Genomic DNA, 461,373 nt, shown 5'->3' on the forward strand with positions numbered 1-461,373 from the left:
CGAGGCCGGAGACCAGCCCGGAGGACAGGCAGTCCACGGCGACGGCGGCGGCCACGGCCGTCAGCGCCGCGCCGGGGGACCGCAGCACCACCGCGAGCGCGAGCGTCACCAGGACGGCTCCGACCGCGCCGGGCACACCGGCCGGCAGCGGGCCGTACCCGTCCGGCAGCGTCTCGGGCCGGCCGGCCGCCACCGCGGCCAGCAGCGCGAGCCAGGCCGGGAGCAGCCACAGGACATGGCGGGTGGTGAGCCTGCCGATGACGTCCAGCATGGTCGGGGGTCCCGTCAGCCGTCGCGGGCGAAAGCCGCCTCCGCGTGATCGCGCCGTCCGCGATGGCCACGTGCGACGCCCGTACGATCTACCACGATCCTCCGACGATAGGCGCGTTCCCCTCTCATGCCATCGGACGATCGGCCGATCCAGGGCTCGTCCTTCCGCCGTAGGGGCGTGAGCAGGGGCTCGTCCCAGGGGAGGGGATATAGCGTGGGGCCATGACAGATGGCTTCGAGACTTTGGCGATCCACGCGGGCCAGGAGGCCGACCCCCACACCGGCGCCGTGGTCCCCCCTATCTACGCCGTGTCCACCTACAAGCAGGACGGCGTCGGCGGTCTCCGGGCCGGCTACGAGTACAGCCGCTCGGCCAACCCCACCAGGACCGCGCTGGAGGAGTGCCTGGCCGCGCTGGAGGGGGGGACGCGGGGCCTGGCGTTCGCCTCGGGCCTGGCCGCCGAGGACGCGGTGCTGCGCGCGGTCTGCGGGCCCGGCGACCACGTGATCATCCCGGGTGACGCCTACGGCGGCACCTACCGCCTGTTCGCCAAGGTGCTCGCGCGCTGGGGGCTGCTGTTCGACCCGGTGCCGCTAGGCGACCTGGAGGCGGTACGCGCGGCGGTGCGCCCGGAGACCAAGGTCATCTGGGTCGAGACCCCGACCAACCCGCTGCTCGGCGTCGCCGACATCGAGGCGCTGGCCGCCATCGCCCACCAGGCGGGCGCGCTGCTGGTCGTGGACAACACCTTCGCCTCGCCGTACCTGCAGCAGCCGCTGGCGCTCGGCGCGGACGTGGTCGTCCACTCGACCACCAAGTACGTCGGCGGGCACTCCGACGTGGTCGGCGGCGCGCTGGTGGCCCGCGACCGCGACCTCGGCGATCTGCTGGCCTTCCACCAGAACGCCATGGGCGCCGTGGCCGGGCCGTTCGACGCGTGGCTGACGCTGCGGGGGATCAAGACGCTGGCCCTGCGCATGGAGCGCCACTGCGACAACGCCGAGCGGGTCGTCGAGCTGCTGCGCTCGCACCCCCGGGTCACCGAGGTCCTGTACCCGGGCCTGCCGGGGCACCCGGGCCACGAGGTGGCCGCCAAGCAGATGCGCCGGTTCGGCGGCATGGTGTCGTTCCGCGTGGCGGGCGGCGAGGAGGAGGCCGTGCGGCTGTGCGACCGCACCAGGATCTTCACGCTCGGCGAGTCGCTCGGCGGCGTCGAGTCGCTGATCGAGCACCCGGGGCGCATGACCCACGCGTCGGTGGCGGGCTCGGCCCTGGAGGTGCCCGGAGACCTGGTGCGCCTGTCGGTGGGCATCGAGACCGTGGACGACCTGCTGGCCGACCTCAGCCAGGCGCTCGGCTCCTAGGGCCTGTTTCGAAGTCCGCTGTGTGACGGCGTGTCATGTCCGGACATGCAGTGAGGTCTCCGATAGAAGGTTGATCGACCAAGAAGAACCTTCACACCGGAGACCTCGTGGCCACCTTAGCGGTGACGAGGCGGTTTGACCTGACCGATGCGCAATGGGCACGCCTGGAGCCGCTGCTGCCCGCGCCAAGGAGATCAGGACGGCCGTCGAAGTGGAGCAAGCGGCAGCTCATCGATGGGATCCGCTGGCGGGCACGGGTGGGAGCGCCCTGGCGGGATGTGCCGGAGTGTTACGGCTCCTGGCAGGCGGTGTACGGGTTGTTTCGCCGCTGGCAGCGTTCCGGCGCCTGGTACGGCATCGTGACCGGCCTGCAGGCGATGGCCGATGCCGCACAGCTGATCGGCTGGCAGGTCGGGGTGGACTCCACGATCGTGCGTGCGCACCAGCACGCGGCCGGTGCTCGCAAGGATGCGACGTTGCAGGCCGAACCGCCTGGCGGGGTGCGGACCGAGCCGGCCGATCACGCTCTGGGGCGCTCGCGGGGCGGGTTGTCGACCAAGCTGCACCTGGCGTGTGAGCGGGGCCGAAGGTTGCTGTCGCTGGTGGTGACGGCCGGGCAACGCGGGGATGCACCGCAGTTCGACGCGGTCATGGCCGGGATCGGCGTGTCCCGGCCGGGACCGGGGCGGCCTCGTACCCGGCCCGATGTGGTGCTGGCCGACAAGGCGTACTCATCGCGGGCGATCCGTGCTCACTTGCGCCGGCGCCGGATCGGGTGCGTCATCCCTGAGCCTGCCGACCGGATCGCCGCCCGGCTGCGGCGCGGCAGCCGCGGCGGCCGTCCTCCACAGTTCGACCCGGCGCTCTACCGCGCCCGCCACGCCGTGGAATGCGGCATCAACCTGCTCAAACGCAACCGTGCCATCGCAACCAGGTACGACAAACTCGCCGTCCGCTACGAGGCCACCGCCCACATCGCCGCCATCAACGACTGGCTCACCTGTCTTCGAAACACGCCCTAGGCCTAGGAGCCGCTCAGGGGTTGAACCACACCATGAGCACGAGGATCACCAGCCAGATCAGCGCCGAGATGCCGGACAGCATGGCGATGCGGCCGGTCTGCACCTTGGCGTCGTCCTCCTGACTCTCGTTCGACAGCACGCGTATGGCGGTGCGCTGGTCACGGTCGATCATGACCAGCAGCACCGCCGCGACGATGAACAACGTCATCGAGACCGACAGATACGGCTTGCCGAGATTGACGCGCCCGAGGGCGATGCCGAACAGGAACACCCCGAGGGTCAGAATTCCGAAGATCCGCGTGGTGCGGTGCAAATGCCGCAGCACACCGACGTCACGCGCCCGGATGTACCGCGGGGTGAAGCTGGTGGCCGCGGTCACCGGGCCGATCGCGAAGATCGCGAAACCGATGTGCAACCAGAGCAGGACCTTGTCCGCAAACGACATGCGTTGACATTATCGTCTCGCCGATCAGCCGGGGAACGCTCCCCGCCCGGACACGGACGGAAGCGGCCCGGCTCAGCGGCCGGGCGCGCCCGTGGAACCCCGGACGGCGGACTCGCCGGGGACGTCGTCGCCGGTCACCGGCGGCTTCCGGGGACGCGGCCGGTTGTTCACGGTGAGCTCGAACATCGCGATGGTGAGGATCATCACGAAGAGGAGAGCGACCGCCGCGAGCATGGCACCCCCCTTTCACGACAGACGGAAGCGGGTCTCCCGTCTCTGGGGCCGTCGCGGGCACTTACCCATCAATATCCTGAGCGCTTGCATTTCGATCGGCAAGCGATTAATGCGGGCATGCGGAATGGCGTCGATTGCATCGTGCCCACATCTTGGCCGCGATAAGGCCATTTATCGGCAAATCCAGGATGGGGTCAGCGGGTGCGGCGCGAGCGCAGGAAGTCGCTGACGACGTACTCGCCGAGGCGGTCGGCGCTGGGGGAGAACACCCGGCCGCCGTTGCGCCGCGCGACCTCGTCCACGAAGTCCTTGAGGCGCTCGTCCGTGGCCAGCATGAACACGTTGATCGTCGCCCGGCGGCGGGTCATCTTGTCGACCTCGGCGAGCGTCAGTTCCAGCGTCTCGCGTGTGGGCGGCCACTCGAACGCGTAGCGGCCGTTGCGCGTCAGGTGGGCGGTCGGCTCGCCGTCGGTGACGACGAGCACCACGGGCTCGAAGTCCGGGTGCCGGTCCAGGTGGCGCCCGGCGATGAGCAGGGCGTGGTGCAGGTTGGTGCCCTGGACCATGTCCCATTCCAGGCTCGCCAGCTCCTCCGGCTGGAGCACCCGGGCGTAGTTGGAGAAGCCGATGATCTGCACGGCGTCCCCGGGGAACTTGGAGGACACCAGCGCCTGCAGGGCCAGCGCGGTCTGCTTGGCCGGCGCCCAGGTCTGGCGCAGCGCCATCGAGTACGACAGGTCCACGAGCAGGCACACCGCCGCCGCGCTGCGGCGCTCGGTCTCCGCCACCTCGAAGTCGTCCACGGCCAGCGACACCCGGCCGCCCGCGCCGCCGCGCCGCACGCCGTTGACCAGCGTGCGCACGACGTCGAGGGGCTGCTCGTCGCCGAAGCGCCACGGTCGTGACGAGCCGGTCAGCTCGCCCGCGGCGCCGGCGTCCCGCTGGTCGTGGTCGCCGCGCCGCCCGCCGTCCAGGGAGTCGAAGACGCGCCGCAGGGCGGTCTCGCCCAGCCTGCGGACGGCCTTGGGCGTGAGCTCCAGCTTGCCGCGCTGCCGGCGGAGGTAGCCCTGGCGCTCCAGCTCGCGCTCGATCTGCCGCAGGGCCTCCAGATCGTCCACGGCGGAGCGTCCGAGCGCCCGGCGGATGGCGGCCTCGTCCACGTCGTCCAGGCGCGCGCCGGGGTAGTCCTGCTGAAGGGCGGACTCCAGCTCGTTGAGGTCGGCGAGCTCCTCCAGCACGGTCACCGCGTCGCCCATGCCGAGGCCCTGCTCGCCGTCGACCCGATCGGGCGTGTCCCAGGCCAGGTCGGGGCGGCGGGCGTAGAGGGAGCGGCTCAGGCGGGCCATCTGGTCGGCGAGGCCGGCGTCCTGGAGGGTCTGGTCGATCAGCGACTGGAGCTCGGCGCGCTGCTCGGGAGTCATGGAGGCGAGCATGCGCTGGGCGGCGGCGGCCCGGCGGGCGAGGATGTCGACGAGCTCATCGAGATTACGAGGATTTTCCGGAAAGAAATCCCGATATTTCTCCATGAACTGCTCAAAATGCTCCGGGGTGTGCTCGCCGCGGGAGTCCCGATCCAGCATGTCGTTCAGATCCGACATCATCTGCCGGACGCGGTTCATCGCCTCCGGGTCGGGATCGGCCAGCGCCTCCCGCATGCCGCGGAACCGGCTGTCCAGAACCTCCCTGCGCAGCAGGTCGCGCAGTTCCTCGAACGTCCGCCGCGCCGCCGCCGAGCGCCACTCGTACGAGCCGAGCCGCTGCACGGCGCTCGCGGTGTCCGACGGCACCGAGTCCAGCTCGGCCTCGCGCATCCGCGCCTCGTCGGAGGGGTCGGGGAACAGCTCGGCGCGCTCCTGGCCGATCGCCTTGTCCAGCAGCGCGCGGGCCCGGTCCAGCGTGCCGGAGAGGTTGCCGCGCTCGCTCAGCTCACGCCGCCGCCTGCGCACCTCGCGCAGCAGCTCGTCCAGCCCGCGCCGGTCCGGAGCGCCGGGAAGGCCGCGGCGCAGCAGGTCGCGCAGCGAGTCGGCGGGGGTGGAACCCTGCAAGATCGCGTCGCCCATCTCGTCGAGGGCGGCGCGCACGTCGTACGGGGGGGCCAGCGGATCGGGACCGTCGTGGTACTCGCCGTATCGGTATCCACTCATCTCTTGGCAGCCTAATCGTGACGGGTCCGATGTGCGGCGGACGGCCGGATCATGGACGCCCCGCGCGGACGGCCTGCGGGCCGCCCGCGCGGGCGCGTGGTCTCAGGTGCGATAGACGGCCCCGCCGTCCACCTCGTCCTTGGACAGGCGCCGCAGGAGGTACAGGCCCTCCAGCGCGAACTCCAGCGCCGCGGCGGCGTGCCCGGGGGACTCGTCGCCCTCGCCCATGCCCACCGCCGACATGATCTTCGCCAGGCCGTTGACGGGACCGATGCGCTGGAGGAGGTCGGTCGCGGTGATCAGCTCGCCGGACTCGATCTGGGCGCCTTCGCTGAACTTGTCCAGCAGCACCGACAGGTCCATGCCGCCGAGCGTGCCACGGAAGGTCTCCGCGGTCGCGCGGCGCAGCAGGTGGGCGAGCACCTCGACCTCGCGGCCCTCCTCGCTGACCTCGAACTCGACCTTGCCGCGCAGCGTGGGCACGACTCCCGGAAGGTCGCACACCCGGGTCACCGGCCGCTCCTCGCCGGTGATCGCGGCACGCCGCACCGCCGAGGCGGCGGCGGTCTCGGCCGCGGCGATGGCGAAGCGGGCCGAGACGCCCGAGCGCGAGTCCACCGCGGTCGACTCGCGGACCAGGCGGGTGAACCGGGCGAGGATCTCGACGATGTGGTCGGGCAGCTCCGCGCTCAGCCCCGTGGCGTCCGCGCCGACCGTGTCGTCGGTGGTCTGGATCTTCCAGTTGAGCTCCGCCTCCTGGCGGATGAGCGCGAGCTCGTCCTCCAGCGTCTGCGGGTAGTGGGTGCGGATCTCGGCGCCGAAGCGGTCCTTCAGCGGCGTGATGATGCGGCCGCGGTTGGTGTAGTCCTCGGGGTTGGCGCTGGCGATCAGCAGCAGGTCCAGGGGAAGGCGCAGGTTGTAGCCGCGGACCTGGACGTCCCGCTCCTCCAGCACGTTGAGCAGGGAGACCTGGATGCGCTCGGCGAGGTCGGGAAGCTCGTTGACCGAGAACACGCCGCGGTTGGTGCGCGGCACGAGGCCGTAGTGCACGGTCTCGGGGTCCCCGAGAGTGCGGCCCTCTGCGATCTTGATGGGGTCGACGTCGCCGATCAGGTCGCCGACCGAGGTGTCGGGCGTGGCCAGCTTCTCGCCGTAGCGGTCCTCGCGGCCCTTCCAGGCGATCGGGAGGTCGTCGCCCAGCTCGGACGCGAGCCGGCGGCAGCGCACGCACGCGGGGGCGTAGGGGTGGTCGTTGATCTCGCACCCCTCGACCACCGGGGTCCACTCGTCGAGCAGGCCGGTGATCGTGCGGATCAGGCGCGTCTTGCCCTGGCCGCGCTCGCCGAGCAGCACCAGGTCGTGTCCCGCCAGCAGCGCCCGCTCCAGGTGGGGCAGCACGGTCTCGTCGAATCCGACGATGCCCGGGAATCTCGGCTCGCCCGCGCGTAGTCTGGCGAGCAGGTTCTCGCGGATCTCCGCCTTGACCGTGCGATAGGTGTGTCCACTCTCGCGCAGCTCACGGAGAGTGCGGGCCTGTGGGGTGTCACTTCGCGGTGTGGGCGATTCATGCACGGGAACGAGACTACGTCGCGGGGGAAGCTTGTGGCAGCTTATACACATTTCGGATCTTGACCATTGTGTGACGCTACGCGCGCGTTGTTACTCCCGTAGTGGGGAGAATCCGGCCAAGAGGGTCAAACTCGTAGCGACACACTACGACTCGCACAGAAGGGGAGGCGAGGCGTGTGGCAGTGCTGACGAGCCGGTTCGCGGACGGTCTCGCCGTGGACTCCGACCTGGTGCTGGCGGCGGAGCGCGCCGTGCGCCAGGCGCTCTCCGGCCTGTCGGGTCCTCCCGACCTGGTGTGCTTCTTCATCTGCGGAGAGGACCCCGAGGAGGTCACCCGCGCCGGCCTGCGCGCCATGCGCATGGCGCCCGGGGCCGAGGTCATCGGCTGCAGCGCGACCGGCGTCATCGGCGACAGCCAGGGCGTCGAGCACACCTCCGCCGTCAGCGCCTGGGCGGCCAGCCTGGACGGCGGCCGCGCGACCACCTTCGTGCTGGAGACGCTCCGCATGGAGGACCGGTTCGTGATCATCGGGTTGCCCGACCGCGACCCCGACGACCAGGTGGCCGTCCTGCTCGCCGACCCGTACAGCTTCCCCACCGACGCCTTCGTCGAGCACTCGTCCGACGTCCTCGGTGACCTCCCGCTGGTCGGCGGCCTGGCCAACGGCATGCGCGGCCAGGGGTCCGTCCGCCTGTTCGCCCGCGGCGAGATGTACACCGAAGGGGCGATCGGCGTCATGCTGAGCGGCCCCATCCACGTGAGCACCGTGGTGAGCCAGGGCTGCCGCCCGATCGGCCCCACCATGGTCGTCACGCGCTCCGAGGACAACCTGCTGCTCGAACTGGCGGGCCAGCCCGCGCTCGCCCGGCTGGAGGACATCGTCAGCGGCCTCGACGAGGACGACCGCGAGCTGGTGGCCTCCGGCCTGCAGATCGGCATCGCGATGGACGAGTACGCGGAGATCCACGAGCGGGGCGACTTCCTCATCCGCGGCATCCTCGGCATCGACCCCGAGCGCGAGGCCGTGGCCGTGGGGGACGTCCTCGACATCGGCCAGAGCGTCCGCTTCCAGGTCCGCGACGCCGCCGCGGCCGACGAGGACCTGTACGAGCTGCTCGACGCGCACGCCGAGGAGCGCGGCCGTATCGACGGCGCGCTGCTGTTCTCGTGCAACGGCAGAGGCTCGGCCATGTTCGGCAGCCCCGACCACGACGCGCTCGCCCTGCACGACACGCTCGGGCCGATCGGCATGGCCGGGTTCTTCGCCGCGGGCGAGGTCGGGCCGGTCGCCGGCCACAACCACGTCCACGGCTTCTCGGCCTCGATCCTGGTCTTCTCCAGCGCTCCGGGCCGTCCCGGTGGCGGCGAACGCGCCGCACGCCGCGTCTGACCTCGGGGTCGATGCCCGCGCGCCGAGCGGCCGGCGTTCACGGGGCGGGGAGCGATGACGGCGGGGGCGGCCGGCGTGTGATCCTGGTACATCGCGGGCGCAGAGGCGGTCGTGATGGACGAAGGCGGTGGGCGGCGTGGCGTCGCGTGAATCCGGTGCGGTGCTGGCGATCGACATCGGCGGCACCAAGTTCGCCGCGGGCCTCGTCGGCGCCGACGGCGAGATCATCGTGGCCCGCCGCGTCGCGACCCCGCCCGGCGGCGACGCCGGGACGCTGTGGACGGCGCTGACCGGACTGGTGGACACGGTCGTGCGCGAGGGGAACGACCGGCCCGTGATCGGCGTGGGCGTCGGCTGCGGCGGGCCGATGACCTGGCCCGACGGCGAGGTGTCCCCCCTCAACATGCCCGGGTGGCGCGGCTTCCCGCTGCGCGAACGGCTCGCCGGGCGGTTTCCAGGGGTGCCGGTGCGCGTCCACAACGACGCCGTGTGCGTGGCCGTCGCGGAACACTGGCGCGGGGCCGGGCGGGGGAGCGCCGACATGCTCGGCATGGTCGTCTCCACCGGGGTCGGCGGCGGCCTCGTCCTGGGCGGGCGTCTGATCGACGGCGGCACGGGCAACGCCGGACACATCGGCCACGTCGTGGTGGACCCGGACGGCCCCGCCTGCGAGTGCGGCGGCCGCGGCTGCCTGGAGGCCGTCGCCCGCGGCCCCGCCCTCGCCACCTGGGCCCTCTCCCACGGCTGGCTCTCCGGCCGCGCCCAGCCCTCCGGCCCGGCCGCCGCTGCCCCAGGCGGCGAGGGTGCCCAACGGCCGGAAGCGCCTGGCGAGGACCTTCTGCGGTCCGGGCTGCCTGGCGAGGAAGTTCTGCGGTCCAGGGTGCCGGGTGAGGACGTTCTGCGGTCCAGGGTGCCGGGTGAGGACGTTCTGCGGTCCGGGGTGCCGGGTGAGGACGTTCTGCGGTCCGGGGTGCCGGGTGAGGACGTTCTGCGGTCCGGGGTGCCGGGTGAGGACGTTCTGCGGTCCGGGGTGCCGGGTGAGGACGTTCTGCGGTCCGGGGTGCCGGGTGAGGACGTCGAGGGGGCCGGCGTGGTCTCCTCGCGGCCGGAGGGCGACCGGGGATCCGAGGTGCTGTACGTGGAGGCCGAGCGGGCGAGCGGGCGCAGGCTGGCCGAGGACGCGGCGGCCGGGGACCCGGTCGCACGGGCCGCCTTCGCCCGCGCCGGCCGGGCGCTGGGCATCGCCATCGCCTCGGCGACAAGCCTGTGCGACCTCGGCCTGGTCACCGTCGGCGGCGGACTCTCCCAGGCAGGCCCGCTGCTCTTCGACCCCCTGGAGCATGCCCTGCGCGAGCATGCGCGCCTGGCGTTCGCCGCCCGCGTCCGCGTCGTCCCCGCCGCCCTCGGCCAGGACGCCGGCCTGATCGGCGCCTCCGCCCTGATCCTGGCCGCGGACCACTACTGGACCGCCCCAGACCCCCGTTGACGACCACTCACCCTGCGCCGGCCGCCTCGCGACCTTCTCCGACCGGCCGCATCCTCCCCTGACCGGCCGCATCCTCTCCTGACCGGCCGCATCCTCGCCTGACCGACCCCATCCTTCTCTGATCGACCGCATCCTTCCGGCCGGTTCGGACACTTCTCTGACCTGACCGCTCTGGACGTTGCCCGGTGCTCTGGGCGGTCGGCCGGCGGGGGTCCTCCTGTGCGGCGGAGGGCGATGCCCTCCCTGTCAGGGGTGGAGGGCATCCGTCCGGCGATTCGGATTCCCCCGCGCGGATGCCGGTGGGTTCAGTACGGCCCGCAGGTCTTTCGGTGCGACACCGCAGGTCGTTCGGTACGGAGCTACAACTCGTCCCCTTGGGGCTGGGAAGAGTTCACCGGAGCTTTAGCGATCTTTGCCTTGGTTTGACCTCTTTTCGGCGGCGATGCTGACGGGTGTCGGTCACTCTCGGGCTGACAGCCCACGGATCCCCGCATGGAGGCCTCGTGCACACCCCGCGACACGTCCGCCCGCACTGGCCCGCACGGCTCCTCGTCGTGCTCGCCGCCCTCATCTCCATGGTCGCCCTGGTCGGCGTCACGCCCGCCACCGCGTCCGTGTACGGCTCCTGCACCATCGCGCGGTGCGACGACGCCCGTTACGCCCGGTCCGTCTGGGCCGGCAAGGGCTTCCCCACCTCGGCCGGCTGGTACTCCTGGCCGGACGGCAAGTACAACTACACCGGCGGGCGGTTCTACAACCGGGAGGGTCAGCTTCCCAGCGGGGCCACCTACAACGAGTACGACGTGTACTCTCGGGCGCGCGGCGCCTCGCGTGACGCGTACCGCATCGTCGTCAACCGCAGCACCGGCGCGACCTGGTTCTCGCCGAACCACTACACCGACTTCTACCGCCTCTAGGCACCTTCAGAGGGACGGCTCCGCGACAAGAGCCGCGGGGCCGTCGCCGCCTCAGGAACCCCGAAGGAATCGCTCATGCCCTCGCGCCCGCTGCCGCACTGGCTGACGGTCTCCATCGACCCCGTCCCCGTGGTCGCCGACGGGCGCGCCTGCGAGACCCGTGCCGCCTTCTTCACGGAGGTGGCTCGGGTCCTCCGCCTTCCCGGCTATTTCGGCCACAACTGGGACGCCCTCACCGACTGCCTGCGCGACGTCACCGCCGCGGGCAAGGTGACCTTCGTCGTCGAGCACGCCGAGAGCCTTCTCGCCGCCGAGCCGCCCGAGCAGTTCGCCGTCTTCCTGGACGTCATGGCCACCGCCGCCGCCGATGGCCTCGGCCTCACCCTGTGCACCGTGCCGCCCCACGAGCCCGCCCTTCTCCACCGCATCGCCACCGCCCTCTCCTGATCCAGCGCCCCTCGTCGTCCACCATGGCTTGGCGGCGTTCGTAACGGTTCGCGGGCCTTCGTCCAAGCAGGGATGTACAGACGGACGACGAAGGGAGCGAGGCCGGTGCGCCTCAAACGACCGGGGCCGGCGGGGTTGCCCGGTGATCCGGAGGCATTCGAAGCCTTCTACCGGCGCCACCTGGACGAGGTGACCCGATTCCTGGCCCGCCGCGTGGACGACCCCCACACGGTCGCGGACCTCGTCGCGGAGGTCTTCATGGCCGTGATCGATTCGGCGCACACCTACCGTCCCGCCCTCGGCAGCGAGACCGCCTGGCTGTACGGCGTGGCGCGCAACACCCTGCTGGCCGAGCGGCGCCGGGCCGCGCGGGAACTGCGCGCCAAAAGCCGTATCGCCGGCCGCAGGCTGCTCGACGCCGACGACGTCGCGCGCCTGGAGGAGCGGATCGACGCGGAGAGCCCCGCGCGCGAGGCGCTCCTGGCCATGCGCGAGCTGCCGGACGGCGAGCGCGCGGTGCTGGAGCTCGTCGTGGCCGACCAGCTCACCCTCCCCGAGGCCGCCGCCGCGCTCGGCATCCGGCAGGGCACCGCCCGCGTACGGCTCCACCGGGCCAGGCGCTCGCTGCGGCGGGTCCCCGGCGTCGTGCCGCCCCTCTTGATGAAAGGACAGCCATGAACGGCACATTCGACGAAAAGCTGCTCGGCGAGCTCAAGGCGTACATGGCGGAGCGCCAGGCCGCGGGACGCGCTCCCCGCAGGACCGGTCGCAGGCTGGTGATGGCCGTGGGCGCCGTCGGGGTCGCCGCCGCGGCGGCGGTGACCGTCCCCATGGTCGCCGGGCCGACGTCGCCCGCCTACGCGGTGACGAAGAACCCCGACGGCTCGGTGACGCTGACCATCCGCGAGTTCCGCGACCCGGACGCCGTGGAGAGGAGCCTGGCGGCCGTGGGCGTGCCCGCCGACATCGCGTACATGCCGCTCGGCAAATGGTGTGACCGCAGCCGGTTCCAGCCCCTGCCGGCGGACCAGGCGAGCGTGCCCACCAGGACGGAACTGGAGAGCACCGACCCGCAGGTCCGGGCCCGCTACCGCGCGAGGCTGGAGAACTCCCCGTCCGGGAAGGCGATGCGGCAGCGGGACGGCATCAGGATCTATCCCCGGTACATCCGGCCCGGCCAGACATTGGTGATCGACATCGCCGAGAACGACAAGCGGGCCGCCGATGAGCCGGGCGTCGCGTGGAAGATCAGCGGCGGCCTCACCGAGAGGCCCGTCCGCCCGTGCCGGCTGGTCGACGACCCGGGCGCCTTCGACGTCGGCGACGCCACGCCCCCTCCCGGCGAGTGACACCGCCCGTCCCCGGCCGGTGACGGAGCCGTCTCCGCCCTGTGACGGTGTCCCGGACAGGGGCCGTGACGCCGTCCTCCCAGATGTGCTCAAACACCCCACTGGTGGGCATGATTCCCAGTGGTGGGCCGGTAGCGTGAGCGGATCGGGATGAGTGGGAGACTGCGGGCATGGCACGCCCTGAGGTGACCTACGACGACGTGGTCGCCGCCCGTGAACTGCTGGACGGTGTGATCGTCCCGACGCCGCTGCTGCATTCCCGGGTCCTTTCGGAGATGGTCGGCGGGCCGGTGTACCTGAAGTGCGAGAACCTGCAACGGGCGGGCTCGTTCAAGGTGCGCGGGGCCTATGTCCGCATCGCCCGGCTGTCGAAGGAGGAGCGGGGGCGGGGCGTGGTGGCCGCGAGCGCGGGCAACCACGCCCAGGGCGTCGCGCTGGCGTCGGGGTTGCTCGGCTGCAAGGCGACGGTGTTCATGCCGCACGGCGCGCCGCTGCCCAAGGTCGAGGCCACGCGCTCCTACGGCGCGGACGTGATCTTCGCGGGCACCGTCGTGGACGAGGCGCTGACCGCCGCCCGCAAGCACGCCGAGGAGACCGGGGCCGTCTTCATCCACCCCTTCGACCACCCCGACGTCGTCGCGGGTCAGGGCACGGTCGGGCTGGAGATCGTCGAACAGCTCCCCGAGGTCGGGACGATCACGGCGGCCGTGGGCGGCGGCGGGCTCGCGGCGGGGGTCGCGCTCGCGGTCAAGTCGATGCGCCCCGGTGTCAAGATCGTCGGGGTGCAGGCCGAGCGGGCCGCCGCCTACCCGGCCTCGCTCGCCGCCGGGCACCCCGTCGTGGTGGACCCCGTGTCCACGATGGCGGACGGCATCGCGGTCGGCCGTCCCGGCGACATCACCTTCGAGATGATCCACTACCTGGTCGACAGCGTGGTCACGGTCTCGGAGGAGACGCTGTCCCGGGCGCTGCTGCTCTGCCTGGAGCGCACGAAGCTCGTGGTCGAGCCCGCGGGAGTGGCCGGGGTGGCGGCGCTGCTGGAGCTGCCCCGGGCCTTCGAGCCTCCCGTGGTGGCCATCCTCTCCGGCGGCAACATCGACCCGCTCCTGCTGTCCCGGGTGCTGCGCCACGGCCTGTCCGTCGCCGGCCGCTACCTGGCCTTCAGGATCCGCCTCCCCGACCACCCCGGCGCCCTGGCCACCCTGCTCGCCCGCCTCGCCGACCTCGGCGCCAACGTCCTGGACGTCGGCCACGAACGCGTCAACCCCCGCCTCCACCTCGACGAGGCCGAGGTCCTCCTCCACCTGGAAACCCGAGGCCCCATCCACTGCGACGAAGTCCTCACCGGCCTCCGCCGCTTCGGCTACAAACTCATCTTCACCTAACAAAGCCGCTCCGGAGTCGATATCTCGCTCGGATAGGCACAAGGAGAGCCCGAGGATCGGGGCGGGTCCGCCCGGAAATGGTCCCTCGCTCCGCTCGGGGCTGTTTTTCCAGGGCCTCCGGCCCAATGGGCCTCGCCTTCGGCTCGGACTGTGTTTTCCAGGGGCCTGGCGGCCCTTCACAGCCTCGCGTCCTACGGACAAGACACTGCGGACGAGCAGGCGGGGACACGGAGTGGAAGCCGGAAGTGGTTTCACTGACCATCGAAGAACTCGTGGCCGGGGGTGAGTTTCCCCACCCGTGCCGCTCCGTCGTGGTCGCCCACCGTGAGCCCACCCACCAACGCCGGCGCCCGCTACCCGGGCCGGACGGATCCGGGTTCTCGGGTCGAACCGTTGTGTGTGGTTGGGGTGAAGGGGGTCAGCGGGTGCGGCGGAACATGTTCGTGAGGGCGGTCCAGGGCGGTCGCTGGCGGGTGGGGGGCTGGTTCGGTGGGGGGGTGGGGCGGCGGATCAGGTTGGTGGGGTTGTCGTCCTCGGGGAGAGGGAGGCTGCCGGGGGGTGGGCCGGGCATCGGGGACTCGGTGAGGCTGAGGAGGACCTCGCGGATGGTGGGGCGGTCCTCCGGCGTCTTGGCCAGGCAGGCGCGGGCGATGGCGAGCAGCGGTTCGGGCAGCACAGCGAGGTTCTGCGGCTCCTGAGTGATCACTCTGTGGACGATGGCCGCGAGGGGGCCGTCTCCGAACGGCGGGGAGCCGGTCGCGGCGAAGAGCAGGACCCCGGCCCAGGCGAAGACGTCGGCGGCCGTGCCGACCCGGGCGCCGTTCAGCGTCTCCGGGGCCATGAACACCGGAGTGCCGATGATGCCGTCCGTGGCGGTCGGGGCCAGCCCGTGGTGCGTGGCGACGCCGAAGTCGATCACCCGGAGCCCGTCGGGGCCCAGCAGGATGTTGCTGGGTTTGAAGTCCCGGTGGACGACCCCCGCGGCGTGGATGGAGGTCAGCGCCGCCGCGGTGGCGATGGCGAGACGGTGCAGGGCGTCCGGGCCGAACGGGCCCTGCTCGCCGACCGTTCGCTGGAGCGAAGGCCCGGGCACGTACTCGCTCACGATGTAGGGCACGTCGGCGTGCACGTCGGCGTCCAGGACCTTGGCGATGGAATGCGGGGGGACCCGCCGGGCGGCGTCCATCTCGCGGACGAACCGCTCCCGTGACCGTGATTCGCCCTGCATCCTGCCGTGCAGCATCTTGACCGCCGCGATCCGGCCCTCCGGGTCCTCGGCCAGGTAGACCACGCCCTGTCCGCCTTCTCCGAGCAGCCCCGTGAGCCGGTAGCGGCCCAGGACCGTCGGATCATGCGGGCGCAGCGGCTTGACCGGTTCGGCGCCGGTCGGCGCCGTGGGCGCCGGGGGCGGGTGCGGCACTTCGGGCGGCGTGACCGGGGGCGTTCCGGCGACACGGGGTTCCCCGCTCGCGTGGTTGATCGTCGCCTTGTATCCCTCGTCGTCACCTTCGCCGCGGAGGGTCTCCAGGGAAGGCCGCGCGGACGGCGTCGCCCTTGAGGGCCGGCGGAGTGTCATCGAGACCGGCCCTCGCTCGGGCTCGAACGAGTAGGAGCCCAAGCGCAGCAACTGTGAGCGTTCCAGCATCTGGGTCGTCTGGGTTCCCGCGACGCGCCGCCAGGCGCGCACCCAGGGCGAGGGGTCCACGCCGAAGACGGTCACCAGCGCCTCGACCCGGTCGAGCGGCGGCAGGCGGTCGCTGCGCAACAGGTCGTGCAGCGAGGTGGGCGGAAGGTCGCACAACTTCAGCTCTTTGGCCCGCCGGCTCACCTCGCGCAGCGACAGGCCGCCGCCCCATGCCCGCAGCAGGTTCAGTTTGACGATCAGGTCCGCGGGTGTGCGGACGTCGGCCGGATCGGGCGGGTCGTCCTCGGGGACTCTGGCGCCGCCGACCCTGAAGGTCATCGTCTTCGCCTGGTCCCACTGTTCTCTCCAGGGATCGAACTCCGTGACACCGCATGCCGTCAGGTAAGCCTCCACCGTCGACCAGGACGGCAGCTTCTTACCCCGTGCGGCATCCGACAGGGTGCTGCTGGAACACGGCACCCGGGTGGACATCTGGCGGTATGTGGGGTTACCCGCGTGCACACGTGCTCGGCGCAACCTCAGCGCGAACCCCTGAACCGGATCCGAAAGCCGGTTCAGGGGCATCTCGGAGCGGGCCATGACCGTTCTCAGGCCAGGTGAGAACCGGGGACGCGCCGGAGAAGCCGGCGGGCGATCTCGACGCCGCCCAGTCCGGCGACCAGGACGGCCTCCACCGCCCTGACGTGGTCCAGGCCGCTCGCGGTGAGGACGACGACGAGGACCATGACGACGATCACGACGATGGCCGGCCAGCGGGGCTCGTCGCGGAGACGGCCGGCGCATTCGAGCCGGCTCGCGTGGTTCTTCACGGGGGAACGCCTGCGCGTCATGACAGCGCCTTTCTGAAAGGAATTCATGGTCCGGGCGAATGAGCTTGGCGATTGGGCGCCGTGGCGATTGCCGTCGCCGTGTGTACGGCACCTGTCCACATCATTTATCAGCGCGGTAGGGGCGTCGAGGTCGCCCGAACGCTTTCGTATGCCGCCGGTCGGACGCGGGCACGGCCGATCTCCCGGACGGCCGGACGTCACCGCAGGTCGGCCCCGTGGAAACCTCCCGGACGGCGGGGGGCGAAGACCGGAATTGACCACGGCGATGTCCGGGTCCGTTCGCGCTTCTGGCCCTGGGCGTAGATCTCGGGGATAACAGGAGAGGGGCGCCTTTTGGGATGAGGAGCCCCGGCCCTCGGCGCCGTCTGATGGTCCGGGCGAGGTCGCAGGGACACGGGGCTTCCCGTTGCCGCGGGAAGCCCCGGACTGACTCGCGTATTTCCTCCTATTCGTTTGGATATGTCACATCCAGGGCTTATCTGGTGAGATGTCGGCTTGCTACCTCGCCGGCGCACAAGAAGAACCCCAGGCGGACGGCCCGGGGTTCTGTGTCATCGGCTACATCCTGAGCGTGTTCAAGAACGCCGTCCAGGCATCAGGCGACACCTGAAGGTGGGGGCCGCCGGGGTTCTTGCTGTCACGAACGGCCACGCCCTCGGAGTGTGTCGCGACCTCGACGCAGTTCCCGCCGTTCGAGTTGCTGTACGAGGATTCACGCCACGAAATTGGAGTTGATTCTTCCAATCGACTGCCATCCTTGCGATGAAAGCTGTGGTTTCTCTCTCCGCCCGGTAATGGTCCCTCGCTCCGCTCGGGGCTGTTTTTCCAGGGCCTCCGGCCCGATGGGCCTCGCCTTCGGCTCGGACTGTGTTTCCCAGGGGCCTGGCGGCCCTTCACGACCTCGCGTCCTTCGGAGAGAACACGCGGCAGACCGGGCGAAGGCCGGGATGCCAAGAGCGACTCGCGGAACTCGCATTGATCGTCGATAACCAGTGGCCGGGGTGAGTTTTCCCACCCGTGCCGCTCCGTCGTGGTCGCCCACCGTGAGCCCACCCATCAACGCTCGGCCCGCCGCCCAGGTGGCGCGCACCCGTCACCTGAACCCGTTGGCCTTCAAGCTCCCGATGAAGTGCTCCCACGCATCGCCGGACGAACGCATGAGCGCTCCGCCCGGGTTCTTGGAGTCGCGAATCGCTCGGTACCCATCTGGGAGTACCGCCACCTCAACGCAGTTGTCGTTGGCTCCGCTTCGCGTGGCTTTGCGCCAAATAAGAGGCATGTTCTTAGTCAAGCTCGTTCTACCTCCCATATCCATCCATGTGAGTGGACAAGCAGGTGACTGACTCTTCCGGCGACAACGCCGATGCCTGCACCCGACTGAAGATGAGCGCGTACTGCTGGTGCTTCTCGGGTGTCTCCAGCCAGAGGTTCTCGGTGGCGGTCTCCATGTACACGAGGCTTGGGTCGTCTGCGGGTGACGAGAAGTCCATGATCGCAAAGCCGCCGGTCATGGCGGCGTGCGCCCCAGATGAATTGGGAAGAACCTGGATCGTCACATTTGCGCTGGCCGCCATCCTGATGAGGTGATGAAGTTGCTCTCGCATCACCGTTGGGCCACCGACGACCTTGATGAGCGCTGCTTCGTCAATCACGGTCAGTAGTTGAGGAGGCGACTCGCGGGTCAGAACTTGCTGTCTTGCGAGCCTCGCCTGTACGTGGCGCTCGATCACATGGTCCGTGTGCTCGTCAAGTACTTGCCCTGCTCGCCAGATGGCGGCAGCGTACGCTGCAGTCTGTAGCAGGCCCGGAATGAGTAGCGCCTCGTACGTTCTGATGACAGAGGCGCCTGCCTCGAAGTCCGGCAGCGAACTGCGGAACACATCCTCGTAGTTCGCCCACCAACCGCGCTGGCGTGACTCCCTGGCGAGAGTGATCAGTACCTCCCTTTGACGTCCATCAGTGACACCGTAGAGGTCCAGCAAAAGGCGGATGTCATGCACATTGGGGAGCTTCCATTGGTTGCGTTCCATTCGGGCGACCTTGGAAGGGTCCCATTCAAGACGCTTCGCGGCTTCGGTTGCGGTGAGGTCTGCGGATTGCCGTAGTTGACGGAGGACGTGGGACAGCCGTCGCCGTTTGACGGTCGGACTTGTCATGATTTCGATCCTCTGAGCTTGGGCCATGGTGCTAGTTCTGGGCAATATGGACTTAACTGCCTAAATGAATTTCGCTATTGCGAATCCATTGTCTCGCGAGCACTATGGTGACACCGCTCGCTCACTCTGAGTGTCCAAGCGGTCACGGCGATACGAAATCGTGAGGAAGCGACGACCCCTCAAGAAGCCTAAGGAGGCTGGCCGGAGATGAGCGGCGATCGCATGAGCAGGCGGGCCTACAGGACCGGGCTGGAGGGGCGACATCGGCGAGGGAGGATGGCCGAGCACGTTGCTCCGCGAAAATGGGACGCTGCCGAGCGGGCCTCCGCTCGGCAGCTCGACCAGATGGAGCCCGCGTGGTGCGTCATGTACGGCGTGGGCAGTAGACGGTTCTACGCCATCGCCACGTGGCACGTGCTGCGACCGCTCATCGTTCAGGCGCGTGCCGTCGAGGAATTGCGCACGCTGATGCGGGAGGCCGAGCGGGCCGCGTCTTCGCCGCCTGTGGTGCCGTCCCTCGTACCTTCTCAGACCTCTGTCACGGCGTGGCGTACCCCGCCATCCCTTCCAGGAGCACCTATGCCCGCTACGTCGGACGGCTTGCGTACCGTCTGCTGGGATCTTCCCGACGATCTTTCAGTGATCGGCGAGGCTCGCCGGCTGGTCGGGCACACCCTGGCGGCCTGGCGACTCGGGCACCTCACGGACGACGTGATCCTCGTCGTCGACGAGTTCCTGGCGAATGCCGTGACCCACGGCGAGCCGCCGATCAGGCTCTCCCTCTGGGGCACTCCGGCGGAGCTGTGCGTCCGTGTCACCGATCACGGTGCTGATCTGCCCCGTCACCTTGATCTCGGTATCGATGCCGTGCACGGTCGTGGGCTGATCATCGTGGCCGCCCTGGCCGATGAGCATGGTGTCACCCCGCTGGCGGAAGGTCCCGGCAAGAGCGTCTGGGCCCGATGGCGGCAGACCACACGAAGCGGGGGCGATCCCCACGCGGCCTCCGTCACCCGTACGGCCGAGGCACCGTCCGCTGACAATGTGTGACGTGCTGTTCTTCTCACTCGCAGGGCGGAAGAAGGGGGCCTGAGCCGCACAGCGGTCAGGCCCCCTGGGTGGTGCGCTCGCGCGATCGCCGTGGAGCGGCGTTCCGCGATCAGGTCGGTGCCGACGGTGGGCTCGCCAGGCCGGATTCGTCGCTCATCTCGTCACCATAGGCACGACTCGATCCGGCACAGCGTCCGCGACACCCCAGGACACGGCCTTAGCCGCCGTTGCTCAGGCAGAACCAGCCGTTCTGGACCCAGCCGTCGGCGTTCACGTAGCCGTAGGCGTGGCCACGGACCCATTCCGGGCCGGTGAGGTCGTGGCCGGAGTCGTAGATGGTGAACGACTGGGCGGGGCCCGACTGCGGGCCGTACAGGGTTCCGATCACCCGGCCCCCTGGGGCGTCCCGGACGGTGAGGGTCTCGGCGCACACGGTCCATCGCTTGCCCTGGTCGTCGCCGTTGGCGTACAGGAGGGGGCCGCCCGCGTGGGCCGCGACGGCGGTGCCCGCCAGTACGGCGGTGGTGACGGCGATGCCGAGGCCGGCACGCGCGACGGTCTTGCGGACAGCCATTCGCACGGACATGAAGAGAACCTTTCTCGTGGACTTCGCCCGGGGTGGGCGGTTCGGACGGAAGAATCTTGTTGCCCGATGCGTCTGGTGGGCCAGCGGTGGCGTGACAATGCCCAAGAATGCGAATCGCAGGCTTCTCACCAGCGATGATGCGAGGGGAGATGCCAAGCGATGCGTGACCGGCGGGGCGAGGTGGAGCGGCGGCCGGCGATGGCGGAGCTCGCCGCGATCATCGCCGATCTGCTCGACCAGGTCGGAGGGGAGCCCTCGGAGCAGGCGGCCAGGCTCGGCGTCGATGTGGCCACGGTGTACCGGTGGCGCAAGGGGGCGAGGCGTCCGCAGCGGCACCCGTTCGAGACGCTGCTCCGGGTGGCGGAGGTCCCACCCCGGCAGAGGGAGCTGTACCTCAGGAAATGGGAGCTCGCCGGGCAGAGTGCCCGTGCTTCCGCTTCCGCGGAGCGCTCCTCGGGTGAGGACGGCCCGGCGACGGCGATGCCGGTCGAGGCGGTGTCCGCGGGACGGTCGGTCGTGTCGGCCTCTGGGGAACGTCCTCAGCCGGTCACGGTGACGTTGCCGGTCTCTCCGGGCGCTCCGGAGAAACCCCGGCCCGAGCCATCTCCGACATCCGCTTCCGAGTCGACGCCGGAGCCCGAGGCCGAGACGGGGCCGGTGCCCGCCTCTGGAGCGACGCCGGCGGCTGTGACCGAGGTGCGCTCGGTGCTCGTGGCGGAGTCGTCCGCCGTGCCTCGGGTCGCCAGGCGTTTCAGGAGGGTTCTTCCGGTCGCCGTCGCCGTTGTCGCGGTGTTGTCGGCCGGGGTCGTGTGGCTGGTGGTTCCGGACGCGACGGACAGGGCCGGTCTGCGGGATCAGGTGCGGGAGCGATTAGGCGAGAGTACGGACATCCAGCTCACCTCGCGCTACGAGGACCCCGGGTTCGAGCTGCTCCTGCCCTCGGGCGCGCGGTTCACCGCCGGGCAGGAGGGCGTCCTGCGGCGCTGGACGCAGGAGGATCTCGGCCGGGACCGGATCGGCCTCGGGCCGCTGATCGACGAGCTGCGCGCGGGCGGCGCGGCGAACCCGTTGGCGCTCCACCTGGTGCTGACCCTCAAGAGCCGGCGCGACCAGGTCATCCACGTGGACGACGTGCGGCCGGTGGACGTCCGGCGCGCGGCCCCGTACGCGGGCACGTTCCTGTTCGTCCCGCCGCAGGGGCCCGGGGAGACGGTCAAGATGATGTTCGACTTCGACGACGTGGACCCGCGGGCCCGCCTGGCGCGGCCGGTCGACGCCGACACCGCGTACGAGCCCGGCGGGCCGTTCTTCGCGGAGAAGACGTTGACGATCGACCGCGGCGCCGAGGAGGTGCTGTGGATCAAGTCGGTCACCACGCGGGACGCGGTGACCTTCCGGATCCGGATCGACTACCGCGTCGGTGACGGCCCGGTGGAGCACCTCGTCGTGGACGACCGCGGACACCCCTTCGCGCTTTCTCCGGTGAGCTGCCTGGACCGCACGCGCGGCGACGCGATGGGCCACGCCAGGTACGACCGGGTATGGGCGATGAAGCGGTTCCGGAGCATCGAGCCGGTGAAGGACCCGCGGCGGTTCGAGGTGGGGCCCCCGTACTGCTGACCGGCACGGGAACCCCGGTTCCACCGACCGACCGCCCGCCGCCTCAGCGCAGCGTCGGGCGTTCGGCTTTGTAGAGCCAGGCGTTGAAGAGGTCGCCGAGGGGCTTGCCGGAGGTGGATTCGGCGAGCTTGATGAAGTCGGCGGTGGTGACGCTGCCGTACTTGTGCTGGGACGTCCAGGTGCGGATCAGGTCGAAGAAGGTCTTGTCGCCGATGCGGTCGCGCAGGACCTGGAGGGTCATGGCGCCGCGGATGTAGACCGAGGTGTTGAAGAGGTCGTGCCGCTGGGCGACGCCGGGCGGGTAGCGCCACATCGGGGAGTTCTTGGCGGCGTAGTAGTCCTCGAAGGTCTTGGCGGCGGTGGGGCCGCCGTTCTGCTCGGTCCACAGCCACTCGGCGTAGGTGGCGAAGCCCTCGTTGAGCCAGAGGTCCTTCCAGCGGGTGATGCTGAGGCTGTCGCCGAACCACTGGTGGGCCAGCTCGTGGGCGATGATGCTCTGGTCGGGGTCGAAGCCGCCGTACATGGGCTTGGTCTGGTTCTCCAGGGCGTAGCCGGAGGAGAAGTCGTCGATCACGCCGCCGGTGGACGAGAAGGGGTACGGCCCGAAGACCGTGGACCAGTGGTCGGTGACCTTGGCGGAGGTGGTGTAGAGGAAGTCGAGCTGCCTGCGGAACTCCGGGTCGGTGGCGGCGTACACCGGGATGCCCGCGGCGGTCTTGCCGGTCTTGACGTCGAACCTGCCGAGGGTGATCGTCGCGAGGTAGGTGGCCATGGGGTGGGACTCGCGCCACGAGAAGGTGGTGGTCGGCCCGCCCTTGACCGGGACGCCGCGGAGCTCGCCGTTGGCGATGACCGTGAGCCCCGTGGGGACGGTGACGTCGAAGTCGAACGTCGCCTTGTCGGCCGGGTGGTCGTTGCACGGGAACCAGGTCTTGGCGCCGTTCGGCTCGCTGGTGACGAACGCGCCGTCCTTGGTGGGGATGAACCCGTAAGTTCCGAGGTTGGAGGAGTTGCGCACGGGGTCGGGTCTGCCGCCGTAGTCCACCGCGACCTGGAACGACGCCCCCTTCTTGATCGTCGTGACGGGCTTGACGGCCAGCTCGTCGCCCTCGCGGGCGAACGTGGCCTGCCTGCCGTCGACGGTCACGCGGCGCACGGTGAAGCCGTGCAGGTCGAGGTTGAACCGCGTGAGCTCCTGGACGGCCTTGGCCGTGACGTTCGCCACGCCGGAGAGGTTCTTGGTGGGCGGGTCGTAGGCCAGTTTGAGTCCGTAGTGCGCGACGTCGTAGCCGCCGTTGCCGTCCTTGGGGAAGTCGGGGTCGCCGATGCCCGCCGCGCCGATCGTGTCGCCGGCCCCGGCGGCCTGCGTGCCGCTCGCGGCAGGGGCCGCCGAGGGCATCGTGGCGCCGTCGGAGGGCGCGCAGGCGCTCGCTCCGATCATGGCGGCGGACAGCACGGCCGTGGTGAGCCTCGTGGGCCGCTTGAGCTGCATGTCCCGCAGCCTACGCGAGAAAGCGCAGGTCATCAGGCATCTACGACGATGGTCGAGGCTGCTTTGTCATGTAAAGCATGCTTCTTTCCATCGAAGAGAATCCACAAAAGGTCCAGCAGACCGAGGCAACACACCGCGCTGAAGATGCCGTACACCGCCTCGCGGACGGCGGCCTGTCCGGGGGTGACCGGTTCCTGGGTCGGGTCCTGGACGACGCGCAGGCGCATGAGTCTCTTGCCGAGGGTCTGCCCGTGCCAGAACGCGGTCAGCAGCCAGAAGTAGAGGAACCAGATCAGCGCGATCAGCAGCCCGTTGCGGGTGTGCACGGCGGCCAGGGCGCCGCGCGGGGTCCGCTCGATCGCGGTGGCGGAGAACGGCGAGGTCAGCACGCCCACGATGAGCAGATCCAGCACGCCGGCCACCAGGCGCCGCCACCGGCCGCCGAGCGGCGCCGCCCTGCGGCCGTAGGGCGGGTCGTCCCTGCCGTAACCGTAGGGCGGGGCGTGGCCGCCGTACGGTGGATCATCCGGTCCTCCGTACGGCGGCCCGGCCCCGGCTGCTTCCATGAGGCGGTGATCACCAGTGGGCGCTCACCGCAAAGCCGGGGCCGCGCAAAGTTCGATCACAGGTTGCCGCGGCGGTCCTGCTCGCGCTCGATGGCCTCGAACAGCGCCTTGAAGTTGCCCTTGCCGAAGCCCAGGGAGCCGTGCCGCTCGATGAGCTCGAAGAACACGGTCGGACGGTCCTGCACGGGCTTGGTGAAGATCTGCAGCAGGTAGCCGTCCTCGTCGCGGTCCACCAGGATGCGGTGCTTCTGCAGCTCTTCCACGGGGGCGCGGACCTCGCCGATGCGGGCGCGCAGCTCGGGGTCCTCGTAGTAGGAGTCGGGCGTGTTGAGGAACTCGACGCCCGCGGCGCGCATTCGCTCGACCGTGCCGATGATGTCGTTGGTGGCGAGCGCGATGTGCTGGACGCCCGGGCCATAGTAGAAGTCCAGGTACTCGTCGATCTGGGACTTCTTCCGGCTGATCGCCGGCTCGTTGAGCGGGAACTTGACCTTGCGGGTGCCGTTGGCGACGACCTTGGACATCAGCGCCGAGTACTCGGTCGCGATGTCGTCGCCGACGAACTCCGCCATGTTGGTGAAGCCCATGACCCGCCTGTAGAACTCCACCCACTCGTCCATCTTGCCGAGCTCGACGTTGCCCACGCAGTGGTCGATGGCCTGGAAGAACCGCTTCTCCGGCGGCGCCACGATCGGCTCGGCCGCGACGTAGCCGGGCAGGTAGGGGCCGCTGTAGTTGGACCGGTCGACCAGGGTGTGCCGGGTCTCGCCGTAGGTCGCGATGGCCGCCACCACGACCTTGCCGTGGTCGTCCTCGATCGTGTGCGGCTCGGCGAGGCCGCGCGCCCCGGCCGCCACCGCGTGCGCGTAGGCGGCCTCGACGTCGGGGACGTCCAGGGCGAGGTCGATGACGCCGTCGCTGTGCCGGGCCACGTGGTCGGCGAGATCGGTGCCCGGCCGCAGGGAACCCTTCAGGACGAAGCGGGCGCTGCCCGAGGTGAGCACGTATGCCGCCTCGTCGCGGCTTCCCGTCTCCGGCCCCTTGTAGGCCACCAGACGCATGCCGAACGCCGTGGAGTAGTAGTGGGCGGCCTGCTTGGCGTTGCCCACCGCGAAGACGACCGAATCCATGCCATGTACGGGAAAGACATCGCTCATGAGGCCAACTGTCAGATGTGATGGCCTTTATGTGCAAGTGTTACTAATTTTGGTAGACAAGTTGCCTAGTCATGCACGGGTGGAATCGGTAATCCTGTACAGCATGACAATCGACCCTTTGGACGTGCGCCTGATCTCCCTGTTCGCCGTGGAACCGCGCGTCGGCATCCTGGAGGCGTCGCGCAGGCTCGGCGTCGCCCGGGGCACCGTCCAGGCCCGGCTCGACCGCATGGTCGAGAACGGCGTGATCAAGGGGTTCGGGCCGGACGTGGACCCGGCCGCGCTCGGCTACCACGTGACCGCCTTCGTCACCCTGCAGATCCGGCAGATCGCCGGGCACGACCCCGTGACCGGCCCGCTCGCCGGGATCCCCGAGGTGCTGGAGGTCCACACGATCACCGGCGGCGACGACCTGCTGTGCCGGGTGGTCGCGCGCAGCAACGCCGACCTGCAGCGCGTCATCGACCTGATCGTGGACGTCGACGGGGTGATGCGCACCTCCTCGGTGATCGCGCTCGACACGCCGGTGCCGTACCGCGTGCTGCCCCTGGTCGCCGACACGCCCCGGCACCACGTGCCGTAGCCGCTTTCCTGGCCGAAACCTGACATCGGGCAGGCGCGCGGCGTACCCGCCACGGGTAACCGCGCGCGTCCCCGTGACCGGAGGGCCGGGAATCGGCGAACCTGTTCATGCGCGGATCGGCCGGTCACTCGACGCGCGCGAAACCCGCCTCTATGGTTTATCGTGGACGATCCGCCCAGGTGACGGGGGTTCCCGGGCGGTAGATCGGGGGTACGCCGTGCGGGACGCAGAGAAGAAGCGCCGGCCGAGGCGCCGTCTTCTCCACCGATTCCTCGTCGCCGGTGGCATCGTGATCCTCGGGATCGCCGGGATCCTCGCGCTCGCGTGGTTCCTGACGCCGATCCCGGACACGACCCAGAAGCTCGCGACCGCCCAGGGCTCCGTCTACTACTACCGGGACGGCAAGACCGTCCTCACACGGCAGGGCGTCAACCGCAAGATCGTCCCGCTCGACAAGGTGCCGACCGTGGTGCGCGACGCGGTCATCGCCATAGAGAACCGGACTTTTTACCAGGACCGCGGGGTGTCCCTCCAGGGCACGGCCCGCGCGATGTGGTCCACCTTCACCGGCAACCAGGTGCAGGGCGGCTCGACCATCACCCAGCAGCTCGTGCGCAACTACTACAGCGGCCTGAGCCAGGAGCGCTCGGCCGTGCGCAAGCTCAAAGAGATCATGATCTCGCTGAAGGTGGACCAGTCGAAGTCCAAGTCCTGGGTGCTGGAGCAGTACCTCAACACGATCTACTTCGGCCGGGGCGCCTACGGCGTCCAGGCCGCCGCCCAGGCGTACTTCGGCAAGGACGTCGACAAGCTCACCGCCTCCCAGGGCGCCTACCTCGCGGCGGTGATCCAGCAGCCGTCCCGGTTCGCCTACCCCAAGGGCGCCGACCTGGAGGCCGCGCAGGCCCGGTGGCGCACGGTGGTCGACGCCATGGTGACGACCAAGGCGATCACGCCCGAGCAGGCCGCCGGCATGACGTTCCCGGCGTTCGCCAAGCAGAAGCGCCCGTCCTCGGCCACCGGTCAGAAGGCGTACATCCTCGCCCAGGTCGAGGCGGAGCTGAACCGGCGCGGCTACTCCGACGAGGACGTCCAGCAGGGCGGGCTCAAGATCACGACCACCTTCGACAAGAAGCTCATGGCCGCCGCCCGGCGCGCCGTCACAGAAACCCTGCCCGAGGACACCTCCGGCAAGGTGCGCACCGGCCTGGCCGCCGTGGACCCGTCCACCGGCGAGGTCGTCGCCTTCTACGGCGGCAAGGACCCCGACAACCAGTACGACAACGCCTTCTCGGCGAAGGTGCAGGCCGGGTCCACCTTCAAGCCGTACACCCTCGCCGCCGCGCTGGACGACGGCCTCGGGCTCGACACCCGGGTGGAGGGCAACTCGCCGATCCGCGTCGCCTCCGCCAAGGACCCGATCCCCAACTCCGGCGGCGCCTCCTACGGCGCGGCCATCGACCTTGTCGAGGCCACCCGCAACTCGGTGAACACCGCCTTCGTGGACCTGGCCCAGAAGGTCGGGCTGAGCAAGGTCGCCGAGGCGGCCGAGGCCGCGGGCATCCCCGCCGCGCAACTCGCCAGGCAGAAGGACTTCCCGACCTTCCCGCTCGGCACCTCCTCGGTCAGCGCCGTCCAGCAGGCGTCCGGGTTCGCCACGTTCGCGGCCGGCGGCCTGCACCGCGAGGCGCACGTCGTCCGCGCGATCGTGGACGCCAAGGGGCAGACACGCAAGTTCACCGCCAAGCCCGAGCGTGCCTACGCCGAGCAGACGGCGGCCGACGCGACGTACGCCATGCGGCAGGTGGTCGAGGGCGGCACGGGCACCGCCGCCCGGCTGTACGACCGTCCCGCCGCCGGGAAGACCGGGACGAGCGATTCGTCGAGCTCCGTCTGGTTCGTCGGCTACACCCCGCAGCTTTCCGCGGCGGTCAACATGTTCCGTGACGACAACAAGACCGTCAGCGTCCCGGGGTACGGCGCGCTGTTCGGCGGCTCGCTGCCGACGCAGGTGTGGCGGGCGTTCATGTCCGAGGCCATGTCCGGGAAGCCGGTCAAGGAGTTCCCCGCCTCGTCCTACGAGGAGGGGGACGACTGGTACGGCGGCTGGCGCGACAACGGCTGGAGCGGGGCCGACGAGCCCCAGGACGACCGCTGGGGCGGCGACCGCGAGCCGCGGGACCGCGACCCGCAGGGCACCCCGCCGGCCACCGGCCCGGACCGTCGCCCGGAGGACCAGGGCCCGACCTCCCCGCCGCAGGACCAGAACCCGCCGCCCCAGACGCCCGGCCCCGACGACCCGGACGGCCAGATCGCGCCCCCGGGCGACGACCCGCTCCAGACCCCGATCCCGCCCGGCTGAGCACGGCCGCGCCGGGCAGCGCAGCCGCGTCCGCCGTAGCGTGGTCGGCTGTGACTGAGCGCGGCCGGGGATCGGACGGCCCGCGCGGCCGGATCCGCGTCCGGCTAGGACGGCCTCGGCAGGCCGCGCAGTTCGTGGAGCTCGCGGGTGAGGTCGCCGGGTGAGGTGACCGGCAGGCGGCAGGTGAAGTCGCGGCAGACGTAGGCCGCGGGCTCCCCGCCCACCAGGCCGCGCCCGCGCATCAGCGGCACGTCGCCGTCGCCCAGGGCGATCACCGTGCCGGGGACGCCCGCCATGAGCGCCGCCCGGTGCAGCGCGGCCGTCCTCCGGTCGCCCACCGGCCCGCTGATGGCGACCTCGGGCGGTCCGGTCAGCGCGGCCTCGGCCACGGCCAGGCCCCACCCGGCGAACCGGGCGTGCCGCTCGGCCAGCGCCGAGATCGCGCCGAGCGCGGCCAGGGCCGCCTCCCGGTGGCGGGCGGAGCCGGTGAGCGCGCCGTAGGACAGCAGGGCCCCGGCGGCGGCGGACCGGCCGGACGGGGTCGCGTTGTCGGTCGGGTCGGCGGGGCGCTGGAACAGCCGCTCGCCGTCGTCGGGGGTGTCGAAGAAGCCGCCCTCGCCGTCGGGGAAGTGGTCCAGGACGGTGTCCAGCAGCGCGCCCGCCCGCTCGAACCACCGCGACTCGCCCGTGATCCCGTAGAGCGCGAGGAACCCCTCCGCGACGTCCGCGTAGTCCTCCAGCACGCCCGCGTTGGCGCCCGCGCGGCCGTCCCGCGAGGTGCGGGTCAGGCGGGAGCCGTCGATGTGCACGCGGTCGATCAGCTCGGCGGCCCCGCGGGCGGCGTCCACGAGGTCCGGGCGGCCGAACAGCGCGCCGGCCTCGGCGAGCGCGGCGACGGCCAGCCCGTTCCAGGCCGCCACCACCTTGTCGTCCCGCCCCGGCCGCACCCGGGCGGCGCGCGCCGCCAGCAGCTCGGCGCGCACCTCGTCGAGAAGGGCCTGGTCGTCGGGGTCGGACAGCAGGCGCAGCACCGAGCTGCCGTGCTCGAAGGTGCCCTCAGGGGTCACGCCGAACACCGACGCGGCCCACGCGCCGCGCTCCTCGCCGAGGACCTCGCGGAGCTGCCCGGGCGTCCAGACGTAGAACCTGCCCTCCACGCCCTCGCTGTCGGCGTCCAGCGCGGAGGCGAAGCCCCCCTCGGGGGTGCGCATCTCGCGCAACAACCAGTCCGCGGTCTCCAGCGCCACGCGCCGCGCCAGGGGCGAGCCGTCCGCGCGCCACCAGTGGGCGTACACCCGCAGCAGCAGCGCGTTGTCGTACAGCATCTTCTCGAAGTGCGGGACGATCCAGGCGGCGTCGACGCTGTAGCGGGCGAAACCGCCGCCGAGCTGGTCGTAGATGCCGCCCCTGGCCATGGCCTCCAGGGTCTCGGCCGCCATGCGCACGGCCTCGGGGGTGCCGTGGCGCAGCAGGAACTCCAGCACCATGGACGGCGGGAACTTGGGCGCCCCGCCGAAACCGCCTCTGGCCTGGTCGAAGTTCCGCGCGAGGTCGCGGACGGCCGCCCGGGTGACCTCGCGGCCGGGCGCGGGCCCGGACGGCACGGCGCCACCTCCGGACAGGGCCTCGACGACCTTCGACCCCTGGGCGAGCACGGCGTCGCGCTCGTGCGTCCACGCCTCGGACACGCCCGCGAGCAGCCGCTGGAAGTGCGGCCGGGGGAAGTAGGTGCCCGCGAAGAACGGCTCTCCGCCGGGGGTGGCGAACACCGTCATCGGCCAGCCGCCCTGGCCGGTCATGGCCGTGGTGGCGCTCATGTAGACCGCGTCCACGTCGGGACGCTCCTCGCGGTCCACCTTCACGTTGACGAAGAGCTCGTTCATCATGCGGGCCGTCTCGGCGTCCTCGAACGACTCGTGCGCCATGACATGGCACCAATGGCAGGCCGAGTACCCGATCGACACCAGCAGCGGCACGTCCCGGCGGCGGGCCTCGGCGAAAGCCTCTTCGCCCCAAGGAAACCAGTTGACCGGATTGTCCGCGTGTTGCAGCAGGTACGGGCTCGTCGCGTCCTTCAACCGGTTCATGGGACCTCCCCCGCCCGCGCGCGTCTCGCGCCTCGTTCCCACCCTAGCCGCAGCTCGCGGCGGTGATCCCCGGCGCTTTCCCGAGAAGTGCGGATATTCGCGGTACCGGAGTGAATGGCCGGACGAGGCCGTCATGCTTCCCCGATCGGCGATCAGGGTTTACTTTCCAGGGAGTAATTGCTCGGGGGACCTCATATCGCCGGTTTCTAGGAGAAGCTGTATGCGAAACACCCTCCGCAGAGGGCTAGGCGTCGCGACCGCGGCCGTCGGCCTCATGCTCCCGTTAGCCGTGGCCGGACCGGCCGCCGCTGACCCCGACCTCGCGGGCCTCGCCCGCACGGTCACCGCGCCGGGAGTGGAGAAGCACCTGCGGAAACTGCAGCAGATAGCCACCGCCAACAACGGGACCCGCGCCGCGGGCACGCCCGGCCACGCCGCCTCCCGCGACTACGTCGCCGGAGTGCTCAAGAAGGCCGGATACAAGGTGACCGTCCAGGCGTTCCCCTTCGACTTCTTCATGGAGCTGTCCACCGCCGCGCTCCAGCGGGTCTCCCCGGACCCGCGCACGTTCACGCCGACCCCGCCCGACAACGGCTCGCTCGGCGAGTTCGCGACCATGACCTACTCCAGCTCCGGCGACGTCACCGCGCCTCTGCAGAAGGTCGACCTGCTCCTGCCGCCCGGGCCCACGCCCAGCTCCTCCACCTCCGGCTGCGAGGCCGCCGACTTCGCCGGATTCACCCCCGGCAACATCGCCCTGCTCCAGCGCGGCAGCTGCGACTACCGGGTCAAGGCCCTGAACGCCCAGGCGGCGGGCGCGCGCGGCGTGATCATCTTCAACGAGGGGCAGCCCGGCCGCACCGAGACCAACCGCGGCACGCTGCTCGGCGTGGGCGTGACCATCCCCGTCGTCGGCGCGAGCTTCGCCACCGGCGAGGAGCTGGCCCGCCCCGCCTCGTCCGTCGTGCGCCTCAGGACCGAGACCGTCAGCGAGGCCCGCACCACGCACAACGTGATCGCCGACTCCCGCTGGGGCGACCCGAACAAGGTGGTCCAGCTCGGCGCGCACCTGGACAGCATGCTCGCCGGGCCCGGCATCAACGACAACGGGTCGGGCAGCGCGGCGATCCTCGAGGTGGCCGAGAAACTGGCCAAGGTGCCGTTCCGGAACAAGCTGCGGTTCTCCTTCTGGAGCGCCGAGGAGCTCGGCCTGCTCGGCTCGGAGTACTACGTGGCCAACCTCTCCGCCGCGGACAAGGCCAAGACCAAGCTGTACCTGAACTTCGACATGGTCGGCTCGCCGAACTACGCGCTCAAGATCTACGACGGTGACGACTCCGACGCCACCGGCGCTCCGGCGGGCCCGCCCGGATCCGACGAGATCGAGAAGCTCTTCGCGAAGTACTTCGACACCCTGCGCCAGGGCCACGTCGGCACCGACTTCGACGGCCGCTCCGACTACGGGCCGTTCATCGACGCCGGAATCCCGGCGGGCGGTCTGTTCACCGGCGCCGAGGGCGTCAAGACGCCCGCGGAGCAGGCGCTGTTCGGCGGGACGGCGGGCGTCGCCTACGACTCCTGCTACCACCAGGCGTGCGACGACATCAACAACATCAACGGCAAGGCGCTCGCGCTGAACACCGGGGCCATCGCCACCGCGGCCCTGATCTACGGCTTCGGCCGCGACCTGCCGGGTCCGGACACCCGGCCCGCGACGGTGACGGCGCGCACCGCCGCGCCGGCCGCCCACGACGACCACACAGGGGCGTCGAGCAGGTGATCCAGGTGGCCGGGCGCACGCGGGGGGCGGGCGCCCGGCCATCTCACGCACGGATCACCGGCACCTCCCATCGCCGGTTCCCAGGAGAAGCCGCATGAGAATCACCCCCCGAAGAGGGATCGGCGTCGCGGCGGCGACCGCGGCCCTCGTCATCCCCCTGGCGACGGCCGCCCCGGCCGCCGCGGACCCCGGCCTCGCCGCCCTCGCCCGCACGGTCACCGTGCGGGGAGTGGAGAACCACCTGCGTCACCTGCAGCGGATCGCCGACGCCGGCCACGGCACCCGCGCCGCGGGCACCCCCGGCTACACCGCGTCCCGCGACTACGTCGCCGGCGTGCTGCGGAAGGCCGGGTACACCGTGACGCTCCAGGAGTTCCCGCGCTTCTTCACCACGGAGCTGTCCACCGCCGTGCTCCAGCGGGTCTCCCCGGACCCGCGCACGTTCACCCCGACCCCGCCCCGCGGCGGCTCGCTCGGCGAGTTCGCGACGATGGCGTACTCCGGCTCGGGCGACGTCACCGCGCCGCTGCGGGCGGTCGACCTGGTGCTCCCGCCGGGGCCGGCGCCCAACACCTCGACGTCCGGCTGCGAGGCGGCCGACTTCGCCGGGTTCACCGCCGGCGACCTCGCCCTCGTCCAGCGCGGCACCTGCAACTACCGGGTCAAGGCGCTGAACGCCCAGGCGGCGGGCGCGCGCGGCGTGATCATCTTCAACGAGGGACAGCCCGGGCGCACCGGGACCGAGCGGTCCAGCCTGCTGGGCGTGGGCGTCGACATCCCGGTCGTGACCGCGAGCTTCGCCGCGGGCGAGGAACTGGCCCGCGCCGCCGCGCCGACGGTCCGGCTCCGCACCGATGTCGTCAGGGATTACGGCTCGTACAACGTGATCGCCGAGTCCCGCTTCGGCGACCCGGACAAGGTCGTCCAGTTCGGCGCCCACCTGGACGGCGTCGACGCCGGGCCCGGCGTCAACGACAACGGGTCGGGCAGCGCGGCGGTCCTGGAGGTCGCCGCCAGGCTCGGGAGGATCCCGACCAGGAACAGGCTGCGGTTCTCCTTCTGGGGCGCCGAGGAGTACGGCCTGGTCGGCTCCCAGCACTACGTGGCGAACCTGTCCGCCGAGGAGAAGGCCAGGATCAGGCTGTACCTGAACTTCGACATGGTGGGGTCGCCGAACTACGCGCTCAAGATCTACGACGGTGACGACTCCGACGCCACCGGCGGGCCGGCGGGCCCACCCGGATCCGACGAGATCGAGAAGCTCTTCGAGAAGTACTTCGACACCCTGGGCCAGGGCCACGTCGGCACCGACCTCGACGCCCGCTCCGACCACGACTCCTTCGCCCAGGCCGGCATCCCGGTCGGAGGCCTGTTCACCGGGGCCGAGGAACTCAAGACCCCTGCCGAGCAGGCGCTGTTCGGCGGCACGGCGGGCGTCCCGTACGACTCCTGCTATCACGAGGCGTGCGACGACATCGACAACGTCAACGGCGAGGCGCTCGCGCTGAACACCGGGGCCATCGCCACCGCGGCCCTGGTCTACGGCTTCGCCCGCGACCTGCCCGGACCGGACACCCGGCCCGTGACGGTGGCGCGCACCCTCGCGCCGGCCGCCCACGACGACCACGCAGGGGCGCCGGCCAGGTGAGACCAGGTGGCCGGGCGCACGCGGGGGGCGGGCGCCCGGCCACCTCAGCGGATCAGATGATCGGGCAGGTCTGCCCGGGAACGGTGAGCGACGCCCGCGCGTGGCTCACGATGACCTCCACGCCCGCGAGCGTGCGGACGTGGATCGCGTTGACCGTCACGCCCCGGCCGCCGGGCCCGGGCACCTGCTCGTTCACGACCACCTTGGCCACCTGCGGGATGTCGACCGTCAGGTTGACCTCCGGGTCCACGACCTGCCTGCCGTTGATCCTGAGGTTGGTCAGCCGCACCCCGCCCGCCGCGGTGACCTTGCCCGTGTCGTCGTCGGCGGCCTTCGCCGTGGCGACGATCTCATCGGCGGTGATCACGCCGCGCAGCAGGTCGAGGCGGGCCGTCGTGGCCGAGGCCGTGGCCGTGCGCAGCCCCGCGGCGTCCACCACCCCCGAGGCCCGGGTCGTGAGCACCGCCAGAGAGCCCAGGCCGGGGACCGGCGCGCCGGCGAGCGTGTTCCGGTCCTCGCCGGGCTTGGTGGCGCAGGAGAGGTCGGACGGCGCCAGCGGCGGGATGCCGACCGGCGGCGTGGACGCCTTCACGCCGTACGCGTGGGCGTCGAAGACCAGCACCGGCGGGACGAAGCGCACGCGCGCGCACGCGGGGAGCAAGACGCCCGCGTGGGCGGCCAGATCGTCCGCGCACGTCTCGTACGTGCCCGCGCGGGCCGCGGTGACCTCGACCTTCGCCGTGCAGGACGCCGTGCCCTTGGGCAGCGTGCCCGTCACCTTGACCTGCCCCGCCGACGGGGTCACGGTCGCGTCCGCGCACGTGGTGGCCGGGGTCGCGCCCGTCGGCGCGAGGCCCGCAGGGAGCCGCTCGGTGAACGACCAGCCCTTCTTCACCGCGAGCTCACTGGTGTTGGTGATCGTGAAGGTGAGCGTGACGGGCTTGCCGACCTCGGCGGAGGCGGGGGAGTAGTCCACGTCGAGCTGCGGGGTGACGTCCAGGACGCGGACGTTGTCGTAGGCGTGGTCGTTGCCGTACCCGCTGCCCTGGAAGTTGACCAGCCGGAGCCCGACCGTGGACCCGCCGAACAACACCGGGCCGTCGCTGGTGTAGGTGCCGACCGCTATGCCGTCGATGACCGTGGACGCGTCCACGCACGGCTCGATCGGCGTCGTGAAGGTGGGCACCGCCTTCCCGCCGTCGAGCAGGTAGAACCCCAGCTTGGCGTGGTTGGCGTAGCAGTTCACCTCCGCCACGTCGACCGAGAAGGTCAGGAAGCGGTCCGGCGCGCCGATCGGGACGGGCTTGGCCGCCTGGATCTGCGTCTTGCCCGCGCCCGGGTCGGCGTGGGTGTAGGCGGTCACGGCGTGGTTGGTCTGCGGGTCGCCGCCCGCCCACTTGCCGAGCGTGCCGGCGAGCTGCTTGACCGAGCCCCACCAGCCGCCGCAGCCGGTGGCGGGCGGCACGGCGTCCGGGGCCTGCCGCGACACGATCCAGCCGTTGCAGTTCGCCAGGAAGGCCGGGTCGGCGGTGTAGGTCTGCGTGACGGGCGCGGTGCCCGTGTAGCCGGTGACGAGGGTCGGCGTGCCGCCCTGCCCGTTCTCGAAGCTCTCGGCGAAGACGACCCTCGGTGCCTTGGGCGCGGCGAGCGCCCCCGCCTGTGCCGGGGAGTGCGCCTGAAGGACGACGATCGTTGTGGCCGACAGGACGAGCGCGGCGAACCCGGCGGGCGCGCCACGCCGTGTGCCCGGCGCGCGACCGCGTACGCGTGAATGTCTCACGTGCGTAATCCCTTCTGTTGACCGGACGACGTCACCGAATGTAAATGCTCGGGAACGGAGAGCGGATCTCGGTCAGGGCATGGAATTCGCATCGATTTGGAAAACAGCAGGCGCGGCCGATGGCGGTAATGTGCCCCGTATTACCGGCCGAAATCGGGAAACCCGGGCCGGGTTTTCCGTCCGGGTGCGAGTGCGGTGATCTAGCTGCTCAGCCGCATGATCGTGACGTTGTGCGGCGTCTGTGGTCGCTGGTGTCGCCTAAGGGAAATCTGCGGAAGCATCCTACTTCGGCGTGATTTTTCAGCCGTAGCGATATGGGGGCATATTTCGGGATGCACACGCGCTCATCGGACCGGTATCCCTGGGCAATACGGTCCCGGCGGCGAAAAGTGAAAGGCCTCGCGGCGGAAGCCGGGCCGTGCTGGGGTTGGCTCTCAGCAAAGGGGCGAAATACGGGATCTCTCGGCAAAAGTGCCGAACATGATGAAGACGGCGCCCGCTCGTCCGGCGGCGCGCCGTCTTCCTAAGCCTGGGCCCTCGGCCCGGACGCTGTTCCGGCGGCCGCTCAGGCGCTGGTGACCATGAGGGCGAGGCCGATCAGTACGATAATGGGGATCAGCCACATCACGACCTCTACTGCGAACTCCTTGTACACGTCCTTCTCCTCACGATGATCCGTAGCGCCGCGAATGGCTCCGATGCAGCTTAACCGGCCCACCGCACCGAAACGAGAGCCCCACCACCGTCCCCGTGGCCTCGCCGGGGCACCGGCGCGAAAGATCTATCTCATGGCACGTCCCGGAAGTCGTGGTGAGGTCGACCCCGCCGGACGCGTTCATCCGGAGATCGCCGCGTAAGGCCCTTCTCGGCGAAGCGGTTCCAGACCGCTACGACGGCAAGGGAGACGGCGAGCAGCGCGACGCTTCCGGCGATGTCGAGTACGTAGTGGTTTCCCGTGACGAGCACGACCGCCACCATGCCCAGCGGGAAGATCCACGCCAGCGGCGCTCCGCGCGGGTGGGAGTCGCGCAGCGCGTACCACACGGCGTACGCGCACCACAGCGACCAGCCGACGTGCATGCTGGGCATCGCGGTGAACACACTGGCGCCGCCGGACGCGTCCCGGGTGGCGTGGCCGCCGAAGATGTCGTACGTGGCGATGATGTCGACGACGCCCGGGAGCGCGAACCGCGGCGGCGACATGGGCACCGCCCAGTAGACGGGCAGCACGAGGATGGTCATCGCCACGAGGGTCCGGCGCACCCTGAGGTAGACCTCGGCGTGCCGGACGAAGACCCACACGAGCACACCGAAGAGTGCGAGGTAGTAGAGGCGGTAGTAGTACACCGCCGGCTGGATCAGGAACGGATGTTCGGTCAGCCATCGGTTCGCCCCCAGCGCGATGTCCAGGTGGAGGGCGCGCTCGATGGACTGCAGGGTCAGGGCGTTGGCGGTCGCGACCGCGGCGTCCGTCGCCACGACGGCGTGAACCCGCGAGAACAGCAGGATCACCAGCAGCAGGAAGGCCGCTTCCACGAGCGGGGCCGGGCGCCCGCCGCCTCTGCCGGCGAGTACGGCGGACCGGACGCCCGAGAGCAGGCGCGATAAGCCGCCGGGGTCCACCTCACGCGAATTGATCATGGCTCTTTGGACGGAGCCCGCGCGCCGGAAGTTCGCGCCTACCCCGGGGTGATCACTTCTCGAAGAGGTGGGCGTTCACCTGGCGGGCTTCGGAGGCCAGGGAGGGCACCTCCGTCACCTGGCGGCCGGACCGGCGGAGGGTCTCCGTGCCGGTGCAGTCGGCGAAGAGGTCGGGTTCGCGCCAGGCGAAGACGACGCGGGGGATGGGCGTGGCGAGGATCAGGGCGGTGCAGCCGCGCGGGCGGGAGGCGCGGGTGGTGCAGGGTTCCAGCGAGGTGTAGAGGGTGGCGGTGGCCAGGCGGGGGTCGTCCGGTGCCAGCTTGGCGAGCGCGGCCTCTTCGGCGTGGTCGTGGGGGTCGGACTCGCGCGAGTAGCCGGTGGCGAGCACCTCGCCGTCGTCGCCGACGATGACGCATCCCACGGCGAACGCGGTGAAGGAGGTCGGGCAGCGGCGCGCGAGCTCGACGCACTCCCGCAGCCGCCGCGCGTCCTCGCCCGTGGCCCCGCCCACGTCGGAGCCGGAGGGGGTCGGTGGGGTGGAGTGGGTCATGAGGGGGCCTCCGTGGGGTGGTAGCGCAGGAGGACCACGTCGCCGAGGGGACGGGCCTCGGCCAGGCGCAGGGGGTGGGCGGGGTCGTACGGGAAGACGCCGCCGGCGACGAAGCGGGGCGCCGCGGGGTCGCCGACGAAGAACGGGGCGACGACCAGGTGCAGCTCGTCCACCAGGCCGGCGGAGAGGAACAGGGTGTGCACGGCCTGGCCGCCTTCGACCATGAGCCGGCGCACGCCGCGGGACCACAGGTCGGCGAGGAGGCCGGGCAGGTCCAGCGGGTCGCCGGCGTCCACGACGGTGGCCACGCCGCCCAGCCGGGCACGGGCCTTGTCGGCGCAGGGGCTCTCGGCGTAGACGATCTTCTCGACGTCGCCGAGGGTGAAGAAGCGGCGGCCGGGGCCGAGGTCGCCGTCGCGGGTCAGGGTGACCTTGAGCGGCGTCTCGGGCAGCCCCCTGCGGACGCGGTCCGCGCGCCGGGCGGCGGAGCGCACGAGCAGCCGGGGATCGTCGGCGCGGATGGTGCCGGGACCCACGAGGATGGCGTCGCAGCCCGCGCGCACCTCGTCGACGCGGTCGAAGTCGGCGTCGTTGGACAGGGCGAGCGGCGTGCCCGAGGTGTCGTCGATGTGGCCGTCGATCGACATCGCGACCGACAGCAGGACGTACGGGCGACTCGTCACCGGGGACCTCCACGACGGATGCCATCCATCATGGACCCGGCCGCCCGGGAACACCCATTCGCCCCCGCCGGGGCGGGCGGAAGACGACGCGGGATCGCGGGCGGTGGGAGCGGGGATCGCGGGGCGGGGAGGCCGTCCGGCGTCTGGACGGACGCCGGTGACGTCCGCCCCGGGCGGGTCAGGCGTGCTGCGGGGCGGTGGCCTTGTCGATCCAGGTCTGGACGAGGCGGATGACGATGGCCTCGGCGAGAATCACGGCGGCCTTGGCCAGCACGGAGGCAAGGAAGTTGTACATGGGAACCTCACAGGACATTTGGGTTGCTTCATCCATGATGAGGGATGTCTGTAGTGCTTTGTCCGGATTGAGGTGACCGTTCGGTGAACGATTGGTGACCTGCTTGTCACGCCCCGCCCGGCCGGCCGAGCAGCCGCGTCGCCAGGCCCGCCGCCGTGCCTCCCGCCAGCCCGATGCCCCACGCCACCGGCCCCACGGGACGGCAGCCGAACACGTGGCTCAGCCCCGGCACGGAGATCACCACGAACAGCGACGCCAGCGACACCGACGCCGCGAGCAGCACCGTGCGGTCCCTGCCCCCGGCCGCCACGGTCTGGGCGAGCTGGGCCACCACCAGGCCGATCAGCCCCACCGTGTCCGCGCGTGACGCCGTCCCGGTGTAGCGGGCGAACGTCCAGGCCAGCGAGGCGGCGGCGGCCGTGGTGGCGGCCCGCGCGTAGATGTCCCGGTTGAGCGCCTCGCCCAGCGACGCCTCCGGCCCCTCCGACAGCAGCGTCTCCGGGCTCGTCGCGCTCGGCGGGCGCACGGCGACGGCGAGCGCGGGCAGCATGTCGGTGAGCAGGTTCACCAGCAGGAGCTGGCGGGCGTTCAGCGTGTTGCGCCCGGCCAGCAGGTTGGACCCGACCGTGAAGACGATCTCGCCCAGGTTGCCGCCGAGCAGGATGCCGAGCGCGTCGCGGACCGAGCTCCACATCGCCCGCCCCTCGACGATGGCCTCCACGATCGTCTCGATGCGGTCGTCGGTCACCACGACGTCCGCGGAGGCCCGCGCGGCGGGCGTGGCGCGCGACCCGAGCGCCACCCCGACGTCGGCGAGCCGGATCGCCGGGGCGTCGTTGGCGCCGTCGCCGGTCACGGCGACCACCTTGCCCGCCCGCTGGAGGCCCGCGACGATGCGCGCCTTGTGGGCGGGCGTGACCCGGGCGAAGACCGACACCTCCGGCAGCACCTTCGCCAGCGCGGCGTCGTCCAGCCGGTCGAGCTGCGGCCCCGTCATGATCCGCGGTCCGTTGACGACGTTCAGCTCCGCGGCGATGGCCTCGGCCGTGCTCGGGTGGTCCCCCGTGATCATGACGATGCGGACGCCGGCCCGCGCCAGCCGCGCGACGCTGCGCGCCGCCGTGGGCCTGACCGGGTCGGCGAGGCCGAGGAACCCCAGGAAGCACAGCCCGTCGATGCGCGACTCGTCCAGGTCCAGCCGGCCGGAGGCGGCCCGCTCCGCGACGGCGAGCACGCGCAGCCCCTGCTGGGCGAGCCGGTCGACCTCCTTGGCCAGGGTGGCGGCGGCCTCGTCGTCCAGGGGCGCCACCTGGCCGTCGCTGAGCATCGTGCCGCAGCGGGTGAGCACGACCTCGGGCGCGCCCTTCACGGTGAGCACGTGCGGACGCCCGCCGCGCCCCCGCGTGCCGCGCCGGGACGCCGGCGCGGTGCCGAGCACGGCGTGGTAGCCCCGCGCCGACTCGAACGGCAGCTCCGCGACGCGCCGCCACCCGGGCAGGCCCTCGGTGGGGTCCACGCCGAGCCGTGCCGCCCCCTCCATCACCGCCCGGTCGGTGGGGTGGGGGACGACCCCCTCGCCCTCGGGCTTCGGCCCCGCCCGCAGCGCCGCCGCCAGGACGCGCCGGTAGTCGTCGGGCAGGGCGTCGGCGGGAAGCTCCACACGCCCGTCGGAGATGCCGCGCAGGCTGATGTGCCCCTGGGTGAGGGTGCCGGTCTTGTCGAAGCACAGGACGTCCACGCGTCCGAGCGCCTCGATCGTCGAGGGGTTGCGCACCAGGGTCTCGCGGGTGGACAGCCGCTTGGCCGCGGCCAGCTCGGCCACGGTGGCGATGAACGGCAGCCCTTCCGGGACGGCGGCCACGGCCAGGTTCACGGCGGGGGCGAGCGCGCTCGCGAGCGGGGAGCGGCGCAGCAGGTTGGTGGCCATGAGCAGCACGCCCGACCCGACGGCGACCGGCATGATCTGCCTGCTCAGCGCGCGCAGCCGCAGTTCCACGCCCGTCGGCGGCACCTGCCCGCGCTCGAACTCGGCCATGCGCCGCGCCTCGGTGGCCGGGCCGGTCGCCACGACCACGGCCAGGCACTCGCCCGCGGCCACGGTGGTGCCCTGGTACACCATGGAGCTGCGCTCGGCCACCGCGAGCGCCGCCGTGGGCAGGACGGACTTGGCCACGAGCCGCGACTCCCCGGTGAGCGGCGCCTCGTCCACCTCCACGCCCCTGGCCTTGAGCACGCGGCAGTCGGCGGGGACGGCGTCGCCGGAGCGCAGTTCGATCACGTCCCCGGGGACGAGGTCGTCGGCGGTGGCGGACACCGTCCCCGAGGGGCGCCGTACCCGTACGGAGATGGCGGTGGCGCCGGTGAGGCGGTGGAGCGCCCGGTCGGCGTTGTGGCGCTGGGCGCCGCCGATCAGCCCGTTGACGGCCAGCACCCCCGCGATGAGCACCGCGTCCAGGGCCGAGCCCACCGACGCCGACACGCCCGCCGCGGTGGCGAGCACGGGGGTCAGGGGGTTGGCGAGCTCCTCGGCGGTCGCCCGGAGCAGGGGCAGGCGGACGGCGCGCGGCCGGGGGCGCGGGCCCTCCACGCGGCTCGCGGCCTCCTCCGCGGTGAGCCCGGACGGGCAGGAAGACAGGCGTTCCAGCACGTCCGAGGCGGGCAGCGCGTGCCAGGGGGTGCGGCCGGCCCGCTCGGGCAGCCGTCCGCGGCCGAGGTCGCGCCCCGACCAGGCGCCGGTGGCCAGGGCGGCCAGGGACGCGCAGTCCCCGGCGAGCTGCACCCGGCGCACCGCTCCGGCGGCCGGGCCGAGCACGGTGAGCCCGGCGCCGACCGCGGCCCCGGCGGCGGAGACCTTCATGCCGCGGCGGCTCGCGACCCTCGCGGGGGCGAAGGCGGTGAGCAGCATGTGGGCGATCTCGGGCCCGCCGATCACGTGGGCGTCCCACGGCGTGCGGTCCGGTGCCGCGATCAGGCCGATGCCGAGGTCGGCCTCGCGCAGCCCGCGGCGCGGGCGGGCGGCGACCACCGCGACCGCGTGGCCGTCCTCCTGGAGGGCGCGCACGGACCGGGCCAGCCGGTCGCCGCCGGGTACGGACCTCTCGGCGCCGAGCCGCCAGGACAGGCTCGGATGGCCGCCGGCCAGCACCACCGCGCACGTGCTCCGCGCCGCCCCGACCAGCGCCTCCGCCCAGGGCGGCGTCTCGGGGACCACGCCGACGAACGCGGCCGTCCTGCCGTTCAGGGTGACCGCGACCGGCCGCACGCCCTTGTCGCTCCAGTGCGGCGCCGTCGCGGGAACGGCCGCGAGCGGCTCGGCGACCCAGTCGTCCCGCTCGTGCCGCCGGGTCGCGTCCGCGCCTTCGAGCATGGTGTAGATGCGGGCGTGCAGCTCGTCGACGTCCACGCCCGAGTCCATGATGATCACTTCGTGGACGGTCCAGGTCTTGCGCGTCAGCGCGTCGGCGTCGAACACGACCGTGTCCACGCGGTCCATGCCGCGCAGCGCGTCCCGGTCGAGCACGAGCCCGCCACGGTGCGCCGCCGCGCGGCCCAGGCTGCTGACGAACGCGTCCCTGCCGAGCCTGGCCGCCCGCGGCGTGGCGGAGACCAGCATCGCGAGCGCGCGTTCCTGGTGGGCGCTCAGGAGGGACGTCACCCCGTAGGAGGCCAGCGCGCCGACGCTGAGGGAGTCGGCGTAGCGCTCGATGGGGCCGTAGGGCAGGGGGACGGGGCGTGGGGTGGGGGCGGGCCTGAGGTGGCGGTAGGAGCCCTTGGCGGCGGCGAGCCGCTCTTCGGCGGCGTGCCAGGCGCGCAGGCCCGCGCGTGCCTCGGCCAGGCGGCCCGTGGCGGCCAGGGACTCGATGAGCATGCCGAGGGGGCGCAGGGCCAGCGTCTGGGCGGTGAAGCGCGTCGTGGCGAACACCACGTTCGCGGTGGGACGGCCGACCCGGCGCTCCACCTCGTGCCGGACGCGCGGCGCGGCCTCGGCCAGCTGCAGCAGCGCGGGCAGCGTGGCCGGGACCTTGGCGACGCGGACCACCTGGCCCGCCAGCGTCAGGCCCATGCCCGCGAGGCCCGCGCCGAGCTCCACCAGCGCGCGCGCCTGCTGGTCCACCGCGTGCCGCGCCGTACGCCCGCCGCCGTCGCCCTCGCCGGGCACGTCCAGCTCGTCCACGGCCGACACCAGCGCGGCGACGTCGGCCTGCCGCGGGTCGCAGCCGGCGAACACGAAGCCGAGCGCGCCGTTGACCTCCGCGCGCGTCACCCCGTCGATCCGCAGGAGGCGCTTCTCCAGGGCGCGGGACGCCTCCGGGCCTCCGGCGCCGCCGACGTGGCGCAGCTCGACGCGCAGGCCCCCCGCGCACGCGTGGACCCGCCGCGGGCAGGGCAGCAGCTCCCGGACCGGATCGGGCAGCAGGGAGGCCAGGGCGGCGGCCGGACCCCTGAGTCCACCCCTGAGTCCACGCAGCAGGAACACGACGCCTCCACGAACCCCGGTGGTACAAGCCGATCAGGCCGCGCGAACCATGCGCGGCCTGATCGTTCGTTGATGAGTCTGCCCAGGTCAGGGCGTTGTACGCCCCTCTGTCGGCGGACTCGTCCTCGGTGTCGCGGCGGTCCCGGACGTCGTGCCGGCGGACGTCGTGCCGCCCGCCCCCGCGCGGGTGCTCCGCGAGGCGGCGCCGGTCGTCCTGGACGGCGTCGTCCGCGCCCGCGTGCCCGTGGCGCCGGTCGTCCGGGACGTGCCCGTCGTCCGGGAGGTGCCGGTGGTCCGCGAGGCGGCCCGCGAGGTGGTCCCGGTGGTCCGCGAGCGCGAGGTGGTCCCGGCGGCCCCTGTGGTCCCGGTCGTGCGCGACCGCGTCCCGGTGGTACGCCCGGCCGTCCCGGTCGTGCGGGACGTGGTGCCGGCCGCCCGCGAGGTCGTCGCCCGCGCGGGCGTGCGGGGCGTGGTGGTCCGCGTGGTCGCCCGGCCGGCCCGCGGCGTGGTCGTCCTGGTCGTCCTGGTCGTGGCGCGCGCGGCCGGGCGCGCCGGCTCGGCGGCGGACGGCTCCCCGCCGGTCCTGCGGCCGGCGGCGGCGCAGGCGCGCTGGGCGATCACGGTCCCGGCCCCGATCGCGGCGGCCACGGGCCACTCCAGCAGCCCGAGCACCGCGAGCAGGCCGAGGCCGCCGTAGTAGGCGACGCGTTCGGGCGGCGGCAGGAACGTGCGCGCCGTCTCTACGGCCCGGCTCATCTCCTGGCCGCGGCGCCCTGTCTCACCGGTCGTGCTCGTCACGCGGGGCATGCGAGGCATCCTGGGCATGCGGGGCATGTGGGGCCGGTGGACGTGGAAGCTGACGACAGGCGTGTCCATGCTGAACAGGTCGCCGTTGGCCCCGGATGCCGATGGCGTCGCTGTACGTCCGGTTCGTGACGTCGGAGTCACGGTCATAGCCCCTCCTCAGGTGCTCAACAATCTCTTCATTTCACCTTTTGCCCAGCTCAAGAGGGATGACCAGCGCCAAACCCACTGTCCTTCCCGATCCTTTGACATATCCGGACGACTTCTTAGCGGCCCCGACCGGGCGGACGTGCGGTGCTGTCGTGTTCGCCCCCATGGGCGTAATCTCAGAGGGCGTGAGGCTGGATCTGGACTTCGTAAGCGCGCACGCCGGACGGTCTCCGGCCCGCTTGACCAGGCGAGACATCGCCAGAGCCCTGCTGGCGGTCCCGAGCGGGCAGGCCCTCGTGGCGCTCCCCGACATCCGCAGGGCCATGCTCGCCACGGGCAACCCCCTGTCCGCGGCGTTCTGGGACTCGGCCAAGGCCACCCTCGCCTCCATCGAGGCGGGCGCGGCCACGGTCGGCGACGTGCAGCGGTGGCTGGAGGCGACCGGCACCGAGCCGATCCTCATCACCCGCGCGTACTTCGTCTGGCCGGAGGAGGACGAACGCGGGCCCGTGGCCTCGGAGCTGTACGGCCTCCTCGTGGCCCACCTGGAGGCCCAGGTGGCCGACGGCCGGATCGACCCCGACCGGCTCGCGTCCGGCGACACCGAGGCGCGGGAGGCGTACGAGGACATCCAGGACCGCTGGCTGGCCTCGCCGCTGCCCGACGGCCGGGTGCCGGGCGCGGCCGTCAACGACGAGCTGGAGGAAGGTCTCTTCGCCACCTGGGACGAGGAGGAGGCGTTCGCGCTCAGCGAGCTGCGGCGGGTGCTCGCCGACCTTCCCGAGCCGTCGCTTCCCTTCGCCGAGCTGGAGGCCGCCGCACGGCGGCTGCGCGCGGCGCTCGCCGAACCCGGCTATCCGGGCTCGGTGCTGCGGGCCTGCGCCGGCATCGACGACGGGCCGCTGCCCGAGAGCGACGCCGACCTGTGGCTGACGGTCGCGGCGGGCATCGCCTCCCCGGTCTCCGACCTGCAGGACGAGGAGGCCCACCAGTTCTGGAACCTGGAGGCGGAGCTGAGCGAGGAGGACGCCGCGCTCGCCGCCCTGTGCACGATCCACCACGCCGACTGGCTCGCCGCCGTGACGGCGCTGGCCCGGCGCGGTCCCGGAGTGCTGGCCTCTCCGGAACGGATCGCCCGGTTCGTGGCCGAGTCCGAGGACATCGACGTCGACATGGACGACCCGGAGGATCTGCGGACCACCGAAGAGCTGTTCACCTCGGTGATGCCGCTGTGGGTGCGGCTCGGCATCGTGGACGAGCGGGCGATCCTCACCCCGCTCGGCTGGTGGGGGCTGCCGAAGGCGCTGGAGCTGGCCTGGTCGCCCGGCTGACGCTCACGCCGGGGAGCCGGCCGGGCGCCGCGTGCGAGGGCCCGTCAGCGGGCGGGCTCGGACTCCGGCGGCGCCTCGGCCACCAGGTCGGCGTACTCCGGGTGCTTCTCGATGTAGGCCGCCACGAAGGGGCAGAGCGGCACGACCCGCAGCCCGGTGTCGCGGGCCGCGTCGAGCGCCACGCGGATCAGGGTGCCGCCGAGCCCCTGGCCCTCGTACTCCTCGTCGATCTCGGTGTGCGTGAAGACCATCCGGTCGTCGCGCAGGCGGTAGTCGGCGAACCCGGCCTGCTTGCCGTCGACCCGGATCTCGTACCGCCTGGCCTCGGGGTTGTCGGCGACGTCGACCGCATGCTCCATGGACGGCTCTCCTTGTCGGTGGATCGGTGGGTCGGGTAACGGGTGGTGCTCAGCGGGTGCCCTCGCCGGCCTGCCCCGACTCGGGACCCTCACCCGGCTCGGACTTCCGCTCGGACGCCTCGCGCTTGACGAGGTCCTCCTCGCGGGGCACCTCGATCTTGGAGATCTGGCGGTTCATCGACTTCACGAGCAGGTACAACGCGACGCCGATGGCGGCGACCACCAGAAAGCCGAGGAGCCCGGGTCCTACCGGGGAGGCGGGCGGGGCGACGGCCGCGAGCACGGCGATTTCAGTCACCCGTCAAGTCTGCCACCCGGGGGCCGGGCCCCTCTCAGCGGCGGGCCGGTGAGGCGTCGCCGGCCTGGATGCCGGCGAACAGGTCCTTCTCGGGGATCTCGGTGTCGACCAGCGACCGGGCCAGGTGGTAGTCCTCGGTGGGCCAGACCTCCTGCTGCAGTTCGCGCGGGCAGACGAACCACGAGCCGTCCGGGTCCACCTGGGTGGCGTGGGCCAGCAGCGCGAGGTCGCGGGTCTCGAAGAAGTCGCCGCAGTGGACGCGCGTGGTGACCTCCCACTTCTGCGGGCGGTCCTCCCAGCGGGAGATCCAGTCGGCGTAGGGGGAGCCGATGCCGCGGTCGGTCATGGCCTCGTGCAGGGCCTCGAACCGGGCGCGGGTGAAGCCCATGTGGTAGTAGAGCTTCAGGGGCTGCCACGGCTCGCCGAGGCCCGGGTAGCGGTCCGGGTCGCCCGCGGCCTCGAAGGCCTCCACCGACACCTTGTTGGTCATGATGTGGTCGGGGTGGGGGTAGCCGCCGTCGTCGTCATAGGTGACGATCACGTGCGGCCTGAACTCGCGGACGGCCGCGACCAGCGGCGCCGTGGCGACCTCCAGCGGCTGCAACGCGAAGCACCCCTCGGGCAAGGGCTCGCTCTCGTCCTCGGGCAGCCCGGAGTCCACGAAGCCGAGGAAGCTCTGCCGGACCCCGAGGATCTCGCGGGCCTTGTCCATCTCCTGGCGGCGGACCTCGGTGAGGTTCTCAAGGATGTCGGGGCGGTCCATCTTGGGGTTGAGGATGGAGCCGCGTTCCCCGCCGGTGCAGGTACAGACCAGCACGTCGATGCCCTCGGAGGCGTAGCGGGCCATGGTGGCGGCCCCCTTGCTCGACTCGTCGTCGGGATGCGCGTGTACGGCCAGCAACCTCAGGGGTGCAACCACGGCTCGGTCTCCTCAAGTGTCCAGGACAGCTCTCAAGAGAGGTTAGTTTCTCTTGGGGCGACGCGGAGGGCGTCGCCCCCGCGGGGGACAATTGTCTCGTGCAACGTCGCCGGACCGCTGGGAGATTCCGTCATGGGTGAAAGAGGTGTCGGCCCGGGCGCGGACGCGCCGGTCCTGGGCACCCCTGACGCGTTCCCGGAGCGTACGGGACGAGCCGGGCGCACGGGGCGGTCCGTGGGCCTCGTGATCATCGCCGTCGTCGTGGCGTTGGCCATGGGCGGCTGGGGATACGTCATGATGAGCGCCAAGGGAGACCCCGAGGTCCAGAACGAGGTGATCGCGTTCGAGGTCCAGGGGCCCGGCGCGGTGACGATCACCTTCCAGGCGCACAAGGCGGCCGATCGCGCGGCGGTGTGCCGCCTGCGGGCCACCGACACCGACCACGCCGAGGTGGGCGCCAGGGACGTCTCCCTCCCCGCCGGCCAGGCGGACGTGCGGCTCACCGAGCGGGTCGTGACGAGCGCCCGCGCCACATCGGGCCACGTGCAGTACTGCTATCTCGTACAATGAGACTTTTGGGAAAGCGTTCGAACGGGTTAATTTGTTAGTCTCCCTCGATTCGAACGCTCGCAACTCTCACGAGTACGCAAGGAGAACCCGTGGTCGACTCCCGCGAAGAGAACGTCACCTGGCTGACGCAGGAGGCGTACGACCGTCTGAAGGCGGAGTTTGAGTATCTCTCGGGGCCCGGGCGTGTCGACATCGCCAAGAAGATCGAGGCCGCCCGCGAAGAGGGCGACCTCCGGGAGAACGGCGGTTACCACGCCGCCAAGGAGGAGCAGGGCAAGATGGAGGGCCGCATCCTCCAGCTCCGCCAGCTTCTCGACAGCGCCAGGGTGGGCGAGGCCCCCCGCGCCGAGGGCGTGGTCGGCCCCGGCATGACGGTGACGATCCGCTTCGCGGGCGACGACGACGAGGTCACCTTCCTGCTCGCCTCCCGTGAGGAGAGCGGCGCGCCGATCGACGTCTACTCGCCGAAGTCGCCGCTCGGTTCGGCGATCAACGGCAAGAAGATCGGCGAGAAGGCCACCTACACCATGCCCAACGGCAGGACGAACACGGTCGAGATCCTGGAGGCCGTCCCCTACATCGGCGGCTGAGCGGCACGATCGCCCGCTCCCGCCGGGACAACCGAGAATTCCCCCCGACTTCCCGGCCAGGCCGGGGTCTTGATCCGCCGGAGCGGTGCTCCGGCGGATCAAGACTGTTTAGGGTGAACTACGGACATCGGCGGCTGAGTCAGCAAGAATCAAACATTGACCGGTTAGCGGTAGATCACGTCGAATGGGGGAATCGTGCTCGATCGGCGACCGCGGGGCTCGTCCGTCGCCCGAGAGAGCCGCGCCGGGTTCCGTGAGCGCGTCGGCGGTGTGCTCGGCGAGGTACGCGAAGACCTTCGCTTTCATCCCAACCTCCAGCCGGTCCGCCGCCCGCCGAGGCCGCAACGCCTGGCGCGCAGGATCGTGCCGGTCGTCGGGCTCGCCCTGGCCGCCGTCCTCGCCGCCGACCTGATGGTCTACGGCGAGCTGGTCAAAGGCGAGCCCCAGGCCGTCGCGGCCCGCGCCCCCCGCGACGCCGTCCCCCGGCGCGACGGGTACGTCGCGGCGACCGGCGAGCTGCCGGTCACGCCCACGCGGGCCGAGGTCGCGCCGCTGACCCGGGCGCACGCCCCCCACCTGTTCGTGGTCTCCCGCCGCACGCTGCCGGCCGCGGCCGTCCAGGCGGTCAACGCCTACAAGGGTGTCAAGGCCGTCGAGGTCACCGACGCCGCCGACGTGATGATGGACGGCAAGCGCGTCCAGACCATGGGCGTGAACCCGTCCACCTTCCGCGCCTTCACCCCGCGGCCCACCGCGCGCTCGGACGCCCTCTGGAACAGCGTGGCGGCGGGCGACGTCGCGGTGTCGTTCGTGCTCGGCAGCGACGGCGGCGTGAAGCTCGGCTCCACCATCAACGGCGGCGGCCACAGGCTGCGCGTCGGGGCGTACGCCACCATGGGCATGGGCCTGATCAACGCCGTGGTGTCGACGCAGGTGGCGCGCTCGCTCGGCATCCCCGAGCGCAACGCGATGGTCGTCAGCGCCCCCGGCGTGAACCTGAACCGGCTCAGGGAGGCGATCCTGAAGGCCCTGCCCAAGGGCACCCAGGTCGCGCTGATCAACCCGGTGCTCGAACGGCCCGCCGAGGCCCGCCGCACCTGGCCCTCCGGCTCGTTCATGACGGCGGAGCAGCTCCGCGTGGCGCTCACCGCGGCCGCGGGCAAGGTCGGCCGTCCGTACGTCTGGGGCGCCGAGGGGCCGGACACCTTCGACTGCTCGGGCCTCGTCCAGTGGGCCTTCGCGCAGGCCGGGGTGCGCATGCCGCGCGTCACCCACCAGCAGTGGGTGACGGGCCCGCAGATCCCGCTGTCCCAGGCCCAGCCGGGCGACCTGCTGTTCTGGCGCTCCGACCCGACCAACCCCGGCTACATCTCGCACGTCGCGATCTACTGGGGCGACGGCAAGATGCTCCAGGCGCCGCGCACCGGCGACGTCGTGAAGTTCTCGCCGGTCTCCACCAGGAACCTGGCCGGGGTGGTGCGGGTGAGCCCCGTGGTCGCCGCGCGGGTGCGCTGAGGGTCTACAGCGGCATTCCTTCCTCCAGGAAGGCCAGCACCTCGTCGATCAGGGCGGGCAGCGAGACGTCCCGCCCGGAGACGACCCAGCGTTCCATGGCGGCGATCCAGGCCCCGATGACCGCGCCGGCGGCGGCGCGCACGCGAAGGTCGTCGGGGGAGCGGCCGGTGCGTTCCGCCACCACCGACGCCAGCGCGGCCATGGTCGCGAGCTGTCCCTCGACCTGGCGGGCGCGCAGGGCCGGGATGGACCAGATCAGCTCGATCCGGCGCCGGATCGTCCGCTCGTCGGCCTCGAAGACCTCGGTGAAGACCTCGCCCATCGCGGCCCGCATCGCGGCCAGCGGGCCGAGGGACGCGGGCTGCCGCAGGTAGGCGGCGGCGATCATGGGGTCGTAGTCGTCCTGGATGACGACGTCTTCCTTGGTGGGGAAGTAGCGGAAGAACGTGCTCGGGGAGACCTCCGCGGCCTCGGCGATCTGCTCGACGGTCGTGGCGTCGTAGCCCTGCTCGGTGAACAGCCGCAGGGCGTGTTCCTGGATGGCCTGCCGGGTCTTGGCCTTCTTGCGTTCGCGAAGACCGGCGGGCCGGTCGGCGCGCGGAGGTGAACTCATCCCCACATTGTGGCCGGACCGGCGCGCCCGCCGCCGGTTTCGCGGGCACGGCGCACGGTGGCCCTCCACCGGGACGGGAGCCCTTGCCGTATGCCCGTTGCGGTGTAATTTAGATTACATGGATACAGATGAGTCCGTGATCACGTCATGGTTCACCGGGCGGCTGCCCGAGCAGTGGTTCGGCGGGCGGCACGAGTTCGTCATCGACCGCGAGGAGGTCGCGGTCCTCGGCACGCTGCCGGTGCCCTCGGCCGCGGAGGGCGTCCAGGACGCCGAGCGCGCGGCGCTGCTGGACGGCCACATCCAGCGCTTCCGTGAGGAGACGCGCGAGCGGCGCATCGAGATCGCGCGCGAGGCCGAGCACCGGTTCCGCCGCAAGATCTCCTGGGGCGTCTCGTGCGGCGATCGGACAGTGATGTTCACCACCCTTTCCGTCCCCGTCATGACCCGTCTGCGCCAGCAGGAACGACGTGTGCTCGACACGCTGGTCGCGGCAGGGGTCGCGCGCAGCCGCAGCGACGCCCTGGCGTGGTGCGTGCGTCTGGTGGGGAGCAGGACCGACACCTGGCTCGCTGACCTGCGCGATGCCCTTCAGCACGTGGACCGGGTGCGTTCCTCGGGCCCCGATCTCGACGCGTGAAATTGGACTGAACCACTGCGCCGACAGGCATAGACCATTTGAATTGGCCTATACCAATGTTTGCCCCGGTCCCCTCGGGTCAGTACGAGGGTCGGCCGGGGCACGCGCTTTTATCTCGGTCAACGGCGGGTAAACTGCCCCGCATCATCATGGCTCCTGCCTGCTGCGACGTGCGTGCCGACGCGGCGGGCCAGAGCCGCGGCGGCGCTCGGAATTCAACTGGCGGAAACGAATGTGAAATGCGCGGGACGATCTCCCCGATTTGGGGTGCCCTTGAACCTCCGTTTCATTGACTGGTCTACGCCAATTGGATTCGCGAGCGTTCGTCGTTAATGATGTTTGGCCTGAGAGTAAGGAGCCGGCCCAGTGTCAGTTTCCATTGAAATGACCGCCCCGACGACCCATTCCGAGCTCGTCGCGTGGGTGCAGGAGATCGCCGAACTGACCCGTCCGGACCGCGTCGAGTGGTGCGACGGCTCGGAGGCCGAATGGACGCGACTGACGAACCTGCTGGTGGAGCAGGGCACCTTCACTCGCCTCGCCAAGCGCCCGAACAGCTTCCACGCGGCCTCGGACCCGTCCGACGTCGCCCGTGTCGAGGACCGCACGTTCATCTGCTCGGAGGACCCGGAGGACGCCGGGCCGACGAACAACTGGATCGCGCCCGCGGAGATGCGCGGCACCTTCGACCACCTGTTCAGCGGAAGCATGCGGGGCCGCACGATGTACGTCGTGCCCTTCTGCATGGGCCCGCTCGGCGGCGAGATCTCGCAGCTCGGCGTGGAGATCACCGACTCCCCGTACGTGGCCGTGTCCATGCGGATCATGACGCGCATGGGCGAGGCGGCGCTGCGGCTGATCGAGGAGCGCGGTGACTACGTGAAGTGCGTCCACTCGGTGGGCGCGCCGCTGCTGCCGGGGCAGCAGGACGTCCCGTGGCCGTGCAACCCGACCAAGTACATCAGCCACTTCCCCGAGTCCCGGGAGATCTGGTCGTACGGCTCGGGGTACGGCGGCAACGCGCTGCTCGGCAAGAAGTGCTACGCCCTGCGCATCGCCAGCGCGATGGCGCGCGACGAGGGCTGGCTGGCCGAGCACATGCTGATCCTCAAGCTCACCCCGCCCGCCGGGGAGACCCGCTACATCGCCGCGGCCTTCCCGTCGGCGTGCGGCAAGACCAACCTCGCGATGCTGAAGCCCACGATCCCGGGCTGGAAGGTCGAGACGGTCGGCGACGACATCGCCTGGATGCGCTTCGGCGCGGACGGCCGCCTGTACGCGATCAACCCGGAGGCCGGGTTCTTCGGCGTCGCGCCGGGCACCGGCATGTCCACCAACGCCAACGCGGTCGAGGCGCTGTGGGGCAACAGCATCTTCACCAACGTCGCGCTGACCGACGACGGCGACGTGTGGTGGGAGGGGCTCACCGACGAGCCGCCGGCGCACCTGACCGACTGGCGCGGGCGCGACTGGACGCCGGACTCCTCCGAGCCCGCCGCGCACCCGAACGCCCGCTTCACCACGCCGGCCGCGCAGGCCCCGACGATCGCCCCCGAATGGCGCGACCCGAAGGGCGTGCCGATCTCGGCGATCCTGTTCGGCGGCCGCCGGGCGAGCGCCGTCCCGCTGGTGACCGAGTCGTTCGGCTGGCAGCACGGGGTGTTCCTCGGGGCCAACGTCGCCTCGGAGAAGACGGCCGCCGCCGAGGGCACCGTGGGCGAGCTGCGCCGCGACCCGTTCGCGATGCTGCCGTTCTGCGGCTACAACATGGGCGACTACTTCGGCCACTGGATCGAGATCGGCAAGAAGGCCGATCCCGCCAAGCTGCCGCGGCTCTACTACGTCAACTGGTTCCGCAAGGACGCCTCGGGACGCTTCGTGTGGCCGGGGTTCGGCGAGAACATCCGCGTCCTGAAGTGGATCGTGGAGCGGCTGAACGGCGGCGCCGAGGCGGTCGAGACGCCGATCGGCCTGCTCCCCGCCGAGGGCGCGCTCGACCTCGACGGCCTGGACCTGTCCGAGGAGGACCTCGGCACGCTGCTGTCGGTGGACCGCGAGGTGTGGCGGCAGGAGGCCGCGCTGATCCCCGGCTTCTTCGAGACCTTCGGGTCCCACCTGCCCGCCGAGCTGCGGGAGGAGTACGAGGCCCTGGTCCGGCGGCTGGGCTGACCCCGCGACCCCGGACGGGGTTCGTGGTGTCAGGGCCGGGTTGGCGGGGCCGGGTAAAAGTTGTGCCTCGCGACGTAGATCATGGTTGACCGTGGCTCGCGGGCGCCCACGCGCCCGCGAGCCGGTCGTGCCGTGCCGGCGCCCCGAGGGGCCCGAGGCGACCCGCCGGGGACCTGTGCGGAAAGCGTGCGGACGATGCGCGGAGTCTGTGCGGATGTCGTGCGGACATCGAGAAGACGCCTTCCCGGCGTCGGCCCGTGACACAAGCTGGGACGGGCGAGTGCCCGGGCACGTGATAATTGCGTGTTGTCAACGTCCGCAAGCGGACGGGCAGCGAAGGGGAGGCCTCCATGGGCGTGCGCGATCTCGTGTACCGGCTGTACGCGCGCCGGCTCGAATCGAAGCTGTCCGGGGGCCTGATACCGCGCCACGTGGGCGTCATCGTCGACGGCAACCGCCGCTGGGCCAGGGCCATGGGGCTGCGCGACGTCAGCCACGGCCACCAGAAGGGCGCGGACAAGATCTCCGAGCTGGTGGAGTGGTGCCGCGAGGCCGGGGTCGAGATCGTCACGGTGTGGCTGCTGTCCAGCGACAACCTCTCCCGCCCGAAGGAAGAGCTCGACCCGCTCGTCGAGATCATCGAGGACACGATTCAAGGATTGGTCGCCCGCGGCTGGCGCATCAACCCGGTGGGCGCGTTAGACCTATTGCCGGACAGTACGGCGAGAGTTCTCAAAAATGCGAAAGAAGTGACATCGCACCGTCCTGGGCTGATTGTGAACGTGGCCGTTGGGTATGGAGGAAGGCGTGAGATCGCTGATGCGGTGCGCTCCCTCCTCCAGGAGCACGCCAGCAAGGGCGCGAGCATCGAGGAACTCGTCGAGGTCCTCGATGTGGAGCACATCGCGGAGCATCTCTACACGCGCGGCCTCCCCGACCCGGACCTCCTCATCCGCACGTCGGGAGAGCAGCGGCTCTCCGGCTTCCTGCTCTGGCAGAGCGCCCACTCGGAGTTCTACTTCTGCGAGGCCTACTGGCCCGACTTCCGCAGAGTGGACTTCCTGCGGGCCCTCCGCTCGTACGCCGCGCGCCACCGACGGTACGGCAACTGAAACGCCCGGTGAAATCCACCTATCCCCGCCCTTCACGCCGTTGGGCCGGGCGGATTCACGACGTACCGTAAACAGTAGGCAGTCCATACGGCCTACTTCGGGAGAGGGTCCGCCTTGCGTCGCCGTTCGACGAGGAGGGCCGGTATCCGGCGTCGCCTCGCGAGAGCGCGCAGCCGGGCCCGGTCCGTTCACCACCTCATCTGGCAGGGCGCTGCATTCTGGCGCCCGGGGGAGAACGCGTGGCAGTGTCCTCGACCAACCCGTCCACTGAATCCGGTAGCCCGACGCCGTCCAGGCGTACCTACATCGTGGACACCTCTGTCCTCCTGTCCGACCCGGCGGCGATGAGCCGCTTCGCCGAGCACGAAGTCGTCCTACCGATCGTCGTCATCACCGAGCTTGAGGCCAAGCGCCATCACCCGGAGCTGGGGTACTTCGCCCGCAAGGCCCTCCGCTTCCTCGACGATCTGCGGGTACGGCACGGCAGGCTGGACGAGCCCATGCCGATAGGCGAGGGCGGCACCATCAGGGTCGAGCTCAACCACAGTGACCCCGCGATCCTCCCGGCCGGCTTCCGGCTCGGGGACAACGACACCCGCATCCTCACCGTCGCCCGCACCCTCGCCGCCGAGGGCGCCGACGTCGTCCTCGTCTCCAAGGACCTCCCGATGCGGGTCAAGGCCGCCTCGATCGGCCTGACCGCGGAGGAGTACCGCGCCGACCTGGTCGTGGAGTCCGGCTGGACCGGCATGCACGAGCTCCAGGTCACCACCGAGGACATCGAGAACCTGTTCGAGCACGGCACGCTGGACCAGGAAGAGGCCCGCGAGCTGCCCACCCACACCGGCCTGCGCCTGCTGTCGGCCCGCGGCTCCGCGCTCGGGCGCGTGCTGCCCGACAAGTCCGTGCGGCTGGTGCGCGGCGACCGCGAGGTGTTCGGCCTGCACGGCCGCTCCGCCGAGCAGCGCATCGCCCTGGACCTGCTCATGGACCCCGAGGTCGGCATCGTCTCGCTCGGCGGGCGGGCGGGCACCGGCAAGTCCGCGCTCGCGCTGTGCGCGGGCCTGGAGGCCGTCCTGGAGCGCCGCCAGCACCGCAAGGTCGTCGTCTTCCGTCCCCTGTACGCCGTCGGCGGCCAGGAGCTCGGCTACCTGCCGGGCACCGAGAACGAGAAGATGGGCCCCTGGGCGCAGGCGGTGTACGACACCCTCGGCGCGGTCACCACGCCCGAGGTGATCGAGGAGGTCCTCGACCGCGGCATGCTGGAGGTCCTGCCCCTCACGCACATCCGCGGCCGGTCGCTGCACGACGCGTTCGTCATCGTGGACGAGGCGCAGTCGCTGGAGCGGGGCGTCCTGCTGACCGTGCTGTCGCGCATCGGCGCGAACTCCCGCGTCGTGCTCACCCACGACATCGCCCAGCGCGACAACCTCCGGGTGGGCCGCCACGACGGCGTCGTCGCCGTCGTCGAGAAGCTCAAGGGCCACCCCTTGTTCGCGCACATCACGCTCACCCGCTCGGAGCGTTCGCCCATCGCCGCCCTGGTGACCGAGATGCTGGAGGACATCACGATCTGAGCGGCGGCCTCCGTCACGGCGGGAGGTTGACGCTCGGGGCCGCCAGCCGGTGGTACTCCTTGCAGGTGTGCTCGCCGAGGGCCAGCGGCCCCTTGGGCGTCGTCTGAGTGATCTTCACGGCCCAGATCTCCTCGCGCAGCCGCGCGGTACAGGTGATCTGGGCCATCGCCGTCCTGCCCAGCCTGCCGGGACCGTTGACGATCACGTGCAGGCGCAGGCCCACGGGGTTCTCCGGGTCGTTGCGCACGCCGCTGTCCACGCCGTACCGGCCGAGCACGCTCTGCTCCAGCCGGAACCCGCGCAGCGCGGTGCCGAGCCCGTCCCCGGGCTGCCTGCCCACCTCGAACAGGGCCGTGATCAGGTCCTCGACGGCCGGGGACGCCGTGGTGACGTTCTTGGGCGCGAGCCGGCCGCCCCGCAGCAGGTAGATCGTGCCCGCCGCGCCGCGCGCGCTGATCACCGGGGCGGGGCCCGCGTCCGCCACCCGCGTCGGCTCCACCGCGCAGGCCGCCAGCGCGACGGCGCACGTCAGGGCCAGGACGGACCCGGCCGGGCGGCGGGATCCCCCGGGCGTCCCGGCGGTACGCGGTCTCGGCGATCTCAGCGGTCTCATGGGTGGGGTATCCAGAGGGTGAACTGCGTTCCAGGGTCGCACAGCTCCACGCGGATCGTGCCGCCGTGCAGCTCGGCGTTGGCCTTGGCGATGGCGAGGCCGAGCCCGCTGCCCTCGCTGCGCGCGCGGCCCGCGCCCACCTTGTAGAACCGCTCGAAGACGTGCGGCAGGTCCTCGCGGGGGATGCCCTTGCCGCGGTCGCGCACCTTGACCTCCAGCCCGCTGCGCAGCCGCCGCGCCGCGACGGTCACGGGCGGCGCGCCGTGGCGCAGGGCGTTGCCGACGAGGTTGGCCACGATGACGTCGAACCGGCGCGGGTCCAGCGAGAACGACAGCCCCCGCGCGTCGTCCAGCCGCACCCGTCCCGTCCACCCGCGGATCTCCAGGCAGTCGGCGAGCGCCACGCCGACGTCGACGTTCTCCCTGATGAGCAGCGCGGTGCCCGAGTCCAGTTTGCTCGCCTCGATGAGGTGCTCGACCAGCACGCGCAGCCGGTCGATCTCGCGGACCACGATGTCGACGGCCTTGCCGGCGTCGGGAGGAAGGTGCTGGGCCTCCTCGGTGAGCATGTCGGTGACGGCGGTCATCGCGGTGAGCGGGGTGCGCAGCTCGTGGGAGACGTCGGCCACGAACCGCCGCGACATGGCCTCCAGCGCGCGCAGCTCCGAGACGGTCTGCTCCAGCGCCGAGGCCGTGTCGTTGAAGGTCGCGGTGAGGTCGGTCAGCTCGTCGCGGCCGTGCACGGGCAGGCGGGTGTCCAGCCGGCCCGCGCCGAGGGCGCGCGCGGCCTCGCCGAGCCTGCGCACGGGCAGCAGCACGCTGCGCGCGGACACGAGCGCGACCGTCAGCGCGATGGCCAGCGTGATCCCGGACGACTGGGCGAGCGCGGTGCGGAGGCGGACGAGGACGCCCTCCTCCTCCTTGAGGGAGACGAAGACGAAGACGGTCATGCCGGTGGGGCGGACCGCGCCCGTCCTGGTCAGCCGGTGGACCTGCGTGCCGATCAGCAGCCACGGCTCGTTCTTGATCATCAGCCGCTGGCGGACCATGCGGGTGGCCGCCTTCTGGCGCAGCTCGGCCGGCACGTCGGCGAGCCCGAGGGTGGTGCCGCTGCTCAGCCGCTCGCGGTCGCCGTACCGCAGGATGACCTGCCGGTCGGGGCCGTCCAGCGACTCGGCCAGCGCGTTGAGGTCGTTCTCCGACACCGCCGAGTCGGTCGGCCAGAGCAGGTCGCTGGTGCCGATGGGGAGGGAGATGCGCTGCAGCACGTCGCGGACGTCCATGGTGGCGCCGTTCTCGGCCCGCTCCAGCAGCGCCCGGCGGACGAGCTGGTATCCGATGCCCGCGACCAGCGCGGAGGCGGTCACGGCCACCAGGATGAAGGTGATGACCAGCCGGACGCGCAGTCCTGTCGGCCGCCGGCGGCCGAGCCTCACGGCGGGCTGAAGCGGTATCCGAAGCCGCGCACGGTGTGGATGTACACGGGCTCTGCGGGAACGGGCTCGATCTTGGCGCGGATGCGCTGGACGCAGGCGTCCACGAGCCGGGAGTCCGCCACGTGGTTGTGGTCCCAGACCGCGCGCAGCAGGTAGCGGCGGTTGAGCACCTGGCCGGGGTGGCGGACGAGTTCGAGCAGCAGGCGCAGCTCGGTGGGCGTGAGGTGGATCTCGCGGTTGGCCAGCGTGACCTTCAGCGCCCCCCGGTCCACGACCAGGTCGCCGAAGCTGATCCGGTCGGAGGAGGCGGACTCCAGGCGGCGCAGCACGGCGCGGATGCGGGCGTCCAGCACGCGCGGCTCGACCGGCTTGACGACGTAGTCGTCGGCGCCGGCCTCCAGCCCGACCACGATGTCGAGGTCGTCGCCCCGGGCGGTGAGCAGGATGACGGGCAGGGAGTCGAGCCTGCGGATCCTGCGGCACACCTCCACGCCGTCGATGCCGGGGAGCATGACGTCGAGGATCACGATCTCCGGACGGCGGGCGCGCACGTGGTCGAGGGCCTCCTCCCCGGTCGCGTAGGCGGTGACCGAGTGTCCCTGTCGCGTGAGCGCCAGCTCCAGGCCCGTCCGTACGGAGGGGTCGTCTTCTACGAGGAGGATGCCGGCCACCCGCACATTATTGCTGAAAGTCCGTTATCCACTTCTATGTCACGGAACTGTGACGTGGCACCCACGGGACCCCGACACTGGCCCTGCACGCTGGGGACCGTCCGCATCGGTGCGCGCCGGCGTCGACGTGCCCGGATCGGTGTCCTGGGGCAGGGGATCGCACGCCCGCCGTCCCCTGCCGTCCCGGACCCGGACCGCGCGGACGTCACCCCGGGGCGCGTCGCGCTCCACCGCCCTCCGGTGCGGGGATCCGGAGGGCGGGCCGCCGGGGGCCCTGTGACGAAAATCACACTGCCCGCGAAAAGCGCACGTTACCGGCTGGTTAGGTCATCTAACGGGCAAAAAACTTCCACGTTCCGGTTGCGGAGTACCCCCCGGGTCACGGCAAGCTCATCGCCGTGAGCTCAGGTCAGCAGGTTCGCGACAGACAAGGCAGGCGGGACGAGCAGCCACCCCGGCCGCCGCGCGGCCGTGCCCGCCCGAAGCGGGACGGGTCGTGGCTCACCCCCAAGCGCGTCGCGGCGATCGGCCTGTCGGTCGCCGTCGTCGCCGCGCTCGGCGTGTTCACGGTCAAGACCATGAAGGAGAACGAGGCGGCCCCCAGCCGGCCGCTGTCCCTGGACGATCTGACCCGCATGGCCGACGACCCCTTCGCGCCCGACGCCGAGGCCGACGCGCTCAAGGCCACCGCCGCCCAGGCCGCCCGCGCGCGCAACCTCAAGAGCGCCCGCGAGAAGGACGGCCCCGACTGGGACTCCGTGAAGATCGTCAAGGAGGCCCCCGGCGGCGGCGGGTTCAACCCCCAGGCGTTCCCGCCCGGCTCCAAGCCCGACCCCGGCAGCAACAAGGCCATCGGCCAGAGGATGGCCGCCGCCCGCGGCTGGGCGGGCGAATGGGGCTGCCTGGAGAAGCTCTGGGACAAAGAGAGCGGCTGGAACGAGCGGGCCATGAACCGCAGCAGCGGCGCCTACGGCATCCCGCAGGCCCTGCCCGGCAGCAAGATGGCCAGCGCGGGCGGCGACTGGCAGGTCAACCCCTCCACGCAGATCGCCTGGGGCCTCGGCTACATCGCGGCCCGCTACAAGTCGCCGTGCGGCGCCTGGGGCCACTCCCAGTCGGTGGGCTGGTACTGATCGTCGCGCACGCGTCCTGATCAGCGCGAACTCTTGGTCAGGGTTGTTCGACGTTTCGGCAAGCCTGGCCGTCATCCGGCGGCGCCCGGCGCACGCTTGCCCACATGAGTGTGAAGGTCAGCGTGGTTGTGCCGGTATCGGAGCCCGGCCCGGACGACGACGCGTTCGACGCGTGCGTGCGTTCGCTCCTAGAGCAGTCCATGCCGTCGGACGAGTACGAGGTGATCTTCGCCGACGACCGGTCGGGCGACGGCACGCGCGAGCGCCTCGACGCAGTCGCCGCCGTGCGGCCCAACGTGCGCGTCCTGCACCTGGAGCACACCGGGACCCCCGCGCGCGGGCGCAACGTGGGCCTCGCCGTGGCCCGCGGCGAGTACGTCTACCTGCTCGGCCAGCGCGACCGCCTGGAGCGCGTGGCGCTGGAGAGCATGTACCGCACGGCCGCGGAGACCGACGCCGACATCCTCATCGGCCGCGTCGTCCGCGGCGACAACCCGCCCCAGCGGGCCTTCAGCCGTAACCGCGAGCGCGCCGACGTGCTGCGCGACCGGCTGCTCGGCCTGCCCACGGCGCACAAGCTGTTCCGCCGCGCCTTCCTCGACGCCCGTGAGATCCGCTTCCCCGAGATCCAGCCCGAGCTGTCGGAGCAGGCGTTCGTGCTGCGGGCCTACCTGACCGCCAAGGTCATCGCGGTGCTCGCCGACCAGATCTGCTGCCACATCGCCCCGCCGCCGCAGGAGGCGCCCGACCCGCGCGCCTACGCCGCCGGGCTGCGGGCCATCCTCGACATCGTCGACACCCACAGCGAGCCGGGCGACGCCAGGGAACGGCTGTACGCGCACTGGTTCCGCGCCGGCGTGCTGCGCCTGCTCGGCGGCCGTCACCTGCGCACCGACCAGCGGGGAGCGCTGTTCATCGAGCTGCGCGCCCTCACCGCGGAACGGTTCCCCGAGGAGCTGGACCGCCATCTGCCGGTCCATCTCCGCGCCCGGGCCGTCCTCCTCAGGTCCGGCGACCTCGGACGCCTGGTCGCCCTCGGCGAGGCCGCCAGGGGCACCTCCGTCCGGGCGGAGCTGCGCGAGGTGGCCTGGGACGAGGACACCCTGATCATGGACCTCGCGGTCGAGCTGATCGGCCCCGACGGCGCGCCCGTCACCTTCAAGGCCGAGGGCGACCGCCTGCACTGGACCCCGCCCGTGGCCGGCTTCGACCTGCCCGCGCCGCTCGCCGACGTCACCGACGCCGTCGAGCGCGCCCGCATGGAGGTCTACATCCGCCACCAGGACCACGGGCTGATCTTCTTCATCCCCGTCCACGGCGAGGTCTGCCGGGCCCAGGAAGGGGACCGGGTCCGCGTCTGGGCCGTGGGGCGGGCCCGCCTCGACGTCGCCACGGTCGCGCTCGGCCGCCCGCTGCGCCCGGGGGAGTGGGAGGTCCACGTCCGCATGTACACCGGGGCGCAGCAGGCCCGCACCCGCGTCGCCGGGCGGCGCGGCGCGCCGCTGAGCTGCGTCGGCGTCCTGGCCGGACGGCCGCGCAGGCTCGTCATCCCCTGCTGGTCGGAGCAGCGCGAGCTCAGCGTCTGCGTGGAGCCCCGCTCGTTCGCCGAGTCGATCCTCCTGGTCTCGCCCGGCGCCTCGGTCACCCACCGCGAGGGGCACGTCTTCGTCGTCCTCCCCGTCCCCTACGTCCCGCCGAGCGGCGGCCCGCCCGCCGAGCTGGTGCTGCGGCAGCTCGCCGGGCGCGGCCGGACGATCACCGTGCCCGCCCTGGTCGAACCCGGCGTCCCCGGGCGCTTCCCCGGCCAGCTCGTCGCCAAGGTGCCCGTGCGGCGCCTCCCCGGCGAGGGCCACCTCGGCAACGGCCTGTGGGCGCCCCACCTGCGCGTGGACGGCGGCGAGACCGCGCTCCGCTTCACCCTGGAGATGAACAGGGGCCGGGCCAGGATCCAGGCCGCGGGCGAGCCCGGCGCGCTCGCCGTACGCCGCTCGACCCTGGGCAGGCTGCTGGCCCGCCTGCCCGGCGGCAGGTACGCCGTCCGCGCCGCCCACGCCATCCAGGAGCGCTACCTGCCCACCCCGCCCGCCTCCTGACCGGACGGCCCCGCCGCGGCGGGAAGGCCGCTCCGCCAGGACGTATGCCCTGCGTACGCCCGGTGCGCAAGTCGCGTTCAAGGACAGTCCAAGATTGTCACAAGACCGTCGCGGCACCGTAACGGGTGTCCGGACGGCGACGACGCCCGACCCGGACGTACCACTTACGGACGGGGGGCTGTACGGCGTGGACGCAACGCGTGCGGTGGCGGAGCACGGCCCGGAGGGCGACCGCCACCTTCTGGAGGACATCGCCAGGGCGGCGCTGGCCCGCGCCGCGGGCGGCGGCGCCACGTGGCAGGTGCGCCCCGGCACACCGTGGACGCACGTCGCCCCGGCCGGCACGGCCCGCCGCGAGCAGGGCTGGAAGCTGCACGTCTCGGCGACGCCGCTCTCGGCCCCCGTGGTGCTCAGCAGGGCCGCCGACGTGCTGATCCGCCACGAGAGCGCCTTCAAGTTCGCCGCCACGCTCAAGACGACCGCGATGCTGGTCGGCAGGAACTACGAGCGCGGCGGCGCCGGCAAGTTCATCACGGTCTACCCGGCCGACGACGACCTGTTCCTGACGCTGGCGGCGGAACTGCACGACGCCGTCGCCGGGCTGCCGGGGCCGCGGATCCTCTCCGACCGGCCGTGGCGGCCGGGCAGCCCGGTCCACTACCGGTACGGGGTCTTCAGCGGCGTGCGCAGGCTCACCAACGACGGCTCCTACGACGTCGCGCTGCGCGCGCCGGACGGCACGCTCGTCGCCGACCGGCGCGAGGCGTCCTTCACCCCGCCGCCCTGGGCGACCTCCCCGATCCCCGAGCCCGCGGCGGACCCCTCCGCCCCGAAGAAGAGCGCCGTGGTGCTCCTCAACGACCGGTTCGTGGTGCGTGGCGCCATCCGGCACGGCAACAAGGGCGGCGTCTACCGGGCCGAGGACCGGGTCACCGGCGCCGAGGTCATCGTCAAGGAGGCCCGCGCCCACGCCGCCGCGGCGCTGGACGGCACCGACGCCCGCGACCTGCTGCGGCACGAGGCCGCCATGCTGGACGCGCTCGCGCCGCTCGGCCTCGCCCCGCGCCGGATCGACCTGTTCGAGCAGGGCGGCAACCTGTTCCTGGCCGAGGAGATCGTCGCCGGGGAGCAACTGCGGCACTGGATCGCCGGGCGGGCCGCCGCGCTCACCCGCGAGAGCGACGCGCACGCCCGCGGACTCGACCCCGGCACGGCCGTGGCCATGGCCCGCGAGCTGGTCGCGCTCGTCGCCGCCGTCCACGACCGCGGCTACGTGCTGCGCGACCTCAACCCCAACAACGTGATGGTGACCCCGGACGGCGACCTCCGCCTCATCGACCTGGAGATGGTCACCGAGCCGGGCACGCCCGCCGGACGCGCCTACACGCCCGGATACGGGCCGCCCGAGGTGGTGGCGGGCCCCGAGACCGGGCCCGCGCCCGAACGCACCGCCGACCTGTTCTCCCTCGGCGCCACCCTGTTCCACCTGGCCAGCGGGGTGGACCCGGTGCTGCCCCCCGACCTGCCCGCCGCCGAGGCCCGTCCCGTCCACGAGCGGTTCGCGGTCCTGGTGGGCGCGGCCGGACACGTCCACCCCGCGGTCGCGGCGCTGGCCCCGCTGATCCTCGGCCTGGTCGCCCACGACCCCGACGGCCGCTGGAGCCTGGAACGCTCCCGCGCGTTCCTGGCCGCGCCGCCGGCCCACCGCGCCGGCGCGGAGCCGCCCGGCGACAGGCTGCCCGCCGGCGCGCGGGACCTGATGCTGCGGGACGGCCTGGCGCACATCATCGCCACCCAGGCCGCGCCCGAGGCCGAGCGCCTGTGGCCCGCGGGGGCCTTCGGTGACACCACCGACCCGCTGAACGTCCAGTACGGCGCGGCCGGCGTGCTCGCCGTGCTCGTCCGCGCGGCGCGGGGCCGCCCCGAACCGGTGGCCCGCGGCCTGGACGACGCCATCGGCAGGCTCGCCGCGTGGATCGACGCCCGCCTGCGGGACGTCCCCCGGATCCTGCCCGGCCTGTACTTCGGCCGCTCGGGCACCGCCTGGGCGCTGTACGAGGCCGCGCGCCACCTCGGCGACGACGCGATGGCCGGGCGGGCACTCCAGCTCGCCCGGGACCTGCCCGCGACCTGGCCCAACCCGGACGTCTGCCACGGCGCGGCCGGGGCGGGGCTGGCCGTGCTCGGCCTGTGGCGGGCCACCGGCGACGAGGGCTTCGCCAAGCAGGCGATCGGCTACGCCGACGCGCTGGTCATGGCGGCCCGGCGGCGGCCGGAGGGGGTGATGTGGCAGATCCCGCGGGACTTCGACTCCGGCCTGGCCGGGCTGCAGCACTACGGCTACGCCCACGGCGTCGCGGGGATCGGGACGTACCTGCTGCTGGCGGGCGCCGCGCTGGACCGCCCCGCCTACCTGGACCTGGCCAGGGAGGCCGGGGACACCCTGGCCCGCGTGGCGATCGAGGACGGCGACTGCGCCTGGTGGCCGAGCGGCGAGGGCTCCCCGCGGGAGCGCCTGACGCACTGGTGCAGCGGCTCCTCCGGGGTCGGCACGTTCCTGGCCCGCCTCGGCGCGCTGCCCGGCGAGGGCCACCGTCTGCACCTGGCCCGGCGCGCCGCGACCGCCGTACGGCTGGCCCGCTGGCACGCCTCCCCGGCCGCCTGTCACGGCCTGGCGGGCGACGCCCAGTTCCTGCTGGACCTGGCCGACGCCACGGGCGACCCCGCCTACCGGGACTGGGCCGGGGAACTGGCCACGGCCGTCCACGCCCGGCACGCGGTCAGGGACGGCCGGGTGGTCACGCCCGACGAGCACCACGTGGACGTCACCCCCGGGTACAACACCGGCCTGGCCGGCACGCTGGACCTGCTGCTGCGCCTGCGGCACGGCGGCGGCCGCATGTGGGTGCCGGGGGAGGCGTGGTGAGCGCCGCGGCCACGACGGCGGCGCCCGCGCGGATGCGGATCAGCTTCCGGTTCTCCGGCTCCGGCCGCCACGCGGCCTGCCTCACCCACGGGCCCGGCGGCGACCTCGTGCCCGAACTGTGGACCTTCGGCGCCCGCGACCGGCAGGAGACGCTGCCCTCGGCCGAGACCGTGCGCACCCAGCCCACGGCGACCGGCGACGGGCGCGTGCTGCTCCTGCGCGCCATGGACGGCCACCACGTCCTGGGGCTGGCGGCACGGGACGGCGGGCGGTGGGCCGAGCGCACGCTCGCCCCGATCCCCGCGGCGGGCCTGCGGCTGCTGCCGTCCGCGGCCGGGGCCGTCCACCCGCTGGGCCTGGCGGTGCGCACGACCGCGTCCGGCCTCACCACGCTGCTGCGCGTCACCGACCGGCCGCTCGGCCTGGCCCCGATCATGGACCTGCCGGGCCGGTTCACCACCTGCTCGTGGCTGGACGAGTCCGGCACGCTGCTCGCGGGGAACCTGGCCGTGGACGGCGCCGTCACCCCCATCGTCGCCGACCTGGCCCGGCGGACCTGGACGGCGATCGCCGGCGAGGGCTCTCAGCTCGTGCTCGCCCGCGCCGGGCACGCCCTGGTCACCTGCCGCGAGGACGGCGCTCCCTGGCTGGCCTGGGGGCGGCCGGGCGAGACGCTGCCGCTGCCGCGTCCGGGACGGCTGGAGGCGCTGGACGGCGCCGTGCTGCCCGTGGCCGTGGACCCGGAGGGGCGGCGGATCGCGCTCCGGGTGCAGCGGGGCGCCCGCGGCACCCTGGCGATCTACACCCCCGCCGCCGACCGGGTCCGGGAGGTGCCGACCCCGCCGGGCGTCCTGCACCCCGCGGCGAGCTGGTCCCGTGGCGGGCTGCGCGTGGCCTGCAGCACGCCCTCGCTGCCGAGCGGCGTGATCACCGTCGATCCCGACCGGCCGGACCCGATCCGGGTCTCCGGCGGCGAGGCCGCGGCCGGGGACGCCCACCTGGAGACCTTCCCGGGACCCGAGGGCGCGATCGAGGCCGTCGTCTACGGCGACTGGCGTTCGGACGCGCCGCTGCTGCTCGCCCTGCACGGCGGCCCCGAGTCGGCGTGGGACCTGTCGTTCGACCCGGTGTGCCAGGCCATCGCCGCGACGGGGATCACGATCGTGGCCCCCAACCAGCGGGGCAGCGTCGGCTACGGCGACGCGCACCGCGACGCGCTGCGCGGCGCGTGGGGGGTGCCCGACCTCGCCGACATCAGGCATCTGGTGCGCCTGCTGACCCGGCGCAGGCCGCCCGGCGCGCCCGCGCCGATGCTGTACGGCGTGAGCTACGGCGCGTACCTGGCGCTGCTGGCCGCCGCGGCCGATCCCGGGCTGTGGTCGCGCTGCGCGGTGATCGCGCCGTTCCTGTCAGGGCCGCGCCTGCACGCCGAGGCGGCGGAGCAGGTCCGCGCCCTGATCGAGCGGCTGGGCGGGCAGGTCGAGCACCACGACGATCTCGGCCCGCGCGACCTGTACCGGCTCGCGCCCCGCATCACCGCTCCCTTGCTGATCGTCCACGGGGACCGTGATCCCGTCATCCCGGTCGGCCAGTCGCGGCTGCTGTGCGAGCGCCTGGACGCGGCCCGCGTGACGTATCTGGAGATTTCCGGCGGGGGGCATTTCCCGCCGGGCGAGACCGGCCGGGAGCGGGTCATCGACCGGCTCACCGGCTTCCTGACCGCCGACCCCGAGGAGAGGGGGTGACGACACCATGACCGTCGACGTGGACGCCCTGCAGACGCTGCGCGCCGAGGACTTCCAGGGCCTCGCCAGATGTGACTACACCTGCTGGTTCACCTGCTTCTGGACCGAGGACTGAGCCTGGCGGCCGGCCTCGGGCCACGACGGCCACCGAAGAGGGGGAGGAGGTGACCGACCATGACGATCGACGTCGACGTCCTGCAGACGCTGCGCGCGGAGGCCCACGAGGGTCTGATGCGCTGCGAGCAGACCTGCCTGTGGACCTGCATCCAGACGGACTGCGGCTCCAGCTGCTGGATCACGGGCTGACGCCCGAGCGGCGCGCGGCCGGGCCCTGGAAATGGGGCTGACGCGCTGCGAGCGGACCTGCCTGTGGACCCGCATCCGGGCCGACCTCGGCTCAGGCCGCCGGGGCACGGGCCGACGCTCAGCCGCACCCAAGAAATCCGAATCAATTCACCTACGTATAGGAGGAACGCCATGACCATCGACATCGCCGCCCTGCAGACCCTGCCCGAGACCGACCCCGTGGGCCTGCGCGACTGCTGGATCACCTGTGGGTTCAGCCGGACCTGCTCGTCCACCTGCACGATCACGGGTAGCTGACCCGGCCGCGTGACCACCGTCGCGTGATCACCGTCGCCGGTCGCCGTGATCACCACGGCGTGACCACCGTCACGGCCGTCGCCGGCTGATCGCTCTCACGGACCGGGGTTCAGATGGGCGGCGCATGCCCATCTGAACCCCTCGGCGTCATCGCACCTTAGTGAAACGGACACGAGCCGCCTTAAGGGGCAACACTATGCCTTCGTCCCCCCACCCGCACGGCACCGCCCGGGCCGCCGACCGGTTGCTGGTCGCCGCCGCCCTGCGCGCCCCCGGCTGGGGGATCACCCTGGTCGTGGCGGCGGTGGGCAGCGTCGTCTGCGGCCTGCTGCTGCCCGCCGCCCTCGCCGCCGCCCTCGACGGCGTGCTCGCCGGCACCACGGCGGCGGCCTGGAACCTCGCGGTGCTGCTCACCGCGGCCGCCCTGTGCGCGGTGGCGAGCACGGTCGCGGGTGCGGCGTGCGGCGCCGCCGCGGTCTCCCACCTGCGCGTCCGCCTGCTGGGCCACGTGCTGACCCTCGGACCCGCCCGCGCCGCCCGCTTCGCCCCCGGAGACCTGACCAGCCGGCTGACCGCCGGCGCCGCCGAGGCCGCCCAGGCGCCCCTGGCCGTCACCGAGACCGCGCTCAAGGTGGTCTCCGCCGTCTGCGCCCTCGTCGCCCTGACCCTCCTGGACTGGCGCCTCGCGCTGACGCTCCTGGTCACGGTCCCCATGGGGCTGATCATCGTCCGCCGGTTCATGACCCGGGCGTCCGACCTCTTCACCCGCTACCAGGAGATCCAGGGCAGGATCGCCGCCGGCTTCGCCGAGGCCATCGGCGGCGTCCGCACCATCCGCGCCTCCGCCACCCTGCCCCGCGAGGCCGAGCGCATCCTCGCGCCCCTGCCCGAGCTCGCCGCCACCGGGCGCGCCACGTGGCGCTTCCAGCGCGACACCGCCTGGCAGGCCGGGCTGCTGCTCGCGGTCGTCGAGCTGGCCGTGCTCACGGTCGCCGGCCTCGGCGTGGCGTCGGGCCGCCTGACGCCCGGCGCGCTGCTCTCCGCCACCGGGTACACCGCGCTCGTGATGTCCGTCCTCGACGAGGTGGACTCCCTGCTCGGAGTCGCCAAGGCCCGGGCGGCGGCGCGCAGGGTCGCCGACGTGCTCGCCGAACCCGCTCCCACGCACGGCGGGCTCCCCCTGACGCCGGGCGCGCCCGCCGTCACCTTCGAGGACGTCACGGTCACGGCGGGCGAGCGCACCGTGCTTGACAAGGTGAGCGCCGTCGTGCCCGCCGGGTCCGTCTGCGCCGTGGTCGGGCGCTCCGGCGAGGGCAAGAGCCTGCTCGCGGCCCTCGCGGGCGGCCTGGCCGAACCCGCCTCCGGTCGCGTCCTGCTGGACGGGGTCCCCGTCCCGGACGTCGACCCCGGACACCTCCGCCGCCACGTCGCCTACGCCTTCGCCCGCCCCGCCCTCCTCGGCGCCACCATCACCGATCTGATCACCTACGGTGCTCCGCAGGCCCCCGAGGCCGTCGCGGTGGGCGCGGCGCGGGTCGCCGCCGCGGACGCGTTCATCCGCCGCCTGCCCGGCGGCTACGCCACCCCGCCCGCGCGGGCGATGCTGTCCGGAGGCGAGACGCAGCGCCTCGGCCTGGCCAGGGCCGTCGCCCAGGACGCGCCGCTGGTGATCCTGGACGACGCCACCTCCAGCCTGGACACCGCCACCGAGGCCCAGGTGAGCGCCGCCCTCGCGAACGCCTTCACCGGCCGCACCCAGATCGTCGTGGCCCACCGCGCCGCCACCGCCGCCCGCGCCGACCTCGTCCTGTGGCTGGAAGACGGCCGCGTCCGAGCCTCCGGCCCCCACCACGAACTCATGGCCATCCCCGCCTACCGCTCCCTCTTCCAGATCGAGGAGGCGGCATGACACAGAGCCCGAGGAGAGAAGGCGGTATGACACCGGGTTCAGAGGGAGAAGGCGGCATGGCCGGACTTTCCGGGCGAGCGGGTGGCATGACCGGCGCTCGGCTGCTGGGCCGTCACGCGCGGGAGCAGCGCGGTCCGCTGCTGCGGATGGCCGCCTGGTCGGTGGCCGAGGCGCTTCCCGCCCTGCTCACAGGGCTCCTGGTCGCGCGGGCCCTGGACGCCGGCTTCCTGGCGGGCGACGTCATGGCCGGGCTCGGGTACTTGGGGCTGCTGGCGGTGTGCCTGCTGGCCCAGGCGGCGGCCACCCGGCAGGTCATCCCTCACCTGGGAGACTTCGTCGAGCCCCTGCGCGACACCACCGTCAGCGCCGTGCTGACCGGCGCGCTCGGCCGCGCCGTCCACGCCGCCCACCACCCGGACACGACCGCGATCGCCCAGCTCACCAAGCAGACCGAGCAACTGCGCGGCCTGACCTCGGGCCTGCTGCGCACCGTGCGCCCCCTCGCCGTCCAGCTCGTCATGGCCCTGGCCGGGCTCACCGTGCTCAACGGGCACCTGGGCCTGCTCGCCGCGCCGCCGATCCTGTTCGCCCTCGGTCTGTTCGCCTGGTCCCTGCCCGCGCTGGCCCGCCGCCAGCGGGCGCTGCTGAGCGCCGACGAGGACATCGCCGGCGTCTGCGGCACCTACTTCTCCGGCCTGCGGGACGTCACCGCGTGCGGCGCCGGGAACCGCGCCGCCGCGCACGCCGCCGCGCTCATCGACCGGCAGGCCAAGGCCACCCGGGCGCTGGCGTGGGCGAGCGCCGTCCGCACCATCGTGATCGCGGTCGGCGGCCACGTCCCCGTCGTCCTGGCCCTGCTGGCCGCGCCCGGCTGGATCCGCGAGGGCCGGCTCACCGCGGGCGAGGTCGCCGGAGCGGTGACGTACCTGGTCACCGTCCTCCTCCCCGCCCTGCGCTCGGCCGTCGGCCTGATCGGCTCCTGGGGCGTCCAGTTCGCCGCCCTCCTCGACCGCCTCGGCGCGACCATGTCCCCCACCGCGTCCCCCATCGCCCCAGAGACACCCCGCCCGCGTCCCAAGGCACTCTCGCCGTCCAGTGCGGTCGTGGAGCTTCGGGAGGTGACGTTCGCCTACGGACCCGGGGCCGACCCGGTGATCGACGGGCTGAGTCTGCGCGTCGAGGCGGGGGCGCATCTGGCCGTGGTCGGCCCGAGCGGTATCGGAAAGTCCACGCTGGCCGACCTGATCGCCGGGCTGCGCGCCCCGCTCGCCGGGCACGTCCGCCTGGCCACGGACGTCGCGCTGATCCCGCAGGAGGCGTACGTGTTCACCGGGACGCTCGGCGACAACCTGCGGTACCTGCGCCCGGGGGCGAGCGACGACGAGCTGCGCGCGGCCGTGAAGGCCGTGGGCATGGAGGCCCTGGCCGCGCGGCTGGGCGGCCCGGCCGGGCACGTCGACCCCGCGGCGCTGTCGGCGGGGGAGCGGCAGCTCGTCAGCCTGGCCCGGGTCCACCTGTCGCCCGCCCGGCTGGTGATCCTGGACGAGGCCACCTGCCATCTCGACCCGGCCGCCGAGGCCCGCGCCGAGGCCGCCTTCGCCGCGCGCCCCGACACCACGCTGATCGTCATCGCCCACCGGACGACGTCGGCACTGCGCGCCGACCAGGTACTGGTGCTCGACGGGACCAAAGCGGCGCTCGGCACCCACGACGAGCTGGTGGCGTCATCCCCGCTGTACGCGGACCTCACCGGCCACGCGCCGACGCTCAGCGCCTCCGTCCCCGCCAGGACGGCGGCCGCGACCTGAGATCGCCGGCCGCGGTCACTCCTTGGGGGGCGCGTCGGGCGGGGAGGTCATGGACAGGACGTCGAGGAGGGCGTCGAGCTGCGGCTCGGTCAGGGCGCCGGTCTCGACGTGGCCGCGCTCGACGACGACCTGCTTGATGGTCTTGCGCTCCTTCAGGGACTGCTTGGCGATCGCGGCGGCCTCCTCGTAGCCGAGGTGGCGGTTGAGCGGCGTCACGATGGACGGGGAGGACTCGGCGTACTCGCGCAGCCGGTCGGCGTTGGCCGTGAGCCCGTGGACGCACCGGTCGGCGAGCAGGCGGGACACGCTGGCGAGCAGCCGCGTGGACTCCAGCACGTTGCGTGCGATGACCGGCATCATCACGTTCAGCTCGAAGGCGCCGGACGCGCCCGCGAACGTCACCGCCGCGTCGTTGCCGATGACCTGGGCGGCGACCATGCACACCGCCTCGGGGATCACCGGGTTGACCTTGCCCGGCATGATCGACGACCCGGGCTGCAGGTCCGGCAGGTTCAGCTCGCCGAGCCCGGTGCGCGGGCCCGACCCCATCCAGCGCAGGTCGTTGGCGATCTTGGTCAGGGACACCGCGACCACCCGGAGCTGGCCGGACAGCTCGACCAGCGCGTCACGGGAGCCCTGGGCCTCGAAGTGGTCCCTGGCCTCGGTGAACGGCAGCTCGGTCGCCTCGCGCAGCTTCGCGATCACCTGCGGGGCGAAACCGGGCGGGGTGTTGATGCCCGTCCCGACCGCCGTCCCGCCTAGGGGAAGCTCGGCCAGCCGCGGCAGGGTCGCGCGCAGCCGCGCGAGGCCGTTCTCGACCTGGGTGGCGTACCCGCCGAACTCCTGGCCCAGCGTCACGGGCGTGGCGTCCATCAGGTGCGTGCGCCCCGCCTTGACGGTCTTCCGGAACACATCGGCCTTTTGGCGCAGCGCGATCGTCAGGTGCTCCAGCGACGGCATCAGCTCGTACACCACGTCCACCATCGCGGCCACGTGGATCGAGGTGGGGAACACGTCGTTGGAGGACTGGGAGGCGTTGACGTGGTCGTTCGGATGGACCGGCCGGCCGAGACGCTTCTCGGCGAGCGTGGCGATCACCTCGTTGGCGTTCATGTTGGACGAGGTGCCGGAACCGGTCTGGAAGACGTCGATCGGGAACTCGTCGTTCCACTCGCCCTCGGCGACGTCCGTCGCGGCCTCGGAGATGGCCTCCGCCACGTCGGCGGGCAGGACCCCCAGCTCGCCGTTGACCTCGGCGGCCACGGCCTTGATCAGGCCGAGCGCCGCGATGTGGGCGGGTTCGAGCCCGCGCCCTGATATCGGGAAGTTCTCGACGGCCCGTTGCGTCTGCGCGCGCCACTTGGCCGCCGCGGGGACGCGCACGTCGCCCATCGAGTCGTGTTCGATGCGAAAATCCTCCATGCCTCCAGTCTTGCCCTAAGAACCCGACGGCGCGTTCTCGCGGGCGGGCCGGAACGAGGCGAGCACGGTCGTGAGCTGCGCCCGGTCCCCCTTCCAGCGCGAGACCGGGGTGGACCAGTAGATCGCGTACGTCGAACCGCCCGGCACGGCGACCCACCGCGACAGCACACGCGCCGGCCCGGACGCGCCGGTGTAGGTGAACTCCCACTCGGCGACGTCGGCGCCCGGGTACGGCGTCGGGCGCGTCACCGCGAGGCGGATCAGCTTGTACCCCGGGTACGTGCCCGCCGCCAGCGCACGCGCCTCCGCGGCGCGCGTCGTGTTGAGGATGTCGGAGCTGCTGTCGGGGGAGCGGCTGATCCGTGCCGTACGGGGGTCGCCGTCCGCGGTGAAGGTGACCGTGCGGCCCTTGGCGGCGCCGCGGAGCCGTTCGGGCAGGTCGACGACGTAGCCGCTCGCGTCCACGTAGCGGCGCAGGCCCGGCGCGGGAGCGGCGCCCGGCGCGCCCCCGGCCGTGATGACCGAGGAGACGGCGGCCTCGGCGGCGGACGCCGGGGCGGTCGGCGTTCGGGCGGCGCCGGGGCCGCGGGTGTCGGAGAGGGCGGCGGCGGCCAGCATGACGATCGCGGCCAGGCCGAGCAGCGCGACGGCCACCAGAATGATCATCCCGATGGGGCTGTTGCCGCGCGGCGTGGCCGGTCCCTGGAACGCGAACAGGTCGGTGCCGAGCCCGTTGTCCGCATTCCCTTGCTCGGCGTCGGACATGCCACGCGACACCGCCGGGGACCCCGATCCGCCGGCGTACGGGGCGCCGGAAGCGGGGCCGGGTACGGGCGGGGCGCCGGCCACGGATCCCTGGCCGGCCATGGACGTGCGGCCGGGCGGCGACGCGGGTCCCGGCACCGGCCCGGGGTACGGCCTGGACCCGGCGGCGGGCGCAGGGCCGGCGGACGGGTGAGCGGCGCCGGAAGCCGCGCCACGGGTGAGGCCGGGACCTTCGGGCGCGGGGCCGCGGGTGAAACCGGGACGCTCGGGGGCGAAGCCGGGAGCTTCGGAGGCTGCGGTGAAGCCGGACGACGGGGTGACGTCGGACGGGCCGGGAGGCGGCAGCCGCCTGGAGGGGGCGGTGTTCGGCGCCGGCTTCGGCGGCCGGGTCGGCGCTGAAGCGGGCGATGCCGTCATGTCCCGCATATCTTGCGACTTTTCCGGCCCAGCCGCACGCGGCTCTCCGAGAACGGGCGGAACCAGCCCGACCATGGTCACCTGGTCGTCCTCGTCGTCCTCCACCCCGCGCGCCTGAGGACCGGCCCCCGTCCCGGCACCGGCGAGACCGGCGTCGGCCGTGCCCTCGGGTTCGGGGGCGCCGTCACGCCGGGGCGCGCCGGGACCGGGTGGGATGCGGAGGCCCGCCTTCGGGCGGATGACCACCATCGTCTGGTTGGGGTCCGGCTCGTCCGGCGTTTCGTTCTCGGCGGCGCCGGAGGAGGGGGCGGAGGGGCCCGCGGGCTTCGGTGAGGCGGAGGCGGCCTGCGAGGGACCGGGCTTCGGTGAGGCCCCGGAAGTGCTCGGGGAGGAGGGGGACTGCGGCGGAGAGGCCGGCTTCGAGGATGCCGAAGGAGAACTGGGCGAGGAGGCGGCCTGCGAGGAAGCGGGTTTCGGTGACGCCCCGGGAGTGCTCCGGGAGGCCGGGGAGATGTTCGGGGAGGCGGCCTTGGAGGAGGCGGAGGCGGCCTTGGAGGAAGTCGGCTTCGGGGAGGGGGCGGGAGTGCTTCGGGAGGAGGAGGGTTTGGCGGAGGCCGAGGGGGTGTTTCGGGAGGCCGAGGGGGTGTTCTGGGAGGGGGAGCCGGGGGTTGCCGGGGAGTCGGAGGTGGGGGTGCGGGCTACCGTGCGGAGCATGGCGACCGTGCGGTCGAAGGAGAGGCGCTTGGTGTAGTCCTTTTCCAGCATTCCTTCGAGGACCGGGCGCAGCGGGCCGGCCTGGGTCGCCGGGTCCGCCTGCTCGCTCATGAGTGCAGACAGCGTCTCGCTGACCGTGCGCCGCTCGTACGCGGGCCGCCCCTCGACGGCGAAGTACAGCGTGGCGCCGAGCGACCACAGGTCGGACTCGGGGCCGGTGTGGTCGCCGCGGGCCCGTTCGGGGGCGGTGTAGCCGGGGGAGCCGATCACCATGCCGGTCTTGGTGATGCTGCTGTCGCCCTCGACCTTGGCGATGCCGAAGTCGGTCAGCACCACGCGGCCGGTCTCGGTGAGCAGGACGTTCGCCGGTTTGACGTCGCGGTGCAGGATGCCCTGCTCGTGGGCGGCGGCGAGGGCGCCGAGCAGGTCGAGGCCGATCTCGGCGACGAGCCGGGGCGGCAGCGGGCCCTCCTCCTCGATCACCTGCTCCAGGGACCTGGCCTCGACCAGCTCCATGATGATCCAGGGGCTGTCGTCGACGAGGATGGCGTCGTGGACGGTGGCCACGGAGGGGTGGGCGATCTTCGCCGCGGCCCGCCCCTCGCGGATCATGCGTTCCCGCAGCTCCGCGCGTTGCTCTTTGTTCAGACCGGGGTCGTGGCGGATCTCCTTGACGGCGACGTCGCGTCCGAGGAGGCGGTCGTGGGCCCGCCAGACGGTGCCCATCGTCCCCCGGCCGAGGGGAGCGACCAGCTCGTACCTGGCGGCGAGCAGCCGCGTCTGCTGTTCCGGCATGTGTAAGAAGATAGCGATTCCATCTTGAGAATTGCTTTCGCCGCACTAACGCATGCTTTTTGGCCAGAAGCGACGCGGCAGTAGCAACTTCACAATCTCGGACAATTGCCTCGCCATGGGGCTCATCTCGGGGTTCGCCGGAGCCCGGCGGCGGCCCGGCGCGGGTTCGGCGGGCTTGCGGTGCACCCCCTCGGACGGCCGGCGCTGCGGCATGGGACCGGCGGGCGGCGTCCAGTGCGAATCCGCCCGCTCCGGACGGTCGGGACGGTCGGCGCGGTGCTGGCCGCGGTGGGAGGTCTTGCGCGGGGACGGCGCCAGGCTGCCGAGCGTCGGCCGGGGCACCTGCTTGGCCCGCGCGGACGGGGCCTGCGCCCCGCCGCCGGGCGAGGGCCGCCGCGCCGAGGCGCGGTGGGCCGGACCGCCGAGGGGTTCCTCCGCCGAGCCGCCCGCCGCCACGCGCGCCAGCATGAGCGAGGCGCGCATGCCGTCCAGCCGGGTCTCGGGGTCGATCTGCAGCAGCCCCTGCAGTATCGGGGCGAGCGGGCCCGCGTTCTGCATGGGGATGGGCTCCCCGCTGGTCAGCGCGGCCAGCGCCGCCGCGGCCGTACGGCGCCCGTGCAGGCCGCGGCCCTCGACGGCCGTGTAGAGCGTGGCGCCGAGGGACCACAGGTCGGCGGCGGGGCTGGCGCGGTCGCCGAGGACGCGCTCGGGCGCGATGTAGCCCGCCGAGCCGAGCACGATGCCGGCCTGGGTGATGGACGCGTCACCTTCCAGCGCGGCCAGGCCGAAATCGGTGAGTACCACGCGGTCGTCGGCGACGAGCACGTTGCTCGGCTTCACGTCGCGGTGCAGGATGCCCTTGGCGTGGACGGCCCGCAGCGCGCCGAGGACCTGACGCCCGATCTCGGCCACCTTGCGCGGCGCGAGCGGCCCTTCCTGCTTGACGAGCTCCTCCAGCGAGCGGGCCCGCAGCAGCTCCATGACGATCCAGGGCCGGTCGTCCTCGGTGATGACGTCGAAGACCGTGATGACCGACGGGTGGGCGACCATGGCGGTGGCGCGGCCCTCGCGCTCGGTCCTGGCGCAGAGCTCCGCCCGCAGTTCCTCGTCCAGGACGAGCGGGAGCCGGACCTCCTTGACCGCGACGTCCCGGCCGAGCAGTTCGTCGTGCGCGCGCCACACGGTGCCCATGCCGCCGCGCCCGACCGGTTCGAGGAGCCGGTATCGCGAGGCAAGCTCGTATCCGGACGGGGCGCGCATGGGTGGCAGCTTACCGATTTGTTTATCGCCGCCTGTAGAGGCCATGCCGATTCTCTGTTGAGATCTTCTGTCAGAGTCGGGTCAGAGACGGTCAGATTCTGCGACCGATGGTGAGGGTGGGACCAGTGGTGTCACGGAAGAAGTCCTCGCCCTTGTCGTCCACGACGATGAAGGCGGGGAAGTCCTCTACCTCGATCTTCCAGACGGCTTCCATCCCGAGTTCCGGATATTCCAGAACTTCCACCTTCTTGATGCAATCCTGCGCGAGACGCGCCGCCGGACCGCCGATCGAGCCGAGGTAGAAGCCGCCGTACTTCTGACAGGCGTCTGTCACCTGCTTGGAGCGGTTTCCCTTGGCGAGCATCACGAGCGAGCCGCCCGCGGCCTGGAAACGCTCGACGTAGGAGTCCATGCGACCGGCGGTCGTCGGGCCGAAGGACCCCGAGGCGTACCCCTCGGGCGTCTTGGCGGGCCCGGCGTAGTAGACGGCGTGGTCCTTGAGGTAGTCGGGCATCGGCTCGCCCGCGTCCAGCCGCTCGGCGATCTTCGCGTGCGCGATGTCGCGGGCGACGACCAGCGGGCCGGTCAGCGAGAGCCGCGTCTTGACCGGGTACCGGGTCAGCTCGGCGAGGATGTCGGCCATCGGCCGGTTGAGGTCGATGGCGACCACGTCGTCCGACAGGTGCTCGTCGGTGGTCTCGGGCAGGAAGCGCGCCGGGTCGGTCTCCAGCTTCTCCAGGAAGACGCCCTCCGGTGTGATCTTGGCGAGGGCCTGGCGGTCGGCGCTGCACGAGACGGCGATCGCCACCGGGCAGGACGCGCCGTGCCGGGGCAGGCGGATCACCCGCACGTCGTGGCAGAAGTACTTGCCGCCGAACTGGGCGCCGATGCCGAGCCTCTGCGTCAGCTCGAAGACCTTCTTCTCCAGCTCCAGGTCGCGGAAGCCGTGCCCGGACGGCGACCCCTCGGTCGGGATCGTGTCCAGGTAGCGGGCGGAGGCGTACTTGGCGGTCTTGAGCGCGAACTCGGCGCTGGTGCCCCCGACGACCACGGCCAGGTGGTACGGCGGGCAGGCCGCGGTGCCGAGCGAGCGGATCTTCTCCTCCAGGAAGGCCAGCATGCGCTTCTCGTTCAGGACGGCCTTGGTCTCCTGGTAGAGGAACGACTTGTTGGCGCTGCCGCCGCCCTTGGCCATGAACAGCAGCTTGTACTCGTCGGGGTGCCCGAGCGGGTCCTCGGCGTAGAGCTCGACCTGGGCGGGCAGGTTGGTGCCGGTGTTCTTCTCGTCCCACATGGTCAGCGGGGCCATCTGGGAGTAGCGCAGGTTGAGCCTGGTGTAGGCGTCGTACACGCCGCGCGAGATGTGCTCGGCGTCGGCCCCGTCGGTGAGGACGTGCCGCCCGCGCTTGCCCATGACGATCGCGGTGCCGGTGTCCTGGCACATGGGCAGCACGCCGCCGGCCGAGATGCTCGCGTTCTTGAGCAGGTCGAGGGCCACGAACCGGTCGTTGCCGCTGGCCTCCGGATCGTCGATGATCTTGCGGAGCTGGGCGAGGTGGGACGACCGCAGGTAGTGCGAGATGTCGTGGATCGCGGTCTCGGTGAGCAGCCGGAGAGCCTCCGGATCGACTTCGAGGAACGTGCGGCCGGCCGCCTCGACCCGGCGCACGCCCTCGGCCGTGACGAGACGGTACTCCGTCGCGTCGGGCCCCAGCGGAAGCAGGTCGGTGTAGTCGAATCCGGGCATTCGCCTGTACTCCTTCGTCCTGGACTCGTGGACGCCCATGGTCTTTCCGGCCGCGATCGCCGCCGCCCTGTGCAGAGTACGGCCACCGCAGGGGTCTTCCTTACCCGGGGCGGCCGGACTTGGGGCGATCGTGGGCCTCGCCTTGCGTCTTCCGGAGGTACCAGGGGCGAAGTTCCATATATGGGCGTTCGATAATGAAAGTAGGCGCGATATCCAAGATCGGGGGAATCATGGATCCGGGCTACATCGTCGTGGTGATCTTCGGGGTGCTCGTGGTGGCCGCGGTCCTCGGAGTAGCTCTTGTCACCATCGTCCTTTCCGGCATCAGAGGCGAGCACGCCCAGTGGCCGGTGAGCCCCGAGCGCCGTACGCCGGGCGAGGAGACGGACCGCGCCGCGATCGGCCGCGAGCACCCGGAATGGACGGGGCGCGACCTCGCGGGCGACGACCTCCGCCCCATCGGCACCCACGAGGAGAAGCGGGCCGCCCCCGGGCGGGCCCGGTGGTGGTAGCCGGCGACGAGACGCGCGAGCCCGGATGTCCCGTGCCGGACATCCGGGCTCTTCGGCGCGTCCGGCGGCGCGACGGCGTGCGGCGGTGGGTAAGACCACCGCTCGTCCGAATGTCAGGACAAAGTATTGACTCCGGGCAGGATGGTCCTTAGAACTGGTGGCGGGTCCCCAGTGCCGTTCGAGCCGCGGAGGCAGCATGCGTGTGGGTCTGTTGGGTCTCGGCAGGATCGGGGCGTTCCACGCGGTGACGCTCGCCGCCCACCCCGAAGTGGGCGAGCTGGTGGTGTCCGACGCCGACGCGACCCGGGCCGGGCAGGTCGCCGCCCGCGTGGGCGCGCGCGTCGGGGACGCCTTCGACGCCGACGCCGTCGTGGTGGCCACCCCGACCGCCACGCACGCCGAGCTGATCCTCAGGGCGTGCGCCGCGGGCCTCCCCGTCTTCTGCGAGAAGCCGGTGGCCCCGACCTTCGAGGAGGCCGCGCGCGTGGCCGAGGCCGTGCGCGACAGCGGCACGCTCGTCCACATCGGCTTCCAGCGGCGCTTCGACGCCGGATACGCCGCCGCCCGCGCGGCGCTGCGCGGCGGCGAGCTCGGCGACCTGCACCGCGTCCACATGCTCTCCGCCGACCCCCACCCTCCGGCCCCCGAGTACGTCCCGCGCTCCGGCGGCATCTACCGCGACTGCCACATCCACGACTTCGACATCCTGCGCTGGGTGACCGGCCGCGAGGTCGCCTCGGTGTACGCCACGGGCGCCAACCGCGGCGCCGCGTTCTTCGCCGAGGCCGGCGACGTGGACACCAGCGCCGCGCTGCTGACCCTCGACGACGGCACCCTGGTCACGCTGCAGGGCTCCCGGTACAACGGCAGCGGCTACGACGTGCGCATGGAACTGGCCGGCACCCGCCGCACGATCGTCGTCGGGCTGGACGACCGTACGCCGCTGGCCTCCGCCGAGCCCGACGCCGGCTTCCCCAAGGGCGACCCCTGGCCGAACTTCGGCGAGCGCTTCGAGCCCGCCTACGTCGCCGAGATCGGCGCCTTCCTCGCCGCCGTCCGCGACGGCGGCCCGAGCCCGTGCACGGCCGGCGAGGCCCTGGCCGCGCTCAGGATCGCCGAGGCCGCCGAGCTGTCCCGGCGCACCGGCGGGCCCGCGCGCGTGGACGAGGTGACGCTGTGAACGCCTCCGCGCCGAGGATCGCCGCCGCCCCGATCTCGTGGGGGGTGTGCGAGGTGCCGGGCTGGGGCCACCAGCTCGGCCGCGACCGCGTGCTCGCCGAGATGCGCGCCCTCGGCCTCACGGCCACCGAGCTGGGCCCCGACGGCTTCCTGCCGCCGTCCCCGTCCGAGCGCGCCGCGCTGCTGGCGTCGTACGGGCTGCGCGGCATCGGCGGGTTCGTCCCCGTCGTCCTGCACGACCCCGGCCACGACCCGCTCCCCGAGGCCCGCGCCACGATGTGCGCGTTCGCCGAGGGCGGCGTCGAGACGGTCGTGCTCGCGGCGGCCACCGGCGCGGACGGCTACGACGCGCGGCCGGTGCTGGACGACGACGGCTGGAACACGCTGCTCGGCAACCTGGGCCGCCTGCTCGCCGCGGCGGCCGAGTGCGGCCGGGCCGTCACCCTGCACCCGCACGTCGGCACGATGGTCGAGACCCGCGACGAGGTGGAGCGCGTGCTGGAGGGGAGCGAGATGCCGCTCTGCCTGGACACCGGCCACCTACTCATCGGGGGCACCGACCCGCTCGACCTGGTGTCCAGGGCTGCGGACAGGGTCGCACACGTTCACCTCAAAGACGTGGACGCCACGCTCGCCGCGCGGGTCCGCGCGGGGGAGCTGACCTACACCGAGGCCGTGCGCGCCGCGCTCTACCGGCCGCTCGGCCGCGGCGACGTGGACGTGGCGGGCATCGTGTCCCGCCTCACCGCCGCCGGCTACCAGGGCTGGTACGTCATGGAACAGGACCTGATCCTGGACGCCGAGCCGCCGGACGGCGCGGGCCCCATCGGCGAGGTCCGCGCCTGCCTGGACCACCTCGCCGCGCTCACGGCGGACACAGCGGGCACAGTGGGCGCGGCGGGCGCGGAAGGCCCCGCATGACCGAGGTGCTCACGATCGGCAGGGTGGGCGTCGACGTCTACCCGCTCCAGGTCGGCGTCTCGCTGCGCGAGGTGGAGACGTTCGGCAAGTACCTCGGCGGCAGCCCCGCCAACGTCGCGGTCGCCGCGGCCAGGCTGGGACGGCGGTCCGCCCTGATCAGCCGCACCGGCGCCGACCCGTTCGGGGAGTTCGTCCACGACGCCCTGCGCTCGTACGGCGTGGACGACCGGTACGTGACCCCGGTCGCGGGGCTTCCGACGCCGCTGACGTTCTGCGAGATCCGCCCGCCCGACGACTTCCCCCTGTACTTCTACCGCTATCCCAAGGCCCCCGACCTGGAGATATACGCGGACGAGCTGGATCTGGCCGCGATCAGGGAGTCGGACCTGTTCTGGGCGACGGTCACCGGCCTGTCGCAGGAGCCCTCCCGCGCCGCCCACGCCGCCGCCTGGCGGGCCCGCGGGCGCGCCCCGCTGACCGTCCTCGATCTCGACTACCGCCCGATGTTCTGGCCCTCGGCCGAGGAGGCCGCCGCCCAGGTGCGCGCGGCGCTGGCGCACGTCACCGTGGCCGTGGGCAACGTGGACGAGTGCGAGGTCGCGACCGGCGCGCGCGACCCGCACGAGGCCGCCAAGGCGCTCCTGGACATGGGCGTCGAGCTGGTGGTCGTCAAGCAGGGGCCGGCGGGGGTGCTCGGCATGACGGCCGGCGAGACCGTCACGGTGCCGCCCGTACCGGTCGAGGTGGTCAACGGGCTCGGCGCGGGGGACGCCTTCGGCGGCGCGCTGTGCGACGGCCTGCTGGCGGGGCGCGGGCTTGAGGACACGCTGCGGCGCGCCAACGCCGCGGGCGCGATCGTCGCCGGACGCCTGGCCTGCGCGCCGGCCATGCCCACGGCCGCGGAGATCGAGGCCGTGATCTCGGAGCTCCCGGGGGAGAGCGATGCGTGACGAGGACCGCAGGAAGATCTCGGAGTACCGGGCCCGGTACCCCGAGAAGATCGCGCAGGCCGCCGCCGAGCGCCGCAGAAGGCCCGTGCTCGCCGACCGCGACCAGATTCTGATCATCGCCGCCGACCACGCGGCGCGGGGCGCGCTCGGCGTGCGCGGCAGGCCCCTGGCGATGGCGAGCCGCGTGGACCTGCTCGACCGGCTGTGCGCGGCGCTGGCCAGGCCCGGCGTGGACGGCCTGCTCGCCACCCCCGACGTCGTCGAGGACCTGCTGCTGCTCGGCGCCCTGCACGACAAGGTCGTCATCGGCTCGATGAACCGCGGCGGCGTCCACGGCAGCGCGTTCGAGTTCGACGACCGCTTCACCGCCTACGACGTCGAGACGATCGCCCGGATGCGGCTCGACGGCGGCAAGATGCTCTGCCGCGTCGGCCTCGGCGATCCCGGGACGGCCGCGACCCTGGAGTCCTGCGCGCACGCGGTCACGGGCCTGGCCCGCGAAGGGCTGGTCGCCATGGTCGAGCCGTTCTGGTCGCGCCGCGACGAGCACGGCGTCCGCCACGACCTGTCCGCGGCGGGCATGATCCATGCCGTCCACGTCGGCCAGGGGCTCGGCGCCACCTCCGCGCACACCTGGCTGAAGCTGCCGGTGATCGACGAGATGGACCGGGTCATGGAGGCCACCACCCTGCCCACCCTGCTGCTCGGCGGCGACCCGACGGCGGCCCCCGACGAGGTGTACTCCTCCTGGGGGAAGGCCCTGCGGCTGCCCGGCGTGCGGGGGCTCGTGGTCGGGCGCGCGCTGCTCTACCCTCCAGACGACGACGTGGCCGCGGCCGTCGACACCGCCGCCGGTCTATTGGAGGTCTCCTGATGGCGTACATCCCCGCCGGCTCCACGGCCCAGGCCCCCTGGGCGCTGTGCGTCACGCCCGCCCGCGCCGGCTGGACCTACGCCGGGCTGCGCGCGCTCAACCTGTCCGGCGAGACCGCCGAGTTCGCCACCGGCGACGAAGAGATGCTCGTCGTGCCGCTGTCCGGGTCCTGCGTCGTGGAGTGCGACGGCGAGCGGCTGGAGCTGCGGGGACGCGAGTCCGTCTTCGCCGGCGTCACCGACTTCGCCTACCTGCCCGTCCGCGCGACGGCGCGGATCACCGGCCGGGGCCGGTTCGCCCTGCCCTCGGCGGTCGCCGAGCGCCGCCTCCCCGTGCGGTACGGGGCGGCGGCGGACGTGCCGGTCGAGGTGCGCGGCGCCGGGCAGGCCACCCGGCAGGTCAACAACTTCTGCGCCCCCGAGGTGTTCGCGTGCGACAGGCTCATGGCCGTCGAGGTGCTCACCCCCGGCGGCAACTGGTCGTCGTACCCGCCGCACAAGCACGACACGCCCGGCGACGGCGAGGCCGTGCTGGAGGAGATCTACTACTTCGAGGGCGGCCCCGGCTACCAGCGGGTGTACGGCGCGCCCGGCCGTCCGATCGACGTGCTGGCCGAGGTCGGCTGCGGCGACGTCGTGCTCGTGCCGCACGGCTACCACGGCCCGTCCATGGCCGCGCCGGGCTACGACCTGTACTACCTCAACGTGCTGGCGGGCCCGGGAGACCAGCGGTCCATGGCCTTCCGCGACGATCCCCGGCACGCCTGGATCCGGTCGAGCTGGGCCGGGCAGCCGATGGACCCGCGCGTCCCGATGACGTCCGCATCCGGGGAGGCGACGTGATGAACACGATCAGGCTGACCGTGGCCCAGGCGCTCGTGCGGTTCCTCGCTCAGCAGTGGAGCGAGCGCGACGGCATCGAGCAGCGGCTCATCGCGGGCTGCTTCGGCATCTTCGGCCACGGCAACGTCGCCGGGGTCGGCCAGGCGCTCGCCGAGAGCGGCGCCGGGCTCGGCGACCCGCTGCCGTACTACCTGGCCAGGAACGAGCAGGCCATGGTCCACACCGCCGTCGGCTACGCCAGGACCCTGAACCGGCTGTCCACCTTCGCCTGCACCACCTCCATCGGCCCCGGCGCCACCAACATGGTCACCGGCGCGGCGCTCGCGACGATCAACCGGATCCCGGTGCTGCTGCTCCCCGGCGACGTCTTCGCCACCCGCGCCGCCGGAGCCGTCCTGCAGGAGCTGGAGGATCCCCGCTCCTACGACGTGACCGTCAACGACTGCCTGCGCCCGGTCTCGCGCTTCTTCGACCGGATCAACCGGCCCGAGCAACTGCCGTCCGCGCTCATGGCGGCCATGCGCGTGCTCACCGACCCCGCCGAGACCGGCGCGGTGACGCTGGCGCTGCCGCAGGACGTGCAGGCCGAGGCGTACGACTGGCCGGTGGAGCTGTTCGGGCGGCGCCTCTGGCACGTCGCCCGCCCGATCCCCGACGCCGCGTCCGTGGAACGGGCCGCCGAGGTGATCCGGTCGTCCCGGCGCCCGCTGATCGTCGCCGGAGGCGGCGTGGTCTACGGCGAGGCGTGGCGGGAGCTGACCGCGTTCGCCGAGGAGCACGGCGTGCCGGTCGGCGAGACGCAGGCGGGCAAGGGCGTGCTGCCCCACGATCACCCGTGCGCGCTCGGCGCCATCGGCCACACCGGCACCGCCGCCGCCAACGCCGTCGCCCGCGAGGCCGACCTGGTCATCGGCGTCGGCACCCGCTACACCGACTTCACCACCGCCTCGCGCACGCTCTTCGGCGACGCCCGGTTCGTCAACGTCAACGTCGCCGCGTTCGACGCCGCCAAGCACGCCGGCGTCATGCTCGTCGGCGACGCCCGCGAGACGCTCGCGCTGCTCGACCTGGCCGGCTGGCGGGCCGACCCGTCCTGGACCACGCGCGCCGCCGGGCTGGGCCGCGCGTGGCGCTCCGCGGTCTCCGCGCTGCAGGCGGGGGAGTCGCTCACCCAGCCGGTCATGCTCGGGGTGCTCAACGAGGTCGCGGGCACGGACGGGGTCGTGGTGAACGCGGCGGGGTCCATGCCCGGCGACCTGCACAAACTGTGGCGGGCCTCCGGCCCGGAGGGCTACCACGTCGAGTACGGCTACTCGTGCATGGGGTACGAGATCGCGGGCGGCCTCGGGGTCAAGCTGGCCGCGCCGGAGCGCGAGGTGTTCGTCCTGGTCGGCGATGGGTCGTACCTGATGATGGCCCAGGAGATCGTCACCGCCGTGCAGGAGGGCGTGAAGCTCGTCATCGTGATCGTCGACAACCACGGCTTCGCCTCGATCGGCGGCCTGTCGGAGTCGGTGGGCGCGCGGCGGCTCGGCACCTCCTACCGCATGCGCTCCTCCAGCGGCCGCCTGGACGGCCCCTATCTGCCCGTGGACCTCGCCGCCAACGCCGCCACCCTGGGCGCCGACGTTCTCCGCGCCACCGACCCCGCGTCCTTCCGCGACGCCCTCCTCAAGGCCCGCGAGGCCCGTACCACGACGGTCGTCCACGTCGAGACCGTCCCCGGGTCCGCCCCCGAGACCACGGCCTGGTGGGACGTCCCCGTCGCCGAGGTCGCCACGGACCCCGGCCCGCGCGCCGGCTACGAGGAGGCCAAGCGCGCCCAGCGGCCGTACCTGTGACCGGCCGGGGTCAGGCCTCCGCGGGACGTGGGCGCCGGGGGGACGGCCCGGCATGGAAGCCGGGGGCCAGGGCGACGATCGCGGCGGTGAGCACGAGTGGGGCGGCGAAGGCGATCTGGTAGTCCGCCGCCTCCGCGATGCCGCCGACCAGGGCGGCGCCGACGATGAAGCCGACGTAGTTGAACAGGTTGACGCGGGCGATGGCGACGCCCGTGCCGGCGGGGTCGAGGCGTCCGGCGGCCGAGAACGACTGCGGGGCCACCACCGACAGCCCGACGCCGGCGACGCCGAACGAGATGATCGCCAGCGGCTCGCTGGGCGCGGCCACGATCCCGGCGAAGCCCAGCGCGGCCAGGGCCCCGCCGACGCGGACGATGACCGCGGGCCCGTACCTGCGCACGGCCAGGTCTCCTCCGGCCCTGACCACGAACGTCGTGGCCTGGTACGCCCCGAGCGCCAGCGGGATCACGGCCTCGCCGGCGTGCATGATCTTGTCCATGTAGACGGACCCGAAGTTCGAGATCGAGGCGTCGCCGACGTAGAGGAACGCCATCGCCAGGCACAGCGGCAGGATCGGCCGCCACGGGAACCGGCCGGGCGCCGGATCCGCCGGCCCGCGTTCCGTCCCGGCGGGGAGCGTCCCACTCTCCGGCGTCACGTGCTTCCGCGCGGGCGTCACGTGCTCTTCCTCGGGCGCGCACAGGGTGGGCCCGGCGGCGACGGCCACGGCCACCCCGGCCGCCATCGCGACGGCGAACGTCGCGGCGAGCCCCAGCCCGAGTCCGCCGGCCGCGGACGCCCACGCCGCGCCGAGGACGGCGGCGGCGCTCCACAGGGCGTGGAAACCGGTGAGCACCGGACGGCCGTACCGGCGCTCCACCGCGACGGCCTGCATGTTCATGCCCGCGTCCACCGCGCCGAGGCACAGCCCGAACAGCACGTTCGCGGCCACGAGCTGCGGCACGCTCGCCGCGAGCCCCGCGAGGACCACGGCCGCCCCCGCCAGCGGCTGCGCCACCCGCAGCACCAGCCGGCTGCCCAGCCGCTTGGCCACCTCCCCGGCCAGCACGCTGCCCACCCCCGCGATCACGGGGACGACCAGCAGCAGGACGGACAGCTCGCCGTCGCTGAGCCCGTGCTTCTTCTGGAGCGCGGCCACCTGGGTGAGCAGGGTGGCGAAGGTCAGGCCCTGCACGAAGAAGACGGCGAAGGTGGCGAGGCGCGCGCGCCGGTCACGGGGGGTGGGCACTGCGGCCTCCAAAAGAACATGAGGCTGAATCAGGTTCGGCCAGGGTACGGTCACACCTCCGGCCGGTCAATGATCCACCCGCCACGCACCCGCCGGTTCCCGGAGGATCGGCGGGCGTCAGCGGGTCAGCGTGGACAGGGCGAGGGGAGAGGGGGACCTCATGTCCCAGAGCAGGATCTTCTCGTCGTCGGCGCTGGCCAGAAGGCCGCCGTCGGGGCTGAAGGCGATGGACAGGACCGCGCTCGCGTGCCCGGTCAGAGGTCTGCCGCGCGGCCGCCGCAGCGAGGTGTCCCAGAGGCGCACCGTCGTGTCGTCCCCGGCGGCCAGGATGCTGCCGTCCGGGCTGAAGGCCAGGGAACGCGTCCCGGCGGACCCGGGCAGCGGCTGGCCGACCTGTCCGGGCTGCCGGGTGCTCCAGAAGCGGACGGCCATGTCCTCGCCGGCCATGGCGAAGCTCGTGCCGTCCGGGGCGACGACCAGCGAGCGGATGCGCCCGGTGTGCCCGGTGCGCACGGCCGCGAGCAAGGCCCGGGTGTCCACTTTCCACAGGCTCACCGCGCCCTCGTCGTCGGCTCCGGCGAGGATGCCGCCGTCCGGGCTGAAGGCGAGCATGCGGATCGTGCCGGTACGTCCGGACATGGGGCCGCCCATGGGCCGTTGCGTCCGCAGGTTCCACAGCAGCACCGTGCGGTCCGGGCTCGCCGCGGCCAGGACGGCGCCGTCCGGGCTCACGACGCTCGCGGTCGCCACGCCGGCGGGGAAGAGGAAGATCGAGGAACGATGCTCCCGGCCCGCGCGCAGCACCCGGGGGGCGCGCGGGACCGCCACGTTCCAGCGCTTGACCATCCGCCCGTTGTCGGAGATCAGGTAGCTGCCGTCCCAGCTCAGCGCGGGCGGCGCCGCGTACGGCGGGCTGAGGACGGGGCCGGCAGGCCTGTCGCCGGGCCAGAGCCCGAGCGACCGGCCGATGCCGGGGCCGCCCGCGACCGCCAGGGTGGCCAGCGTGGCGATCGCCAGCGGCAGGCGCCAGGCCGTCCCGCGCCGAGCCGTCCGGGGGAGGAGGACGGGCTCACGGCCGGTGCCGTCGCCGGGCTGGTTGTCGCGCCCGTCGCCGGGTTCGTCGTCGGCCGTGGGGTGGCCGAGCAGGGGGGCGCCGCCGTCCGGGCGGGCCAGCGCCATGAGCAGGCGGACGCCGAACGAGGCGCACCGAGGTCCGGGGCCGGGGGCGGGGAGAGGGGGGGCGCAGGGCAGATCGTCTGGGCGCGCGAGGGCAAGCAAGATCCGCGAGGCGCGGGTCCGATCAGGCATCGGCCGCCCCGGTTCCGTCCCGCGGCGGGGAGGAACCCGCGCGGGGGGAGACGCCGGCGTTCCCGTCAGCGGGCGGGGACGGCTCAGGGACGCCCGGCGCCGGCATGGCGGGCCGGGAGGCCGCCGCCGCGGAGGAACTTCTGGAGGACCGGCCCGCGGAGGAAGGGGAGGGGGACGTGGGAGCGGGGGCGTTCAGGAGGGTGCCGGAGTTCGCGAGGCTGTGGACGACGAGGCGGGTGACCTTCTCGACGACGAGCGGGGCGGCGAGGCCGAGGGCGAGGGCCGCGAACGCGCCCGATATCTGGCGGCCTTCGGTGGCCGCCGCGGCCAGCACCGCGCCGACCCCCGCACGGATCGCCACCGAGGTCAGGTAGGCGGCCCGTCCCTGCGGGATGGGACGCTTCCAGGACCATTTCCGGTCGCGCCGGATGCGGGCGTAAAGCTCCAGCCCTTCGACGCAGAGCCCGCCCGCCAGACCCCAGAGCGCTGCGGCCCAGATGGGTAGCATACTCCGAAGGTAACTCATCGTATTCACATTGCGACAGTCCGTCTTTGGGCGACGCAACCCACGTATACACAAATGTCCGTGAAATCCGGATTATGGTGGATTGATCGGCACCATCCACCGCCATGGGCTCAGTCGATCAGCCGGGCCCGCATCTTCCACACCGCCAGGCCCCACATCAGCGCGGCGAAGAGCAGCAGCACGCCGGCATGGGCGAGATCGTCCAGGCCCAGGCGGCCGAAGACCGCGTCGCGGACCAGCTCGACGCAGTGGTACAGCGGGTTGACCCGCGCCACGGCCGCCGCCCAGGACGGAAGCTGGTCCACCGGGAAGAACGTGCCCGCGACCAGGAACATCGGCGCCAGCACGCCGCTGATCACGTAGTCGAAGGTGTTGATCGAAGGGACGATCGACGACACCCAGATACCGAACAGGCCGAAACCCAGCCCGGTGAGGAAGGCGATGAACGGCACCAGGAGCATGCCGGGGCTCGGGCGCAGCCCGAAGGCGACGCCGACCAGCACGGGCGCGCAGCCGTACACCCCGGCCTTCGCGGCGAGCCACGACGCCTCGGCGGTGACCAGTTCGTGGACGTCGACGGGCGCGGCCAGGACGGCGTCGTAGGTGTGCTGGTAGGTGCGGCGGATGAACGTGCCGAACATCGCGCCGAAGGCGCTGATGAACAGCACCGACGTCGCGACCACGCCCGTCGAGACGAAGTCGCGGTAGTCGTAGCCGTACGCCGCGCCGATCACCGAGCCGAACCCGAAGCCGAACGCCAGCAGGTAGATCGTGGGCTCCACGAGCGAGGCGAACGACGTCGAGGCCCAGTAGCGGCGGTACAGCGCCAGCTCGCGCCGCCAGACCCCGCGCACCGGGGCCCACTCGAACAGCCGCGGCGTCCCCGCCACGGCGGGCGAATCCGGCCGGACCCGCGCGTCCGCGCTCATGCGGTACCTCCCTGACGTTTCACGGCGCCGCGCGGTCGCCCGGCGCGCGCCCGGGACGCGGTCATTCGACGTTCTCGCCGGTCAGAAGGACGAAGACGTCCTCCAGAGTGGCGGCGCGCTCGATCGTGGCGGGGCCGAGGTCGCGCCGGAGGGGGTCCGGCAGGCGCTCGGCGGCGAGGATCGAGACCGACGGGCCGGTGCGGCGCGTGGCGAACCCGGCGGCCTTGGCGAGGGCCTCGACCTCGGCCAGCCGCTCCGGCGGGCCGTAGTGCTCGTGGACCCGGTCCCCGGCGTGCTCGGCGATCAGCGCCGCGGGAGCGCCGCGCGCCACCACCCGGCCGTGCGACATCAGGGCGCACTCGTCGGCGAGGCGCTCGGCCTCCTCGATGTAGTGGGTGGACATCAGGGTGGTCACGCCGTCGGCGCGCAGGGCGGCGACCAGGGACCACAACTCCTGCCTGACCTGGGGGTCCAGCCCGACGGTCGGCTCGTCGAGCAGCACCAGCCGGGGGCGGTGCACCAGGCCGCGCGCGATGAGCAGGCGGCGCCGCATGCCGCCGGAAAGGTCGCCGGTCTTGGCCCCGGCCCGGCCGGTGAGCTGGGCGATCTCAAGGGCCCGGTCCACCGCCGCCGCGCGCCCGGCCTTCGGCACGCGGTACAGGTGGGCGAAGACCTCCAGGTTCTGGCGGACGGTCAGCTCTTCGTCCAGGTTGTCCTGCTGGGGTACCACGCCCATGAGCGCCCGCGCCTTCTTGGACTCGCGCGGCAGCGCGTGGCCGAGCACGGTGATCGTGCCCGCGTCGGCGCGCGACTGGGCCGTGAGCAGGCGCATGGTGGTGCTCTTGCCGGCGCCGTTCGGGCCGAGCAGGCCCAGGCAGATGCCGTGCGGGACCTGGAGGTCCAGGCCGTCGACCGCGGTGATCGAGCCGTAGCGCTTCACCACCCCGCGCAGGGAGATGGCGGCCGCGTCCGGGCCGGGGACGAGGCCGTCGTGGGACGGCGCGTGCAGGGTGGCCATGCGATCACCCTAGGAAACGCGGCGGACGGTCCGCCAACGGGTTTTCCGCCGCGGACGCCGCTCGCCACAGATCCCGGGATGCGTGCGCGCGTCACCCCTCCGGCGTGGGAAGATCACGCGAACGGCGCTCTGGAACACCCCGCCGGAGGGGTTAGTGTCGTTCGTGTGGAAGCCGAGCGCGGAGCGCGTCACGAGCGGTGGAGCACCCGATGGAACGAGCAGGGCGCCCCGGCGCTGCGGCAGTTCCTCACAGGCATTCTGAGCGGGCGGCAGCAGGGCGCGGAAGGCCCGGCCACGCACGAGCTGCGCGCCTCCGACGACGACCGCGAGCGCGTGGCCGAGGTCCTGCGCGAGGCCGTCGCGGACGGCCGGCTGACCCCGCTCGAACACGAGGAGCGCGTCGAGCGCCTCTACACCGCCCGCACGCTGGGCGAACTGGTGGGCCTCACCGCCGACCTGCTCCCCGAGGAGCTCCAGCCCCTGCGCGCGGACGGGCGGCCGGTGATGGCCCTCTTCCGCTCCGAGCAGCGGGACGGCCGGTGGGTGGTGCCGTCCCACTACCCGGTGACCGCGATCGGCACCGGCGTCACGCTCGACCTGCGCGAGGCTCTGTTGCAGAGCTCCCACATCACCGTGCAGGCCACCGTGGTCGGGGCGACGCTCACGCTGGTCGTGCCCGAGGGCGTCCACGTGATCATCCCGGCGCAGTCGATGCTCGGCGGCAAGAAGAACCAGGCCCCGCGCGCGGTCCCCCCGGACGCCCCCGTCATCGAGGTCACCGGCATGATCATGATGGGCAGCGTCATCACCAAGTACCCCAAGCCCCCCAAACGCGGCTGGGGCCGCCGCCGCAGCCCCTGACCCTCAGCCGGCCGTGTCGAAGTTGATGGCGCTGTAGGCGCGCAGCTTCCAGAGCTGGTGCTCGCTCTCGACCTTGCGGACCGTTCCCGAGCGCCCGCGCATCACCAGCGAGTGGGTGACCGCGACGCCGGAGCGGTAGCGGACCCCGGCCATCAGCTCGCCGTCGGTGATGCCCGAGGCGGCGAAGAAGACGTCCTCGGAGGCCACCAGGTCGTCGGTGGTGAGCACGCGGTCGAGGTCGTGCCCGGCGTCCAGCGCCCGCCTGCGCTCCTCGTCGTCCCTCGGCCACAGCTTGCCCTGGATGACCCCGCCCAGGCACTTCAGCGCGCAGGCCGCGATGATGCCCTCGGGCGTGCCGCCGATGCCCATCATCAGGTCGATGCCGGTGTCCCGGCGCGCCGCCATGATGGCCCCGGCCACGTCGCCGTCGGTGATGAACTTGATCCGTGCGCCGGTGTCGCGGATCTCCTTCACCAGGCGCTCGTGGCGCGGCCGGTCGAGCAGCACGACCATGACGTCGGACGGCGAGCAGTCCTTGGCGCGGGCGACCGCGTGGATGTTGGCCGACACCGAGGCGTTGATGTCCACCGCGTCCGCGGCCTCCGGGCCGGTGACGAGCTTGTCCATGTAGAAGACCGCGGACGGGTCGTACATGGAGCCGCGCGCGCTGACGGCGATCACCGAGATGGCGTTGGGCATGCCGAGCGCGGTCAGCCGGGTTCCGTCGATCGGGTCCACGGCGACGTCGCACTCGGCGCCGCTGCCGTCGCCGACGCGCTCGCCGTTGTAGAGCATGGGCGCGTTGTCCTTCTCGCCCTCGCCGATCACCACATAGCCGTCCATGGACACCGTGTTGATCAACTGGCGCATGGCGTTGACGGCCGCGCCGTCGGCGCCGTTCTTGTCCCCGCGGCCCACCCAGCGCGCCGCCGCCATCGCCGCCGCCTCCGTGACGCGGACGAGCTCCATCGCCAGGTTGCGGTCGGGAGCGCGCTCGCCGGTGGCCAAGGCGGGAGGTACGGACGTCTGTTCAGACATGGTGACAAACCCCTCTGATGCATGCCAAAGGCGACCAAGACGCCCTGTAGCAGACCTACCAGGTTGGCCGCTTTCTAATCCAGGCGACGGCAACGATGCTAGTTGTCTCACTTCCGCGGCCGACGGGGGGATACTGTCGCCTCCATGAGCAGTGACACGGAACGACCGGTGGCGGTGCGCACCTCGGAACGCGGCGCCGCCACGCGCGGCGCCCTCCTGGACGCCGCCAGGGAGATTTTCGTCACACGCGGCTTCGCCGACGCCGGCGTCACCGACGTCGTTTCCCGCGCGGGCGCCAGCGTGGGCTCGCTCTACCACCACTTCTCCGGCAAGGCGGACCTGTACCTCACCCTCTTCGAGGAGTTCCAGACCCGCCAGACCCAGCGCACCCGGCAGGCCGTCCAGGCGGCCCGCGCCGACGGCGAGTCCGACCCGATGCGGCTGTTCATCGCCGGCGCGCGCGCCTACCTCGAAGGATGCTTCGAGGAGCGTGAGCTCGCGGCCCTGTTCCTGCGCGGGGACGGCCCTCCCGGCTTCGAGGTCATCATGCGCGACCGCATGCGCCAGTGGGCCCGCCGCAACGCCGCCCTCTTCGAGGACGACGAGGGCGCGCTGGTGGTCGTGGTGACGGGCGCCCTGGCCGCGGCCGTCTCCGAGGTCGCCCTGTCGCAGGACGTCACGGCCTCGCGCAGGCTGGCCGAGAACGTCCTGGAGATCATCAGCCGCATCCACCGCCCGTAGGTCCCCCGGCCGCCGCCCATGGGCGACGCGCGTCCCGGACCACCGCCCCCGGCCGGTAATCTGGCTGGTCGTGCGGCAATTCACACAAGGCTTCTACGGGTACGTGTTCGCCATGCTGGTGTGCCTGGCGATCGTCGGCGTGTTCCTGCTGATCACGCCGCAGAGCCGCACCGAGCACATCCCGAAGGTCGACTACTCGATCACGCTGAGCAACCTGCGGCGCGACGCCCCCTACGAGGTGCGCGCCCCCGAGCCCGTCCCGGCGGGCTGGACGCCGAACAGCTCCGAGGTCGACAAGAACGCCCACGTCACCTGGCGGCTCGGCTTCGCGACGGCCAAGAAGTCGCACGCCATGCTCGCCCAGAGCGACGAGCCCGCCGCGCAGTTCGCCGACCGCATCGCCAACAGCGACAAGGTGGTCGGCAGCCGCCAGATCAACGGGCTCACCTGGCAGGAGCGCTACCGCGAGGACAAGAAGCAGCGCACGCTCGTCAGCCTGCAGCCGGGCGTCACGCTCGTCGTCACCGGGCTGGCCAGCTGGGACGAGCTGTCCCAGCTCGCCGCTTCGCTGAAGGCCCAGCCCAAGACCGCCGTCACACCAGCGCCGACGGAGGCCGCTCCGTCCCCGATCCCGTCCTGACCGGAACCCGCCGCAGTGGCGTTCCGGCAGGAACGTCCCTGACCGGGGTTCACCGGCGGACGATCAGAAGGGGGCCTCCTCGGGCCCGTCGGCTCCCTCCTCGCGGCGGGCCATCGCGGCCGCGAGCCGCACACGCGCCCCCTGGAGCCACTCCTCGCAGATCGCGGCGAGCCGCTCGCCGCGCTCCCACAGCTCGATCGACTGCTCCAGCGTGAGACCGCCGGCCTCCAGGCGGCGCACGACCTCGGTCAGCTCCTCGCGGGCCCGCTCGTACGACGGCGTCTCCGCTTTCTGCTCAGCCACGCTCCCACCCTACGGGCAGCGCGGGCCCGGAGACGGCGTCGCAGCGCCTCACGGGGCCGGCTTGGACACCGTGACGCCCACCCTGCCGTCCGGGAAGCGGACGCTGAGCTCCTCGCCGCCGCTCACGTCCGCCGCCCGCCGCACGACCTCGCCCGACGGGAACTGCACGATCGCGTAGCCGCGTTCCAGGGTGGCGGCGGGGGACAGGGCGACCAGCCGGGCCCGCAGGTGCTCCAGCGAGTCCCCCGCCCGTTCCAGCGACGAGGCCAGGCAGCGGCGCGCCCGGTCGCGCAGGGCGTCCACCTGCTCGGCCCTGCGCTCGACCTCGCGCACCGGGTCGGCCAGCGACGGCCGCGAGCGCACCGCCGCCAGCCACGACGCCTCACGGTCCAGCCCGCCCGTCACCACGCGCCGTCCCCGGTCGCGGAGCTGCCGCACGAGGGCGAGCTGCTCCCCGACGTCCGGGACGACCTTCTTGGCCGCGTCCGTCGGCGTGGAGGCCCGCAGGTCGGCCACCAAATCCAGCAGGGGGCTGTCCTGTTCGTGCCCGATGGCGCTGACGACGGGCGTACGGCAGGCCGCCACCGCGCGGACCAGCGACTCGTCGGAGAACGGCAGAAGGTCCTCCAGCGACCCGCCGCCCCGGGCGATGATGATCACATCGATGTCGCGGTCGGCGTCCAGCCGGTGCAGGGCGTCGGTCACCTCGGCCACCGCGTACGGCCCCTGGACCGCGACCGCATCCACCTTGAACCGCACCGCCGGCCAGCGCCGCCGGGAGTTCTCCAGCACGTCGCGCTCGGCCGCCGACTCGCGTCCGCAGATCAGGCCGATCGTGCCGGGCAGGAACGGCAGGCGCCGCTTGCGGTCGGCGTTGGCCAGGCCCTCGGCCACGATGATCTGCCGCAGCCGCTCCAGCCTGGCCAGGAGCTCGCCGATGCCCACCGGGCGGATCTCCAGCGCGGTGAAGGCGAACGAGCCCCTGTTGACCCAGAAGTCCGGCTTGACCAGCACGACGACGCGGGCGCCGTCCACGGGCCGGGGGACGGCGGCCTCGTACACGCCGCGCGGGCAGGTGACCCGGGCCGAGACGTTCGCCACGGGGTCGCGCAGCGTCAGGAAAACCGTGCCGCCCCGGGAGGACAGGTCGGTGATCTGCCCCTCGGCCCAGACGGTGCCGAGCTTGCCGATCCACTGCGCCACCATCTGCAACACCGAGCGGATCGGCAGCGGCTGCTCCGGTGAAGTCTTCGCGGCCATGCGGGCAGCCTACAAACGATCCCGCCTACTCACCGGCTTCCAGCTTGGCCAGGCGCTTGGCGTACATCTGGACGATGTCGTCCCTGGCGGACGTCGTCCGCTCGTACTCCAGCAGCTCGCGGATCTGGTCGGCCGACTTGCCCCGCAGCCGCGCGCGCAGCGACGCCATGGTCAGCGTGGAGTAGCCGGGCAGCGGCTCGGCCAGCGTCGGCGTGGTGCCCGCCGGGGAGGTGACCTCCTCGGCCGCCTGCTCCGCGGCGGGCTTGGCCGCCTCGGCCAGCTTGCCCGTCTCGGCCTTCGGCTCGCGCGCGCCCGGCTTGGGCGCTTCCACCTGCGCGGCCTTCGCCTCGGCGACGATCTCGTTCTCGGCGGCGGCCTGGGTGTCCGGAGTGGTCTCGGCCTTGGCGGTCCTGCGCGTGGTGGACCTGGTCGCGGCCGGCCTGGCGGTGGGCTTCGTGGCGGGCTTGGCGGTGGCGGCCCGGGGCTTACGGGTCCGCGTGGCGGGCTTGGGCTGCGCCGCGTCGGCCTCCGCCGGCGTCTCCGCGGGTGCGGCGGCCTGTGCCTGCGGCTTCACGGCCTCCTCGGCCACGTCCTCGACGGCGGGCTCAGGAGTGGGCTCCTTCGCGGGCTCCGTCACGGGCTTGGCGACGGCCTCGACGGGCGCCGTGGCCGCGGGCTCGGCGGCCGGAGCGGGAGCGGCTTCGGCGGCCGGTGCCGGGGCTTCGGCGGCGGGCCTCATCGAAGGCGCGGGCGGGACGGACGGCGCCGCGGCCGGCGCGGGCCTCGGCGAGGACCCGTTGGCGCCCTCCGGCGCCGGCGCCGGGCGCGGGGCGAAGATGACCGGCTCGCGCCGGGCGGGCTTCTCCGGCGCGGCCTCCTCGGCCTCCTCCCGCACGCCGACGGCGGCGGCCCACTCCTCCGTGGCGGCGGTGCCGGCAGAGCTGGTCTCGGAGGTCTTCTTCTCCTCTTCCTCCGAGGTCAGCAGCCTCTTGATGCCAGAACGGACGCGGTCGCCGAACATCAGCGCCTGCCCCACTCCGGTGAGTGCGGTCTGCAGCACGTTCAGAGGAAGGTCCTTGGCCTTCTCCTTGAGCTCGCCGGGGTGGGAGACGGTTTGTCGGACGTTCTTGGCCATGGTGCGGACGATGTCGCTCAGTGACATGCCGGCTCCTTGGAGATTTGATAAATGGACGGCCAGTCTGTCCTGAACTGAGCCGATTGAGCGCGAGAGGTGATCGGACGGGGTGATCGGACACTGCCGTCGCACACTCCCTCAAGCATAGGAAATCAGATAAACGTCGCGTGCCCCCGTAACTCCCGCCCATGGACCCTCACGAATCGACGAGCACATAGCATGAGCACATGACTTCGGAGACGTCTGAGACCCGTCGTGTCCTGGTGGCCAAGCCGCGCGGTTACTGCGCGGGGGTCGACCGCGCCGTCCAGACCGTCGAGAAGGCCCTGGAGCTTTACGGCGCCCCCATCTACGTCCGCAAGCAGATCGTCCACAACACCCACGTGGTCCAGACCCTGGAGAAGCGTGGCGCGATCTTCGTCGACGAGACCGAGGAGGTCCCCGAGGGCGCGATCGTCGTCTTCTCCGCCCACGGCGTGGCCCCGGCCGTCCACGAGCAGGCGGCCCGCCTGTCGCTCAAGACCATCGACGCCACGTGCCCGCTGGTCACCAAGGTCCACAACGAGGCCAAGCGCTTCGCCGCCAACGACTACGACATCCTCCTGATCGGCCACGAGGGCCATGAGGAGGTCGAGGGCACGGCGGGCGAGGCCCCCACGCACATCCAGCTCGTCGACGGCCTCGGCGGCGTCTCCGGCGTCCAGGTGCGCGATCCCGAGCGCGTCGTCTGGCTCTCCCAGACCACGCTCTCCGTGGACGAGACCACCGAGACCGTCTCCCGGCTCCGCGAGCGCTTCCCCAACCTGATCGACCCGCCGAGCGACGACATCTGCTACGCCACGCAGAACCGCCAGACGGCCGTCAAAGAGATCGCCCGCGAGGCGCAGCTCGTCATCGTCGTCGGCTCGACCAACTCCTCGAACTCCAAGCGGCTGGTCGAGGTCGCCAAGGACGCCGGGGCCGACGCCTCCTACCTGGTGGACGACGCGTCCTTCGTCCGCGACGAGTGGCTGGACGGCGTCACCACGGTCGGCGTGACCAGCGGGGCCTCCGTCCCCGAGGAACTGGTCGAAGGCGTCCTCGCCCGCCTGGCGTCCCGCGGCTTCGCCGACGTCCACGAGGTCGAGTCCGTCCCGGAGAGCGTCCGCTTCGCCCTCCCGCACGAACTCCGCCGCGACCTCCGCGCCACCACGTCCTGACCCGCCCACCACCGTCTGGAGTCGGCCGGCCGCTTCACCGCCGCGCCGGTCGACGCGCGCGGCCTTCTCACCGCCACACTTTCCCCGCGGCCGCGCGCTTTCCTGCCGGGTCGCAGGACGTCGGCTCCCCTCGTGTTCTCCCACGCGTGGAGTCGTCGGCTCAGCCGGTGTCCAGGGTCACGTTCGCGCGCTCCGCAACGCGGTCGGCGGTGAAGTACTCCGTCTCCTGACGGGCCCACCGCTCCCAGTGCGGCCGGTACGCCTCGCCGTCCTCCGGGCGGCCGAGGGCGCGGCGCCTGCGCACGGGCGGCGGCGCGTCCAGCCAGATCAGCGACGACAGGTACGGCCCCGCGGCCAGCGACCCCGCTCCGGCGCCCTCGACCACCACCACCTCGGACGGCGGCAGCGCGCGCCACCCGGCGTACGCGCCGAGCGTCCAGTCGTAGCACCGCCAGCGCGGGGCCTCCCCGTCCGCCAGGGGGCGCAGCACCCATTCCACGAGCCGCTCCGCGCCCGCCCGGAGTCCTTCCCAGCCCGGATAGAAGTCCTCCATGTGGACGAGCCCGGCGTCCAGCTCCGCGGCAAGCGCGCGGCCCAGCGTGGTCTTCCCGGACCCGGACGGCCCCTCGACCGCCACCACCCGCGCCCGCTCGGCCCGCAACCGTACGGCCAGCACACGCGCCGTGTCGGCGGAAGGATCACCGGGCATGGCCGAGGACGTCAGTCCTGCCCCTGCTCCCGGGCGGAGCCGTACACGCGCGGCTCGAAGTACCCCTCGGGCTCCGGCGCGTACACCGGCGCCTCGGGACCGGACCGGCGGCCCCGCGCCCCGGCGGCCGACGCCGCGGCGCGGTTCGCCCGCAGCTCGGCCCGCAGCTCGCTCACGCTCTCGGTCAGCCCCCGGAACCAGGCCACCCCCAGCACCAGCGCCGACCCCGCGAACAGCCACGGCGCCCCGGCGGAAAGATCGGTGAAGAGGCCGACGCCGAGCGCCTGGACCAGCGACGGCGCCCCCAACGCGCCGACCACGGCGCCGACCAGCGTGGCGACGAAGAACACCAGCGGCGGGGTGACCACCAGCGACAGCAGCTCGCGCGGCTGCACCAGCAGCACCCCGGCCAGGCAGGCCACGCAGAAGACCAGTCCCACGATCGTCGAGGACGCCGCGGCCTGGGCGAGGAGCGTGCACACGAAGACGAGCGCGATCGCGCCCCGGGCGGTCAGCCGGAGTCCCGGTCGTCGCGCGCGTTCCTGTGTCACCACTGTCGCCCCTCCCGGCCTGGTCGGCGGCATCACGGCCGGCGGGTCGGCCCTACGACGAGTCTCGCGCCAACTTACCGTTCACGCGAAGCCCCTGGAACGGGCTTGCCGTCTCTTCACCGGCGGCTTGCGGGTACTCTGCCTCCCCGCCACCGTCCCCAAGCTCCCCGTAGCCGTCCCGCCCGCCTTCCGAACCCGGCATCGGCCCACTGCCGGAATCCGGCATCGGCCCATCCTCGGAATCCGGCACGGGGCCGCCACCGGAGGACGGATCGTCGTCCGACGCGGGCCCACCATCGGAGGTCGGATCGCCGTCCGTGGCCGACTCGCCGTCCAGTTCCGGCATCGAGGGCGGCCTCGGCATCTCCTCGACCGGCTCGGGCGCGGGGAGCGGGCCGTCCACCACGCCCAGGTCGTTGAGCTTGCGCGCGCTCACCAGCACCCGCCCCTCCAGCGACCCGACGCTCTTGTTGTACGCGATCACGGCCCGGCTCAGCGCCTTGCCCACCGCGTCCACGTTGCGCCCGAGCACCCCCAGCCGCTCGTACAGCTCCTTGCCCAGGTCGAACACGGCGCGGGCGTTCTCGCTCAGCGCCTGCTGCTGCCAGGCGTACTGCGCCGTCCTCAGCATGGTGATCAGCGTGGTCGGGGTGGCGATGTGGACGCGCCTGCTCATGGCGTGCTCCAGCAGCCCGGGGTCGCGTTCCAGCGCGGGCGACAGGAACGCCTCACCAGGGACGAACAGCACCACGAACTCCGGCGCGGGGCTGAACGCCTGCCAGTACGCCTTGGCCGCCAGCCGGTCGACGTGGTCGCGCAGGTGCCGGGCGTGGGCGTCCAGCCGCGCGTCCTGCATCTCGCTCTCGCCCGCCTCCGCGGCCTCCAGATAGGCCGCCAGCGACACCTTGGAGTCCACGACGATGTTCTTGCCGCCCGCCAGTCGCACGACCATGTCGGGCCGTACGACGCCGTCCGCGGTCGAGGCGCTCGCCTGCTCGTCGAAATCGCAGAACCGGGACATCCCGGCGATCTCCGCGACCCTGCGGAGCTGGAGCTCCCCCCACCGTCCCCGCGCCTCCGGACGCCGCAGCGCCCGCACCAGCGCCGTCGTCTGCGCCTTGAGCTGTTCGGAGCTCTGCCGCACGAACTCCATCTGCTTGCCCAGCTCGGCCCGCGCGACGCGGTGCCCGGTCTCGCTCTCGCGCAGCTGCTCCTGCACCTTGGCCAGGGTCTCGCGCAGCGGCGCCACCAGGTTCTCGACGGCCTGCCTGCGCTGCTCCAGGTCTCCCGCCGCGTCGGCGCGCGAGGCGGCGAAACGGCTCTCGGCCAGTTCCAGGAAGCGCAGATTGTTGACGTCCAGGGCGCGGTTCGACAGCGCCTGGAAGCGCTGGGTCATCTGCTCCTCGACGTAGGCCACCTTCTCTTCGGCGGCCACCGCCCGGGCCTCGGCCAGCGCGACCCTCGCCTCGGCCTCGCGCTGGGCCGCACCCGCGCGCGCCCGGCCGAGCGCGAGGCCGATGACCAGCCCGGCGGCGAGTCCCACGGCCAGTTGGAAGGCGAGTGCCATCACGTCCATCTCCCGCATGATTCCAGTCCGCGCCTCAGCCCGTGTCCGGTGTGGAGCCGGAGCACCGTAAACTCGGCGAACGTGAGCCTGAGCATCGGCATCGTCGGCCTGCCCAATGTCGGCAAGTCCACGCTTTTCAACGCGCTGACCAAGAGCGGCAACGCGCTCGCGGCGAACTACCCCTTCGCCACGATCGAACCCAACGTGGGCATCGTCGGCGTGCCCGACGCCCGGCTGCCCAAGCTGGCCGAGCTGTACGGCTCCGCGCGCGTGATCCCGGCCAAGGTCGAGTTCGTCGACATCGCCGGCCTGGTCAAGGGCGCGTCCGAGGGCCAGGGGCGCGGCAACCAGTTCCTCGCCAACATCCGCGAGACCGACGCCATCTGCCAGGTCATCCGCGTCTTCGGCGACCCCGACGTCACGCACGTCGACGGCGACATCTCGCCGCAGCGCGACATCGAGACGATCAACACCGAGCTGATCCTGGCCGACCTGCAGACCCTGGAGAAGGCCCTGCCGCGCCTCACCAAGGAGGCCAAGACCAACAAGGACCGCAAGGGCCTGCTGGAGGCCGCCGAGGCCGCGTCCAAGATCCTCGACGGCGGCACCACGCTGTACGCCTCCGGCCTCGACCTCGCCGACCTGCGCGAGCTGCACCTGCTCACGGCCAAGCCGTTCCTGTACGTGTTCAACCTCGACGCCGACGAGCTCGTCGACGAGGACCTGCGCGCCCGCCTGTCGGCCCTGGTCGCCCCGGCCGAGGCCGTCTTCCTGGACGCCAAGATCGAGTCCGAGCTGGTGGAGCTGCCCGACGAGGAGGCCCTTGAGCTGCTGCAGTCGGTCGGGCAGCAGGAGTCCGGCCTGAGCCAGCTCGCCCGCGTCGGCTTCGACACCCTCGGCCTGCAGACCTACCTCACGGCCGGCCCCAAGGAGACCCGCGCCTGGACCATCCGCAAGGGCGCCACCGCCCCCGAGGCCGCCGGCGTCATCCACACCGACTTCCAGCGCGGCTTCATCAAGGCCGAGGTCATCTCCTTCGAAGAACTCCTGGCCGCCGGCTCGATGACCGCCGCCCGCTCCGCCGGCAAAGCCCGCATCGAAGGCAAGGACTACGTGATGCGCGACGGCGACGTCGTAGAGTTCCGCTTCAACGTCTGACCCCCGGAGGAGGCGGCCCTCCTCGGTGACGGCCTCGGCGCGGAGCCCTGGACAGGTTGGTCCCGGACGGGCTTCAGCCGCCCAGGACGGCGACCTCGACCATGGTGAGTGCGCCGGGCGTCTCGTCGACCGCGCCGACGCAATGGATCATTTATCCGTGTCTTTCGGGTGACGGGGCGATGCATAGATCAACTACACGATCGGTGCCGGTTCGTCGACGACCGTGGCCGCGTCGCCGGTGGCGAAGCGGACGTCCCACTCATCGTCGGGCGGGGGGACCGTGACGCGATCTCCGCGCTTGGGGCTCACGCAGAGACCTCGACCGGACCGAAGTCTCCGCTCGTAGGCTTGCGCGCCGCCGCGTACTCCGATGGGTTCGCCTTGACGCGAGCCGTCGCGCGCCAGCCCACGATCACTTCTTCGGCTCTGTCGTCCAGGTCCAGTTCCGCGGCGTCGGACAGTGCCTCTACCAGTTCGAACGTGAAGTCTCGCACTTCGTCCGTGGCGAGGTGGCGGACCCAAGGGAAGACCTCGGGCATCGCGATGGCCAGCGTCCTGGCCGTCGGGTCGTGTTTGAGGAGGGCGAGGAACAGGCGGGACGCCGTCGCGAGGGTCCGGTCTCGCTGGTCCTCGCGGTCCGCGGCGGTCAGATAGAAGTCGGGCGCGTCCCGATGGGTGACACGTACACGCCCGAGACGTGTCGCACGTTCGGCGACCGCCCGCGGGTTCCTCGACAGGTCGGAGAACGTCACCGTCTCCGCGTGGCTCGCGCTCATATCTTCATCATAGTCAGAACGTATTCTGATCCACGTCTTGGCTGCCGGAGAAGGGCGTCCGTGACCGGCCTCGGAGCGACGGGATCGGGACGGGGCTACGGACGTCCAGGCCGGTCCGTGTGGGGCCGGCCTGGACGTCGGGGTCGTCAGTCGAGGTCGAAGCGGTCGAGGTTCATGACCTTGGTCCAGGCGGCGATGAAGTCGGTGACGAACTTCTGGTTCGCGTCGTCGCTGGCGTAGACCTCGGCCACGGCGCGGAGTTCGGAGTTCGCGCCGAAGAGCAGGTCGACGCGGGTGCCGGTCCACTTGACCTCGCCGGTGGCGGCGTCGCGGACCTCGTAGACGTTCGCGTCGCCGGACGTCGCCTTCCACGTCGTGCCCAGGTCGAGCAGGTTGACGAAGAAGTCGTTGGTCAGCACGCCGGGGGTGGCGGTGAGGACGCCGTGGGACGTCTGCCGGTGGTTCGCGCCGAGGACGCGGAGGCCGCCGACGAGGACCGTCATCTGCGGGGCGCTGAGGGTCAGCAGGTTGGCCCGGTCGATCAGCAGGTACTCCGCCGGGAGCCGGTTGGCCTTCCCGAGGTAGTTGCGGAAACCGTCGGACGTGGGCTCCATCGCGGCGAACGACTCGACGTCGGTCTCCTCCTGGGAGGCGTCCGTGCGGCCCGGCGTGAAGGGCACCACGGCGTCGACGCCGGCGTCCTTGGCGGCCTTCTCGACGGCGGCGCCGCCGGCGAGCACGATGAGGTCCGCGAGCGAGATCCGCTTGCCGCCGGTCTGGGCGGCGTTGAAGGACTCCTGGATCCCTTCCAGGGTGCGCAGCACGATCGCGAGCTGGTCGGGGTCGTTGACCTCCCACCCGTTCTGCGGCTCCAGGCGGACGCGCCCGCCGTTGGCGCCGCCCCGCTTGTCGCCGCCGCGGAAGGACGCGGCGGACGCCCACGCGGTGGACACGAGCTGCGACACCGTCAGGCCGGAGGCGAGGACCTGCTCCTTGAGGCGCGCGACGTCCGCGGCGTCGACGAGCTCGTGCGTGACCGCCGGGACGGGGTCCTGCCAGAGCAGCACCTCGGACGGGACCTCGGGGCCGAGGTAGCGCGCGACCGGGCCCATGTCGCGGTGGGTCAGCTTGTACCAAGCCCGGGCGAACGCGTCCGCGAACTCGTCGGGGTCGGCGAGGAAGCGCCGCGAGATCGGCTCGTAGATCGGGTCGAACCGGAGCGAGAGGTCGGTCGTGAGCATCGTCGGGGCGTGGCTCTTGGACGCGTCGTGGGGGTCGGGGACGGTGCCCGTCCCGGCGCCGTCCTTCGGCCGCCACTGGTTCGCGCCGGCGGGGCTCTTGAACAGCTCCCACTCGTAGCCGAAGAGGATCTCGAAGAAGCTGTTGTCCCAGGTGATCGGCGTGTTCGTCCAGATGCCCTCAAGGCCGCTGGTGATGGCGTCGCCGCCCTTGCCGGTGCCGAAGGAGTTCTGCCAGCCGAGGCCCTGCTGCTCGATGGGGGCGGCCTCGGGGGCGGGGCCGACGTTGTCCGCGGGGCCCGCGCCGTGGGTCTTGCCGAAGGTGTGACCGCCCGCGATCAGGGCGACCGTCTCCTCGTCGTTCATCGCCATCCGGCGGAAGGTCTCACGGATGTCGCGGGCCGCGGCGAGCGGGTCGGGGTTGCCGTTCGGGCCCTCGGGGTTGACGTAGATGAGGCCCATCTGGACCGCGCCGAGGGGGCTCTCCAGCTGGCGGTCGCCGGTGTAGCGCTCGTCGCCGAGCCAGGTGGTCTCGGGACCCCAGTAGACGTCCTCCTCGGCCTCCCAGGCGTCCACGCGGCCGCCGGCGTAGCCGAAGGTCTTGAAGCCCATCGACTCCAGGGCGACGTTGCCGGCCAGGATCAGCAGGTCGGCCCACGAGAGGCTCTTGCCGTACTTCTTCTTGACGGGCCACAGCAGGCGGCGGGCCTTGTCCAGGTTCCCGTTGTCCGGCCAGCTGTTGAGGGGGGCGAAGCGCTGCTGGCCGCTCCCGGCGCCGCCACGGCCGTCGCTGATCCGGTAGGTGCCCGCGCTGTGCCATGCCATCCGGATGATGAACGGGCCGTAGTGGCCGAAGTCGGCCGGCCACCAGTCCTGCGAGGTCGTGAGCACCTCGGCGATGTCCCGCTTCACGGCCGGGAGGTCAAGGGTCTTGAACGCGGCGGCGTAGTCGAAGTCCTCACCGAGGGGGTTGGCCACGGCGGGGTTCTTGGCCAGGATCTTCAGGTTGAGCCGCTCCGGCCACCACTGGTGGTTTCCGCCGCCCTGCGTCGGGTGCGGGGCGCGCGTGTGCGCGACCGGACAGCCTCCTTCACCTTCCGTCTTCGCGTCTACGACGATCGCGTCATTGTTCTCGGACATGGAAATCCTTCCGGACAAAATTGCGGTGCTCAGGAACTGGGGGTGGTGGTGGAACAGGCGGGACACAGGCCCCAGTAGATGACCTCGGCCTCGTCGATCGCGAAGCCGTGGTCGTCCGACGCGGTCAGGCAAGGGGCATGCCCGACCGCGCAGTCGACGTCGGCGACGAGTCCGCACGTCCGGCAGACGATGTGGTGGTGGTTGTCCCCGACCCGTCCCTCGAAGAGGGCGGGGCTGCCGGGCGGTTCGATGCGGCGGACGAGCCCGGCCGTGGTGAGCGCCTGGAGGGCCTCGTACACGGCCTGGAGCGAGATGTGGCCCACGCGTTGGCGCACCCCTGTGGCGAGCGCCTCGACGCCGAGGTGGTCGCCCTCCCGTACGGTCTCGAGCAGCGCGACGCGGGCGGCCGTGACTCGCAGGCCCACCCCGCGCAGCTCGTCGGCCGTGGTCGGATTCTTGGGTGCGCTCATGGCGCCAAACCTATCGCGCTAAACACGAACTATCCAAGAGAACGAATAGTTCAAGTTCGTACCGCGTCAGGTCGCGTTCCCCCTGGTGCGGCCCGCCCCAAGGGCGCGGGCGGGGTCGCCGGGTCAGATGACCCGGATGATGTGCTTGCCGCGGGTGCCGCCGGATTCGAAGGCGCGGTGCGCCGCGGCGATCTCGGACAAGGGGCGGATCGTGTCGACGACCGGGCGGATCGCGCCGGACTCGACGAGGCGGGTGAGGTCGGCCAGCAACTCGTGGCGCGGGTCGCCGCTGAAGAACCGGACGCGGCGCGACCCGTGCGCGGCGGAGGCGACGATGTACGCGATCGAGGCGGCGATGCGCTCGGGGTCGAAGGAGATCGTGACCATGCGTCCCCCCGGGGCGAGCAGGCGCCGGAACTCGCGCAGCCGCGTGCCCGCCGTGTCGAGCACGACGTCGAACCGGCCGAGATCTGACGGGCCGGTGGTGGCGTAGTCGTACACCTCGTCGGCGCCGAGGTCGCGCACGAAAGCGAGGTTGCGTGCCCCGGCGAGCGCGGTGACCCGGGCGCCGTAGGCCCGGCCGAGCTGGACGGCGAGGCTGCCGACGCCGCCGCTCCCGCCGCGGACGAGAAGCCGCTCGCCCGCGCGCAGCCGGGCCTTGTCGCGCAGCGCGGTGATCGCCGTCGTGCCCACGGGGAGGGCCGCGGCCCGGACGAGGTCGAGCCCGGCCGGTGTGGGGGCCAGCCGGTCCAGGGAGACGGCCACGAACTCGGCGGCGCTGCCGAACCTCCTCGGCAGGACCCCCCACACCGGGTCACCCGGCTCGACGTCGGGCACGGGGCCGCGCGGCGCGCGGGCGGGACCCAGGGCGGCGATCTCCCCGGTGAAGTCGATCCCGACCCGCTTGGGGAAGCCGCGGCTCATGAGGGCGGTGACCGGTCGCAACCTGCCCGTCCGGCCAAGGAGCTCGCCGCCGTTGACGCTGACGGCGTGCACGCGTACCAGCGCCTCGCCGGGGCCGGGCTCCGGCTTCGGCGCCCTGCCCTCGTAGAGCACCTCAGGGGGGCCGTACCTGTCGAAGAGCGCCGCGCGCATGTCGGTCATGGTGTGCCTCATCCGTTGTGGCCGGCCCGCGCCGGCCGTTGGTGTGCCCGTGCCGGGGAACGGCCGGGGGATGGGCCGTCGTAAGTGGACGACCCCATCCACTTGTTCGCACGCTAACACGCTAAACGGATGACCCCGTCCACTTAGGCTAAAGTGAGAGGCATGACCGCCCCGCCGTCTCGGATCCCGCACGTCAAGGGGGCCGCCGGGGGCCTGCGCGCGGACGCCCGGCACAACCGCGAGCGCATCCTCGCCGCGGCCCGCGAGACCTTCGCCGCCCACGGGCTCGACGTGCCGATGGCCGAGATCGCCCGGCGGGCCGGCGTCGGGGTCGCGACCCTCTACCGCCGCTTCCCCACCAAGGAGGCGCTGGTCACCGAGGCGTTCGCCGAGCAGTTCGCCGCGTGCGTCTCCGTCGTGGACGACGCGCTCGCCGACCCGGACCCGTGGCGCGCCTTCCGCGCGGTCATCGAGAAGGTGTGCGTCATGCAGGCCGCCGACCGGGGCTTCACGGCGGCGTTCCTCACCGCGTTTCCGGACGCGGTCCCCTTCGAACGGGAACGCGCCCGCGCCGAGCGGGGGCTGGCCGAGCTGGTACGGCGGGCCAAGGACGCCGGCCGGTTGCGCGCCGACTTCGTCATGGACGACCTCACCCTGCTGCTCATGGCCATCGGCGGCGTCACGTCCGGGTCGCCGGAGACCGCGGTGGCCGCCTGCCGCCGATTCGTGGCCTACCTCCTGCAGGCGTTCGGCGCCGATCCCGCCGAGAGCCCCGGCCCCCTGCCTCCGGCCCCGTCCCTGGAACTGCGCCGGCTCTTCCGCCCCGACGCCTGAGCCGTCCCGGAGCTACGCGGGAGGACCGGCGGGGCGGTGGTCCGGCCGCGCGCGCTGCCAGGGCAGGCGGCCTTCCAGTTCGACGCCGAGGGAGAAGCTGAGGAAGGTCCTGACGGCCACGATGACGGCGAGGACGCCCACGCTCTGGAAGGTGGGCGAGATGGCGACGGTGCGGATGATGTCCCCGGCGACCAGGAACTCCAGGCCGAGGAGGATCGCCTTGCCGAGGCGCAGGCGGTACTCGCGGTAGAGGTCGGGCGCGGGGGAGCGGCGGAGTACTCGGGAGACGTACGTCACCGTCGCGGCCAGCGCGCCGACGACGATCACCGCCACACCGGCGAGGTCGATGGCCTTCCCGGTGCCCTCGACGACTGCCGCGAAGTCCATGCGCGCCCCCGGTGCCTCGCCGTCCGGTCCGCAGGTGCGGTGGTGCCGATCCGTGCCGATCCATTTCGTCGGCGTGATCCGAATTCTGCCAGGGTGTGGTTCACGGCGAGGGCAAGCCGTTCGCGTGTCCTGGGGAGCCGTCCCGGAGGTGCGGATCCGGGCGCGAAGCCGTGGCGGACCTGGGATCATGTGGGAACCGATATCGATCTCGTCCTTATATGAGTATTAGACATAGGTGGATATGTTCTGCTTTGCTCTCTTTTTCTGGCGGGCGAGTGGCAAGGAAGGGCGCAGTGCGGGGTGGTGAGCGGCAGGGGGCCGCGTCGAAGATCGGTCGGCTTCTGGCCATGGGGGTGGCGGGCGGCGTGCTCGTCGCGGGGGTCGCGTTGCCCGCGGTGGGAGGTGCGGGCTTCGGGCTGGTCTCGGCGGTGGACGAGGTGAACCTCACGCCCGAGGAGCTCTCCGAGCCACCGCCGGCCGAGGTCTCGGTCGTGCAGGACGCCAAGGGGCACGAGATCGCCCGGTTCTACGAGCAGTACCGCGAGACCGTGAAGCTCGACGACATCGCGCCGATCATGCGGACGGCGATCGTCTCGATCGAGGACTACCGGTTCTACGAGCACGGCGCGATCGACATCGAGGGCACGGTGCGCGCGCTGGCCACGAACCTGAAGTCCGGCGGGGTGAGCCAGGGCGGGTCGAGCATCACCCAGCAGTACGTGAAGCAGGTCCTGCTGAACGCGGCCACCACCGAGAAGGAGAAGAACCAGGCGCTGGAGGCCAGCTACGCCCGCAAGCTCAAGGAGCTGCGGTACGCGATGGGCGTCGAGCAGAAGTACACCAAGGACGAGATCCTCGCCAAGTACCTCAACATCGCCTACTTCGGGGCGGGCGCGTACGGGGTGGAGGCCGCGGCCAAGCGGTTCTTCGGCGTCGGCGCCAAGGAGTTGACGCTGCCGCAGGCGGCCACGCTCGCCGGCGCCGTGCAGGACCCGAACGCCACCGACCCCAACCTGGGCAAGAAGCAGCGCCAGCGCCTGCTGGACCGCAGGAACGTCGTGCTGGCTCGCATGGCGGAGCTGGGCAAGATCACCCAGGCCGAGGCGACGCGGGCGAAGGCCACCAAGCTCGGCTACAAGGGGACAAAGCTTCCCGGCGGCTGTGAGAGCAGCAAATATCCGTACTTCTGCATCTACGTCCGCAACGAGATCCTGAGCAACCCCGACTTCGGCGCGACGACCAAGGACCGGGTGGCCCTCCTCAACCGCGGCGGCCTCACGATCAAGACCACGATCGACCCCGCCATGCAGGCCGCGGCCGAGAAGGCGGTCAGGAAGTGGGTCCGCCCCTCGGACAACCCCGTCGCGGCCGAGGCCCTGGTCCGGCCCGGCACCGGAGAGATCAAGGCCATGGCGGCCAGCCGCGAGTACGGCCGCAGCAGGGCCCGCAACGAGATCTCCTACAACGTCGTCGCGGACGCGGCGCACGGCGGCGGCGTCGGCTTCCAGGCCGGTTCGACCTTCAAGACGTTCACGCTGCTCACCGCCCTGAAGCAGGGCTACAAGATCGACGACGGCATCAGCGCGGGCGCCGGGTTCCGCGCCTCCGGCTACTCGGCGTTCAAGAACTGCAAGGGCCAGAGCATCGGCGACCCGTCGCACACCGTCACCAACGACGAGGGCTCGCCGGGCTGGAAGACGCTCCAGACCGGCACCTGGCAGTCGGTGAACACGTTCTTCATGGAGCTGGAGCAGCGCGTCGGGCTCTGCAACGTGGTCAAGACCGCCGAGTCGCTCGGCATCCACCGCTCCGACGGCGACAAGCTGCAGGAGTACGAGACGTTCACGCTCGGCATCAACGAGATGGACCCGGTGACCGTGGCCAACGCCTACGCCGCGATCGCCGCGCGCGGCCGGTACTGCGCGCCCACGGCCATCACCCAGATCACCGACAGGAACGGCGAGACCACCGCCTACGACCCCAAGTGCCGCCAGGTGATGGACCCCGAGGTCGCCGACGCCGCGGCCGACGTGCTGTCCGGCGTGTTCACCAAGGGCACGATGCGGGCCGTGGGCGGCATCGGCCGGGACGCCGCGGGCAAGACCGGCACGACGGACGACTACGCGAGCGCGTGGTTCGCCGGGTTCACCCCCGACCTCGCCGCGGCGGTCAGCATCGGCGACCCCCGGGGCTCCCAGCGGCACAAGCTGATCGGCGTCACCATCGGCGGGCGCTACTACGGGTCGGTGTTCGGCGCGAGCATCCCCGGTCCCATCTGGAAGGAGACGATGCTCGCCGCGCTCAGGAACGTCGAGCCGGCGTCGTTCACGCCGATCGACTCCAGCCGGTTCGGCGGCTGCGGCCAGAGCTGCCGGCCCGAGAGTTCCGTGGACGAGGAGCCGGACGAGGACACCCCGCGGGGCCGTGGCGGACGTGACGAGCCGGAGGCCCGGAACGGCCCGGACACCAGGAACACCAAGAACGACAAACCCGACAAGCCCGGCAAGCCCGAGAGGAAGAACGCGAACGGCAGGGGCGTCGTGGAGAACCCGCGCGACGGGGACGGCTGAGGCCCGCTCCGGCGTCCCGGATGCCCTTCTTTCGGGACTTCGGAGCACATTCGGCACATGTGTCACTTCAGTGACGCCGGGTGAGGTATCCCAGGTGGGACGACGGTGGTGATCCGGACATCCCGACCAAGGGAAGTGGGCGGGTAGTAAGGCGTGGCCGTCAGGTAATCCAGATGCGATCGTTCGGGCGCGTACTCTCCTCTATTTGGGTCGGTTGTGCGCCCCTGCGAGGGTCGGCGGCCGTTGGTACGGCCGCCTGGCGTCGTCGCGCGCGGGCGGCCCGCTGGAAGGGAGGTCTGTGCGTGCGGACGTGTCGCAGTCTCGCGACCGATCCTTCCCCCTTCGTTCCCCGCCTCTGTAGTACGCCGCCTTTATGGCGTTTTTGCGTCTGGTGCGAGCTTTGTCCCTAATGCGAACTTTGTCGCGGAGGTCAGAAGTGGCTCGCGGAGCGGACGGCAGCCCTTGTGTGCTGGGCGAACAGGCGGTCACCTGCCGGAAAGCGGAGGAAGACCGACTTGGTCTGCTACGGCGATGCCTGCAGCATGGGCGTGGCTTTCCTGGAACAATTGGTGAGACGGCTAAAGTGAATACTTCACCATGGATAACAGGATCGATAGTAAGACGACAGCGCGCCAGCCGGGGGGATCGGCGCGAGCGGAGGCGTGATGGCTCGCAGGTCAAACGTCCAGCACGGTCCGCGGACCGCTGGCGAACCCGAGCATTCGACGTACCCTCCCTCGCCGTACGACCCCGACCCTGAGCGCGTGCCGGTGCGCAGGGGCGCGGTTCGCCGCGGCGGTTGGTCCGGTGGGGGCGGGCGTTGGCTGGTTTGGACGGGCAGGGTCGTCTTGTGGGCCCTGATCGTCGTCATCGTGGTCAACGGCGTGCGGGCGCCGATCGAACGGCTCACCGAGAGTGACACGCCCACGGGCACGACGGCGACCCCGACGGGTTCCGGTTTTCCCGAGGCGGCGGCCTCGGCGTTCGCGAGTCAGTTCGCGGCGGCGTACCTGAACTTCGACGGCGCGAAGCCGGACGAGCGCGCCGACCGGCTGAAGCCGTTCCTTCCCGAGGGCGCCGACCGTCAAATGGGGTGGAATGGTTTCGGCAGGCTGTCCGCCGGAACTTTCCAGCTATCGGACATCGAGGTGCAGGACGCGCAAAATGCCGTCGTAACGGTATTCGCGCAATCGGGATCGCAGCGCTGGAGGCTTTCCGTCCCGGTTTATACCGCGGATGGGAAATTCGTGGTTTCCGGCCAGCCGGCCCTGCTGCCCGCCGGCGGCCCCGCGGGCCTGCCCGCCACCGCCGAGCCGGAGCACGACGACACGGCGGAGGCCGAGCTGCGCCCGCAGCTCGAAAGCTTCTTCAAGGCCTACGCGCAGGGCGACGCCACACAACTGCAGCGGTACGTCGTCACGGGCGTCACGCTGGAGGGCTTCGGCAACAAGCTCACGCTGGAGGAGCTGAAGAGCGTCAGCGCCCCGCCCGGAGGGACCAGGCGCGAGGTCACCGCCGTCGTCGTGTGGGGCGTTCCCACGACGGCCACGCCGTCGCCGGTGCCGACCAATCCCGCCGCGCAGTCGGCGGGCCTGGAGCAGGCCTACCGTCTCACGGTCGAGAAGCAGGGCGACAACTGGTACATCAGGGACATCCGCGGCGCGACCCGGTCCACCGGATGAGGCCGGGAGCCGCCATGACGAGCGAGGGAGCCGAGAAGGTAACGCGACGACGCGGGACCCTGGAGCGGCCCGTCGGCGCGACCACAAGCAGGAGGACGGAAGTTGATTCTTAAGGTCATCGTTGAGAACGCGGTCGAGGCCCTGGCGCCCACGGCGCCGGCCACGCCGCCGCCCGCCGGGGTCAACACCGCGGGCCTCGCAGACTTCCTGCGGAAGTTCTTCGCCCCGCTGTTCCTGGTCGTGGTGTCAGTCGTGGCGATTTTCTTCCTCTTCACGAGAGAGATCACCAGGTTCGTCCAGTTCATCATTCTGGCCGTGGCCATCGGTGTGATCTTCTACGTGCCCAACGTCATCGAGGTGACGGCCAAGGCCATCGCGGGGGCGCTCGGCATCAAGTGAGCGTGATCGCGTGGCTGTGACTGGGAGAGGAGGATCGGATGGACCTGCCTACCTATACCAATATCTGGCGAATTGAGAAGCGGCTCTACAAGCTGTACGACCTTCGGCTGCCGATGCCGCTTCCGATCGTCTGGGTCGGTGTGTTCCTGGGAGTGCTGGTCCCGTGGTCGGTCCTCCTGGCACTCGTCGGGGTCCCCTTCGAGTCGCCCTGGCACGTCCTCTTCATCGTGCCTCCGGGCATCGTCACCTGGCTGTCCACCCGTCCGGTGATCGAGAGCAAGCGGCTCAACGAGCTGCTCCAGTCGCAGATCCGCTACCTCGGCGAGCCGAAGACCTGGTGCCGCCTGGCGCCGGCCGAGGAGTCCGACGAGATCGCGTTCACGGCCAAGGTGTGGCGCGCGGCCCCGGGCACGGCCCGCCGCGCCGCCACGGTCAGCGTCAAGCCGTCCGCCGCCACGGCCGCGTCCGGGGCCGCCAAGTCCCGGCGCGGCACGCGGGCCAAGCCCAAGCACACCGCTCCCCGGCGCCGGCCCCTGGAGGCGTGGAGCTCCGCCGCCCGTCAGGCCCCGTCGCTGAAGCGGCGCGAGGCTCTGCCCGGCGAGGTCCGCCCCGCCGTGGCCGCGGTCACCACACTCCCGGTCTCCGAAGCCCCCGCCCTCGTCCCCGGCACCCGCACCCCCGAGCCGGTCAAGGAGCACGCCTCCGAGGCCGCCCACGAGCACGCCTTCGAGAGCACCCACGAGCACGCCTCCGAGGCCGCTCGGGAGCGCGTGTCCGAGGGCGCCCGCAAGCGTGTGCCCGAGGGTGTTCGCGAGCGCGCGTTCGAGGGCGCCCGGGAGCGTGTGCCCGAAGGGGCTCGGAGGCGCGGTTCGGAAGGGGCCGCAGGACGTCCGTCCCAGGGAAGCCGGGCGCGTGCGGGGGAAGGCGCCCGGGTGACTCTGACCGGGACGGCCCTGCCGCCCGGCGCCCAGATTCCAAGCCTGCCCCCCGCGCCGGGCCTGCCCCCCGCGCCGGGCCAGGTCCCCGCGCCGGGACGCGTGCCGGGGCGGCCGGTGGAAGGCCCCGCGCCGGAACGGCTCCCCGATGTGCTCCGCGGGGACCGTCTGGTGGCCTCCTCTCCGCCCGCCCTGCGCGAACCCGCCACCGACTCCCCGGCACACACCGGGGAATCCCCCGCCCCCGCTCACCCCGTCACGTCGAAGTCGGATGCCGAGCCTCCGACCCCGGTCGAGGAACCGCCCTCGGCCGCGGCCCCCGCGTCTACCGCACCCCCCGCGCCGACTGTGGCCTCTTCGGCGTCCGGGGCCGCTGTGGAGTCCTCACCAGCGGGTCCGACTTCCGAGGCTCAGCCGGAGGCGGGGCCGGTGCGGGAAGCCGGTGCTCCCGCGCCGATCGGGACGGAGGCGCTTCGCCGGCTGCGCAGGCTCGCGGCCTCCGCGGAGAACCGGGAGACGCTGGAACCGCGCACGGTCCCCAGCGAGTCCGAGCGCCTGGCGTCCCACGAGTGGCCCGAGCCGGGCCGTACGCTCCCGACGCCGTCCCACGACCGCGCCCTGCCCCCACCGCGGCTCGCCCCGGTCCCTCCCACCACCCCCTCCCAGGCACCGGACCCGGCCGCCACTCCGGCACCTGAGTCGATCGCCACGCCCACTCCCGAGCTTGAGCCGGCCCCCGCTCCCGCGCCTGAGCCGGCCGACACTCCCGTGCCTGCACCGGCTGCCACGCCACCCCGTGTGACGGAGCCGACCACCACGCCGTCTCATGTGGCCGAGCCGACCACCACGCCGTCTCATGTGGCCGAGCCGACCACCACGCCCTCTCACATGACCGAGCCGGCCGTAACGCCCTCGCACGTGCCGGAGCCGGCGCGGGAGCCGGTTGTGCGGTCGTTGGAGCCGGTGGCCGAGGCGTCGCCTCGTGCGGCGGAGGTGGCCGCGGACGAGACGCGTGCCGGGGACGCCGCGCAGCGGTCTCCTGCCGAGACCCTCGGTAGCCGATCCGCCGAGACCCTGGCGGATGTTCCCCCCGAGACCCTTGGGGACGTTCCCGCCGAGACCTTGGGGGACGTGCCCGTCGAGGCGCGGGCGCCGCGTCGGAGCGGTGGGCTGGCGGTGGACGGGCGGGAGCAGCACCGCAAGGGGCAGCCGCCGCGCGCCGCGACGCCGCGCGAGCGGAGCCGCGAGGTGTTCGCCCCCCGCCCCGTCTCTCCCGGGCGCGAGGCGCCGCCCCTGTCGATCCGCGCGGTTCCGGCGGCGGGCGCCGGGGCGGACCCGGCGGTGCCGTCCGTGCCCGTGCCCGGTCCCCGGGCGGGCGGCGAGCCTCGCGTGCGGCGCGTCGAGTCCGTCGTCGGACGTGACCAGACGGGCGGCTGGCGCCGCCTGGCCCAGGTCGTCGTGGGCGGCGGGGCCCCGAGCCGCAACGACGGCATCGAGGCCGACGAGGCCCGCGCCAGGACCGTGCTCACCGGCAGCCGCCGCGTCGTCGTGCTCGGCTGCACGGGCGGGGCGGGGCAGACCATGACCACGCTGATGCTGGGCCACACCCTCGCCCGCTACCGCGAGGACCGCGTGCTCGCCGTGGACGCCAACACCGGCGAGAACACGCTCACCGGCCGTATCGCGGCCGACTCCCCCGAGACGCTGACCTCCCTGATGGCCGGGCTGGACGGCGTGAGCGGCTATCTGAGCATGCGCGCCTACACCACCCGCTGCGAATCCGGCCTGGAGGTCGTCGGCGCGGACGCGGACGCCGGCGCCGCGCGCAGGCTCGCCGACCGCCGCCTGTTCTCCGACGAGCGCATCGCCCGCGCGATGCGGGTGCTCGACCGGCACTACCGGCTGATCCTGGTGGACCCCGCCGCGGCGGTGGCCGCGCGCATGCTGGCGTACGCCGACCAGCTCATCCTGGTGGCCCCGGCCAGCGAGGACGCCCCGGACGCGGTGGCGATGACCTTCGACTGGCTCGACGGGCAGACCACGGCCGAGCTGAGGCGGCGTTCGATCATGGTGATCAACGGGGTCAGCCGCCGGAGCATGGCGGGTGTCGAGCAGGCGGAGGCGGTGGCCCGCGGCCGGTGCCGCGCGATCGTGCGCATCCCCTGGGAGGACGAGCTCGCCCCCGGGCGGCCCGGCCCCGCACAGCCGGAGCGGCTGCGGGCGGGAGCGCGCAGGGCGTACGTCGCCCTCGCGGGAGTTGTGGCAAGCGGCCTGGCGGCGGCGAGCCGCCCGAGCGAGGAGGAAGTGGCTCAGTGACCACGCAGCGAGCCGAAGAGGTGGCTCAGTGACCACGCCGGGAGCCGGGGAGCGGGCGGCCTGATGGGGAGGTCGTCGCGGTCGAGGAGCAGGCTGGCCGTGCGCTACTTCGACGATCGGATCCTTCTCACGGACTCCTCCGCATGGGCGTATTTCCGGCTTCCGACGGTGAGCTATGAGTTCGTCACCCCGGAGGAGCGCGAGGCCCTCGCCACCAACATCACCATCGCGCTGGCCGCGATCCGCATGCCGGACGCGGAGGTCCACCTGCGGGTCGCGCACCGGGCGTACCCGGCGGCCGAGTGGGCGATGGCGCTGAACGCGACCTCCGACGAGGGGGACGGCTGGCGCGAGTACCTGGAGGACATGTACCGCCACGTCTGGGCGAAGGACTTCTGGACCAAGGAGGTCTATCTCGGGGTCCGCCTCGGCCCGCGCGGCGCCCAGCTCGGTACGGGCGTGCTGGCCCAGCTCTTCGGCCTCTACCAGCGCGGCGAGTCGGCGCTCGGCATGGAGGACGACCAGGTGCCGGCCGGCGAGATCACCAAGTGGACCGACCAGGCGGAGCGCCTCGGCCGGGCGCTCGGCTCCAGCGCCCTGTACGCCCGGCACGCCACCTCCGGCGAGCTGGCCTGGCTGTTCCGGCACGCCGCCTCGGGTTCGCTCGGCGACCCGCCATCGTCGGCCACCCCGTCCAGGCGGTGGGGCAAGGGCGAGGTCGAGTCGCTGGTCGAGGGCCAGATCCACAACGGCAGGTCGTTCCTGCGCATCGAGCAGCCCACCGGCGACTCCTACGTGGCGCACCTGTCGTTCGCCCGGTTCCCCGACCTGATGCCGTTCCCGGACGGCGAGCCGTGGCTGCACTTCGTCGACCAGTTACCGTTCCCGGTCGAGGTCAGCTCGCGGATGCGCCTCATCCCGCCGGTGAAGGCGAGCAAGGACGTCGCGCGCAAGCTGGCCCACGCGCGGGACATGGACATCCACATTCGCGAGGCGGGAGCGGAGGCGCCGATCGCGCTGGCCGAGCAGATCGACGCGGCCCGCATGCTGGAGCACGGCATCACCAAGGAGCGCCTGCCGTTCGTGTACGGCTGGCACCGGCTGATCGTGGCCGCGCCGACCGAGGAGATGTGCGTGCAGCGGGTCGAGGCGGTGGTGGAGCACTACCGCGACATGGGCATCGACATCGTCAACTCGACCGGCGACCAGTTCTCGCTGTTCTGCGAGGCCCTGCCGGGCGAGAAGGTGCGGGTGAACGCCTACGCCCAGCGCCAGCCGCTGCGCACGATCGCGGGCGGCATGGCGACGGCCACCGTGGACCTCGGCGACCGCATCGACGAGAGCGGCGCCGGCTGGGCGGGGCCGTACATCGGGGAGACGCTGGGCCGTGCCCGGTCGATCGTCCACTTCGACCCGCTGGTGGCGGCGACGCGCAACCGGCCGACGGCCATCGCGATCACCGGGGAGCCGGGCGGCGGCAAGACGACGCTCGCGCTGCTGCTGATCTACCAGATGGCGCTGCGCGGGGTGACGGTCGCGGTGATCGACCCCAAGGGGGACGCCGAGTCGCTGGTGCAGCTGCTGCAGAAGCGGGGACGCAAGGCGCGGATCATCCCGCTGGGCTCGGCCGCCCCGGGCCTGCTCGACCCGTTCTCCTTCGGCGACGACATCGCCGCGAAGAAGACGATGGCCACCGAGACGCTGCGGCTGCTGCTGCCCCGCATGTCGGAGGAACGCGAGTCGGCGATGATCCAGGCCGTCTCGACGGTGTCCAACGGGGCCGACCCGTCGCTGGGGAAGGTCGTCGACCACCTGGAGCAGTCGGAGGATCCGGCGTCCAAGAACCTGGGCGCGGTGCTGCGGTCGATGGCCGAGATGCACCTGGCCCGGCTGTGCTTCGACCCCTCCGGCGGCGACCAGATCGACAGCGAGGGCTGGACCACCGTGTTCACCCTCGGCGGGCTCACCCTGCCCGACGTCGCGACCGCCCGCGACGACTACTCCTACGAGCAGCGGCTGTCGGTGGCCCTGCTGTACCTGGTGTCGCAGTTCGCGCGGCGCCTGATGAACGGGCTCGACCGCCGCGCCCCGAAGGCGATCTTCCTGGACGAGGCGTGGGCGATCACCTCGACGCCCGAGGGCGCCAAGCTCGTCCCGGAGGTCTCCCGCATGGGCCGGTCGCGCAACACCGCGCTCGTGCTCGTCTCGCAGAACGCCGGCGACCTGCTCAACGAGCAGGTGACCAACTGTCTCTCCTCGGTGTTCGCCTTCCGCTCGACCGAGCGGGTCGAGGTCGACAGCGTGATGGCGCTGCTCGGCGTCGAGGCGTCCGAGGAGCACAAGGGGGCGCTGCGGTCGCTGGGGAACGGCGAGTGCGTCTTCCGCGACCTCGACGGACGTGCGGGGCGCATCGGCGTCGATCTGATCTCGGAGGAGTTGCTGCGTTGGCTGGATACCAATCCGACCCACGACAAACCCGACGAGAGCATGCATGATCCTCGTGGGCGAGCGAGTAGGTCGGCGGCTGCGCAGGAGGTGCGGTCATGAGACTTCATGAGCCGGGCGGGCTAGGCGAGGGACGGTGGTGGTCCGGCGGGGCCACCGCGATGGCCCGGGTGTTCCGGGCGGTGTGCGAAGGGGCGGTGCGGGCCGCCACGCCGGTGCGTGCGACGGCCGGGCTGGCCGCGCCGGTGAAGGTGCCGAAGCGTGCCACGCGCTCGCGCGGGTCCAGGCTGCGGCGCAGGGTTCTGGTGGTGTTGGCGCTGCTGGTCGGCGTGATCGTGGTCCCGATCGCCTTCTCGCCGACCGTCGCGGGCGCGGCGGGGCCGTGCGACCTGTCCCCGGACCTGGCTCCGGAGATGGTCGGCGGCAGCGTGGACGGCCTCGTGAAGCCGCCTCCCGCGGAGATCCCCTCCGTGTCGCCGACCACGGCGCCGAAGCCGCTGCCTCCGGGCGCGGTGTCCGGCACCACCTCGCAGGGCGTCGTGAACCCCACGACGAACTACGAGCGGTACGGCATGGCCGGCCAGTTCTGGCACACCTACGAGCTGGGCTGCACCGACGTGGCGGCCGTGCTCGGCAACGCGTGGGCCAACACGGTCTTCCTGTGGGCCAAGGCCATCGACCGGATGACGATCACGACGTACGAGGCGGCGGCCACCGAAGGACCGCTCCAGTCCATCAAGGACGTCGTCGACGACATCATCACCAACCTGGCCAACGCCATGTACTGGCCGTACCTGCGGGTGATCATCCTGCTGGCGGCGGTGTGGCTGGCGTGGTACGGGCTCATCAGGAAGCGGGCCAGCACCACGGCCGAGGGCGTCATCTGGATGATCCTCGCCGTCGTGGCCGCCGTGTGGTTCTTCAGCCGCCCCGGCGACTTCACCGGGCTCGGCAAGACCGTCACCGACAAGACGGCCGAGGTGGTCAACTCGGCGTTCAGCGGGCTGCCCGGGTCGGGCGGGGCGTCGTGCCTGCCGGTCAAGGGGCAGACCGGCGCCAAGGCCGCGCCCGGCGGGTACGGCCAGAACGGCACGCCCGGCGTCGCGCAGAACGCCGACGCGCTGTGGTCCACGCTGGTGTGCAAGCCGTGGCTGATGGGCGAGTTCGGCACCGCGGACGCCAAGTCGCCGATCGTGGCGACCATGGGGCCGAAGCTGCTCGACATACAAGCCACGGACCTGCAGGAACAGAACTCGGGGGAGAAGTCCACCTCCACCGCCCACCAGGCGCGCTACGAGGAGGAACTCGCCAAACCCTTGAAGAGCACGCCCATGTTCTTCCTCTTCCAAGGAAAGGACTGGACGAGCAGGCTCGGCATCGCCATCGGCGCGCTGCTGGCCGCCCTGGTCGCCGGCGTGCTGATCTTCTTGGTGGCGGTCTCGCTCATCGCGCTCAAGATCGGCTTCCTGTTGCTGCTGATCCTCGGCCCGGTGTTCCTGCTGATCGGCGTCCATCCCGGTTCGGGGCGCATCATCGCCATGCGCTGGGTCGAGATGCTGGTCGGCACGCTGCTGCGGCAGGCCGTGCTGGCCCTCGTGCTGGGCGTACTCGTGTACGGCTATTCGCTGATCATCGCGACCGAGCTGCCATGGGGCATGCAGATCATGTTCATCGCGTTGCTGACGATCGCGGTGTTCTTCTACCGGCGCCCCTTCCAGCACCTTTTCGCCTCCATGGACGGGCACACGCTCACCACGCGCATGCTCGGCGAGGCCGCCTCGGCGCCCACGTTGCAGCGGGCCGCGAACGTGCTGCCCCCGGTGGCGGCGGCCCGTATGGGCCGCTGGGGCCTGCGCAAGGCCGAGCCGGTCATGCACGCGGCCGCGATGGCCACGGGCGCGTCCGCGGCCGTCGCGGCGGCCGGGGGGGTGGCGCAGGGCCGCGTGCGGGGCGAGGACGTCACCCCGGGCGCCGCGCAGCAGACCGGCACCCGGGTGCAGGTGGGCGCGCAGCCCACTCCGCTGGACCCCGACGGCCAGGCGGGCGTGCGCCGCAAGGCGACCGGGCGCGGCGCGGCGGTCCCGCGGCCGGGCGCGGCCCCGCCGCTCAACCTCAACGGGCGTCCGGGCGGCGCCGCGGGCACGGCCGGGCGTGCCGGAGCCGGGGCGGCTCCCCGTACGGGCGCGCGGACGGGCACCGGCGGCGCGGCCGCGGGCGGCTCAGGTTCCACGGGCGGCTGGTTCGGCGGCGGCCCAGGGCGCGGGCCCCGGCCCTCTTCCGGTGGCTCCTCGGGCGGGTCGTCAGGAGGCGCCTCGGGCGGTTCGGCGCCGCGGGCCCCGCGTTCGACGGCCGGCGGTCCCCGCGGCCTGCTCGGTGGTGGTGGCGGTGGCGGCGGGTCCTCCTCGCGGGGCTCGGGCGGCTCCTCCCGTGCTTCGGGCGGTTCCGCGCGGAGTTCGGGCGGCGGGTCGTCGCGCGGGTCCTCCGGAGGGTCCTCCCGGTCCGGGAGCGGCATCTTCGGCAGCTCGAACGGCAACGGCAACGGCTCCCGCGACCGCGGGGCCGGGTGGTTCGGCGGGCGTTCGGGCTCTGACGAGGCGCCGCCGCTGTGGCTGCCCCCGCGCCAGGACGGCGGACGCTCCGAGGACGCGCCCTTCTGGCTGCGACCCGGCGACGGCGACAAGGACTGAGGGTGGCGCGTATCAGCGACCGGCGGGGGCTCGTCTTCGCCGGAGTGGTCGTCGCCATCGCGGCCGTCGGCGTCTACCTGTCCGTGCGGTCGGCCTCCGACGGTTCGGAGGAACCCCGCCCGACCGCCGGGGCCGTGGTCTCCACGGCCCCGGCCGCCCCCTCCTCCGGCGGGCGCACCCCGTCGCCGGTCAAGTCGGGGGCGTTCGACATCTACGCCTACCTACCGCTGTCGAAGGACCAGATCGCCCAGGCGGCGGACGCGGCGCAGCGGTTCGCCGTCTCGTACGCGACCTACCGCTGGGACGAGGACCCGGCGTCCTACGCCGAGCGGCTGAAGGCGTTCACGACCGCCGAGCTCGGCACCGTGCTCGCCAGGGACGTGACCTCCCCGGCGACCGTGGAGCGCAACCGCGCCGACCAGGTCGTCTCTGAGGGCTCCTCCCGGTTGAAGGAGATCCGCGACATCGCGGGCGGGTCGGTCGTGTTCGTGGTGACCGCCGTCCAGCGCATCACGGCCAAGAGCGGCCCGCAGGAACGCGGCACCGACTACGCCGTCACGCTCACCCAGGTGGGCAGCCAGTGGCAGGTGTACGACATGCAGCCCGCGGAGGCCGGCCAGGACGGAGACCCGGGCGGGGGGACGGTGGAGTGACGTCGCGCGTACGCATCGCCCTGCTCATCGGCCTGGCCGGGGTCGTGCTGGTCACGCTGGTGATGGCGCCGATGCTGATGAGCACGTTCCCCGCCTTCCTCGGCGCGGGCGGCGGGGCCGCCGACTGCGCGGACGACACGTTGAAGGTGACGAACGTCTCCGACACCGCGCAGTCGGACATCCCCCGCGACTACCTGGAGCTCTACAAGAAGTGGGGCAAGAAGACCGGCGTGCAGTGGACCGTGCTGGCCGCCGTCGGCAAGCGCGAGACCGACCACGGACGCTCGAACCTGCCCGGCGTGAAGGGCGGGACGAACTACGCGGGCGCCGCGGGCCCGATGCAGTTCCTGATCAGCACGTGGGGCGGCAAGGCCAAGATCAAGATCCCGTCGAAGTTCAACGGCTACGCCTCCGACGGCGACGAGGACGGCTGGGCCGACGTCTACAACCCGGCGGACGCCATCCTGGGCGCGGCGAAGATGCTCAAGCGCAACGGCGCCCCCAGCGACCTGACCCGCGCCCTCTTCGTCTACAACCACGCGATGTGGTACGTCGAGCAGGTCCTGCAGATCGCCCGCCGCTACGCCGTGGACGGCACGCTGGAGGTCCCGCCCGAGGCCGACCCCGCGTGCGACCCGCCGCTTGTCGACGCGGCCCCGACGGACGTCGTCAAGAAGATCATGGAGTACGCCCTGGCCCAGCGCGGCAAGCCGTACGTCTGGGGCGGGACGGGCCCGCACGGGTACGACTGCTCGGGCATCATCTACATGGCCTACCGCGCGGCCGGGCTGTCGATCCCGCGGACCACCTTCGGCCAGTGGCCCTTCGGCATGAAGATCGGCAAGGGCAAGGAGCAGGCGGGCGACCTGGTGTTCTTCAACGCGGGTCCGGGCACGTCCGCCGACAATCCCGGCCACGTCGGCATGGTGGTCTCGCCGGGCAAGATGATCGAGGCCCGCTGCACGCTCTGCGGCCCGATCAAGGTGACGACCTACCGCGACCGCCCCAACATCATCGGCTACACGCGTCCCCTCGAAAACCCAACCGTCGTAGAACAGCTCAAGAGGCTCGGCCTTACGTAGATCGGTTCATTCCGGTCGCTGTCGCGATGCCGGGGCGGCCCTTGCCCCAGACTCCTTAGTCTTTACCCGCATGGAGAAGATTGTTGTGGCGGCGGTCATCGTCGAGGAGGGCAGGGTTCTCGCGGCCCAGCGGGCCCGGCCCCCGGAGATGGCGGGGGGATGGGAGTTCCCCGGCGGCAAGGTCGACCCTGGTGAGAGCGACGAGCAGGCGTTGGTCCGGGAGTGCCGGGAGGAGCTGGGAGTCGCGATCTCCGTGGGGGAGAGGGTCGGCGGGGACTGGCCGCTGAGCCCGGGGTATGTCCTGCGCGCCTCGTTCGCCCGGCTCGTCTCCGGGGTCCCGCACCCTCACGAGCACTTGGCGCTGCGCTGGCTGCGCCGTGACGAACTCTTCGACATCCCTTGGCTTCCCGCCGACCTTCCCATCGTCGAAGCCGTACAAGATCTGATCCCCGAGGGTTGAGGCGCGGCACGATGTGAGATAACTGCTACACAGCGTGATGAGTTTGTCGCGCACCGTATCGGGGAACGGGGGCTGTAGTGGCCGGTTGGTGGCAACGTGCCCGGGTGGTGTCCGTGGTCGGCACCGGAGCGCTGATCCTGGGCGGCGGTGGAACCGCCGTGACGGCGGCCGCGGCCGAACGGGAACCGGCGGGTCCGCCGGATTCCAGCGAGGCGAAGCTCAGCGTGCGGCTGGTGCCGGAGGCCCACAACAGGCCGCGGACCACGATCCACGCGGGCGATGTCCTGCACTTCCGCGTCCGGCTCGACGGCCCGGCGCGGCGGACGCGCCTGACGGTGGCCACCACCCCGGCCGACGCGCCGGTCCTGGTGGGCTGCGACGACCGGGTCCCCGAGTCCGGCAGACCCCACTCCGTCCGGCCCCGAACCACGAGCCCCGAGTCCGGCAGGCCCCAGGCCACGACGGCCGAGTCCGGGAAGCCGGGCGCGCGTCCGCGCGTCTGCGAGTTCGACCGGCTCACGGGCGGCAAGACGGTCGACGTGGCCCTGCGGGTGCCCCGCGAGGCCGACGAGGTCGGCGTGGTCGCCGTCGCCGACATGAACGACCCGACCGGCGTGCAGTGGGTCCGTCGCGAGGCCGACGTCAAGCTCCGCGTCACGCCCGCCGTGGGCGACCCCGAGGCCGATGCCACGATCACGACCGCGACCGCGACGGCCGCGGTGCGGCCCCGAGCGGCAGGCGGGAAGGGCGACGGGAACGGCGACGACGGCGACGACACCACCAACGGCGCGACGGCGAACGCGGGCGCGGGCGTGCAGGCGGGCCCGGGGCCGGTGGCCACCACCGGAGACGACACCGGGGACGGCATCGGGGACACCGTGGACGATGGTGTGACGGGCTTGGGGACCGGCTTCGGGAAGGGCATCCTCGGCACCGACGACGATGACGACGTGGCCGACAACGACGGAGGGTCCATCGGCGCCTGGTTCGACACCGTCAAGTCCGGCGCCGGCCGTGACGCCCACGGCGCCGTCAAGGCCCCGCGGCCGACGGGCGGGCCGGTGCCCATCGGCGGCGGCACGCCGGCCAAGGACGTCGCTCAGGACATCGCCCAGGGGACGGCCAAGCCCGCGGCCCCGGGCCGGGACAAGCCGTCCACGCGATCGGACGACGTGACCGACGACCCCGCCGCCATGACCCCGGCCACGCCGTGGTCGCCGTCCGGCGCGACGTCCGCAGGCCCGTTCCAGGCGCGGCCGGACCAGTTCGGCGTGACGTCCACGGGGCCGTTCCACGCCCGGCCGGACCAGTTCGGCGCGACGTCGGGAGGTCCGTTCCAGACGCGGCCGGACCAGTTCGGGGTGACCACGGCCAAGGCGGTGAAGGACGGGGACGACATCAGGGCCGTCCACGCGGTCGCCGTCGTGCCGCCGCCCAAGCCGGTGGCGGCGCCGAAGTCTCCGGCCGGCCGCGGTCCGGCGACCGCCGCGCCCACCGGCAAGCCGGCGGCCAAGGCGGGGACGGCGTCCAAGGCCAGGCACGCCGGGGCCGTCCCGAACCCGGCTCCCGGCGTTCCCGCCAAACCGCTCGGGGCCCCCGGCAAGCCGCTCGGAGCTACGGCCAAGGGCAAGCCGCTCGGCGCTCCGGTTCCCGGCAAAGCCGCCAAGCCGGCCAAGCCCGTGAACGCCGTGGGCGCGCTGCCCGTGCCCAACCCGGTGCCGGCGCCGAACCCGATGCCCGCGCCCGCGCCGCTCCCGCCGGTGGCGCCGCCGCCCGCGGTCCAGGTGCCTCCGGCGCTGCCCGTGGTGCCGCCGGCGCCCGCGCTCACCCCGGCGCCCGGCCAGGCCCAGTCGCCCGCCGGCGTGCTCGCGCCCGGCGCGGTCCCGGGCCGGCCCGCCACGCCCGTCCAGGCCGCGGGGCAGGGCGCGCCGGGCAGGCCGGCCGCGGACGCGCCGCCGCCCGGCCAGGCCCAGGCGGCTGCCGCGCTCGGCGCGCCGCTCCCGCAGGAGGCGCGTCCCGCCGACCAGGATCTGATGGCCGTGTCCGAGCCCGAGGAGTCCCGGATGGGGGGTGGCCTGCCCGCCGCCGTCGGCGTGGTGGCCTTGCTGCTGGTCGCGCTGGCCGTTCGGTTGCGGCTGCGGCACCGTAAGGCGGCCAGAACATCAGCCGCTGATTAGGAAGAGTGTTGCTAAACGCCCGTTACTGTTACTTTTGCCAATCTAGGATTGCCTTTGGTGCGGCAGAAGTCGGTTTCAGGCGGAGGGCAACGGTGAATGGACGCGCGCGTGTGACGACCGTGTCCGCGGTCGTCGCCTCGTTAGGGTTGACGGGCGCCGTGCTTCTCGCGACGGCGCCCTTGACCTCTCCCCGGGCGAACGCGGCGCAGGCGGCCCTGGCCGATCCGACCCAGGTGGTCGAGCCCAGCGACCCGACGATCACCGACATCCCGGAGGAGCCGCAGGAGGAGCCGGAGCCCACCGTGACGGTGACGATCACGGAGAGCCCCGACCCGACGGTCACCAAGACCCGCACGGTCACCCCGAAGCCGCGCACGACGACCAAGTCCCCGAAGCCCCCCAAGCCGTCGGCGACGAAGACCACGCCGATCGCGCCCCCGCCGACGCAGGAGCCCCTCCCCACGGCCGCGCCGGTGATCCCCACGAACCAGCCGATCGTGCCGAGCCCCGAGCCGACGCCCGAGGCCTCCACCCCTGACCCCCAGGTGATGCTGGAGCTGGCCTCGCCCACGCCGACGCCGACACCGGACGTCTCCGAGCCGGCGAACATGGCCTTCGAGGATCCGACGCCCGACTCGGTGCCCATCGTGATCCGCAAGGCGTCGCCGGAGTACGACCAGCTCACGCTGAGCAGGAAGCTGGCCATTCCCGGGGTGCTGCTGGCCGTGCTGGTGATGCTCGGCGTGCTGATCTTCGAGGGCCGGCTCCGCAGGATGGCGCACGCGGCGGCCGTCCAGAAGGCCGGGCCGCGCGTGCCCGGCCGGCACCGTGGCGACTTCCCGGGGGCCTACCCCATGCCGGGCCAGCCCATCTACCACGCGGGCACGACGTACGCGCCGATCATCAGCTTCGTCCCGGTGCACGGCTACCCGGCCGCGCCCTACCAGGACCCGTACGCCGGCTTCTATGACCCGGCGACCGGGATGCCGATGACGCCCGGGCAGACGGTCCCGCCCGCGGGCCCGGCCGACCCGTGGCCCCGCGCCGACGCGACCGCGACCTTCCCCATGACCGGGCAGACGCCGCCCGTGGCGCCCCAGGGGCAGGTTCCCGGCGAGCAGGCCACCACCGTGCAGGGCCCGCTGCCCAAGCCCAAGCGCCGCGGCCTGTTCCGCCGCTCCTGAAGCCCGCCACCGGCCCCGGGAACACCTGAGCCGCGCTTTGCCCCGTCCCTGAAGACGCGCTGCGAGCCCTGAGACGCGCTACGGGCCGCCCACCGGTCGGTGGACGGCCCGTCGTGGACGTGCGCTAGCTCGTCTTGGAGCCCGAGGAGCTCTGCGAGCCCGGCCGCTTGAAGATCTTGTTGCCGAGCCAGACCAGCGGGTCGTACTTCCGGTCGACGACGCGCTCCTTCATCGGAATCAGCGCGTTGTCAGTGATCTTGATGTGCTCGGGGCACACCTCGGTGCAGCACTTGGTGATGTTGCAGTACCCGAGGCCGTGCTCCTCCTGCGCGGCGTTCTTGCGGTCCGCCACGTCGTAGGGGTGCATGTCCAGCTCGGCGATCCGCATGAGGAAGCGCGGCCCGGCGAAGGCCGGCTTGTTCTCCTCATGGTCGCGGATCACGTGGCAGACGTTGTTGCACATGAAGCACTCGATGCACTTGCGGAACTCCTGGGACCGCTCGACGTCGATCTGCTGCATGCGGTACTCGCCGGGCTTGACGCTGTCCGGCGGGGTGAAGGACGGGATCTCGCGCGCCTTCTGGTAGTTGAACGACACATCGGTCACCAGGTCCTTGATGACCGGGAACGTGCGCATCGGCGTGACGGTGATCGTCTCGTCCTCGGTGAAGGTGGACATGCGCGTCATGCAGCCGAGGCGCGGCTTGCCGTTGATCTCCATGGAGCACGAGCCGCACTTGCCCGCCTTGCAGTTCCACCGGACCGCGAGGTCGGGCGCCTGGGTGGCCTGCAGGCGGTGGATCACGTCGAGGACGACCTCGCCCTCGTTGACCTCGACGGCGAAGTCCTCCAGCTTGCCCTCGCCGCCTTCGCCGCGCCAGACGCGGAACTTGGCCTTGTAACCCATCAGGACTCCTTCACCAGGGCGTCGAACGCCGTCATCTCGTCGGCGGTCAGGTACTTGCTCAGCTCCGCCCGGTCGAACAGCGTGATCAGGTCGTCCCGCATGGCGGGCTGCGCCTGTTCCTCCACGGAGACGTCGCCGCCGGCGCCCAGCGCGCACCGCAGCAGCTTGCGGCGCCAGTCGGCCGACATCGCCGGGTAGTCGTCGCGGGTGTGGCCGCCGCGGCTCTCCTGGCGCAGCAGCGCGGCGCGGGCGACGCACTCCGACACCAGCAGCATGTTGCGCAGGTCGATCGCCAGGTGCCAGCCGGGGTTGTAGATGCGCCCGCCCGGCGCGCCCGTGTTGGCCGCGCGCTCCTTGAGCTTCTCGACGACCCCCAGGGCCTCCTTGATCTCTTCGGCCTTGCGGATGATGCCGACGAGTTCGTTCATGGTGCGCTGGAGCTCGTGGTGGACCTCGTAGGGGTTCTCGCCGCCGCTCCGCGACAGGGGCGCCAGGGCCTCGGCCCCGGCCTCCTGCAGTGTCTCGTCGGTGATCACCGGACGGGCGGAGAGGCCGTCGACGTACTCGGCCGCGCCCGCGCCCGCCCTGCGGCCGAACACCAGCAGGTCGGACAGGGAGTTGCCGCCGAGGCGGTTGGAGCCGTGCATGCCGCCGGACACTTCGCCGGCCGCGAACAGGCCGGGGACCGAGGACGCGCCGGTGTCGGCGTCCACCTCGACGCCGCCCATGATGTAGTGGCAGGTCGGGCCGACCTCCATGGGCTCGGCCGTGATGTCGACGTCCGCCAGCTCCTTGAACTGGTGGTGCATCGACGGCAGCCGCTTGATGATCTCGGCGGCGGGCAGGCGGCTCGACACGTCCAGGAAGACGCCGCCGTGCGGGGAGTTGCGGCCCGCCTTCACCTCGGAGTTGATCGCGCGCGCGACCTCGTCACGCGGCAGCAGCTCCGGAGGACGCCGGTTGTTGGCCTGGTCGTCGTACCAGCGGTCGGCCTCCTCCTCGGTGGTGGCGTACTTGTCCTTGAACACCTCGGGGATGTAGTCGAACATGAACCGCTTGCCCTCGGAGTTGCGCAGCACCCCGCCGTCGCCGCGGACGGACTCGGTGACGAGGATGCCGCGCACCGACGGCGGCCACACCATGCCGGTCGGGTGGAACTGGATGAACTCCATGTTGATCAGCTTGGCCCCGGCCAGCAGCGCCAGCGCGTGGCCGTCCCCGGTGTACTCCCAGGAGTTGGACGTCACCACGTAGGACTTGCCGATGCCGCCGGTGGCCAGCACGACGGCGGGCGCGTCGAAGCAGATGAGGCGGCCGGTCTCGCGCCAGTAGCCGAACGCGCCGCTGATCGCGGCGTCCTCGCCGGGGCCGTCCTTCAGCAGCTTGGTGATCGTGCACTCGGCGAAGACCTTGATGTAGGCCTCGGCGTCGCCGTGCAGCTTCTCGTCCTCCTGCTGGAGGGCCACGACGCGCTGCTGCAGCGTGCGGATCAGCTCCAGGCCGGTGCGGTCGCCGACGTGCGCCAGGCGCGGGTACTCGTGGCCGCCGAAGTTGCGCTGGCTGATCTTGCCGTCCTTGGTGCGGTCGAACAGCGCGCCCCAGGCCTCCAGCTCCCAGACGCGGTCCGGGGCCTCCTTGGCGTGCAGCTCGGCCATGCGCCAGTTGTTGAGGAACTTGCCGCCGCGCATGGTGTCACGGAAGTGAACCATCCAGTTGTCGGCGGAGTTGACGTTGCCCATGGCGGCGGCGGCGCCGCCCTCGGCCATGACGGTGTGCGCCTTGCCGAACAGCGACTTGCAGACGATGGCCGTGCGCTTGCCCTGCTGCCGTGCCTCGATCGCCGCACGGAGCCCGGCGCCGCCCGCTCCGATGACGACGACGTCGTATTCGTGACGCTCGATTTCCACTGGATGATCCTTAAGCGAGCGGGAAGTTGATGATGCCCTTGGCGACGAGCCGCACGTACAGGTCCGCGATCATGATCGAGTACATGGACAGCCAGGCGAGCAGCATGTGCCGGCGGTTGAGCTTCGACACGAAGGTCCACATCTTGTAGCGCAGCGGGTGCTTGGAGAAGTGGTTGAGTCGGCCGGCCGTGATGTGACGGCAGGAGTGGCAGCTCAGGGTGTAGGCCCAGATCAGCGCGGCGTTGATGAACAGGATGGCGGTCCCGAGCCCGAAGTGCCCCCACTCGCCGTGCTCGTCGCGCAGTGCCAGCACCGCGTCCCACGTGAGGATCACGGCGAACACGACCGCGATGTAGAAGAAGTAGCGGTGGATGTTCTGCAGGATCAGCGGCAGGCGGGTCTCACCGGTGTACTTCTTGTGGGGCTCGGCCACCGCGCACGCCGGCGGCGACAGCCAGAACGCGCGGTAGTAGCCCTTGCGGTAGTAGTAACAGGTGAAACGGAACCCGGCGGGGAAGCCGAGGATCAGGATGCCGGGCGGCAGCGCCCACCAGTCGCCGAAGGGGGCGAGGCCGAACAACCTGGCGCCTTCGGGACAGGAGGTCGCGAGACAGGGCGACGAGAAGGGGGCGATATAGGGTTCGACGAAGTAGCTCTTGTCGAATACCGCCCAGAGCCCGTAGGCGAGGAACGACGCCAACGCCGCGAATGTGATGGCCGGAGCCAGCCACCATCGATCCGTGCGCAGGGTGCGGGCGCCGATCTGCGCCCGTTGCTTCCTTTGCGCCGGTTCGCTGGTCGGCCGACCGGCCGTTGTCTGGGTCATGGGAGAACTCTCCACCTTCCCCGGCCCTGGGCGCCGCGTGGGACGGAGGGCCGGGCTTTCACGTTTGGCTGGGTGCCGCGCGCAGTATGCTCCGCGCCGGTCGCAGCCGCGCGCGTGCCGGGTGGGGCTACGTTACGACGGCTGGAACCCTGCGTGTGGACAGGGTCACTGACTTTTTCGACCGACCTCGTGTGATTCCCATCACGTCGTTGTCAGGCTCAGGGCCGCTGCCCACTCCTAGGCAGTTTAACGACTGTCACGAAGAAGTCATCGATCTGGCGTACCACCCTGATGAACTGGTCGAAGTCCACCGGCTTGGCCACGTAGGCGTTGGCGTGGAGGCGGTAGCTGCGCAGGATGTCCTCCTCGGCCTCGGAGGTCGTCAGCACCACCACGGGGATGCTGCGCAGCTCGGCGTCGGCCTTGATGTCCTCCAGCACCTCCCTGCCGTCCTTGCGGGGGAGGTTGAGGTCGAGCAGGATCAGGTCCGGCCGCGGCACGTCGGCGTACTGCCCCTCCCGGCGCAGGAAGGCCATGGCCTGCTCGCCGTCGCTGACGACGTGCAGCTTGTTCTGCACCTTGTTGTGCTCGAAGGCCTCCTGGGTCAGCAGGACGTCTCCGGGGTCGTCCTCCACGAGCAGGACGTCGATCCAGCGCATGTCATTCATCCGTGTCTCCAGAAGCGGGCAGTGTCCAGCGGAAGGTGGTCCCCGGACGGCCGGGCGCCGGGTCGTCGAGCCAGATCTTGCCGCCGTGGTACTCGACGATCTTCCTGCACAGTGCCAGGCCGATGCCGGTGCCGGGATACACGTCACGTGGGTGCAGGCGCTGAAATATCAGGAAGATTCGGTCAGCGTACTTGCTCTCCACGCCGATGCCGTTGTCGGTGCACGCGAACTCCCACATGTCGTCCCGCGGCTCGGCGGAGATGTGGACGCGCGGCGGCTCCTCGGAGCGGAACTTCAGCGCGTTGCCGATGAGGTTCTGGAAGAGCTGCGTGAGCAGCACCTGGTTGCCGTGGATCTCCGGCAGCTCGTCGTGGGTGACGGTCGCGCCGGTGTCCTCGATCTTCGCCGCCAGGTTGGCGAGGGCGACGTCCAGCGCCCGCTGCGTCTTGACCGGCGCCTTCTCGCCGCCCACGCGGCCCACCCGCGACAGGTCCAGCAGGTCGTTGATCAGGAGCTGCATGCGCTTGGCGCCGTCCACGGCGAAGGCGACGTACTGCTTGGCGCGGTCGTCGAGCTGGTCGCCGTACCGCTGCTCCAGCATCTGGGTGAAGCTCGCGACCTTGCGCAGCGGCTCCTGCAGGTCGTGGCTGGCCACGTAGGCGAACTGCTCCAGCTCGGCGTTGGACCTGCGCAGCTCCACGGCCTGGTCGGCGAGCTGCTGCCGGGCCTCGGCGGTACGGCGCCACTCCCGCAGGATGCGCCCGCGCATGGCGTCGACGCGGCCGGACAGCTCCGCCAGCTCGGCGGGCCTGTCGACCTGCAGCTCGCGGTCGAACTCGCCGAGGGTGACGGCGCGCACCTGGTGGGTGAGCTGGTGGATCGGCCGCAGCACGACGTACCTGACGATCAGCGTGAACATCACGGCGGCGGCCACGAAGACCAGCGCCAGCCCGATCAGCACGAAGTAGACCGTGCGCCAGCCGTCCTCCAGGCGGGCGCTGCCCTCGTCGTGCATGCGGCCGAGCGTCTGCTGCTGGGCGGCGAGCGCCTCCCGTACGGCGGCGAGACGCTGGGTGTTCACCTGGGCGTAGGTGGTGGCGGTCTGGAGCTTGAGCTCGGGGACCTTGGCGATCACGACGTCGGCGTAGTCGCGCCGCCAGGCGGCGGCGGTCTCGGCCAGGCGCCGCAGGTCGGCGCGGGGCGTCTCACCGCGCATCCTGGCGACCAGGGCGGATAGCTTGGCGAACGCCGCCGTCTCGGCCTGCTGGGCCGCCCGGTAGTCCTGGAGGTACTGCGTCTCGTTGGTGCGCCCGTAAGTGCGGATCGAGTTCTCCTCCGCCGACAGCGCCGTGGAGACCTCCAGCGTGTGCAGGACGGCGGGGTCGATCACGTCGACCAGCGACTCGCGGTCCAGGCGGGTCGCGTTGATCGTCATGACGGTGAGGGCGGCGCCGACGACGAAGGCGAGCATCGTCGCCACCCCGGCGACGAGGAACCACCGCCCGAGCGGCAGGCGGCCGAAGCCCTTCGGCGGCGCCGGGGCCGGCAGGGGAGACAGGTGGGTCACGTCGGCCTCCTGCCGATCAGCACGGCCGCGAGGTCGTCGCTCAGCTCGTCCCTGTGCATGTCCTGGACGGCCGTGATCAGGCGGTCGAGGTCGATCTCGCCCTGCTCACGGATGAGGCTCATGAGGCCCTCGGTGCCGAGCAGGTCGGGGCCGCCGCCGACCGTGGCCTCGATCAGCCCGTCGGTGTAGAGGAGCAGCGCCCAGTCGTCGCCGAGCGGCAGCCGGATCGTGGCCCACTCGATGTCGCGGAAGATGCCGAGCGGCGGCCCGGACGGCGCGTCGGGCACGACGTCCAGGATGCCCTGGTGGATGTCGCCGCGCAGGAACAGCGGGGGCGGGTGCCCGACGACGTGCAGGTCGGCGTGGCGCAGGCCGGGCTCGATCGTCACCGTGCACAGGGTGGTGAAGATCTCGGGGGACTTGCGCTCGTTGCGCAGCACGGTCTCCAGGGTGGCCAGCAGGTCGTTGCCCGTGTGGCCCGCCAGGACGAGCGCGCGCCAGGCGATGCGCAGGGCGACGCCGAGCGCCGCCTCGTCGGGGCCGTGGCCGCACACGTCGCCGATCACGACGTGGACCGCGCCGTCGGGGGTCTGCACGGTGTCCCAGAAGTCGCCCGCGAGCAGGGCCTGCCGGCGTCCTGGCAGATAGCGCGCGTGGTGCTGGAGCCCCTGGGTGTGGTCGAGCAGGGGGACGGGCAGCAGGCCGTGCTCCAGGCGGGTGTTCTCGCGGCTGAAGTGCTGGGCCTCGGCGAGCTTGCGCTGGGTGAGGTCGGCGCGCTTGCGCTCGATGGCGTAGCTGATGGCCCGGGCGAGCAGGCGCTCGTCGACGTCCTGTTTCACCAGGTAGTCCTGGGCGCCGGCCGCGACGGCCTCGACGCCGACGTGCGCGTCGTTGAGGCCGGTCAGCACGAGCACGGCCGTGTCGGGCGCCATGGCGATGACCTGCTGCAGCGCCTCCAGGCCCGAGGCGTCGGGCAGCGAGAGGTCCACCACCACGCACTGGACCTGGTCGGTGAGCCGGTCGCGGCTCTCGGCCATGCTGCGCGCCCAGATGATCTTGGGGGGCGCAGGAGTGGTCGCCAGCAGCTCCTCGACCAGGAACGCGTCGCCCGCGTCGTCCTCGATCAAGAGGATCGTCTGCATCTCGGTCGGCGCCGCCGGCGTGCCGGGCGAGAGCGCGGTCACTGGTGCCTCTTATGAAGTGTGGGTTGACCTTGCCTGTTGACCTGCACCATATAGCGAAAGTCGCCCCGACGCATGAATGTACAAAACCGTGACTTAAGGCATGAAGCATTCGAAATCGCTGTTGCTGTCGCGCGCATGTCACAGCTCTGCGGGAGGAGTGCTCAGCTCGACACCCTGCGGCAGAGACCCCTCCTCGGCTGCCTCGGACAGATAGGAGAGCAGCGTAGCGCGGAACGCCAGGGCCGCACGGATGGGCTCGACATCCTTGCGATGGGCGAGCGCGACCGCGCGGCGAAGGCCCGGCGGGGCCAGCGGGGTGCCCGCCAGGCCGGGCCGCCCGTCCAGCACCATCGACGGCACCACCGCGACCCCGAGCCCGGCCTCGACGAAGCGCAGCACCGCGTCCATCTCGCCGCCCTCGACGGCGAAGCGCGGCTCGAAACCGGCCTGGCGGCAGGCGTTCAGCGTCGCCTCGCGCAGGTCGTACCCCCGGCGGAACATCACCATCGGCCGGCCGCGCAGCTCCTCGATCCGCACGTACGGCCGGCGCGGACGTGTTCCGGCGGGTGAGGCGACCACCAGGTTCTCGCGCAGGATCTCCTCGGTCACCAGCGAAGGGTCGCTGCTCTGCAGGGGCAGGATGATCAGTGCCAGGTCGAGCTGGCCGCGCGCCAGGTCGCGGACCAGGTCGCGCGAGCCGCCCTCCTCCACCAGCAGGTCGATGCCCGGATAGTCGTCGTGGAAGCGGGCCAGCGCCTCGGCCAGCAGCCCCGCGCACAGCGACGGCGTCGCGCCGAGCCGCACCCGGCCCCGGCCCAGCCCGGCCAGCTCCGCCACCTCGCGGCGCGCGGTCTCGGCGTCCGCCAGAATGCGCCGCGCCAGGGGGAGCAGCAGCTCGCCGGCGGGGGTGAGCGTCACGTTGCCGCGGGCGCGGCTGAACAGCGGCGCGCCCAGCTCGGCCTCCAGCGCCTTGATCTGCTTGCTCAGGGACGGCTGGGCGAGCCGCATCCGCTCGGCGGCGTGCGTGAAGTGTGCGGTCTCCGCCACAGCCACGAACGAGGCCAGTTGCTGTAGCTGCACGGTCCACAGCGTACGGTGGGCGTCGCCGCCGCTCGCGGGCGGCATGCGGGTGTGAGATTGCTCGCATCGGCCCGGGGGGTCGGAACGTCCGATGACCCGAAGGGCCACGGTGCATAGCCTCCGGCTATCGACACGAGGCGGCCGATGACTTGGACGCCTTATCCCCGCCTTACTTAGCGTCGATGGATGTGACATCCACCATCGAACGAGGCATGGCCACCGCCGAGGTCCGCCGCCACCCCGATCCGCCGAGGACGCCGGCGCGGCGCGGGCCGGGCCTGCTGCGCACCTCCAACGGCAGGAAGGCCGTCATGGCGGTCACCGGCGCCGTGCTGGTGCTCTTCCTCATCGGTCACATGCTGGGCAACCTCAAGATCTTCCTCGGCGCGGAGTCGTTCAACTCCTACGCCGAATGGCTGCGCACCGTCGGCGAGCCCGCCGTGCCCGGCCGCACGCTGCTGACCCTCACCGAGATCGCGCTGGTCGCCGCGGTCGTGCTGCACATGTGGTCGGCGGTCTCGCTGGCCCGTCGCGCCGCCAAGGCCCGCCCCGTCAAGTACGCGGCCCGGCGCAAGTCGCAGGCCGGCGGCTACGTCGTCCACACCATGCGCTACGGCGGCGTGATCATCCTGCTGTTCGTCGTCTGGCACCTGCTCGACCTGACCTTCGGGACCGTCAACCCCAAGGGCTTCCACGCCTCCCCGTACGACCGCGTCGTCGCCGGGTTCGACCCCTCCCGGTGGTGGGTGACGGCCTTCTACATCCTGGCCCTCGTGATGGTGGGGCTGCACCTGCGCCACGGCCTGTGGAGCGCCTTCCAGACGCTCGGGCTGACCCGCGGCCGGGCCCGCGGCCTGCTCAGCGCCGTCGCCGCCGCCGGCTCCGCCGTGCTGATCCTCGGGTTCGTGTCCGTTCCCATCGCCGTGATGATCGGAGCTGTGAAGTGAACTACACGACCGGGGAGCCGATCCGCGACACCAAGGCCCCCGCCGGGCCCATCGAGGACCGCTGGGACACCCGCCGCTTCTCCGCCAAGCTCGTCAACCCCGCCAACAAGCGCAAGCTCACCGTGATCGTCGTGGGCACCGGGCTCGCCGGCGGCTCCGCCGCGGCGACCCTCGGCGAGCTGGGCTACAAGGTCAAGTCGTTCTGCTACCAGGACTCCCCCCGGCGCGCGCACTCCATCGCCGCGCAGGGCGGCATCAACGCGGCCAAGAACTATCGGGGCGACGGCGACTCGATCCACCGCCTGTTCTACGACACCGTCAAGGGCGGCGACTTCCGCGCCCGCGAGTCCAACGTCTACCGGCTCGCCCAGGTCAGCGTGAACATCATCGACCAGGCCGTGGCCCAGGGCGTGCCGTTCGCCCGCGAGTACGGCGGCCTGCTCGACACCCGCTCCTTCGGCGGCGCGCAGGTCTCCCGGACCTTCTACGCCCGCGGGCAGACGGGCCAGCAGCTCCTGCTCGGCGCCTACCAGGCCCTGGAGCGCCAGATCGCGGCCGGGACCGTCGAGATGCACACCCGGCACGAGATGCTCGACCTGGTGGTCAGCGGCGGGCGGGCGCGCGGCGTCATCGTCCGCGACCTGGTCACCGGCGAGATCGAGACCCACCTCGCGGACGCGGTCGTGCTGGCCACCGGCGGGTACGGCAACGTGTTCTTCCTGTCCACCAACGCCAAGGGGTGCAACACCACGGCGATCTGGCGGGCGCACCGGCGCGGCGCGTACTTCGGGAACCCTTGCTACACGCAGATCCACCCGACGTGCATCCCGGTCAGCGGCGACTACCAGTCGAAGCTGACGCTGATGTCGGAGTCGCTGCGCAACGACGGGCGGGTCTGGGTGCCGGTCGAGGCCGGGGACTCCCGTGCGCCCGGCGACATCCCGGAATCCGACCGCGACTACTACCTTGAGCGGATTTATCCGGCCTTCGGGAACCTTGTCCCCCGGGACATCGCGTCCCGGGCCGCCAAGAACGTCTGCGACGAGGGCCGCGGCGTCGGCCCCGGCGGGCTCGGCGTGTACCTAGACTTCGCCGACGCCATCGCCCGCCTCGGCAAGGACGCCGTCGAGAAGAAGTACGGCAACCTCTTCGAGATGTACGAGCGCATCACCGGCGAGGACCCCTACACCCGGCCCATGCGCATCTACCCCGCCGTCCACTACACCATGGGCGGGCTGTGGGTGGACTACGACCTGCAGTCCACCATCCCCGGCCTGTTCGTCATCGGCGAGGCCAACTTCTCCGACCACGGCGCCAACCGCCTCGGCGCCTCCGCCCTCATGCAGGGCCTCGCGGACGGCTACTTCGTCCTGCCCACCACGATCGGCGACTACCTCGCCGGCGGACCCTTCGGCGAGGTCGAGAAGGCCGACGTCGACGAGGCCCTCGGCCAGGTCACCGGCAAGATCGGCCGCCTGCTGTCCGTCGGCGGCACCCGCACGGCCGACTCCTACCACCGCGAGCTCGGCAAGCTCATGTGGGACCACTGCGGCATGGAACGCACCGAGGAGGGCCTGCGCAAGGCCCTCGACCGCATCCCCGAGCTACGCGAGGAGTTCTGGAAGAACGTCAAGGTCCCCGGCGACGAGGAAGGGCTCAACCAGGCCCTGGAGCGGGCCGGCCGGGTCGCCGACTTCTTCGACCTCGCCGAGCTGATGTGCCTGGACGCCCTGCACCGCACCGAGTCCTGCGGCGGGCACTTCCGCGCCGAGTCCCAGACCGAGGACGGCGAGGCGCTGCGCGACGACGACGGCTTCGCCTACGTCGCCGCCTGGGAGTACGGCCGGGACGGCACGCCCGTCCTGCACAAGGAAGAGCTCGACTACGAGTACGTCAAGATGACCCAGCGGAGCTACAAGTGAACCTGACCCTCAAAGTCTGGCGGCAGAACGGCCCCGGCGACTCGGGGCGCATGGTGACCTACCAGGTCACGGACGTGTCCCCGGACATGTCCTTCCTGGAGATGCTCGACGTCCTCAACGAGCGGCTCATCCTCGAAGGGGACGACCCGGTCGCCTTCGACCACGACTGCCGCGAGGGCATCTGCGGCATGTGCGGCATGGTCATCAACGGCGTCGCGCACGGCGAGCAGCGGGCCACCACGACCTGCCAGCTCCACATGCGCCACTTCGAGGACGGCGCCACCGTCACCATCGAGCCGTGGCGCGCCGCGCCGTTCCCCGTCATCAAGGACCTGGTCGTCGACCGCGGCTCCTTCGACCGCATCATCCAGGCCGGCGGCTTCGTCTCCGTCCCCGCCGGCTCGGCCCCCGACGCCCACAGCGTCCCGGTCAAGAAGGAGAACGCCGACGCCGCCTTCGACGCCGCCACCTGCATCGGCTGCGGCGCCTGCGTCGCCGCCTGCCCCAACGGCTCGGCCTCCCTCTTCACCGGCGCCAAGATCACCCACCTGGGCCTGCTACCTCAGGGCCAGCCCGAACGCGACTCCCGCGCCCTCGCCATGGTCGAACAGATGGACCTGGAGGGCTTCGGCGGCTGCACCAACACCGGCGAATGCACCGCCGTCTGCCCCAAGGGCATCTCCCTCGACGTAATAACCCAAATGAACCGCGACTACCTAAAGGCCGCCAAGTAACACCCCAACGCCGGGCCCTGGAACCACCAGGGGCCCGGCCTTACGTACGCCAGGTCCTCCGCCTTGGGTACGTCAAGCCTCCGGCCTAAAGCACATCAGGCCTCCGGCCTCAAAAAGGTCTTCGCTCCGCTCAGGCTGTTTTCCCAGGGCCTGCGGCCCAACGGCCCCCGCCTCCGGCTCGGCCTGTGTTCCCCATGCCCTCGCCGCGACCGGCAACGCCGGTCCTCGCGTCATTGGCCAAGAGAACCGCGGTCAGGACCCTAAGGACCCGTCCTTGATGGCCCGGAGAAAGTCGTACCACCCTGCGGGGCAGAATGCCAGCACGATGTCATCTGGACGCTTGGAATCCCGCACCAAGCGACGTGGGCCGCCGGATCCACCACGGGCGGCGATCGGATTCGATAAGGCCACCTCTACGCAGTTGCCTCCCTGGCCACTGCTCCGACTGCTCTTCCGCCACTTGATCGCGAAAGCGTCCATCACGGATCCGATCTGCTCTGCCAGGCGGTGTCACCGGAGGTCCTGGTGAACCTTCGCGATCAGTGCCTGGGATTCGTCAGGGCTGAGCGCACGAGCGCGTAGGTGATCGAACATCAGGTTGTAAGTATCAACCTCTGTCCGGCCTTCTAGATAGAGGCTCCCTGCGCGGTATTCGACATATACGACGTCCGGATCCATGCTCTCGGGGAAGCCGAGAATGGTGAAGGCGCCGTCCATACCTGGATGAGCACCGGCCTCGAACGGCAGGATTTGGAGCGTGACGTTGTGAAGCCGTGACACCTCCATGAGTCGCTCCAGTTGGTCCCGCATCGTCTCCCTGCCACCCACCTGCCGGCGCACGGCCGCTTCGTTGAGCACGGCCCAGATCGCAGGTGCCTCGTCACCACTGAGTCTGGCCTGACGCTCCATGCGTACGGCCACCCGGCGATCGATCTCCTCAGCGCCAGGTACGACCGGTTCCGCAAGGGTCACCGCCCGCATGTACCCGGCTGTCTGGAGCAACCCTGGTACGCACTCCGACTCGTACGCCCTAATCGTCGCGGCTTCCTCTTCCAAGCTCACGTACGTCTCGAACCAGGTGGGGATCGCGCCGCTGTACGGATGCCACCAACCACGTCTGCGCGCTTCCTTGGCCATCTTGAGCAGGGCGTCCCGCTGCGCTCCGGTGATCCCGTACAACTCCAGCATGAGTGCCACCTCGCCCACGCGAGGTCCGGAGCGGGCGATCTCGAAGCGCGTGATGGTGGCCGGTGCGCAGCCGATGACTTCCGCCACCTGCTCCCGAGTCAGTCCCGCCTCCTTTCGCAGGCGCCGAAGCTCGGCCGCCAGTCGCCTGCGGCGAGCGGTGGGACTGGTGCGAGGACTCATGTTTCCCTCCATCTGTGACCTGGGACGGGTGCCTGTCACGCAGAAAAACTGAACTAGTTCACTTGGTTTGGCTTCGCGACGCACTAACTCTGTGCACACTAGTGCTTACGTTGAGCGAGCGAATGGGTTTCGGAGACCCACGTCCCCACCTGCCGCACGCCCGTACGGGGAAGGTCGGAATGCGGCCGGGACATGGTGATCCGCTCGCCGGTCGCGCAACAGGACCACGCCGAGGAGTGTCATGGGAGCAGCGCCGGACGGTCTGCGTACCGTCTGCTGGGATCTGCCCGACAACCTGCCGATGATCGGGAAGGCTCGCCGTCTGGTAAAGGACGTGATCACCCACTGGGGGGCGGGAGAGGTCGTGGACGACGTGGTTCTCGTCGTGGGAGAACTGCTCGCGAACGCCGTCACCCATGGCGAGCCGCCGATCCGCCTCTCGCTCTGGTCGACCCGCCAGGACTTGTGTGTGCGCGTGACCGACCACGGCCGCGAGTTGCCGCGACACCTCAACCTGGCCGTCGAAGCCCTCCATGGCCGAGGCCTGGCCATCGTCGCCGCCCTCGCCCACGACCATGGCGTCACGCGCCCACCGGACGGCTCCGGTAAGACGGTCTGGGCGCGCTGGCGCCTGTCGTCCGGCGATCACGCCGCCACATTCGTGGTGAGCGACATGTACGGCCCATGCCAATGTCCACCACGGAGATCGTGATGAGGCACTCGGAGCGTCTGTGGCACTAGGCGTACAAGTCCGGCAGGGGCTCGTCGTTCGGCGGGATGTGGGTGGAGGGCCTGGTCAGGCGGTCGGCGAAGGCGTTGGACGGTTCGCGGTCATGACGGGGTCGGTGCTGCGCCGCGGGATGTCAGGGCCGCCTGCACGATGCGGATCGCCTCTCCCGCGTCGATGCCGACGCCGGCCACTACGGCCGCGTAGTCGGCGGCGGCCCTGCGGACCCGCTCCCGGCCCTCCTCGCCGGCGGCCGAAACGAACGAGCCCGCCCGTCCGCGTGTCTCGATCAACCCCGCCTCCTCCAGCTCCCGGTAGGCCCGGCCGACCGTGTTGACGGCCAGGCCGAGGTCGGCCGCGAGGTGGCGGATGGTCGGCAGCCGGGCGCCCACGGCCAGCGTGCGGTCCTGGATCTGCCGGGCGAGCTGGGCCCGTAGCTGCTCGAAGGGCGGTACCGGCGAGGCCGCGTCGATTATGATCATCGGTTGCTCATCGCCTGCCGGGCCACCGTCGCGCTCGACGGCGTCCTGGTGTTGAGCGCGATGAAGGCGACCAGGCCCAGGAGCAGGTAGGCGACCGAAGCGGCGCTCCACCAGCCGGGCGCGGTGCCGAAGAGCAGCACCATGGGCAGTGACCACTGCACGTTCGGCGTGGCGAGGACGCGGGCGTCTTCGACGCGCATGATGACATCGGCGGTCAGCGACTCCTCGTCCTCCGCCACGACCGGGTGCCTGAGCAGATGGCGTAGCTGCAGGGCGAAGATGGCGGTCGCGCCGAGCATGCCGATCAACAGGACGACGGCCGGCCGCCGCACGGTGGGGTCGGGAACGGCCAGGGCGCTCCCGGTCAGCGCCATCGCACCGGCGAAGGTGGCGACCGTGAAGACGGCGTACGGCCGGCCGAGCACGGCCCGCCAGCCGGGCTGGATCAGATGGGCGGCCCTGCGGGACAGCGTCGCGCCCGCCCGCTGGTCGACGCGTCGCACCCACCAGTCGAGCAGCGACTGCGCCAGCAGCAGTCCGGCCACGACGACGGTCAGGGCCGGTAGCTGCAGCGGGTGCTGCGGCTGAGGTCCGAGGAAGGCGACACTGGCGAGGGCGCTCGCGATGATCAGCACCCCCAGGATGACGTGAGCGGCGAGGCGGGCCTGTCTCCGGACCACCAGCCGGCTGGCCAGCAGCGGGGTGGGGCGAGCTCCGGCCAGGTCGTGCCGGGCCAGCCACTCGCCCGCCAGGCGCAGGTCGGCCGCACGCGTCGGCGGACCGGCGTCCGGTGATGGTTCACGAGTCATGGCGCCTCCCTGGTCGCAGGCTTTGTCGCAAGCTTTGTAGCAATATGGTGCGTCAAACTTTGCGACAAAGTCAACGTGCCGCCGCCACGAAGGGGTCGGTGGGGTCGTCGTCGATGCCGCAGTCCGTGAGGCACTTGACCCTCACGTGGCGTCAGGCCGCATATTCGGTGCCATGGAGGAGCACTGGACCGTGGGACACGTAGCCGAGCTGGCCGGCGTGAGCGTCCGCACGCTGCATCACTATGACGAGATCAGGCTCGTCCGGCCGTCGGCGCGGACCGCGGCCGGGTACCGGGCCTATTCGGCGGGCGACGTGGAGCGGCTGCGGGAGGTCCTGGCCTATCGGCGGTTGGGCTTCGGGTTGCGGGAGGTCGCGGAACTGGTCGGCGACCCGTCCACCGACGCGGTCGCGCACCTGCGCCGACTGCGCGGCCTGCTGCTGGAGCGGCGTGATCACGCTGACGCCATGGTGGCGGCCATCGACAGGGAACTTGAGGCACGGGCGAAGGGACTGAAGGTGACGCCGAAGGAGCAACTAGAGATGCTCGGTGCACGGCTGTACGACGCGATCGGCAGCGCTTACACCGCGACACGGCGTACCGAGCCGCGGATCGCCGCGCGGATCTGGGACGCGCTCGGCGACGCGCGGACGGTGCTGAACGTCGGGGCCGGCACCGGCTCCTACGAGCCTGCTGATCGCGACGTGACCGCGGTGGAGCCATCGGCGGTCATGCGGGGGCAGCGGCCTGCCGGCGCGGCGCCGTGCGTGGCCGCCGCCGCGGAGAGCCTGCCGTTCGAGGACCGGTCCTTCGACGTCGCGATGGCCGTCTCCACCGTTCATCACTGGGGGGACCCGATAGCAGGGCTGCGCGAGATGCGGCGCGTGGCCCACCGCGTGGTGGTGCTCACGTTCGACACCGACGAGCCCGGATGGCAGGACCGGTTCTGGCTTACCCGCGACTATTTGCCCGAGTTCGCGGCCGTCCTCGCGGAATTTCCCTCGCTTACCGGGATGGTCGACGCGATCGGCGCCCGCGCTGAGCCGGTGCCCATCCCGTGGGACTGCGCTGATGGCCTGTTCGAGGCGTACTGGCGCCGACCGGAGGCGTATCTGGAGGATGACGTGCGCCGTGCGATGTCGGTGTGGACGAGGGTCGGGCCGGAGGCCGAGCAGCGGGCGGTGCGAAGCCTCGGCGACGACCTCGACTCCGGCCGGTGGGCCGAGCGCAACAGCGACCTCGCCGCCCTCGACGCGGCAGATCTCGGCCTCCGCCTGCTCATCGCTTGAACCGCGTCCACGCTAGGCGTTCTCTCTCAGTAGTGCATCGGACACGTCATGTAGCGGTTATGGTGGCGGGCAGGAGCACGCGCAGTGTCGAAGGGAGGGCGCGTGAGCGCCAACGACTACGAACGGCCTGTGCCGCCGGGTGTCGACGCCGGCCGTCCCACCATCGCCCGCGTGTACGACGCGCTGCTCGGCGGCACCGACAACTTCGCCTCCGACCGGGCCGTCGTCGCGGCGCTGCGCGAGGCGTGCCCACAGATCTGCGACGTCGCGATCCAGAACAGGCGGGCACTCGGGCGCGGGATCGGGTACCTGGCCGGGACGCTCGGCGTCCGGCAGTTCCTCGACCTGGGCTCGGGGCTGCCGACGGCCGAGAACACCCACCAGGTCGCGGGCCGTTCGGTCTCCGAGGCCCGGGTGGTCTACGTGGACATCGACCCGATGGTGCGGGCGCACAGCCGGTCGCTGCTGTCCGGCGACGGCGGCACGGCGGTCGTCGAGGCCGACCTCAGGGACCCGGAGAGCGTGCTCAACGACCCCGCCCTGCGCAAGGTCATCGACTTCACGCAGCCCGTCGCCCTCGTGCTGGCGGGCATCCTGCACCACCTGCACGACGACGAGAGCCCCAAGGCGATCGTGGACGCCTACCTGAGCGCCGCCCCCACCGGCAGCCCGCTTTTCATCACTCACTTCTGCTCCTCGGCCCCCGATGCCGCGGCGCTGGAACAGGCGTTCCTGGGCGTGCTCGGCACCGGAAGGTTCCGCACCATAGAAGAGATCACGGGCTACTTCGACGGCACCACGCTGCTGACCCCCGGCGTCGTCCACCTCCCCGACTTCCACCCCGACACCCCATCCGGCCGCCCCCTGACCACAACCGACCGCCTCATCACGGGCGGCATCGGCCTCAAACTCTGACAGGCCCCCCAGACAAGGGCACATCCAAACCAGCCGTGCCGACGGGGGCTAGCGAGGTGCCGCATCCTTACGCGAATGCAAGGCTCGTGAAAGGATAAGGCTTATCCTTTCACGCTCGGCCGGTGCGTGAAAGGATACAACCGTGGCCGATTACCTAGAGGCATCGTGGCCGGTGGCCTGGGACGCGCCTGGCAAGCGTGACCGGCGTGGGGGTATCTATCGCGCTTATGTCCCTGATCGGCTCCTCGGACGTCAGGTCGCCATGCCACCCGAGATCGCCGAGGCGGCGGCGGAGGCCGAGCGCCTTGTCCGGCTTTTGATTGCACACCCGGCAAGTCACGGTGTAGATGGTTTGGCGCGCTTCCTCCTGAGATCGGAGGCGATCGCGTCGTCCCGTATCGAAGGGCTCCAGGTGTCGCCCCAACAGGTGGCGCTCGCGGAACTCGCCGGTTCGGATGCCGGCGTCTCGCATGGATTCACCGCGACGGCGCGATTGGTCGCCAACAATGTGACCGCGCTGCGTCGGGCTGTCACCGACCTTGTCGGCGCCGATGTGCTCTCCGTTGCCCACATCGTGGATCTTCATCGTGTGTTGCTGCCGGACGAGAGGCAACACGGCCTCCGGCAGGTACAGAACTGGATCGGCGGCGGCCAATGGCATCCCTTGGACGCGGAGTTCGTTCCTCCTCCGCCTGAGCAGGTGGCACCGCTCATGGACGACCTCGTGGCCTTCATGAACGGCGCGCACCACGCTCCCATCGTCCAGGCGGCCATCGTGCACGCGCAGTTCGAGACGATCCACCCTTTCACCGATGGAAACGGCAGGGTCGGGCGGGCCCTCATCCACACGGTGCTCGCGCGACGTGGTTTGACCCCTAATGCCATTCTCCCGATCAGCCTCGTGCTACTTACGCAGTCCGATCGGTACGTCGCCGGGTTGACGGCGTATCGCTATGTCGGCGCCCCCTCCACTGTCGAAGCTCGCTCGGCGCTCGGCTCCTGGCTGCGGGTCTTCATCGCGGCCGCTACGACAGCTGTCGAACAGGCGAAGGAGTTCGCCGACGCGTTGACGGAACTGCATGATGAGTGGTGCGAGCGCCATTACGCCTTCCGTAGATCACAAGGGTTGAGAGCGGTTCCACGTGCGGGTTCCGCCGTCGAACGCCTTCGCGACTTGCTGCCGGCCGTCCCCGTGGTGACGGCGCGCACGGTCGAGCGCCTATTGTCGGTTACTCATCCGGCGGCGCGTCAGGCGCTGGAAGAGCTCGCGAAGGCGCGCATTCTCCATCCCAAGCAGGTCGAGAGAAACACCACGGGGTACCTGGCACGAGAGATCTTCGATCTGCTCACGATGACCGAACGCCGCTTGGCCAGCACGCGCTGGGACACCCGCGACACACCGCCCAACCGGGCGGTCCCAGCGCGCCCACAGAAGTGAGTAAGCCTCCGGCTAGATGGTCGTAGGCGATGCCATTGCCGTCTGCCAGGGTGACTTGGTGACTTCCTAGACGTTTTCTCTTCCGGCCGTGCTCCGAGGGGTTCCGGCGATCATCATGCCGGGCCACAGCAACAAATCCCGGCGACGGCGATGGCAGAGGGGGCGGGAAGGGCGGGCTTACGCGAGTTCGGCGCGGATTTCGGCGCGTAGGGAGTCGGGTGCGAGGCCGGTGTCGGTGAGGACGCGGGCGGCGAGGCCGTCGGCCTCTCGGAGCAGGCCGAGGAGGATGTGGGCGTCGCTGATGTGGTTGTGTTTGAGGGCGATGGCCTCGCGCAGGGAGAGTTCCAGCACCTTCTTGGCCCGGCCGCTGAAGGGGATGTGGTCGCCGCCGAGGAACCAGGGCTTGCCGCGGCGGGGGCGGCGCTCCCGGTCGAGGGCGCCGGGGCCGAACACGGCCTCGACCTTCTCGCGGACCACGTCGAGGTCGATGCCGATGGCCTCCAGGGCCTGAGCGTCCAGCCGTTCCGGTGCGGAGGCGTCCAGGAGCCGTGTGATCATGTCGCGCGCCCGGTCGTGGTCGAGCCCGTGCCGCGTCAGGATCCTGCCGCCGACCGAGTCGGGCTGCCGCAGCAGGGCCAGGAGCAGGTGCTCGGTGCCGATGTGGTCGTGGTCGAACAGCCGGGCCTCTTCCTGGGCCTGGACGACCACTTGGCGGGCGTTCGCCTGGAACCGCTCGAACATCGTCATTTCTCCCGTCTGAGTAGACCGCGGCCGCCCGCGTACTTCTTGTGAACCGCCTGTCTGCTCACGCCGAGCAGGACCGCGATCTCCTGCCACGACCAGCCCTGGTCGCGGGCGCTCTCGACCTGGAGCGCCTCCAGGCGTTCCACCAGGACGCGCAGCGCCCGTACGGCGCGGAGGCCGACGGCGGGGTCGCGGCTGCCGGCGTCGGAGGCCAGCTGTGCCGTATCGCTCATGGCTGTCAATATAGGTTGACGCGTGCGTGGCTGTCAACATTGGTTGACGAGCGCTGTCGAAGGAAGATCTTCTCCGGGACGGGGGAACCTCCATCTTTTCGCTGCTCACCAGCGTCGGCAGGCGGAAAATCGATTGCCCGCCGCCGCCGGTCGCTGCGAGCCTGTGGAGGTTATGCGCACGCTTCCCCACGCCGACCCCGGTGTTCCCGATGCCCGCAGTCCATTCCGATACCTCTGGTGGACGGCGCGCGGCCAGGCGGGGCCGCTGCTCGCCGGCATCGGCTTCGCCGTGCTGTGGTGGCTCGCCCAGGCGCTGGTCCCCGCGGCGCTCGGCCGCGCCATCGACAGCCTGACGCAGCGGGACACCGAGGGGCTGGTCCGCTGGTCGGCGATCATGCTCGTGCTGGGCGTGACCGCGGCCTTCGGCGGCGTCATGCGCCACCGCAGGGCCGTCTACAGCTACCTGGCCGCCGCCTACCGCACCGTGCAGGTCACCGCCCGCCAGGCCACCCGCCTCGGCGCGACGCTGCCGAAGCTGCTCTCCACCGGCGAAGTGATCAGCGTGGGCAACTCCGACATCTCGCACATCGGCAGCGCCCTCGACATCCTCCTGCGCGGCACCGGCAGCCTGATCGCCATCGCCGCCGTCACCGTGATCCTGCTCGTCACCTCCCCCGAGCTGGGCCTGACCGTGCTCATCGGCGTACCGCTCATGGCCCTGGCCGTCGTGCCCCTGCTCCGCCCGCTGCACCGCTGGCAGCACACCCAGCGCGACCTGCAAGGCGAGCTGGCCACCCGCGCCTCCGACATCGTCGCGGGCCTGCGGGTGCTGCGCGGCATCGGCGGCGAGCAGGTCTTCGCCGACCGCTACCGCGCGCAGTCCCAGCGGGTGCGGACGGCGGGCGTGCGCGTGGCCTCCGTCAACGCCACCCTGGACGCGGCGCAGGTTCTGCTGCCCGGCCTGCTCATCGCCTTCGTCACCTGGCGCGGCGCCCACCTCGCCCTGGACGGCACGATCACCGTCGGCCAGCTCGTCGCGTTCTACGGGTACGCGCTGTTCCTGGTGGGCCCGCTGCGCACGCTCACCGAAATGGCCGACAAGCTCACCAAGGGCCACGTCGCCGCCCGCAGGGTCGTGCGCATCCTCTCCCTGAACCCGGAGGTCACCGGCAACGCCACCGCCACCGGCACACCCGGTGGCGACCTGGCCGACCCGGCCTCCGGCGTCACCGTGCCGCACGGCCGGTTCACGGCCCTGGTGAGCACGGTGCCCGAGGACGCCATCGCCGTCGCCGACCGGCTCGGCCTGTACGCCGCCGCCGACGTCACCCTCGGCGGCGTCCCGCTGGCAGACCTTCCGCTGGAGGAGGTGCGGCGCCGTGTGCTCGTCGCCGACAACGGCGCCAGGCTCTTCAGCGGGCGGCTGCGCGACCAGCTCGACGTCACCGGCACGGCCTCCGGCGACGACCTGCGCCGCGCGCTGCACACCGCCGGCGCCGAGGACATCGTCGAGGCGCTGCCCGACGGCCTGGACGCCCACGTCGCCGAGGCCGGCCGCGAGTTCTCCGGAGGCCAGCGGCAGCGGCTGCGACTGGCCCGCGCCCTCGTCGCCGACCCCGAGGTGCTGATCCTCGTCGAGCCCACCAGCGCCGTGGACGCCCACACCGAGGCGCGGATCGCCGAGCGGCTCGGCCAGGCCAGGGCCGGGCGCACGACGCTCGTCTGCACCACCAGCCCCCTGGTGCTGGACCACGCCGACCACGTGATCTTCATGGAGGACGGCGTGGCGCGCGCCGAGGGCTCCCACCGCCACCTGCTCGCCACCCGCCGCGACTACGCCGCGACCGTGACCCGCTCGGAGTGACCATCGTGCTGACCGTGAGAACCCGCAGGAAACAGACGAAGGGCGCACGCCCGTGAGCGCCGGACGGACCATCCTGCCCGTCGCCGACCGCGCACAGGTGCGCGCCTACGCGCGGCGGCTGACCCTCAAGTACCCCGGCCGCCTCACCCTGGCCCTCGGCCTGCACGCTCTGGCCGCCGTGTCCGGCCTGGTCGCGCCCCGCCTGCTCGGCGAGCTGGTCGAAAGCGTGCGGCTCGGCACGGGCGCCGGGGTCGACACCGTCGCCCTCACGATCGCCGGGTTCGTCGTCGCGCAGGCCGTGCTGATCAGGTACGCCGTATACGCCTCCGCGGTCCTCGGCGAGAAGATCCTGGCCGAGCTGCGCGAGGACTTCGTCGACCGCGTGCTCGCCCTCCCGCTGTCCACCGTCGAACGCGCCGGGTCCGGCGACCTCGTCACCCGCACCTCGCGCGACGTCGACGCGCTCACCCGCACCGTCCGCCATGCCGTGCCCGAGACGTTGATCGCCCTGGTGTCGGGTGCGTTCGTGCTGGGCGCGCTGGCCCTCGCCGGCCCGTTGCTGCTGCTGCCCTCGCTCATCGCCGTCCCCCTGCTGTGGGTCGCCACCCGGCGGTACCTCAGACGCGCCAGGGACGGCTACCTCCGCGAGAACGCCGCGTACGCCGAGATGACCGAAGGGCTCGGCGAGACCGTCGAAGGCGCGCGCACGGTCGAGGCGTTCGGCCTGCAGGACCGCCGCCACGCGCGCACCGACGGCGACATCGCCCGCTCCTGGGCCGCCGAGCGGTACACCCTGCGCCTGCGAACGGCGTGGTTCCCGGCCGTGGAGATGGGCTACGTCATCCCCGTCACCATGACCGTGCTGATCGGCGGCCTGTTCTACATCGACGGCCACGTCTCCCTGGCCGCCGTCACCTCGGCCACCCTCTACGCGCAGCAACTCGTCGACCCGCTCGACCGGCTGCTGTCCTGGGTGGACGAGCTGCAGGTCGGCGGGGCGTCCATGGCCCGGCTGCTCGGCGTGGCCAACGTGCCCGACGACCGCAGCGCGGGCACCGGACGCCCGAACGGCGAAGAGATGGTCGCCGACGACGTCCGCTACGCCTACCGCGACGGCCACGACGTGCTGCACGGCGTGTCGCTGCGCGTCGCGCCGGGGGAGCGGCTGGCGATGGTCGGGCCCTCGGGCGCGGGCAAGTCCACGCTCGGCCGGCTGCTGGCCGGCATCCACGGCCCGCGGACCGGCGCGGTCACCGTCGGGGACGTCCCCCTCGTCGAACTGCCCCTGGACGAGCTACGCGGCCACGTCGCGCTCGTCACCCAGGAGCACCACGTGTTCCGGGGCACGCTGCGCGAGAACGTGCTGATCGGCCGCCCGGACGCCGGGGACAGCGAGGTCAAGGAGGCGCTCGCGGCCGTCGACGCCTGGGAGTGGGCCGAGGCCCTGCCCGACGGCCTGGAGACCGTGGTCGGCTCCGGCGGGCTGGCCCTCTCGCCCGCCCAGGCCCAGCAGACCGCGCTGGCCCGGCTGGTGCTGGCCGACCCGCACACCCTCGTCCTCGACGAGGCCACCTCGCTGCTCGACCCGCGTGCGGCACGCCACCTGGAACGCTCGCTCGCGGCCGTCCTGCACGGGCGCACGGTGATCGCCATCGCGCACCGGCTCTACACCGCCCACGACGCCGACCGCGTCGCCGTCATCGAGGACGGCCGCATCAGCGAACTCGGCTCCCACGACGCCCTCGTCGCCGCCGCCGGCCCCTACGCCGCCCTCTGGCAAACCTGGCACGGCACTTCGCAGAAGACCTGACCCGCAGGAAGGGGTTTGCCGCGCCTGCGGCGACGGCAACACCGCCCTTTGCGGCCTCGTTCTGCGCGGAAGAGAAGAAGGTTCTCGGCTGGGGTTGTGTGCCCCCACCCGTGCCGCGCCGTCGTGGTGGCTCACCGCGATCCCACCCGAGAACGGACGGCCTGCGGCGGCAGGAGCGACGCTCCCAGCCTGTGGCAAAGGCGAAGGCAAAGAACCCCGCTCCCGCCTGCCCGGCTGGAGACGGTGCATGGTCCGGGGTGCGCGCCACCCCGGACCACAGCCCGCGCGTCAGGGAGTCAGAAGGCCAGGGACTTGCGGAGGAAGTCGACCTGTAGGAGGAGGAGGTTTTCGGCGATGACCTCCTGGGGGGTCATGTGGGTGACGCCGGAGAGGGGGAGGACGGTGTGGGGGCGGCCGGCGGCGACCAGGGCCGAGGAGAGGCGGAGGGTGTGGGCGGCTACCACGTTGTCGTCGGCGAGGCCGTGGATGAGGAGGAGGGGGCGTTCCAGCTTCTCGGCGTCGGCCATGAGCGACGAGCGGTCGTACACCTCGGGGAGTTCGCGGGGGTGGCCGAGGTAGCGCTCGGTGTATGCGGTGTCGTAGAGGCGCCAGTCGGTGACGGGGGCTCCGGCGATGGCGGCGTGGAAGACGTCGGGGCGGCGCAGGACGGCGAGGGCCGCGAGGAAGCCGCCGAACGACCAGCCCTTGATGGCCACGCGGGAGGTGTCGATGTCGTCGGGATAGATCTGGGCGACGGCCTTGAGCGCGTCGACCTGGTCGTCCAGGACGGGGGTCGCCAGGTCGTGCAGGACTTCGCGTTCGAAGGCGGGGCCCCGGCCGGGGGTGCCGCGGCCGTCGGAGATGATCACGGCGAAGCCCTGGTCGGCGAACCACTGGGGCTCCAGGAACAGGCGCCCGGCTGAGAGCACTCGCTGGGCGTGCGGGCCGCCGTAGGGGTCCATGAGGACGGGGAGGCGACGGGAGCCGGGGACGTGGTCGCTGGGGAACAGGACGGCGGTGCGGAGGGCGCGCTCGCCGGCGCTGAGCAGCGAAACCCGTGGCTCCAGCTTGGGGCGCTCGGCGACGGAGGCGATGGACAGCCGCCGCTCGCCCGCCCGGACCTGGACGGTGGTGGCGGGCGAGGCGAGGGTCTGGCTCGCGATCAGGAGGGTGCCGCCGGCGAGCTGCCCGGAGTGGACGCCCGCCTCTTCGGTGAGGGGGGAGAGCACCCCGGCCGACCACGACCACAGGTGGATCTCGGTGGGCTCGGCGCCGGCCCGGAACAGCACCGTGTCGCCGTCCAGGCCGACGACGTCACGGACCTGCAGGCCGGGCGGGGTGACGGGCGCGTCGCCGATGACGAGCCGCCGCCCGCCCTCGGAATCGGCGACCAACACCAGCGTGCCGTCGGACAGACGGGCGGGGACGCCGCCGATGACCTCGACCCAGGCGTCGTCGGTGGTCTCGCGCAGCAGCCGGGTCTCGCCGGTGGCCGGGTCGACGGCGTACACGCGCTGGGCCTTCTGGTCGCGGGGCATCGTGACGATCAGCGGGCCCTGCGGACCCCAGCTCGCCGTGACCAGGTACTCGTCGTCGAAGGGGACCTCGACGCGCGAGCCGTCGAGCCCGAGGATCGCCAGGGAGACCACCGCGTCGGCCGTTCCGGCGGCGGGGTAGCTCACCGAGACGGGCGGGCGCGCGGGGTTGGCCGGGTCGGCGATGTGCCACCGCTGGACGGGGGACTCGTCGGCACGCGCGACGAGCAGCGCCGCGCCGTCGGGCGACCACCAGTAGCCGCGGTGGCGGCCGAGCTCTTCGGCGGCGATGAACTCGGCCAGGCCGTACGTCACGCCCGGAGCCTCGGGGGAGGCGAGCGCGCGGTCCTCACCGCCGGAGACGGCCTGCACGCGCAGGGCGCCGCCGCTGATGTAGGCGACATGGGCGCCGTCGGGGGACAGGCGGGGGTCGATCACCGGGCCGTGGGCGTCGAGGGCGCGCACCGCGCCGGTGGCGAGCTCCACCAGGTAGAGGCCGCCGGAGAGCGCGAAGACGGCGGAGGCGAGCGCGGAGTCGGCGGCGTAGGCCACCACGCCGCCGGCCTGCTCGCGGGCGCGCTCGCGGCGGGCGCGCTCCTCGGCGGGCAGGTCTTCGTCGGCCGCGCCGAGCCCGGCCGGGTCGAGGACCAGGCGCTCGGCGCCGGAGGGAATGTCGAGCTCCCACAGGCACGTGACCGGATCGGTGCCTGAGCGGCTGCGCAGGAATGCGACGCGGCCGCCGTCAGGGGCGATCGTGAAGCCGCGGGGAACACCGAGGGTGAACCGGCGGGTCCTTGCGTAAAGGCGCGGGAAGCTCTCACTCATGGCCCTCATCCTGCCAGGCCGGACCGAAACACAGATGACCCGTTCTTGAGGCTGTGGATAACCTCGAACACATGACTGATCGGCGTTTGCTGTTCGTGCACGCTCACCCCGACGATGAGAGCAGTGGCACGGGGGCCACTATGGCGAAATATGCCGCGGAAGGCGCTCAGGTCACCCTCGTGACCTGCACGTTGGGCGAAGAAGGCGAGATCGTGGTGCCCGATCTGGCCCACCTCGCGGCCGACCGCGAGGACCGCCTCGGCGAGCACCGCATAGGCGAGCTGGAGGCCGCCTGCAAGGCGCTCGGCGTGGTGGACCACCGCTTCCTCGGCGGTCCGGGCCGCTGGCGCGACTCCGGCATGATGGACACCCCCTCCAACGAGAACCCGCGCTGTTTCTGGCGCGCCGACCTGGACGAGGCCGCGGGCGAGCTCGTCAAGGTCATCCGTGAGGTCCGGCCGCAGGTGCTGGTCACCTACGACGAGAACGGCTTCTACGGCCATCCTGACCACATCCAGGCGTACCGCGTGGCCTGGAGGGCCTTCGAGCTCGCCGCGGACGCATCCTTCGGCGAGGGCGAGCCCTGGAAGATCGCCAAGTTCTACTTCACCACGATGCCGAAGTCCGCGCTGCGGCATCTCGGCGACGTCATGCGTGAGGCGGGCATCGAGGGGTTCCCGGGTGACGTCGAGGACCTGCCGTTCGGCGCCCCCGACAAGGCCGTCACGACGGAGATCGACGCCCGGCCGCACGCCCCGGCCAAGCTGGACGCCCTGCGCGCCCACCGCTCCCAGGTGGACCTCGCCGACCCGTGGTTCAAGGTCGCCGAGCGCAGGGGTGAGGAGGCCATGGGCGTCGAGTACTACATCCTGGCCGCGGGCGAGCGCGGACCCGCGGCCGGACGGGGTGTCCCCGCCGGCGCCGGGGGCATCGGCGAGCCCTACGACCGTGAGGACGACCTGTTCGCGGGCATCGGCTAGCCTTGCGAACCATGGAGGAAGAGCAGGTCGAGGCGCCCCGGCGGCCGCGCGTGCCGTCCGCGATCGTGGACGGCGTCGCGTACGGTCTGCTCTTCCTGTTCGGCGTCGCGTTCGGCGTCGTGTCGGGCCTGGAACACGCCTGGCCCGTCGCCGGCGCGTTCGCGCCCATCCCGATCGTGCTGTCCGCGGTGCTGTTCGTCGTGCTGTACGGCTTCGGGCGGCTCATGGGCTCCCGGGTGGGCGCGTTCGTGCCCGGCCTCGGCTGGATGTTCGTGGTGCTGGTCTTCTCGCTGCCGCGCAGGGAGGGCGACCTGCTGATCGCGGGCAACGTCCAGGGCTACTACTACCTGGCCTGCGGGGCCATCGCCGTGGTGGCCGCCGTGCTGCTCATTCCCTCGTCGGGCTCGTGGCTGCTGCGCGAGAGGCCCTACGGCAAGACCGGGCGCATGAATATATCGGGTGAAATGTCCGCATAGGCTGGCCGCGTGCACCAGTCAGCCGCCGAACACCCCGAGGACGCCGAGGAAAACGCGCGCCACGCCGCCCGCATGCCCTCCGATGTGGACGAGGCCACGTTCCGCAAGGTCGTGGGCCGCTTCCCGACCGGCGTCACCATCGTCACCACCCTGTCCGGCGGCGTGGACCACGCGATGACGGTGAGCTCCTTCGCCTCCCTCTCGCTGGACCCGCTGCTCGTGCTCATCTGCGTCGAGAAGGTCGCGCGCTTCCACGACGCCGTGCTGGACGCCGGCGTCTTCGGCGTCTCGATCCTGGGCGAGGACGGCGAGGAGGCGTCCCGCGCGTTCGCCCGGCGCGGGCGCACGCTGGAGGGCCAGCTCGATCGCTGGTCGCACCGCCGGGGCACGCTGGGCCTCGCGCTCTTCGACGCCGCCGTGGCGACGCTGGAGTGCCGCACCACGGCCGTCCACGACGGGGGCGACCACTCGATCGTGGTGGGAGCCGTGGTGTCGGCCCGCATGCTCAGGGCCGTCCCGCCGCTCGTCTACGAGCAGGGCCGTTACCGCCGCATGGCCCCCTGACCGCTCGTTTCCGCTCCTCGGGGGACAATCGAGGCATGCGACACATTCGGCTGTGAATAGGGGCCCCAGTATGCGGGGCTCCATCTGGAGAGTGGGGACGCGCGCGATGGAGGCTTACGGGCGGAAGCGTGCGGCGGCCCAGGACGGAGGCGAGCGCCGCCGGGAGGTAGGACTCGGCTACGCATCCGGGAGGACGCGAGGATACATCCCAGGGCCGAGGCATGTTTCGCGCTCACGGGGGATCATCACATCAGAGTGGTCAAAGGTTTCATTGCCACCTCATGGGACCTGACACGCCTCCCACTCGCTCATGAACAGGAGGGTCGAATGTCGCAAACCATCCGCCCTGAGACCACCCCGGCCACCCCGCCGCGCGAGCGGACCTGGCCCTCCAGCTTCAAGGACCGCCTGACCTGCCCGTTGCCGGACTTCCGCGAGGTCCTCAGCGTCGCATGGTACGGCGGCTTCCACGCGGACGCCGGGGACGCCGACCAGATTCCGGTCCTGCGCGCCGGACTGCCACCCGTGGGGCCGCGGGACGCCGGGGTGACCTGGGTGGGCCACGCGACGTACGTGCTGCGCATCGGCGGCCTGACCGTGCTCACCGACCCCGTCTGGTCGCGCAAGATCCCCGGTGTGCGCGACCGGCTGACCCCGCCGGGCGTGGCCTGGAGCGACCTGCCGCCCGTGGACGCCGTCGTGATCAGCCACAACCACTATGACCATCTGGACGCCCCGACCCTGCGCCGCCTGCCCCGGCACACGCCCATGTTCGTGCCCGCCAACCTCGGCGGGTGGTTCGCGAAGAGGGGGTTCACCAACGTCACCGAGCTGGACTGGTGGGAGAGCGCCCGCATCGGCGACGTGAGCTTCGATTTCGTGCCCGCCCACCACTGGAGCCGCCGGTCGCTGTTCGACACCTGCAAGACGCTCTGGGGCGGCTGGGTGCTGACGTCCGGCGACCACCGGATCTACTTCGCCGGCGACACCGCCTACGGGGACCGCTTCAAGCTCATCGGCGCGCGCTACCCCGGCATCGACCTGGCCCTGATGCCCGTGGGCGCCTACGAGCCGCGCTGGTTCATGCACGTCTCGCACGTCGACCCCGCCGAGGCCGTCCAGGCGTGCGAGGACGTCGGGGCGCGGCGCATGGCCACCATGCACTGGGGGACGTTCGTGCTGTCGGGGGAGCCGGTGATGGCCCCGGTCCAGGAGGCGCGGGCCGCGTGGACCGCCTCGGGCCGCGACCGCGCCGACCTGTGGGACCTCGCCGTGGGGGAGACCCGGGTGCTCACCGCCTGACGGGGCGGGTTCTCACCTGCCGGTCAGGCGGCCGATCATCGTCTGACCAGGCCCCGGGCCAGGCCGTCCAGCGTCGCGGCGAGGCCCGCCAGGGTCTCGGGCACGAGCGAATAGCAGATCGTCGTGCCCTCGCGCCGCGTGGTGACCAGCCCCGCCTCGCGCAGCACCTTGAGGTGCGCCGAGATCGTGGGCTGGCTCACCTCGAACTCGTCGGTGAAATCGCAGGCGCAGATGTCCGGCTCGGCGGCCAGCCTGCGCACGATGCCGAGCCGCACCGGATGGGCCAGCGCCTTGAGAACCTCGATCTCCACGCCGTTCATTATATCGACCTCAGACTATATAGTCTTATCTGTATATAGTCTGGAGGCGATATGGACCACATGGATCACACGGGCCACCTCGACGAGGCCCTAGTCCGGCTCGCGCCCACAGGTCCGGAGTTCGGCGGCGGCCTGTCCAACCACGGCCCGATGGTCGCCGAGGCCCTGGTACGGCTCGGCGCCGCCGGAACCGTGCCCGGCTGGGTCACCGGCTACCTGCCGAGCCTCGCCGGACGCCCGCCCGTGGGCGGCCCCGTCACCGACTGGCGCGCCGCGCTCGGCGACATGCGCAGGCTTGGAGACTGGACCGGCCACTTCGAACGCCTGCTGGCCGAGGGGCCATGGCGCGCGGTGCTGGCCGAGTGGTGGCCACGCCTCGTCCCCGGCCTCGCCGCCGGGGCCACCCACGGCGTGATCCGCACCTCGCACGCCGTCCGCGCCCTCGCCGAGGCCGACACCCCGCCCCGGCGCGCCGAACTGGCGCACGCCCTCGCGTACTGGGCCGCCGCCTACCTGGAACTGCCCGGACGGCCCCTCACCGCCGGCGCGCGGACCCTGGAGGAGGCCGTCGCGGCGCTGCCGGTGCTGGAACTCGCGCCGACGGGCCTCATCTCCGTCCACCTGGGCAACCTCGCCGGACTGCCCGAGTTCGCGGGCGTCGTGTCCTCGTTGCGCCCGCCCGCCGACGTCCCCGCCGACCTCGTACGGCTGTCGCGGGCGTTCACCCGCGTGTTCCTCACCCGGGGCAGGCACGCGCCGATCGCGTTCGTCCACGCCGTCACCACGCCCGTCGCGGTGTCCTCGGTGCTGGGCGACCTGCCGCCCGCCACCTGGCGCGCCACCTACGACGCCGTGTGGCAGGCCTCCGCCGCCCTGTTCAGCGGGTACGCCTACAACGGGACGGCCGAGCCGCTGCCCGAACGCGACCCGTCGGCCCCCGCCGACCTGGCCGGACGCGCGGCCGAGACCGGCGAGGAACACGCGATCAAGCTGACCGAGGCCGCGCTGCGCCAGCACGCCGTCACCGGCGACCCGGTCTTCCTGCACGCCGCCGAGCGGTACATGGACCTGCTCGGGCCGCGCTGACCCGGCCTCAGGACCAGGTCTGGCCCTCGGGGGTGTCAACGACCTTCACCCCGAGGGCCGCCAGCTCGTCGCGCAGCCGATCGGAGGCGCCCCAGTCCTTGACCTCACGGGCCCGGGCACGGGCGTCCAGCAGCTCGGCCGCGCCCGGCGGCAGGACGGCGACGACCGGCGGCTTGCCGATGTCCGCCGACAGATCCAGGCCCAGCACGTGGTCCAGGTGGAGGAACGTCTCGAAGCGCGACCCCGGCGCCACCGACTCGTCGCGCTCCAGCTCGCGCACGATCCGCAGCGCGGCCGGCGTGTCGAGGTCGTCGTCGAAGGCCGCTTGCGCACGGTCGGCGTACTCGCGCGCGATCGGCCGGCTGGGGGCCTCCGCCCACTCGGCGACCCGCTGCCGCCACCGGCGGACCGTGCGGTCCGCGGCCCTCAGAGAGTCCCAGGTGAGGTTCATCTGCTGGCGGTAGCGGTGTTCGAGCAGCGCCAGCCGTACGGCCAGCGGGTCCAGGCCCGCCGCCTCGACGTCCGACAGCAGCACGACGTTGCCCGTCGACTTGGCCATCTTGCGGCCGTCGAACAGCAAGTGCTCGCCGTGCACCCAGTGCTTGACGACGTCGTGCCCGACCGAGGCGTTGGACTGGGCGCGCTCGTCCTCGTGGTGCGGGAAGCGGAGGTCCTTGCCGCCGGTGTGGACGTCGATGTGCTCGCCGAGGAAGCGCAGCGACATGGCCGAGCACTCGATGTGCCAGCCGGGGAAGCCGCGGCCCCACGGGGTCTCCCAGGTCATCTCCTCGTCGGAGCCCTCCCGGTTGAAGCCCTCGCGCTTGGAGCCCTTCCACAGGGCCCAGTCGGCGTGGAAGCGCTTGCGGGAGTCCACGGCCTCCAGCCGGTACGCGGGCTGCAGCGCGTCCAGCCGGTTCCCGGAGATTTCGCCGTACGTCGGGAAGCTGCGCGCGTCGAAGTACACCGACCCGTCGTCCAGCACGTACGCGTGGCCCCTCTCGATGAGGCCCTCGATCATCTCGATCATCAGGTCGATCGACTCGGTGGCCCGGGGCATGTGCTCCGGCGGGCGCATGTTGAGCTTCGCGGTGTCCCGGCGGAAGGCGTCCTCGTAGAACCGCGCGATCTCCAGCGCCGACCGGCCCTCCCTGCGGGCCTGCTGCACCACCTTGTCCTCGCCGGACGCGTCCACCTCGCCGTCGTCCACCAGGTGCCCGACGTCGGTGATGTTCTGGCACAGCAACGTGCCGACGCGGTGCCGCTCCAGCACCCGCCGGATCAGATCGGGCAGCAGGTACGACCGGAGGTTCCCCACATGGGCGTAGCGGTAGACGGTCGGCCCACAGGTGTACACGCGCAGCACACGCGAACCAGGCGCGACGACGCCTTCGACCTGCCGGGACCGGGTGTCATACAGCCGCAACATACGACCGAGCCTAGGACATGCACCGCGGAGGGCCTAGATGCTGTGGGGTCCGGACGGGGGTGCTTCCGGTTAATGGACCCTCATGTTCATCGGCCGGAGGATAGGGCGGCGGCGGGGAATGGGGGGAAGAACTCCCGTCGGGGGTACGGGACAATTCTCCGCGCCGCCGCCCGGCTGTGGGGTGGCGTGGTTCTCCAGGACCTCTCTTACAGGGGGTCGGCGGATTTTCGTGGGCGTGGCAGGGGTGGGAGGTCAGGAGCGCATTTCGTGAGGGGAGAGGAGTCCGTCGCGCTTTCCGCGAGGAGAGGATCGGTCGGCGTGTTTTTACGTTCATAAGTCACGTCGAACCAGACAGTTCGGTCCGTGCTGGTTTTGTGGACGTTCCAGCGATGCGCGAGCGTTTCCAGCAGCAGGAGTCCGCGCCCGCCTTCGGCGCACGGGTCGTCGGAGGTGCGGGTGATCGTCCCGCCGCCCGCGTCCACCACGTCCACGCGGACGAAATCGTGGAAATCGGCGAGCGCCAGGGTGATCCTGCCGCCGTTCCTGGAGTCCGAATGGACGACCGCGTTGGTGACCACCTCGGAGACCAGCAGGATCACGTCGTCGAGCGCCGGATGATCGACGCCGAGTTTCTCCCTGACATACGCCCGTGCGCGGGAGACCGATTCGGGAGTTCCGACCAGCTCGGTGACGCCTAATAGATTTCCTGTCATCATGCGCTTGCCTTTGTGCTCCCCGGATGAAAACCGGATGTCTTTCCGACTTCGCATCACCAGAGTGGAGGTGCGCGGCTACGATCGGTAGCGGAATTGAGGCACTCTCGAACCACAGTTCTTGTCAGGAGAACGGTCAGGTTAATCGGCACCCTCATTTGGATGGGTAGGTGTGATTTGTCCACCGGTAAAGAGATAGACCCTCACGAATCCCCCCGGGCCCTGTTCGCCTACGAGCTGCGCCGGTTCCGGCAATCGGCGGAGCTCACGCAGAAACAACTCGGCGAGCGCATAGGGTTCTCCGACTCCATGGTCAACCTGGTCGAACTGGCCAAACGCCCCCCGTCCCAGCGCTTCGCCGAACTCTGCGACCAGGCCCTCGGCCTCGACGGCACCATGGTCCGCCTCTACACGGCCACCCGCTGGAAGCACTCCCCGGAACACTTCCGCCCATGGCTGGAGGAAGAACAGGAGGCCACGGGCCTGTGGTGCTGGGAGCCGACCATCATCCCCGGCCTGTTCCAGACGGAAGAGTACGCACGGCGGATTCTCGCATCCACGCCTGACATTACCCCTGATGAGGTCGAAGACCGCGTCGTCGCCCGTATGCAGCGCCGGGCGATGCTCAACCGTGCTAACCCGCCCGCTATCGGCGTCCTCATGGACGAAGCCGTCATCCGTCGGCCCATCGGTGGTGTGGCCGTCATGGGAGAGCAGTTGAGATTTCTGCTGGAGATGGCTCAGCATCCGCAGGTGACAATCCAGATCGTCCCGTACGCGACCGATGTGCATTGCGGTCTTGTGGGTGGATTCCTCATCGCCGAACGGAATGGGTCTACCTACGCTGCGTTCGCGGGAGCACTGCCTTATGGGCGAACCGTCGACGATCAACCGACGCTCAACCGCTTGGCCCGCATGTATGACACGATCAGAGCAGAAGCCCTACCGTTCAGGCAGTCTCTACGCCTCATAGAGGAAGTGGTGAACCAAAGTGGCTCTTGATTTACGGCACGCCCAGTGGCGGAAGAGCAGCTTTAGCGGGCCAGAGGGGGACAACTGCGTGGAGGTGGCCTCCAACCTCCCCGGCATCCGTGCCGTGCGTGACAGCAAGACCCCTGCCGGCCCCGCGCTGATCTTCTCCTCCAGCGCATGGACCAGATTCCTGACCTGCATCACAGACGGCACCCTGAACGTCTGACCCGATCGACCTCCCCCTTCCGCTCCCAGGAGCGGAAGGGGAACGCTTGGGGAAGAAAAGGCCTTGTCCGGTTGAGGTGTGTAGACCCCGCCCGTACCGCGCCGTCGTGGTTGTTCGCCGCGTTCCCACCCGAGAACTGTCGGCCTGCGGCGGAAGGAAAGGCGAGCCTGCATGCTGAGGCCGACCGTACGATGCGAAGGGCTGATCCGGCTCGCACGTCCGTTCCTACAGTCTCTACGCCGCATAGAGGAAGTGGTGAACCAAAGTGGCTCTTGATCTTCGGCACGCGCAGTGGCGGAAGAGCACCTTCAGTGGTCCCGAGGACAACTGCGTCGAGGTGGCCTCCAACCTTCCCGGTATCCGCGCCGTCCGTGACAGCAAGAACCCCACCGGGCCTGCACTGGTCTTCTCCTCCGGCACATGGACCATGTTCCTGGCCGGCATCACAGACGGCGCCCTGAACGCCTGACCCGATCGACCTTTCCCTTCCGCTCCCAGGAGCGGAAGGGGAACACTCGAGGAATAAGCCTTGTCCGGCTGAGCTGTGTGAACCCCACCCGTACCGCGCCGTCGTGGTCGCTCACCGCGATCCCACCCATAACCTTCCGGCCTGCGGCAGCGGTGCGAACAGTCCTCGCGGCCTGCGGTAGTGGGGGCCGTTGTTTGCGGTCTTTGAGGGGAGGGAGATTTGTCGGCTGAGGTTGTGGATCCCACCCGTACCGCGCCGTCGTGGTCGCTCACCGCGATCCCACCCACAAACCTCCCGGCCTGCGGCAGCGGTGCAAACAGTTCTCCCGGCCTGCGGCAGTGGCGGCAGGGGAGCAGCCCTCCTGGCCTGCGGCGCGCGCTCATCCCCGATGTGCAAGCCGAGCTGTGGCCGGACGCCACCCACTCGATCGCAGGCCAGTACGCCACCGAGGTCAACGAGCGGGTCCTGCGCTTCATCAACTCGGTCGGCGCCGCCACTCCAACTCCCTGACCTCCCACTCGGCCCTTCGCCACCTGCCTATGGCGCACGCTTCTGCCGCAGGCCGGAAGGATTGTTCTCCGTCGCCGCTGTCGCAGGCTGGGAGGACTGTTCCCCTGCCGCCACTGCCGCAGGCCGGGAAGGTTGGGGGTGGGATCGCGGTGAGCGAGCACGACGGCGGGGCACGGGTGGGTTCTACAACCTCAGCCGGTAACGCCCTTTTCTCCTAGAGCGTGTCTCTTTGATCGTGGGCTACCCTCCGGTCATGGGTAAGTTTCTCGCTGTCCTGAACGGCGCGGCCGACAACGCTGACAAGGCGAAGTTCACCGAGCAGCAGCAGACTGAGTTCATGAATGCGTGGGCGGTGTGGGCTCAGAAGAACGAGCACGCCCTGATCGATCCCGGGGCGCCACTCTTTCGTAAGAAGTTGGTGACGACCCGAGGCGTCGAGGACTTCACCGACTCGAAGACCGGATACGCGATCGTGGAGGCCGAGACACATGAAGACGCGGCGCGGCTCTTCAGTGACCACCCTCATATCGCTTTGCTGCCAGGGAACTCGATCGAGGTCCTTGAGTGCCCGCCTATCCCGTCCTGAGTTCTGCTTCCTTCGCGTACCCGCTCAGATCGGTCAAGGGCGCACCCGATAGCGCAGGTGAAGCACCCGGTCGCCCTGAATCACCACGTCAGGATCCTCCAACAGGTGCTGCGCGTGGACTGCCCCGAAGTAGCGCTTGCCGGACCCGAACACGACGGGTACGACGTCCATGCGCACCTCGTCGATCAGGCCCGCGGCGAGCACCTGGCCACCGACGTCGCCGGCGGCGACCTCGACCATGCGGTCACCCGCAAGCTCCTGCGCCTTGGCCACGGCCGCCTCGACGCCGTCGACGAAGTGAAACGGCGCCTCGGGGTCCCAGCCCTCGGGCATCGGCCGGTGCGACACGACGACCACGTGGTCGATGCCGCCCGGCGGCTTGCCGCCCCAGCCGTCCGTCAGGTCGAAGACGTGGCGGCCGACGATCGTGACTCCGATCTGGTCCCAGTACGGCCGGGTGTAGTCGTAGGAGGTCTGCGACACTTTCAGCGCGCCGCTCTCGTCCAACGGGACGTCACCGCTGGACAACCAGTCGAACAGCGGTCCGGGCTGGTCGTTCTCGTCCGCGACGAAGCCGTCCACCGACACCGAGCTGTACATGACCACCTTGCCCACGGGGGCTCTCCTCTGCTTTGGGGTGCCCCAAATTAGCGTGTCGTGAGCTGTCGCTCTTGTAAGAAATCAATCGGCCGGCAGCGGCCAACCGTCCAGCGCGTGGCCGGGATGTTCGCGCAGGAACCGCCGTCGGACTTCGACGTACCGGGTCGGCGTGAGCCCGGTGAACGCCCGGAACTCGTGGCCGAAGTGGGCCTGGTCGAAGTAGCCTGCGCCCCCGGCGAGGTCGCCCCAGTCGATCGGTCCGGCGGGGTCGATCGCGAACACGGTGGCGGTGAAGCGGTAGGTGCGGGCCAGCCGCTTCGGCGTGACGCCGATGAGCTCCTTGAACCGCTGTGCCAGATGAGTGCCGCTGACACCGGCTGCCACGCTCAGGTCGCCGATCGCCACCGCCCCGCTGGTCGCCGCGATGACGCTGCTCGTATGGCGGACCAGCCCCAGGCCGGCGGTCTCACACAGCCGTCGCATCAGCTCCTCCTCGAGCAGCGTCAGCATCTCGTGCGGTCCGTCCGCCGTGGCCAGCCGGTCTCGCAGCTCAGCGATGGCGGGCCGGCCCCAAACCTGCTCCACCGTCACCGGCCGGTCACACAGCTCGGCCGCGGGCATCGGCAGGAACGGCGCCGGCCCCCACGGCTTGAAGTGCACGCCGACGGACCGGGTCTCCGGCGGATAGCCGAACTCGAAGGCGCGGGTGGGCATGGTGACCACGCAGCCGTCGGCGTACTCGGCCGTTTCGATGTCGGTGCCGGCGCGGATGCGGAACGGCGCCCCGAGGTTGACGATGAGCAACGCCGCCGGCATCGGCGGCAGCGTCAGCCGGGCGTACGGCGACGCACCCTCCAGGTAGTAAAGGTCGTCGATCAGCCCGTCCAGCGGCGGTCGCGGCACTCTGGACACGTACTCCACGCCGACAGTATCGCCCCACTTGCCGAACTTGATGTGGTGGACGTCGATCGTCAGTGCGGGGCGCGGCCGAGGTAGCGGAGCAGTTCGTCGACGACCGGGGTGGCGGAAGGACTGTCGGCGGCCTCGGCCTCGACCACGGGAGCGTAGGCGCCCCACTGGCGCAGGGGTTCGACGGTTCCCCGCGCGGCGGCGAGAAGGTGGCCTGCGAGTTCGTCGTCGAGCGGGGACGGGCGGCCCGTGGCGATCGCGATGTCCCATGCGTGCACGCCGGCGTCGAGCGCGCACATCACCGCGGCGACCGGAGTGGGCAGGTCACCGTGCGGTAGCGGCGTCGGAACGGTCTCGGTGTCGTCGGACACCGTCGCCCACGCCAGGGCGGTCCGCTCGATGGCGTCCTTCACCAGCTCTGCCGCAGTGCCGTCGATGGCTCCTGAAGGCGAGAAGGGGTCGTAGGCCGGACCGTTTCCGATGCCGAGCATCTTCGCGTAGGCGAGCTGGTCGGCCGCGGCGTGCTGGATCACCTGGGTGACCGTCCATTCCGAGCACGGGGTGGCGTTGTCTCCCTGGCCGTCCCGCACACCGGCGACGCTGTTCTCCAGCACCCGGTACGAGGCGGCCAGCACCTCACGCCAGACCGGCTGCAGGGAGGTGACGGCGGCGCTGTCGGTGGTGTTCATGATCTCGCCTTTCGATCTCTTCCTTGCCTGTGACACCAACCTAAGGGCCTATTAGGCTACTTTCGTTCCTAATAGGTCTCCGGGATGAGAAATCGATGGCTCCGACGACGACCCGAGTGCTGCGCCTGCTGTCCCTGCTGCAGGATCGGTCACACACCGGCCGCGAACTCGCCGAGCGCCTCGGCGTCACCGAACGCACACTGCGGCAGGACATCCAGCGGCTCCGTGAACTCGGCTATCCGGTGCACGCCACGCGCGGCGCGGTGGGCGGGTACCGGATCGGACAGGGCGCGAAGATGCCCCCGCTGCTGCTCGACGACGACGAGGCGGTGGCCGTGGCGCTGGCCGTCGGCCTGGCAGAGGACGGCTCCACCGGGATCGCGGACATCGACGCCAGCCTCACCCAAGCGCTCGCCAAGCTCCAGCAGATCCTCCCGAAACGCCTGCAGCGCAAGGTGACCGCCCTGCGGTCGGCCACCGCGGTCGGGCCCGCCACGGTCGGCTCCCGGGAGCCGGACGCCCCGGTGCCCGCCGCCACCCTCACCGTCGTCGCGGGCGCGATCCGCGACGGCGCGACCCTGTCGGTGACCCGCGCCGACATCGAAACCGAGGTGGAGCCGTACCGCCTGATCAGTTGGCGCCGCCGCTGGTTCCTGGTCGCCTACGACCTCGGCGCGCACGCCTGGCGGGCGCTGCCCGTCGCCGGCCTGACCCGCGTCCGGTCCGCGTCCCGCCGTTTCGCCGCCCGCTCCCTGCCCGACGACGACCTCGTCGCCTTCGTTCTGCGCGAAGTAGCCCAGACCGGCTGGAAAGTCCACGCCCGCGTCACCGTCCTCGCCCCCGCCGAGACCGTGATCGCCCGCATCAACCCCGCCGTCGGCGTCGTCGAAGCCGTCGACTCCCACACCAGCGTCCTCGTCACCGGTGCCGACGCTCTGGAGACCATCGCCATCTACCTCAGCATGCTGATGATGGACTTCCGCGTCGACGGCCCGCCTGAACTGGTCGCCCACATCCGCACCCTCGCCCGCCGCTACACCCAAGCCCTCGACGATTAGGTGTACTGACCGCAGGCGACCATTCTTAGAACGCAATCCCGGACAAGGGATCGCCGTATTCGTATTGCGAACCGAATGGGTGCGTACGCGAACTTCACATGGTTCTCCTGCGTCTTACCGGTAGAAGCGATCGCCTGTGTTCTGGAGTCGCAGATGCCGAATCATCAAATACGTGCAGGGCTTATCGTGTTCGGACTCGCGGGGCTGTGCGTGTTGCTCGCGCTGTTCTGGTCGCCGATGTGGATCACATCGGTCGTGCTGTGGGGCGGGGCGGCGGGCTTCACCTGGGTGGGAGCCAGGACGATGCTGGGCAAGATCAAAGCCGTGCGTGCGCAGGACCCTCAGCAGCCCCCTTTCCCCGGGGCGGCGCGGCCTGGCGCCTCGATCCAGGAACCTGCCGGACAGTCCTGGCCGCAGGGGACGGTCGCCAACCCTGCGCCTCCCGGACAGTCGCGGCAGCAGTGGACGTTCGCGAAACCGTCACCTCCTCCGCACCCTGGCGTCGCGCCCATGGACGGCTTACCGCCGAGAACCGAGCCTCACGCGCTACCGGGGCAAGCGGAGCAGGCCGCTTTCGAGGCGGCGGTGCTGGAATCCGCGAAACGGGTGGCGCACGGTATGCGCCGTGCCCTGATCGTGCTCTCCCTCGTCGTTCTGGTGCCCTTGATTCTGTTACTGGCCGTGGGGGCGGTCGTCTCGTTCTTCCGGGGCGACTTTTTCACCGGCGCCGGCATGGGCGGGGTCTGCGCGTACGTGGTCTGGTACTGCCGTGGTCCGCTGAGAAAGTGGCGGGAATGGGCGCCTTTCGTCGAGCGCGACTGATGATGCCGGCACCCCGACCAGGGAGTACGAGAGGGTCACGAGCCGGCGATGACGGCGACCCCTATGCGTCCGCCGTCCACGTCGACGACGGTCCCGTGCACGAATTCCGCCTCGTCGGAGGCCAGGTACAGAGCGGCGGAGGCGATCGCGTCCGGGTGGCCCGCTCGGCCGGCCGGGGTGCCGACCATCAAAGCCTCGCCGGGATACTCCGCCTCCGGCGCGAGGTCGGGCGTGCGGATGACCCCGGGAGACACCGCGTTCACCCGGATGCCCATGGACGCGAACTCCGAGTCCCATGCCCGCGTCAGGGTCTCCAGCGCTCCCTTGGTCGAGCTGTAGAGAGCCCCCACGGGGATGCCCATCCGCGCCACCCAGCTTCCCAGGTTGACGATCGTCCCGCCGCCGGCCGCCGCCATCGCGGGCACCACGGACTGGGTGAGGAAGAACGGCGCTTTGACGTTGACCGCGTAGACCCGGTCGAAGGTCTCGTCGTCGGTGGTCATCGTGGTGGCCGCCGGGAAGATGCCCGCGTTGTTGACGAGGATGTCGATACGGCCGCCGAGTGCGGCGAGCGCGGCGTCGGCGAGCGCCTTGCTCGCCTGTGGGGTGCCGTCGAGGTCGGCGCGCACGAAGTCGGCCCGGCCGCCGCCGGCGCGAATTCCGGCCACGACCGACTCTCCTTTGGCCGCGTCGCGTCCGGAGACGATCACGTGCGCGCCTTCCGCCGCGAAGAGGCGGGCCACTGAGCGTCCGATGTTGCTGGTCGAACCGGTGATGAGGGCGGTCTTGCCGTCCAGTCGCTTGGTCATGGCAGCGAACGTACGACGCCGTTTTTGGACTCGCAAGTCCAAAAAATGAGGCTCGCTGACGGTTCGCCAGGCGAAAGGCCAGGGTGTGTCAATCGCGAGGCGTGCTCCGGGTGGTGTGGATCTGCCGCCACTGCTCCATGGCGTGCCGGTGAGCCTCGCTCACGAGGAGAAGGAACTCGGCGGAGGACTCGAAGCGGGCGCCCGCCGGGGTCGCGACCCCGAGGATCTCGGCTCCGCGCTGCGAGGCGGCCGCCAGGGCGTCGTTCATCCGCAGAGCCGCGGCGAGTGACCGGAGCCAGATCTCGTCATCGACGACATAACGTTCGCGCCTCGCGCCCGGAGGACGCTCCCGCTTGAGCATTCCCTGCTGTTCGAGGAAGGCGACGGCGTGCGAGACCGAAGCGGGGCTGACGCGAAGCCGCTGGACCAGGTCGGTGGCGGTGAGAGCGCCGGAGTCGGTGATGTACAGGCAGGCCAGCACCCTGGCCTCCATGCGGGGCAGGCCCTGCTGGACGAGGAGGGCGGTGAAGGACTCCGTGAAGTCCTGCACCGCTTGCGGGTCGCGCCCATGGGCACTGTCGGGAATCGGGGGGGCCGGAGGCCGAGCCTGCTTGTGGCGGCGCGCGCGATGCCGTGTGGCCTCGTGTGCCCGGTCGGCCCCGTAATCGTCGGGCCCGCCGTTGCGGGTGACCTCCCGCATGATGGTCGAGGCGGGCCGGCCCAGACGCCGGCCGATCTCCGCGTATCCGAGTCCCTCGGCGAGTCCGGCGGCGATGTGCTGACGGTCCTCAGTGGTGAGCCTGCCTCCGGGCATCGGCGCTCGTCTCCTGTCTGTCCACCTGCGCGGAGCTCGGCGCCCGCACACCCGCTGCACAGTATGCATTCAGTCGGAGACCATTGCAATGCCATCTGATCATTCATTGCATTCAGCTTCACATTCATTGCAAAGCTAGGCCGACTTGGGCAGTGTAACTGGGACTACGGGCTCTCATTGCGTGTTGACTGATTTTTAAATGCAATGTAGCGTCGCAGGAGTTCAGGGATTTCCGAACAATGGCGGATGCCACGGCGTCCGGCCGGGACGGGTCTCGCACGATCGAAAGCTGTACGAGGGGATTCATGGTGGGACGAGACAGCGGCTTCTCCGAAGCAGGGCTGCGCAGGGTGCGGGACGTGCTGGCACGGCATGTCGAGTCCGGGAAGATCCCCGGGCTGGTCGCCCTGGTCGGCCGGGGTGACGAGACGCACGTCGAAGCGATCGGGACGATGCGCCATGACGGTGGCGCGCCGATGCGCCGGGACACGATCTTCCGGATGGCATCCACGTCCAAGCCGGTCGCGATGGCGGCGGCGATGGTCCTTCTCGACGAGTGCAGGCTGCGGCTGGACGACCTGGTGGAGCCGTGGCTGCCGGAACTCGCCGACCGACGGGTGCTGAAGCGGATCGACGGCCCGTTGGACGAGACCGTGCCGGCGCGGCGGCCGGTCACCGTACGGGACCTGCTGACCTCCACGTTCGGGCTCGGCATGGACATGACGGCGCTCGGCACTCCGATCATGGGCGCGGTATTCGAGCAGGGGCTCACCCCCCAGGGGCCGGAGCCGATGCCCGAGCCGGACGAGTGGATGCGCCGCCTTGGCACGCTTCCGCTGATGCACCAGCCCGGAGAGCGCTGGCAGTACCACATCAGCAACGATCTGCTCGGCGTGCTCGTCGCCAGGGTAACGGGCCGGTCGTTCGAGACGTTCCTGCGTGAACGCGTCTTCGAACCGCTGGGGATGAAGGACACCGGTTTCCACGTTCCCGCCGACCAGATCGACCGGCTGCCGCCCCTCTACGCCCCGGACCCGCGGACCGGCGAGTTCCTCGTGTGGGACGAGGCCGAAGGGGGACGCCACAGCGAGCCCCCGGCGTTCCAGGGCGGCGGGGGCGGGCTGGTCTCCACCGCCGACGACTACCACGCCTACTTCCGGATGCTGCTGAACCACGGGGCGCACGGGAGCGAGCGGATCCTGTCCCGGCCCGCCGTCGAGCTGATGACGACCAACCGCCTCACGCCCGAGCAGCAAGCCGCCCGGACCGCCATGGCCACCGAGAACGTCCATGTGTCGTTCGGCCAAGGGCAGCACGGCGGCTGGGGCTTCGGGATGGCGGTGCGCACCTACCGCGGCGACTACGCGCCCATTGGCCAGTTCGGCTGGGACGGCGGGAGCGGCACCTCGACCTACGCCGACCCGGAGAACCAGGTCGTCGGAATCCTGCTCACCCAGGTCGGGCTGTCCACCCCGGACGCGGCACGGGTCATGCACGACTTCTGGACCACGCTCTACCAGGCGATCGACGACTGACACCGGGCCCCTTGGTAGACCCCCCCTTGAATCCTGCCCGCTGAGCCCTCGACGGTTCCGCGAGGCCTTCCGTTCTCCCTTCGGTTCACGTTCAGAACACATGCAAAGGATCACATGACCATGTCCATCACCCTCACCGACCAGGACAAGCTCACCCTGCGGACCGCCGCCTACGGCGCCGTCTCGCTGCTCGCCGCCGCCGGCGCCGCCGGCTCACCCCACAAGATCGCGACCGAGGGCTCCATCGCCCTGGCCTCGGCGACCGGCCTGGTCGGGCACGTGCTCGCCGAGAAGTCGAAGATCGCGAACCTCAACGGCAGGTCCGCGGCCGAACTCGCCGACCACGTGCTGCCGGCCCTGACCGAGGCCATGAACCTGCTCAAGAAGCAGGATCCGGCCGAGGCCGCCAACTTCCGCCACACCGTCCTCGTCGCCCTCGACGCGGCCACCCGGACCCGCCAGGGCGAGCCCAGCCCCACCATGGCCGACATGGCCCGCAAGATCACCGCGGCCCTCGACGCCTCGTGATCGGGATGTCCCGGGGTCTTCTCCTCCAGGCCCCGGGACGCGGCGCGTCGATCAAGGCACCTTCCACAGCGGGCGGCCGTCGCACGACACCGGGGCATCGGTCACCGCGGTGAAGGACGCCACCGCGCCGGTGATGTCCAGGACGCGGCGCAGCAGGCCGTGGACGTTGACCAGGGCCACGGTGCCGTGGACCTCGGCCAGGGCGTCACGGGCGCGCAGCAGCGCCTCCACGCCGTGAGAATCGCAGAAGGCGAGGTCGGCGGCGTCCACGACCAGGTGCCGGCAGCCGACGCACAGCGCCGCCCGTACGGCGTCGTCGAGGTAGAGGCCTGAGGCGATGTCCAGGTCCCCGCCCAGGGCGACGATCACACGGTCTTGCCGGTGGGTCATCGAGATCGCCAAAGCGGTCATGATCGGATCCGATCCACGAGCGCCAGGTGTTCGGCGATGCCGCTCGAAGACGAGCGCGCATGTTGCTTCTCGCGACCAGCGTATGCCACCGCCCAATCGCTCTTGTAAGGACTCAGGCGAAGGCCCAGCCTCGCACGGCGTGGGGGCCGAACGAGTCGTAAGCTGCGGAACATGGCGTTCACGGCCAAGGGGCTCGCGACCCGTCAACGCATCATCGAAGGCGCCGCCGCCCATCTGCGCAGCGACGACCCGGGCGATGTCACGCTCGACGACGTGCGCGCGACGACCGGTACGAGCAAGAGCCAGCTCTTCCACTACTTCCCCGGCGGGAAGGAAGAACTACTCCTCGAAGTCGCTCGCTTCGAGTCCGGCCGGGTGCTGGAGGACCAGCAACCCCACCTCAGCGCACTCGACTCGTGGGACTCCTGGGAGCGGTGGCGCCGGGCGGTCGTCGCCCGCTACCGCGCCCAGGGGTCACGGTGCCCCCTCGCATCGCTGATGAACCAGGTCGGCAGCGTGCCGGGCGCCTCCGAGGTGGTCACGACGCTGCTCCGGCAGTGGCAGGAGTACCTTCAGCGGGGAATCACCACCATGCAGGAACACGGAGAGGTGAGCCCGCACCTCGACGCCGGCCGCACGGCCGCGGCCTTCATCGCCGGCATCCAGGGCGGCGTGAGCGTACTCCGCTCGACCGGCGACACCTCCCACCTGGAGGCCGTCCTCGACCTCCTCCTCTCCCACCTCCGCACCAGCGAACTCACCTGCCCCACCACCGCCTGAGCCCACCGGCCGCTGTGCATCGCGGTCAGATCACGCGGCAAGGGCGCGTGTGAAGAAAATGACGCGTCCCGGACCGGAAGGCTCAAGGGGAGCGGATGAGGCCCCTTCTGGAGGCCGCCGCGACGGCCGCGGTGCGTGAGTCGACTCCCAGCTTGGCGTAGATGTGCGCCAGATGGGTCTTGACCGTGGTCTCACTGAGGAACAACGCCTTGCTGATCTGCCGGTTCGACAGGCCCGCGGCGACATGCCCGAGAACCTCCAGCTCACGCGGGCTGAGCGTGGAATCAGGCGCGCGCACCCGGCCCAGCAGGCGTGAGGCGACGCTCGGCGCCAGGGCGCCGGCTCCGGCGGCGGCCGAGCGGATGGCGGCGTGCAGATCCTCGGGCGGAGCGTCCTTGAGCAAGTAGCCGGTCGCGCCCGCCTCGACGGCGGCCACGATGTCGGCGTCGGTGTCGAAGGTCGTCAGCACCAGAACCCGGGGACCGTCCAGGGCCACGATGTGCCGGGTCGCCTCGGTGCCGTGCAGGCCGGGTCCGAGCTGGAGATCCATCAGCACCACGTCGGGAGCGAGCGCGGCGGCGAGTTTCGTCCCCTCCTCGCCGGTGGCGGCCTCGCCCACCAGATCGAAGTCGGGCTGCCCGGCGAGCATCGCTCGCAGTCCCGAGCGAACGACAGGATGGTCGTCCACCAGGAGGATCCGGATCACGGTGCCTCCCCGGGCGGCAGCGGCAGGGTGGCCACCACCGCCGTGCCCTCGCCAGGGGCGGACTCCACGGTGAGGCTGCCGCCCAGCGCGCTGACCCGCTCGTGCATCGCACGCAGGCCGAACCCCGCGGAACCGTCCGGGGCGAATCCCCGGCCGTCGTCGTAGACGTCCAGCATGACCACGTCGTCGAGGTACGTGAGCGTCACTCCGGCATGCTCGGCTGCGGAGTGCCGGCTGACGTTGCCCAACGCTCCCTGGGCGATGCGCAGCAGCGCCGCGTCGTAGTCCTCCGGCAGCGGCACCGGAGTGCCGGAGATCTCGAAGCGGGCCTGGATGGCGGTGCCGGCCACGGCGGAGTCGCTGACCCTGCGCAGCGCCGCGACCAGCGACGAGTGCTGCAGCACCGGCGGAGCCAGCGCCCGGACGAAGTTGCGCGCCTCCTCCAGGTTCTCCTTGGCCGCATCCTGCGCCTCGGCGATGCGGCGCTCGGCCATGGAGAGATCGTCGCCGAGATCCCGCCGAGCGGCGCGCAGCAGCAGGATGATGCTGGACATACCCTGCGCCAGCGTGTCATGAATCTCTCGCGCCAGGCGTTCACGCTCGGCCAGTCGCGCGGCGTCGCTCTCCGCCCGCAGCAGTTTCTCCCGGGTGTGGACCAGATCGTCGATCAGCAGCCGGCGCTGCTCGCTCTCGGTGTAGAGGGCCTTGTAGACCATCGCCATCAGCGTGGCGACCGCGGCGCCGATCGTCGGCCCGATGACCTGGGCCGCGGTGACCCGGCCTTCGTGCCAAGCGCCGGCCAGGACGGCCGCCACGGTCAGCACCGCCACGCCCGGAAGCGCGACTGCCAGGGGCAGCAGGTGGAGGTAGGCGAAGAAGAGCGGGAAGGCCAGCCAGACGAACTGCGGCGCTGCCAGGGCGAGCGCCGCCCACCCGAGCGTGGTCATCACCAGCCAGGCGCGGCCGAGCAGCAGGTGGGTCGGCCCGCCGAAGTGCGGCAGCCGCCCCTCGATCGCCACGCCCGCCGCGTAGAGAAGCCCGAGGAGCGTCCCGCCCAGCACCAGCGCGAGCCGCCCCTGCCCGGCGACGCCGGCGAGGGCGATCACCAGGAGGATCGCGAACGTGCCGTGCACGGTCCAGCGAAGCAACCGGAGCGCGGGCGAGAACGGATGGTCAGACATCTCTCACCTAACGTATGCGAGACCGTCGCGCCCCGACATCGTGCAAAAGGAGTATTGCTGGCCGACCTCATGCACGATGTGTCGAACCATCCCACTCGCGCACGCTGACGGGGTCAGCCTTCCTTCCAACCGCAACGGGGGACGCGCCGTGTTCGTGGCGCTCAGAGACCTGCGCTTCGCCAAAGGACGGTTCGCCCTCATGGGCACCGTCGTCTTCCTCATCACCCTCCTGGTGACCATGCTCTCCGGCCTGACCGCCGGCCTGGCATGGGAGAACATCTCAGCGGTGGAAGACCTTCCAGCCGACCACATCGTCTTCGACGGCGGCGAGCAGCCCGCCTTCGCCGACAGCCGCATCACCGACCAGACCTGGAAGGACTGGCGGCAAGTGGCGGGCGTCACGGCCGAACGCCTGGGCGTGTCCATGTCGAGACTCGCCTACGGTGACGGGCAAAGCGCGGCAGTGGCCCTGTTCGGCGTCCAGCCCGGCGGCGACCTCGCCCACGGCAAGCCGGTCAACACGGGTGAGGTCGTCCTTTCCGCGGCCCTCGCGACCGGCACCGGGCTGAAGACCGGCGACACCGTGCGGATCGCCGGCGAGGACTTCACCGTCGCCGGCCTCGGTGACCAGGCGTCCTACAGCCACGCCCCACTCGCCTGGATGAGCATCGGCGACTGGGAGCCGATGGGCCGCCAAGGCGGCGTCGACACCGCGGCCACCGTCCTGGCCCTGCGCACCGGCGGTGCGGCCGACCTGGCCGCCGCCGACAGCCGGCTCGGCACCACGACCGTCCCGCTGTCCGAGGCGCCCGCCGCGATCGGCTCCTTCTCCTCCGAGAACGGCTCGCTCCAGCTGATGCGCGGCTTCCTGTTCGCGATCTCCGCCCTGGTCATCGGCGCCTTCTTCACCGTCTGGACGATCCAGCGGCGCGGCGACGTCGCCGTGCTCAAGGCGCTCGGCGCGAGCTCCGGCTACCTCCTGCGGGACGCACTCGCCCAGGCGGTCATCGTGCTGCTCGCCGGCGCGGGCGCGGGCGGCCTGCTCGGCGCGGGCCTCGGCGCGCTCGCCGAAGGCACCGTCCCGTTCGTGCTGTCGGTGACCACCACCGTCGTCCCGGTGGCCACGATGATCCTCCTCGGCGCCGCGGGCGCCGCACTGGCCATCCGCAAGATCACTTCTGTCGACCCGCTGATCGCCCTGGGAGCCTCCCGATGACCCTCGTGCTCACCGACGTCGTCCTGACCTACCCCGACGGGGACCACACCCTGACCGCGCTCGACCACGTCAGCCTGGCCGTCGCGGCGGGCGAGTTCGCCGCGGTGGTCGGCCCGTCCGGCTCGGGCAAGTCCAGCCTGCTCGCCGTCGCCGCCACCCTCATCACGCCCGACGCGGGAACGGTCGTCATCACCGGCCAGGACGTCTCACGTGCCGGCCGGACAGCCCGCACCAATGTCCGGCGCGACCACATCGGCATCGTGTTCCAGCAGGCCAACCTGCTGCCCTCCCTCACCACGCTCGACCAGCTCCTGGTGATGGCGCACCTGGCCGGTCAATCCCCTCGCACCGCGAGCGTCCGCGCCCGCGAGCTACTGCTCGCCGTCGATCTCGGCGGCAAGGAACACAAGCGCCCACACCAGCTGTCCGGAGGCGAGCGCCAGCGCGTCAACATCGCCCGCGCGCTGATGAACGGCCCCGAGGTGCTGCTGGTCGACGAGCCCACCAGCGCGCTCGACCACCATCGGGGCGAGCAGATCATCTCCCTGCTCGCAGAGCTCACCAGGAACAACGGGCTGGCCACCGTCATGGTCACGCATGACCTGGCCACGCTGGCGATGGTGGACACCGTCCTGACCATGAGCGACGGCAGCCTCACGGAAGGCGCCGCGACTCAGGTCGTCTGACCGGGGCCGGGGCCGCCCTGGTGCGCTTCACACGCGGGGACGACGCGACCACGGCCACCTTCGCCGGTCCGTCAACGAATTCGGAATCCGCCGCCGCACGGCGGCGACGCGATCACCGGCTCTGAGTGCCTGGCAGGCCTGACAGGTGGGTCAGCAGCATGTTCAGCGGGCGAGGTACGTGGTCGGGGTGCAGTGCTGCGACGAGGAGGGCGGAGTAGCGGAGTTTGCGGCCGCTGCCTGAGCCCATGAACCGGCGTAGTTGGTCGTGGGTGGTGCCCGCGCGCCAAGCGGGTTGCTTCTGGAGAGTGCGGAATGAGCCTAGGTCGCCCTCGGTGCCGAGGATGCGTTCGACCGTGGCGGTGCCGAGGGCGCGGATCAGTTCGTCTTCGAGGTCGGCGACGCAGACGAAGAATCCGAGCGCCTCCAGATCGCTCCGGCTGAGATCGGAGCCGAGGCCGGCGCGCTCTAGACCTCTCCGGAAGTGGCTTTCCTCTCTGACATCGCACAGGCCGGCCAGCCGGAGATCGTGACCGGCAGGGCCGTATCTGCCGATGTACGCGCCGATGTTCGTGGCGCCGCCCATCGCCACGAGGGAGATGCCTTCGGCCGGCAGGTTCCGGCCATGGCGCTCGGCCAAGGCTTCGACGGCCGACTTGTCACTGGCTCCCTCGACCAGGACCACGGTGTGCGCGTCCCTCACAAGCCCAGCCTCGCATCGAACGCGGGTAGGTTCATCCCCTTTTGTGCGGGGAGAGATCAGCGCCCGAGCGATCTACGGCTGTCGTGCTCGGCCTGGCAAGGGGGCGGCTATGGCCATGCCTGACGGGTGAAAGCGGCGTCATCGAGCCTTGGAGGACGGGTGTCGTTTGTCGGCCGGAGGCCGCGGGCTCTGTGGGCGGGATTCCCGGTGGGCGGCCCGGGGGGCGTATGGCCGAAGAGCCCGATGAGGCCTGAGTGCGGGTAGGGGACATAGAGGTGCGCGCGCGGGGGCGCGCTGTACCGCTGTCCTGTCGTATCGGCCCAGGTGCGACGTGCGATCGCGATAAGTGGTTGATCGTATACTCCTTGTGCATGATGGGTGCGGGTGTGCCGCCTTTAGTGCGTCGGCCGACATGGGTCGTGAGTGCGGTGAGAAGCAAGGCGTTGATCAAGAGGATCTGGCGCCACCTGGCAATATGGACATATCTTCGGGCGACAAAAGACACTGCAGTACCATTGGACACGCATTCGAACATCAGTTTGGAGAGTAGGATGCGGATCACCGAAGAGCAGTCACGGCTGCTCGGGATATGCATGGTCAAGGGCGTTAGCTGGTACCTCGTCGCGCGAGAGGCTCAGCGTCTCGACGGACTCGCGCGTCTATGGTCGGGTGACATCGTCGAGTCCTCCCCCGAAGCGACGAAAGCAAGGGCTCTTATCAAAGAGAGTGCCGGGGAACTGGACCGTTACACCGAGTCCGCGATCAAGCAGGCGGATCGCGCCGCCGACGGCGGCGCCCGGCTCGTCACCGTCCTGGACAAGGAGTACCCCGCCACCCTTCGTCTGATCTTCAACCTCCCGCCGTTCCTGTTCGTCCGCGGTGAACTACGGGACACCGACCTGCGCAGCGTGGCCGTCGTCGGTACGCGTCAGGCGAGCGAGGACGGGCTACGCCGGGCACGCCGTATGTCCGGACTGCTCACCGAGCGTCAGGTCACCGTCGTGTCCGGCCTCGCCCGTGGCATCGACACCGCGGCGCACACGGCGGCGCTCGACACCGGAGGCAGGACGATCGCGGTGGTGGGGACAGGAATCCTGCGCTGCTACCCGGCCGAGAATCGTGGTCTGGCCGATCGAATCGCCGAGAGCGGGGCCGTGGTCTCCCAGTTCTGGCCGGACGCCAATGGCGCGACCTACACCTTCCCCCGCCGCAACGTCACCATGTCGGGCATCGCACAAGGCACGGTGGTGATCGAGGCTTCCAGCACGTCGGGGGCGAAGATGCAAGCCCGTCTGGCTCTGGAGCACGGCAAGAGGGTGTTCCTGCTGCGAAGCCTGACGGAGGCCCAGCCGTGGGCGAAGGAGTACGTAAGGACGCGTGGGGCGCTCATGGTGGAGGACGTGGACGATGTCGTGAACAGCTTGTCCAGCCCGGATCGGATCCAAGCGGTCAACGCCTCCCGCGCCCAGCTCTCCTTGAACTTCGAAGACCTGAAACTGGAGGAGCCGTCCCCCGGGGCACTGTGGTGACCGAACCAGGACGGCCGGCCTATGGCGACGGCCCACCTCCCGCCGGATTCGGCAGTTGCGGTGAATGCGCTTACTTACGGGCGGGACACGTCCGCATCTGCCACGAGTGCGCGTCGGGAAGCCTTCAGCCGCCAAACGAACCTAACTGTCCGATATGTCACCAGTCGCTGCGGGACGGCCGGGTCACCTGCTCCAACAGACTTTGCAGCGACCCACAGCGCGCTTTCGAGTGGACGGCCGTCGTCGGGGTCAAGGCCGGCACTCTGGAGCAAGGGTCTTACGGCTCAAGAGCGGGGCCTATGGGTGGGCCATGATCTTCGCGCGAATCATTCTGGGTCACCTGCACACCCACCCTGAGCTGGTTGACCAGGTGGACGCCATCATCCCCATGCCGGCCTATCTAGAGCCTCACCAGGCACGCAAGGGCAACGATCACACCGGCTACGTCATCGAACGGGCGATGCTCGAAGACGATGAGGGGCTTCCCTTCGTTCTGGATCCGCCGCTCATCCAGAAGACGCGGGCCACTCCCCGGATGCGGGACACCGGTTCCCTCGCTGAGCGGCAGATCGCGGCACGATTGCTGTACACCGCGCTCAGCGTGCCGGACCCGGCTCGCGTGCGAGGCCGCAGGTTCATGGTCTACGACGACGTCTTCACCGCCGGAAGCAGTCTCAACGCGGTTGCCATGCGGCTCAAGGGAAGCGGCGCGGAGAAGGTGTACGGGCTCACCCTGGCCCGTGCCCAGTGGCGGTGAACGACCACACCACGTACCGGTCCTCGGATCCATACCGCGCGCGGCACCACAACGACCTGCCCCGGCCGGAGTCGTGACACGCAGGGCCGGGGAGACGGGTCACGTGGCCTCGGGGTCGAGGAAGGCGAGGATGTCTCGGTCGCCGCGGTTGCTGAGGCGGGTGAGGACGTCTTCGCGCGAGGCGCCTTCGGGGAGGCCGATGCGGGCGCCGATGAGGCGGAGGGCCTCGGCTTCCGAGGCGACGGGGGCGGTGTAGCCGATGAGGTGGAGGGCCATGTTGATGGGGGGGAGGCCGGGGGCGGCTTGGGGGAGGTAGCGGGTGAGGAGTTCGCCGCCGTCGGAGACGGTGAGGAAGATGGAGTCGCCCTCGCCGGCGTTGTAGTCGGCCAGCACGGCGCGGATCGAGCCCATCGTCGGCTGGTTGTGCCAGCTGACGACCACGTCGCCCGAGGGGGTGGAGGTGGTGAGCTGGCCGCCGGGGGCCATGCCGAGGTGGGCGGCGAAGCCGGTCGGCAGGGGGGAGCCCGAGCCGCGCAGGTGTTCGGCGTTGACGTCCACGCGGTGCCACCAGCGGCCGTCCCTGCTGCGGAACGAGCGGCGGGTCATCGACACGTCGCGGCGGGGGTGGTACGGCTCGGCCTGCTCGGGGGCGGCGACGCGGATCCACCCGCGCTGGGTGCGTTCGAAGCCGGGGCCGCCCGCGTAGGCGCGCACGGAGCTCTCGCTGACCTCGTACCGCGCGGTCAGGTTGGCGACGACGCTGTTCACCGACGCCTCGCCGCCCGCGCGCTCGATCTCGCGCACGATCATCTCGCGGATGCCGATGTACTCCTCGCCGCCCCAGCGCGTCAGCCCGTACCGGTTCCTGTCGACGCGCAGGAACCGGTCGTCGGCGGTGAGCTGGTTGCGGATGCCGACGAGGCTGTAGTCCTCGCCGATGCGGCTCTGGATCTCCTCGGGGCTGAGCGGGGCCTCGGCGACGGCCAGCACGGCCTCGGCCTTCTCGTTGACGCTGCGCGGCCACGGCACCACGTGGCCTTCGAGGACGCGGAGCTGCGGCACCGAGGCGAGCCACGCCTCGGCGACGTCCTCGCGCACGCCGAGCTGGGCGACCATCGTGACGGCTTCGGGCAGTTTCACGGGGCCGTCGGTGAAGAGCTGGCGGGTCTTCTCCTTGAGTTCGTCGGCGCCGCCCGCGACCAGCCACCCGTCCACCTGCTCGTGGCCGGTGAGCAGGCTGCGGATGAACCGCCAGGCGGGCACGCCGAGCGTGGTCAGGTCCGCGCGGTGCCAGGGGGCGGCGGCGGCGAGGTCCTCGGCGGGGACGGCGGAGCCGAGCCTGCCGCGCACCCAGGCCAGGTGGGCGGTCAGCGGGGCGGTCTCCGGCGTGGCGAGCCGGGCCTGGACGTGGTCGCGCAGGTCCCGCTCGATCTGCCGGATGCGCTCGCGGGTCACGGAGAACCGCTGCGCGAGCTCGTCGAGCGTGGCGCGGCGCTCGGCGTACACGCGGTCCCTGGCGATGGCGCGCTGGCGGTCGTCGAGCGCGGCGAAGATCTCGTCGATGAGCTCGATGATCGGCCGTTCGCCGGCGCCCGGGGCGGCCTCCGAGGGGGTCTCGGAGGCCAGCAGACGTTCCAGGACGCCGGTGAACAGGGTGCGCGTGACGTCCCTGTCGTCGGGCGTCCGCAGGCCGGCCGCGGGGTCGGTCATGCGGAGGAGGGGCAGGATGTCGCCGAGCGGCAGGTGTCCCCAGCAGGCCGTGGCGAGGTCGGCGAGCCTGGCCGCCACCTGGGCGGTCCCGAGGATCAGGCAGGCGCGGTCGATCGGGAGCGCCTGCCACCACGCCTCGGGGAGGCGTGGGTCGCTCGCGATCGGCTCTACCTGTCCGGGGGCGGTCCAGCGCAGGGGAGGCACGATGTCGCTAAGGCTCAAATTCATGGGGGTCCAACCGGCATATGGCTTGGGAGTGGGACGAGACGGAGTCCTATCCGCGGTTCAGGTTATTGGGTCATGGTGGCAGAAAGGGACTAGCCCGGCCTGAATAAGACAGGTAAAGCCTCTCGGCGGCGCGCATGCACGCCATGTACAGCAGGCCGCGTTCGCGTTGCAGGTCGTGGGCGCGGGCCGTGGGGTCCTCGTCCGCCGGGGTGAGCGTCTCGGGGGCCGGGACGACGCCCTCGGCGATGCCGATGAGGGCGACCCTGCGGAACTCCAGCCCCTTCAGCCCGTGCAGCGTGCTCACCCGGACGCCGATCCCGGCCTGCCCGAGCGCGGTCCTGGCGCCGCGGACGTACTCGCTGGTCCGCGCCCCGACGGCGATCTCCTCGGCGGGCACCCCCTCGGCGAGCCACGCGCGGACGTGGGTGACCAGGCCGGTCAGCTCGGCCTCGCGGGAGGCGTACTCGCGGACGGCCGGGCGGGCGCCGGGGTGGATGGACCGGAAGCCCACCAGGTCGACGACGCCGTCCACGAGGCCGTCGGCCGCGTTGCCGCCGCGCAGCCGGACGCCCCAGGACAGGATCTCGTGCGACAGGCGGTGGGAGATGGTCAGGTGGTGGGTCTCGACCTTGATCCCCAGCGTGCTGAGCGCCACGCGGGTGTCGAACACCCGCTGGTGGGGGTCGCCGACGATGAACAGGTCGTTGGCCGCGGGCGGCACGGCGGCGCGCAGCAGCCGCCACTGCGCCGGGTGCAGGTCCTGCGCCTCGTCCACGACGATGTGGCGGTACGGCTCGCGCCGGGGCCCGTCGTCGCCGAGCAGGTCGCCGGTGGTCCTGCCGAGCAGCGTGGACGCCTGCGCGGCGAGCTGGAGCAGCGTGCGCCTGCCCGTGGCGCGCAGCCGCTCGGTGACGTGCTCGATGGCCTTCCACACGGCGGTGCGCTGCTCGTCGTCCAGCTCCACGCTGCGCCCGGGACGCTCGGCGACCAGGTACTCCTGCACGGTGCACAGGTTCTGCGCGAGGATCACCTGCTCCCACTCGCGCAGCAGGAAGGCCGGGCCGTGCGGCTCGCCGGCGATCTCCGACGCCTCCTGCCACAGGGTGGCGAGGTCGGAGCGGCCGACCAGCAGCGGGGGCCGTCCCTCCGCCTCGGCGACGACGCGGTGGGCCAGCCGGTCCACGTTGCCGACCTCGATGCGCGCGCGGATCTCCGGGTCGTCCACCAGCACGTCGAGTTTGGCGGCGGCGTCGCCGGCGACCTTCTGCGAGAAGGTCAGGAACAGCACGCGCCCGGCGCCCGCGTGGGCGAGGTGGCCGGCGCGGTGCAGGGCGACCAGGGTCTTGCCGGTGCCGGCGCCGCCGGTGACGAGCACCGGGCCCTCGTAGAGGTCCTGGTGGGCCAGGCGGTGCTGGGTGGGGTACAGGAACGTGCACCAGTGCGGGGCGCCGAGGACGCGGTCCAGCGTGCCGGGGTCGGGGACGAAGACGGCCCGGTCGGGGGTGCGCTCCAGGGCGGACACCAGGTCGGTGACGTCCACGGACGGCACGGGCACGGCCACGCGCGTGTCCAGGGCGCGCCAGGCGTCGGCGATCGACCCGCCCTGGCCGAGGACGGCCAGGGGGGCGTACTGGCTCTCGGGGAGCAGCGGCTCCAGGGCTTCGAGCGTGACGTCCGTCGTGATCAGCCGCAGCAGCGGGATCAGGTCGGCGTCCACGCCGAGGCCGAGCAGGTCGGTGTCGCAGACGTGCGCGAACAGCCGCCACTCGCTGTTCCCGGCCGCGCGGCGCAGCGCGGGCTCGACGCGGTCGAGCGCGGCGGCGTCCCAGATCTCCGCCACGCCGATCGCCGCGTTGACCGTGAAGCGGTGCCGCTGGGCGAACGACCAGGCGTCGGCGTCGGGCAGGACGGCGAGCATCCAGTACACGTCGCGCTGGCGGACCACTACCCCCCGGTGCCGGTCGGCCAGCCGGAGCGTCGCCACGCGGGCGTCGCGGGTGTTGCGCACCCGCTCGGGGTGCGGGGCGGAGGTGGTGTTGAGCAGGAAGCGGCGCAGGGCGACGACGGCGTCCCGGCGCAGGGGCCGGTCCAGGGCGTCGAGATCCCGGGGGACCTCGGGGGCGATCGCCAGCCGGGGCACCGCGGCTCCCGTCAGACCATCAGGGACAGCAGGTCGCGGTCCCCGCGTTCGCGCAGTCGGTTCATCAGGTCCGGCAGCCCGACCGGGCCGGTCATGCCGATGCGGGTGGCGAGGACGCGGATGGTCTCCTCCAGGGACTCGGCGCCGCCGGCGACGGTGTATCCGGCCAGGCGCAGCGCCTGGGTGCTCTTGTCGGCGTCGGGCGCCGGCGGGGGGATGAGCCCGGCCCGCAGGACCTGGTCCTCCTCGGCCACGGTGACGAACAGGGCGGAACCGCTCTCGGCGCCCAGTTCGGCGAGCAGGGAGGCGAGGGATTCGATGGCCGGGCGGGACTGCCAGGTGATGGTGACCTCGCCGGCGGCGCTCACGACCGTGTGGCGGTCGCCGGGGGACATGCCGAGGTAGGCGGCGAACCCGCTGGGCAGGGGGCACTCGGCGCCGGAGAGCTGCTCGGGGCCGATGTCGATCCTGAGCCACCACAGGCCGTCCGGGTGCCGGAAGCACTTGCGGGTCATCGACACGTCCTTGAGGGGGACGGCCGCCTGCCCTTCCTGCTCGGCGGGCCCTTCGGCCTGCGGCGCCTCCTGGTTTCCTGATTGATCCGCCTTCTTGGTGCTCTGGATGCGGAGCTGCGGGACGTCCTCCAGCCACTCCTTGGCCACCTCGGGGTGGATGCCCAGCGTCGAGACCAGCTCCAGCGCCCGCGCGACCGTCGGCGGCCGGTCGGCGTTCAGGATCAGCCCGCAGGTGCGCTCGCGCAGGTCGGCGATGTCCCCGGCGACCAGCCAGTCGTCCTGGACCGTGTAGCCGGGCAGGGTGGCCATCACGAACTGCCAGGCGGGGATGTCCAGGGACCGCAGCTCCCTGGTGTGCCACGGGGCGGCCTCGACCAGGCGGGCCTTCGGCGCGGCGATGCCGAGCACGCCGGGCAGCTTCTCCAGGTACTGGGTGTACGGCGCGGCCTCGGGGCTGTCCAGCCAGGCGGCGAGGCGCTCGCGCAGCTCGTTCTCGCGGGCCACGATGTCGTCGGAGGTGACGGCGAACAGCTTGGCCAGCTCCTCGGGCGCGGCGGGCGCGTCCGTGAAGATCTGGATCTGCGCCACCGTCCAGGTCTGGTCGTCCAGTCCGGCGAACGCCGCGTCGATGAGGGCCGGGATGTCGGGGTCGGCGCCGAGCTCGTCGCCGCTCGTGCCGGACGGCGTGTCGACGGCCCCGGCGTCTTCGGCGTCATCGGCGGCTTCCTCGGACGCGCCCGGCATGCCGGACATGTCCGGTCCGTCGGGCGTGTCGGGTCCCTCGGGCGTCCCGGGCTCCGCGGGACCGAGCGGGTCGGCGGGCGCGAGGAGGTCGGCGGGCTCTACGGCCTCCGCGGCGTCCACGGCCTCCACCGGCTCGGCATCCTCGACGGCGGTCTCACCGCTGGGGGAGAGGTCCTCGGCGGGCGGCGCCGCGTCCTCGGCGGAGGACTCCGCAGGGGCGGCGGCCTCCGCCCGGGATTCGTCCACCCGGGACGCCTCCGCCCGTACGCCATCGGCCACGGGGTCGGGCGACTGGGGCAGGGACTCCGCCCCGGACGGCACGTCGACCGGCGGGACCTGCGCGGCGGCGGGGGGAGCAAGCTGCGGGGTGGGCGGGTGCGGCTCGGAGCCGTACGTGGCCGCCGGGCTCGGGCCGAACGGGCCGGGGTCGAACGGCTCGGGCTCGGGCACGAACGGGCGCGGCGCCGGCGCGTACGGAGGCTCGCCGCCGTAGCCGTAGGAGGCGGGCTCGGCGGTGTACGGCGGGAGCTCGGGGCTGAACTGCTGAGGCTCGGATCCGAACGGCGGCGGCTGGGGGCCGAACTGCTGGGGCTCAGGCGCGAACGGCGGCGGCTCGGGACTGAACTGCGACGGCTCGGAGGTGAAGGGCGGTGGCTCTGGGGTGAACGGTGGTGGCTCGAACGCGGGGCCGGAGAGCGGCGGCGTGGGTTCGGCGCCGAAGCCCGGGACGGGCAGCGGCGGCGGGGGCGTGGGCCGGTCCGTGCGCGGGGGAGGGGTGAACATCGACGGCCGGGCGGCGTCGCGCCCGCCCGGCGCGTGCTGTTCCAGCGCGGCCTCGGCCATGCGCGCCGCCGCGAGCCCCAGCGGGTCGTGGGACTTCCGCGAGGCGGGCTGGCGCTTGGGCAGCCGCGGCAGGGGCGCGGGTGCCGGCTCGGCGGCCTGGCCCGGAGCCTGCCGCTCCTCACGCGCCGCCTCGCCCGGTCCGGAAGCCCCCTGCGCGAAGGCCCCCTGCGGCGAGGCCGGCAGCGCGGGTTCGGCCTGCGGCGAGGCCGCGTGAGTGGAGGCCGCGGGGGTCTGTGCGGGGCCGGGCTGGTCGGTGGGGCCGGGGCGGCCGGAGGTGAGCCGGGTGAAGACCGCGGTGAACAGCGCGGTGAGGACGGGGCGGGCGCGGACGAAGGGCTGGTCGGTCAGTTCGCGGCCGGTCAGGGCGAGCAGGCCCGACCAGGAGCCGACCCGGTCCAGCGCGATCGACACCTGGGGGTCGTCGGCCTCGTCGGGGTCCATGACGTGCAGGGCGGGCAGGACGTCCCCCACCGCGGCGGCGGGCCAGTGGGTGAGGGCCAGCTCGGTGAGCAGCTCGCCGAGCGCCTCGGGGCCGAGCACGGGGAACACCCGGCCGACGGGGACCGAGCGCCACCACGCGTCGGGCAGGTCGGGCTGGTCGCGGAGCCGCGGGAACTCCGTCGCATCGCTCCATCGGAGAGGCGGCACGAGATCACTCAGACAGAAGTTCATCCCGTTTCCTCTCCGGTGACTCCGTTGACGAGACCATAGTCTGGCAAATCAATCGGTCCTGGACGCCGCTTAGGCCCGGACGGCGGCGAATCGCAGCCGTACGTAGTCCGCCATCCAGCCCGACTCGCGGCGCAGGGCGGGGGCGGCCAGTTCGTTGACCCGCTGGAGCAGGGGCTCCACCGTCGCCGGGGGCACGCCGTCGAGCAGCGAGCCCGCGAACATCCGCACCCAGTCGGCGGCCCCGCCGGGGCACTCGTCGAGCGGGGTGGGACGGTCGAAGTACTCGAGCAGGCGCACGGTGAACCCGCCCTTTTCCAGGCGCAGCGCGTACTCGGCGGGGCTCGGGAAGTACCAGGGCAGGTCGGGTTCCGGCAGGCCGTGCTCGCGCCAGGCGGTGAGCATGGCGGAGGTCAGCGCCGCGCAGTTGCCCGCGCCGCCCATCTCGGCGACGAACCGCCCGCCCGGCGTGAGGGCCGTGCGCACGCAGCGGATCACGGCGTCGGGGTCGCGGCACATCCAGTGCAGGGCGGCGTTGGAGAACACGGCGTCGTACGCCTCGCCGACGCGGAAGTTGGCGCCGTCCCCGATGACGAAGTCCAGGCCGGGGTGCTGGGCGATGGCGGCCTCGATCATGGTGGCCGAGCCGTCCATGCCGAGGACGTAGGTGCCGCGTGCGGCGATGTCGGCGGTGAGGACCCCGGTGCCGCATCCGAGGTCGAGGATGCGCTCGCCGGGCCGGGGGTCGAGCAGGTCGATGAGGGGGGCGCCGTGCGCCGAGACGTAGCCGAACGAGCTGTCGTAGGCGCGAGCGTTCCACCGCATCAAGCTCGGTGTGTCGTATCGCAAGGCCATCAGCTCGCATTCACCGCGATCGCTCCCGTGTCCGTAAGTAAAGACACTTTAGAGCCTTGCTGTGCTGGGGACACATGTGTCCGGAAGCTTCCTCCCGTCCCCGTGCGGTCCCGATCAGCGGTGGAGCAGGGGGAGCCCGCTCACTTCATGACTTTGGCCCAGTTGGCCTTCAGGAACGTCTTGGCCTCGTCGGTCTGCGGCACGGTGAGGACGACCGGCGCGCCGGGCACGGGCGGCAGCTTGGCGGCGGCCTGGCGGTCCAGCTTGCCGTTCATCTCCAGGGCCTCCCAGCGCGCGGGACGGGCGAAGCCCTTCAGGAACAGGTTCTGGGCCTCGTCGCCGTAGAGGAACTCCTGCCAGAGCCGGGCGGCGGCGGGGTGCGGCGCCTTCTTGTTGATCGCCTGGACGTAGTACGAGGCGAGCACCGCGCCCGAGGGGATGACGACCTTCCAGGCAGGCTTCTCGTCCCCGGCGGTCTCCGCCGCCTTGGGGGCGTTCACGTAGTCCCAGTCGACCAGCGTGTTGGCCTGGGACGGCGCCCGGAAGCCCCCCGACCGCTTCAGCGTGCCGAAGAACTCCAGCCCCCGCTTGGCCTCCGGCCTGCCCCCCTGGAGCGAGGCGGCCATGACGCCGTTGAACGCCGCCGCCGTGCGCAGCGGGTCGCCCGGCAGCGCCACGGCGTACCCCGGCCTGAGCAGGTCGGCGAAGCCCTTCGGGGCCGGAACCTTGCGCGGGTCGTAGCCGATGGACATGTACCCGCCGTAGCCCGCGTACCAGTGGCCCTTCAGATCCTTGACCGCGTCGGGGATGTCCTGCCAGGCGGCCACCTTGTACGGGGCGAACCGCTGGGTGTTGGCGATGGCGACGTCCATGCCGAGGTCGAAGACGTCCGGGGCCTGCCCGGCCGGCGCGGCCTTGGCGACGTCGATCTCGCGCTGGCTGCTCGCGCCCGGTTCCACGACGTTGACGCGCACGCCGTACTCGCCGGAGAACCGGTCCATGACCGCGCCGTAGTTGACCCAGTCGCGCGGCACCCCGACGAGGGTGAGCGAGCCCTCGTGCCTGGCTGCCTCGACCAGCCGGTCCATGGTGCCGAACCCCTCGGCGAGGCTCGCGGCCCTGGGATTGACCGGGGGGAGCTTCTTCTCGGTGGTGGGCGCGGAGGAGCACCCGGCCGCGGCGGCGGCCAGGAGCGCTACGGCGGCGTAACGGCGTCGAGTCACGAGTCGCATACTCGGCGTGACGGCGGCGCGCGTCGAGGAGGCACGCGGGTGTTTTGGCCCGGCATTGGGCGCGCATTGGGCGTGAGGGGGTGAAACGGCCCTAGCGGCCCGGCGGGCGCTCGGGGACGACCTTGGCCGCCACGACGGAGGTCTCGGCGATCTCGACGAGCGTGCCGTCGCGCTTGCGCACCCGGAGCACACCCTCACGCCAGGACTCCAGAACCCCTACGGCGTCGCGGAATCCGTCGGGATCTCTGCGGCGCACGGTGACGCGGCGGCCCACGTCATCGGGGGATATCGCGACGACGAGCCGCGCGCCGAAACCGGACGTCACCTGGTTTGCCCCCCTCCCGTTTCAGCCGACAGCCCGACACGGCAATACTAGGTTTATCAACCCGCGGTCGAGTCGTGCGAAGGCGCGGAGAAGAAGGAGCCCGAGGTGACCTACGTCATCGCGCAGCCTTGCGTGGATGTCCTGGACAAGGCGTGCATCGAAGAGTGCCCCGTCGATTGCATCTACGAGGGCAACCGCATGCTCTACATTCACCCAGACGAATGTGTGGACTGCGGCGCGTGCGAGCCCGTCTGCCCGGTCGAGGCCATTTTCTACGAGGACGACACGCCCGACCAGTGGAAGGACTTCTACAAGGCGAACGTGGAGTTCTTCGAGGACCTCGGATCGCCGGGCGGCGCCTCCAAGGTCGGTAAGATCAACAAGGATCACCCGATCGTGGCGGCCCTCCCGCCGCAGGCCGAGGAGCACTGAGCCGGGTCCACCCGCGATCATGAGGTGCCGCTGGGTACCGTGACGTACCCGTCGCGGTACCGAGCCGGTGCCGTCTTCGTCGATCGCACCGAACCACACCTGGGGGTGATCCGGTGACCGTGCTGCCCGATTTTCCGTGGGACCGGCTGGCGCCGTACAAGCAGCAGGCCCTCGCCCACGAGGGCGGCATCGTCGACCTGTCGGTCGGCACACCCGTCGACCCCGTGCCCGCCGTGGCCCGGCAGGCCTTGTCGGGCGCCGCCGACAGTCCCGGCTATCCCCTCACCCACGGCACCGAGGCCGTGCGCCGGGCCGCCGCGGGCTGGCTGGCGCGCCGCCACGGCGTGACCGTCGCCCCTGACGACGTGCTGCCGACGATCGGGTCCAAGGAACTGGTGGCCTGGCTGCCCACCCTGCTCGGCGTGCGCGCCGGGGAGCGGGTGGTCATCCCGGCGCTGGCCTACCCCACCTACGACGTCGGCGCGCGCATCGCGGGCGCCACGCCGCACGCCACCGACGGCCTGGTCGAGCTCGGCCCCGAGCGGGTGCCGCTGGTCTGGGTGAACTCCCCGTCCAACCCGACCGGCCGCGTGCTGCCCGCCGAGCATCTGCGCAAGGTGGTGGCCTGGGCGCGCGAACGCGGCGCGGTCGTGGCCTCCGACGAGTGCTACATCGAGCTCGGCTGGGAGGAGGAGCCGGTCTCGATCCTGCGTCCCGACGTGTGCGAGGGTTCCCACGAGGGGCTGCTCGCCGTGCACTCCCTGTCCAAGAGGTCCAATTTCGCCGGGTACAGGGCCGGGTTCGTGACCGGTGACCCGGCGCTGGTGAAGCGGCTGCTGGAGTTCCGCAAGCACGCCGGCATGATGGTCCCCGCGCCCGTCCAGGCCGCGATGGCCGCCGTCCTCGACGACGACCGGCACGCCGAGGAGCAGCGGCGGATCTACGCCGCGCGGCGCGCCCTGCTGCGCCCGGCGCTGGAGAAGGCCGGCTGGCGCGTCGACCATTCGACGGCGGGTCTCTACCTGTGGGCGACCGACGGCCGCGACTGCTGGGACCAGGTCCGATCGCTCGCTGACATGGGCATATTGGTGGCGCCGGGCGACTTCTACGGGCCCGCCGGTTCCTCCCATGTCCGTATCGCCATGACAGCCAGTGATGAACGGGTCAATGCGGCCGTGCTTCGCCTCCAGTAGTATCCCGCGCCATGACCGTTGTGGTCGTGCTCTCAGTGAGCGCAGCCATCATGATCGTCGTCGTCGTGGGGGTCTTCCTCGGGACGCGGCGGCTCGAAAGGACGGCTCGCCCGGCCTCCAGGAACCCTGAGCCGGCTCCCGAGCCCATGTCGTCGCACCCCTCGCCCGGCCGATCCTTCATGGTGGACGCCGGGTTCCTCGACCCGCGCACGATCAAGGTGGGGGACACGGTCGACCGTCAGGGGGTGCGCGCCCGCGTGCTCGGCGCACTCCACCTGTCGTGGCAGGGCGACCAGTGGACCGAATACCTCCTGGAGGAGGGGGTGCGCCACTACCAGTGGCTCTCGGTCGAGGAGCGCGACGGCGCCACCCCGGACGACCCGCCCCACCTGGAGGTCTATCTCTGGACCCCGGTGCCCACGCAGGGCATGGTCCCGGCCAAGAGCATGCTGATCATGGAGGGCGTGGAGTTCTCCCCGATCGAGCGCGGGACCGCCGCCTTCCGCTCCGAGGGCATGACGGGCTACCCCGACCGCGGGCTCGTCGACTTCGCCGACTACCGCGCCCAGGACGGCCGCCTGCTGAGCTTCAGCCGCGTCCAGGGGCAGTCCTGGACGGCCGCCTACGCCCAGCCGCTGTCCCCGGGTTCCCTCACCGTCGAACGCACGCTCTGAGCCGTCTGGAGGCGGCTCAGGCCAGCTCCACCCGGCCGGCGGCGGCCTTGCCGTCGGCGAGCCAGCCGTCGTGGCCCGACGCCGACCGCCAGGTGACCCCGGCGTAGCTCACCTGGCGCAGGCCGTACTCGCGGGCGTGGGCCACCGACCAGGCGGCGATCTGCCAGCCCCGGCGCGCGGACGGCGCGGTGATCCTGCCGCCGTCGCCGGTGGAGCCGCCGAGGTCGCCGAGCGCCCTGGTCAGCTCCTTGCGGGCCTGGGAGGTCTTCGGCGGCGCCGGAGTCTCGGACACGGGGTACCAGCAGTGGACGCCCTTGGGCACCCGCCCGGTGAACGCCGCCGCGAGGATCTTGGCGTCCTCCTCGTGCTGGGCGTACGCCGAGCCGTCGGCCGACCGCTGCACCGCCTGCGCCGCCTCGTGCAGCGGCAGCTTCTCGTACCGCTTGACCTTGACCAGCGCGCCGAAGAACTTCTGCGTGGCGTACACCGGGTCCTGGAGCTGCTTGACCGTGCCCCAGCCCTGCGAGGGCCGCTGCTGGAACACCCCCACCGAGTCGCGGTCGCCGAACGGCAGGTTCAGCAGCTTGGACTCCTGGATGGCGGTCACGTAGGCGATCTCTAGCGCGCGCTCGGGCAGTTTGCGGCGCGTGGCGACCGCGGCGATCGTGGCGGCGATCTGCGCCTGCTCGATCTCGAGGTCGAGGGTGCCGGAGGCGGCCTTCACCTGGCAGTGCTCGCCGAGCGCGAACGGCTTGGCCCGGTTGAGCAGGTGATAGACGCCGTAGAAGAGCGCCGCGATCAGCACGACGACGATGACGATGATGGTCAGGACCGCCCGTGAGAATCGCCGTGCCACGACAAGAACCTACCGGTCCCGCCGAGTCCCCGGGGCGGCACTAAGCTCGCGAGACATGAGTGAGACGTTCGAGAGCCCGTTGCCCGCCGCCGTCGACGAGCTGTGGGAGGACCGCGCGAGCCTGTCGCCCGACGACGCCGAGGCGCGCGGCGTGATCGTCGGCGCGGTGGACATGCTGGACACCGGCAAGGCCCGCGTGGCCTTCGTGGACCCCGCCTCCGGTGATGTGGTCGTGGACGAGCGCGCCAAGCGCGCCATCCTGCTGAGCTTCCGCGTGCTCGGCATGGTCAAGAGCGAGGTCGGCGACTTTCACCACAACGACCGCATCCCGTTGAAGACCACTCTGGACGGTGTGCGCGTGGTCCCCGGCGCCATCGCCCGCTGGGGCGCCTACCTGGCCCCCGGGGTCGTCCTGATGCCCTCGTACACCAACATCGGCGCCTACGTGGACAGCGGCACCATGGTGGACACCTGGGCCACGGTCGGGTCCTGCGCCCAGATCGGCCGCAACGTCCACCTGTCGGGCGGCGTCGGCATCGGCGGGGTCCTCGAACCCCCGAACGCCGTGCCGGTGATCATCGAGGACGACGCGCTGATCGGCAGCCGCTCGATGATCGTCGAGGGCGCGCGGGTCGGCCAGGGCTCGGTCATCGGCGCGGGCACCATCCTGTCGGCCTCGATGCCGGTCATCGACGTCGAGACCGGCGAGGAGATCAGCCGTGGCCGCGTCCCGGACTGGTGCGTGGCCGTGGGCGGCACCCGCGCCAAGGAGTTCCCCGGCGGCAGCTTCGGCCTGCCGTGCGTGCTCGTCCTCAAGCGCCTGGAGCCCGGGCAGCGCCACGACAAGGCCGAGCTGAACGACGTGCTGCGGCAGCACGGCGTCAACGCCTGATGCCCGAGACCCGGCCGCTGGACCTGACCGGCGACGTGGGCGTGCTGACCGCCGCGCTGGTGGACGCCGAGTCGGTCAGCGGCGGCGAGAAGGCCCTGGCCGACGCGATCGAGGCCGCCCTGGCGCCGCTCGCCCACCTCACCGTCGTCCGCGACGGCGAGGCCGTCGTCGCGCGCACCGGGCTCGGGCGCGCCGAGCGGGTGGTCGTCGCCGGGCACATCGACACGGTGCCGCTCGCCGGCAACCTGCCCTCACGCGTCCAGGGCGGCCTGCTGTACGGCTGCGGCACCTCGGACATGAAGAGCGGCGTGGCGGTGGCGCTCAAGCTCGCCGCCGCGCTGCCGTCCCCGTCCAGGGACGTCACCTACGTGTTCTACGACTGCGAGGAGATCGAGGCGGCGCGCAACGGGCTCGGCAGGCTCGCCCGCACCCGCCCCGAGCTCCTCGCCGGCGACTTCGCGGTGCTCATGGAGCCCACCGGCGGCGAGATCGAGGGCGGCTGCCAGGGCACGCTGCGCGCCGAGGTGGTCACCCGCGGCAAGCGCTCGCACAGCGCGCGCTCCTGGTACGGCGTGAACGCGATCCACGGCGCGGCGCCCGTCCTGGAGCGGCTCAACGCCTACCAGGCGCGCGAGCCCGTGGTGGACGGCCTCGCCTACCACGAGGGCCTGAACGCCGTGGGCGTCGCGGGCGGCGTCGCGGGCAACGTGATCCCCGACGAGTGCGTGGTCACCGTCAACTACCGCTTCGCGCCGGACCGCTCGCTGGAGGAGGCGCAGGGGCACGTCCGCGAGGTCTTCGACGGGTACGAGGTGCGGTTCACCGACGGGGCCCCCGGCGCGCGCCCCGGGCTCACCCACCCGGTGGCCGCCGCGTTCGCCCGCGCGGTCGGCGGCACGCCGCGCGCCAAGCTCGGCTGGACCGACGTCTCGCTGTTCGCCCGGCTCGGCGTGCCCGCCGTCAACTACGGGCCCGGCGACCCGAACCTCGCCCACCAGGCGGACGAGCACGTCGCGCTGGACGCGATCGCCGCGTGCGAGCGCAACATGCTGGCCTGGCTGGGCGCGCCCTGAGCGTCGCGCGGCGCGCCCGGGCCGTCCGGCACAAAAGAAAGTGGCTTTCCTCGCCGGCCATTTGGCGGGGAAAGCCACTTTCAGTCCCGAGCAGCACCCTCGTCTCTTAGACGGCGCCTCGCGGAGAAACGGTTCCGCTGGTCCGGACAGATTTTCCAAGATTCTTCGGGCCCGGCGCGCAGCGCCCGGATCGGAGAGGTCATACGGGGACTTCCGGGCGGTTAGCGTGGCCGCATGGAACGTACTTCACGTGAGGAGCGCCGCCAGGGCCCCTCTCTCGTCCGGGGCAAGATGGTCCCCCGCACCACCTACGACGAACGGCTCCTGGACCGGCGCGGATCCTCCGAGTGGCTGCACATGGACCCCTGGCGTGTGCTCCGCATCCAGGCCGAGTTCGTGGAGGGCTTCGGGCAGCTCGCCGACCTGCCCCGCGCCGTCACCGTCTTCGGCTCGGCCCGCACCCCTGGGGACGACCCCGACTACGAGCTCGGCGAACGGCTCGGCAAGACCCTGGCCAGGGCCGGGTACGCCGTCATCACCGGCGGCGGCCCCGGCTGTATGGAGGCCGCCAACAAGGGCGCCCGCGAGGCCGGCGGCATCTCGGTGGGGCTCGGTATCGAGCTGCCGTTCGAGCAGAAGCTGAACGACTACGTCGACCTCGGCATCGAGTTCCGCTACTTCTTCGTCCGCAAGACCATGTTCGTGAAGTACTCCGAGGCGTTCGTGGTGCTGCCGGGCGGCTTCGGCACCCTCGACGAGCTGTTCGAGGCCCTCACGCTCGTCCAGACGAGGAAGATCACCAAGTTCCCCGTCGTGCTCATGGGCACCGAGTACTGGGGCGGCCTGATGGACTGGATCAACGGGACGCTCCTGTCCACCGGCAAGATCTCGGCCGACGACCCCAAGCTCATCCACGTCACCGACGACCCCGACGAGGCCGTCCGCCACATCGTCGCCGGCCACCAGGAGGCGGCGCAGCTCGCCGCCGAGGCGAGCGCCCAGGCCGCGACCGAGGCGGACGTCCAGGCCGCCGCCGAGCGCGGAGGCACCTGACCCCTCGCCCCGTGGCGGTCCCGGCCTGTGACCGTGACTAACACCATCCGCCATGACTGGTTGCCCGTGGCGGCGGCGGTCACCATGGTCCGGTGTTCGTGAGCTCCTCCGACGTCCGCCTCCGCTATGACGGGGCGGTCTCCCTCCAGCACGGTCCCTTCTGGACGGCGCCCTGGCGCATCCCGCACGAGGAGGCGGCCCTCTACCTTCCCGAGGGCGGAATCGGGCGCGCCGCGATGCCCGCGGGAGTCAGGGTCGCGCTGCGCACCGACAGCGCCACCCTGACCTGCCACTACCAGGCCGACCCCTCGCCGCCGCTCGGGGGCGCCACGGGGCCGCCCCGGCTCGACCTGGTGTGCGACGGCGTGCCGGTCGGCGGCGTGCGGCTGGACGCCGACGGCCGCGACGCCGTCGCCCACCTGCCCGGGCTGCCGGGGCGCATGGCCACGGTCGAGCTCTGGCTGCCGACCCACCACCAGTTCCGGCTCATCGGCCTCACCCTGGACGAGGGCGCCGCCATCGCCCGCGACGACCGCACCCGGCCGCGCTGGGTGCACTACGGCAGCTCGATCTCCCAGGGGCAGGGCGCGGCGTCCCCGGCCTCGGCCTGGCCGGCGGTGGTCGCGCGGGAGGCCGAATGGGATCTCACCCTGCTCGCGCTGGGCGCCGCCTGCAACCTGCAGCCCATGATGGCCCGGCTGATACGGGACCTGCCCGCCGACCTCATCACCGCCTGCGTCGGCATCAACATCCAGGCGCTCGGCACCTTCACCGCCGACGCGCTGGTCGCCGCGCTCGTGGGGTTCGTCAGGACGATCCGCGAGAAGCACCCGCTGACGCCGTTCACGGTGCTCTCCACCATCGTCGCGCCCGACCGCGAGACCGTGCCGGGACCCGCGGGACTCACCCTGCGCGAGGTCCGGGCGTGCGTCCAGCGGGGCGTGGAACTGCTGCGCGGCCACGGCGACGAGCACCTGTCCTACGTCGACGGCCTGGAGCTGTTCGGCCCCGACGAGGCCCACCTGCTGGTGGAGCCGGTCGGCAGGGACCGGCTCCACCTGTCGCCCGCGGGCCACCAGGTCTTCGCCTCCCGGTTCCTGCCGGCCGTGCGCGACGCCCGCCTCGCTTCCCTGCCCGTCAAGTGACCGTCGAGTGAGAGGCTTCACGTGTCCAGGTACCTCGGGGTCTACCTCCTCCTCTTCCTGATCGGCACCGAGACGTTCCTCGTGTCTCCGCTGCTGCCGACGATCGCGGCGGACATCGGGGTATCCGAGACCGCCACGGCCGGCACCGTGACGGCCTACACGCTCGCCTACGCGGTGACGGCGCCGTTCCTCGGCGCGGCGTCCGACCGGTACGGGCGGCGGCCGATGATCGTCGCGGGCACCGTGCTGTTCCTGCTGGGCAACGTGCTGGCCGCGGTCGCGGGCGGGCTCGGGGTGCTGATCGCGGCCCGGGTGCTCGGCGCGCTCGGCGCGGCGCTGGCCGGGCCGTCGATCTGGGCCTACCTCGCCGAGACCGCGGCCGAGTCGGTGCGCGGGCGGGCCGTCGCCCTCGGCATGGCGCTGTTCTCCGCGGGTCAGGTCGTCGGCGTCCCGGTGGGCAGCGGGCTGGCCGGGCTCGGCGGCTGGCGGGCCCCGTTCTGGGCGCTCGCCGCGCTGTCGCTCGCCGCGCTCGCGCTGGCCGTCCAGCAGACCCGTGGCGCCCGCGCCACGCATCCGGCGGCGGCGCCGGGGCTCTCCGGGGTCTTCACGGTCTGGCGGGACGGCACGCTGCGGCACGTCCTGATCGTCGTCTTCCTGCTCCAGGCCGCCAACCTGGGCGCGTACACCTTCCTCGGCGCGGTGCTCCACGACCGCTTCGGCCTGTCGGTGGACGCGCTCGGCCTGCTCGGCATCCTGGTCGGCGTGGGCGGCGCGGCCGGCGCGCTGGCCGCCGGGCGCGTCGGCGACCGGGCCAGGGGCCGGGGCCGGGACGACCTGCCCTGGGTGCCCGGCTGGTGCCTGGTACTCGCCGTGTCCGCCGCGCTCGCCGTGCTCGGCGCGCCCCTGTGGGTCAGCGCGGCCGCGGTGTTCGTCTGGTTCGTCGCCAGCGGCGGGTTCGGCACCGTGGTGCAGACGCTCCTGCTCGGCGTACGCCCGGAGCTCGGCGCGACGTCCAGCTCGTGGAACAGCGCGATGCTCTACGCCGGGGCCGCCGCGGGCGTCGCGCTCGCCGGGCTGTTCCCGAGCGTCGACACCGGGGCCGCCGTCGTCGGCGCCGGTCTGGCCGTGCTGGCCGCGCTGGCCGCGGTGCCCCTGGTCGCCAGGGTCCGCGGGCTCGCCGCCCCCGCGGCGCGGGCGGACGCCGCGCGAGTGGAGAGCTGACCCGTGCCCATCGACACCACCCGCACGCACGCCGACGCGCTCGACGGGATGCGCGCGGTCGCGGCGCTGTGCGTGATCGGCCTGCACGTCGGCATCTACTCCGGCCAGGTCGCGTCGAGCTGGCTCGGCATCGGCGAGCCGGGCCCGCTCGGCCCCGTGCTGTCCCGGCTCACCGTCGGCGTGCCGATCTTCTTCGTCCTGTCCGGGCTGCTGCTCTACCGGCCGTACGCCAACGCGGCGCTGGACGGCGGCCGGCCGCCCCGTGCGGGCCGCTACCTGTGGCACCGGGCGCTGCGCATCCTGCCCGCGTACTGGGCCGCCGCCCTGACGGCGCTGCTGCTGTTCGGGCGGCCGTCGCTCGGCGAGCCGTGGCAGGTCGCGCGCACGCTGCTGCTCCTGCACATCTACGGCAAGGACCCGATCCCCACCGGGATCCCCCAGACGTGGAGCCTCGCCACCGAGGTCGCGTTCTACGCCGTCCTGCCGCTGCTGGCGCTGGCCCTGCACCCGCTGCTGCGGCGGCGTCCCGCGGCGGCGTGGGCCGCCTTTGCGGTGTTCGCCGTGGTGACGGTCGTCTCGATCGTGGCCACCCACCTTCCCGCGGCGGGGCCGTACCCGCTGCCCGCCCTGTGGCTTCCCGAGTACCTCTGGTACTTCGCCGCCGGGATGGCGCTGGCCGTGGTCGCCGCGCGCGCCGAGCGCACCGGCCTCCTGCCGGCGGCGGCCCGGCAGGCGGCGCGCAGGCCGTGGGCCTGCTGGGGCGTCGCGCTGGCGGCGTACGCGCTGGTCTCGACGCCGCTGACCGGGACGACCGCCGAGTACCCCACCGTCGCCCAGGCCCTGGCCGAGCACGCGCTCTACCTGGTCATCGCGGTGGCCCTGATCGCGCCGCTGGTGTTCGCCGACGGCCGCGGTCCCGCGCGGCCGCTGGCCGGGCCGGTCCCGTCGTGGCTCGGCAGGGTCTCCTACGGGGTCTTCCTCTGGCACATGATCGTGGTCGAGGCCGTGATGTGGCTCACCGGCCGGTCCGCCGGCACCGCCGATTTCGCGACGCTGTTCCCCGTCACGGTGGCCGGCTCGGTGGCGCTCGCCGCGCTCAGCCACTACTGCCTGGAGCGGCCGGCCCGCCGCCTGCGCGGCGTCCGCGCGCCGCGGGCCGAGGCGGTGCCTGTCCATGGCTGACGGAAGGGTGCGCTGGGGGGTCAACCTGCCGCTGCCCGGCGGGACGATGCGCGGCAACGCGCCCGTCATCGCGCGGCTGCCCGAGCTCGGGTACGACGACGTGTGGACCGGCGAGGGCGGCGGGGACATGGACGCGCTGACCCCGCTGGCCATGGCCGCGGCCTGGCAGCCGGCGCTGCGGGTCGGCACCGGCGTGGTCCCGGTGCAGACCCGGGGGCCGGGGGTGCTGGCGCAGTCGGCGCTGTCGCTGGCGCAGGTGGCGGAGGGCGGTGTGCTGCTCGGCGTGGGCGCCTCGGTGCCGGCCCACGTGACGGGCGTCAACGGCCTGCCGTACGACACGAGCCCGCTGACCCGGGTGCGCGAGACGGTGCGCCTGCTCAAGGGGGTGCTGCCCGGTGACCGGGCGAAGGTGATCGTGGGCGCGCTGCGTCCGAAGATGCTGCGCCTGGCCTACGAGGAGGCCGACGGGGCGATTCTCAACCTCCTGACCGCGGCCGACCTGCCGAAGGTGATCGAGGCGGGGGCCGGTCCGCGGGCGGGCAAGGAGACGGTGGTCAAGGTCTTCGTGTGTCCCACCGCGGACGCCGGGTACGCGCGCCGCGCGGGCCGCCGGTTCCTGGGCTGGATACTCAACCAGCGGCCGTACGCCGCCCTCTACGACTGGCTGGGCCACGGCGACCGGCTGCGCGCCTCGCGTGAGCACTTCGCGCGCGGCGACGGGGCCGGGGCGGAGCGGGCGTTGCCGGAGGATCTGGTGGACCTGTTGTGGCTGCACGGCGACCCGGACTCGTGCCGGAAGCAGATCGCCGAGTTCGTGCGTCCGGAGGTGACCACGGTGCTCCTCTACGTCGCCCAGGTGCCCGAGCTCACGGCGCGGCCCGGCCGGTTGCCCGAGTTGCTCGCGGAACTGCTCCCCGGGGACACCTGACCTTTAAGCGATCGCGGTCCTTCCCGAATCACGGTACTGTAGAGGTATCCCTACTTAAGAGGTAGGTTTAGTCGGGGAGGTTGCGGATTGTCTGCGATGACCGATCTGAGCGCCGATACTCCAGACGGCAATCCACAGCTCAAGGAGATGGGGGCCTTCCTGCGCGCCCACCGCGAGGCCCGCACGCCGCAGGACGTCGGGTTGCCGCACACCGCGCGCCGGCGCACCCCCGGCCTGCGGCGCGAGGAGGTCGCCGCGTTGTCGGGGGTTGGGCTCGCCTGGTACACGTGGCTGGAGCAGGGCCGGGTGGTGTGCTCGCTGAAGGTCCTGGACTCGATCGCGCACACCCTGGGTCTGGACCACGTCGCCTACCGGCACCTGCTGACCCTCGCCGGCCTGCTGCCCTCGCCCGCCGCGCAGATGCCCCACCACGAGCTGGCGGAGCGGACCCAGCGGATGCTCGACCTGTGGGAGCACAGCCCGGCCCTGCTGCTCGACGCGCGCCTGGACATCACCGCGTGGAACCGCGCGTACGCCGCCGTGTTCTCCGACCCCGCCCGGATCCCGGAGAGCCGGCGCAACTACATGTGGTGCCTGCTGGGCGACCCGGCGCTGCGGGACGGCGTCGTCGGCTGGGAGGAGTTCGCCCGCGCCGTGCTCGCGTACTTCCGCGGGCAGACCGCCCGGCGCGCGGGGGACCGGCGCACCCGGGAGCTGTACGCGACGCTGCGCGCCGACTTCCCGAAGTTCCGCGACTGGTGGGACTGCCAGGGCATCGACGACCTCACCTCGCGGGCCGTCGAGATCCGGCCGGCCGGGCACGTCCGGCTGCACCTCATGCTGTCCTCCTTCCGGCCGGTGGACGACCCCGAGGCGCTGGTGCTCGTGCAGGCCCCCCGGGACGAGCGGGACCGCGCGCTGATCGCCGAGCTGGTCCGGGAGCGGCCCGCGGCGCCCGACATCTCCGGGGTCGTCAGGCCGGGGCCGGGCCGCCGCGATCACCTCGCGGCGATGCCGGACCCCGCCGTGAAGAACGCGCGCAGCCGGTCCGCCGTCTCCTCCGAGGCCTCCTCCGCCAGGAAGTGGCCGCACGCCACGGCCTGACCCCGCACGTCGTCCGCCCAGCGCCGCCAGGTCGCGAGCACGTCGTGCGCCCGCTCGACGTGCGACGCCTTCCCCCAGAGGGCGAGGACGGGGGAGGCGATCCGCCGGCCGGAGGCGCGGTCGGCGGCGTCGTGCTCGCGATCGGGGCCGAACATCGCCCGGTAGTCCTCGCACATCGCGTGCACGGCCCGCGGGTCGCGCGCGCAGCGGCGGTACTCGGCCAGCGCCTCCGGGGTGAAGAGCCCGGCGTGCGGGCCGAAGAGGAACGCCTCGGGGTCGGCCGCGATCAGCGTCTCGGGGAGGGGGCTCGGCTGCGCCATGAGGAACCACCGCCACAGCCGCCTGGCCGCGTCGGCGTCGACGTGGTCGAGCGCGTCGAGGGTGGGGACGATGTCCAGCACGGCGAGACGGTCCACCCGGCCGGGGTGGTCGAGGGCCAGCCGGTAGGCGCAGCGCCCGCCCCGGTCGTGGCCGGCGAGGTGGAACCGCCGGAATCCGAGCCGCTCCATCAGCGCCACCTGATCGCGCGCCATCTCGCGCTTGGCGTAGGTGGAATGGTCGTCCGCCGCCGGCGGCTTTCCGCTGTCGCCGTATCCGCGCAGATCGGCCGCCACGACGGTGAAGTCCGCCGCCAGGGCCGGAGCGACGGCGTGCCACATCGCGTGCGTCTGGGGAAATCCGTGCAGCAGCAGCAAGGGCGGGCCGGAGCCGCCGATCCTGGCCGCGATCCGCACCCGCCCGGTGTCCACCGTGCGGGATTCGAATTCCGCGAACAAAAACGCTCCTTTCGTGTGAGGACACGATAAACCACGGCGCGTCGCCGCGGAATTGCCGTCGAATGCTATTAGTGGGAGTAATATGATCGGCAATACAAGCTTGTAAGCACTATATTGTGATAGTTTCTGGGTAATTTCTAAGATCCCGGTCATGGCGCAATATGCGATCATCACCATGACTCAGGCCGAACGCGCGGCGCTCTGGCAGCGCCGCCTGTTCGAGGCCGAGGCGGGCATGACCCGCCACCTATCCCGGGAGCATGGCGGCCAGGACGTGGCCGACTGGATCCAGATCCGCAGCCGGATCTTCGCCGACCTGCCGGAGCCCGACACCGGCGACCCCGTCGCCTGGCAGCGGGTCTTCTTCCGCGCCCAGGCCCTCATGGAACAGTTCCTCGTATCCCGCTACGGCCACGCGGAGCTGCGGCTCTGGGCGCAGGCGAGCGCCGAGGTGCACCGCCTCGTGGAACCGGACGGCGACGACGGCGCGCTCGGCCCGATCCTCCGGCTGGCCCGCCAGGCCGAGCTGTACGGCTCGGACTACGCGCTGCTCGAAACCGGGACCGACCACGCCGCGCTGCGGATCGAGCACTGCGCGATCTGGGACTACCGGGAGCGGGCCCGGTCCCGGGGCGTGCCGCTCACCCTCGCCAGGCCCTGCGACTACTGCACGCTCGCCGCCGGCTCCAACATCGCCGCCAAGGGCTACACGCCGGCGTTCGAGCTCACCGGCGGAGAAGGGGAGCACGGCTGCCGCTGGGAGGCGACGGCTCCCCGGCCGGCCGGCCCGGTCCAGGCGGCGGGCAGGGAGACGGGCAGGGAGAACTGATGTGCGGCATAGCGGGCTGGGTGGACTACGGCCGCGACCTGCGGGCCGAGGAGAACGTCATCCGGGCCATGACCGACACGATGATCCACCGCGGCCCGGACGGCGGGGACGTGTGGCTGTCCCGGCACGCCGCGTTCGGACATCGCCGCCTCGCCGTCATCGACATCGAAGGCGGCGCCCAGCCGATGGCGGTCGGCGACGCGGCGGACGGCACCCAGGTCGTGATCACCTACGGCGGCGAGATCTACAACTTCACCGAACTGCGCGCCGAGCTCGCCGCGCGCGGCCACGGCTTCGGCACCCGATCCGACACCGAGGTGGTGCTGCGCGCCTACCTGGAGTGGGGCGAGGCGGCGGTCGAACGGCTGAACGGCATGTTCGCCTTCGCCATCTGGGACGCGCGCACCCAGGAACTGCTGCTCGCCCGCGACCGGCTGGGCGTCAAACCCCTCTACTACGCGGTGGCCGGAGACCGGCTGCTGTTCGGCTCCGAACCCAAGGTGCTGCTGGCCGGCCCGCTGCGCGCCGAGGTCGACGCCGAGGGCCTCGCCGAACTGTTCGCCGTGCCCACCGCGCCCACCCCCGGGCGCACCGTCTACCGCGGGATGGAGCAGCTCCGGCCGGGCCACGTCGTCCGCTTCTCCCGGTCCGGCGTCCGGACCACCCGGTACTGGACGCTCTCCTCGCATCCCCATCCCGACGACCTCGACGCCACGGCCCGGCGCGTGCGCGACCTGCTCGCCGACGCGGTGCGGCGGCAACTGGTCAGCGACGTCCCGATCGGCATGCTGCTGTCCGGCGGGCTGGACTCCAGCGCCCTCACCGCGCTGGCCGTCACGGAGTCGGGGGCACCTGACAAGCTCCCGACGTTCTCCGTGGAGTTCCCGCCCAGCGAGGAACCGCAGCGGCTCGGCCAGTGGAACCGCGCCGCCGACCTGCCCTACGCCCGCGAGGTCGCGACCGCGCTCGGCACCGCGCACATCGGCGTGCTGGTCGACGGCGGCGGCCTGCTCCGGCACGGCGGGGCCGGGCTGACCGCCCGCGACCGGCCCGGCTGGGGTGAACCCGACACCTCTCTCTACCTGCTGTCCCGCGGCGTCCGCGAGCACGTCACGGTCGCCCTGTCCGGCGACGTGTCCGACGAGATCTTCGGCGGGTACCCGTTCTTCCGCGGCATCACCAGTGCCCCGGGCGCGCCGCTGGAGTCCTTCCCCTGGGCGCCCCCCGGCCTCCCGGCCACCGCCGACCTGCTCCTCCCCGACGTCGCCAGGGCCGTGCGTCCCCAGGAGTACGCCCGGGAGCGGCTGCGCGAGGCGCTGGCGGAGGTGCCGCGGGCCTCCGGAGAGGACCCCGAGGACCGGCGCGCCCGGGAGATCACCTACCTCGCGCTCACCCGATGGCTGCCCGCGCTGCTCGACCGCACGGACCGGATGAGCATGGCGGCGAGCCTGGAGGTCCGCGTCCCGTTCGCCGACCACCGTCTGATCGAGTACCTGTGGAACGTCCCCTGGCGGTTCAAGACCGCGGGCGGCACCCCCAAGGGCCTGCTCGGCCTCGCGCTGGCCGACCTGCTCCCGCGGAGCGTGCTCCGCCGCGCCAAGAGCGGCTACCCCGCCAGCTCCTCGCCCGCCTTCTACGCCGAGATGCGCGCCCAGGTGGACGACCTGCTCTCGCGCGACGCGCCGGTCTTCCAGCTCGCCGACCGCGCCAAGATCGCACGCTGGGTGCGCAACGACACCATCCTGCCCGGGCCGCGCGCCGCGCCCCACCCCACCGGCGGGCTGGACTTCCTCCTCACCCTCGACCGGTGGCTCACCTCCTACCGGGTGAGCCTGCGGTGACCGGAGCGCTCGACGCCCGCGGGTTCAAGGCCGCCGCGCGCACCTTCCCGAGCGGGGTGACGGTGGTCGCCACCCGCCACCGCGAGCGGGTCCTGGCCAAGACCGTCTCGGCCTTCACCACGTTGTCCCTCGACCCGCCCCTGATCAGCGCGGCGGTGGGCAACGACTCGCCGCTGATCGGCCTGGCGCGGGACTCCGGGGCGCTCGGGGTGAGCGTGCTGCGCGACGACCAGCGCGGCGTCGCGGAGTACTACGCCACCTCGGCGGCGCTGCGCGCCGGGCCGCCGCCGAGCCCGCTGCTGAGCGCGACCGGGTCCGCGCCGGTCCTGGCGGACTGCCTGAGCTGGTTCGACTGCCGGCTGGTCGCGGCCCTGCCGGGCGGCGACCACACCATCCTGGTCGGCCGCGCCGTGGCGGTTCAGGTCCACGGCGGGCTGCCCCTGGTTCACCACGACAGCGGCTACCGGACGGTGACCGCCGAGCCGCGACCCACATGGGAGAGCAGAGCATCATGACCGTTACGGCATCATCACCGGCCTCCGCCCTCGCCCCGCTCGGGGCGCTGGACGGGGAGCGGTACCGGGCGAGCCTGGCCGACGGCCGCAGCGTGTGGCTGGACGGGCGGCGCGTCCCCGACGTCGCCGCGCACCCCGCGTTCGCCCCGGCCGTCGACGAGCTGGCCCGGCTGCTGGACCTCCAGCACGACCCGGCCCACCGGGACACGCTGACCGTGGAGGACCCGGCGAGCGGGCTGCGGATCGGGCGCGGGTACCACCTCCCGCGCGACGCCGGGGACCTCATCGCCCTGCGGAGCGCCGCCGAGGTCTGGATGCGGGAATCCTGGGGCCAGCACGGCCGGTCGCCCGCCTTCATGGCCTCCGTCGCCGTCGGCCTGCGCGACTTCCGCGACCGGCTGGCCGGGGCGCGGCCGGAGTTCGGCGCGAACGCCGAGGCCTACCACCGCTTCGCGGCCGAGCGCGACCTGGTGCTCACCCACGCCCTCGGCGACCCGCAGATCGACCGCAGCTCCGACCCCGTCCAGGATCCGGACCTCGCGCTGCGGGTGCTGCGCCAGGACGCGGACGGCATCGTCGTGCGCGGGGCCAAGCAGCTCACCACGCTGGCCCCCTTCGCCCACGAGGTGCTGGTCTACCTCTCGCCCTCGTTCGCCGGGCGCGGCGCGGAGGAGCTCGTCGTCTGGTTCGCGCTCCCGCTCAACACGGAGGGACTGCACGTCCTGTGCCGGGAGCCGCTCGGGGCCGCGCCCTACGGCCACTCCCACGCGTTCGCGGCCCGCTTCGACGAGCAGGACTCGATGCTGTTCTTCGACGACGTGCACGTGCCGTGGAACCGGGTCTTCCTGCTCGGCGACGGCGGCCTCGCCCGGGAGGGCTTCGCCCGGCTCAACGCCTGGAGCCAGTACGTCGGCCAGGTCCGCTACCGCGAGCGGCTGCGCACGTTGCTCGCCGTCGGCACACTGCTCGCCGAGTCGATCGGCGTGGCCGGCTTCCGCAACATCCAGGAGGACCTCGGCGAGCTGACCGGGTACGTCGAGACGCTGGACCACTTCCTGGCCGCGGGCGAGGCCACCGCCCGGCGCACCGACGGCGGCCTGCTGGCCCCGGGCCCCACCCCGGCGGCGGCCGTGTGGGCGGCGCAGGTGGCCGACCGCGCCGTGCGGATCGTCCGGGGCATCGGCCAGTCCGGCATCCTGATGCAGCCCTCGGAGAACGACCTGCGGGCCCCCGAGCTGCGCCCGTTCCTCGACCGCTACATGCGCGGCAAGGACATCGACGTCACCGCCAAGTCGCGGCTGTTCCGCCTGGCCTGGGAGCTGACCTCCGACGGCTTCGGCCAGCGCCAGGACCTGTACGAGTACGTCCACCGCGGCGACCTGGCCCGCAACCGGATCAACCTCTTCCACCGGCACGACCAGAGCGAGACCCTGGCGCGGCTGCGGGCCCTCATCGCCGAGCCGCTGACCCCCGGGACGGCGTCATGACCGAGACCCTGCCGCGGGCCCGGGCGCTGGCCGGGTACGACGAGGTGAGCGGCATCCGGCAGGCGGCCGACCACGACTGGCTGCTCTCGCTCGCGCCCGCCGCGCCCCGCCGGATCGCCGACCTCGGCTGCGGCACCGGCGCGCTGCTCGACCAGGCGCTGCGCCGCTGGCCGCGGATCGAATACGCCCTGGGCGTGGACGGCGCGCCGGGACGGGTGCTGGACGCGCGGGCCCGGCTGGGGACGCGCGCGACGATCCGGGAGGGGGACCTGCGCCGCCTCGACGGGGAGTCCGGCGCGTTCGACCTGGTCGTCATGAGCTCGGTGCTGCACTGGCTCTACCCGGACGAGGACCGGGCCCTGGCGTGGATCGCCGGCCACCTGACGCCGGGCGGGGCCTTCCTGCTGACCACGCACCATCCCGATCTGCGCGAGGACGGCCTCGGCGGCGAGGACCTCCTCGCCGCCGAGGCGCTGGACCTGCTCGGCCTCGACGCCGGGGCGCTGCGCGAGATCGTCCCGATGGGCGCCCGCGCCAGGTCCGCGACCGCCGTGCGCGAGCTGCTGAGCCGCAGGTTCACCGTCGAACGCCACGAGGAGCGCCGGGTCGCCGTCCGCACCAGGGACGCGGACGAGTGGCGGCGCTTCCACGCCTCCACGTGGGGCACCTACTTCAGCCGGCTGGCGCCCGCCTCCCGGCAGGAGGAGTTCTTCCGCGCGGTCGGCGCCGCCGCCGAACGGCGCATGGCCCGGCAGGGCGAGGTCTACCCCATCACCGTGCGCGCCTGGCGGTGCGCGCCCCCTCAGTGAGAGTTCCCCCCTGTGAGATCCAAGTGAGAACGGAAAAGACCGTGCGACTCCGTGGCCCGATCCTCGCCCTGGCGGTGTGCGTGCTCCTGGCCTCCTGCTCCACCGCCGGGGCGAGCGGGTCAGGCGGCGGCGCGCCCCGGGCGGGGGGCACGCTGACCTTCACCACCGACATCGAACCCGACGTGTTCGACCCGCACGTCAGCCCCGCCGACATCACCGGCGTGATCATGCGCAACGTCCTGGACTCCCTGGTGGCGGAGGACCGCGACGGCTCCTTCAAGCCCTGGCTCGCCACCTCGTGGAAGATCTCGCCCGACGGCCGGTCGTACACCTTCCGCCTGCGCGAGGACGTCACGTTCACCGACGGCACCCCGTTCGACGCCGCCGCGGTGAAGGCCAACCTCGACCGGGTCGTCGCGCCCGCCACCAAGTCCCAGTACGCGGCGGTGCTCATCGCCCCCTACGAGCGCGCCGACGTGGAGGACCCGCACACCGTGACGGTGCGTCTCAAGCGGCCGTACGCGCCGTTCCTGCACGCTCTCAGCACCACCTACCTCGGCATCTACTCGCCCAAGGCGCTGCGCGAGCACGCCGCCGACCTGGCGGCGGGCGGGCCGCGGAACGTCGGCAGCGGGCCCTTCCTGCTGGCCTCCCGGGTGAAGGGGCAGCAGGCCGTCTTCACCCGCAACCCCGCCTACAACTGGGCTCCCGGCACCGCCCGGCACCGCGGCCCCGCCTACCTCGACAAGCTCGTGATCGGCTTCCTGCCGGAGAACGCCACCCGGGTCGGCGCCGTCGGCTCCGGCCAGAGCGACGTCGCCGACTTCCTGCCCGCCGGGCAGGTGCGGTCCCTGACGGCCCGGCCGGGGCTGCGCGTCCTGAGCCAGGAGTCCCCGGGGCTGGTCTACTCGTACTACCTCAACACCGAGCGGCCGCCGTTCGACCGGCGCGAGGCCCGGCTCGCCGTCCGCGCCGCCATCGACACCGCCCTGATCACCAAGGCCGTCTTCGCGGGGCAGTACCGGCCGGCCTGGTCCCCGCTCAGCCCTTCCACACCGGCCTACGACGCGACCCTGGAGAACACCTGGCCCTACCGTCCGGGCGAGGCGGACCGCCTGCTGGACGGGCTCGGCTGGACCGGGCGCGACGCGGACGGCTACCGCACCAAGGACGGCAAGAGGTTCGCCATCACCCTGCTCTATGTGCCCGCCTACACCAAGGCCGAGCGGCGCACCTACGACACCGCCGTCCAGGACGCGCTGCGCAAGGTCGGCGTGCAGCTGACGCTCAAACCCCTCGACGCGGCCACCTACACGCCCGTCCGCAACCGCGGCGAGTACGACATCATCGCCTACGCCTGGGGCGGCTCGGAGCCGGACCTGCTGCGCGCCGTCTTCCACTCCGGGAGCCGGCTCGCCGACGGCGGGGCCAACGGCGCCCGGGTACACGACAGCGAGGTCGACGCCTGGCTCGACCAGGCCGCCACGACCACCGACCGGGCGGCGCGCGCCGACCTGTACGCCAAGGTCCAGCGGAAGGTCGTCGCCGAGGCGTACTCGGTGCCCGCCTTCGTCGCGAGCCGCCAGCTCGCCGTCCGGGAACGCGCCCGCGACGTCGGCTTCGACGCCTCCGCCTGGCCGTTGTTCCACGACGCCTGGGTCACCGGGCGGTGAAGGGCAGCGTGCTCCGGTTCGCGGCGCGGCGCGCGCTCGCCGGGATCGCGGTGCTGTGGGCGGCGGCCTCGCTGGCCTTCGCCGCGCTGCACCTGCTGCCCGGCGACGTGGCCGACGCCGTGCTCGGCCCCAACAGCGGCGCCCCGCCGCAGGTCCGCGCGCAGATCCGGCAGGACTACGGCCTCGACGACCCGTTGCCGGCGCAGTACCTGCGGCACATGGCCGCGCTGGCCACCGGCGACCTCGGCCGGTCCTACCAGTTCGGGCTCCCGGTGTCCCAGGTGCTCGCCGACCAGGTCGGCCCCACCGTCGAGCTGGCCGTCAGCTCCGCCGTCGTGTCGGTGGCGCTGGCGTTCTGCGCGGCGCTCGCCACCGGGGGGCGGGGCGGCGCGGCGGGCGCGATCGCCAATGGCATCGGCCTGCTCGCCCTCTCGGTGCCGTCCTACTGGCTGGGCATCCTGGGCCTCGCCGTGTTCTCCTTCCGGTTCGGGCTGCTGCCCGCGGCGGGCGCGGACGGCCCGCAGGCGCTGGTGTTGCCCGCGCTCACCCTGGCGCTGCCGCTCGCCGGGGTGCTCGCCCAGGTGATACGGCAGCAGCTCCACGCGGTCAGGGACGCGCCGTTCGTGCTGACCGCCCGCGCCCGCGGCGCGGGGGAGCGGAGGCTGCTGGCCCGCCACACGCTGCGGCACGCCGCGCTGCCCGTGGTCACCCTGTCGGGGTGGATCACCGGGGCCCTGATGGGCGGCGCGGTGCTCACCGAGACCGTCTTCGCCCGGCCGGGCCTCGGCCGCGTCCTGGTGACGGCGGTGGGGAGCAGGGACATTCCCGTGGTGAGCGCGCTGATGCTGGTGTCGGCGGCGGCCTTCGTCGTCGTCAACCTGCTGGTGGACCTGGCCTACCTGGCGATCGACCCGCGGTTGCGCGCTCCGGGGGCCGTCACGTGATCCCCGGCGTCTTCGCCCGCGCCTCCCGGGCGCGGCCGGCCGGGCCCGCGCTGGCCGGGGCCGTCCTGGTGGCCCTGGCCGTGGCCGTCGCGTTCCCCGGGCTGCTGACCGGCCGCGACCCGGCCGTCACGGACCTCACGGCGGCCCTGAGCCCCCCGGGCGCCGGCCACCTGTTCGGCACCGACGAACTCGGCAGGGACGTGCTGGCGCGCGTCGTGTACGGCGCGCGCACCTCGCTGCTCATCGGGATCGGCGCCACCGTGCTCGGCGCGCTCGGCGGCACGGTGATCGGGCTCGTGGCCGCCGCCGGCGGCAGGCGGGTGGACCAGGCCCTCATGCGGCTCCTGGACGTGGCGCTCGCCGTCCCCGAACTGCTGCTGGCCCTGGTCATCGTCGCGTTCACCGGGACCGGCACCGCCAACGTGCTGGTCGCCGTGGGCCTGGCCGCCGTGCCGAACTACGCGCGGGTGGTGCGCGGCCAGGCGCTGGTGGCCGTCAGGTCCGGATACGCGGAGGCGGCGATCGGCCTCGGCACGCCGTGGCCCGTGATCGTCCTGCGGCACGTCCTGCCCAACGTCGCCGGGCCGTTGCTGCTGCTCGCCACCACCGGGACGGGCACGTCCATCATCTCCGGGTCCGCGCTGAGCTTCCTCGGCCTCGGGCCCGAGCCTCCGGCGGTCGAGTGGGGCGCGATGCTCGCCGACGGGCGCGAGAACCTGGCGGTCGCCTGGTGGCCCGGGGTCTTCCCGGGGCTGGCGGTCGTCGCCGTGGTCATGTCCGTGACCGTCGTGGGCCGGTGGCTCCAGGCGCGGGCCGAGGGAAGGACCGCATGATCAGGGCCGAGGGCCTCGTCGTCCGCTTCGGAGAGGTCGCCGCCGTCCGCGGCGTGGACGTGACGGTACGGCCCGGCGAATGCCTGGCCCTGATCGGCGAGTCGGGCTCGGGCAAGAGCACCATCGCCCGCGCGCTGCTGGGGCTGGCGGGCCCGGAGGCGAGCGTCGGCGCCCGGCGGCTGGAGATCGGCGGGCGGGACGCCCGCGACTTCGACGAGCGGGCCTGGCGCGCCGTGCGGGGACGGGTCGTGGGGTTCGTCGCCCAGGACGCGCTCGGGTCCCTGGACCCGTTGCGCCGCGTCCGCGCCGAGGTCGCCGAGCCGATGATCATCCATCGCACGGTGCCCTCCGGCGAGGTCGGCGCGCGGGTGGTGGACCTGCTCGGCCGGGTCGGCGTCCCGGAGCCGCGGGTGCGCGCCGCCCAGTACCCGCACGAGCTCTCCGGCGGCCTCCGGCAGCGCGCCCTCATCGCCTCGGCGCTGGCCGCCGGCCCCGGCGTGCTGATCGCCGACGAGCCCACCACCGCCCTCGACGTCACCGTCCAGGCGCGGATCCTCGACCTGCTCGCCGACGCACGGCGGGCGGGCGCCGGACTGCTGCTGATCAGCCACGACCCGGCCGTGGTCGCCCGGCTGGCCGACCGCGTCGCCGTGCTCCGCGACGGCGAGGTGGTCGAGAGCGGCCCCGCCGAGCGGGTTCTCGGCGCGCCCGAACACCCCTACACCCGGACGCTGCTCGACGCCGTCCCCCGCGTGCGGACGGCCGGGTCGCCGCCCGGCTCCCGCGTGGTCCTGGAGGCCGCCGGGATCGGGAAGTCCTACGGCGCCCGCGCCGCCGTCCGTGACGTCTCGCTGCGCCTGCGCTCGGGGGAGACGATCGGCGTCGTCGGCGAGTCCGGCTCCGGCAAGAGCACCCTCGCCCGGATCCTCATGGGCCTGGTCCGGCCGGACACCGGGGAGGTGCGGCTGGACGGCGAGCCGTGGTCCGCCCTGCCGGAACGGCGGCGCCGGCCGCGCCGGGGCCGCATCCAGCTCGTCCACCAGGATCCGCAGGGCTCGTTCGACCCGCGGCTGACGGTCGGCCGCATCATCGCCGAGGCCCTGCCCCGCGGCCCGGGGCGGCGCGCACGCGCCCTGGAGCTGCTCGACATGGTCGGCCTGTCCGCCGGGCATCTCGACCGGCGGCCCCGCCGGCTGTCCGGCGGGCAGCGCCAGCGCGTGGCCATCGCCAGAGCGCTCGCCGCCGGCCCCGGCGTGCTGGTCTGCGACGAGCCCGTCTCGGCCCTGGACGTCTCCATCCAGGCGCAGATCCTCGACCTGCTCGCCGGCCTGCGGCACCGGCTCGGCCTCGCCATGGTCTTCATCTCGCACGACCTCGCCGTGGTCCGCGGCGTCAGCGACCAGGTCATGGTGATGAAGGACGGCCGGGTCGTCGAAGAGGGACCCGTGGAGGACATCTTCGACCGGCCGTCCCACCCGTACACCAGGACGCTGCTGGCCGCCTCGCCCCCCTCTGTCCGGCTTGCCCGGTAGCGCGGGGCGGCGGGTAGGGTTTCCGCCGTGGCGATGGCGATCTGCGTGTTCTGCGCGTCCAGTCAGAAGATCGACCGAAAGTACCTGGATCTCGCCGCCGAGGTCGGCGCCGAGGTGGCCCGGCGCGGGCACACGCTCGTCAGCGGCGGCGCGACGGTCTCGTGCATGGGCGCGGTCACCCGCGCCGCCCGCGAGGCCGGCGGCCGTACGGTCGGCGTCATGCCCCAGGCCCTGGTGGACCTGGAGATCGCCGACACCGACTCCGACGAGCTGATCATCACGGCCGACATGCGGGAGCGCAAGGGCGTCATGGACGCCCGCTCCGACGCCTTCCTCGTCCTGCCCGGCGGCATCGGCACGCTGGAGGAGCTGTTCGAGATCTGGACGGCCCGCGTGCTCGGCCTGCACGACAAGCCCCTGGTGATCCTCGACCCCTGGGGCCTGTACGAGTCGCTGCGCCGCCTGGTCGACGACATGTACGAGGGCGGCTTCACCCGTCCGAACGTCTACGACGCCATCTCGTGGACCACCACGGTCGAGGAGGCGGTCCGCCACCTCGAACGCCCCGCCCGCCCGCTGACCCCGACCCCCGAGGAGGTCGGAGAGTCGGCCACCGGCTGATCGCCCTGCGTGGACGGTTAGGCCAGGCCGCGGCGGGTCAGCGTAGGGGGACGCCGTCCGGCCAGGGAGTCGGTCATGGCGACCGCCTGGCGCACGCCGTCCGGGTGGGAGGTGCGGAAGACCCGGGCGCCGAGCCAGGCGTAGACCGCGGCGGCGGCGATCTGTGTGGTCTCGTCGCCCGACAAGGTCACCGCGACCGTGCGGCCCTCGGCGACCAGGCGCTCGGCCTCCGCCGCGGAGCCCGCCTCGGCCCAGGCCGGGTCGAGCGGTTCTGCGGGGCCGAGCACCAACGCTGCCGTCATGCGCCGATTGTCACACGCCGGGCGGTCTTGACGGTCGGCGTCCCCCGGAACGAGGCGCGCTCAAAGGCACCCATGTGGCACGATTCGTATGTGCTGGTCCTTCTCGCCATCGCCGCGGTCGCTGTCCTTTACTTCGTGGTGACGGTCTCCCAGGGGCGTGGCGGAGAGCTCGTCGAGTTCGCCCCCGACGTGCCGCCCGTGGAGCTTCCCGAGCCCGGGCAGCTCACCGCCGCCGACTTCGCGGACCTGCATCTGCCGATGAGCCTGGTCGGATACCACACGCAGATCGTCGACGAGACCCTGCAGCGGGCCGCGACCGCGATCGGGCAGCGCGACACCCACATCGCCGTGCTGGAGAGGCGCGTCGAGGAACTGCTGGCCGGGCGCATCCAGGCCCGCCAGGAGTCGTACGTGCGGCCCTCCTGGGCGCCGATCGCCTCGCCCGAGCCGGAGCCGGAGGTGGCCCCGCACGAGACGGCCGAGGCCCTGTTCGGCGCCATCGGCCCCCACACGGCCACGCGCGCCCTGACCGCCGAGCCGTCCACTGAGCCGTCCACTGAGCCGTCCACTGAGCCGTCCACTGAGCCGTCCACTGAGCCGTCCACTGAGCCGCCCGCCGAGGAGCGCGGCCCCTTCGAGGAGCCGGACAAGCGCGAGCCCGCCACGCCGGCGGCCCAGGAGCGCGGGGCCTTGGAGACGCCGGCCCAGGACCACGGGGACGGGGAAGCGCCGTCCGGGGACCGCGGCGTGGCCGAGGCGCCGTCCCAGGAGCGGGGCGCGTTCGAGGAAGCGCCCAAGGAGCGCGGCGCGTTCGAGGCGGCCGGCGACCGGTCCGGCGCCCGCGCCGCCGCCAAGCGGGGCGGCCGCGCGGCCGGGGAGCGCCCCGACCCCGAGGACGCCTCCTGAGGCCACGGGGCCGTGCCGCCCATCCGGGCAGGGCTTGTACGCTCGGGGTTCGTGACCCCTGAGCCTGTCCGCTGCGGCTGGGTGACCAGCGCTCCCGACTACATCCGCTACCACGACGAAGAGTGGGGCCGTCCCGTCCGGGGCGACGACCTGGTGTTCGAGCGCCTCACCCTGGAGGCGTTCCAGTCCGGCCTGTCCTGGCTCACCATCCTGCGCAAGCGCGAGAACTTCCGCGCGGCCTTCGCCGGCTTCTCGATCCCCGCCGTCGCGGCGTTCGGCGAGGGCGACGTCGCCCGTCTACTGGCCGACCCGGGAATCGTCCGCAACCGCATGAAGATCGAGGCGGCCATCGCCAACGCCCGGGTCGCCGCCGAGGTCCCCGGCGGCGTGTCCGAGCTGGTCTGGCGGTACGCAGACCCGGGCTCCCCCGTGCCGAAGACCTTCGCCGACGTGCCCGCCACCACCTCCGGCTCCACGGCGCTGGCCAAGGAGCTCAAGCGTCACGGCTTCCGCTTCGTAGGCCCCACGACGGCGTACGCGCTGATGCAGGCCATCGGCCTGGTGAACGACCACGTCGCCGACTGCTGGGTGCGCGCCTCCGGCTGACGCGCGGGGGCTAGCGCCCCCGGAACTCCGGCTTCTGCTTGGCCAGGAACGCGCGGGTGGCCCGCTCGTGGTCCTCGGTCTTGGCGCAGAAGTCCTGCAGGTCGGCCTCGACCTCCAGCGAGTCCTCCAGGGTGTGCGCGGCCGAGTAGTCCAGGGCCTGCTTGACCGCCCCGTAGGCCAGCGTGGGCCCCTGCGCCAGGCGGACCGCCAGCTCGCGCGCCCGCGCCCCCAGCTCGCCCGCGGGCACCACGGAGGTCACCAGGCCGAGCCGCAGAGCCTCCTCGGCGCCGACCGGGTCGCCGAGCAGCAGCAGCTCGCGCGCCTTGGCCGGGCCGACCAGGCGCGGCAGCGTCCACGAGGCGCCGGAGTCGGGGGCGAGGCCGATCGCGCCGAAGGCCATGGCGAACTTCGCGCCCTCGGCGGCGACCCTGAAGTCGCAGGCGAAGGCCAGCGAGGCCCCCGCGCCGGCCGCGACGCCGTTGACGGCGGCGACCACCGGCTTGCCCATGCCGGTCACGGTCAGGACGATCGGGTTGTAGTGCGCGCGCACGGCGCCGTCGAGGCCGACGCCCGCCTCCAGGTTGGCCGCGTGCTCCTGCAGGTCCTGGCCCGCGCAGAAGGCGCGGCCCGCGCCGGTCAGCAGCACGGCCCGCGCCCCGGCGTCGTCGCGCGCGCGTTCCAGCGCCTCCAGCAGGCTCGCCTTCATCTGGACGGTCAGCGCGTTCATGGCCTCGGGGCGGTTCAGCGTGACCGTGGCGACGGAGTCCTCCACCGAGTACAGGACGTGGTCGTGGCCGTGCGCGTCGGCGGTCGGGGAGGCGGGGGCCGGCTGGTCCATCAGTGGACTCCTTTGTCCAGGTTGCGGTCGACGAATGCGGCGGCGGCGGGCAGCAGCCGGGCGGCCTCCTGCTCGAAGAAGGCGCGGGCCTTCTCCCCGGGCCACGCCGGCGGCAGCAGCTCGGCCGGAAGCCCCGGGTCGTGGAACAGGAAGTTGCGCCACCCGTGGACAAGTCTGCTACGCGTCGCGAAGACCCGGTCGTCCGGGGCGTCCGCGGGCAGGGCGCCCACCAGGTCCACGGCCTGGACCGTCCACGCCTCGTAGGCCCGCGCCAGCGCGGGGAGGTCCCAGGCGCGGGCCACGAGCTCGTGCGGGTCGCCGTCGAGGGTGCTGTCGAACCGGTCGGCGCGCACCTGCTGCTCCGCCAGCAGGCTCGCCAGCTCCGGCGAGGCGCGCGGTCCGATCCACGTGCTCTCCGACAGGCAGGCGTACCCGAGGAACGAAAGATCGGCGCGCAGCCGCTCGCGCCTGGCGCGGTCGCGCACCGGGGCGAAGACCACGACGTGCCAGCGGCCCGACCACGCGCTCGCACCCGTGCGGTAGATGCGCGTGGCGCTCTCGTCGAGGCGCAGGACGCTCTTGGGCGTCAGCGCGTACCCGGGTCCCTGGGGCAGGCGGACGGGTTTCAGCCAGTCCTGGCGGACCATGCGAGAGATCGCGGTCCGCACGGCCGGAGCGGCGATGTCGAGGGGCGCCAGAAGCCGGACCAAGGCCGCCACGGACGCGCGACCGGCGCGAATGCGCAAATGATCTCCGTACAGATCGAAAAGCGCGGCACGGGCGTTCACACAGACCAGTTTGGTCGGCGCGCGGTTCCCGGACAACGCATTCTGGGAGGAGATCGTTACCCATGTGCGCTCGCGAGGCGGGATAATGGGACGTCACAGAAGACGTGAAAGCGGCGGGCGACCGGTCACGGGGGATCCGTGAGCCGGCATCGCCGAGGCCGAGGCAGGAAGGGATACACGCATGGCGGCGATGAAGCCGCGGACCGGCGACGGTCCGCTGGAGGTCACCAAGGAAGGGCGGGGCATTGTCATGCGGGTCCCTCTGGAGGGTGGCGGCCGGCTTGTCGTCGAACTCTCACCGGACGAGGCCAAAGCCCTTGGCGACGCTCTGAAGAACGTCGTCGGCTGACATACCCCTGACAGAACTCACCGACACAGGCGATTCGACGGCCCCGGCGGCCGGGCCGCGCGCCCCGCGCCGGGGCCGTCGCACATCCGACCGGCCGACCAACCGCACAGGCCGGGGAAGGATCACCATGCCCATCGAGACCTCGCTGAGATTCGCCGGCGCGCCCGCCCACGACGCGGAGCTGCTGGCCGTGCCCTTCGCGGCCGATCTCACCGCCGATGTCGACCTGCCCCTGCCCGCCTCCGCCCTGCTCGCCCATCACGAGGCCAAGGGCGAGCCCGGCGAGATCGTCGAGGTCCCCGTCGGCGACGGGGACACGGTGCGCCGCGTGCTGCTCTACGGCGTCGGCGACGCCGGCCCCCAGGCCCTGCGCCGGGCCGGGGCCCTCCTCGCGCGCCGTGCCCGGGGCCGCCGCGCCCTGGACGTCCGGCTGCCCGCCGAGGCCGGCCCGCGCGCGTGGTCGGCGCTCGCCGAGGGCGCGCTCCTCGCCACCTACGGCCTGCGCGTGGGCGCGAGCCGCGGCAGGCCCGTCGAAGAGATCCGCCTGTCGGGGCCCGAGGAGGCCAGGTCCGCCGTCGAGCGCGCCGAGGTCGTCGCCCGGGCCGTCGCCCTCACCCGCGACCTCGCCAACACGCCGTCCTCGGAGAAGAACCCCGCCTGGCTGGCCGCCCGCGCCGCCGAGGTCGCCGAGGGCTCCGGGCTGGGCGTCCGCATCTGGGAGCCGGACGATCTCGCCGCCGAGGGCTTCGGGGGCATCCTGGCGGTCGGCCAGGGCTCGGTGAGCACTCCCCGCCTGATCAGCCTGTCCTACGAGCCCGACCCCGCCGACCACGACGGCACGCACGTCGTGCTGGCCGGCAAGGGCATCACCTTCGACAGCGGCGGCCTGTCCCTCAAGCCCACCGACGGCATGAAGTTCATGAAGACCGACATGGCGGGCGGCGCGGTCGTGATCTCGGTGCTGGGGGCGCTGCGCGCGCTCGGCGCGCGGAGCAAGGTCACCGGGCTCGTCGCCGCGGCCGAGAACATGCCCTCCGGCTCGGCCCAGCGTCCCGGCGACGTGATCACCCACTACGGCGGCCGCACGGTCGAGGTGCTCAACACCGACGCCGAGGGCCGCCTCGTGCTCGCCGACGCCCTCGCCTACGCCGACGACGTCCTGCGCCCCGACACGATCGTGGACGTCGCCACGCTGACGGGCGCGATCGGCATCGCGCTCGGCCGCGACATCGGCGCCGTCTTCTCCCCGAGCGACGACCTCGCCAAGGAGCTGATCGAGGCCGGCGCCGCCGCCGGCGACCCGCTGTGGCGCATGCCCCTGGTGGAGGAGTACCGGCCCGCCCTGGACTCCACGGTGGCCGACCTGTCCAACATCGACGCGGAGAACACCTACGGCGGCGGCGCGATCACGGCGGCGCTGTTCCTGCGCGAGTTCGCCGGCGGGCGCCGCTGGGCGCACCTGGACATCGCCGGGGTGGCCCGCAGCACGGCCGACGACGGCATCCTCACCAAGGGGGCCACGGGCTTCGGCACGCGCCTGCTGCTGGAGTGGCTGACCTCCTAGGCGGCCCCGCCGTCAGGCGGCGGTCTTGACGGCGGCCAGCAGGCCGTCCCCCAGGGGCAGCATGAGCGCGCGCAGCCGCTCGTCGCCCTTGACCAGCTTGCCCAGTTCGCGGATCGCCACGGTGTCCGGGTCGCGCTGCGCGGGGTCGGCGACCCGGTTGTGCCAGAGTGCGTTGTCGAAGGCGACGATGCCGCCCACGCGCAGCAGTCGCACGGCCTCGGCCAGGTAGTCGCCGTACTCCTGCTTGGCCGCGTCGCAGAAGACCAGGTCGTACCCGCCGTCGGCCAGGCGCGGCAGGACGTCCAGCGCCCGGCCGGCGATCAGGCGCACCCTGCTGCCGGAGAACCCGGCCTCCGCGAACGACTGGCGGGCGAGGCGCTGGTGCTCGGGCTCGACGTCGACGCTGGTCAGCGTGCCGTCCGGGCGCATGCCGCGCAGCAGCCACAGGCCGGAGACGCCGCAGCCCGTGCCGACCTCGACCACGGACCTGGCGTTGATCGCCGTGGCGAGGAAGCTCAGGGCCGCGCCGCCGCCGGGCTGGATCGGGGTGGCCCCGACCTCGGCCCCGCGGCGCCTCGCGCCCCGCAGCACCTCGTCTTCGTGATGGAACTCCTCCGCGTAGGCCAGGGTGGCCTCCACCGGACTCGTCGGCGTCGGGGCCATCGGCCTCTCCCTCCCCGCTTTCGCCGGACGCACGTATTGGTCCACGTATTGGTCGCAGCCTAGGGGAGTCGGGGCCGAACGGGAACTCACGCCACAACGGGTACGTTGCACGCTTTGAACGACCTTTGTTCGAGCGCGTGATCGCGAGTTCGGGGAAGTTCGCGAACGCTGACGAACGTTATGAAGGTCATGACGGGTCGACGCGCAAGGGGGCAGGTCGATGGACACGGTCCGGCTTCGTTCGGCCGTGGGTGCGCATGAAGGGACGAAAGCAGGCACTATGGCTGTAGCGGTGGTCCCGGAGAGAGGAGTACTGGTGGACGACTACCACCAGGCTGAGACTCCCGACGACGCGTTGACGGGGGGAGGCGCCCGGTTGCCGGAGGAGGGGTGGACGCCTCCGACCTGGGAGGAGGTCGTGCGCGCGCATTCGGCGCGCGTTTATCGGCTGGCCTACCGGCTGACCGGCAACGTTCACGACGCCGAGGACCTCACGCAGGAGGTCTTCGTCCGGGTGTTCCGATCGCTGTCCAGTTACACCCCCGGCACGTTCGAGGGGTGGCTGCACCGCATCACGACCAACCTCTTCCTCGACATGGCGCGCCGCCGCCAGCGCATCAGGTTCGAGGGGCTCGGCGACGACGCCGCGGAACGCCTCCGCGGGCGCGAGCCGTCCCCGGCCCAGGTGTTCGACGACGCCCAGCTCGAACCCGACATCCAGGCGGCGCTCGACTCGCTCCAGCCGGAGTTCCGCGCGGCCGTCGTGCTGTGCGACATCGAGGGCCTGTCCTACGAGGAGATCGCGGCGACGCTCGGCGTGAAGCTGGGCACCGTCCGCAGCCGTATCCACCGCGGTCGCAGCCAGTTGCGGGAGGCGCTCGAACACCGGGCGCCGCGCCGTGACGAACTCCCCCCGACCGTTACCAGGGAGGGAGCATGAGCCATCTCGGAGAGCGCGCATCGGCGCTCGTAGACGGTGAACTCGGCCACGCCGAGCGCGAACGGGCGCTGGCGCACCTGACCTTGTGCGCGGACTGCCGCGCCGAGCTCGACTCGATCCGGGCGCTGAAGAGCCGCCTGCGGTCGCTCGACACGCCCGCCGTCCCGGCGGACCTGACCATGTCGCTGCTGCGCATGGCCGAGCCGGGCGGGCCGATCCCGCCGCGGGTCCGCCCGTTTCCCACTACGACCTACACGCTGAGCTCGCCGTCGGACAACAGGCCGCGGCGCGGCGCGGGCTTCTCGGGCCCGGGGCGCTCGCACGGCGGGCGCAGGGCCGGGTACGTCGCCGTCGGCTTCGCCTCGGCGGCCGTGGCGCTCGGCACGCTGTTCATGGTCGGCGGCGCGGGCAGCCGGCCGTCGTCGCCGCCGGTCGAGATGTTCGCCAACCAGCACCGCACCACCCCGCCCGCCGGGTACCTGGCGCCGGGGCGGGTCGACGGCACGTCACGGCAGCCCTGACCTCGGCGGGCGGCGCCGCGCGGCCGTCGTGCCGTCCACGGCGCCGCCGGGCATAGCATCGGGTTGACCCTTGACGGGCGTCGTTTACGACGGTCGTATGCGGTCGGAGAGACAATCTGGCGTAGCCGACGTCGACAGCCCGGGAGTGAGCGTTCGATGACCGACGAGACACGTGCCTACGATGCCGGGGACGTGCCCGCTTCATCCCAGCGCTCCGCCGAGGGACCCGCGCCTGAGGGCGAGACGGGCCCGATGCGCGTGCGTCCGGAGTTCCTGCCCGCCTTCGACCGGCCGTCGGTCGGCCCGGTCTCGGGGCCGGACGCCTTCACCGGGCCGAACCCGTTCGCCCGCTCGGGGGACGATCACCCGTCCGACGCTCCGAACCCGTACGCGGCGCGCGACGCCGACACGCTCGTCCCGTTCGCGGCCGAGTCGCCCGCGGACTCCGCGCGGCGGACGGAGTGGGCGGCGGAGAGCCCGTCCGGCTGGGGTAACCCGTCGGGGCCGGTCCCGCCGTCGCCCTCGGGCCCGTACTCCGGCCCGCCCGGCGGCGGATACCCCGGCGGCCCCGGCGGTCCCTACGGCCCGCCTCCGCCGCGCAACCCGTTCGGCATGGGCCCGGGCTGGGCGCCCCCGCCCGGCGCCCCGCCCGCCGGCGCGGAGCGCCCGCGCGGGCCGAGGACCGGCATGCTCGCCGGCCTGGCCGTCCTGATCGCCCTGGTCGCCTCGACCGCGGGCAGCCTCGGCACCTACCTGCTCACCCGCGGCGGCGACTCCGGCTCCGACCCGTCCTACACGCTCGGCACGCCGACCGGCGCGATCGTCAACCGCGCCCCGGACTCGGTGGCGGGCGTCGCCTCCCGGGTGCTGCCCAGCGTGGTGTCCCTGGACGTGCGGGGCTCCAGCGAGGCGGGCACGGGCTCCGGCTTCCTGATCAAGGGCGGCTACGTCGTCACCAACAACCACGTCGTGGCCGCGGCGGCGGCGCTGAGCGGCACCATCAAGGTCACGTTCAACGACAAGAAGAGCAGCAGCGCCAGGATCGTCGGCCGCGACCCGAGCTCCGACATCGCGGTGGTCAAGCCCGACGACACCTTCGGCGCGCCCGAGATCGCGATCGGCAACTCCGACCGCGTCGTCGTCGGCGACCCGGTCATCGCGATCGGCTCGCCGCTCGGCCTGTCCGGCACGGTCACCACCGGCATCGTCAGCTCGCTGAACCGTCCCGTGACCGCGGGCGGCGAGAGCGGCACGGAGTCGTCCTTCATCAACGCCATCCAGACCGACGCGGCGATCAACCCCGGCAACTCGGGCGGCCCGCTGGTCAACGGCGCGGGCGAGGTGATCGGCGTGAACTCGGCGATCGCCACGCTCGGCAACAGCTCGTTCGGGTCGCAGAGCGGCAGCATCGGCCTCGGGTTCTCCATCCCGATCAACCACGTGCGCCGGGTCGCCGAGGAGCTGATCACCACCGGTACGGCCAAGAAGTCCCGCATCGGCGTCCAGCTCGACCCCGACTACCAGGGCGAGGGCGTGCGCATCGCCCCCGCCCCGCTCCAGGGGCAGGAGCCCGTGGTCCGCGGCGGCCCGGCGGACAAGGCGGGCCTGAAGGCCGGCGACGTGATCATGGAGATCGACGGCCAGCCGGTGAGCGACCAGTCCGAGCTGATCGTCGCGATCCGCAGCAAGGCGCCCGGCGACACGGTGACGCTCAAGTTCCGCAGGGACGGCCGCGACATGACGGCCCGCGTGACGATCGACGCGGTAGCCGTCCCCACCCCTCAGCCGTCGTGATATGGGCACCTCGTATGGTGCCTGTGACCGGACCCTGCCATTAGTCTGGGAGAAGCCGCCGCGGCGATCCCGACGGCGGCCGGCACGGCGTAGTAGAGCCTAGGAGATCACAGTGTTCGGACTCGGGTGGCCTGAGATCTTGGCGCTCGTGGTGATCGCCCTGCTGGTCTTCGGCCCTGAGAAGCTCCCGCAGGCGGCCCAGCAGGCGGGGCGCATGCTGCGCCAGGTACGCCAGATGGCGAACAACGCGCGCAACGACCTGCAGGACAACCTCGGCCCGGAGTTCGCGAACTTCGACCCGACCGACCTGCACCCGAAGAACTTCGTCAGGAAGCACCTGCTGTCCGACATCGAGGAGGAGTGGCAGCGCCCGGTGAACCCGACCGTGGTCACCGCGAGCCCGGCCGGTTCCTCCCCGGACGGCGCGTCCTCGTCGGTCGCCGAGCCGTTCGCGGCGACGGCCACCGCCGAGCTGGCCTATGGCGAGATCCCGCCGTACGACTCCGAGGCCACCTGAGCGGCCCTCGGCCCATGACGTGAGGAAGGGACCCACCCGAAGGTGGGTCCCTTCCCGTATGTCCGGATCCCGGCGCCGCCGTGATGGGCCTGGCCGGGCCTGAGAGGGCCGCTCAGCGGCCCGCGGGGGACAGCCCGAGCTGGAGGCCCTTGAGGCTGCCGGACTTCTTACCGAGGCCCGTGGCGATGCGCCGCAGCTCGGTGGCGGCGGGGGAGTCGGGGTCGGTCAGGACCAGCGGCTTGCCGTTGTCGCCGCCCTCGCGCAGGCGCAGGTCGATCGGGACCTGGCCGAGCAGCGGCACGCGGACGCCGAGCGAGCGGGTCAGCCCGTCGGCGACGCTCTGGCCGCCGCCCTCGCCGAAGACCGCGATGCGCTCGTCGCAGTGCGGGCAGGGCAGCCAGGCCATGTTCTCGATGACGCCGGCGATCTGCTGGTGGGTCTGGGTGGCGATCGACCCCGCGCGCTCGGCGACCTCGGCGGCGGCCTGCTGCGGGGTGGTCACGACGAGGATCTCGGCGCCGGGCATGCGCTGGGCCACCGAGATCGCGATGTCGCCGGTGCCCGGGGGAAGGTCCATGAGGAGGACGTCCAGGTCGCCCCAGTAGACGTCGGCGAGGAACTGGTGGAGCGCGCGGTCGAGCATCGGCCCGCGCCAGACGACGGGGGAGTTGCCGGCGTCGGCGGGCTTGAACATGCCCACGGAGATGACCTTGATGTCATGCGCCACCGGCGGCATGATCATGTCCTCGACCTTGGTGGGACGGTCGCTCACGCCGAGCATGCGCGGGACGGAGTGCCCGTAGATGTCGGCGTCCACCACGCCGACCTTCAACCCCGAGGACGCCATGGCGACGGCCAGGTTGACGGTCACCGAGGACTTGCCCACCCCGCCCTTGCCGCTGGCCACCGCGAACACGCGGGTCAGCGAGCCGGGCTTGGCGAAGGGGATCTCCTTCTCCGGGCCCCGGCCGCCGCGCAGCTTGGTCTGCAGGTTCTTGCGCTGCTCGGTGCTCATGACGTCCAGGTCCACCTGGACGCGGGTGACGCCGTCGAGCTTGGCGACCGCGGCGGTGACGTCGCGGGTGATCGTGTCACGCATGGGGCAGCCGGCGACGGTCAGGTAGACGCCGACCCGCACCACCCCGTCCGGTGAGATGTCGACGCTCTTGACCATGTCAAGGTCGGTGATCGGCCTGCGGATCTCCGGGTCGTTGACCGTCGCGAGCGCAGCCGTCACCACTTCTGGGGTTGGTGCCATGGATCCATGCTACGAACCCAGGGGCGATCCTACGAATCACGGACCCTTGCTTGAGGGTAATGAGACGTCAAGAGTCGGGTGTGTGGCGTTATGCGACCTTCTAGGATGACCGCGTGACGTCCATGACGGCGGAGATCTCTCCGCAGCAGCTCATCGTCTGGCGCATTCTTCAGCGGGCACAGGTCGAGATCACCCGCAGCCTGGAAATCGCGTTGCTGAGCAAGCACGACCTGGCGCCCGCCGCCTACGACGTGCTGTCCCAGCTCTTCGAGTCCCCCGGGCGGCGCCTGCGCATGAACGACCTGGCCGACCGGGTGCTGCTGTCGCGCAGCGGGCTGACGCGCCTGATCGACCGCCTCCAGCGTGAGGGCCTGGTGGAGCGCGAGGCGTGCGCGAGCGACGCGCGCGGCCTGTACGCGGTGCTGACGACGGCGGGCGAGGAACGGCTCTCCGAGGCGACCCCGACGTACATGCGCGCCGTCCGCGGGCGCTTCCTGGGGCTGCTGGACGACGAGGAACTGCGCCAGTGCGCCGCGATGCTCGCCAAGCTCTTCCCTTAGGGCTTCTGCGCCTCCCCGGACCCCGCGCCCTGAGGCCCGCGCCCGTCCGGCGAGGCGCCCACCTCCTCGATCAGACGCTCCAGCTCGCTCCTGAGGTAGTCACGGGTGGCCAGCTCGCCGAGTCCCATGCGCAGCCCGGCGATCTCCCGGGTCAGGTACTCCACCTCGGCCTGGTTGCGCTCGCCGGCCGTCCTGTCCTGCTCGCCCTGCACGCGGTCGCGGTCGGCCTGGCGGTTCTGCGCGAGCAGGATCAGCGGCGCGGCGTAGGAGGCCTGCAGCGAGAGCAGCAGGGTCAGGAAGATGAACGGGTAGGGGTCGAAGATCAGCCCGTCCGGGGCCACGCTGTTCCACAGCAGCCACACCGTGATGAACACCGTCATGTACGCCAGGAACCGCGCGGTCCCCAGGAACCGGGCGAACCTCTCGGAGAACCGCCCCAGCGCCTCGGCGTCGTAGTGGGGGCGGATGCCGCGGCGGACCCCCCTCGGCTGGTCGAGACGGTCGGTCGTCACCGCTCACCACCGTCCACCTCCGGCGTCTGCTCGTCCCGCTCGCGCCAGTCCGCGGGCAGCAGGTGGTCCAGCACGTCGTCCACGGTCACGGCGCCGAGCAGCCGCCCGAGCTCGTCCACCACCGCGACGGCGACCAGGTTGTAGAACGCCAGGTACGACGTCACCTCGCGCAGGGGCATGTCGGGGCGTATGGGATCGACGCTGTTGTCCACGGCGGTGCCGAGCAGCGCGGACGGCGGGTCGCGCAGCAGGCGCTGGAAGTGCGCCACGCCCAGGTACCTGCCGGTCGGCGTCTCGATCGGCGACCGGGTGACGTACACCTGGGCGGCGACGGCGGGGGTGAACTCCTGGCGGCGGACCTGGGCGAGCGCCTCGGCGATCGTGGCGTGCGGCGGCAGCACGATCGGCACGCTGGTCATCATGCCGCCCGCGGTGTTCTCGGCGTAGGTCAGCAGGCGCAGCACCGGGGCGGCCTCGCGGGGCTCCATGCGGGACAGCAGCGCCTGGGCCTGGGCGGGCGGCAGGTCCTGGAGCAGGTCGGCGGCGTCGTCGGGGTCCATGGCGGCGAGGACGTCGGAGGCCCGCTCGGCGTCGAGGCGGCCGAGGATGCCGATCTGGTCGCGTTCGGGCAGTTCCTCCAGCACGTCGGCGAGCCGGTCGTCCTGCAGCGCGGAGGCCACCTCGGCCCTGCGCTTGTCGGGCAGGTGGCGCAGGGCGTTGGCGAGGTCGGCGGGGCGGGTCTCCTCGAAGGCGGCCAGCAGGCCCGCGGCGCCCTGGTCGTCCTGCACGGCGCCGAACCCCTTGACGTCCGCCCAGTCCACGATCAGGGTCTCGCCGCGCCGCCGCCGCAGGCCGCGCCCGGCCGCGCCGCGCAGCACCGCCACCTTGGTGATCAGCCACTCGCCGCTTCTGACCTGCTCCATGGCCAGGTCCAGGACGATCACCTTCTCGCCGCCCACCTCGACGGACAGGTCGAGCAGCTCGCCGAGGGCCAGCGACTCGGTCGCGTGCTTCTCGAACCGCCGCATGTTGATCGTGCCCGTGAAGATCACCGCGTCGGCCTCGACGCCGCGGACCCGCGTGACGGGCAGGAACACGCGGCGGCGCGGCTGGACCTCGACGACGAGGCCGTGCACGCGCGGAGGGTCGGCGGGGCGCATGGCCACCACGACGTCGCGGATGCGCCCGAGCTGGTCGCCCGCCGGGTCGAACACCGGGGTTCCGGCGAGCCGGGCGACGAAGATCCTCACTACCGCAGCGTACGAGGTCAGAGGGGGTGAGCCGTGCCCCGCCCCCGTAAAAGCCCTCTCAACCGTCTCGGCACCCGGATATGCCTTGATGCCGTCGGCCGCCCCGTGACAGGATCAAAAGGACCTTACGCTCATTACGGGGAGGGCTTGGCTGATGAGAGGCGCGGCGCTGGGGATTGCCGTCCTGTCCGCCTGGACTTTCGGGTTCTCCGGCTCCATGGCCAAGTTCCTCGGGGCGGGCGGCCTCACTCCACTGCAGGCCGTCTGGGTGCGCATGGCGGGGGCCGCGATCCTGCTGCTGGCGATCCTCGCCGTCTTCCGCCCGAGGTCCCTGCGCGTCCCCCGGGGCAGGCTCGGCTTCTACGCCGCCTACGGGCTCGTCGCCGTCGCCGGGGTGCAGGCCCTGTTCTTCGTCGCCATCACCCGCCTGCCGGTCGGCGTGGCCCTCCTGCTGGAGTACACCTCACCGGTCCTGGTGGTGTTCTGGGTGCGGTTCGTCCGCGGCGTGCGGCTGCCGCGCTCGGCGTACGCCGGGGCGGTGATCGTGCTCGTGGGGCTCGGCGTGGTGGTCGAGGTCTGGCGCGGGTTCGCCCTGGACGGCGTCGGGCTGCTGCTCGGCCTCGTCGCCGCCGCCTGCTGCGCCGGCTACTTCCTCATGAGCGACGGCACCGGCGGCGAGGTGGACCCGCTCGGCCTCATCGCCTGGGGCCTGGCCGGCGCCGCCGTGGTGCTCGCGCCGCTGTCCCGGCCGTGGGAGATCCCCTGGAGCGCGTTCGGGTCGGCGGCCACGCTCGGCGGGCACACGCTGCCCGTGTACGTCGCCGCCCTGTGGCTCATCGCCGTGGCCACCGTGCTCGCCTACATCACCGGCGTCACCGCCGTGCGCCGCCTGTCGGCCGCCGTCGGCGCCACCGTGGCGTCCCTGGAGGTCGTCACCGGCGCGGTGATCGCGTGGATCCTGGTGGGCGAACACCTCGGCGCGGCGCAGATCGCCGGGGGAGCCGTCGTGCTCGCCGGGGCCCTGCTGGCTCAGACCGCCACGTCGGGGGCCAGCCGGACCACCGAGGAGCCCGCGGCCCAGCGGGAGGCCAGCCCCGCCGCGTCGGGCGCGTTCAGCCGCTCCTTCGCCAGCGCCGCGATGGCCCCGGCGTCCCCCTCCGAGGGCGACGACTGATCGACCACGCGGACGCGGGCCTCGAACGCCACCAGCCGGGCGCCGTTGTCCTTGCTGCGCAGCGTCACCGTGACCCGCGCGGCGTCCACCAGACCGGGGAGCGCCTGCTCGCCGCCGCCGGTGACTACGTAGAGCGCGCCGTCGTGCCACACGTGCCAGGCCAGCCGGTCGCCCGCCGGCAGCGAGATCCACAGCACGCTCGACTTCTTCGCGGCTTCTTCGATCAGCGAGAGGCTCACACCAGCAATGTACGGCGGCCGGCGCCCGGCCGTGGCCGGGCGCCGTGAAGATCAGCGGTCGAGCAGCTTCCAGGCGCCGGGCAGCAGCGCCGCCGCGGCGAGCACCTTGAGCCCGTCCCCGATCAGGAACGGCACCACGCCCGCGTCGAAGGCCGCGGGCAGGTCCATCGACCTGGCGACCATGAGCCACGGGACGCCGATCGCGTAGATGAGCACGGTGCTGAAGGTCATCGTGGCGACCGTGCGCAGCGGCGTGCGGTCCCCGCCCCTGCGGGAGAGGGCCCCGGCGACCGAGGCCGCGAGGATGAACCCGACGACGTATCCGAGCGTCGCGTTGCCGCCGTTCGGCGCGAACCACGGCACGCCGAGCTGCCCGATCACCAGGTACAGCGCCATGGCGGCGAACGCGCGCGGCAGGCCGAGCGCCGCGCCGGACAGCAGCACGGCGAAGGTCTGGAGCGTCAGCGGCACCGGGGTTCCCGGCAGGGGAATGCTGACCTGCGCGGCCACGCCGACGAGCCCGGCGGCGCCCACGACCAGCGCGATGTCCCTGACCAGCTTGCTGGGGACGGCGGGGACGAGGTCGGACAGTACGGCGGGTCGAACCGCCACAGATGCATCGCTCATTGTCTTACTCCCTCTAGATCCCTTTACCGATGCTTGGTCTCTATTGTCGGGAAGGTCGGTTCCGAAAGCCGTACGAGATCCCCGCCAAGAACCGGCGCTCCCCTTTGTGACGCCCCCACAGGCACCCCGCGAGCCCGGCAGGACCGCTCCGAGGGCTACGGTGGTGCGCATGCGCTCCCGACGTTCCTGCCTCGCCGTGCCCGGCAGCAACCCCCGCTTCCTGGAGAAGGCGCAGGGACTGCCCGCCGACGAGGTGTTCCTCGACCTGGAGGACTCCGTCGCCCCCCAGGCCAAGGAAGAGGCCAGGAAGAACGTCGCCGCCGCGCTGCGCACCGGCGACTGGACCGGCAGGACCGTCGCCGTCCGGGTCAACGACCTGTCGACCATGTGGACGTACCGCGACGTCATCGAGGTCGTCGAGGCGGCCGGCGACGCCCTCGACTGCGTCATGTTGCCCAAGGTGAGCGACGCCGGCCAGGTCGCCTGGCTGGACACCCTCCTCACCCAGATCGAGAAGGCCACGGGCCTGCCCGCCGGGCGCATCGGCATCGAGGCCCAGATCGAGGACGCGCGCGGCCTGGTCGCCGTCGACGCCATCGCCGCCGCCTCGCCCCGCCTGGAGACCCTGGTGTTCGGCCCCGCCGACTTCATGGCGTCCATCAACATGAAGACCCTCGTCGTCGGCCAGCAGCCCCCCGGCTACACCGAGGGCGACGCCTACCACTACGTGCTCATGCGCATCCTCATGGCCGCCAGAGCGAACGACCTCCAGGCCATCGACGGCCCCTACCTCCAGATCAAGGACCTCGACGGCTTCACCAAGGTCGCCCGCAGATCCGCCGCCCTCGGCTTCGACGGCAAATGGGTCCTCCACCCGACCCAGATCGACACCGCCAACGAGATCTACTCCCCGTCCCAGGCCGACTACGACCACGCCGAGGCGATCCTGGAGGCCTACGACCACGCCACCACAGTGGAACGCCGCGGCGCCGTCATGCTCGGCACCGAAATGATCGACGAAGCCAGCCGCAAAATGGCCGAAGTAATAGCCACCAAAGGCCGCGCCGCCGGCCTCACCCGCACCCACCCCACCTCCTGATCGCGCCCGTCCATGCCGTAAAGGCCGGGATCACGGTCGCGTACTGGTGTGTGGCGGCGGGCGGTCGCCGGTGCGGGCCATGTGGCCCGTATCGAAAAATCGGCGGCTGCCTGTGAACATGGATCCGCGCTCAGGCAAGCCGATATTCCGTGTCTCCGAAGTCGGCTACCACCCGCAACTTGCCGCCGAGTGCTTCCACATAGGAGCGGAGAGTTGACACTTCGGCCCGGTCGACCTCGCCGTGCTCGATCGCGGATACGCGAGGAGCGGAAACACCCATTGATACGGCGACGTCCCGCTGCGTCAAGGACTGCTCCTGTCGGATCTCTGCGAGCCTGTGCCCACGCGTCTCGGCGATCAACCGATCCATCGCCGCCCGCTTCTGCTCAGGTGACCTTACCGGCAGCCCCGCGGCCTCACGGCGCTCATGGACCTTGCGCTTGGTCTCCTCCCAGCCAACAGTGGTCACTTGTACTCCCTGGTCTCTAGCTCGCCAAGATGAGCCTGGTAACGCTTCTCGGCGAGCGGGATATTAACGTCGTACCAGCTCTGCCAGTTCCCCGTTTTGTCTCCTGCGACCAACAACACCGCGCGGCGTACCGGGTCGAAGGCGAACGCCGATGGGGTGTGGGCGCCGTCGTACACCGTGAGCGCGAGAGCGACGCCGCGCTTCGACGGCAAACGGTCCTCGCCTCCGGGCCCTGGGGGCCCTCCGGCTCGGGCTGTGTTTTCCCAGGGGGCTCCGCCCCCCTCGCCCCCCGATGAGGGGCTGCCGCCCCTCATACTCCCCGCTCATCACGTCGCCCCGGTCTCGTCCGAAACAGCCTCCCAGGAAAGGCAGGGCCCGCTTATCCGGATGCCGTACGAGGTCGCGACGTGAGAATCAGTGCGCAACGCCCATGCGAGAGGCCATACCTCGTAGCTCGCGGTCGAGGCTTGCTCCCTTGCCCTGCTCGAGCATGACGGCGACCGTCTCCTTGACCTTGACGTCGTTACGAATCTTGTGTGGTGCGACGCGCTCCGCGCGAAGCAGCCACTGCACGGCCTCGCCCCTGGTACGCCGCTCACGGGCCAGCGCTCTGCCGATGTCGGCGAGGAACGCGGAATGCCGTCCACTCCGAGCCGCAAGCCTTCGCTCATCGACGTGGCGAGCCAGGTTCAGAACGGTGCCACCGGACTCCCCACGCTCGACCGCCAGGGCGATCCGCCACACCGCGACATTGGAGACGGAGAACGCGCCCCAGTTTTCGCCAGGGGTGTCGGGAATCCGGCGGGCCAGTTGGTCAGCCTGCGCAAGCCAGTGATCGGCACGGCCAGCATTATGGGCCACGGTCGCGGCCAGAGCGCTCGCGAGCGTGAGCATTCCCAGGACTTGAATCCCGAGGCCGTCGGCAACCTGAGGTTGCAGCGCCTCGGCCGCGGTCTCGGCTGTGCGCAGCTTCACCTGCCACGAGGTCGTCGGCAAAGTATGAACCCGTAGGGAAGCCGCCTTGCCCAGGCTGATGGGATCTCCGAGCGTTCTCGCGACCTCGGAGGCACGCATGGCGGCGATGGATGCGAGATCCCCGTATCCAAGATCCTTAGGGACGAAGGTGGCGGTCTGGAAAGCGTCGATCAGGGTGGAGAGTGCGAGACGGTATGCGGCCTCGTCGACAGGTGCGCACGCGTGTACGTGCAGCTCGTCGATCAGCCCGGGCAGCATTCGGCCGACGTCCGTGAACTTGTGTTCACTCCGGTCGATGCGGGCCATCTCCGCAACCAACTCGGTCAGAGGGCGCGCGTCGGCGACGGCGGGTGCGGTGAGTGTGTTCGTCAACAGAGCGGCGCGGAGGTTGGGGATGGTGATATGCGGCTCCGCCTGTACAAGATCGGCGGACAGGTACGCCCCTCCGGTCAGGTCCGCCTCGCTGACCCGTAGGGCTGCCGCCAGGGCGGCGATATGGGAACGGCGATCGAGAGTTCGCAGCCCGCGCTCGGCCATGGAGAGGAAGCCGGTACTCAGCCCGGCTTGTCCCGCTACCTGAGCGAGGGTCATACGACGCCAGCGGCGCAGGGTCCGCAGCCTGGCCCCGATCGTAGCTTCGTCGCCCATGAAGCCCTGACCTCCTGAAGCCGCAGGGACTTCAGGCTACGCGGGCGGTCCTTGTCTGTGCAGCCGTATGAAGAGAGGCCATAGACCTTCTGCTCTTCGTCTCGATCAGGCTTACGGAAATAGTGTCATTTCGCCGATAGAACACGTCGCGGTGGGGTTATAGAGCGGGGAGTTCAAGGGGCGGCAGCCCCTCGTCGGGGGGGCGAGGGGGGCGGAGCCCCCTGGGAAAACACAGCCCGAGCCGGAGGGCCCCCGGGGCCCGGAGGTGAGGACCTTGTCTGGAGGTGAGGGCCTATACCGGGGCGTCGTTACGGAGCCGGTACGGGGCGATCGCTGGGGCTGGGGGTGGGTGGGGAGAATGGGGATATGTACGATCCGTCGCAGCAGCGTCCGCCGGCGGGGGAGCCGGGGGGTGGGGCCTATTTCCCTGGGCCTCCGCCGTGGCAGGCGCCGCCGGGGCCGGAGCCGTGGGCCGTGCCGGTGGCGCCGGGGACGCGGTACGACCACATGGCGCGGACGCCGGTGAACCGGTGGTGGCGTCCGCTGGTGGGCACGGTGGTGATCGCGGCGGCGTTCGTCGGCGTGGCGGTCGTGGTGCTGCTGGGCGGGACGATCGTGGCCCAGCTCTCCGGTGTCCCGATGCTCGTGGACGGCGCCACGTTCGGGGACCCGGTGCTCGAACTGTCGGTGATGCTGCTGTCGATCGCGCTGGTGCTGCCGTTCGTGTTCGGGGCGGCGTGGCTGGTGCAGCGGCGCCCGCCGGGGACGCTGTCGTCGGTGGCGGGCCGGTTGCGGTGGGGGTGGCTGCTGATCTGCCTCCTCGTGGCGCTGGGGGCGGTGATCCTGGGGCAGGTCGCCATGGCGCTGACCTACGCCGCCACGGGCGAGGGCGTGGGGGAGCTGTTCGGCTGGGTGGGCTGGGAGCGGTTCCTGCCCGCGCTGCTCGTGGTCGTCGTGCTGGTGCCGTTCCAGGCGGCGACCGAGGAGTACGTCTTCCGCGGCTGGGTGCTGCAAGGGTTCGGCGCGTACTTCAGGAACCCGTGGCCGGGCATCCTGCTCGGCGCGGCGATGTTCACCTCGCTGCACGCCTACACGGACTGGGGCATCGTGGACGTCTTCAGCTTCGGCGTGCTGATGGGCTGGATGGCGGTGCGCACCGGCGGCCTGGAGGCGCCGATCGCGCTGCACGTCGTCAACAACGTGGTGAGCTTCCTGCCCCCTGCGGCGTCCGGCGACCTGGGGGACGCGCTGCGGCAGGGCACGGTGCCGTGGCAGGCGATCTCCGGGACCGTGGTCCAGTTGGGTTTCTTCGCCGTCGTGACCCTAATAATCGCCCATAAACGGGCAATTCAGACGGTCTCTAGATAAATCTGACTAGAGAGGTCTCGCCAGAACGCCCATTCTCGTGATGCCCTGGAAAGGTACGCGGGCCGGCGGGCGGCCCCACGGGGAGGTGCGTGCTGACGGCGAGGGTTGGCGGCGACGGTTTCCATGATGTCGCGTGGTCATGTGATCACGGAGCATGGCCCGGGTATCGGTACGATCGCACGTGATCTGTTGGCGACGCGATACATATGCCGGGCTTCAGTGGAACGGTCCGGAATCACCGCCTTCAAACTGGGTTAGGCTGCCGACGAGGAGGTGCTGAGCGTGGCCTCGGGCCCCCACGACCCGCGCTCTTCATGGTGGTCGGCCGGCGACGACGCCGACCACCCCGACCACGCCGACATGTCAGGCCGGTCCGGGTCCCACCAGACCCACACGCCACCCCCGGCCCTGCACCACTCCCCACCGGATCCTTCGGAGGACCGTCCACGCGGCCTGCCTCTGGACTCCCCGTGGGCGCTGCCGCCGTTCGGGGCGCCGACCGGCGACGAGGCCAGGCTCGGTGACGAGGACGCCCCCCGGCAGCACGGACGCCACCCGTACGCGCGGCCGTACGTCGGCGAGCCCCGCCACAGCGCCGGACGCCCCGACCCCGCCCAGGACGCGGAGATGGGCGCGGAGATGGGCGCGGAGATGGACGGGGAGATGGACGCGGACGATCACGACGGCCCGTACGCGGGGGAGGCCACGCAGCCGTCCCGGCCGCCCCGGCGGCTGGTGAACCGCCCGGACAAACTGGTCGCCACCGGCCCGCCGCGCACCCCGCGCCGGGCCAAGCCCTCCCAGCCCGAGGATCCGCCCGAGGAGCCCCCCACCGTCCCGGTGCCGCGCATCCCCGGGGCGGAGCATCCCGGCATCCGCGTCGAACCGCGCATCCCGGCCGACCCCGAGATCACCTCCGAGCCCGAGGACGACTTAGGCGGCCCGGTCGAGGACCGGATCGGCGAGCCTCCGCGCGGGCGGCCCGCCACCCCGCACCCCGACGTCCTGGTGGCCACCGGCCCGCCGCGCCCCCGCGCGAGCGGCAAGGGCCGCCACCATCGCGACCAGCCCGTCCCGCGCCCCCGCCGCACCCCCACCCCGCCGCGCCGCTTCGGCGTCCGCCACCGCAGGCTGATGACCCCTCTGATCGTGGCCGTGGCCGTCCTCGCCGCCGCCGGGCTGGGCCTGGTGATCGTCAACTGGGTGAACTCCCCGGTCAGCTCGGGCCTGCGCCTCGCGGCCGGGGACGGCGGGTCGGGCGACCAGGCGTTCGCGGCCCCGCCGAGCGCGAGCGGCACCGGGTCCAGCCAGGTGCTCAACGCGGTCACCTCCGTCGGCGACACCGTGGTGGCCGTCGGCAGCGACACCACCAGCCCCGTGCCCCGGCCCCTGTTCCTGGTCTCCCCGGACGGCGGCAGGTCCTGGCAGCTCGGCCGGGTGACCGGCCCCTCCGGTCACCAGCCTGCCGGGTCCGCGGGCCGGGTGGCGGGCGGTAACGGCCGCTGGCTGGCCGCGGGCACCGAGGCCCCGGCCGCGACCGGCGCGGGCCGCGGCATCTGGACCAGCGCCGACGGGCGGGCCTGGACCGCGGTGGACCCGGCGCGGCTGTCGGTGTTCCTCAGCGGCGACCGGATCACCGACCTGGCCCGCACCACCAGCGGCTTCGTCGCGGTCGGCTCCACGGCGCTGCCGGACGGCGGCGTCGGCCCGGTGGCGTGGACCTCCCCGGACGGGCAGACCTGGAGCCGGGTGGACACCCGCGAGATCGGCAGCACCGACAAGGTGCGCGCCATCCGCGCCGTGGTCGCCAAGGGCGACGCCGTGGTGGCGCTGGCCGACCCGGGCACCGGCGACACCACCTCGGTCATCCTGCGCTCCCCGGACGGCGGCAGGACCTGGCTGCGCACCGCCGCCGCCCTGCCCGGCGTGCGGCCGGAGCCGGGCGCGCTGGCCGTGGCGGGCAAGGGCTTCCTGTTGGTGCCGACCCTGCAGAAGTCCAGGTCGGGCGAGGTGCGGGTCTACTGTTCCGACCTCGGCGACCAGTGGCGCCAGTGCGGGGTGATCAAGGGCCTGGGACGCGAGGCGACCGGCGTGCGAGGCCTGGCGTCCTCGGCCGCCGGGGTCGCGGCGGTCGCCGAGTCCGGCTGGGAGCGCTACGGCCTCTACACCAGCTCCGACGGCAGGAACTGGACCGAGAGCACCGACCTCGGGCAGATCCCCGGCACCCTGCGCAGCCTGGCGATCACCGACCAGGGCACGCTCGTCGCCGCGGGCGACCAGCGCGCCGGGGCGCTGGACAACCTGCCGGTGCTGATGACGGCCGGCAAGGGCAGGTCCGCGGACCCGGTGCCGCTGAGCGAGATCAAGGGCCTGACCCGCTCGGCCCGCGACACCGCGGCGCTCGTCGCCGCCGGGGAGTCCTTCGTCGCGGTCGGGTCGGTCAAGGGCGACGCCGGCATCTGGACCAGCCCCACGGGCGAGAGCTGGAAGGCGGTCAACTCCCCGGCGCTCGGCGGCGCGGGCAGGCAGGCGCTCAACGACGTCGCGCACGGCCCGGACGGCTGGCTGGCCGTCGGCAGCACCACGGCGGACTCGGCGTTCGTCCGCCCGCTGCTGGCCACCTCCGCCGACGGGCGCACGTGGCGGCCCGTGCCGGACGCGCCCGCCTTCGGGGCGTCCGGGCGGTACGCCGTGGTGCCGCGGGTGGTCGCCGCCGGGCCCAAGGGGTACGTGGTGGCGGGCGACGACAGCGGCCCGGGCGGCGTGGTCGCCGCGCTGTGGTTCAGCACGGACCTGCGCCGCTACTCCCGCGCGGCCCCGCAGGGCCTGCCCGCCGGGGGCGCCGACGTCCGCATCGAGGACGTGGTCGCCACCGAGGGCGGCTACCTCGCGGTCGGCGGGTCGGGGACGACGGGCCGCACGTCCGGCGTGGTCTGGGTCTCGCGCGACGGGCTGAACTGGACGGCGCGCAAGCGGGTGATCCCCGAGGGCGCGCGCTCGGCCGCGCTGCGCCGGGTGGTCGTCAGGGACGGCGGCGTGGTGGCCGTGGGCGGCGCGACGACCGACGCGGGCGTGGAGCGGCCGTTCGCGGCGGTGTCGGACGACCAGGGCGTCACCTGGAGGTACGCCTGGCTGCCCGCCCAGGACGCGGCGGCCGTGCTGGACATGACGTCCTCGGCGTCGGGCCTGGTCGCGGTCGGGTCGTACGGGGCGCCCGCGACCGGGGACAGCGCGGTCTGGACGTCCCAGGACGGCCTGGACTGGCGGCGCCACGCCCTGACCGGCGACGGGATGACCGGCGAGGGCGCCCAGTGGCTCGGCGCGATCGCCGTCGTGGACGACCGCGTGGTGGCCGTGGGCCGGTCGACGACCTACACCACCGACCACCTGACCCTGTGGCGGACGAGCTTCAGCCGCTGACCACCGGCGCCCCGGCCGGGGCGCCGGGCGGGACGTCGAACACCCGCCACTCCAGGAGGGTTTCCAGCAGGCCGGAGGTGAGCGGCAGCCCCGCCAGCTCGTCGCGCCGGAACCAGCCGGCCTCGGCGGCGTCGTCCCCCGCCAGCACCGGGCGGGCGGCGTGGCGCGGCACGGCGAAGTAGTCGAAGATCTCGTACGTCACCCCGCCGGGCCCGGGCCGCTCGACGGACCCGGCCGGCCCGCCCGTCGCGACCGGCAGCCCGGTCTCCTCCAGCAGCTCGCGCTCCAGCGCCTCGGCGTCGGACTCGCCCGGCTCGACCCGGCCGCCGGGCAGGGACCACAGCCCTTCGCCGGGCGGGCGCCCGCGCCGCACCAGCAGGAGGCGGCCCGCGCCGTCGAGCACGATGCCGCCCACACACCTCACGCGCATACGCCAAGATTACGCCGGGATAACGGGAATGCCCTTGACTTTGGCGCGCCGTCGGAAGCACGGTGGGTAATTGTGAGAGCCGAGCCCACCTGCCCGAGGTGTTTCGGCACGCTACGCCCACCAAGCGCATGGTCGAGCGCATGGCGTTGCGGCGTGCACGGCGCCGTCCTGCCCTACCAGCCGAGACGTCCGTCGAACGAGTCGCTCGACGTGGTCAGGAAGGACTCGCGGGTCCCTTTCTGGCTACCCTGGCCGCTGCCCGCGGGCTGGCTCGTGACCGGCTTCGGCGCCGCGGGGGACGACCGCAGCGGCACCCGTGCCGGGGTGGTGGCCGTCTCCGGGCCGTCCGTCACCCACGGCCCCGCCGATCTGCTCATCGTCGCCGAGGAACCCGGGCTGGGCCTCGGCGCCGCGTTCGCCGGCCTGGACGGCCCCGACCCCGGGCCGGGCTTCGATGCGGGGCCGCCCAACGCCAAGGCCGACGCCCTCGGCCATCCCACGGCGCTGTGGTGGGTGCAGGGCCTGTCCGACCGCGCGGTGTACGTCGGCGAGGCGATGGGCGACTGGCTGTGGGTCATCGGCTGGCCCGCCGAGGCCGGGTGCCTGGTCGCGCTGGCCGACCTCGCGCTGCGCGACCTCCGGGAGCACGACCAGGAGCTGGATCTTCCGTTCGGGGCGTTCTCGCCGCGCCTGGGGCCCGTGGGCGGCGAGGAGCCGTGACCCCGCGACCGATCTTCGCGGATCGGTTCGCACCGGGTCCGGTTTACGTCTCCTGACGGGTTCATCTGTTCGGTAAGGTCGTGGCCGTGACAGCGCGTATCGAGCGAGTGGTGACCGAGGGAGTCGTATCCGTCGACGGCTCCGAGTACAAGGTCGAGAACAACACCTGGATCGTGGGCGACGACGACGAGGTCATCGTCATCGACCCCGCGCGGGACGCGGAGACGATCCTCGAAACCGTGGGCGAGCGCGAGGTCCTCGCCGTGATCTGCACCCACGGCCTCCCTGACCACGTCGGCGGCGCCATCGAGGTGGCGGCCCGCGACGAGGCCGTCGTCGCCCTGAACCGCAAGGACCGCCGGCTCTGGCGTGAGACGTGGCAGGAGACCTACCCCGACATCGACATGGAGGACGAGGGCATCTTCGGCGTCGCCGACGTCGAGCTGGAGGTCATCGCCACCCCCGGGATCACCCAGGGCGGCGTCTCCCTCTACGTCGAGGAGCTCGGGGTCGTCTTCACCGGCAAGACGCTCCTGGCGGACGGCCCCGGCAAGGTCGCCGGCGAGTACCCGGCGCTGGCCGACCAGCTCACCGCGATCGGCGAGCGCCTGTTCACGCTCCCCGGCGACACCCGCGTCCTGCCCGCCCACGGCGAGGAGACCACCGTCGCCGACCAGGAGCAGCACTTCGACGCGTGGCTCGCCGGGTCGCTGACCCGCGACGGCTCGGCCGAGGACGAGCAGGACGGTCCTCTCGTCGACGGCACCCGGGTGTCGGGCATCAAGCTCAAGCTCGACGAGGACTGACCCGCCCGTGGGGCAACTCCCGCTCGAAGGCATGCCCAGGCGGCTCTACACGTGCACGCCGTCCCGGCTGAACACCTGGCTGGACTGCCCGAGGCGCTATCGCTTCACGTATCTGGACCGGCCGGCCCCGCGCAAGGGGCCGCCCTGGGCGCACAACAGCGTGGGCGCCTCGGTGCACAACGCGCTGGCCGGGTGGTGGCGCGAGCCGTACGACCGCAGGACCCCGGCGATGGCGGCGATCCTCCTCACCGCGGGGTGGATCACCGAGGGGTTCCGCGACCAGGAGCAGTCGACGGTCTGGCGCGACCGGGCGCGGGCGATGGTGATGGGCTACACCAGCACGCTGGACCCGTCGCAGGAGCCGGTCGGGGTCGAGCGCACCGTCGCCACCCGCACCTCGGTCATCGCGGTCTCCGGGCGCGTGGACCGCATCGACAGGCGCGGCGACGAGCTGGTGATCGTCGACTACAAGACCGGCAGGCGTCCCCTCACCGTGGACGACGCCCGCTCGTCGCTCGCGCTGGCGATCTACGCGGTGGCGTCCTCGCGGGTCTTGCGGCGCGCCTGCCGCACGGTGGAGCTGCACCACCTGCCGACCGGGTCGATCGTGCGGTGGGAGCACACCGACGACTCCCTGGCCCGCCATCTGGACCGGGCCGAGGACATCGCCAGGGAGGCCTCCGAGGCCGACGAGCGCTACCGCGACCGGCGGGACGGTGACACGTCCGCCGCGGTCCCCGCGGAGGTGGACGAGAGCTTCCCTCCGCGGCCGGGGCCGATGTGCTCGTGGTGCGACTTCCGCGCGCACTGCCCCGAGGGCCGGGCCACGGGCGCGGCGCGCCGTCCGTGGGACGGTCTGGGCGACCCTGACTGACCCTCCCCCCGCGCCCGTGACGGGGCCGCCGGGGGAGGGGTTTGGCTGGCCGGAGCCGGGAAATACATCCGATGTAAAGCGGAACCTATTTCTATAGCATTCGCAAATCCCCCCAAATGATACGTGCAGATCCGATGTTTTTCGGATCAAGTCATTGACACCTGTCTGTTCGAACCTTCATAACGTGTGTGTAAACCTTTCCGCACGGAAGGCAGGTGCAGGCTCATGGCGGAGCCCAAGGACCAGCAGAGCAGGCGACAGCCGCCGAGGACGCATGGCAAGCGGCTGAAGGCCAGGGGCGAGGAAAGGACCTGGCACAAGCCGGACTACCAGATCGTCGAGGCGTCGATGGAGATGTCCGCCTACTTCCTGACCAGGTGACCGCCCGCCGCTTGCGAGGTACGCGATGCGCGTGCAGCTTCTCGGTACCGCCGCGGGCGGCGGCGTCCCTCAGTGGAACTGCGCGTGTCCCGGATGCACCGGGGCACGCGCCCACCCGGACCGCCGCCGGCGGCACGCGTCCCTGGCCGTCGAGACCGGCGGGGGCCGTACCTACATCGTCAACGCCACCCCCGACATCGGCGACCAGATCGAGGCGTACGAGGCCCTGCACCCGGGGCCCGAGCGCCGCCACACGCCGGTCGCCGGGCTGATCCTCACCGACGCCGAACTCGACCACACGCTCGGCGTCGCCCGCCTGCGCGAGGCGGGCAAGCTGGAGATCTGGTCCACGCCCGTGGTCCGCGAGGCCCTGACCGAGCGCCTCATGCTCGGCGAGGTGCTCGCCCCGTACACCGGGCTGAGCTGGCACGACGTCCCCGTCTCCGGCGACGCCCCGCTCGCCGGCGGCGTGGAGGCCGGCGCCGTGCCGATCTCGCCCAAGCGTCCCCGGTACGCCGCGGGGCCGCCGGACGGGCAGCCGTGGGTGATCGCCCTGCGGCTCTCCGACCGCGACACCGGCGCGACCCTGATCTACGCGCCCGCGATGGGCGCCTGGGCTCCCGGCCTGGAGGCCGCGATGGCCGCCGCCGACTGCGTGATCGTCGACGGCACCTTCTGGGACGACGAGGAGCCCCGACGGACCGGAATATCCCGAAAGACGGCCATCGAGATGGGCCACCTGCCGATCGAGGCGACCGCGGAACGGCTGTCGCGGCTGCCCGGCCGGGTGCTCTACACCCATCTCAACAACACCAATCCCCTCGTCGACCCGGAGGCCCCGCAGCACCGCGTGCTCGCGGACCTGGGGGTCGGGGTGGCGGCGGAAGGAACGGTGATAGAGCTGTGAACTCCCGGCCCTGGACGGCGGCGGAGTTCGAGGCGCGCCTGCGCGCGGTCCCCGAACATGCCTACCACGACCGGCATCCGTTCAACGTGCGCATGCACGAGGGCACGCTGACGCCCGAGCAGATCCGCGGCTGGATACTCAACCGGTTCCACTACCAGCGGCACATCCCGATCAAGGACGCCTACGTGCTGGCCAAGCTGGACACCCCCGAGCTGCGCCGCATGTGGGTGCGCCGCATCCACGACCACGACGGCAGGCGCGCCGGCGAGGGCGGCATCGAGCGCTGGCTGCGCCTCGGCGAGGCCGCGGGGCTGGACCGCAAGGAGCTGCTGTCCGGCGAGGGCGTCCTGCCCGGCGTCCGGCTGGCGGTCGAGGGGTACGTCAACCTGTGCCGTCTCGGCTCGCCGATCGAGGCCGTCGCCGCGTCGCTGACCGAGCTGTCCGCGCCCGGCCTGATGCGCACCCGCATCGACGCCTTCGAGCGCCACTACACCTGGATCAGCCCCGACGGGCTCCGGTACTTCCAGAACCGGATCTTCCAGGGCGGCCAGGACTCGGGGGAGGCGCTGGCGCTGGTCCTGCAGTGGGCCCGCGACCGCACCGACCAGGAGAAGGCCGTCGCCGCCCTCGCCTACAAGTGCGACGTGCTGTGGTCGCTGCTGGACGCGGTGGACCGGGAGTACCGGTGAGCGGCGACTGGCGTCCGGCGCTCGCCTCATCGATCATGCTCAGGCACGACGCGGTGCGGGACGCCGACCTGCTGGTGATGCCCGAGCGCATCGTCGTGCTGAACGGCCAGGCCGCCTCGGTGGTCCGGCTGTGCGACGGCACCCGGACGGTCGCCGACATCGTCGCCGAGCTGAGCGACGGCCTCCCCCCGGAGGCCCCGGTCGGCAGGGACGTCGGCGAGTTCCTCGACCGGGTGCGCGCCGAGGGCTGGCTGCGGTGACGGTCCCGCCGCCGTGGGCGATGCTGGCCGAGCTCACCCACGCCTGCCCGTTGCACTGCCCCTACTGCTCCAACCCCGTGGAGCTGGTCGGCCGCGCCCGCGAGCTGGACACCGCCGGGTGGACGCGGGTCATGGCCGAGGCCGGGGCGCTCGGGATCGTGCACGCCCACCTGTCGGGCGGCGAGCCGCTGCTGCGCCGCGACCTGGACCTGATCGTCGCCGCGGCCGAGGCCGCCGGGATCTACACCCAGCTCGTCACCAGCGGCGTCGGGCTCGACCGCGCCCGGCTGGCCGAGCTGGCCGGGGCGGGCCTGCGCAGCGTCCAGCTCTCGGTGCAGGACGCGACCGCCGAGACCTCCGATCATCTGGCGGGCGCGCGGTCCTTCGCCGCCAAGCGGCGGGCCGCCGCCCTGGTGCGGGAGGCCGGGCTGCCGTTCGGGTTGAACGTCGTGCTGCACCGGCACAACCTCGACTCCCTCGACGAGATCATCGCGCTCGCCGTGGAGTGGGGCGCCGACCGGGTCGAGCTGGCCAACACCCAGTTCTACGGCTGGGCGCTGCGCAACCGCGCCGCGCTGCTCCCCACGCGCGACCAGCTCCGGCGGGCCGAGCGGACGCTGGACGCCTGGCGGGCCCGCCTGCCGGGAACACCCGAGCTGGTCTGGGTGGTGCCCGACTATTTCGAGGGCGTCCCCAAGCCCTGCATGGGCGGCTGGGGCGCGGTCTCGCTCACGGTCGCCCCGGACGGCTCCGTGCTGCCCTGTCCGGGCGCCTACACCCTTCCCGGGCTGACGTTCCCCAACGTGCGCGAGCGCGGCCTGCGGTGGATCTGGGAGGAGTCAGGCGCGTTCCACGCCTACCGGGGCACCGCCTGGATGGGCGGCCCCTGCTCCGGATGCCCGCGCAGGGAGGACGACTTCGGCGGCTGCCGCTGCCAGGCGTACGCGATCACCGGCGACGCCGCCCGCACCGACCCCGCCTGCGCGCTGTCCCCCGACCACCACCTGATCCGCCGCCTCACCGACGACACCCCGCCCGACGACCGGACCCCGCTGGTCTACCGCCGTCCGCGGCGCGGCCGCGCCTGACGGCTCAGCCGGTGTGCAGGAGCCGGTGCTCGGCGGCGTTCCAGAAGCGCGTGAGGGCGTGGGCGGTGGTCTCGGGGGCCTCGACGGCCGGGGAGTGCATCGAGCCCGGCACGACCACGCACTCGGCGCACAGCCGCTTGGCCATCTCGGCCTGCAGGGCGGGCGGCCAGCCGTCGTCGTGCTCGCCGTACAGGACGAGCGTGGCGACGTCCAGCTCGCACAGGTCGTCCAGGCGGTCGTGGGCGGCGAGGACCTCCTCGGCCATGGCGACCAGGCCGGTGAGCGAGTTGGCGAACAGGCGCCGCCGCAGGAACGCCACGATCTCGTCCGGGACGCCGGACGCGAGGGCCTCAGGCTCCAGGCGGCTCGCCCAGATCTCTTCGAGGCCGACCTCGGGCAGCATGCGCAGCATGAGCCGGGCCGTCTTCTCGCGGGTGCCGGTGATGCCCGCCGGGCCCGAGCTCATCAGTGTGTGGGAGGCCGGCTTCATCACGCCGCCGATCACGGCCTCCCGGGTGACCAGACCGCCGAAGGAGTGCCCGAGCAGGTGGACCGGCTCGCCGGCGCCCACGACGTCGGCGACGGCGTCGATGTCCTCGCCGAGCGCCTCACAGGTGTAGGCGGCGGGGTCGTCGGGGCCCTTGGTCTCGTACTGGCCGCGCATGTCGATCGCGACGACGCGCCGCCCGGCCTGGGCGAGCGTCTCCAGGATCGCGATGAAATCCTCTTTGCTGCCCGAGTATCCGGGAACCAGGAGGGCCGGCCAGCGTTCGGGAACACCACGGACGGGCAGGGCCTCCAGCGCCGCGAAAGAGCCCACGGGGGTCTCGACGCGCTGCGGGCTGACCCCCGGCGGGAGGGCCAGGAAACGTGGCGTACTCACGTGGCACCACGATACTGAGGAGCCGGACCGGCGACACCGTCGAACGGTGTACGCCGGTCACGTGGATCACTTCGCACTGGCGCCGCCCCGGTCAGCCCCTCCGCGAGCGCTGGGGGGACGACCGGCGGCGCTGGACGCGCTCGGAGGCCGCGGACGGCGCGACGTCATCGTCGGTCGCCAGGTCGGGCGAGCGGAAGACGATGGCGAACGGAGAACTCGGGATGATGCGCTCGGGCTCGGGACGGGCGTAGGGCGCCTCGGGGGCGTAGGAAGCCTCGACGTCGTCGAAGTCCTCCGGCCCGCGGACGTCGTCGTCGGCGTCGTCCTCGAACGGCTCCAGGTCGTGGGTGTACCGCGACTCCAGGGGCTCGCGCGGCGCCTCGGGCTCCTCCACGGCGGCCGGCGCGGTGGCGGGCGCCTCCGACCGCGACTCGGACAGGGCCTCCGACAGCGCCGCCCGGTTGGCGCCCCTACGGGACCGGCGCGGCGCCGGGACCTCGGCCTGGGGCTCCCGGACGACCTCCGGCTCCGGGGCCAGGATGTCGCCGGCGGGCACGACCTCGGGCTCGGCCGAGGACAGCGTCTCCTGGCCGCCGCGCGTGCGCCGGCGCTGCCGGTTGCGCGGGGGCCGTTCGCGGCGCTCCTCGCGGGCGCCACGCTCCTCGCGGCGCGAGCGGTGCCGCCCGGTCTCGCCGAGATCTTCGATGGCCTCGGCGGACAGGCCCGCCCGGGACCGCTGGGCGCGCGGCAGCACGCCCTTGGTGCCCTCGGGGATGCCGAGGTCGCCGTAGATGTGCGGCGAGGTCGAGTAGGTCTCCACGGGCTCGGCGAAGTCCAGGCCGAGGGCGTTGTTGATGACCTTCCAGCGGGTGAGCTCCTCCCACTCCACGAAGGTCACGGCCACGCCGGTGCGGCCCGCCCGGCCCGTGCGGCCGATGCGGTGGACGTAGGTCTTCTCGTCCTGCGGGCAGTCGTAGTTGACGACATGGGTGACGTCGTCGATGTCGATGCCGCGCGCCGCGACGTCGGTGGCCACCAGCACGTCGATCTTGCCGTTGCGGAACGCCCGCAGCGCCTGCTCGCGCTGGCCCTGCCCGAGGTCGCCGTGCACGGCCGCCGCGGCGAAGCCGCGCTCCTTGAGCTGCTCGGACACCATGTCGCACGCGCGCTTGGTCTCGCAGAACACCATCGTGAGGCCACGGCCCTCGCACTGGAGCAGGCGGCCGACGATCTCGATCTTGTCCATGCGGTGGGTGCGGTACACGAACTGGGTCGTGTTCGACTTGTCGTCCCCGTCGGCGTCCGGGTTCTCGGCGCGCACATGGGTAGGGCGCGACAGGTAGCGGCGCGACAGGGCGACGATCTCGCCGGGCATCGTGGCGGAGAACAGCATGGTCTGCCGCTCGGCCGGGATGAGCTTGATGATGCGCTCGATGTCCGGGAGGAAGCCCAGGTCGAGCATGCGGTCGGCCTCGTCCAGGACCAGCATGGAGATCTGGCCGAGGTCGAGGTGCTTCTGGTTCACCAGGTCGAGCAGCCGGCCCGGGGTGCCGACGATCACGTCGACGCCCTGCTTGAGCGCCTCGATCTGCGGCTCGTAGGCCCGCCCGCCGTACACCGTCAGGATGCGCGAGCCCAGCTTGCCGCCCGCGACGACGAGGTCCTCCGTGACCTGCAGCGCCAGCTCGCGGGTCGGGACGACGACGAGGCCGCGGGGCTTCTTGCGGTTCTTTCGGGGCTTGCCGACGCGCTGGAGCATCGCCACGCCGAAGGCGTAGGTCTTGCCGGTGCCGGTGCGCGCCTGGCCGATGACGTCCTGCCCGCTGATCGCGAGGGGAAGGGCCATCTCTTGAATGGGGAAGGGTGAGATGATGCCCTCGGTTTCGAGGGCATCAGCGATCTCCGCTATGACTCCAAGGTCTCGGAACGTGGTCAGCTCGGCCTGCCTAGGTCTCCTGCGAAGGCGGGCCTCCGGGACCGCCGGCCTGGTGCCGGGTCCGCACGGAAAAGCCAACCCTCATCCGTCTCGGCGACCGCCGCGACGTCGTGCGCGTGGGGCTATCAGGCGATTTTCACCCTGAATACATACTGCGGTCGCACTCTTACAGGTCAGTGTACTCGATACCACAACTGCGGGCCGATTTCTTGACGTTCGATCCAGAACATCGCCATGGCCGTCCGGGCAGGAATCCGGAGTTCGCGCTCGTCAGGGGCCGTGCGGCCCCGCCACGGGGACCGCCGGGCCCGCGAAGCTCGTACGCTGCATCCATGAGTGATTCCCCTGCCGGTGTCGTCGACCTGCTCGGCGTGCTCGCCTACGCCGAGCTGAGCGCGTGCCTGCGGCTGGCCGAGGACGCCGCCGCGCTCGCCCCCACGCTCACCGACCGGGCGGCGCTCGGCGGCATCGCCGCCGTCGAGTACGCCCACTTCCGGCTGCTGCGCGACCGGCTGACCTCGCTCGGCGCCGACCCCGAGGCCGCCATGGAGCCGTTCGTGGAGTCCATCGACGACTGGCACGAGAAGACGCGCCCCGGGGACTGGCTGGAGGCCCTGGTCAAGGCGTACGTCGGCACGGGGATCGCCGGGGACTTCTACCGCGAGGCCGCCCGGCACGTGGACACCGACACCCGCGAGCTGGTGGACGAGGTGCTGGCCGAGGAGGTCCGCTCGGAGTTCGCGGTCGACCGGGTGCGCACGGCGCTGGCCGGCAACCCGCAGGTCGCCGGGCGGCTCGCGCTGTGGGCGCGCCGCATGGTCGGCGAGGCGCTGAGCCAGGGCCACCGGCTGGCGGTCGCCCGCCCCGAGCTGGCGCTGCTGCTGGTGTCCGAGACCGGCGCGGCCGACGGGGACGCCGACCTGGTGGGCATCGGCCGCCTGTTCGCCCGGCTGACCGAGGAGCACGGCAAGCGGATGGCCGCGCTCGGGCTGGTCCCCGGGCCCTGAGCCCCCGCCCGGTGGGCGTGGTGCCCGGCCTTCCGTGGCGTTCTCGTGCCTTCCCCGACGTTCTGCGGCGTTCTCCGGCGGTAAGGTTTCGGACTTCTGGCCGATTCGGTCGGTGATCGAGGGGCGCGAAACCCCTCACCGGTTGTACCGTTCGAGCATGAGGGCCTCGCGCCGCTACGGCAGTTCCTTGATGAGATGTGGACCCAACCGCTGGACCTCACGGCCGGTGTTGAGAAGGGGGAGCGCGGACTGCCCGGCCTTCGGGCACAGGCGGGACGACGTTCGGAGGTCACGCCGCCCCTGCGGCTGCTCACTTCCCCCACGTGAGGAATGCAGGGGGCGGTTCTAGCCCCGCATCAGCACGTCAGGCCACATGCCGCGCGGCCGTCGCGCCGCGCGGACCCGGGCGCTTCGGGGAGCGCGCGGCCCCCCGAAGCACCGGGCTCAGAGCGTGCCGCCGAAGCCGACGGGACGCTGCTCGTCCTCGCCGATCTCGACGAATCCGAGCGCGGCGACCGGGACGACCACGCGGCGCCCCTTGACGTCGGTGACGGAGAACACGCCGCGGTCCGCGGCCAGGGCGTTGCGCAGTTCCTGTTCGACCTCGTCGGCGGACAGCTCGGTCTCGACGACTATTTCACGGTGCACGGAGCGTACGCCGATCTTGATTTCCATCGGGCTCCCTTTCGACGGCCGGAGGTGCTCGTCCCATGGTGACCCGTGACACGTGGGGTGGCGCCCGCTGATCGCGTCAAGCGAACACCGCGGAGCGCCGGGCGGGCGCTAGGAGGTACGCGGGAACCCGCCGATGCCGCGCCAGGCGAGGCGGGCCATGAGCTGGGTGGCGACGTCCTTGGGGATGGAACCGTGGCTGGCCAGCCAGTAGCGGGCGCTGACCTCGGCCATGCCGACCAGGCCGACGCCGAGCAGGTGGGCCTCGTCGCTGGAGCAGCCCGTGTCCTCCTGGATGACCTGGCTGATCATCTCGGCGCTCTCGCGCAGCGAGCGCTCGACGCGCTGGCGGACCTGGGCGACGTTGCGCAGGTCGGACTCGAAGACCAGCCGGAACGCCTCGCCCTGGGTGGAGACGAAGTCGAAGAACGCCCCGATGGCCGCCTGGACGCGCTGCTTGTTGTCGGTCGTGGAGGCGAGGGCCTCGCGGCAGCGGTTGGCCATGTCGTCGACGTGGACGTCCAGCAGCGCCAGGTACAGGTCCAGCTTGCCGGGGAAGTGCTGGTAGAGGACGGGCTTGCTCACGCCCGCCCGCTCGGCGATCTCGTCCATCGCGGCCGCGTGGTAGCCGTTCTCCACGAAGACCTCTTGCGCCGCGTCGAGCAACTGTCGGCGGCGGGCCATCCGGGGCAGGCGGGTGCCCCGGGGCTTGGCGTCCGGGGTAGCGGTCACGGGAATTCTCCTTGGGACGGTTCGTCCGGCGCGGTCGCCGACCGCGCTCCGGCTCATGATGACGACTGGCGCCCGGATCGTCTTCGCTCAGGCCCGGGCCTGCCGCTCACGCCCGGGGATCCGGTCCGGGCTTCACATCCTACGCGCGGGTAATCCGGCTCAGCGATATTCGTCGTCGCCGAACTCGACCGTGCGGTTCTGGTCCGCCGCGTCGGCGGGATCCACGTCGTAGGAGACCTCGATCGGCCACTCGCGGCGCTCGGTGCGGACGTCCAGGTGCTGCTCGATGGCGTCGGCCTCGGGGACCTCGGTCTGGAGCCCCTCCGCGACGTCGTCGAGCGCGCCGAGTTCGTCCGGCGTGACCTCGTTCCCGTGCACGTCCATCTCCGACATGTGCGGTCTCCTCCGTCGACGGCGAGCATGAACTCGCACGCTCCATACCCCGATGCGTCCAGCCTAAGGCCCGCCGGTGTCCGGACCCCGCTCCGGCGGCGCCATCAGGTCGCCGAACCGCCCGACGCGCTCCAGCACGTCAGGGGCGGTGAACACGAACTCCTCCGGGCGCCGCAGCTCTTCGACCTCCTCCCAGGTGAGGGGCGTGGAGACGCTGGGGAGGCGGTTGGCGCGCAGGGAGTACGGCGCGACCGTGGTCTTGGCGGGGTTGTTCTGGCTCCAGTCGATGAACACCTTGCCGGGCCGCAGTTTCCTGGCCATCAGGCTGACGATCTCGTCGGGGCGCTCCTTCTCCAGGCGCCGCGCGAGCGCCCTGGCGTAGGCGGAGGGGTCCTCCTCGCGGTGCGACCAAGGGACGTACACCTGCATGCCCTTGTTCCCGCTGGTCTTCGGGCGGCCGTCGAGCCCGTCCTCGCCCAGGGCCTCGCGCAGGCGCAGCGCCACGCGGCGGCACTCGACGATCGTCGCGGGGGCGCCGGGGTCGAGGTCGAAGACCATGGTGTCGGGGGGCCGGGGCCGTCCCTCGTCGTCGACCCGCCACATCGGCGTGTGGAGCTCCAGCGCGGCCAGGCCCGCGAAGTACACGAGCGTGGGCAGGTCGTCCACGATGGCGTACTCGATCGTCTCGCGGCCCTTGGTGCTGCCGGGGGCGGGCAGGCGGGCGGTGCGCACCCACGAGGGCGTGTGCGCGGGCCGGTTCTTCTCGAAGAAGAATGGACCGTCCACGCCCTCGGGGTACCGCTTGACGGTGAGGGCGCGGCCCGAGATGTGGGGCAGCAGGAACGGGGCGACGCGAGTGTAGTAGTCGATCACCTCGGCCTTGGTGAACCCCGCCTCGGGGTACAGCACCTTGCCGAGGTTGGTCAGCGTCAGCTGCCGGCCGTCCACCCGGACCCGGACCTTCTCCGGCATGGCTCACCCCCCGTCCCCGGATCGCCGCCGCCCGCGGTCTTCCGTCCTGTGGCCCCGTGACCAGGGACGACTTGACCGGATACGGCATTCGACACTGGGTATCTGCCCATTTAGATACTGCTTTGCGCCCTTGCCGCTACCGAACACGCGTTCGATAGTGGAGGCGAGGTGAGGAGAGGCCATGCGTAGCATCTGGAAGGGTGCCATCTCGTTCGGGCTCGTCACGATCCCTGTGAAGCTCTATTCCGCGACCGAGCAGAAGGATGTGACGTTCCACCAGGTGCACCGCGAGGACGCCGGCCGCATCAAGTACCGGCGGGTGTGCGCGATCGACGGCCAGGAGGTGACCTACTCCGACATCGCCAAGGGCTACGAGCTGCCCGGTGGCGAGATGGTCGTGCTGACCGACGAGGACTTCGCCGAGCTGCCGCTCGGCACCTCGCGGCGCATCGACGTGCTGCAGTTCACCCCGGCCGCGCAGATCGACCCGATCCTGTTCAACAAGTCCTACTACCTGGAGCCGGAGAACACCGGCGTGAAGCCGTACGTGCTGCTGCGCGACGCGCTGGAGCGCACCGGCCAGGTGGCCATCGTGAAGATCGCCCTGCGGCAGCGGGAGTCGCTGGCCACGCTGCGCATCAGGGACGGGGTGTTCGTGCTGGAGACGATGCTGTGGCCCGACGAGGTGCGCGAGCCGGGCTTCGAGTTCCAGGACGAGGACGTCGAGGTGCGCCCGCAGGAGCTGCGCATGGCCGAGTCGCTCATCGAGACCATGGCCGGCGACTTCGACCCCTCCGAGTACCGCGACGAGTACCGCGAGGCGCTCCAGCAGGTGATCGAGGCCAAGGTCGCGGGCAAGGAGCTCGTGCGGCCCGAGGCGGCCGAGGAGGCCGGGCCCGCCGTCGATCTCATGGCGGCGCTTCGGGCGAGCGTGGACGCGGCCAAGCGGGAGCGTGAGGGCGCCCGGGAGAAGGCGCCCGCGCGCGGCAAGAAGGCGGCCGGCGGCGAGGAGCGTGCCGAGAAGGCCGGGGAGGCCGGGGAGAAGGCGGAGAAGGACGGCAAGAAGCAGCCCGCCAAGCGCAGGACGCGTAAGACCGCCTGACCGAATCGGCGTCTGAACCGTCCGCCTTTATTCCGCCTTATGGGAAAAGGGGGAAATCGGGGGGCCGGTGAATGCGACAGGAAGGCCCCGGAGCGATATCCGCTCCGGGGCTTCCCGTTTCGAGAACTAAGCGGCCGTGTTCTTCTCCGGGCCGTGCGACCGCCCGGGAAAGCCGCCTAGGTCAGCCGATCACTTGTCGTCGTGGTTGTGGTGCTTCTTGCCGTGGTGGTGATGGTGGTGCTGCGGGTGCCAGCGGCGGTCGTCCCGCCAGAAGTTGTGGTGCCCGCCGTGGTGGTCGTGGTGACCGATGATCGCACGGAAGAAGCGGGCCTCGACGACCTTGAAGAAGCAGTTGCGGTGGCCGCCGCCGTGGCTGCGGTGGTGACGGTGGTGCTTCTTGAAGCCCTTGCCGCCCCAGTCGCCGTCGTGGTCGCCGTCGTGGTCCCAGCCGCCGTGGTGGCCGTGGTGGCCGTGGTGACCGTGGTGGCACTGGCCGCCGCCGAAGCCGCCGCCGAAGCCACCGAGGCCGCCCCCGAAGCCACCGAAGCCGCCGTCGAGGCCGTCGAAGCCGAAGTTGGTGCCGATGGCGGTGGACGCGTTGGCGCTGGTGGCGGTGACGGCACCGAGGCCGGCGAGACCGCCGGTCAGCGCCACCGTGACGGCGAGCGTAGCGGCGTATTTCTTGACGTCGGGCATTGCGTTTTCCCCCTTGACGCATCGGGTTGCCCAGCGGAGGCATTTCCCCTTTATCGAGGGAAATGCCGGGGCGACTCGCTGTGAGTCTTCCCAGTTGTGTTGTTTTCCGAGGAGCACGTATGACAAACGGTGATCGCCACCTTTTGGCCGCTACTTAACCTCTCCTTATGTCTTTCAGTTTGAAATATCCCGATTTGCCCGATATTTCCCGTGATGCTTGGGCGTCTCCGGGCGTAAGGGCGCCCCCAGACCCGGCGTGGAGGGTGCCGCCAGATGGACGACGGCGGGTTATGGTCAGAACGGAGGGTGAACAGAAGGGGAGATAGACGGTGGAGGACCCGATTCCGCACTGGCCGGGGGAGCTGGTCGACCTCGGCGGCATGACCGTCCACGTCCGGTCCGCCGAGCCCCGGCCGGGCGCCGCGCCCGCCGAGACCGCCGTGTTCGTCCACGGACTCGCCGGATCGGCGACCAACTGGACCGATCTGATGGGCGAGCTGCGCGACGACGTCAGGGGATACGCCATCGACCTGCCAGGGTCCGGCTACTCCCCGGCGCATCCGGACGGGGACTACTCGCTGGCCGGGTACGCCGCGGCGGTCACGTCCCTCGTCGAGCGCCTCGGCGGCCCCGTCCACCTGATCGGCAACTCGCTGGGCGGCGCCGTGTCGGTCAAGGTCGCCGCCACCCGGCCCGACCTGGTCCGCACGCTGACGCTCATCTCGCCCGCCATGCCCGACCTGCTGCCCCGGTACGGCCCCGCCCGCGTCGTGCTGTCGGCGACCCCCGGCCTCGGCCAGTGGGCGATGGCCTGCCTGCGCGGGCTGCCCGCCGAGCGCCGCATCCGGGCGACCATGGCCATGTGCTACGCCGACACCGGCCGGGTCCACCCCGCCCGCCTGGAGGACGCGGTCGCCGAGCAGCGCCGGCGCGACACGCTGCCGTGGGCGGGCTCCGCGCTCATCTACTCGGCCCGTGCCCTGGTCAACGAGTACTTCCGCCGCGGCGAGGACAATCTGTGGCGGCTGGCGGCCCGCGTGACCGCGCCCACCCTGGTCGTGCACGGGCGGCACGACCGCCTGGTCGACCCGCGCATGGCCGCGCGCGCCGGCCGCACCTTCCCCGACGTCCGGCTCGTGCTGATCCCCGACGCCGGGCACGTCGCGCAGATGGAGTACCCCGCGCTCGTCGCGCGCCACGTCCGCCACCTGGTGCGGACCAGAAAACCGGACGGAAGCGGCAGATCGGTTGAGATCGCCGATTCGGGAATGGGGCGTGACCGGGTTAGGTTGTGACAGACGGCGGGGCGCGTAGCCTGAGGGCAAGCCGCCAATATGGGAAGATCCCCCGAAACGGGAGCGTAGAACTGTGTCGTTGCCACCGCTGGTAGAGCCGGCCGACGAGCTGACCGTTGACGAGGTGCGCCGCTACTCTCGCCACCTGATCATCCCCGACGTGGGGATGGCCGGGCAGAAGCGGCTCAAGAACGCCAAGGTGCTCTGTGTGGGCGCGGGCGGCCTCGGCTCACCGGCTCTGATGTACCTCGCCGCGGCCGGGGTCGGAACGCTCGGCATCATCGACTTCGACGTCGTCGACGAGTCGAACCTTCAACGGCAGATCATCCACGGCCAGTCGGACGTGGGGCGCCTGAAGGCGGAGAGCGCCGCCGCGAGCGTGCGCGAGATCAACCCCTACGTCAACGTCGTGATCCACAACGTGGCCCTCACGACCGACAACGTGCTGGACATCTTCGCCGGCTACGACCTGATCGTGGACGGCACCGACAACTTCGCCACGCGGTACATGGTGAACGACGCGGCCGTCCTGCTCGGCAAGCCCTACGTCTGGGGCTCGATCTACCGCTTCGACGGCCAGGCCAGCGTCTTCTGGGCCGAGCACGGCCCGTGCTACCGCTGCCTGTACCCCGAGCCCCCGCCGCCCGGCATGGTGCCGTCCTGCGCCGAGGGCGGCGTCCTCGGCGTGCTGTGCGCCTCGATCGGATCGATCCAGGTGAACGAGGCGATCAAGCTGCTCACCGGCATCGGCGAGCCGCTCGTCGGGCGTCTCATGATCTACGACGCCCTGGAGATGAAGTACCGCGACGTCAAGGTCCGCAAGGACCCCGAGTGCCCGCTGTGCGGCAAGAACCCCACGATCACCGAGCTGATCGACTACGAGGCGTTCTGCGGCGCCATCTCCGACGAGGCCCAGCAGGCCGCGTCCGGCTCCACGATCACCGCGCTGGAGCTGAAGGAGATGCAGGACCGCGGGGAGGACTTCTTCCTCGTCGACGTCCGCGAGCAGAACGAGTACGAGATCGTCAGCATCCCGGGCGCGGTGCTGATCCCCAAGGGCGAGTTCCTGCGCGGCACGGCCCTGGAGCAGCTCCCCCACGACAAGAAGATCGTGCTCCACTGCAAGTCCGGCGCCCGCTCGGCCGAGGCCCTGGCCGTGGTCAAGAACGCGGGCTTCGCCGACGCCGTCCACGTCGGCGGCGGCGTGCTGAGCTGGGTCAAGACCGTCGACCCTTCTCTTCCGACCTACTGACCGGCCCGGCCGGTGTCCCGCGGCCCGTTCCTCCTTCCGGAGGGGCGGGCCGCGGGCGTTCTCTGAGCTGTCCCTTTAGCGCGAGAACCATCACTTTCCAGGGGAACAAGCTGCTCTATCCCCATCTATCCGGATAGAACGTCGCTTGCCGTGCGGTCCGGCACGTTAAGGTCGGGCAGGTGAGGGGGAGCGAGCGCGGGAGGCCTGCCACGTGAGCGAGTCGCGCGCCTGGCCCCCGTTCGCGATCATCTCGGCGTTGACGCTGATCTGCGCCGTCGTCGCCGGCGTCACCGGCGGGGCGGCCGGCGCGGAGCTCACCCGGGGCCCGAGCGCGGCCGAGGTCCGCCAGGCGTCCGCGGAGGAGATGGCCCGCCGCTGGCGCACCTGGCCCGCGGGCAAGGTCTTCCCCGCGCTGCTGCCGTACATCGCCGAGCAGGGCGGCGAGGAGAAGGCCCGCAGGGTCGGCATCTCCTCCCGCACCGACTGCGCGGCCGCCGTGGACGTCGCCCTGCGGGCCGCGCTCAGGGCGGCGGGCTGCCGGGCCGTCCTCAGGGCGACCTACCTGGACGCGCTGCAGGGCGTCGTGGTCACGATCGGCGTCGCCGCCTTCCCCGACCAGGCGTCCGCGCTGGCCGCGAGGACGGCGTTCCCCAAGGCGGGCAGGCCCTCGCCCGGCCTGCGCGCGCTGGCCTTCCCGCAGACCGTGACCGACCGCTTCACCGCCGCCGCCCGCCAGACCTCCTCGCTGGCGCAGGCCGGGCCCTACCTCGTGCTCACCACCGCGGGCCAGGTGGACGGCAGGCCCGCGCGCTCGGTGGGCCGGCAGCGCTCCACGATCTTCACGTTCGCCTCCGACCTGGAGGAACGCGTCCTGACCGCGCTCGCCACGCCCGCCAGGCCGGACTGCGCGGGCAAGGACTGGCAGTGCTGACCCCGCGTGCCGCCCGTGATCGCCGCGCGGCGCGGGTCCTGGCCGTGACCGCCCTGGTCGCCTCGCTCGCCGTCCCCGCCGTCCCGGCGCGGGCCGACCAGGTGCGCGGCAGCCAGGCGCAGGTGCTGCGGACCCTCGGCCTCGACGCCGCCTGGCGGATCACCCGGGGCGCCGGGGCGAAGGTCGCGGTGCTCGACTCCGGCGTGGACCCCCGCCACCACGACCTGGCCGGGTCGGTGGTCACCGGCCCGGACCTCACCAAGGGCGCCAACCCGCGCGGCGTCGCCCCGAGCCGCCTGCACGGCACCTACATGGCCTCGCTCATCGCCGGCCACGGGCACGGGCCGGGCGGCGCCGACGGCGTGATCGGCGTCGCGCCCGCGGCCAAGGTGCTGTCGGTGCGGGTCATCCTGGAGGACGACGAGCCGGGGTTCCGCGACTTCAACTCCGAGGCCCGGTTCGAGAACGTCGTCGCGCGCGGCATCCGCTACGCCGTCGACCAGGGCGTGGACGTCATCAACCTCTCTATCAGCAAGGACCAGCCGACCCGGCAGGAGCGCGCCGCGATCCGGTACGCGGTGTCCAAGGGCGTGGTGCTGGTCGCGGCGGCGGGGAACGACGGGGCGGGCCGCGTGACCGGGCCGTACTCCTACCCGGCGTCGCTGCCCGGGGTGATCTCGGTGGCCGCCGCCGACCGGGGCCTGCGCAAGGCGTCGTTCTCCAACCGCAACTCGCTGGTCCTGGTGGCGGCGCCGGGGGTGGACATCTACGGGGCCGGGCCGGGGGACCAGTACTGGGTGGGGCGCGGGACGTCGCAGGCCACGGCGCTCGTCTCCGGAGTCGCCGCGCTGATAAAGGCGAAATATCCGCGCATGACCCCGGCACTGGTCACCCAGGCGCTCACCACCGGCGTCGTCCGCCACCCGCCCCAGGGGTACGACCCGGGAACCGGCTTCGGCGTGGTCAACGCGGCGCGCGCCCTGGCCGAGGCCGCCCGGCTGTCCCGGCACAAGCACACCGCCGCCGGCCCCGGCGTCCAGAACCCCGACCTGCCGGTGGGCGCGGGCGGACGGGCCGCCGAGCCCGTCCGGGTCGTGCGCAGGGACTCGCACATGATCGCCGTGTACGGGGGAGTGGCGGCCGCGGCCGGCGCGCTCGCGTGCACGAGCCTCACCGCGCTGGTGATCCTCGTCCGGCGGGGCAGGCGGCGCCGCCGGCGCGAGGAGGCGTCCCACCCGCCCGCGCCCTCGTGGGAACGGACGCCGACCTGACGGAGGCGGGAACACGACAGGTGGCGAAGGCCCATGCGAGACGCCGGAAGCGGGCACCGACGTAGCATCGGGGTATGTCGCCTGAAGAGCCACGGGCGCGGCCGGCGCCCTGGCCCCCGCGTGGAAGAGGCGCGTCCTTCGGCGGGCGGCTCTCCTCGGGCGGCGGCCCCTCCCCGTACGGGCCCGCGCGCCCCTGGGTCGGCTCCCGCACGCGGGCCGCGAGCCTTCAGGCGACGCGGGAACGCGTCGAACTCGAACGCGGAGTCCGCTTCCGCTCCCTCTTCCTGCTGATCATGGGCACGCTGCTCGTGGTCGCGGCGACCGACGTGCTGCTCGGCGCGGTCGGCGTCCTGCACGAGACCCGGTCCCGCCCGCTCACGCCCGCCGAGCGCGCCCGGTACGCCGAGGCGGACGTCGCGCGGCGCTGGCACACCTGGCCGGCCGACCGGGTGTTCCCCGCCCAGGTCGCCTACGTCGGCCTGGCCCGGGTGCGGCAGTACGCCAAGCGGGTCGGCATCGCCGCGGAGGCCCCGTGCGCCTCGGTCGTGGACGGCTCCGTCGGCGCGGTGCTGCGGCAGCGCGGCTGCCGCACGATGTTGCGGGCCACCTACGTGGACCAGACCGCCGCGTTCGTGGTCACCGTGGGGGTCGCCGTGCTCGCGGACGAGGACACGCGGGTGCGCGCGGCGGGCGAGCTGCCGGTCGACGACCGGGTGGGCGTGCGCCCGGTGGCCTTCCCCGGAACGGTGACCGAGTCGTTCGGCGCCGCGCAGCGCCAGCGCACGGGCTGGGTGGGCGCCGGGCCGTACATCGTCTTCACCACCGCCGGGTACGCCGACGGCCGCACCCGCGAGGCGATCGCCCGCGAAGAGATCACCCACAGCGAGCTGTGGCCGACGGCCCAGTCCATCGCCGGCCACATCGGACGCGGCCTGTCCGCGCCCCCGGAGATCCCCCGCTGCACCCAGGGGAACGTGTGTTGAGCCGCGGGCGGCGCCTGCGCGCGGTGGCGGCGGCGGGCGCGTCGCTGCTGCTCACGGGCATGCCGTTCACGCCCGCCGCGGCGGACGTCTCGCGCGCGCCCGCCGTCCTGGAGGACGTGCGCGACGCGCAGCGCTGGGTGCTGGACGCGCTGAACGCCGAGAAGGCGTGGCAGGTCACGCGGGGCGCCGGCGTCACGGTCGCGGTGGTCGACAGCGCCGTGGACGCCGGCGTGCCCGAGCTGCGGGGCAAGGTCGTGACCGGGCCGGACCTGCGCGACGACGCCTACGACGGCAGGCCGCCGCCGGTCGGCGTGCACGGGACGGCGATGGCCTCGCTGATCGCCGGCTCCGGCCGGGACGGCGGGCTGGCCGGGCTCGCGCCCGAGGCGGCCGTCCTGTCGATCCCGGTGCTCAACGACCGGCCCGAGTACCGCCTGGTCGAGCCGGACAACGGCATCGGACCGCCCGTCGAGACCCCGCTCTCGCGCGCCCTGCGCTACGCGACCGACAACGGCGCGCGGGTGATCAGCATGTCGCTCGGCGGGTACGGCCCGCTGCGCGCCGACCGCCAGGCCGTGGCGTACGCGCTGGAGCGGGGCGTGGTGCTGGTGGCGGCCGTGGGCAACGACGGCGACTCGCGCGCCGCCGAGCGGTACGGCACCTCGTTCTGGAGCTTCCCCGCGGGGTTCGCCGGCGTGATCGGCGTGGCCGCGGTGGACCGTCTCGGCAAGCACGCCGCGTTCAGCAGCGACAACCTGTCGGTGCTGGTGGGGGCGCCGGGGGTGGCGGTTCCCGCGGCGAAGGCCGGCGGCGGGTACATCTCGATCGAGGGCAGCAGCGTGTCGACGGCCCTGGTCGCCGGGGTCGCCGCCCTGATCAAGGCGAAGTACCCCCAGCTCAGGCCCGAGCTGGTGGCCCGGGCCCTGTCCACGACGACGCGGGGCGCGCCCGCCGGCCGCTACGACGAGAAGATCGGCTTCGGTGTCGTGGACGCCGCCGCCGCGCTGGCCAGGGCGGGCGAGCTGACGCGCTACCGGTCCGCCGTCCCGGTGCGGGAGGGGCTGCACTTCGGCAAGGGCGTGACCGTCTCCGAGCCCGAGCGGCCGGGGCCGGACCCGCTGCGCCTGTGGGTCTACGGGGCCGGGATCGTCCTCGGGCTGGCCGGCTTCGGGGCGGGCGTGGTGGTGCTGACCCGGCGCGCCGAACGCCGATGATCACGTCATGGCAGCGGTTCGGGCGCGTTTCGGCTGCTGTTCGGCGGCATTTAGGATGCGGTCTTACCAAGGCCCGACGATCTCGTTCCGATGATCGGTAAAGGTTCGCTAGGGTTCCCGTCTCGTGGGATACGAGTTGCGTGTACAGCGTGAATCGCCGCTCGCCTACGCCGAGCTCGCGGAGCTGACGGCGTCGGCCGACGCCGGCTTGGAACTGCGGGGCGCCGCCGAGGCCGCCGAGATCGTCGCCAGGCACGGCGACGCCGAGCACACCGTCGCCACGTGGGAGGGACGGCTGTACGGCGTGCCGACCTCCGACTGGCACGTCGCCCAGCTCGCCAGGCTCGCCGCGCTGGCCGGCGGTGACCTCACCGGTGAGGACGGCGAGGCGTACCGCATCCGCGACGGCATCGTCGAGCAGGTCAACGGCGAGGCCTCCTACGAGTTCGGCAAGCTCGAAGAGATCCTCGCGGACGGCCCCGCGCCGTGGGCGGCCTGAACCCCGAGGCGAGGGCGGGCACGTGAGCGATCCGACGCCCTTCGCCGAGCGGGTGCTCGACGTGGTCGAGCGCATCCCGCCGGGCAAGGTCATGTCCTACGGCGACATCGCCGAATACCTGGAGGAAGGCGGCCCGCGCCAGGTCGGCCGCGTCATGTCCACCTGGGGCGGGGGCGTCCCGTGGTGGCGGGTCGTCCACGCGGACGGTACCGCGGCGCCGGGCCACGAGGCCGCGTGCCTGGTCCATTGGAAGGAGGAGGGCACGCCGCTGCGGGGAGAACGGGTCCACATGCGCCAGGCGCGATGGCTCGGTGATCATCAGTGAGTTCTCAAGAATGCCTATTACGATTCCAGAGACGCCCTTTGCGGTGAGACTGGAAAGGCGGTGCCTCCCTGATGGCCACCGGTGCCACGCCCGCGCAGGCCGGCGACCTGGTCGCCGATCGGCTGAGGGCCGCCCAGGACCTGTATGACAAGGGAGAGCCGCTCGACGCGCTGATCGCGGCCGTCCACTCCGGTGACCTGTCGCGGACGCAGCGCAGGCGCCTGCACGCCGGGGCGCTGAACGGCCCGCTCGGCCTGCGCCTGGAGATCGCCGCCAAGAGGGACGCCACCCGCCTGCGTCAGGCCATCGACCTGCTGCGCGACTACCTCGCCGATGTCGACGCCCCGGTCAAGCGCGCGCTGCCGGTGGCGCGCCGCCTCGCCTTCCACCTCGTCGAGAACCGCGACCCCGCCATCTTGGCGGAGAGCGGCGAGCTGGCCGTGCTCGCGGCCGCGACCTCCGAGCCGTTCAAGCGGGTGCGCAAGGGCCTGACCTGGTACGCCGTCCTGCCCGTCGAGGCGCCGCGCTCGCTGTTCCGGCTGCGCGGCTCGGACCTCGTGCCGGTCACCGAGGTGTCGGACGTCTCCTGGCACGACGGGAGGCTGCGCGTCACAGGCCACGCCTACCTGGCCGGGCTCTCGGTGCGCAGCCGCCGGTTCAACCGCGCGACCGTCGTGCTGCGCGGCCCGCGCTGGGTGCCGCCGATCTCCGCGCGCACCCGCCGCGTCCGCTGCCCCGCGGCCACCCAGGGAGCGGCCGACCCCGGCTGCAACTACGACTGGGCCGGGTTCGTCGCCGAGATCCGGCCGTGGTCGCTGCGCTGGCGGGCCGGCATCCGCGCGACGCTGCACGCCGTCAAGCGGCTCCTGCGCCGCCGCCCCGCCGTCCCGGAGACCACCACCTGGCGTGCCGACATCCTGATCTGGAGCCGGGCGGCGCGGGCGACCGGCGCGGTGCGCGGCCCCGCCATGGGGCGCACCGAGCGCCCGCCCGGGCTGCGGGTGCGTCCCGGCTGGTGGGTGCGCCCGGCCTGGACGTCCGACCGCGCCCTGCAGATCGTGCTCCAGCCGACCAGGGCCGAGCTGACCGGCGTCGTCCACGACGGCGACCAGATCGAACTGCGGGGTTTCCTGCCCGGCGCGACGGTGACCAAGGGCAGGGCCCGCCTCGGCGGCCACCGCATCGCCGCCGACTTCACCCCGGCCGAGGGCGGCACCTGCTTCTCGGTGGCGCTCGCCGTCCCGGTCCTGATGAAGGAGCGCGACGCCCGCAGGCTGTGGATCGAGCCCAAGGGCGACCCCGCCGCCCCGGTCATGATGGACGACGCCGCCGAGACCCGCGTCGGCCTGGACCGCAGCGAGGTCACCGTCCTGCGCGACCGCCGCGACCGGGTCGTGGTGTCGGCGCACCGCGTCTGGCCGGTGATCACCTCGGCCGTGTGGGGCGAGGACGGCGCGCTGACCCTCGCCGGCACCTACCCCGACACCGATACCGGGCCGCGCGAGCTGGTGCTGCGCCAGCGCGCCGGCCACACCCACCACCTGCGCCTCCAGCGGTCGGGGCCGGACTTCACGGTGCGCGTCGCCCCGGGCGCGATGCCGCGGTTCGGCGCGGCCGTGGCGCTGGCGTCGGGCGCCTGGAGCCTGTCGATCGCGGGTGGCAAGGGCACCACCGCCCCCCTCCGCATGGACCACCGCCTGCTCGACACCCTCGACGAGGACGTCCACATCGTGGACGGCCGTGAGTACCGCCTGATGGCGACCCGTTTCGACGTCCCGGTGCTGGTCGCGGGCGAGCACGTCCCCGACGACGAGAAGGGCGCGGTCGGGCTGTGGTCGATGCGCCGCGTCCACTACCCGGCCGAGCGCCGCCGTGAGCTGCGCGACGCCACCGTGTACGTCTCCTTCGACGGACGGTCGTACTCCGACAACGCGCGGGCGGTGTACGAGGAGCGGCTGCGCCGGGGTGACGACCGCGAGCACATCTGGGTCGTCAAGGACGGCGCCTTCGTGCCGCCGGACTCCGCGGCCCTCGGCCTCGCGCCGGGCATCGTCCCCACGGTGGTCCGCGAGGGCAGCCGCGAGCACTACACCGCGCTGGCCCGCGCGCGGCACGTCATGACCAACACGATGCTGCCGCAGTGGTTCCGCGCCCGCGAGGACCAGGTCGTCGTGCAGACCTGGCACGGCAGCCCGCTCAAGCGCGTGGGCCTGGACCAGCGTCACATGACCCGCGAGCCGAGGCCGCCCGCGTGGTACCGCCAGGCGGCCGAGGTCGCGAACTGGGATCTTCTGGTCACCCAGAGCCCGTGGGCGTCGCGGGTGCTGCGGCGGGCGTTCGGGTACGGCGGCGAGGTCCTGGAGGCGGGCAACCCGCGCAACGACGTGCTCATGGCAGGCGACCGGGCCGAGCTGGCCGCGGCCGTGCGGCGCAGCCTGGGCGTCCCGCCGGGCAGGCGGGTGGTCCTGTACGCCCCCACCTGGCGCGACCATGATCGCAGGAACGCCTCGGTGCGGCTGGACCTGGGCGAGGCCCGGCGGGTGCTGGGCCGCGACCACGTGCTGCTGGTGCGCGGGCATCCGATGCAGGCGTCCCCGTCGGCGCCCGGGCTGGTGGTGCCGGGGCCGTCGTCGGTGATGAGGCCCGGGCCGATGACCCGTGAGTCCACGTTCGCCATCGACGTCACGACTTATCCAGACATGGCGGATCTACTGTTGATCGCCGACGTGCTGATCACCGACTACTCCTCCGTGATCTTCGACTTCGCCGTCACCCGGCGGCCGATCGTCTTCTTCGGCCACGACCTGGAGCGTTACCGCACCACGCGCGGCCTCTACCTCGACCTGCGCACCGAGGGGCCCGGCCCCCTGCTCACCGACGCGGCGGACGTCGTCGAGGCGGTGCGGCTGATCGACGCGCTCGCCGGCGACTACACCGACCGTTACGAAGAGTTCGTGCGCACCTATGCGCCCCGCGATGACGGGAAGGCGACCGCGCGCGTGGTGGACCAGGTCTTCACGCCCGATTCCTGAGGGTTCGCCCGCCGGGTGACACGGTTGTGACCACGGCGCGGCGATGCCGGGACGCCACTCCGTGTGTGCCGTCCGGACACTCAGAGCATCATATTCAGGCTCCGTAACGCTGTATCGGCCCTGCGGAGTGCGAAATTTCGGGCTTCGCGGGGAGTTTCGGCGCGGCGTCGACCGCCGCTCGTCCGTGAGGCCCGCACATCGCTTGACGCGCGGATATTTCACCGATGCGACCAGCGCCGCCCGCATATGGGTGTGAAACATCTATATTCGCCGTCCGATCGCCGGTACCGTGTACGGGACCTGAACAGACCGCCACACTCCGTGTCCGAATGTCTTACATCTCACCGCCCGACTTGACGGCATCCGCAACAAGGCTGTTATGCGGGAGGGTTGACCTTGGCCGAACGTATGGGGATAACTGTCCCGGGGAGTCCCTAAATCCCTACCCTGGGAGCTGTCGATGAGCAGCGTGCCTTCGCCCGCACTGGTCGGACGTGCCTCCGAACTACGCACAGTGATCGATGTGATAACCCGCCCTCCGGCAGTCGTCCTTGTGGAGGGCGAGGCGGGCATCGGGAAGACCCGCCTCGTGCGCGCCGCGCTCGGCCACGTGCCGCCCGGCGACCGAGCGGTTCTCCTCGGATATTGCCACCAGATACGTGAGCCGTTCCCGTACGGGCCGGTCTTCGAGGCGCTGCGCGACATCGCGGGCCGGCTCCCCGCGGCCGGCGCGCTGAACCCCGTGATCGGCGCCCTGGGCGACTACTTACCCGAGCTGGCGGGAGCGCTTCCCCCGGCGCCCCCGCCGCTCAACGACCCGCGGGCCGAGCGGCACCGGGTGTTCCGGGCGATCCGCGCGTTGCTGGCCGCCGTCGCACCCGCCGTGCTCGTCATCGAGGACCTGCACTGGGCCGACGAAGGCACGCGTGACCTGCTGCGATTCCTGATCGACCAGCCACCGGCCGGGTTGTCCCTCGTGGTGACCTACCGCAGGGAGGAGCAGAGCGGGTCCTCGCTCGGCCGCGCCTACCGCCACCACCCCGACACCACCAGCGTGGTCGTCCCCCTGGTGCCGCTCGACGTCACCGACGTGGGCAGCCTCGCCGGGGCGCTCCTGAACCGGTCCGACCTCTCCACGGGGTTCGTCGCCCGGCTGCACGAGCGCACCGCGGGCATTCCTTTCGTGGTCGAGGAAGTGGTACGTTCCCTCGCCGACGCCGAGGAGCCCGAGGCGCTCGACCGCGCCGGCGTGCCCCTGCTGCTCCGCGAGGCCATGGCCGAGCGCATGGCCGGGCTGACCTCGGCGGCGGTGCGGACGGTGCAGGTCGCCGCGGTGCTCCGCGTCCCCGCCGGCGAGCAGTTGATCACCGCGGCCGGCGGCGACTCGGCCGGCCTGGGGGAGGCACTTCGGGCCGGGGTCCTGCACGAGGATCCGGGCGGCCGATACGGCTTCCGCCATGCGCTGGCCCAGCAGGCGGTGTACGATGCGATCCCCGGTCCCGAACGTCGCTCGGCGCATGAGCGCGTGATGGCCGCGCTGGCCGCCATGGACTCCCCACCACTGGTCCAGCTCGCCTTCCACGCTCGGCAGGCCGGCGACATCGAGGCGTGGCTGCGGCACGGGACTGCCGCGGCCCACCGCGCCGCCGCGCTCGGCGACAACGCCATGGCCATCGAGATCATCGAGGACATGCTCGACGATCCCGACCTGCCGCCCGCCGAGCGCGCGCCGCTGGCGCTCAAGCTGAGCCGGTTCGCCAGGACCGGCCTGTCGCACCAGCGGGTCGTGCGCATGCTGCGGCACGTCCTGCGCGACGACTTCCTCTCCCCGGAGGCGCGCGCGGAGGCGCGCCTGGACCTCGGGCTCGTGCTGTCCAACCAGGCGGGCGACACCGCCGGCGGCCGTCCCGAGATCATGACCGCCGTCGAGGAGCTCACCCACCAGCCGTCCCTGGCGGCGCGGGGCCTGGCCTGCCTCGCCCTGCCGGGATGGGGCACCGAGTCGCTGGCCCAGCACGAGCAGTGGATGGCCAGGGCCGAGGCGTTGGTCGCGGACGGCGACAACCCCGAGCTGTCCACGGCCGTCCTGGTCAACCGGGCCTCCTTCCAGGCGGCCATCGGCGCCAAGGACGCCTTCGCCGTCGCCGAGACCCTCCCGGTCGGCGACAGCCGGCTGGCCGTCCGGCGCGAGATCACCCGCGGGTACGCCAACCTGTACGACTCGCTGATCACGCTCGGGCTGTTCACGGAGGCCGAGCGGGCCGCGCGCGAGGGACGGCGGCTGGCCGTGGAGACCGGCGCCGAGTACTGCGCCTACCTCATCGACGTGTCCTCGATCCGCATGGAATGGCTGACCGGCAGGTGGCAGGGGCTGCGCGAGCGCGCCATCGCGATGAGCGACCTGGTCGCCGGCACCCCGCAGATCGCGGTGGACGTCTGGCTGGTCCTCGGCATGCTGGCGCTGGCGACCGGCGAGTGGGACGAGGCCGCGCGGCACTTCCAGGGCGCCGGCCTCGACGCGCCCGACAACGGGTACGTGCCCATCGTCGAGACCGCCGCCGCCGGAATGCTGGAGCTGCACCTGGCCAGGGGCGCGCTGGACGACGCCGTCGCCGAGGTCGAGCGCGCGATCCTCCGGCTGCGCCGCAAGGCCGTGTGGGTCTGGGGCGCGCACCTGATCGCACCGGCCGTCACCGCGCTGGGCTTCGCGGGCCGGCTGGACGAGGCGGCCGACCTGGTGGAGGAGTACGCCGCCGGCATCGCCGGCCGCATGGCCCCCAACGCGCATGCCGCCCTGGACGCCGCCCACGGCGCGCTCGCCTGCGCCGGGCAGCGCCACGACGAGGCCGCCGCCCACTACGCCCGCGCCCGCGAGGCGTACGCGGAGATGCCCCAGCCGTACGCGGCGGCGCACGCCGGCGAGGGGGAGGCCCGGTCGATGCTCGCCCGCGGCGACTCCGGCGCCGGCGCGGCCTTCGCCGACATCGCCGAGCGGTACGGGGAGCTGGGCGCCACGCACGACGCCGCCCGATGTCGCCGCGTGTTGCGGGACATCGGGGTGGAGGTGCAACTGCCGCGCGGGCGCCGGGCCAAGACCAGCGCGCTGTCGCAGCGGGAGACCGAGGTGGCCCGGCTGGTCGCGCTCGGGCGGACGAACAAGGAGATCGCCGACGTGCTGTTCCTGTCCACCCGCACGGTCGAGAGCCACGTCGCGACCGTGCTGCGCAAGCTCGGCGTCCGGTCGCGGACCGAGGTGGCGCCGCCGAGCTGAGGAACCCGGCGGCGAGAGAAGCACATCACGGGAGACATCGGCGCGACACCTCCGGGAACGGCGAAACCCCCGGGGACCGGCGGGCTGTCGGTCCCCGGGGGCGTCCTCGCCGCCCGGGTCAGGCGGTCATGCCTCGGCTCAGACGGTGATCTTCCAACTGTCCAGGAAACCGGTGTCCTGGGAGTAGTTGTCGGTCACCTGCAGTGTCCATGTTCCGGACGCCTGCTGACTGACTGGAACCGAGTAGGTGCGGGTGCCGAAGGAGGTGCAGGACCCGGTACCGACGCTCTTGACGGTGTAGTAGGTCCCGCTCGGGCCGCGCAGGCGGATCGAGAGGTCCTCGGCGCAGGTGTGCGAGATCGTCACGCTCAGCTGGACCGGCGAGACGGCGGTGCCGCTCGCGGTCGAGGTGACCGGACTGTTGATGGTCGAGTAGTCGTTGATGGTGAAGTTGGTGTCGTTGGTGAACGTCCGGCCGCCGGTGGTCCCCACGTTCAGCGTGTAGGTCGCCGTGTGGCTGGGGGCGCCGGTGCCGTTGCCGGTGCCCTTGACGACGATCTGGTAGCTGCCGTTGGGCGTGGACGCCGAGGTGGCGATGGTCAGCGTCGAGGAGCCGCCCGAGGTCACCGAGGTCGGGTTGAAGGTCGCGGTCGCGCCGGACGGCAGCCCGGTGGCGGTGAGGGCGACGGTCTGCGTGGCGCCGGAGGTCGTCTGCGTGGCGACGGTGGTGGTCGCCGAGCCGCCCGCGGTGACGTTCCCGGAGGTCGGGTTGAGCGTCAGGGAGAAGTCCTGGCCGGGGTTGCTGGTGCAGGCCGCCTCACCCGTCTGGGCGGGCACCTGGACGGCGTTCCAGGCGGCCTTGGTGGCGGCGCACTCGGGGCTGCCGGCGCCGTACAGTTCCACGGCCGCGGCCAGCGAGGCGGTGCGGATGTTGACGTACCGCCAGCTGGAGGTCTTCCGCTGCAGCGCGCCCATGTAGATCTTGCCGGCCTTCTGGATGCTGATGCCGGTCAGCGAGGACGGGCCGGTGCAGACCGGGCTGTTCGGCTTGCCGCCGCCGGGGTTGGTGCCCTCGGCGAGCAGGTAGAACCAGTGGTTCAGCGGGCCCGCCGCCGAGTGGACCTCGGTGCTCGGGATCTGCGAGCTGTAGCAGTTCGGGTCGCCGTTGGTCTGCGGGTTGTACATGTACCGGATCGGGCCGGAGCCGACCAGGTTGACCTCCTCGCCGACCTGGTAGTCCGGCGGGTCGTTCGGGTTGTTGGCGTACGCCTCGGTCAGCGCGCCGAAGATGTCGCCGGTGCCCTCGTTGATGCCGCCGTTCTCGTTGCCGGAGCCGGCGCCGCCCGGGGTGGTCTGGAAGATGGCGTGGCCGTACTCGTGCGCCACCACGTCGATCGGCGTGGCCTGGCGCTGGTTGTCCTGGCTGTGGCCGAAGTTGGTGTAGCTGCCGTTCCAGAACGCGTTGACGTCGGCGAGGCCGACGCGGGCCGGGAAGCCGCCGCCGCTGCCGTTGATGCCGTTGCGGTTCAGCCAGTCGCGGAGCATGTCCCACTCGCGCTGCACCGCGTACAGGGCGTCGACGCAGGCGGTCTCCAGGTTCGTGCCGGACCCGGTGCCCCAGGAGTCGGTGCTCTTGGTGTAGGCGGAGCCGTTCTGGCCGCCGCAGCGGATGCCGCTGCGCGTGGTGTCGGTCATCGAGTACGAGCTGCCGGAGCCGCTCGTCTGGATGGTGACCTGGCCGTTGTAGTAGCCGTTGCCCGTGCCGGCGCGCACCTCGTCGTAGGAGTCGGCGATCTCGCCGGTGCGGGCGTCCACGAAGACGTGCTGGACGCTGGGCTTGCCGGAGGCGATGCCCGCGACCGTGGCCTCCCAGGCCAGGCGGTGCTGACCGCCCCAGGCCAGCACGACGAGGCGGGGCGCGCGGCTGTCGTCCACCCGGTCCAGCCGGGTCTTCGCGGTCTCCAGCGCCTTGTCGGCGCTGACCGTGGCCTTGGTGGCCAGGCCGGTGGTGGCGCCGCTCGCGGAGACGGTGTCCTTGACCCGGCCGGCCGAGTCGGTGACCACGACCGCGTCTCCGCCGATCACGGGCAGGCCCTTGTAGGTCCGCTCGTAGGTCGCGTAGAACGAGCCGCCCACGCCGGGTGTCACGGCGGTGCGGCGGAACACCTCGTCGGCGCCTCTGCGGAGGTCGTCCAACTGGCTGGCCACGGCCTTGTCGGCCGCCGAGGTGGCGAGCTGGAGGGGGTCGGCGGCCAGGGGGGTGGCCGTGAACCCGGGTGGGGGCTTGGCGGCTGCGGGGGTCGCGGGCGCCGCGACGGCCACGACGGCCAGACCTGCGGTGACCGCGAACAGAGCTCTGCGCCTCATGCGCGAATTCCTTTCTGTGCCTCCCGGAGCCCGCGTGTTTCGCCGTGTACGCGGGCAGCGGTCGTCACGACGCCGGACGTCGTCGGCCGGCGAGTGAATGGATCTTGGGGGGTGATGAGACAGAGACGATGCGCGTCCGCCGGGTTTGTTTGGGGGGTGAACGGCCGAGGCGGGCCGTGGCCGGCGGAGTGAATCCGGGTGGAGTGGCTGTCAGGGCGGGGGGTTGGGGGGTGTCTCCACAGCGTTCCTTACTCCGCTCACGCGGCCGGGTGAACTCGCTTGTGCGAGACGCTAGGGGTCGCCTACGGATCTGAACATCCGTAGAGGCATCCGTACATGTACGGAAAAATGGATTGAACGTAGGTCAACAACGGGGTGCTAATTGAGTGGATGTATCGCTTGATGTGGTCAAAGATGCGGAGCGGCAGGGTCCGTAGGGCCCGGGCCGTGTCACCGGGGGTGCGTGTGATCGATCCGAGGGACCGGCCGGACGTCGCGGACATGCCCGTCCGCAGGCTCGGAGTCGACGACCTGCGCGACTGCCTGCTCCTCGCCATCGACAGGAAGTGGCTGCCTGAGGAGGCCAAGTGGCGGCTGCTGTTCGAGGTCGGCGAGGTCTACGGCATCGACGCCCCCGAGGGCGGCCTCGCGGGCACCGTCGTGCTCGCCCGCTACGGGCCCCGCCTCGGCGCGGTCAGCATGGTCCTGGTGGCCACCCGGTACGGCCGCATGGGGCTCGGCCACCGGCTCATGCGCCACCTCATCCGCCAGGCCGGCGGCGCCACGCTGTTCCTGACGGCCACCGAGTACGGCAGAGGGCTGTACGAGAAGCTCGGCTTCACCGCGGCCGGCACGGTCGTCACCCACATCGGGCACCTGCGGCCCGAACCGGAGGACTTCAAGCAGGACGGCATCCGCCCCGCCCGCGAGGCCGACCTGGCGGCGATCGGCCGCCTGGACCTGCGCGCCTCCGGCGCGCCGCGCGCCGAGGTCATCCGCCGCCTGCCGCGCTTCGCCGAGCGGACCCGCGTCGCCGAGCGCGCCGGCGCGGTCACCGGCTTCGGCGCCGCGTGGCGCAACGTCGACAACGTCGTCGTCGGACCGGTGATCGCCGCGAGCACGGCCATGGCGCGTGCCCTCATCGCCGAGTTGACCGCCGACCTGCACGGCCCGGTGCGCCTGGACGTCGACACCCGGCACCACGCCCTGGCCGGCTGGATCGCCGCCCGCGGCGCCGCCCCTGCCTTCAGCACCACGCTGATGACCTTCGGCGGGGACCTGCCCGGCGACCGCGCCCGCCTGTACACGCCCGTCATGCAGGCCCTCGGCTGAACGCCATGGACTCCGCACCACGCCCCCGCCGTCCGGACGCCCCCGAGCTGCCGGAGGCCGAGGTGATCGCCGCCTTCGGCGACTGGGCCACCGGCACGGGCCCCCTCTACCGGCGCCTGGCCGACGGCGTCCGCCGGGCCATCGAGGGCGGTGCCCTGCCGCCCGGCCAGCGCGTCCCCGCGGAACGGCAGCTCGCCGCGAGCCTTCACCTCAGCCGCACCACGGTCGTGGCCGCCTACGACGTCCTGCGCGAGGCCGGGCTGATCGAGAGCCGGACCGGCAGCGGCACGCGCGTCGCCGCGAACGTCCGGACGCGCCGCGACGTCACCGACGGGCGCGTGCCCGGCGGCAAGGCGTCCTCGATCTATCAGCGGCTCATCGACGGGCCCGCCCAGGTGATCTCGCTGACCCGCTCCGCCGAGGGCGCGGTCCCCGAGCTGGCGCAGGCTCTGCGCGAGCTGGCCGCGGGCGACCTGTCCGCCGCCTTCGACGAGCCGGGCTACCACCCCTCCGGGCTGCCCGCGCTGCGCGAGGCCGTCGCGGCCTACCTGACCGGCACCGGCCTGCCCACCACGCCCGGCCAGGTGCTCGTCACGACCGGCTCGCACCAGGCGCTCGTCCTGGTCTCCGAGCTGTACCTGCGGCAGGGGAGCACCGCGCTGGCCGAGTCCCCGGGCTGGGCCTGCTGCCTGGACGTGTACCGCGCGCGGGGCGCCCACGTCGTGACGGTCCCCATCGACGACGACGGGCCGGACGTGACCGCCATGGCGGCGGCGTTCGCCGACCGCAGGCCGGACCTGGTGTACCTGATGCCGACCTTCCACAACCCCACGGGCGTGCTCACCTCCGCCTCGCGCAGGCGCGCCATCGCCGAGCTGTCCGCCCGGCACGAGGTGCCGATCCTGGAGGACAACGCCTACATCGCCCACACCGGCCAGGGCGACACGCCGCTGCTGCTCGCCGCCTACGCCCCCGCCGGCGCGGAGGTGCTGTCGGCGGGGTCACTGGCCAAGGTGGTCTGGGCGGGGCTGCGCATCGGCTGGGTGCGCGGGCCCTTGGAGATCATCGAGCGGCTGGCCCGCAGGAAGGCGCTCGCCGACCTCGGCAGCCCGGTCATCGACCAGATGCTCGCGGCCAGGCTCCTGCCGCGGCTCGCCGAGATCCAGGCCGCGAGGAACCCGGTGCGCGACGAGCGCCTGGCGTACGCGGAGAAGCTGCTGCGCGAACGCCTGCCGTCCTGGTCCTGGCGCCGCCCGGCGGGCGGCAGCGGCCTGTGGATCGAACTGCCCGGCGCCGACGCCGCCGAGTTCTCCCACGTGGCCCTGCGCCACGGTGTGGAGGTCGTGCCCGGCGCGATCACCGACCCCACCGGCCGCCACGACCACTACCTGCGGCTGCCGTTCACCTTCCGTGAGGACGTCCTCGACGGGCTGGTGGAGCGCCTGGCCGGGGCCTGGGCGGAGTTCACGCGGCGGGGGCCCACGGCGTGGGACGGCGGGGGCGCAGGCCCAGCAGCAGGCCCGCGATGACCAGGGCCGCGCCGAGCAGGTCGGCGGGCGCGGGATGGCCGGTGCCGAGCACCAGCCCGCAGACGATGGCGCCGATGGGCAGGAAACCGGAGAACAGCCCCGCCCGGTCGGGGCCGAGCCGGGGCAGGGCGTCGTACCAGCAGAAGAACGCCACCGCCGTCACCACCACGGCCAGGTAGGCCAGCGCCGCGGCCTCGGGCACGGTCGGCACGCGCAGCGCGTCCCGCCCGTCGGCGACCAGGCCGGTGACCAGCAGCAGCGGCACCGCCGCCAGCGTCGCGTACGCCGACACCCGCATGGCGCCGAGCCGGGGCAGCAGCGGCACGGCGAGCAGCGAGAACGCGACCTCGCAGGCGAGCGCGCCGAGCGCGAGCAGCAGGCCGAGCGGCGTGCCGCCGCCGAGCCCGGTGGCCAGGGCCGCGCCGCCCGCCACCACCAGCGCGGCCAGGACGATGGACGGGGTCGGCCGCCGCCGCTCCATCAGCGGCCCGGCCAGGGCCAGCACGATCGGGACCGTCGCCACGATCGTGCCGACCGTGGCGGGGCCGGCGTACCGGGTGGCCTCGATCACGAAGACGTTGAAGGCGCCGAGCCCGGTGACGGCCAGCAGCGCCACGAGCGCCAGCTCGCGCCGGTCCAGCCGCAGGTGCGGCGTCCCGCGCGCCCGCATGACCAGCAGCAGGACCAGCCCGCCCGCCGCGTACCGCAGGGCCTGGCCGCCGTAGACGGGGTAGTGGTGCAGCGCGGGCGACACCGCGGTCAGCGTGCCGACCAGGAACATCGCGGCCGCCGCTCCGGCCGCCCCGCGCGCCCGGCCCGGCGACGCCCAGCTCAGCCCGCGCCGGCCCGTCGCCTGCGCCGTCTCGTCCATGGTCATCGACATGTGTCCTCCCTGTGCGGTACGGACGTCATGCTCGCAAGGTGATCAAGAAGGGGACAGGGCCAATCCCGCCGTAAACGGACCTGAACCGCGAAGGTATGGGCGTGTCGTTGCCCGGTGTGGCGCCATGAGGCCGATAACCTGCTCTGTCACCCGGCTCCATCAGCCGAGACGAAGATTCCCGGCCGGGTCTCGCGGCCGAGTCGGCACGATCTACGGGTGTGGTCTGGTGGAATAGCGTGTTGTGAGTGGTCAGACCTACCGGCTGGTGCGCAGGGGGAGCCCGGGGCGTGCGGTGGCCCCCGTGCTGGACGAACGCCAGCGCGCGGTCGTCACCCACCAGGGAGGGCCGCTGCTCGTGCTGGCCGGCCCGGGAACCGGCAAGACCACCACGATCGTCGAGAGCATCGTCGAGCGGGTCGAGCGGCGCGGCGTCGATCCCGAGCGGGTGCTGGTGCTGACCTTCAGCCGCAAGGCCGCCCAAGAGCTGCGCGAGCGTATCACCGCCCGCCTGCGCCGCACCACGAGAACGCCCCTCGCGCTCACCTTCCACAGCTACGCCTACGCGCTGCTGCGCCGCGAGGCCGTCCTCGCCGGCGAGACGCCGCCGCGCCTGCTGACCGGCCCGGAGGACCTGCTGGAGGTCCGCCGCCTGCTGCACGGCGACCTGGAGGACGGCGCCCGCGACTGGCCGTCCAGCCTGCGCGAGGCCCTGAAGACCCGCGGCTTCTCCGAAGAGCTGCGCGACTTCCTGGCCAGGGCCAACGAGCGCGGCCTCGACGGTCCCGACCTGGTGGTGCTCGGCCGCGAGCATGGCCGGGCCGACTGGGTGGCCGCGGGCCGCTTCGCCGCCCGGTACAACGACCGCTTCGACCTCGACCCCACCCCCACCCTCGACTACTCCGAGCTGATCCACGCGGGCGCGGGCCTGCTCGCCGACCCCGAGGTGCGCCGCCGCGAGCGCGCCGCCTACGACGTCGTCTACGTGGACGAGTACCAGGACACCGACCCCGCCCAGGACCACCTGCTCGGCCTGCTCGCCGGCGACGGCCGCGACCTGATCGCCGTCGGCGACCCCGACCAGTCGATCTACGGCTTCCGCGGCGCCGACGTCCGCAACATCCTCACCTTCCCCGAGCGCTTCCGCACGACCACCGGCGACGAGGCGTCGGTCGTCGCCCTGCGCGTGTGCCGCCGCAGCGGCGCCGACCTGCTGGCCGCCTCCCGCCGCGTGGCCGCCCGCCTGCCCGTCCCGCCGAGCCCCGGCCGGGGCTCGCGTCCCCACCCCGAGAGCCACCGCGACCTGCTCGCCGTCGACACCGCCGACCCCGGTGAGGTGCGCGTCCTGCTCGCCGACAGCGAGAGCCAGGAGGCCGCGGTCGTGGCCGACACCCTGCGCCGCGCCCACCTGCTGGAGGGCGTCCCCTGGTCGCGCATGGCCGTGCTCGTCCGCTCGGCCACCCGCCAGGTCCCCATGCTGCGCCGCGCCCTGCTCAGCGCCGGCGTCCCGGTCGTCGTGGCGGGTGACGGGCCCCCGCTGATCCAGGAGCCCGGCGTGCGGCCGCTGGCGACCCTGCTGCGCGTCGCGCTGCGCCCGGAGACGCTGGACGTCACCACCGCGGAGGAACTGCTCACCGGCCCGCTGGGCGCCACGGACGCGATCGGCGTGCGCCGCCTGCGCCGCGCCCTGCGCGTGGCCGAGCTGGCGGCCGCGGCCGTCGAGTCCGGCGAGCCCGCGCCGCCGCCGCGGTCCTCCGACGAGCTGCTGGTCGCCGCCGTGCAGGACGTCCGCGAGCTGGTCTCGATCGAGCCGCACGTCGCCTCCTGCGCCGAGCGCGTCGCCGCGCTGATCAAGGTCGCGCGCGAGTCGGCCGCGCGCGGCGACACCGCGGAAGAGGCCCTGTGGGCGGTCTGGCAGGCGTCCGGGCTGCCCGAGCGCTGGACGGACGCCAGCGTGGCCGGCGGCCCGCGCGGCGGGCAGGCCGACCGCGACCTCGACGCCGTGGTGGCGCTGTTCGACCACGCCGCCCGCTTCGTCGACCGCCTGCCCCACGCCGGGCTCGGCGTCTTCCTCGACGACCTGGCGTCCCAGGAGATCGCGGGCAACACCCTCGCCGCGCACGCGCCGGACGGCGACGTCGTGCAGATCCTCACCGCCCACCGCGCCAAAGGCCTCGAATGGGATGTCGTGGTGGTCGCGGGCGTCCAGGACGGGGTCTGGCCCGACCTTCGCCTGCGCGGCTCGCTGCTCGGCATCGAGCAGCTCGTCGAGCTGTCGGAGGGCTCGGCCCTGGACGGCGTGGACGCCGCGACCGCCGCGCTGGCCTCCAAGCTCCTCGCCGAGGAACGCCGCCTGTTCTACGTCGCCGTCACCCGCGCCCGCCGCCGCCTGGTGGTCACCGCCGTCGGCGGCGACGACACCGACGAGCGGCCCTCGCGCTTCCTGTCCGAGCTGCTGCCCGGCGCGGTCGAGCAGGCCACCGTGGACGAGCGCGCCCGCTGGCTGAGCATGTCCGCGCTGGTCGCCGACCTGCGCGCCGCCGTGTGCGACCCCTCGCGCCCCGAGTCCATGCGCAGGGCCGCCGCGCGCCACCTCGCCCGCCTGGCCCGCGCCGGCGTCCCCGGCGCCCACCCCGACGAGTGGTACGCCCTCACGCCCATCTCCGACGACCGTCCCCTCACCTGGCCGGACGGCATCGTCCGCGTCTCGCCGTCCGCGGTCGAGAGCTTCACCAAGTGCGGCCTGCGCTGGCTGCTCGAAACCGCCGTCGGCGCGTCCGGCACCGACGCCTCGCGCAGCCTCGGCTCGGTCATCCACGCCGTCGCCGTCCTCGCCGCCGCCGGGCAGGAAGGCGACACGCTCGGCAAACGGCTGGACGAGGTCTGGGAGGAACTGGACTTCGGCGGCCTGTGGTTCAGCCGCAAGCAGCGCACCGTCGCCGAGCAGATGGTCTCCCGGTTCCTCACCTGGCACGAGCGCAACCCGCGCGAGCTCGTCGCCGTCGAGGAGGCGTTCACGGCCATGCTGTCGGAGAACGTCCAGATCAAGGGCCGCGTCGACCGGGTCGAGCGCGACGGCGACGGCCGCGCGGTGATCATCGACCTCAAGACCGGCACCACCAAGCCCTCCGACCACGACCTCGCCCGCCACCCGCAGCTCGGCGTCTACCAGCTCGCCGCCCTGCTCGGCGCGTTCCAGCGGCACGGCCTCACCGAGCCGGGCGGCGCGGCCCTGGTGCAGCTCGGCAAGGCCGCGGGCACGAACGCCGCGCTCGCCCGCGAGCAGGGGCAGGGGGCGCTCGGCGACGACGCCGAGCCCGGCTGGGCCGGTGAGCTGGTCGACACCGTGGCCACCGGCATGTCCGCCCGGGTCTTCCGCGCCACGGTCAACGACGGCTGCCGCACCTGCGCGGCCAAGGCGAGCTGCCCGGTCAACGACGGCGGGGGCCAGGTTTGCTAGACGCTCCACGTCCGGCCCCCGGCGCCGAAGGGGTGCGTCCCGCCCTGATCGGCCCCGCCGAGCTCGCCGACAAGCTGGGCGTCCCGCCGCCCACCCCCGAGCAGGCCGCCGTCATCGAGGCGCCGCTCGGCCCCATGGTCGTGGTGGCCGGCGCGGGGTCGGGCAAGAGCGAGACCATGGCCGGGCGGGTGGTGTGGCTGGTCGCCAACGGCCTGGTCCGCCCCGAGCGCGTGCTCGGCCTCACCTTCACCCGCAAGGCCGCCGCCGAGCTGGCCGCCCGGGTGCGCAAGCGGCTCACCCGCCTCGCCGAGGTCGGCATGGCCCCGGCCGAGATGCTGGACGACGAGCCCACCGTCTCCACCTACCACGCCTACGCCGCCCGCCTGGTCACCGACCACGCGCTGCGCGAGGCGCTGGAGCCGACGATGCGGCTCGTCACGCCCGCCATCTCCTGGCAGATGGCCTCGCGCGTGGTCGGCCAGTACGACGGGCCCATGGACCGCGTGGACCTGGCCCCCTCCTCGGTCACGGCGGCGGTGCTGGAGCTCGCCGGCGAGATGGCCGAACACCTGCGCGCCCCCGGCGAGGTCCGCGAGATCGGCCGGTGGCTGCGGGAGCGCCTGGCCGTCGTCACCGGGCGCACCACGCTGCCCCAGCGCAGGCCGGTGCGCACCCAGGAGATCCGCGAGCAGCTCCTGCCGCTCGTCGAGGCCTACGACCGGCTCAAGCGCAGCCGCGAGGTCATCGACTACGGCGACCAGATGGCGCTGGCCGCGCGCATCGCCGACCGGCACCCCGAGGTCGGCATGGTCGAGCGCGGCCGGTTCTCGGTCGTCCTGCTCGACGAGTACCAGGACACCAGCCACGCCCAGCTCGTCCTGCTGCGCGCCCTGTTCGGCGGCGGCCACCCGGTGACCGCCGTCGGCGACCCCTGCCAGTCCATCTACGGCTGGCGCGGCGCATCCTCCGGCAACCTCAAGCGGTTCGTCCGCGACTTCCCCACCTCGGCGGGCGAGCCCGCGGACGTGCGCCGCCTCTCCGTCAGCTTCCGCAACGGCGAGAAGGTGCTGGACGTCGCGGCGCGCGTGCAGGTGCCCCTGCGCGCCGAGGCCCGCGAGGTCCCCGTGCTCACCCCCGGCGTCAACCGCGTCGGCCGCGGCCGGGTGCTGTGCGCCTTCCACGAGACCGCCGAGGACGAGGCCGCCTGGGTCGCCGACGGCGTGGCCCACCTGCTCGGCCACGAGGGCGCCCCCGACGGCCTGCCCTGGGGGGACGGCGAGCGCGACAAGCTGCGCGAGAAGGCCAAGGCGGGCGCCTGGGGCGGGGCGCAGGCCATCCAGCCGCAGGACGTCGCCATCCTCGCCCGCAAGCGCTCCCAGTTCCCCGCGCTGCGCCGCGCCCTGGAGGCCAGGGACATCCCCGTCGAGGTCGTCGGCCTCGGCGGCCTGCTCACCGTCCCCGAGGTCGCCGACGTCGTCGCCACCCTGCGCGTGCTGTACGAGCCCGCGGCGGGCGACTCGCTGGTCCGCCTGCTGGCGGGGCCGCGCTGGCGCATCGGCGTCGCCGACCTGAAGGTCCTCGGCGACCTCGCCCGCGAGCTCACCGTCTCCCAGCGCCAGGGCGCCGGCCCCGAGGACCCGCTGGAGCAGGTCGTCACGGACATGGCGGCCGAGCGCGGCTCGCTGGTCGACGCCCTGGACGAGCTGCCCGACCGTCCCGACTGGCTGGAGCCGTTCTCGCCGCTGGCCCGCGAGCGGCTGCCCCGCCTCGCGCAGGAACTGCGCGTCCTGCGCGCCCACGCCGGGCAGCCCCTGCCCGACCTCATCGCCGAGGTCGAGCGCCGCCTCGGCCTGGACGTCGAGGTCGCGTCCCGCGGCGGCGGCCCGCTCGCCGCCCGCGCCGACCTCGACGCCTTCCTCGACGCCGCCGCGCGGTTCGCCGGCGACGCCGAGGACCCGACGCTCGGCGCGTTCCTCGCCTACCTGCAGGCCGCCGAGACCGAGGAGTTCGGCCTGGAGGCCGGGCGCGTCGGCGAGACCAACAGCGTCAAGCTGATGACCGTCCACGCGTCCAAGGGCCTGGAGTGGCCGGTCGTGGTCGTGCCGGGGCTCTCCCAGGTCACCACGCAGGCGGGCGGGCTGGCCAAGGGCAGCGTGTTCCCCGCCACGCCCGCCACCAACTCCCGCTGGACCGAGAACGCGCGCAAGCTGCCGTACCCGTTGCGCGGCGACCGCTTCGACCTTCCCGTCCTCGAAGGGCTGGAGAAGGAGGACCTGGCCGCGTTCGACCAGAGCTGCCGCGAACGCGACCTGCTGGAGGAACGCCGCCTCGCCTACGTCGCGGTCACCCGGGCGCACTACCTGCTGATCGCCTCCGGCTACCGCTGGGGCTCGGCCGCGCGGCCCCTGGAACCGTCGGACTTCCTGCTGGAGGTCCGTGAGGCGTCCGGCCACGCCGCCGCCTGGGCGTCCGACCTCGAAGAGGGCGCCGTCAACCCGCTGCTCGCCGAGCCCGCCTCGGAGGAATGGCCGGCCACGCCCGGCGGGGCGCGGTACGAGGCCATCCGCGGCGGCGCCGACATGGTCATGGACGCGATCAACGGCGACGACTGGCTCGCCCCCGCCGACCCCACGCCGATGAAGGACTGGGAACAGGACCGGGTCCGCTCCTGGGCGCGCGACACCGAGCTGCTGCTGCGCGAGCGCGACCAGGCGCGGCGGCGCGGCGGCCACCTCGTCGAGCTGCCCGCGCGGCTCACCGTCTCGTCCCTGGTCACGCTCGCCACCGATCCCGCCGCGCTGGCCCGGCAGATCCGCCGCCCGCTGCCGCACCGGCCCGCGCCGCTGGCCCGCCGCGGCACCGCCTTCCACCGCTGGCTGGAGAACCGCTGGGACCAGCAGCGCCTCATCGACGACATGGAGCTGCCCGGCGCCGCCGACGAGCTGTCCCCGGCGGACCTCCAGCTCGCCGAGCTGCGGGACCGGTTCGAGCAGAGCCGGTGGGCGTCCATGGAGCCGATCGACCTGGAGATCCCGTTCGAGACGGTCATCGCCGACCGCGTGGTGCGCGGACGCATGGACGCGGTCTTCCCCGAGGGCGACGGCTACGTGATCGTGGACTGGAAGACCGGCGAGCCGCCCCGCGGCCGGGGCGCCCGCGCCGCCACCGTCCAGCTCGCCGCCTACCGCCTCGCCTGGTCCCACCTGTCCGGCGCGCCGTTGTCCAAGGTGAGCGCCGCCTTCCACTACGTCCGCGCCAACGAGACGATCCGCCCGGCGGACCTCCTCGACGCCAACGGCCTGATGAGGCTCATCGAGTCCGTCCCCGAGGACACGTGAGCCGCGGCCGGCCCGCTACGCGCAGGTCTTGGTCTCCGGGGCGCAGAACTTGACCTCGGGGTACTCCGAGGACGGCGCGTCCAGCAGGGGCTGGGGGACGCCGCGCAGGTGCCGGTCCAGGAAGGCGCGGACGTACCTGCGGGTGATCTCCATCGAGCGCGACCCCTTCAGCTCGTAGCCGAGGTCGACGCCGAGCTGCTCGGCCACGATGAGCGGGATGTCCGTGAAGCTCTGGTGACCGGCGCCCGCGACGACGAGCCAGCGCTTCCAGCCGTGCAGCAGTGCCCAGTCACGGTCCCACCGGGTGTCCTGTCCCGGACTGTGGTGCTGCTGGGCGCCGAGGAACAGGAACGGTCGCGTCAGCCCGTTCTCCGGCAGGGTCGCGTACGTCGTGCCGTCCATGTCGATCGCGGCCCGCACCCGGGGCTCCTTGGCGAGGGCCCCGAGGGCGCCGGCACCCCCGATGGACTGGCCGACCATCGCGATGCGGGACCGGTCGATCAGCGACGCGCCCTTCCACTTCGGATGGCGTCCGGTGAGCTCGTCGAGCACGAAGGACACGTCGGCGGCCCGGACCTCGACAGTCTTCGGGCCGAAGTCCTCGCGGTCGTCGAACTCGCACGCGGCGCAGGTGGCGATCCGCCCGTCGGGGAACGTCGTGGCGTAGTTCTCGTAGGTGTGGTCGATCGCGGCGACGACGTAGCCGTGACTGGCCAGGTCCTCGGCCAGGCCGCTGAGCGTGGCGCGGGGCTTGGTGAACCCGGGCGAGAGCACCACGAGGGGCAGGCCGTGCCCGCGTCCGGCCGGTTTCACGTCGGTGAAGGAGTTGGTACGCGTCGTGCTGAGCACGTCGAACGGCAGGGTGGTGATCCGTCCCCCCTTGAGGTGGAGCTCCGACTCTTTCGCGGTCAGGTAGGACGCCCGCTGCCGGCCCTTCCTCGCCGCCGGGTACCACAGGGTGACCATCAGTTCCCTGGCCTTCTCCGTGGGCACCCACGGGTCGGGGCGCGAGGTGTCCTTCAGGTACAGCGTGGTGGAGCCGACCGGACGGGGGCCGGTCGGGTCGGGCAGGTACGGCGTCGTGACCGGCGCGACCGTGGCGCGCGCGGTCGCCGGTAAGGGGGCGGCCGCCGCCGGGGCGAGGGGCAGAGGAGAGACCGCGGCCGTGAGGGCGAGCAGCCCGGCCATGGCGACCCGGCCGCCGCGCGGCACCGGACGCGTCGTGAGGGCATGAGTCATGGAAACTCCGTCCTTTCGGATATGTCGGATAATTCGGGGAGGTCAGGAGACGTGCCGGCGGATCCGCCGGAAGCAGACGCCCGCCAGGCCGAGGGCGAGGACGGCGTAGATCCCGAACTCGATCCATTGGAACGGCCAGAAGCGGCTGATGGGGTGGTAGGTCAGTTCCAGGCGGTACCCGAGGCGGGTCATCTCGGCGAAGCACCTGCCCAGTCCGGCGGGGGACGGCGCGCAGGGGCCCGAGGACGCGGCCAGAGGGATCGAATCGACGTGGCGGCCGGACCCGTCGAGGGTCCGGTTGGACAACACCCACGCGCCCGCCTCGGGTGACTTCCCTTCCACGTCGATGGGACCGTCGCGACGGCCCCGGAACTCGCCGACAGTGGACTCGCTGATCTGGACGACCTTGCGGACGGGCGTGAGCAGGTGCGGCCGGACCAGCGTGGGCATGACGAGCTGCACGACGGTGAAGAGGGCCAGGGTGAGGGCCATGGCGGCGACCGTGCGCCGCACGAACATCCCGGCGGTCACGCCCAGCGTGAAGGCGAAGACGGCGTACCCGATCGGGGCGACGCCGCGCTCGCCGAACAGCAGCGGCGTCATCCGCGTGACGTCCTCGCCGAGGCCGTCGAGAGGGCCGGCCCACCAGGTCGCGGCGAGGCCGGTCACTCCCGCGGTGACCATGGCGGCCAGGCCGACGAAGGCGAGCTTGACCGCCAGCCACCGGGTGCGGGTGACGCTCTGGTTCCACACCAGGCGGTGCGTGCCGGCCTCGATCTCCCGGGTGATCAGCGGCGCTCCCCAGAAGAGCCCGATCAGGGCGGGGACGACCAGCACGACCGCGTTGACGGTGAGGAAGATGCCTTCGTGATCGCCGGCGAAGGCGCGCAGGAAGGCCGCGCAGCCGCCGGGATCCGGCCCGCAGGTGGCGAGCCCCGAGGTGTACGCGCCGGCGATGCCGGGACCGGTGAGGCCGAGCACGGCGGCGAGCACGGCCAGGGCGGCGCCCGCCATCATGGCCGCGGCGCGGAACTGACGCCAGGTCAACCAGATCATCGCTGGACCTCCAGGGCCGGGCGTGCGGACCTGTCATGGGCCCGCGTGCTCATGTAGGCGAGGACGAGGTCCTCAAGGCCGACCTGACTGACGGTCCAGGAGGGGTCGTGGATCGGGGCGTCGGTGCGGATGGTCAGTGTGGTCTGCCGGTCGGTGTGGCTGGCCGCGACGACGTGCTGGCCGGCCGGAAGCCGGTCGGGGTCGCGGCGGGCGCCGGTGAGCCGGTGGTGGGTGGACAGCAGCTCCTCGACCTCGCCGGCCACCCGCACGCGGGAGTCGACGAGCACGATCAGGTAGTCGCAGGCCCGTTCCAGGTCGCTGATCAGGTGTGAGGAGAACAGCACGCTCAGCTCGTGCTCGGCGGCGGCCTCCATCAGCCCTTGCATGAACTCGCGGCGCGCCAGCGGGTCCAGCGCGGCGACGGGCTCGTCCAGGATCAGCAGGTCGGGGCGTTTGGCGATGCCGAGGGTGAGGGCGAGCTGGGCGCGCTGCCCGCCCGACATCTTCCCGGCCCGGCGGTCGGGGTCGAGGCCGAGCCGGGCGAGACGGTCGCGCGCCAGCGCGTCGTCCCAGCGAGGGTTGAGCCGCGCGCCGAGCCGCAGGTGCTCGGCGACGGTCAGCCCGGCGTAGGTCGGGGTGTCCTGGGCGACGAACCCGACCTTGGCGAGCTGCGCGGGGCCGTCTCCGGGGACGCCGCCGAGCACGCTGATGGCGCCCGCCGTGGGGGACAGGAGGCCGGCGGCCAGGTGGAGCAGGGTGGTCTTGCCCGCCCCGTTGGGGCCGACGAGGCCCACCACGTGCCCGGCCGGGATGTCGAGGTCGCAGTCCGACAGTGCCCAGCGGCGCCCGTACTTCTTGCCCAGTCCCTCGGTGTGTAAGACGCTGGTCACGCTATGTCCTCCTGGGCGGCGGTGCGAAAGGTGGACGTGAACAGGGCCTCGATGCTCTCGTCGTCCAGACCGGCCCGGCGCGCCTTGGCGAGCCAGCGCCGCAGCTCCAGGCGCAGGGGGCCGTGCGCGGCCAGCGAGGCGTCGGTGAGCGTCGCGGTCACGAACGTGCCGACGCCCGGCCGCGCGGCCACCAGGCCCTCGTGCTCCAGCTCGCGGTAGGCCTTGAGCACCGTGTTCGGGTTGATCGCGAGCTGGGCCACGACCTCTTTCACCGTCGGCAGCCGGTCGCCCTCGCGGAGCAGACCGAGCCGCAGCGCCTGCCGGACCTGACGGGCGAGCTGTTGGTACGGCGACAGCCCCGACCGGTCGTCCAGATGGAACTCGATCACGACTTTCTCCATATATCTAGGATGCTAGTACAATAGCCCTATAGATAGATGGAGCGTCAATGACTCGCGAAGATCCCCGCGGCGGCCCCCGGAGCCGGACGGGACACTGGCGAAGGCGGACACGCGGAAACGCGGAAACGGCGAAGCGCCCGCGGTCGTCGCGGGCGCTTCGCCGTCGTTCAGAAGTGCCGGGGAGTGTTCGGGAGAGGGTCAGGAACGGGCGAGGTTGATGAAGACGCCCTTGACCTCGGTGTACACGTCGAGCGCGTAGGCGCCCATCTCGCGGCCGAAGCCGCTGCTCTTGAAGCCGCCCCACGGCGCCGCGGGGTCGGGGGTGTGCAGCATGTTGACGAACACGGCCCCGGCCTGGACGTCGGCGGCGAGCCGGTGGGCGGTCGTCAGGTCGTCGGTCCAGATGGACGCGGCCAGGCCGTACTCGCTGTCGTTCGCGCGCCCGGCGAGCTCCTCGGGGTCGTCGTAGGTGAGCACCGACATCACCGGGCCGAAGATCTCCTCGCGGGCGATGCTCATCTCGTCGGTGACGCCGGCGAACACGGTCGGCCGGTAGAAGTACCCGTTCGCGAGGGGGCCCTCCTCGCGCGCGCCGCCGGTCAGCAGGTCCGCGCCCGCGGCCACGCCTTCGCGCACGTAGCGGTCGACCCGCTCCAGGTGCTCCGCGCTGACCAGAGGCCCGGTCTCGGTGTCCGGCGCGATGCCCGGCCCCAGCACGACCTTGCCGGCCAGCGCGGCGGCCTTCTCCGTGAACTCGTCGGCGCGGCGGGCGTCGACGTAGAAGCGGGAGTAGGCGGCGCAGACCTGGCCGCTGTTGAACATCGCGCCCTGGACGCATCCGGCCACGGCGCGGTCGATGTCGGCGTCGGCGGCCACGATCACCGGGGTCTTGCCGCCGAGTTCGAGCGTGACGCGGGCCAGGTGGTCCGCGGAGGCGCGCAGGATGCTGCGCCCGACCTCGGTGGAGCCGGTGAACGACACCTTGTCCACGCCGGGGTGGGAGACCAGCGCCGCGCCGACGTCGGGGCCGCCGGTGAGCAGGTTGACCACGCCGGAGGGGACGCCGGCCTCCTCGCACAGCTCCATCAGCTTCAGCGCGGTGAGCGGCGTCTGCTCGGCCGGCTTGATCACGACCGTGTTGCCGCAGGCCAGCGCGGGCGCGAGCTTCCAGCTCAGGATCATCAGCGGGAAGTTCCACGGCGTGATCAGCGCGCACACGCCGACCGGCTCGCGCCGCGTGTAGTGCATGACGTCCGGCAGCGACACCGGGATCGTCGCGCCCTCGATCTTGGTGGTCCAGCCGGCGAAGTAGCGGAAGTGCTCGGCCGTCCCCGTGACCGAGATGTGCCGGGCGACGCCGAACGGCTGGCCCTGGTCGTGGGTCTCCAGGTGGGCGAGCTCGTCGGCGTTGGCCTCGATCAGGTCGGCGAGCCGCCACAGCAGGCGTCCGCGCGCCGACGGGGACATGCCCGACCACGCGGGGTCGTGCAGCGCCTGCCGGGCCGCGGCGATCGCGTCGTCGACGTCGGCCTTGCCCGCGGCGGCGACCAGGCCGATCTCCTCGCCGGTGGCGGGGTCCACGGTGGCGAACTCCCGGCCGTCCGACGCCGGGCGCCATGCCCCGCCGACGAAGAGCCGGCCTGGCCTGCGCAGCCGCGGGGTGCGTGCCGTGTCGTCCGGGATGTCGAGCATCATCGTCATGTGAAGAGGCCTGTTCTCGGGTGTGGGAGGTCGGTCCCAGCGTGGATCGGGCGTGGCGCGTGTCGCTAGTCCGGCAGCGCACTTTGCTTGCCTGAATGTGCTCAGGTCACGGCTGCGCATCAAGGGCTGTCCCAGCGCAGTCGCCTATGATTTCATATATGAATCGAAGGGTACGGCAGGTCGGCCGTGCCGGAGAGCACCGTTCGGTACGGAGGTGCGGGCCATGACCGTTCTGGTCCGGACGACCGATGTGGCGATGCGGGAACGCGAGGAACTCTGGCGGCACGCGGTCTCCCGATCCTTCGTCCCGCTCGACTTCGAGTTCCGCGGCGCCGACGCCTTCGCCGGCGAGATCGCCGGCGAGACGCTCGGCACCGTGATGGTCACCGAGGTGACCGCGGCGCCGCACCGCGCCGAGCGCACCGAGAAGCACATCGCCCGCTCCGACGAGGCCGGGTTCTACAAGCTGAGCCTCCCCACCAGCGGGCGCGTGCGGATCGCCCAGGACGGGCGCGAGGCCCCGCTGCTGCCCGGCGAGATCGCGATCTACGACACCAGCCGGCCCTACCAGGTCACCTTCGACGGCACCTGCCGGGTGATCATGGTCATGTTCCCGCACCGCGAGCTGCGCCTGCCCGGCAACGCGATGCGCGAGGTCACCGCCCGGCGGGTCTCCGGCAGGCGCGGGCTCGGCGGCGTGGTCTCGCCCATGCTGGTGAACCTGGCCGGCCACATCGACGAGGTCGGCGACTCCCACCCGATGCGGCTCGCCGACAACGTCGTCGACCTGATCGGCACGCTGTACGCCTCCCTGCTCGGCGAGCGCGCCGACGCCACCGACTCGATGCGCATGCTGCTCAACCGCGCCAAGATGTTCATCGCGCGGCACCTCGACGACCCCGCCCTCGGGCCCGAGGCGATCGCCGCGGCCTGCTACGTGTCCACCGGCTACCTGCACAAACTGTTCCGCGCCGAGGGCATGTCGGTGGGGCGCTACATCCGCGAGCGGCGCCTGGAGCAGTGCCGCCGCGACCTGCTCGACCCCGGCTCGCGTGAGATCGCCGTCAGCGCCATCGGCGCCCGCTGGGGCTTCGTCGACGCCGCGCACTTCAGCAGGGTGTTCAAGGCCAGCTACGGCCTCGCGCCGCGCGAGTACCGGCTCAGCCGGGACCTGGTCCCCTGCGAGCGGATGACCGCCGACGTCCTCTAGCGCCCCGGATCCGGACCTGGCGCCTTGACTCTGACTGTTCGCAACTTGTCGGCGAGTGCACCGATATGTGCCGAACCGTCGCGCCGCCCGGCACGCCTTCCCTACGGTTCCGGTAGGTCGACGGAGGGGCAGTACGTGATGGATCTTGGCCGGTTCTCGGGAAAGGTCGCGCTGGTCACCGGCGCGGGCACCGGCATCGGCGCCGCGGTGAGCAGGCGCCTGGTCGCGGAGGGCGCCGCGGTCGTGCTGTGCGGCAGGCGCGCGGCGCCGCTGCACGAGCTGGCGGGCGAGCTGGGCGACCGGGCGGCCGTCGTGTCCGGCGACGCCGCCGAGACCGCCGACGTCCGCGCCGCGGTCGCCGCGGCGGTGGACCGGTTCGGCGGGCTGGACGTGGTGGTCGCCAACGCGGGCGGGCACCGGCCGGGCACGGCGCTGGAGACCGGCGACGACGACTGGCACTACACCCTGCGGATCAACCTCGACACCGCGTTCGTCACCGTCCGCGAGGCGTTGCCGCGGCTCATGGAGCGCCGCGGCGCCGTGGTCGTGGTGTCCTCGATCGCCGGGCTGTTCGCCGGGCCGGGCGTCGCCGGCTACGTCACCACCAAGCACGCGCTCATCGGGCTGACCCGCTCGCTCGCGCGCGACTACGGCCGCCACGGCGTGCGCGTCAACGCGGTCTGCCCGGGCTGGGTGCGCACGCCGATGGCCGACGAGGAGATGGACGCGCTCGGCGAGATGCACGGCATCGACAGGGAGGCCGCGTACGCCCTCGCCACCAAGGACGTCCCGCTGCGGCGCGCGGCCGAGTCCGACGAGATCGCCTCCGTCGTCGCGTTCCTCGCGAGCCGCGACGCCTCGGCGATGACCGGCTCCGTGGTGGTGGCCGACTGCGGCGCCACCTGCGTCGACCTGCCCACCCTGGCCTTCGAGCCCCTGGACCCGGAGATCGCCCCGTGACGGCGTCCCAGCCTTTCTCCGTGGACGCGGATCCAGGGGACGGGGTCACCGGCGACCTCGCCGGCAACCGCCTGCCGCGCACCGACCGGCTCGCCGGCCGCGAGCTGCGGATCGCCGAGGAAGCCTCAGACGACCTCGTGCTGCGGTTCAGGACCGGCGAAACCGTCGAGTGGCGGCGCGGCGCGCGGAGCGGCGAGGACTGGTACGAGGCCGTCGAGGTCCGGCTCGGCGTGTGGTTCCTCACCCTCCGCCGCGGGGACGAGCCGCGGCACGCCGACGTGCTCGTCGTGCGCGAGGACACCGGCAGGACGCTGCGCGTCGCCTCCGACGTCGCGCCCGAGCCGACGCCCGGGGAGCCGCGGGTGGGCCAGACCTTCACGCCGGGAACGCTCGCCGGCGTGGAGGTGTCCGGCGCCGAGCCGGCCCCGACCCGCGACCTCATCGGCTGGCGGGCCCAGTATCATTACGGCCCCGGCCTCCTGTACGAGCACGTGTACCTGAACAGCGAGCGGTACGCCTGGCAGTGCCTGGCCGGCGCGCAGCGCGGCCAGGGCGACGTGGACCTCGCCGCCACCTGGTCCCTCGGCGACGGCCTGTACGTCTTCACGTTCCGCGAGTTCCTCATCCCGGTCGCCACCACCTGGCTGTACGACCTCGACGCGATGCGCACCACCGGCACGTTCCTCGCCCTCGGCCCGGACGACACGGTGGCCTGCGGCGGAGGCGGGGCGTTCATCACCGAGCTCGGCCGGGTCGCCTATCCCGACGAGCAACCGGTGTGATGACCATGACAGAGACGCCGCGTGCCGCCGATGTGGTCGTCGTCGGCGCGGGGACCGCGGGCTGCGTCGCCGCCCGGCGGCTGCTCGACGCCGGCGCCACGGTCCTGCTGGTCGAGGCCGGGCCGGACGGCACGGACAACCAGGCCATCTCCGACCCCGCGCGCATGCACGAACTGTGGGACTCCGACGTCGACTGGGGATACCGCACCGTCCCCCAGGCGCACGCGCACAACCGCCGGCTGCACCTGCCCCGCGGGCGGGTGGTGTCGGGGTCGCACGCGCTCAACGCGATGATCTGGGTGCGCGGCCACCGGGCCGACTACGACACCTGGGCGTATCTCGGCAACCCCCGGTGGTCGTGGGCCGACGTCGAACCGGTGTTCCGGCGCGTCGAGGCCGAGCACGGCGGCCTGCTGGCCGTGCTGCGCGACTACGAGCCCGACCCGGTGCAGCGCGCGATCGTCGAGGCCGCGGTGCAGGCCGGCGTGCCGTTCGACGACGACTACAACGACGGGTCGCCCGACGGCGTGTCGTTCATGCGGTTCACCATCCGCGACGGGCGGCGGCTGACGACGGCCGGCGCCTACCTCGGGCCGGTGCGCGACCACCCGCGCCTGCGCGTGCTGACCGGAGCGCACGTGCGGCGGCTGCTGTTCGAGGGCACGCGCTGCACCGGCGTCGAGTACGTGCGGGACGGGGCCGCCGGGCGCGTCCGGGCGGACCAGCACGTCGTGGTCGCCGCCGGCGCGATCGGCTCGCCCGCGCTGCTCCAGCGGTCCGGCGTCGGCGATCCCCTGACGCTGCGCCCCCTGGGCATCGACGTGGTGGCGGCGCTGCCGGGCGTGGGCCGCAACCTCCAGGACCACTGGCTCGTGCCGGTCATCTTCGGCACCGCCCGCCCGCCCGGCGTCCCCCGCGGCCTGCCCACCACGCAGAGCCACCTGTTCGCGCGCAGCCGGCCCGAGCTGCCCGTCCCGGACCTGCAACCCCTCCATTTCGGGGCGCCGCTGTACGCGGACTGGATGTCCGGTCCCGCCGACGGCGTCTCGCTGATGGCCGGCCTGGTCCGCCCCGCGAGCCGCGGCCGGGTCACCATCGCCGGCGCCGACCCCGGCCTCGCGCCGCTGATCGACCCGCGGGTGCTGTCGTCGCGCGCCGACCTGGACGCGCTGGCCGCGGCGGTGGAGCTGTGCCGGGAGATCGGCGCGCGGCCGGCGCTGCGCGCCGAGTGGGGCGCCACCGAGCTGTACCCGGGCACGCTCGGCGCCACCCGCGAGCTGCTGGACGACTACATCCGCGAGACCGTGGTCACCTACCACCACCAGTCCGGCACGTGCGCGATGGGCGGGCACGAGGAGGCCGTCGTGGACGAGGAGCTGGCCGTGCACGGCGTCGAGGCGCTGCGCGTCGCCGATGCCTCGGTCATGCCGACCGTGACGACGGGCAACACCAACGCCCCGACCGCGATGATCGCCGAGCGGGCCGCCGAGTTCCTGGTCAAGCGGCTGTAGCGTCCCGCGCCGGAGCCTCGGGTCCGGCCTCGCGGCGGCCCGGGATCGCGATGAACCGGTAGGCCGCCCAGGCCATGGACCGGGAGATCGCTATCCCGCACGTCATGGCGACCGCGCTCGCGCCGCCGAGCGAGGCGGCCGGCGCGAGCAGGGCTCCCAGCAGGAAGCCGCTGCTGCCGAGCAGCGCCGCGGCCGTCCCCGCGTTGGCGGAGTGGCGGACGAGCGCGAGCGCCGTCGCGTTCGGCGAGGCCAGCCCGCCGGTCGCGACGGTCAGGAACAGGGCGGGCAGGAACACCGCCAGCGGCGCGTGCAGCAGCGCGGCGACCAGGCAGAACACCCCCGTGCCCGCGGCGATCAGCGCCCCGCCGACCAGCAGTGGTTCCGGCCGCAGGCGGCGCAGCAGCAGCGCGTTCGCGTACCCGCTCAGCATCAGGCCGACCGAGTTGACGCCGAAGATGAACGAGAACGCCTGCGGGCTCACGCCGTAGCCGCCTTCGAGCACGAACGCGCTGACCGAGATGTAGATGAACAGCGCGGCCCCGCCGACGCTCGACCCGAGCGCGCAGCCGACGAAGACCCGGTCGCGGACCACCGAGGTGAAGCCCTCGCGGACGCGCCGCAGCCCGCCGACGTGCCGCAGCTCCGGCCGTAGCGTCTCGGGCAGCGCGGTCACCGCGACCAGCAGCAGCACCGAGATCGCGCCGAGCGTGACGAAGATGCCGCGCCAGTCCGTCACGTACAGCAGTTGCCCGCCCAGCACCGGCGCCACGATGGGCGCGATGCCGCCGACGAGCATCAGCAGGGACAGGATGCGCGCCATCCGCTGCCCCTCGTACATGTCGCGGACCATCGCGCCGACGATCACCGTGCCGGCCGACCCGGCCAGCCCTTGCAGCAGGCGCAGGACGTTCAGCGCGGCCATCGAGGGGGCCACGGCGCACAGCAGCGACACGACCGCGTACATCGCCACGCCGACGAACAGCGGACGCTTGCGCCCGATCCGGTCGCTGAGCGGGCCGATGAAGAGCTGGCCGGTCGCCAGGCCGATCAGGCACATGGAGATGCTCCACTGCGCCGCGCTGTCGGAGGCGTGGAGCTGCCGGGCCAGGTCGGGCAGCGCGGGCAGGTACAGGTCGATCGACAGCGGGCCGAACGTCGACAGCGCGCCCATGACGAGGAGCAGGCGGCGGGTGGGCCGCGCCGGAACGGAACCGGCGGAATGGATCTCGCTCACGCAGGCGTGTGCTCTCCCGCGGCCGGGGCGCCCGCCCCGGAGACCGGCGCCGCCAGGGGGAAGTGGCACGCGACGTGGTGCGTGCGCCCGCCGGGCGGCGCGGGTGGATCGGCGTCGGCCGCCACGGGGGTGAGCGGCGGCTCCAGCGTCGCGCAGACGTCCTGCGCGACCGGGCATCGCGTCCGGAACCGGCAGCCGCTCGGCGGGTCCGTGGGCGAGGGCGGCTCGCCGGGCGCGCCGAGCCGGCGCTTGGCCCGCTCGACGGCGGGGTCGGCGACCGGGATCGTGTCGAGCAGCGCCCGCGTGTAGTGGTGCCGCGGCGTCGTGTACACCTCCTCGGCGGGGCCGACCTCCACGACCTTGCCGAGGTACATCACCGCGATCACGTCGGACAGGTAGCGCACGACGGCCAGGTCGTGGCTGATGAACAGGTACGTCAGCTCGCGCTCGCGCTGCAGGGCGCGCATCAGGTTCAGCACCTGCGCCTGGATCGACACGTCCAGCGCCGAGACCGGCTCGTCGGCGACGATCAGGGCGGGTTGCAGGGCCAGCGCGCGGGCCAGGCCGATGCGCTGCCGCTGCCCGCCGGAGAACTCGTGCGGGTACCGCTCGGCGGCCCGCCGGGGGAGTCCGACCGCGTCGAGCAGCTCGTCGACGCGGCGGTCCCGGTCGCGGCCGGTGCCGACCCGCTGGATCTCCAGCGGTTCGCGCAGGATCGCCCGCACCCGCATCCTCGGGTCGAGGGAGCCGTAGGAGTCCTGGAACATGAGCTGGATGTGGCGGCGCTCCAGCCGCCCGTCCTTGCCGCGCATCCGGTCGATCCGCCGGCCGCGGAAGAGGATCTCGCCGCTGGTCGGCCGTTCGAGGCCGACGACCAGCCGTCCGAGGGTGGTCTTGCCGCACCCGGACTCGCCGGCCAGGCCCAGGGTCATGCCGCGCTCGACGCGCAGGCTCACCCCGGCCACGGCGCTGACCTCGCCGATCTTGCGTTTGAGTATCGCCCCGCCGGTGACGGGGAAGTCGCGCACGACCTGCCTGATCTCCAGCAGCGGCGTGCCGTCGTCAGGGATCGGCGTGGTCGGGGCCACCCAGGAGTGGTCGGAGACCCGCGCGGCGCCGCCGTTCCCGGTGACCGGGGCGCCGGGCTCCGCTCCCGGGAGGGCCTCGGCCGCCGGGGCGGGCGGGAGGTTCTCCGTGGGCGGGCCGGACTCCTCCCGGGGGTGGAAGCACGCGTACTCGTGGGCGAGGCCGTCCAGGCGTACCGTCGGCGGGTCCTGTTCGCGGCACGCGGCGGTCGCGAAGCGGCAGCGCGGGGCGAACCGGCACCCCGGCGACGCCTCGGTCAGGTCCGGCGGCAGGCCGGGGATCGTGTACAGCTGGTGGCTCCGCCCGGCGGCGCGCTCCGGCAGGGCTTCGAGCAGCGCCTCGGTGTAGCGGTGGCGGGGCGCGGCGAACAGCGCCTCGGTGGCGGCCAGTTCCACGACCCGGCCCGCGTACATCACCGCGACCCGGTCGGTGTGCCCGGCGATCACGCCGAGGTCGTGCGTCACGAGGATCACGGCCATGCCGAGGTCCTCGCGCAGCCGGTCGATGAGCTCCAGGATCTGCTTCTGGATGGTCACGTCGAGCGCGGTGGTCGGCTCGTCGGCGATGAGGAGCTTCGGACGGCAGATGAGCGCCATCGCGATCATCACGCGCTGCTGCTGCCCGCCGGAGAGCTGGTGGGGGTAGTCGTCGTAGCGCCGCGCCGGGTTGGGGATGCCGACCGAGGCGAACGTCTCGACCACGCGCTCGCGGGCCTCACGCTTGGAGGCGCCGGTGTGCAGCAGCAGCGCCTCGGCCACCTGGACGCCGACCGGCACCACCGGGTTCAGCGAGATCGTGGGGTTCTGCGAGATCAGGCCGATCTCGGCGCCCCGGATCCCGCGCAGCTCCGGCTCCGGCAGCCCCACCAGGTCCACGCCGCCGAAGAGGATCCGCCCGCCGGTGATCCGCCCGCCCGGCGGCAGCAGCCGCTCGATCGACATCGCGGTCATGGTCTTGCCGCTGCCGGACTCGCCGACCAGGCCGAGCGTCTCCCCGGCGGACAGTGTCAGGTCGACCTGGTCCACGGCGCGGACGACGGCGTGCTTGAGCCTGATCTCGGTGGACAGCCCGCGCAGTTCCAGCAACGGCGCCGCGCCGGTCGCGGCCCCAGCGGCGGACGTCGATGCCGTTCCCGTTGCCATGTGCGTGCCGTCCCTCTCAGAAGTCCCCGTGGGCGCGGGTGTCGCCGGCGGTCCGCTCATCGGCGCCGCAGCCTTACCTCGACGGCGTCCCGCACGCCGTCCCCGATGAAGTTCACCGCCACGACGACGAAGATGATCGCCAGTCCGGGCGGGTAGATCAGCCACCAGTCGTTGGTGTAGATGAAGTTCACGCCGTTGTTGAGCATGCCGCCCCAGTCGGTGGCGGGCGGTGAGATGCCGAGGCCCAGGAAGCCGAGGTAGGCGACCACGAGGATCGCGTCGGCCACCTGGAAGGTCGCGTTGACGATCACGGTGCCGGCGACGTTGGGCATGATGTGCCGCAGCACCGCGCGCCAGGACGTGCCGCCCATGACCCGCACGGCCTGGACGTACTCGCGCACCCGCAGCGACAGCGATTCCCCGCGCACCAGGCGTGAGGTGATCAGCCACGCGGTCAGCCCGAAGACGAAGATCATCATCCCCATGCTGGGCTTGACGATCGTGACCAGCACCAGCAGCAGGAACAGCGCCGGGATGGCGAGCAGCGCGTCGACGACGCGCATCATCACCGTGTCGACCAGCCCGCCGAAGAACCCGGCGACCGCGCCCCACAGGGTGCCGATGACGGTCGAGATGGCCGCCGCCGCGAACCCGATCGTCAGCGAGACCTGGCCGCCGGCCATCAGCCGTCCGAGCTGGTCGTACCCGGCCTGGTCGGTGCCGAGCGGGTGCCCCGGCGTGCCGGGCGCCAGGTTGACGGACGCGAGGTCGGTGTTGATCTGGTTGGTCCGGTAGACCAGCGGCCCCAGGAAGCAGAACAGCAGCGCCGCCACCAGGATCACCAGGCCCGCCACCGCGAGCCGGTTCTCCAGGAACGCCTCCAGGCCGAGACGCCACATGCTCTTGGGCCTGCCGCCGGGCAGCTCCTCCGCCGCGGTGACGGCGCGCGGCGTCACTTCACTGTCGTCGTGGACGCTCATCCGGCCAACCGCACCCTCGGGTCGAGTACCGCGTAACAGATGTCGGCGACGAGGTTGCCGGCGACGGTGGCGACCGCCGTCACCAGGACGACGGCGAGCTCGATCGGATAGTCCGACGCCTGCGCCGCCTGCCAGAACAGCAGCCCCATGCCGGGGAAGTTGAACAGCGACTCGGCGATCAGCGCGCCGGCGAACAGCGCCGGCAGCGAGAGGCCGAGCAGCGTCACGATCGGGATGATCGCGTTGCGGAGCACGTGGCGGGTCATCACGCGAAGGCCGGAACAGCCTTTCGCCTGCGCCGTGCGCACGTACTCCTGGCCGATGTTGTCCAGCACCGACGACCTCATGTACCGCGCCCCGATGGCGATGCCCGACAGCGACAGCACGATGATCGGCAGGATCATCGAGCGGAAGTCGGCGAACAGCCCGGCGACGCTGTCGGTCTGCGGGGCCTGCGGCGGGAAGATCTCCAGTTGCTGGGAGAACAGGGAGATGAGCACGATGCCGAGGAAGAACGACGGGGCGGCGTAGAAGACGAACGCCGCCCACGTCGCCGCGTAGTCGAACGTCCTGCCCCGCCGCACGGCCTGGTAGATGCCGACCGGCACCGAGATCGCCACCGTGAGGGCCAGGGCCAGGAGGTTGAGCACCAGCGTCTTCGGCAGCCGGTCGGCGATCAGGGCGCCGACCGACTGGTTGAGCTTGTAGGAGAAGCCGAAGTCGCCGGTGGCCCAGTTGCGGAGCATGCGGAAGTACTGCACCATCGCCGGGGCGTCGAGCCCGTTGGCCTTGTTGAACTCGCGGATCTGCTCCGCCGTCGCCTTCGCCCCGATGATCGCCCGCGCGGGCCCGCCGGGCAGTTGGTGGAGCAGGACGAAGACGACGACGGTGACCACCAGGACCACGAAGACCGCCTGGCCGATCCGCCGCACGAGGTAGCCGAGCATTGACTTCCTTCTACTCGTGGGGGCAGGACGCGACGCCGGTCACTCGAAGTACCAGTCCTCGGGGCTGAGGAAGCTGTACGGGTTGGACGGCAGGTACCCCTTCAGGCCCTTGGCGTAGGCGGTCACGCCCGCGCCGAACGGCGTCCAGATGCCGGGCAGCTTCTTGGAGGCGGCGGCCGCGTAGTCGAGCATGGCCTGGTCGCCGGTCTCCTCGTGGGTGGCCTTGATCAGCTTGTCGAGCTCGGGGTCGCCGAAGCTGCCGAAGTTCGCGCCGGCTCCGCTCCCGAAGATCATCTCGCCGCCGGGGTAGTACACGTAGTACCAGCCGCCCGCAGACATCGCCCATGTGCACGAGGGTCCCGAGCAGGGCACGACCGTGCCCGAGAGGACGTTGCCGGGCATGGGGTGCAGCGAGATGTCGATCCCGGCCTTGCCGGCGTTCGACTTCAGCGCCTGGGCGTAGGTGTCCTGCGACACCTGGCCGGCGAAGTACAGGAACTCGAAGCTCAGCTTCTGCCCCTGCTTGACGCCCTCACCGCACTCGCCCGCCCCGGTGCCGGGCTTCGCGCAGGTCGAGGCGCCGCCGGGGACCACGGTCCAGCCGTTGTCGGACAGGTACTTCTTCGCCGCCTCGATGTCGAACGGGTAGGCGTAGTTCTTCTGCGCGTCCGGCACCCACTTGCTGTCCGGGTACAGGGGCACCGGCCCGGTCGTCTCCACGCCGTAGCCCTTGTAGATGGCCTTCAGCAGCGCCTTCTGGTCGACGGTGGAGGCGAGGGCCTGGCGGAAGTACTGCTGCTTGAAGACGGGGCCGAGCGTCGGGTTGTTGTAGTTGAGCACCAGGAAGCTGATGCCGTACCCGGGGAAGCCCGGGACCATGTCGTAGGAGTTCTTGATCGGGTTGGACCCCGGCTGCAGCGGGTCGCCCCCTTCGGGCTTGTCGCCCGGCAGCGCGTTGGCCGGGATGTAGCCCACGTCGAGGGTCTGCCCGGCGCGCAGCACGTTGTACTCGGCCGAGTCGCTGGTGAACGGCACGTAGACGAACTGCTTGATCTTCGGCTTGTCCGGGCCGGAGTACTTGTCGTTCGGCACCAGCGTCACGTTGCCCGTGGTGTCGAAGCTCTTCAGCCGCCAGGGCCCGTTCACCACCTGCCACAGCGGGTTGGTGGCGTACGACGGCAGGTCCTTCGCCTGCGCCAGCAGGTGGTCGTACACCGGCGGGCAGCCGTCCTCGGAGGTCGAGCACGTGCCCTTCTTCCCGGGGCCGGTGACGTTCCACGCCTCGGGGAACGGGAAGATCTGGCTGAGCTGGGCGAAGGTGTACCAGTCGGTGTTGTACGCCTTGTCCAGCGTGAGCACGACGGTCTTCTCGTCGGTGGCCTTGGCCGCGGCGATGTTGTCGGGGATGTAGCCGGGCACGTAGATGCCGAGCTTGCTCTTCTGGGACTTGGCCATGTTGATCCAGAAGAGGACGTTCTGCGCGCTGAGCGGCGTGCCGTCCGACCAGTTGTACGGCTTGAGCTTGATCGTCACGGTCTTGCGGTCCGCGCTGTACTGCGGCAGCTCGGCGATGCTCTTGTCGGGGTTGATGACCGTCTTGCCGTCCTTGCCGAACCAGTACAGCGGCCGGAACATCAGTTCCTGGAACGGCAGGTTCACCGGCGTCAGGTGCGCCGGGTCGGGGAACGGCCAGATCCAGTTCGGCGGGGAGCCGGGCGGCAGGGCGTACTTGACGACTCCCGCCTTTGCGCCGGGCGCCTTCGCGGCACCGCCGCCGCCGCCATTCGAATTAGAGGTGCTGCACGCGGTCGCGACTATCATCAGGAGTGCGGCCGACGCGATGAGCATTCGTCGATGGAGCTTTATTCGATTCACTGAGAGCCCCTTTCCCTGCTACGCCGGGGAAGAGGGCGGGACACCGCCCAACCCGTGTCAGCGGCCCCATGTGGGGGGTTCCCAGAAGGTATCGCGGATCGTATACGACATCAATAGACGGTATTTCATGTGTCACTCGCGACGGCCGAGATGTCATTAACGGCGGAATATGCTGGATATCGGCCGATGGTCCGTGGAATTACGGGCGCGTGCGTCTTCCGGCCGGGCTCAGTGACACATTAGGTGACGCCGATGCCTTGACCGGACGGCAAACTGTATATCAAATGGTATACGATTTTTGAGAGCTCTCCGCGTGGCGGCGACCCGCTCGCGGGCCGCTCACCGCGATTCCGCCGAGGAGTCCCCGATGTCCCCCACCAGGACGACGCCCGTCCCTGATCCGAGCCCCATCGTCTCCGTCGCCACCGGCTTCATGGCGGCCAAACAGCTCTTCGCCGCCGGAGAGGTCGGCCTCTTCGCCGCCCTGGCCGACGGCCCGCTGACCGCGGCCGAGCTCGCCGGCCGCGCCGGGATACCGGAGCGGTCCGCCCGGATCCTCGCCGACGCCATGACCGGCCTCGGCCTGCTCGCCTTCGAGGACGGCCGGTACCGGAACGAGGCCGCGGCCGACGCCTACCTGGCGGGCGGGAAGGACACCCTGGACCTGCGGGCCTTCCTGGCGTTCTGGGACGCCATCAGCTACCCGCACTGGCGCTCCTACACGAACTCCGTGCGCGCCGCGGCCCCCTCGCCGTTCGACCCGGCCCTCTCCGTGAGCCCGGAGCTGTTCCACAACGGGGTGGGCGCCTACAACGCGCTGCACGCGCTCATGCTGGCCGAGCACTACGATTTCGGCGCGCACACGCGGATCGCCGACCTCGCCGGGCTGTCGGTGGAGTTCGTGGTCCAGGCGGCGGCCCGCAACCCGCGGCTGCGCGCGACGTTCGTGACACCGGAGGCCACGGATCCGGACAGCGTGGACGAGCGCTACCGCGACCGGGTCGAGCTGCGCACCGCCGACCCGCGCACCGAGCCGGTCGAGGGCACCTACGACCTGGTGCTGCTGGAGCACGTCGCCCACCGCTTCGACGCCGACGGCAACCGCGCCTTCCTGCGCCGCGCCCGCGAGATCGTCGAGCCCGGCGGCAGGCTCCTGCTCGTCGACTTCTTCCTCGACGCCTCCGACGGCCGCGGCATCGATCCGCTGCTGGCCGGCGAGTACCTGGTCGTGGACGGAACGGTCGTCTACCCCGAGGACGTGGCGCGCGGCTGGCTGGCCGAGACCGGCTGGCGATGGCTGGAGACGCGCCCGCTCCCGGGCAGCCCGCGCGTCCTGATCGCGGAAGCGATCTGACCGGCGGGCACGACGCCGGGGCCGGCGCGTCCGCGCAGACGGCCGGCCTCGGCCCCCGACCAGGCCACGAGGCGGCGATGGACGCCCCGGCCCGAGCAGAGATCTGAGCAGAGAGAGGCTCGACATGGCATCCGACACGCCCAAGGTGTTCACCCGCCCGCTCGGGGGCGACGGCTTCCGGGTCCCCGCGCTCACCGTGGGGTCCTGGCACACGTGGGACCGCACGCCGTTCGAGGAGACCGTCGACGTCATCAGGACCGCGGCGGACGCCGGGGCGGCCTACTTCGACGTCGGCGTCTACCGCGCCGATCTCGGCGACGTCGGCTCGCACACCGACGTCATCTTCGGCAGGGCCGTCCAGGCCGCCGGGGTCGCGCGGGACGACTACGTCCTGCAGGTGAAGAGCTGGGTGGAGCGCAGCGGCACCGCGGACGACATCGTCGCGCAGTTCGACCGGGCCGTGTTCCGCGTCGGCACCGACCACGCGGAGATCGTGGTCTTCGGCGACCTGGTGGGCGAGCACGTGCCGTACGAGGTGATCGCCGAGGGTGCGGCGGCGCTCGTGGAGAGCGGCCGGGTGCGCCACTGGGCCGTGAACAACTGGTCGGTCACCGAGATCAGGGCGGTCGCGGCGGCGGCGGAGCGGACCGGTCTGGTCCCGCCGGCGTTCGCGCAGCTCAAGTACAACGTGGTGCGCCGCTCGATCGCCGAGGGGGAGCCGTTCCGCGGTGTCATCGCCGACCTCGGGCTGAAGGTTCAGGCGTCCGACGCGCTGGAGGGCGGCTTCCTGCTCGGCAACCCCCGGCGGCGTCCCACGGGCAACGACCCGGGCGGCATCCACGGCCTCGTCGAGGAGGCCAGGCCGCGGCTGCGGGCGCTGGCAGAGGAGCTGGGGGGCACGCTGGCGCAGCTCGCCCTGGCGTACGTGCTCACCAACGAGGACCTGTGCTCGGTCCTCATCGGCGCGCGCACCACCGAGCAGATCACCGACGATCTCGGCGCGTTCGACCTGCTGGCGCGGGCCGGCGCGGACCGGCTGCGCGAGTCGCTGGCCCCGTACTGGCTCGACAAGGGCAGAGTGGACCCGGAGAGTTCCTGGTCGTCCGTGCCGGACGACGACCCGGCGAAGTACGCGCTCATCCTGCCGGACGCGTAGCGCTGATCGTCTTCCCGCGCCGCCGCCTATCCCATACGATTTCAGATATTCACGCGAAAGGGGCGCCGATGACGACGCGAGTTCCCTATGACCCCGAGCTGGTGGGCGGGCTGGAGATGTTCCGGCAGGCGCTGGAGTTCGAGCCGCTGGTCCCGGAGACGATCCTGTCCTACCGGGCGCGCTTCGCGGCCGGGCAGCCTCCCATCGAGGACATGATCGGAGACCGCCCGATCACCGCCGAGGACCGTGTCGTCCCCGGCCCACCGGGCGAGCCGGACATCACCGTCACCATCGTGCGCCCCGAGAACCCGCGACCTGACGCACCAGGAATGTACGCCATCCACGGCGGCGGCATGATCCTCGGCAGCCGCTTCGGCGCGCTCGGGTCCGTCCTGGACTGGGTCGCCGAGCACGGCGTCGTCGGGGTCTCCGCCGAATACCGGCTCGCCCCCGAACACCCCGACCCTGCGCCCGTCGAGGACTGCTACGCCGGGCTCGTCTGGATGGCCAAGAACGCGGCCGAGCTGGGCGTCGACCCCGAGCGCATCCTGGTCACGGGGGCGAGCGCGGGCGGCGGCCTCAGCGCCGGCGTCGCCCTGCTCGCCCGGGACCGCGGCGGCCCCGCGCTGGCCGGGCAGGCCCTGATCACCCCCATGCTGGACGACCGCAACGACACGGTCTCCAGCCGGCAGTACGACGGGGTCGGCATCTGGGACCGCAGCTTCAACTACACGGGCTGGAACGCGCTGCTCGGCGCCGACCGGCGCGGCGGCCCCGACGTGTCCCCGTACGCCTCCCCGGCGCGGGCCACGGACCTGTCCGGGCTGGCGCCCGCGTTCATCGAGGTCGGCGCGGCCGAGGTGTTCCGCGACGAGGCGGTGGAGTACGCCTCCAGGATCTGGGCCGCCGGGGGCCAGGCCGAGCTGCACGTCTGGGCCGGCGGCTTCCACGGCTTCAACGGCATCGTGCCCGAGGCGCAGGTGTCGCGGGCCGCCAACGCCGCCCAGGCGGCCTGGATCCGCCGCACCCTGCGGCTGAGCTGACCCGGCCTCCCTCCACACGGAACCGGCCGCGCGCCCCTCGGGGGGTCGCGCGGCCGGTTCCTTCGTGTGGGAGGGCTGCGGTGCGCCGTCAGGCGGTCGGCGCCGCGCCCTGCTCGGTGCCGGGGGTGCCGTCGGCGCGGACCCAGCGGACGACGAGCTCGTCCTTGGCGCCGAAGCGGACCAGATGCCGTCCCACGACGTCCTCCAGCCCGGCCATCCCGTCGGCGTCGCCGTCCAGCCGCAGCTCAAGGGCCCCCTCGGCGCATGTCACCTCGGTGCGGCCCGCGCCGAGCACGATCCATCCCGAGTTCGACTCCTCCGACCACTCCCCGCCCTCGTGGCGGCCCAGGTGGTTCACCAGTTGCTTGCCGTACCGGCTCGGACGGTCGGTCTCGACCGTGGCCGTGCTCGTCGTGCGTGTCACTCCGTTTCACCTTTCTTGTGTCCCGTGGTCGCCGGCGGTCGCCCGCCCGCGGCCACGGGGAGTCAGCGGCCCCCGGCGCGGCCGCGCCGCCGCTGCTGGGCGAACAGCAGCTTCGCCCGTGGGTCGACGAACGTGCGCAGGCTCGCCCCCGCGATGTTCAGCAGGAAGACGAACAGGGCGATCGCCAACCCGGGGAAAAGCACCATCGTGGGATGTTCCTGAAGGTACACCCGTCCGTCCGAGACCATGTTGCCCCAGGTCGCCGTGGGCGGTGAGATGCCGAGACCGAGAAAGCTCAGCGACCCGTCGATCAGCATCGCCCCCGCCGACAGCAGCACGCACTGCACCACCGCCAGCGGCAGCGTGTTCGGCAGGATGTGCACGGCCAGCGTCTTCCACGGCCCCATCCCCGAGACCCGCGCCGCCTTGACGTACGCGCGGGTCGCGAGGCCCAGCACGCGGCTGCGGATGATCCGCGCCGTGTACGGGGTGAAGATGATCGTCACAGCGACCAGCTCACTGGTCATGCCCGGGCCGATGACGACGCCGAACACGATCGCCAGGATGATCGACGGGAACGCCATCCACGCGTCCACCACCCGCATGATCACGCGGCCGACACGGGTGAAGTAGCCCGCCACCAGGCCGATGAACGTGCCGATGGTCACCGCGCAGACGGTGATCAGCAGGGTCATCCCGATCGACACGCGCCCGGCGGACGCCCAGCGGCTGAACAGGTCGCGGCCGTACCGGTCGGTCCCCATCAGATGGTCCAGGGACGGCGGCAGCAACCGCTGCACCGGGTCGATGGCCTCCGGGTCCGGCAGGAAGAACGGCAGCACCACGACCAGCACGATGATCAGGCCGAGCAGCCCGCCGGACACCACCAGCGTCGGGTTGCGGCGCGCGAACGACGGCCGCCGCGCCCGCGCGGGCGCCGCGGCCGTCTCGCCGGCGAGTGCCGTCACGAGACACGCACCTTGGGGTCGACCAGGGAGTAGGCGAGGTCCACCAGCAGGTTCACCACCACGAAGAGGAACGCGATGAACATGACCCCGCCCTGGATGAGCGGGAAGTCACGCGCGTACACGGCCCCGAGCAGCATCGTGCCGAGCCCGGGGATGACGAAGATGCTCTCGATGACGACCACCCCGCCGATCAGCGAGGCGAAGTTCAGCCCGACGGCGGTCAGCACCGGCAGCATCGAGTTCGGCAGCACGTGCCGCAGCGCGATGCGCCGCTCGGTGACCCCCTTGGCCCGCGCGGTGCGCAGGTAGAGCTGGGTCAGCTCGCCGAGCACGCTCTCCTCCATGGTGATGGTGAAGAACGCCGTCTGCCCCACCACGAGCACCGCGACCGGCAGCACGAGCTGCGGGACCGAGGTCACCGGGTCGGTGAACAGCGGGGTGTAGCCGCTGGTGGGGAACCAGCCGAGCGCCAGCGCGAACGCGTAGACGGCCAGGAGCGCGAGCCAGAACTCCGGCAGCGCGAGGCCGAACTGCGCGACCCGGTTGACGCCCCGTGCCACCCAGCTGTGCGGCGACACGGTGACCCAGCTGATGACCAGCACGGTCAGCAGGAAGCTGATGACCGTGCTGGCGATCGCGAGGGTGAGCGTCGGTGCGATGTGGCCGGCGATCATGTCGAGCACCGGCGCCTGATACTTGATGGACGTGCCGAAGTCGCCGGTCAGCACGTTGCCGACCCAGTGGAAATACTGCTCATACAACGGCCCGGTCAGGCCCAGTTCCTCGTGCAGCCGGGCGAGCTGGTCCGGCGTGGCCTTCAGTCCCAGCAGAACCTGGGCCGGGTCGCCGGGGATCGACCGCAGCAGGAAGAACAGGAACGTGCCGACGACGGCCAGCACGACGACCAGGTCGCGGAGCCGGCGTAGGACGACGAGCAGCATGGGCGTCTACTTCCTCAGCCAGACATCGGTGAACTCCATCCCCCAACCGTCGTAACCCTGCACCTTCGGGTTGTACGCGACGTAGCCCTTCGCGGCGTACAGCGTGATGGTCGGCAGGTTGTCGGAGGTGAACTTCTGGATCGTGTCGATCGCCGTCCGCTGCTCCTCCGGCGTCTTCGCCCGGTTGTAGGCGTCCAGCAGCGGGTCGAGCTTGTCGCGAGGATATCCGGAATTGTCCAGGTTTTTCACGTTATCGGTGTACGCGGGCACCGGTGGGTTGGCATCGTCCATCAGGGCAAGAACGTCCCATCCGTTGGGCTCGTTGTTCTTCTTGCCGATCAAGGTCGCGAAGTCGTAGCTCTCGATGCTCGACTTGATGCCGATCTTCTTGAGGTCGTTCTGGATGACGATGAGCGCGTCCTTGAACTGCGGGAACTCATCGGTCGTGATCATGCGGACGGTCTGGCCCGGCTGCAGGCCGGCCTGGGCGAACAGCTGCTTCGCCTTCTCCGGGTCGTGCTGGTCCCACTTGGCCTTGCCCGCCTCGGAGTACATCGCCTTGTTGGTCGACGTGGCGAACGCGCCGTTGCTCGGCGACACCAGGTCGGGAACCCCCTGCGACGCCATGATCGCCTTCTTGTCGGTGACCAGGTTCAGGGCGTCACGCGCCTCCGCCTTGGAGAAGATCGAGCCGGAGTTGTGGTTGAGCGACACGAACTGGATCGTGCCACCGCCCTCGACCGCGACCTTCAGGTCCGGGTCCTGCTTGATCTGGTCGTACTGCGGGTTGGACGGCTCCGCGACGTCCAGGATGCCGGTCTTCAGCCCGTTCAGCACGGCGTCCTGGTCCGCGACGACCTTGTAGGTGATCGTGTCCAGGAACGCGCGCTTGGCGCCCGCGTACCCGCTGGAGGTGCCCGTCGGCGGCTTGTACTTGTCGTTGCGTTCCAGCACGATCTGCTCGCCCTGCGTCCAGGACTTGACCTTGTACGGGCCGGTGCCGATCGCCTTGTCGTTGGGGATGCCGGTGGGCCCCTTGGCGTCGATGTCCGCGGCGCGGCGGATGAACGAGCCATGGCTCGCGGCCATCAGCGCCACCAGGTCGAACGGCGACTTGAGCTTGACGAGGACGGTCGTGTCGTCCGGAGCGGTGATCTCCTTCAGCACCGGCTTCAGCGACGCCGCGTAGCTGCCGTCCTTCACCCAGTAGTTCAGCGAGGCCGCCGCGTCGGAGGCATTCAGCGGGGTCCCGTCGGAGAACTGCAGGCCCTTGCGCAGCACGAACGTGTAGCTGAGCCCGTCGTCGCCCTTCTTGTAGGACTCGGCGAGCACCGGCTGCGGCTGGTAGTTCGCGTCGACGGTCACCAGTTGCTCGAAGACCTCGTGGGCGACGTAGGTGGTGCCCACGTTGCCGTTCACCACCGAGTCCAGCGAGCCCGGATCCTGCGCCAGGCGCACGGTGATGTCGCCCCCCTTGACAGGGGCGCCGGCGTCCGCGCCGGCGGTGCTCTGGGCCGGCCCGTTCGCGCGGGAGGCACACGCCGACAGAACTAAACTCAGCAACGCGGCGGCGACGACGGCCTTCGGATGGCGGGACAGGTGGAGGTTCATCGTGGCTCCTCGCGCCTTTTTGTCGGCGAATTTGGCCGCTCAAGCTAGCCGCCGCGACAAGGCCCGGAGTAGGCGTCGACGACGGAAGTTCTGTCACTCACGCGAACTTCACCGGAGAGATCCTTGCCACTTCGCGCGGCCGCTTGACTGAGACTAAACGGTTGGTATGGATCCGGGGCAACCCCTTGTCCTGCGGAGATCCTTGACGGAGGATCGTCCGGCGGTGTGCCACGCCGGGCGCCTGAAGGGATGACGCACGTGTCACTACTGGAGATCGATCGCCTTTCGGTCGGAGTTCTCACCGGCGACGACGGAGTGAAGCTCGTCCACGAGCTCTCGCTGAGCCTTGAGGCGGGGCAGACGCTGTGCGTGGTCGGGGAGTCCGGCAGCGGCAAGACGGTGACGGCCCTGTCGATCATCCGGTTGCTGGAGTTCGTCGCGCCGGTCCGCACCACCGGCCAGGTCCGGCTCGACGACGTCGACCTCGTGGCGCTGACGCCCGAGCAGATGCGCTCCTTCCGGGGACGCCGCATCGGCATGGTCTTCCAGGAGGCGCTGGACTCGCTCAACCCCACCCGGCGCATCGGCGCCCAGCTCGTCGAGGCGTACCACCCCGGCGGGGCCGGCCATCGCGCCGACCTGCGGGAGCAGGCCCGCGCCCGGGCGTACGAACTGCTGGGCGAGATGGGCTTCGACGACCCCGAGCGGATCGCCGACCTCTACCCGCACCAGCTCTCCGGCGGCATGCAGCAGCGAGTCATGATCGCGATGGCGCTGATCTCCGGGCCCGACCTGCTGCTCGCCGACGAGCCGACCACGGCCCTCGACGTCACCACCCAGGCCGAGATCCTGCGCCTGTTCCGCAGCGTGCAGCGCGAACACCAGATGGCCTGCGTCTTCATCACCCACGACATGGGCGTCGCCGCCGAGATCGCCGACCGGATCGCGGTCATGTACGCCGGGCGGCTGGTCGAGGTCGGCCCGGCGGCGGAGGTGCTGCGCTCCCCGCGGCACCGGTACACCCGCGCGCTGGTCGAGTGCGTGCCGCGGATCGGCGTGCGCCGCCCGGACGGCCTGCCGACGATCACCGGCTCGGTGCCCGGCCCGGCCGAGGAGCTCCCCGGCTGCCGGTTCGCCCCGCGCTGCCGCCACTCGGTCGACGACTGCCGCACGGACGAGCCGCCGCTCGCCGCCGTGGACGGGGAAGGGCAGGTCGCCTGCTGGAACCCCGGAAGCGGACCGGTCCCGCTGCCGTTCCCCTCAGCCGCCGCCGACGCCCCTGCCGGCGTCGCCACCGCCGACGCTCCTGCCGGCGCCGCGAGCCCGGCGCCGGCGCGGGAAGGCGGGTCCGAGCCGCTGCTGGTCGTCGAGAACGTGCGCCGCACGTTCACCGCGCGCGGCCGGCGGCGTGGCGCCCTGCTCGGGTTCCGCCGCCGCGAGGAGCACGCCGCCGTCGACGGCGTCAGCCTGTCGATCAGGCCGGGCGAGTTCTTCGGGCTGGTCGGCGAGTCCGGCAGCGGCAAGACCACGCTCGGGCAGCTCGTCGCCGCGCTCGACGACCCCGACGAGGGCGTCATCACCGTCGCGGGCCGCCGGCACACCACGCGCGGCCTGGAGGGCGACGTGCGCGCGTTCCGCCGCGACGTCCAGCTCATCTTCCAGGACCCGCAGAGCTCGCTCGACCCCAGGCACACCGTGGGCCGGATCATCGCCGAGCCGCTGCGCGAGCTGACCGACCTGCGCGGGCCCGCGCTGCGGCGGCGCGTGGAGCAGTTGCTGGAGGAGGTCGGGCTGCCCGCCTCGATCATCGACAGGATCCCGGCGCAGATCTCCGGCGGGCAGCGGCAGCGCGTCGCCATCGCCCGCGCGATCGCCCCGGAGCCGAAGCTGATCGTCGCCGACGAGCCGACCTCGGCGCTGGACGTCTCGGTTCAGGGGCAGGTGATGAACCTGCTGCTGGACCTGCGCCGCGAACGCGACCTCGCCTACCTGTTCATCACCCACAACCTGAGCCTGGTCCTGTCGATCGCCGACCGCGTCGGCGTCATGAAGAACGGCAGGCTCATCGAGGTCGCGCCGCCCGAGACCATCACCGCGGCCCCGGGGCACGAGTACACGCGCACCCTGCTGGCCGCCAACCCCGGACTCGACCCGGACGCCGCGCCCGCGTCCGCCTCCCCGCCGGGCGCCGCCGGGCCGGGGGAGCGGGAGCCGTCCGTTTCGCGTGAGTGACAGACGCCGTACCGCTGGAGGAGCACCACCATGCATCCCGAGCGCGCGTTCCTGCCGACGCACCGCTTCGACGACCCCCTGATCGCGTCCGGACCGCCCGGATTCGCGATCGGATCGTTCGCCGAGCTCGCCCCCTGGTCGTACGCGTCGTTCCCGCACCGCCACGAGTTCTACGAGATGGTCTGCGTCACCAGCGGCTCCGGCACCCAGGTCATCGACTTCGTGCCGTACGAGCTGAACCCGGTGACGCTGTACTTCGTGGCGCCGGGGCAGGTGCAGTTCTGGGAGCGCCGCACGCCGATCGAGGGGTTCGTCGTCGTCTTCCTGGAAGACTTCCTGGCCGCCCAGTACGGCGACCGGGTCTCGCCCCGGCAGTCGCTCACGCTGGACCCGCTCGGCATCGGGCGGGCCCTGCACCTCGACGACGACCAGGTCGAGCCCATCATGGCGCTGTTCACCGCGTTGTACCGCGAATACCGGCGGCCCGGCGGCGCGGACGTCTCGGTGCTCCAGTCGTACCTGCACATCCTGCTGGTGGAGATGCGGCGGCTGCACAGCGACGCCAACACCAGCATGGTCGAGGACCGCAGCACCGCGCTGGCCCGGCGCTACCTGCGGCTGGTCAGCGACGAGCTGCTCAACGAGCAGACCGTGCGCGGGTACGCCGACCGCATCGGCATCACGCCCAAGCACCTGGCGGACGTGGTGCGGCGCACGACCGGCAAGACACCGGCCGAGATCATACGCACGGCCCTGACCGTCGAGGCCAAGCGGCTGCTCACGCACACCGACCTCACCATCGCGCAGGTCTCCCAGCGGCTCTCCTTCGACAACCCCTCCTACTTCGGGCGGTTCTTCAAGCGCGAGGTCGGCATGAGCCCGGGGGAGTTCCGGCGCCGCGGCATGGCGGGCCCGGGGCCCGCGCAGAACGCGGCACACACGCCGGTCCGGCGGCGCGGCGAGCGTCTGCCTTCAGTGACAAAGCTGCCGACCTGAGTCGCTCCCCGCACCACGGCCGACTGCCTAACTTCACGATATGGAGTCCTCTACCGCGAAGATCCAGGCCCGGTTCGACGAGCGCCGCGCCGGACTGCTCCGTTCTCTCATCACCGAAGACCTGATCAAGGACTGGACGCGCGACCCCGACGCCGAGCATCGCGAGCCGCTCTCCTGGGTGCTACGGTTCCTCGGCCGAAGGCCACCGGCGGAACGCGTCACCGTCTACGAGTCCGTCCCCGGCCGGGAGTGGTGCCTGGCCCGGCAGCCCGCGCGCCGCGGCGACCGCTACCGGCTCGCCGACCGGCGCCGCTTCACGGTCCTCGCCGAGGCACGCGAGGCGTGCCTACGCCGCGAGCTGCACGCGGTGTTCGGATGGGGGGAGCCGCCCACGGACGCGGTCGACGGCCCGGAGCTGACCTTGGACGACCCGGCCCTGCTCGGGTACGCCGACCGGATCAGCGCCGCGCCGGGCGACCCCATCGCGTTCATGGTCAGCGCGGAGGGCGTCGAGGAGTACACCACCGAGCTGGTGCGGCTGCGGCACGTCGACGACAACCCCGCCGGCCCCGGCGTCCGCGTCGAGACCGTCCCGGACGTGTGGCAGGGCCGCCATCGCGGCCGGGCGCAGACCACCAGGCTCGGCTCGCACATCGCCGTCCCCGACCCGGACGGCGTCACCGCGGGCGGCGAAGGGTTCGCCGTCGTCGCCTCCGTCTACCCGACCTGCGTCACCGGCGGCAGGCAGACGATCGTGGCCCGCTGGAGCGACGGCGACGGCCCGCGCGGCTACGCCCTCGGCCTGGACGAGGCCGGACGGCTGACGCTGTGGCTCGGCGACGGCGCCCGCGAGACCGCGACGCGGATCGAGACCCCCCTCGGACTCCACCTCTGGCACGGCGTGGGCGCGAGCCACGATCCGGCGACCGGCGCGGTCGTGCTCGTCACGCGCCCGCTCGTCAACAGCGTCAACAGCCGGCTCAGCCCGGCGGTCGTGGACGACCGCCCCCAGGTGGCCGAGCGGCACGCCGACGCCGCCTTCGCGCCCGCCAGCGGCGGCGAGCTGCTGTTCGCGGCGCTCACCCCGGACGCGGCGCACTACAACGGCAAGATCGAGAGCCCCGGGCTGTGGTCGCGCCCGCTCGACAGGGAGGCGCTGGTCGCCGCGGTGTCCGGCGAGCCGGACGCCCCGCTGCGCTGGTGGTTCGGCCCGCAGGACGGCGCCAGGACCGCCGCCTCGCTCACCGTGCCCTGCGCCGGCCGTCCCGAACTGGACGGGCGGCTGGTCAACATGCCGGTGCGCGGCGTGACCGGGCGGCACTACACCGGCGAGGCCGACCACTACGCCCACGACCCGCGCGGCTACGGCGCGATCCACTTCCACGACGACGAGCTCGCCGACAGTGGCTGGGAGCCCGGCCACGAGCTCACCGTCCCCGACGGCCTGCCGAGCGGCGTGTACGCGCTGCGGGTGGCCGCCGCCGACGGCTCCTGCGAGCGCGCGATCCCGTTCGTGGTCCGCCCCCCGCGGGGCACCGCGACCGGTGACATCGCGCTGATGCTGCCCACCTGCACCTATCTCGCCTACGCCAACGAGCGCGGCCTCGGCTACGTGCCGGTCGTCCCGCAGGGCACCGCCTTCCTCGAACAGCGCTACGACCTCGGCCACTCGATGTACGCCCGGCACACCGACGGCAGCGGGGTGTGCCACTCGTCCGCGCGGCGGCCGATCCTCACGCTCGCGCCGGGCTTCAGCATCCACCTGTCGCCGTTCATGCTGGCCAGCGACCTGTACATCGTCGACTGGCTCACCGAGATGGGCTACGCGTTCGACGTGATCACCGACCACGACCTGCACGCGGAGGGCGCCGAGCTGCTCGGCCGCTACCGCGGGGTGATCAGCGGCTCGCACCCGGAGTACGCGTCGGCGCGGATGCTCGACGCCATCGAGACCTACGTCGACGGCGGCGGCAACTTCGCCTACATCGGCGGCAACGGCTACTACTGGGTGGTCTCCTTCCACCCCGAGCTGCCGCACGTCATGGAGCTGCGCCGCGGCCTGACCGGCACCCGGAGCTGGCAGGTCCGCCCCGGCGAGGAGCACCACGCCACCACCGGCGAGCGCGGCGGCCTGTGGGCCGGCCGCAACCGCCCGCCGCAGAAGCTGTTCGGCGTCGGGTTCAGCGCGCAGGGCGGCAGCCCCGGCGGACGCTACCGCGCCGGCCCCGACCACGACGGCGACCTGGCGGCCACGCTGCTGGACGGCGTGCCGGAGGTCTTCGCCGACGCCGGGCTCATCGACGGCGGCGCCGTGGGCAACGAGATCGACCGCTACGACCTCGCGCTCGGCAGCCCGCCCGACGCGATCGTCCTCGCCACCTCCGAAGGGCTCGGCGACAGCTACCAGTTCGTGATCGAGGAGCTGGGAGGCACCAACCCGGGGGAGGGGGCGACGGAGAACCCGCGCGTCCGCTCCGACATGGTCTACTTCCGCACCCGCGGCGGCGGCTCGGTCTTCTCCACCGGCTCGATCTCCTACAGCAGCGGGCTGTCGGCGAACGGCTACGACAACGGGCTGTCGCGGGTCACCCGCAACGTCATCGACCACTGGCTGGCCGCCGATGTCTGAGTCGATCACCATCGACCGCATGCTCGCGGTCCCCATGCGCGACGGCGTGATCCTGCGCGCCGACGTGTACCGCCCGACCGGGCAGCGGTGCCCCGCCCTCGTCTTCCGCACCCCCTACGACCGCACCGGCCTCGGCATGTACGGCACGTTCGCGTTGCGCGCGGCCTCGGCCGGGTACGCCGTCGTCATGCAGGACGTCCGGGGGCGCGGCGCGTCCGGCGGCGAGTTCGTCCCGTTCGTCAACGAACGCGAGGACGGCTACGACTCGATCGACTGGATCGCCGCGCAGCCCTGGTGCGACGGCAACGTCGGGATGTTCGGCGGCTCCTACGACGGCGTCACCCAGTGGCAGGCCGCGATGTCGGGACACCCGGCGCTCAAGGCCATCGCGCCGAACGTCACCGCGTCGAGCTACCACCACGGCTGGGTCTACCGGGGCGGGGCCTTCCAGCTCAGCTTCAGCCTGGGCTGGACGCTGTCCCTCGCCGCCCACAACGCCGCCCGCGACCCGTCCGTCCCCGCCGAGATCCGCGCCGCGCTGGTCGACGCCGCGGACCGGCTGCCCGACACGGCGAACGTCCTCCCCCTCGACGACCACCCGTACCTGGACACCATCGCCCCGTACTACCGGGAATGGCTGCGCCACCCGGGCTACGACGAGTTCTGGGAACGCCTCGACGTCTCCCGCGCCTACCCCGAGCTCAACGTCGCCGCGTTCAACATGGGCGGCTGGTACGACACCTTCCTCGGCGGCACGCTCGCCAACTTCGCCGGCATGCGCGCGCACGGGCCGGCCGCCGTACGCGACCGGCAGCGGCTGCTGATCGGCCCGTGGCCGCACGCCGGCCTCTTCAGCGGCAACCCGGTCGGCGAGTGGAACTTCGGCGGCCGGGCGACCGGCCCGGCCATCGACGCCGACGGCATGCAGCTCCGCTGGTTCGACACCTGGCTGCGCGACGGCGACGACGGCATCGCCGGCGAACCTCCCGTCCTGCTGTTCACCATGGGCGCCGACGAATGGCGGGTGGCCGACTCCTGGCCGCTGCCCGGCACCGAATACCAGGACTGGCACCTGCACAGCGGCGGCCGGGCCAACACGCTGCACGGCGACGGCGAACTGCGCCGCGAGCGGCCGACGTTCGGCCAGCCCCCGGACAGCTTCGTCTACAACCCGCGCAACCCCGTCCCCACCCTTGGCGGCGCCCTGTGCTGCAACCCCGTCTACACCCGGGGCGGCGTGTACGACCAGCGTCCCATCGAGGCCCGCACCGACATCCTCGTCTACACCTCCGAGCCGCTGACCGAACCCCTCGACGTCACCGGCCCGGTCACGGTCGTGCTGCACGCCGCCAGCACGGCGACCGACACCGACTGGACCGCCAAGCTCGTCGACGTCGGCCCCGGCGGCTACGCGCGCAACCTCGTCGACGGCATCATCCGGGCACGCTACCGCGACTCGACCAGCGAGCCGCGGCTGCTCACCCCCGGCGAGGTCGTCGAGTACCGGATCGACCTCGGCTCCACCAGCAACGTGTTCCAGCCCGGGCACCGCATCCGGCTGGAGGTGTCGAGCAGCAACTTCCCCCACTTCGACCGCAACCCCAACACCGGCGGGCTCCCCGGCACGTCCGCCGACATGACCAGCGCCCTGCAGAGCGTCCACCACGCCGGCCCGTACCTGTCCCGGCTCGTCCTGCCGGTCGTCGCGCCCGAGTCGGCGCGCCCCTATCGAAAGGAGTACTGACATGCGCACACGCGAGCTGGGCGGCACCGGCATGGCGATCACCACCGTCGGGTTCGGAAGCTGGGCCGTCGGCGGCCCCGGGCTGATGGGCTGGGGCACGCAGTCCGACGACGAGTCGATCGCCGCCATCCACCACGCCATCACCCGCGGCGTCAACTGGATCGACACCGCCGCCGTCTACGGGTTCGGGCACGCCGAGAAGGTGGTCGGCCGGGCCCTGGCCGCGCTGCCCCCGGCCGACCGGCCCCTGTTGTTCACCAAGTGCGGCCTGGTCTGGGACGAGAACGGCGTCGAGAGCAACGACCTCACCCCCGAGTCGATCAGACGCGAGTGCGACGCCTCGCTGCGCCGCCTCGGCGTCGACCACATCGACCTCTACCAGATCCACGACCCCGACCCGGACGGGCCGCCGATCGAGGAGTCCTGGGGCGCCGTCCTCGACCTCGTCAAGGAAGGGAAGGTCCGGCACGCCGGCGTGTCCAACTTCGACGTCGACCTGCTGGAACGCTGCGAGGCCGTCGGGCACGTCGCGTCCCTGCAACCGCCCCTGTCGCTCATCGACAGGGACGCCGCCGCGGACGTGATCCCCTGGTGCGCCGCGCACGGCACCGGCGTGATCGTCTACAGCCCGATGGCGTCCGGGCTGCTGTCCGGCACGTTCACCGCCGAGCGGGCCGCCGCGCTGCCGGACGACGACTGGCGCTCCCGGTCCGCCCAGTTCCGGGCGCCCGCGCTGGAACGCAACCTCGCCCTCCAGGAAGCGCTGCGCCCGATCGCCCGGCGGTACGGCGTCTCCGTCGCGACGATCGCCATCGCCTGGACCACCGCCTGCCCCGGCGTCACCGCGGCGATCGTCGGCGCCCGCACCCCCGGCCAGGTCGACGGGTGGCAGGACGCCTCCGACCTGCACCTCACCGCCGACGACCTGGCGGAGATCACCACCGCGCTCCACGCCACCGGCGCGGGACACGGCCCGATCGAGGCCGCGCTCTCCTAGCGCCGTACCGGGGCGGGCGGCCGCGGGGCCACCCGTCGCCGTCCGCCCCGGCCCCCCACGTGGAACCGGGGCGGACGCGTCACACAGGCGCCGCACAGGGAAACGGGCCGGACGGAATGTGCTCCGTCCGGCCCGTGGCCTGCCAAGGCTCAGCTGTGGGCCGGCCGCGGCACGTTCTCGTCGGACGCGTACGCCGGGTTCAGCGACAGCGCGATGAACGTGAACGGCCGGTTGACGTAGGTGAAGCCGAGCGGGCAGTGCCGCGTCCCGGCCGGGATCCACACCGCGCCCGTGGTCGTCACCGTGTGACGCTCACCCTCGATGTCGAGGTACAGCTCCGCCCCCAGATCGTGGATGTTGGCGGGATCGCTCCCCATCCACATCAGCACCTCGTCGTAGGTGTGCTCGTGGTCGTTCACCCAGTGCACCTTCTCCGACGTGGGGTTGATCCAGCTGAAGGCCATGTGCACCTTGCTGAGATCGACGTCGATGCCGCGCATCAGCCCGAACGGGCTGCTGATGTTGGCGGGGCGTTCCCCTCCTGCCGCGGCGCCCTCGTTGACGAGGTCGTCTCCGCATTCGAGCATGTGCTCGATGAACAGGTGATCGTACTTGCCCATGCTTCTCCCTGTAATCCAGGACCAACCGGCGGTCCCTCACCGCCCGGATTCCTCCCTCCAAGTCTTCGCACCCCCCCACACCCTAGAAAGCCACTAGCGCCAGACACGCTGTCACTGACATCCCTCCCCGACCCGGCAAGGACGACTGCACGAACTGCCCCGATAGGGCTCTCGCGTCCGGCCGGACGAGTAGCCGGCCGCTGGGAGAGCTACTTGAGCGGTTGAGGTGTGTGAAGCCCACCCGTATCCCGCCGTCGTGGCCGATCGCCGCGATCTCACCCTCAAAGCTCGCATCACCGAGCGGCAACTCAGCACGTGAGGGCGCAGACCGTCTGCGTCGGGAGCTTCTTTGAGTGGTTGAGGTGTGTGAAGCCCACCCGTACCGCGCCGTCGTGGCCGATCGCCGCGATCCCACCCATAAGCGCGCGTACCCGGTTGTTACCCGTGTCATCAAGTCGGCAGATATTATGCCAGCCCATGCCGAAATGCTTCTCAATGTATCACGCTGTCCGCAAATGCCGTCACTAAAAATGCCCAAGAATGTCATCCCGTGGTATGCCGTATCAGATACCGAAGAGCATCCGGCGAGCAACCGTGGGGTGGGTAGCATTCCTAGACCGTGCTATTTTACGTTCGATTTGCGCTGGCGCCTTGGAGGGCAGCAAGATGGGCGAGCCGGTGGTGTACGAGCGGTGTGGTTGTATCTGGCTCGCTGGCTCATAGAGCGGGAGGGAAGGTTTCCCAATCCTCGCGAGCTGGTGGGAAGCGGGTCAGAGGCAGGCGCGGTCTAAAGCATGGCGATCACCCCACTGGCCACTGAGCAGGGGCCCTTGACGGGCAGTGTCGAAAGGAGTGGTTTCCATACGGGTCGGGACGCCGTGCACGACGTTGTCATCCAGCAGGACTGCCTGCTGATTGATACTCCAGTTGTAGATCAGCGTTGGAGGTCCCGCTGCGCCGCCGCGTGCAGCGGCGGAAGACCGGGGGTTGGCCCACCGGAAAATGTCGGGGCTCTCCGTTAGCGTAGCCTCGCAGCGAAGTGATGAAAGGTTGAGAGACATGGCAGCGGTCGGCGACAAGGTTGATCCCGTCGTCGGTATCTTCAACCCGCGCCTTAGCGACGTCTTCGGCCTAGTGATCCGGCAAGACGAGGTGGACTTCGTCGTCCCCCATCTACGCGAAGACCTCCCGCTCTACCTCGACCCATTCCTGCTCTGGAAGTCTGACGACCCGGAGTACCGACGGCTTCACACCCACCTGCTCGGCTTCGTAGACGAAGTCCGCAAGCACGCCGTCGACGGACAGGCCGTCCGAGCAAGCATGCTTCTCTCAGAGGTCAGCGAGCCGGCCGAACTCGGATTGGGCTATGCCGCCGGTTCTAAGCGAGGCTCAGCGCTCGGTTCCGGCACCATCGACGGCATTATCCGCATGTTCCGACAGGTCCCGCAGCTCCAAGCCGCTGGCCTGGACCACCTGGAGGTCCTCTCGCTGCTCGTGCCCGGCATCGCTGAGGATCGCATTAGCGATTTGACTGCCTCAGTCATCAAACGCTGGCTCAGCGAGTTCACTGAGCGCCGCTGCGATGATTGGGGCATCCCGACGACCCGCCGCCGTCTCTTGGGTTGGGACGCCGCAGCGCTCGACTGGCGGCCGTTCGATGCTCACCTTCCACGCAACCCTGCAGACGGCTCACCTGTCCTACTTGCGCCCCTGAATCTCCTGCGCAGGCTACCTTGGATTAACTACGGCGACTACTACCACACCGCCTACGCGCCACTTGTACTGCCGCCAGGCCGCGCGCGCAGAGTCGTCGCCAAACAGGACGTACTCACCTACAATCGCGCGCACTTCGACACCATCCGCAACTACGTCGCGGAGCGCGAGGCCGCAGCCGACATTTGCACCCCAGACCCTCTCTTCACGCCGCTCAGACTTGCGACTCTCAAGAAGAAGGTCTCCGAGATTAAAGCGTTGCCGACCGGCCGCGACGAAGGAGCGGACAAGAAATTCGAGGAGCTCGTGTTCGACGTCCTGTCCTCCGTGCTCTATCCCGAGCTTGACCTTGCCGGCCAGCAGGAACGAACGATCAGCGGTGCCCACATCCGAGACGTCATCTTCCACAACGACGGCAAGACGCCGTTCTTGACCGACCTTCGGGACCAGTACGGCGCGCGCCAGCTCGTCTTCGAGCTCAAGAACGTTGCCGCGCTCGACACGGAGCACGTCAATCAGCTCTACCGCTACCTCGACGAGGAGGATATGGGCCGCTTCGGTGTGATCGTTGCGCGCAATCCACCCAAGGCCAGCGTCCTGCGCAACATCGTCGACTTGCACTCGTCCAAGCGCCGCGCGGTCCTGTGCCTGGACGACTCGGATCTCGACCTCATGGTCGCCCTACTCGACTCCGGGCGGCGCGCCATCGAGGTATTGCGCAAGAAGCACGTCGAGTTCACCCGCCGTCTCCCGAAGTAGGAGAACACATGCCCCGCCGCGTCAAACAGAAAGATAGTACCTCGCCGTCACCGACGGACGAGCAGGCAGCAACCTATGACCGGCTCGTCCCAATGCTAGAGGCCGCTCACCGCGAGATGACCGAACTGTCCAAGAAAAAGCAGGACGGTATCGTCAACACCCTCAAGATCAAGATGCTCAACCGTCTCCTCAGCGAGCTAAGCAAGGTCATCGAGAATGACCCCAGCTATACCTTTGTCGATATGCTCGATGAGGAAACTCTTCCGCAAAATAGCGACGTGGTTCTCGTCCTCAGTCAATGGCAGGCAGCCCTCAGGCAGTACAAGGGCCGCCACCACGGTTACGACTCGTCAGAGCATGCCGAGCGGTGGTTCACTGTGGAGAACCCCGAAAGCAGCTACCGCTGATACTGCGCCTGACGGAAATATCATCCGGCCAGCTCACGGCCTTATAAGTGCTTCCAGTGTGCACCTTGCGCTTGCCGATAATTACATCCGATCGCATGGGGATTGGTGCTGAAGCCGGCCATCAACGCTGACGGTGGAATACTGGCTGTTGTCGGCACATCGACGCACTGACCCGCTGATCAAGGACTCATCGCGGCTTCTAGTTCCGTGTAGCGGTACATGCTTTGCTCTGGTTCCAGCGCGCGCACGTCTGTAAGGAAGGCTTCCCACACCTCCTGGTCGACCGAGCGTAGGTGCGCGGTCACGCGATAGAGCTTCACCGCCAGGTTACGCATCCCGCCCGCAGTGCGACAGTCAACATCAGCCGACCACGCGGTCAGTGCCGCTTGCAGATCCTCGACGGTCATCAGCGGACCGTAGGGGACGACAGCCGTGCGGGTGATTTCTTCCGCCCCCCGCCATCCCGGAGCTTGCGCCAACAGCTCTGGCACGTAGGAAACGAAGTAGGGAGCCACGTGACGGGCCATCACCTGAGCTCGGTTCACTGCGGACAAGGCGCCAAAGGTGATCTCCAGCCGAGGCAGTACAGCACGCGCCTGAGTCACACGCACCACCGACAGCGCCTCGGCATTGTCTGGTGTCAACAGCTCCCATGGAGAGGAAGGAGCCAAGCCAGCGATCAGCTCATCGAGCCGGGCGGTGAGCGGCGCGTCCAGCAGGTCCCAGAAGGCGTCCAGCTCGGCCAAGCGCGCGGCGGCCCGTAGTTGCTGCTGCCCATCGACCTTGCTTAGCCGGTCCAGGGACTTCTTCAGCGAGGCCGCCACTATGGCTGAATCGCCGGTAGTGAAGGCGTGCAGGCATTCCGCCGTGCGATCGGCCAACAGGATGGGGGAGATCTCGGGCGGTCCGGGAAGCTTGGCCAGGGCGTGTTTGGCTGCCAGATCAACGATCTTGCGTCGGGCGGTGGGTCGGACCCGAGCGAAGAAGGCCCCCAGAAGATAGGCCGGGCTGGTCGAAAACTGCGGCTCGGTCACGTGGGCCATGAAGTCGTCGATGACCTTGCGGCCTTGGGTGGGAGGGTGGATGAGGAGGGAGTCCTGAGCGGTTGCCATGTGCGCGCGGGCGCTTTCCGGCAGCGGCTGATACGCCTCGCCCAGTCGACGTAGAGAGGGGTGCACGCACAGGTGTCGGTCCTGGCGTAGCCGCTCGAGCTCGCGAGCGGCGATGGTGTCGATCAGCTCCATCTTTGCCGCGATATCTAGAATGCTGCGCTCGATGGCCTGCATGTTCGTGACGCCGTCGGTCGCAAGGCCTGCCGCTTGAGCGCTCTCCAATTGGGTGTGGAAGTCGTTGGCGTCGCCGTCTCCTTCGTCGGCCAGGCGGACGATCTTCTCGGTCAGGTCAGCTACGACGGCGATCCAGGTCTGTCCGATGGCAGCGCGAAGGGCGCCGGCGTGGTAACACCGCAACGCCTCCTCCATCAATGGGCAGACATCGGTGTTCCAGATGCGGTGGATCTGTTCTTCCAGATCGAGTACAGCGTCTTTCTTCGGGTGCGTCGGGGGGAGTAGCGGCGAAGTGATTAGCGCCCGTTCGCCTCAACATGCCAGGCGGCCGTGGCGTTCGTCGCTCCGTTTACGATAGGTCATGCAATACTTCGTGGTCCTTATCGCTGCGCAGCGTCAGTTGCGCCACCCGGCCGCCGGACACCTTTGCCTTATTGATCAAGAAGAGCTCCCTCTGGTTACACACATCGCAGATGCTGACAGAAGCGACTGGTGTCAGGTCGATAGAGGCGGCCAGTAGTGGACCACGCAGGTAGATGCGATGGGGGGCGAGTTGCTGGTGGTATTCCTCGTCGAGAGGTTCCCATTCGGGGTGGCTTCCGCGCAGGCGGCGCCCTTGAAGTATGTAGCCCGGGTCGATATAGCCGCAGTGTTCAATCAGGTCCCAGTGCAGGCGAGCCAGCCACGGCAGAGATTCCAAGGCGGCGACGACGATTGGCTCGAGGGATCTAACCTCGGCATCCCGTTCATGCGCAGGACGGACACCGAACGCATGCCCGGAGGCATTCCGTTGATTCTTGATCTTCTGCAGTATGGACAGTGCTCCATGAGGACCGCGCATACTCTCGAATACAGGGAGCTCGGGAACGTCACCACTTCGGAGAAAGTTCGATAGAAGCGTCGTCCATGTCCCGAAGGTCGCTCCGGCACCCCGAGTGAACGGATTCGCCAGGGTCGGGCTGAATTCCTCACCGCGTTGGATCATGATTGCCAGCGCTATAACGCCCAGAGAGCGAGCGAGGCTTTCACCGAGCTTGAGAAGTGCTTCTTTGCGGACGTCGACCAGGTGCGCAGTTCGGTATTGCCGGGAGAGTCCAGCAACATGAAACGGGTAGCTGAGCTCCGCCCGCCACACCGGGTCACTCAACGGCTGCACGAGCTCGCCGAGCAGATGGGCTTCGGCAGCTTTCGACTGCATGGCCTGTTGGAGCCCGGCGAGGTCCTCGGTAGGTCTCTTGAAAATGTTGGGGAACTCAGGAAAGAGGGAGCGAGTCAGCCGTATCAGTTCCGCGCGGCTGGAATCCGACTCTTCGATCAGGCTGGCGAAGGCGGGGCTTTTGATGGCTTCGACAGGTACTGGAGTGTCCATCGACAGCGACGTTAGGGGGCCGGTCCTGTCACGGCCCATTGCGTTCAGCCATTCGCACAGCGTGCGGCCTCCGACGTAGGGCCGGAGAACGTTGAGCGTAGTCAACGCCTCACCGAAACCTGATGGGAGGAGCCGCCATCGGCCGGGATATCCCACGATATCGCCGTCCGCGCACAGGCCCAGAGGTCGGTCGGCTTCCGCCGCGTCGGGAAGATCAGCGGCTTTCTCGGCTGAGAGCCCAGTGGCCGTCAGTAACGGCCGGCTATGTCTGCTGTCCCGGGGCAACGTTCTCTTTGTAACCAATCGCGCCACGCGGGACAGCGGACCAAGCTCGCCGTGCCACCTAGTTTCCATAAGCAAGTGGCGCGGAACCTCATAGCCGATCTTCACTGTCGCGGCATCGATCCATGCCATCGGCGAACCGGAGAGGACTTCACGGCGAAGGAAGGCAGCAACGTCCTCGCCCAGCGGGACACGGTCGTAGGACCGTAGATCAGGGTCGGCGATAACGCTACCGGAGATGTCCCGCTGAACCTCGCCACCAGGGTCGACTACCGACGCGGCTTTCACTACAGCCGACCACACCCGCTCCGGCGGCTGTTCGCAGCCCGCAGTGAGGAGCCCGGCTCCCACATAGTCCTCGAATGCGGCTTTGGTCGTCCATGCCCGGCCTACGAATCCGCCAAAAGCGGACAGAAGGTCCTCGCCCGCAGGGTACCGCTGCAGCACACTGCTCTCCTGGAGCTGTGCCACCGCCTGAGGCGTGACCTGGAACCGGAGCCGCAACGGCTGGTCGATCTGAACCCGTTGGTAGCCAAATTCCGACGCCTTTAGCCGTCTGACCGTCGGTCCCTCGCTGGGATCACGACCATCATCGCCCAGACAAGCGCGACGGTAACAATCGGCTATTTCAGTGACTTCGCCATCGGTGAAATACTGGCGCTTGTCCCCGACCAGCTTACGCAGCGTTGTACCACGGCCACGCGCGTCGAGGAAGACCACCTCACTGCGGTCGCTCGGCGATTGGGTTGACAGCACTAGCAAGAAGAACGGCAGGGCGGTGTGGGTGAACAATCCGCCAGGCAGCGCGATGATACCTTCCAGCAGTCCGCTCTCCACAATCCACCGGCGGATCTGTGACTCGCCCGACCCTGCGGCGCCGTTAACCAGCGGTGATCCGTTGACTACGATCACAGCTCGCGATCCGCCCGCCTCACGGGGCTTCATGTGGGCGACTAGATGCTGAACAAACAGCAGCGACGAATCCGACACGCGCGGCAGCCCAGCCCCGAAACGCCCCGCGAAGCCCCGCTCCGTGGCTTCTTTCTGGACCGCGTCGGAGATGCGCTTCCACTCGACTCCGGCCGGCGGGTGTGCCGTCAGAAAGTCGAACGTCTCCGCTGAATACCGATTGTCGCTCAGGCAATTGCCCGGTGCTATCGCAGCGGGATCGAGGCCAGCCATCAGCAGTGAAGCCGAGCACATTGCACGGGCTCCCGTGTTGATCTCCTGGCCGTACAGGCGTACGGCTTGGCCGGTGAGTCGGGCGCGCACCGCCGCCAGCGTTCCACCCATCCCACAAACGGGGTCGTAGATGCGGATCGGTCCACGCGGTTCGCCCGTGTCCGAGCCCAGCAGCACGAGCTCTGCGATGAGTGAGTTGATGTCTGCCGGCGTGAACCACTCTCCGGCAGTATCGTGCTGTGCAGCGCTGAACCGGTCGATAAGCTCGGCGAAGGTCTCGCCCATCAGATCGTCGGCCACCCGAGCGGGGTGCAGGTCCAGATCCCGGAACTGGCGGAGGATGGGATACAGCAGTCCGACAATGCCTAACCGCCTCAGAATCCCACCAAGATCGAAGCCATTGAAGACGTGCCCGATCTCCTCCGGGAGCTGCCGCACCCAGTCCAGGAGCGTTTCTGCAGCGGTATGCGAATCCTCTAACGCCCGATCGAAGACATCGGCCTCCATCTGGCAGTCAAGGCGTCGCAGGACCACGAGCGGTAGCAGGACGCCTCCACGCTCAGATGCTCGGAACTCTGCCCACAGCAGGGAGGCAATAGACCAGAGCGAACCGGCCAGCTGGCCTTCTCCCTCGGACACCAGTCCCGCTCCCCTTCACTCCGTAACCTAGCTTGCGGAGGTCATCATCGCACCGCTCTTCCACCGAGATCGTATGACCGCCGACTCCACATATCAGACCGAACGTCGTGCCCCGGCAACAGCTTCGCCGATTCCGACACATGCGCTGAAAGTGTGGCGATTCGGGGCGCGACCGCGAGCTCAGCCTCACCGGGCGGCGGCCTCATCAACGAAAACCGGATCGCCAGATGACTTGCGACACCACTCGAGAACCAGCAGGTCAGGCGCCGAATCCTCTATCGAGCCCCCGCAGCATGCATGTCGGCACGGGTTGGGACGCGAGCGTGACCTTCTAGGATCGGCCCTTTCTCGGGAAGGGCTTCCCGATCGGCCACGGGTTCGTAAGGCCGAACCACTCCGTCGGCGTGCGCGCAGGATCGACGAAATGGAATGCGCCGTGGGCGTCGACCGTCGATCGCCGCCACATCGGCAGCGGGGGTATGGGCCACTTAGGGTCGGGGTGCTCCCAGATGGTGTGCTGCTGGGTGCCCACGAAGGCGGGGTGCAGCTGCTTGACGACGAGCACAGCCGACACGTGGCGGTGGCCCCAATGGTCACCCTTGCACCAGTAACCGTCTGGATTGCGGACGAGGGCGTCCGCGCGGGTATCGCCGCCAGGGCCGGTGCCGATCAGCAGGGCCTCGGTGCCGTACAGGGCATTCTTCACATCATGGTCATCGGTGGTGATGCTGCTCGACGCCACCGCGACGACGTACGGAGCACCAAGCGGCCCGTATGCGGAGCCCTTGTCGCTCAGCGCGTCCTTGATCTCCTCCTTATCCTGCGGCCAGAAGGCCTGCCCGCCACCGAAGATCCCAAGCGGTCTCACGCCCTCCTTTCCGCGCGTCTCGGGAGACTTCGGGAGCGCATGGAACTGAATCCGCCACCCGTCCGCCTCGTAGGGCATGCCCGGGAAGTCACGACGGCCGTTCCCCCGGTCGCTGTAGGCGTCGGGGTTCAGCTCTTTCAACCACTTCTCCAGTGAGGAGCGCAGCGGGCGAGTCCGGAGCGGGGCCGCCCCCTGCCTCTCCACGTCGATCCACAGGATGAAGTTCGGGCTGTCGATCTTTTCGAGTGACTCGTACACCGTGTTAACCCTCGCGGCCGCGCCCACCGCAACGTTGCTGGACGACGCTGATCGAGCTTCGACGTAGACCACTCTGCCGTCCTTCTCTGCGCGGAAGTCCGGGCGGCGACTGGTCCCGTCGACTTCCGGGTGGCAAGTCACGGTGTAGCCCATCCGGAGAAGGCACTCGTGCAGGTACAACTCGAAGAAGGCCCCCCTGGACTGCCGATCGTCCCTGGAGCGCAGCCGTCCTCGGACGTCCGCTTGGGCGTCCGAGCAGAGCCGAGAGAACCAATCCTCGATCAGATCCCGGACCTGGTCCCAGAAGAGGCCTGCCACACGGTCGATGAACTGGGCGTGGCTGTCCCCATGCCCGGCCGGGGACGGGTCTGTACGCTCGACCGCGGAGAAGATGTTCACACCGATCATCACACCCGGTCCACCCGCGCCGGGGCAAGGCGGATTTCCGCCCGGTAGGACCTTGCGAACCCCAACCAAGGCCGCGCCGACCACGAGCGTGATCAGTTCGATCCGAAATACAACGCCCTGAGGGGTTTGTGCGCAGATCTTGCGTCCAGGTTCCCGGTCGCTGTTATGAGAGTGCGCTCGACGTCATACCGCAGCTGGCGTAGACGGGTCCGGGGCGCGGCAGCATCCGGCCGCGAGTTCCGAGGCGGACCGGTAGCGTTCCTCCCGGACCCCGACCGCAGCATCCCCGAAGGGCACCCTCGTGAACATCCCCGATATCGACTTCACGCGGATTCGGTCACTCGGCCCTGGAGGGCAACGCGACGGGTACGAGCAGTTCATCTGCCAACAGGTGGCACAGGAGCCACCCACGGCCGACGCCCAGTTCGTCCCACTGCATGGAGCCGGCGGCGACGGCGGCGTCGAGTGCTACTGGACGCTGCCCGACGGCACCGAGCACGGGTGGCAGGTCAAGTACTGGACCAGCCACACCGACGTCGACAAGGCTCAGCTCGACAGGTCCGTCAAGGCCGCACTGGACCAGCATCCGAACCTGACCAAGTACGCGATTGCTATCCCTGCTGACCCGACCGGTTCCACCGGAGGCCGCGGCAAGTCGCTCCTGGAGAAGATCACCGACCCGGGAGGCTGGCTCGAGAACTGGAAATCCGCGGCCACCGCCCGCGGCATGACAGTGGAGTTTGAGTTCGAGTGGGCGACGAACATCGTCACCCGTCTCGAACGCCTTGACACCACCGGCATCCAGCGCCGGTACTGGTTCGACGCCGACGTCCTCGCCGCCCAGTGGTGGGAAGATCGGCTGCAGGAAGCGGTTGACGCCGCCCGACCCCGGTACATGCCCGAGTTGAACGTTGAGGTGCCCGCCGCCAGGTCCATCGCAGCGCTCTGCTCCGACGACGAGTGGTGGGCGGTCGTCAGCGACCAGATAGATGAGGTCAACGACTCCGCCAGCCGCGTGCGCAGCGCCGAGGACGAAGTACTCGCCGCAGACCTGAGCACAGCCCTCGACGCCACCACCAAGGTCACTGACGCGCTGGCCGCCTGGCACACCTCGCACACGACCACGGGACTCGACGATCTCGCTCAAGCGCTCGCCGAGGCCTCGAAAATCGTCAGCGATCAAGAAGCTGTCGAAGTAGCAGCGATGAACGCCAAGTACCCCAACGAGAACTGGGACACCCAGAGCTGGCGGCAGTTCCAGGCCGGGTACCAGGTGTCGTTCCCCGCGCGGGCCGTCGACGCCCTGCGCGAACTCGGCGAAAAGCTCGCTGACGCCACGGGACTCCTCATCAGCCCGGTCGGTCGGCTCGCGGCCGGCCAGATCGCACTCATGACTGGTGCCGCCGGCATCGGGAAGACCTACCTCGCCATCGATGCGGTCGTCCGACGGCTCGGCCAGGGCCGCCCCAGCGTCATGATGCACGGTCGCTGGTTCACCGACCGCGACCCGCTGACCCACCTGCGCGACGTGCTCAAGATGCCCTCCGACCTCACCGGCGAGGAAGCCATCGCGCTCCTCGACGAGAGCGCCCGCGTCGCAGGGGTCCCGACCCTCCTCGTCATCGATGCGCTCAACGACACCCGCCCACGGTCCACGTGGCGCGACAACCTCGAACGGCTCATCACTGCCGTCGGCCGGTACCCGAACGTCCGGCTCCTCCTCATCGCCCGCACACACTATGTCGGCCAAGTCCTCCCACCCGGGCTCACCCTGCTGCGGTTCGAGCACACCGGGTTTGAAGGGGTTGAGTTCGAAGCGGTCAGCGAGTACGCGGCGTTCTACGGCCTCGAACCGCCGACGTCGCCGCCCATCCACGGAGAGTTCGACAACCCGCTGTACCTGCGTCTGGTCTGCGAAGCGCTCAAGAACAACGCCCGGCTGTCTCTCGATCGGGCCACCATGGGCCTCGATGAGCTGACCCGGATGGTCCTCGACAATGCGAACAATGTCGTCAGCGACCGGATCGACGCCTCACCGTCCGACCGCCTCGTTCACCAGGCCATGCACGCCCTCGCCGCCGCCATCGCCGATGGCGGCGGCGACCCGTTGCTGACTCGTGCCCAGGCTCAAGCCCTGCTGGCACCGATCTGGTCCGACCGGAGCGCCGAGAAGTCACTCCTCGACGCGCTCATCGCCCAAGGGCTCGTCGAAGAGGACGTCATCCCCGACGGCAGCCCCTACGGCGCAGACATCATCACCATCACGTTCGAACGCATCGGACACCACCTCATCATCTCCGACGCCCTCTCCAACGTCACCGACGCCGCCGGCATCACGGCCGAGCTCGGCGGCCATCTCGGCACGGTCATCGGCCTCGACAGCACGATCGACCTCGGCCTTCTCGAAGCAACGTCCGTCGTGGTCGCGGAACGGTTCGGGCTCGAACTCACCGAGTTCCGCACTGAAATCGGTGACGACGATGCCATCGCCGCAGCCGTCGTGGCCGGAATCGGCTGGCGCAGCAACAGCTCAATCGCCGACGCCACCCGCGACGTCGTCGTTGATGCGCTTCGCCGGGCCGATGTGTGCTCCGACGCGTTGACGATGCTGTTCCGTCTCGCCGCCCGCCCCGACCACCCCCTGAACGCCGACTGGCTCCATGAGTTCCTCGCCGCCCTGAACATGGGTGCCCGCGACTCGTTTCTGCCCGGCTGGTTCCACATCACCCACGACACCAGCGGAGCAGTCGACCGGCTCACCCGATGGGCCAGGGACAAGCCGCTGCACCAGGTCGGTGAACAAACCGCCCGCCTGTGGGTGACGGCGCTCCTATGGGCCACCAGCGCCAGCGACCGGCGCGTCCGTGAACCGGCAACCATCGCCGCCGTCCGCCTCCTGACCCGCCACCCGGGCCAGGCGGCCGGGCTGCTGGACCGGTTCACCGTGGTCGACGACGAGTGGGTCGTCGAACGAGCCTGCGAGGCCGCGTACGCGGCCCTCCTTGCCAACGGCACTCAAGACGACTGGGCTGCCGCGGCGGAGGTGGTGTGGAAGAACATCTTCTCCGTGCCGTCGGCCGTCACCCCGAACGCCGCAGTGCGTGATGCCGCCCGCAGCATCCTCGAAGCCGCCAACAATCGCGGAACTCTCCCCGCTGGCGTCACCGTCGACCAGTTCCGGCCGCCCTACACCAGCGACTGGCCCCTCACCTGGCCCACCGACACAGACATCGCCGCGTACGACACCAGCAGCTACCCGAAGCTGGTCCACTCGGCTACCGGCGACGACTTCTTCATCTACCAGCTCAGCCCCGAAGTACGAGACCGCCCCGGTATCGACCTCCCCTCCGCGGCGCGATGGGTCGTCACCGAAGTCATCCGCCTTGGGTACCAGCCCGAACTCCACGCGTCCTTCGACGGGTACGTCGTCGGCAAGTTCGGCATTTTCCGGTCCAAGCCAGCATGGATCGAGCGCATCGGCAAGAAGTACCAGTGGATAGCCCTCAACCGCCTCATCGGCATTGTCTCCGACCACGCCCCCAAGATCCCCGACAGATGGGACCCGCCGGCGCCCGCCGTCCCTGGCCCGCACACCGACATCTCCCGGCAGGTCGACCCGACGATCGTCGAGTTCGCACCCACCGACCAGACCCCCCGTCCATGGGTACCCGCCTACGACTGGGCGCCCACCGTCGCGAAGGCCGACGCTGAGTGGATAGCCGACGACACCGACCTTCCAGACATTGCAGTCCACGAAGCCGTCTTCGAAGGCCGCCCCCACATCGTCCTGTCTGGCGCCTACGACTGGAACAACGGTTCCGACACCACAAAGCGCGCCCGGGGCATTTGGACCCACATCTATACCCATCTGGTCGCGACCTATGACCTTGCTACCGCCATCAGCGAACTCGAAGGGCGCGATCTTCTCGGCGAGTCCATCGCCAACAACCCCGAGATGCACCACGGGTACGTCGGCGAATTCCCCTACGGCCACCACCACGGAGAGGTCCTCCACGTGATGCGCCATGAATGGATCGAGCCACTCACTGTCCCCACTCAGCCCGCCGCCTGGCGCCTCCTCGGCGAGTACGAGTACGCCCCCGGGGACCAGAACACCATCTCTCTCTACATGCCCGCCCCCGAGTTCTTCGGGCCTGCCCCCGGCAAGCTCCACTGGAACGGGCGCAACGGCTGGACCGACGACACGGGCCAGCTCGTCGCGACCGTTCGTCACGCGGTCAACGTTGGCCAGAACGAACTCCTCGTCGACGCAGAGTGGCTCGAACGGTGGCTCACCACCGAGCAGAAGTCGCTCGTCTGGGTCGAGAACACCGGCAAGGACGTATACAGAGGCTTCGGCGGTGGAGGCAGCCACCCGGGGAGACTTACCCGCTCCCAGGTGAGGTCCTGGACCCCGGGCGGAAGTATGCAGACCGCCGCACCCGGCTGGTACCGGGTCGCTGCCAGCACCCCCTGAACTGCGACCGGCGCGAACTCCCCAGAGACCGGTGGTCCCCTCTTTACTCTCGCTCTGCTGTCCACCGATGACGTCAGGCGTTGCCTGACCCTTGACGGCAACCCCGGTCAAGAAGGGGCAGGACACATGAGACACCTTCAAGATCGAATCTTGGTGTACAAGCGGTGCGGATGCGTCGATGCGATCACCGGCAAGCAACTCGGCCGGCGCTGAGTGCACCTGGACGAGGACGAACACGGCAGTTGGTACTTCGCCGTGCAGGTGCGCGGCCCGGCCGGACGTTGCCAGCGGGTCCTGCGTGATGGGTTCGCCACTGCTGAGCAGGCCCACCACGCAGGTTGCCGTCTATGTTGCGGCGTCTGTACTTGTATGGAACTGCTGCACAATTCGGACTCGATGAGGCAGCATCAGGTAGATGACGGGCGGGATGCACGGTGGCGAGACCGTCGGTTTCTGTGCTGTACCGGCAACTGGGCCATCATGATCGAGGACGCCTAGGCTCGGCCAAGGGGCTCTGGGACAGCAGCGAGTGTGAGCGTCAGCAACGTCGGAAGTCCGCTACAGATCCTGGCTGCGGGTGGCTCCGATAATGTCGGTGATCCCTGATAGGTGTTGAGCGTTGTACCCGTCCGTCCTCTCCTACTCACGAACAGACAATGAGCGATCGTCGAACGTCACCACATCCCGGTCCCGCCGCCATCGCCGAAGACCCTCATCTGAGGTCGCAGTTCATGCGGCAGCTTCTTACAGCGTCGGGCGGCCCAACCTCACCTGCCAACGGCAACACGGCACCTCGTGTGCTCGTCCAGTTCTGGAACGATGCATCGACTGTCCCCGGCGACGTGCAGGAATGCCTCGACAGTTGGGCCCCGCTAGAGAACGCGGGGTTCGAGAGGCTGCTCTTCGATGACACCTCGGCTGGGCGGTTCATCCAGGAACACTTCGCTGAGCAGCACATGAGAGCGTTCGCCCGTTGCCATCATCCGGCGATGCGTGCTGACTACTTCAGGTTGTGCTTCATGCTGCGCGTCGGTGGCTTGTACGTCGATGCCGACGACGAGTGCCAAGGGGCGAGTGTCGAACCACTTGTTATCGACGGTGTGCTTCGCCTGCAGCCGCTCGTATACGACATTCCGTCCGACTCCATGGTCGCGGTAGAGCGTGCCCTCGATACGAGCGATACCGGAGAGCGCATCTTCTATGTCAACAACAACCCGATCATCACAGCGCCAGAACACCCGGTGATCGCCAAGTCTCTGGAACGCGCCACGGCGCTTTTGCTTGCCGCGGATGAGTCGGACCGTGACATCCAGGCTCTGACTGGGCCGGGCAATCTCACCGCGAGTTTGGTGGCTTACGCAGCGGAATTGCAGGCGCAGGGGAAGACGCCGACCTTCGAGCTAATGACCTGCTGGGACACGGTCGCTGTCAGCAAATGGCCCCTGAGCTATCGAGCCGACGAGCGCAACTGGCGGCACTGGGTACGAGGCGAAGGCAAGGCGGCTCGTTCTTGAACAAGCGCACGTTTGCAGATTTCCGGCAAAATCTCCTCCATTATGGGCGACTTCGACTTCGCTTGGCCGACTGGCATCGACGCGCAGCCGTGTTCTCGCGTGCTGGCGAGCCGGATGCGCTGCGCCGCATCTACGTCATCAATCTCGACAGACGCCCCGACCGCTGGCGACGCGTAAGAGGTGAGCTCGACCGCTTCCGAGACCGGCACGGGGAACGTTTATCGGCCGTCACCCGACGGTTCTCTGCGGTTGACGCACGATATACGCAGGCCACGCCCGACCCTGCAACATTGGTTCCGAGGTTCACCCTGGCTGACCAGCTCACCGTCGAACCGAACCCCTTACTTCGCATCGACGCCGCGACGCGTGCTCGCGAAATCATGATGACTCGGCAGGAAGTCGCTGTCGCGCTCTCCCACATCGAGGTGTGGAAGTTGATCGCCTCCGGTGACGTGCCCAGCGCACTGGTGCTCGAAGATGACATCTTCATGGCCTACGGCTTCGCCCGCGGTCTCGACGCGACCTGGTCATCGCTGGACCGCTCGGCTTCGGGCGAGCCGGACTTCGATCTGTTGTACCTGGCTTTCGAAGAAGTCGGCAACGTCGATCCTGTCCGGAACGGAGCCAGCACGCGAAGGCTTCAAGAGCCGGGCATCTGGGAGGCTTCGGGCTATGTGCTCAGCCGCGCGGGCGCGCAGAAGCTCCTTGACCACCTGCCGGTGTACGGCCCCGTAGACCTCTGGCTGAACATGCAGTTCAGCCACATGCGCGCCTACACCGCTGCGCGTCCGCTCATCGCGCAGCGCATCGACGAGCCGTCGAGCAACTCCTATTCCATACTGCCGATACTTTCCCAGGTCGGAGTGATCACGCGCGAGAAGCCGCTCGTGCCAGCGACCAAGCACCTTCCCGGGCCTGTGGTGGCAGTCGGGTCCCCCGGTTCTGGTTTGACCGCGCTCGCCACAGCACTCTCCATGCTGGGTTACACCTGCTGCAGTGACCTTGATGGCTTGCCCGCAGCAGAGGAACAGGCCCTCCTGCGCGGCGGTCGGAGACGGCTGTTCAACGCCTACGTCAACATTGGCTCCCTCTCCCCAGAAGCGCTCCATCAGATCGTTGGAGCAAACCCGAGCGCACGGATCATCGTCACGTCAACCGACCTGACATTACCCAGAAAGGTGGGTGACCGAGCTCTCCTGTTCACGCACGAGGCGAAGGACCGCTGGGCCTTGCTCAGCGATTTCCTCGGCGTCGACTATCCGTCGTTTCCATATCCAACCGACGTCGATCTCGGGATGCGCATCCGCAGACCCAGGGCTCTTCTGCAGAGCGCTAGGAATGCGATGGATCTGAAACATGACACCAGCCCGTGGATCGCAACACCGGGACGTATCGAGTGGGACGGCATCACCATCAGCGCAGAGCCGCCCCGGCACACACTCACCGCCCATGTCGACTGGACGTCTGGGGGCAAGCTCAACGACGAAGTCTGGAAGCTCCGCGACGACACTTTCCCCAGCAATATGGCCCTGTTCACGCCGGCCAACGTTAGTCAGCACGGCGCCCACGCACGACTAACACTGCGCCCGGAGCAAACACCGGTTCGTGAGCTCACCTCAGGCGCGATCGCGAGCCGCGCCGTGTATCGCTACGGCAAGTTTTCGGCTGAGCTCCGCCCGCCGGGCGTTACGGGAGTCGTGACGGGCATGTTCCTCCACCGGAACGGACCCCGACAAGAAATCGACATTGAGTTCCTCGGCAAGGACACCACCAAGATGCTTGTCAACGTCTTCTATAATCCCGGTCCCGAGGGTACAAAACTCGAATACGGCTACCGTGGCACGCCGACCCTTATTGACCTGGGCTTCGACGCCGCCCACGATTTCCATACCTACGGAATCGACTGGCAGCCAGGCGCTATCCGCTGGCTTGTCGATGGTTCAGTCGTTCACGAGCGCGTGGCATGGGACCCCACGCCAATACCAAATCAGTCATTGCAGTTCAATATCAACCTATGGCACTCGCGCTCCAAAGAGTTCGCCGGCGACCTAGCCACGGACCGGCTTCCCACGTCAGCGCACATCCGGTCAGTCGCGATCCACGAAAATGTCACGAAGGGTGATCAGTCGGATCGGCGCCCCTTTTAGTTAACGCGCATCGCCCACCAGCACATCGTCGGCGTCGACGTACAGGCCGCCCTCCGCAAGCGCACATGGGCAGGTGGCCGCCAGGTCTGACAGGTCTTGATCAACTTTTGGTCGTCACCTCACGCTCGTCGCATCGGTCAAGGTAAGGTCCACCTTGTTGCGGCCAGGCGGCCGGGCCATGTCGGTGGCGTGCGGCGGCGTCGTGCTCGGTGGTGATCGATCATCAGCGTGCCTCACGGCCTGCACGGCCGCCGGAGAGCTCGTAATCTTTCTGCCTCACCTCCGGTTACCGTGGGCGCCCGGCATGCCGGTTGGGGTTCGTCTGCCAGGCGTCGATTCGTGATGTCCTGCCGCTTCATGTCGCTGTACGTGACGTTGTGATCGCATTACCGTCGTTTCACGCGGGTGCAGGGGACGAGCGCGGGTGGAGCGATGGCGCGGATCCTAGCGGGTGCGCGGGGTGAGCAAGCAGTTGTTGGCGGGAGCAGTCGCTGCTGAAGGAGTAGCGACCTGCGCTGCAGCCGATGCCCGGCTTCTTGCGCGATCCCAGGGCGTACCGGGGCGCCGGGAGCCGATGATGAAGGCCGATGACACCCCACGCGGAGGGCTGATGACCAAGCAGCGGATCCCGATCGACTACCAACTGCCCGAGCATCGCGTGATCTTGGACGGCGGCGCAGCCGTGGCACGGCTGGAGCCGTGGGAGCATGCCAGCCATCCCGTCGACCAGGTCCGAACCAAACACCTAGCAGCGACACTCCAGCAGGCCGCTCTCGGCGTGCTCGTGGTGTCGCAGCGGGCCGACGGCAGCCGCAGGGTGCTGGACGGCATCCACCGCCTCGCCGCGTGCAAACTGCGAGGAGCCCGCACGGTTCCCGCGGAGATCCACCATGGATTGAACGAGCGCGCAGAAGCCGCGTTGTACCTGCTCAAACATCGTGAGGCACGCCGGTTGTCGGGGCCGCAGGAATACCGCGCTGGCGTTGCGGCGGGCCTGCGCCCCTACACAGAGACCGCCCGGGTCCTGCAGGCGAGGAACCTTCAGGTGGGAGAGCCAGCGGACGACCGGCTCAGCGCTATCACCAGCCTTCTGCGCATCACTCATGACCATGGTCCCGGCGTCTTGGACCAGGCTCTCGGCGTCGCCGAGCGCGCGTGGGGCCGGGAGGCCGACACATGGGACTACACCCTCATCGGCGGGCTGGCCACCTTCCTCGCCCATCATCCTGAGGCGGTCGAGCTTAGCCATCTGAGCCGGCTCCTCAGCCGGCGAGGGAATGCGAGCCGATGGCGATCGGAGGTTGTGGTGATGAGTTCACGAGCAGGCTTCAACTCGGACTTCGGTTTCTCCCGGGAAACAATGGCCTACCAGCTGATCGTCAGTATCTGTAACCAGGGCCGCAGAGCCCGGAACCGCATCGAGCCCGTCGCCTGAACACCGCGCAGTGAGGCGGCACGGCAGCCAAGTGCTGGTGGTGCCAGGCAAGGCCCATGTTCCAGCCGTACGGCACATCCGAACTCCAAACCAATGGCCGCCACCTTCGGCAGTTCTCAAGGCGCTGCCACGCTCGGCTCCTTCCTCTAGCTGTACTGACCACAGAGGTTGGGTACGGGGCGACACGAGCGAATGATCTTGTAATGGGTGAGGGCCTTCGGGTTCGGTGTGGATTGCGACATCTGCACCAAGACCCGAAAGGCCCTCATGCCCCACCGTAACGCCCCCCTGACCGAACTGGGACGCCTTCGCCTGGCCCGGTGCGTCGTCGAGGACGGCTGGCCACTGCGCCGTGCCGCCGAACGCTTCCAGGTCGCGGTGACCACCGCCCGCCGCTGGGCCGAGCGCTACCGCCTGCACGGTGCGGCAGGCATGACCGACCGCTCCAGCCGTCCACGCCACAGCCCTCGGCGTACTCCAACCCGTACCGAGCGGCGCATCATCAAGGTCCGTCTGGCCCGCCGCTGGGGACCGGCCCGCATCGCCTACCTGCTGCGCCTCAACCCCGCCACCGTGCACCGCGTCCTGACCCGCTACCGCCTGGCCCGACTGTCACACCTGGACCGCGCCACGGCCACCCCCATCCGCCGCTACGAGCGCGCCACCCCCGGTGAACTCATCCACGTCGACATCAAAAAGCTCGGCAACATCCCTGACGGCGGCGGCCACAAGATCCACGGCCGGGCGGCAGGCGGCCGCAACAGCTCCGCCCACCGCGACCCGGCCCGGCCACGAACCCGCCACGGCCGCCCCAACCTGGGCTACGGCTATCTGCACAACGCCATCGACGACCACTCCCGCCTGGCCTACACCGAGATCCTGCCCGACGAGACCAAGGAAACCGCCACCGCGTTCTGGCTACGGGCCCAGGCATACTTCACCAGCTGCGGCATCACCGTGCAGCGGGTACTGACCGACAACGGCTCGGCCTACCGCTCCCACCTATGGCGCGACACCCTGACCGCAGCCGGCATCACCCACAAACGCACCCGCCCCTACCGTCCCCAGACCAACGGCAAGGTCGAACGCTACAACCGCACCCTGCTGGACGAATGGGCCTACGCCCACCCCTACCGGTCAGAGACCGAACGCCGCCAAGCACTCCCACAGTGGCTCCACACCTACAATCACCACCGCGGCCACACCGCACTGAACGGCGCACCACCCGCCAGCCGCGTACCCAACCTCACGGGACAGAACATCTAGCCGGTCCCTGAGCGCGCATGTTGATGCGCTGCCGCCCACGGTTCCGCCATCTCCGCAGCTGTGTCGACGACGCGCGAATGTTGACCCCCTGGCGACGGCTGAAAACGGACCCCCTTCAGTAACTCTGGAGGGTGATCAAGGTGGAGGACTGGGCGGAGATTCGCCGGCTGCATCGGGCTGAGCAGATGCCGATCAAGGCGATCGCGCGGCGGATGGGCATCTCGAAGAACACCGTGAAACGCGCGCTGGCAGCCGAGACGCCACCCAAGTACCAGCGGCCCGGCAAGGGCTCGATCGTGGACGCGGTCGAGCCGCAGATCCGGGCGTTGCTGGCGGAGTTCCCCGACATGCCGGCAACGGTGATCGCTGAGCGGATCGGGTGGGATCGGTCGCTGACGGTGCTCAAGGACCGGGTGCGGGTGCTGCGGCCGGTGTTCAAGCCGGTCGATCCGGCGTCCCGGACGACCTATCAGGCCGGTGAGCTGGCCCAGTGTGATCTGTGGTTCCCGGCGGTGAAGGTGCCCTTGGGCGTAGGAGAACAGGCGACCAGCCCGCCGGTTTTGGTCATGGTCAGCGGCTACTCGCGGTGGCTGATGGCCCGGATGCTGCCCTCACGAACCGCTGGGGACCTGTTCGCCGGGCACTGGGCGTTGCTGTCGGCTCTGGGCGGGGTGCCCAAGACACTGGTGTGGGACAACGAATCGGCGATCGGCCAATGGAAGGGCGGACGGCCGCAACTCACCCGGGAGGCCACCGCCTTCCGCGGGACACTGGGAGGGCGGATCCTGCAGTGCAAACCCGGTGACCCGGAAGCGAAAGGTCTGGTCGAGCGGGCCAACGGCTACCTGGAAACCTCCTTCCTGCCGGGCAGGTCGTTCACCTCACCGCACGACTTCAACGCCCAGTTGGTCGACTGGCTGGAGCGGGCGAACCGGCGCCATCACCGGCGGATCGCCTGCCGGCCCATCGACCGGCTGCGCGCTGACCTGGAGGCGATGCTGGCGTTGCCGCCGGTCGCCCCGATCCTCGGCTGGCGCAGCGCGACCCGGCTGGGACGCGACCACTACGTGCGCATCGCCTCGTGTGACTACTCGGTGCACCCCTCGGTGATCGGCCGGCTGGTGGAGGTGGTCGCTGACCTGGACCAGGTCACGGTGACCTGCGGCGGGCAGCAGGTGGCCCGCCATCAGCGGTGCTGGGCACCCCACCAGACCATCACCGACCCGGCCCACCAGCACGCCGCCGGGGTCATGCGGGCCAATCACGCTCCCTCTGCCCGCCCGGTGGAAACCGCGGTGCAGGTGCGAGCACTCAGCGACTACGACGTGCTGTGCGGTGTCGAGGGGGTGGCCTGATGACCGGCACCACCACCAGCGGCCGTGCCATCGGCTCGGAGCTGGCCTATCTGACCCGGGTGCTCAAGGCACCCTCCCTGGCTGCGGCGATCGATCGGCTGGCCGAGCGCGCCCGCGCCGAGGGGTGGAGCCATGAGGAGTTCCTGGCCGCCTGCCTGCAACGCGAGGTCGCCGCCCGCGAATCCCACGGTGGTGAAGCCCGGATCCGAAGTGCGCGTTTTCCCGCCCGCAAAGCCTTGGAGGATTTCGACTTCGATTACCAGCGTTCCCTCAAACGTGAGGTCATCGCCCACCTGGGCACGCTGGACTTCGTCACCGCACGCGAGAACGTGGTCTTCCTCGGCCCGCCCGGCACAGGCAAGACCCACCTGTCGGTCGGCCTGGGCATCCGCGCCTGCCAGGCCGGACATCGCGTCGCTTTCGCCACCGCCGCCGGCTGGGTCGCCCGCCTGGCCGACGCCCACGCCGCCGGGACCCTCCAGGCAGAACTGATCAAGCTGTCGCGTATCCCGGTGCTGATCGTGGACGAGGTCGGCTACATCCCCTTCGAACCCGAAGCCGCCAACCTGTTCTTCCAACTGGTCTCCAGCTGCTACGAGCGGGCCAGCCTGATCGTGACCAGCAACAAGCCCTTCGGCCGCTGGGGCGAGGTGTTCGGCGACGATGTGGTCGCTGCCGCCATGATCGACCGGCTCGTGCACCACGCCGAGGTGATCAGCATGAAGGGAGACAGCTACCGGCTCAAGAACCGCGATCTGGGCCGTGTCCCAGCAGCAGACACCAGCAACGACCAGTAACAATCAACACAGAGGGGTCAACTTTCAGCCGCCGCCACGGGGTCAGGATTCAGCCGTCGTTGAGAAGCTGCTGCACTTCACCACGTCGAACTCCTCGACGGCGTCCAACACCTCACCTGTCATGGCGTTTCCTCGCTATTCCTGCGGCGGTTGTTCCACTGTCGCCCGCCGTCATCGCGGTGAGAACGACAGTGCGCACCTGCTTCGCCTGGGCCCGGTGCACGATGCACAGCCAGGTCGCGCCGATACGCCCATACGGTGGTCCGCGTGCGCGCGGCGGCCGGGCTCGCCGCAGGCATTGCGAGGCCCTCAACGGAGTGGTAGAGCTTCGCCCCCGACGTCTGGTGGCGCTGAGCGCCTTGTCGTTCGTCCCGCCGATCCTTGGAGACCAATGCGCGCGGTTGTGCCCGAAGCCCCGGCCATGTCCGCCGAGGTGGCGGATGCCGACATGGCGACCCGCAAGCGGGATCCGCATCACTGCGGCGGACATCTGTGATTACAGATCCGCTCCCAAGTCAGCGGATGAGGAGGACACCAGTCACGGCCCGGCCGCGAGCTTGTTCACTCGCCACCACCCCCGAGCGACGTGCACCCCTGGTGAACCGTCCGTCGGATGCATGTGGATGAACATTTATGTTCCGTCGGCCGCGGAGATGCCACAGGGCCCGACGCCTCTCGCCGTCGCCGGCGGATCGAGAGCCCTCGCCTTCGTGTTGGCCATGCCACCGGCGGGCCTTGCCTCTTTCCGTGACAGGGCATGCCCGGGGGCGTCGGCACCTCACAACCAAGGGGACACTGAAGACATGGAAGAGCTGTGGCCCGCGCCCTCCCGCGAGGTCGCCGATGCGATCAGGTCACTGTGCCAGCGCCTGCTGACGGAAACGGACGCCCTGGTCGACGCCTTCGCAAGGCCCTCTCTCCTCGCCCAGAACGATCCCGCCCTCCTCGCGGACGCATCCCTGATCGAGGAGGATCGCGAGCTCAACCGCTCCGATCTCGTTCAGTGGCTGACCGCGAACATCCAGCATCCGGGGCGGCGGGTGGAGCCCTACGTCGGCCCGCGGGCCATGGCGTACATCAACGATCTCGTCTCCCGGGGCATCGCGCCCGACTTCGCCGTTGCCTGGCGCGTGGCACTGCAGATCGGCTGGCGGCGATGCCTGGAGGAATGCGTGGCGCACTGCGCCGACTCCGACCTTCTGGGGGTCCTGGACGTGACGGCGCAGTCGCTCGTGCAGTACGCCCTCGACTCGGTCGCGGCCCTGCGCCAAGCCAGCCTCGCCGCGGCGATGGGCAACACAGACGCCGAGGGAATCGCGACGATCCAGCTGATCGCCAGCGGCGCACCGATCGCGGAGGACCTCGCCGAAGGGCGCCTGAGCTACCGGATGGCCCGGTGGCACGTGGGACTCGTGCTGTGGAACGATGATCCCCAACAGGCCGACGCCCTGGACGAGGCGATCACCGCCGTGCGCTCCTCCGCCGGCGGCCGAAGCGCCCTGGTGGCGCGCGCCAGCGCCACATCGCGGTGGATCTGGCTCTCGGGCGAAGCCGTCCCGGACGTTCACCACGTGAAGAAGGCCCTCGCGACGACCGACGAGGTGCGCGCGGCGGTGGGACGGCCGGGACGCGGACTCGAAGGGTTCCGGTCCAGCCACCAGGACGCACTCGCGGCGCAGGCGCTGATCATCCGGCTCGGGTCCGACCGGCGATTCACCCCCTACGCCGACGTCGAGCTGATCGACGCCCTCACCAAGGACCGTGCCGGCGCACGTCGGTTCGTCATCAACACCCTCGGGCCGTTGGCCGAAGCCGACGCAGCGCTACGGCAGGCACTCCTCACGTACGTGCAGTGCGGCTTCAACACCACCCGGGCGGCCGCCAACCTCTACGCCCACCGCAACACCGTCGAGCGGCGCGTTTCACGCGCCAACGAGCTCTCGGCCGTCAAGGTGGAGGACAACCCGACCCACGTGGCGGCGGCGCTCCTGCTCCTGGACCTCGCGCCTGGCGTCATGGCGGCCACTCCGAGCTGAGCTCACATCACAGAGATGCGGTGCTCGAGATGCTGACCCCGGGAACGACCCGGGAGGCGAGCAGGGTGGAGGTGGGCACACACCTACACCTCGTCCGGTCCGAACTCCATCACGAGGCGGCAGAGGTCCCGGCACGCCTGGTTCTCACCTCAGCACGAAGAACAGGTCACCGACTACGGAAGCGGACATTGCAGCTCCAACGTCGCTCATGAACCGGCCGCCACACTGATCGCAATGTCAGATGGGATCTCCTCGTGTCGGTTTGTCCCAGGCGTGACCCAGGTATGACCCATCTCTTGATCTTTTAGCCAAGGGGGTGGATGAAGTCGCAGGTGAGAGCGGTAGGGCTCGAACCCGGAACCTACGGATAAAAGGCCCGGTCTTCGTGCCTTGGCAGCCCTTGCCGGTCAGGGTGAGGACACTGGCAAACAGTCGGAAATTGCCCGACTTCCTTGAGCTAGTCGATGGTTTCGCCCTGGCGGCTCTGGCCGATCGTTGCAGCTTTTTGCTGAAGGTACCGGTGGAAGTCAGAGACCTCCAACAGATGCCCAAACTGCGGGTGGCCCGTGAACTTTTGCACCAGCACCCCGTAGATGACGCTGGGATCGGACACACGCTGAGCGCTGAGGGCTCCGCCCACGATGCCGTTGATCGAGAGACACATCGCCCGCACATCACGGTCCGGGTGCAGCTTCGCGAGGGTGGACTTGAGAAGGTTGGTGATCTCCCTGGAAGGACGCGGCTCCTCGACGATGGGAGAGGCGTCGGCCAGCTGGTACCACGTGACTAGTTTGCCCTGGTGAAGCTTTCTCCCCGTCCTCACCGAGGATTCCTGAAGTGCTCGTACGCCACCTTGAGGCACAACGGTCCCGGGACTCTCAATCGGAGGCAGCGCGTCAAGATGGATCACATAGCCGGGCAGCAGCGCCCGGCGGAGCGCGATGATGCCCGCCTGGGCCGACACATCTGCCACAGCCAGAATGTCCAGGACTTCGTCTAGATCGACGTAGCTGTCACGGAAGGGGTCGAGAAACACGTCGGGGACGAGCAGATGGGAGGCGAAGAGGTTGGCCTCCGCCTCCTCCATGCCCGCTGATGCACCCGGTTCTTCCGTGCATCCCAAGGTCCCGACATGCCATGGAATGACAACATGCCCCAGCTCGTGTGCTGCGGTGAAGCGGCGACGCCGAGCAGGGGCGTTGGCCTTGAGGAAGACCTGTTCCCGGCGCTCTGCGGAGAGAAGGGCCAACCCGTCGCACTCCATGGACCAGTCCAGGATTTGAAGATCGGCATACTCTTGGAGCAACGCCTCAACGTCTACGGGCGGCTTCAGGTTGTGTACAGCCACCAGCCTGGCGGCGATGCGGGGCGCGGCGGACACGGGTCAGCTGATACGGCCGGTCTGGCGTAGCCATGCGATCAAGTCGTTGGCTTCTTTGCTGTGCGTGCTGCGGGCGGCCAAGGCCACATCACTCATGGCGACTTCAGTGCCCCAGCGGCGTGCGGCGATGATGAAACGGAGCGCCTGAGGCTTCTCGGCAAAGATCGAATACTGCTCCCACGACATCCCGAGGAAGTCATGCAACGACTCGGCCTGACCGTTCGGCTCGCCGTCACAGTCGTGCCAACGGTCGATCCAGTCGTCGATCTCGGTCATCAGCGCGTCGCCGTGAAGGCACGCGTCGATGAAGGTCTGCTCAGACATCGATCTTCCTCCCTCTCACCGCGCCGCTGACCATCATTCCTGTAACGGCATCCGCCACGCCCATATGCCGCCCACGCTTGTTGTACACCTCTATATGCCCGTGGAGCGAGTCCCACTCGTACAGACGGCTCCCGTCTTGGTTGCGCCAGCGTTGTTTGCCAGATCGCGCGCCGAGCAGGACTTGCTTGTCCAGGAAGCACGGCGAAGGTCGCGGCACGCCTGCCATCACGAGAGGCTGCCCTTCGAGGGGAAGAAGTCAGGAACAGCACTGTATCGGGAGGCGAACCGTGAGGTGGGAGATTTTCGGCCTCTGGCAACACTACTGCTGGGGACCGACACGGGATGTCTTCACGCGTCAGAGATGGCCGAAAACCAAGAAATCCCAGGTCGGGTAGGGTATGGAGTGGTAGGGCGCCCGGGGCTCGAACCCGGAACCTACGGATTAAAAGTCCGCAGGGGCGCGGTCTCTAGAGGGCCAGGTCCTCCAGGTCCTCCAGGTTCACGGCGTCGGCCATGGCCTTGGCGCCCTTGTCGTTGAGGTGCATGCCGTCGCCGCTGTCCAGGGCGGGGTGGATGTGGTCGAGGGCTTCGCGGCCCTCGACGGCTCGGGCCACGTCGAAGACGGCGTCGAAAGCGTCGGTGGTACGGATCCAGTCGTTCACCTCGCGCCGGGCGGCGAGGCCCTCGGGGGTGCTGATCCCGGGATGGACGGCGCCCGCGAAGGGGCCGATGGTGGCGGCGAGGATCTTCAAACCCGCCTGGTGGGCGCGGTCGGCCAGGGCCTCGAAGCCCTCGATGAGGGCGTCGGAGGTTGCGGGAGGCTCGCCGGACATGCCGGGCAGGCCGAGGTCGTTGATGCCGAAGTGCACCAGGACGTGGGTCACGCCGGGAATCGAGAGAACGTCGCGGTCGAAGCGCGCCAGCCCGTGCTCGCCGACCTCGTCCCGCAGAAGGCGGTTTCCCGCGATGCCCTGGTTGACGACCCATCCCCGCGTGAGGCGCCGGTTGAGGAAGTCCACCGAGCGGTTGTTCGCGCCGGTCGTGGAGCCGACCCCCTCGAACCAGGAGTCGCCGAACGCCACGGCGATCGCGGTGCCGTCCGGAGCGGGCACGTCGACGCCCGAGACGTAGAACCGGGCTTCCACCCGCTCGGCGCCGGGCAGCGCGGGAGACGCGACGTGGTCACCGCCCACGACGTGAGCGGTCTCCATGGGCCGGTGGGAGTAGGTGGCCGGGCCTGTCTCCTCAGGGAAGTAGAGGCTGAGGATCAGGTCGGCGCCGGGGGCGACGGGCAGATCGATCGGGTCGCTCGCGGCCTCTTCTCCCGGCGGGATGACGAGGCTCTCCGCGCCGTCGAAGGTGAGGGCGGCCTGCCCGTGCTCGGTGGCGGCGCCCGCGGCGGCGATGGTCAAGGGGGTGCGGCCGTAACGGTTCGTCAGGCGTACGCGGAGCCGATCTCCGCCGCCGGCCATGTGCAGCACCTGACGCACCGTCTGGTCGGCGAAGCCGCGGGGTTCGGTGAGCTGGATCCGCTCATAGGGACTGATCACCGCGGTGCGGAAGCCGGCTGTCCAGATCATGCTCGCTCCATTCGTTGCGTACGACGGTCGTCCCGCATCACTATGGGGAGGTAACTCTCCAGTGGGAAGTACGCACTTCGAAGTGCGTAAGCCACCCCCCGGTAGGAAGGAGCGGTCGATGCCGACGAGGACGGCGACCCAGAAGCGGGCAGAGGTGAAGGCGGACTACGACGCCTTCCTGGCGAAGTGTCCGAGCCGCCGGTTGCTCGACCGGATCTCCGACAAGTGGGTCGCGCTGATCCTGGCCGCGCTCGGCAGCGACGGCCCGCGGCGATCCGCGGGCGACCTCGGCGGCGAGCCGCGGTCCATGCGCTACTCCGAGCTGTCCCGCAGGCTGGCCGGGGTCAGCCAGAAGATGCTCACCCAGACGCTGCGCTCCCTGGAGCGCGACGGGCTGGTCACCCGCACCGTGACCCCCACGGTGCCGGTCACGGTCACCTACGAGCTGACCGACCTCGGCCTCTCGCTCCACCACGTGATACGCGGCATCAAGGCGTGGGCCGAAGCGCACATGGACGAGGTACTCGCCAACCGCGAGAAGTACGACACCCACACCCCCTGAAATCGTCAGATGCGGCGGCGGGAGGTGCGGGCGATGGCGAGGGATGTGAGGGCCGCGGCCGCCGCGGTGAGGATCGCGGCCTCGGTCCACTGGAAGGGCCAGAAACGGTTCGCGGGGTGGTAGTACACGGCCATCCGGTAGCCGCGGTCCAGCAGACAGCGGTCCCTTTCGAGTTGCGCCCGGCCGCTGCGCATGTCCACTTCCTCCGACGCCACGCAGACGTCGACCGGTGTGACCGTGAGCTCGCGGCCCGCCGGGTCCACCCAGTTCTCCGTCACGAACAGGCCGCCCTGGTCGATGGGCTGATCCCGGTCGGCGGTGACCAGGCGGACCGGCTCGGCGAAGTCCTTCTGCGCGAAGAACACGAGCGGGAACGCCGGCATGAGCACGGCGATCGTCACGGCCATCGCGACCAGCGTCCGGCGGAACAGCGTGCCCGCGAGCGTCCCCACCGCGAAGGCGAACAGCCACCACGCGGCGGGCGCGACCCCGACCATGTTGAACTCTCCCGGGTTGGAGAGCGCCGAGCCGTACACGGCGCCGCGGAAGACCGAGGTCCACGTGCTGATCATCGCCGCGGACGCCAGGCCGCCGGCGACGAGCAGACCGGCGAGGGTCACGATCTTGTACCCGAGCCAGCGCCCGAGCGGGACCTCCTGTGTCCAGGCCAGCTTGTTGGTGCCCCGCTCGTACTCGCGTCCCAGCAGCGGCGCGCCCCAGAACGCGCCGACCAGCGCGGGCCCGGCCAGGGGGAGCAGCCCGAAGGCCATGTACATCGGGTCGTACCAGTCGCGCAGCGCCTCGTTGACGGCCTGGCAGACCGGCGCCGGCCCGGGGCACCCCGGCGGGGCGTGCCGTGCCGCGTAGTCCGCCGCCTGCAGGCCGGTGACCAGGAGCATGACACCCAGCACGGCGAGCAGGCCGAACGTCACGGCGATCTGCGCCCGGTGCTGCCTCCACGTCAGCCACAGCATCGAGAAGGTCGTCCTTTCATTCGGCGGGTACCCGGCCGGGTACGGCCGACAGGTGCCGGGAGGCGCCCGCGTGCGGGTCGCGCAGGTAGGTGACGATCAGGTCGTTCAGCCCGATGGCGTGCGAGGTCCAGCGCGGGTCGGCCGGCGGCGCCGGGTCGCGCACGAGCAGGCTCGCCTGCCGTCCGGACACGGTGCGGGCGACGACCGGCAGACGCGCGGCGATGTCGTCGGCCGCCTCGGCGGGCCCGGTCAGCAGGCGGTGCGACGCCACGAGGTCGTCGAGGTCGCCGCTCACCTGGACCCGGCCCCGGTTCAGCATGACCAGCCAGTCGCAGGTGCCTTCGAGGTCGGAGACGACGTGGGACGAGAGCAGCACGGTGGTGCCGTGCTCGGCGACCGCCGCCATGAGGCCCCGGATCACGTCGTGCCGCGCCAGGGGGTCGAGGTCGGCGAGCGGCTCGTCGAGCACGAGCAGGTCCGGCCGCTTGGCGAGGGCCATCGTCAGCGCGACCTGCGTCCGCTGCCCGCCGGAGAGCGCGCCGACCTTGCGGCGGAGGGGAATGTCCAGGTCGGCGAGTCGTCGCCGGGCCATGGCGTCGTCCCAGCCGGGGTTGAGGGTGCGGCCGAACCGCAGGGTCTCGGCGACGGTGAAGCCGTTGTACAGCGGTTTGTCCTGCGCCACGAAGGCCACCCGGTCGCGGCCGGTCGCGGCGCCGAAGATCCGCACCTCTCCCTCGGTGGGCGTGAGAAGGCCGACGATCATGTGGATGAGCGTGGTCTTGCCCGCGCCGTTCGGCCCGACCAGCGCGACCACCCGGCCCGCCGGGATCGACAGCGAGCAGTCCCGCAGCGCCCACACGCCTCTGTACCGCCTGCCCAGCCCGGACGTCCGCAACGCCACCGCACCGTCCGCGGCGGCGTCGCTTTCCGCCGTCACGCCGTTCGCCGTCACGCGATCTCGTCCTTCCTGGTCGCGGGCTCCTGCTGGTGGTCGCGGAACGCCTCGCCGACCGCCGAGGCGATCAGAGCCTGGACGTCCTCCTGGTCCAGGCCGGCCTCGCGTGCCGTGCGCACCCAGCGGAGCAGGTCGCGGCGGAGCCTGGCGTGTTCGGCCAGTGACGCGCCGCCGAGGGTGCGCTCGACGAACGTGCCCTGCCCGGGGCGCGCGGTCACGAGCCCCTCGCGCTCCAGTTCCCGGTACGCCTTGAGCACCGTGTTCGGGTTGATCGCGAGCTTCTCCACGACCTCCTTGGCCGTGGGCAGCCGGTCGCCGGGGACGAGGGTCCCGAGGCGCAGGGCGTGTTTTACCTGGTGGACGAGCTGCAGGTACGTGGCCACGCCCGAGCCACGGTCCAAGTGAAACTCCATCACGCTCCACTCTTTCACTAATGAGTTAGTGGAATGATGGTGGGCCGCCGCCGCCACGTCAAGGCGAACACCCCCGGGTGAGCCCGGCGACGGCGGCGCCGCGGATTTGCGCTCCCGGCGGAACCGCCCTGGGCGGAACGCATGGCCCGGGCCGGTCGCCCCGGTGCTCAATGAGGCTGCGAACGCATCGGCGAACGAAGGGGCGGATCATGGCGGCGACACCTGCGTACGACGAGATCGCGGACTGGTACGAGAAGGTCTTCCTCGGCGGCGACGGCACCGGCAAAGAGCGTCACGCCGGGGCCGAGGAAGAGGGACATGCGGGCGCCAGGGGAGCAGGCGGGGACGCGCTGGGCCTGGGCCGGGTCCTCCGAGATCTCCTGGGGCCGGGCGCGGGTGTCTGCCTGGAGGTCGGCTGCGGCACCGGCGTTCATGCGCGCACGGTGCGTGAGCTGGGGTGGACGCCCTTCGGGATCGACCTGTCCTCCGGCATGCTGCGGTACGCGCGGGGCCGCCTGCCGGTGGCCCGCGCGGACGCCGAGCGGCTGCCGATCCGGGACGGCGCGCTTCCGGCCGCCATCGCGATGATGGTCCACACCGACATGCCGGGGTACGCGACCGCACTGCGGGAGGTCGCCCGGGTGTTACGCCCCGGCGGGGTCTTCGTCCACGTGGGCGTCCACCCCTGCTTCTGCGGCGGCTTCGCCGACCGGAGCGACCCCGCCGCGGTCGTGATCCACCCCGGCTACGTCGACGGCCATTGGACGAAAGCCTCGTGGACCGACCAGGGGGTGCGGAGCAGGGTCGGCGCCACGCACTGGCCGCTGCCCGACCTGACGCGCATGTTCCTCGACGCCGGCCTGACCCTCGAACGCTTCGCCGAGACGGGCGAGCCGACCCCGATCGTGCTCGCCGTCCAGGCGCGCAAGCCGTGACCGATGCCCCCGCCACACGTGCCAGACGACGACGCAACAGCCCGCCACGGCCCCCGCTCCGGCCACGCAGCCCATCACCACGGCCCCGACGGACAGCGTGGACGGCGGCGACCACCGTCGCAGCGGCAGGATCGCGGCGACATGGCTCACGGTGAAGGGCACGCCCTCTTAGATCTTCGCCACGGCCGGCGGGTTCACCTCGTCCTCGCCGCCGGGCCTGGCGTCACAGGGTTTCGTCGCGACGGCGGGCTCGTCGGGTCGTCGTCACCAGATCAGGCCGAAGGAGCGCATCGCGCGCGCATAGTGCGGGGACAGCTCGCCGTCGATGGCGCCGGAGGCGGCCTCGGCGAGCAGCGGACTCGCGGCAGGGGCTCCGGCGGCCCGTGCGCCGGGATCGTCCTCGGCGACCAGCGGCGACCGGCGGATCTCCGCCACGCTCGCCCCGCGCAGCGCCGCCGCCTGAAGCGGCGCCACGAACCGCCTCCCCTCCACCATCCTCTCCAACCACGCGACCTCCGCCGTCGTGGCAACGGAGCCCGTGCCGTCCGCCCCAGTGCCCTCCGGCCCCGTGCCGTCCGGGCGGACGAGTCCGCGCAGGGCGTGTTCCAGCAGCAGCGCGGGCCAGCCCACCAGCTTCCCGAGGACCTGGCCGAGCGTTCCCGCGGCCTCGTACCCGCCGCGCGGGGCCGCCGCGCCGAGCACGGTCGCCATGTACATGTGCGTCTCGCCGCGCCGGGCCAGCGGCTTGCCGCTCATCAGCGACTCGCGCCACCGGGCCAGCGTCCACAGCGCCCCGCTCACCAGCAGGTCGTCCTTCTCCCTCTGCGCGTACGTCCGCGCCAGCAGCACCACGCGCCCCCGCGCCGACAGCACCAGCCACAGCGGCAGCCCGACGACCAGCGCGGGCCTGCGCCGCCACCCCACCCGCGCGTACGCGCAGCCGACGGCGAGGTCACTGACGGCGACGACCACGGGCGCCGCCGTTCCTACGGCCCCGGCGACCCGCCGTGCCAGCCCGTACAACTCGGGCGCGGCGGACGGCTCGACGACCTCGGCGTCGGCCGGCAGCCCGCGCGGCCGGGGGAAGAGCAGCGCCCCGATGGCGACGAGCAGCCCGCCCGCAGCCCAGGCCGCCGCGAAGCCGGGGCTCCTGGCGATGATCCATCCGCCCGCCACGAGCAGCGTCACCGTGAACGAATGCACCAGAACCGCGAGAACGAGCGCGGCCCCCGCCTTCAGCACCTTCACCGGGGCGATCCTCTCCGTCACCGCACAAGGTAAAGGTCATCCGTCCAGGCTGCATAGGGGGCACTCGCCCTGCTCTGTTCGCTGCGCCGGCCCGCCGGGGAAACCACGGTCGGATCGCCGCCCCGAATCGGCCACAGGTCAGACGACCGCGCCGGACAGGCGCTCGCACAGGGCCCAGACCGCGTCCTGGCCGTGCGGGTCGAGCGCGCCGGCGGGCCAGGCCGTGCGGCGGCATTTCATGCTGAAGTAGGCGCCGTTCACGCCGTCCACCTCCGCGCTGGAGGCCAGGTACACGCTGGAGCGCGCGGGCTTCGCCAGATCGCCGAAGAGCCGTGGCGCGGCGACCCGCAGCAGCGGTACCAGCGGCCGGTAGACGTAAGGGAATCCGGCCATCGTCATCGCCCGGTTCATCGGCGTGTGGCCGTGCCCGGGGTAGGCGACGTTGACCGTGACGCCGCTGCCTGCCACCTTCTCGGCGAAGCGCAGGCTCATCGCCATCAGCATGGTCTTGGTGTGGTTGTACTGGCTGAACGTCCAGCCCAGGTACCGCCGCTCCGCCTGCAGGTTGCCGGGGTCGATCGGCCCGCCGGGGATGCCGCCGGTGATGTTCACCACCCGGCCGCCGAGCAGGGGCAGCAGCAGGTGGGTGAGCGTGAACGGCGCCAGCACATGGGCGGCGAACGTGACCTCCACGCCGTCGGCGGTGAGCGTACGGCGCGGCGGGCTCGCCCCGACGTTGTTGACCAGCACGTCCAGCCGGTCGCAACGGCTCGCGGCCCACGCGGCCACCTTGGCCGCCTCGTCCAGACGGGTGACGTCCGCGGCGATGGCCTCCACCCGGCCGCCGCCCGCCCCGAGCTCGTCGGCCGCCTGTCGTGCCCGTGCCGGGTCGCGGCCGACGAGGAGCAGCCTGGCGCCGAGCGCGACCAGCCCGCGCGCCGTCTCCTTGCCGATTCCGCCGGTGCTGCCGGTGACCAGAACGGTTCCGCCTCGCATGTGAGCCTCCGTACTCGAAGAGAGAGCGTCGCATCGAATATGGCACCAAGTGTCATGATAGGCAATCGGTGTAGCATTGCGCCATGGAGGGTTTGCGGGATCGCACCAGGCGCGCCGTACGCGCCGAAATCGCCGGACGGGCGCTCCAGCTCTTCGCCGAGCGCGGCTTCGACGCGACGACGGTCGACGACATCGCCCACGCGGCCGGCATGTCCAAACGCAGCTTCTTCCGCTACTTCCCGACCAAGGAGGACGCCGTCTTCGGCGAGGTGGAGGCGATGGGGGAGCAGGTCGCCGAGGAGATCGCCACGCGTCCGCCCGAGGAGGGTCCCTGGGAGTGCCTGCACGCCGTGCTGCGCGGCTGGGAGGCGCGGATCACCGCGCAGGTGGAGGGGATGCGGCTCATCGAGTCCACCCCCGCGCTGCGGGCCAGGCTGCTCCACAAGCGCGACGAGGCCCGTGCCCGCATCATCGGGGCGCTGACCGACCGCGGCATACCCCCGCTGGAGGCCGACCTCGCCGCCGCGGCGGCGGGGGCGGCCCTGGACGTGGTGGCACGCGAGTGGGTCCGCGCCGGGGGGTCCACCGACCGGCTCGCCCTGGTGGACCAGGCCTTCGCCATGCTCCGCCCGGCCTTCCTGAGCTGAGCCAGGCCGGCGAGCGGACGTCTACGGGATTCTGCGGGCGAAGGCGGGGGCGTGTTCCGGGCGGGGGCCGAAGCCGATGAAGCGGGCGGGGATCGTGCGGAATCGGGGGAACATGCGGCCGAGGAGCAGTAGAGCCTTGGGCGGTCCCGAGCGCTTGCCCGTGAACTGGTCCCCGAACATGAACCGCTGCAGCAGCCGCTGGCCGGTCTGGACGATGACGGTGGGCCGCCGCCTGCGCGCCTGCACGGCGGCCAGGTCGGCGACGGTGACGGCGTGCCGCCGCAGCGGCCCGGCCAGGATGGTCGCGGCGGCCACCGCGTCCTGGATGGCCAGGTTGATGCCGACCCCGCCCGCGGGGGACATGGCGTGCGCGGCGTCGCCGATGAGCAGCAGCCCGTCGAGGTGCCAGCGCTTGAGCCGGTTCAGCTTGACGTCGAGCACGAAGACGTCGTCCATGCTCTTCAACTCGTCCACCCGGTCGGCGAAGTCGGGACGCAGGCGCGCGACGCGCTCGCGGAACCGTTCGATGCCCTCGGCGCGCAGCCGCGGGTCGGAGCCTTTGGCGGTGAAGTACGCCACCTGGAGGTAGCCCTCGCGGGCCAGCGCGATCAGGGCCTCCGTGCCCCGGGCCACCGGGGTGATGGCGGCGGGCCCGTCCCCGTCCTGAGGGGGGCGGGGCAGGCGGAACCACCACACGTCGAACGGCACGGGGAACTCCCGCGGCACCAGGCCCGCGTCCGCGCGCAGGGTGGAGTGCCTGCCGTCGCACCCGACCGTCAGCTCGGCGCGGATCTCGCCCTCGCCGCCGTCCGCCGTGCGGTACCTGACCCCGACGACCTTCTCGCCCTCTCTGACCAGCGCGGTGGCCTCGGTGTTCATGCGAAGCGAGAACCCGGGCTCCTTGCCGGCGGCCTCGGCGAGAAAGGACAGCAGGTCCCACTGCGGCACCATCGCGATGTAGTTGTACGGCGGCGGCAGCGCGGCGAAGTCGCTCAGCGGGACCAGACTCCCGTCCGGCGCGGGCAGCGACAGCCCTCCGAGATGGCTCTGCGGCAGCGCCCGGAAGCCCTCCCCCAGCCCCAGCTCGTCCAGCAGCCGGATCGTGGCCGGGTGAACGGTGTCCCCGCGAAAGTCCCGCAGAAAGTCACCATGCTTCTCCAGCACGGTAACCGCCACCCCCGCCCGCGCCAGCAGCAGCCCCAGCATCATCCCCGCGGGCCCACCGCCACACACCAGAACACCAGTGCTCTCCACACTCATGCCGATCCTCCCTGTGCCGAATACGCCTGACCCGTCGTCCTTAATTCATCAGTAGTTGAATCTCTAAGAAGACCATACCCCGTGAGGCCGCCGGCGGCGCGGAAGGAAGGGGCGAAAGCCCGGATTAATCCGATGGATCGGACTCCGCCCTGACGCAGCCGTACTGGGGAGCCGCATGCGAACCCGAGACGCGTGGAGGCGGAGCGCGTCAGTTCTTGTCGTCGGCCGGGAGGATCGTGAACGTGTCTCCCCATAGCGGCTTCATCGGCCGGAAGTGTCGCTGGTCGAGCGTGAGCACTCGCGTGGTCTGGTACCTCGCCGCCAGGAGCGCCACGGACGCGTCCGTCACTTCCGCGGCGAGGTCGCGGTACTGCTCCACGACGGTGAGGACGCGGCCGACGTCTTCGTTGGTCACCGTGACCAGTTCATAGGCGCCCGCGGCGACGTCGCGCAGCAGATCGCACTCACGGTCGATGCCCTGCCGCGTCAAGAGCAGGTAGTCGATTTCCGCGAGCACGAACGGTGAGAGCAGGTAAGGGCCTGGATCTCTGAGCAGCGCCCGTTTCGTCGCCTCGTGGTGTCGTTGGTCCGCATCGATCGCCGCCCATAGACCGCTGGTGTCAAGGACGAGCATCGTCGCCTTGCTCGAACCCTTCTGCGAGGATGTCGTCGACACGTTCCGCGAGGGTCGGGTCGCCGCTGCGGAACAACGGAAGAGTGGGACGTGGTCGTGTGGTCCGGTGGGGCGCGTCCTCGCGAAGTGATCTTTCGATGGCGTTGAGCATGTACTGCTCGTCCGAGACGTGATGCCGCCGCGCCGCTTCGGTCACTCGATGCTTGAGATCTTCCGTCAGATGCAGGCTCACCTCGATCACCCTTCCACGGTAACCAACGACATCCCGTGCGTCATGGTCGCTGTGAGTACCTTACAGGTCACGAACGGTTAAGGCGTCGGCGTGTCGGGGGGATGGGCGGCCCAAGACCGGCTCCACCTGACGACATTCCTCATGTCAGGTAGTGGAAGGCCGGTTTGGGGTGCATGAGGAAGTCGTGGTGGGAGATGGTCCAGGCGTAGGCGCCGGCCATGGCGAAGGCGATGATGTCGCCGGTGTTGACGGATGTGACGACGCGGCGGGCGAAGACGTCCTTGGGGGTGCAGAGCTGGCCGGCGAGGGTGACCGGTTCGTCGGTTATGCCGGTGCCGGGGCGGCCCGTGGGCAGGACGGCGAAGGGGTGGTCGTGGCCCTTGGCGACGGGGGTGCGCAGGTGGTGGGTGCCGCCGGTGAGGACGGCGAACACCTCGCCGTGGACGCGCTTCACGTCGAGCACCCGGGTGAGGTACCAGCCGCAGTAGGCGGTCAGGGCCCGGCCGGGCTCGATGCGCAGCGTCTCGCCCGGGGCGCGCAGGGCGTTGAGGCCGAGGCCGTACCGCTGCCAGTCGAAGAGCTTGTCCGGAGCGTCGTAGGACACGGCCATGCCACCGCCGAGGTTGATCTCGGTGGCCTCCAGCCCGCGGCCGAACGCGAGGACGGCCTCGGCCAGGCCGAGCAGCGCGGGGGCGTCCAGGCCGCTGGCCAGGTGGGCGTGAACGCCGCGCAGCCGCACGCGGTTCTGGCCGCCGGTGGGCCGTAGAGACTCCACGCGGTTCTGGCCGCCGGTGGGCCGCAGGGACTCCACGCGGTTCTGGCCGTCGACGGGTCGCAGGGACTTCGCGTGGTTGTGGTCGCCGGTGGGTCCCAGGGACTGCGCGTCCGTGAGGCGCAGGCATTCCAGAACGCCGTCGGGGTCCATGCCGAAGGGGGTGGCGCCGCCGCCCATGGCCAGGGACGCGCCGTGGACCGGCACGTCGAGGTTGACCCGGAGCAGGGCGTCCGCCGGTACGTCCATGTCGATGAGGCGGCGCAGCTCGCCGGGGCTCTCGACGTGGAGGCGGTGGACGTCCAGGGCCAGCTCGGCGTCGGTCTTGCCCGGTCCGCCGAAGGCGAGGCGGGCGTCCGGGAGGACGGACCGCACGTGGGCGACCTCGCCGATGGAGGACACCTCGAAGCCGTCCGCGTACGGGGCCAGGACGTGCAGCAGCGCCGGGTCCGGGTTGGCCTTGACCGCGTAGTACAGCTCGATGCCGGGCAGCGCCCGCCGTACCGTCGCGGCGTGGGAGTCCAGCGCGGCGAGGTCGTAGACGTAGGCGGGCAGCGCGTCGGCCAGCCGCAGGGCCCGCTCGCGGACGCCGTCCGGGACGATCACGTCCGCTGTGCCCGCGGTCTCCTGGCGCGGGCCTGGGACGGTCACGCCGGTACCCCCGCGAAGGGGTTGGCTATGGGGACGTACCCGGCGTCGCGGTCGGCGGAGCGGGCCCAGCGGGCGGTGAGGTTGGCCTTGGCGGGCAGCGGGGCGCCGGCCAGCAGGTCCGACAGGGGGAGTGGACGCCCGTGCTCCGCGGAGTAGCGGGCCAGCCGGGAGCGGGCCTGCGCCCACAGCTCCCGCAGCAGTTCGTCCGCGACCATGGGGACCTCCGTACGGGCCGGCGCGGCCGCCCGTGCCGCCGTGACGGCGACCGTGGCCGCGATCTCGGGAAGATGGTTCACCATGACGCAGTAGACCACGCGGTTCCAGCCGCGCGTGGCGTCATAGCACGCGGCCCGCGCGGCCGGATCGGGCAGGCCGGAGACGTCGTGGCGTCCGGTGACCAGTTTCGTCCCCTCCAGATCACGAAATATCGCCTCAACCGGCATGCCCTCCGGGGAGATCCCCACGAGCACGTTCTGAAGGTGGGGCTCCAGCACGACGCCGTGCCGGAAGTAGGCGTCGAGAACGGGCACCGCCACCTGTTCGACATAATCCCCCCACCACCCGGCCGGATCCCGCGCCATGGCCTCCGCCACTCGCCCCACCCCGTCGTCCCGCTTGGGGGAGGTGGCGCGGGCGCCGTAGCCGGGGATGGCGAGCGCTCCGGCCAGGACGGGCGTCACGCCGGGCCCGGTGACCTCCCAGGGGCCGCGGCGGACGATCACCCCCAGCCCTTCGAGCAGGCGCGTCCCGAGCGCCGCCGACCGGTAGCCGGGCTCGGCGAGCCACCGCGTGCCCGGGAAGCGCGACGCGAGGTCGCCGAAGACGGGTTCCAGGCGCCGGGTCAGCTCGGCGGCGGCGGTCAGCTCGTACCAGGCGTTCTTCCGCACGCAGTTGGTGATCCGCACATCGAGGCTGAACTTCAGGCATATGCCGATACGAGGCTCGTACACCGTGCGCACCGACGAGGTGGGGACCGCCCGTCCCGGCGCGTCCCCGAGGTCCACGAGCCGCCCGTCCGCGAGGGCGTCCGCCGTCCGCGCGCCGAGCAGGCGGAGCTGCCACGGGTGGGCGGGCAGGAGCACGTACCCGTCCGGCGCCTCGCCCAGCGCGTCCAGGACGCCCGGTTCGCCGCCGGACGCCACCACGTCCTCGCGCACCCCGAGCAGCCGCAGCGGGAACGCCGCGTGCGCCTCGGGCGCGTACCGCTCCCACCCCGCGCCCTCCCGCGCCTTGGGGGAGGGGTGGAACGGGTGCCCGAACACCAGGGCCTGCTCCGAGGCCAGCCACGCGTCGCCCGGCGGCACGGCCGTCCGCCGCGCCCGCAGCAGCGCCGCGATGACGTCCCTGCTCCCGGCCACCTGCCCGGCGAACTCGTCGTTGACCGACGCCGCGGCCCCCGCGCCCAGCTCGGTCTCGACGAGCCGGACCAGCCGGTCCAGGGACAACGGATGCCACGCCCCCTGGTCGAGGCGCTCGGCCGGCCCGTCGAAGCGCAGCGCGGGCCCGCCGGAGGTGGGGACGCGGAGCAGGTGCCCGGCCAGGCGCAGCGTGAGGTACGGCCCCGCCGCCCACACCTGGCCGCGCGGCCCCGCGACCTCGCGCAGGCAGCACCGCAGCAGCGCGGCGACCGAGGCCCGCTCGGCCACCTCGCCGGGGTCGGCGGACGCTCCGTCGTCCGCGGCGCGCCCGGCGGGGGAGTCCAGCGTGGCGCGGTTCATGAGGTCGCCTTTCCGCGGTGGTGGCGCAGGTAGTTCGGGCCGCTCGTCCCGTAGTGCTTGTTGACGTCGGCGGCGACGCGGCCCCGGTCGGCGAGTGTCCCCGCGGTGACCATCGACTTGCCGACGAGCCGCGCCGCGTCGAGCGTGCGGGCGCGCAGCAGCCGGGCCATCGGGTGGCCTCCGTACTCGGCCAGGGCCTTGTCCAGCGCCTCGGCGACGAGCCCGCCGTGCCCGGCCCCGAACGCGACGGCCGCCGCGGCCAGGTGCAGCGTGATCGTCACGAACACGTCGGCCAGGGCGTGCGGGTCGTCGGTGAGCATGCGCGGGTCGGTGAAGTCCGGGACGGCGAGCCCCGCCGCGCGCAGCCGGGCCGGCGAGGCGAGCATCCCGTCGTTGTCCTTGACCAGCAGCCGCGCCGGGCCGTCCGGGCGGAACACCAGCGCGAGGTTCTGCTGGTGGGCCTCCAGGGCGACCCCGTAGGTGACGAAGAGCCGCACGTTCCACGTGAACAGCACGCGCAGGTAGTCGGCCAGCACCCCGGGCGCGTCGCCGCCGGCGTACCGGGCGGCCAGGTCGTCCAGCACGCGGGGCGCGCGGCCGGGGAAGGGGGAGAGCAGGGCCGCGACCGGGACGATCTCGCCCTCCGGGAGGCGGCGGGCCATCCACCCCAGGTACTCGTGCCCGGCGTGGGCGTAGGTCTGCTCGTCGGCGAGCAGGACGTCCAGGCCGGGCTCCCTGTCCACGATCTCGCGCAGCAGCAGCTCGGCCCGCGCGCCGTCGCCGAGCGTGGCGGGCTTGATGGACCGCCGGTTGCGCGCGCCCAGCGTGCTGACGGGCAGCGGCAGCTTCAGGTGCGTGCGCGGCCCGGCCGCGACGGTCCGCATGGAGAGGGTCGGCTGGACGCCGCGGTACGGCTCGTCGAGCACGCGCACGCCGGGAATGTCGCGCACGAGGGGAACGGTCAGCGGGTGGACGGGGAACAGGGTGTGCCCGGGGCCGGGATCTCGCGGCCACCAGCCGGGCGGGTCGCCGGCCCGTGTCGTGCCCGCGACCGGCACCCGCGCCCAGCGGAGCCGGAACTCGGGCGCGAACTCGGGCGCGTAGGCGACGGTGTCCGCCTCCGCCAGGCCGGGCCGCGCCCGCGAGGTGGGATGGACCGGGTGCTCGGCGAAGGCGGCCAGCGACTCGTACACGACGCCGGGGACGCCCCGGCCGTCGCGCGTGCCGTGCGCGGCGGCGATGCGGGCGGCGACCTCGTCGCGGCGGGACTCGAACCAGCGGCGGCCCCGCACGGCCGCCCGGCACTCCTCGGCGAAGGCGGCGACCCCCTCGCCGTCCCGGTAGCCGGCGAGCGCGGCGAGCGAGTCCAGCACCTCGGCGAGCGCCGGCGACTCCTCGGGCGCGCAGACGAAGTCCTGGAACAGGGACCCCGGAACGAGACGCACCACGCGGCCCGTGGGGAGCACGAGCCGGACGCCGTCCTTGTCGTGGGTCATCCGGGCGGCCAGCCCGCCGTAGTCTTCGCGCAGCAACGCGTCGAGGACGCGGGCCGCGACGTGGCGCTCGGCGCCGCTCACCCGATCACCCACGGGTGGCGGGCGCGGAAGCCGTCGACCGCCCGGGACACCGCGGCCTCGTCCGGCCCCACGGCCCTGACGATGCCCAGGTAGTCGCGGTTGGTGTGGGTGAGCTCGACCTGGTCGCCCACCGCGCGCAGGGCGCGGTGCCGCAGCCGGACGTCCCCGGCGTTCTCGGCCACGTCCCCGGGACCCTCCTTGATCGTCCCGGTGGCGTCGGCGACAAGGCTCACCGCCGCGCCGTGCCCCGTGGCGTCCGGCGGCGTCATGACCGGCTCGCCGAGGTGGACGCGCAGGATCCACTCGTGCAGCGGCACCCCGAGCAGCTCCGCGAGCAGAAAGTCGCAGGTGTCGCCGATCACCCGGTAGTTGACCTCGACGACACGCGGCCCCGCGTCCGTCACGACGTACTCGGCGTGGCAGGCGCCGAGCCCGGCCCCGATCGCGGCCAGCGCCCGCAGGACGTGCGGGTCGGCGACGGGGTCCCAGTCCAGCCGTTCCTCGACGAAGTACGGCAGCGGGCCGAGCGTCGTGCGGAACCCGCCGAGCACGCGCAGGTCGCGGCCGTCGCCCAGGGTCTCCAGCGTGCGCAGCGGGCCCTCCAGGTACTCCTCGGCGACGAGCGTGGCCGTGGGCCTGCGGGCGCCGATGTCCGCCACGGCCGTGGCCAGCTCGCCGGAGTCCCGTACGAGCACGACGTCCTCGCTGGCCACCCCCTCGCGCGGCTTGACCACGACCGGGTACGGCAGGTCCGCGGGCGGCGGGCCGCCGGGCGGGAGGCGTACGGAGTGGACGGACTCGACGCCGGCGAGGGCGAGGGCGCGCCGGGTGAGGGCCTTGTTCTTGGCGGTCAGGCAGGCGCGCCAGTCCTTGGCGGGCAGGCCGAAGTACTCGGCGGCGAGCGCGGTCTCGGGCTGGATGTGGTCGGAGTTGGAGAAGATCGCGTCCGGGCGGTGGTGGCGGGCGATCGTGTCGATCACGGCGCGGGCGTCGCGGACGTCGGTGCGGAGTGTCTCGGCGCCGGGGTAGCGTTCCGGCTGGTCGGTGAGGATCGTCACCGCGCATCCGAGCGCGCGGGCGGCGGGCAGGAAGCCACGGGTGACCGAGTCGGTCGGATTGAGCGTGGTCAGATAGAGCCGCACGCGGGCACCCCCGAGATGGAATCAGGTAAGGCTTACCTAACCCAGCCGATCTTAGCCGTCCCGGGACCGGCCGCGCTGCCTGACATGCTAATCACCGGCGATGCCCGCATTGCCCGGCATGCCGGGCGTATTACGGCCTGTTCCGGCGGGCGTCATAGGATGGGCAGTCCGCTGGGAGGAGGCCACGTGAGAGAGATCCCGCACGGCGAGGGCCTGCTCGGGCCGCTGCTTCTCGCGCGCGGAGGCGTCGACAGGTCGGCCGTCCACCGCAACGACGCGGACTGGCTGAGCGCCGCCTGGTCCGACCCCGCCACCCGTGTCCTGCTCGTCCACGACGGCAACACGATGATCCGCCGGCACAACGGCACGGCCGAGCTCGTCCTCGTCTCGCCGCACGAGGCCCCCGACGGCGAGCGCTACCTGCTCGGCGTGGACGCCGACGGCGTCGCCTACTTCGCGGTCGCCACCACGCTGCCGCTGCCCACGCCGTACCCGCTGCCCAAGGGCGCGGAGGTCGCCGAGGCCGTCCAGGACGCCCCCGACTGGGCCGACGTCGCCGCCGAGGGCCTGCGCAGGGCGGGCGCCGTGCTCGGCGACCGGGACGCCGGGCTGCTGGTCAACGCCGTCGCCCTGGAGGCGTGGCACACCACCCACGAGCACTGCCCGAGGTGCGGCGCCGCCACCACCGTGATCGCCGGCGGGCACATGCGCGTCTGCCCGAAGGACGGCAGCCAGCACTTCCCGCGCGTCGACCCCGCCGTCATCATGCTCGTCCACGACGGCGACGACCGCTGCCTGCTCGCCCGCGGCCCGCAGTGGCCGGAGGGGCGCTTCTCGGTGCTGGCCGGGTTCGTCGAGCCCGGCGAGTCCCTGGAGCAGGCCGTCGCCCGCGAGGTGCTGGAGGAGGTCGGTGTCACGGTCAGGACGCCCCGCTACATGGGCAGCCAGCCGTGGCCGTTCCCGCGCAGCCTGATGCTCGGCTTCTTCGCCGAGGCCGCCTCCACCGAGATCATCCTGGACCGCGACGAGATCGCCGAGGCGATGTGGCTGACGCGGTCCGAGCTCGGCGCGGCGGTGGAGAACGGCGAGGTGCGCCTGCCGCCGGGCGTCTCGATCGCCCGCCGCCTCATCGAGAGCTGGTACGGCGCCCCGCTGTCCGGCGACTGGTGACCTCCGGGTCCGCGCGGAGGCCCCGCACAGGAGAACCGGCGGCCGGGGAACGCGTCCCCGCCGCCGGTCCGCGGTCCTTGGACGTCAGGCGCCGGAGCGCGCGAGCAGGCCCTTGAGGTGCATCACCGACGGGTTGGCCAGGGCGGTGCCGTCCTCCAGCACCACGGTGGGAACGAGCTGGTTGCCGCCGTTGACGCTCTCGACGAACTTCGCGGCCGAGGGATCGGTCTCGATGTTGATCTCCTGGTAGGCGATGCCCTCGCGCGTGAGCTGGCTCTTCAGCCGCTTGCACGGTCCGCACCAGCTGGTGGTGTACACCTTAAGCGCCATAGCGTGATTTCCCTTCACGTCCCCAGAGTGGCGTTCGGCCAATACAGCGCAACACGGTGAGCATCGCTCGTGTTCCCTGGCCCGCGCCACACCGCCGCCCGGACCCCTCCGCACGGCGTTACCTTCGCCCGGCCTCTCTAGTGCAGAACGGGCGTGCGCGCGGTGATCCGGTACGAGGACGACGCCTCACGGGCGTCCGTCCGGGCCGTCCGAGCGGCGCCGCGAGACGTCCGGGACGGACGCGAGGCGCCCTGCCCCGAGGCGGACGTGGCCAGACGGCCCGCGATCCACTCCTGGACGTACTCCGCCACGCCCGGCTCCCTGTACAGCGGGCTGCTGTGGTACCAGCCCGGCTGCACGCGGATCTCCATGGGCACGCCCACCTGCGCGAGCTCCTCCTTGAGAAGCTCGCTCTGGTAGGCGGGCACGAACTCGTCGGCCGAGTGCACGCTGAGCACGGGCGCGTCGTGCGCGCTCGCGTGCCAGGGGACCTCCATGCTCGACCAGACCTGCGCGCACCGTCCCGTCGGACGGCACCCGCCCGCCAGCGCGATCGCGGACCTGCGCAGCTTGCGCTGGTCGTAGTCGGCCCCCTCGTCCCCGTCGGAGTACGCCGTCAGCGGCGAGACCACCGGCGAGACGCCGACCACCCCGCGCAGCCCCGGCACGCCGTCCCGGTAGGTGCCGACGGCGGTCGCGATGTGGCCGCCCGCCGAGAAGCCGAGCACGACGTAGCGGTCGGGGTCGAAGGAGAAGAAGTCGGCGTGCTTGCGCGCCAGCGTGATGGCCGCCAGCGTGTCGGTGCGCTGCGCCGGCCAGGCGGCCTCCGTCGAGAGCCGGTAGTTGAGGTTGAAGACGGTGTAGCCGAGCGCGGCGTACGAGCGGCTGACGGCCGTCATGTACTTCTTGTCCCCGCTGCTCCACCAGCCGCCGTGCAGGATGAAGACCGCGGGCCTGCGCCCGGCGCCCGGCTCCCACCACACGTCCATGCGCTGGCGCGCCTTGCGGCCGTAGGAGTAGGTGCGCTTGATCGTGGACGCCAAGGGGTCGGGCTCCGTGGGCGGGCTCGCCGTGGAACTGGCCGTGGGCGCCGGGGAAGGCGTGGCCGACGGCGTCGGCGCCGCGGACGCCGCGACGGCGGGGGCGAGGAGGACGGCGGCCAGAGCGAGCGCGCCCACCGTCACCGTACTTCTCACAGGTTCATCCCTTCCCCGAGATCATGGCCCCATTGTGGGGCACAGTGGCCGGGTTGCGCACGTTCTGCGCTCCCGACCGCACCTTCCCCGTGGGCGGGGCGACGCACGCGGCGCGCTGCTGGAAGGATGATGCCAGCACCCTGTCCGCACCGCACGCCAGGAGGTCCCCTTGGAGCGCGAGGACGTCCTCGCCGGGCTCGACCCGGAACAACGCCAGGTGGCCGAGGCCGTCCGGGGCCCGGTGTGCGTGCTCGCGGGCGCGGGCACCGGCAAGACCCGCGCGATCACCCACCGCGTCGCGCACGCCGTCGCGACCGGCGTGGTGGACGCGCGCAGCGTGCTCGCCGTGACCTTCACCACTCGCGCGGCGGGGGAACTGAAGCAGCGCCTGCGCTCCCTCGGCGTCCAGGGCGTCCAGGCCCGCACGTTCCACGCCGCCGCGCTGCGCCAGCTCACCTACTTCTGGCCGCGCGTCATCGGCGGGGACCCGCCCCGCGTGATCGAGTCCAAGCTCCCCCTGCTCATGGAGGCGGCGCGCGAGCTGCGGCGCGGCTCCGACCGGGGCGAGCTGCGCGACATCGCGGCCGAGGTCGAGTGGGCCAAGGTCACCCAGGTCGCCCCCGAGGACTACCCCGCCCTCGCCGCCAAGGCCGGCCGCACGCCGCCCATCCCCCCCGACGAGGTCGCCCGGCTCTACGAGGCGTACGAGTCGCTGCGCCGCGCGCGCCACCTGGTCGACTTCGAGACCATCCTGGAGCTCACCGCCGCGGTGATGGCCGAGCACGCCGAGGTGGCCAACCAGATCCGCGCCCAGTACCGCTACTTCGTCGTGGACGAGTACCAGGACGTCAACCCGCTGCAGAAGCTCCTGCTCGACACCTGGCTCGGCGGGCGCGACGACGTGTGCGTGGTCGGCGACCCGAACCAGACGATCTACTCCTTCAGCGGCGCCACCGCGCGCTACCTCACCAACTTCCCCGTCGAGCACCCCTCGGCCGCGGTCATCAGGCTCGTCCGCGACTACCGCTCCACGCCGCAGGTCGTCGGCCTGGCCAACGGCGTGCTCGCCAAGGCCCGCACCCCCCACCGCATGGAGCTGGTCGCCCAGCGCCCGGACGGCCCGAGGCCCGTCTTCGCCGAGTGCGACGACGAGCAGGCCGAGGCCGCGCTGGTCGCCCGGCGGGCCAAGGACCTGATCGCCCAGGGGGTGCCCGCCCGCGAGATCGCGGTGCTGTTCCGGATCAACGCCCAGTCCGAGGCGTACGAGCGGGCGTTCGCCGACGCGGGCGTGCCGTACCTGCTGCGCGGCGCCGAGAGGTTCTTCGAGCGGCCCGAGGTGCGCCAGGCGGTGGTGCTGCTGCGCGGCGCCGCGCGCTCGGCCGGCGGGGACGAGCCGCTCGCCCGTGCCGTCCACGACATCCTCTCCGGCCTCGGTCTCACCCCCGAGCCGCCCGGCGGGGGCACCGCGCGGGAGAAGTGGGAGTCGCTCAAGGCGCTGGCCGACCTGGCCGAGGACATCGCGGCCGAGGGCGGCGACCTCCGGCGCTTCGTCGACGAGCTGGAGCGCCGCGCCACCGAGCAGCACGCCCCGCCCGTGGAGGGCGTCACGCTGGCGTCCCTGCACGCCGCCAAGGGCCTCGAATGGGACGCGGTCTTCCTCGCCGGCCTCGTCGACGGCACCCTGCCGATCGTCTACGCCGAGACGTCCGAGCAGCTCGAAGAGGAACGCCGCCTGCTCTACGTGGGCGTCACCCGGGCGCGCGTGCACCTGCACCTGTCGTGGGCGCTCGCCCGGTCGCCGGGCGGCCGCAAGTCGCGCAAACCGTCCCGCTTCCTGGACGGCCTGACCGGGACGGCCCCGGCGCGCCCGGCCGCCTCCCCGCGCGAACGGCGCGCGGGCGTCGCGCGGATCCCGGCGCCGATGCACTGCCGGGTCTGCGCCAAGACCCTGACCTCCGCGACCGAGCAGAAGCTGGGCCGCTGCGCGACCTGCCCCGCCGAGTACGACCAGGAACTGCTCGAACGCCTCAAGACCTGGCGTTCCTCAGTGGCGAAAGCGGCGAAGATGCCGTCATATGTCGTATTCACCGACGTTACGCTGCAGGCAATGGCCGAGCGGGTGCCCACCACAGAGGAGGACCTGCTCGCCATCGCCGGCATCGGCCGCGTCAAGGTGGAGCGGTACGGGGAAGCGGTGCTGGACATCTGTCGCGGAGGGGGAGTCACGTGAACGAGGCGCTCAAGGAGGTGCTCGACCTGCTCGACCTGGAGCAGATCGAGCGGGACATCTTCCGGGGCCGCAGCCCGGAGGAGCGCATCCAGAGGGTCTTCGGCGGGCAGGTCGCCGCCCAGGCCCTGGTCGCGGCGGGCCGCACGGTGCCCGCCGAGCGTTCCGTGCACTCCTTGCACGCCTACTTCATCCGGCCCGGCGACCCGGCCGTGCCCATCGTCTACAACGTCGAGCGCGTGCGCGACGGACGGTCGTTCACCACGCGGCGGGTGGTGGCGATCCAGCACGGCAAGGCCATCTTCACGATGTCCGCCTCCTTCCACATCGCCGAGGACGGCGTCGCGCACCAGGCCGCCGTGATGCCCGAGGTGCCGGACCCCGAGACGCTGCCGCTCTTCCAGGACCGCATGCGTGACCTGGTCGGCGACACCCACCCCTGGCGCGACTGGCTGGCGCGGCCGCGCCCGGTCGACGCCCGGTACGTCACGCCCCTCACCTGGGAGGCGGTCGGCGACCCGTCCCTGCGGGGCTCGGAGACGCGGGTGTGGTTCCGTTACGACGCCGACCTGCCGGACGACCCTCTGCTGCACGTCGTGCTCGCCGCCTACGTCTCCGACTACACGCTGGTCGACACCGTCCTGCTCGCCCACGGCCTGGCGTGGGGCGCCTCGAACGTCAGCGGCGCCTCCCTGGACCACGCCATGTGGTTCCACCGCCCGCTCCGCGTGGACGACTGGGTGCTGTACGACCAGGAGTCGCCGTGGTCGGGCGGCGCTCGCGGGCTCGCCCGGGGACAGATGTTCACGCCTTCGGGAGAGCTCGCGGTCTCGGTCGTGCAAGAGTGCATGATCCGTGTCTCGAATCCGTGAAATCGCAGGTAGAAAATATGTTGCCCGGTTCCGTGATCCACGTTTAGAGTCATGCACAAGCCGATCGGACGATCCGTGTCGGCCGCCGTCAACACACTCGATTGGGAGGTGACCCCAGTGAAGCTGATCTCGATGCCGATGTCCGCCTTGCCGCGGGCCGCTTCCCTGCATGTCGACGCGTCGGCTTCGGCCACGCGGGTCGGCCATTTCGTCGCTCCCACCGCGCCTGAGGTGCTCGTCCTCGAAGCGCGGTCCGTGGCGAAACTCCGGCAGGAGCAGTCTGCCCGCGTCCAGGCCGAGCGTGGCATGGGCGCCTTCGCCTACCGCCGCACCGCCGCCACGGTTGCCGATCTCCCGGCCGTTTTCGGTCCTGAGGCCGGCGACCCGCAGACCACGAGCCCCGCCAATGGTGGGGAGCAGGGTCCGCCATCCTGGAGGCCCCAGCCGGTCACTACCTGACCGGCTGAGAAGCCCTCCAGGCCGCGGATCCGCATCCAGGATCCGCGGCCTTCTTGTTTTTCCGCCGCCGATCACCGCCGATGAGGTAACCGACAAACCGAACATCCAGCAGAAAGGTGACGCAGATGGCGGTAACGACGACCATGGACCTGGTCGACGAAGCCGATATCCCGTGTCGTACCGACCCCGACCTGTGGTTCGCCGAGTCCCCTGAGGACGTCGAGTTCGCCAAGGCCCTCTGTGGAGGGTGCCCCATCCGGAAGCCCTGCCTCGACCGTGCGCTGGAGCGCGAGGAGCCGTGGGGTGTCTGGGGCGGCGAGCTGGTTCTCCGCGGAACCGTCGTCCCGAGGAAGAGGCCCCGGGGTCGCCCGCGTAAGACTCCGGTCGCTGCCTGAGTTAGCCGATAAATCCGTAGACCGCTGAAATTCTCCGAAAGGAACCGGACTGATGAACTCCACGCGAGCCTGGGGCGCCGAGATGCCGTATATGTATGAAGAACTGGTGTTTGACCGAATACGAACGCTGCACCGGGAGGCGGAGTCGCAACGGCTCGTCAGCCACGTACAGCGTCTGCGCAAGGCCCGCCGCAAGGTCGAGCGCGCGTCCACGCGTCTCCACCAGGTTCTCGCCCGCATGGCGTGACGTCCGGCGGGGTGACGCGGCGAAAAGGACGCCGCCGTCCCCCACCGGCCGCACGCCGGTAATGAACTTCCAGGCCTTGATTGCAGTGATCACATTCGAAGGGGCGATCCGGATCTCCGGGTCGCCCCTTCGGCATCGCACTGCCACATTCCGCGCCCCGTCAAGGTGGCCGAACCCTTCCCGAAGAAGACCGCGGAATTGTGCTCGTCGTAGCCCACCGCGCCGTTCGGGCGTCGTGGTCCCCGATCCGGCGTGGAGGACAGGAGGCCGGCTTCCTCGTAGGCTGAGCGTCACGTGACGGACAGGAGGCCAGGGGTGACCGAGACGATGGTGGCCGAGGTGATGGCCGAGCTGGCCCGGCTCGCGGACCCGAAGACGCGCGAGGTGAACGAGAGACACGGTGACGATCACGGTGTGAATCTCGGCGAGCTGCGCGCGCTCGCGAAGCGGCTGAAGACCCAGCAGGACCTCGCGCGCCGGCTCTGGGCGACGGACGACAGCGCGGCGAGACTACTGGCGCTCCTGATCTGCCGCCCGAAGGCGTTCACGCGTGACGAACTGGACGGCATGGTGCGCGAGGCGCGCACACCCAAGGTGCACGACTGGCTCGTGAACTACGTGGTGAAGAAGAGCCCGCACGCCGAAGAGCTGCGCCAGGCCTGGTCCGCCGATCCGGACCCGGTGGTCGCGAGCGCCGGCTGGGCACTGACCACCGAACGCGTGACGAAGAAGCCCGACGGCCTCGACCTGGCAGAACTGCTCGACGTCATCGAGGCGGAGATGAAAAGCGCCCCCGACCGCCTCCAGTGGGCGATGAACCACTGCCTAGCCCAAATCGGCATCGACCACCCCGACCACCGCCCCCGCGCAATGGCGATAGGCGAACGCCTAGAGGTGCTCAAGAACTACCCGACCTCCCCCGGCTGCACGTCCCCCTTCGCCCCGATCTGGATCACCGAAATGGTCCGCCGACAACAGGACAAGACGGTCACCGCTTAGGCGACTCAACGCTAGCGAGGTCAGCGCGGCAGTCGCACGGCCGTGTGGCTTGGCGTGGGGCGCCATGGGCATCATGCGCCACCCGGTGGGGTGTGCGGGTATGGGCGGACGGCGGAGGCGGTGTGGTCTGAAGGTCGGCGGGGGACGGGTCAGGAGGCGGCGATGGCTGTGGGTGGGTCGTTGGGGTTCTCGTCGGCGAAGCCGGGGACCCAGCGCATCATTTCGTCGCGGAAGCGGGCCGTCGTGCCGAGCTGGCACAGCACGCCGATGCCCGCCGCGTGCACCCGGTGGATCAGCACGTAGGACGGCGGGAGGTTGAGCTGGCGCACGACGTTGTTCGGGCGCAGGTCGGTCACCGCGGCCATCTGCCGCTGCAGCCACTCCCTGCTGAAGGTGAACTCTTCCACCCGCGTCGGCTCGACGTACGGGGCGAGGAACCCCCGCAGGGCCTCCTCGTCCACCTTGATGTGCGGGCGGATGAACCCCTCGTCCCTCAGGCCCTGGACCACGCTCTTCATGTCGCCACTGATGAAGATGCGGGTGATCGTGCCGAAGACATCGGGGTAGCCGTCCGGCAGGCGGTTCACGGCGCCGAAGTCCAGCACGCCGAGCCGGCCGTCGGGCAGGACGCGGAAGTTGCCCGGGTGAGGGTCGGCGTGCAGCATGCCCGCGCGGGCGGGGGAGCTGAACAGGAAGCGCACGAACAGCAGCCCCGCGTGGTCGCGCTGCTCCTTGGTGCCCCCAGAGATGATCTTGGAGAGCGGGGTGCCCTCCATCCACTCGGAGACCAGGATCTGCTCGTTGGCCGCGATGACGTCCGGCACGAAGACGTCGGGGTCGTCGTGGTAGGCGGTGGCGAACCCGTGCTGCGCCTCGGCCTCGCGCAGGTAGTCGAGCTCTTCGGCCAGGCGTTCGCGCAGCTCGCCGAGCACGGCCTTGATGTCCAGGCCCGGCAGCAGCGCGCCGAAAAGCTTGCCCAGCCGGGCGAGCTGGTTGAAGTCGGACAGCAGCGCCTTCCCCGCCCCCGGATACTGGATCTTGACGGCCACCTGGCGGCCGTCCTGCCAGACGGCGCGGTGCACCTGGCCGATCGACGCCGCGGCGGCCGGGGTGTCGTCGAACTCCTTGAAGTACGCGCGCCAGCCGTCGCCGAGCTGCTCGGTGAGCACGGCGTGGACGGCCGACGCCGGCAGCGGCGGAGCCGCGTCCTGAAGCTTGGTCAGCGTCGCGCGGTAGGGGCCGGCGATCTCGGGCGGCAGCGCCGCCTCGAAGATCGAGAGTGCCTGCCCGAGCTTCATCGCGCCGCCCTTGAGCTCTCCGAGGACCTTGAAGATCTGCTCGGAGGTGCGCTGCTGGATCTCTTGGGCGACGATCTCGGCGCTCTTCCCGCCGATCCGTTTGCCCAGCCCGAGGGCGGTGCGGCCGGCGAACCCCAAAGGGAGCGTCGCCAGCTTGGCGGAACGCGTCACGGCATGTTGGGGGAAGTCACTCACGCGACCATTGTTAGCGCTCCCAAGTCGTTTCGACTACAACGACATTGCGGATGAGGGGTCCAGCTTCGTTTTTTCCAATGCCAATCAGGCAATACGTCGACTGTGCTGTTCGTCACATCGGGCTCCGCGCCGTCGACAGAACCCAGAACATAGGCCGCGGCCTGGGCCGCGACCAGCGTTGACAGCACGCTCGCGCAGGCGATCTCACCCGCGGGAAAGCCGCCCAGTCCAGCCCCGACCATGGGCCACGCCGGGTCGCGGTCGCGGCGCGCGAGGTCGAGGCAGCGCAGGCACGAGGTGCGCCCGGGCAGCACCAGCGGGCCCACCGAGCCGACCCCCTCGCCGGCCGTGACCAGCAGGTGGGGAATGCCGAGCGAGACCAGCTCGCGGGGGAGCAGCTCGTCGAGCGGGCCCACCGGGGCCAGCACCACCAGGTCGGGCCGGCGGGCGCCGTCCGACAACTGCGAGGCCGTGCGGCCGGTCCAGGCGTTGACGCTCGGTGCCACCCGGCGCGCGACGGCCACCGCGGCCTCCTGCCGGGTGAGGCCGACCTCGGCGAACGACAGCCCGCCCGGCACGACGTCCTCCTCTCGCGTCCGCTCGGGGTCGACGACGCACAGATGGCCGATCCCCGACGCGGCGAGCAGGGCGACGACCTGCGCGCCGACCCGGCCCGCGCCGTAGACCCGGATATGCGCGCGGCGGCGGCGTTCGAGAGCGGCGAGCCCGCCGTCCCCGGCGTCGGCGGGCGACAAGGACAGCGCGTCGAGGTCGGGGCCGAGCCGGTCGCGCTCGGCGGTGGACATGCCCCGCAACGGCTCGGGCCGCGTGGCGGCGTCGTCCAGCAGCCCGCGCCCGGCCAGCAGCCGCACCACCGCCCGGACCGTCGCCTCGTCGAGACCGCTGCCCGCGATCAGCTCGTCGAGCGTGCGCGTGCCGTCGAGGCTCTCGACGAACCCGCGCATGCGCGGGTCGAGGTCGGCGAGTACGACCGCGCGTATCGGATGGACTCCAAGCTGCAACGTGCGGTCGTCACGCGGCAGGCGCCGCAACGCCGGCTTGAGCCGCGGACGCAGCGGCTCCCACGCGGGCCGCTCCGGGTTGGCGGGCGGCCCGGACGCACCGGGCGGACAGGGGCCGTCGGGTGGCGCGCAGGCGCCCGGCGGACGGGGAGCCTGGAGCGTACCGGAGGCGTCCTGCGGACAAGGAGCATCGGACCGACGGGGAGCATCGGGCCCGTGGGTACCGTTGGACTGGTGGGGACCGTCGGACGTGTGGGAGGTCATGGGCGGGAGCCTGGCAGATCGGTGCGGAGTCCGGGCGTGATCGTCCACCGCCTGTGGATAACCATGCGGCGTGGCGTCGGCCAGAGCCGGATCAACCCGGACGAAGGGCGCCCCGAGCTGGGGACCGCTGATCGCCTTCAGCGAACACGGGCGCGGCGCCGCGTGCTCGATCTTGAAAGGGCGGTTTTCCCCGTGGACACAGAGGCGACGGCACCGGGCACCGCGTCTCCGGCGTGATGACGGTGTGACCGACGTGATACCTGAACATTAAGCGAACGCGGATTGACCAGGGAAAACGTGATTCACCCCCTGTGGAATCGCGGCACTCTCGGCTACCGTGCATATGTGCCCCCCGAGACAGTCGAGGTACGCCGGAGTGCACGCCGACGGCGAACCGTTTCCGCATATCGCGATGGCGACAAGACCGTCGTGCTCCTGCCCGCGGGGCTGAGCAGCACCGACGAAGAGCAGTGGGTGCGCCGCATGCTCGACCGGCTCAAGGCCAAAGAGCAGCGCAGGCGCCCGAGCGACGACGACCTGCTCGAACGCGCCCGCGAGCTTGCCTTGCGCTACCTGGGCGACAACGCGTCACCCACGAGCGTGCGCTGGGCCGAGAACCAACGGCACCGCTGGGGCTCATGTACTCCCGATCATGGCACGATCCGCCTCTCGACGCGACTCCGCGGCATGCCCGCCTGGGTCGTCGACTATGTCATCATGCACGAGCTGGCCCACCTGATCGTGCCGAACCACGGCCCGCGCTTCTGGGCCCTGGTGGAGCGCTACCCGAAGGCGGAGCGGGCGCGCGGCTTCCTGGAAGGGTTCTCCATGGCGGCCAACGGCTCGGTGGAGGAGTGTTGAGGCTGGCGGCCGTCCTGGTCACGCCGCAGGCGGGCGCGGGGGCGCCCCCGGGAGTGGACCCGCGCGAGTTCCTGTTCGCCGTGGCCGAGGACACCTACGAGATCGTCGCCGGGCTCGACCTGGTCGAGCCCGTGATCGTCGCCGCCGGCGTCGACGGGCTGGAGGAGATCGCCTGGCCGGGCACCAAGGTGCTCTCCGCCCCCGACGTCGCCGGCGCCTTCGCCGCCCTGCGCCCCTACGGCGAGGAGGCGGTGGTGGTCAGCGCGGACGCGCCCGACCTTCCCCCGCTGCTCATCGGCAAGCTGTTCCGCGAGCTCGGCCGGGCCCCGATCGCGGTCTGCCCCGCCGAGGGCGGCGGCGCGGTGGCGATCGCCGCCCGCCTGCCGTACCCGGACTGGGCCACGGCCGGGCTCGACGACCCCGACGTGGTCGCGCGCCTGCGCGCCCAAGCCCCCGGGCGGCGCATGGTCGCCACCGGCCCCGGCTGGCACCGCCTGCGCGTCCCCGGCGACCTGGCCAGGCTCGACCCCGGCCTCGAAGGCTGGGAGAACACCCGCCTGCTGCTGAGCGCGGGCCGTCCCTCAGCCTGAGACGGGCAGCGTCAGCTCGGCCAGCACGGCCCGGTGGTCGGTGCCCGGCACGTCGAACACCTTGTAGGCGCGAAAGCCCACGCGGTGGTCGGCGAGCACGTGGTCGATGGTGATCAGCGGCGGCAGGCGCTTGTTCGCCGGCCACGTCGGCGTCAGCCCGCCGCCCGTGGCGTCCCCCGCGTCCCGGTAGCCGCGCGCGACGAGCTTGCGCATCTCGGCGTGGTCCAGGCTCGCGTTGAAGTCGCCCGCGAGGACGCGCAGCGGCCCCGAGGCGGGCCCGGATGGCAGCGCGCGCAGCCCGTCGGTCCACTGCGCGACCTGCCGCCCCAGCGGAGGCAGCGTGTGCACGTCCACGATCTCCAGCGACGGCCCGCCGGGCAGGTCCAGCCGCGCCGCGGGCATGTTGTGCCCGATGACCTGGAACAGCCCGTCGAGCCTGCTGATCGGGTGGCTGGAGAAGATGCCGCTGCCGGCGGCGCTCCACTCGTCCTCCAGCACCCGGTACGGCATCAGCTCCTTCAGCCCGGCCGCGTCGAGGTCGGCGACCGCCGCGGGCGTGAGCTCCTGGGTGTTCAGCACGTCGGGGCGGTGCCGCCGCACGAGATCGACCACGGTGGCGGCGTCGCCGTGCCCGAAGAACAGGTTGGCCGTCAGCATCGTGAAAGGGCGCCCCGAGGGCGTGGTCTCCCCGAACGCCCGCGGAAGGACGCTGAGGCCGAGGGCGGCGCTCGCCGCGACCGCGACGGCGGTCACGGCCCTGCGGCGGGACAGCAGCGCCAGCAGGAGCGGCAGCAGCGAGCCCGCCGCCGCGTACGGGGTGGCGGTCATGATCTGGGCCGGGAACGATCCACGTTCCAGGCCGGCCAGCCGCCACACCGCCCAGGCAGCGAACGGCGTCACCGCCACCCAGGCCAGCGCGCCGGGCACGCGCCTGCGGCGCCATGGTGTGCGGGACGGGGTGACGATGACGCCGCCCACCGATGTATCGGTCGTGGTGTCCACCAATCCCCCGGACGTCGATGCGGGACCCCGGGTGCGGGTCCTCTCCCGCGACCCTATCCAGCCGATGTATGGACCGCGTGAAGACAGCGCCGCGACAGCGATGGGTGTGATCGGGAAAACACCGTGGTCAGACGGTGTCGTGAGGGGCGGTTTCCGAGGCGAGGGGCGGGAGGTCCGGCAGCAGGGCACGCGCGCGCCTGGCCAGCCGGCGGGTCGCCTCGTCGGTCGGCTCGGGGATGTCGTCCACCGGCACCCACCGCAGCTCCAGCGACTCCGCGCTGATCACGTACTCGGCCCCCGGCGGCGCGACCGCCCCGTACTCGACGTCCAGGTGCCAGCTGTAGGGGGAGTGGCACCACACCCGGTGGCGGTCCAGCGCGAGCGGCCCCGGCAGGAGCCTGACCCCTGAGATGCCGGACTCCTCCACGGCCTCCCGCAGCGCGACGGCCTCCAGCGTGGCGTCCGTCGCCTCGCAGTGCCCGCCCATGGGCAGCCACATGCCGGCCTTGGGGTGCAGCGTGAGCAGCACCTTGGCGCCGTCGTGCGACAGCACCGCCGTGGTCGCCGTCAGGTGGCCCGGCGCGCACGAGCGCCACATCGCGTCCTCGTGCGCGTCCACGTGCTCCAGGAACTCCAGCCGGAGGGCCTCCTCGGCCGGGGTGGGCGCCGTCCACCGCGCCAGCGCGGCACGGGCGTCCTCGCGCAGCGTCATGCGTCCCCGGGCGCCTTCGGGCCGGAGCCGGGCTCGTCGTCCGGCTTGCCCTCCTCAAGGTCCGACAGGTCGAACCGGGTCTCGCCCCGGACGAAGGCCTGAGGGTCGTCGAGGTCGGCGGCCGTGGGCATCAGGTCGGGGTGGGACCACACCGCGTCGCGCCCGTCCACGCCGCGGTCGGCGGCCAGGGCCTGCCACAGCGCGGCGGCCTCGCGCAGCCGGCGCGGGCGCAGTTCCAGGCCCACCAGGGTGGCGAAGGTGCGTTCGGCGGGGCCGCCGGTCGCGCGGCGCCTGCGCACGGTCTCCGAGAGCGCGGCGACCGACGGCAGCTTGCCCTCGGCGGCGGCGTCGGTGACCGTGCCGACCCAGCCCTCCACCAGGGCCAGCAGGGTCTCCAGCCGTGCCAGCGCGGCCTTCTGCCGCTCGGTCTCCTCTGGCTTGAGCAGGGCACTCCCGCTCAGCGCCTCCTGGAGCTGTTCCATGTTGCTGACGTCCAGCCCGCGGATCTGCTCCTCCAGCGCGGAGGTGTCCACGGTGATGCCCTTGGCGTACTCTTCGACCGCGCCGAACAGCTGCGTGCGCAGCCACGGGACGTGCTGGAACAGGCGGTGGTGCGCCGCCTCCCTCAGCGCCAGGTACAGCCGGATCTCCTCGGACGAGATCTCCAGGCCGTGGCTGAAGGCGGCGATGCCGCCCGGCAGCAGCGCCGCGGTCTCCGACAGCGGCAGCCCGATGTCGGAGGAGCCGATCACCTCGGGTGCGAGGGTGCCGAGGGCCTGGCCGATCTGGCTGCCGACCATCATGCCGCCCATCTGGCGCATCATGCCCATCAGCGGGCCGAGCTGGGCGGCCATCGCCTGGGCCTCAGCACCGCCGCCGAGGCTGCCGAGCGTGCCGCCCATGGTCTCGACCATGCGCGCCGCGATCGGGTCGCACAGCCGTTTCCATACCGGGACGGTCTTCTCGATCCACTCCGAACGGCTCCACGCCTCGGGGCCGTCCAGGCCACTTGGAAGCGCGGTCACCTCGTTCAGCCAGAGGTCGGCCAGGCGCAGCGCGTCCACGATCTGGCGGCGCTCGCCTTCCATGACGCTCGGATCGCCCTCCGCCACCACGGCGTGACGCGCGATGTTCTTGGCCATGTCCCAGTTGACCGGCCCCGACCCCTGCGGGGCCGAGAGCATGTCGGCGAACTGCCTCATGGCCGCGGCCATCTGCTCCGGATCGCCGAACATCGCGAAGGGATTCTCATTGGGGTCGTTTTCGCGACCTGGCTGGTCAGTCACTGCTCTACCTCGTGCAGGATGGAGGAGTCCACATCCGCCACGTTATCCGTCGCAGGGCGGATCAGTGCAAAGTGAGGACCTGGTGCCTACCTCGAAACGCCTCCGGCCACCGGTCGTCGCCGTCACCGGCGCGGCCTCGGGGCTGGGGAGAGAATTCCTCTCCCGGGTCGCCTCGTCTGCGGATTTCCGCCGCGTGGTGGCGATCGACGACCAGCGGGGCGACGTCCCTGACGTCACGTGGCGGGTCCTCGACGTCCGAGATCCGCTCTTGGCGAACCGCATCTCCGACGTGGACGTCCTGGTGCATCTCGCCACCGACTACAGCCTCGACTCCGACCCCGGCGAGCGCCGCGCCTACAACCTGCGCGCCGCCCAGACCGTGCTCACCGCCTCCGCCGCCGCCCGCGTCCGGCGTGTCGTGCTCGTCACCAGCGCCATGGTGTACGGCGCGGCGCCCGACAACGCGGTGCCGCTGCCCGAGGACGCCCCCGTCGCCGCCGAGCCCGACTCCGGCGTCGTCGGCGACCATCTGGAGATCGAGGCCCTCGTCCGGCGGGCCCTGCGCAGCCACCCCGGCCTGGAGGTCACCGTGCTGCGGCCCGCCGCCGTGGTCGGCCCCGGCATCGACACCGTGGTCACCCGCCACTTCGAGGCGCCGCGCCTGCTCACCGTCAAGGGATCAGAGCCCCGCTGGCAGTTCTGCCACGTGGACGACCTGGTCTCAGCGCTCGAAATGGCCGCGCTCGGCCTGGTCTCCGGCGTGGTCACCGTCGGCGGCGACGGATGGCTGGAGATGGAGCAGGTCGAAGAGATCTCCGGGCTGCGCCGGTTCGAGCTGCCCGCCGGGGTCACCTTCGGCACCGCCCAGCGCCTGCACCGGCTCGGCATCACCCCCGCCCCCGCCACCGACCTCCACTACGTCGTCTACCCGTGGGTGGTCGACTGCGCCTCGCTGCGCGCCGCCGGGTGGAAGCCGGCCTGGACCAACGAGGCCGCCCTGCAGCAGCTCCTCGAACTCGGCGAGGGCCGGCACGCCGTCGTCGGGCGCCGCCTGTCCGGCAAGGAGGCCACGATCACCGCGGCCGGCGCCACCGTCGCCGTCATCGGCACCGCGGCCATCGTCCGCAGGGCCCGCCGCAAGCGGCGCGGCTGACGGGGGTCCCCCGCCCGTCCGAAGGGGCCGGGGTACCCTCGTGGCGTGGACGTGATCCGTTTGCTCGACGTTCGTGAGACGCCGCTGTCCGTGGACGAGGTGCTCGCCGCCGTCGGTGACCACGCGGCCGGCGGCACCACGCTCTTCGTCGGCACCGTGCGTGACCACGACCACGGCAGGCCCGTCACCCTGCTGTCCTACTCCGCGCACCCCTCGGCTCTCGACGCCCTGCGCCGCGTCGCCGAGAAGGTCGCCGCCGACCACCGGGTGACGGCCCTGGCCGCCGTCCACCGCGTCGGAGACCTGGCGCTCGGCGACATCGCGGTGATCGTCGCCGTGGCCGCGCCGCACCGGGGCGAGGCGTTCGAGGCGTCCCGGCGCCTCATCGACGACCTCAAGGCCGAGGTGCCGATCTGGAAGCACCAGCGCTTCACCGACGGGTCCGCCGAATGGGTCGGCGCCTGCGACTGATCCCCGCGCGCGGACGCCTGCGATGACCTGGATGTCCGCCCTATGTGCGTCCGCGTGTGTCCGCGCCAGGGTGGTCGCGGTGAGCGCATAGAGTTTCCACCATGTCCCGACGAGGTCTGACGTTGATGGTGGCGGGCGTCCTCACGCTGCTGCTGGGCGGCGCCGGCGCGCTGCTCCCCGTGCCCTACGTCGCGCTCAGCCCCGGCCCGACCGAGAACACCCTCGGCGACGTCAAGGGCAAGCCGGTGATCACGATCTCCGGCCGCGAGACCTACCCGACGTCCGGCAAGCTCAGCCTCGTCACCGTCGCCTACCAGGGTGGCCCCGGCGCGCGCATCGACCTGCTCACCGCCCTGCGCGGCTGGATGGACCCCGACGTGGCGGTCGTCCCCGAGGAGACCATCTTCCCCAAGACCGTGACGGTCAAAGAGGTCGAGCAGCAGAACACCCAGGAGATGAGCACCTCCCAGCAGGACGCCACCGCCGCGGCGCTCAACGAGCTCAAGATCCCCATCAAGGTCATCGTCGCCGTCGCCTCCACCCAGAAGGGCAAGCCCGCCGACGGCAGGCTCCGCGCCGGCGACGAGATCACCAGCGTGAACGGCACCTCCGTCCGCACCATCGACGACGTCTCCGCCGGGGTGCGCAAGCACAAGCCGGGCGAAGAGGTGGAGTTCGGCATCGTCCGGGACGGCAAGAGCTCCACCCTGCGCATCCCCACGGTCGCCGGCAAGGACGGCCCCATCGTCGGCATGATCATGGGGACCCAGTTCAAGTTCCCCTTCACCGTGAACGTCAACGTGGGGGACGTCGGCGGCCCGAGCGCCGGCCTCATGTTCTCGCTCGGCATCTACGACAAGCTCACCCCCGGCGCGCTCACCGGGGGCAAGGCGATCGCCGGCACCGGCACGATCACGCCGGACGGCAAGGTCGGCCCGATCGGCGGCATCCAGCAGAAGATGATCGGCGCCCGCGACTCCGGCGCCACGGTCTTCCTGACCCCCGCCGACAACTGCGCCGACGCCGTCCAGGCCGTGCCCAAGGGCCTGCGCCTGGTGAAGGTGGGCACCATGCACGACGCCGTCCAGGCGATCGACGCGCTGCGCACCGGCTCCGGGCCGGTGCCGGGCTGCCAGGTCCGTTGAGCGCGACCCGACGATCTTCCTCTACCCGGCCGCGCGCGGGGAACCAGCCGCGCGCGCGAGCCGTTGGGCCACGTGTACGCGCGCGCCGCCTCTGGCCGGCGCGCGCGTGCGCCAAGGCTTCTGCGAGTCCTGTTCCGCCACGTCCCGGGCACACATCGTGGCCAGGACGCGCTCAGGGCTCCAAGCGTGACCGCGCCGTCACCGGTGTAGGTTGCCAGACACGGACCGTTACTCGTGAAACCTAGGGGTGGGCCTTGACCTTCCGGAACCCCGGCGCGGGTCGGGCGATGCGATTGCCCCGCCGGCCGCGGCTTCTCATTCCCGTCGCGATCACACTGATCGCGATCGTGATCTTGTTCTTCGTGTTCGCCGGCTTCTTCACCGACTGGCTGTGGTACGACTCCGTCGGCTACACCTCGGTCTTCTCCACCACGGTGATCACCCAGATCCTGTTGTTCGTCATCGGCGCCCTCATCATGGCCGTCATCGTCGGCGGCAACATGGTCATCGCCTACCGCTCGCGCCCCCTGTTCGGCATGGGCATGTTCGGCGGCGGCCCCTCGCAGGGGGCGGACCGCTACCGCGCCGCCCTCGACCCCCACCGCAAGCTGATCTTCATCGCCGGCATGGCGGTCCTCGCCCTGTTCACCGGCTCCTCGACCGCGGGCCAGTGGAAGACCTGGCTACTCTTCGTGAACGCGACGCCGTTCGGCAGGACCGACCCCGAGTTCGGCATGGACGTCTCGTTCTTCATGTTCACCTACCCCTTCATCCGGGTCCTGCTGAACTTCCTGTTCACCGCGGTCATCATCTCGGTCGTCGTCTCCGCGATCGTCCACTACCTGTACGGCGGCTTCCGCCTCCAGTCGCCCGGCGTGCACGCCACCCGCGCGGCCCGCGTCCACCTGTCGGTCCTGGTCGGCCTGTTCGTCCTGCTCAAGGCCGTCGCCTACTTCGTCGACCGCTTCGGCCTGGTGTTCTCCGACCGGGGCAAGGTGTTCGGCGCCTCCTACACCGACGTCAACGCCGTGCTCCCCGCCAAGAGCATCCTCGCGATCATCGCGCTCATCTGCGCCCTGCTCTTCTTCGCGGGCGTCTTCCGCCCGGGCGGCATGCTGCCGGGCGTGGGCTTCGGCCTCCTCGTGCTCTCGGCCGTCCTGGTCGGCGGCGTCTACCCCGCGCTGGTCGAGCAGTTCCAGGTCAAGCCGAACCAGCAGAGCAAAGAGCACGACTACATCGCCCGCAACATCAAGGCGACCCGGGACGCCTACGGCATAGCCACCACCGAGGTCACGCCGTACAGCGCCAAGACGCAGGGCACCCAGCAGGAACTGCAGAGCGAGGTCGCCACCATCCCCGGCGTGCGCCTGCTCGACCCGACCGTGCTGCCGCCCACCTACGAGCAACTCCAGCAGATCAAGGGCTACTACCAGTTCCCCGACCAGCTCGACGTCGACCGCTACACCATCGACGGCGTGTCCCGTGACACGGTGGTCGCCGTCCGCGAGATCGGCACCCCGCCGGACCGCAACTGGATCAACGAGCACCTCGTCTACACCCACGGCTTCGGCTTCGTCGCCGGCCAGGGAAGCAAGACCGACGCCCAGGGCAAGCCGGACTTCCTCGTGAAGGACATCCCGCCCACCAAGGGCCTCGGCGACTTCGAGCCGCGCATCTACTTCGGCGAGCACTCCCCGCAGTACTCGATCGTCGGCGGCGACAAGAAGATGGAGCTCGACTTCCCCGAGCAGACCGCCGGCGGGCAGGGCAGCGGGCAGGTCAACACCACCTACACCGGCAAGGGCGGCGTCCCGATCGGCAACTTCTTCACCCGCCTGCTCTACGCCGCCAAGTACAGCGAGACCAACCTGCTCCTGTCGTCCGACATCAACGACAAGTCCCGCATCCTCTACAACCGCGCCCCGCGCCAGCGCGTCGAGCAGGTCGCCCCGTTCCTCACCCTGGACGGCGACCCGTACCCGGCGATCGTCGGCGGGCGCGTCGTGTGGATCGTGGACGGCTACACCATGTCGGACAGCTACCCCTACGCCGAGCGGCGCAGCTTCGGCGAGATGACCCGCGACACCTCCACCGAGCGCCAGCTCACGCCGCAGCAGCCGCGCGACCACATCAACTACATCCGCAACTCGGTCAAGGCCACGGTCGACGCCTACGACGGCACGGTCACGCTGTACGCCTGGGACGACACCGACCCCCTGCTGCGCACCTGGCAGAAGGCGTTCCCCGGCGTGATCCAGCCGAAGTCGAAGATCGACACCGAGCTGATGGCCCACCTGCGCTACCCCGAGGACCTTTTCAAGGTGCAGCGCGACCTGCTCGGCAACTACCACGTCACCGACGCCAACGCCTTCTACGGCGGCCAGGACTTCTGGAAGGTGCCGGAGGACCCGTCCCCCCGGTCGAGGGTCAAGCAGGCCCCGTACTACGTGACGATGAAGATGCCGAACGACACCACTCCGCGCTTCTCGCTCACGACCACGATGGTGCCGAACAACCGGGACAACCTGGCGGCGTTCATGGCGGTGGACGCGACCGGCGGGCCGGACGCGAAGATCCGCGTCCTGCAACTGCCGAGCGAGACCACCATCCAGGGCCCCAAACAGGCGCAGAACGCTTTCGACACCAAGGCCGCGAGCGTCCTGAACGACCTGCGCATCGGTGGCACCACGGAGACCGTGAACGGCAACCTGCTCACGCTGCCGTTCGGCGGCGGCCTGCTGTACGTCCAGCCGGTCTACGTCCAGCCGAAGGACGAGAACTCCGCCCGCTATCCCACCCTGTTCCGGGTGCTCGTCATGTTCGGCTCGGACGTCGGCATCGGCGGCACGCTCAAGGACGCGCTGGACCAGGTCTTCGGCGCCGGGCAACAGGTCCCGACCACCCCGAACCAGCAGACCCCCAACCAGCCGTCCGGGGTCCCGACGGACGCCATGAAGGCGTACGACAACGTCCAGAAGGCGTACGACGACGGCCAGGCCGCCCTCAAGAACGGCGACTTCGCCGCCTACGGCGAGGCGCAGAAACGGCTCGCCCAGGCCCTGAAGGACCTCCAGTCGACCCTCGGCAAGCAGCAGGCGTCTCCGGCGCCCACATCCTCGCCGACGCCCACACCGACCTCGTCGGCGGCGGCCGCGCCCACCGCGACGCCCACGCCGACCCCGACGAAGTCCGGGTCCTAACGAGCGGCCCGGGCCGGCGGAGCCTCCGCCGGCCCGGGCGCCGTGATTTGCCTCCGCTGTTCCCTGCCGATAGGCTCTGTTGTGCAAGCCGACGCGGGGTGGAGCAGCTCGGTAGCTCGCTGGGCTCATAACCCAGAGGTCGCAGGTTCAAATCCTGCCCCCGCTACCAAGGAAGGCCCGGTCCATCAGGACCGGGCCTTCGTCGTGTTCCCGGCCTTCAGACCAGGCTCCCGCCCTGCGCCACGAACATCACCATGTCGATCAGGGCCACCGCGACCGTCACCGCGAGCGCGGCCTGCCGTACCGACCGGCGTGCCGCGATCAGCCCGCCCGCCAGCGCCACCCCCACGGCCACCAGACCGGCCACCGTGATCGCGCCGCCCCGGTCCTCGGGCGCCAGCGCGATCACCACCGAGGCCGCCACCAGCAGCGTCGCCGCCCCCACCCTGGCAGCCGCGGGCCCGAGACGGTGCGGCAGCCCGCGCACCCCCTGGCCGAGATCGTCGTCCAGGTCGGGGATGACGTTGGTGAAGTGCGCGCCCATGCCCAGCAGCGCGCCCGCCACCGGCGCCCACCACGCCGGCCACGGCCGGTCCGGCAGGCCCAGCGTCACGAACGCGGGCAGCAGCCCGAACGCCACCGCGAACGGCAACGGCGACAATCCACTCCTCTTCAGCCGCAGGTTGTACGCCCACCCGCACGCCACCGCGACCAGATGCACCACCCCGGCCAGGACGCCCGCCGCCAGGGACAGCGGCACGCACAGCGCCAGGGCCGCGAACGCCGCCAGCGCCACCGTCCGCGGCGCCACCGATCCGTCGGCGAGCGGCTTGTCGGCCCGCAGCGAGGCGCGGTCCCGGACGCGGTCGATCCAGTCGTTGCTCCACCCGATCGACAACTGCCCGGCGAGCACGGCGGCCCCCACCACCAGCGTCCCCGCGCCCCCCCTGCCGACCACGATCGCGAGCGCGCACCCCGCCGCCGTGACGACGAGCGTGGGGCCCGGATGGCATGCCTTCATCAGCGCGAGCATGTGATCAGACTCGTCCACGCACCCGCGTCCGCGCAACGATCACACGGTCGCCGCCGGGACTCGAACCCATGAGCGAAAGACTGTCGGACCGCTCGGATATCGTGCGGATATGCGGATCGCGGTGACGGCGGACGCGGCCGGCGGCGTCCTGCGACCCATGGGAGCCGAGCTCAGGCGCGTCGACGATCTCGCGCGCGCCATGACCGATCTGGAGCGCTCCGCCCGGCCCCGCTGGGTCTGGGCCGACACCCGCGCCGTCTACCCCGGCCTGCTCGCCAAGGGCCTGCGCCTGGCCCGCTGCCACGACCTCACGCTCACCGAGGCCCTCCTGCTCGCCCACGAGGGCCGCTACGGCGAGCCCAGATCCGCCGAGGCCGCGTACGCCCGGCTGCACGGCCTCCCGGTCCCCGACGACACGTCCGGCGCCCACGCCGTCCAGGACACCCTCTTCGAGCCCGAGCCTCCCGCGATCGACCCGGTCGAGATCTACGAGGATCAGCTGAAGAGAATCGAGGCCACCCTCGACCCGGCCCGCTTCCGCCTCCTCGTCGCCGCCGAGTCCGCGGGCGCCCTCATCGCCGCCGAGATGAGCCACGAGGGCATGCCCTGGCGCGAGGACGTCCACGACCGGCTCCTCACCGAGTTGCTCGGCCCCCGCCCCGTCCACGGCATGCGCCCCGCCAAGCTCCAGGCTCTCGCCGACCAGATCTCCGCCGCCTTCGGCGTCACCGTCAACCCCGACTCCCCGCAACAGATACTCAAAGCGTTCAAATCCGCCGGCGTCAGCGTCGCCTCGACCCGCTCCCACGAGCTCAAACAGGTCGACCACCCCGCGGTCGCGCCCCTCCTGGCGTACAAGGAGCTCGTCCGGCTGCACAGCTTCCACGGCTGGGCCTGGGCCCACCAATGGGTGCGCGGCGACCGGTTCCGACCCGAGTACGTCGTCGCCGGTGTCGTGTCCGGCCGCTGGGCCACCAGCGGGGGAGGCGCCCTGCAGATTCCCAAGGTCATGCGCCGCGTGGTCGTCGCCGACGAGGGGTGGCGCCTGGTCGTGGCGGACGCCGCCCAGCTCGAACCCCGCGTGCTCGCCGCCATGGCCGGCGACCGCGGTTTCGCGCGCGCGGCCGGCGAGATCGACCTCTACACCGCCCTGGCCCAGGCGTTCGGCGGCGCCCGCGAGAACGCCAAGATCGCCATGCTCTCCGCGATGTACGGCGGCACGAGCGGCGACGCCCCCAAGCTGCTCGCCATGATGCGCCAGCGCTTCCCCCGCGCCTACGCCTTCGTCGAGGACGCCGCCAAGGCGGGGGAGGACGGCCGCCTCGTCCGCTCCTGGCTCGGCCGCACCAGCCCGCCACCGTCCGCCCGATGGCTGGCCCTCGTCTCCGGGCCCGAGGGCGCCAGGGCCGCGCGCGACCGTGGCCGCTTCACCCGCAATTTCGTCGTCCAGGCCACCGCGGCCGAATGGGCGCTCACGCTCATGGCGCTGCTGCGCGGGCTGCTGCCCGACCCCGCCAGACTGGTCTTCTTCCAGCACGACGAGGTCATGGTGCACTGCCCGCGAGAGCTCGCCGAAGAGGTCTCCGCGGCCGTCACCCGGGCGGCCGAGCAAGCCACCCGCCTCCTGTTCGGCGAGACGCCCGTGCGCATCCCCATGCAGGCCGTCGCGGTCTCCTGCTACGCGGACGCCAAGTGAGGTTCGGGAGGTCACCGGGCGCCGCGAACGCTCCGGGTGCGGAAGGCTCAGGTCGTGGCCCTGATCAGCAGCGTCGACTTCCTGATCGCCCACCCGACCAGGGAGACGCTGAAGACGGCCTGAACGATCCGCAACCATCCGGAGGTGCTCGTGGCGGCGAACACCACCACGCCCAGCCAGAGAAGGCCGAACACGGCTACCAGCGTGACGGCGGCCCAGTTCAGCCCTCGTTTCCACATGCGGGAAGTCTTCCAGGACGACCCTCATGTCCCGGCAAAGCCGTCATCTCGACACGTGAGATGGCTCCACCGGATTGACCGGGTCCCGTCAGCGAGGCAGGCGGCGGCCGGCTCCGGCGCACCGGCGCAGACGCGCGCTGGTCCTTGGACGGGCCTGCGGCTTGTCCTCGAAGAGGCCGAGCATCAACTCCGCGGTCCGGGCGTCGGAGAGGATGCGCGACACCTCTTCTTCGCCGGAGGGGAGCTGCCCCCTCTTGTCCAGCTCGTGCCGCAGGAACGTCAGCGGATCGATGTCACCCACCGCCTGCGAGGCCATGGTCGCCCGGGCGGCGGTGAGAAGGTTCAAGTAGCGGGCACGAAGGGTCGCTTCGCGCAGGCGCGCCTGCTCAAGATCGTCCAGCAAGGTGCGGGCGAGCTGCAGCAGATCGTCGCAGTCCCCCTCCTCGGCCGCGATGTGAGCGCGGATGTCGTCGAACTCCGACCGCGTCATGATGACCACCTCCACGGGCGGGCTCCAGGCATCGGGGTTGATGCATGCGGAGCCCCGCACCCTCTTCGTAACGGTTGGCGATTGCGGATGACTTGCCGACCGGTTGCCCATGCGCGGATCGCCTGCATTTGGGATGGCTGAGAGGGGTCAAAGGTTTACCTGCCATCAAAGTGGCGTCGGGCACTCCTGGGATGCTGCTAGAGTTTTCCCTCGTTGGGCGGCGATCAGGCCCCGAAAGATCCAAAAAATCTTCAGGGACGCCGGCCTGCCCAGCTCCCCTCTGACGTCCGGTTCCTCCGGTTAGGCGTGCTTTGGTTGCTCCTGCCCGGATGTCCTGGTAAGTTCGAGGGGTTGCCCTGGAGACAGGGTGTTATACTTTAGCAAGTCCAGACGCATCGGGTCGAGTCACTTGATTTGGTCCAAGCATCTGAAACTGGTAAAGTAGAAAACGAGATGGAAGCCCCGGAGTTCGGGTCCTGGTCGCAGGGTTCGGGTGATGGTGTACGCGTCCGTTTCTTGAGAACTCAACAGTGTGTTAAAAGCCAGTGCATGAATCATGCATGATCCTCCGTCTGCCATGCCTCTGGGTGTGGTGGTGGATGGTTCCTTTGGTTGACGCCTGCCTTGTGTGGTGGGTGTCTGCCGGGATTTTTTCCAGACATTGTTTGGAGAGTTTGATCCTGGCTCAGGACGAACGCTGGCGGCGTGCTTAACACATGCAAGTCGAGCGGAAAGGCCCTTCGGGGTACTCGAGCGGCGAACGGGTGAGTAACACGTGAGTAACCTGCCCTCAACTTCGGGATAAGCCTGGGAAACCGGGTCTAATACCGGATAGGACCTGGTCTGGCATCGGACTTCAGGTGGAAAGTTTTTTCGGTTGGGGATGGGCTCGCGGCCTATCAGCTTGTTGGTGGGGTAGTGGCCTACCAAGGCGACGACGGGTAGCCGGCCTGAGAGGGCGACCGGCCACACTGGGACTGAGACACGGCCCAGACTCCTACGGGAGGCAGCAGTGGGGAATATTGCGCAATGGGCGGAAGCCTGACGCAGCGACGCCGCGTGGGGGATGACGGCCTTCGGGTTGTAAACCTCTTTCAGCAGGGACGAAGTTGACGTGTACCTGCACAAGAAGCGCCGGCTAACTACGTGCCAGCAGCCGCGGTAATACGTAGGGCGCGAGCGTTGTCCGGAATTATTGGGCGTAAAGAGCTCGTAGGTGGCTTGTCGCGTCTGCCGTGAAAGCCCATGGCTTAACTGTGGGTCTGCGGTGGATACGGGCTGGCTAGAGGTAGGTAGGGGCAAGCGGAATTCCTGGTGTAGCGGTGAAATGCGCAGATATCAGGAGGAACACCGGTGGCGAAGGCGGCTTGCTGGGCCTTACCTGACGCTGAGGAGCGAAAGCGTGGGGAGCGAACAGGATTAGATACCCTGGTAGTCCACGCTGTAAACGTTGGGCGCTAGGTGTGGGGTCCTTCCACGGGTCCCGTGCCGTAGCTAACGCATTAAGCGCCCCGCCTGGGGAGTACGGCCGCAAGGCTAAAACTCAAAGGAATTGACGGGGGCCCGCACAAGCGGCGGAGCATGTTGCTTAATTCGACGCAACGCGAAGAACCTTACCAAGGCTTGACATCGCCTGGAAAGCTCTGGAGACAGGGCCCTCCTTTGGACTGGGTGACAGGTGGTGCATGGCTGTCGTCAGCTCGTGTCGTGAGATGTTGGGTTAAGTCCCGCAACGAGCGCAACCCTTGTTCCATGTTGCCAGCGCGCCCTTCGGGGTGGCGGGGACTCATGGGAGACTGCCGGGGTCAACTCGGAGGAAGGTGGGGATGACGTCAAGTCATCATGCCCCTTATGTCTTGGGCTGCAAACATGCTACAATGGTCGGTACAGAGGGTTGCGAGGCCGTGAGGCGGAGCGAATCCCTAAAAGCCGATCTCAGTTCGGATTGGGGTCTGCAACTCGACCCCATGAAGTCGGAGTCGCTAGTAATCGCAGATCAGCAATGCTGCGGTGAATACGTTCCCGGGCCTTGTACACACCGCCCGTCACGTCACGAAAGTCGGCAACACCCGAAGCCCGTGGCCCAACCCGCAAGGGGGGGAGCGGTCGAAGGTGGGGCTGGCGATTGGGACGAAGTCGTAACAAGGTAGCCGTACCGGAAGGTGCGGCTGGATCACCTCCTTTCTAAGGAGCACCGGCTCTACCACCCGCATGAGCGCGGGAGGCCATGATCTCCGATCAGCCTCCACGAGCTCGGGTGTGAGAGTCCATGGCTGCGGTCACAGGCGAACGTCCTGTGCGTGGCCGGCTCATTAGTGGAGCACTGGCTACTCAACCAGACCCGTTCATCCGGGACCTGCCAGTACTGCCTGCTTCTTCGGAAGCGGGTTCAGGACCGCGGGGTACGGGGCCGGGGTTGGTTGGACACACTGTTGGGTCCTGAGGGAACGGGCCGTTTGCGCGGGGCCGCTGGGGTGACCGGATTTCGTCTGGTCGCGGTGGCGGTCTCGTTGCTTGTGCGGTGGTTGTTCTTCTCGGTCGGGACCGGTCTTCTGTCATACCGGCTCACGTGTCCGGCGTTTGGTTCTTCTCCTTCTGTTGTGGGGGGTTGGGCTGCTGGGTGGTGTGGGTGTTTGGTGGCGGGTTGGGCTGGTGGTCTCGTTTGTTGTTTGTGAATTGCATAGTGGACGCGAGCATCTTTGTGGCCAAGTTTTTTAGGGCACACGGTGGATGCCTTGGCATCAGGAGCCGATGAAGGACGTGGGAGGCTGCGTTAAGCCTCGGGGAGTCGCCAACCAGACGTTGATCCGGGGATGTCCGAATGGGGAAACCTGGCACCAGTCATGTGGTGTCGCCGCCGTCTGAATGTATAGGGCGGTTGGTGGTAACGCGGGGAAGTGAAACATCTCAGTACCCGTAGGAAGAGAAAACAAAATGTGATTCCGTGAGTAGTGGTGAGCGAAAGCGGATGAGGCTAAACCATGCGCGTGTGATAGCCGGCAGGTGTTGCGTGTGTGGGGTTGTGGGACCTTCGTGGGAGGGCTGCCGTTCTCCCGAGGAGTGATAAACCGTTGCGATAGCCGAAGCCTCTGGGAAGGGGCGCCGTAGACCGTGAGAGCCGGGTAGGTGAAATCGTGTCGGCTTCTTGAGGGGATCCCAAGTAGCACGGGGCCCGAGAAATCCTGTGTGAATCTGCCAGGACCACCTGGTAAGCCTGAATACTCCCTGATGACCGATAGTGCACGAGTACCGTGAGGGAAAGGTGAAAAGCACCCCGGTGAGGGGTCGTGAAATAGTACCTGAAACCGTGTGCCTACAAGCCGTAGGAGCGTAACCGTCCTTCGGGATGGTTGTGATGTGACTGCGTGCCTTTTGAAGAATGAGCCTGCGAGTCATGGTGTGTGGCGAGGTTAACCCGTGTGGGGGAGCCGTAGCGAAAGCGAGTCTGAATAGGGCGTTTGTAGTCGCATGCTGTGGACCCGAAGCGGAGTGATCTACGCATGGGCAGGTTGAAGCGCGGGTAAGACCGTGTGGAGGACCGAACCCACCAGGGTTGAAAACCTGGGGGATGATCTGTGTGTAGGGGTGAAAGGCCAATCAAACTCCGTGATAGCTGGTTCTCCCCGAAATGCATTTAGGTGCAGCGTTGCGTGTTTCTTGCCGGAGGTAGAGCACTGGATGGCTGATGGGCCTTACCGGGTTACTGACGTCAGCCAAACTCCGAATGCCGGTAAGTGAGAGCGTGGCAGTGAGACTGCGGGGGATAAGCTCCGTGGTCGAGAGGGAAACAGCCCAGACCACCGACTAAGGCCCCTAAGGGTGTGCTAAGTGGGAAAGGATGTGGAGTCGCAGTGACAACCAGGAGGTTGGCTTAGAAGCAGCCACCCTTGAAAGAGTGCGTAATAGCTCACTGGTCAAGTGATTCCGCGCCGACAATGTAGCGGGGCTCAAGTACGCCGCCGAAGTCGTGGCACTCACACGTGTAGCCCGGTGCGGCTTTGTCGCATCCAGGTGTGTGGGTGGGTAGGGGAGCGTCGTGCAGCCGGTGAAGCGGTGGGGTGACCCAATCGTGGAGGCTGTGCGAGTGAGAATGCAGGCATGAGTAGCGAATCAGAAGTGAGAAACTTCTGCGCCGGATGACCAAGGGTTCCTGGGCTAGGTTAATCCGCCCAGGGTAAGTCGGGACCTAAGGCGAGGCCGACAGGCGTAGTCGATGGACAACGGGTTGATATTCCCGTACCCGCGGGCACGCGCCCATATCGAATCCAGTGATACTAAGGGTCCTTAACCCCTCACGCCCTTCGGGGTGTGGGTGAGGGTGAACGCCTGGCCTGATCTGGTAGTAGGTAAGCGATGGGGTGACGCAGGAGGGTAGCCCATCCCAGGCGATGGTTGTTCCTGGGGTAAGCATGTAGGGAGGAGCGTAGGCAAATCCGCGCTCTATTATCCTGAGATGTGATGCCGAGCCGATTGTGGTGAAGTGGGTGATCCCATGCTGCCGAGAAAAGCCTCTAGTGAGTGTGCCGGCGGCCCGTACCCTAAACCGACTCAGGTGGTCAGGTAGAGAATACCGAGGCGATCGGGTGAACTGTGGTTAAGGAACTCGGCAAATTGCCCCCGTAACTTCGGGAGAAGGGGGGCCTTCGCTGGTGATGGACCGTGCGTCCGGAGCTGGTGGGGGTCGCAGTGGCCAGGGGGAAGCGACTGTTTACTAAAAACACAGGTCCGTGCGAAGTCGTAAGACGATGTATACGGACTGACGCCTGCCCGGTGCCGGAACGTTAAGGGGACCGCTTAGCTTGTGGTAACGCAGGCGAAGGTGAGAACTTAAGCGCCGGTAAACGGCGGTGGTAACTATAACCATCCTAAGGTAGCGAAATTCCTTGTCGGGTAAGTTCCGACCTGCACGAATGGCGTAACGACTTCCCCGCTGTCTCAACCGCAGACCCGGCGAAATTGCACTACGAGTAAAGATGCTCGTTACGCGCAGCAGGACGGAAAGACCCCGGGACCTTCACTACAGCTTGACATTGGTGTTTGGGACGGCTTGTGTAGGATAGGTGGGAGACGGTGAAGCTGTCACGCTAGTGGTGGTGGAGTCATTGGTGAAATACCACTCTGGTCGTTTTGGATGTCTAACCCGCGCCCGTGGATCCGGGTGGGGGACAGTGTCTGGTGGGTAGTTTAACTGGGGCGGTTGCCTCCTAAAGGGTAACGGAGGCGCCCAAAGGTTCCCTCAGCCTGGTTGGCAATCAGGTGGCGAGTGTAAGTGCACAAGGGAGCTTGACTGTGAGACCGACGGGTCGAGCAGGAGCGAAAGCTGGGACTAGTGATCCGGCGGTGGCTTGTGGAAGCGCCGTCGCTCAACGGCTAAAAGGTACCCCGGGGATAACAGGCTGATCTTCCCCAAGAGTCCATATCGACGGGATGGTTTGGCACCTCGATGTCGGCTCGTCGCATCCTGGGGCTGGAGTAGGTCCCAAGGGTTGGGCTGTTCGCCCATTAAAGCGGTACGCGAGCTGGGTTTAGAACGTCGCGAGACAGTTCGGTCCCTATCCGCTGCGCGCGCAGGAGACTTGAAGGGGGCTGTCCCTAGTACGAGAGGACCGGGACGGACGAACCTCTGGTGTGCCAGTTGTTCTGCCAAGGGCATGGCTGGTTGGCTACGTTCGGGAGGGATAACCGCTGAAGGCATCTAAGCGGGAAGCCTGCCTTGAGATGAGGTCTCCCACCCCTGTGAGGGGGGTAAGGCTCCCAGGTGACGACTGGGTTGATAGGCCGGGTGTGGAAGCATCGTAAGGTGTGGAGCTGACCGGTACTAATAGGCCGAGGACTTGACCACAAAGCAACAACACCCGCTGCTGTGCGGGTGGTGCTCGCGTCCACTGTGTGATCTCAGAGACATCAAACCTGAGACCCACACCAACCAACAGGCATCGTACAGGTGTGTTGGTGGGTGGTGTGCTCGGTTGGTTGTTTCACGGGGTTACGGCGGTTTTAGCGGAAGGGAAACACCCGGTTACATTCCGAACCCGGAAGTTAAGCTTTCCAGCGCCGATGGTACTGCACCGGGGACGGTGTGGGAGAGTAGGACACCGCCGGACAATCTTTGAAGTGAATGCAAGGTAGGGCCATCCAGGAGCTTCGTGCTCCACGGGTGGCCCTTCCTGCATTTCGGGCACTTTTCTTCTTCGTGTCCTGCATTTCCAGGACTTTTTCGCCCGTATTCCTGCGTGCCCGGGGGGTGTCTCCAGGGCTTTCGTGCGCTCCAGAACTTTTCCATTCGTGCGTCCGTCCCTGCCGCAAACTCCGGGACCTCTCTCCTTCGCCACGTGGGGTCTCTTTAAGGCGCCGCGTCGGCGGGACGCAGGTCGGTGAATCCCGGCGCCTACTACGGCGGCCTGCCAACCCGTGCCCGCGACGACCGCCAGCTTGTCGCGAGAGCGAGAACGCCGAGGCACGCGCGGAAACGGCCTCACCTCCGGCTCGGACTGTGCTTCCCGGGCGCTGACGCGCCTTCCCTCGCACCGCGTACCGCAGAACGGCGGCCGGTCGGCCGCCGTCATGGGCGCCGGGCTCCACCGACCTGCACCCCGCCGACGCGGCGCTGAACAGACGCTCGTATCCGGGCGGAAAGAGTGCGGAGACGTTCGGAGGCATGAGTCAAGGATGGCAACGGAGGGAGCGCCGGACCCTGAGAACGGAGGGAGCGCCGGACTCTGAGAGGTGAATGCGGGGCTGCGCCGGGGAAATGGGCCTCGCCTCCGGCTCGGGCTGTGTTTCTCAGGCGCTGACGCGCACACCCGATCGGAGCGGACGCGCGGCAAGAAACCCCGGTGACCTTCAAGCGTCCCTGCCACGAACTCCGGGACCTCTCCTCCGCCACGAGGGTCTTCATCGAAGGCGCCGCGTCGGCGGGACGCAGGTCGGCGAATCCCAGCGCCTACAACGGCGGCCCACCCGCCCCCACCCATCCCTCCCGCGACGGCCGCCGACCTGTCACGAAAACGAGAACGCCGAGGCACGCCGCAGAATGGGCCTCGCCTCCGGCTCAGACTATGTTCCCCAGGCGCTGACGCGCCTTCCCCTCGCACCGCGTACCGCAGAACGCGGCCGGTCGGCCGCTGTCATGGGCGCCGGACTCCGCCGACCTGCACCCCACCGACGCGGCGCTGAACAGAAGCTCGCATCCGAACGGAAAGAGCGCGCACGGAACGGAAAGAGCGCGGAGATGCTCGGAGGCATGCGCGCCAAGCGGGCAGTGGAGGGGACGTCGGACTCCAGGGCCCGTACATGCCGGGCTGCTGGGGAAATGCCGGGCTGCGCTCGAAAAAGGGCCTCGCCTTCGGCTCGGACTGTGTTCACCAGGCGCTGACGCGCGCTTCCTCTCGCACCGCGTACTGCGGGAAGGCCGCTGGCTGGGCGCCGTTGTAGGCGCCGGGCTCCGCCGACCTGCACCCCGCCGACGCGGCGCTTGAGAGAAGCCCTGCATCCGGGCGGAAGCGGAAAGAGCACTGAGAGGTTCGAGGCATGCGCCGGGGCGATAGCAGCGGGGGGAACGCTGGCCTCTTGGAGAGGCACATGCGGGGTTGCGGCGGGGAACGGGTCGCGCCGGGAAGCCAGTGTGCGCTGGGAAGCCGGGGTGCGCTGGGAAGCCGGGGTGCGCTGGGAAGCCGGGGTGCGCTGGGAAATGGGCCTCGGCTTCGGTTTGGGGGTGCTTGACCTTGACACGGTGACAAGGTCTTCACTGGGGGCTAGGAGGTGGGTGTGATGGGCATGGTGGGACAGGATGCGGATGTGGTTCGGGCTTTTCAGGGATTGGAGGATGGTAGTTCTTCGGTGCGGTTGCGGGTGGCGATGGCGGTTGGTAGTGGGCCTGATCCGCGGTTTGTCGACAAGCTCATCGAGCGGTGCGCGGTCGAGCCGGAGTTCTATGTGCGGGACATGCTGACGTGGGCGCTCACTCGCCATCCGGCATCGCTGACGGTGCCGGCGCTTCTGAAGGAAGTTCGCTCGGAGCGTGCGCAGGCGCGGAGCCAGGCGTTGCACACGCTGTCGAAGATCGGGGATCGGCAGGCGTGGCCGGCGATCACACGGGCGCTGCTGTCCGACGCCGACGACGAGGTGGCGCGGAGCGCTTGGCGGGCGGCGGTCGTGCTCGTGCCCGAAGGCGAAGAGGCCGAGCTGGCGGCCGTGTTGGCGGCGCAGCTCGGGCGCGGCGGGCGTGAGACGCAGCTGAGCCTGAGCCGGGCGCTGGTCGCGCTCGGCGAGGTGATCGTGCCGGTGCTGCACGGTGCGAGGGAGGATCCCGACCCTCGGGTGCGGGCGCACGCGATCGCCACGGAACAGTTGTTGAGCGACCCGGATGCCGGGTTCGGGTACGCGATCGAGGAGGCGAAGCGCATCGTGGCCCTCGGCGGCGCCGGCAAGGAGGAGTGATGGGCAGTGTTGATCGGTGATGTGGCACGGCGATCCGGGGTCAGCGCCCGCATGCTCAGGCATTACGACGCGCTCGGCCTGGTGCGGCCAACGGGGCGTACCGAGGGCGGCTATCGCGAGTACTCCGGCGAGGACATCCGGCGGATCTTCCACATCGAGAGCCTGCGGTCGCTGGGGCTGTCGCTGCGTGACGTCGGGCGCGCGCTCGATGATCCCGACTTCACGCCCGCAGAGCTCGTCGACGACCTCATCCGCCGGACACGCGAACGCATCGCCGCCGAGACGGAGCTGCTCACACGACTGCGTCGGATCGGCGCCGCGGAACCCGAGGGCTGGCAGGACGTCCTGCAGATCGTCGCGCTCATGCAGGCGTTGGGGTCGAAGAGCGCAGGCAAGCGCCAGCGCGCGGCCTTGTCCTCGGTCGAAGAGGTCGCGGTGCCGGTGGAGGCACTGGTCGAGGCGGCGCTGAGCGAGTCGGACCCGAACGTCGCCGGAGCCCTCCGATGGGCCCTGGCGCAATCGGGCGATGACGCGTTGGCGCTGCTGGCGGAGGGCCTCGGCTCGCCGGCGGCCGAGGTGCGCAAGCGTGCCGTCCAGTCCATCGCCGAGATCTCGGACGGTGAGTCGACCGCGCTGTTGCGGGACGCCCTGACGAGCACCGACATCGTGGTCCGCAGGTATGCGGCTCTGGCACTCGGGGCGCGTGGAGTGGCCGAGGCGGTGCCGACGCTCATCGATATGGTCGTCGAGGGGATCAATGACGTCGATGCGGCCGATGCGTTGAGCGCGCTGGCGAGTCGTCCCGCGTCGGCGGATCGGATCGCCAGCGCGCTCGTCGATCGCCTCGCCCACGGCACCGTTGAATCGTCGGTTCGTCGACGGCTGACACAGGCGCTCGCGGACATCCCGGGAACCACAGCGTCACGCGCCCTCGCTGATCTGTCACATGACGAAGATCGTGCCGTTGCGCTCACTGCGGCGTACATCCTCCGGATCCGTGAGGCGCGATAACGGCACGCGTCCTCGCTGATCTGTCACATGACGAAGATCGTGCCGCTGCGCTTGCCGCGGCGTACATCCTCCGGATCCGTGGCGCGCGATAACGGATCGCGTTTTCGCTTGGCCTCGTGCCCGACCGTCGGCTCCCGGAAGAATTGGTGGAACTCCCGGGTCCGCATCCCATGGCACTCGATCGCCCGCCTCGGCCAGGTGTGCTGAGAGAACAGGCTGGCGTCGCCCTTCAGCTAGCCGGCCATGAGGTCGACCGCCTGCCGCCTTCGGCGCGTCCTCGCGCCGCGGGAATCGCGTCTCCAGTCGTAGAGCTCAAGCATCAGCGCGAACCCCGGCCCAGCTCGTTCTCGTCCAGATGGGAGTGGGTGGGAGAGCGTCAATGGGGAGCGACCAGGCGGTAGCCGACGCCGCGGACTGTTTGGATCAGGCGGTCGTCGTGGTCGCCGAGGCGGGCTCGGAGGCGTTTGACGTGGACGGCTATGGTGTTGGTCGACATGGCGTCGGCCGCGTGCCAGACGTGGCGCATGATCTGCTCCCGCGTGACCGTGCGGTCGGCGTTGCGCATCAAGTAGTGCAACAGCTCGAACTCCCGGAGGGGCAGGTGCACCGGCATGCCGGCCACGCGCACCTGGTAGGCCCCGACGTCGAGCTCGACGGTGCCGACCGTCAGCACCCCGCGCGAGGCGTCCCCGGGGAACGCCGCGTGGACCAACGGCAGCAGCTCGGGCACGCGGTAGGGCCTGGCCACGCACGCCGTGGCTCCGGCGGCGAGGCCCTGGACGGCCTGTTCCGCGTGTCCTTCGCCCACTCCTAGCAGTACGGGTACGGCGCGGGCGCGCCGTACCGCGCGTACGAACTCGACCGGCCCGATGACGGGCAGGGTGGCGCTGACGAGTACGACGTCAGGCCGGAGGGCGCCGGCCTGGAGAAGCGCCTGGGCGCCGTCGGACACTCCTGCGACGAGAACCCCTTCGCGCTCCAGTGCCTCGGCCAGTTCCCTCACCATCTCGGCGTCGGGATCGGCCACCAGCAGCATGGGCGCCGACCGAGTGTCCCCGTCCACTTCTGGTGCCGCCTGCGGCTGGGTCACACCATCTCCCTCTGGCTCCTAAGGCTCCGAGACTTCACCGGCTCCTGGTACCGGGGAGCCGATCACCCAAAGCGTCCGGTGATGTAGTCCTCGGTCGCCTTCTGACTCGGGTTGGTGAAGATCTTGGAGGTGTCGTCCATTTCGATGAGCTTTCCGGGCTGGCCCTGCCCGGCCAGGTTGAAGAACGCCGTACGGTCGCTGACGCGGGCCGCCTGCTGCATGTTGTGCGTCACGATCACGATCGTGTAGTCGTTCTTCAGCTTGGCGATGAGGTCCTCGATGGCCAGCGTCGAGATCGGGTCCAGGGCCGAGCACGGCTCGTCCATGAGCAGGACGGCCGGGCTGACGGCGATGGCCCGCGCGATGCAGAGCCGCTGCTGCTGGCCGCCGGACAGGCCCGCACCCGGCTTGTTGAGCCGGTCCTTGACCTCGTTCCACAGGTTGGCGTCCTTCAGCGACGTCTCGACGATGCCGTCCAGTTGGGAGCGGGAGACCCGGCCGTTGAGCTTGAGCCCGGCGGCGACGTTGTCGAAGATGGACATCGTCGGGAACGGGTTCGGCCGCTGGAAGACCATGCCGACGGTGCGGCGCACCGACACCGGGTCGATGTCCGCGCCGTAGAGGTCCTGGTCCTCAAGGAGGATCTTGCCGTCGACGCGCGCGCCCGGGATGACCTCGTGCATGCGGTTCAGCGTGCGCAGGAACGTCGACTTGCCGCATCCTGACGGGCCGATGAAGGCGGTGACCGAGCGCGGCTCGATCGTCATCGTGATGCCTTCGATCGCCTTGTGCGATCCGTAGTAGGCGTCGAGGTCGGAGACCTCGATCTGCTTGGCCATGTCGATAACCCCTTACCGGCCCTTGGCGGGGGCGCGCCACCAGGCGATGAGGCGTGCCACCAGGTTGAGCAGCATGACGATCAGGATGAGGGTGAGGGCTCCCGTCCAGGCCCGGTCCACGGCCGTGACGTTCGGACGCTGGGCCTGGTCGAAGACGTACAGCGGGAGGCCCATCTGAGGCCCGTTGAACGGGTTCTCGTTGATGGAGTCGGTGATGAAGACCGTGAGCAGCAGCGGCGCGGTCTCGCCGGCGACGCGGGCGATGGCGAGCATGATGCCGGTGACGATGCCGGTGAGGGCGGTCGGCACGACGACCTTCATGATCGTTCGCCACTTGGGCACGCCGAGGGCGTAGGACGCCTCGCGCAGGTCGTTCGGGACCAGGCGCAGCATCTCTTCGGCCGAGCGCACGACGGTGGGCATCATCAGGATCGACAGGGCGAGCGCGCCCGCGAAGCCCGAGTAGTTCATGTCGAGCACCAGGACCCAGAAGGCCAGGATGAACAGACCGGCCACCACCGAGGGGATGCCGGTCATGACGTCGACGAAGAAGCTGATGGACTGCGCGAGCCTGCGGCCCTGGCCGTACTCGACGAGGTAGATCGCGGTGAGCAGGCCGATGGGGACCGAGATCAGCGTGGCGAGGCCGACCTGCTCCAGCGTGCCGAGGATGGCGTGGTAGGCGCCTCCTCCGGCGTCGCGGGCGCCGATGTTGCGCATGGAGTGGGTCAGGAACTCCGCGTCGAAGCGGGCGAGACCGTTCTTGACGACCAGCCACAGGACCGAGATCAGCGGGACGACCGCGACCGCGAAGGCCAGCCAGACGAGCCCGAGGACGACACGGTCCTTCAGCCTGCGGCTGAAGGACACGCGGGTGATGACGGCGGGCGGCATGGGGGAGACGGTCATGCGGCTGCCCTCGCGTATTCCTTGCGCCGCGCGATGATCAGACGGGCGGCCATGTTGACCAGAAGGGTGATCACGAACAGCACCAGGCCGGAGGCGATGAGCGCGCCCTGGCCGATCGGCGTGGCCTCGCCGAACCCGTTGGCGATGTTGGCCGCGATGCTGTTGCCGTCGTTGGACAGCACCTGGAAGGTGATGCCGAAGGTCGCGGGGAAGATGAGCGCGACCGCGATCGTCTCGCCCATCGCGCGCCCGAGGCCGAGCATGGCCGCGCTGATGACGCCGGGACGCCCGAACGGCAGCACCGACATCCTGATCATCTCCCACCGGGTGGCGCCGAGGGCCAGCGAGGCCTCCTCCAGCGACCGCGGGGCCTGCAGGAACACCTCGCGGGAGATCGCGGCGATGATCGGCAGGATCATGATGGCCAGCACGACGGCGCCGGTCAGCATGGACTTGCCGTAGACGGCGTCGCCCGCGAACAGGGGGATCCACCCGAAGTACTCGTTCAGGAAGGTCCAGGGCCCCTTCACGAACGGGATGAGGAAGATGACGCCCCACAGGCCGTAGACCACGCTCGGGACCGCGGCCAGCAGGTCGATGATGTATCCCAGGGCGCCGGCCAGCCGCCGGGGCGCGTAGTGCGAGATGAAGAGGGCGACGCCGACGGCCACCGGCAGCGCCATGATCAGCGCGAGCAGCGAGCTGAGCACGGTGCCGAACGCCAGGGCCGCGATGCCGAACTTCGGCTCGGTGGCGTTGGGCGTCCAGAACTTCTCGGTGAGGAAGTTCCCGGTGTTGGCCTGGAGGGCCGGGACCGCCTTCACGATGAGGAAGATCGCGATGGCGGCCATGATCGCGAGAAGGATCACCCCGGCGCCCGTGGTCGCGAACCGGAAGGGGCCGTCTCCGCGACTGCGCCGGAAGGCGGGCCGGCGCATGGCCGGTCCGCCTTCCCTGGTACGAAGTGGCGTGGCCATCGAGTTAGGAGATCGCCTCGACGGCGGTCTGGACCTTGGTCAGAAGGCTCGCCGGCAGCGGCGCGTAGCCGAGACCGGTCAGGGCGTTCTGACCCTCGCTGCTGGCGGTGTACTTGAGGAACGCCTTGACCAGCTTGGACTCGTCGGCCGACAGGCCCTTCTCGCAGGTGATCTCGTAGGTCACCAGGACGATCGGGTAGGCGCCCGCGGCCTTGGTGGCGTAGTCGATCGAGAGCTTGAGGTCGTTGCCGGTGCCCTTGACCTCGGCGGCCTCGACGGTCTTGGCGGCGCTCTCGGGGGTCAGCTCGACGAACTCGCCGGAGCCGTTGGCGACCTTGGCCTTGCTCAGGCCCGAGTTCTCGGCGTAGGAGAGCTCGACGTAGCTGACCGAGCCCTCGGCGCCCTTGACGGTCTGGGCGATGCCGTCGGAGCCCTTGGCGCCCTGGCCCTTGGCCTCGGCGGGCCAGGCCTTGGCGGGCTCGTACGGCCAGCCGGCCGTGGCCTTCAGGAACTTGGTGAAGTTGTCGCTGGTGCCCGACTCGTCCGAGCGGTGCACGGCCTGGATCGGGGTGGAGGGGAGCTGCGCGTCGGGGTTGTCCTTCTTGATCGCCGCGTCGTCCCACTTGGTGATCTTGCTGTTGAAGATGCCGCCGATGGTGGCGGGGGACAGCTGGAGGTTGTCGACGCCGGGGAGGTTGTAGACCACCGCGACCGGGCCGATCACCATCGGCAGGTTGATCGCCTTGCCGGTCTTGCATCGGGCGTCGGCCTGGGCGGGCTCGCCCTTGTCGTCCTTGAGCGCCGAGTCGGAGCCGGCGAACGCGATCGTGCCCTGGATGAACGACTGGACGCCCGCGCCCGAGCCGCTGCCCTGGTAGTTGATGCTCACGCCCGGGTTCGCTCCCTGGAAGTTCTTCTTCCACTCGGCGATGGCGTTGCCCTGCGCCGAGGAGCCCGCGGCGTTGATCGTGCCGCTGAGGCCGCCGCCGGCGTCCCCGCTGCTGCTGCTCGTGCCCGGAGCCGCGGACGTGGTGGCGCCAGGGGCGTTGTCATCGGTACCGCACGCAGCGAGCGAAAGCACGCCGGCGATGGCGGCTACGGCGAGCCGGCCTGCACACTTCACGTTTGTTGTCCTTCCACGCTGTTCTCACAACGGGTAGGACGGTAAAGAGTCAAGATGACTTAATCCCCGGTTAAAGGTGAACGACGAATGAACGGGCCCGGTCGCGTCGTTTGGAACGGGTCAAGTTCCGAGGTCGCCGCCCATGTCACAACTTGAACACCATGCCGTGGGGGCATGGCGGCGTCCACATCGTGAGAATTCGGGGCCGTACGCGACTGTGCCCCTACGGTGAGTCACACGCGGGCCGCCCTGCCGTAGCGTCGAGGGAACGACGGTGAGGAGGGTCGACATGCTGACAGCGGACGTACGTCCAGGGTGCGGTCAGTGCAGCTGCTACCTCGACGACCGGGTCATCTCGCGTCCCCCGGACGAGCGCTGAGCCCCGCCGCCCGGGTGCTCAGCCGCCCAGGCGCTTGAGCACCTCGGCGTGCAGCAGGGGGTTGGCGCACACCAGGCTGCCGCCGTCGACGTCCGCCGCGCCGGACAGGTCGGTCCATACGCCGCCGGCCTCTTCGACGATCACGGTCAGCGCGGCCATGTCCCAGGGGGACAGCTCGGGCTCGGCCGAGATGTCGACCGCGCCCTCGGCGACCATCATGTGCGACCAGAAGTCGCCGTACGCGCGGGTGCGCCACACCACGCGGGACAGGTCCAGGAACTCGTTCAGCCGCCCGCGCTCCTCCCAGCCGCCGAAGCTGGAGTAGGAGAACGAGGCGTCGGCCAGCCGGCTCACCGACGAGACCGTGCACCTGGTGGCCTTGGTGAGGCTCCGGCCCGTCCAGGCGCCGCCGTCGCGGGCCGCCCACCAGCGGCGTCCCAGCGCGGGGGCCGACACCACGCCGACGACCACCTTGTCGTGCTCCATGAGCGCGATCAGCGTCGCCCACACCGGCACGCCGCGCACGTAGTTCTTGGTGCCGTCGATGGGGTCGACCACCCAGCAGCGCGAGCCGTACCCGCTGGTCCTGCCCTTCTCCTCGCCGATGACGGCGTCGCGCGGGCGGGCCCGGCGCAGCGTGCCGCGGATGGCGTCCTCGACCGCCTGGTCGGCGTCGCTCACCGGGGTGAGGTCCGGCTTGGTGTCGACCCGCAGGTCGACGGCCTTGAACCGGCGCATGGTGAGATCGTCGGCGCTGTCGGCGAGCATGTGCGCCAGACGCAGGTCGTCGGTATAGCCCGTCACAGGCAGAACGGTACCGTGCCGGGGGTCGCTTTCACCGGGAGTGCCCGTTTCCCCGCGGGTTCAGTCGTCCTCCGGCGCGTCCCGGCTGGCGAACAGGCGGCGCAGGGACGCGAGGCTCGCCGCGTCGGCGTGGCCCTGTTCCACCCAGGCGTCCAGCGCGCACTCCTCGCCCCGGTGGGTGCAGCCCTTGGGGCAGTTGACGGCGCCCTCGGCCAGCGCGGGGAAGGCCGCCAGCACGTTGTCGATCACGACGTGCCCGAGCCCGAAGCTGCGCACGCCCGGCGTGTCGATGATCCACCCGCCGGAGGGCAGCTCCAGCGCGACGGCGGAGCTGGAGGTGTGGCGCCCGCGCCCGGTGATGGCGTTGACGTGCGACACCGCGCGCCCGGCGTCGGGAACCAGGGCGTTGACCAGCGTCGACTTGCCCACCCCTGAATGGCCGACGAGCACGCTGAGGCGCCCGGCGAGCTTGGTGCGCAGTTCCTCCAGGTCGCCGCCCTTGCGCACGACCACGTACGGCAGCCCGAGGGGCTCGTACCGCGCGACGAGCTCGTCCGGGGCGGCCAGGTCGGCCTTGGTCAGGCAGAGCAGGGGCTCGATGTCGGCGTCGAAGGCGGCGACGAGGACGCGGTCGATCATGCGCGGCCGGGGCGGCGGGTCGGCGAGCGCGGTGACGATGACGAGCTGGTCGGCGTTGGCGACGATGGGACGCTCGACCTCGTCGGTGTCGTCGGCGCTGCGGCGCAGCATCGAGGTGCGCGGCTCGACCCTGACGATGCGCGCCAGCGTGTCGGGCGTGCCCGAGGTGTCGCCGACCAGGGCGACGCGGTCGCCCACCACGACGATCCCCTTGCGGCCGAGCTCGCGCGCCCGCATCGCCGTCACCTCGCGGGGAGCCTCCCGCCGCCTCCCGCGGCCCTCACCTTCGACGAGGCACGTGTAACGGCCGCGGTCGACCGCCACGACGAAGCCCTCCACGGCGTCCTCGTGCGCGGGACGTATGCGGGTCCTCGGCCGCGACCCCTTGCCGGGCCTGACCCGTACGTCCTCCTCGTCGTATTCGCGTCTTCTCAGTGGCCGTCCCCCAGCATCCGCGCCCACATGTGGGCGAACTCGGGAAGGGTCTTGGCGGTGGTCGCGATGTCCTCGACCTGGACGCCGGGGACGGCCAGGCCGATCACCGCGCCGGCCGTGGCCATGCGGTGGTCGGCGTAGCTGTGGAACACCCCGGCGCGCAGCGGGCGCGGGGTGACGGCCAGGCCGTCCTCGGTCTCGGTGACCTCGCCGCCGAGCCCGTTGATCTCCGCGGCCAGCGCCGCCAGCCGGTCGGTCTCGTGCCCGCGCAGGTGCGCGATGCCGCGCAGCCTGCTGGGCGAGCCCGCGAGCGCGGCCAGCGCGGCGATGGCCGGCGTCAGCTCGCCGACGTCGTGCAGGTCGGCGTCGATGCCCTCCAGCCCGCCGCCGCCCGACACCTTCAGCCCCTCGGGAACGCGCGACACCGTCCCGCCCATGCGCGCCAGCAGCTCGCGCAGCGCGTCGCCGCCCTGCGTCGTGCGCTCGGGCCAGTCGGGGATCGTGACCTCGCCGCCGGTGACCAGGGCCGCCGCCAGGAACGGCGCCGCGTTGGACAGGTCGGGCTCCACGACCACGTCACGCGCGGCGATCGGGCCCGGCTCGACCCGCCAGACGTCGCGCTCGGAGTCGTCCACCTCGGCGCCCGCGGCCCGCAGCATCTGGACGGTCATCTCGATGTGCGGCATGGACGGCACGGGCGGGCCGGCGTGGCGGACGGTCACGCCCTTGGGGTAGCGGGGCCCGGCCAGCAGCAGGCCCGAGATGAGCTGGGAGGACGCCGAGGCGTCCAGCGTGACCTCACCGCCGACGATCGGGCCGCGCAGCGTGAACGGCAGCGCGTCGCCGTCCACCCGGGCGCCCAGCGCGCGCAGCGCGGCGAGGATCGGGCCCATGGGCCGCTTACGGGCGTGCGGGTCGCCGTCGAAGGACACCTCGCCGTCGGCCAGCGCGGCGACGGGCGGGACGAAGCGCATCACCGTGCCGGCGAGCCCCACGTCGATCGACGCGCCGCCGCGCACCGGGCCGGGCACGACGTGCCAGTCGGCGCCGGAGGCGGTGTCGTTCGAGGAGGTCAGCCGGGCGCCGAGGGACCGCAGGGCGGTGACCATGAGATCGGCGTCGCGGCTGCGCAGCGCGCGGCGCAGCGTGCCGGGACCGTCGGCCAGCGCGGCGAGCAGCAGGGCGCGGTTGGTCACCGATTTGGACCCGGGCAGCCGGACGGCCGCGCGGACCGGGCCGGACGCCGCGGGCGCGGGCCACAGGGGAGCTGACATAGCTCCGAGCCTACCGGGAGCCCCCTCCCGCACGGGCTGACGCGCGGCCCCGCGGCAGGTCCCCGAAGGGAGGGGCGGACGAGGATAGGGGGTGCGGTTTCGCGGCCGGGGGGCGCGTGAGGCGCGGTGGTGGGGCAGTCTATGGGCATGTGTGGCAGATACGCGTCGGCGCGCAAGCGTCAGGACCTGCTGGAGGAGTTCAAGGTCGACCTGGACGGTACGTCGCAGGAGCTGGCCGCGGACTACAACGTCGCCCCCACCAAGAAGGTGTACGCGGTGCTCACCCGGCCGCAGGTCGCCGACGGTGAGAAGCCGGACGCCGGGCAGGAGGCCGTGCGCCAGCTCCGGGTGCTCAAGTGGGGCCTGGTGCCGGGCTGGGCCAAGGACCCCTCCATCGGATCCCGCCTGATCAACGCCCGGGTCGAGACGCTCACCGAGAAGCCCTCCTACCGCAAGGCGTTCGCGCAGCGCCGCTGCCTGCTGCCCGCCGACGGCTACTACGAGTGGTACCGGGCCGACAAGAAGACCAAGCAGCCCTACTTCATCCACCCGGCCGACGGGGGGGTGATGGCGATGGCGGGCCTGTACGAGTTCTGGAAGGACCGTACGCGGGCCGACGACGACCCGTTGAAGTGGCTGGTCACCTGCACCGTGATCACCACGGCGGCCGAGGACCACCTCGGGCGCATCCACGACCGCATGCCCGTCGTGATCCACGAGGACCGGTGGGCCGACTGGCTCGACCCGGCGCGCACCGACACCGGCGAGATCATCGACATGCTGGCCGCCGCGCCGCCGAGCGGCCTGGTCGCCTACCCGGTGTCGAGCGAGGTGAACAGCGTCAAGAACAACGGGGCGCACCTCGTCGAACGGGACGGGTCCGAGGAGGCCGCGCTGTTCTGAGGGGACCTGAGAAGTATGGCGGCACGCGCGAAAAGGCTGGGTAACGCCGGTGTAAGAACCCGGCCGAATGGGCATCCGCTCAAGAAGCGATGACTCGCCGACGGAGGGTCACCGCCCACAGGATCCCAGAGCCAGGCGGGAGTTCCGGGGGATCCCGCCTACGGCCGTGCCCGTTTTTCCTTCCCGGAGGTGCGGATTCGTGGACGACGCGACCGCTCGGACCCAATTGCAGAGCATGCTCACCGAACTCGACCGATCCATCAGGGTGCTGCGGGGCGACCCCGTGACCGTGGGCGACAGGTCGGCGGCGGACGCCGGCTCCGACCTCACCGACGCCGACCGCAGGCAGGCCATGATCGACGTGGCGACGCGCCAGCGCACGGCCGTGGTGGACGCGCTGAGGCGACTCGACGCCGGCGACTACGGCCGCTGCATGGACTGCGGCAAGCCCGTCCCCGAGGGCCGCCTGGCCGCGCGCCCGGAGGCCGCGCGGTGCGTGCAGTGCCAGTCGCGGCGCGAGCGGCGCCGCTGAGAGACCGGCCTGGGCGGCGCTCAGCCGGGCCTGCGGGCGCTCGCCACCAGATGGATCCCCACGGTGTCGTCATCGTCCGGGTGCGCGTCGAGCTCGGTACGCACCAGCCAGCTCAGCGCGCGGCCGTCGGCCGCGAGGACGTGGTCGACGGTGGACGGTGACAGCACTGTGCGGGGCCGCACCCACTCGACCTCCAGGCCCGCGTCGGCCAGCAGCTCGCGAAGCTGGGTGCTGGAGAAGCAGCGGGTGATGCTGCCGTCGGGCCACGGGACCAGCATCACCTCGCCGGTCCCGGTCTGGCACAGGTGGGCCCAGTAGTTCTGCTCCGCCATGATCGCCATGCCGAGCACGAGCGAGTCCACGCAGGTGAGCACCCGCCCGCCCGGCTTGAGCACGCGGGCGACGTCCTCGATCGTGGACTCGGCCATCAGCTCCAGCGACAGCGCGCGCTCCTCGGCGATCACCGCGTCGATGGAGGCGTCCGGAAGAAAGCCGAGGTCGTCGGCCCTGACCCTGCGGATCCTGTTGGAGGCGTCGCGCAGCCAGGGGTCGGGGGAGCGGCGGAAGTCCACGACCTCGATGACGCGGTGCCCGGCGCCCGCCGCCTGCACCGGCCAGCGGCCCCGCCCGCCGGACAGGTCCAGGATGAGGCACGGCCGCTGCGGCAGCCATCGCCTGAGCTGTTCCGCGACCACGGCATGGTAAAAGGTCCAGTACGGACCGAGTGCGCCTGAGCCGTTCAGCTCGCTGGCTGGGATGGGCAGCACGCGTGGCTCCTGGACCGTCGGGGCACCGGGGCTGGCAACCGGCCGGTACGTATCTTTTTCCCCGTACCGGGTCGATCGTCACCTTCTACTTACCGGGAACAGATGCTATGCCTCGCGTGTTGCAGACGGGCGTAAACACGCGAGGAGGTTCCGTCCCATGCTGGTGGCCGAGGTCGCTGAGCGGTCGGCCGTAGGCGAGCCGGTATTCTCGGCTCCGTACGGTGCGTATAAGGGGGTGGGTCCGGTCTCCAAGACAGCGGAGGAGACTCTGGAGCAACGCAGCCAGCGGTTCGAGCGTGACGCCATGCCGTACCTCGACCAGCTGTACTCGGCCGCGCTCCGGATGACCAGGAATCCCGCGGACGCGGAGGACCTGCTTCAGGACACCTTCGCCAAGGCGTTCGGTTCGTTCCACCAGTTCCAGGAGGGAACGAACCTCAAGGCCTGGCTGTACCGCATCCTCACCAACACCTTCATCAACACCTACCGCAAGAAGCAGCGGGAACCCAAGCAGTCCGGCACGGAAGAGATCGAGGACTGGCAGCTCGCACGCGCCGAATCCCACACCTCAGGCGGCCTGAAGTCGGCCGAGGTGGAGGCGCTGGAGCACCTCCCGGACAGTGACGTCAAGGAGGCGCTGGCCGCGCTCCCCGAAGATTTCCGTATCGCGGTGTACCTCGCCGACGTGGAGGGGTTCCCGTACAAGGAGATCGCCGACATCATGGGCACTCCCATCGGGACGGTCATGTCCCGTCTGCACCGCGGGCGGCGCCAGCTGCGGACGCAACTAGAGGACTACGCACGCGGACGCGGGCTTGTGCGATCGGAGGACCCGTCGTAATGGAGCGCGGGGACAGAGGGTACGGCGCGGAGTTGGGCGGAGGGGCCGTGCGGGACGGCCATGGGCTGGGCGCGGGCGCCCTTGAGGGGTGTCGGGCATGAGCTGTGGCAAACCGCACGACACCGACTGCAAAGAGGTCCTGGACCGTGTGTACACGTTCCTGGACGGCGAGCTGGACGACCGCAGGCGGTCGGACATCACCCAGCACCTGGACGAGTGCGGCCCCTGCCTAGAGGAGTACGGCCTGGAGAAGGTCGTCAAGCAGTTGATCGCCAAGCACTGCGGGTGCGACCAGGTTCCCGAGGAGCTGCGCTCGAAGGTGCTCCAGCGCATCGAGGCGGTCCGGGCCGAGCTGGCCGAGTAGGGGGTCCGGTCTGGCCCGCGCGCCGATCGCCTAAGATTCCGGGGTGCGCGTACTCGTGACCGGCGGTGCCGGGTTCATCGGCTCCACCCTCGTGGACCGGCTGCTGGCCGACGGGCACGACGTGGCCGTCGTGGACGATTTCTCCTCCGGAGACCACGCCAACCTCGCCGCCGCCGGCGCGAGCCCGAAGTTCACGCTGGCCGAGCTGGACGTCAGGGACGCCGGGCTGGGCGAGCTGGTGGCGCGGTGGCGCCCCGAGGTGGTCTGCCACCTCGCCGCCCAGATCAGCGTGCGCGCCAGCGTCGCCGATCCCGTGCACGACGCCCGGATCAACGTCGAGGGCGCGGTCAACGTGCTGGAGGCGGCCCGCCTGGCCGGGGCGCGGAAGGTCGTGCACGCCTCCTCGGTGGCCGTCTATGGCCGCCCGCACGCGATCCCGGTGCCCGGGGACGCCCGGCCGGACCCGAGGTCGCCCTACGCGGCCTCGAAGCTGGCCGGCGAGGTCTACCTGTCCATGTACCGCGCCCTGCACGGCCTGCAGGGCACCACGCTCGTGCTGTCCAACGTCTACGGCCCCCGGCAGTCGCCCCAGGGCGAGGCCGGGGTCGTCTCGATCTTCACCGACGCGCTCCTGCGCGGCGCCCCGACCGTGATCTACGGTGACGGGTCCCAGACCCGCGACTACATCTTCGTCGAGGACGTCGTGGACGGCTTCGCGCGCGCCTGCGGCCCCGAGGGGGACGGCCGGCGGTTCAACCTCGGCACGGGCGCGCAGACCACCGACCGGGAACTGCACGCGCTGGTGGCCGCCGCGGCCGGGGCGCCCGACGCGCCCGGCTTCGCGCCCGCCCGGCTCGGCGACCTCCCCGCCATGGCCGTCGACCCCGCCCCCGCGCTCGACGGCCTCGGCTGGCGTCCCCGCACCGACCTTCTCGCCGGGCTCAAGACCACCGTCGAGTGGGCTAGATCGCGTTAGCTACGGGTAGTGGTTTGATTACGCTTTGGATGCGATTCTTCGACTTCCCCTACGGGTCTCCGCGCTTTCTGTAGCCTGAAGCCGGACTCGATGGGGAGGCGGCACATGGTGAAGGCAATGGCCACACGCATGGTGGCGGCCATGACGATCGGCTGCTTCGCGGGCGCCCTGGCCGTGGTGGTCCTGGCCGCGCTCGTGGTCGTCTCGGGAGGCGCGGCGCAAGCCCCCACAGGCATCTCCTGGATCTGAGCGCGTGCCCGTGACGGCCCTGGGCGGCCGCGGTGCGTGAGCTTCCGTGGCCGGCGAAAATCTATCTGGCCGCCGTGGTGGCGGTGGCCGCCGGGCTGATCGTGCGGGGCCTGGTCGTCTCCGAACCTCTGGCCGAGCACGAATGGCCCACGTTGCTGGTGCTCGCGCTGCTCTTCCTGGTCTGCGAGTCGGTGCCCACGCTGCTGAACGTCCAGCAGGCGGCCATGTCGGTCAGCTTCTCGGCCGCGCTCGCCGCGGTGGTGCTGGTCGGCGGGGCGGGCGCGGCGCTGGTCGGCGCCACGGCGGTGCTGAGCGTCCGGCCGGGCCTGCCGATCCACAAGCGGCTGTTCAACGGCGCGCAGTTCGCCCTGTGCGGCTACGCGGCCGGGTGGGTGTTCGAGGCGCTGGGCGGTCACCGTCCCGTCGTGGGCGACAACCGGTTCACCGACCTGCTCGGCCCGTTCATGGGCGCGGCGGCGGTGTTCGTCCCGCTCAACTTCGTGCTGTTCGCCGTCATGCTCTCGCTGGCGGGGCAGCTCCGCACCGAAGAGGTGCCGCTGCGCGGCCTGCTGCAGTTCTTCATCTCCTACCTGGGCTACGCCACCTTCGGGCTGCTGATCGCCGGGCTGTGGGCCACGGTCCAGTCGATCTCCGCGGTGCTGGTGCTGCTGCCGCTGTTCATCGCCCGGTGGGCCTTCGGGCAGTACCTGGCCCAGCAGCGCTCCTATGACGCCACCATCGCCGCCCTGTGCCAGGCCGTCGAGACCAAGGACTACTACACGCGCGGCCACTGCACGCGCGTGTCGGCGGCCTCCACCATGATCGCCCAGGAGATCGGCATGCGGCCCGAGCGCATGCGGGCCATCGGCTACGCGGGCATGCTGCACGACGTCGGCAAGCTCGGCGTGCCGACCAAGGTCCTGCAGAAGGAGGGCCGCCTCACCGAGGAGGAACTGGCCGCCATCCAGTTGCATCCGATGCGCGGACTGGAGATCGTCCGCGGCATCGACTTCCTGGACGAGGCGTTCGCCGGCATCATGCACCACCACGAGCGCCAGGACGGCAGGGGCTATCCCATGGGGCTGGCCGGAGCCGAGATCCCCGAGTTCGCCCGCATCATCGCGGTGGCCGACGCCTTCGACTCGATGACCTCCGACCGCGCCTACCGCAAGGCCAAGTCGATCGAGGAGGCCGTGGCCGAGCTGCGCAAGCAGGCGGGCACCCAGTTCGACCCCATCATGGTCAGCGCGTTCATCCGCTCCCTGGACCGCCAGGGGTGGGACCCTCCGGGCAAGGTCGCGGCGCCCAAGGCCGACGAGGTCGTCGAGACCGTCGTCAAGGACCACGACGATCCGACCACGCCCATCGAAGTGGTGTCCGAGCGGTGACGACGGCATCCCGGCCCCTCCACGGGCTCGACTCCGGCGGCCTGCTGCTGATCTGCGCCGCGGGCCTGGTCACCCTGGCCGGCATCGCCTACACCGCCGCCGTCGGCCTGGTCGACCCCCAGGTCGCGGTCGCGTTCGGCGTGCTGGTCGCGGCGGGGGAACTGGCGCGGCTCACCATGCCGGGCAACCGCGAGGTCGCCCCCATCGGCGCCGCCGCCGCGCTCGGGTACACCTTGCTGCTGGACGTCGGCGGCCAGCCCGCCCGCCACTCGGCGCTGCAGGTCGTCGCGGTCATGTCGGCGGGCATGGTGCTCGGCGCCCTGCCCCACCTCGCCGTCGGCAGGCCGCCCCAGCTGGACGCCATCGCGCGCCGCCTGCTGTCGGGCGCGCTGCTCGCCTTCGCCTACCGCCCGCTGGCCTCCACGCTGTACGCCACCACCGGCAACGGCCAGGGCACGTGGTGGGCCGTGCTCGGCGTCATGGCCATGCTCATCGTGGGCATGCTGGCGGCCGACGTCGTCATCGCCGCGGTGCTGCGGGCCGCGCAGGTCCGCACGGCCTTCCGGGTCGCGATCCGCGACGAGCTGCGCATGGCCGCGCCGCTCGGCGCCGCCGTCGCCGCGTCGGGCACCCTGCTGGCCCTGGCCTCCCACAGCATGAACCTCGCCGCGCTCGTCGTCTTCGCCGCGCCGCTGCTGGTCACCCAGGTCGCCTTCCGCAAGTACGCCGGCATCCGGGCCACCTACCTGCAGACCGTCCGCGCGCTCGCCCGGGTCACCGAGGTCGGCGGGTACGTCGAGCCGGGCCATTCGCGCCGGGTCAGCCGCCTGGCGGTCGCCATCGGCCGCGAGCTCGGCATGGCCGAGCCCGAGCTGCTGGAGCTGGAGTACGCCGCGCTGATGCACGACATCGGCCAGCTCTCGCTGCGCGACCCCATCCCCGGCGGCGCGACCGTCCTCACCGACGCCAAGACCGCGCGCAGCATCGCCGAGCTGGGGGCCGAGGTCATCAGGAAGACCGGCGTGCTGGACCGGGTGGCCGACATCGTCCGCCACCAGGGGGACCCGTTCGACGGCGCGGACGCCCCGCCGCTGGCCAGCCGCATCATCAAGGCGGCCAACGCCTACGACGATCTGGTGGGCGGCTCCACCGATCGCGACCGCGCGGCGGCGGCCCTGGAGCGGCTGCGGCTCGACGGCGGGGACGAGTACGATCCCGCGGTGGTGGAGTCGCTGGCCAAGATCGTCGACCGGGTGGCCCCCGCCAACCGCCTCTGACCCCCGGTTTCCGCTTTCTCACAGGCGGCGGGCCCGCGCGTGACGTGCGTCCCGGCCGCTCGCACCCCTACCTTGCAGGGCTTTTACCGTTCCCGGCGGGTCGGCGGACCCCGGATGTCGGGCCGCCGTGATTGTAGGGTTCCCACAGATGGGACACGGGGGATCGGTGGTTTCGCGCGAAGGGTCGGGAGAACGATCCGGCCATAGGGTGGTGATCCATCGAAGGGAGTGCGGCCGATGTTCGACAGCGTTCTTGTGGCCAATCGCGGGGAGATCGCGCGGCGGATCATCCGCACGGTCAAGGCCATGGGCCTGCGCGCCATCGCCGTGCACTCCGAGGCCGACGCCGACCTGCCCTTCGTCGCCGAGGCCGACGACGCCTACGCGCTCGGCCCCGCCGCGCCGGCCCACAGCTACCTCGACATCGCCAAGGTGCTCGAAGCCTGCCGCGCGACCGGGGCACGAGCCGTCCACCCGGGGTACGGCTTCCTGGCGGAGAACGCGGCCTTCGCCCGCGCGGTCGGCGAGGCGGGGCTGGTGTGGATCGGGCCTTCCCCGGACGCGATCGCGCGCATGGGCGACAAGATCAACGCGCGTAACCTCATGGAGAGCGCCGGCGTGCCGGTGGCGGCGGGCACGCGCGAGCCGGTGACCGACCGGGACGGCGCCCTGGCCGCGGCGGCCCTGATCGGCTACCCGGTCATGGTGAAGGCCGCCGGGGGCGGGGGCGGCATCGGCATGGGCGTGGCCCGCGACGACGCGGCGCTGGTCCGGGCCTTCGACACCGCCGCGCGTGCCGCCGAGCGCTTCGGCGGCGGGGCGGCCATCCTGCTGGAGCGCTTCGTCGAGCGGGCCCGCCACGTCGAGGTGCAGATCCTCGGCCTCGCCGACGGCACTGTGCTGGCCCTCGGGGAGCGCGACTGCTCGGTGCAGCGCCGCCACCAGAAGGTCGCCGAGGAGGCGCCGTCGCCCGGCGTCACCCCCGAGCTGCGCGCCCGCATGCTCGCCGCGGCCGTGCGCGCCGGGGAGGCCGTCGGCTACCGGGGCGCGGGCACGGTCGAGTGCCTGGTCGACGCCGACCGGCAGGACTTCGTGTTCCTGGAGATGAACACCCGGCTGCAGGTCGAGCACCCGGTCACCGAGCTGGTCACGGGCGTCGACCTGGTCGAGCAGCAGCTCCTCGTGGCCGCGGGCGAGCCCGTCACGGCCGGCGGGGCCGTCGAGCCGCGCGGGCACGCCATCGAGCTGCGGGTCTACGCCGAGGACTCCCGGCGGTTCCTCCCCGGCCCCGGCAAGATCGATGTATGGGAAGAGCCGGTTGGCCCCGGCATTCGCCTCGATTCCGGATATGTCGCGGGAAATACGGTCACACCCTTCTACGATCCTTTGATGGCGAAGCTGTGCGTCCACGGCGCGGACCGGGCCCAGGCCCTGGACCGGGCCCGCGCGGCCGTGGCCGCCTTCCGCGTCGAAGGTCCCAAGAGCAACCTCGCCTTCTGCGCGGAGCTCCTGGACAACGCCGAGTTCGCCGCGGGCGACTACGACACCGGCCTCGTCGCCCGCATGCGCGCGTGATGCCGAGTCCGCCCGTGCCGCGGCGAGGGACGCGGCCGGGGCCACATGAAGATCAGTGAAAGAGGGGAGTTCCGGTGGCGGAAGTACGTGCGGAGATGGTGGCGAACGTCTGGAAGGTCGTCGTTGCCGAGGGGGACGCCGTGAACGAGGGGGACACGCTCGTCATCCTGGAGTCGATGAAGATGGAGATCCCGGTCCTGGCCGAGGACTCCGGCGTCGTGGCCGGCCTCAAGGTGGCCGAGGGCGACGTCATCCAGGAGGGCGACCTCATCGCCGTCATCGACCCGTCGTGAGCGCCGGGCCGCCCCCGACCGGGCGGCTCAGCCGGACAGACCGGACAGGAAGCGCTCACGGTCGACCACCACCCGCTCGATGGTCGCCGTGGCGACCGTCCGCCTCGCGTCCCGGGTGGTGACCTCGAAGAGCAGGCGCCTGCCGTCCACCTCGGCCAGTTCGGCCACCACCTCGACGTGCGCGCCCACCGGGCTGGCCGCCCGGTGCTCCAGCGTCACCTTCGTGCCGACCGACGTCTGCCCGGGGGCGAGGTGGTCCTGGACGGCCCGCACGGTCGCGGCCTCGGCGAAGGCCAGCAGCCGCGGCGTGCCGAGCACCGGCACGTCACCGCTTCCCAGCCTCATGGCGGTGTCGCTCCGCTCCACCATGAACACCAGTTCGGCACGCAGCCCGGGTTCGATCGTCATGGGCGCCAGCCTAGGCGGATGGCCCCTTGCGGGGGTCTGGGAGGCCGGGTGTGGCTTCACGCCTTCTGGCACCACCTTCACCGGATGACGGCCTTGACGGAGAACGATGCAATACGCTTCTCGCGTGAGCCCCTACTGCGACCACTGCGGACGCCTCGGTGACGACGGCGACCACTCCGCGTGCCGCACCGCGCGGCTCATGGAGCCGCCTCGCTACTGCGGGGCCTGCCGCCGCAGGCTCGTGGTGCAGGTGACCCCGCGAGGCTGGTCTGCCCGTTGCGTCGAACACGGCGTGACGTCCGACTGACACCCTGGCGCGAGCACAGTGAAATCAGAGCTTTGTGATACTTCCGTGACCTCGGCGCGACACAAGTCCGCTTTGTTGGAGAACTCCGGGGTGGCGTCGGGTTACATGGATTGGGGTTAGCGGGGGAGACATGGTGGCCCAAGGGACCACGCTGGCGGGACGTTACCGTCTGGACGTCCGAATCGGCGCCGGCGGCATGGGCGAGGTCTGGCGTGGGGAAGACACGGTCCTCGCGCGCACCGTCGCGGTCAAGGTGCTGTTACCAGGCCGCATGGACGACCCGGGGTTCGCCGCGCGCTTCCAGGGGGAGGCCCGCGCGATGGCGACGATCAACCACCCGGGCGTGGTGGACGTCTACGACTACGGCGTGAGCGAGGTCCCGGGAGCCGGTCCCACCGCCTACCTGGTGATGCGGTTCGTCGACGGGGAGCCCCTCGACCGCCTGCTCACCCGGCTGGTCCGCATCGGCGCCGAGCCCGCCATGGAGCTCATCGCCCAGGCCGCCTCGGCCCTGCAGGCCGTGCACGACATGGGCATCGTCCACCGCGACGTCAAGCCGGGCAACCTGCTGGTCCGCCCGGACGGCACCCTCGTGCTCACCGACTTCGGCATCGCCCGCGCCGACGCCGGCCACCGGCTGACCGACGCCGGCATGGTGCTCGGCACCGCCGCCTACTGCGCCCCCGAGCAGGCCGAGGGCCAGCCGGTCACGCCCGCCGTGGACCTGTACGCGCTCGGGGTCGTGGCCTACGAGTGCCTGGCCGGGCAGCGGCCCTTCGACGGCGAGAGCCCGGTCACGATCGCGCTCAAGCACATCCGCGAGGAGCCCCCGCCGCTGCCGTCCGACGTGCCCCCCGCCGTCCGGCACGTCGTGGAGCGCGCCCTCGCCAAGGACCCCGCGCGCCGGTGGCACAGCGCGGCCGAGATGAGCATGGCGGCCCGGCAGGCGATGCTGCAGGACACCGGCAGCTCGGCCGCGGTGTCCGGGCTGACCGGCATGATCGCCTACCCCGGCCGCGCGGCCCCGCAGACCGGGGCCGCGGGGGTCCACGGCGGGCCGTACATGGCCACGCCGGAGACCGGCGCCCGCCTGGGCGTCCCCGCAGGTCCCACGCCCCCGCCGTACATCATGCCGACCGCCGCGTCCCCCGCCGCCGCGCCGGACACGAGCGCCGCGCCCGCGTCCCCGCCGGGGCGGCGGGGCACGCGCGGGCGCAGGGCCGCCGCGGGGCGCGGCACCAGGCCCGGGCTGATCGTCGGCGTCGTCGCCGCGGGCGCCCTGCTCGGCGGGCTGGGCGCCGTGGGGTTCAACCAGCTCGTGAGCCAGAACGCGGCCGCGGGCGTCAACCCCACGACGTCCCCGACGGTCGCGGGCGCCTCCTCGGCGCCGGGCAAGGTGTCGCGCTCGCCGCGCCCCTCGCCGACCCCTCCGCGTTCGGAGCCGGTGACCCCGCCGACGACCTCCGAGCCCAGCGCGGAGCCCAGCACGTCCGAGCCCTCGCCGTCCCCCACCAAGACCCGCTCTCCGTCGCCGAGCGCCTCGCCGAGCAAGCCGGCGCCCAAGAAGAACGTGCCCCCGGTGATCAACCTGACCGAGGCCCTGGCCAAGACCAGGCTGCAGGCCGCCGGATTCAAGGTCAGCGTGGACATCTACGGCGACCCCAGCGACGAGGGATGCACGCGCGTGCTCGACCAGCTGCCGGGCGCGGGCGCCTCGTGGCCGGTGAACAAGCCCGTGACGATCGTGGTCGCGCAGGGCATCGACTGCGGGGGCGAGCCGAGCCCGTCTCCGACCCCGACGCCGTCCCCCTCGCCGACCGCTCCCTGAGTCCCCGCAGACGGCCGCGGGCGCCGTCGCGGGCCCCTGGCACTCGGGGGCGAGATCGTACGGGCCTGAACGACCTCAGGCCCGTGCGTGGCCGTTCGTCAGATGCCGGTGGTGTTGCGGGGGTAGGCGATGGCCGGGTCGGTGGCGATGTTCACCAGGTACGGCACGCCGGAGTCGAACGCGCGGCGCAGCGCGGGCCCGATCTCGCCCGGTGAGGTGACCAGCTCGCCGCCGCCGCCGAGCGCCGTGACGACCTGGTCGTACCGGCACTGCGGCTGCAGCTCTGCGGCGACGTCGTAGCCGTACAACATCTGCATGGGGTGCTTCTCCAGGCCCCAGATGCCGTTGTTGCCGCAGATCATCACCACCGGCAGGCGGTGGCGCACCAGCGTGTCGACGTCCATGAGCGAGAAGCCGGCGGCGCCGTCGCCGAGCAGCAGCACGACCTGCGACGACGGGCGCGCGATGCGGGCGGCGATGGCGTAGCCGAGCCCGGTGCCGAGGCAGCCGTAGGGGCCCGGGTCCAGCCAGCAGCCGGGCCTGCGGGGCTCGATGTACTTGCCGGCGTAGGACACGAAGTCGCCGCCGTCGCCGATCACCACGGCGTCGTCGTCGAGCAGGCGGTTCAGCTCGCCGTAGATGCGCATCGGGTGGATCGGGTCGGCGCCGGACTCCAGCAGCGCGGCGTCGCCCGCGACGGCCTCGGCCGCCGCCTCGCCGAGCCGGGCCAGCCACGGGGCGTACGACTTCGGCGACACCCCGGCCTCGCCGCAGGCCGACTGCAGGCCCCAGAGCACCAGGGACAGGTCACCGGCCGTGGCGGCGGCCGTGCCGATGTGGCCGGCGAGCTGGGAGGGGGCGTCGGCGAGGTGGACGACCTTGGCGAGCGGCGCGCCGTCCCTGCCGCCGAAGAAGCCGTAGCCGAGCCGGAAGTCCAGCGGGGCGCCCGCCACGATGACCAGGTCGGCCTGGGAGAACGCCGTGCCGCGCGCCCGGGTGACCAGCAGCTCGTGCCCGGCGGGCAGGATGCCGCGCCCCTGGCCGTTGGGGATCACCGGCAGGCGGTAGGCCTCGGCGAAGTCGCGGGCCGCCTCCTCCGCCCGGTCCATCCAGACGTCGGAGCCCAGCACGAGCACGGGGCGCTCGGCCGCGGCGAGCAGCCGCGCGATCTCCGACAGCGCGCCGGCGTCGGGTTCGAGCGGGGAAGGAGTCAGCGTCTCGGCCTCGTGCGCGGGGGAGGGCGAGAACAGGTGGTCCATGTAGAAGTCGAGGAAGACCGGGCCGCGGTGCGGGGCGATCGCCGTGCGGAAGGCCATCTCGACGTCCTGGCCGATCGAGTCCGCGCCGCCCGCCGTGAAGGCCAGCTTGGTGATCGTCTCGAACAGCGGCGGGTGGTCCATCTCCTGGAGCGCGCCCGAGCCCCACCGCGACTGCGGGGCGCGGCCGCCCATGACCACGACCGGCGAGCCGTTGAAGTGGGCGGTCGCCACGCCGCTGACGCCGTTGGTGATGCCCGGGCCCGCGGTCAGCACCGCGAGCCCCGGCTGCCGCGTCAGGCGGGCCATCGCCTCGGCGGCGAACACGGCGCTCTGCTCGTGCCGCACGTCGACGATGCGCATGTCCTCGTGGACGGCCCCGTCGTACAACGGGAAGACGTGGCCGCCCGACAGGGTGAACATGACCTCGGCGCCATATGCTCGTGAGACGGCGACCGCGACGTCGCCGGCGTGCTTTGCAGACTCCATGTCGTGAACTTACCTTCTCCGTTGCCCGTCAATCCTTGAGCGGGAGTCGTGCCTGCTCAAGGGGTGACTCTAGGCTCACAGAGCCTTCGACAGGGCCTTGATCGGCATCTTGAGCTCGTCCAGGAGCGCCAGGTCGCTCTCGGCGTCGCGGCCGAGCGTGGTGAGGTAGTTGCCGATGATGATCGCGTTGATGCCGCCGAGCATGCCGTCGCGGGTGCCCATGTCGCCGAGGGTGAGCTCGCGCCCGCCCGAGTACCGCAGGATCGTGCGCGGCAGCGCCAGCCGGAACGTGGCGATCGTCTTCAGCGCCTCGCGGCCCTCGACCAGGGGGTAGGACTCGAACGGCGTGCCCGGGCGGGGGTTGAGGAAGTTCAGCGGCACCTCGTCGGGGCCCAGCTCACCGAGCTGACCGGCGAACTCGGCCCGCTGCTCGCGGGTCTCGCCCATGCCGATGATGCCGCCGCAGCACAGCTCCATGCCGGCCGCGCGGACCATCTCGCAGGTCTGCCAGCGCTCGTCCCAGGTGTGGGTGGTCACGACGTGCCCGAAGTGGGAGCGCGCGGTCTCCAGGTTGTGGTTGTAGCGGTGCACGCCCATCTCGGCGAGCTCGTCCACCTGGCCCTGCGTGAGCATGCCGAGCGAGCAGGCGACGTTGATCTCGACGGCCTGGTGGATGGCCTTGACGCCCTCGCGGACCTGGTCCATCAGCCGCTGGTCCGGCCCGCGCACGGCGGCGACGATGCAGAACTCGGTGGCGCCGGTCGCGGCCGTCTCGACGGCCGACCGCACCAGGGAGGGGATGTCCAGCCACACCGAGCGGACGGGGGAGGTGAACTGTCCCGACTGGGAGCAGAAGTGGCAGTCCTCCGGGCAGCCGCCGGTCTTGAGGGAGATGATCCCTTCCACCTCGACCTCCGGGCCGCACCACTTCATGCGCACCTCGTGGGCCAGCGCGAGCAGCTCGGAAAGGCGATCGTCCGGCAGTTCCAGGCATCGCAGCGCCTGGTCGGCGGAGAGCCCGCGACCTTCTTCGAGTACCTGAACCCGGGCGATCTCCAGAATGTCCATACTCATCGGTCGTGTGGCTCCCTTGTCGGTTGAATCACAGACTAAGGGTTGCCCGGAAGCGAGAAGGGTCGAACCCGCCGCCGAGCGGGGACCCCAGTCCCAGCCGGGCCACGTCGGCGAAGGCGGCGCGGTCCAGCGCGCCGGCGCCGTCGGGGAGCGCGCCGGCGAGCGGGCGGGCGGCCAGCGTCTCCAGGTCGCAGACGTTGCAGCGTTCGGCCAGGCCGGGCTCGCGCGGCCACGCGCCGATGACCACGCCCGCCAGGTCCAGGCCGCGGCCCGCGAGCGCCTCAAGTGTGAGCGCCGTGTGGTTCAGCGTGCCGAGACCGGCGGCGGCCACGACCAGCACGGGGGCGCGCAACCGGCGGGCCAGGTCGGCGATGGTGGCGCCGTCCTCGTCGAAGCGGACCAGCAGGCCGCCCGCGCCCTCGACCAGCACCAGCCGGTGGGTCCGCGCGAGCTCGTCCACGCGGTCGGCGGCCTCGGCCAGGGACACCGGCGCGAGCCCGGACACGCGGGCCGCGGCGGCGGGGGACAGCGGGTCGGGATAGCGGGCGAACTCGAACGTCGTGGTGACGCCGGACAGGCGGATGACCTCGTCCAGGTCGCCGGGCTCCCCGGGCCCGACGCCGGTCTGGGCGGGTTTGACCACCGCGACGGGCACGTCGCGCGCCAGGGCCAGCGCGGCGAGGGCCGCGGTCACGACGGTCTTGCCCACGCCGGTGCCGGTGCCGGTGACGACCATGACGCTCACCGGCACCACCCTAGGGCCTCAGTGCGCCGCGGGCCCGGACTCCGGGGGCCTGCGCAGGCGCGTCACGAACTTGTACCGGTCGCCGCGGTACAGCGACTGCGCCCACTCCACCGGGTGGCCCTCGGCGTCGAAGGCGTGCCGGGTGAGCAGCAGCATCGGCAGGCCGACGTCCACGCCGAGTACCTGGGCGTCGTACGGCGTCGCCAGCACCGTCTCTATGATCTCCTCGGCGTCGGTGAGCTGGACGTTGTAGGCGTTGTGCAGGGTCTCGTAAAGAGAGGAGTGCACTTCGAGCTCCCGGCGCAGCCGCGAGAAGCGCCGTGCCGACAGGTGGGTGGTGTCGATCGACATCGGCTCGCCGTTGGCCAGGCGCAGGCGGTGGATGCGCAGCACCCGCCCGCCGGGGTTGATGCCCAGGCGGCGCGCCAGCGTCTCGTCGGCCGTGATGTAGTTGATGTCGAGGATCTTGGTATCCGGTTCGAGGCCGACCGTCCGCAGATCTCCCGTGTACGACGTCAGTTGCAGCACCTGCGCCACCTTGGGCTGGGCGACGAAGGTGCCCTTGCCCTGGATGCGCAGCAGGCGGCCCTCGATGACCAGCTCGGTGAGGGCCTGCCGCACGGTCGTGCGCGAGGTCTCGAAGCGCACGGCGAGAGCACGCTCGGGCGGCAGGGCCGCGCCGGCGGGCAGAGACTTGGTGAGTTCCAGCAGGTTTCTCTTGACGTCGTAGTATTTCGGAACCCGGGGAGAATCTTCCGTCACACGCTCACCTTCATCTCGGCCACCGCGGTGAGCGCGCGTCCGATCACCGCGAGATCATCCGAACTCAGGTTGGCCCGTGCGGTCAACCTCAGACAAGACCGGCCGGAAGGCACCGAAGGCGGGCGGAAACAGCCCGCGCGCACTCCGTGCTCCGCGAACACCGCGGCGGCGGCGAGCGCGGCGTCCGGAGGGCCGAGCACGACCCGGACGACCGCCGCCGCCGGCTCCAGGGTGGGCAGGCCTCGCTCCCGGACGGCGCGCGCCAGCGCGACCGCGTTGCCGCGCGCCCGTCCCGGCAGGTCAGGATGGCCGCTCACGATATCAAGCGCCGCCAGTGCCGACGCAACGGACGCCGGGGCGAGGCCGGTGTCGAAGATGAACGCCCGTCCGGTGTCCACCAGTGTGTCCACTATTTCCGGGGCCCCTAGCACGGCTCCCCCCTGTGCGCCAAGGGACTTGGACAACGTGACCGTTCTCACAATATCCGGAGCGTCGGCGAGGCCCGCGGCGTGTACGGCGCCACGTCCGTCCTCGCCGACCACGCCCAGGGAGTGCGCCTCGTCCACGATCAGCAGCGCGCCGTGCCGGGAGGCGACCTCGTGCAGCTCGGCGATGGGCGCCAGATCGCCGTCCACGGAGAACACGGCGTCGGTCACCACGACGGCGTGCTCCTCCTCGCGCGCGGCGAGCGCCTTCCCGACGGCCGCCGGGTCGTTGTGCGGGGTGACCGCGACCCGGGCGCGCGACAGGCGGCAGGCGTCGATGATCGAGGCGTGGTTGCCCTCGTCGCTGACCACCAGCCCGCCCGCGCCGAGCGTCGCCACCGCGGCCAGGTTGGCCAGGTAGCCGGAGGAGAACACCAGGGCGCGCGGGGCGCGGGCGAAGGCGGCGAGCCGTTCCTCCAGCTCGGCGTGCAGCCGCGTCGAGCCGGTGACCAGCCGTGACCCGGTGGAGCCCGCGCCCCACCGCCGAACGGCGGCCACGGCGGCCTCGATCAGCCGCGGATCGCGGGACAGGCCCAGGTAGTCGTTGGAGGCCACGTCGATGAGCCCGTCGTGGGTGGGCGTACGGGGACGCAGGGCGCGCCGCAGGCCGGCCGCCTCGCGGGCGGCGGCGGCCGTGCGCAGCCGCTCCAGGGGATCGGTTCTCATGGTCTCGCTCGTGCCTGCCGTGCTGTACGTCCCGTCACCGGCGGGCGCGTCCCCCGGACGGGCCACGGGTCCGGCGGGCACCACATTGTCCTCCATCTGAGGAATCTTCCCAGGGCGCGGGTGGTCGATTCGCCTTGGGCGGGGGTGAGCACGCATGATGCTCAGGTGCCGACTCTCAGCGATTTGGTGGCGCGCCACACGACCCTCGATCCCGCCGACCTGGAGTGGATGCAGTCGCTGGTCTCCGACTGGCAGCTCCTCGCCGACCTGTCCTTCGCCGACCTGGTGCTGTGGATCCCCCTGCGCGACGAGTCCGCCTGGGTCGCCGTCGCGCAGATGCGGCCCACCACCGGCCCGACCGTCTACCACGACGACGTGGTCGGCTCCATCGTGGCGGCGGGCGAGCGCCCCCTGATCGACACGGCCTGGCGCGAGCGGCGCATCTGCCGCGAGGGCGACCCCGACTGGTCCAGCGGCGTCCCGGTCCGCGAGGAGACCATCCCGGTGCGGCGCGACGACCATTTCGTGGCGGTGATCCAGCGTTCCACCAACCTGTCCTCGGCGCGCACGCCGTCCCGGCTGGAGCTGACCTACCTGCAGAGCGCCTCCGACCTGGCGCAGATGGTCGCCGAGGGGCGGTTCCCCTTCCCCGAGGAGGGCCCCATCCTCGTCCGCTCGCCCCGCGTGGGCGACGGGCTGCTCCGGCTGGACCGGGCCGGGCGGGTCACCTACGCCTCGCCGAACGCGCTGTCGGCCTACCGCAGGCTCGGGCTCAACGCCGACCTGGTGGGCTCCGAGCTCGGCAAGACGACGGCCGCGCTGTGCTACTCCGACGAGCCCATCAACGAGGACCTCATGCTGGTGGCGAGCGGCCGCGCGCCCCGGGAGACCGAGGTCGAGGCCGGGGCCAACGTCGTCCAGCTCCGGGCGATCCCGCTGATCGTGGGCGGCGGGCGCATCGGCGCCCTGGTGCTCATCCGGGACGTCACCGAGCTGCGCCGCCGCGAGCGCGAGCTGCTGACCAAGGACGCCACCATCCGCGAGATCCACCACCGGGTGAAGAACAACCTGCAGACGGTGGCCGCGCTGCTGAGGCTCCAGGCGCGGCGGCTCCAGGTGCCGGAGGGGCGCGAGGCCCTGGAGGAGGCCGTGCGCCGCGTCGGCTCGATCGCGATCGTCCACGAGACCCTTTCCCATACTCCTGAAGAGATCGTCGACTTCGACGACATCGCCGACCGCGTCATCGCGATGACCGGCGAGGTCTCGGCCGCCAACGTGATGCCGCGCCGGGTGGGCGGCTTCGGCATGCTGCCCGCGACCATCGCCACCCCGATGGCGATGGTGCTCACCGAACTGCTGCAGAACGCCGTCCAGCACGGCTTCGCCTACGGCAGCGGAAGCATCATGGTGATGGTGTCCCGCACGGAGGAACGGCTGGACCTGATCGTCGCCGACGACGGTCAGGGGCTTCCCGAGGGGTTCGACCTGGAGGCGTCCACGAGCCTCGGGCTGCAGATCGTCCGCACGCTGGTGGTGGGGGAGCTGTCCGGCCGCCTGGCGGTCAGGCCACGCCAGGGCGGGGGTACCGAGGTCTCGCTGACGATCCCGGTGCAGCCGGCCCTGTGACCGGCTCCTGGCCGAATCGGTCCGATCTCTGGGCCGCCCCGGGTACTGCGACGCCCGGCCGTCGCGCGGGGCGACGCCGGGCGTTCTCCGTACGGCCACGACGCTGGGGCGGTGCGGACGGCGTGGTGGCGCCTGTTCTTCCGGGGATGGTCTGGTCGGTCGGGTCAGACGGCCGCGCGGGCACGGGCGCGGGCGGTGCGGCGCTTGAGCGCGCGGCGCTCGTCCTCGCTGAGACCGCCCCACACGCCGGCGTCCTGGCCGGACTCGATGGCCCACTTCAGGCAGGCGTCGATGACCGGGCAGGAGCGGCACACCTGCTTGGCCTCTTCTATCTGCATGAGTGCCGGCCCGGTGTTGCCGATCGGGAAGAACAGCTCGGGGTCCACGTCACGGCAGGCAGCGCGGTGGCGCCAGTCCATGCGTTCCACTCCTTCGTAGGTGGAGCCTGCGGCTCCGTCCGGATGACGGATGTTTGTGAACTCTTTCACTAACAAGAGCGAACTTTTGCCCGGGCCCTGGGGTTGTTAAGGTCCGGAGAGTTCTGTGTCATCGCCGCAGACCTTCGAGGACATTGGGTCGATCCTCAAACGTCCTACGTTCCGACGTCGTGATGAGCTTTTCAGGCACGCCCAGGTCACGCAAGAGGTTTGGGAGAAGGTTTTGCCGGTTATGGCTGTCGGATGCATCACACTATGACGGCATGTGACGGATTAGACCAGAACTTGTAACGCGGATGGCACAGAGCGGAACCGTACCCGCTCACACTCGCCGAGATAGTCCCCGTCGAGCTGGAACGCCGTCGGCCGCGCGGCCGTGATCGTGAACTCCTCCTCGTCGTGTACGTGCACGAGATACCCGCCGCGGGGCAGCCCCACCCGCTCGCCGATCAGCTGCCCGACCAGTCGCAGCATGGCGGTCGCGCCCATGCGCCGCATCCCCAGCAGGTCCAGCCCCGTGTCGAACCCCGCCCACGGCGTCGGGTTGACCGGACGGTCGCCGAGCCACGTCCAGGGCGCGGTGTTGGAGACGATCGCCATGAAGACGCCGTCGACCGGCGGGCGGTGCGGCAGCTCCAGCCGGAGCGCCGGGTGGCGGCGGTCGGTCATGAGGTAGTGCCGGAGCGCGGTGTGCACGTAGCGGCCGGGGGAGGCCTTGTACCCGGCACCGCGCAGGCCCTCCACCGCCCGCACGACCTCCGCGTCGTACCCCAGGCCCGCGCAGAAGGTGAAGTACCTGCCGGCGGGCCCGCCGGCGCGGTCCTCCCAGAACGCCTGGCCCAGGCTGACGGTGCGGCGGCGGTCCTCCCGTATGGCCTCCAGCACCGCGCCGGTCGCCTCCACCGGGTCGTTCGGCAGGCCGAGGGCGCGGGCGAACACGTTGGCGCTGCCCCCGGGGATCACGATCAGCGCCGGGGGCGGGCCGTCCGCGCCGGCCATGCCGTTCACGGCCTCGTTGATGGTGCCGTCGCCGCCGAGGACGGCCACGACGTCGAACCCCTTCTCGCGCGCGGTCGAGGCGAGGACCGCGGCGTGCCCGCGGTAGCCGGTCTGCTCCACCGTCAGGTCGACCTCCGCCCCGAGCGCGCGGACGAGGACGTCGCGCGTCCTGCGGTTGGTGGATGTCGCCTTGGGGTTGGTCAGGAGGAGTGCCCGCATGCGGCCCAGCGTATCCACCGGTCACGCGAGGGTGACGCCGGTCAAGCCGGTCACGCGACCGCCAGGGGAGTCAAGTAGGGTGACCCGTTATGGTGAACCGTCCGGTGACGCTCCCGGTCGCCGCCGCCGTCCTCGCGGCCGAGGGCCTGACCGCCATCGGTCTCGGCGGGTACGCCGGGGTGGAGACGATCATCGGCTCTCCTGCCGACGTCTCCAGCTCGATCGTCGTGTCCGCCTTCGGGGTGGCCGTCGGCGCGGCGCTGCTGTGGGTCGCGTGGGGCGTGCTGCGGGCGGCCCGGTGGAGCCGGGCGCCCGGCGTGGTCACGCAGATCTTCGCGCTGCCGGTGGCGGTCTCGCTGGTGCAGTCCGAGCAGTACGTTCCCGGCGCGCTGCTGATCGTCTTCGCCGTCGCGGGCCTGGTGACGCTGCTGGCGCCGCCGACGACCCGCGCCATGATCAAGGATTGACCCGCGGCGCGGGCGCCCTCAGTCCTCGGCGGTGAGGCCCTCGCGGAGCTGGGCCAGCGTGCGGGCCAGCAGGCGCGAGACGTGCATCTGTGAGATGCCGAGCTCGGTGGCGATCTGCGACTGGGTCATGTTCCCGAAGAACCGCAGCAGCAGGATGCGCTTCTCGCGCGGCGGCAGCCGTTCGAGCAGCGGCTTCAGCGACTCCCGGTACTCGACCCCCTCCAGGGACTCGTCCACGATGCCCAGGGAGTCGGAGACGGCGGGCGCGTCGTCGTCCCCGGAGTCGGGGGCGTCGAGCGAGACCGTGGAGTAGGCGTTGGCGGACTCCAGGCCCTCCAGAACCTCCTCCTCGCTCATCTGCAGGTGGGAGGCCAGCTCGGCGACGGTCGGGGCGCGGCCCTGGCGCTGGGACAGCTCGCTTATCGCCTTGGTGAGCGACAGCTTCAGCTCCTGCAGGCGGCGCGGCACCCGCACCGCCCAGCCCTTGTCCCGGAAATGCCGCTTGATCTCGCCGACGATGGTGGGCGTGGCGTAGGTCGAGAACTCGACGCCGCGGGCCAGGTCGAACCGGTCGATCGACTTGATCAGGCCGATGGTGGCGACCTGCGTGAGATCGTCCAGCCACTCGCCGCGGTTGCGGAAGCGACGCGCCAGGTACTCCACCAGCGGGAGGTGGAGCTCGACCAGCTCGTCGCGGATGCGCTGGCGGCGGGGGTCGTCGGCGGGAAGCTCCGCGAGCTCGCCGAACAGGCCTCGCGCCCGCACCCGGTCGGGGACGGTGCTCTCACTGCCGGCCACGGCGCGGGTCTTCTCCGTCACGGCAGCCTCGCAGAGCCTCGGCGCTTGTGCAGCACGATGCCCATGCGGTCAGGGGTGTCGGTCTCGGCGTCCACGTCGTCGGCGAGCGCGGTGAGCACCATCCAGGCGAAGTCATCGCGCTTCGGCTCGGCCTGGCCGACCGTGCTCACCTCGACCCTGACGATCATCTCCTGGCCGGTGAGCTCGAACTCGGCGATCAGGTCGGTGCCGGGGACGGCATGGCCCAGCAACATGGCGCACGCCTCGTCGACCGCGATACGAAGATCTTCGATCTCGTCCAGCGTGAAGTCGAGCCGCGCCGCGAGCCCGGCCGTCGCCGTGCGCAGCACGGACAGATAGGCGCTGGCGGCGGGCAGCCGCACGCTCACCGCGTCACGGATTCCCGCCAGGCCGCCGGGGATGCCGTCCGCACGCGTCGCTGTCTCGTCGGTCACGTTCCTCCTCGCACAGAGCTGCTGATTAGCAACTTACCGCCCCGTGTCCCCTGCTGGAGGACTGGGACGCGCCGATAGTCGTGATCTTGTGGAATTGCGGCCCGTTTCGCTGACGTCCCGCTGTCCTTTTCTTACGTTTTCATATGACCCGAAGCCCGCCGGGGAGGGCATCGTGCCTAATGCCGCTGGCCTCGCGCGTTCAAGCGAGCACGCGAGGCCAGAATCGGGCAAAAAGGCGCTCAGGCCGCCTTGGTCTCCCAGAAGATCTTCGAGATCTCGTCGATCTTTCCGAGCAGATCCTCCGCCTTGCTCACATCGACGGTGCCCTTGGCGCCCGCCGCGCCCGCGAGCTTGGTGGCGTCCCAGAAGAGCTGGTGCAGCTGGGGGTACTTCTCCACGTGCGGGGGCTTGAAGTAGTCGGTCCAGAGAACCCACAGGTGGTGCTTGACCAGCTCGGCGCGCTCCTCCTTGATCGTCAGGGCGCGCGCGCGGAACACGGGGTCGTCGTTGTCGGCGTACTTCTGCATGATCGCCTTCACGGACTCCGCTTCGATCCGCGCCTGGGCGGGGTCGTAGACACCGCAGGGCAGGTCGCAGTGCGCGGAGGCGACATGGCTAGGCCGCAACAGTCGTGCGAGCATCGGTTTCCTTCCTTGATGCTGATATCAGACAGCACTGTCCAGTGCCCAACTTACTCTCGTTGATTCGCCCGGGCGGCGGGGGATGGAGGCGACGCCGGTCATGGTTCGGATCATGCGGATACGGGTCGAGGGGGAGTCGATGTCCCCCGCGCTACGGCCCGGCGACTGGCTGGTGGTGCGCCGCGGCGCGCCCGTGCGTCCGGGCGACGTGGTCCTCGCCCGGCTGCCCGGCGATCCGGACACCATGATCGTCAAGCGTGCGGCGTGGCGGGAAGCCGGCGGGTGGTGGCTGGAGAGCGACAACCAGCGGGCCCCCGGCCGTAAGGACAGCTGGGATTTCGGCGCCGTGCCCGTCCCCCTCGTGCTCGGCCGGGTGGTGTTCCGCTACTGGCCGCCCGGCCGCGTCGGCGGCGTCGGCGGCGCGGGCGGCGACGGAGGTCCCGTCACGCGGGACGGCCGCTGAGCTCGCGGCGGCGCGCCCGGTAGGCGGCCACGTTGGCGCGGCTGGCGCAGCGCTCGGAGCAGTAGCGGCGCGACCGGTTGGAGGAGGTGTCGAGGTACACCCGGCGGCAGGGCGCGGCCTGGCACAGCCCGAGCCTGTCCACGCCCAGCTCGGTGACCAGGGCCGTCAGGCCCATGACCGCGCCGGTGGCGTACTCGTCGCCGAGCCGCCCGCCCTCGGTGAGGTGCAGGTGCCAGCGCTGCCCGTCGTGGCGGGAGATCTGCGGATGGACGGGCCTGCGGACCAGCAGCGAGTTGAGCCGCTGGACGACCCCCTCCTCGTCGCGGACGGCCGCGGCGGCGAAGACGGCGGCCAGCTCGGCGCGCAGCTCGCGCAGCTCGCGCAGGTCCTCGCGGGTGAGGCGTCCCGCGTGCGCGGCGCGGCCGGCCTCGACCAGGAACCGCCGGGCGCCTTCGAGGGAGTCCAAGGGCTCTTCGCTGTTGACGAGCAGGACGGCCAGCTCGGCGTATGACGTCAGATCCACGTGGAGTGCCACCCGTTGTAAGAGACGAGTAATGATTCCGGGTATTACATCGAGTATCGCACGGCCGGGGGGCGCGGCGGCGGACGACGGGACCGCCCGCTGGCCGAACAACGTTCGGAATGATGTGTGGGGATGGGCCCGTGGCCGTATCCGGATGGCATTACGAGGTGACGGGTACCGCTGGGGGTAATGCGGGCTTCGCCCCGGGTATGTGCAGTTAGGGGGAATGACGCAGCTATATAGCTAGGTGGAATCCGGTGCCGGCGGGCGACCGCGCGCTCTTCTGTGGCGCAGCCGACACCGGCGGGCGGCGTTCCGTATGGCACAATCGAGCAACGGGTGACCCCCGTACCCCCTCACGAGACGACCGTCAACGGCGACGGTATCCGGGCGGCTACAGAAGCCTGGGCCCTCGCCTGCCCGCGGCGTTCACCGAAGGAATCCGTCCTTACACACAGGGGTCGCTGTGGCAGTCACGCCGTTCTCCGCTTCTCTCGAATCCCTCGACGTCGATCCGGTCTTCGCCGTGCACCGCGGCGGCAAGATCGAGGTGCGTTCCACCATTCCCGTCCGTGACGCGGACGACCTCTCGCTCGCCTACACGCCGGGCGTGGCCCGCGTGTGCACCGCCATCGCCGACCAGCCCGACCTGGTCAACGACTACACCTGGGTCGGCGGCACCGTGGCGGTGGTCTCCGACGGCACGGCCGTGCTCGGCCTCGGCGACATCGGCCCGGCCGCCGCCATGCCCGTCATGGAGGGCAAGGCGCTGCTGTTCAAGGAGTTCGCCGGCGTCGACGCCGTGCCGATCTGCCTCGACTGCACCGACGTGGACGCCCTGGTGGAGACCGTCGTCCGGCTCGCGCCCTCCTTCGGCGGCATCAACCTGGAGGACATCAGCGCGCCCCGCTGCTTCGAGGTCGAGGAGCGGCTGCGCGAGCGGCTCTCGATCCCCGTCTTCCACGACGACCAGCACGGCACGGCCATTGTCGTGACGGCCGCCCTGCGCAACGCCGCCCGCGTGACCGGCCGCTCGCTCGGTGACCTGCGCGCGGTGGTGGCGGGCGCCGGCGCCTCCGGCGTGGCGGTGACCAGGATGCTGCTCAACGCCGGCATCGGCGACATCGCCGTGTCCGACTCCAAGGGCATGATCTACCAGGGCCGCGAAGGGCTGAACCCGTCCAAGCAGGCGCTGGCCGAGGTCACCAACCGCGGCGGCTACACCGGCTCCACTGAGGAGGCCCTGGCCGGGGCGGACGTCTTCGTCGGCCTGTCCGGCTCCACCCTCCCCGAGGGCGCCGTGGCCTCCATGGCGGGCGACGCGATCGTGTTCGCCCTGTCCAACCCCACGCCCGAGGTCCTCCCCGAGGTCGCCCGGCGGCACGCGCGCGTGGTGGCGACCGGCCGCTCCGACTTCCCCAACCAGATCAACAACGTGCTCGCCTTCCCCGGCGTGTTCCGCGGCGCCCTCGACGTCCGGGCCTCCACCATCACCGAGTCCATGAAGGTCGCCGCGGCCGACGCGCTCGCCGAGGTCGTCGGCGAGCACCTCTCGGCCGACTACATCATCCCGAGCCCGTTCGACCAGCGCGTCGCCCCCGCGGTGGCCTCGGCCGTGGCCCACCAGGCCCGGCTGGACGGCGTCGCCCGCAGGTAGGCGCCCGCGGTTCCGCCGCCGTGGCTCACGAAGTCCTATATATAGGACAACTCCGACACGCCCGGCTCGCTCCCGCCGCGTGAGGTCCGTGAGACGCCGAGCGGGGCCCGGCCTGGTGGCCGGGCCCCGCTGTGTCGCCGGGATGTCGATGTCGCCGGGATGAGGTCAGCGGATGGAACCGGACCACATGTTGGCGGCCTTGCGGTACACCGCGTAGGTCTCGCCGTCGAAGTACGGCGAGCTGCTGAAGTCGTACCTGCCGTTGCCGTCGGAGTCGCCGAGCAGGCTCGTCACGCCGTTGATGTAGCCGAGCCGCTTGGTGCTGCTGTAGCCGTCGATCCACGGAGCGCCGGCCGCGCCCGCCGTCATGGAGCACTTGACGGCGATCTGCGCCTCGGCCTTGTAGGCGGCCACGACGCCCGCGGGCTTGGTCTTGCCGTAGCACCACTTCGGCGTGACGCCCGTGTAGGGCCTGTCACCGTCGGGGTGCGGGCCCGCCGGGTAACCGAAGACGTAGACCGGACGGCCGATCTTCTGGTTCCACGCGAAGCCCTGGCCACCGACGTTGTCGCCGAGGCGCCCGGCGTCCTTCCAGGTCCGCGCGTCGATGCCGTTGTAGACGGTGACGAAGGCGTAGTCGCTGTCGTAGTCCTCGTACACCGCGAGGTCGTAGTGGGTGTAGGCGGACTTGCCGACGTAGATGCCCCAGGGGGCCTTGCCCTGGTAGTAGCCGGGGATGAACACCCAGCGGTCCAGCGTCTCGCGGTTGAGGTCGGTGTTGTAGACGCAGTGACCGGCCGTCGCGACCAGGTTGTGGTACTTGCTCTGGACCGACGAGGCCGAGCACCAGTACGGCTTGCCGTTGACCCGGAAGAACACCTTGCCGATCGTGCGCGGCAGGTTGACGTTCTTGACCTTGGTCGGCTTGACCTTCTCCTGCCCGATCGGCGGGACGGTGCCGGTCTTGCCGTCCGGGGCCGCGTCGCTGCCGCCGAACTTGACCTTGCCCTTGACCGCGGTGTCGTTGGAGTAACGGGTGGCGGCCTTGAGCTGCCGGCCGCCGTTCGCGCTCCAGAACTTGGCGGTGTCGTTCGCCTTGCCCTTGCTGGAGGCGAGGGAGACGTTCGTCGGCTGAGGCTTGGCCTGGGCCTCGGCGGACGAGGTGAGAGCGGCGCCGATCAGACCGGTGGCGGTGACGGCGGCGCCCAGCGGGAGGGTGAGGTGCTTGGCTCGGATTGTCATATAACTCCTTGTCTTCCATGGTTCATCACTTATGACCCATGGGTCCCAAAGGGATGACTTCGAGCCTATGCGGCTTCTTTACCTCCGCCATATGTGAAAACCGACATTAGTGGACATATGGGCAGTAACGGGTGGCTGATGTCAGGGAAACCTCACCTCTGGGTGAGGTTGAAATGTGAGATCTGTAAGCATCCGGCGGGCCGGTCGCGCTCCTTGACGCGAAAGGGCCCGGCCGAAGCCGGGCCCTGAGAACGTCGCCCGGAGCCCTCACCTCATGGGTGCCCCGCCCCGGACCGCGTGGTTCACTTGGTGATCGAACCCGACCACAGGTTGGCCGCGGCCTTGTAGATCGCGTAGGTCTCGCTGTCGAAGTACGGCGAGGTCGCGAAGTCGTAGCGCTGGTTGCCGTCGGAGTCGCCGACCAGGCTCGTCACGCCGTTGATGTAACCGAGACGCTTGGTGCTGCTGTACTGGGCGATCCAGGGGCCGCCCGACGAGCCGGCGGTCATCGAGCACTTGATGGCGACCTGCGCCTCGGCCTTGAACGCGCTCGCGGCGCCCGCGGCGACGGTCTTGCCGTAGCAGTACTTCGGCGTGAGGCCGGTGTAGGGCATGTCGCCGTCGGGGTGCGGGCCCGCGGGGTAGCCGAAGGCGTACACGAGCTGGCCGATCCGCTGGTTCCAGCTGAAGCCCTGGCCGCCGACGTTGTCACCGAGGCGCCCGGCGTCCACCCACTTGGGGGAGTTCCAGCTCGCCGCCGTCACACCGTTGTAGACGGTGACGAAGGCGTAGTCGCTGTCGAAGTCCTCGTAGTTGGCGAAGTCGTAGTGCGTGTAAGCCGACTTGCCGACGTAGATGCCCCAGGGGGCCTTGCCCTGGTAGTAGCCCGGGATGAACACCCACTCGTCGAGGGTGTCGCGGTTGCCGTCCACGTCGTAGACGCAGTGACCGGCGGTGGCCACCAGGTTGCGGTACTTGCCCTGGATGGAGGAGGCCGAGCACCAGTAGTCCTTGCCGTCCAGGCGGAAGAACACCTTGCCGATGGTGCGCGGCAGGTTGACGTTCTTCACCTTGGTCGGGGTGATCTTCTCCTGGCCGATCGGGGGGACGACCCCGGTCTTGCCGTCGGGGGCCGCGTCACCGCCACCGAGCTTGATCTTGCCCTGCACGGCCGCGTCGTCGGTGAACTTGGCGGCGGCCTTGAGGCGCTTGCCGTTGCCGGCGGTCCACGCCTTCACGGTCTTCAGGGCCTGCGCCTTGCTCGTGGCCAGGCCGTCGGAAGCGGGAGCGGCGGCCGTGGTGGCGGCCGTCGCGGAGGTGGTGAGGGTTGCCGCGATCATGCCGGTGGCGATCACCGCGCCACCAAGGGGAAGCACGAAGCGCTTGACTCGGGTGTTCACTGAGACTCCTTGTCCTGCCGCAGGAGTAACTCCTGCCTCACTAGTCCCATAAGGGGCAGTACGAACCTATAGGTCTGACCATGAGTAACGGGTCAGAAGCCACGTCGGCGAGGCGCTCTTCCGGGCCGGGCGCCGTCGTGCCGCAGGTGTTCGGGACACCCGCGCCAGTCACAGTCGCACTGGTGGAATCGGTCCAAAACCCCGGATATACGAGCGGCCGGAACGGCTGATCATGGTCTTGCTGTGAGGTAAATCACTTCAAGAGCCGTTGAAGCCTCGCCGTCAAACGCCGCAGGACCCGGCACGAGTGCCGGGTCCTGCGGGTGAACCTGTCCTAGCGAACCAGGACGTCGATCAGGTTGGCTCAGGCCTTGGTGACCAGGGAGCCGTCCTTCTCGACGATCGAGCCGGACCACAGGTTGGCCGCGGCCTTGTAGATCGCGTAGGTCTCGCTGTCGAAGTACGGCGAGGTGCTGAAGTCGATGCGGCCGTTGGCGTCGGCGTCGCCGATGAGGCTGGTGACACCGTTGACGTAGCCGAGACGCTTGGTGCTGCTGTACTTCAGGAGCCACGGGCCACCGGAGGAGCCGGCGGTCATGGAGCACTTCAGACCGATCTGAGCCTCGGCCTTGAACGCCGCGGCGGGCTTGGCGGCGAAGGTCTTGCCGTAGCACCACTTCGGCGTGTAGCCCGTGAAGGCCTTGTCGCCGTCGGGGTGCGGAGCCGCCGGGTAGCCGAAGATGTAGACCGGCTGGCCGATCTTCTGGTTCCAGGTGAAGCCCTGGCCACCGACGTTGTCGCCGAGACGACCCGCGTCCTTGAGGTAGAAGATGACGTAGACCGTCTTGTAGTACTTCAGCGACGGGGTCTTCTTGACCTTGTACGCCAGGTAGTAGTGCGTGATGGTGTACGCGTGGTCCTGGAGCAGCTTCTCGCCCGGACCGTTGTAGGCGTTGTAGGTCTCCTCGTTGACGATCTCGGTGTACTTCTTGTCAGGAGCCTGCTGGAAGTTCTTGCCGGACTTGTCGTCGGGAGCCTTGGTGTACTCCTCCTTGGTGACTTCCTTGTAGGAGGTCACGCCACCCTCGGTGCCCCAAGGAACGATGTGCTCGGTCCCGGTGTCCTTGACGGAGACCGGAGCGTCGTCGCCGTACGCGTCCTTCAGCTTCTTGTACTCGTCCTCCTTGATCTCAACCTCGAAGGACTTCTTGTCGCCGTTCCAGGCGTCGTAGGTCTTCTTGGTGACTTCCTTCTGCCCGGCGTAGGAGATGCCGTTGTAGACGGTCACGAAGGCGTAGTCGCTGTCGAAGTCCTCGTACACGGCGAAGTCGTAGTGCGTGTACGCGGCCTTACCGACGTAGATGCCCCAGGGAGCCTTGCCCTGGTAGTAGCCCGGGATGAACACCCAGTTGTCCAGAGCGCCGTTCTGGATGCCCTCGTCGAACACGCAGTGCCCGGCGGTGGAGACCAGGTTGTGGTACTTGCTCTGGATGGAGGACGCGGAGCACCAGTACTCCTTGTCACCCACGGTGAAGAACACCTTGCCGATGGTCTTCGGCAGGTTGACGTTCTTGACCTTGGTCGGGGTGACCTTCTCCTGGCCGATCGGGGGAACGACGCCGGCCTTGCCGTCGGGAGCCGCGTCACCGCCGCCGAGCTTGACCTTGCCTGAGACCTGGCTGTCGTCGGTGTACTGGGTGGCGGCCTTCAGGTTCGCCCCGCTGTTGGCGGTCCAGTAGTTGCTGATCTTCTTGGCCTCACTGGCGGACGCCAGGGAGACCGTCTTCTTGGCCGGCGCGGTGGCGGCGTTGGCCGAGGTGACCAGAGTGGCGCCGATCATGCTGGTGGCGGCGATGGCGCCACCCAGGGGCAGGGCGAGACGCTTGACTCGGGTGTTCAAGGAAACTCCTTGGGCTGTCGTGGAACGCAATCGGCGTCCCATGCGTCAGTAAAGGGATAGCTAGGAAGATACAGAGTTGATCTTGGGCTGTGTGCGGCATTCGAGCGGATTTTTTACCCTCGCCCTAGCGTGATCTCTTCGTAACCATTTGGTGAGCGCGTCGTGTCATGCGCGCCGATCGTGAAGTGTCTGACTCGTTGCAGATCAGCGGGGTTGACTACGCTGTGAGCCTTATGTGACTCAGGGGGTCGGCCCCGCCCCGTGTTCATCTTGAATGTGACCTACATCACACTGGTCCAGTGGAGCCGAAACGGCCGCTGCTGCGTCTAAATGCGCCCGATTTCACGGGCGGTGACGCGCCCAGTGCGGCCCGCGCTCGCCTCCGGCCCTTCCGCGAGCTCCCGTGGGCGGCCCCCGCGAGGGGCCGGCCCTGTCCGATGCCCCCGTAAACGCCGACAGGACCCGGCACGAGTGCCGGGTCCTGCGGGTGGAACCGTGTCCTAGCGAACTAGAACGTCATGCGAGGCCAGACTTAGGCCTTCTGCACCAGGCTGCCGTCCTTGGCGACGATCGAGCCGGACCACAGGTTGGCGGCCGACTTGTAGATCGCGTAGGTCTCGCTGTCGAAGTACGGCGAGGTGCTGAAGTCGATGCGGCCGTTGGCGTCGGCGTCGCCGATGAGGCTGGTGACACCGTTGATGTAGCCGAGACGCTTGGTGCTGCTGTACTTCAGGATCCAGGGGCCACCGGAGGAGCCGGCGGTCATGGAGCACTTCAGGCCGATCTGGGCCTCGGCCTTGAACGCCGCGGCGGGGGCCGCCGCGAAGGTCTTGCCGTAGCACCACTTCGGCGTGTAGCCCGTGAAGGCCTTGTCGCCGTCGGGGTGCGGAGCCGCCGGGTAACCGAAGATGTAGACCGGCTGGCCGACCTTCTGGTTCCAGGTGAAGCCCTGGCCACCGACGTTGTCGCCCAGGCGACCCGCGTCCTTGTAGTACTCGACGACGTAGGTCAGCTTGAAGTACTTGACGCCCGCGGTGACCTCGGCCTTGTACTTCAGGAAGTAGTGCTCGATGGTGTAGGCGCCGTCAACGATCTTCTTGTAGCCCGGGCCGCTGTAGGCGTCGTACGCCTCCTTCGTCACGATGTCGGCCTTGACGAAGGGGAAGCTCTTGAACTTCGACTGCGAGAAGTTCTCGTCGCTGTTCCAGGCCGGAGCCTTGGTGTACTCGTCCTTGGTGACTTCCTTGTAGAGGACCTTCACCTTGGAGCTGTACGGCGTCTTCCAGGGCACGACCTTCACGGTCTCGGGGGCCTCGGTCCGGACCGGAGCCTTGTCGGCGCCGAACTCGTCGACGAGCTTCTGGTACTCCTCGACGGAGATTTCCTTCTCGTCAACGAACTTGTAGCCGTTCCACGCGTCGTAGGCCTCCTTGGAGACGGCCTTGACGCCGCCGACCGCGATGCCGTTGTAAACGGTCACGAAGGCGTAGTCGCTGTCGAAGTCCTCGTACACCGCGAGGTCGTAGTGGGTGTACGCGGCCTTACCGACGTAGATGCCCCAGGGAGCCTTGCCCTGGTAGTAGCCCGGGATGAACACCCAGTTGTCCAGAGCGCCGTTCTGGATGCCCTCGTCGAACACGCAGTGCCCGGCGGTGGAGACCAGGTTGTGGTACTTGCTCTGGATGGAGGACGCGGAGCACCAGTACTCCTTGTCACCCACCGTGAAGAACACCTTGCCGATGGTCTTCGGCAGGTTGACGTTCTTGACCTTGGTCGGGGTGACCTTCTCCTGGCCGATCGGCGGGACCACGCCGGCCTTGCCGTCGGGGGCGGCGTCGCCACCACCGAGCTTGACCTTGCCGGACACCTGAGCGTTGTCGGTGTACTGCGCGGCGGCCTTCAGGTTGGCGCCGCCGTTGGCGGTCCAGAAGCCGGCGATGTTGCGGGCCTCGCTGGCGGACGCCAGGGAAACCGTCTTCTTGGCCGGAGCAGCGGCGGCGTTGGCCGAGGTGACCAGGGTCGCGCCGATCATGCTGGTGGCGGCGATCGCCCCACCGAGGGGGAGGGCGAGACGCTTCACGCGGGTGTTCACGAGGGAACTCCTTGGGCTGTCGTGGAACGCGTCATGCGTTCCATGCGTCAGTAAAGGGATAGCCGAAAAGATACAGAGAAGATCTTGGTGATGACATCCCAAATCAGGGGTCTTCTGGATCTTCGGGAGCCCGTGGCCGTTCCGTGACCTTTTGTGGCCGCGGTTCTGGACCGGTCCGACGCGAGTCCGGCTCACTGTTCGCCCTGATCGTGGGGCGTGAGGTACTTGCGTGACAAAAAAGGGGTAATCGGATCGTCGCTCTGGGTGTCGGGTCCTATGTGATGCAGATCACACCACTTCGAGGGAGCCGATCCGCCCTCCCGCTACGTCTAACGGCCTCACATGGGGGTCTACGCCTCGTCAACCCTTCATTCAGGGGTGGGCAGGCCGCCAGGAACGCGCCAAAGCTCATCTATCGGAGATGTCTCCCGAAGCAGGGCGAAACCGTCGTACGTCCCAAATTGCTCGACCGTCCGTCGCCGCGTGGACGCAGGGCGACACGAAAGAGGGCCCGGCATCACCTGCCGGGCCCTCTGTGTTCTTCGTCACGTGTCGCGGAGCCGTTAGGTCGTCTTCTCCCGGGCGGCGTAGGAGTACACCAGGTACGTCGCCGTGTTGAACAGGGGGGAGGAGATGCCGTCGTTCCGGCCGTCGCCGTCCAGGTCCCACGTCAGGCTGTTCACGCCGTTGAGGTAGCCGATCCGGCGGGTGGGGCTGTAGGCGATGAGCCACGGGCCTCCGCTGGCCCCCGCCGTGAACGCGCACCTTTTGAGGAGGACGCCGTTGTTCAGCTCCCACTTCGGCGAGGCGATCTTGCTCGTCGCCTTCGTCGCACAGGATTCCATCGTCCTGCCCGTGTAGGGACGGGTGCCGTTCGGGTGCGGGCCGGCCGGATACCCGAACGCGTACGCCGCGACCGTGTACCCCCGGTTCCACGCGAAGCCCTGCCCGCCGACGCGGTCCTCCAGCCGTCCGGTTCGCACCCTCTTGTAGACCGGCTGCCCCTTGGCGTCCTTCTTGAGCTGCCGGTTCGCGTCCAGGTCCGGTTCCCACCGGTAGCCGTCGTGGACCGTCACGAACGCGTAGTCGAAGTCGAAGTCACCGGTGACCGCGTACTTCTCGTTGAGGTGGAGGGTGTGCCCGACGTAGATGCCGTACGGCGTCGCGCCGTTGCCGGTGTAGGAGGGAATGAATATCCAGTACTGGACCGGCTTGCCGTTCTTGACGTCGAAGGCGCAATGGCCTGCCGTGGCGACGATGTTGCCGTATTTGGCGTGCACGGACGACGCCGAGCACCAGTACTCGTTGTCACCGTTGCGGAAGAACACCTTCCCCACGGTCGGCGGGAGGTTCACGTTCTTGGAGTTGGTGAGCCGTGCCACCGTCTTCGGGGGAGTGGAACCCGTCAGGGCCGAGGTCTTGCCGAGCGGTGTCTTGATGTGGTCGGTGGCGCCGGCGGCGGCCGGTGACATGGCGGGGGCGGAACCGCTCGTGCCGCTCGTTCCCGAGGCCGCCGTCCTCAGCGCGTAGCTGTTGGCGTTCTTCAGGCGGTCGGGGGTCCACCACTCCACGACCTTCTGCATGTCGGCGTCGCTCTGCGCGAGGGGGACGGACGTGATGCCCTCGGGCGCCGCGGCCTGGTACGTGGCCGACGCCCCGGCAGGCACCACGCCGGCGGACAGGACCGCACACGCGGACGCGAGCGCGCCGCAGAGCGTGAGCGCGATCCGCTTCGCTCGGGGTGGCATTTCATACCTTCCGGGGGTCAGAAGTGTGAAGACAATAGTGAAGGGCGATTTTTCCAGATCAACCACATTTCACGCACCTGGCTTGGCCGACCTGGGTTCAGTTCGTTATCGGACGTCTCGTCGATCGCCGTGGCGGCAGGGGCCGGTAGGAGGCCGGGCACGGGCCCGGGCCTCCTACCATGCCGTGGATCACGTCAGCTCGTCGTAAGCTTCCCGGTCCACAGGTTCGCCGCGTACTTGTAGACACCGTAGGTGTCGCTGTTGAAGTACGGCGTCGTGATGCGGTCGTACCGCTTGTTGCCGTCGGTGTCGAGAGTCAGGCTCACGACGCCGTTGACGTAGCCGGTCCGCTTGGCGTTCGAGTACTGGATCAGCCAAGGACCGCCGGTGGCACCGGGCGTGAAGGCGCACTTGATGGCCAGCTGCTCTTCCGCCTTGTACTTGGCGACGGCCGGGGCGGGGCCCGCCTGGCCGTAGCACCACTTCATGGTCTCGCCGGTGTAGACCTTGTCCCCGTCCAGGTGCGCGGAGGTCGGGTAGCCGAAGCTGAAGAACTTCGACTTCGTGCTCCGGTTCCAGCTGAAGCCCTGGCCGCCGACGTTGTCGCCGAGGCGGCCCGCGTCCTGGAACGTCCTGATGTGGAAGACGGTCTTGTAGTACTTGACGTTCGTCGTCTGCTTCACCCAGTACTTCACGAAGTAGTGGGTGATGGTGTACGCCGAGTCGACGATCTTCTTGTACCCGGGGCCCTTGTAGTTGTTGTACGTGACCTCGTCCACGATCTCCGTGGAGGTCTTGCGCGGGGCCTTGGCGTAGTTCACCTTGGCGTTCGCCGCGGGGGCCTTGTCGTACTCGTCCTTGGTGACTTCCTTGAGTACCTTCTTGCCACCCTTGGTGCCCCAGGGAAGGACGACCTCGGAGCCGGTGCTCTTCGACCACGCGTCCGCGGTCTCACCGCCCTTCTCGTCGTACTTCTTCTGGTACTCGTCCTTGGTGATCTCCACGTCGTTCGCCCACTTCGGACCCTTGTAGGCGTCGTAGGTGGTCTTGTCGACGATCTTCTCGCCGGTCTGCTTGACGCCGTTGTAGACGTTGACGAAGGCGTAGTCGTAGTCGTAGTCCTCGTACACCGAGAAGTCGGTGTGCAGGTTGACCTTCGCGCCCACGTAGACGCCCCACGGCGCCTTGCCCTGGTAGTAGCCCGGGATGAAGACGAAGTTGTCGACGTACTTGTTCTTGTCGGTGTCGTAGACACAGTGACCGGCGGTCGCGACGAGGTTGTGGTACTTCGACTGGATCGAGGTGCCGGAGCACCAGTACGGCTTGCCGTCGACCTGGAAGAACACCTTGCCCACGTTCGTGGGGAGGTTCACGTTCTTCGACTTGCCCGCGGTCTTGCCGCCGGCGCCCTGCGGGGCGATCGCGCCGGCCTTGCCGTCGGCGGAGGCCTTGCGCGTGCTCGCCTTCATCTTGCCGGAGAGCGAGGAGTCCTCGAGGTAGCTCTTCGCCGCCTTGAGCTTGCTGGGCGTCCAGGACCCCGCGATGGCCTTCGCGTCGGTCCCGCTGTTCGCCAGCTTGCCCGACTTCACCGGGGCCGGCTTGGTCTGCGCGCTGGCGGAGGGGGCGAGGGTCGCGCCGATCATGCCGGTGGCGATGAGAGCACCACCGAGAGGGAGAATCAGGCGCTTTGCTCGGGTGTTCATTGAGCTCCTTCTATGTCATGGGATGCCCGGGAAGGACCCATGCGTACGTAAAGAGACCCAACGACCGTACTCCGGCGATCTTGGCGCAAGTGGCCAAACCGGACAAATGTGGCGGTCTGTTATCTGCTTGTTATGAAACCGGGGGAACCGGAGAGATAACTGGTACGTCGAATCTTGCTCATCCGGCGGGGTTCGAGCACTTGATCAAAGAAGGCACAGGTGAGAGGGGCGGCGAGCGCTCGACGTCCTGCTAGATAGGGGATTCCACATGCACCGTCCGTCCACCACCCCGATCCGCCGGCCCCTCCTCGCGGCCCTCTCCGCGACCCTCTCCGCGACCGTTGCCTTCCTGTCTGCGTTGCCCGCCCACGCGTCCCCTCTGCCTGTCACCGTCACATCGGCTTCCGCCACTCTGCCGGCAGCGCCGGCCACCGTGACATCAGCGGCCGCCGTGACATCAGCGGCCGCCGCCGTGACGCGGACGCCCGCCACCATGACATCGACTCCGTCGATCCCGAGGCCGCTCCCCGGCGGGCCGGCCGCCCACGCCGTCACCTGGCGCCCCCACGCGAAGGGCATCAGCCGCGTGTACCTGCTCACGATCGCCCGAGGCGAGTCGGTCTCCCCGTTCGACCGCGTCGCCCTCCTCCAGTGCGGCCCCGCCGGCGGTACCCACCCCCACGCCTCCGACGCCTGCCGCCTCCTCGACCAGGTCCACGGAGACATCTCCGAACTCCACGTCTCCCGCAACACCGCCTGCCCCAAGAACTACGACCCCGTCACCATCTCCGCCGTAGGCATGTGGGACAACCACCACCACACCGTCGAACGCACCTTCGGCAACCCCTGCGAACTCCGCGCCACCACCGGGGCCGTCTTCGACTTCTGATTTCCTCGCTCGCGAGGCCTATCGCACGCATGGTGCTGGGTCCGACACCGATGTCGGGCCCAGCACCATGTTCAGCTCTTTCGGGATGTCCCATTATTCCTTACGCTGCGTGCGCGCGTGGGTCGATCGGTGTTATTGACAAACTTGTCAATTTGTATTGTAGATCGTTATTGTGATCTTGATCACACTTGCCTGATGAGCCGAGCCGAGTTACGTTCCAGTCGATTTGCCCTGTGCGAGCGCGACGCCGTCATTTCTCCGATGAATCCGGCCGTCACGGAATCATTCGCCCAGGTCAAGACTTATGGCAGACGACGTTGGGAGGCCGGTTCGGCATGCGACGACTCCTCGGGCGAGCAAAAACTTCTATGCGCTCGTTCTGGCGCGCCTTTATTCTCGTCGTCGCCATTCCGGGATTGCTGGCCCTGGATGTACCGTCGAGTTCGGCCCGGCCGCTCCTGGCACAAGTCACTGTGGATCCGCCCCGCCAGATGTCGGGATCCGCCGCGGGTCTGGCGCACATGGTCGACACTTCCGCGACACAACCGAATCATGCCGATGACGATGATATGGAATCCGTGGGGCCGGCCCGCGTGAATCGCGTGCCTAAGGGCGCTCTGCCGCGAGACGATCGAGAGTATCGCTCGACGACCGTGTCCAAGCCCGGCAAGTCGGCCCGCGCGCCACCCCCGGCCGCCATGGGATCCGGTGTGGCCCGCGCTGAGGAACTAGGTCGAATCGCCATGGCCTCGTCCTGCGATGGTTACACGGATTACAGCTCCACGAGGTCTTATACGCAGTTCACCGTCGTCGTCTACCAGACCAAGAAATGGCGCGCCACGCGTTCCGTCCCGGCCGGCAACGCCCCCTCCATGTCCTCGACATACTGGGAATACTGGGGAGAATGCTCGACCCCTGCGCATCCTCCCACAATCGTTGACGCCGCGCCCGACGACCAGGTCATGGTCGACAGCCTGACTCCTCTTCTGATGGCGTACGCGCGCAGCAACAACGGAACCTACGCCATTGACTACTCATTCACCGTATGCCGGCACGCGGGCATGTCCGACCCCGGATGTGTTTCTTCCGGATATCTACTGGAAGAGGGCAGATGGCGGGTGCCGGTCGGATTCCTGGCCTGGGGAAAGCAATATTGGTGGCGGGTGACTGCGAAGGATCGGTTCGACGACTCCACCACGGAGAGGACCCAGAGCTTCGTCGTGGGAGTCCGGCAGCCGGTGCTCACGTCTCAGCTCTCCGCGCAAGGGGTGAACGGCCAGGAGTTCCACCAGCTCGCGGGCAACTACACCACCACCTTCACCGACGCTTCCGTCCCGACTGCCGGGCCTCCGCTGTCGGTCGTGCGGTCCTACAACAGCATGGATCCGCGAAACGACGGCATCTTCGGTGCCGGCTGGTCCACCCGGTGGGACATGAAGGCGTCCCTGGAGTCCGCCGCGGACGTCGACACGCTGCTGATCACCTATCCGGACGGCCAGCAGGTCAGGTTCGCCGCCAAGGGCGATGGCACCTTCCAGCCGCCTTCCGGAGTCCACGCCACGCTCGCCGAGGCGCTCGGAGGTGGATGGCGATTGATGGACAAGTCTTCGACGTCTTACCTCTTCGACGCGCAAGGACGGCTCACGCAGGTCACCGACAACCGCAACCGTGCGCAAACCCTTGCTTACGGCCCGGGTGGCAAGCTCGTGACGGTGACCGGGACGGGCGGGAGGTCCCTCCACTTCACCTGGAGCGGCGCACACGTCGCGTCGGTGTCGACCGACCCGGTGAACAGCACGGCGCTGACCTGGACCTACACCTATGAAGGCAACAAGCTCACCGCCGTATGCTCGCCGGTCCAGCAGCCCAACTGCGTGTCCTACGCGTACGGCACCGGCTCTCAGTACCGCAGCACCGTCCTGGATTCAGACCCCAACGGCTACTGGCGCCTGGGGGAAAGCAGCGGCACCTGGGCCGCCGATCTCGGCTGGGGCGCGGGAAACGCCGAATACGACGGCGTGACCCTCGGCGGTACAGGTGCCCTCGGGGGCACCTCGGACACCTCGGCGTCCTTCAATGGCGGGCAACTGGAACTGCCGGCCAATGTGCTGCCTCGCCTGGGCGATGATCTCTCGTTCGAGACATGGTTCAAGACCACGCAATCCGGCGTGCTGTTGTCCGGCACCTACATCACTGAAGCGCCCCTCTTGTACGTCGGGCTCGACGGTAAGCTCCGCGCCCAGGTGGAAACCCCCGTCGATCCCGAGACGGAAGACATCGTCATCTCACCCATCACCACCTCGGCGCCGGTGAACAACGGGCAGTGGCGGCACGTGGTGGTCACCTCGACGGAGACGTCTACCAAGCTCTATCTCGATGGCGCGTTGGTCGGCACGCTGGACTTCGGCGGGCAGAATTTCTGGCGAGAATTCGCACGCGTCGGCAACGGAATGGTCACCACCGGATCCTGGCCCAGCACTCCGACTTCTTCGAGTTGGGCCGTCAGCTTCCCCTTCAGGGGAAGCTTGGACGAGATCGCCCTGTACGACAAACCGCTCACTCCTGCGGAGATCCAGGCTCACTTCCAGGCCAGAGCCGAGGTGCCCCACAAGCTCACCCGAGTCACCTTGCCGTCGGGCAGGGTCTGGGCCCAGAACGTCTACGACGCCGGAACGGACCGCCTGAAGACCCACACCGATCAGCACGGCGGCACGTGGCAGCTCGGCGCGCCCGTCTATAACGCCGGCACGGGCATTTCCACCGTGACGGTGACCGATCCGCACAACGGGACACTGATCTACGACCACGACGCCTGGCGCGGTTATCGCCTCGTCAAGTCGGAAGACCAGAGACACGAGGACACCTACTACCTGTATGACACGGGTGGATACCTCAACAGCGTCATCGACAGGAACGGCAATACCACCGAGAGGTTCCACGACGAGCGCGGAAACCTAATCGGGCGTAAAACCTGCCGTACAGCCGGTTCTTGTCAGACGGAGCACTTCGCCTACTACGTCAACACGAACGATGTGTTCGACCCGCGCAACGACCAGTTGCTGGTCCACCGTGACGCCAGGTCCTCTTCGGCCACCGACGACACCTACGCCACCAAGTGGGAGTACAACACCTACGGCGACCTCACCAAGGAAACAGGACCGGCCACTTCGGACTTTCCCAACGGCCGTTCCCTGACCTATGCATACACCGACGGCACGGAACCGGCGGCGGGCGGAGGCACGACGCCGGCGGGCCTGCTGAAGTCGGAGAAGGACGCAAAGGGCAACGAGACCTTCTATAAGTACACGGCGGCCGGCGACCTCGCCGAGCACACGACTCCTGCTGGGCTGGTGAACCGGTATACCTTCGATGCGATCGGCAGGCCCTCCACCAGCGTCGAGGTCTCGGACGCCCATCCCTCGGGCGTGACCACGGCCTTCACCTACGACGGGCTGAGCCGCCTCATCGCGCAGACGGGCGCCGGCGTGCGTAACGAGGTCACGAACGTGACGCACACCGCGGAAGTACGTCGCACCTACGACGCCGACGGTAACAGGTTGACCGACTCCGTCGTGGACCTCACCGGCGGGGATCCGGAACGAAAGATCACCTACACGTACGACGATTACGGTCGCGTCGAGACCGTCACAGGTCCCGAGGGCGCGGTGGTCGGGTACGCGTGGGACCACACCGGAGCGCGAACCAGCGTCACCGACGAACTGGGCGTCGTGTTCCACTATGCCTACACGCCGCGTGGTGAGCTGGCCTCCAGGACGATCAAGAACTGGACCGGCAGCCCGGTCGCGCCACAACCTCCTCAGGATGTGGTCCTGGAGTCGTACTCCTATGACCCGGAAGGCCGGGTCGCCACTCAGGTGGACGTGATGGGCCGCAAGGTGTCGTACACCTACTACGGGGACGACCGTTTGTGGACGGCTTACGCCGATGACGTGCGGCTCAACGGTTCGGCGACTCCCCGGGACGTGGTACTCGAATCCGACACCTACGATGCGGCGGGTTACCTCACGCGGCAGGTTACGGGTGGCGGCAAGGCCACCACGGACTACGTCTACGACGCCGCTGGACGCCTTACTTCCGAGGCGTTCGATCCCTCGTCGCTCAATCGGCGGCTGGCATATGCCTATGACGCCAACGCCAACGTCACCAGAGTCACAGCCACGGGCGCCGGGAGCTCTCGCGTCGAGGTGACCGAGCTGGCCTACAACGAGCTCGACCAGGTCGTCCGAAGCACGGTGGACAACGGCGACCACGACATCGTCACGACGTGGAGCATCGATGACAGGGGACTGGTCACCGCGAGGACGAGCCCGCGCGGCAACGCTCCCGGCGTGAACTCCGCGGATTTCACCAGCGACTTCCGTTACGACATGACGGGTCGCCTGGTGGAACACAAGGCCCCACAGGTCTCGGTGGAGAGCACCAGTGGGACCACCACCGCGCGGCCGACGACGAAGTACGGCTACGACAGTGCTAGCAGGCAGACGCACGTGGTCGACTCCGAAGGCCGTACCTATACCACCAACTTCGACAGAGTGGACCGGGTCACCTCTGTGGTGGCTCCCGCCTACACGCCTCCTGGGGGCACTGCGGTCACGCCCCGAGTGAGCTACGCCTACGATCCCGCCGGACGGCTGACGTCTCTCACCGATGAGCGTGGTTTCGTCACCACGGTCGAGCATGACGCGCTCGGCAGGCAGATCCGCGTCACCGATCCGGCCCCTGTCGAAGAGCAAGCCAGAGGCGCATGGGTCACGGAGTACGATCTCGCGGGCGAGGTGCTGGCCCTGGTAGATCCCACCGGTGCACGTGTCCAGTCCACGTATGACGATCTCGGGCGCCCGATCACTTCGACGGAGATAGAGAGAAGGCCCACTAGCGCCGCGCACACCACCGCCTACGAATTCGATGACGCCGGCTATCTGACGAAGGAGACAGCGCCGGGCAACAAAGTAACCGGCTTCGTGGTCAATGCCGCTGGTGAGGTGACGCGGGAGACGAACCCGCTGGGCAAGTTCTCCGTCTTCGCCTACGACCTCGCCGGGCGCGCCGTGAAGGGCACTGATCCGCTCGGCAACGCCTCCGTGACGGAGTACGACCTCGCCGGACGGCCGACTACCGCGAAGCACCTCGACGACACCGGCGCGATCCTGCGCTCGTTCGGCCGCGAGTACGACGCGGACTCCAATGTGATCTTCAGCACCTCGGCAGAGGGGTTCGTCACCACGCGGGAGTACGACCCGACGGGACTGCTGACCAGGCTGGTCGAGCCGGTATCGGCCTCCGAGCAGATCACCACGACCTACGGATACGACGCGACGGGCGCCCTGACGCGCACCACGGACGGCCGTGGCAACACGGTGCGGACGACCTACAACACCCTCGGTTTCATCGAGTCCGTCGTCGAACCGGAGACCTCGGCGTACCCGGATCTGCAGGACCGCACGTGGACGAACGTGTACGACATCGCGGGCAACGAGGTGGCCACCCTGCAACCGGGCGGGGTGCGGATCGACCGCGAATTCGACCGGCTCGGCAGAGTGGTGCGGGAGACGGGGTCCGGCGCGCCGGTGGCGACTCCTGAGCGTGTGTACGGATACGACCTCGCCGGACGTCTTACCGCGGTTGGCGACTACACCCTTGAATACAACGATCGCGATCATCTGACGAAGGTCTCCAAACCGAGCGGCCAGGTCGCGGCCTTCGCCTATGACGCGCTGGGCAACCCGACCCAGCGAGTGGACGCCACCGGAACCGCCGCCTTCACGTGGGACGGCAACGACCGCCTGGCGACCGCGGCGGATCCCGTCTCGGGCAGGAGCTTCACCTACGGCTACGACGACGCGGACCGGCTCACGTCCCTCATCTCGGCCAGTCCGGCCACCACACAGACCTTCGGCTATGACGGCTTGGACCGGCTGAAGACCCACGCGCTGAAGAACAGCGCCGGAACCGAGCTCGCCAAGATCACATACGGCTGGGACAAGGACGACCACCTCACCTCGAAGACCACCACCGGAACCGCGGGGGCAGGCGCCAACACCTATGGGTACGACCGAGCCGGCCGGCTGACATCATGGACGGCCCCGGGGGGTGCGACGACCCCCTATACCTGGGACGCCTCTGGGAACCGCACGCGCGCGGGGACTCAGGACTTCCTCTACGACCAGCGCAACCGGCTGCTGTCAGGCGCGGGGACCACGTACGCCTATTCCGCGCGGGGCACCCTCGACAGCGAGACGACGAGCGCGGGGACGCGCACTCTGGTGTTCGACGCTTTCGACCGGATGGTCAGCGACGGGGACGCCACCTACTCCTACGATGCCCTGGGCCGTCTGGCCTCGCGGGTGAAAGGCGGGACGGAGCAGCGGTTCGTATATTCGGGGCTCGCGAACGACGTCGCCCAGATCACTGACGGGGCGGGCGTCGTTCAGGCGAAGTACGGGCGCGATCCCTTCGGCGCGCTGATCAGCGTGCACGAGGGAGGGCAGGCGGCCGGTGTGATGTCGGACGTCCACGACGACGTCGTCGCCACCTTCTCCGGTACGGCCTTGGTCGATTCCGTCGCCTATAGCCCCTTCGGCGAGGTCACCCATCGCGTGGGGAGCCCGCGAGCGCTCGGTTATCAGGGAGAGTACACCGACCCTGATACCGGCAAGATCAACATGCACGCTCGTTGGTACCTCCCTGGCACCGGTGGTTTCGCCTCGCGTGACTCCGTGACCCTGAACCCCGACCCGTCGAGCAACCTCAACCGGTATCCCTACGTCAACGGCGACCCGTTGGGCGACACCGACTCCTCCGGCAACTTCCCAGACAAAGGTTCGGGCCCCAAGGGGCCTCCGGTGCAGATGCCGGTGGGTGCCTATGCCAAGACCAACAAGGAACTCCGGCAGATCCATGAGAGGGGTCGCCGCTACGACCGTGAACAGTTGGACAAGCAGAGGGAGCGGGAGAAGAGCTACAAACGGTACAAGAAGCGGAAGAGAGACGAGCGTAGCGGCGACTCCGTCCAGGACGAGAAGAAGCAGATGCGCAACCGGCGCAAGCCGCCGGCGAACGACCGGGATCGCACTACCGCCGAGAAGCGGGAGATGCGGAACCATAAGAAGCCTCCGCCCAATAGGAGGACCAAGCGGCAGGACGAGACCAGAAAGGTCAAGGCGCCGCGCTCCGGATCGCGCAACAATCCGAAGAGTGTGAAGAACCCGCCGGCTACCAAGAAGACCAAGGGCAACTGCACAGGGACGAAGTGTCCTAAGAACAGCAAATCAGAGAAGAATACCGATAAGGCGGGGCAGTTCTGCCAGAAGGCCGGGAACGCCAAGAAACCGCAGTGTAAGAACAACGCCAACCATGAGTACGGCGGCGGCAAGAAGCCGAAGCCGAAGAAGTCGAAGGAAGAACGTTACGACGATATCGACAACCTGCCGGACCTGTGCCGCACGAACGCGTGCCGTAACAGCGTCACGCCGATCAGCCCCAAGGGCGGCAAGCGCGATGTCGTCGACGACATCGAGGACCTCATAGACCTGGTCGACCCCACGACCCAGCCCGATGACATCGTCGACCAGATCATCGACGACGCCGCTCCCGACCTACCTTCCGGCATTCCGCCGGGCGGCGGCGAAAGCTGTAACCCGAACAGCTTCGTCAGCGGGACCCTCGTCCTGATGGCGGACGGCTCTCGTAAGCGGATCGAGGACGTCAAGGTCGGGGATCGCGTCCTGGCCACCGACCCCGAGGCCGGGGTGACCGACGCCAAACCGGTCGTCACGCTGATCACCGGCGAGGGGACCAAACGCCTAGTGCGTATCACCGTCGATATCGACGGCGACAGGGGCGCCGCGACCGACACCCTCACCGCCACCGACGGCCACCCCTTCTGGGTGCCGAAGCTCCGCAAGTGGCTGACCGCTGGCGAACTCAAGCCCGGCATGTGGCTCCAAACCAGCGCCGGCACTTGGGTCCAGATCACCTCCGTCAAGGTCTCGACTACGCACCGGCGCGTCCACAACCTCACCGTCAGCGGGCTGCACACCTATCATGTAGTGGTAGGCGGTCGAGCCGTCCTTGTTCACAATGACGATCCGCTTACCGATGAAGAGTGTTTCGCGCTTGCCGATCGGGCGAGAGACGAAGAGCGGGAAAGAATGTCCAAAACCCAACGTCGCAAACATGTGATGCTCGTGGGTGTGGTCGATTGTGTGACCGGACGAGTCGTGGTAGGGAAGAAGCGGTCGGGTGCCGGTGATTTCTGTGCAGAGGATGTCGGCCGAGATGATGCGGTATCGAATGGATCCGATCCGCGGAATCTCCGATACGGTCACCCCGGGCATCCGGACTCGATGAAAGACGCTGACTTCTGCGATAGATGCCGGAGTCGAATCGATCCGAGCCAGGTGCCTCCTGATCGAAGGTGGTAACGTGCGAGCGGGGCGGTGAGGAGGAACCGATGAAGTGGGTATGGAGGGAACTCGCCGTGCTCAACGGTGACGGCTCTGCCGTACCTGCACTCCTCTCCGCCCTGCTCAACGGGACGCACGCCGAACGGGAGGATGCCTTTCGTGCGCTATGCACGCGTGTGGTGAATCAGGGGGATCTATATTCCTCTGCCGCTGCCGCCACGGATGTCATCCTGCAAGAGTTGAGCACTAATTCGGAGATCACAGAGAACGCCTGGTTGTTGCTACACGAGATATTTCGCGGCGCCTCATACGGAAGAACCGTGTCGATCGAAGGCTGTGAGTGGGATATCGAGGATTACTGTCGATCTCGCATCCTGCACAGTGTCGAGCTGATCGATGCCTCGCTGGCGGACATGTCTGATGAAGCGTATACCTATGCGATGCTCCTTCTTGGCAGCATGGGCGAGATCACCAGGGTGACCGTGCCCATACTGGAGCGGGAAGCTGCGACATCCAAGGGAAGGCGGCGCGGCGCGGCGTGCGACGCCCTTGAAGTCGCTGAAGAGCTCTGGGCTGAGAATCACGAAGACTCTGGTGGCCATTAGACGCCGATATGTAGTTTTCGAGAACAGTCAAGAGTGCAGGGACAGACCCTTGAGAGTTTTGTCGACAAGATTGCGGGGGCCGTAGAGGGCTAGGCCTACCAAGGGGAGGGAGTCGGCGGGGTGGGCTTGGACGGTGGCGCGGTTGGCGGTGTCGTGGGCTGTTTTGAACATGTCTTTTATGTAGAGGGCTGTGGGGATCTTTCGGGTTAGGGCCTGGGCGTGGGTGCGGGTCAGGGCTTCGGGGGTGGCGGCGTAGATGAGGATGGGCTGGCGGATCATGGGGAGGTAGGTGTTGTCGTCGGCGTCCTTGTAGGGCTCGCCGATGATGTCTTCGGTGCTCGCGGCTATGGCGCCGGCCAGGAAGGCCGTCACGTTCAGCTTCTGCCAGGTGGCCAGGTCCTCTCGGACGATGATGGCGATCTTGGTGTCGAAACGCATGGGGGTCAGCGTGTCGCCGCGGGCGGGGGACGGTCTTGTACGGAGGTGCGCAGGGGTGGTGTGTCCTCGGGCGCGCCCGCTTTCACCAGCCTGGCCGCGGCCCTTCGCTGAGCGTGCTCGCCGTGGTCCGTCGCAGCTCGTTCGCTCCTTCGCCGAGTCGGTCGTACTCCTGTTCTCCGCTTGTCCGGGTTGGCTGTACGGAGTCAGCACAATGGGGTGATGGGGGACTGGGTTCGGTACTGGCGGGCGGGGGATCGGGCGGTGGAGGCGATGCATGCGCATTTCGTGAGGCACGTTTATCACCGGCACAGTCATGAGACGTACTCGTTCGGGTTCACCGAGGAGGGGGCGCAGAGTTTCACGTGCCGGGGGGCGGCGCATACGAGTGCGGCCGGCATGGTGATGGTGTTCAATCCGGATGATCCGCATGACGGGCACGCGACGGATGAGGCCGGGTTCACCTATCGGATGGTGCATATCGGGCCGGAGCTTGTGGCGGATGTCCTGCGGGAGGCCGCTGGGCGGCGGGTCGGGTTGCCGTTGTTCGCCGAGCCGGTGATGCCGGTTCCGGGGATGGCGGGCAGGTTGCGGTTGTTGCATCAGGCGTTGGTGGGCGGGGGCGCGTCGGTGTTGCGGCGGGACGAGTTACTGGACGGCGTGGTGGCGGGGATGGCGCGGCATGCGCGGGTCCAGGGATGGCGTGGGGGTGATGGGGCCGCTGGGGAGGCCGACGCGGGGACGGCACGGGTCGTTCGGGAAATGGTGCATTACACGGAGGACCACGGTGTCTCCGCCGGTGACCTGGCGGCGGCGGTGGGACGCAGTCGGTTCGCGGTGTACCGGTCGTTCCGGGCCGTTTATGGGATGGCGCCGAGTGACTATCAGCGGCAGGTCCGGTTGCGGGCGGCGCGGCGGTTGCTGGTTCAGGGGCGGCCGCTCGCGGAGGTGGCCGCCGAGACCGGATTCACCGATCAGAGTCATCTGACCCGGTGGTTCACCCGGTATTTCGGTGTGACTCCTGGCGCCTACCGCCGCGCCGCCGCTTCGCCATGAGTCCACGTACGTGGTCGTTTCCCGCCTCGGGGTTCTCTACCCTCGTCCAGGCTTCCGGTCGGTCGCCGTAATGGGCGCCGGATTCGCCGCCCCACGACTCGCCGCGTCGGCGCCAGGACAAGCTGTCTACTCGGGGCGGACGTGGTCCGTGGCCGAGGACTGGCCGCGTTGACGTGTGGGAGAGCTTTCCTCGGCGGCGACTCGCCGCGTCGGCGCCAGGACAAGTCCACTCCTCAGTGGGGGGGTTCCGTGTCCGAGGATCGGCGGCTTTGACGCGTGGAGAAGCTTCGCTCGGTGAGTTGCCCCGTGTCGGGCGGCCCGCCGTGTTGGCTTGGGGTAGGTCTCCTCGTCGGTGGGGGTGTGTCTGGTGGGGCTGGGTGGGGGCTGTTACTTGGTTATGACGATCATGGTGCCTATGGGGATCTTGCTGAGGGCTGTCAGGCCGGCGGGGGGGATGCGGATGCAGCCGTGGCTTATTGCCTTGCCGAAGACGGATTTGTCGGGCCAGCCGTGGATGCCTATGGTGCCGGGGCCGCCGTCGTAGGTCTGGAGTTTCTCCGAGTGCATGCCGAGGGGGAGGATCACGGGGCTGTAGTCGACGTCCGAGGGGGAGAGGGTGGCGAGCAGGAACGTGCGGCCGACGGGGGTGGGGGTGTCCTCGGTGCCGATGCCGACGGTCCACGAGCCGTTCTCCTGGCCGTCCTTCAGCAGGGTGAGGCGGCGGGTGGTCAGGTTGATGTGCACCTGGTAGGGGCTGCGGCTCTGCTTGGTCTTGCCGTCGCCGGTGTGGATCCAGCCGGTGGAGCCGTTGGGGCGGCTGGGCAGCAGCACCCGCACCCATTGCGGGCGTGACTCGATCACCGGGAGCCAGGTGGGGTCGTCCAGCTGGGTGGCGGGCAGCACGCCGATCGCCGGGCCGCCGGGCTCGGCGTACACGATCTTGGACGTCGTCGGGTGGACGAGGAGCCCGTCCCCGGCGGCGTCGGGGCGCGGGTCGGGTTGCGCCTTGGGGATCTTCGTCCACGTGGTCGAGCGGGGGAGCGCGGCGCGTTGGGCGGCCGTGAGCTTGACCGGGACGGCGGCCGGGGCGGGCGGCGCCGCGGTGACCTCGCGGTCGACCTTCCTGTTGGTGAGGAACACCAGCAGGACGAGGCCGAGCAGGGCCGTGGTGGCGACGGCGATGATCGTGAGGATGGAGCGCACGGATCGACGGCGAACGTACATGGGAACTCCCGGGAAGGCTGGCTCCTGTTGAGGTTCGGCGGCGGTTTCCGGAGTGGCCCGTGGCGTGGCGCGCGGGCTGGGGGCCCGCCCGTGGAGTGGGCGGGCCCCGGCGCCCGGCGCAGGTGGATCAACCGGTCACGGCGAAGTGGCGGACCGGCTTGTGGTACTGCTTCTTGTGGTAGTGCTTCTGCGGCTTGTAGTGCTCGTGGTGCTCGGGCACCCAGCGGTGGTGACGGCTGTCCCAGTGCGAGTGGTGGCCGCCGCCGTGGTCGGAGAAGCCCTCGATGAAGCGGCGGATGCCCCTGTCGATCACGATCACGTTGTCGTCCCGCTTGTGCCACTTGTCGCAGAGCCTGCGGAGCTCGTGCAACCTCCTGTGGTGCCGGGACGATCCGTCGAGGCCATCGTGGTCGTGGTCGCGGTGGTGGAACCGACGGCAGATGTGGTCGAGGTCGTCGTGGTGGCGGTCGTGGACGACCGCGTTGTCGTCGTTCTCGTCATCCCAGGACTTGTCGTCGTCCTTGTCGTCTTCCTTCTTCTTGCCGTCCTCCTTACCGTCGTCCTTCTTGCCGTCCTCCTTCTTCTCCTCTTCGACGCGCTGGACCAGCACCGGCGAGGTGCTGGGGTCGAAGGAGGCGTTGCCCTGGTAGAAGGCGGTGATGTTGTGGCTGCCGTCGTCCAGGCTGGAGGTCGACAGGGTCGCCTGTCCCGAGGCCTCCAGCTGGGCGCTTCCGAGTTCGCGTGAGCCGTTGCGGAAGATGACCGTGCCGGTGGGCAGGATGTGGGTGCCGGTCGCGCGGACCGTGGCGGTGAAGGTGACCGAGTGGCCCTTCTTGGACGGGTTCTGCGACGACGTCAGCGTGGCGCTGGTGGCGATCTGCCGGCGAACGGTGACGACGAAGCCCGTCTTCACGGGAGCGGACGGAAGCAGGGACGCTGCCTTCGCGCCTTGCGGCGCCTGGATCGCGTACGCGCTGCCGGGAGTGGCGGCGAGCACGCCGACCGCGAGAGCGCCCGTGAGAGCTGCGGTCAGCCATGAACGACCGACATTACGTTGGAGAGACCGTGAGTGACCGACGTCTTTCATAAAGCGGTCCTTTTCTTTTTGCAGTTCAAAGTAAAGGAGCACCTCGATGCTGGCGCACCTGCATGACCGACCCTACTCATGGTCGACCTCGATACCGTTGTCCGACATGCGGGAGATTCGCGCGAGCGGCGACTTAATTGCAAAAATTAGAAGGTCGCTACGCAGTCATTTATGCCGATAAATCGGGTGGGCCTGCGGGTGGCGGCGCGGGCGGGAAGCCTTGCCGCGCCGGGAAAACCGCACGTACGAAGATCGGTTTCGGCGTGGCGCGCGGAACGGCGCGCGCCCGGGAAATATTTTCTGGGACGGCGTGTCGTGCGCCGCTGTGTCATTCTTTGGCGGGCCTCGCGGCGTTGTTCCGGCAACCGCCGCCGACGTCGATGATCAAGAGTAATTGACGCCGTATATGGTCTATGTCGGCTATTCTCGAATTCAAGGTGATCTGTAGGGATTCGGTGGGTGCGGCGGCGCCTCGGGGGTGTGGGCGGGACGCCGGAAGGCGCGGGGATAGGGTTCCGGCATGTTCGCCGTAACCTGCACAGCCACCGACCCTGACAACCCCCTCGCCGGGCTCACCCTCGGCGAGCGTCCCGAGCCCGAGGTCCCCGACGGGTGGACCACGGTCACCGTCAGGGCCGCCGCGCTCAACCACCACGACGTCTGGACGCTCAAGGGCGTCGGCATCCGCCAGGACCGCCTGCCCATCGTGCTCGGCTGCGACGCCGCAGGGGTGGACGAGGACGGCAACGAGGTCATCGTCCACGCGGTGATCGGCACGCCGGTGAACGGGGACGAGACGCTGGACCCGAAGCGGTCGCTGCTCTCCGAGGTCCACGACGGCACCTTCGCGGACAAGGTGGCGGTGCCGCGCCGCAACCTCGTGCCGAAGCCGGCGGCGCTGTCGTTCGAGGAGGCGGCCTGCCTGCCCACGGCGTGGCTGACGGCCTACCGGATGCTGTTCGACAAGTCCGGCCTCCAGCCGGGGTCCACCGTGCTGGTGCAGGGGGCGGGAGGCGGGGTGGCCACCGCGCTCATCGCGCTCGGCCGGGCCGGCGGCTATCGGGTCTGGGTCACGAGCCGCTCGGAGGAGAAGCGGGCGCGGGCCGTGGAGCTCGGCGCCGACCAGGTGTTCCCCACGGGGGCGCGGCTGCCCGAGCGCGTGGACGCCGTGATGGAGACCGTCGGCCAGGCCACCTGGGACCACTCGCTGAAGTCGCTGCGCCCCGGCGGGCGGGTCGTCGTCTCGGGCGCGACGAGCGGCGCGGTGCCTTCGGCCGACCTGAACCGGGTCTTCTTCCTCCAGCTCTCGGTGGTCGGCTCCACCATGGGGACGCGGGACCAGCTCGGGCGGCTCGCCACGTTCCTGGAGCAGACGGGGGTGCGACCCCTCGTGGACCGCGTGCTGCCGCTGACGCGGGCGCGGGAGGGCTTCGCGGCCATGGAGGAGGGCGAGGTATTCGGGAAGATCGTCTTCACCGGGACGGCCGGGGCCTGACGGCGTCCGGTACGCCAAGGGGCGCCCTACGGAATGGCCCCGGGCGGCACGTCAGGGGAACCTGGCGCGCCGCACGGGGCCGCATATGAACAACCGGTCGCCGTACGGCGGGGACCGACTTGTGGGATCGGGTTCTTGTTCACGCGGGTGATGCCCGACGAACCGTCACCGGTCACCCACCGTAGAGGGGTCCCGGGGGTGAGGTCTCGCTCTTCACCGTTTCGACACCGAATGGACGGTGACATGGATACCGTCGCGGAAGCCGGGCGTCGCGGCGCAGGACGGGGCGGTGGGAGACGGGGCGCGCCTGGCCCGGGTGCGCCGCGCGGGCGGCCGGGACGGCACGGGAAGCGGCTCGGGCGGGCCCGGGCGCAGCAGGGGCGGGCGGAACCCGTACAGGAGCATCATCGCAGCGCGGAGCGGATCCGGCCGGCGGCCTCGTAGAGGGCGTCCTGGGCGGTGGCCAGGGCCTCCTCGGTCACCGACGCCGCGGCGGCCGCGCCGCGGATCTCCTCGACGAAGTCGGCGAGCATGCGCCCGAGCTCGGCGTCATGGTCGGGCGAGCCCTGCCCGCCCCAGGTGCCGCGCCACGCGCCGCGCAGCCAGTCCTGCTTCCAGCGCTGCGACTCTTCCTTCCAGGCGCGCTTCTGGCGTTCGAACTCCTGCTTGTGCTCCTGCCAGGCGTGCTTCTGCTCGCGCCAGGCGCGCCGGTAGTCCTCGCGGGCCGTGCGCAGGTCGTCCTTGGACCGGCGCTCGTCCTCCCGGCTGCCCTGCTGCCGCACCTCCCTGGCCATCTGGGTCAGCTCGTCGCGCAGGGAGCGGACGGTGTCGCGCACGTCCTCCTTGACCTCGCGGGCGATGTCGCGGATGGACTCGGAGATCTCCTGTTCGAGGTCGGCGAGCTCGTCCATGCGCGCCTCCAGCTCGGCGCGCCCCTTGTCGGTGATCGTGAAGACCTTCTTGCCCTCGACGACCTCGTGGGTGACGAGGCCCTCCTCTTCGAGGCGGGCGAGCCGGGGGTAGATCGTGCCGGGGGAGGGGGAGTAGACGCCGAGGAAGCGGTCCTGCAGGAGGCGGATCACCTCGTACCCGTGCCTGGGACTCTCCTCCAGGAGCTTCAGCAGGTACAGGCGCAGGCGTCCGTGGGCGAAAACCGGACTCACTTGTCTCTCCTCAGAAGGGTCACATCGGCGGAAACCGTGTTGGCCGACACCGACGCCATGCCTCCGCCGAGCCGGCCGCTCATCGACTTCATCCCCAGGCGCCCCGTGGTGGTCAGCCCCGGGAACGCGCTGCTCAGGCGGCCCGAGGTGGAGCGCATCGTCACGTCGGTCTCGACCCCCTGGGGCAGGCGGACGACGATGGCGCCGGACACGCTGTTCAGCGAGACGTGGCCGGTGGGCGGCAGCTCCAGGTCCGCGGTGATGCGGCCGGACACGGTCTTGGCGCGCAGGCGGCGCGGGGTGCCCCCGGCGACGACCAGCTCGCCGGCGACGCTGGTGAACGACAGGTCCCCGGACATGCCGCGGCTCTCGACGGCCCCGGAGACGGTCTCGGCGTCGATGTCGCCGCTCACCCCGTCGAGGACGATGTCGCCGGAGACGCTCTTCACGCTGGTGCGGTTCTCGAAGCCGGTGACCAGCGCGGAGGCGGAGATCACGCCCGCCTGCACCGGGCAGTCCTTCGGCACCGTGAGCGTGACCGTGGTGCTGGGACGGCCGGAGCGCAGCCAGCCGAGGATGCCGTCCCAGGTGAGGTCCTTGTACGCCACGGTCAGGCGGCCGGTCTCGTCCCGCTCCACCAGCAGCGGCGGCGTGTCGATGTCGCCGACCTCCAGGGTGGGCGGGCCGTCGCTGGCGAGGACGGCCAGGCGCCCGGCGACGATGCGCACGCTGAGCGCGCTCACCGCGTCGAAGGTCAGTTTCTCAGGCTTGTCGATGGTCCACGTGGACATGGCCGCCCCGCTGGTCGATGGTCCCGAATGGCTCTCACAAGACACGATATATCTCGTACACCGAAAGTCAAGATGTATCGCGTATCGCGTCCCGGGGCGGGGGCGTCGGGCCGTGCCGGTCGTCGTCAGTCCTCGTCCTCGTCGTCCAGCCGGGCGAGCCAGGTCGCCAGGCGCTCGACCGGCGTCTCGAACTCGGGGTTCAGGTCGACGAACTCGCGCAGCCGCTCGGCCAGCCAGAGCATGCCGACCTCCTCGTCGCCGCGCCGCTGGACGAGCTCTTCGATGCCCCTGTCGGTGAAGTACATCGCAACTCCAGGACATGACCGGAAATATCCGGATAAACGGGGAAGTCCCCCGCGGCGCTGCCGCCCGCGGGGGACTTCCTCTGACAAAACCAGGGGAGACCGGCCCCGGTCACCCGGGGCCCGATCGTCAGCCCAGGCTCTCGGCGATGATGTGCTCCAGCTCGGCGTCGTGCGCGGCGTGCGAGCCCACCGCGGGCGAGGAGTTCGCCGGACGGGAGACCCGCCGCAGGCCGCGGCCCCCGAGCAGACCCGGGTCCTCGGTGATCTTGAGCGTGAGGTACGGCCACGGCCCCATGTTGAGCGGCTCGTCCTGCGCCCAGACGAGCTCGACGTCCGCGCCGTAGCGCGACAGCTCGGCCTTGAGCTCCTCGGCCGGGAACGGGTAGAGCCGCTCCAGGCGGACGATCGCCACGTCCGTGCGACCCTGCTTGTCCCGGGCCCCCGCCAGGTCGTAGTAGACCCGGCCCGAGCACAGGACCACCCGGCGCACGGCGGAGGGGTCGACCGTGGAGTCGCCGATGACCGGCCGGAACGCCCCCGAGGTGAACTCCTCCGCCGCCGAGGCCGCCGCCTTGAGCCGCAGCAGGGACTTCGGCGTGAAGACGACCAGCGGGCGGTGGCGGTTGGACAGGACCTGCCAGCGCAGCAGGTGGAAGTAGTTCGCCGGGCTGCTCGGCTGCGCGACCGTCATGTTGTCCAGCGCGCAGATCTGCAGGAACCGCTCGATGCGGGCCGAGGAGTGGTCCGGGCCCTGGCCCTCGTAGCCGTGCGGCAGCAGCAGCACGACCGAGGAGCGCTGGCCCCACTTCTGCTCGCCCGACGAGATGAACTCGTCGATGATCGACTGGGCGCCGTTGGCGAAGTCGCCGAACTGCGCCTCCCAGGCCACCAGGGCGTCCGGGCGCACGACGCTGTAGCCGTACTCGAAGCCCATCGCCGCGAACTCCGACAGCAGGGAGTCGTAGACGTAGAACTTCGTGGTGCCCTCGTTGAACGTCTTCAGCGGGGTGTGCTCCTCGCCGGTGACGCGGTCGACCAGGACGGCGTGCCGCTGGCCGAAGGTGCCGCGGCGGGAGTCCTGCCCGACCAGGCGGACCGGGTGTCCGTCGATGAGCAGGGAGCCGAACGCGAGGGTCTCGCCCATGGCCCAGTCGATGGAGTCCTCGGTGACCATCTGGCCGCGGCGCTGCAGCAGCGGCGCCAGGCGCGGGTGGACCGTGAAGCCGTCGGGCAGCGTGAGCTGGGTCTCGACGACCCGCTTGATCACTTCCTCTGAGATGCCCGTCGGGGTGTCCTCGTGCGACCAGGGCACGACCTCGCCCGGGGCGGGCTTGACGACCGCGCCCGGCTCCAGGGGCCTCTTGCCGGCCTCGCGGGTCTCGGTGAAGGCCCGCTCCAGCTGCTCCTGGTAGTCGCGCAGGGCCTGCTCGGCCTCCTCGACCGTGATGTCGCCCCGGCCGATCAGCGCCTCGGTGTAGAGCTTGCGGATCGACCGCTTGGCGTCGATCAGGTCGTACATCAGGGGCTGGGTGAAGCTGGGGTTGTCGGTCTCGTTGTGGCCGCGGCGGCGGTAGCAGACCAGGTCGATGACGACGTCCTTGCGGAACGCCTGGCGGTACTCGTAGGCCAGGCGGCCGACGCGCACCACGGCCTCGGGGTCGTCGCCGTTGACGTGGAAGATCGGCGCCTGGATCATGCGCGCGACGTCGGTGGCGTAGACGCTGGAGCGCGAGGACGCCGGCGAGGTGGTGAAGCCGACCTGGTTGTTGACCACGACGTGGACGGTGCCGCCGGTGCGGTAGCCGCGAAGCTGCGACAGGTGCAGCGTCTCGGCCACGACGCCCTGGCCGGCGAAGGCCGCGTCGCCGTGGACCAGCACGGGCAGGACGGTGAAGCCCTCCTCGCCGCGCTCCAGCAGGTCCTGCTTGGCGCGGACGACGCCCTCAAGGACGGGGTCGACCGCCTCCAGGTGGGAGGGGTTGGCCACGACCGAGCAGGCGATCTTGTTGCCGTCGGGGGCGGTGAAGTCGCCGGACGCGCCGAGGTGGTACTTCACGTCGCCGGAGCCGTGGGCGCTGCGCGGGTCGAGGTTGCCCTCGAACTCGCCGAAGACCTGGGCGTAGGACTTGCCGACGATGTTGGCGAGGACGTTCAGGCGGCCGCGGTGGGCCATGCCGATCACGACCTCGTCCAGGTTCTCCTCGGCGCCCGCGGAGATGACCGAGTCGAGCAGCGGGATCAGCGACTCGCCGCCCTCCAGCGAGAAGCGCTTCTGCCCGACGTACTTGGTCTGCAGGAAGGTCTCGAACGCCTCGGAGGTGTTGAGCCGCCGCAGGATGTTGAGCTGCTCCTCGCGGGTGGGCTTGGCGTGCGGCTTCTCGACCCGCGCCTGGATCCAGGCGCGCTCCTCGGGGTTCTGGATGTGCATGTACTCGATGCCGACCGTGCGGCAGTACGAGTCGCGCAGGACGCCGAGGATGTCGCGCAGCTTCATCAGCGGCTTGCCGCCGAAGCCGCCGGTGGCGAACTCGCGCTCAAGATCCCACAGGGTGAGGCCGTGGGACTTGATGTCGAGGTCGGGGTGCTTGCGCTGGTTGTACTCCAGCGGGTCGGTGTCGGCCATGAGGTGGCCGCGCACGCGGTAGGCGTGGATCAGCTCGATGACGCGCGCCGACTTGGCCACGTCGTCGTCGTGGCTGGCGGAGATGTCCGGGACCCAGCGCACCGGCTCGTAGGGGATGCGCAGCGCCTGGAAGATCTCGTCGTAGAAGCCGTGCTCGCCGAGCAGGAGCTGGTGGATCTTGCGCAGGAAGTCGCCGGACTGGGCGCCCTGGATGATGCGGTGGTCGTAGGTGCTGGTCAGCGTCATGACCTTGCTGACCGCGAGCCGGGTCAGGGTCTCGGGGGAGGCGCCCTGGTACTCGGCGGGGTACTCCATCGCGCCGACGCCGATGATCGTGCCCTGACCGGGCATGAGGCGCGGGACCGAGTGGACGGTGCCGATCGTGCCGGGGTTGGTCAGACTGATCGTGGTGCCGGCGAAGTCGTCGACGCCGAGCTTACCGCCCCTGGCCTTGCGGACGATCTCTTCGTACGCCATCCAGAACTGGCGGAAGTCGAAGGTCTCGGCGTTCTTGATCGACGGCACGAGGAGCTGGCGGGAGCCGTCGCTCTTCTGCACGTCGATCGCCAGGCCCAGGCCGACGTGGGCCGGCCTGACCAGGGTCGGCTTGCCGTCGACCTCGGCGTAGGAGTGGTTCATCTCCGGCATCGCCGCGAGCGCCTTGACGATCGCGTAGCCGATGATGTGGGTGAACGACACCTTGCCGCCGCGGCCGCGCGACAGGTGGTTGTTGATGACGATGCGGTTGTCGATCAGCAGCTTGGCCGGGACCGCGCGCACGCTGGTGGCGGTCGGGACGGCGAGGCTGAGATCCATGTTGGCCGCGGTGCGGGCGGCGGCGCCACGCAGGCGGACCTCCTCGCCCTCGACGTGCGGGGCCGCCTTGTCGGACTGCGGTGGAGCCGGAGTCGTCGCCTTGGGCGCCTTGGGGGCGGCCTTGGCCGGTGCGGGCTTGTCGGGAGCCACCGTGGCGGCGGCGGTCGGCGCCGCGGCGTCGGCCGTCTCCCCGTTGGGGCCGCCCGGTGCCGGTACACGGCTCGTACCGGAATCGGGGTTGTAGTCAGCGAAGAAGTTCCACCAGGCCCGGTCCACGGACTCGGGATCCTGAAGGTACTTCTGGTACAGCTCGTCGACAAGCCACTCGTTCTGGCCGAAGTTGACCAGTGGGTTTGTCCGTGACGACTCAGACGACACGGCGGAAATCGCCCTCTTCCGCAGATCGGCGTTGTTGAAATGAGGAACCTGTCCAAGGCTACTCGCCCAAATAGGTGGCGTGTGCGCTCTCGGGGGGGCTCACGGCCTGATCCTCCCAGGACCGTTCAAACTGGTCACGCCCGGGTAGTCCGTCCGGGGGGTGAGGCCATGCTCACCCCGGCGGGCAGGCGCCTCTCACCTGCTCGGCACAGGACCTCGCCCGCCGGGGCGGGACGAGGGGACGGCGGCCGGTCGCGCGTGCGCCGCCGTCTCACTTCATGATATCGCCATCTCAGCAAACGGAAGGCCGCCTGGGCGCTAGTCGCCGGTCAGCCGTGACTCGACGCGCACCTCGGGCGTGATCTCGCGCAGCCGCGCGACCAGGTCGTCCCCGGCCGTCCGCAGGGCCTCCAGCGGCATGGGCGCGAGCCGCTCCAGCAGGAACAGGGCGTCGGTGGTGGCCTCGGTGATGCGGGTGCGCACGCACTGGCGCCAGTTCCACCGGCGGCAGGTGACCCCGCGGTCGTCGCGCCAGACGACCTCGCCGATCTCGGGGTGGTCGACGACGACCTCGCCCTTCTCCATCGCGTCGAACGGCTCGTCGCCGGTCGCGCGGACCAGCCGCGCCGTGCCCTCGTAGTGCGCCAGGTCCTCCCCGCCGATGGGCAGGACGTGCCGGACGCTGACCGCGTTGTAGGCGTCCACGACGAGGTTGATCTCCGGGGGCGGCATCCGGCGCACCAGGGCGTCCACCGACGGGCGGGTGCGCTGGGGCTTGGCGCCGAACGCGCGGTAGGCGTCCTGCCAGGCGGCGATGTGCTCGTGGGACGGCGGGACGCCGTCGGCCGCGGCCTCGGCGAGCCAGGCGCGGGAACGGTCGTCGGAGGGGCCGCCGCGCAGGCCGTACGCGGCGATGACAAGCACCCGGAAGTCCGGGCGCAGTTCGGTGACCGCCTCGTCCACCCAGATGGCCTCGATCATGCCGTCACCCTAGCCGGGCCGCGGAGTGCTCCAATCCCAAAGAGATGTTTGCAAAGACAGCTTTGCAAAGTTATCTTCGGTGATATGAGCGACCCGTCCGTCTACCACGTCAGCGACCCGCGGACCCTGAAGGCGGTGGCCCACCCGCTGCGCGTGCGGCTGCTCGGCGCGCTGCGCCTCGAAGGGCCCGCCACCGCCACGGAACTCGCGTCCCGGTTCGGCGAGAGCTCCGGCTCCACCAGCTACCACCTGCGGCAGCTCGCCAAGTACGGCTTCGTCGAAGAGGACCCCGAGCAGCGCGACGCGCGGGAACGCCGCTGGCGGTCCGTCCACCGGTACACCGCCTGGAACGAGCTGGAGCTCGGCGGCACCCCCGAGGGCCGCGAGGCCGCCGGCTTCATGCGCGACCGCCAGTTCGAGGTGTTCGTCCGCGACCGCGAGGGGTTCGAACGCGACCGCGAGTCCTGGGGACCCGCCTGGGTCGAGGCCGCGGGCATGTCGGACGACATGGTGCGGATGACCCCCGAGACGCTCCGCCGCCTGTACGAGCGGGTGAGCGCGCTGGTCCGCGAACTGGAGGCGGAGGACGCCGGCAAGCCGGGCGCTGAGCGCGTGTCCGTCCACCTGGCCGCCTTCCCCACGAGGGGATACCACGGATGACCGGCCTCGCCGCCACGACGGCCCCCGTGCTGTCTCCCCGCTCCGCCTTACGCAGGTACGGGCTGATCAGCGCGCTGACCTGGCTCCCGCCGGGTCTCATGATGGCCTCGATGATCCTGCTGATGTCGTCGCGCGGCCTCGGGCTGGCGCAGATCGGCGTCGTGATGTCCTGCTACTCGATCGTCGTCCTGGTGCTGGAGCTCCCCACGGGCGGGCTCGCGGACGTCGTGGGACGGCGGGCCGTGCTCGCCGCCGCCGCCCTGTTCATGGTGGCGGGCATGGGCCTGCTGGCCGTCGCGGGCTCGTTCTGGCCTTTCGTGGCGGCCTCGGCCCTCAAGGGCGTCGGCCGCGCGCTGTCCAGCGGGCCTCCCCAGGCGTGGTACGTGGACACCCTGCACGCGGCCGAGGGGCCGGACGCCGACCTCAAGCCGGGACTGGCCAGGGGCAGCGCGATGAGCAGCACGGCCCTGTGCGCCGGCACCCTGGCCGGCGGGGTCCTGCCGCTGCTGGTGCCCTGGGGGCTCGCGGCACCGATGGTCGCGGCGTCGGCGGCGGCGGTCGCGCTCTTCGTGGTCGTGCTGGTCGCGATGCCCGAGCCCCCTCACCCACGCCCCTCGCTGCGGTCGGTGCTGCGGGACGTGCCGCGCACGATGCGGGCGGGGGTGCGCCTCGGCGTGGCCGATCGCGGGCTGCGGCGGCTGCTGTCCGTGGCCTTCGCGCTCGGCGTCGCGCTCAGCTCCGTCGAGATGCTGACCCCCGGCAGGCTCGGCGACCTGACCGGCGACCCGGAGGCGGCGAGCTTCCTCTACGGCCTGGTGACGGCGGCGGGCTTCGGCGCCAGCGCCCTCGGGTCCTGGATCGCCCCCCGGGTGGTGCGGCTGCTCCGAGGCCCGGTGGCCGCGGCGATCGCCGGGACGGCGCTCGTGGCGGGCGCGATCGGCGCGCTGGCGGCCTCGGCCTCACTGCCCGGGGTGGCGGGCGTCGCCGTCACGATCGGGGCGTACATGGTGATGTTCGCCGCGGGCGCGGTGCCCGAGCTGGTGCGCAACGAGATGATGCACCGCCGGGTGGGCTCCTCGCGCCGCGCCACGCTGATGTCGGTCGACTCGCTGCAGCTCCAGTTCGGCGGGATGTCGGCCACGCTCGGCCTCGGCCTGCTGGTCTCCCGGACCGGCCTCGGGGTGGGCTGGGCCGTGGTCGCCGCGCTGATCCTGCTCTCGGCTCTGCTGTACGTCCGGCTGCCTCAGGAGCACCCCTCATAGAACAACATTCGGTCCCCGGTGCACAATCGTGTCGATGGCGGCGGACAGCGGCGGTTGGGACAAAGGAGCCGGGATGCGGGATCACGTTACGGAGCCGGAGCGTCGGGAGCGGCCGAAGCGAAGGGTGACGCCGGCCAACCCGGCGCAGATGGAGGCGTGGCACGGCGGCGCCATGCCCGCCGTCGAGCAGGTGCGCCCGGGCCTGTGGTCCATCCCGGTGCCGATCCCGATCAACCCCCTCAGGTACGTCCTGGTCTACGCCCTGGAGCTGCCGGACGGCGTCGCGATCGTCGACGCGGGCTGGAACACCGACGAGGCGTACGCGGCGCTCTCCGACGGGCTCGGCGCCGCCGGGTACGCGATGGGCGACGTCCGCGCGGTGCTGGTGACGCACATCCACCCCGACCACTACGGGCTCGCCGGGAGGGTGCGGGAGAACTCGGGCGCGTGGATCGGCCTGCACCCGGCCGACGCCCGCCTGCTGCGGGAGCGCTACGACGAGCCGGAGATCGAGACGCTGGTCGCGCGGCAGCGCGCGATGCTGGCGCGCTCGGGCGTGCCGCCGCTGACCGCCGACGAGCTGTCCGGGGCGTCCATGGCGATCCGCGACCACGTCTCGATGGCCAGGCCGGACCGGCTGATCGAGGACGGCGCCGCCCTGGACCTGCCCGGCTGGGACCTGCGGGCCGTCTGGACGCCCGGCCACTCGCCCGGCCACCTGTGCTTCGTGTCGCCGTCGCGCCGCCTGCTCTTCTCCGGTGATCATGTGCTCGCGCGCATCACGCCCATCGTCGCCGTCCACCCCCAGTCGGCCCCCAACCCGCTGGCCGACTACCTGGACGCGCTGGCGGCCGTCAAGCGCTTCGAGGTGGACGAGGTGCTGCCCGCGCACGAGTACCGCTTCCTGGAGCTGGCCGAGCGGGTCGACGACGTGATGGCCCACCATGAGCGGCGGCTGGCGGAGATCGAGGCGGCGGTGGCCGCCGCCGACGGCATCGCCTGCTGGGACGTCACGACCCGGCTGACCTGGTCGCGGCCGTGGGAGACGATTCCGCCGTTCATGCGCAGGGCCGCGACCAACGAGACGCTCGCCCACCTGGTCTACCTGGAGGCGCGGGGGCGGCTGCGGTGCGTGCCCGGTGAGCCGGACCTGTGGTACCGGGACGCATGATATTCCATGGAATTCAAGTAGGGAATATTGACATTACGGTTCGGTCTACGTAGTTTTTCGAGCATGAGCCAGAAGCCCCTGACCCGGCGCCTTCACGTGGATCTCGGCCACGTCGCCGGTGCCCAGTGTCGCCGCTGAGACGCGCTGACAAGGGCAACCTCTGCACTCTGGCGTCCGGCCGCGCACGGCGGGACGCCGTCGCGATGACCGGGAGACGATGAATGGTGAGCGACAGATGAGTTTCGTGACATTAGTGGGCAACCCCCGAGAAGGCTCGCGTACGCGGACGGTCGCCGAGCACGCGGCCGAGCTGGTGGCCGGGCGGCTGGGCTACTCCGGCAAGCGCGAGGTGATCGACCTGGCGGGCCTGGCCCCGCGGCTGCTCGACCCGCAGCCCCCGGCCGAGGTCCGCGAGGCCCTGGACCTGGCCGCCGCCGCCACCGTGCTGCTGGTGGCGAGCCCCACCTACAAGGCCACCTACACCGGGTTGCTGAAGGTCTTCCTCGACCGGCTCAAGCCCGACGCCCTGGCCGGCGTGACCGCGCTGCCGATCCTCGTCATGGGCGACCCCAAGCATTCCCTCGCCGTCGAGACCCATTTGCGGCCGCTGCTGGTCGAGCTGGGCGCCACCGTGCCGACCCCCGGCCTGGCCCTGCTCGAAGCCGACATCGCCGCGCCCGAGGAGGTGCTGGGCCGATGGGCGGACCGCATCGCCCCGCAGATGGCGCTGAGGGAGGACACGAGCGCATGACCGAGACCCTGCCCGACGCGGCCGTCGACAACCAGCGGTTCCGCGAGGCGCTGGCCGTCCACGCGGCCGGGGTCGTCGTCGTGACCGCCAGGACCGGCGGCGTGCCGGTCGGCCTCACCGCGACCTCGTTCTCCTCCGTCAGCCTCAACCCCCCGCTGGTCTCCTTCTACGTCGACCAGTCCTCCACCACCTGGCCCTCGCTGCGGCAGGCCGAGAGCTTCGCCGTGAACGTCCTGGCCAGCGACCAGGCCGAGCTGGCGTCCCGCTTCGCCCGCAGGGGCGTCGACAGGTTCGCCGCGCCGACGAGCTGGCGGCCGGGGCCGCGCGGGGTGCCCCTGCTCGACGGCGTCTCGGCGTACCTGGTCTGCGAGCCGCACAGCACCGCCGAGATCGGCGACCACGTCCTGGTCGTCGGCCTGGTCACCCGCACCGAGATCGGCTCGCCCGGCCGTCCCCTCATCTACCACCAGGGCAGGTTCGGCCGGTTCACCCCGCACTCCTGACCCCCGGCCGCCCGTCCCGGCGGTCACGCCAGCCGCGCCGTGCCCCGGCCGGTGGCGAGCGGGAGGTCCAGGACGGTGCGGATGCCGGGCGGCGACGCGCAGACGGCTCCGATCGAGTTGACGGCGTGCGCCGCCGCCCCGGCGAGGCCGTGGGAGACCTCGTCGATCGTGATCAGCATCTGCGGGCGGCCCTCGATGTGGAGGGCGAACCCCGGCTCCGGCCAGCGGCGCACCTGGGAGGCGTCGGCCTTGTAGACGCACTCGACCGTCATGAACGGCCGGCCCCTGACCAGGCCGGAGAAGATCCACCGGGAGGCGCAGACCGTGCCGGGCAGCACCACGCCCGCCGTCACCTCGAGCTGCTCGGCCGCCAGCTCGTACTCGTCGGTCTCCTCGACCTCGTCGAGCTTGACGCCGAGCGCGCCCGCCACGAGCTGGACGCTCTCGGAGAACAGGGCCCGCTGCACGTTGCGGAACGGGCGCACCGCCACCGCGTAGTCCTTCGGGGCGCGGCCGAAGCCGATCAGGTCCATGACGATCTGCCGCGAGGGATGCCCGTGGAAGTCGGAGGACTCGCGGACGTAGATGTGGTCCAGGCGCGCCGACAGGCCGCTCAACGCCAGGGGCAGGAAGTCGCTCATGAAGCCCGGGTTGATGCCGGTGCCGTACACCGAGGTGCCGCCCGCACGGCACGCCGACTCCAGGCGGTCGACCACGGCGGGCCCGTAGACCTGCGGGTAGATGAAGCCGGTGGTGGTGATGACGTTCTTGCCCGAGGAGAGGATCGCGCAGACGGTCTCCAGGTCGGCGTTGTAGTCGCCGCCGAAGTAGGCCGCGGGCAGCGGCATGTGCAGCACACAGTCGGCGTCGAGGGCGAGGACGGCGTCGACGTCGTCGCCGCACGGCACCCCGCACTCGGGCAGGCCCACGAGCGGCCCGGCGTCCAGCCCGACCTTGTCGGGGTCGTACACCAGCACGCCGGCCAGCCGGAACTCCGGCCGGGTGAGGACGCTGCGCAGCGCGTAGCTGCCGAGAGCCCCGGTGGCCCACTGGATCACGCGGAGGGGCGGCTGTGCGGGCATGCGGCCTCCAGCCGGGGAGAACGGCGGGGCCATGGGGAAGTGGGGCCGACGCTGACCCAGGCCCCTGCGGGGGGAGAAACTCTAGCAGAATTCGACGTGTCTGATCACTATCCGCTACGTGACGCCCTGTCCCGGGAATGCCGGGCGGGGACGGGGCGTCCGGCGGCGGATATCGTGTGCTCGCCAGAGGGATGTTCTCCTGACGCGCTGGTGAGGCGCTCCTCGAAGGGTGGGCGGCATGTCCGAACTACGGTTTGACGGCAAGGTCGCGGTCGTGACGGGCGCCGGGCACGGCCTCGGCCGCTCGCACGCGCTCATGCTCGCCGCGCGCGGCGCGAACGTCGTCGTCAACGACCTCGGCGGGGCGCTCGACGGCACGGGCGCCTCGACCGGCCCGGCCGCCGAGGTGGTGGAGCTGATCGCCAAGGACGGCGGGCGGGCGGTCGCCAACGCCGACGACATCTCCACGCCCGAGGGCGCCGACTCCCTGGTCAGGACCGCGCTGGACGTCTTCGGCCGGGTGGACGTCGTGGTCAACAACGCGGGCATCCTGCGGGACAAGTCCTTCGGCAAGATGACGGTCGAGGAGTTCGACGCCGTGCTGGCCGTGCACGCCCGCGGGTCCTTCCTGGTCAGCCGGGCCGCCTTCCCGCACATGAAGGAGCAGGGGTACGGCCGCATCGTCAACACCTCATCCCCGTCCGGGCTGTTCGGCAACTTCGGCCAGGCCAACTACGCCACCGCCAAGATGGGCCTGGTCGGCCTGACCAAGACCCTCGGCATCGAGGGCGCCCGCGCGGGGATCAAGGCCAACGCGATCGCGCCGATGGCCTGGACGCGCATGACCGAGACGCTGTTCCCCGCCGAGTACGCGCACAAGCTGGCCCCGGAGAAGGTGAGCCCGCTGGTCGTCTTCCTCGCGCACGAGAGCTGCCCGACCTCCGGGGAGGTCTTCAGCGTGGGCGCGGGGCGGGTGGCCCGCGTGTTCGTGGCCGAGGGGCCGGGCTGGCGGTCCGACGACCTCAGCGCCGAGGCGATCCGCGACAACTGGGACGCGATCCTGACCGAGCAGCCGTACCTCCAGCCGACCACGCTGGGGGAGCAGTGGGGCGCGTCGCTCAACGAGATGCTCTGACGGCTCCCCGGGCCGGATCACGCGCGGCCCGGGGAGGGCTTCAGTCGAAGAGCACGACCTGGCGCAGGACCTCGCCGCCGCGCAGCGCGGCCACGGCGTCGTTCAGGTCGGCGATGCCGATCCGTGCGCTGATCATGCTCTCCAGGTCGAGCCTGCCCGCCTTCCACAGGTTCACCAGGAACGGGAAGTCCCGCCGGACGTCGCTGCCGCCGTACAGCGAGCTGAGCAGGTTCTTGCCCTCGAACAGCAGGCTGAACGCCGACAGCGGCACCAGGTCGTCCATGGCCCCGGCGCCGACCACGACGACGTCGCCGCCGCGCCGGGTCGCCTGCCAGGCGGACATGATCGAGGCCGACCTGCCCACGGCCTCGAAGCCGTAGTCGAACCCCTGGCCGCCGGTCAGCGCGGTCACCGCCTCGGCGAGCCGGTCGGGGGTGCAGACGTCGGTCGCGCCGGCCTTCATGGCCGGCTCGTGCTTGGAGGTCAGCGGGTCCACCGCGAGGATCCTCGTCGCCCCGGAGATCCGGGCTCCCTGGATCACCGCCAGGCCCACGCCGCCGCAGCCGATCACCGCCACGCTCGTGCCCGGCCTGACCTTCGCGGTGTTGACGACCGCGCCGACGCCGGTCGTGACGCCGCAGCCGATCAGCGCGGCCACCTCGTACGGCACATCAGGGTCCACCTTGATCGCGCCCTGCCAGGGCACCACGATCTCCTCCGCCCACGTGCCGCAGCCGGTCATGCCGTACGCCGGGGTGTCCCCGCCGAAACGGAACCTGGCCAGCGAGAAGCTCTGGACGAGGTAGGTGGTGCACAGGTAGGGCCGGCCGCGGACGCAGCTCGCGCAGGTCTCACAGGCGGGAGTCCAGTTCACGATGACGTGGTCGCCCGGCCGCACGGAGGTGACCTGGTCGCCGGTCTCCACGACCTCGCCCGCGCCCTCGTGCCCCGGGATCACCGGCAGCGGCATGGGCAGCACGCCGGACATCACCGAAAGGTCCGAATGGCACACGCCGGTCGCTCTGATCTTCACGCGGACGTCCGACGGCCCCACCGGGGTCAGGGTCACGTCGTCGCGGATGTCCAGCCTGTCGTCGCCGGCGGCGTGCAGCAGGGCGGCTCGCATGCGGGAGACCTCCAATGGGATGGCCGTGGTGCCGGGTGCTCACTCATCGTGGAGGGAGAGCGCGGCCTTGGGGCAGGAACGTACGGCGTGGCGCACGCGGTCGAGTGTCTCCCGGGGCGGTTCGGGCAGCAGGACGTGCAGGTTGTCGTCCTCGTCCACCTCGAAGACGTCGGGGGCCAGGCCCATGCAGACGGCATTGGCCTCGCAGACGTCGTAGTCCACCTTGATCTTCATCGGGCCTCCTCGCGGGTGTGGTCGTGACGCGAGCCTAGGCCGGAGCGGCGGGGGAGCGGGCGCACGCTCGCCGACCCGGCCAAGTAGAACACGTTCCACCAGGGCGGGCAAGGCTCGGACGGAATGTTGTTCTGTGCCGTTCGGCCCAAGGCCGGGGGCACGGTTCCGGGTGTTCGTGCGTTGTAGGTAGGGTGCAGCAGCGTTGCCGTATTCGAGGGAAAAATCATGACTGACATGTCCTTCCCGGCGGACCTGCGCTACGCGGCCGAACGGGCCAAGGGCTTCATGCCCGCGAACGAAGGGCTGGCGCTCTTCGAGACCGCGTGCGTCTACGGCCCGCTGGGGCCGATCTGCGAGATCGGCACGTATTGCGGCAAGTCGGCGATCTACCTCGGCGCGGCCGCCCGCGAGACGGGGTCCGTCGTCTTCACCGTCGACCACCACCGGGGCTCCGAGGAGATCCAGCCCGGCTGGGCGCACCACGACCCCACCCTCATGGACCCCCGCTTCGGCAAGATGGACTCCCTGCCCTTCTTCCGCACCGCCATCGCGTCGGCCGGACTGGAGGAGCAGGTCATCGCCATCGTCGGGCGCTCGGAGACCGTCGCGCGCTACTGGCGCACCCCGCTCGCCATGCTCTTCATCGACGGCGGCCACTCCGAGGATCCGGTCACCAAGGACTACGAAGGCTGGGCGCCCCACGTCATCCCCGGCGGCGCCCTGGTCTTCCACGACATCTACCCCGACCCCGGCAAGGGCGGCCAGGCCCCGTACCACGTCTTCCAGCGCGCCCTCGCCACCGGCGACTACAAGGAGATCCGCGCCGAAGGCTCCCTGCGCGTCCTGGAACGCGTCCTCACCCCCTGACCCCTGGCGCCGCTAGCGGCGCAGGAGCCGGGGGTAGTCCTTGAGGTCGATGTTCGTGGCGAACATGTCCGTGGACTTCAGCAGGGCCCGCAGGAGCAGCCTGTGCTTGAACATCCGGTTGCGCATGGCGATCCTGCGCCGGGTCGGGGGTGCCAGGAAGCCGCCCGCGTTGCCCTTCCTCGCCACCGAGGCGTACTTGCGGAACCCGTCCTCGTAGGCGCGGAACGCCGCCTGGTGGTCGCCCCCGGCCAGCGCCAGCTCGCCGGCCAGTACGTACGCGCCGGCGACGGCCAGCCCGCTGCCGAAGCCGCCGAGCGTGTTGCCGTACGCGGCGTCGCCGAGCAGCACCACCCGGCCCTTGGCGTAGTGGTCGATCTCGGTCCTGCTGATCGAGTCGAGGTAGAAGTCGTCCGAGGCGGACGCGGCGGCGACGATCTCCGGGACCCGCCAGCCCGCGCCCTGGTAGGCGTCGCACAGGATCCGCTTCTGCCGGCCGGCGTCGAACCGGTCGAACGGGATCTCCCCGGCGGCGAAGACGAAGAACGCGGGCGCCTTCGGGCCGCCGAGCGCGACCATCCGCCCCGGCTCGTTGTACATCGCGGGCTCGCCGGGTAGGTCGACCGCGGCCAGCGCGTAGTAGTACCCGAGGTGGCGCACGTACGCGGACTCCGGCCCGAACGCCAGGCGGCGGACGGCCGAGTGGATGCCGTCGGCCCCGGCGACGATGTCGAAGGTGCGCGGCACGCCCTTCTCGAACGTCACGCGCACGCCGTCCTCGGTGTCGGTCAGCGAGGCGATCGAGTCGCCGAAGACGTACTCGCAGGTTCCCGCGGTCCGCTCGTACAGCAGCGCGGAGAGGTCGCCGCGGAAGATCTCCAGCTCGCCGCCGGTGAACTCGCCCGGCATGACGGCCAGCGCCCTGCCGTTCCCGTCCACGAAGGTCTGGTCGGTTCCGCCGGTCTGCCGCCGCCGCACCTCCTCCAAAATCCCCATGCGCTCCAGGACCGTGAGCTGGGCGGTGCCCTTGAAGTCGACGGCCTGGCCGCCGGGCCGCAGCGCGGGCGCCTTCTCGACGACGGTGACCGCGCACCCGTACCGGCTCAGCCAGTACGCCAGCGCGGGCCCGGCGATGCTCGCGCCGGAGATGAGTACCGTGGTGTTCTTCATGCCCCGTACCCTCGCGACGCCCGCTGACAGCCCATGGACAGCCGGCTGACAGCGCGGAACCCGCAGATAAGGGACAATCATCGCCATGTGGTTCGGCATCCTCGGGCCTCTGGAGGTGCGGGCGAACGACGGCGCGGCCGTGCCCGTCGCGGGGCCGCGCCCCCGGGGCCTGCTCGTGATGCTGTCGCTGGAGGCGGGCAGGGTCGTCACGACGGAGCGGCTGATCGACGGCCAGTACGGCGACGCCCCGCCGCCCGGGGCCGGCAACGCGATCCAGGCCCAGGTGTCCCGGCTGCGCCGTGCCCTCCCCGCCGGCCTGGTGGAGTTCCACGGCGCCGGATACCGGCTCGCGGCCGAGCCCGGCGACGTGGACGCGCACCGCTTCGCGCGTCTCGCCGGCGAGGGACGCCACCTGCTGTCCGCCGCCCGGCACGCCGACGCCGCCCGCGCCCTGCGCGAGGCGCTCGCGCTGTGGCGGGGCCCCGCCCTGGCCGACCTGCCGCACGGCCACGCGCGGGCCGCGGGCCTGGACGAGCTGAGGCTCACCGCCGCGGAGGACCTCATCGAGGCCGAGCTGGCGCTTCCCCACGGCGGCTCGGTGGCCGAGATCAGGAGGCTGGTGGCCGAGCACCCCCTGCGGGAGCGGCCGCGCGGGCAGCTCATGCGCGCGCTGCACGCGGCCGGGCGGCGCGC

At 71.1% G+C, this 461,373-nt stretch carries 400 protein-coding genes, 1 tRNA gene, 3 rRNA genes and 1 pseudogene (2 of these 405 cut by a window edge); 217 read left to right on the plus strand and 188 right to left on the minus strand.

Annotated elements, in window-relative coordinates:
* Window positions 1–271, minus strand: partial view of an MMPL family transporter gene (locus tag BJ982_RS11660; RefSeq protein ID WP_184879402.1) — the 5' end (the start) only. It extends 1,172 nt beyond the left edge of the window; only the first 271 of its 1,443 coding nucleotides appear in the window; its start codon is at window positions 269–271; the stop codon falls past the left edge of the window.
* A gap of 221 nt (window positions 272–492) precedes the next feature.
* Between BJ982_RS11660 and BJ982_RS11665 the strand changes: the two genes are divergently transcribed.
* Together BJ982_RS11665 and BJ982_RS11670 are read left to right on the plus strand one after the other, a co-directional pair.
* On the plus strand, window positions 493–1,635 hold the full coding sequence (locus BJ982_RS11665) for a cystathionine gamma-synthase (protein ID WP_184879404.1): 1,143 nt from the start codon (window positions 493–495) through the stop codon (window positions 1,633–1,635).
* Between the two features lie 122 nt (window positions 1,636–1,757).
* Window positions 1,758–2,657: an IS5 family transposase gene (locus BJ982_RS11670; protein ID WP_311772216.1), complete on the plus strand. Its 900-nt coding sequence runs from the start codon at window positions 1,758–1,760 to the stop codon at window positions 2,655–2,657.
* 13 nt (window positions 2,658–2,670) lie between these two features.
* Here BJ982_RS11670 and BJ982_RS11675 read toward each other — a convergent pair whose 3' ends face one another.
* From BJ982_RS11675 to BJ982_RS11690, 4 genes are all read right to left on the minus strand, one after another.
* The gene (locus tag BJ982_RS11675) at window positions 2,671–3,102 is read right to left on the minus strand and encodes a hypothetical protein (RefSeq protein ID WP_184879406.1); all 432 of its coding nucleotides are present in this window, start codon (window positions 3,100–3,102) and stop codon (window positions 2,671–2,673) included.
* A 72-nt stretch (window positions 3,103–3,174) separates the two neighbouring features.
* Window positions 3,175–3,336 carry a hypothetical protein gene (locus BJ982_RS11680; protein ID WP_184879408.1) on the minus strand — a complete coding sequence of 54 codons (162 nt, stop codon included), beginning with the start codon at window positions 3,334–3,336 and terminating at the stop codon, window positions 3,175–3,177.
* Between the two features lie 194 nt (window positions 3,337–3,530).
* Complete coding sequence (locus BJ982_RS11685) at window positions 3,531–5,480, minus strand: vWA domain-containing protein (protein ID WP_184879410.1); 1,950 nt, start codon at window positions 5,478–5,480, stop codon at window positions 3,531–3,533.
* Between the two features lie 102 nt (window positions 5,481–5,582).
* Complete coding sequence (locus BJ982_RS11690) at window positions 5,583–7,100, minus strand: sigma 54-interacting transcriptional regulator (protein WP_184879412.1); 1,518 nt, start codon at window positions 7,098–7,100, stop codon at window positions 5,583–5,585.
* A gap of 125 nt (window positions 7,101–7,225) precedes the next feature.
* Here BJ982_RS11690 and BJ982_RS11695 point away from each other — a divergent pair, with 125 nt between their 5' ends.
* The 7 genes from BJ982_RS11695 to ilvA all read left to right on the plus strand — a co-directional run bounded on the left by BJ982_RS11695 (window position 7,226) and on the right by ilvA (window position 14,024).
* Window positions 7,226–8,440 (plus strand): FIST signal transduction protein, encoded by a 1,215-nt coding sequence (locus tag BJ982_RS11695; protein ID WP_239123107.1) that lies wholly within the window; start codon window positions 7,226–7,228, stop codon window positions 8,438–8,440.
* A 136-nt stretch (window positions 8,441–8,576) separates the two neighbouring features.
* Complete coding sequence (locus BJ982_RS39255) at window positions 8,577–9,926, plus strand: ROK family protein (protein WP_311772262.1); 1,350 nt, start codon at window positions 8,577–8,579, stop codon at window positions 9,924–9,926.
* Window positions 9,927–10,429: 503 nt separating this feature from the next.
* On the plus strand, window positions 10,430–10,843 hold the full coding sequence (locus BJ982_RS11710; protein WP_203959182.1) for a ribonuclease domain-containing protein: 414 nt from the start codon (window positions 10,430–10,432) through the stop codon (window positions 10,841–10,843).
* 75 nt (window positions 10,844–10,918) lie between these two features.
* Complete coding sequence (locus tag BJ982_RS11715; protein ID WP_184879414.1) at window positions 10,919–11,290, plus strand: barstar family protein; 372 nt, start codon at window positions 10,919–10,921, stop codon at window positions 11,288–11,290.
* Window positions 11,291–11,395: 105 nt separating this feature from the next.
* Window positions 11,396–11,968: an RNA polymerase sigma factor gene (locus BJ982_RS11720; RefSeq protein ID WP_239123098.1), complete on the plus strand. Its 573-nt coding sequence runs from the start codon at window positions 11,396–11,398 to the stop codon at window positions 11,966–11,968.
* Entirely contained in the window at window positions 11,965–12,639 is a 675-nt protein-coding gene (locus tag BJ982_RS11725) for a hypothetical protein (RefSeq protein WP_184879419.1), read from the plus strand. Before BJ982_RS11720 ends, BJ982_RS11725 begins: the two co-directional genes overlap by 4 nt.
* A 170-nt stretch (window positions 12,640–12,809) precedes the next feature.
* Entirely contained in the window at window positions 12,810–14,024 is a 1,215-nt protein-coding gene (gene ilvA, locus BJ982_RS11730) for a threonine ammonia-lyase (RefSeq protein ID WP_184879422.1), read from the plus strand.
* 418 nt (window positions 14,025–14,442) lie between these two features.
* Here ilvA and BJ982_RS11735 read toward each other — a convergent pair whose 3' ends face one another.
* The 6 genes and pseudogenes from BJ982_RS11735 to BJ982_RS11755 form a co-directional block, all read right to left on the minus strand.
* A complete protein-coding gene (locus BJ982_RS11735; RefSeq protein ID WP_239123097.1) occupies window positions 14,443–15,987 on the minus strand; it encodes a serine/threonine-protein kinase in 1,545 nt (514 codons plus the stop codon).
* Window positions 15,988–16,038: 51 nt separating this feature from the next.
* Window positions 16,039–16,248, minus strand: a pseudogene (locus tag BJ982_RS40875) (helix-turn-helix domain-containing protein); the annotation flags it as partial.
* 8 nt (window positions 16,249–16,256) lie between these two features.
* Window positions 16,257–16,499, minus strand: a complete 243-nt coding sequence (locus BJ982_RS11740) for a hypothetical protein (RefSeq protein ID WP_184879428.1) — start codon at window positions 16,497–16,499, stop codon at window positions 16,257–16,259.
* Between the two features lie 558 nt (window positions 16,500–17,057).
* Window positions 17,058–17,552 carry a DUF397 domain-containing protein gene (locus BJ982_RS40390; RefSeq protein ID WP_311772263.1) on the minus strand — a complete coding sequence of 165 codons (495 nt, stop codon included), beginning with the start codon at window positions 17,550–17,552 and terminating at the stop codon, window positions 17,058–17,060.
* A gap of 40 nt (window positions 17,553–17,592) precedes the next feature.
* On the minus strand, window positions 17,593–17,814 hold the full coding sequence (locus BJ982_RS11750; RefSeq protein ID WP_311772264.1) for a DUF397 domain-containing protein: 222 nt from the start codon (window positions 17,812–17,814) through the stop codon (window positions 17,593–17,595).
* Window positions 17,798–18,682 carry a helix-turn-helix domain-containing protein gene (locus tag BJ982_RS11755; protein WP_311772265.1) on the minus strand — a complete coding sequence of 295 codons (885 nt, stop codon included), beginning with the start codon at window positions 18,680–18,682 and terminating at the stop codon, window positions 17,798–17,800. The genes BJ982_RS11750 and BJ982_RS11755 overlap by 17 nt, the downstream gene beginning before the upstream one ends.
* A gap of 249 nt (window positions 18,683–18,931) precedes the next feature.
* On the opposite strand from BJ982_RS11755, the gene BJ982_RS38470 reads away from it, so the two are divergent.
* On the plus strand, window positions 18,932–19,705 hold the full coding sequence (locus BJ982_RS38470) for an ATP-binding protein (protein ID WP_203959181.1): 774 nt from the start codon (window positions 18,932–18,934) through the stop codon (window positions 19,703–19,705).
* A gap of 217 nt (window positions 19,706–19,922) precedes the next feature.
* Here the strand turns inward: BJ982_RS38470 and BJ982_RS11765 are convergent, their stop codons facing one another.
* A complete protein-coding gene (locus tag BJ982_RS11765) occupies window positions 19,923–20,291 on the minus strand; it encodes a hypothetical protein (RefSeq protein WP_184879437.1) in 369 nt (122 codons plus the stop codon).
* Window positions 20,292–20,450: 159 nt separating this feature from the next.
* Here BJ982_RS11765 and BJ982_RS11770 point away from each other — a divergent pair, with 159 nt between their 5' ends.
* A complete protein-coding gene (locus BJ982_RS11770; RefSeq protein ID WP_184879440.1) occupies window positions 20,451–21,911 on the plus strand; it encodes a helix-turn-helix domain-containing protein in 1,461 nt (486 codons plus the stop codon).
* A gap of 43 nt (window positions 21,912–21,954) precedes the next feature.
* Here BJ982_RS11770 and BJ982_RS11775 read toward each other — a convergent pair whose 3' ends face one another.
* The 3 genes from BJ982_RS11775 to hppD are packed head-to-tail and all read right to left on the minus strand — an operon-like array spanning window position 21,955 to window position 25,099.
* Window positions 21,955–23,403 carry a M1 family metallopeptidase gene (locus tag BJ982_RS11775; RefSeq protein ID WP_184879443.1) on the minus strand — a complete coding sequence of 483 codons (1,449 nt, stop codon included), beginning with the start codon at window positions 23,401–23,403 and terminating at the stop codon, window positions 21,955–21,957.
* A gap of 32 nt (window positions 23,404–23,435) precedes the next feature.
* On the minus strand, window positions 23,436–23,969 hold the full coding sequence (locus BJ982_RS11780; protein ID WP_184879446.1) for an RDD family protein: 534 nt from the start codon (window positions 23,967–23,969) through the stop codon (window positions 23,436–23,438).
* Window positions 23,970–24,025: 56 nt separating this feature from the next.
* Complete coding sequence (hppD, locus tag BJ982_RS11785) at window positions 24,026–25,099, minus strand: 4-hydroxyphenylpyruvate dioxygenase (RefSeq protein ID WP_239123096.1); 1,074 nt, start codon at window positions 25,097–25,099, stop codon at window positions 24,026–24,028.
* A gap of 130 nt (window positions 25,100–25,229) precedes the next feature.
* Here hppD and BJ982_RS11790 point away from each other — a divergent pair, with 130 nt between their 5' ends.
* Both BJ982_RS11790 and BJ982_RS11795 read left to right on the plus strand, forming a co-directional pair.
* A complete protein-coding gene (locus BJ982_RS11790) occupies window positions 25,230–25,709 on the plus strand; it encodes an Lrp/AsnC family transcriptional regulator (protein WP_184879453.1) in 480 nt (159 codons plus the stop codon).
* A 289-nt stretch (window positions 25,710–25,998) separates the two neighbouring features.
* A complete protein-coding gene (locus tag BJ982_RS11795) occupies window positions 25,999–28,071 on the plus strand; it encodes a transglycosylase domain-containing protein (protein ID WP_239123095.1) in 2,073 nt (690 codons plus the stop codon).
* 104 nt (window positions 28,072–28,175) lie between these two features.
* On the opposite strand, the gene BJ982_RS11800 is transcribed toward BJ982_RS11795, so the two are convergent.
* Window positions 28,176–30,158: a thioredoxin domain-containing protein gene (locus tag BJ982_RS11800; protein ID WP_184879458.1), complete on the minus strand. Its 1,983-nt coding sequence runs from the start codon at window positions 30,156–30,158 to the stop codon at window positions 28,176–28,178.
* Between the two features lie 220 nt (window positions 30,159–30,378).
* Between BJ982_RS11800 and BJ982_RS11805 the strand changes: the two genes are divergently transcribed.
* Complete coding sequence (locus tag BJ982_RS11805; RefSeq protein ID WP_184879461.1) at window positions 30,379–31,938, plus strand: M28 family metallopeptidase; 1,560 nt, start codon at window positions 30,379–30,381, stop codon at window positions 31,936–31,938.
* Window positions 31,939–32,032: 94 nt separating this feature from the next.
* Window positions 32,033–33,586 carry a M28 family metallopeptidase gene (locus BJ982_RS11810; RefSeq protein WP_184879464.1) on the plus strand — a complete coding sequence of 518 codons (1,554 nt, stop codon included), beginning with the start codon at window positions 32,033–32,035 and terminating at the stop codon, window positions 33,584–33,586.
* A 52-nt stretch (window positions 33,587–33,638) separates the two neighbouring features.
* Here the strand turns inward: BJ982_RS11810 and BJ982_RS11815 are convergent, their stop codons facing one another.
* From BJ982_RS11815 to BJ982_RS11835, 5 genes are all read right to left on the minus strand, one after another.
* Window positions 33,639–35,366, minus strand: coding sequence for a choice-of-anchor P domain-containing protein (locus BJ982_RS11815; protein ID WP_184879467.1), 1,728 nt, complete (start codon window positions 35,364–35,366; stop codon window positions 33,639–33,641).
* Window positions 35,367–36,152: 786 nt separating this feature from the next.
* On the minus strand, window positions 36,153–37,007 hold the full coding sequence (locus BJ982_RS11820; protein WP_184879470.1) for a phosphatase PAP2 family protein: 855 nt from the start codon (window positions 37,005–37,007) through the stop codon (window positions 36,153–36,155).
* A 52-nt stretch (window positions 37,008–37,059) separates the two neighbouring features.
* On the minus strand, window positions 37,060–37,557 hold the full coding sequence (locus BJ982_RS11825) for a cytidine/deoxycytidylate deaminase family protein (RefSeq protein WP_184879472.1): 498 nt from the start codon (window positions 37,555–37,557) through the stop codon (window positions 37,060–37,062).
* Window positions 37,554–38,240, minus strand: a complete 687-nt coding sequence (locus BJ982_RS11830; protein WP_184879474.1) for a RibD family protein — start codon at window positions 38,238–38,240, stop codon at window positions 37,554–37,556. The genes BJ982_RS11825 and BJ982_RS11830 overlap by 4 nt, the downstream gene beginning before the upstream one ends.
* A 401-nt stretch (window positions 38,241–38,641) precedes the next feature.
* The gene (locus BJ982_RS11835; protein ID WP_239123094.1) at window positions 38,642–43,012 is read right to left on the minus strand and encodes a cation-translocating P-type ATPase; all 4,371 of its coding nucleotides are present in this window, start codon (window positions 43,010–43,012) and stop codon (window positions 38,642–38,644) included.
* A gap of 151 nt (window positions 43,013–43,163) precedes the next feature.
* Here BJ982_RS11835 and BJ982_RS11840 point away from each other — a divergent pair, with 151 nt between their 5' ends.
* Complete coding sequence (locus BJ982_RS11840; protein WP_184879476.1) at window positions 43,164–43,709, plus strand: hypothetical protein; 546 nt, start codon at window positions 43,164–43,166, stop codon at window positions 43,707–43,709.
* A 496-nt stretch (window positions 43,710–44,205) separates the two neighbouring features.
* A complete protein-coding gene (locus tag BJ982_RS11845) occupies window positions 44,206–45,297 on the plus strand; it encodes a hypothetical protein (protein ID WP_239123093.1) in 1,092 nt (363 codons plus the stop codon).
* 44 nt (window positions 45,298–45,341) lie between these two features.
* Here the strand turns inward: BJ982_RS11845 and BJ982_RS11850 are convergent, their stop codons facing one another.
* Genes BJ982_RS11850 through mca form a run of 3 tightly spaced genes read right to left on the minus strand, consistent with a single transcriptional unit; the run spans window position 45,342 to window position 46,873 of the window.
* Window positions 45,342–45,656 carry a GNAT family N-acetyltransferase gene (locus BJ982_RS11850; protein WP_184879480.1) on the minus strand — a complete coding sequence of 105 codons (315 nt, stop codon included), beginning with the start codon at window positions 45,654–45,656 and terminating at the stop codon, window positions 45,342–45,344.
* A 49-nt stretch (window positions 45,657–45,705) separates the two neighbouring features.
* Window positions 45,706–45,954 carry a hypothetical protein gene (locus tag BJ982_RS11855; protein WP_184879482.1) on the minus strand — a complete coding sequence of 83 codons (249 nt, stop codon included), beginning with the start codon at window positions 45,952–45,954 and terminating at the stop codon, window positions 45,706–45,708.
* Window positions 45,955–45,988: 34 nt separating this feature from the next.
* Window positions 45,989–46,873 (minus strand): mycothiol conjugate amidase Mca, encoded by an 885-nt coding sequence (mca, locus tag BJ982_RS11860; protein WP_184879484.1) that lies wholly within the window; start codon window positions 46,871–46,873, stop codon window positions 45,989–45,991.
* 132 nt (window positions 46,874–47,005) lie between these two features.
* Between mca and BJ982_RS11865 the strand changes: the two genes are divergently transcribed.
* The 3 genes from BJ982_RS11865 (at window position 47,006) to BJ982_RS11875 (ending at window position 49,548) form a co-directional block, all read left to right on the plus strand.
* Window positions 47,006–47,443 carry a DUF4307 domain-containing protein gene (locus tag BJ982_RS11865; RefSeq protein ID WP_184879488.1) on the plus strand — a complete coding sequence of 146 codons (438 nt, stop codon included), beginning with the start codon at window positions 47,006–47,008 and terminating at the stop codon, window positions 47,441–47,443.
* An 89-nt stretch (window positions 47,444–47,532) separates the two neighbouring features.
* Window positions 47,533–48,033 (plus strand): transcription elongation factor GreA, encoded by a 501-nt coding sequence (gene greA / locus BJ982_RS11870; RefSeq protein ID WP_184879492.1) that lies wholly within the window; start codon window positions 47,533–47,535, stop codon window positions 48,031–48,033.
* Window positions 48,034–48,228: 195 nt separating this feature from the next.
* Window positions 48,229–49,548, plus strand: coding sequence for a C40 family peptidase (locus tag BJ982_RS11875; protein WP_239123092.1), 1,320 nt, complete (start codon window positions 48,229–48,231; stop codon window positions 49,546–49,548).
* 4 nt (window positions 49,549–49,552) lie between these two features.
* On the opposite strand, the gene BJ982_RS11880 is transcribed toward BJ982_RS11875, so the two are convergent.
* A complete protein-coding gene (locus BJ982_RS11880; RefSeq protein ID WP_184879495.1) occupies window positions 49,553–50,161 on the minus strand; it encodes an acyl-CoA-like ligand-binding transcription factor in 609 nt (202 codons plus the stop codon).
* A 136-nt stretch (window positions 50,162–50,297) separates the two neighbouring features.
* On the opposite strand from BJ982_RS11880, the gene abmR reads away from it, so the two are divergent.
* From abmR to phoH2, 4 genes are all read left to right on the plus strand, one after another.
* Window positions 50,298–50,801 (plus strand): ATP-binding transcription factor AbmR, encoded by a 504-nt coding sequence (abmR, locus tag BJ982_RS11885; protein WP_239123091.1) that lies wholly within the window; start codon window positions 50,298–50,300, stop codon window positions 50,799–50,801.
* A gap of 384 nt (window positions 50,802–51,185) precedes the next feature.
* Window positions 51,186–52,970, plus strand: coding sequence for a phosphoenolpyruvate carboxykinase (GTP) (locus BJ982_RS11890; RefSeq protein WP_184879501.1), 1,785 nt, complete (start codon window positions 51,186–51,188; stop codon window positions 52,968–52,970).
* Between the two features lie 350 nt (window positions 52,971–53,320).
* Window positions 53,321–54,082 carry an isoprenyl transferase gene (locus tag BJ982_RS11895; RefSeq protein WP_184879503.1) on the plus strand — a complete coding sequence of 254 codons (762 nt, stop codon included), beginning with the start codon at window positions 53,321–53,323 and terminating at the stop codon, window positions 54,080–54,082.
* A gap of 245 nt (window positions 54,083–54,327) precedes the next feature.
* On the plus strand, window positions 54,328–55,659 hold the full coding sequence (gene phoH2, locus BJ982_RS11900) for an RNA 5'-3' helicase PhoH2 (protein ID WP_239123103.1): 1,332 nt from the start codon (window positions 54,328–54,330) through the stop codon (window positions 55,657–55,659).
* Between the two features lie 13 nt (window positions 55,660–55,672).
* Here phoH2 and BJ982_RS11905 read toward each other — a convergent pair whose 3' ends face one another.
* Genes BJ982_RS11905 through BJ982_RS11915 form a run of 3 tightly spaced genes read right to left on the minus strand, consistent with a single transcriptional unit; the run spans window position 55,673 to window position 58,379 of the window.
* Window positions 55,673–56,272, minus strand: coding sequence for a hypothetical protein (locus BJ982_RS11905; protein ID WP_184879506.1), 600 nt, complete (start codon window positions 56,270–56,272; stop codon window positions 55,673–55,675).
* Window positions 56,269–57,708: a sensor histidine kinase gene (locus BJ982_RS11910; protein WP_184879509.1), complete on the minus strand. Its 1,440-nt coding sequence runs from the start codon at window positions 57,706–57,708 to the stop codon at window positions 56,269–56,271. The genes BJ982_RS11905 and BJ982_RS11910 overlap by 4 nt, the downstream gene beginning before the upstream one ends.
* Window positions 57,705–58,379, minus strand: coding sequence for a response regulator (locus BJ982_RS11915; protein ID WP_184879512.1), 675 nt, complete (start codon window positions 58,377–58,379; stop codon window positions 57,705–57,707). The genes BJ982_RS11910 and BJ982_RS11915 overlap by 4 nt, the downstream gene beginning before the upstream one ends.
* Before the next feature lie 398 nt (window positions 58,380–58,777).
* Here BJ982_RS11915 and BJ982_RS39260 point away from each other — a divergent pair, with 398 nt between their 5' ends.
* The 9 genes from BJ982_RS39260 to BJ982_RS11945 all read left to right on the plus strand — a co-directional run bounded on the left by BJ982_RS39260 (window position 58,778) and on the right by BJ982_RS11945 (window position 70,596).
* Window positions 58,778–59,512 carry an aggregation-promoting factor C-terminal-like domain-containing protein gene (locus tag BJ982_RS39260; protein WP_239123090.1) on the plus strand — a complete coding sequence of 245 codons (735 nt, stop codon included), beginning with the start codon at window positions 58,778–58,780 and terminating at the stop codon, window positions 59,510–59,512.
* Window positions 59,513–59,616: 104 nt separating this feature from the next.
* Entirely contained in the window at window positions 59,617–61,605 is a 1,989-nt protein-coding gene (locus BJ982_RS11925) for a glycosyltransferase family 2 protein (protein ID WP_184879515.1), read from the plus strand.
* Between the two features lie 187 nt (window positions 61,606–61,792).
* Window positions 61,793–64,531, plus strand: a complete 2,739-nt coding sequence (gene lanL / locus BJ982_RS11930; protein ID WP_184879518.1) for a class IV lanthionine synthetase LanL — start codon at window positions 61,793–61,795, stop codon at window positions 64,529–64,531.
* Window positions 64,528–66,276 (plus strand): alpha/beta hydrolase family protein, encoded by a 1,749-nt coding sequence (locus BJ982_RS11935; RefSeq protein WP_184879521.1) that lies wholly within the window; start codon window positions 64,528–64,530, stop codon window positions 66,274–66,276. Before lanL ends, BJ982_RS11935 begins: the two co-directional genes overlap by 4 nt.
* A gap of 7 nt (window positions 66,277–66,283) precedes the next feature.
* Window positions 66,284–66,391 (plus strand): ALQxL family class IV lanthipeptide, encoded by a 108-nt coding sequence (locus tag BJ982_RS38475; RefSeq protein WP_203959180.1) that lies wholly within the window; start codon window positions 66,284–66,286, stop codon window positions 66,389–66,391.
* A gap of 59 nt (window positions 66,392–66,450) precedes the next feature.
* Window positions 66,451–66,582 carry a hypothetical protein gene (locus BJ982_RS39265; RefSeq protein WP_260324647.1) on the plus strand — a complete coding sequence of 44 codons (132 nt, stop codon included), beginning with the start codon at window positions 66,451–66,453 and terminating at the stop codon, window positions 66,580–66,582.
* Between the two features lie 171 nt (window positions 66,583–66,753).
* The gene (locus BJ982_RS38480) at window positions 66,754–66,879 is read left to right on the plus strand and encodes an ALQxL family class IV lanthipeptide (RefSeq protein ID WP_203959179.1); all 126 of its coding nucleotides are present in this window, start codon (window positions 66,754–66,756) and stop codon (window positions 66,877–66,879) included.
* Between the two features lie 196 nt (window positions 66,880–67,075).
* Window positions 67,076–68,788 carry an ABC transporter ATP-binding protein gene (locus BJ982_RS11940; protein ID WP_184879524.1) on the plus strand — a complete coding sequence of 571 codons (1,713 nt, stop codon included), beginning with the start codon at window positions 67,076–67,078 and terminating at the stop codon, window positions 68,786–68,788.
* An 86-nt stretch (window positions 68,789–68,874) separates the two neighbouring features.
* Window positions 68,875–70,596 carry an ABC transporter ATP-binding protein gene (locus BJ982_RS11945; protein ID WP_184879527.1) on the plus strand — a complete coding sequence of 574 codons (1,722 nt, stop codon included), beginning with the start codon at window positions 68,875–68,877 and terminating at the stop codon, window positions 70,594–70,596.
* Between the two features lie 15 nt (window positions 70,597–70,611).
* Here BJ982_RS11945 and BJ982_RS11950 read toward each other — a convergent pair whose 3' ends face one another.
* The 4 genes from BJ982_RS11950 to BJ982_RS11965 all read right to left on the minus strand — a co-directional run bounded on the left by BJ982_RS11950 (window position 70,612) and on the right by BJ982_RS11965 (window position 77,716).
* Complete coding sequence (locus BJ982_RS11950; protein WP_184879530.1) at window positions 70,612–72,018, minus strand: class II fumarate hydratase; 1,407 nt, start codon at window positions 72,016–72,018, stop codon at window positions 70,612–70,614.
* 15 nt (window positions 72,019–72,033) lie between these two features.
* Entirely contained in the window at window positions 72,034–74,709 is a 2,676-nt protein-coding gene (locus BJ982_RS39270; RefSeq protein WP_239123089.1) for a serine/threonine-protein kinase, read from the minus strand.
* Window positions 74,710–74,754: 45 nt separating this feature from the next.
* On the minus strand, window positions 74,755–75,969 hold the full coding sequence (locus BJ982_RS11960; RefSeq protein ID WP_184879533.1) for a serine/threonine-protein kinase: 1,215 nt from the start codon (window positions 75,967–75,969) through the stop codon (window positions 74,755–74,757).
* Window positions 75,970–76,060: 91 nt separating this feature from the next.
* On the minus strand, window positions 76,061–77,716 hold the full coding sequence (locus tag BJ982_RS11965; RefSeq protein ID WP_184879536.1) for a fumarate hydratase: 1,656 nt from the start codon (window positions 77,714–77,716) through the stop codon (window positions 76,061–76,063).
* A gap of 230 nt (window positions 77,717–77,946) precedes the next feature.
* On the opposite strand from BJ982_RS11965, the gene BJ982_RS11970 reads away from it, so the two are divergent.
* The 7 genes from BJ982_RS11970 to iolD all read left to right on the plus strand — a co-directional run bounded on the left by BJ982_RS11970 (window position 77,947) and on the right by iolD (window position 84,835).
* A complete protein-coding gene (locus BJ982_RS11970; RefSeq protein WP_184879540.1) occupies window positions 77,947–78,228 on the plus strand; it encodes a hypothetical protein in 282 nt (93 codons plus the stop codon).
* Between the two features lie 196 nt (window positions 78,229–78,424).
* Window positions 78,425–79,408, plus strand: a complete 984-nt coding sequence (locus tag BJ982_RS11975; RefSeq protein WP_184879543.1) for a Gfo/Idh/MocA family protein — start codon at window positions 78,425–78,427, stop codon at window positions 79,406–79,408.
* The gene (locus BJ982_RS11980) at window positions 79,405–80,328 is read left to right on the plus strand and encodes a TIM barrel protein (RefSeq protein ID WP_239123088.1); all 924 of its coding nucleotides are present in this window, start codon (window positions 79,405–79,407) and stop codon (window positions 80,326–80,328) included. The genes BJ982_RS11975 and BJ982_RS11980 overlap by 4 nt, the downstream gene beginning before the upstream one ends.
* Entirely contained in the window at window positions 80,325–81,278 is a 954-nt protein-coding gene (gene iolC, locus BJ982_RS11985; protein WP_184879546.1) for a 5-dehydro-2-deoxygluconokinase, read from the plus strand. Before BJ982_RS11980 ends, iolC begins: the two co-directional genes overlap by 4 nt.
* Window positions 81,271–82,152, plus strand: coding sequence for a Cgl0159 family (beta/alpha)8-fold protein (locus BJ982_RS11990; RefSeq protein WP_184879548.1), 882 nt, complete (start codon window positions 81,271–81,273; stop codon window positions 82,150–82,152). Before iolC ends, BJ982_RS11990 begins: the two co-directional genes overlap by 8 nt.
* Complete coding sequence (gene iolB, locus BJ982_RS11995; protein WP_184879550.1) at window positions 82,152–82,994, plus strand: 5-deoxy-glucuronate isomerase; 843 nt, start codon at window positions 82,152–82,154, stop codon at window positions 82,992–82,994. The genes BJ982_RS11990 and iolB overlap by 1 nt, the downstream gene beginning before the upstream one ends.
* Window positions 82,994–84,835, plus strand: a complete 1,842-nt coding sequence (iolD, locus tag BJ982_RS12000) for a 3D-(3,5/4)-trihydroxycyclohexane-1,2-dione acylhydrolase (decyclizing) (RefSeq protein ID WP_184879552.1) — start codon at window positions 82,994–82,996, stop codon at window positions 84,833–84,835. Before iolB ends, iolD begins: the two co-directional genes overlap by 1 nt.
* Window positions 84,836–84,845: 10 nt before the next feature.
* On the opposite strand, the gene BJ982_RS12005 is transcribed toward iolD, so the two are convergent.
* The 5 genes from BJ982_RS12005 to BJ982_RS12025 form a co-directional block, all read right to left on the minus strand.
* Window positions 84,846–86,084 carry an MFS transporter gene (locus BJ982_RS12005; protein WP_184879554.1) on the minus strand — a complete coding sequence of 413 codons (1,239 nt, stop codon included), beginning with the start codon at window positions 86,082–86,084 and terminating at the stop codon, window positions 84,846–84,848.
* 117 nt (window positions 86,085–86,201) lie between these two features.
* On the minus strand, window positions 86,202–87,392 hold the full coding sequence (locus tag BJ982_RS12010; protein ID WP_184879556.1) for a WD40 repeat domain-containing protein: 1,191 nt from the start codon (window positions 87,390–87,392) through the stop codon (window positions 86,202–86,204).
* Entirely contained in the window at window positions 87,385–87,900 is a 516-nt protein-coding gene (locus tag BJ982_RS12015; RefSeq protein WP_184879558.1) for a hypothetical protein, read from the minus strand. Before BJ982_RS12015 ends, BJ982_RS12010 begins: the two co-directional genes overlap by 8 nt.
* A gap of 128 nt (window positions 87,901–88,028) precedes the next feature.
* Window positions 88,029–88,847, minus strand: a complete 819-nt coding sequence (locus BJ982_RS12020; RefSeq protein ID WP_184879560.1) for an ABC transporter permease — start codon at window positions 88,845–88,847, stop codon at window positions 88,029–88,031.
* A 61-nt stretch (window positions 88,848–88,908) separates the two neighbouring features.
* Complete coding sequence (locus BJ982_RS12025; RefSeq protein ID WP_184879563.1) at window positions 88,909–89,865, minus strand: ABC transporter ATP-binding protein; 957 nt, start codon at window positions 89,863–89,865, stop codon at window positions 88,909–88,911.
* Between the two features lie 165 nt (window positions 89,866–90,030).
* Here BJ982_RS12025 and BJ982_RS12030 point away from each other — a divergent pair, with 165 nt between their 5' ends.
* The gene (locus BJ982_RS12030) at window positions 90,031–90,726 is read left to right on the plus strand and encodes a DUF1707 SHOCT-like domain-containing protein (protein ID WP_239123087.1); all 696 of its coding nucleotides are present in this window, start codon (window positions 90,031–90,033) and stop codon (window positions 90,724–90,726) included.
* A gap of 3 nt (window positions 90,727–90,729) precedes the next feature.
* Here the strand turns inward: BJ982_RS12030 and glpX are convergent, their stop codons facing one another.
* The gene (gene glpX, locus BJ982_RS12035; protein ID WP_184879569.1) at window positions 90,730–91,764 is read right to left on the minus strand and encodes a class II fructose-bisphosphatase; all 1,035 of its coding nucleotides are present in this window, start codon (window positions 91,762–91,764) and stop codon (window positions 90,730–90,732) included.
* Window positions 91,765–91,908: 144 nt separating this feature from the next.
* Between glpX and BJ982_RS12040 the strand changes: the two genes are divergently transcribed.
* Window positions 91,909–92,505: a TetR/AcrR family transcriptional regulator gene (locus BJ982_RS12040; RefSeq protein ID WP_184879572.1), complete on the plus strand. Its 597-nt coding sequence runs from the start codon at window positions 91,909–91,911 to the stop codon at window positions 92,503–92,505.
* A gap of 70 nt (window positions 92,506–92,575) precedes the next feature.
* Window positions 92,576–93,145, plus strand: coding sequence for a DUF4245 domain-containing protein (locus tag BJ982_RS12045; RefSeq protein ID WP_184879575.1), 570 nt, complete (start codon window positions 92,576–92,578; stop codon window positions 93,143–93,145).
* Window positions 93,146–93,208: 63 nt separating this feature from the next.
* Here the strand turns inward: BJ982_RS12045 and BJ982_RS12050 are convergent, their stop codons facing one another.
* The 3 genes from BJ982_RS12050 to BJ982_RS12060 are packed head-to-tail and all read right to left on the minus strand — an operon-like array spanning window position 93,209 to window position 95,870.
* Complete coding sequence (locus BJ982_RS12050; protein WP_184879578.1) at window positions 93,209–93,448, minus strand: exodeoxyribonuclease VII small subunit; 240 nt, start codon at window positions 93,446–93,448, stop codon at window positions 93,209–93,211.
* A 48-nt stretch (window positions 93,449–93,496) separates the two neighbouring features.
* A complete protein-coding gene (gene xseA / locus BJ982_RS12055) occupies window positions 93,497–94,708 on the minus strand; it encodes an exodeoxyribonuclease VII large subunit (RefSeq protein ID WP_184879581.1) in 1,212 nt (403 codons plus the stop codon).
* Window positions 94,709–94,733: 25 nt separating this feature from the next.
* Window positions 94,734–95,870, minus strand: coding sequence for a hypothetical protein (locus BJ982_RS12060; RefSeq protein ID WP_184879583.1), 1,137 nt, complete (start codon window positions 95,868–95,870; stop codon window positions 94,734–94,736).
* 200 nt (window positions 95,871–96,070) lie between these two features.
* Here BJ982_RS12060 and BJ982_RS12065 point away from each other — a divergent pair, with 200 nt between their 5' ends.
* Window positions 96,071–97,042, plus strand: a complete 972-nt coding sequence (locus tag BJ982_RS12065) for a 4-hydroxy-3-methylbut-2-enyl diphosphate reductase (protein ID WP_184879586.1) — start codon at window positions 96,071–96,073, stop codon at window positions 97,040–97,042.
* A gap of 160 nt (window positions 97,043–97,202) precedes the next feature.
* On the opposite strand, the gene BJ982_RS12070 is transcribed toward BJ982_RS12065, so the two are convergent.
* From BJ982_RS12070 to rmuC, 3 genes are read right to left on the minus strand one after another with little or no spacing between them, the layout of a single operon-like run.
* The gene (locus tag BJ982_RS12070; protein WP_203959178.1) at window positions 97,203–97,751 is read right to left on the minus strand and encodes a nucleoside/nucleotide kinase family protein; all 549 of its coding nucleotides are present in this window, start codon (window positions 97,749–97,751) and stop codon (window positions 97,203–97,205) included.
* 11 nt (window positions 97,752–97,762) lie between these two features.
* Window positions 97,763–98,305 (minus strand): DUF6542 domain-containing protein, encoded by a 543-nt coding sequence (locus tag BJ982_RS12075; protein WP_239123086.1) that lies wholly within the window; start codon window positions 98,303–98,305, stop codon window positions 97,763–97,765.
* 49 nt (window positions 98,306–98,354) lie between these two features.
* The gene (gene rmuC / locus BJ982_RS12080; RefSeq protein ID WP_184879589.1) at window positions 98,355–99,878 is read right to left on the minus strand and encodes a DNA recombination protein RmuC; all 1,524 of its coding nucleotides are present in this window, start codon (window positions 99,876–99,878) and stop codon (window positions 98,355–98,357) included.
* A gap of 72 nt (window positions 99,879–99,950) precedes the next feature.
* Here rmuC and ychF point away from each other — a divergent pair, with 72 nt between their 5' ends.
* Window positions 99,951–101,027 carry a redox-regulated ATPase YchF gene (gene ychF, locus BJ982_RS12085; protein WP_184879592.1) on the plus strand — a complete coding sequence of 359 codons (1,077 nt, stop codon included), beginning with the start codon at window positions 99,951–99,953 and terminating at the stop codon, window positions 101,025–101,027.
* 305 nt (window positions 101,028–101,332) lie between these two features.
* Here ychF and BJ982_RS12090 read toward each other — a convergent pair whose 3' ends face one another.
* The 4 genes from BJ982_RS12090 to BJ982_RS12105 all read right to left on the minus strand — a co-directional run bounded on the left by BJ982_RS12090 (window position 101,333) and on the right by BJ982_RS12105 (window position 105,746).
* The gene (locus BJ982_RS12090) at window positions 101,333–101,803 is read right to left on the minus strand and encodes a hypothetical protein (protein WP_184879595.1); all 471 of its coding nucleotides are present in this window, start codon (window positions 101,801–101,803) and stop codon (window positions 101,333–101,335) included.
* A 146-nt stretch (window positions 101,804–101,949) separates the two neighbouring features.
* Window positions 101,950–104,181, minus strand: coding sequence for a catalase/peroxidase HPI (gene katG / locus BJ982_RS12095; protein ID WP_184879598.1), 2,232 nt, complete (start codon window positions 104,179–104,181; stop codon window positions 101,950–101,952).
* Window positions 104,182–104,210: 29 nt separating this feature from the next.
* On the minus strand, window positions 104,211–104,651 hold the full coding sequence (locus BJ982_RS12100) for a Fur family transcriptional regulator (protein WP_184879600.1): 441 nt from the start codon (window positions 104,649–104,651) through the stop codon (window positions 104,211–104,213).
* Between the two features lie 123 nt (window positions 104,652–104,774).
* On the minus strand, window positions 104,775–105,746 hold the full coding sequence (locus tag BJ982_RS12105; protein ID WP_203959190.1) for an NAD(P)-dependent alcohol dehydrogenase: 972 nt from the start codon (window positions 105,744–105,746) through the stop codon (window positions 104,775–104,777).
* A 171-nt stretch (window positions 105,747–105,917) separates the two neighbouring features.
* Here BJ982_RS12105 and BJ982_RS12110 point away from each other — a divergent pair, with 171 nt between their 5' ends.
* Entirely contained in the window at window positions 105,918–106,589 is a 672-nt protein-coding gene (locus BJ982_RS12110) for a TetR/AcrR family transcriptional regulator (protein WP_184879604.1), read from the plus strand.
* Between the two features lie 12 nt (window positions 106,590–106,601).
* Here BJ982_RS12110 and BJ982_RS12115 read toward each other — a convergent pair whose 3' ends face one another.
* Window positions 106,602–106,976 (minus strand): DUF1622 domain-containing protein, encoded by a 375-nt coding sequence (locus BJ982_RS12115; RefSeq protein ID WP_184879606.1) that lies wholly within the window; start codon window positions 106,974–106,976, stop codon window positions 106,602–106,604.
* 347 nt (window positions 106,977–107,323) lie between these two features.
* On the opposite strand from BJ982_RS12115, the gene BJ982_RS12120 reads away from it, so the two are divergent.
* The 11 genes from BJ982_RS12120 (at window position 107,324) to BJ982_RS12170 (ending at window position 125,566) form a co-directional block, all read left to right on the plus strand.
* Window positions 107,324–109,546, plus strand: coding sequence for a transglycosylase domain-containing protein (locus tag BJ982_RS12120; protein ID WP_239123102.1), 2,223 nt, complete (start codon window positions 107,324–107,326; stop codon window positions 109,544–109,546).
* An 848-nt stretch (window positions 109,547–110,394) separates the two neighbouring features.
* Complete coding sequence (locus tag BJ982_RS12125; RefSeq protein ID WP_239123085.1) at window positions 110,395–111,228, plus strand: conjugal transfer protein; 834 nt, start codon at window positions 110,395–110,397, stop codon at window positions 111,226–111,228.
* A 141-nt stretch (window positions 111,229–111,369) separates the two neighbouring features.
* Window positions 111,370–111,627, plus strand: a complete 258-nt coding sequence (locus BJ982_RS12130; RefSeq protein WP_239123101.1) for a hypothetical protein — start codon at window positions 111,370–111,372, stop codon at window positions 111,625–111,627.
* Between the two features lie 38 nt (window positions 111,628–111,665).
* A complete protein-coding gene (locus tag BJ982_RS12135; RefSeq protein WP_184879613.1) occupies window positions 111,666–114,878 on the plus strand; it encodes a TcpE family conjugal transfer membrane protein in 3,213 nt (1,070 codons plus the stop codon).
* A 63-nt stretch (window positions 114,879–114,941) separates the two neighbouring features.
* Entirely contained in the window at window positions 114,942–117,425 is a 2,484-nt protein-coding gene (locus tag BJ982_RS12140) for an ATP-binding protein (protein ID WP_184879616.1), read from the plus strand.
* Window positions 117,422–120,010, plus strand: coding sequence for a hypothetical protein (locus BJ982_RS12145; protein ID WP_239123084.1), 2,589 nt, complete (start codon window positions 117,422–117,424; stop codon window positions 120,008–120,010). The genes BJ982_RS12140 and BJ982_RS12145 overlap by 4 nt, the downstream gene beginning before the upstream one ends.
* Window positions 120,011–120,012: 2 nt before the next feature.
* Entirely contained in the window at window positions 120,013–120,663 is a 651-nt protein-coding gene (locus BJ982_RS12150) for a hypothetical protein (RefSeq protein WP_184879619.1), read from the plus strand.
* Window positions 120,660–121,745: a C40 family peptidase gene (locus BJ982_RS12155; RefSeq protein WP_239123083.1), complete on the plus strand. Its 1,086-nt coding sequence runs from the start codon at window positions 120,660–120,662 to the stop codon at window positions 121,743–121,745. The genes BJ982_RS12150 and BJ982_RS12155 overlap by 4 nt, the downstream gene beginning before the upstream one ends.
* Window positions 121,746–121,815: 70 nt before the next feature.
* Window positions 121,816–122,205: a (deoxy)nucleoside triphosphate pyrophosphohydrolase gene (locus BJ982_RS12160; protein ID WP_184879622.1), complete on the plus strand. Its 390-nt coding sequence runs from the start codon at window positions 121,816–121,818 to the stop codon at window positions 122,203–122,205.
* Between the two features lie 104 nt (window positions 122,206–122,309).
* Window positions 122,310–124,382, plus strand: coding sequence for a hypothetical protein (locus tag BJ982_RS12165; RefSeq protein WP_184879624.1), 2,073 nt, complete (start codon window positions 122,310–122,312; stop codon window positions 124,380–124,382).
* A gap of 110 nt (window positions 124,383–124,492) precedes the next feature.
* Window positions 124,493–125,566 carry a hypothetical protein gene (locus tag BJ982_RS12170; RefSeq protein ID WP_184879627.1) on the plus strand — a complete coding sequence of 358 codons (1,074 nt, stop codon included), beginning with the start codon at window positions 124,493–124,495 and terminating at the stop codon, window positions 125,564–125,566.
* Between the two features lie 124 nt (window positions 125,567–125,690).
* Here the strand turns inward: BJ982_RS12170 and BJ982_RS12175 are convergent, their stop codons facing one another.
* The 7 genes from BJ982_RS12175 to BJ982_RS12205 form a co-directional block, all read right to left on the minus strand.
* Window positions 125,691–126,473 carry a succinate dehydrogenase/fumarate reductase iron-sulfur subunit gene (locus tag BJ982_RS12175; protein WP_184879630.1) on the minus strand — a complete coding sequence of 261 codons (783 nt, stop codon included), beginning with the start codon at window positions 126,471–126,473 and terminating at the stop codon, window positions 125,691–125,693.
* A complete protein-coding gene (locus tag BJ982_RS12180; RefSeq protein ID WP_184879633.1) occupies window positions 126,473–128,380 on the minus strand; it encodes a fumarate reductase/succinate dehydrogenase flavoprotein subunit in 1,908 nt (635 codons plus the stop codon). The genes BJ982_RS12175 and BJ982_RS12180 overlap by 1 nt, the downstream gene beginning before the upstream one ends.
* Window positions 128,381–128,390: 10 nt before the next feature.
* Window positions 128,391–129,206 carry a succinate dehydrogenase subunit SdhC gene (sdhC, locus tag BJ982_RS12185; RefSeq protein WP_184879636.1) on the minus strand — a complete coding sequence of 272 codons (816 nt, stop codon included), beginning with the start codon at window positions 129,204–129,206 and terminating at the stop codon, window positions 128,391–128,393.
* 218 nt (window positions 129,207–129,424) lie between these two features.
* A complete protein-coding gene (locus tag BJ982_RS12190; RefSeq protein ID WP_184879639.1) occupies window positions 129,425–129,874 on the minus strand; it encodes a response regulator in 450 nt (149 codons plus the stop codon).
* Window positions 129,867–131,441 carry a sensor histidine kinase gene (locus BJ982_RS12195; protein WP_184879642.1) on the minus strand — a complete coding sequence of 525 codons (1,575 nt, stop codon included), beginning with the start codon at window positions 131,439–131,441 and terminating at the stop codon, window positions 129,867–129,869. The genes BJ982_RS12190 and BJ982_RS12195 overlap by 8 nt, the downstream gene beginning before the upstream one ends.
* Window positions 131,438–132,625 (minus strand): PP2C family protein-serine/threonine phosphatase, encoded by a 1,188-nt coding sequence (locus BJ982_RS12200; protein WP_239123082.1) that lies wholly within the window; start codon window positions 132,623–132,625, stop codon window positions 131,438–131,440. The genes BJ982_RS12195 and BJ982_RS12200 overlap by 4 nt, the downstream gene beginning before the upstream one ends.
* A gap of 138 nt (window positions 132,626–132,763) precedes the next feature.
* A complete protein-coding gene (locus BJ982_RS12205) occupies window positions 132,764–133,705 on the minus strand; it encodes a LysR family transcriptional regulator (RefSeq protein WP_184879645.1) in 942 nt (313 codons plus the stop codon).
* Window positions 133,706–133,887: 182 nt separating this feature from the next.
* Here BJ982_RS12205 and BJ982_RS12210 point away from each other — a divergent pair, with 182 nt between their 5' ends.
* Genes BJ982_RS12210 through BJ982_RS12220 form a run of 3 tightly spaced genes read left to right on the plus strand, consistent with a single transcriptional unit; the run spans window position 133,888 to window position 137,308 of the window.
* On the plus strand, window positions 133,888–134,652 hold the full coding sequence (locus tag BJ982_RS12210) for a succinate dehydrogenase cytochrome b subunit (protein ID WP_260413754.1): 765 nt from the start codon (window positions 133,888–133,890) through the stop codon (window positions 134,650–134,652).
* Complete coding sequence (locus BJ982_RS12215; RefSeq protein ID WP_184879648.1) at window positions 134,649–136,574, plus strand: fumarate reductase/succinate dehydrogenase flavoprotein subunit; 1,926 nt, start codon at window positions 134,649–134,651, stop codon at window positions 136,572–136,574. The genes BJ982_RS12210 and BJ982_RS12215 overlap by 4 nt, the downstream gene beginning before the upstream one ends.
* Complete coding sequence (locus BJ982_RS12220; RefSeq protein WP_184879652.1) at window positions 136,571–137,308, plus strand: succinate dehydrogenase/fumarate reductase iron-sulfur subunit; 738 nt, start codon at window positions 136,571–136,573, stop codon at window positions 137,306–137,308. The genes BJ982_RS12215 and BJ982_RS12220 overlap by 4 nt, the downstream gene beginning before the upstream one ends.
* A 252-nt stretch (window positions 137,309–137,560) precedes the next feature.
* Here BJ982_RS12220 and BJ982_RS12225 read toward each other — a convergent pair whose 3' ends face one another.
* Both BJ982_RS12225 and BJ982_RS12230 read right to left on the minus strand, forming a co-directional pair.
* Window positions 137,561–137,788 carry a DUF397 domain-containing protein gene (locus BJ982_RS12225; RefSeq protein ID WP_184879655.1) on the minus strand — a complete coding sequence of 76 codons (228 nt, stop codon included), beginning with the start codon at window positions 137,786–137,788 and terminating at the stop codon, window positions 137,561–137,563.
* A 30-nt stretch (window positions 137,789–137,818) separates the two neighbouring features.
* Window positions 137,819–138,676, minus strand: coding sequence for a helix-turn-helix domain-containing protein (locus BJ982_RS12230; RefSeq protein ID WP_184879657.1), 858 nt, complete (start codon window positions 138,674–138,676; stop codon window positions 137,819–137,821).
* A gap of 241 nt (window positions 138,677–138,917) precedes the next feature.
* On the opposite strand from BJ982_RS12230, the gene BJ982_RS12235 reads away from it, so the two are divergent.
* Window positions 138,918–139,388: an ATP-binding protein gene (locus tag BJ982_RS12235; protein ID WP_184879659.1), complete on the plus strand. Its 471-nt coding sequence runs from the start codon at window positions 138,918–138,920 to the stop codon at window positions 139,386–139,388.
* A gap of 119 nt (window positions 139,389–139,507) precedes the next feature.
* Here the strand turns inward: BJ982_RS12235 and BJ982_RS12240 are convergent, their stop codons facing one another.
* Both BJ982_RS12240 and BJ982_RS12245 read right to left on the minus strand, forming a co-directional pair.
* Window positions 139,508–139,885 carry a GntR family transcriptional regulator gene (locus tag BJ982_RS12240; protein WP_184879661.1) on the minus strand — a complete coding sequence of 126 codons (378 nt, stop codon included), beginning with the start codon at window positions 139,883–139,885 and terminating at the stop codon, window positions 139,508–139,510.
* Window positions 139,882–140,694 carry a hypothetical protein gene (locus BJ982_RS12245; protein ID WP_184879663.1) on the minus strand — a complete coding sequence of 271 codons (813 nt, stop codon included), beginning with the start codon at window positions 140,692–140,694 and terminating at the stop codon, window positions 139,882–139,884. The genes BJ982_RS12240 and BJ982_RS12245 overlap by 4 nt, the downstream gene beginning before the upstream one ends.
* Before the next feature lie 172 nt (window positions 140,695–140,866).
* Here BJ982_RS12245 and BJ982_RS12250 point away from each other — a divergent pair, with 172 nt between their 5' ends.
* The 3 genes from BJ982_RS12250 (at window position 140,867) to BJ982_RS12260 (ending at window position 144,335) form a co-directional block, all read left to right on the plus strand.
* Complete coding sequence (locus BJ982_RS12250) at window positions 140,867–141,982, plus strand: MerR family transcriptional regulator (RefSeq protein WP_203959177.1); 1,116 nt, start codon at window positions 140,867–140,869, stop codon at window positions 141,980–141,982.
* A gap of 102 nt (window positions 141,983–142,084) precedes the next feature.
* Complete coding sequence (locus tag BJ982_RS12255) at window positions 142,085–142,897, plus strand: SAM-dependent methyltransferase (RefSeq protein WP_184879666.1); 813 nt, start codon at window positions 142,085–142,087, stop codon at window positions 142,895–142,897.
* Window positions 142,898–143,039: 142 nt separating this feature from the next.
* A complete protein-coding gene (locus BJ982_RS12260; RefSeq protein ID WP_184879668.1) occupies window positions 143,040–144,335 on the plus strand; it encodes a Fic family protein in 1,296 nt (431 codons plus the stop codon).
* A 177-nt stretch (window positions 144,336–144,512) separates the two neighbouring features.
* Here the strand turns inward: BJ982_RS12260 and BJ982_RS12265 are convergent, their stop codons facing one another.
* Together BJ982_RS12265 and BJ982_RS12270 are read right to left on the minus strand one after the other, a co-directional pair.
* A complete protein-coding gene (locus tag BJ982_RS12265) occupies window positions 144,513–145,076 on the minus strand; it encodes a Clp protease N-terminal domain-containing protein (protein ID WP_184879670.1) in 564 nt (187 codons plus the stop codon).
* A gap of 2 nt (window positions 145,077–145,078) precedes the next feature.
* Window positions 145,079–145,312, minus strand: a complete 234-nt coding sequence (locus BJ982_RS12270; protein ID WP_184879672.1) for a helix-turn-helix domain-containing protein — start codon at window positions 145,310–145,312, stop codon at window positions 145,079–145,081.
* A 172-nt stretch (window positions 145,313–145,484) separates the two neighbouring features.
* On the opposite strand from BJ982_RS12270, the gene BJ982_RS12275 reads away from it, so the two are divergent.
* The gene (locus BJ982_RS12275; RefSeq protein ID WP_184879674.1) at window positions 145,485–147,176 is read left to right on the plus strand and encodes an ABC transporter ATP-binding protein; all 1,692 of its coding nucleotides are present in this window, start codon (window positions 145,485–145,487) and stop codon (window positions 147,174–147,176) included.
* A gap of 52 nt (window positions 147,177–147,228) precedes the next feature.
* Window positions 147,229–148,986, plus strand: a complete 1,758-nt coding sequence (locus tag BJ982_RS12280; protein WP_184879676.1) for an ABC transporter ATP-binding protein — start codon at window positions 147,229–147,231, stop codon at window positions 148,984–148,986.
* 296 nt (window positions 148,987–149,282) lie between these two features.
* Here the strand turns inward: BJ982_RS12280 and BJ982_RS12285 are convergent, their stop codons facing one another.
* On the minus strand, window positions 149,283–151,346 hold the full coding sequence (locus BJ982_RS12285) for a S9 family peptidase (RefSeq protein ID WP_184879678.1): 2,064 nt from the start codon (window positions 151,344–151,346) through the stop codon (window positions 149,283–149,285).
* Window positions 151,347–151,417: 71 nt separating this feature from the next.
* Here BJ982_RS12285 and mshB point away from each other — a divergent pair, with 71 nt between their 5' ends.
* The 4 genes from mshB (at window position 151,418) to BJ982_RS12305 (ending at window position 154,668) form a co-directional block, all read left to right on the plus strand.
* Entirely contained in the window at window positions 151,418–152,326 is a 909-nt protein-coding gene (gene mshB, locus BJ982_RS12290; protein WP_184879680.1) for an N-acetyl-1-D-myo-inositol-2-amino-2-deoxy-alpha-D-glucopyranoside deacetylase, read from the plus strand.
* 11 nt (window positions 152,327–152,337) lie between these two features.
* Complete coding sequence (locus BJ982_RS12295) at window positions 152,338–152,802, plus strand: DUF6113 family protein (protein ID WP_184879682.1); 465 nt, start codon at window positions 152,338–152,340, stop codon at window positions 152,800–152,802.
* A gap of 9 nt (window positions 152,803–152,811) precedes the next feature.
* Window positions 152,812–153,366, plus strand: coding sequence for a flavin reductase family protein (locus BJ982_RS12300; protein WP_239123081.1), 555 nt, complete (start codon window positions 152,812–152,814; stop codon window positions 153,364–153,366).
* A 327-nt stretch (window positions 153,367–153,693) separates the two neighbouring features.
* Entirely contained in the window at window positions 153,694–154,668 is a 975-nt protein-coding gene (locus tag BJ982_RS12305; RefSeq protein WP_184879684.1) for an MBL fold metallo-hydrolase, read from the plus strand.
* 35 nt (window positions 154,669–154,703) lie between these two features.
* Here BJ982_RS12305 and BJ982_RS12310 read toward each other — a convergent pair whose 3' ends face one another.
* Window positions 154,704–154,979, minus strand: coding sequence for an ArsR/SmtB family transcription factor (locus tag BJ982_RS12310; protein ID WP_373869656.1), 276 nt, complete (start codon window positions 154,977–154,979; stop codon window positions 154,704–154,706).
* 60 nt (window positions 154,980–155,039) lie between these two features.
* On the opposite strand from BJ982_RS12310, the gene BJ982_RS12315 reads away from it, so the two are divergent.
* On the plus strand, window positions 155,040–156,074 hold the full coding sequence (locus BJ982_RS12315) for a questin oxidase family protein (RefSeq protein ID WP_184879688.1): 1,035 nt from the start codon (window positions 155,040–155,042) through the stop codon (window positions 156,072–156,074).
* 7 nt (window positions 156,075–156,081) lie between these two features.
* Here BJ982_RS12315 and cysS read toward each other — a convergent pair whose 3' ends face one another.
* Both cysS and BJ982_RS12325 read right to left on the minus strand, forming a co-directional pair.
* Window positions 156,082–157,500, minus strand: a complete 1,419-nt coding sequence (gene cysS, locus BJ982_RS12320) for a cysteine--tRNA ligase (RefSeq protein ID WP_184879690.1) — start codon at window positions 157,498–157,500, stop codon at window positions 156,082–156,084.
* Between the two features lie 206 nt (window positions 157,501–157,706).
* Window positions 157,707–158,270, minus strand: a complete 564-nt coding sequence (locus tag BJ982_RS12325) for an ATP-binding protein (protein WP_184879692.1) — start codon at window positions 158,268–158,270, stop codon at window positions 157,707–157,709.
* 105 nt (window positions 158,271–158,375) lie between these two features.
* Between BJ982_RS12325 and BJ982_RS12330 the strand changes: the two genes are divergently transcribed.
* From BJ982_RS12330 to BJ982_RS12350, 5 genes are all read left to right on the plus strand, one after another.
* On the plus strand, window positions 158,376–159,215 hold the full coding sequence (locus BJ982_RS12330) for a helix-turn-helix domain-containing protein (protein WP_184879694.1): 840 nt from the start codon (window positions 158,376–158,378) through the stop codon (window positions 159,213–159,215).
* Window positions 159,205–159,411, plus strand: coding sequence for a DUF397 domain-containing protein (locus BJ982_RS12335; RefSeq protein ID WP_184879696.1), 207 nt, complete (start codon window positions 159,205–159,207; stop codon window positions 159,409–159,411). The genes BJ982_RS12330 and BJ982_RS12335 overlap by 11 nt, the downstream gene beginning before the upstream one ends.
* A gap of 265 nt (window positions 159,412–159,676) precedes the next feature.
* Entirely contained in the window at window positions 159,677–159,880 is a 204-nt protein-coding gene (locus BJ982_RS12340; RefSeq protein ID WP_184879698.1) for a DUF397 domain-containing protein, read from the plus strand.
* A 234-nt stretch (window positions 159,881–160,114) separates the two neighbouring features.
* Window positions 160,115–160,390, plus strand: a complete 276-nt coding sequence (locus BJ982_RS12345) for a hypothetical protein (RefSeq protein WP_184879700.1) — start codon at window positions 160,115–160,117, stop codon at window positions 160,388–160,390.
* A gap of 253 nt (window positions 160,391–160,643) precedes the next feature.
* Window positions 160,644–160,976, plus strand: a complete 333-nt coding sequence (locus BJ982_RS12350; protein WP_184879702.1) for a YciI family protein — start codon at window positions 160,644–160,646, stop codon at window positions 160,974–160,976.
* 33 nt (window positions 160,977–161,009) lie between these two features.
* Here the strand turns inward: BJ982_RS12350 and BJ982_RS12355 are convergent, their stop codons facing one another.
* The 3 genes from BJ982_RS12355 to BJ982_RS12365 all read right to left on the minus strand — a co-directional run bounded on the left by BJ982_RS12355 (window position 161,010) and on the right by BJ982_RS12365 (window position 163,174).
* Entirely contained in the window at window positions 161,010–161,591 is a 582-nt protein-coding gene (locus BJ982_RS12355) for a dihydrofolate reductase family protein (protein ID WP_184879704.1), read from the minus strand.
* A gap of 66 nt (window positions 161,592–161,657) precedes the next feature.
* On the minus strand, window positions 161,658–162,497 hold the full coding sequence (locus tag BJ982_RS40395) for a helix-turn-helix domain-containing protein (protein WP_203959176.1): 840 nt from the start codon (window positions 162,495–162,497) through the stop codon (window positions 161,658–161,660).
* A gap of 50 nt (window positions 162,498–162,547) precedes the next feature.
* On the minus strand, window positions 162,548–163,174 hold the full coding sequence (locus BJ982_RS12365; RefSeq protein ID WP_184879706.1) for a TIGR03086 family metal-binding protein: 627 nt from the start codon (window positions 163,172–163,174) through the stop codon (window positions 162,548–162,550).
* Between the two features lie 95 nt (window positions 163,175–163,269).
* Between BJ982_RS12365 and BJ982_RS12370 the strand changes: the two genes are divergently transcribed.
* Together BJ982_RS12370 and BJ982_RS12375 are read left to right on the plus strand one after the other, a co-directional pair.
* On the plus strand, window positions 163,270–164,232 hold the full coding sequence (locus tag BJ982_RS12370) for a helix-turn-helix transcriptional regulator (protein WP_184879708.1): 963 nt from the start codon (window positions 163,270–163,272) through the stop codon (window positions 164,230–164,232).
* Window positions 164,233–164,307: 75 nt separating this feature from the next.
* The gene (locus BJ982_RS12375) at window positions 164,308–165,054 is read left to right on the plus strand and encodes a hypothetical protein (RefSeq protein ID WP_184879710.1); all 747 of its coding nucleotides are present in this window, start codon (window positions 164,308–164,310) and stop codon (window positions 165,052–165,054) included.
* A gap of 35 nt (window positions 165,055–165,089) precedes the next feature.
* Here the strand turns inward: BJ982_RS12375 and BJ982_RS12380 are convergent, their stop codons facing one another.
* On the minus strand, window positions 165,090–165,863 hold the full coding sequence (locus tag BJ982_RS12380; protein ID WP_184879712.1) for an SDR family NAD(P)-dependent oxidoreductase: 774 nt from the start codon (window positions 165,861–165,863) through the stop codon (window positions 165,090–165,092).
* An 88-nt stretch (window positions 165,864–165,951) separates the two neighbouring features.
* Window positions 165,952–166,677 carry a GbsR/MarR family transcriptional regulator gene (locus BJ982_RS12385; RefSeq protein WP_184879713.1) on the minus strand — a complete coding sequence of 242 codons (726 nt, stop codon included), beginning with the start codon at window positions 166,675–166,677 and terminating at the stop codon, window positions 165,952–165,954.
* 305 nt (window positions 166,678–166,982) lie between these two features.
* Here BJ982_RS12385 and BJ982_RS12390 point away from each other — a divergent pair, with 305 nt between their 5' ends.
* Complete coding sequence (locus BJ982_RS12390) at window positions 166,983–168,212, plus strand: serine hydrolase domain-containing protein (RefSeq protein ID WP_184879715.1); 1,230 nt, start codon at window positions 166,983–166,985, stop codon at window positions 168,210–168,212.
* Window positions 168,213–168,332: 120 nt separating this feature from the next.
* Window positions 168,333–168,740 carry a hypothetical protein gene (locus tag BJ982_RS12395; RefSeq protein ID WP_184879717.1) on the plus strand — a complete coding sequence of 136 codons (408 nt, stop codon included), beginning with the start codon at window positions 168,333–168,335 and terminating at the stop codon, window positions 168,738–168,740.
* 51 nt (window positions 168,741–168,791) lie between these two features.
* Here BJ982_RS12395 and BJ982_RS12400 read toward each other — a convergent pair whose 3' ends face one another.
* On the minus strand, window positions 168,792–169,151 hold the full coding sequence (locus tag BJ982_RS12400) for an STAS domain-containing protein (RefSeq protein ID WP_184879719.1): 360 nt from the start codon (window positions 169,149–169,151) through the stop codon (window positions 168,792–168,794).
* A gap of 171 nt (window positions 169,152–169,322) precedes the next feature.
* Here BJ982_RS12400 and BJ982_RS12405 point away from each other — a divergent pair, with 171 nt between their 5' ends.
* A complete protein-coding gene (locus BJ982_RS12405) occupies window positions 169,323–169,931 on the plus strand; it encodes a TetR/AcrR family transcriptional regulator (protein ID WP_184879721.1) in 609 nt (202 codons plus the stop codon).
* An 82-nt stretch (window positions 169,932–170,013) separates the two neighbouring features.
* Here BJ982_RS12405 and BJ982_RS12410 read toward each other — a convergent pair whose 3' ends face one another.
* The gene (locus BJ982_RS12410; protein ID WP_184879723.1) at window positions 170,014–170,637 is read right to left on the minus strand and encodes a response regulator; all 624 of its coding nucleotides are present in this window, start codon (window positions 170,635–170,637) and stop codon (window positions 170,014–170,016) included.
* A complete protein-coding gene (locus tag BJ982_RS39280; protein WP_184879725.1) occupies window positions 170,634–171,818 on the minus strand; it encodes a sensor histidine kinase in 1,185 nt (394 codons plus the stop codon). The genes BJ982_RS12410 and BJ982_RS39280 overlap by 4 nt, the downstream gene beginning before the upstream one ends.
* 148 nt (window positions 171,819–171,966) lie before the next feature.
* On the opposite strand from BJ982_RS39280, the gene BJ982_RS12420 reads away from it, so the two are divergent.
* Window positions 171,967–173,034 carry an ABC transporter permease gene (locus tag BJ982_RS12420; protein WP_184879727.1) on the plus strand — a complete coding sequence of 356 codons (1,068 nt, stop codon included), beginning with the start codon at window positions 171,967–171,969 and terminating at the stop codon, window positions 173,032–173,034.
* Window positions 173,031–173,720, plus strand: a complete 690-nt coding sequence (locus BJ982_RS12425) for an ABC transporter ATP-binding protein (RefSeq protein ID WP_184879729.1) — start codon at window positions 173,031–173,033, stop codon at window positions 173,718–173,720. The genes BJ982_RS12420 and BJ982_RS12425 overlap by 4 nt, the downstream gene beginning before the upstream one ends.
* A gap of 112 nt (window positions 173,721–173,832) precedes the next feature.
* On the opposite strand, the gene BJ982_RS12430 is transcribed toward BJ982_RS12425, so the two are convergent.
* Complete coding sequence (locus BJ982_RS12430) at window positions 173,833–174,402, minus strand: TOPRIM nucleotidyl transferase/hydrolase domain-containing protein (protein ID WP_239123080.1); 570 nt, start codon at window positions 174,400–174,402, stop codon at window positions 173,833–173,835.
* Window positions 174,403–174,971: 569 nt separating this feature from the next.
* Between BJ982_RS12430 and BJ982_RS12435 the strand changes: the two genes are divergently transcribed.
* Window positions 174,972–175,949 (plus strand): DNA-processing protein DprA, encoded by a 978-nt coding sequence (locus BJ982_RS12435; RefSeq protein WP_184879734.1) that lies wholly within the window; start codon window positions 174,972–174,974, stop codon window positions 175,947–175,949.
* A gap of 310 nt (window positions 175,950–176,259) precedes the next feature.
* Window positions 176,260–176,706 (plus strand): ComF family protein, encoded by a 447-nt coding sequence (locus BJ982_RS12440; RefSeq protein ID WP_184879736.1) that lies wholly within the window; start codon window positions 176,260–176,262, stop codon window positions 176,704–176,706.
* Between the two features lie 99 nt (window positions 176,707–176,805).
* Here BJ982_RS12440 and BJ982_RS12445 read toward each other — a convergent pair whose 3' ends face one another.
* The 6 genes from BJ982_RS12445 to BJ982_RS12470 all read right to left on the minus strand — a co-directional run bounded on the left by BJ982_RS12445 (window position 176,806) and on the right by BJ982_RS12470 (window position 185,967).
* Window positions 176,806–178,644, minus strand: a complete 1,839-nt coding sequence (locus tag BJ982_RS12445; protein ID WP_184879738.1) for a sigma factor-like helix-turn-helix DNA-binding protein — start codon at window positions 178,642–178,644, stop codon at window positions 176,806–176,808.
* A gap of 70 nt (window positions 178,645–178,714) precedes the next feature.
* Window positions 178,715–180,784: a UvrD-helicase domain-containing protein gene (locus BJ982_RS12450; protein ID WP_184879740.1), complete on the minus strand. Its 2,070-nt coding sequence runs from the start codon at window positions 180,782–180,784 to the stop codon at window positions 178,715–178,717.
* Window positions 180,785–180,795: 11 nt separating this feature from the next.
* Window positions 180,796–183,558: a hypothetical protein gene (locus tag BJ982_RS12455; RefSeq protein WP_184879742.1), complete on the minus strand. Its 2,763-nt coding sequence runs from the start codon at window positions 183,556–183,558 to the stop codon at window positions 180,796–180,798.
* Between the two features lie 69 nt (window positions 183,559–183,627).
* The gene (locus tag BJ982_RS12460; protein ID WP_239123079.1) at window positions 183,628–184,380 is read right to left on the minus strand and encodes a class I SAM-dependent methyltransferase; all 753 of its coding nucleotides are present in this window, start codon (window positions 184,378–184,380) and stop codon (window positions 183,628–183,630) included.
* Between the two features lie 170 nt (window positions 184,381–184,550).
* Window positions 184,551–185,642: an ABC transporter substrate-binding protein gene (locus BJ982_RS12465; RefSeq protein WP_184879747.1), complete on the minus strand. Its 1,092-nt coding sequence runs from the start codon at window positions 185,640–185,642 to the stop codon at window positions 184,551–184,553.
* A gap of 91 nt (window positions 185,643–185,733) precedes the next feature.
* Complete coding sequence (locus tag BJ982_RS12470; RefSeq protein WP_184879749.1) at window positions 185,734–185,967, minus strand: putative acetyltransferase; 234 nt, start codon at window positions 185,965–185,967, stop codon at window positions 185,734–185,736.
* Between the two features lie 105 nt (window positions 185,968–186,072).
* Between BJ982_RS12470 and fdxA the strand changes: the two genes are divergently transcribed.
* The 3 genes from fdxA (at window position 186,073) to BJ982_RS12485 (ending at window position 188,266) form a co-directional block, all read left to right on the plus strand.
* Window positions 186,073–186,399: a ferredoxin gene (gene fdxA / locus BJ982_RS12475; protein ID WP_114028798.1), complete on the plus strand. Its 327-nt coding sequence runs from the start codon at window positions 186,073–186,075 to the stop codon at window positions 186,397–186,399.
* A 113-nt stretch (window positions 186,400–186,512) separates the two neighbouring features.
* The gene (gene dapC, locus BJ982_RS12480; protein WP_184879751.1) at window positions 186,513–187,592 is read left to right on the plus strand and encodes a succinyldiaminopimelate transaminase; all 1,080 of its coding nucleotides are present in this window, start codon (window positions 186,513–186,515) and stop codon (window positions 187,590–187,592) included.
* 11 nt (window positions 187,593–187,603) lie between these two features.
* Window positions 187,604–188,266: a DUF4178 domain-containing protein gene (locus tag BJ982_RS12485; RefSeq protein ID WP_184879753.1), complete on the plus strand. Its 663-nt coding sequence runs from the start codon at window positions 187,604–187,606 to the stop codon at window positions 188,264–188,266.
* Between the two features lie 16 nt (window positions 188,267–188,282).
* Here BJ982_RS12485 and BJ982_RS12490 read toward each other — a convergent pair whose 3' ends face one another.
* On the minus strand, window positions 188,283–189,122 hold the full coding sequence (locus BJ982_RS12490) for a hypothetical protein (protein WP_203959175.1): 840 nt from the start codon (window positions 189,120–189,122) through the stop codon (window positions 188,283–188,285).
* Window positions 189,123–189,177: 55 nt separating this feature from the next.
* Between BJ982_RS12490 and BJ982_RS12495 the strand changes: the two genes are divergently transcribed.
* The 8 genes from BJ982_RS12495 to BJ982_RS12530 all read left to right on the plus strand — a co-directional run bounded on the left by BJ982_RS12495 (window position 189,178) and on the right by BJ982_RS12530 (window position 197,720).
* Window positions 189,178–190,014, plus strand: coding sequence for a 2,3,4,5-tetrahydropyridine-2,6-dicarboxylate N-succinyltransferase (locus BJ982_RS12495; RefSeq protein ID WP_184879755.1), 837 nt, complete (start codon window positions 189,178–189,180; stop codon window positions 190,012–190,014).
* Window positions 190,014–191,087 (plus strand): succinyl-diaminopimelate desuccinylase, encoded by a 1,074-nt coding sequence (gene dapE / locus BJ982_RS12500; RefSeq protein WP_184879757.1) that lies wholly within the window; start codon window positions 190,014–190,016, stop codon window positions 191,085–191,087. Before BJ982_RS12495 ends, dapE begins: the two co-directional genes overlap by 1 nt.
* Window positions 191,088–191,321: 234 nt before the next feature.
* Window positions 191,322–192,140: an LOG family protein gene (locus tag BJ982_RS12505; RefSeq protein ID WP_184879759.1), complete on the plus strand. Its 819-nt coding sequence runs from the start codon at window positions 191,322–191,324 to the stop codon at window positions 192,138–192,140.
* Window positions 192,141–192,232: 92 nt separating this feature from the next.
* The gene (locus BJ982_RS12510; RefSeq protein ID WP_184879761.1) at window positions 192,233–193,285 is read left to right on the plus strand and encodes a GDSL-type esterase/lipase family protein; all 1,053 of its coding nucleotides are present in this window, start codon (window positions 192,233–192,235) and stop codon (window positions 193,283–193,285) included.
* 21 nt (window positions 193,286–193,306) lie between these two features.
* Window positions 193,307–194,506: an MFS transporter gene (locus BJ982_RS12515; protein WP_184879763.1), complete on the plus strand. Its 1,200-nt coding sequence runs from the start codon at window positions 193,307–193,309 to the stop codon at window positions 194,504–194,506.
* 3 nt (window positions 194,507–194,509) lie between these two features.
* Window positions 194,510–195,688: an acyltransferase family protein gene (locus BJ982_RS12520; protein WP_184879766.1), complete on the plus strand. Its 1,179-nt coding sequence runs from the start codon at window positions 194,510–194,512 to the stop codon at window positions 195,686–195,688.
* On the plus strand, window positions 195,681–196,616 hold the full coding sequence (locus BJ982_RS12525) for an LLM class flavin-dependent oxidoreductase (protein ID WP_184879768.1): 936 nt from the start codon (window positions 195,681–195,683) through the stop codon (window positions 196,614–196,616). Before BJ982_RS12520 ends, BJ982_RS12525 begins: the two co-directional genes overlap by 8 nt.
* Before the next feature lie 96 nt (window positions 196,617–196,712).
* Window positions 196,713–197,720, plus strand: coding sequence for a helix-turn-helix domain-containing protein (locus tag BJ982_RS12530; RefSeq protein WP_184879769.1), 1,008 nt, complete (start codon window positions 196,713–196,715; stop codon window positions 197,718–197,720).
* On the opposite strand, the gene BJ982_RS12535 is transcribed toward BJ982_RS12530, so the two are convergent.
* Window positions 197,615–198,496, minus strand: a complete 882-nt coding sequence (locus BJ982_RS12535) for an alpha/beta fold hydrolase (protein WP_239123077.1) — start codon at window positions 198,494–198,496, stop codon at window positions 197,615–197,617. The genes BJ982_RS12530 and BJ982_RS12535 overlap by 106 nt on opposite strands.
* 151 nt (window positions 198,497–198,647) lie before the next feature.
* Here BJ982_RS12535 and BJ982_RS12540 point away from each other — a divergent pair, with 151 nt between their 5' ends.
* Genes BJ982_RS12540 through BJ982_RS12585 form a run of 10 tightly spaced genes read left to right on the plus strand, consistent with a single transcriptional unit; the run spans window position 198,648 to window position 209,580 of the window.
* A complete protein-coding gene (locus BJ982_RS12540; protein ID WP_184889969.1) occupies window positions 198,648–199,325 on the plus strand; it encodes a hypothetical protein in 678 nt (225 codons plus the stop codon).
* Complete coding sequence (gene asnB, locus BJ982_RS12545; RefSeq protein WP_184879771.1) at window positions 199,325–201,166, plus strand: asparagine synthase (glutamine-hydrolyzing); 1,842 nt, start codon at window positions 199,325–199,327, stop codon at window positions 201,164–201,166. Before BJ982_RS12540 ends, asnB begins: the two co-directional genes overlap by 1 nt.
* Window positions 201,163–201,681 carry a flavin reductase family protein gene (locus tag BJ982_RS12550; RefSeq protein ID WP_184879773.1) on the plus strand — a complete coding sequence of 173 codons (519 nt, stop codon included), beginning with the start codon at window positions 201,163–201,165 and terminating at the stop codon, window positions 201,679–201,681. The genes asnB and BJ982_RS12550 overlap by 4 nt, the downstream gene beginning before the upstream one ends.
* Window positions 201,678–203,168 (plus strand): 4-hydroxyphenylacetate 3-hydroxylase family protein, encoded by a 1,491-nt coding sequence (locus BJ982_RS12555; RefSeq protein ID WP_184879775.1) that lies wholly within the window; start codon window positions 201,678–201,680, stop codon window positions 203,166–203,168. The genes BJ982_RS12550 and BJ982_RS12555 overlap by 4 nt, the downstream gene beginning before the upstream one ends.
* On the plus strand, window positions 203,165–203,977 hold the full coding sequence (locus tag BJ982_RS12560; protein ID WP_184879777.1) for a class I SAM-dependent methyltransferase: 813 nt from the start codon (window positions 203,165–203,167) through the stop codon (window positions 203,975–203,977). The genes BJ982_RS12555 and BJ982_RS12560 overlap by 4 nt, the downstream gene beginning before the upstream one ends.
* Window positions 203,978–204,018: 41 nt before the next feature.
* Complete coding sequence (locus tag BJ982_RS12565) at window positions 204,019–205,650, plus strand: ABC transporter substrate-binding protein (protein ID WP_203959174.1); 1,632 nt, start codon at window positions 204,019–204,021, stop codon at window positions 205,648–205,650.
* Window positions 205,651–205,658: 8 nt separating this feature from the next.
* Window positions 205,659–206,594 carry an ABC transporter permease gene (locus tag BJ982_RS12570; protein WP_203959173.1) on the plus strand — a complete coding sequence of 312 codons (936 nt, stop codon included), beginning with the start codon at window positions 205,659–205,661 and terminating at the stop codon, window positions 206,592–206,594.
* Complete coding sequence (locus BJ982_RS12575; RefSeq protein WP_184879781.1) at window positions 206,591–207,427, plus strand: ABC transporter permease; 837 nt, start codon at window positions 206,591–206,593, stop codon at window positions 207,425–207,427. The genes BJ982_RS12570 and BJ982_RS12575 overlap by 4 nt, the downstream gene beginning before the upstream one ends.
* Window positions 207,424–208,959 carry a dipeptide ABC transporter ATP-binding protein gene (locus BJ982_RS12580; protein WP_184879783.1) on the plus strand — a complete coding sequence of 512 codons (1,536 nt, stop codon included), beginning with the start codon at window positions 207,424–207,426 and terminating at the stop codon, window positions 208,957–208,959. Before BJ982_RS12575 ends, BJ982_RS12580 begins: the two co-directional genes overlap by 4 nt.
* Window positions 208,960–208,992: 33 nt before the next feature.
* Entirely contained in the window at window positions 208,993–209,580 is a 588-nt protein-coding gene (locus tag BJ982_RS12585; protein WP_184888741.1) for an LOG family protein, read from the plus strand.
* Between the two features lie 17 nt (window positions 209,581–209,597).
* On the opposite strand, the gene BJ982_RS12590 is transcribed toward BJ982_RS12585, so the two are convergent.
* Complete coding sequence (locus BJ982_RS12590) at window positions 209,598–209,882, minus strand: hypothetical protein (protein WP_184879785.1); 285 nt, start codon at window positions 209,880–209,882, stop codon at window positions 209,598–209,600.
* A gap of 90 nt (window positions 209,883–209,972) precedes the next feature.
* Between BJ982_RS12590 and BJ982_RS12595 the strand changes: the two genes are divergently transcribed.
* A complete protein-coding gene (locus BJ982_RS12595) occupies window positions 209,973–210,788 on the plus strand; it encodes a DUF2339 domain-containing protein (RefSeq protein WP_184879786.1) in 816 nt (271 codons plus the stop codon).
* A 51-nt stretch (window positions 210,789–210,839) separates the two neighbouring features.
* Complete coding sequence (locus BJ982_RS12600) at window positions 210,840–211,394, plus strand: DNA-3-methyladenine glycosylase I (protein ID WP_184879788.1); 555 nt, start codon at window positions 210,840–210,842, stop codon at window positions 211,392–211,394.
* Window positions 211,395–211,404: 10 nt separating this feature from the next.
* Here the strand turns inward: BJ982_RS12600 and BJ982_RS12605 are convergent, their stop codons facing one another.
* The gene (locus BJ982_RS12605; protein WP_184879791.1) at window positions 211,405–212,232 is read right to left on the minus strand and encodes an enoyl-CoA hydratase-related protein; all 828 of its coding nucleotides are present in this window, start codon (window positions 212,230–212,232) and stop codon (window positions 211,405–211,407) included.
* The gene (locus tag BJ982_RS12610; RefSeq protein ID WP_184879793.1) at window positions 212,232–213,020 is read right to left on the minus strand and encodes a PaaX family transcriptional regulator; all 789 of its coding nucleotides are present in this window, start codon (window positions 213,018–213,020) and stop codon (window positions 212,232–212,234) included. Before BJ982_RS12610 ends, BJ982_RS12605 begins: the two co-directional genes overlap by 1 nt.
* A 181-nt stretch (window positions 213,021–213,201) precedes the next feature.
* Here BJ982_RS12610 and BJ982_RS12615 point away from each other — a divergent pair, with 181 nt between their 5' ends.
* Both BJ982_RS12615 and BJ982_RS12620 read left to right on the plus strand, forming a co-directional pair.
* A complete protein-coding gene (locus BJ982_RS12615) occupies window positions 213,202–213,369 on the plus strand; it encodes a DUF3117 domain-containing protein (RefSeq protein WP_184612174.1) in 168 nt (55 codons plus the stop codon).
* A 127-nt stretch (window positions 213,370–213,496) separates the two neighbouring features.
* Entirely contained in the window at window positions 213,497–214,933 is a 1,437-nt protein-coding gene (locus tag BJ982_RS12620) for a leucyl aminopeptidase (protein WP_184879795.1), read from the plus strand.
* 12 nt (window positions 214,934–214,945) lie between these two features.
* Here BJ982_RS12620 and BJ982_RS12625 read toward each other — a convergent pair whose 3' ends face one another.
* Window positions 214,946–215,596 (minus strand): O-methyltransferase, encoded by a 651-nt coding sequence (locus tag BJ982_RS12625; RefSeq protein WP_184879797.1) that lies wholly within the window; start codon window positions 215,594–215,596, stop codon window positions 214,946–214,948.
* 280 nt (window positions 215,597–215,876) lie between these two features.
* Between BJ982_RS12625 and sigE the strand changes: the two genes are divergently transcribed.
* The 4 genes from sigE (at window position 215,877) to BJ982_RS12645 (ending at window position 219,368) form a co-directional block, all read left to right on the plus strand.
* The gene (gene sigE, locus BJ982_RS12630) at window positions 215,877–216,536 is read left to right on the plus strand and encodes an RNA polymerase sigma factor SigE (RefSeq protein ID WP_184612177.1); all 660 of its coding nucleotides are present in this window, start codon (window positions 215,877–215,879) and stop codon (window positions 216,534–216,536) included.
* Window positions 216,533–217,057, plus strand: a complete 525-nt coding sequence (locus BJ982_RS12635; RefSeq protein ID WP_184879799.1) for an anti-sigma factor — start codon at window positions 216,533–216,535, stop codon at window positions 217,055–217,057. Before sigE ends, BJ982_RS12635 begins: the two co-directional genes overlap by 4 nt.
* A gap of 156 nt (window positions 217,058–217,213) precedes the next feature.
* Window positions 217,214–218,851, plus strand: a complete 1,638-nt coding sequence (locus BJ982_RS12640; protein ID WP_203959171.1) for a S1C family serine protease — start codon at window positions 217,214–217,216, stop codon at window positions 218,849–218,851.
* A 112-nt stretch (window positions 218,852–218,963) separates the two neighbouring features.
* Complete coding sequence (locus tag BJ982_RS12645) at window positions 218,964–219,368, plus strand: sec-independent translocase (protein WP_184879801.1); 405 nt, start codon at window positions 218,964–218,966, stop codon at window positions 219,366–219,368.
* A gap of 112 nt (window positions 219,369–219,480) precedes the next feature.
* Here the strand turns inward: BJ982_RS12645 and BJ982_RS12650 are convergent, their stop codons facing one another.
* Window positions 219,481–220,626 (minus strand): Mrp/NBP35 family ATP-binding protein, encoded by a 1,146-nt coding sequence (locus BJ982_RS12650; RefSeq protein WP_184879803.1) that lies wholly within the window; start codon window positions 220,624–220,626, stop codon window positions 219,481–219,483.
* A 122-nt stretch (window positions 220,627–220,748) separates the two neighbouring features.
* Here BJ982_RS12650 and BJ982_RS12655 point away from each other — a divergent pair, with 122 nt between their 5' ends.
* Window positions 220,749–221,186 (plus strand): MarR family winged helix-turn-helix transcriptional regulator, encoded by a 438-nt coding sequence (locus tag BJ982_RS12655; RefSeq protein ID WP_184888745.1) that lies wholly within the window; start codon window positions 220,749–220,751, stop codon window positions 221,184–221,186.
* Here BJ982_RS12655 and BJ982_RS12660 read toward each other — a convergent pair.
* Window positions 221,183–221,698 carry a DUF1003 domain-containing protein gene (locus tag BJ982_RS12660; protein ID WP_184879805.1) on the minus strand — a complete coding sequence of 172 codons (516 nt, stop codon included), beginning with the start codon at window positions 221,696–221,698 and terminating at the stop codon, window positions 221,183–221,185. The two genes, BJ982_RS12655 and BJ982_RS12660, sit on opposite strands and share 4 nt — an antisense overlap.
* Window positions 221,695–222,948, minus strand: coding sequence for a magnesium transporter MgtE N-terminal domain-containing protein (locus BJ982_RS12665; RefSeq protein ID WP_307784643.1), 1,254 nt, complete (start codon window positions 222,946–222,948; stop codon window positions 221,695–221,697). The genes BJ982_RS12660 and BJ982_RS12665 overlap by 4 nt, the downstream gene beginning before the upstream one ends.
* A gap of 154 nt (window positions 222,949–223,102) precedes the next feature.
* Between BJ982_RS12665 and BJ982_RS12670 the strand changes: the two genes are divergently transcribed.
* Complete coding sequence (locus BJ982_RS12670) at window positions 223,103–224,122, plus strand: EamA family transporter (RefSeq protein WP_184879807.1); 1,020 nt, start codon at window positions 223,103–223,105, stop codon at window positions 224,120–224,122.
* A gap of 290 nt (window positions 224,123–224,412) precedes the next feature.
* On the opposite strand, the gene BJ982_RS12675 is transcribed toward BJ982_RS12670, so the two are convergent.
* Entirely contained in the window at window positions 224,413–224,988 is a 576-nt protein-coding gene (locus BJ982_RS12675) for a biotin transporter BioY (RefSeq protein WP_184879809.1), read from the minus strand.
* Between the two features lie 169 nt (window positions 224,989–225,157).
* On the opposite strand from BJ982_RS12675, the gene BJ982_RS12680 reads away from it, so the two are divergent.
* On the plus strand, window positions 225,158–226,087 hold the full coding sequence (locus tag BJ982_RS12680) for an HpcH/HpaI aldolase/citrate lyase family protein (RefSeq protein ID WP_184879811.1): 930 nt from the start codon (window positions 225,158–225,160) through the stop codon (window positions 226,085–226,087).
* 130 nt (window positions 226,088–226,217) lie between these two features.
* Here BJ982_RS12680 and BJ982_RS12685 read toward each other — a convergent pair whose 3' ends face one another.
* From BJ982_RS12685 to BJ982_RS12695, 3 genes are all read right to left on the minus strand, one after another.
* Window positions 226,218–226,556: an XRE family transcriptional regulator gene (locus BJ982_RS12685; protein WP_184879813.1), complete on the minus strand. Its 339-nt coding sequence runs from the start codon at window positions 226,554–226,556 to the stop codon at window positions 226,218–226,220.
* Window positions 226,553–226,768 (minus strand): type II toxin-antitoxin system RelE/ParE family toxin, encoded by a 216-nt coding sequence (locus tag BJ982_RS39290; RefSeq protein WP_373869655.1) that lies wholly within the window; start codon window positions 226,766–226,768, stop codon window positions 226,553–226,555. The genes BJ982_RS12685 and BJ982_RS39290 overlap by 4 nt, the downstream gene beginning before the upstream one ends.
* A gap of 202 nt (window positions 226,769–226,970) precedes the next feature.
* Entirely contained in the window at window positions 226,971–228,179 is a 1,209-nt protein-coding gene (locus tag BJ982_RS12695; protein ID WP_184879817.1) for a helix-turn-helix domain-containing protein, read from the minus strand.
* 366 nt (window positions 228,180–228,545) lie between these two features.
* Here BJ982_RS12695 and BJ982_RS12700 point away from each other — a divergent pair, with 366 nt between their 5' ends.
* Window positions 228,546–229,547, plus strand: a complete 1,002-nt coding sequence (locus tag BJ982_RS12700; RefSeq protein WP_184879819.1) for a CPBP family intramembrane glutamic endopeptidase — start codon at window positions 228,546–228,548, stop codon at window positions 229,545–229,547.
* Window positions 229,548–229,829: 282 nt separating this feature from the next.
* A complete protein-coding gene (locus BJ982_RS12705; protein ID WP_184879821.1) occupies window positions 229,830–232,967 on the plus strand; it encodes a beta propeller repeat protein in 3,138 nt (1,045 codons plus the stop codon).
* On the opposite strand, the gene BJ982_RS12710 is transcribed toward BJ982_RS12705, so the two are convergent.
* A complete protein-coding gene (locus tag BJ982_RS12710) occupies window positions 232,957–233,397 on the minus strand; it encodes an NUDIX domain-containing protein (RefSeq protein WP_184879823.1) in 441 nt (146 codons plus the stop codon). The two genes, BJ982_RS12705 and BJ982_RS12710, sit on opposite strands and share 11 nt — an antisense overlap.
* 72 nt (window positions 233,398–233,469) lie before the next feature.
* Between BJ982_RS12710 and BJ982_RS12715 the strand changes: the two genes are divergently transcribed.
* The 8 genes from BJ982_RS12715 (at window position 233,470) to pqqE (ending at window position 239,122) form a co-directional block, all read left to right on the plus strand.
* On the plus strand, window positions 233,470–234,117 hold the full coding sequence (locus BJ982_RS12715) for a DUF6758 family protein (RefSeq protein WP_184879825.1): 648 nt from the start codon (window positions 233,470–233,472) through the stop codon (window positions 234,115–234,117).
* 86 nt (window positions 234,118–234,203) lie between these two features.
* Window positions 234,204–234,923, plus strand: a complete 720-nt coding sequence (locus BJ982_RS12720) for an MBL fold metallo-hydrolase (protein ID WP_184879827.1) — start codon at window positions 234,204–234,206, stop codon at window positions 234,921–234,923.
* Between the two features lie 31 nt (window positions 234,924–234,954).
* On the plus strand, window positions 234,955–235,797 hold the full coding sequence (locus tag BJ982_RS12725; protein ID WP_184879829.1) for a RecB family exonuclease: 843 nt from the start codon (window positions 234,955–234,957) through the stop codon (window positions 235,795–235,797).
* 225 nt (window positions 235,798–236,022) lie between these two features.
* Window positions 236,023–236,178 (plus strand): hypothetical protein, encoded by a 156-nt coding sequence (locus BJ982_RS12730; RefSeq protein WP_184612196.1) that lies wholly within the window; start codon window positions 236,023–236,025, stop codon window positions 236,176–236,178.
* A 25-nt stretch (window positions 236,179–236,203) separates the two neighbouring features.
* Window positions 236,204–237,085: a pyrroloquinoline quinone biosynthesis protein PqqB gene (pqqB, locus tag BJ982_RS12735; protein WP_184879831.1), complete on the plus strand. Its 882-nt coding sequence runs from the start codon at window positions 236,204–236,206 to the stop codon at window positions 237,083–237,085.
* The gene (gene pqqC / locus BJ982_RS12740; protein WP_184879832.1) at window positions 237,082–237,774 is read left to right on the plus strand and encodes a pyrroloquinoline-quinone synthase PqqC; all 693 of its coding nucleotides are present in this window, start codon (window positions 237,082–237,084) and stop codon (window positions 237,772–237,774) included. Before pqqB ends, pqqC begins: the two co-directional genes overlap by 4 nt.
* The gene (pqqD, locus tag BJ982_RS12745; RefSeq protein WP_203959169.1) at window positions 237,771–238,034 is read left to right on the plus strand and encodes a pyrroloquinoline quinone biosynthesis peptide chaperone PqqD; all 264 of its coding nucleotides are present in this window, start codon (window positions 237,771–237,773) and stop codon (window positions 238,032–238,034) included. Before pqqC ends, pqqD begins: the two co-directional genes overlap by 4 nt.
* Complete coding sequence (pqqE, locus tag BJ982_RS12750; protein ID WP_203959168.1) at window positions 238,031–239,122, plus strand: pyrroloquinoline quinone biosynthesis protein PqqE; 1,092 nt, start codon at window positions 238,031–238,033, stop codon at window positions 239,120–239,122. Before pqqD ends, pqqE begins: the two co-directional genes overlap by 4 nt.
* Before the next feature lie 4 nt (window positions 239,123–239,126).
* On the opposite strand, the gene BJ982_RS12755 is transcribed toward pqqE, so the two are convergent.
* Both BJ982_RS12755 and BJ982_RS12760 read right to left on the minus strand, forming a co-directional pair.
* Complete coding sequence (locus BJ982_RS12755; protein ID WP_184879834.1) at window positions 239,127–240,005, minus strand: alpha/beta fold hydrolase; 879 nt, start codon at window positions 240,003–240,005, stop codon at window positions 239,127–239,129.
* Window positions 240,006–240,096: 91 nt separating this feature from the next.
* The gene (locus BJ982_RS12760; protein ID WP_184879836.1) at window positions 240,097–241,851 is read right to left on the minus strand and encodes a DEAD/DEAH box helicase; all 1,755 of its coding nucleotides are present in this window, start codon (window positions 241,849–241,851) and stop codon (window positions 240,097–240,099) included.
* Window positions 241,852–242,273: 422 nt separating this feature from the next.
* Between BJ982_RS12760 and BJ982_RS12765 the strand changes: the two genes are divergently transcribed.
* Window positions 242,274–242,948: a ferritin-like fold-containing protein gene (locus BJ982_RS12765; RefSeq protein ID WP_184879838.1), complete on the plus strand. Its 675-nt coding sequence runs from the start codon at window positions 242,274–242,276 to the stop codon at window positions 242,946–242,948.
* Between the two features lie 444 nt (window positions 242,949–243,392).
* On the opposite strand, the gene BJ982_RS12770 is transcribed toward BJ982_RS12765, so the two are convergent.
* The 4 genes from BJ982_RS12770 to ligD all read right to left on the minus strand — a co-directional run bounded on the left by BJ982_RS12770 (window position 243,393) and on the right by ligD (window position 245,717).
* The gene (locus BJ982_RS12770; protein WP_184879840.1) at window positions 243,393–243,623 is read right to left on the minus strand and encodes a DUF3107 domain-containing protein; all 231 of its coding nucleotides are present in this window, start codon (window positions 243,621–243,623) and stop codon (window positions 243,393–243,395) included.
* A 108-nt stretch (window positions 243,624–243,731) separates the two neighbouring features.
* Window positions 243,732–244,352: a TetR/AcrR family transcriptional regulator gene (locus tag BJ982_RS12775; RefSeq protein WP_184879842.1), complete on the minus strand. Its 621-nt coding sequence runs from the start codon at window positions 244,350–244,352 to the stop codon at window positions 243,732–243,734.
* A gap of 159 nt (window positions 244,353–244,511) precedes the next feature.
* Complete coding sequence (locus BJ982_RS12780) at window positions 244,512–244,745, minus strand: hypothetical protein (RefSeq protein ID WP_203959166.1); 234 nt, start codon at window positions 244,743–244,745, stop codon at window positions 244,512–244,514.
* A gap of 63 nt (window positions 244,746–244,808) precedes the next feature.
* The gene (gene ligD / locus BJ982_RS12785) at window positions 244,809–245,717 is read right to left on the minus strand and encodes a non-homologous end-joining DNA ligase (RefSeq protein ID WP_184879844.1); all 909 of its coding nucleotides are present in this window, start codon (window positions 245,715–245,717) and stop codon (window positions 244,809–244,811) included.
* Between the two features lie 181 nt (window positions 245,718–245,898).
* Between ligD and ku the strand changes: the two genes are divergently transcribed.
* A complete protein-coding gene (gene ku, locus BJ982_RS12790; RefSeq protein ID WP_184879846.1) occupies window positions 245,899–246,819 on the plus strand; it encodes a non-homologous end joining protein Ku in 921 nt (306 codons plus the stop codon).
* Between the two features lie 189 nt (window positions 246,820–247,008).
* Here the strand turns inward: ku and BJ982_RS12795 are convergent, their stop codons facing one another.
* A complete protein-coding gene (locus tag BJ982_RS12795) occupies window positions 247,009–247,515 on the minus strand; it encodes a hypothetical protein (RefSeq protein WP_184879848.1) in 507 nt (168 codons plus the stop codon).
* Between the two features lie 329 nt (window positions 247,516–247,844).
* On the opposite strand from BJ982_RS12795, the gene BJ982_RS12800 reads away from it, so the two are divergent.
* The 10 genes from BJ982_RS12800 (at window position 247,845) to BJ982_RS12845 (ending at window position 261,588) form a co-directional block, all read left to right on the plus strand.
* Window positions 247,845–248,810 carry an alpha/beta fold hydrolase gene (locus tag BJ982_RS12800; RefSeq protein WP_239123075.1) on the plus strand — a complete coding sequence of 322 codons (966 nt, stop codon included), beginning with the start codon at window positions 247,845–247,847 and terminating at the stop codon, window positions 248,808–248,810.
* A 73-nt stretch (window positions 248,811–248,883) separates the two neighbouring features.
* Entirely contained in the window at window positions 248,884–250,062 is a 1,179-nt protein-coding gene (gene moeZ / locus BJ982_RS12805; protein WP_184879850.1) for an adenylyltransferase/sulfurtransferase MoeZ, read from the plus strand.
* A gap of 211 nt (window positions 250,063–250,273) precedes the next feature.
* Window positions 250,274–250,993, plus strand: a complete 720-nt coding sequence (locus tag BJ982_RS12810) for a hypothetical protein (protein WP_239123074.1) — start codon at window positions 250,274–250,276, stop codon at window positions 250,991–250,993.
* A complete protein-coding gene (locus tag BJ982_RS12815) occupies window positions 250,987–252,264 on the plus strand; it encodes a S8 family serine peptidase (protein ID WP_239123073.1) in 1,278 nt (425 codons plus the stop codon). The genes BJ982_RS12810 and BJ982_RS12815 overlap by 7 nt, the downstream gene beginning before the upstream one ends.
* Window positions 252,265–252,338: 74 nt before the next feature.
* Entirely contained in the window at window positions 252,339–253,247 is a 909-nt protein-coding gene (locus tag BJ982_RS12820; RefSeq protein WP_184879852.1) for a hypothetical protein, read from the plus strand.
* Window positions 253,244–254,461, plus strand: coding sequence for a S8 family peptidase (locus BJ982_RS12825; RefSeq protein ID WP_184879854.1), 1,218 nt, complete (start codon window positions 253,244–253,246; stop codon window positions 254,459–254,461). Before BJ982_RS12820 ends, BJ982_RS12825 begins: the two co-directional genes overlap by 4 nt.
* A 136-nt stretch (window positions 254,462–254,597) precedes the next feature.
* Entirely contained in the window at window positions 254,598–254,960 is a 363-nt protein-coding gene (locus BJ982_RS12830) for a hypothetical protein (RefSeq protein ID WP_221482305.1), read from the plus strand.
* A 22-nt stretch (window positions 254,961–254,982) separates the two neighbouring features.
* The gene (locus tag BJ982_RS12835) at window positions 254,983–255,285 is read left to right on the plus strand and encodes an MGMT family protein (protein ID WP_184879858.1); all 303 of its coding nucleotides are present in this window, start codon (window positions 254,983–254,985) and stop codon (window positions 255,283–255,285) included.
* Window positions 255,286–255,356: 71 nt separating this feature from the next.
* Entirely contained in the window at window positions 255,357–258,317 is a 2,961-nt protein-coding gene (locus BJ982_RS12840; RefSeq protein WP_184879860.1) for a CDP-glycerol glycerophosphotransferase family protein, read from the plus strand.
* Between the two features lie 460 nt (window positions 258,318–258,777).
* Window positions 258,778–261,588, plus strand: a complete 2,811-nt coding sequence (locus BJ982_RS12845) for a helix-turn-helix transcriptional regulator (protein ID WP_184879862.1) — start codon at window positions 258,778–258,780, stop codon at window positions 261,586–261,588.
* Window positions 261,589–261,726: 138 nt separating this feature from the next.
* Here BJ982_RS12845 and BJ982_RS12850 read toward each other — a convergent pair whose 3' ends face one another.
* A complete protein-coding gene (locus BJ982_RS12850) occupies window positions 261,727–263,955 on the minus strand; it encodes a M4 family metallopeptidase (protein WP_184879864.1) in 2,229 nt (742 codons plus the stop codon).
* Window positions 263,956–264,420: 465 nt separating this feature from the next.
* Here BJ982_RS12850 and BJ982_RS12855 point away from each other — a divergent pair, with 465 nt between their 5' ends.
* Both BJ982_RS12855 and BJ982_RS12860 read left to right on the plus strand, forming a co-directional pair.
* A complete protein-coding gene (locus BJ982_RS12855; RefSeq protein WP_184879866.1) occupies window positions 264,421–265,287 on the plus strand; it encodes a GNAT family N-acetyltransferase in 867 nt (288 codons plus the stop codon).
* A gap of 5 nt (window positions 265,288–265,292) precedes the next feature.
* A complete protein-coding gene (locus BJ982_RS12860; protein ID WP_184879868.1) occupies window positions 265,293–266,816 on the plus strand; it encodes an aminotransferase-like domain-containing protein in 1,524 nt (507 codons plus the stop codon).
* On the opposite strand, the gene BJ982_RS12865 is transcribed toward BJ982_RS12860, so the two are convergent.
* Window positions 266,752–267,699 (minus strand): DMT family transporter, encoded by a 948-nt coding sequence (locus BJ982_RS12865; protein WP_239123072.1) that lies wholly within the window; start codon window positions 267,697–267,699, stop codon window positions 266,752–266,754. The genes BJ982_RS12860 and BJ982_RS12865 overlap by 65 nt on opposite strands.
* 241 nt (window positions 267,700–267,940) lie before the next feature.
* Here BJ982_RS12865 and BJ982_RS12870 point away from each other — a divergent pair, with 241 nt between their 5' ends.
* The gene (locus BJ982_RS12870; RefSeq protein ID WP_239123071.1) at window positions 267,941–271,156 is read left to right on the plus strand and encodes an ATP-dependent helicase; all 3,216 of its coding nucleotides are present in this window, start codon (window positions 267,941–267,943) and stop codon (window positions 271,154–271,156) included.
* 44 nt (window positions 271,157–271,200) lie between these two features.
* Window positions 271,201–274,494 carry an ATP-dependent helicase gene (locus tag BJ982_RS12875; RefSeq protein WP_184888765.1) on the plus strand — a complete coding sequence of 1,098 codons (3,294 nt, stop codon included), beginning with the start codon at window positions 271,201–271,203 and terminating at the stop codon, window positions 274,492–274,494.
* Between the two features lie 15 nt (window positions 274,495–274,509).
* On the opposite strand, the gene BJ982_RS12880 is transcribed toward BJ982_RS12875, so the two are convergent.
* From BJ982_RS12880 to BJ982_RS12900, 5 genes are all read right to left on the minus strand, one after another.
* Window positions 274,510–275,733, minus strand: coding sequence for an alpha/beta hydrolase family protein (locus BJ982_RS12880; RefSeq protein WP_239123070.1), 1,224 nt, complete (start codon window positions 275,731–275,733; stop codon window positions 274,510–274,512).
* Window positions 275,734–275,775: 42 nt separating this feature from the next.
* A complete protein-coding gene (locus BJ982_RS12885; RefSeq protein WP_184879870.1) occupies window positions 275,776–276,789 on the minus strand; it encodes an ABC-2 membrane transporter-related protein in 1,014 nt (337 codons plus the stop codon).
* A complete protein-coding gene (locus tag BJ982_RS12890) occupies window positions 276,786–277,679 on the minus strand; it encodes an ABC transporter ATP-binding protein (RefSeq protein WP_184879872.1) in 894 nt (297 codons plus the stop codon). Before BJ982_RS12890 ends, BJ982_RS12885 begins: the two co-directional genes overlap by 4 nt.
* A complete protein-coding gene (locus tag BJ982_RS12895; protein ID WP_184879874.1) occupies window positions 277,676–278,080 on the minus strand; it encodes a GntR family transcriptional regulator in 405 nt (134 codons plus the stop codon). Before BJ982_RS12895 ends, BJ982_RS12890 begins: the two co-directional genes overlap by 4 nt.
* Window positions 278,081–278,278: 198 nt before the next feature.
* Window positions 278,279–279,781: an aldehyde dehydrogenase family protein gene (locus BJ982_RS12900; protein WP_275411703.1), complete on the minus strand. Its 1,503-nt coding sequence runs from the start codon at window positions 279,779–279,781 to the stop codon at window positions 278,279–278,281.
* A 223-nt stretch (window positions 279,782–280,004) separates the two neighbouring features.
* Between BJ982_RS12900 and BJ982_RS12905 the strand changes: the two genes are divergently transcribed.
* The 4 genes from BJ982_RS12905 to BJ982_RS12920 all read left to right on the plus strand — a co-directional run bounded on the left by BJ982_RS12905 (window position 280,005) and on the right by BJ982_RS12920 (window position 284,244).
* A complete protein-coding gene (locus BJ982_RS12905) occupies window positions 280,005–280,991 on the plus strand; it encodes an AraC-like ligand-binding domain-containing protein (RefSeq protein WP_184879876.1) in 987 nt (328 codons plus the stop codon).
* A 138-nt stretch (window positions 280,992–281,129) separates the two neighbouring features.
* The gene (locus BJ982_RS12910) at window positions 281,130–281,951 is read left to right on the plus strand and encodes an SDR family NAD(P)-dependent oxidoreductase (RefSeq protein ID WP_184888771.1); all 822 of its coding nucleotides are present in this window, start codon (window positions 281,130–281,132) and stop codon (window positions 281,949–281,951) included.
* Window positions 281,952–281,971: 20 nt separating this feature from the next.
* A complete protein-coding gene (locus tag BJ982_RS12915; RefSeq protein ID WP_184879878.1) occupies window positions 281,972–282,733 on the plus strand; it encodes a MoaF C-terminal domain-containing protein in 762 nt (253 codons plus the stop codon).
* A complete protein-coding gene (locus tag BJ982_RS12920) occupies window positions 282,733–284,244 on the plus strand; it encodes a GMC family oxidoreductase (RefSeq protein ID WP_221482306.1) in 1,512 nt (503 codons plus the stop codon). The genes BJ982_RS12915 and BJ982_RS12920 overlap by 1 nt, the downstream gene beginning before the upstream one ends.
* On the opposite strand, the gene BJ982_RS12925 is transcribed toward BJ982_RS12920, so the two are convergent.
* Genes BJ982_RS12925 through BJ982_RS12945 form a run of 5 tightly spaced genes read right to left on the minus strand, consistent with a single transcriptional unit; the run spans window position 284,231 to window position 291,481 of the window.
* Window positions 284,231–285,478 carry a multidrug effflux MFS transporter gene (locus BJ982_RS12925; RefSeq protein ID WP_184879880.1) on the minus strand — a complete coding sequence of 416 codons (1,248 nt, stop codon included), beginning with the start codon at window positions 285,476–285,478 and terminating at the stop codon, window positions 284,231–284,233. The genes BJ982_RS12920 and BJ982_RS12925 overlap by 14 nt on opposite strands.
* A complete protein-coding gene (locus BJ982_RS12930; protein ID WP_184879882.1) occupies window positions 285,475–287,706 on the minus strand; it encodes an ABC transporter ATP-binding protein in 2,232 nt (743 codons plus the stop codon). Before BJ982_RS12930 ends, BJ982_RS12925 begins: the two co-directional genes overlap by 4 nt.
* A 56-nt stretch (window positions 287,707–287,762) precedes the next feature.
* The gene (locus BJ982_RS12935) at window positions 287,763–288,686 is read right to left on the minus strand and encodes an ABC transporter permease (RefSeq protein ID WP_184879884.1); all 924 of its coding nucleotides are present in this window, start codon (window positions 288,684–288,686) and stop codon (window positions 287,763–287,765) included.
* Window positions 288,683–289,633, minus strand: a complete 951-nt coding sequence (locus BJ982_RS12940; protein ID WP_184879886.1) for an ABC transporter permease — start codon at window positions 289,631–289,633, stop codon at window positions 288,683–288,685. The genes BJ982_RS12935 and BJ982_RS12940 overlap by 4 nt, the downstream gene beginning before the upstream one ends.
* Before the next feature lie 39 nt (window positions 289,634–289,672).
* Complete coding sequence (locus tag BJ982_RS12945) at window positions 289,673–291,481, minus strand: peptide ABC transporter substrate-binding protein (RefSeq protein ID WP_184879888.1); 1,809 nt, start codon at window positions 291,479–291,481, stop codon at window positions 289,673–289,675.
* 394 nt (window positions 291,482–291,875) lie between these two features.
* On the opposite strand from BJ982_RS12945, the gene BJ982_RS12950 reads away from it, so the two are divergent.
* From BJ982_RS12950 to BJ982_RS12960, 3 genes are all read left to right on the plus strand, one after another.
* The gene (locus tag BJ982_RS12950; protein ID WP_184879890.1) at window positions 291,876–292,862 is read left to right on the plus strand and encodes a methyltransferase family protein; all 987 of its coding nucleotides are present in this window, start codon (window positions 291,876–291,878) and stop codon (window positions 292,860–292,862) included.
* A gap of 124 nt (window positions 292,863–292,986) precedes the next feature.
* Window positions 292,987–294,018 (plus strand): aldo/keto reductase, encoded by a 1,032-nt coding sequence (locus BJ982_RS12955; protein WP_184879892.1) that lies wholly within the window; start codon window positions 292,987–292,989, stop codon window positions 294,016–294,018.
* A gap of 68 nt (window positions 294,019–294,086) precedes the next feature.
* Window positions 294,087–295,061, plus strand: coding sequence for an alpha/beta hydrolase (locus tag BJ982_RS12960; RefSeq protein WP_184879894.1), 975 nt, complete (start codon window positions 294,087–294,089; stop codon window positions 295,059–295,061).
* 88 nt (window positions 295,062–295,149) lie between these two features.
* Here BJ982_RS12960 and BJ982_RS12965 read toward each other — a convergent pair whose 3' ends face one another.
* From BJ982_RS12965 to BJ982_RS12980, 4 genes are all read right to left on the minus strand, one after another.
* The gene (locus BJ982_RS12965) at window positions 295,150–295,485 is read right to left on the minus strand and encodes a DUF2218 domain-containing protein (RefSeq protein ID WP_184879896.1); all 336 of its coding nucleotides are present in this window, start codon (window positions 295,483–295,485) and stop codon (window positions 295,150–295,152) included.
* A 62-nt stretch (window positions 295,486–295,547) separates the two neighbouring features.
* Window positions 295,548–296,453 carry an ABC transporter permease gene (locus tag BJ982_RS12970; RefSeq protein WP_184879898.1) on the minus strand — a complete coding sequence of 302 codons (906 nt, stop codon included), beginning with the start codon at window positions 296,451–296,453 and terminating at the stop codon, window positions 295,548–295,550.
* Window positions 296,450–297,394 carry an ABC transporter permease gene (locus BJ982_RS12975; RefSeq protein WP_184879900.1) on the minus strand — a complete coding sequence of 315 codons (945 nt, stop codon included), beginning with the start codon at window positions 297,392–297,394 and terminating at the stop codon, window positions 296,450–296,452. The genes BJ982_RS12970 and BJ982_RS12975 overlap by 4 nt, the downstream gene beginning before the upstream one ends.
* A 6-nt stretch (window positions 297,395–297,400) precedes the next feature.
* Window positions 297,401–299,005: an ABC transporter substrate-binding protein gene (locus tag BJ982_RS12980; RefSeq protein ID WP_184879902.1), complete on the minus strand. Its 1,605-nt coding sequence runs from the start codon at window positions 299,003–299,005 to the stop codon at window positions 297,401–297,403.
* Window positions 299,006–299,263: 258 nt separating this feature from the next.
* On the opposite strand from BJ982_RS12980, the gene BJ982_RS12985 reads away from it, so the two are divergent.
* The 5 genes from BJ982_RS12985 to BJ982_RS13005 are packed head-to-tail and all read left to right on the plus strand — an operon-like array spanning window position 299,264 to window position 307,603.
* Complete coding sequence (locus tag BJ982_RS12985; protein WP_184879904.1) at window positions 299,264–301,237, plus strand: dipeptide ABC transporter ATP-binding protein; 1,974 nt, start codon at window positions 299,264–299,266, stop codon at window positions 301,235–301,237.
* 30 nt (window positions 301,238–301,267) lie between these two features.
* The gene (locus BJ982_RS12990) at window positions 301,268–302,233 is read left to right on the plus strand and encodes an AraC family transcriptional regulator (protein WP_184879906.1); all 966 of its coding nucleotides are present in this window, start codon (window positions 301,268–301,270) and stop codon (window positions 302,231–302,233) included.
* Between the two features lie 40 nt (window positions 302,234–302,273).
* Window positions 302,274–304,862, plus strand: coding sequence for a N,N-dimethylformamidase beta subunit family domain-containing protein (locus BJ982_RS12995; protein ID WP_184879908.1), 2,589 nt, complete (start codon window positions 302,274–302,276; stop codon window positions 304,860–304,862).
* Window positions 304,855–306,606, plus strand: coding sequence for a CocE/NonD family hydrolase (locus tag BJ982_RS13000; RefSeq protein ID WP_203959165.1), 1,752 nt, complete (start codon window positions 304,855–304,857; stop codon window positions 306,604–306,606). The genes BJ982_RS12995 and BJ982_RS13000 overlap by 8 nt, the downstream gene beginning before the upstream one ends.
* A gap of 1 nt (window position 306,607) precedes the next feature.
* Window positions 306,608–307,603: an aldo/keto reductase gene (locus BJ982_RS13005; protein ID WP_239123069.1), complete on the plus strand. Its 996-nt coding sequence runs from the start codon at window positions 306,608–306,610 to the stop codon at window positions 307,601–307,603.
* 149 nt (window positions 307,604–307,752) lie between these two features.
* Here the strand turns inward: BJ982_RS13005 and BJ982_RS13010 are convergent, their stop codons facing one another.
* On the minus strand, window positions 307,753–308,223 hold the full coding sequence (locus BJ982_RS13010) for a hypothetical protein (RefSeq protein WP_184879910.1): 471 nt from the start codon (window positions 308,221–308,223) through the stop codon (window positions 307,753–307,755).
* Between the two features lie 1,059 nt (window positions 308,224–309,282).
* Here BJ982_RS13010 and BJ982_RS13015 point away from each other — a divergent pair.
* A complete protein-coding gene (locus BJ982_RS13015; protein ID WP_184879911.1) occupies window positions 309,283–310,695 on the plus strand; it encodes a DUF8370 family protein in 1,413 nt (470 codons plus the stop codon).
* An 8-nt stretch (window positions 310,696–310,703) separates the two neighbouring features.
* The gene (locus tag BJ982_RS13020; protein WP_184879913.1) at window positions 310,704–311,102 is read left to right on the plus strand and encodes a hypothetical protein; all 399 of its coding nucleotides are present in this window, start codon (window positions 310,704–310,706) and stop codon (window positions 311,100–311,102) included.
* Between the two features lie 179 nt (window positions 311,103–311,281).
* Here the strand turns inward: BJ982_RS13020 and BJ982_RS13025 are convergent, their stop codons facing one another.
* The 3 genes from BJ982_RS13025 to BJ982_RS13035 form a co-directional block, all read right to left on the minus strand.
* Window positions 311,282–312,583, minus strand: coding sequence for a hypothetical protein (locus BJ982_RS13025; protein ID WP_184879915.1), 1,302 nt, complete (start codon window positions 312,581–312,583; stop codon window positions 311,282–311,284).
* Window positions 312,584–312,737: 154 nt separating this feature from the next.
* On the minus strand, window positions 312,738–315,860 hold the full coding sequence (locus BJ982_RS13030; protein ID WP_184879917.1) for an HsdM family class I SAM-dependent methyltransferase: 3,123 nt from the start codon (window positions 315,858–315,860) through the stop codon (window positions 312,738–312,740).
* Between the two features lie 331 nt (window positions 315,861–316,191).
* Complete coding sequence (locus tag BJ982_RS13035) at window positions 316,192–317,385, minus strand: hypothetical protein (protein ID WP_184879919.1); 1,194 nt, start codon at window positions 317,383–317,385, stop codon at window positions 316,192–316,194.
* Between the two features lie 310 nt (window positions 317,386–317,695).
* Here BJ982_RS13035 and BJ982_RS13040 point away from each other — a divergent pair, with 310 nt between their 5' ends.
* The 8 genes from BJ982_RS13040 (at window position 317,696) to BJ982_RS13075 (ending at window position 332,421) form a co-directional block, all read left to right on the plus strand.
* Entirely contained in the window at window positions 317,696–321,871 is a 4,176-nt protein-coding gene (locus BJ982_RS13040; RefSeq protein WP_184879921.1) for an NACHT domain-containing protein, read from the plus strand.
* A gap of 797 nt (window positions 321,872–322,668) precedes the next feature.
* A complete protein-coding gene (locus BJ982_RS13045) occupies window positions 322,669–323,385 on the plus strand; it encodes a glycosyltransferase family 32 protein (protein ID WP_184879923.1) in 717 nt (238 codons plus the stop codon).
* Entirely contained in the window at window positions 323,382–325,532 is a 2,151-nt protein-coding gene (locus BJ982_RS13050; RefSeq protein ID WP_184879925.1) for a family 16 glycosylhydrolase, read from the plus strand. The genes BJ982_RS13045 and BJ982_RS13050 overlap by 4 nt, the downstream gene beginning before the upstream one ends.
* A gap of 610 nt (window positions 325,533–326,142) precedes the next feature.
* On the plus strand, window positions 326,143–326,967 hold the full coding sequence (locus BJ982_RS13055; RefSeq protein WP_184879927.1) for a DUF6551 family protein: 825 nt from the start codon (window positions 326,143–326,145) through the stop codon (window positions 326,965–326,967).
* A 267-nt stretch (window positions 326,968–327,234) separates the two neighbouring features.
* Window positions 327,235–328,233 (plus strand): IS481 family transposase, encoded by a 999-nt coding sequence (locus tag BJ982_RS13060; RefSeq protein WP_184879929.1) that lies wholly within the window; start codon window positions 327,235–327,237, stop codon window positions 328,231–328,233.
* A 131-nt stretch (window positions 328,234–328,364) separates the two neighbouring features.
* Window positions 328,365–329,588, plus strand: a complete 1,224-nt coding sequence (istA, locus tag BJ982_RS13065; RefSeq protein ID WP_184879931.1) for an IS21 family transposase — start codon at window positions 328,365–328,367, stop codon at window positions 329,586–329,588.
* Window positions 329,588–330,385 (plus strand): IS21-like element helper ATPase IstB, encoded by a 798-nt coding sequence (gene istB / locus BJ982_RS13070; protein ID WP_184879933.1) that lies wholly within the window; start codon window positions 329,588–329,590, stop codon window positions 330,383–330,385. Before istA ends, istB begins: the two co-directional genes overlap by 1 nt.
* A gap of 803 nt (window positions 330,386–331,188) precedes the next feature.
* Complete coding sequence (locus BJ982_RS13075; protein WP_184879935.1) at window positions 331,189–332,421, plus strand: PucR family transcriptional regulator; 1,233 nt, start codon at window positions 331,189–331,191, stop codon at window positions 332,419–332,421.
* Between the two features lie 457 nt (window positions 332,422–332,878).
* Here BJ982_RS13075 and BJ982_RS13080 read toward each other — a convergent pair whose 3' ends face one another.
* From BJ982_RS13080 to BJ982_RS13095, 4 genes are all read right to left on the minus strand, one after another.
* Entirely contained in the window at window positions 332,879–333,802 is a 924-nt protein-coding gene (locus BJ982_RS13080; RefSeq protein ID WP_184879937.1) for an ImmA/IrrE family metallo-endopeptidase, read from the minus strand.
* 3 nt (window positions 333,803–333,805) lie between these two features.
* Complete coding sequence (locus tag BJ982_RS13085) at window positions 333,806–334,126, minus strand: hypothetical protein (RefSeq protein WP_184879939.1); 321 nt, start codon at window positions 334,124–334,126, stop codon at window positions 333,806–333,808.
* Window positions 334,119–334,352: a colicin E3/pyocin S6 family cytotoxin gene (locus BJ982_RS40880; RefSeq protein WP_184879941.1), complete on the minus strand. Its 234-nt coding sequence runs from the start codon at window positions 334,350–334,352 to the stop codon at window positions 334,119–334,121. Before BJ982_RS40880 ends, BJ982_RS13085 begins: the two co-directional genes overlap by 8 nt.
* A 241-nt stretch (window positions 334,353–334,593) precedes the next feature.
* A complete protein-coding gene (locus BJ982_RS13095) occupies window positions 334,594–335,706 on the minus strand; it encodes a GDSL-type esterase/lipase family protein (protein WP_184879943.1) in 1,113 nt (370 codons plus the stop codon).
* 118 nt (window positions 335,707–335,824) lie between these two features.
* Here BJ982_RS13095 and BJ982_RS13100 point away from each other — a divergent pair, with 118 nt between their 5' ends.
* Window positions 335,825–336,268 carry a winged helix-turn-helix transcriptional regulator gene (locus BJ982_RS13100; RefSeq protein ID WP_184879945.1) on the plus strand — a complete coding sequence of 148 codons (444 nt, stop codon included), beginning with the start codon at window positions 335,825–335,827 and terminating at the stop codon, window positions 336,266–336,268.
* Window positions 336,269–336,273: 5 nt separating this feature from the next.
* Here BJ982_RS13100 and BJ982_RS13105 read toward each other — a convergent pair whose 3' ends face one another.
* Genes BJ982_RS13105 through BJ982_RS13115 form a run of 3 tightly spaced genes read right to left on the minus strand, consistent with a single transcriptional unit; the run spans window position 336,274 to window position 338,610 of the window.
* The gene (locus tag BJ982_RS13105) at window positions 336,274–337,242 is read right to left on the minus strand and encodes an ABC-2 membrane transporter-related protein (protein ID WP_184879947.1); all 969 of its coding nucleotides are present in this window, start codon (window positions 337,240–337,242) and stop codon (window positions 336,274–336,276) included.
* Window positions 337,243–337,258: 16 nt separating this feature from the next.
* Entirely contained in the window at window positions 337,259–338,194 is a 936-nt protein-coding gene (locus BJ982_RS13110) for an ABC transporter ATP-binding protein (protein WP_239123763.1), read from the minus strand.
* Window positions 338,191–338,610, minus strand: coding sequence for a GntR family transcriptional regulator (locus BJ982_RS13115; protein ID WP_221482307.1), 420 nt, complete (start codon window positions 338,608–338,610; stop codon window positions 338,191–338,193). Before BJ982_RS13115 ends, BJ982_RS13110 begins: the two co-directional genes overlap by 4 nt.
* Window positions 338,611–338,819: 209 nt before the next feature.
* Between BJ982_RS13115 and BJ982_RS13120 the strand changes: the two genes are divergently transcribed.
* The gene (locus BJ982_RS13120) at window positions 338,820–339,545 is read left to right on the plus strand and encodes a class I SAM-dependent methyltransferase (protein ID WP_184879951.1); all 726 of its coding nucleotides are present in this window, start codon (window positions 338,820–338,822) and stop codon (window positions 339,543–339,545) included.
* Window positions 339,546–339,809: 264 nt separating this feature from the next.
* Here the strand turns inward: BJ982_RS13120 and BJ982_RS13125 are convergent, their stop codons facing one another.
* Window positions 339,810–340,814: a M48 family metalloprotease gene (locus BJ982_RS13125; RefSeq protein ID WP_184879953.1), complete on the minus strand. Its 1,005-nt coding sequence runs from the start codon at window positions 340,812–340,814 to the stop codon at window positions 339,810–339,812.
* Window positions 340,815–340,931: 117 nt separating this feature from the next.
* Complete coding sequence (locus BJ982_RS13130; protein WP_184879954.1) at window positions 340,932–341,789, minus strand: SDR family NAD(P)-dependent oxidoreductase; 858 nt, start codon at window positions 341,787–341,789, stop codon at window positions 340,932–340,934.
* An 83-nt stretch (window positions 341,790–341,872) separates the two neighbouring features.
* On the opposite strand from BJ982_RS13130, the gene BJ982_RS13135 reads away from it, so the two are divergent.
* Entirely contained in the window at window positions 341,873–342,436 is a 564-nt protein-coding gene (locus BJ982_RS13135; RefSeq protein WP_184879956.1) for a TetR family transcriptional regulator, read from the plus strand.
* Window positions 342,437–342,457: 21 nt separating this feature from the next.
* Here the strand turns inward: BJ982_RS13135 and BJ982_RS13140 are convergent, their stop codons facing one another.
* From BJ982_RS13140 to BJ982_RS13170, 7 genes are all read right to left on the minus strand, one after another.
* Complete coding sequence (locus BJ982_RS13140) at window positions 342,458–343,696, minus strand: FAD-dependent oxidoreductase (protein ID WP_184879958.1); 1,239 nt, start codon at window positions 343,694–343,696, stop codon at window positions 342,458–342,460.
* A 208-nt stretch (window positions 343,697–343,904) separates the two neighbouring features.
* Complete coding sequence (locus tag BJ982_RS13145; RefSeq protein WP_184879960.1) at window positions 343,905–344,372, minus strand: PIN domain-containing protein; 468 nt, start codon at window positions 344,370–344,372, stop codon at window positions 343,905–343,907.
* On the minus strand, window positions 344,317–344,571 hold the full coding sequence (locus BJ982_RS13150) for a hypothetical protein (protein ID WP_184879962.1): 255 nt from the start codon (window positions 344,569–344,571) through the stop codon (window positions 344,317–344,319). The genes BJ982_RS13145 and BJ982_RS13150 overlap by 56 nt, the downstream gene beginning before the upstream one ends.
* A gap of 130 nt (window positions 344,572–344,701) precedes the next feature.
* Window positions 344,702–345,985 (minus strand): type III PLP-dependent enzyme domain-containing protein, encoded by a 1,284-nt coding sequence (locus tag BJ982_RS13155; protein ID WP_239123762.1) that lies wholly within the window; start codon window positions 345,983–345,985, stop codon window positions 344,702–344,704.
* The gene (locus BJ982_RS13160) at window positions 345,982–347,703 is read right to left on the minus strand and encodes an IucA/IucC family protein (RefSeq protein ID WP_184879964.1); all 1,722 of its coding nucleotides are present in this window, start codon (window positions 347,701–347,703) and stop codon (window positions 345,982–345,984) included. Before BJ982_RS13160 ends, BJ982_RS13155 begins: the two co-directional genes overlap by 4 nt.
* Entirely contained in the window at window positions 347,700–349,280 is a 1,581-nt protein-coding gene (locus tag BJ982_RS13165) for an IucA/IucC family protein (protein WP_239123761.1), read from the minus strand. Before BJ982_RS13165 ends, BJ982_RS13160 begins: the two co-directional genes overlap by 4 nt.
* Window positions 349,277–350,422 carry an ATP-grasp domain-containing protein gene (locus BJ982_RS13170; RefSeq protein WP_184879966.1) on the minus strand — a complete coding sequence of 382 codons (1,146 nt, stop codon included), beginning with the start codon at window positions 350,420–350,422 and terminating at the stop codon, window positions 349,277–349,279. The genes BJ982_RS13165 and BJ982_RS13170 overlap by 4 nt, the downstream gene beginning before the upstream one ends.
* Before the next feature lie 186 nt (window positions 350,423–350,608).
* On the opposite strand from BJ982_RS13170, the gene nudC reads away from it, so the two are divergent.
* Complete coding sequence (nudC, locus tag BJ982_RS13175; protein ID WP_373869713.1) at window positions 350,609–351,592, plus strand: NAD(+) diphosphatase; 984 nt, start codon at window positions 350,609–350,611, stop codon at window positions 351,590–351,592.
* A gap of 84 nt (window positions 351,593–351,676) precedes the next feature.
* Here nudC and BJ982_RS13180 read toward each other — a convergent pair whose 3' ends face one another.
* Together BJ982_RS13180 and BJ982_RS13185 are read right to left on the minus strand one after the other, a co-directional pair.
* Entirely contained in the window at window positions 351,677–351,922 is a 246-nt protein-coding gene (locus BJ982_RS13180) for a mycoredoxin (RefSeq protein WP_184879970.1), read from the minus strand.
* A 137-nt stretch (window positions 351,923–352,059) separates the two neighbouring features.
* A complete protein-coding gene (locus tag BJ982_RS13185; protein ID WP_239123760.1) occupies window positions 352,060–353,118 on the minus strand; it encodes an alpha/beta hydrolase in 1,059 nt (352 codons plus the stop codon).
* A gap of 169 nt (window positions 353,119–353,287) precedes the next feature.
* On the opposite strand from BJ982_RS13185, the gene BJ982_RS13190 reads away from it, so the two are divergent.
* The 6 genes from BJ982_RS13190 to BJ982_RS13215 all read left to right on the plus strand — a co-directional run bounded on the left by BJ982_RS13190 (window position 353,288) and on the right by BJ982_RS13215 (window position 358,317).
* Entirely contained in the window at window positions 353,288–355,348 is a 2,061-nt protein-coding gene (locus BJ982_RS13190; RefSeq protein ID WP_184879972.1) for an ATP-dependent DNA helicase UvrD2, read from the plus strand.
* Window positions 355,345–356,217, plus strand: a complete 873-nt coding sequence (locus BJ982_RS13195; RefSeq protein WP_184879974.1) for an acyl-CoA thioesterase — start codon at window positions 355,345–355,347, stop codon at window positions 356,215–356,217. The genes BJ982_RS13190 and BJ982_RS13195 overlap by 4 nt, the downstream gene beginning before the upstream one ends.
* A gap of 51 nt (window positions 356,218–356,268) precedes the next feature.
* Window positions 356,269–356,676 carry a hypothetical protein gene (locus tag BJ982_RS13200; protein WP_184879976.1) on the plus strand — a complete coding sequence of 136 codons (408 nt, stop codon included), beginning with the start codon at window positions 356,269–356,271 and terminating at the stop codon, window positions 356,674–356,676.
* A gap of 125 nt (window positions 356,677–356,801) precedes the next feature.
* Window positions 356,802–357,071 (plus strand): WhiB family transcriptional regulator, encoded by a 270-nt coding sequence (locus BJ982_RS13205; RefSeq protein WP_184612259.1) that lies wholly within the window; start codon window positions 356,802–356,804, stop codon window positions 357,069–357,071.
* Between the two features lie 52 nt (window positions 357,072–357,123).
* Window positions 357,124–357,318: a hypothetical protein gene (locus BJ982_RS13210; protein WP_184889971.1), complete on the plus strand. Its 195-nt coding sequence runs from the start codon at window positions 357,124–357,126 to the stop codon at window positions 357,316–357,318.
* Window positions 357,319–357,633: 315 nt separating this feature from the next.
* Entirely contained in the window at window positions 357,634–358,317 is a 684-nt protein-coding gene (locus tag BJ982_RS13215; RefSeq protein WP_239123759.1) for a DNA alkylation repair protein, read from the plus strand.
* A gap of 149 nt (window positions 358,318–358,466) precedes the next feature.
* Here BJ982_RS13215 and BJ982_RS13220 read toward each other — a convergent pair whose 3' ends face one another.
* Complete coding sequence (locus BJ982_RS13220) at window positions 358,467–359,810, minus strand: ABC1 kinase family protein (RefSeq protein ID WP_184879978.1); 1,344 nt, start codon at window positions 359,808–359,810, stop codon at window positions 358,467–358,469.
* Window positions 359,807–360,832 (minus strand): ThiF family adenylyltransferase, encoded by a 1,026-nt coding sequence (locus BJ982_RS13225; protein ID WP_239123758.1) that lies wholly within the window; start codon window positions 360,830–360,832, stop codon window positions 359,807–359,809. Before BJ982_RS13225 ends, BJ982_RS13220 begins: the two co-directional genes overlap by 4 nt.
* A 609-nt stretch (window positions 360,833–361,441) precedes the next feature.
* On the opposite strand from BJ982_RS13225, the gene BJ982_RS13230 reads away from it, so the two are divergent.
* Together BJ982_RS13230 and BJ982_RS13235 are read left to right on the plus strand one after the other, a co-directional pair.
* The gene (locus tag BJ982_RS13230; RefSeq protein ID WP_184879980.1) at window positions 361,442–361,957 is read left to right on the plus strand and encodes a M48 metallopeptidase family protein; all 516 of its coding nucleotides are present in this window, start codon (window positions 361,442–361,444) and stop codon (window positions 361,955–361,957) included.
* Window positions 361,951–362,547 carry a glycosyltransferase family protein gene (locus BJ982_RS13235; RefSeq protein ID WP_184879982.1) on the plus strand — a complete coding sequence of 199 codons (597 nt, stop codon included), beginning with the start codon at window positions 361,951–361,953 and terminating at the stop codon, window positions 362,545–362,547. Before BJ982_RS13230 ends, BJ982_RS13235 begins: the two co-directional genes overlap by 7 nt.
* Here BJ982_RS13235 and BJ982_RS13240 read toward each other — a convergent pair.
* The 3 genes from BJ982_RS13240 to BJ982_RS13250 form a co-directional block, all read right to left on the minus strand.
* Window positions 362,539–363,549, minus strand: coding sequence for an endonuclease/exonuclease/phosphatase family protein (locus tag BJ982_RS13240; protein ID WP_239123757.1), 1,011 nt, complete (start codon window positions 363,547–363,549; stop codon window positions 362,539–362,541). The genes BJ982_RS13235 and BJ982_RS13240 overlap by 9 nt on opposite strands.
* Window positions 363,550–363,676: 127 nt before the next feature.
* Window positions 363,677–364,261 (minus strand): NUDIX hydrolase, encoded by a 585-nt coding sequence (locus tag BJ982_RS13245; protein ID WP_184879985.1) that lies wholly within the window; start codon window positions 364,259–364,261, stop codon window positions 363,677–363,679.
* Window positions 364,258–365,496, minus strand: a complete 1,239-nt coding sequence (locus tag BJ982_RS13250) for a zinc-dependent metalloprotease (RefSeq protein WP_184879987.1) — start codon at window positions 365,494–365,496, stop codon at window positions 364,258–364,260. The genes BJ982_RS13245 and BJ982_RS13250 overlap by 4 nt, the downstream gene beginning before the upstream one ends.
* Before the next feature lie 130 nt (window positions 365,497–365,626).
* Here BJ982_RS13250 and BJ982_RS13255 point away from each other — a divergent pair, with 130 nt between their 5' ends.
* From BJ982_RS13255 to BJ982_RS13275, 5 genes are all read left to right on the plus strand, one after another.
* A complete protein-coding gene (locus BJ982_RS13255; protein ID WP_184888793.1) occupies window positions 365,627–366,700 on the plus strand; it encodes an NAD-dependent epimerase/dehydratase family protein in 1,074 nt (357 codons plus the stop codon).
* Between the two features lie 45 nt (window positions 366,701–366,745).
* A complete protein-coding gene (locus BJ982_RS13260; protein WP_184879989.1) occupies window positions 366,746–367,171 on the plus strand; it encodes a molybdenum cofactor biosynthesis protein MoaE in 426 nt (141 codons plus the stop codon).
* A 101-nt stretch (window positions 367,172–367,272) separates the two neighbouring features.
* A complete protein-coding gene (locus BJ982_RS13265; RefSeq protein WP_184879990.1) occupies window positions 367,273–368,316 on the plus strand; it encodes a YlbL family protein in 1,044 nt (347 codons plus the stop codon).
* A 287-nt stretch (window positions 368,317–368,603) separates the two neighbouring features.
* Window positions 368,604–371,516 carry a UPF0182 family membrane protein gene (locus BJ982_RS13270; RefSeq protein ID WP_184879993.1) on the plus strand — a complete coding sequence of 971 codons (2,913 nt, stop codon included), beginning with the start codon at window positions 368,604–368,606 and terminating at the stop codon, window positions 371,514–371,516.
* 92 nt (window positions 371,517–371,608) lie between these two features.
* Window positions 371,609–371,685, plus strand: a tRNA-Met gene (locus BJ982_RS13275).
* Between the two features lie 48 nt (window positions 371,686–371,733).
* On the opposite strand, the gene BJ982_RS13280 is transcribed toward BJ982_RS13275, so the two are convergent.
* Window positions 371,734–372,567, minus strand: a complete 834-nt coding sequence (locus BJ982_RS13280) for a UbiA family prenyltransferase (RefSeq protein WP_203959491.1) — start codon at window positions 372,565–372,567, stop codon at window positions 371,734–371,736.
* A gap of 91 nt (window positions 372,568–372,658) precedes the next feature.
* On the opposite strand from BJ982_RS13280, the gene BJ982_RS13285 reads away from it, so the two are divergent.
* Window positions 372,659–374,245 (plus strand): bifunctional 3'-5' exonuclease/DNA polymerase, encoded by a 1,587-nt coding sequence (locus BJ982_RS13285; RefSeq protein ID WP_184879995.1) that lies wholly within the window; start codon window positions 372,659–372,661, stop codon window positions 374,243–374,245.
* A 47-nt stretch (window positions 374,246–374,292) separates the two neighbouring features.
* On the opposite strand, the gene BJ982_RS13290 is transcribed toward BJ982_RS13285, so the two are convergent.
* Together BJ982_RS13290 and BJ982_RS13295 are read right to left on the minus strand one after the other, a co-directional pair.
* Entirely contained in the window at window positions 374,293–374,484 is a 192-nt protein-coding gene (locus BJ982_RS13290; RefSeq protein ID WP_184879997.1) for a hypothetical protein, read from the minus strand.
* Between the two features lie 88 nt (window positions 374,485–374,572).
* Window positions 374,573–374,974 (minus strand): hypothetical protein, encoded by a 402-nt coding sequence (locus BJ982_RS13295; protein ID WP_184879999.1) that lies wholly within the window; start codon window positions 374,972–374,974, stop codon window positions 374,573–374,575.
* Window positions 374,975–375,636: 662 nt separating this feature from the next.
* Between BJ982_RS13295 and BJ982_RS13300 the strand changes: the two genes are divergently transcribed.
* From BJ982_RS13300 to BJ982_RS13320, 5 genes are all read left to right on the plus strand, one after another.
* Window positions 375,637–377,158: ribosomal RNA gene (locus BJ982_RS13300) — 16S ribosomal RNA — on the plus strand.
* A gap of 519 nt (window positions 377,159–377,677) precedes the next feature.
* Window positions 377,678–380,816, plus strand: a 23S ribosomal RNA gene (locus BJ982_RS13305).
* A 145-nt stretch (window positions 380,817–380,961) separates the two neighbouring features.
* Window positions 380,962–381,078, plus strand: a 5S ribosomal RNA gene (rrf, locus tag BJ982_RS13310).
* Together the 16S, 23S and 5S rRNA genes form the textbook arrangement of a ribosomal RNA operon.
* Before the next feature lie 1,666 nt (window positions 381,079–382,744).
* Window positions 382,745–383,413: a HEAT repeat domain-containing protein gene (locus tag BJ982_RS13315; RefSeq protein ID WP_184888797.1), complete on the plus strand. Its 669-nt coding sequence runs from the start codon at window positions 382,745–382,747 to the stop codon at window positions 383,411–383,413.
* A gap of 6 nt (window positions 383,414–383,419) precedes the next feature.
* Window positions 383,420–384,424 carry a HEAT repeat domain-containing protein gene (locus BJ982_RS13320; protein WP_184880001.1) on the plus strand — a complete coding sequence of 335 codons (1,005 nt, stop codon included), beginning with the start codon at window positions 383,420–383,422 and terminating at the stop codon, window positions 384,422–384,424.
* A 376-nt stretch (window positions 384,425–384,800) separates the two neighbouring features.
* Here the strand turns inward: BJ982_RS13320 and BJ982_RS13325 are convergent, their stop codons facing one another.
* From BJ982_RS13325 to aroA, 8 genes are all read right to left on the minus strand, one after another.
* Window positions 384,801–385,514 (minus strand): response regulator transcription factor, encoded by a 714-nt coding sequence (locus BJ982_RS13325; RefSeq protein ID WP_184880003.1) that lies wholly within the window; start codon window positions 385,512–385,514, stop codon window positions 384,801–384,803.
* A gap of 62 nt (window positions 385,515–385,576) precedes the next feature.
* Window positions 385,577–386,353: a phosphate ABC transporter ATP-binding protein PstB gene (pstB, locus tag BJ982_RS13330; RefSeq protein ID WP_184880005.1), complete on the minus strand. Its 777-nt coding sequence runs from the start codon at window positions 386,351–386,353 to the stop codon at window positions 385,577–385,579.
* Between the two features lie 12 nt (window positions 386,354–386,365).
* The gene (gene pstA / locus BJ982_RS13335; RefSeq protein WP_203959499.1) at window positions 386,366–387,262 is read right to left on the minus strand and encodes a phosphate ABC transporter permease PstA; all 897 of its coding nucleotides are present in this window, start codon (window positions 387,260–387,262) and stop codon (window positions 386,366–386,368) included.
* The gene (gene pstC / locus BJ982_RS13340; RefSeq protein ID WP_260413761.1) at window positions 387,259–388,200 is read right to left on the minus strand and encodes a phosphate ABC transporter permease subunit PstC; all 942 of its coding nucleotides are present in this window, start codon (window positions 388,198–388,200) and stop codon (window positions 387,259–387,261) included. Before pstC ends, pstA begins: the two co-directional genes overlap by 4 nt.
* A gap of 43 nt (window positions 388,201–388,243) precedes the next feature.
* Window positions 388,244–389,320 carry a phosphate ABC transporter substrate-binding protein PstS gene (pstS, locus tag BJ982_RS13345; protein ID WP_239123781.1) on the minus strand — a complete coding sequence of 359 codons (1,077 nt, stop codon included), beginning with the start codon at window positions 389,318–389,320 and terminating at the stop codon, window positions 388,244–388,246.
* A gap of 439 nt (window positions 389,321–389,759) precedes the next feature.
* Complete coding sequence (gene hisN, locus BJ982_RS13350) at window positions 389,760–390,545, minus strand: histidinol-phosphatase (RefSeq protein WP_184880011.1); 786 nt, start codon at window positions 390,543–390,545, stop codon at window positions 389,760–389,762.
* 60 nt (window positions 390,546–390,605) lie between these two features.
* Complete coding sequence (gene rsgA, locus BJ982_RS13355) at window positions 390,606–391,619, minus strand: ribosome small subunit-dependent GTPase A (protein ID WP_184888801.1); 1,014 nt, start codon at window positions 391,617–391,619, stop codon at window positions 390,606–390,608.
* The gene (gene aroA, locus BJ982_RS13360) at window positions 391,616–392,893 is read right to left on the minus strand and encodes a 3-phosphoshikimate 1-carboxyvinyltransferase (RefSeq protein ID WP_184880013.1); all 1,278 of its coding nucleotides are present in this window, start codon (window positions 392,891–392,893) and stop codon (window positions 391,616–391,618) included. Before aroA ends, rsgA begins: the two co-directional genes overlap by 4 nt.
* A gap of 147 nt (window positions 392,894–393,040) precedes the next feature.
* Between aroA and BJ982_RS13365 the strand changes: the two genes are divergently transcribed.
* Entirely contained in the window at window positions 393,041–393,796 is a 756-nt protein-coding gene (locus BJ982_RS13365; protein ID WP_184880015.1) for an SOS response-associated peptidase, read from the plus strand.
* A 199-nt stretch (window positions 393,797–393,995) separates the two neighbouring features.
* Window positions 393,996–394,328 carry a TraR/DksA family transcriptional regulator gene (locus BJ982_RS13370; RefSeq protein ID WP_184880016.1) on the plus strand — a complete coding sequence of 111 codons (333 nt, stop codon included), beginning with the start codon at window positions 393,996–393,998 and terminating at the stop codon, window positions 394,326–394,328.
* 20 nt (window positions 394,329–394,348) lie between these two features.
* Here the strand turns inward: BJ982_RS13370 and BJ982_RS13375 are convergent, their stop codons facing one another.
* Window positions 394,349–395,095: a class I SAM-dependent methyltransferase gene (locus BJ982_RS13375; protein WP_184880018.1), complete on the minus strand. Its 747-nt coding sequence runs from the start codon at window positions 395,093–395,095 to the stop codon at window positions 394,349–394,351.
* A 235-nt stretch (window positions 395,096–395,330) separates the two neighbouring features.
* Between BJ982_RS13375 and BJ982_RS13380 the strand changes: the two genes are divergently transcribed.
* The 8 genes from BJ982_RS13380 to BJ982_RS13410 all read left to right on the plus strand — a co-directional run bounded on the left by BJ982_RS13380 (window position 395,331) and on the right by BJ982_RS13410 (window position 402,058).
* Window positions 395,331–395,936 carry a sigma-70 family RNA polymerase sigma factor gene (locus tag BJ982_RS13380; protein ID WP_184880019.1) on the plus strand — a complete coding sequence of 202 codons (606 nt, stop codon included), beginning with the start codon at window positions 395,331–395,333 and terminating at the stop codon, window positions 395,934–395,936.
* A 97-nt stretch (window positions 395,937–396,033) separates the two neighbouring features.
* Window positions 396,034–396,300, plus strand: a complete 267-nt coding sequence (gene rsrA / locus BJ982_RS13385) for a mycothiol system anti-sigma-R factor (RefSeq protein ID WP_184880021.1) — start codon at window positions 396,034–396,036, stop codon at window positions 396,298–396,300.
* Window positions 396,301–396,343: 43 nt separating this feature from the next.
* A complete protein-coding gene (locus tag BJ982_RS13390) occupies window positions 396,344–397,276 on the plus strand; it encodes an NAD-dependent epimerase/dehydratase family protein (protein WP_184880023.1) in 933 nt (310 codons plus the stop codon).
* Window positions 397,277–397,393: 117 nt separating this feature from the next.
* Window positions 397,394–397,525 (plus strand): hypothetical protein, encoded by a 132-nt coding sequence (locus tag BJ982_RS39295; RefSeq protein WP_260413763.1) that lies wholly within the window; start codon window positions 397,394–397,396, stop codon window positions 397,523–397,525.
* Window positions 397,526–397,557: 32 nt separating this feature from the next.
* Entirely contained in the window at window positions 397,558–398,913 is a 1,356-nt protein-coding gene (locus BJ982_RS13395; protein WP_184880025.1) for an HD-GYP domain-containing protein, read from the plus strand.
* Window positions 398,910–400,190, plus strand: coding sequence for an HD-GYP domain-containing protein (locus tag BJ982_RS13400; protein ID WP_184880027.1), 1,281 nt, complete (start codon window positions 398,910–398,912; stop codon window positions 400,188–400,190). Before BJ982_RS13395 ends, BJ982_RS13400 begins: the two co-directional genes overlap by 4 nt.
* 237 nt (window positions 400,191–400,427) lie before the next feature.
* Entirely contained in the window at window positions 400,428–401,765 is a 1,338-nt protein-coding gene (locus BJ982_RS13405) for an acetyl-CoA carboxylase biotin carboxylase subunit (protein ID WP_184880029.1), read from the plus strand.
* Window positions 401,766–401,839: 74 nt separating this feature from the next.
* A complete protein-coding gene (locus tag BJ982_RS13410; protein WP_184880031.1) occupies window positions 401,840–402,058 on the plus strand; it encodes a biotin/lipoyl-binding carrier protein in 219 nt (72 codons plus the stop codon).
* A gap of 27 nt (window positions 402,059–402,085) precedes the next feature.
* Here the strand turns inward: BJ982_RS13410 and BJ982_RS13415 are convergent, their stop codons facing one another.
* On the minus strand, window positions 402,086–402,466 hold the full coding sequence (locus tag BJ982_RS13415; RefSeq protein WP_184880033.1) for a thioesterase family protein: 381 nt from the start codon (window positions 402,464–402,466) through the stop codon (window positions 402,086–402,088).
* Between the two features lie 124 nt (window positions 402,467–402,590).
* On the opposite strand from BJ982_RS13415, the gene bsaP reads away from it, so the two are divergent.
* Window positions 402,591–402,773 carry a biotin synthase auxiliary protein BsaP gene (gene bsaP, locus BJ982_RS13420; protein WP_239123778.1) on the plus strand — a complete coding sequence of 61 codons (183 nt, stop codon included), beginning with the start codon at window positions 402,591–402,593 and terminating at the stop codon, window positions 402,771–402,773.
* A 130-nt stretch (window positions 402,774–402,903) separates the two neighbouring features.
* On the plus strand, window positions 402,904–404,601 hold the full coding sequence (locus BJ982_RS13425; protein ID WP_184880037.1) for a serine/threonine-protein kinase: 1,698 nt from the start codon (window positions 402,904–402,906) through the stop codon (window positions 404,599–404,601).
* A gap of 98 nt (window positions 404,602–404,699) precedes the next feature.
* On the opposite strand, the gene BJ982_RS13430 is transcribed toward BJ982_RS13425, so the two are convergent.
* The 5 genes from BJ982_RS13430 to BJ982_RS13450 form a co-directional block, all read right to left on the minus strand.
* Window positions 404,700–406,346 (minus strand): acetolactate synthase, encoded by a 1,647-nt coding sequence (locus BJ982_RS13430; RefSeq protein ID WP_184880039.1) that lies wholly within the window; start codon window positions 406,344–406,346, stop codon window positions 404,700–404,702.
* A 75-nt stretch (window positions 406,347–406,421) separates the two neighbouring features.
* Window positions 406,422–407,420 (minus strand): biotin synthase BioB, encoded by a 999-nt coding sequence (bioB, locus tag BJ982_RS13435; RefSeq protein WP_184880041.1) that lies wholly within the window; start codon window positions 407,418–407,420, stop codon window positions 406,422–406,424.
* Window positions 407,421–407,448: 28 nt separating this feature from the next.
* A complete protein-coding gene (gene bioD / locus BJ982_RS13440) occupies window positions 407,449–408,165 on the minus strand; it encodes a dethiobiotin synthase (protein WP_184880043.1) in 717 nt (238 codons plus the stop codon).
* Between the two features lie 18 nt (window positions 408,166–408,183).
* Window positions 408,184–408,927, minus strand: coding sequence for a GntR family transcriptional regulator (locus BJ982_RS13445; protein ID WP_184880045.1), 744 nt, complete (start codon window positions 408,925–408,927; stop codon window positions 408,184–408,186).
* Window positions 408,924–410,174 carry an 8-amino-7-oxononanoate synthase gene (locus BJ982_RS13450; protein ID WP_239123776.1) on the minus strand — a complete coding sequence of 417 codons (1,251 nt, stop codon included), beginning with the start codon at window positions 410,172–410,174 and terminating at the stop codon, window positions 408,924–408,926. Before BJ982_RS13450 ends, BJ982_RS13445 begins: the two co-directional genes overlap by 4 nt.
* Window positions 410,175–410,243: 69 nt before the next feature.
* Between BJ982_RS13450 and BJ982_RS13455 the strand changes: the two genes are divergently transcribed.
* The gene (locus BJ982_RS13455; RefSeq protein WP_184880047.1) at window positions 410,244–411,704 is read left to right on the plus strand and encodes a PAS domain-containing sensor histidine kinase; all 1,461 of its coding nucleotides are present in this window, start codon (window positions 410,244–410,246) and stop codon (window positions 411,702–411,704) included.
* A gap of 164 nt (window positions 411,705–411,868) precedes the next feature.
* Here BJ982_RS13455 and BJ982_RS13460 read toward each other — a convergent pair whose 3' ends face one another.
* Together BJ982_RS13460 and BJ982_RS13465 are read right to left on the minus strand one after the other, a co-directional pair.
* On the minus strand, window positions 411,869–412,123 hold the full coding sequence (locus BJ982_RS13460; RefSeq protein WP_184880049.1) for a WhiB family transcriptional regulator: 255 nt from the start codon (window positions 412,121–412,123) through the stop codon (window positions 411,869–411,871).
* A 291-nt stretch (window positions 412,124–412,414) separates the two neighbouring features.
* The gene (locus tag BJ982_RS13465) at window positions 412,415–413,359 is read right to left on the minus strand and encodes a diacylglycerol/lipid kinase family protein (RefSeq protein WP_184880051.1); all 945 of its coding nucleotides are present in this window, start codon (window positions 413,357–413,359) and stop codon (window positions 412,415–412,417) included.
* Between the two features lie 89 nt (window positions 413,360–413,448).
* Between BJ982_RS13465 and BJ982_RS13470 the strand changes: the two genes are divergently transcribed.
* Complete coding sequence (locus BJ982_RS13470; protein ID WP_184880053.1) at window positions 413,449–413,826, plus strand: hypothetical protein; 378 nt, start codon at window positions 413,449–413,451, stop codon at window positions 413,824–413,826.
* An 18-nt stretch (window positions 413,827–413,844) separates the two neighbouring features.
* Here BJ982_RS13470 and BJ982_RS13475 read toward each other — a convergent pair whose 3' ends face one another.
* The 3 genes from BJ982_RS13475 to sodN all read right to left on the minus strand — a co-directional run bounded on the left by BJ982_RS13475 (window position 413,845) and on the right by sodN (window position 415,720).
* Window positions 413,845–414,645 (minus strand): RNA polymerase sigma factor SigF, encoded by an 801-nt coding sequence (locus tag BJ982_RS13475; protein ID WP_184880055.1) that lies wholly within the window; start codon window positions 414,643–414,645, stop codon window positions 413,845–413,847.
* Complete coding sequence (locus BJ982_RS13480; RefSeq protein WP_184880057.1) at window positions 414,642–415,079, minus strand: ATP-binding protein; 438 nt, start codon at window positions 415,077–415,079, stop codon at window positions 414,642–414,644. The genes BJ982_RS13475 and BJ982_RS13480 overlap by 4 nt, the downstream gene beginning before the upstream one ends.
* 239 nt (window positions 415,080–415,318) lie before the next feature.
* A complete protein-coding gene (gene sodN / locus BJ982_RS13485) occupies window positions 415,319–415,720 on the minus strand; it encodes a superoxide dismutase, Ni (protein WP_184880059.1) in 402 nt (133 codons plus the stop codon).
* A 112-nt stretch (window positions 415,721–415,832) separates the two neighbouring features.
* Between sodN and BJ982_RS13490 the strand changes: the two genes are divergently transcribed.
* Window positions 415,833–416,183, plus strand: a complete 351-nt coding sequence (locus tag BJ982_RS13490; protein WP_184880061.1) for a S24 family peptidase — start codon at window positions 415,833–415,835, stop codon at window positions 416,181–416,183.
* Here the strand turns inward: BJ982_RS13490 and BJ982_RS13495 are convergent.
* On the minus strand, window positions 416,164–416,706 hold the full coding sequence (locus BJ982_RS13495) for a CGNR zinc finger domain-containing protein (RefSeq protein WP_184880063.1): 543 nt from the start codon (window positions 416,704–416,706) through the stop codon (window positions 416,164–416,166). The genes BJ982_RS13490 and BJ982_RS13495 overlap by 20 nt on opposite strands.
* Window positions 416,707–417,172: 466 nt before the next feature.
* Between BJ982_RS13495 and BJ982_RS13500 the strand changes: the two genes are divergently transcribed.
* Complete coding sequence (locus BJ982_RS13500; RefSeq protein WP_184880065.1) at window positions 417,173–418,363, plus strand: NAD(P)-dependent malic enzyme; 1,191 nt, start codon at window positions 417,173–417,175, stop codon at window positions 418,361–418,363.
* A gap of 165 nt (window positions 418,364–418,528) precedes the next feature.
* Here the strand turns inward: BJ982_RS13500 and BJ982_RS13505 are convergent, their stop codons facing one another.
* From BJ982_RS13505 to BJ982_RS13530, 6 genes are all read right to left on the minus strand, one after another.
* Entirely contained in the window at window positions 418,529–419,605 is a 1,077-nt protein-coding gene (locus BJ982_RS13505) for a trypsin-like serine peptidase (RefSeq protein WP_184880066.1), read from the minus strand.
* A gap of 302 nt (window positions 419,606–419,907) precedes the next feature.
* Window positions 419,908–421,005, minus strand: coding sequence for a trypsin-like serine peptidase (locus BJ982_RS13510; RefSeq protein WP_239123774.1), 1,098 nt, complete (start codon window positions 421,003–421,005; stop codon window positions 419,908–419,910).
* A 364-nt stretch (window positions 421,006–421,369) separates the two neighbouring features.
* Entirely contained in the window at window positions 421,370–422,905 is a 1,536-nt protein-coding gene (locus BJ982_RS13515) for a trypsin-like serine peptidase (protein ID WP_260413764.1), read from the minus strand.
* A gap of 532 nt (window positions 422,906–423,437) precedes the next feature.
* On the minus strand, window positions 423,438–424,997 hold the full coding sequence (locus BJ982_RS13520) for a trypsin-like serine peptidase (protein ID WP_311772272.1): 1,560 nt from the start codon (window positions 424,995–424,997) through the stop codon (window positions 423,438–423,440).
* Window positions 424,998–425,560: 563 nt separating this feature from the next.
* Window positions 425,561–426,745: a trypsin-like serine peptidase gene (locus tag BJ982_RS13525; RefSeq protein ID WP_184880070.1), complete on the minus strand. Its 1,185-nt coding sequence runs from the start codon at window positions 426,743–426,745 to the stop codon at window positions 425,561–425,563.
* A gap of 194 nt (window positions 426,746–426,939) precedes the next feature.
* The gene (locus tag BJ982_RS13530; RefSeq protein ID WP_184880072.1) at window positions 426,940–428,448 is read right to left on the minus strand and encodes a trypsin-like serine peptidase; all 1,509 of its coding nucleotides are present in this window, start codon (window positions 428,446–428,448) and stop codon (window positions 426,940–426,942) included.
* Window positions 428,449–428,941: 493 nt separating this feature from the next.
* Here BJ982_RS13530 and BJ982_RS13535 point away from each other — a divergent pair, with 493 nt between their 5' ends.
* The 3 genes from BJ982_RS13535 (at window position 428,942) to BJ982_RS13545 (ending at window position 438,368) form a co-directional block, all read left to right on the plus strand.
* A complete protein-coding gene (locus BJ982_RS13535) occupies window positions 428,942–429,337 on the plus strand; it encodes an SSI family serine proteinase inhibitor (RefSeq protein ID WP_184880074.1) in 396 nt (131 codons plus the stop codon).
* A gap of 335 nt (window positions 429,338–429,672) precedes the next feature.
* Window positions 429,673–437,781 (plus strand): polymorphic toxin-type HINT domain-containing protein, encoded by an 8,109-nt coding sequence (locus tag BJ982_RS13540; protein ID WP_184880076.1) that lies wholly within the window; start codon window positions 429,673–429,675, stop codon window positions 437,779–437,781.
* 29 nt (window positions 437,782–437,810) lie between these two features.
* Window positions 437,811–438,368, plus strand: a complete 558-nt coding sequence (locus tag BJ982_RS13545; RefSeq protein WP_184880077.1) for a hypothetical protein — start codon at window positions 437,811–437,813, stop codon at window positions 438,366–438,368.
* 27 nt (window positions 438,369–438,395) lie between these two features.
* Here BJ982_RS13545 and BJ982_RS13550 read toward each other — a convergent pair whose 3' ends face one another.
* Window positions 438,396–438,806, minus strand: a complete 411-nt coding sequence (locus tag BJ982_RS13550) for a DUF2000 family protein (protein WP_184880079.1) — start codon at window positions 438,804–438,806, stop codon at window positions 438,396–438,398.
* Between the two features lie 270 nt (window positions 438,807–439,076).
* Here BJ982_RS13550 and BJ982_RS13555 point away from each other — a divergent pair, with 270 nt between their 5' ends.
* Window positions 439,077–439,859 (plus strand): helix-turn-helix transcriptional regulator, encoded by a 783-nt coding sequence (locus BJ982_RS13555; protein WP_239123369.1) that lies wholly within the window; start codon window positions 439,077–439,079, stop codon window positions 439,857–439,859.
* A 387-nt stretch (window positions 439,860–440,246) separates the two neighbouring features.
* Here BJ982_RS13555 and BJ982_RS13560 read toward each other — a convergent pair whose 3' ends face one another.
* Entirely contained in the window at window positions 440,247–441,083 is an 837-nt protein-coding gene (locus tag BJ982_RS13560; protein WP_184880083.1) for a protein-sorting L,D-transpeptidase LdtCP, read from the minus strand.
* A 127-nt stretch (window positions 441,084–441,210) separates the two neighbouring features.
* A complete protein-coding gene (locus tag BJ982_RS13565) occupies window positions 441,211–441,996 on the minus strand; it encodes an Ig-like domain-containing protein (RefSeq protein WP_184880085.1) in 786 nt (261 codons plus the stop codon).
* A 694-nt stretch (window positions 441,997–442,690) separates the two neighbouring features.
* Here BJ982_RS13565 and BJ982_RS13570 point away from each other — a divergent pair.
* Complete coding sequence (locus BJ982_RS13570; RefSeq protein WP_184880087.1) at window positions 442,691–443,665, plus strand: zinc-binding dehydrogenase; 975 nt, start codon at window positions 442,691–442,693, stop codon at window positions 443,663–443,665.
* Between the two features lie 213 nt (window positions 443,666–443,878).
* Here the strand turns inward: BJ982_RS13570 and BJ982_RS13575 are convergent, their stop codons facing one another.
* From BJ982_RS13575 to BJ982_RS13600, 6 genes are all read right to left on the minus strand, one after another.
* Window positions 443,879–444,073 (minus strand): hypothetical protein, encoded by a 195-nt coding sequence (locus tag BJ982_RS13575; protein ID WP_184880089.1) that lies wholly within the window; start codon window positions 444,071–444,073, stop codon window positions 443,879–443,881.
* Complete coding sequence (locus BJ982_RS13580; RefSeq protein ID WP_184880092.1) at window positions 444,070–444,828, minus strand: PadR family transcriptional regulator; 759 nt, start codon at window positions 444,826–444,828, stop codon at window positions 444,070–444,072. Before BJ982_RS13580 ends, BJ982_RS13575 begins: the two co-directional genes overlap by 4 nt.
* Complete coding sequence (locus BJ982_RS13585; RefSeq protein WP_184880094.1) at window positions 444,825–445,619, minus strand: DUF4097 family beta strand repeat-containing protein; 795 nt, start codon at window positions 445,617–445,619, stop codon at window positions 444,825–444,827. Before BJ982_RS13585 ends, BJ982_RS13580 begins: the two co-directional genes overlap by 4 nt.
* 125 nt (window positions 445,620–445,744) lie before the next feature.
* The gene (locus tag BJ982_RS13590) at window positions 445,745–445,924 is read right to left on the minus strand and encodes a DUF6104 family protein (RefSeq protein WP_184880096.1); all 180 of its coding nucleotides are present in this window, start codon (window positions 445,922–445,924) and stop codon (window positions 445,745–445,747) included.
* Window positions 445,925–446,051: 127 nt separating this feature from the next.
* A complete protein-coding gene (locus tag BJ982_RS13595) occupies window positions 446,052–449,741 on the minus strand; it encodes a multifunctional oxoglutarate decarboxylase/oxoglutarate dehydrogenase thiamine pyrophosphate-binding subunit/dihydrolipoyllysine-residue succinyltransferase subunit (protein ID WP_184880098.1) in 3,690 nt (1,229 codons plus the stop codon).
* A gap of 318 nt (window positions 449,742–450,059) precedes the next feature.
* Window positions 450,060–450,722, minus strand: coding sequence for a B3/B4 domain-containing protein (locus BJ982_RS13600; RefSeq protein WP_184880100.1), 663 nt, complete (start codon window positions 450,720–450,722; stop codon window positions 450,060–450,062).
* Window positions 450,723–450,806: 84 nt separating this feature from the next.
* On the opposite strand from BJ982_RS13600, the gene BJ982_RS13605 reads away from it, so the two are divergent.
* From BJ982_RS13605 to BJ982_RS13625, 5 genes are all read left to right on the plus strand, one after another.
* Complete coding sequence (locus tag BJ982_RS13605; RefSeq protein WP_184880102.1) at window positions 450,807–451,382, plus strand: winged helix-turn-helix domain-containing protein; 576 nt, start codon at window positions 450,807–450,809, stop codon at window positions 451,380–451,382.
* A complete protein-coding gene (locus tag BJ982_RS13610) occupies window positions 451,379–452,644 on the plus strand; it encodes an MFS transporter (protein ID WP_184880104.1) in 1,266 nt (421 codons plus the stop codon). Before BJ982_RS13605 ends, BJ982_RS13610 begins: the two co-directional genes overlap by 4 nt.
* Before the next feature lie 73 nt (window positions 452,645–452,717).
* Window positions 452,718–453,815, plus strand: coding sequence for an MBL fold metallo-hydrolase (locus tag BJ982_RS13615; protein ID WP_184880107.1), 1,098 nt, complete (start codon window positions 452,718–452,720; stop codon window positions 453,813–453,815).
* A 235-nt stretch (window positions 453,816–454,050) separates the two neighbouring features.
* Window positions 454,051–454,566: an NADPH-dependent FMN reductase gene (locus BJ982_RS13620; RefSeq protein WP_184880109.1), complete on the plus strand. Its 516-nt coding sequence runs from the start codon at window positions 454,051–454,053 to the stop codon at window positions 454,564–454,566.
* Window positions 454,563–455,069, plus strand: coding sequence for a flavin reductase family protein (locus BJ982_RS13625; protein WP_184880111.1), 507 nt, complete (start codon window positions 454,563–454,565; stop codon window positions 455,067–455,069). Before BJ982_RS13620 ends, BJ982_RS13625 begins: the two co-directional genes overlap by 4 nt.
* Window positions 455,070–455,092: 23 nt before the next feature.
* On the opposite strand, the gene BJ982_RS13630 is transcribed toward BJ982_RS13625, so the two are convergent.
* Entirely contained in the window at window positions 455,093–456,151 is a 1,059-nt protein-coding gene (locus tag BJ982_RS13630; RefSeq protein ID WP_184880113.1) for an NAD(P)H-dependent amine dehydrogenase family protein, read from the minus strand.
* Between the two features lie 238 nt (window positions 456,152–456,389).
* Here BJ982_RS13630 and BJ982_RS13635 point away from each other — a divergent pair, with 238 nt between their 5' ends.
* Window positions 456,390–457,286 carry an SDR family oxidoreductase gene (locus BJ982_RS13635; protein ID WP_184880115.1) on the plus strand — a complete coding sequence of 299 codons (897 nt, stop codon included), beginning with the start codon at window positions 456,390–456,392 and terminating at the stop codon, window positions 457,284–457,286.
* 40 nt (window positions 457,287–457,326) lie between these two features.
* Here BJ982_RS13635 and BJ982_RS13640 read toward each other — a convergent pair whose 3' ends face one another.
* Together BJ982_RS13640 and BJ982_RS13645 are read right to left on the minus strand one after the other, a co-directional pair.
* Window positions 457,327–458,412 carry a Zn-dependent alcohol dehydrogenase gene (locus tag BJ982_RS13640; protein ID WP_184880117.1) on the minus strand — a complete coding sequence of 362 codons (1,086 nt, stop codon included), beginning with the start codon at window positions 458,410–458,412 and terminating at the stop codon, window positions 457,327–457,329.
* A gap of 39 nt (window positions 458,413–458,451) precedes the next feature.
* A complete protein-coding gene (locus BJ982_RS13645) occupies window positions 458,452–458,646 on the minus strand; it encodes a ferredoxin (RefSeq protein ID WP_184880119.1) in 195 nt (64 codons plus the stop codon).
* 234 nt (window positions 458,647–458,880) lie between these two features.
* On the opposite strand from BJ982_RS13645, the gene BJ982_RS13650 reads away from it, so the two are divergent.
* Window positions 458,881–459,513: a class I SAM-dependent methyltransferase gene (locus BJ982_RS13650; protein ID WP_373869680.1), complete on the plus strand. Its 633-nt coding sequence runs from the start codon at window positions 458,881–458,883 to the stop codon at window positions 459,511–459,513.
* A gap of 12 nt (window positions 459,514–459,525) precedes the next feature.
* On the opposite strand, the gene BJ982_RS13655 is transcribed toward BJ982_RS13650, so the two are convergent.
* Entirely contained in the window at window positions 459,526–460,680 is a 1,155-nt protein-coding gene (locus BJ982_RS13655; RefSeq protein ID WP_184880123.1) for an FAD-dependent monooxygenase, read from the minus strand.
* Window positions 460,681–460,765: 85 nt separating this feature from the next.
* Between BJ982_RS13655 and BJ982_RS13660 the strand changes: the two genes are divergently transcribed.
* Window positions 460,766–461,373, plus strand: the start of a protein-coding gene (locus tag BJ982_RS13660; RefSeq protein ID WP_184880125.1) for an AfsR/SARP family transcriptional regulator. The gene runs 2,470 nt beyond the window's last position; only the first 608 of its 3,078 coding nucleotides appear in the window; the start codon lies at window positions 460,766–460,768; the stop codon falls past the right edge of the window.

Origin of the sequence: Sphaerisporangium siamense (genome assembly GCF_014205275.1) — a bacterium.
GTDB lineage: Bacteria > Actinomycetota > Actinomycetes > Streptosporangiales > Streptosporangiaceae > Sphaerisporangium > Sphaerisporangium siamense.

Bases quoted from the DNA above. Each gene is read 5' to 3' on its own strand.
- BJ982_RS12995 (WP_184879908.1), top strand. From the start codon at position 302,274: ATGGAGTCCTCTACCGCGAAGATCCAGGCCCGGTTCGACGAGCGCCGC.
- BJ982_RS13015 (WP_184879911.1), top strand. From the start codon at position 309,283: ATGGCAGCGGTCGGCGACAAGGTTGATCCCGTCGTCGGTATCTTCAAC.
- BJ982_RS12240 (WP_184879661.1), bottom strand. From the start codon at position 139,885: ATGATCATAATCGACGCGGCCTCGCCGGTACCGCCCTTCGAGCAGCTA.
- BJ982_RS13055 (WP_184879927.1), top strand. From the start codon at position 326,143: ATGACCAAGCAGCGGATCCCGATCGACTACCAACTGCCCGAGCATCGC.
- BJ982_RS12725 (WP_184879829.1), top strand. From the start codon at position 234,955: ATGCCCAGGCGGCTCTACACGTGCACGCCGTCCCGGCTGAACACCTGG.
- BJ982_RS13205 (WP_184612259.1), top strand. From the start codon at position 356,802: ATGGCGGTAACGACGACCATGGACCTGGTCGACGAAGCCGATATCCCG.
- BJ982_RS13590 (WP_184880096.1), bottom strand. From the start codon at position 445,924: ATGTACTTCACCGACAGGGGCATCGAAGAGCTCGTCCAGCGGCGCGGC.
- BJ982_RS13505 (WP_184880066.1), bottom strand. From the start codon at position 419,605: ATGACAATCCGAGCCAAGCACCTCACCCTCCCGCTGGGCGCCGCCGTC.
- BJ982_RS12585 (WP_184888741.1), top strand. From the start codon at position 208,993: ATGGCGATCTGCGTGTTCTGCGCGTCCAGTCAGAAGATCGACCGAAAG.
- BJ982_RS12160 (WP_184879622.1), top strand. From the start codon at position 121,816: ATGGAGAAGATTGTTGTGGCGGCGGTCATCGTCGAGGAGGGCAGGGTT.
- BJ982_RS12495 (WP_184879755.1), top strand. From the start codon at position 189,178: ATGAGTGAGACGTTCGAGAGCCCGTTGCCCGCCGCCGTCGACGAGCTG.
- BJ982_RS13560 (WP_184880083.1), bottom strand. From the start codon at position 441,083: ATGTACGTTCGCCGTCGATCCGTGCGCTCCATCCTCACGATCATCGCC.
- BJ982_RS12100 (WP_184879600.1), bottom strand. From the start codon at position 104,651: ATGAGCGCACCCAAGAATCCGACCACGGCCGACGAGCTGCGCGGGGTG.
- BJ982_RS13530 (WP_184880072.1), bottom strand. From the start codon at position 428,448: ATGAACACCCGAGCAAAGCGCCTGATTCTCCCTCTCGGTGGTGCTCTC.
- BJ982_RS13315 (WP_184888797.1), top strand. From the start codon at position 382,745: ATGGGCATGGTGGGACAGGATGCGGATGTGGTTCGGGCTTTTCAGGGA.
- rmuC (WP_184879589.1), bottom strand. From the start codon at position 99,878: ATGGACGTGATGGCACTCGCCTTCCAACTGGCCGTGGGACTCGCCGCC.
- BJ982_RS12065 (WP_184879586.1), top strand. From the start codon at position 96,071: ATGACTTCGGAGACGTCTGAGACCCGTCGTGTCCTGGTGGCCAAGCCG.
- BJ982_RS13265 (WP_184879990.1), top strand. From the start codon at position 367,273: ATGTCCCGACGAGGTCTGACGTTGATGGTGGCGGGCGTCCTCACGCTG.
- BJ982_RS13130 (WP_184879954.1), bottom strand. From the start codon at position 341,789: ATGCGAGGCGGAACCGTTCTGGTCACCGGCAGCACCGGCGGAATCGGC.
- BJ982_RS12090 (WP_184879595.1), bottom strand. From the start codon at position 101,803: ATGAGCGCGAGCCACGCGGAGACGGTGACGTTCTCCGACCTGTCGAGG.
- BJ982_RS13010 (WP_184879910.1), bottom strand. From the start codon at position 308,223: ATGGGCAAGTACGATCACCTGTTCATCGAGCACATGCTCGAATGCGGA.
- BJ982_RS12635 (WP_184879799.1), top strand. From the start codon at position 216,533: ATGAGCCATCTCGGAGAGCGCGCATCGGCGCTCGTAGACGGTGAACTC.
- BJ982_RS13085 (WP_184879939.1), bottom strand. From the start codon at position 334,126: ATGTCTGAGCAGACCTTCATCGACGCGTGCCTTCACGGCGACGCGCTG.
- BJ982_RS12250 (WP_203959177.1), top strand. From the start codon at position 140,867: ATGGAGGAGCACTGGACCGTGGGACACGTAGCCGAGCTGGCCGGCGTG.
- BJ982_RS11950 (WP_184879530.1), bottom strand. From the start codon at position 72,018: ATGGAGGATTTTCGCATCGAACACGACTCGATGGGCGACGTGCGCGTC.
- BJ982_RS12285 (WP_184879678.1), bottom strand. From the start codon at position 151,346: ATGAGTGAGAGCTTCCCGCGCCTTTACGCAAGGACCCGCCGGTTCACC.
- BJ982_RS12590 (WP_184879785.1), bottom strand. From the start codon at position 209,882: ATGACGGCAGCGTTGGTGCTCGGCCCCGCAGAACCGCTCGACCCGGCC.
- BJ982_RS38470 (WP_203959181.1), top strand. From the start codon at position 18,932: ATGGCCGAGCACGTTGCTCCGCGAAAATGGGACGCTGCCGAGCGGGCC.
- BJ982_RS12465 (WP_184879747.1), bottom strand. From the start codon at position 185,642: ATGCGACTCGTGACTCGACGCCGTTACGCCGCCGTAGCGCTCCTGGCC.
- BJ982_RS11685 (WP_184879410.1), bottom strand. From the start codon at position 5,480: ATGAGTGGATACCGATACGGCGAGTACCACGACGGTCCCGATCCGCTG.
- aroA (WP_184880013.1), bottom strand. From the start codon at position 392,893: ATGTCAGCTCCCCTGTGGCCCGCGCCCGCGGCGTCCGGCCCGGTCCGC.
- BJ982_RS12235 (WP_184879659.1), top strand. From the start codon at position 138,918: ATGGGAGCAGCGCCGGACGGTCTGCGTACCGTCTGCTGGGATCTGCCC.
- BJ982_RS11970 (WP_184879540.1), top strand. From the start codon at position 77,947: ATGGATCCGGGCTACATCGTCGTGGTGATCTTCGGGGTGCTCGTGGTG.
- BJ982_RS12525 (WP_184879768.1), top strand. From the start codon at position 195,681: ATGGCTGACGGAAGGGTGCGCTGGGGGGTCAACCTGCCGCTGCCCGGC.
- BJ982_RS12105 (WP_203959190.1), bottom strand. From the start codon at position 105,746: ATGCGCGCGGCGCTCTTCGACAGGTACGGCCCCCCTGAGGTGCTCTAC.
- BJ982_RS12580 (WP_184879783.1), top strand. From the start codon at position 207,424: ATGATCAGGGCCGAGGGCCTCGTCGTCCGCTTCGGAGAGGTCGCCGCC.
- BJ982_RS12910 (WP_184888771.1), top strand. From the start codon at position 281,130: ATGGATCTTGGCCGGTTCTCGGGAAAGGTCGCGCTGGTCACCGGCGCG.
- BJ982_RS39295 (WP_260413763.1), top strand. From the start codon at position 397,394: ATGGCCACACGCATGGTGGCGGCCATGACGATCGGCTGCTTCGCGGGC.
- BJ982_RS12655 (WP_184888745.1), top strand. From the start codon at position 220,749: ATGACGGCGGAGATCTCTCCGCAGCAGCTCATCGTCTGGCGCATTCTT.
- BJ982_RS13655 (WP_184880123.1), bottom strand. From the start codon at position 460,680: ATGAAGAACACCACGGTACTCATCTCCGGCGCGAGCATCGCCGGGCCC.
- BJ982_RS13060 (WP_184879929.1), top strand. From the start codon at position 327,235: ATGCCCCACCGTAACGCCCCCCTGACCGAACTGGGACGCCTTCGCCTG.
- BJ982_RS13245 (WP_184879985.1), bottom strand. From the start codon at position 364,261: ATGACGCTGCGCGAGGACGCCCGTGCCGCGCTGGCGCGGTGGACGGCG.
- BJ982_RS12040 (WP_184879572.1), top strand. From the start codon at position 91,909: ATGAGCAGTGACACGGAACGACCGGTGGCGGTGCGCACCTCGGAACGC.
- BJ982_RS12060 (WP_184879583.1), bottom strand. From the start codon at position 95,870: ATGTCACTGAGCGACATCGTCCGCACCATGGCCAAGAACGTCCGACAA.
- ligD (WP_184879844.1), bottom strand. From the start codon at position 245,717: ATGCCGGAGAAGGTCCGGGTCCGGGTGGACGGCCGGCAGCTGACGCTG.
- BJ982_RS12445 (WP_184879738.1), bottom strand. From the start codon at position 178,644: ATGAATTTGAGCCTTAGCGACATCGTGCCTCCCCTGCGCTGGACCGCC.
- BJ982_RS13465 (WP_184880051.1), bottom strand. From the start codon at position 413,359: ATGCGGGCACTCCTCCTGACCAACCCCAAGGCGACATCCACCAACCGC.
- BJ982_RS11865 (WP_184879488.1), top strand. From the start codon at position 47,006: ATGGGTGAAAGAGGTGTCGGCCCGGGCGCGGACGCGCCGGTCCTGGGC.
- BJ982_RS12895 (WP_184879874.1), bottom strand. From the start codon at position 278,080: ATGGAGAAAGTCGTGATCGAGTTCCATCTGGACGACCGGTCGGGGCTG.
- BJ982_RS12015 (WP_184879558.1), bottom strand. From the start codon at position 87,900: ATGCTACCCATCTGGGCCGCAGCGCTCTGGGGTCTGGCGGGCGGGCTC.
- BJ982_RS12765 (WP_184879838.1), top strand. From the start codon at position 242,274: ATGAGTGATTCCCCTGCCGGTGTCGTCGACCTGCTCGGCGTGCTCGCC.
- mshB (WP_184879680.1), top strand. From the start codon at position 151,418: ATGACTGATCGGCGTTTGCTGTTCGTGCACGCTCACCCCGACGATGAG.
- pqqB (WP_184879831.1), top strand. From the start codon at position 236,204: ATGCGCGTGCAGCTTCTCGGTACCGCCGCGGGCGGCGGCGTCCCTCAG.
- BJ982_RS12365 (WP_184879706.1), bottom strand. From the start codon at position 163,174: ATGAACACCACCGACAGCGCCGCCGTCACCTCCCTGCAGCCGGTCTGG.
- BJ982_RS11665 (WP_184879404.1), top strand. From the start codon at position 493: ATGACAGATGGCTTCGAGACTTTGGCGATCCACGCGGGCCAGGAGGCC.
- BJ982_RS12455 (WP_184879742.1), bottom strand. From the start codon at position 183,558: ATGAACTTCTGTCTGAGTGATCTCGTGCCGCCTCTCCGATGGAGCGAT.
- BJ982_RS39270 (WP_239123089.1), bottom strand. From the start codon at position 74,709: ATGCCGGAACAGCAGACGCGGCTGCTCGCCGCCAGGTACGAGCTGGTC.
- BJ982_RS12885 (WP_184879870.1), bottom strand. From the start codon at position 276,789: ATGATCTGGTTGACCTGGCGTCAGTTCCGCGCCGCGGCCATGATGGCG.
- BJ982_RS12675 (WP_184879809.1), bottom strand. From the start codon at position 224,988: ATGAGCGATGCATCTGTGGCGGTTCGACCCGCCGTACTGTCCGACCTC.
- BJ982_RS11675 (WP_184879406.1), bottom strand. From the start codon at position 3,102: ATGTCGTTTGCGGACAAGGTCCTGCTCTGGTTGCACATCGGTTTCGCG.
- BJ982_RS11780 (WP_184879446.1), bottom strand. From the start codon at position 23,969: ATGGAAGCAGCCGGGGCCGGGCCGCCGTACGGAGGACCGGATGATCCA.
- BJ982_RS12110 (WP_184879604.1), top strand. From the start codon at position 105,918: ATGACCGCCCCGCCGTCTCGGATCCCGCACGTCAAGGGGGCCGCCGGG.
- BJ982_RS12760 (WP_184879836.1), bottom strand. From the start codon at position 241,851: ATGGCCCTTCCCCTCGCGATCAGCGGGCAGGACGTCATCGGCCAGGCG.
- BJ982_RS13600 (WP_184880100.1), bottom strand. From the start codon at position 450,722: ATGATCGAGGCCATCTGGGTGGACGAGGCGGTCACCGAACTGCGCCCG.
- BJ982_RS13025 (WP_184879915.1), bottom strand. From the start codon at position 312,583: ATGGAGGAGGCGTTGCGGTGTTACCACGCCGGCGCCCTTCGCGCTGCC.
- BJ982_RS11820 (WP_184879470.1), bottom strand. From the start codon at position 37,007: ATGATCAATTCGCGTGAGGTGGACCCCGGCGGCTTATCGCGCCTGCTC.
- BJ982_RS11775 (WP_184879443.1), bottom strand. From the start codon at position 23,403: ATGCAGCTCAAGCGGCCCACGAGGCTCACCACGGCCGTGCTGTCCGCC.
- BJ982_RS11715 (WP_184879414.1), top strand. From the start codon at position 10,919: ATGCCCTCGCGCCCGCTGCCGCACTGGCTGACGGTCTCCATCGACCCC.
- BJ982_RS39280 (WP_184879725.1), bottom strand. From the start codon at position 171,818: ATGTCTGACCATCCGTTCTCGCCCGCGCTCCGGTTGCTTCGCTGGACC.
- iolD (WP_184879552.1), top strand. From the start codon at position 82,994: ATGAACACGATCAGGCTGACCGTGGCCCAGGCGCTCGTGCGGTTCCTC.
- BJ982_RS11990 (WP_184879548.1), top strand. From the start codon at position 81,271: ATGCGTGACGAGGACCGCAGGAAGATCTCGGAGTACCGGGCCCGGTAC.
- BJ982_RS13075 (WP_184879935.1), top strand. From the start codon at position 331,189: ATGGAAGAGCTGTGGCCCGCGCCCTCCCGCGAGGTCGCCGATGCGATC.
- BJ982_RS13555 (WP_239123369.1), top strand. From the start codon at position 439,077: ATGCATGCGCATTTCGTGAGGCACGTTTATCACCGGCACAGTCATGAG.
- dapE (WP_184879757.1), top strand. From the start codon at position 190,014: ATGCCCGAGACCCGGCCGCTGGACCTGACCGGCGACGTGGGCGTGCTG.
- BJ982_RS13285 (WP_184879995.1), top strand. From the start codon at position 372,659: ATGCGGATCGCGGTGACGGCGGACGCGGCCGGCGGCGTCCTGCGACCC.
- BJ982_RS11740 (WP_184879428.1), bottom strand. From the start codon at position 16,499: ATGACGCGCAGGCGTTCCCCCGTGAAGAACCACGCGAGCCGGCTCGAA.
- BJ982_RS13535 (WP_184880074.1), top strand. From the start codon at position 428,942: ATGACATCGACTCCGTCGATCCCGAGGCCGCTCCCCGGCGGGCCGGCC.
- BJ982_RS12615 (WP_184612174.1), top strand. From the start codon at position 213,202: ATGGCGGCGATGAAGCCGCGGACCGGCGACGGTCCGCTGGAGGTCACC.
- BJ982_RS12120 (WP_239123102.1), top strand. From the start codon at position 107,324: ATGGGGGTGGCGGGCGGCGTGCTCGTCGCGGGGGTCGCGTTGCCCGCG.
- BJ982_RS13650 (WP_373869680.1), top strand. From the start codon at position 458,881: ATGTCCTTCCCGGCGGACCTGCGCTACGCGGCCGAACGGGCCAAGGGC.
- BJ982_RS12485 (WP_184879753.1), top strand. From the start codon at position 187,604: ATGACCGTTGTGGTCGTGCTCTCAGTGAGCGCAGCCATCATGATCGTC.
- istB (WP_184879933.1), top strand. From the start codon at position 329,588: ATGACCGGCACCACCACCAGCGGCCGTGCCATCGGCTCGGAGCTGGCC.
- BJ982_RS12860 (WP_184879868.1), top strand. From the start codon at position 265,293: ATGGACTCCGCACCACGCCCCCGCCGTCCGGACGCCCCCGAGCTGCCG.
- BJ982_RS12380 (WP_184879712.1), bottom strand. From the start codon at position 165,863: ATGACCAAGCGACTGGACGGCAAGACCGCCCTCATCACCGGTTCGACC.
- rsrA (WP_184880021.1), top strand. From the start codon at position 396,034: ATGAGCTGTGGCAAACCGCACGACACCGACTGCAAAGAGGTCCTGGAC.
- BJ982_RS13575 (WP_184880089.1), bottom strand. From the start codon at position 444,073: ATGATGCTCCTGTACGGGTTCCGCCCGCCCCTGCTGCGCCCGGGCCCG.
- BJ982_RS12115 (WP_184879606.1), bottom strand. From the start codon at position 106,976: ATGGACTTCGCGGCAGTCGTCGAGGGCACCGGGAAGGCCATCGACCTC.
- BJ982_RS12025 (WP_184879563.1), bottom strand. From the start codon at position 89,865: ATGGCCACCCTGCACGCGCCGTCCCACGACGGCCTCGTCCCCGGCCCG.
- hppD (WP_239123096.1), bottom strand. From the start codon at position 25,099: ATGGATTCGGTCGTCTTCGCGGTGGGCAACGCCAAGCAGGCCGCCCAC.
- BJ982_RS12505 (WP_184879759.1), top strand. From the start codon at position 191,322: ATGGAACGTACTTCACGTGAGGAGCGCCGCCAGGGCCCCTCTCTCGTC.
- BJ982_RS12845 (WP_184879862.1), top strand. From the start codon at position 258,778: ATGAGCAGCGTGCCTTCGCCCGCACTGGTCGGACGTGCCTCCGAACTA.
- BJ982_RS12795 (WP_184879848.1), bottom strand. From the start codon at position 247,515: ATGCCCGACGTCAAGAAATACGCCGCTACGCTCGCCGTCACGGTGGCG.
- BJ982_RS13570 (WP_184880087.1), top strand. From the start codon at position 442,691: ATGTTCGCCGTAACCTGCACAGCCACCGACCCTGACAACCCCCTCGCC.
- BJ982_RS12620 (WP_184879795.1), top strand. From the start codon at position 213,497: ATGCCCATCGAGACCTCGCTGAGATTCGCCGGCGCGCCCGCCCACGAC.
- BJ982_RS12865 (WP_239123072.1), bottom strand. From the start codon at position 267,699: ATGTCGATGACCATGGACGAGACGGCGCAGGCGACGGGCCGGCGCGGG.
- BJ982_RS12395 (WP_184879717.1), top strand. From the start codon at position 168,333: ATGTCCATCACCCTCACCGACCAGGACAAGCTCACCCTGCGGACCGCC.
- BJ982_RS13645 (WP_184880119.1), bottom strand. From the start codon at position 458,646: ATGAAGATCAAGGTGGACTACGACGTCTGCGAGGCCAATGCCGTCTGC.
- BJ982_RS12010 (WP_184879556.1), bottom strand. From the start codon at position 87,392: ATGCCTGATCGGACCCGCGCCTCGCGGATCTTGCTTGCCCTCGCGCGC.
- BJ982_RS12700 (WP_184879819.1), top strand. From the start codon at position 228,546: ATGTACGATCCGTCGCAGCAGCGTCCGCCGGCGGGGGAGCCGGGGGGT.
- BJ982_RS11975 (WP_184879543.1), top strand. From the start codon at position 78,425: ATGCGTGTGGGTCTGTTGGGTCTCGGCAGGATCGGGGCGTTCCACGCG.
- BJ982_RS13020 (WP_184879913.1), top strand. From the start codon at position 310,704: ATGCCCCGCCGCGTCAAACAGAAAGATAGTACCTCGCCGTCACCGACG.
- BJ982_RS12245 (WP_184879663.1), bottom strand. From the start codon at position 140,694: ATGACTCGTGAACCATCACCGGACGCCGGTCCGCCGACGCGTGCGGCC.
- BJ982_RS12555 (WP_184879775.1), top strand. From the start codon at position 201,678: ATGACCGTTACGGCATCATCACCGGCCTCCGCCCTCGCCCCGCTCGGG.
- BJ982_RS12955 (WP_184879892.1), top strand. From the start codon at position 292,987: ATGGCATCCGACACGCCCAAGGTGTTCACCCGCCCGCTCGGGGGCGAC.
- BJ982_RS11895 (WP_184879503.1), top strand. From the start codon at position 53,321: ATGGGCGTGCGCGATCTCGTGTACCGGCTGTACGCGCGCCGGCTCGAA.
- BJ982_RS12770 (WP_184879840.1), bottom strand. From the start codon at position 243,623: ATGGAAATCAAGATCGGCGTACGCTCCGTGCACCGTGAAATAGTCGTC.
- pstB (WP_184880005.1), bottom strand. From the start codon at position 386,353: ATGGCCAAGCAGATCGAGGTCTCCGACCTCGACGCCTACTACGGATCG.
- BJ982_RS11680 (WP_184879408.1), bottom strand. From the start codon at position 3,336: ATGCTCGCGGCGGTCGCTCTCCTCTTCGTGATGATCCTCACCATCGCG.
- glpX (WP_184879569.1), bottom strand. From the start codon at position 91,764: ATGTCTGAACAGACGTCCGTACCTCCCGCCTTGGCCACCGGCGAGCGC.
- BJ982_RS13415 (WP_184880033.1), bottom strand. From the start codon at position 402,466: ATGACGATCGAACCCGGGCTGCGTGCCGAACTGGTGTTCATGGTGGAG.
- asnB (WP_184879771.1), top strand. From the start codon at position 199,325: ATGTGCGGCATAGCGGGCTGGGTGGACTACGGCCGCGACCTGCGGGCC.
- BJ982_RS11810 (WP_184879464.1), top strand. From the start codon at position 32,033: ATGAGAATCACCCCCCGAAGAGGGATCGGCGTCGCGGCGGCGACCGCG.
- BJ982_RS11880 (WP_184879495.1), bottom strand. From the start codon at position 50,161: ATGAGTTCACCTCCGCGCGCCGACCGGCCCGCCGGTCTTCGCGAACGC.
- BJ982_RS11960 (WP_184879533.1), bottom strand. From the start codon at position 75,969: ATGCGCGCCCCGTCCGGATACGAGCTTGCCTCGCGATACCGGCTCCTC.
- BJ982_RS13115 (WP_221482307.1), bottom strand. From the start codon at position 338,610: ATGGAGTTTCACTTGGACCGTGGCTCGGGCGTGGCCACGTACCTGCAG.
- BJ982_RS12460 (WP_239123079.1), bottom strand. From the start codon at position 184,380: ATGCGGTGGAACGCTCGCGCCTACGACAGCTCGTTCGGCTACGTCTCG.
- BJ982_RS38475 (WP_203959180.1), top strand. From the start codon at position 66,284: ATGACCGTCGACGTGGACGCCCTGCAGACGCTGCGCGCCGAGGACTTC.
- BJ982_RS11965 (WP_184879536.1), bottom strand. From the start codon at position 77,716: ATGCCCGGATTCGACTACACCGACCTGCTTCCGCTGGGGCCCGACGCG.
- BJ982_RS13540 (WP_184880076.1), top strand. From the start codon at position 429,673: ATGCGACGACTCCTCGGGCGAGCAAAAACTTCTATGCGCTCGTTCTGG.
- BJ982_RS13140 (WP_184879958.1), bottom strand. From the start codon at position 343,696: ATGAGTGTGGAGAGCACTGGTGTTCTGGTGTGTGGCGGTGGGCCCGCG.
- BJ982_RS13460 (WP_184880049.1), bottom strand. From the start codon at position 412,123: ATGGACTGGCGCCACCGCGCTGCCTGCCGTGACGTGGACCCCGAGCTG.
- BJ982_RS12020 (WP_184879560.1), bottom strand. From the start codon at position 88,847: ATGAGCGCGGACGCGCGGGTCCGGCCGGATTCGCCCGCCGTGGCGGGG.
- BJ982_RS12605 (WP_184879791.1), bottom strand. From the start codon at position 212,232: ATGGACCAGCCGGCCCCCGCCTCCCCGACCGCCGACGCGCACGGCCAC.
- BJ982_RS12210 (WP_260413754.1), top strand. From the start codon at position 133,888: ATGGATGTGACATCCACCATCGAACGAGGCATGGCCACCGCCGAGGTC.
- xseA (WP_184879581.1), bottom strand. From the start codon at position 94,708: ATGGCCGCGAAGACTTCACCGGAGCAGCCGCTGCCGATCCGCTCGGTG.
- BJ982_RS13450 (WP_239123776.1), bottom strand. From the start codon at position 410,174: ATGGAGGACAATGTGGTGCCCGCCGGACCCGTGGCCCGTCCGGGGGAC.
- BJ982_RS12305 (WP_184879684.1), top strand. From the start codon at position 153,694: ATGTCGCAAACCATCCGCCCTGAGACCACCCCGGCCACCCCGCCGCGC.
- BJ982_RS13405 (WP_184880029.1), top strand. From the start codon at position 400,428: ATGTTCGACAGCGTTCTTGTGGCCAATCGCGGGGAGATCGCGCGGCGG.
- BJ982_RS13095 (WP_184879943.1), bottom strand. From the start codon at position 335,706: ATGATCTGGACAGCCGGCTTCCGCACCGCGGTGATCAGTCCCTATGAG.
- BJ982_RS12315 (WP_184879688.1), top strand. From the start codon at position 155,040: ATGGACCACATGGATCACACGGGCCACCTCGACGAGGCCCTAGTCCGG.
- BJ982_RS12295 (WP_184879682.1), top strand. From the start codon at position 152,338: ATGGAGGAAGAGCAGGTCGAGGCGCCCCGGCGGCCGCGCGTGCCGTCC.
- BJ982_RS12625 (WP_184879797.1), bottom strand. From the start codon at position 215,596: ATGGCCCCGACGCCGACGAGTCCGGTGGAGGCCACCCTGGCCTACGCG.
- BJ982_RS12900 (WP_275411703.1), bottom strand. From the start codon at position 279,781: ATGACGATGATGCTCGACATCCCGGACGACACGGCACGCACCCCGCGG.
- BJ982_RS13605 (WP_184880102.1), top strand. From the start codon at position 450,807: ATGAGCGACCCGTCCGTCTACCACGTCAGCGACCCGCGGACCCTGAAG.
- BJ982_RS13550 (WP_184880079.1), bottom strand. From the start codon at position 438,806: ATGCGTTTCGACACCAAGATCGCCATCATCGTCCGAGAGGACCTGGCC.
- BJ982_RS12530 (WP_184879769.1), top strand. From the start codon at position 196,713: ATGACCGATCTGAGCGCCGATACTCCAGACGGCAATCCACAGCTCAAG.
- BJ982_RS12695 (WP_184879817.1), bottom strand. From the start codon at position 228,179: ATGGGCGACGAAGCTACGATCGGGGCCAGGCTGCGGACCCTGCGCCGC.
- BJ982_RS13615 (WP_184880107.1), top strand. From the start codon at position 452,718: ATGCGGGATCACGTTACGGAGCCGGAGCGTCGGGAGCGGCCGAAGCGA.
- BJ982_RS12265 (WP_184879670.1), bottom strand. From the start codon at position 145,076: ATGTTCGAGCGGTTCCAGGCGAACGCCCGCCAAGTGGTCGTCCAGGCC.
- BJ982_RS12905 (WP_184879876.1), top strand. From the start codon at position 280,005: ATGACCGTTCTGGTCCGGACGACCGATGTGGCGATGCGGGAACGCGAG.
- BJ982_RS13135 (WP_184879956.1), top strand. From the start codon at position 341,873: ATGGAGGGTTTGCGGGATCGCACCAGGCGCGCCGTACGCGCCGAAATC.
- ku (WP_184879846.1), top strand. From the start codon at position 245,899: ATGCGTAGCATCTGGAAGGGTGCCATCTCGTTCGGGCTCGTCACGATC.
- BJ982_RS11725 (WP_184879419.1), top strand. From the start codon at position 11,965: ATGAACGGCACATTCGACGAAAAGCTGCTCGGCGAGCTCAAGGCGTAC.
- BJ982_RS12425 (WP_184879729.1), top strand. From the start codon at position 173,031: ATGACCCTCGTGCTCACCGACGTCGTCCTGACCTACCCCGACGGGGAC.
- BJ982_RS11905 (WP_184879506.1), bottom strand. From the start codon at position 56,272: ATGAGACCGCTGAGATCGCCGAGACCGCGTACCGCCGGGACGCCCGGG.
- BJ982_RS39265 (WP_260324647.1), top strand. From the start codon at position 66,451: ATGACGATCGACGTCGACGTCCTGCAGACGCTGCGCGCGGAGGCCCAC.
- BJ982_RS13120 (WP_184879951.1), top strand. From the start codon at position 338,820: ATGGCGGCGACACCTGCGTACGACGAGATCGCGGACTGGTACGAGAAG.
- BJ982_RS11940 (WP_184879524.1), top strand. From the start codon at position 67,076: ATGCCTTCGTCCCCCCACCCGCACGGCACCGCCCGGGCCGCCGACCGG.
- BJ982_RS13180 (WP_184879970.1), bottom strand. From the start codon at position 351,922: ATGGCGCTTAAGGTGTACACCACCAGCTGGTGCGGACCGTGCAAGCGG.
- BJ982_RS12560 (WP_184879777.1), top strand. From the start codon at position 203,165: ATGACCGAGACCCTGCCGCGGGCCCGGGCGCTGGCCGGGTACGACGAG.
- BJ982_RS11945 (WP_184879527.1), top strand. From the start codon at position 68,875: ATGACCGGCGCTCGGCTGCTGGGCCGTCACGCGCGGGAGCAGCGCGGT.
- BJ982_RS13635 (WP_184880115.1), top strand. From the start codon at position 456,390: ATGTCCGAACTACGGTTTGACGGCAAGGTCGCGGTCGTGACGGGCGCC.
- BJ982_RS12145 (WP_239123084.1), top strand. From the start codon at position 117,422: ATGAGACTTCATGAGCCGGGCGGGCTAGGCGAGGGACGGTGGTGGTCC.
- pstC (WP_260413761.1), bottom strand. From the start codon at position 388,200: ATGCGCCGGCCCGCCTTCCGGCGCAGTCGCGGAGACGGCCCCTTCCGG.
- BJ982_RS13200 (WP_184879976.1), top strand. From the start codon at position 356,269: ATGCACAAGCCGATCGGACGATCCGTGTCGGCCGCCGTCAACACACTC.
- BJ982_RS12680 (WP_184879811.1), top strand. From the start codon at position 225,158: ATGCGCTCCCGACGTTCCTGCCTCGCCGTGCCCGGCAGCAACCCCCGC.
- BJ982_RS12330 (WP_184879694.1), top strand. From the start codon at position 158,376: ATGGGTAGGTGTGATTTGTCCACCGGTAAAGAGATAGACCCTCACGAA.
- BJ982_RS12135 (WP_184879613.1), top strand. From the start codon at position 111,666: ATGGACCTGCCTACCTATACCAATATCTGGCGAATTGAGAAGCGGCTC.
- BJ982_RS12980 (WP_184879902.1), bottom strand. From the start codon at position 299,005: ATGAACCTCCACCTGTCCCGCCATCCGAAGGCCGTCGTCGCCGCCGCG.
- BJ982_RS38480 (WP_203959179.1), top strand. From the start codon at position 66,754: ATGACCATCGACATCGCCGCCCTGCAGACCCTGCCCGAGACCGACCCC.
- bioB (WP_184880041.1), bottom strand. From the start codon at position 407,420: ATGAGTATGGACATTCTGGAGATCGCCCGGGTTCAGGTACTCGAAGAA.
- BJ982_RS12850 (WP_184879864.1), bottom strand. From the start codon at position 263,955: ATGAGGCGCAGAGCTCTGTTCGCGGTCACCGCAGGTCTGGCCGTCGTG.
- BJ982_RS13610 (WP_184880104.1), top strand. From the start codon at position 451,379: ATGACCGGCCTCGCCGCCACGACGGCCCCCGTGCTGTCTCCCCGCTCC.
- BJ982_RS13270 (WP_184879993.1), top strand. From the start codon at position 368,604: ATGCGATTGCCCCGCCGGCCGCGGCTTCTCATTCCCGTCGCGATCACA.
- BJ982_RS12070 (WP_203959178.1), bottom strand. From the start codon at position 97,751: ATGCCCGGTGATCCTTCCGCCGACACGGCGCGTGTGCTGGCCGTACGG.
- BJ982_RS12405 (WP_184879721.1), top strand. From the start codon at position 169,323: ATGGCGTTCACGGCCAAGGGGCTCGCGACCCGTCAACGCATCATCGAA.
- BJ982_RS12960 (WP_184879894.1), top strand. From the start codon at position 294,087: ATGACGACGCGAGTTCCCTATGACCCCGAGCTGGTGGGCGGGCTGGAG.
- BJ982_RS11755 (WP_311772265.1), bottom strand. From the start codon at position 18,682: ATGGCCCAAGCTCAGAGGATCGAAATCATGACAAGTCCGACCGTCAAA.
- BJ982_RS12175 (WP_184879630.1), bottom strand. From the start codon at position 126,473: ATGGGTTACAAGGCCAAGTTCCGCGTCTGGCGCGGCGAAGGCGGCGAG.
- BJ982_RS13100 (WP_184879945.1), top strand. From the start codon at position 335,825: ATGCCGACGAGGACGGCGACCCAGAAGCGGGCAGAGGTGAAGGCGGAC.
- BJ982_RS12190 (WP_184879639.1), bottom strand. From the start codon at position 129,874: ATGAATGACATGCGCTGGATCGACGTCCTGCTCGTGGAGGACGACCCC.
- BJ982_RS12935 (WP_184879884.1), bottom strand. From the start codon at position 288,686: ATGAGCGTCCACGACGACAGTGAAGTGACGCCGCGCGCCGTCACCGCG.
- BJ982_RS11805 (WP_184879461.1), top strand. From the start codon at position 30,379: ATGCGAAACACCCTCCGCAGAGGGCTAGGCGTCGCGACCGCGGCCGTC.
- pstA (WP_203959499.1), bottom strand. From the start codon at position 387,262: ATGACCGTCTCCCCCATGCCGCCCGCCGTCATCACCCGCGTGTCCTTC.
- BJ982_RS11735 (WP_239123097.1), bottom strand. From the start codon at position 15,987: ATGACCTTCAGGGTCGGCGGCGCCAGAGTCCCCGAGGACGACCCGCCC.
- BJ982_RS12975 (WP_184879900.1), bottom strand. From the start codon at position 297,394: ATGCTGCTCGTCGTCCTACGCCGGCTCCGCGACCTGGTCGTCGTGCTG.
- BJ982_RS11850 (WP_184879480.1), bottom strand. From the start codon at position 45,656: ATGGAGCATGCGGTCGACGTCGCCGACAACCCCGAGGCCAGGCGGTAC.
- BJ982_RS13525 (WP_184880070.1), bottom strand. From the start codon at position 426,745: ATGCCACCCCGAGCGAAGCGGATCGCGCTCACGCTCTGCGGCGCGCTC.
- BJ982_RS12230 (WP_184879657.1), bottom strand. From the start codon at position 138,676: ATGAGTCCTCGCACCAGTCCCACCGCTCGCCGCAGGCGACTGGCGGCC.
- BJ982_RS12780 (WP_203959166.1), bottom strand. From the start codon at position 244,745: ATGTCGGAGATGGACGTGCACGGGAACGAGGTCACGCCGGACGAACTC.
- BJ982_RS13250 (WP_184879987.1), bottom strand. From the start codon at position 365,496: ATGTTCGGCGATCCGGAGCAGATGGCCGCGGCCATGAGGCAGTTCGCC.
- BJ982_RS13005 (WP_239123069.1), top strand. From the start codon at position 306,608: ATGCGCACACGCGAGCTGGGCGGCACCGGCATGGCGATCACCACCGTC.
- BJ982_RS13625 (WP_184880111.1), top strand. From the start codon at position 454,563: ATGACCGAGACCCTGCCCGACGCGGCCGTCGACAACCAGCGGTTCCGC.
- BJ982_RS12650 (WP_184879803.1), bottom strand. From the start codon at position 220,626: ATGGCACCAACCCCAGAAGTGGTGACGGCTGCGCTCGCGACGGTCAAC.
- ilvA (WP_184879422.1), top strand. From the start codon at position 12,810: ATGGCACGCCCTGAGGTGACCTACGACGACGTGGTCGCCGCCCGTGAA.
- BJ982_RS12820 (WP_184879852.1), top strand. From the start codon at position 252,339: ATGTCGCCTGAAGAGCCACGGGCGCGGCCGGCGCCCTGGCCCCCGCGT.
- BJ982_RS12350 (WP_184879702.1), top strand. From the start codon at position 160,644: ATGGGTAAGTTTCTCGCTGTCCTGAACGGCGCGGCCGACAACGCTGAC.
- BJ982_RS12275 (WP_184879674.1), top strand. From the start codon at position 145,485: ATGCGCACGCTTCCCCACGCCGACCCCGGTGTTCCCGATGCCCGCAGT.
- BJ982_RS13620 (WP_184880109.1), top strand. From the start codon at position 454,051: ATGAGTTTCGTGACATTAGTGGGCAACCCCCGAGAAGGCTCGCGTACG.
- BJ982_RS12945 (WP_184879888.1), bottom strand. From the start codon at position 291,481: ATGCTCATCGCGTCGGCCGCACTCCTGATGATAGTCGCGACCGCGTGC.
- BJ982_RS13210 (WP_184889971.1), top strand. From the start codon at position 357,124: ATGAACTCCACGCGAGCCTGGGGCGCCGAGATGCCGTATATGTATGAA.
- sdhC (WP_184879636.1), bottom strand. From the start codon at position 129,206: ATGACCCAGACAACGGCCGGTCGGCCGACCAGCGAACCGGCGCAAAGG.
- BJ982_RS13365 (WP_184880015.1), top strand. From the start codon at position 393,041: ATGTGTGGCAGATACGCGTCGGCGCGCAAGCGTCAGGACCTGCTGGAG.
- BJ982_RS12920 (WP_221482306.1), top strand. From the start codon at position 282,733: ATGACCATGACAGAGACGCCGCGTGCCGCCGATGTGGTCGTCGTCGGC.
- BJ982_RS13430 (WP_184880039.1), bottom strand. From the start codon at position 406,346: ATGGAGTCTGCAAAGCACGCCGGCGACGTCGCGGTCGCCGTCTCACGA.
- sigE (WP_184612177.1), top strand. From the start codon at position 215,877: ATGGCTGTAGCGGTGGTCCCGGAGAGAGGAGTACTGGTGGACGACTAC.
- iolC (WP_184879546.1), top strand. From the start codon at position 80,325: ATGACCGAGGTGCTCACGATCGGCAGGGTGGGCGTCGACGTCTACCCG.
- BJ982_RS12640 (WP_203959171.1), top strand. From the start codon at position 217,214: ATGACCGACGAGACACGTGCCTACGATGCCGGGGACGTGCCCGCTTCA.
- BJ982_RS12140 (WP_184879616.1), top strand. From the start codon at position 114,942: ATGGGGAGGTCGTCGCGGTCGAGGAGCAGGCTGGCCGTGCGCTACTTC.
- BJ982_RS12710 (WP_184879823.1), bottom strand. From the start codon at position 233,397: ATGCGCGTGAGGTGTGTGGGCGGCATCGTGCTCGACGGCGCGGGCCGC.
- BJ982_RS12880 (WP_239123070.1), bottom strand. From the start codon at position 275,733: ATGACTCATGCCCTCACGACGCGTCCGGTGCCGCGCGGCGGCCGGGTC.
- BJ982_RS11770 (WP_184879440.1), top strand. From the start codon at position 20,451: ATGCGTGACCGGCGGGGCGAGGTGGAGCGGCGGCCGGCGATGGCGGAG.
- BJ982_RS13105 (WP_184879947.1), bottom strand. From the start codon at position 337,242: ATGCTGTGGCTGACGTGGAGGCAGCACCGGGCGCAGATCGCCGTGACG.
- BJ982_RS13425 (WP_184880037.1), top strand. From the start codon at position 402,904: ATGGTGGCCCAAGGGACCACGCTGGCGGGACGTTACCGTCTGGACGTC.
- BJ982_RS11750 (WP_311772264.1), bottom strand. From the start codon at position 17,814: ATGGATATGGGAGGTAGAACGAGCTTGACTAAGAACATGCCTCTTATT.
- BJ982_RS11800 (WP_184879458.1), bottom strand. From the start codon at position 30,158: ATGAACCGGTTGAAGGACGCGACGAGCCCGTACCTGCTGCAACACGCG.
- BJ982_RS12225 (WP_184879655.1), bottom strand. From the start codon at position 137,788: ATGGACGCTTTCGCGATCAAGTGGCGGAAGAGCAGTCGGAGCAGTGGC.
- BJ982_RS13000 (WP_203959165.1), top strand. From the start codon at position 304,855: ATGTCTGAGTCGATCACCATCGACCGCATGCTCGCGGTCCCCATGCGC.
- BJ982_RS40880 (WP_184879941.1), bottom strand. From the start codon at position 334,352: ATGGCAGGCGTGCCGCGACCTTCGCCGTGCTTCCTGGACAAGCAAGTC.
- BJ982_RS11890 (WP_184879501.1), top strand. From the start codon at position 51,186: ATGACCGCCCCGACGACCCATTCCGAGCTCGTCGCGTGGGTGCAGGAG.
- BJ982_RS12540 (WP_184889969.1), top strand. From the start codon at position 198,648: ATGGCGCAATATGCGATCATCACCATGACTCAGGCCGAACGCGCGGCG.
- BJ982_RS12390 (WP_184879715.1), top strand. From the start codon at position 166,983: ATGGTGGGACGAGACAGCGGCTTCTCCGAAGCAGGGCTGCGCAGGGTG.
- sodN (WP_184880059.1), bottom strand. From the start codon at position 415,720: ATGCTCGCACGACTGTTGCGGCCTAGCCATGTCGCCTCCGCGCACTGC.
- BJ982_RS13290 (WP_184879997.1), bottom strand. From the start codon at position 374,484: ATGTGGAAACGAGGGCTGAACTGGGCCGCCGTCACGCTGGTAGCCGTG.
- BJ982_RS12400 (WP_184879719.1), bottom strand. From the start codon at position 169,151: ATGACCGCTTTGGCGATCTCGATGACCCACCGGCAAGACCGTGTGATC.
- BJ982_RS12840 (WP_184879860.1), top strand. From the start codon at position 255,357: ATGGCCACCGGTGCCACGCCCGCGCAGGCCGGCGACCTGGTCGCCGAT.
- BJ982_RS12930 (WP_184879882.1), bottom strand. From the start codon at position 287,706: ATGGCAACGGGAACGGCATCGACGTCCGCCGCTGGGGCCGCGACCGGC.
- BJ982_RS12370 (WP_184879708.1), top strand. From the start codon at position 163,270: ATGGCTCCGACGACGACCCGAGTGCTGCGCCTGCTGTCCCTGCTGCAG.
- BJ982_RS12385 (WP_184879713.1), bottom strand. From the start codon at position 166,677: ATGCCCGGAGGCAGGCTCACCACTGAGGACCGTCAGCACATCGCCGCC.
- BJ982_RS13490 (WP_184880061.1), top strand. From the start codon at position 415,833: ATGCGGATACGGGTCGAGGGGGAGTCGATGTCCCCCGCGCTACGGCCC.
- katG (WP_184879598.1), bottom strand. From the start codon at position 104,181: ATGTCCGAGAACAATGACGCGATCGTCGTAGACGCGAAGACGGAAGGT.
- BJ982_RS11925 (WP_184879515.1), top strand. From the start codon at position 59,617: ATGAGTGTGAAGGTCAGCGTGGTTGTGCCGGTATCGGAGCCCGGCCCG.
- BJ982_RS13585 (WP_184880094.1), bottom strand. From the start codon at position 445,619: ATGTCCACGTGGACCATCGACAAGCCTGAGAAACTGACCTTCGACGCG.
- BJ982_RS11825 (WP_184879472.1), bottom strand. From the start codon at position 37,557: ATGACCCACTCCACCCCACCGACCCCCTCCGGCTCCGACGTGGGCGGG.
- BJ982_RS13545 (WP_184880077.1), top strand. From the start codon at position 437,811: ATGAAGTGGGTATGGAGGGAACTCGCCGTGCTCAACGGTGACGGCTCT.
- BJ982_RS12670 (WP_184879807.1), top strand. From the start codon at position 223,103: ATGAGAGGCGCGGCGCTGGGGATTGCCGTCCTGTCCGCCTGGACTTTC.
- BJ982_RS13295 (WP_184879999.1), bottom strand. From the start codon at position 374,974: ATGACGCGGTCGGAGTTCGACGACATCCGCGCTCACATCGCGGCCGAG.
- BJ982_RS12375 (WP_184879710.1), top strand. From the start codon at position 164,308: ATGGGTGCGTACGCGAACTTCACATGGTTCTCCTGCGTCTTACCGGTA.
- BJ982_RS12950 (WP_184879890.1), top strand. From the start codon at position 291,876: ATGTCCCCCACCAGGACGACGCCCGTCCCTGATCCGAGCCCCATCGTC.
- BJ982_RS12730 (WP_184612196.1), top strand. From the start codon at position 236,023: ATGGCGGAGCCCAAGGACCAGCAGAGCAGGCGACAGCCGCCGAGGACG.
- BJ982_RS12990 (WP_184879906.1), top strand. From the start codon at position 301,268: ATGCATCCCGAGCGCGCGTTCCTGCCGACGCACCGCTTCGACGACCCC.
- BJ982_RS12435 (WP_184879734.1), top strand. From the start codon at position 174,972: ATGCGGATCACCGAAGAGCAGTCACGGCTGCTCGGGATATGCATGGTC.
- BJ982_RS13160 (WP_184879964.1), bottom strand. From the start codon at position 347,703: ATGAACCGCGCCACGCTGGACTCCCCCGCCGGGCGCGCCGCGGACGAC.
- BJ982_RS11790 (WP_184879453.1), top strand. From the start codon at position 25,230: ATGACAATCGACCCTTTGGACGTGCGCCTGATCTCCCTGTTCGCCGTG.
- BJ982_RS13640 (WP_184880117.1), bottom strand. From the start codon at position 458,412: ATGCGAGCCGCCCTGCTGCACGCCGCCGGCGACGACAGGCTGGACATC.
- BJ982_RS11690 (WP_184879412.1), bottom strand. From the start codon at position 7,100: ATGTGTATAAGCTGCCACAAGCTTCCCCCGCGACGTAGTCTCGTTCCC.
- BJ982_RS13470 (WP_184880053.1), top strand. From the start codon at position 413,449: ATGGTGAACCGTCCGGTGACGCTCCCGGTCGCCGCCGCCGTCCTCGCG.
- BJ982_RS13630 (WP_184880113.1), bottom strand. From the start codon at position 456,151: ATGCCCGCACAGCCGCCCCTCCGCGTGATCCAGTGGGCCACCGGGGCT.
- BJ982_RS11765 (WP_184879437.1), bottom strand. From the start codon at position 20,291: ATGTCCGTGCGAATGGCTGTCCGCAAGACCGTCGCGCGTGCCGGCCTC.
- BJ982_RS12440 (WP_184879736.1), top strand. From the start codon at position 176,260: ATGATCTTCGCGCGAATCATTCTGGGTCACCTGCACACCCACCCTGAG.
- BJ982_RS12940 (WP_184879886.1), bottom strand. From the start codon at position 289,633: ATGCTCGGCTACCTCGTGCGGCGGATCGGCCAGGCGGTCTTCGTGGTC.
- BJ982_RS12325 (WP_184879692.1), bottom strand. From the start codon at position 158,270: ATGCGAAGTCGGAAAGACATCCGGTTTTCATCCGGGGAGCACAAAGGC.
- cysS (WP_184879690.1), bottom strand. From the start codon at position 157,500: ATGTTGCGGCTGTATGACACCCGGTCCCGGCAGGTCGAAGGCGTCGTC.
- BJ982_RS12270 (WP_184879672.1), bottom strand. From the start codon at position 145,312: ATGAGCGATACGGCACAGCTGGCCTCCGACGCCGGCAGCCGCGACCCC.
- iolB (WP_184879550.1), top strand. From the start codon at position 82,152: ATGGCGTACATCCCCGCCGGCTCCACGGCCCAGGCCCCCTGGGCGCTG.